The sequence below is a fragment of the Lysobacter sp. 05T417 genome, from assembly GCF_056396405.1.
Map to the genome: position 1 here is coordinate 114,282 of NZ_JBFTLK010000002.1, position 454,842 is coordinate 569,123.

A 454,842-nucleotide genomic window follows, 5' to 3' on the forward strand; every position below is an offset into this window, starting at 1 on the left:
TGGGATCTGTTCGGCAAGCTCGGCCACCCGGTTCGCACCACCGTCAGCGAGATGGGTCCGACCCTGCTGGCGCGCGTGCTGGAACTCAACGACACCCAGTCAGGCGTGCTCGACATCGTATTCAAGCTGGCCGACGACCGCGGCCTGCTGCTGCTCGACCTGGAGGACCTGCGCGCCCTGCTCGGCCTGGTCGCGGCCGAGCGCAAGGACATCTCCACCAGCTACGGGCTGGTCAGCGCGCAGTCGATCGGCGCGATCCAGCGCTCGCTGCTGCGCCTGGAGCAGGAAGGCGGCGAGATGTTCTTCGGCGAGCCGGCGCTGGAACTGGCCGACCTGATGCGCACGCATACCGACGGTCGCGGCGTGATCAACATCCTCGCGTCCGACCAGCTGGTGCTCAAGCCGCGGCTGTACTCGAGCTTCCTGTTGTGGCTGCTGTCGGAGCTGTTCGAGAACCTGCCCGAAGTCGGCGACCTCGACAAGCCCAAGCTGGTGTTCGTGTTCGACGAGGCGCACCTGTTGTTCGACGACGCCCCGCCGGCATTGCAGCAGCGCGTCGAGCAGGTGGTGCGCCTGATCCGCTCCAAGGGCGTGGGCGTGTATTTCTGTTCGCAGTTCCCCGACGACGTGCCCGACAACATCCTCGGCCAGCTCGGCAATCGCGTGCAGCATGCGCTGCGCGCTTTCACGCCGCGCGACCAGAAGGCGGTGAAGACCGCGGCGCAGACGTTCGTCGCCAATCCGGCGCTGGACGTGGCCGAAACGATCTCGCAGCTGGGCACCGGCGAAGCGCTGGTATCGACCCTGCAGGAGAAAGGCGTACCGATGCCGGTGGAAAAGACCCTGGTGGCTCCGCCGCGTTGTCGCATGGGCGCGATCACCGAAGCCGAGCGCGCCCAGGTCCGCGCCGGCAGTCCGGTCGGCGGCAAGTACGACACCCGCATCGACCGCGACTCGGCCGCCGAGGCACTGGCGCAGAAGGCCACGGCTGCGGCCGAGCAGGCCAAGGCACCGCCGGCACGCACGCGCGAGCAGGACGACGCCGAGGAAGGCGGTGGTTTCAGCCAGTCGGTCAAGGACGCCGTGTTCGGCACCAAGCGCCGCCAGGGCATGGTCGAGACCATGGCCAAGCAGACCGCGCGCACGGTCGGCAACCAGATTGGCCAGCAGATCCTGCGCGGTTTGCTGGGCGGTATTTTTGGCGGCAAGAGTCGGCGCTGAGGCAACCGTGTCGCGCTGGCGCCCCCCTGCGGAAAAAAGTACCGCCCTGATCACCCGCGGCGGGCACGATCGCCTGAAGACGGAACTCGACGAGCTCTGGCGCGTGAAGCGGCCGGAGGTGGTGAAGGCGCTGGCCGCGGCCGCCGCCGAGGGCGATCGCTCCGAGAACGCCGAGTACACCTATCGCAAGAAGCAGCTCGGCGAGATCGACCGCCGCGTGCGCTACCTCAGCAAGCGCCTGCCATCGCTGCGCGTCGTCGACACCGTGCCGACCGATCCGGAGGCGGTGTTCTTCGGGGCGCGTGTGGAAGTGGAGAACATCGCCGGGGGCGAAAGCCAGCGCTATCGCATCGTCGGCCCGGACGAGACCGACGCGCGCGCCGGATGGATCAGCATCGACTCGCCATTGGCGCGGGCCATGCTCAAGAAACGCGTGGACGACGAGTTCGAAGCGATGCTGCCAGGCGGCGCCGCCCGCTTCGTCATCGTGGACGTCGACTATGGCGACGACGGCGCCTGAGCCCTGACCAGATAGCCGCCGTTGCAGCAGTTCAGTCCTCGAACGCGACTTCACCGAACAGGTCGTGCTCGTCGCTGCCCATGATCTCGACGTCGACGAACTCGCCGGGCTTGAGGCCGGCCATGAAGCCGTTCTGGATCTGCACCAGGCCATCGATCTCCGGCGCGTCGGCCATTGAACGTGCGATTGCCAGCTCGCCGTCGAGCGCATCGACCAGGCAGCGCTGGGTGGTGCCGACCTTGGCTTCGAGCTTGGCCGCGGAGATCTCCGCCTGCCGCTCCATGAAGCGCGCCAGGCGCTCGGCCTTGACCTCTTCGGCGACCGGATCGGGCAGCGCGTTGGCGCTGGCGCCATCGACCGGCGAATAGGCGAACGCACCGACGCGGTCGAGCTGGGCCTCGTCGAGGAAATCCAGCAGCTCTTCGAACTCGGCCTCGGTCTCGCCGGGGAAGCCAACGATGAAGGTCGAGCGAATGGTGATGTCGGGGGCGATCGCGCGCCAGCGCTGGATCCGCTCGAGCGTCTTGTCGACCGCGCCCGGGCGCTTCATCAGCTTGAGCACGCGCGGGCTGGCGTGCTGGAACGGGATGTCCAGGTACGGCAGCAGTTTGCGCATGCCGTTGGCGCCGGTCTCGGCCATCAACGGGATGATGTCGTCGACATGCGGATACGGGTAAACGTAGTGCAGGCGCGTCCAGATGCCCAGCTCGCTGAGGCCTTCGCACAGCGCCTTCATCCGCGTCTGGTACGACTTGCCGCGCCATTCGTGCTGCGCGTACTTGACGTCGACGCCGTAGGCCGAGGTGTCCTGCGAGATCACCAGCAGTTCCTTGACGCCGCCCATCGCCAGCTTCTCGGCCTCGCGCAGCACCTGGTCGACCGGACGGCTGACGAGGTCGCCGCGCATCGACGGGATAATGCAGAAACTGCAGCGGTGATTGCAGCCTTCGGAAATCTTGAGGTAGGCGTAGTGCTTGGGCGTGAGTTTGATGCCGGTGTCCGGCACCAGGTTGAGGAACGGATCGTGCTTGGGCGGCAGCGCCGCATGCACCGCGCTCATCACGCTGCCGTAGTCCTGCGGGCCGCTGATCGACAGCACGCCCGGGTGCGCCTGGCGGATCTGCTCGGGCTTCTTGCCCAGGCAGCCGGTGACGATGACCTTGCCGTTTTCGGCGATCGCTTCGCCGATCGCATCCAGCGATTCGGTCACGGCCGAATCGATGAAGCCGCAGGTGTTGACCACCACCACGTCGGCATCGTCGTAGGTCTGGACGATGTCGTAGCCCTCCACACGCAACTGGGTGAGGATGCGTTCGGAGTCGACCAGCGCCTTGGGGCAACCGAGGCTGACGAAACCGACTTTGGGATTGGCTAGGGACATTAAGCGAACCGGGCTGATCGAAAAAAATGCAGTCGCGCCAAGCGCAGCGAGCGACCTGCTGGCCACGCGCTCGGCGGCTACAGCAGGTCCCTCGCTGCGCCCGGGAAGACAGGGTGGACGACACGATGGCTGCGGATTATAGCGCCGGCGCTAGAATCAACTGCCCCCCGATGGCGAATTGCGCCGCGAAACTGAACACGCCGGTCACTCCCGCCAACTGAATGGACCTCTCCCCATGGCCCACTGGATCGATCTGGACACCCCGCATGGCCCCGTCCGGGCCTGGCGCGCCGAGCCGACCGGCCCCTCGAAGGGTGCCGTGATCGTCCTGCAGGAAATCTTCGGCGCCAACGCCCACATCCGCAGCGTCACCGAACGCTTCGCCGCGGCCGGTTTCGTCGCCCTGGCGCCCTCGCTGTACGACCCGGTGGCCCCGGGGGTCGAACTGGATTTCGACGAAGCCGGGACGCAACGCGGTGCCGCACTGCGCAATGAAGTGGGGTTCGAGCGCGCGGTCGACATCATCAGCGAGGCGGTCGACGAACTGCATCGGGAAGGTCTGCGCGTTGGCGTGGTCGGCTTTTGCTGGGGTGGCAGCCTGGCGTACCTGGCCAACACCCGCCTCGGATTGCCGGCGGTGTCGTACTACGGTGCGCGCACGGTTCCATTCCTCGACGAACCGCTGCGCGCGCGGATGATGTTCCACTTCGGCGAGAACGACAGCAGCATCCCTGCGGACGTGATTGACCAGCATCGCAGCAAGCATCCCGGCGCGACCGTGCACGTCTACCTTGGCGCGGGACATGCTTTCAACCGCGACGTCGACAACCACGCCTACCATGCAGTCAGCGCCGAACTGGCCTGGCACCGCACCCTCGATTTCCTGGCGGAGAACCTGCGATGAATCGCTCTGCGAACACCGGCGGCTGGCAGCTGCATGCGCAACTGGCCGAGGACACCCATCCGGTCGCCCACCTGGGCCTGAGCGAACTGCGGCTGATGGACGACGCCAACCATCCCTGGCTGATCCTGATCCCGCGCGTGGCCGACGCAGTGGAGCTGATCGATCTGGATGAAGCGCAGCAGGCCGTGCTGATGCGCGAGATCAGCGCCGCCAGCCGTGCCCTGCAGGTCGAGTTCAAGCCGCAGAAGATCAACGTCGCCGCGCTGGGCAATGTGGTGCCGCAGCTGCACATCCATGTCATCGCCCGCTTCCACGACGACATCGCCTGGCCGCGGCCGGTGTGGGGCACGGCCAGTGCCCAGGCCTACACGCCCGAAGCGCTGGTGACGCGGATACAGCAGCTGCAGGGCGCCCTGCCGCAGTGAGCACGCCACCGGGCTGCGACATCGAAGCCCTGGCGGACGATGCCTGGCTGCTGCGCTTGGGCGACCGCATCGATGCCCGGCTCAACCTCCAGGTCCACGCCCTTGCCGCGCGACTGCAGGCAAACAAGCCGCACTGGCTGCGCGACCTGGTCCCGGCGTTCGCCAGCCTGGGCGTGTTCTTCGACCCCCATGTCGACCCGGCGCACGTCCACGCCGAGTTGCTGGCCCTGCTTGGCAGCAACGACAGCGGCGACTACGCGGCCGTCGCGATGCCTGCGCAGTCGCGCACCGTGGAGATCCCGGTCGCCTATGGCGGCCAGTTCGGTCCCGACCTTGCCGCCGCCGCGACCGAACTGGGGCTGACTCAGGAGCAACTGATCGCGCGCCACGTCGGCGGCGATTACACCGTGGCGATGATCGGTTTCGCGCCCGGGTTTCCCTACCTGGCCGGTCTTGATCCGGCACTGGCGCTGCCGCGCCTGGCCACGCCGCGTGCGCGCGTCGCCGCGGGCAGCGTCGCCATCGGCGGTGCGCAGACAGGAATCTATCCGCGAGAGAGTCCCGGCGGCTGGCGCCTGCTGGGTCGCACGCCACGGGTGCTGTTCGATCCGACGCGTGCGACGCCGTCGCTGCTGCTGCCCGGTGATCGCTTGAAGTTCGTCGCGATCGACGCCGACTGCTTCGCGGACTACGGCCAATGAAGGAACTGCAACACGGCCTGCGGGTGACGCGCGCTGGCCTGCTGACCACCGTCCAGGACCTCGGCCGCGTCGGCTGGCGCCACCTCGGTGTCGCCCATGCCGGTGCACTCGATGGCGATGCGGCACGCCTGGGCAATCGCCTGGTGGGCAACCCTGCCGATGCCGCAGTGCTGGAGATGACCCTGCATGGCCCGACCCTGCAGCTGCACGCGCCACTGCGCATCGCGCTGATCGGCGCCGCGGTGACGGCGCACTGGAACGGCGAGCAGGTCCCGTGCGGCCGACCGGTGCTGCTGCCCGCGGGAACGCTCGAGATCGATGCGATCCGTGGCGGCGCCCGCGCATGGCTGGCGATCAGCGGTGGCATCGACGTGCCAGTGATCCTCGGCAGCCGCAGCACCGACCTGCGCGGTGGCTTCGGCGGCCTCGACGGTCGCGCCCTGCACAATGGCGACTGGCTACCGCTCGGCGCCACGCCGCCGTCGCAGTGCGAACGCATGCAAAGCGTGCGCTGGTGGATCGATCCCGGCCACGACGAAGACCCGCGTGCGCCCATCCGCTATCAGCCGTCCGCGCATCCCTGGTCGGCGCCACTGGCCAGGCGCGGCTGGAAGGTCAGCGCCAGCAGCAATCGCCAGGGCCTGCGCCTGCAGGGCGAGGCGCTGCCCTCGACGCAGGCCGATGGCATCTCCGAGCCGGTGGCCCCCGGTACGATCCAGCTGCCGCCCGATGGTCAGCCGATCATCCTGCTGGCCGACGCCCAGACGGTCGGCGGCTACCCGCGGCTGGGCCATGTCATCGCCGCCGACCTGCCGCGGCTGGCGCAGTGCATTCCGGGACAGACTCTGCATTTCGCCGCCGTTGATGCCTCCACCGCCCACCGCCTGGCTTGCGCGGCGCGTGCGCGGGTCGCCAGAATTGGTGTGATGATCGACGCGCGCGTGCCCGCGGTCTGAACCCTTCAACTCCTGCCTTTCGGAATCCCATGAAATCCAATGTCATCGGCGCGCTGGTGCTGGTCGTTATCGGCACCCTTTTCCTGCTCAACAACCTTGGCTACACCGACATGAGCCTGGGCCGCATGTTGATGACCTGGTGGCCGGCCATCCTGATCGTGGTCGGGCTGGGCATGCTGTTCAAGCGCGGCTGAAGCCGTGATCCGGCCATGACGTGAGCAAGCACATCGACTTCAACTGCGATCTGGGCGAAGGCTGCGGCGACGATGCGGCGATCGTGCCGCTGGTGAGTTCGGCCAGCATCGCCTGCGGCGGTCACGCCGGCGATGAGGCCACGATGCGCGCAACGCTGCAGTTGTGCCGCGCGCACGGTGTCGCCGCCGGGGCGCATCCCTCGTTCGAGGACCGCGAGCATTTCGGCCGGCGGGCGCTGTCGGTGCCCACGGCGGAGATCGCCCGCAGCGTGCGCGCCCAGATCGAGCGCCTGGCCGCCATCGCCACTGCCGAAGGCGTGCGGCTGGTGCACGTCAAGCCGCATGGCGCGCTCTACAACGTCGCCGCCGACGATAGCGGGGTGGCCAATGCGATCGCCGCGACCGTGCGCGAGATCGATCCGTCGCTGGTGTTGTTCGCGCTGTCGGGTTCGGCACTGGCCGATGCCGGCGCCGCGCACGGCCTGCGCGTCGCCCACGAGGTATTCGCCGAACGCGGCTACGACCGGCGTGGCCGCCTGCTGCCACGCGGCAGCGACGGCGCGGTGATCGAATCGCTCGATGCCGCGATTGCCCAGGTGCGGCGCCTGGCCAGCCGCGGCGAAGTCGTCGCCGACGACGGCAGCATCGTCGCGCTGCGGGCCGATACGCTTTGCCTGCACGGCGATCGAAGCGATGCCGCCCTGTTCGCCCGGGCGGTGCGCGATGCACTCGAGGCCGACGGGCTGGTCATCGCGGCGATGGCGACCGCATGAACTACTGGCCGCTGCTTGGCGTCGCCTGGGTGGTCGTCGGCTTCGTGCTGCGTGCCAATCCGGTGATCGTCGTGGTCAGCGCCGGACTGGTCAGCGGCTTGGCCGCAGGCAAGTCGATGCCGGAGCTGCTGGCCCTGCTCGGCGACAGCTTCGTCTCCAACCGCGCCCTGCTGATGTTCGCGATGACGCTGCCGACCATCGGCCTGCTCGAACGCGCAGGCTTGCGCGAGCACGCGCTGCAGTGGATCGCTCGCTGGCGCGGCCTGACCCTGGCGCGGCTGCTGATCGTCTACCTTGCCGCCCGCCAGGGCCTGAGTTCGCTCGGCCTGATCGACATCGCCGGCCATGCCCAGACCGTGCGCCCGCTGCTGGCGCCGATGTCGGAATCGGCCGCCAACCGCACGCCCGGCGTGCAGGCGCAGGGCGCGCTGCCGCGCGAGGAGATCCAGCGCGTGCACGCCCTGGCCGCGGCCACCGACAACGTCGGCCGCTTCTTCGGCGAGGACGTCTTCCTGGCATTCGGCGCAGTGCTGCTGATCCAGGGCTTCTACGCCGAGCACGGCATCACCCTGGAGCCGCTGCAGATCGCGCTGTGGGCCATCCCGACCGCGGTCGCCGCGTTCGTCATCCACGCCGTGCGCATCGTGTTCTTCCAGCGCGGCCTGGCCCGCCGCATGACAGCCGCCGCCGACCGCGTGGAGCGCAGCGATGCTGTCGATTGAGCATTTCTACATCCTGCTGGCGCTGTTCCTGTTCTTCGCCGGCGGCTGCAACCTGCGCGAGCGCCGCCATGCACACGCGGCATTCTGGTCGCTGCTGGGCGTGCTGTTCGCAACCGGCAAGCTGGTGCTGGCGGCGAGCAAGGCCGGCAACGCCCTGCCCTCGCAACTGGCCGGGGCAGCGGTGATCACGCTGGCGCTGCTGGCCACGCGCATGCGCCGCGAGCACATCGCCGAGGCCCCGGAAGCCGAACGCAAGGCCTCGGCGCTACGGCTGGGCCATCGCCTGTTCGTGCCGGCGCTGCTGATCCCGGCGATCACCGTGCTGATCGTGCTGTTCGGCAAATATGTGGTGGTGTTCGGCACGCCCTTGTTCGGCGAAGGCAGCATCACCCTGATCGGCCTGGCCCTGGCCTGCGTGCTGTCGGCGCTGGCCGCGATCGTGGTCACGCGCGAGCGGCCGATCCGCGCCGCCAGCGAAGGCCGCCGCCTGCTCGACACGATGGGCTGGGCGGCGCTGCTGCCGCTGGTGCTGGCGACCCTGGGCGGCGTGTTCGCCGCCAGTGGCGTCGGCGAGGCGGTGGCGTCGATCGTGTCGGCGCTTATCCCCGCCGACAGTCGCCTGGCCTGCGTGCTTGCCTACGGGCTGGGCATGGTGCTGTTCACGATGATCATGGGCAATGCTTTCGCCGCCTTCCCGGTGATGACCGCCGGCATCGGCTTGCCATTGCTGATCCAGCAGCACGGCGCCGCGCCTGCCGTCCTGGGCGCGCTGGGCATGCTGACCGGTTACTGCGGCACGCTGCTGACGCCGATGGCGGCCAACTTCAACCTGGTGCCGGCGGCGCTGCTGGAACTGGACGATCCCAATGCGGTGATCCGGGCGCAGGTCGCGACGGCGGTACCGTTGATGGTGGTCAATCTGGTGCTGATGTACTGGCTGGCGTTCAAATGACGATGCAGATGAACCAGACACTCCCCACCATCCTGCTCACCGGTTTCGCCCCGTTCGCTGGCGAGGACAGCAACCCGAGCTGGGAGGCCGTGGCCGCCCTCGATGGCGAGCAGATCCTTGGCCACCGCGTCGTCGCGCGTTGCCTGCCGGTGGAGTTCGGCGTGTCGTTGCAGGCGCTGCGCGATGCGCTGGACGAGACCGCGCCGGCGCTGGTGATCTGCGTGGGACAGGCCGGCGGGCGGGCGCAGATCGGCCTGGAGCGCGTTGCCATCAACGTCGACGACGCCCGCATCGCCGACAACGCCGGTGCGCAGCCGATCGACGAAGCGGTCATCGCCGGCGGCCCCGCCGCCTACTTCAGCGGTCTGCCAATCAAGGCAACTCTGGCGGCACTGCGCGAGGCCGGAATCCCGGCCGAGGTCTCGCAGACCGCTGGCACGTTTGTCTGCAACCACGTGTTCTACGGGCTGATGCACGCTTTGCGAAATGTGCACGGCGTCCGCGGCGGCTTCATCCACATTCCGTATGCTCCCGCGCAGGCGGCGCGCCACCCCGGTGCGCCCAGCCTGCCGCCAGCGGTGGTGAGCCAGGCCTTGCGTCTGGCGATCGCCACCGCGCTGACCGTCGAACACGATGCCCGCATCGCCGCGGGCACGACCCACTGAAGGACACCCGATGCGCAAGATCGTGATCGCGGCCGCTATGGCCGCGTGCCTGCTGGCCCCTGCCCTGGCGCTGGCCGCCGGCCAGTCCCACTACGACAAGAAGGCCGCCGAAGCGGCGCAGGCCGGCCAGCAGACCGTCAGCCTCTATGTCGATGTCGACCTGGGCGCGCGCAAGAGCGGTTCGGCGAGCGAGCTCAACCAGGCGCACCGGGCGTTCAACGCCAACGGCTACCAGGTGGCCAGCGTGGTGGGCTACACCGAGAATGGGGACCTGCAGGGGTTTTTCGTCACCTACGTCAGGCGCTGAGGCGCGAGGCTGCCCTCACCCCAACCCCTCTCCTGCAAGCGGGAGAGGGGCTTGATGCTCAGGTGCGCGGCAGCGTTACGCCGACCTGGCCCTGGTACTTGCCGCCGCGATCCTTGTACGAGGTCTCGCAGACTTCGTCGGACTGGAAGAACAGCATCTGCGCCACGCCTTCGTTGGCGTAGATGCGCGCCGGCAGCGGCGTGGTGTTGCTGAATTCCAGCGTCACGTGGCCTTCCCACTCCGGCTCCAGCGGCGTGACGTTGACGATGATGCCGCAGCGGGCATAGGTGCTCTTGCCCAGGCACACCACCAGCGTGTCGCGCGGGATGCGGAAGTACTCGACCGTGCGCGCCAGCGCGAACGAGTTCGGCGGGATGATGCAGACGTCGCTCTCGATGTCGACGAAGCTGCCGCTGTCGAAATGCTTGGGATCGACGATCGTCGAGTTGATGTTGGTGAAGACCTTGAACTCGCGCGAGCAGCGCACGTCGTAGCCGTAGCTCGACGTGCCGTAGCTGACGATGCGGTGGCCGTCGGCGGCGGTCTTGACCTGGCCCGGCTCGAACGGCTCGATCATGCCGTGCTGCTCGGCCATGCGACGGATCCAACGGTCGGACTTGATGCTCATGGAGTGTTCGGAGGCAATGGGAACGGGGATTGTGTCAGCCGGAGCCGGAATGGGGAACCGGGCACCATGAACCAGGAACCGGCACCTACAGCAGCGACACCGAGAGCGGCGTGGCCACCTGCGGGCGGCGCGCCAGCTCGATGGCGATCCGCCGGGCGGTGATCCGGTAGGCGCGCGCGGCGGCGCTGTCCGGGGCCGCCGTCACCACCGGCACGCCGGCATCGCCCTGCTCGCGGATGGCGATTTCCAGCGGCAGGCTGCCCAGCAGCGGCACGCCGTATTGCGCGGCCATGCGCTGGCCGCCGCCCTCGCCGAAGACGTGTTCGGCATGGCCGCAGTTGGAGCACACGTGCACGGCCATGTTCTCGACCAGGCCCAGCACCGGCACCTGCACCTTCTCGAACATCTTCAATGCCTTGCGCGCATCCAGCGTGGCCACGTCCTGCGGCGTGGTGACGATGACCGCACCGGCCACGGGGATCTTCTGCGCCAGCGTCAGCTGGATGTCGCCGGTGCCGGGCGGCAGGTCGACAATCAGGTAATCGAGTTCGCCCCAGCGCGTTTCGTTCAGCAATTGCGTCAGCGCCGAGGTCGCCATCGGCCCGCGCCAGATCATCGGCGTGTCCTGCTCGACCAGCAGGCCGATCGACATCGCCTCCACGCCGTGCGCGCGCATCGGCTCGATGGTCTTTCCGTCGGGGCTGTCCGGGCGTCCGGACAGGCCAAGCATGGTCGGGATGCTGGGCCCGTAGATGTCGGCATCGAGCACGCCGACGCGGGCGCCCTCGGCGGCCAGCGCCAGCGCCAGGTTGACGGCGGTGGTGGACTTGCCGACGCCGCCCTTGCCCGAGCCGATCGCGATCAGGTTGCGCACGCTCGGCATCGGCGTGACGTTGGGCTGGACCGCATGCGAAACGATGCGCGAATGCAGCTCCAGCCGCGCCAGCTCCCGGCCTTCGGCCGCGACCAGGGTGGCGACCTGCGCCTGCAGCCACGGCTGCAGCGCAACGCAGGGGAATCCGGCGACGATCTCGACCACGACCCGGCCATCGGCATCGACGGCGCGGATACGCGCGCCGGTTTCGCCCAGCGTCACGTCGGTATCGGGCAGGCGGAGGGCGGCAATCTGGGTTTGCAGGGACTCACTCACGACAGCGACCTTGATCCTTCTTCGATGCGGTATTGCTGGGGCCGTCATGTTACGTGCTATTTCCAGGCGCCATTCCCGAGGTCCCGCAAAACCGCCGCCAACCGCGCTGGAGCGCGTCAACAGCCATGCAAATGCCGCCCGACCAGGGCATTGCCAAAGCCTCGACCAGGGCCCATCCATACGCCAACGGATGCGGTATAAAGGTCCGCAACCGCATCCCGGTGCGATCCGAAACCGAGTGAACCGAAACATCCCTGGGAGGGGACTCATGCGTACGAAGTTGCTTGCCCTGCTGTTCCTGGCTGCCCTGCCGTTGAGCCTGCTGTCGACTGCCGCGGCCGCACAGACGCCGACGCCGGTCGGCCAGTGGACCACCATCGATGACAAGACCCAGAAGCCCAAGTCCATCGTCGAGATCTACCAGGCCAAGGACGGCAGCCTTGCCGGCCGCGTGACCGAGGTCCTGCAGTCCGACCGCGGCCCCAACCCGGTCTGCGACAAGTGCTCGGGCGACCGCAAGGACAAGCCGGTCAAGGGCATGGTGATCCTGTGGGGCATCAAGCAGGACGGCGAGACCTGGGAGGGTGGTCAGATCCTCGACCCGGCCAGCGGCAAGATCTATTCGGTCAAGGTCACTCCGATCGAAGGCGGCAAGAAGCTCGAGGTGCGCGGCTTCATGGGCTTCTCGCTGCTCGGCCGCACCCAGACCTGGATGCGCAAGCAGTAAGCCGTTTCTGCCCTCCCCCGCGTGGGGAGGGACAGGCCGCACGCGGCCAGGGAGCGGGGGAAGCGCGCATGCGATAATCCCCCGCTCTTTACGCGTCCCGGCCCCCCATGTCCCGCGAGTTCGTCGTTTCCTGCGCCCTGCCCTACGCCAACGGGCACCTGCACCTCGGTCATCTGGTCGGCTATACCCAGGCCGACATCTGGTGCCGCGCGCAGCGAATGGCCGGGCACACCGCCTGGTATGTCTGCGCCGACGACACCCACGGCACGCCGATCATGCTCGCCGCCGAGAAGGCCGGGCAGTCTCCCGAAGCCTTCATCGCCGGCATGCAGGCCAGCCACGAGCGCGACTTCGCCGACTTCGGCGTCGCCTTCGACCATTACGACTCGACCAATTCCGAGCGCAATCGCCTCCTCACCGAAGCGATCTACGCCAAGCTCGACAACAACGGCCACATCAGCCGCCGCTCGGTCGCGCAGCTCTACGACCCGGTCAAGGGCATGTTCCTGCCCGACCGCTACGTCAAGGGCATCTGCCCCAACTGCGGCACGCCCGACCAGTACGGCGACAACTGCGAGAACTGCGGCGCCACCTACTCGCCCAGCGAGCTGAAGGAACCGCGCTCGGTGGTCAGTGGCGCCACGCCGGAACTGCGCGAATCCGAGCACTTCTTCTTCGAGGTGGGCCAGTTCGACGCGTTCCTGCGCCAGTGGCTGTCCGGCGACGTCGCCGTGCCCGGCGTGAAGGCCAAGCTGCAGGAGTGGCTGGACGCCGAGGGCGGCCTGCGCGCGTGGGACATCTCCCGCGATGCACCCTACTTCGGCTTCCAGATCCCCGGCCACCCGGGCAAGTACCTGTACGTCTGGATCGATGCGCCGATCGGCTACCTGTCGAGCTTCCAGGCGCTGTGCGAGCGCGAGGGCCTGGACTTCTGGTCGTACCTCAGCCGCGACAGCAAGGCCGAGCTGCACCACTTCATCGGCAAGGACATCGTCAACTTCCACGGCCTGTTCTGGCCGGCGGTGCTGCACGGCGCCGGCTTCCGCGAGCCGACGCGCCTGCACGTCAACGGCTACCTGACCGTCGACGGCGCCAAGATGTCGAAGTCGCGCGGCACCTTCGTGATGGCGCGGACCTACCTTGAGGCCGGCCTCGACCCCGAGGCGCTGCGCTACTACTACGCGACCAAGACCAGCGGCGGCGTCGATGACCTCGACCTCAACCTGGCCGACTTCACCGCGCGCGTGAATGCCGACGTCGTCGGCAAGTTCGTCAACCTCGCCAGCCGCTGCGCCGGCTTCATCGAGAAGCGCTTCGACGGCCAGCTTGCCGCTGCCCTGCCCGATCCGGCGATGTACACGCGCTTCGTCACGCAGCTGGCGCCGATCGCGGAGGCCTACGCGCGCAACGAGGCCGCTACTGCGGTGCGCCTGACCATGGCGCTGGCCGACGAGGCCAACAAGTACATCGACGAACACAAGCCGTGGGTGCTGGCCAAGCAGGACGGCGCCGATGCGCAGCTGCAATCGGTCTGCACGCAGGGCCTGAACCTGTTCCGCGTGCTCAACGCCGCGCTCAGGCCGGTGCTGCCGCGCGTGACTGCGCAGGCAGAGGCGTTCCTGGCGGCGCCTGTCGCCCGTTGGAGCGACCTGGAATCGCCGTTGCTGGCCCACCGCATCGGCAGCTACACGCCGCTGTTCACCCGTATTGACCCCAAGCACATCGAACACATGATTGACGCATCCACGGAATCGCTGAAGCCCGAACCGGCCCGGCCCGCCGCAGACACCGCGACCAGGTCGACCGCCGCACCGGCAAAGGTCGAGAAGGCCGCGGCCGCTGCTCCCGCTGCTGCACCCGCCGCTGCCGGCGCAACCATCGGCATCGACGACTTCGCCAGGCTCGACCTGCGCGTGGGCAAGGTGCTGGCGTGCGAGTTCGTCGAAGGCTCCGACAAGCTGCTGCGCTTCGAGCTCGACGCCGGCGATCTGGGCAAGCGCCAGATCTTCTCCGGCATCCGCGGTTCCTACGGCGAGCCGGAAACCCTGGTCGGCCGCAGCGTGGTGTTCATCGCCAACCTGGCGCCGCGCAAGATGCGCTTTGGCATCAGCGAAGGCATGATCCTGTCGGCCGGATTCGACGGCGGCTCGCTGTTCCTGCTCGATGCCGATGGTGGCGCCGAGCCGGGCATGCCGGTCCGCTGACGCCTCCCGTGGCGCCGGCACGCCGGCGCCCGCGAGTGACTCGCGAACCTGTGACCCGCGCACAAAGATGGCCGTCGACCTGACCGAACGCATCGACCGCATCCTGCCGCAGACCCAGTGCGGCCAATGCGGTTTTGCCGGCTGCCGGCCCTATGCCGAGGCGATGGCCGCGGGCCAGGCCGATCTCGACCGTTGTCCGCCCGGCGGCGATGCCGGCGCACGCGCGCTGGCACGATTGCTCGGAGTGGACGCCAGGCCCTACGACCGCGCGCGCGGCGAGCACAAGCCGGCGCAGGTTGCCGTGGTCGTGGAAGCCGATTGCATCGGTTGCACCAAGTGCATCCAGGCCTGTCCGGTCGACGCGATCATCGGCGCGTCCAAGCACATGCACACGGTGATCGAACCGCTGTGCACCGGCTGCGAACTGTGCGTGCCGGCGTGCCCGGTCGACTGCATCGTGCTGCTGCCGCCGCTGCGGTAGGCGCGAGCCCAGCTGCAGTCAGGTTACTGCGCCGACAACTGCTGCTGGCTGCACGCCGAGCACACGCGCTCTACCGTGTAACCCTTGCCGCGCAGCATGCCGATCACGCCGTCGTCGCCGAGCAGGTGCATGGCGCCGACCACAACCAGCGTGTCGCCCTTCTTCACGCCGTCGAGCATGCCCTGGATCTGCGGCAACCAGGCCTGGTTGCGCTCGACGTTGACCATCCGATAGGTCTGCGGGGTCTTGTCGCGCATCTCCTCGCCGGTGAGCTTGTCGAGGCGGGCAACGTCGCCCTCGCGCCAGGCCGAATGGATGTCGTCGAGCTGCCCCGTCATTTCCTGCGGCTTGTCGAGGAACTCCTTCAACGAGGCAATCTGTTCGTCCATCGGCGATGCATCGAGCACCTGCAACTGGGTTTCGATGGTTTCCAGGGCCGCGGTCGGCTTGTTCGCCGCGGCGGCGCGCTGCATCAGGTACATGTCCAGGCCACGCGAAGGGCTGAAGCCGAGCTGCTGCGACACGCCCAGCATCAGCGAGAGGTTCACGAACCATGGCTCGTAACCGTCGAACTGCGCGATCGAAGCGCCGCTCTGGGCCAGGATCCGGTTGAACTTCTCCCGCATCGCCGCCGGCAGCACCTGGCTGAGCGTGCGACCGTCGCTGTAACCGGCGGCGATCAGGAATTTCTGCGCCATCGCCGGATCCTGCATCTGCTCGGGCGGGACTTCGAACACGACTTTGTCGGACGCGGCGAAGGCGCTGTCGATGTCGGGCGACAGCGGGTAGTCATCGTCCTTGAGCAGATGGAAAGAACCGAGCAGATACACCGCGTTGTCGCCGTCGGACACCTTCCACAGCAGCGGCAGCGGCGGCGCCTTGGCCACGGCGACCGGTGCGACCGGCGCGTTGGGCGCCTTCGCCGGCGTCGCGACCTTCTCCACGGCGAACGCCACCGAGGCCAGTCCGGCAGCGGCCAGCACGGTCAGGCAGAACATCTTCAGGCGACGCATCGGAACGGTGTCCTTCGGCTTTTGGGCGCGTGGTTGGGGGTGTCGGGAAAGTGCAGAGGGAAAGCTCAGGGTGTTGCGTGTGCGTAGGTCTTCTCGCCGGCATTGATGGCCAGGTCGAGCCGGTTTTGCGGCGGCGGCAGCGGACAGGTCGCGAACGCGGTGAACGCGCACGGCGGGTTGTACGCCTGGTTGAAATCCAGCACCACGCGCGCGTCGACGCCGGGCTTGGGCGCATCGAGGAAACGCCCGGCCGGGTAACTGCCATGGCCGCTGGTGCGATCGGCGAAGACCAGGAACAGGGTGTCATCGCCTTCGTCGAGCGCTTCGATGCGGTACTGCTTGCCGTCGCGTTCGAACTCGAACGCGCCCGGATTGGGCACCTCGTCGGTGGTGCCGATGATGCTGGCGATGGGCAGCGTCTTGCCGGCCGGGTGGGCGACAAAATGCGCCTGGACCTTCCAGTCGGTGCTCGCCGGCCAGTAGGTCAGGCCCTGGAAACCGGTACGGCTGGGGGCATCGGCGTGCTTGACGCGCAGGGCGTAGCGGTCGCCGCGCTTGATCACCGTGACCAGGCCCTTGCCTTCGTCGAAGCCAATCACGCTCGGACCGGTCGGCGAATCGTCGGCGCGCAACTCGGCGGCGCCCTGCAGCGGCTGGCCGTCGAGGGTGAGCGCCAGGCCCTTCTCCGGCACGAAACGCAGGCGGCCGTTGTTGAGATCGATCATGCCCAGGTGCGGCGGCCCCACCGACAACTGGATGCCGTTGCCGGCAGACGCGCCGAAGTAGTGCGGGCCCGGATCGATCCAGTGCAGGCCGACGACGCTGGTCCAGCCGTCAGGCTTGGTCAGGTTGGCCACGCGCTGGCCGCGCCACAACTCCAGGTCGCGCGCGAACGCCACCTGCGTGGCCTGGTCCTGCGTCGCCTTGCCGGCATCTCCGGCGGGCTTGCTGCACGCGCTCGCCGCGACCAGGACGGCCACGATCAGCGCGCATCGGGTGCCACTCGCAATTACCGACATTCAGCGTCCTCGCAGGAACCAGCGATCGATTTCGGGAAGGGTGAAGCGCGCCCAGGTCGGGCGGCCATGGTTGCACTGCCCCGAGCGCTCGGTGGCTTCCATCTCGCGCAGCAGGGCGTTCATTTCCGGCAGCGACAGCCGGCGATTGGCGCGCACCGCGCCATGGCAGGCCATCGTCGCCAGCAGTTCGTCGCGGGCTGCGCCGACGCGGCGCGATTGGCCGTGTTCGCGCAGGTCGGCGAGGACGTCGCGCAGCAGCGCTTCGACATCGCCATGGGCGAGCAGCGCCGGCACGCTTCGAAGCGTCAGCGATTGCGGGCCGCTGCGGGTCACTTCGAAACCAAGCGCGGCCAGCGTCTCGCCCTCGCGTTCGGCGACCTCGGCCTCGCGCTCGGACACCGCCAGCGTCGCCGGCACCAGCAGCGGCTGCGTGCGCAACCCTTCGCCGTCGTGCGCGCTCTTGAGCTTCTCGTAACCGATGCGCTCGTGCGCGGCATGCATGTCGACGACGATGAGCCCTTCGGCCGTTTCGGCCAGCACGTAGATGCCGTGCAGCTGTGCGATGGCGTAGCCCAGCGGCGGCAAGGTCGCGTCGCCGCCTTGCGGCATCGGCATGGCCATCGGCGAGGCTGCGGCCATTGCCGGCTGTGACGCGCCATAGAGCGCGGCATAGCCCGAGCGCGCCTCGGCGACCTGCATCGGCAGCGGCGACTGCTCCTGCCGCCACAACGCCTGCGGCGCAGACCCGTGCATGCCCGATGCGGAAAATGCGTTGGCGTCGCCCCAGCTTGAGGTTGCAACGCCCGCGGCGTCGGCCGCCGTGCCCGGGACCGTACCGGCGCGCGTGTGCGCCAGCGCACTTTGCAGCGTGCGATAGACGAAGTCGTGGATCAGGCGCGCATCGCGGAAGCGGACTTCGTGCTTGGCCGGATGCACGTTCACATCGACCCGGCGCGGGTCGAGTTCGAGGAACAGCACGTAGGCCGGCTGGCGCCCATGGAACAGGACGTCGGCGTAGGCCTGCTTGATCGCATGGGCGATGCTGCGGTCGCGCACGGCGCGGCCGTTGACGTAGAGGTACTGCTGGTCGCCGCTGGCGCGGTTGTACGCCGGCTGTGCGATCCAGCCGTGCAGGCGCAGGCCCTGACCCGAGCCCTCGCTGTGCGCGCCACCGGAATGGTCCACGCGCAACGCGTTGCGTGCGAACTCCTCGCCGAGCGCCTCGTGCAGGCGCACTTCCGACAGGAGATCGCCCTCGCCCTTCCAGCGTCGCGACGGCTTGCCGTTGTGCGAGACGCGCAGCTCCACATCCGGGCGTGCCAGCGCCAGCTGGCGCAGCCACTCCTCGATGTGGCCAAGCTCCGTGCGTTCGGCCTTCAGGAACTTGCGTCGCGCCGGCACGTTGAAGAACAGGTCGCGCACCTCGACCGTGGTGCCCTGCGGGTGCGGCCTGGGCACGACCGTGCCGATGCGGCCACCTTCGACGTCCAGCGTCGCCGCGTGGTCGTTGCCGGCACGGCGCGAGGTCAAGGCGAAACGGCTGACCGAGGCGATCGACGGCAATGCCTCACCGCGAAAGCCCAGCGTGGCGACGCCTTCAAGGTCGTCGAGCGAGGCGATCTTGCTGGTGGCGTGGCGCTGGATCGCCAGCGGCAGCTCGTCGGCGGCGATGCCGCCGCCATCGTCGCGGATGCGGATCAGGCGTACGCCGCCCTCTTCCAGGTCGATGTCGATGCGGCGCGCGCCTGCATCGAGGGCATTCTCGACCAGTTCCTTGACCACGGACGCCGGGCGCTCGATGACCTCGCCGGCCGCGATCTGGTTGATGAGGGTGTCGGGGAGTTGGCGGATCGTCACGGCCTGGGCGACGCAGTCCTGCGTCGTCGGAGGAAACGATGCAGATGATAGCCGACGCAGGCCCCGTTCCGAGGGCGCGATGCACTCTTCGCCCAAAGCCCGGCCCGCCCGGCCTTGCTGATGGCCCTACGGACTGCCGCCACCGGCTCCGACGTCGGCGGTCACATACGTCGCATCGGCGCGCGCGGCGTACATCGTGCCCGGCGGCGGCTGGCGGGTGAAATAGGTGTTGACCCCGTCGAGCACGGCGCGCGCGAGGTTGCGCTGGTGCGCCGGGTCGGTCAGCCGGCGCTCCTCATCCGGATTGGAGATGAAGGCGGTCTCCACCAGCATCGCCGGCATGTCGGAAGTCCGCAGCACGGCGAAGTTGGCGCGCTCGATATTGGGCTTGTGGTTGCTGCCAACGCGCTTGAGGCCGTCCAGGACGTGCCCGGCGGCGTCTTCCGACGCCTTCATGTGGCCGCTCTGGGTCAGGTCCAGCAGCACCGAAGCCAGGGTGTTGCTGGTCTGTTCCAAGCGCACGCCGCCGATCATGTCGGAGGCGTTTTCCTTGTCGGCCAGCCAGCGCGCACGCTGCGAGGACGCGCCCTTGAGCGATAGCACGTACACCGACGAGCCCTTGGCGGCGCGGTTCTCGGCGGCATCGGCGTGGATCGAGATGAACATGTCGGCCTTGGCCTGGCGCGCCAGCTGCGCGCGCCGCGGCAGCGGCACGAACACGTCGCTGTCGCGGACCAGGTACGACTTCAGGCCCGGCGTGGCATTGATCTGCCGCGCCAGCTCGCGGGCGATGGCCAGGGTGACGTCCTTTTCGCGCTTGCCCGACGGGCCGAGCGCGCCAGGGTCCTGGCCGCCGTGGCCGGCGTCGATGGCGATCACCAGCGGCCGCATGCCGCGGCCACGCATCACGTCCTTCATGGTCTTGACCGGCGCCTCTGCGGGCGCGGGCGGCGTTGCGGACGGGGTTGCGGACGGCGCAGCCGCAGCAGCAACCGTCGCGCCGGGCATCAGCGTCGGCTGGCCGGTGGCGATGCGGGTCGGCACGCCGGTGGCGACAGTGGTCGGCAGCGGCGCGGCGGACGAGGCGGCCGGAGCCGGCACCGGCGCCGAGGTGGCGGTCGATCCGGGAATCTTTGCAGCACTAGTGGCGGGCGCCGTCGCTGGCGTCGTGCCGCCGTGACCGGCGACAATGGCCGAGATCAGGCGCGTCGTGGCTTCCGACGACGCGGCACTGACCTCACCTGGCGAAGGCGTCTGCTGGGGTGTCGTGGCTGCGCTTGCCATCGCCGGCGTCGTTGCCGACGGCGTGGACGCGGGGCCCGCTACCGGCGGGGCGGCCGAGAGGGCCGAAGCCGGCACCTGCGCCAGTGGCGGCGCCGTCGGCGCGGCAACCGTGGCGATGCCTTCGATCGGCTCGGCGCCATCGCCCGGCCATTCCAGCACCAGGCGCGGGCCGTTGGCGCCCTGCTCGATGCGCGGCTTGAGGACCGTCACCGGCTGCGACAGGTCGAACACGATGCGCGAAGTGCCGGGAGCCGGCTGGCCAGTGCGCACCGACTTGACCACGCCTGCGCCAGTGGGCAAGTGGAAATCGCGCGCCAGCGAAGAGGCGGGAAGATCCACGACCAGGCGGTCGGGTCCCTTGAGGCTGATGACCTTGAATTCGCCGGCGCCGTCGAGGGCGATCTCGGCTCGGGTGCCGGTGGCCCCGGCGCTCAGTTCCAAGCCTTTGATTTCACTGGCATGCGCCAGATTCCAGGCGAGGGCGGCGAGCAGCGCTAGGCCGAGCAGAAACTTCTGGACGGTGGCGGCCTTTACGCGCATGGCCGGTAGTCAACCACCGCGCCAACGAATTTGCAAGCACTTTTCCCTTACGAATCCATGACCTGCCGGACTTTCCTGCAAAACCGTTCAGGAGTCGGGCGCAACTCCCTGCCCCGGGGCCGGCCGGGCCGGCCCGGCCAGTCGGCCGAGCCAGGCCTCCCCGGCCGCGGTCCCCGCCAGCAGCCGGGCCCGTCGCCCGCCCCCCTGCATGGCCAAGTCCACGGTCAGGTCGGCCGCTGGCAGCGCTCCGACGCCGCGCTCGGGCCATTCGACCAGCCACAAGCGGACTTCCGCGCCATCGAGACCGAGGAATTCGAGTTCGCCCGCATCGGCGATGCGATACAGATCGAGATGCCACGCTTCGCCACCATCGGCGAGCGGATAGCGTTCGACAAGCGTGTACGTCGGACTGCGAATCGCACCGCGCACACCCAGTGCGCGCAGCAACGCGCGAGCGAGCGTTGATTTTCCTGCGCCCAGATCACCGTGCAGATGCACAACGGCATCGGCTGGGCGCGTGCGTGCAAGCTGCGCACCGAGTGCGTCGGTCGCTTCGGCATCGGCCAACCAGATTTCATTCATCGCTTCTGAACTCACATCAACGCTCCGGATTGACGAAGTGGCGAAGCCACGGCATCAGGTCGCTCGGCAACAGTCCACGTTCGCCGCCTTCGTGCGCGGCTGCATCACCCGCAGCCGCATGCAACAACGCACCCGCGCTCGCCGCTTCGAACGCAGCAAGCCCTTGCGCGCGCAGCGCGGCGATCACGCCACTGAGCACGTCGCCCATGCCGCCGACTGCCATGCCCGGATTTCCCGCCGCAATCAGGCGCGGTGTTTCGTGCGCGGCCGCGACAATGGTGCCTGCGCCCTTGAGCACGGCCACGCACGCATAGCGTTCGCACAGCGCCTTGGCGGCGGCGAAGCGATCACGCTGGACCTGCGCGGTGGTGATGCCTAGCAGGCGCGCGGCTTCACCCGGATGCGGCGTCAGCACCGTATCGGCCGGCAGCGCGAACGGATGCGTTGCCAGCAGGTTGAGGGCATCGGCGTCGAGCAGCAGCGGTTTCGCGCTGGCGACGGCGCGCTCGTACAAGCCCCGCCCCCACTCGTTCTGGCCGAGGCCCGGGCCCAGCGCAATGGAGCCGGCGCGGTCCAGTGCCGGCTGCAGCGACTGCGCATCGACGACCTCGTTCACCATCGCTTCGGGCAGCCGCGCCAGCAGCGCGGCGACATGCTGCGCGCGCGTTGCGACTTCCACCAGTCCGGCGCCGCTGCGCAATGCCGCCTGCGCGCACAGCACGATCGCGCCGCCGCTTCCAAGCTCGCCGCCGATGCACAGCACGCGACCGTTGCTGCCCTTGTGGCTGTCGCGCCGGCGCGGCGCCAGCCAATGCGCGAGCGCGACCGGCGTCAAGCGTTGCGCATGCACCGGGCAGCCATCGAACCAGTCGCGTGGAATGTCCAGATTTGCCAGCGACAGCACGCCGGCGTGATCGAGCGCCGCGCCGGTGCGCAGGCCTGCCTTGCCGGCGATGAACTCGATCGTGCGCGTGGCAATGACGGCCGCGCCCATCACGCAACCGCGGTCGGCGTCGACGCCGCTGGCCACATCGAGCGCCAGCACCGGTGCATGGTACGCGTTGATCTGCGCGATCAGCGCCTGCGCGGCCTGGTCCGGTTCGCGCGAAAGGCCGATGCCGAACACCGCATCGACGATCACATCGGCCGGCGGCAGCGAGCCTTCGAACCGTTCGACTGCGCCGCCGACTGCGAAGTAGTCCTGGGCCGCGCGTCGCGCCAGCTCGCTGCGCGGTTCGTGCCCGGGCAGGTGCACCACCACGACCTGGCGCCCGGCCTGGCGTGCATGCCGCGCCAGCACGTATCCGTCGCCACCGTTGTTGCCCGGCCCACAGGCGACGAGCACCCGCTGTGCCTGCGGCCAGTGCGCCAGCAACTCGCGCCAGGCCGCCTGGCCGGCACGACTCATCAGCCCGAAGCCCTCGCCAAGCGCCTGCGCCGCGCGCGCCTCGACCACGCGCAGCGACGCGGCGTCGTAGAGCGAGTCGGCGGCGAACGCGTCTGAAAGCGGCACGGCGTCGTGTGGCATCACGGGATTCTATACTTGTGCATCGTGAACCCCCCTGCCTCCCAGCCGCCCGCCCCGCCCGTCGCGACGCCCGACTACGCCGCGCTGGCCCAGCGCGTGCGCCTGCTGGCGAGCGAGTTCGGCTTCCAGCGCTGCGGCATCACCGACATCGAACTGGCCCAGGACGAAGCGCACCTGCGCGACTGGCTGGCGCAGGGCCTGTACGGCTCGATGGACTGGATGGCGCGCCACGGCGAGCTGCGCGCGCGTCCGGACGAACTGCACCCGGGTACTGTGCGGGTGATTTCGGTTGGCCTCGACTACGGCCGCGACAGCGACGAAGCCTGGGCCACGCTGGACGACAGCGAGCGCGCCTACGTCGCCCGCTATGCGCTGGGGCGCGACTACCACAAGCTGATGCGCCAGCGCCTGCAACGCCTGGCCGACCGCATCGCCGAGGAGGTCGGGCCGTTCGGCCACCGCGTCTTCGTCGACTCCGCGCCCGTGCTCGAGCGAGCGCTCGCCCGCAACGCCGGCCTGGGCTGGATCGGCAAGCACACCTGCCTGATCGACAAGGACGGTGGCTCGTTCTTCTTCCTCGGCGAGATCTACGTCGACCTGCCGCTGCCGATCGACCTGCCGGCGAGCGCGCACTGCGGCACCTGCCGCAAGTGCATCGACATCTGCCCGACCCAGGCGATCATCGCGCCGTACCGGCTGGATGCGCGCCGCTGCATCGCCTATCTGACGATCGAGCATGAAGGCGCGATTCCCGAGGAACTGCGCCCTCCGATCGGCAACCGCATCTTCGGCTGCGATGACTGCCAGTTGATCTGCCCCTGGAACAAGTTCGCCCAGCGCACCGACGAAGCCGATTTCCGCGCCCGCAACGATCTCGACAAGGCAACGCTGGTGCAGTTGTTTTCCTGGGACGAAGGCGAATTCCTGCAGCGCACCGAAGGCACCGCGATCCGCCGCAGCGGGCATGAGCGCTGGTTGCGCAATATCGCGGTGGCGCTGGGCAACGCGCGCACCAGCCCCGAGGTGATCGCGGCGCTGAAGGCGCGGCGCGACTCAGCCAGTCCGATGGTGCGCGAGCATATCGAGTGGGCGCTGCGGCGGCATCACGCCGCCTGAGAGTGTGTCGGCCCGATCACCCTTCGACTCCGCTCCTGCGGAGCTACGCTCAGGGCGAACGGGGATACAACCCGCCGCTCGTACGGGGAACCCGTCATCACTACCCTCATGGCGAACGGGGATACTTCTCACCGTTCGTCCTGAGCGTGGATACTTCTTACCGTTCGTCCTGAGCGTGGATACTTCTTACCGTTCGTCCTGAGCGTGGATATTACTTACCGTTCGTCCTGAGCGTAGGCGCGCAGCGCCGAAGTCGAAGGACACTCAGCGCAGCTGCGCCAGCAATTCCCGCGTGACCGGATCATCCGCCCGCGCGTCTCCCGCCAGCGCCGGCAGCAAGCGGCTCGCGACCTGCTTGCCCAGCTCCACGCCGAACTGATCGAAGGCGTTGATGCCCCAGATCACCGACTGCAGGTACACGCTGTGCTCGTACAGCGCCAGCAGCGCACCGAACGACTGCGGCGTCAGCGCATCGAGCAGGATCATCGTGCTGGGACGGCCACCGGCATAGGCGCGGTGCGGATCGTCGCTGGCCTGGCCGTTGGCGAAGGCTTCGGTCTGCGCCAGCAGGTTGGCCTGCAGCGCGCGGTGGTTGTCCGGATACGGCGCATCGGAATGGACCACGCCGATGAAGTCCGCAGGCACGATCGAGGTGCCCTGGTGCAGCGCCTGGAAAAAGCTGTGCTGGGTGTCGGTGCCGGCGCCGCCCCACCACACCGGCACGGTGTCGACGCTGACCGCCGAGCCGTCGGTGCGTACCGATTTGCCCAGGCTTTCCATCACCAATTGCTGGAGGTAATTGGACAGCAGCTTCAGGCGCTCGTCGTAGGCCAGCACGGCCTGGGTGGAATAGCCCAGGCCATTGCGGTTCCAGATCGCCGTGAGTGCGTGCCATGCCGCCAGGTTCTGCGGCAGCGGCGTGTTCAGCACGTGCGCGTCCATCTGCGAGGCGCCATCGAGCATCGCCTCGAACGCGTCCATGCCGATCGCCAGCGCGATCGGGAAACCGACGGCGGACCACAGCGAATAACGACCGCCCACCCAGTCCCACATCGGCAGGATGCGTTCGGGCGGAATGGCAAACGCTTCGGCGGCGCGGTCGACGTTCGCCGAGACGGCGTACAGGCGCTCGGTGCCGCCGAGCCAGTCGCGCAGGATCGCGCCGTTGAGCATCGTCTCCTGGGTACCGAATGTCTTGGAGATCAGCACCGCGGCGGTGCGCCGCGGGTCCAGGCCAGCCAGCACGCGTTGCGCGGCGTGGCCGTCGACGTTGGAAAGGAAGTGGACGCGCAAGCGCCCCGGCCTGGCGCCCGTGAGCGCATCGACCGCCAGGCGCGGGCCAAGATCGGAACCGCCAATGCCGACGCTGACGATGTCGGTGACATCGCTGGCTGCAAGCGAATCGACCAGCGCACGCATGCGGGCGCGCGCCTCCAGTGCCTGCACGTGCGCGGCGCGGGCCACCGGCGCCGACGAGACGTCGCCGCGCAGCGCGGTGTGCAGCACGCTGCGGCCTTCGGTCAGGTTGATCTTCTCGCCGTCGAACAGGGCGCGCAGCTTCTGCCGCACGCCGGCCTGCTCGGCCAGTTCGAACAGCGACGCCAGGGCATCGCGGTCGTAGTGCTGGCGGGCGAAATTGGCGTAGACCGGACCGACGCGGACGACGAAGTCCTGCGCGCGCGCCGGATCGGCGGCGACGAGGTCCTTCAGCGGGGTCTGGATGACGCGCCCTGCCTGGGCGCGAAGGCGGCTCAGACGGGCATCGGCATCCATGGGCAGGTCAGGCTGCCTGTGCCGGCATCGAACGGTTGGTGTGCGTCAGCGCGTTGTGGCGGTCGACGTAGACCAGGGTCGGCTTGTACTTGGCCGCCTCGGCCTCGTCACAGACGCCGTAGGCGCAGATGATCACCAGGTCGCCGGGCTGCGCGCAGTGGGCGGCGGCACCGTTGACCGAGATCACGCCGCTGCCCTCTTCGCCGCGGATGGCGTAGGTGACGAAGCGCTGGCCGTTGTTGACGTTGTAGATGTGGATCTGCTCGTACTCGCGGATACCCGAGATGTCGAGCAGGCGCCCGTCGATCGCGCACGAACCTTCGTAGTGAAGCTCGGCGTGGGTCACGGTGGCGCGGTGGATCTTGGCCTTGAGTACGTTCAGTTGCATGTGTGTGGCTCCGGCCGCGGGCATGCGGACGCGTCAGGCCACAAGTCTAGCAGCGCATGGCGCAGTGCAACATCTCCTTGGCTTCGCGGGAATCGGGAATGTGGACCGGGAAACGGGAACGCTCCGTTCCAGCAGCGGAGCCTCCAAAGAGCCCCCGCCGTTCCTTCCCCACTCCCGCCTCACCACTCCCGCTTCACCACTCCAGATTGTCGATCAGCCGCGTCCGGCCCAGCCGTGCTGCGACAAGGGCCACACGCGGGCCGTCCTCGCCGTCCGCCGGCTCGCTCAGGTCCGGGCGTCGCACCACGGCGTAGTCAGGGACGAAACCGTCCGCCTGCAGGCGCTGGCTGGCCTCGGCCTCGACGGTCGCACGCGGCGTGCCGGTGGCGACGGCGTCGCGCATCGCCTGCAGGCAGCGATGGATCGCCGCCGCCTGCACGCGCTCTTCCGCCGACAGGTACTGGTTGCGCGAACTCATCGCCAGGCCGTTGTCCTCGCGGACGATGTCGGCGCCCACCAGTTCGATCGCGAACGCCAGGTCGCGGACCATGTAGCGGATCACCGCCAGCTGCTGATAGTCCTTGCGTCCGAACACGGCCACGTCCGGCTGGACCTGGTTGAACAGGCGCGCGACCACGGTGGCGACGCCATCGAAGTGTCCCGGGCGGAACGCGCCTTCCAGCGTCGTGGTGATGCCGGGCACCTGCACGCGCACGGTCGCCTCGGCGCCGTAGGGGTACATCGTCTCTACCGTTGGCAACCACATCGCATCGCAACCTGCAGCGCCCAGGCCCAGCGCATCGGCCTCGGGCGTGCGCGGGTACTGGGCGAAATCCTCGTTCGGGCCGAACTGGGTCGGGTTGACGAAAACGCTGGCGACCACGCGGTCGGCGTGGCTGCGCGCCAGCCTGATCAGCGAGAAGTGGCCTTCGTGCAGGTTGCCCATGGTCGGCACCAGGGCCACGCGCAGGCCGTCGCGGCGCCACTGCGCCACCCGCGCGCGCAGCGCGGCCAGCCCGGTGATGGTCTCGATCGTGGCCTTCTTGCGGAGGTTTGCGGAGTGCGCGCCAGCGGTAACAGGGGTGCGGCGGTCAGGCATAGGAGTGTTCAGCATCCGGGAAGCTGCCGTCGCGAACGGCCTGGGCGAATGATTGGACAGCGCCCGCTACCGAGCCGCCCTCGGCGAGGAAATCCTTGACGAAGCGCGGCCGGCGATGGCCGGAGTTCACGCCAAGCAGATCGTGCAGCACCAGCACCTGGCCATCGCATTGCGGGCCGGCGCCAATGCCGATGGTGGGAATGGACAGGTCGGCGGTGATCGCCGCGGCGACCGGCGTCGGCACGCACTCGAGCACCAGCAGGCTGGCGCCGGCTTCGGCCACGGCGCGCGCGTCGGCGCGCAGGCGCGCGGCGGCAGCCTCGTCGCGGCCCTGGACCTTGTAGCCGCCCAGGCGCAGCACCGATTGCGGGGTCAGGCCCAGGTGCGCGCAGACCGGGATCTCGCGCTCGACCAGGAAGCGGATGACGTCGAGCTTGTGCCCGGCGCCCTCCAGCTTGACCATCGCCGCGCCGGCCTGAAGGAACCGCATCGAGGCGTCGAGCGCGCGCTCGGGCGTGGCGTCGGCCTGGAACGGCAGGTCGGCGATCAGCAGCGCCTTTTCGAGGCCGCGGGCGACGCAGGCGGTGTGGTAGACGATGTCGTCCGTGGTCACCGGCAGCGTGCTGCCGTGGCCCTGCACGACCATGCCGAGCGAATCGCCGACCAGCACCAGGTCGACGCCGGCGGCGTCCATGGTGCGGGCGAAACCGGCGTCGTAGCAGGTCAGCATCACCAGCCGGCGGCCGTCGCGCTTGGCGTCGGCCAGGGCCGGCACGGTCCAGGGCTTGTTGTTGGGGGTTCCGCTGTACATGGCGTGGGGTACCAGTTGTCGCGCGGGTTATGGGTGCGGGCTGTAGCCGGCCAGGGGGGGCGGCTACAGGCGATCGCGGTCGGAATCCGCATACGTTACCGCCTCGACCTCTCCCGGTTCCATCTTCGCCAGCGCATCGCGCGCCGGGCCGACACCGGGGATGACCGCATCGGCTGCGATTTCCAGCAGCGGCACCAGCGCAAAGGCGCGCTCGTGCAGGTGCGGGTGCGGGACGCGCAGGCCGGGCTCGTCAACCACGGCATCGCCGTACAGCAGCAGGTCCAGGTCGAGCGTGCGCGGGCCCCAGCGGTCGCTGCCGTCGGCCAGGCGGTTGCGCCCGGCCTCGCGCTCGATCGCGAGCAGCTCGGCCAGCAGCTGCTGCGGCGTGCGCGCGGTTTCCAGCATCGCCACGGCGTTGAGGAAATCCGGTTGCGCGGTCACGCCCCATGCCGGCGTGCGGTAGAGACGCGAGGCCTCCACCACGCGGGTGGCGTCGATCGTGCCCAGCGCGACCAGGGCCGCGCGCAGGCACGCGGCGCTGTCGCCCAGGTTGCTGCCCAGGCCGACGAATGCGATCACGCTCATTGACTCATTGCCGGGCGTTCGAACCTGCCCGCCTCATTCGGCGCTGGCGGCAGGCTTGCGGCGACGGCGGCGACGCTTGCGCGGCGCATCCTCGTCATCGGCCTGGGCGGCGCGTTCGGTTTCAAGCTCTGCGATTGCCACGGCGTCGCCCGGGTTCTCCTGCGCCTCGCGCCAGAAGGCGACGTCGTCGGCATGCTCGTCCGACGCGGTCAGGCGCAGGCCAAGGAAGTCGAACGCGGCGCGGAAACGCGGGTGCGCAAGGGTGCGGAACACGCGCTTGCGCTGGCGCATCGAGAAGCGCGACTGCAGCAGCCAGATCTCCTGCATCGGCAGCGAGAAGCGACGCGGCAACGCGATGGTCTCGAGCTGGTGCACGGTAACGCGGTCGGCCGCGCGGCGCTGCGCCTCGGCGGTGTGCACGCCCTGCGCCTGCAATGCCATCAGGGCGCGGCAATAGGCCGGCCACAAAAGCAGCGCGAACAGGAACGCGGGCGAGACCGGTTCGTCGTTGGCGACGCGCGCATCGGTGTTCTTCAGGCCTTCCAGCACCATCTTGCGCAACGCGCCGCTGCGGTTGGACTTCAGTGCGGCGGCGGTCTCCGGCAGCAGCGCCGGAAGCAGGCCGTGGCGCTCCAGGCCGAGGAAACTCTTCACCGCATTGCCCGACAGGAACATCTTCAGGCATTCCTCGAACAGTCGCGCCGGTGCGGACTCGCGCAGCAGCGGCGCCAGAACCGGAATCGGCGCGGCCGTGGCCGGTTCGATCTCGAAGTCGAGTTTGGCCGCCAGGCGCACCGCGCGCAGCATCCGCACAGGGTCTTCGCGATAGCGTGTCTCGGGGTCGCCGATCAGGCGCATCAGGCGGTTGCGCACGTCCTCGAAGCCACCGACGTAATCGCGCACCGAGAAGTCCTCGATGGCGTAGTACAGCGCGTTGGCGGTGAAGTCGCGGCGGACGGCGTCGTCCTCGATGGTGCCGTAGACGTTGTCGCGCAGCAGGCGCCCGCCTTCGTGCAGTTCACGGTCGCCGCTGCCGTCATCGGTGTTGGCGCGGAACGTCGCCACTTCGATGATCTCGCGGCCGTAGACCACATGCGCCAGGCGGAAGCGTCGGCCAATCAGGCGGCAGTTGCGGAACAGGCCCTTGACCTCTTCCGGGGTCGCGTTGGTGGCAACGTCGAAATCCTTGGGGTGGCCGCCGATCAGAAGGTCGCGGACGGCGCCGCCGACGAGGTAGGCATCGAAGCCGCCTTCGCGCAGGCGATACAGCACGCGCAGGGCATTGGGGCTGATATCCCGGCGCGAGACGTTGTGCTGGTCGCGCGGAATGGTTTGCAGCCTGAGTTGGATTTGGTTGTCGGATTCCATCGAGCGGGCGTTGCCGCAGTCCATTTTAGGTGTGGGAGGCCATTGCCCGGGGCAGCGGCGCCGCATATACTAGCAAGCCGCGCTGCGTTGAGAGCCTGGCGTGGGGGTTACCGTTCCACAGCCCGTTTTACCTGCACCCTTCGTCTAGAGGCCTAGGACGGTGCCCTCTCAAGGCATCAACACGGGTTCGAATCCCGTAGGGTGTACCAATTCCGAAAGCCCGCGCAGCGATGCGCGGGCTTTTTCTTTGGGCGGCTTTGGGCGTTGGGCGGCGCTTTGAGCGGAGCTTTGGGCGGCGCTTTGGCTGGCGCTTTGGCTGTCGGAGAGGCGTCGTCCGCCGGGCCGGGGATTGCGCAACCCCCGGCCTGGGGCCTTCATTTTCACGGAATCATCGCCATGCCCTTCGTCGTCACCGAGAACTGCATCAAGTGCAAGTACACCGACTGCGTCGAGGTGTGCCCGGTCGACTGCTTCCATGAGGGCCCGAACTTCCTGGTGATCGACCCGGACGAGTGCATCGACTGCACCCTGTGCGAGCCGGAATGCCCGATCAATGCGATCTATCCCGAGGACGATGTGCCGGCCGGCCAGGAGGCATTTGTCGCGCTCAACGCCGAGCTGGCCAAGGCCTGGCCGGTGATCACCACGCGCAAGGACGGCCTGGCCGATGCCAAGGACTGGGAAGGCAAGCCGGGGAAGCTGGATCTGCTGGAGCGCTGAGGCGGGGCGTTGCGGGAATCTGCGGGGCTGCGGGCCGCCGCCAGGACATGGAAAAACGGGCGCCAGTGGCGCCCGTTTTTTGTTGACGCCAAGCCTGACTCAGCGGCCGACCATGGCCGTGCGCAGGGTCTCGATCAGCTTCTTCGGGGCGTCGCCCGTGGCCGGCACGCCGCGCGGGTCGACTGCGGCGACATAGGCGCCGACATCGGCACCGGCCACGCGCACGAGGAAGTTGCTGCCTTCGTAGTTGACGTCGTAGACGCCCATGGCCTGGGCGCTGCTGGTGATGGTCACGCCTTCGACGGCGCCCAGCGCGGTACCGACCTTGGCGAACACGTCGTCGCGCGTGCCGGGTACGGTGAAGCCCACGCCGGCGTTCTTGTTGCCCAGCGCCGTGGCAGGCGTCGGCACGTTGACGGCGGTGTCGGTGCGCGGCGCGTCGAGGTCCGGCGGCACTTCCAGCGGGCGCATTTCCGGCGCCTGCGCGTACAGGTCATTGCCCTTGCGGAACCAGCTGCAGCCGGAACCGGCGGCAACACCGACCAGCACCAGGGCGGCGACGGCGGCGCGGGACATCGAACGATTGGAAAGCATGTAAATCTCCTGCAGGGTCAGGCCGCGAGGGAATCGCGGCAGGCGTGTTCGAGTTCGCGGACGAGCGCATCGATCGTCGCGGTGGAGGCGGCATGGGTGGGCGAAAGCGGCAGCAGCGGAAGGCGCAGGCCGTGGCCGATGCCCTGGCGCTGCAGCAGCGCTTTCACGGGAATGGGATTGGGCTCGACACCGAGGAAGTCGTAGGCGGCGAGCATGCGCGCATCCAGTGCCTGGGCTTCGTCATGGCGACCGCCACGGGCCAGGTCGGCGAGGCGACGGAATGCGCGCGGAAGCACGTTGGAGGCGACCGAGATCACGCCATCGGCGCCGGCCAGCATGGCGCGGCACGCGGTCGGGTCGTCGCCGCTGAGCACGGCGAAGCCTTCGCCCTTGAACGCAAGCAGTGCCGCCATGCGCTCGCGTTCGCTGCGCGCTTCCTTGATGCCGATGATGTTCGCGTGCGGCGCCAGCTCCGCCACCGACTCCGGCAGCAGGTCGCCGCCGGTGCGGCCCGGCACGTTGTAGAGCACGAGCGGCAGTGCGTCGTCGTCGGCAATGGCGCGGTAGTGGGCGACCAGGCCGGCTTGGGTCGGACGCACGTACGGCGGCGTCACGACCAGCGCGGCGTCGGCGCCCAGCGCGGCGACGCGGCGGGTCAGCTCGATGGTTTTGGCGGTATTGGACAGGCCGGTACCGGCCAGGACCGGGATCGCGCCGGCGACGCGCTCGACCGCGCTGCGCAGCAATGCGTCGTATTCGGCGTCGAACAACGCCGCCGCCTCGCCGGTGGAACCGGCGACGACGATGCCCTGGGTGCCGCCCTCGAGCTGCTGGTCGAGCAATCGCTGCCAGGCGTCGAAGTCGATTTCGCCGGACGCGGTGAAAGGCGTCGCCAGCGCGGTGATGCTGCCGGAAAGTCGCAAGTTGGAAGTACTCGGTGCACGTGTTGCGTTGAACCCCGCACGCCATGTGCGGGCCCTGGATCAATGGCCTGGCCGCCATCCGGACCGCGTCCAGCCATTGGCGGGGCTGGCCGATCGGATGCCCTGATCGGCCGGGATGATCGCACGGGATGTTACTTGCGGGCCGAAAGCGCGGGCAAGTATGCTGCCCGGCAACCACAGCCCGCTCACGGGCCGCCATTCAGTATCTGAGCACGTTGCTCCCCAAGCAGGCGCCGCCTTGACCGATTCCGCTGCCCGGCCGTCGCCGAACGAAAACCACCTCCTGATCAACGCCTACACGACGCATCCGGAGACGCCGCTGTTGTCGGTGACTCGCCGGATCGCCGATTCCGGCTGCAACCTGGTCGATGCGCGCCTGGCCACGGTCGGCCGCGACGTCTCGGTGACCGTGCTGGCCGTGGGTTCCTGGGACGCGGTGGCCAAGCTGGAGGCCATGCTGACCCGGCTGGAGCGCGAGGAAGGCCTCAAGCTGGTCTGGTACCGCACCGGCGCCAAGCAGGTGCAGTCCAACCTGCTGCCATACGTGGTCGAGGTCGTGGCCGCCGACAAGGCCGGGATCCTGTTCCAGCTGGCCGACTTCTTCGACCGCCAGGGCATCACCATCGAAAGCCTGCACAGCTCGCGCTACCGCGCCATGCAGACCGGCGCGGAGATGTTCTCGGCGCAGATCACCATTGGCGTGCCCTCGAGCATGCACATCGCGGCCCTGCGCGACGACTTCCTCGAGTTCTGCGACCACCTCAATCTCGACGCCATCATGGACCCGATGAAGTTCTAGGAATTCCGTGGTAGCGTCACGACAAAGCAGCATGGAACGAAAAGGCGAAATGCCCGATACCGGCGACAGGATTCCGAAAGACGTCTCCGAACTGCCCCTGGCGCTGTCCAGCGGCCAGACCGCGCATCTGAAGGACTTCGCCGGCCAGTGGCTGGTGCTGTACTTCTATCCGAAGGACAGCACGCCCGGCTGCACCACCGAAGGCATCGACTTCAACGCCCTGCTGCCCAGGTTCAAGAAGCTTGGCGCGACGGTGCTCGGTGTCTCCCGCGACTCGATCCGCTCGCACCAGAACTTCTGCGCGAAACAGGGGTTCAAGTTCGACCTGGTCAGCGACCCCGACGAAACCCTGTGCAACGCCTTCGGCGTGATCAAGCTCAAGAACATGTACGGGCGCAAGGTGCTGGGCATCGAGCGCAGCACGTTCCTGATTGATTTCACTGCCGACCCCAACGGCGTCATCGCCCAGTCATGGCGACCGGTGAAAGTTCCCGGCCATGCCCAAGCCGTCCTCGACGCACTCAAGGCTGCCGCAACGCAGTGACCCCCTCCGCCCTCCACCCACGCTGCCGTCCCGCCCCGCGGGCCACGGCAGCGTCGCCGTGTCCGAGGTCTGCAACGCTTCACCGCTCCACGCCATATCGATCCACCCGGCCGTTCACCATGTTCAACCCGCATCGGAGCATTCGATGACCAGAAGCAAGCGGATCTACGTGCTCGACACCAATGTGCTCATGCACGACCCGACCGCGCTGTTCAAGTTCGAGGAACACGATGTCTTCCTGCCGATGCAGGTCATCGAGGAGCTCGACAACGCCAAAAAAGGCACCTCCGAAGCCAGTCGCAACGCCCGCCAGGTCAGCCGCTTCCTCAACGAGCTGATCCAGGCCGAAGGCACCGACAAGATCTCCTCCGGCATCACCCTCAGCCGTCCGCAGGGCCTGCAGCTGCGCGGCGAGCAGAGCATCGGCAAGCTGCGTTTCCAGACCCGCGACTTCGATTCGGGCAAGCGCTTCGGCGCGGTGATCCCGGACAACCACATCCTCGGCTCGATCCTGTCGCTGAAAGAGAGCGACCCCGGCGTGCCGGTGGTGTTCGTGTCCAAGGACATCAACCTGCGCATCAAGGCCTCGATCGCCGGGATCGTGTCGGAAGACTACGAGAACGACCGCGCCCTCGACGATTTCAGCCTGCTCTACACCGGCGCCACCGCGCTGCCGGAAGACTTCTGGCAGCGCTTCGGCAAGGACCTGCGCTCGTGGACCGAGAAGGGCCGCACCTTCTACGAGATCTCGCGCAACCGCGACAACCCCGAGGACGACAACTGGCATCCGAACCAGTTCCTGTACCTGCCCGGCGACGACGAGTCGCAGATGAAGGTCGCGCGCCTGACCGACAGCAAGGTCGTGCTGCAGATCGTCGACGACTTCCGTCACAGCCAGCATGCGGTGTGGGGCATCACCGCGCGCAACCGCGAGCAGAACTTCGCCCTCAATGCGCTGATGGACCCCGAGATCGACTTCGTCACCCTGCTCGGCACCGCCGGCACCGGCAAGACGCTGCTGGCACTGGCGGCGGGCCTGGCGCAGACGATGGACCAGCAGCGCTACCGCGAGATCATCATGACCCGCGCCACGGTCAGCGTCGGCGAGGACATCGGCTTCCTGCCCGGCACCGAAGAGGAAAAGATGACGCCGTGGATGGGCGCGCTGACCGACAACCTGGAAGTGCTGACCCACAACCAGGACGGCGGCAGCTGGGGCCGCGCGGCGACCAACGACCTGCTCGCCAGCCGCATCAAGATCCGCTCGATGAACTTCATGCGCGGCCGCACGTTCCTCAGCCGCTGGCTGATCCTCGACGAGGCGCAGAACCTCACGCCCAAGCAGATGAAGACGCTGATCACCCGTGCCGGCCCCGGCACCAAGATCGTCTGCCTGGGCAACGTCGAGCAGATCGACACGCCCTACCTCACCGAGACCACGTCCGGCCTGACCTACGCGGTGGATCGCTTCAAGAACTGGGACCACAGCGCGCACATCACCCTGCGTCGCGGCGAGCGGTCACGACTGGCGGACTACGCGTCGGAAGTGCTCTGACGGCATAGCGGAAGGCCCCCTCTCCCCTTGCGGGAGAGGGACAGGCCGCGAAGCGGTCAGGAGAGGGGGATCGCGTCGAACACATGCGGACAGGCACACTGTCGGCATGAACTCCGCTTCCCGCCCCCTCTGCGCCCTGACCATCGCCGGCTCCGATTCCGGCGGCGGCGCCGGCATCCAGGCCGACCTGAAGACCTTCGCTGCCCATCGCGTGCACGGGCTCAGCGCGATCGCCGCGCTGACCGCGCAGCACACGCGTGGCGTCACCGCGGTCGAGGTCCCCGACACCGGCTTCCTGCGCGCGCAGATCGATGCCTGCTTCGACGATTTCGCCATCGGCGCGGTCAAGCTGGGCATGCTCGCCAATGCCAGGGTGATCGACGCGGTGGCCGATGCACTCGAACACTACCGGCCCGCGCAGGTCGTGCTCGACCCGGTGATGGTGTCGACCTCCGGCGCGCGACTGCTGGAGACCAGCGCGCTGGACGCGCTGCGAACCCGGCTGATCCCGTTGGCCTCGCTGATCACGCCGAATCTGCCCGAGGCGGAACTGCTGCTCGGCCAACCAATCGACGACGTCGCGGCAATGCACGCGGCCATCGAGCAACTGCAGCGCCTGGGCGCCCGCGCGGTGCTGCTCAAGGGCGGCCATCTGCCCGGCAATGGCGACGTGATCGATCTGTATTCCGGCGGTGATGGCGCGGTGCGCTCAATGGCCCATCCGCGCCTGCAACTGGAAGCGCACGGCACCGGCTGCACGCTGGCCTCGGCGGTCGCCGCCAACCTGTGCCTCGGGCACGACCTGGGCGAAAGCTGCGCCGCGGCGGCCGAGTACGTCCACCGGGCCCTGCTGCGTGGCTATCGCCCCGGCAACAGCGACATCCTCGTGCTCGACCATTTCGGTGCCGCCCGCCATGAATGAATCCATCGCCGCGCAACCGATCGAAATCGACGCCCGGGCCGAGGACGGCCATCGCTGGACGTTGCTGGCGCGCATTCCCGCCAACCCGCAGGCGAGCCTGCTGTGGCTGCCGGCATTGGGCGTGGCATCGAAGCACTACCTGCCCTTCGCCGAGGCGCTGGCGGCGCGCGGCGTGGCCGTGTTCCTGCACGAATGGCGCGGCGGCGGTTCCAGCAACCTGCGCGCCGGCCGCGACAGCGACTGGGGGTATCGCGAACTGCTGTGCGGCGATATTCCGACCAGCGAAGCGCTGGTTGCACAGCATGCGCCGGACGTCCCGCGCATCATCGGCGGCCACAGCCTCGGTGGGCAGCTGGCCTGCTGCCGGCTCGGCCTGTCGCCGGCGACCGCTCAGAAGTTATGGCTGGTCGCCAGCGGCGCGCCGTACTGGCGCGCGTTCCCGCTGCGGACGAAGTGGTTCCTGCCGTTCGTCTACCGCTTCCTGGCGTGGCTGGCCGATCGCAATGGCGCCCTGCCCGGTCGTCGCATCGGTTTCGGCGGCCAGGAAGCGCGCGGGCTGATACGCGACTGGAGCCTGACCGGCCTGAGCGGCCGTTATGCCGCGCGCTGGCTCGACTTCGACCTGGATGCGTTGATGGGCGCGGTGGAAATCGACGTCCATGGCGTGGTGATGGACAGCGACTGGCTCGGACCGGAGTCGTCCTTGCGCTTCCTGCTGTCGAAGCTGCGGCACTCGCCTGCACAGGTCGACGTGCTCGATGCCACCACGCTGGGTGCGCCCGCGGACCACTACGCGTGGATGAAGCAGCCGCGGGTGGTGGTGGAGAAACTGCTGGGCTGATCGCGATTGTTTACGGCGAATTTACGCCCGTCCCCGGACGCGGAATAGAGGCTTTACGCCCCCGATACCAACAATGACGCCGTGGCCAAACGGGCCTCGTTCGTTCATTGGGTATCTGCAATGTCCTCCCATTTCATCCGCGCGCGCGAAGCTTCGGTGCCGTTGCTGTTCGCCGCCTGCGCGGGTATCGGCCTGCTTGCCCTTGGCAGCCAGGCCCACGCCGCGACGCTGTCCGGCAACGCCGCACTGACCAGCGACTACGTCTGGCGCGGCACCACCCAGACCCAGGGCGACCCGGCCGTCCAGGCCGGGTTCAAGCTGGCCAGCGATTCGGGCTTCTACGGTTCGGTGTGGGGCTCCAACGTCGAGTTCGCCCCCGACACCCACGCCAGCGGCGAGCTCGACTTCACCGTCGGCTGGGGCGGCGCCCTGTCAGACAAGTGGGCCGTCGACGTCAACCTGCTGCGCTACCAGTACCCGGCGACCACCGTCGACCTCAACTGGACCGAACTCAATGGCACCGTGACCTACGACGGCAACTACTGGCTGTCGCTGGGTTACTCGACTGAAGCACTCGGCGGCGAAGAGGACGGCCTTTACACGCAGCTCGGCGCCAGGTTCCCGTTCAACGACACATTCCGCCTCGAGGGCGCGCTCGGCTACTACTACCTCGACGGCTACAGCACCGCGGCCGACAGCTACCTGCACGGTCAGCTCAGCGCGGTGTGGGCGGTGAAAGCCCCGCTGGAGCTGCGCGTCACCGCGCACGCGACCGATTCCAACGCCGAAGACATTTTCGGCAAAGACCTCGCAGGCAACCGCATCGAAGCGGCCCTGCAGGCGTCCTTCTAAGGAGATACGACATGCCCGGCTGGCTTGCCCTTGTATGCGGTGTCGCGGTGATCGTCGCCTCGGCCTACCTGCTGTACGTGGTTCTTCGACCCGAAGATTTCTAAGGTATCGCCCGAGAGCACAACGATGAACGAGACACTTCTTGTACTGGTGCTGGCGATCGGCCTCGGCTGGCCGCTCGGACACTACCTCGCCCGCGTCATGCGCGGCGACCGCTCCTGGGTCGACCGCGTGGCCGGTCCCGTCGAACGCGTGATCTACAAGGCGCTGGGCACCAACCCCGAGCGCGGCATGAGCTGGCATGGCTACGCCAAGGCCTTTGCGATCAGCAACCTGGTCGTCGGCCTGGTGGTCTGGGTGCAGTTCATGACCCAGGCCTGGCTGCCGCTCAACCCCGACGACATCCCCAACATGCGCTGGGACACCGCGCTGCACACGATGGTGTCGTTCCTGACCAACACCAACCAGCAGCACTACTCCGGCCAGGCGCAGCTGAGTTACCTGTCGCAGATGGTCGGCATTGTCGGCCTGCAGGTGGCCACGCCGATGATGGGCCTGGCGATCGTGGTGGCGACGCTGCGCGGCCTGTTCGGTGGTCGCCAGGAAATGGCGCGCGTGGCGGGCAAGACTGTCGGAGGCCATGCCGCGCCGGAAGGCTCCGACCGCGACCTTGGCAACTACTGGGTCGACGTCACCCGCGCGACACTGCGCTTCATGCTGCCGCTGTGCCTGGTGTGGGCGATGCTGCTGACCTGGCAGGGCGTGCCTTCCACGCTGCAGGCTGGCCCGGGCATCACGCCGGTCGATGCGACCGTGGAGATGAAAGAGCAGAAGATCCCGGTCGGGCCGGTCGCGCCGATGGTGGCGATCAAGCAGCTGGGCACCAATGGCGGCGGCTGGTATGGCCCCAACAGCACGGTGCCGCTGGAGAACCCGACGCCGTTGTCGAACCTGCTCGAGATGCTGGCGATCATCCTGATCCCGGTCGCGGTGACCTTCATGGTTGGCGCGCTGGTCGGACGTCGCCGCTTCACCGCGATGGTATTCGGCAGCATGCTGCTGATGTCGTCTGCATCCGCCGGGCTTGCGATGTGGTCGGAGGCACATTCCTCCACCGCTTCCGACATCGCCCTGATGGAAGGCAAGGAAATGCGCTTCGGCGCGGACACTTCGGCGCTGTGGGCGGCAGTGACCACGCAGACCAGCAACGGTTCGGTCAACGCGATGCACGACTCGCTGGCGCCGCTGACCGGCGGCGTGACCCTGGTCGACATGCTGATCAACGCGATCTGGGGCGGCATCGGCTGCGGCCTGCAGCAGTTCCTGGTGTACCTGCTGCTGAGCGTGTTCCTCGCCGGCCTGATGACCGGGCGCACGCCGGAATTGTTCGGTCGCAAGATCGAGGCGCCGGAAGTGCGACTGCTGGCGCTGCTGATCCTGCTGCAGCCGCTGGTGGTGCTCGGCTTCACCGCGGTGACCCTGGTGTTCCCGTCGATCACAGGCAATTCCAATCCGGGTTTCCACGGCATCAGCCAGGTGTTCTTCGAGTACACCTCGGCGTTCGCCAACAACGGCTCGGGTTTCGAAGGACTCGGCGACGCCACGTACTGGTGGAACCTGAGCTGCGCGGTCGTGCTGGCCCTGGGCCGCTACCCGGCGCTGATCATCCCGCTCGCCGTCGCCGGCCTGCTCGCGAGGAAGCGCGTCGCACCGGAAAGCAGCGGCACGCTGCACGTGGAGACGCCGACCTTCGCCCTGACCCTGGTCGCGGTCATCGTGATCCTGACCGTCCTGCAATTCATGCCCGCCCTGGTGATGGGTCCCATCGCCGAGCACCTGACCCTTTACAGCGCTGCCCCGGCGGGCCCGTGAGGTTATGAACGTGAATGACACCATGCAATCCCATCTCGGCACGGCCCGTCGCAAAGCAGCAGGCTTCGACGGCGCCGCCCTGCGCACCTCGCTGATCGATTCCTTCCGCAAGCTGTCGCCGCGGCAGGCCCTCAAGAGCCCGGTAATGGCGATCGTGCTGCTTGGCACGATCCTGTCGGCCCTGATCACCGTGGCGGTGCCCGGCAACCTCGCCTTCGGCATCGCGGTGACGTTGATCCTGTTTGTCACCGTGCTGTTCGCCAACTTCGCCGAAGCGGTGGCCGAAGCGCGCGGCCGCGGCCAGGCGGCCGCGCTGCGGGCCGCACGCCGCGACCTGGTGGCGCGTCGCCTGGACCCTGCCACGGGCACCGGCAAGCACGGCGCCGAGAACCGCGTCTCCGCCGCATCGCTGCGGCCGGGCGACCGCGTGATCGTCTCCGCCGGCGAGTTCGTTCCGGCCGACGGCGAGATCGTGGTCGGCGTGGCGACCATCAACGAGGCGGCCGTCACCGGCGAATCGGCGCCGGTGCTGCGCGAGGCCGGCACCGACCGTTCCGGCGTCATCGGCGGCACCAAGGTGCTGTCGGACGAGATCATCGTCGAGGTCAGCGCCGAACCGGGCCAGAGCTTCCTCGACCGCATGATCGCGCTGGTCGAAGGCGCCAACCGCCAGAAGACGCCCAACGAGATCGCGCTGACGATGCTGCTGGCAGCGATGACGCTGACGTTCCTGATCGTCGTCGCCACCCTGCCCGCGCTGGCCGGCTTCGTCGGTGCGAAGCTCGACCCGCTGCTGCTGATCGCACTGCTGGTGTGCCTGATCCCGACCACCATCGGCGGCCTGTTGCCGGCGATCGGCATCGCCGGCATGAACCGCGCGTTGTCGGCCAACGTGCTGGCGAAGTCGGGCAAGGCCGTGGAAGTGGCCGGCGATGTCGACGTGCTGCTGCTCGACAAGACCGGCACGATCACCCACGGCGATCGCCAGGCCACCGTGTTCCATCCGCTCGCCGGCGTCGACCTGGGCCAGTTGCGCGATGCCGCACTGCTGTCGTCGCTGGCCGACCCCACGCCTGAAGGCAAGTCGATCGTGCGCCTGGCACGCGAACTCAAGAGCACCGTGGCCGAACCCGAGCGAGCGAACTACGTGCAGTTCACTGCACACACGCGCATGTCCGGCGTCGACCTGGCGGTCGAAGGCGGCAACGACCGCGTGATCCGCAAGGGCGCCGGCGATTCCATCGGCAAGCACGTGCAGGCGCTCGGCGGCCAGGTCGTGCCGGAGCTGGCGGCGCGCATCGAGCAGGTGGCCCGCGGCGGCGCCACGCCGCTGGTGGTGGCCGAGGGCCGCCACATCCTCGGCGTGATCGAGTTGTCGGACGTGGTCAAGCACGGCGTCAAGGAACGCTTCGCGAAGCTGCGTGCGATGGGCGTGCGCACGGTGATGATCACCGGCGACAACCCGCTCACTGCCGCGGCGATCGCGGCCGAAGCCGGCGTCGACGACTACATCGCCGAAGCACGGCCGGAAGACAAGCTCGCCCGCATCCGCGCCGAACAGGCCGGCGGACGCCTGGTGGCGATGGTTGGCGACGGCACCAACGACGCACCGGCGCTGGCCCAGGCCGACGTCGGCCTGGCGATGAACTCGGGCACGCAGGCGGCCAAGGAGGCCGGCAACATGGTCGACCTGGACTCGGATCCGGCCAAGCTGCTGGCCGTGGTGGAGGTCGGCAAGCAGCAGTTGATCACCCGCGGCGCGTTGACCACGTTCTCGCTTGCCAACGATGTGTCGAAGTACTTCGCGATCCTGCCGGCGCTGTTCGCCGCCGCGATCCCGCAGATGGCCGCGCTCAACGTGATGCACCTGTCGAGCCCGACCCACGCAGTGCTGGCGGCGCTGATCATCAACGCGATCATCATCCCGGCGCTGATTCCGCTGGCCCTGGCCGGCGTGCGTTTCAAGCCGGCCAGCGCGGTCTCGCTGCTGCGCCGGAACATGCTGGTGTACGGCCTGGGCGGCGTGCTGCTGCCGTTCGCCGGCATCAAGCTCATCGATCTCGCCCTCGTGGCAGTGGGGTTCTGACATGGCAACCGTGACAACCGCAATCAACGTTTCCCCAACCACGCAGGCCACCGTGCTGGAAGACCGCGGCTCGCTGCGCGCGGCGCTCGTCTTCACCGTCGTGATCCTGCTCGGCTTCGGCCTGCTGTACTCGCTGGCCGGCACCGCACTGGGCGGCCTGCTGTTCCCACACCAGGCCACCGGCAGCATCGTCACCATCGATGGCAAGGCGCGAGGCTCGAACCTGGTGGCCCAACCCTTCGCCGACGCACGCTACTTCCAGCCCCGCCCGTCTGCGGCCAACTACGACCCGATGGCCGCCGCCGGCAGCAACATGGCCCGCAGCAACCCGGACCTGCGCAAGCGCATCGACGAACTGACCCAACAGGTCGCCAAGCGCGAAGGCATAGCGCCGGCGCAGGTACCGGGCGAGCTGGTCACCCAGTCCGGCGGCGGACTCGACCCACACCTGTCGCCGATCGGCGCACAGGTGCAGATCGCACGAGTGGCCAGAGCGCGAGGCATGAGCGAGGCGGACGTGGCCGCGATGGTCGCAGCGAACACCGAGGAGCCGCAGTTCGGAATGCTGGGTCAGCCGCGGATCAATGTGCTGCAACTGAACCTTGCGCTGGACGCCCTGCGCTAGAAGCTGCCCTCACCCCGATGAAACGATGAAGCGTTGTCCGCAGGGCCGGGGATTGCGCAGCAGCGGGACATGGATGTCCCGCGTCCCGCATAAAGACAGGATGTCGTCTGCGGGACGGAGCAATCCCCGGCCCTGCGGACAGCGCCACCCCGAAACCAGCGGCAGCAAGGTGCCCAGCGAAACCAGCGAAACCACACACCACCCACGGGCGACAAAGGCACAATGCCCCCCATGACCGACACCAGAAGCGCCCAGGCAGACGCACTCATCGGCGAACTGCAACGCCAGGGCGCCGGTCGCCTGACCATCTTCCTCGGCGCCGCACCCGGCGTCGGCAAGACCTACACCATGCTCAGCCGCGGCCGCGAACTGCAGCGCCGCGGCCTCGACGTCGTCGTCGGCCTGGTCGAAACCCACGGCCGCGCCGAAACCGCCGCACTGGTCGAAGGCCTCGAAGTACTGCCACGCAAACGCATCGACTACCCCACTGCCCAAGGCCCCGCCCGGACCCTTGAGGAACTCGACCTCGACGCCCTCCTCGCCCGCAAACCCAGACTCGCCCTGGTCGACGAACTCGCCCACCGCAACGTCCCCGGCAGCCGCCACGAACGGCGCTGGCAGGACGTGATCGAACTGCTCGACGCCGGCATAGACGTCTTCACCACGATCAATATCCAGCACCTGGAAAGCCTCAACGACGTCGTCCACCGCATCACCGGCGTACGCGTCAGCGAAACCGTGCCCGACGCCGTGTTCGACCGCCTGCGCGACATCGTCCTGGTCGACCTGCCACCGCGCGAACTCATTGAACGCCTGCAACAAGGCAAGGTCTACGTCCCCGAACAGGCCGCGCACGCCCTGCAGGCATTCTTCTCACCGAGCAACCTCACCGCCCTGCGCGAACTGGCGATGCAGACCGCCGCCGACCGCGTCGACAGCGACCTGCGCGAAGCCCAGACCGCGCGCGGCCTGGCCGGCGTCACCCTGCGCCGTGGCGTGATGGTCGCCATCGACGGCCGCGGCCAGTCCGAATACCTCGTTCGCGTGGCCCGCCGCATCGCCGAGCGGCGCGACGCACCGTGGACCGTGGTGACCGTGCAGGGCGCCGATGCCGCGAACCAAGCGCAGCAGCTCGAACTCGACCGCGCCTTCGCCCTCGCCCGCCGCCTCGGCGGCGACGCCCTGGTGCTGCACGGCAACAGCATCGTCGACGCCCTGCTCGACCAGGCCGCGCGCTCGGGCGCCAGCACGATCGTGCTCGGCCGCACCCGCGAACGCCCGGTCGCACGGATGTTCAACCGTACCCTGACGCAACAGCTTATCCAGCGCGGCGCGCATTACGAGCTGACCATCGTCAGCACACCCGAAGCACGGGCGCGGGCACGCCGCTCCTGGCGCCGGCCCGGCGGTTACCTGACGCGCAGCGATACCGCCCTGGCCGTGACCTCCGCCGCGCTCGCCACCGCACTGGCCTGGGTGGCCGAACGCTGGATCGGGCTGGACGACCTCTCGCTCATCTTCATCGTCGCCGTCGTGCTGGTGGCCTCGCGCACGCGCATGGCCGCGGCCGTCATCGCCGCGGTGCTGTGTTTCCTGGCGTACAACTTCTTCTTCATCGATCCGCGCTACACGCTGCGCATCAGCGCAAGCCAGGGCGTGATCACCGTCGTGCTGTTCCTGATCGCGGCGCTGGTCGCCGGCCGGCTTGCATCGAAACTGCGGATGCAGGTCGTGGCGCTGCGCGCGACCAATGCACAGACCACCGAACTGCAGACACTGGGCCGGCAGCTCGCGACTGCGGCCGACCTCGGCCAGGTGTTGCGCGCCGGCCGCGACGCCCTGCGGCGCGCGCTCGACGCCGAGGTGGTGCTGGAGGCCGGCGATCAGCGCCTGCATGCGGAACTGCTGGGAGAAAAGGACCGTGCCGCCGCCGACTGGGCGGTGAAGCAGCGCCAGGCCTCGGGCCGCTACACCGACACCCTCGCCGGCTCGGACTGGTGGTTCCTGCCGCTGGAGCTGGGCGAACGCGAGACCGGCGTCGTCGGCCTGCGCTTTCCCGCGCAGCTGCATCGCCTCGGCATCGAACAACGCCGCCTCGCCGAGGCCATGGCCGAGGACATCGCCCAGGCCGTGGTGCGCACCCGGCTGGTCGCCGACCTGGAGAACTCGCGCATCAGCAACGAGACCGAACGCCTGCGCTCGGCGCTGCTGTCGTCGGTCTCGCACGACCTGCGTTCGCCGCTGGCATCCATCATCGGCTCGGCCAGCAGCCTGGACCACTATGCCGATGCGATGAGCGCGCAGGACCGGCACAGCCTGCTTGAGACGATCCGCATCGAAGGCGAGCGCCTGGACCGCTATATCCAGAACCTGCTCGACATGACCCGCCTCGGCCACGGCGGCCTGACGCTCAATCGCGACTGGATCGGCGTGGACGAACTGATCGGCTCGGCGGTCAGCCGGTTGCAGCGTTACGAGCCCGGCGCACACTTCGAGGTATCGATAGAGCCCGGCCTGCGCCCGATCTGGGTGCACCCGGCGCTGGTCGAGCAGGCGCTGTTCAACGTGCTCGAGAACGCAGCGAAGTTCTCGCCGCCGGGCGCGGCGATCACGGTCCGCGCGCAGTCGGTGGAAGACGGCCAGCTGCGCATCGACGTGCGCGACCGCGGGCCGGGCATCCCGGAGGACGAGCGCAAGCGCATCTTCGACATGTTCTACAGCGTCGAGCGCGGCGACCGCGGCCGCCAGGGCACGGGCCTGGGGCTGGCGATCTGCCAGGGCATGATCGGCGCGCACGGCGGCAGCGTGGAGGCCTTGCCCGGCTCCGACGGGCGCGGCACGACAATCCGGATTACGCTTCCAAGGATGGAACCGCATTGACCGCCCATGAGCGAATCCAAGCCCGATACCAGCGCCCCGCCCGCCCGCATCCTCGTCATCGATGACGAGCCGCAGATCCGCAAGTTCCTCGACATCAGCCTGCGCGCGCAAGGCCATGCCGTCGAAAGCGCGGAGACCGGACAGGGCGGCCTGGAGGCGCTGGCCACGCACGGCGCCGACCTGGTGATCCTGGACCTGGGCCTGCCCGATCGCGATGGCCATGAGGTGCTGCGCGAGCTGCGCCAGTGGTCGACCGTGCCGGTCATCCTGCTGACGGTGCGCGCCGGCGAAGACGAGAAGGTCGCCGCGCTCGATGCCGGCGCCAACGACTACGTCACCAAACCCTTTGGCGTGCAGGAACTGATGGCGCGCGTGCGCGCCCTGCTGCGTTCGCACGCCGCGCCCGCCGGCGCCCAGCCGCTGTACGACGACGGCCGCCTGCACATCGATCTGTCGCGACGCGAAGTGCACCTGCAGGGCCAGCCGGTGGCGCTGACGCGCAAGGAATACGCACTGCTGGCCCTGCTGCTGCAGCATGCCGGCCGTGTCGTCACCCAGCCGCAACTGCTGCGCGAACTGTGGGGGCCGACCCACCAGCACGACACCCACTACCTGCGCATTCTCGTCGGCAAGTTGCGGCACAAGCTCGGCGACGATGCTGCAGCGCCGCAATGGATCGCGACCGAACCCGGCGTCGGCCTGCGTTTTATCAGTCGAGACCCGACGCACACAGGCCACTGACCTGGGCGCGGGCCGGACCGGTCGCCTGCGCAGGCAGCGTCCGGCGGACAGCCAAGCGAGGGTCGGCAATGGTCAAGCAGGTGGCAGCCGGTCCTGACCGGACCTGGGCATGGATCGCACTCAAGCTGGTGCTGATCGTGGTCTACCTGCTCGGCAGCAATCGCATGCTGATCGAACGGGTGGGCCACATCGGCCTCAAGCCGGGGTTGCTGGTCTTCGCCGCGATCTGGCTGATCTGCCTGGTGTCGATGCTGGCCCTGGCGTTCCACGCGCGCACCGTGACCCGGGTGGGCTGGAGCATCGCCTTCTTCCTCGCCAGCACGATGAGCCTGAGCCACGCGCTGATCGTTTCCCGCCACCTGGGCCTGTCCGATTTCGAGCAGTTGCTGGGCCTGGTCGGCTTCGCCGACAACCTGGTCGGTTTCCACGACACCGAACTGGTCCTGGCCGTGCTGTGGTCGCTGCTGGGCGTGATGGCCCTCAACCTGCCGCCGGTCCTGCCCTCACCCACGTGGCTGCCGGCGCCGCTGGCCTGGCCCCTGCGCAATCCCGGCCTGATGCAGCTCGCTCCGATCCTGGCCATCGCCGCGATCGTGTACCTGCGCGGCGGCGAAGGCTCCAACGGTTTCCCGGGGCAATACAACCCGGCGGCGTTCGCGTTCGTACTCGCCGCCGAGAAAGTGCTGGAACCGGCAACGCCCGCGCGCGAGGAAGTCGCATTGGCCCACCCGGGCAAACGGCCATTCCGCCATGTCGTGCTGGTGATGGACGAGAGCGTGCGCGGCGACTACATCGACATCAACGTCGACGACGGCGTGGAGACCGGACTGCGCCCGCTCGGACCGGCACTGTTCAACTTCGGCATCGCCGCCTCGGCCGCCAACTGTTCCTCGACGTCCAACGCCAGCGTCCGCTACGGCGTCACCCGCGACAGCTATCTGCGCGATCTCGACGTCAACCCCTCGTTCTGGCGCTATGCCAGCCAGGCCGGTTACCGGACCATCTACATCGACGCCCAGCGCCAGGGCGGCCGGTTGCACAACTTCATGGACGAACGCGAGCGCGCCGAGATCGACGAGTTCGTGCAACTCGACGCCTCGCTGCCGCTGGACCAGAAGGACATCCAGGCCGGACGCAGGCTCAACGAGATGCTGAAGCGATCGCAGCCGAGCTTCATCTATGTCAACAAGGTCGGCTGCCACTTCCCGTACGAGGGCAAGTACCCCGCCGACCGGACGCTGTACTCGCCGACGATGGAACGCACCTACTTCAGCAACGAAGTCGATCCCAAGATCGCCAGCCAGCCCCAGGCGGACGGTACCAACAGCGAGGCGCGCTGGCGCCAGGTCAACAGCTACCGCAACTGCGTGGCCTGGAATACCCGCGAGTTCTTCCGCGAGATGCTGGCCGACGCGCCGCTGGACGACACCCTGGTGCTCTACACCTCCGACCACGGGCAGAACTTCCACGAAGACGGCAGCTCCGGTGCGCAGACGCACTGCACGATCGGCCCGGCCTCCGCCGGCGAGGGCCGCGTGCCGCTGGTCGCCATTACCCGAAAAGCCGGCGTCGCGGCACCGCTGCGCGCCGCCGCCAATGGCAACCGCGACAAGGCCAGCCATTTCAATGTCTATCCCACCGTGTTGTGGGCGATGGGGTACCCCGCTCCTGCCAGTGGCGGCAATTTCGAACCGGACCTGTTCGCCACGCTGCCGGCCGATAACCGGCGCTTCCTGTCGACCTACTTCGTGCGCTTCGGACGCGAACCGGTCTGGAATTCGCTCGGCGAATCCGAACAGTTGCGCGACGGTCTGCAGCAAGCGCTGGCGGAGGGAAGTCCGCCCGTCGCGCCAGGCACGGCAGTCGGGTCACGCTGAGCTGCCGCGGGCAAGCGCCGCGACAGGCGCTGCAACAGGGGAGTCCGACGGGCAACGCTGGCCGATCAGGCCCCGGCCAGTCGGGCGACGACGGCACGCGGGCGCTGCACGCGAGGCGTGGTCGCACGCCGCAGCGGCGAACGGTAGCCCTGCGGGTTCTGCGCCTGCCAGTGCCAGGCATCGCGGCACATGGCGTCGACGTCATGTTCGGCGCGCCATCCCAGCAACGCATGGGCAAGCGAGGGATCGGCGAAGACTTCGGCCGAGTCGCCAGGACGCCGTGCGACAACGTCGTAGGGGATGCGCCGTCCGCTGGCGCGTTCGAAGGCATGGACCAGCTCGAACACGCTGATACCGCGACCGGTTCCCAGGTTGACGGTGAAGCCGCGATCGGCGCCGACCATGTACTCGAGCGCATCGGCATGCGCGCGCGCCAGGTCGACGACGTGGATGTAGTCGCGCACGCCGGTGCCGTCGACGGTCGGGTAGTCGTTGCCGAAGACCTGCAGCCGGTCACGCTGGCCGACGGCAACCTGGCAGATGTAGGGCATCAGGTTGTTGGGTTCGCCGCACGGGTCTTCGCCAATCAGCCCCGACGGATGCGCACCGACCGGATTGAAGTAACGCAGGTTGGCGGCGCGGAAGTGCGGGTCCGAGCCGCACAGGTCCTCGATCAGTTGCTCCGCGACCAGCTTGGTGCGGCCGTAGGGGTTGGTCGCCTGCAGGGCGGCGTCCTCGCGCACCGGCACCTGGCTGGGATCGCCATAGACGGTGGCGGAGGAACTGAACACCAGCCGGCGCACGCCCGCTTCCTGCATCACCTGCAGCAGCGCGATGGTGCCGCCGATGTTGTTGTCGAAATAATCCAGCGGGCGCCGGCACGAGTCGCCCACCGCCTTCAACGCGGCGAAATGCAGCACGGCGTCGAAGCGGTAGGTGGCAAACAGCGCCGCCATCGCGCGCCGGTCGCGCACGTCGACGCGGTGCATCGACAGCGGCGCACCGACCAGCCGCTGCAATCGCTGCATCACACGCGAGGAGCTGTTCACCCCGCTGTCGGCGATGACGACCTGGTGGCCGCGTCCGGCCAGGGCCACGCAGGTATGGCTGCCGATATAGCCGGCGCCGCCGCAGACAAGGATTCGCATGGTGGATGCCCAGCTTCGGTGGCCTGTGCGCAGGAAACCAGCACCCTGCGCCGCGATGCCGGCAGGTGCTCCCCAGACGTCGGTTTTCCCTCGTCCTGATCCAAGGAACGCAGAACACCGGCATTACCGGCAGCCCGATTGTTCCTGCAGTCCCTGCACTGCGACCCGCCTTCCACCCGATCGGGCGAGGTTGCTGATGGCCGGATCGCGCCCTTCCCGCCGTTGGAATGACACGAATGCAAGGGGGGCTCACAGCCATGCGCTTGTTCCAAAACTTCCAGACCGTTGCCTTGGTGCTGTTGCTGTCGGCGTGCGCTTCCTCCGGTGGAAGCGCTACCGCGCCACCACCCAGCAGCGAGAACTCGGTAGACTCCTATCAGATCGGCATCGACGACATCGTCCAGGTGTCGGTCTGGCGCAACCCGGAGCTGGGCATCACCGTGCCAGTGCGTCCGGACGGCAAGATCTCGGTACCGTTGATCGGCGATGTCGCCGCCGGCGGCCGCACCCCGGATCAAGTCGCCAAGGACATCCAGACCCGCCTGGCCGTTTTCGTCCGCGACCCGCAGGTGGCGGTGATCCTGACCGACCTGCGCAGCCACGAGTACCTGTCGCGCGTTCGCGTAACCGGCGCCGTGCGCCAGCCGATCTCGATCCCGTATCGCCAGGGCATGACCGTCCTCGATGCCGTGCTGGCCGCCGGTGGCGTCACCGAGTTCGCCGCGCCGGCCAAGTCCGACCTCTACCGCAAGAGCGGCGAAGGCACGCGCAGCTACGCCGTCCGCCTCGACCACATCCTCGAGGACGGCGACCTGACCACCAACTTCAAGGTCGCCCCCGGCGACGTCATCACCGTTCCGGAACGCACGCTATGAACGGATCCATGGAACTTTCCGTACCGGAGTCGCGGCCGTCGATGGTGGCCACGCTGGGCCCGGTGGCGATCGAGGAATGCCGGCGCCATCCGGTGCTGCTGGCGAGCATCTTCACCGGCATCGCACTGGCCGCCCTCGCGGCAGGCCTGCTGCTGCCGAAGAAGTACAACTCGCAGACCACGATCCTGGTCGAGGAAAGCAACATCATCAAACCGCTGATGGAAGGCCGCGCGGTTCCGACCGGCGTCTCCAGCCGTGCCGGCATCACCCGCGAGGTCGCCTTCAGCCGCAAGGTGATGGACGAGGTCCTCGATACCGGCGGCTGGCTCAAGAGCCACCCGTCGCCGCTGGTGCGCGAGCAGCTGATCGAGCAGATCACCAATCGTACGATCATCTCCAACCCGCGCGAGAACCTGATCCGCGTGTCCTACACCGACACCGATGCCGGCCGCGCCCACGACGTCACCAAGCGCTTTGCCGAGCTGATCATCAAGGAGAGCCTGGCGACCAAGGAACGCGAGAGCCGCGAGGCCTACGAGTTCATCGATTCGCAGGTTCGCCAGTACCACAAGAAGCTCACCGACGCCGAATCCAAGCTCGAGGAGTACCGCAAGTCCAATCCCGACGCGCGCCAGGGCATCGACGGCGACGTCAACTCGCGCATCGGCGAACTGCGCCGCATGGTCGACAGCTCGCGCATGGAGCTGATGGACCTCAGCTCGCAGGGCGAGGCCCTGAACGCGCAACTCAACGGCGAGAACGAGATCAGCGTCGTGCAGACCCGCTCCGGCCAGCTGATGGCGCGCATGGCGGAACTGCAGAACGAGAAGGACCGGCTGCTGATGAGCTTCACCGAACAGCACCCCGACGTGGTCCGGGTCGAACACCAGCTGCGCGATCTCGAGGACGAGGTGCATCGCGAGGACGCGCGCCAGGCCGCGCAGAAGAGCGGCGCGCCCAAGACGCTGGACGGACCGGCCTCGTTCAACCCGCTCTACGGCGAGCTCAAGAGCAAGCTCTCCGAGAACCGCCGGCAGAGCGCCGCCGTCAGTTCGCGCATCGCCACGAGCCAGTCGCTGCTCGACCAGGAACTGGCACGCAGCCGCCACATCGCCGCCTCGGAAAGCACGCTCGCCGAACTGTCGCGTGACTACGAAGTCAACCGCGACCTCTACCAGGACCTGCTCAGGCGCCGCGAGAACGCGCGCGTTTCGATGGGACTCGATGCCGAGCAGCGCGGCCTGAGCTTCCGCATCCAGGAGCCGGCCAGTTACCCGCTGCGTGGCGTCGGCCTGCGCCTGACCCACGTCGCCAGTGCCGGCCTGGGCGCCGCCACGCTGGCGCCGCTGATCCTGCTGCTCGGTTTCGTCCGCCTCGATCCGCGCGTGCGCTCGCCGCACCAGGTCGAAAGCCTGGCGGCGCTGCCGGTGCTGGGCGCGGTGCCGCGCTACCAGACCGCTCCGGCGCGCCGGCAGGGAAACCGCCGTTTCATCATCGCCGCAATGATCTTCCTGCTGGTGCCGATGCTCTATGGCCTGGTCCTGATCCTGAAGATGGTGCAATCCCCATGAATGCAGCGCCGCAGCCCATCATTGAACTCGACGATGTCCAGCACGAGCGCGATCTCCAGCGTTCGATCTCGCCGGTGGCCGGCGTCACCGCACTGACACCGACGCAGCTGGAAGAGCGCGCCATCATCCACCGCGGCGCGGTCGCGCGCCCGGAGGTCGATGCCTTCCGCGAGCTGCGCACGCGCCTGCTCGCCGCGGTCGACGGCAGCTTCGTGGCCCTGGTCGCGCCGGTCAGCGCCGGCAGCGGCGGCAGCTTCGTGGCCCGCAACCTCGCCACGGCGATGGCCTTCGATGAAACCAAGAGCGCGATGCTCGTCGACTGCGACCTGCGCCATCCCTCGCAGCACCGCACGATGAAGATCGAGATTCCGCAGGGCGGCCTGGTCGACTACCTCGAGAACCCGGATGCCGAGTTCAACGACGTCGTCTACGACACCGGCGTCACCGGCCTGCGCCTGATCCCGGCCGGGACGCCGCGGGAAGTGGGCGCCGAGCACTTCTCGTCCTCGCGCATGCGCCTGTTGCTGGACTCGATCCGCAGCCGCCACCCCAACTGCTACGTGTTCCTGGACGGCCCGCCCGTGCGCGGCACGCCCGACGCCCGCATCCTGGCCGACATCGCCGACGTGGTGATCCTGGTCGCCGGTTATGGCCGCGACACCGCGGCCGCGATCTCGCTGGCAGCCGGCAACTTCGACCCGAGCAAGTTCGCAGGTGTCGTCTTCAATGAAGGCGTATGAAGGAGCGCGAATGGCCAGCGAAGGATTTCCACGGACGGCACACCGGCTGCGCCGGACGACGCTGTCCGTCGCCCTGCTCGCAGTGGCGCCCTGCGCGCAGGCGATAAAGGTCGACTATTCCCTGGGGGGATACGCGGAGTACAGCGACAACGTCGCCCTGGTCGAAACCGACCCTGACTCCGAAACCACGCTGGGCACCACCCTCGACTTCAATGTCGACGAAGTCGGCCGCAACACGACGCTGACCGCGCGCGGCGCGCTGGAGTACCTGTACTACACCAGTGGCCAGTACGACAACGACCTGCGCACCTCGCTGGCCGGACAGTTCGCCTGGACCACCTGGCAGGACCGGCTGAAGTTCATCGCCGAGGACTACGCCAGCTACGAGCCGATCGACATTCTCGTGTCGAACTCGCCGGACAACCAGCAGCAGGTGAACGTCTTCGTCACTGGCGCCAACTTCAACATCCGGCCCGGATCGGTCACCGGCGGCGAGCTGGCCGTGCGCTACAACAACTACTACGCCGAGCAGACCACCGAGTTCAATGGCGACCGCTACGCGGCGTCTGCCAGCCTGGTGCAGCGCCCGGGGCCGACCACGCGCCTGCGCCTTACCGCCGAGGCCAGCCAGGTCGACTACGACGACACCAGCCTCAACGCCAACTACCGGCGCGACGACATCTTCGGCACCTACAACCGCACCCTGGCCAACATCGACTTCGAGGTCGTCCTGGGCTATTCGTGGGTGGAACTGACCAGCTTCAACAGCAAGGACAGCTCGCCGCTGTTGCGCCTGGTCACCAACTGGCGCCCGACGCCGCGAAGCACGCTCAATGCCGGCTTCTACTACCAGTTCTCCGATGCCGCGCTGGACCTGATCGCGCGCTCGGAAGGCATCGGCGGGCCGCCCATCGGCGAACAGACCGACGAACTCAACGTCATCCCCGACGTCTACCAGCAGCGTCGATTCGAGCTGGGCTACCGCTTCACCGGCGAGCGCTGGGACTTCGAGGTCCGCCCGTACTACGAGAACAACGACTACGTCGACCCGACCATGGAGAGCGAAGGCAGCTACGGCGTCGGCGTGGGCATGACCTACCGCTTCCAGCCGACCCTGTACACCAACCTCCTGCTGTCTCGCGGCTACCGCAGCTTCGACTCGTTCGATCGCGACGACGACGACTTCGCCATCTATCTGGGACTGACCAAGTTGCTGACCGGCAACTGGAGCGTGTCCTTCGACCTGCGCCACCAGGAGCGCGACAGCAACCTTGCAGAAGCCAGCTATGACGAGAATGCCGCCATCTTCAGCGTTCGCTATACCCGCTGAAGCGGCGATCGCCGGTCGTCAGGACCGGCGAATCCGCCTGCTGCTGCTGACCGACACCCCGGTGTTGGCGCCGGGCGGCAGCGAGCGTTTCCTGCAGAACCTGGCCACGCGCCTGCCGCGCGACCAGTACCGCGTCACCCTGGTGCAACTGCATGCCGACCACATGCCCCTGCCCGGCCAGGTCTCCACGCGCCTGGCGGGCGTGCGCCTGCAATCGCTGCCGGTGCATGCGGTCTACGATCGCACCGGCCTGCGTGCATGGCTGGCGCTGCGTGCGCTGCTGCGCGCCGAGCATTTCGACATCGTCCAGTCGCAGCACGAGAAGGCCGATCTGCTCAACGCCCTGATGCCCCGCAGCGCCGGCACGGTGTACATCTCCAATCGTCGCGACATGGGCTTCAAGAAGAGCGAGCGCCTGCAGCAGGTGTTCCGCCACCTCAACGTCCGCTTCAACTCGGTGGTGGCGCCGGCGCGGCAGATCCTGTCGGGCCTGGCCCAGGGCGAGCGGCTCGACGCGCTGCAGATGACCTGGATCCCGAACGGGGTCGACACCCGCCGTTTCCACCCGGCAACCGCACAGGCGCGTCAGGACGCGCGGCGGGCGCTTGGACTGGAGCAGCACGCGGTGGTGTTCGGCTGCGTGGCACGGTTGACGGCGGTCAAGCGCCATGTCGACCTGATCGACGCCTTCGCCCTGCTCCACCGTGGCAATCCGCAGGCGCGCTTGCTGCTCGTCGGCGATGGCCCGCTGCTGGCGCCGGTCCAGGAGCGGATGCAGGCCCTTGGCGTTGCCGATGCCGTGGTGCTGCTGAGCTTCCGCGAGGACGTCGAGGCGATCCTGCCGGCCATGGACGCGCTGATCCTGGCATCGTCGAGCGAAGGCATGTCCAACGCCATCCTCGAGGCGATGGCCTGCGGGCTGCCGGTCATCGCCACGGCCGTCGGCGGCAACCTCCACCTGGTCCGGCACGAGACCAGCGGCTTGCTGGTACCGCCGCGGGATCCGCTCTCGCTGGCCGCGGCGATGCAGGCCCTGGTGCGTTCGCCGCAGCTTGGCCAGCGCATGGGCATGGCGGCGCGCAGCCGCGTCGAGCGCGAATTCTCGCTCGACGCGATGATCAACTCATTCGACCAGCTCTACCGGCGCCTGCTGAACCAGCGCACGCAGAGGTCGGCATGAACACGGCCGCGCTGTCCACGCTGCAGCTGCGCTCCAGTGCCGGCCTGTACGGCGCCGACCGCATGGTGCTGGCATTGAACGACGGCCTGGCCAGCCATGGCGTGCACAGCCGCCTGCTCAGCATCAACAACTACCGCATGCGCGAGCAGGCCCTGCATGCCCTCGCCCTGGCGCGCGGGCAGGAATCGGTGCTGCTGCCGTGCCGTGGCCGCATCGACACGGCAACGGTCAACGCACTGTCGGCACAGATCGCCATGACCGGCGCGGCCGTGGTGCACAGTCACGACTACAAGAGCGCCTTCTACGCCTGGCTGGCCACGCGCCGGCAACCTGCGCGGCTGGTGGCAACGCTGCACGGCTGGGTCGAAGGCTCCTCGTCGTTGCGGCTCTACACCCGCCTGGAGCTGGCGCTGCTGCGGCGCTTTGATGCGCTGGTGGTGGTCGCCGCAGAGCAGGTCGAACGGCTCCTGCGCGCAGGCGTACCGCGTTCGCGGATCCACCAGATCGACAACGGCATCGAGGCCACGCACGCCGACGGCGCCGGCGCGGCGGTGCTGCGCGACCGTCTCGGGATCGCGGCAGGCGCGCATGTCTTCGCCGCCGTCGCGCGCCTTTCCAGCGAGAAGAACCTGGCGATGCTGCTGCAGGCGTTCGCGCCTGTGGCCACGGCCTCCCGGGATGCGGTGCTGGTGCTGGTCGGCGACGGCCCCGAGCGCGAGGCCCTGCAGGAACAGGCGCAACAGCTGGGCCTGTTCGAAGGCCGGCAGCTGCATATCCTCGGCAAGCGCGACGACATGGCCGCGATCTACGCCATGAGCGACTGCCTGGTGCTGCCTTCTCTCAACGAGGGCATGCCGCTGGTCGTGCTCGAAGCGATGGCCTGCGAAGTACCCGTGCTGGCCAGCGCAGTGGGCGACATCCCGCGCCTGCTCGCGCACTCCGACCACGGCAGGCTGGTGCCCGCCGGCGATGTCGCCGCGTTGCAGGCCGCCCTGGTCGAAGCGTTGACGCTGCGTGGCCGGCGCGACCTTGCCGCGCGCGAGTACATCGACGCGCACCACTCGGCGCAGGCCATGGCCGCGCGCTATCTGGACCTGTACTGCCGCCTGCTGGAGACGACGCATGACTGCCGTGCGTCCTGACGCGATCAACCGCCGCGCCGGTGCTGGCGCTGCGACGCCGACAGACGCCAGCGGAAGCGGCAGCGGCGACGCGGCGCAACCGCGCTTCCCGCTTGCCGCCCGCGCCCTGCGGCAGAACCTTCCGGGTGGGCGGGCCGCCATCGTCCGCGGACCGGCCGGCCGTGGCAGCGCACCCGCCGCGGCCGCCATCGCGCGCGCGGCCGAGACCACGCGTGCGCCGCGCAACTACCCGCTGTACCTGTTCCTGGTCCTGTTGCCGCTGCAGAACATCACCACCGGCTACCTGCCCAACATCGGCGGCGGCGTGAACTTCCTCAACGTCATGTTCGTGCTGTCGCTGGCAACGGCGTTCATGATCCGCGGACGCCTAGCGCACGGCGAGCCGATCAACTTCTGGGTGATGGCCTACGCCGCCTACGCCGTGTTCTCGCTGTCGATCGGCTATCAGTACGTCAGCGACACCGAGACCCACTTCAACCAGCTCAAGGACCACCTCATCGCGGTGTTCATGCTGTACCTGGTGCAGATGAGCGTGCGCGACTGGCAGGGACTGCGGATGATCGTGCTGGTGATGCTGGTGCCGCTGCCCTACATCGCCAAGGTGGTCTGGGTGCAGCACCAGAGCGTGTTCCACGATCACTACACCGACGACCTGCGCATCAGCGGCACCTTCTCGCTGCTCGGCGCCAACGAGTTCGCCGCCTTCTGCGTGACCGTCGCCGTCGTGCTGTTCGCGCTGCTGCTGGCCTGCCGGCTGCCGCGCAAGTGGAAGCTGGTGCTGGCCGGCGGCATCGCCTGCATGGTCCTGGGCGTGCTGTATGCCTATTCGCGTACCGCCTACATCAGCCTGATCGTCGGCATGGTGGCGGTGATCCTGGTATGGCGCGGCCGCTGGAAGCTGATCCTGCCGCTGGTGCTGGCCGCCGCGATCCTGCCGGGCCTGTTGCCATCGTCGGTGGTGGAGCGATTCGACAGCACCACGGTCGAGGAAGGCCAGCGCGATGAAAGCACCGAGATGCGCATCGAATACTGGAAGGTCGCGTGGGCCAACTTCCTGCGCCACCCGGTGACGGGAACGGGCTTCCACACCTTCCACCACCGCGAGATCAATCCGTACGGCAAGGACACGCACAACCTCTACATCCGCACCCTCAGCGAAGGCGGCGTGATCGGTGCGGTGATGCTGCTGGGCGTGCTGCTGTCGTTGCTGTACACGGCCTGGCGCGGGCTCACGCGCTCGCGCTCCGGCACCTGGCAATACGCACTCGCGCTGGGCCTGCTAGGCGCCTGGATATCGATGATCATCAGCAACCTGTTCGGCGACCGCTTCACCTACTACCCGGTGGTCGCCTACTTCTGGACCTACGTGGCGCTCGTGGTCAAGGCACGCCATCTGCCCGCCGAGGACATCCCGCGATGACGGTTCCGATTCGCTCCTGGCTGCGTTACCTGCTCGCCGTGTGCAGCCACTACAGCGGCGTGGACTGGCTGTACCGCCACGTCAGCGGCGCCGGGCTGGTGATCCTCATGCTGCATCGACTGCGCGATGAGCACGATCCCTACCCGCTGAGCATGTCGCGCGCCCACCTGCGCCAGATCATCCGCTGGCTGCGCGGCCAGCAGGCACTGGTGGGCCTGGGCGAAGGGCTGCGCGATCTCTCGCCGGCGGCGTCGCAGCGGGTGCGCTATGCCCTCACCTTCGACGACGGCTACCACGACAACCTCGGCCTGATCGACGCCAGCCTCGGCCATGTGCCTGCCGTGGTCTACGTCGCCACCGGCCACATCGGTGGCGAGCCGATCTGGGCCTACCGCCTGGCCCACGCGATCGAGTCGCGCAGCCGCGACCAGGTCGATCTCGGTGGACTGGGCCTGGGCCATTTCGACCTCGCCGAGGCCGACGACCGCTATCGCCTCTACGCCCTGCTCCCGGCGCGCCTGAAGGAACTCGAGCCGGCCGAACTGGAGGCCTGGGTCGATCATCTGTGCGAGCAGGCGCGACCGCGCCCGATCCCGCACGAGAACCGCGAGATGCTCGACTGGGACGATGTCCGCAAGCTCTACGTCAACGGCATCGAGATCGGCGGCCACACCTGCAGCCACGCCATCCTCAGCCGGCTCGACGAAACCGCCGCGCGCGAGGAGATCGGCCTGGCCCATGCCAGCATCACCTCCGAACTGGGCATGCCGCCGCGCCACTTCGCGTATCCCAATGGCGGCAGCGCCGACTTCGGCGAACGCGATGTGCGGCTGGTGCGCGAAGCAGGCTTCGAGACCGCAACCACCTCCATCGAGGGCATCAACCGCCCCGGCGCGGATCCTTACCGGCTGATGCGGTTCAACGTCCACGACGAACGCTTCCTGGCACCGTCCGGACGCCTGTCCAGGGCGCTGTTCTTCAGCGAGACCAGCGGCCTGCTGGGCTGGCTGCGCGGCTGCCGCCAGCCGGCCGAACCGTTCCGCGACAGCAGCATGCAACCAGGATGACGACGTGACCACAAGCGCCGCCAACGGACCGGCAAGACTGCCGATCCTGATGTACCACGGCCTGCACGTCGACGCCGATTCGCGTGGGCGCTTCGACCCGGTGTACAGCGTCACGCCGGAGCGGTTCGCGCGCCAGCTCGACTGGATCCAGGCGCAGGGCTACCGCTGCCTGCTGCTCGACGAGGCGATGCAGCAGCGCGGCGATCGCGCGGTGGTGATCAGTTTCGACGACGGTGATGTAACCAACGTCGAAGCGGCGCTGCCACTGCTGGTCGAGCGCGGCATGAAAGCCGAATTCTTCATCACCACCGGCTACATCGGCGCAACCGGGATGCTGTCCGCCGACGAGGTCCGCCAGTTGGCGGCGGCCGGAATGGGCATCGGCTCGCACGGTTGCAGCCACGCCTTCCTCGAGGATCTCGACACCACCGCGCTGATGTCGGAACTGGACGACAGCCGCTGCCGCCTGCAGGCACTGAGCCGGCGTCCGGTCGATGCCATCGCGCTGCCGGGCGGACGCGGCGGCGAACGCGAGCTGCAGGCCGCGCACGGCCTGGGATACCGGCACCTGCTCGGTTCCGTGCCCGGACCCAACCTTCGCGCCCGCGGCGACCGCTGCCTGCAACGCCTGGCCATCACCCGCGCCATGGGCATGCAGGACTTCGCCGCGCTCGTACGCTGGCACGGCCTGGCGCCGCGGCTGCTGCAGGCGCGTCACGCGGCACTCTCCCTGCCCAAGCGCGTGCTCGGCAACCAGGGCTACCAGCGCCTGCGCGAGCGACTGCTATGACGGCAGGGGCGATCACTGCCGAAAGCGTCTTCTGGCTGAGCATCGGCGTGGTCGCCTATGCCTACGCCGGCTATCCGTTGCTGGTCGCGCTGCTGTCGCAGCGCTATGGACAGGTGCCCTTCGAATCGCGGATCTGCCCGGCCCTGACGGTCATCGTGGCGGCCTACGACGAAGAGCTGCGGATCGCCGCGCGCATCGACGACATCCTCGCCCAGGACTACCCGGCGCAGCGTCTGCAGGTGCTGGTGGTCAGCGACGGCAGCCGCGATGGCACCGCCGACGCTGCCGCCATCGGCGACCCGCGCGTGCGCGTGCTGGCGCTGCCGCGCAACGTCGGCAAGGCCGCGGCGATCAATGCCGCCATGCGCAATGTCGAAACCGAACTGGTGGCCTTCACCGACGTCCGCCAGCGCTTCGCACCGCGTGCGCTGCGTGCGCTGGTGGCGCCGTTCGCCGATCCGGCGGTTGGCGCGGTGACCGGCGACCTGGTGATCGCCGCCGCCCACCGCGGCGGAGCCACCGAGGGCGTCGGCCTGTACTGGCGCATGGAGAAGCGCCTGCGCTGCGACGAGGCGCGGCTGGGCTGGCTGCACGGCGTCACTGGCGCCATCCACGCCATCCGTCGCGACCTGTTCCGGCCGATCCCCGCCGGCACCGTGCTCGATGACATGTGGATGCCGCTGCAGGTGCTGTGGTCCGGGCACCAGGTCTGGATGTCGCGCAGCTCGATCGCGCACGACCACGCCAGCACCAGTGCCGACGAGGAGTTCCACCGCAAGCTGCGCACCCTGGCCGGCAACTGGCAGTTGCTGGCGCGCATGCCGTCCTTGATGAACCCGTTTTCCAACCCGGTGTTCTTCGCCTGGTTCTCGCACAAGTTCCTGCGCCTGCTGGTGCCATGGGCGCTGTTGCTGGCGCTGGTCTCGTCGGCGCTGGCACCGGCGCCGTTCTACCGTTGGGCGTTCTACGCGCAGTTGCTGGGCTATGCAGGCGCGATGATCGGCCTGGGCCTGCCGAAGCTGGCGGCGCGCTTGCCGCTGCTGCCTGCGGCCAGCGGTTTCGTGATGCTCAACCTGGCCGCGCTGCTGTCGCTCCCTGCCTCGCTGGCGGGTCCTTCGCGCCTGTGGCGCAAGCACTGAGCCGCACTGATCGACGCGACATGGCACGCATCCTCGCCCTGACCAGCCGCCTGCCCTACCCTCCGCGAGAGGGTCACCAGCTGCGCGCCTGGCACCTGCTCAAGGCGCTTGCTTCCCGGCACGAGGTCACGCTGCTCAGCTTCCTGCGCCGCAACGACACGCTCGACGAAGCCGGCCCACTGCGCGACGTGCTGGCGCGGCTGGAGACCTTCCCGATCGCCAGCGAACATTCGCGCCCGGCGCTGGCAGCCGCCCTGTTGCGCGGAACACTGACGCGGTCGCCATTCCTGGCCGCCAAGTACGACTCGCCAGCGCTTCGCCGGCGCCTGGCCGAACTGTCACGCGACGCCGACCTGGTCCACTTCGACATGCTGCCATTGATGGCGCACGCCGACTGCGTGCCGGCTGGCGTGCCGGTCGCCCTCAACGCCCACAATGTCGAACACCATCTGCTGGCCAAGCGTGCGCAGATCGAACCGGGCCTGGCCGCGCGCGCGTTCCTGTCGACGCAGGTGGCGCCGCTTCGCGCCTTCGAGCGCGCCGCGTGCCTGCGCGCCGATGCGATCCTCGCCTGCTCGGATCCGGACGCGCAGTCGCTGCGCGAGCTGGCGCCAGGTTGTGACGTCGAAGTCATCGCCAACGGCGTCGACCTCGACAACAACCGGCCTGCAGCCGATGCGCCCGATCCGCGGCGTCTGGTGTTCGTCGGCCAGATGGGCTGGTTTCCCAATCGCGATGGCGTCGACTGGTTCCTGCAATCGGTGTTCCCCAAGATCCTCACGGCACGTCCGGACGCGCAGTTCGTCCTGGTCGGAAAGGCCGATGGCTTCCAGGTGCCCGAACCTGTCGCGACAAACGTCCAGCTGGCCGGCTTCGTCGATGACCTGCGTCCGCACGTGCACGAGGCCGCGGTCTATGTCGTCCCATTGCGCGCCGGCAGCGGCACGCGGCTGAAGGTGCTCGAGGCGATGGCGCTGGGCAAGGCGATCGTGACCACGACCATCGGCAGCGAGGGCATCGCCCTGCGCCACGACGAGAGCGCGCTGTTCGCCGACGACGCGGGTAGTTTCGCCGCCGCCGTGGTGACGCTGATGGACTCGCCGGACAAGGTCGCGCGCATGGCTGCGGCGGCGCGGCAACTCGCCGGGCAACGCTACGGCTGGGACGCGATCGGCGCGCAGTTGCTCGATCGCTACGGGCGTCTGCTGGCACCTTCGGCTGACCGTGCCCATGCATCGTCGTCGTCAGGGATCAGCATCCCGACGCCGACCCCGCCGGTGGCCAGGCAACCGGCGGCATAGCCGGCGCCGCAGCGCCATCCGGCATTACTTCGGCGCATAGCCAGGATTCGCACAATTCATTTTACGCAGGCGCAGACGGGCTGCGAGATTCGATCCTGACCTCCTGTCAGGACCAACCCTTGGCCAGCATTCCCTGCTTTGCGAACGCAGACACCGCCAAGGCGGCTTCGCCCAGCCCCATGAGCCACTGCATCGCGTGACCTGCACCGCCGAGGCGGCAAGCGGCCGCGGCTATGACACAAGCATCAGCAGCGGCCGTGCGTGGTACGCGGTCGGGGTGCTGCTGGTGGCCTACATCTTCTCGATCATGGACCGGCAGATCCTCACTTTGCTGGTCGATCCGATCCAGCAATCACTGGGCGTCAACGACACACTGATCGGCCTGCTGCACGGCTTCACGTTCGCCGCCTTCTACGCAGTGGCCGGCCTGCCGATTGCACGCGTCATCGATCGTGGCGATCGGCGCTGGATCATCGCCATCGGAATCGCGATCTGGAGCGTGGCCACGGCCGCAGGCGGACTCGCCGGCGAATACTGGCACCTGCTGCTGGCACGCATCGCCGTCGCCGTCGGCGAGGCGGTACTGCTGCCGGGCGCGGTGTCGCTGCTGGCGGACCTGTTCTCCGGCAGCGAGCGCGGGCGCGCCATGGGTGTGTTCGGAGCGGCCGGACCGCTGGGCTCCGGCATCGGCCTGATCGCCGGCGGGCTGTTGCTGGCCGCCTACACCGCGTCGCAGCCGGTGCTGCCACTGCTCGGAGCCATCGAACCGTGGCGGGCCACGTTCATCGCCGTCGGGCTTCCCGGCGTCATCGTCGCCGCGGTCATGCTCACCATTCCCGAACCGAGGAAACGGAAGCGCGGGGCGAACCCGGTGGCGACAGCCACTGCGCCCGAAGTACCCGTTGCGGCGGTCCTGACCTACCTCGGCGCCAACGCACGGACCGTCGTTTCGCTGTTCGTCGGCGCCGGATTCTTCTACACCGGCGTCTACGCGTGGGCCGGTTGGGCTCCGACTTTCTTCGTGCGCGAGTTCGGCTGGACCTACCCGCAGATCGGCAAGGTATTCGGCCTGGCACTGGCGATTGCCGGGCCCACCGGCGCCCTGCTCGGCACATGGCTTGGCGACCGTTGGCGCAGGAAGGGAGTCGCCCACGGCTACCTGCGCGTGGCACTGACCGCTGCCATTGGCCTGACCACGGTGGCCAGCGCGATGGTGCTGGCGCCAGGCGCGGACCTCGCGGTGATTTTCCTGGTCTTGAGCGCCGGCTTTTCGTTCTTCCTGTTCGGCGCCGGCCCTGCGGCCATCGCGCAGATCGCGCCCGGCCGCATCCGCGCACAACTGACGGCGCTGTACACCGGTGGATTGAACCTGATCGGCGCCGGCCTGGGGCCAGTCGCGGTCGGCGCACTCACCGACTACGTCCTGGACGACCCCAAGGCGATCAAGTTCTCGATGCTGGCCATCTTCGTGGCCTCGGGCGTGGTGGCGATCGTGTTGTTCCGCAGCGGCGTCCACGGCTATCGCCGGACGCTCGACTACGCCGCCGCATGGGAGGCCGCAATCGAGCTCCCGCCGAACGCAGCCGCCGCGACGAACGCCAGTCGCTGATCGCGATCGCCTGCCCACATCGCCCCCTTTCCCCCAGGAAGAGACACGAATGCTTGGTTTGATGATGGACCGTCCGCTGCTGATCAGTGGCCTTCTCGAGCATGCGCAGCGCCAGTTCGCCGACGTCCAAGTGGTGTCGCGCGAAATCGACGGCACGGTACTGCGCTACACCTATCGCGATCTGGCCACGCGCGCCCGCCGCCTCGCCAGGGCATTGGCAGGCCTCGGCATGGGCCATGGCTCCCGGGTGGCGACGCTCGCCTGGAACAACCATCGCCACCTCGAGGCCTACTTCGCGGTCTCCGGCAGCGGCGCGGTCCTGCATACCTGCAATCCGCGACTGCACCCGGAACAGCTGGCGTACATCCTCAATCTCGCCGAGGACAGCATCGTGCTGTTCGACAGCAGTTTCCTGCCGCTGCTGGAGAAAGTGGCCGCGCAATGCCCCGCCATCGGCGCGTTCGTACTGATGGGGCCGGTGGCCAGCATGCCTGCGCATTCGAGCCTGCCCAACCTGCTGTGCTACGAAGCGCTGCTCGATGCGCACGACGATGCGTTCGAGTGGCCCGTGTTCGACGAACGCACGGCCAGCGCGCTGTGCTTCACCTCCGGCACGACCGACCTGCCCAAGGGCGTCCTGTATTCGCACCGGTCGACCCTGCTGCACAGCTTCGCCCTGGGCCTGCCCGACTCGCTGTCGTTGTCGGCGCGGGACTGCGTGATGCCGGTCGTGCCGATGTTCCACGTCAATGCATGGGGCATTCCCTACGCCGCCCCGATGAACGGCTGCAAGCTGGTGCTGCCCGGCCCGCACCTGGACGGCGCGAGCCTGTTCGCGCTGATCGAACGCGAACAGGTGACCTGCAGCGCCGGAGTACCGACGATCTGGCTCGGCCTGGCCCAGTACATGCAGAGCAACGGCGTGCGTCCGACCACCATGCGCCGCTCCGCGGTCGGCGGTTCGGCGATGCCGGAGTCGCTCATCCGCACGTTCGCCGAATCGTTCGATGTCGAAGTTCGCCATTGCTGGGGCATGACCGAGACCAGCCCGCTGGGCACGCAAGGCGTGCCACTGGCAAAGCACGCCGGCATGAGCGCGGACCGGGAGTACGCGCTGCGCAGCAAACAGGGGCGCTGCGTGTTCGGGGTCGAGCTGAAGATCGTCGACGGCGAGGGCGACGCGTTGCCTCGCGACGGCAAGGCCGCCGGTGAACTGCTGGTGCGCGGGCCCTGGGTCGCATCCGCGTATTTCAGGTCCCACACGCCCCTGCTGCGCGATGGCTGGTTCGCCACCGGCGACATCGCCACGATCGATGCGGACGGCTTCGTCCAGATCACCGACCGGGTCAAGGACGTGATCAAGTCCGGCGGCGAATGGATCAGTTCGATCGAGCTGGAGAACGCCGCCATGGGCCACCCCGCCATCGCCCTGGCGGCGGTGATCGGCGTCCGCCATCCGAAATGGGACGAACGACCGGTGTTGTGCGCGGTGAAGCAGCCGGGCCAGGAAATCGACAAGGCAGCGATTCTCCAGTTCCTGGCCGACCGGGTCGCCCGTTGGTGGCTGCCCGACGAGGTGATCTTCCTCGACAGCCTGCCGCTCGGCGCCACCGGCAAGGTCCAGAAGGTGGAGCTGCGCCGCCGCTACGCGCACGTGCTGTCGAGTACCTGAACCCAACTCCAACCCTTCCAACGAGAGGAACCAGAAAATGCAGAAGATCAAGGGCGCATGCCTGTGCGAAAGCGTTCGCTACGAAAGCGATGGTCCGGTGGCAGTGGTGGCGACCTGCCACTGCACCCATTGCCAGAAACAGTCCGGCAGCGCGTTCTCGGTGAACGTGGTGGTCCCCATGGCGACGCTGCGGCTGGAGGGAAACTCCCTGGCCACGTTCGACGACGTCGGCGACAGCGGCCTGCCGGTACGGCGGCATTTCTGCCGGCGCTGCGGTTCGCCAATCCATACCGTGCTCGATTCGATGCCGGGGATGGCCGTGATCAAGGCCGGCACGCTCAACGATCCTTCCTGGGTCCGGCCGCAGGTTGAACTCTGGTGCCTGTCGGCGCAGCCCTGGACCCTCAGCCCTGCCAACACCGACCGCTTCGACCAGAACCCGCCTGCGCAGTAGGCAAAGGCGGCCTCTCATGAACGATCGCCATAACCGTCATTCGACAACGCCGGCCTGCCGACTCGCCAGCCTTTTCGATCGCCAGCGAGCGGCATTCGCGGCCCACCCCTACCCGGGCATTGCCGAGCGCCGTCACCACCTGCTGGCGCTGAAGTGCCAGCTGCTGCGCTACCAGGACGTGCTCGCAGCGGCGATGAGCCGCGATTTCGGCTCGCGTTCCCCGGCCGAGTCCAAGATGCTTGACATCCTCGGTACGACGCTCGAGATCAACCACGCGCTCTCGCGCCTGCGGCGGTGGATGAAGCCCAGTCGCCGTTCGACCGAACTGCTGTTCCTGACCAACAGCCTGCAGGTGCACTACCAGCCCAAGGGCGTCGTCGGGGTGATCACACCGTGGAATTTCCCGCTCTACCTGTCGCTGGGTCCGTTGGCCATGGCACTGGCTGCTGGCAACCGCGTGATGATCAAGATGCCCGAAGCGACGCCCCACACCAACGCGGTGCTGCAGGAAATGCTGGCCGCGGCATTCGATGAAAGCCAGGTCGCCCTGGTCGGTGAGGAACTCCTCGACCCCAACGAATTCACGTCGCTGCCCTTGGACCATATCGTCTTCACCGGTTCGCCTGCGGTGGGGCGGGCGGTCATGCGCACCGCGGCGGCGAACCTGACGCCGGTGACCCTGGAACTGGGCGGCAAATCGCCTGCCGTGGTCATGCGCGACTACCCGCTGGCAGACGCAGCGGCACGCATCACCCATGGCAAGGCGACCAACTGCGGCCAGATCTGCGTATCGCCGGACTATGCGCTGGTGCCGCGCGAGCGCATCGAGGCCTTCGTCAGCGCCGCACGAGACACGTTCATCTCGATGTTCGGCAGCCGAACCGCGGGCAATCACGATTACACCAGTGTCGCCAGCGAACGCCAGCACGCACGGATTCTCTCGCTGCTCGAGGATGCTCGCGCCAGAGGCGCGCGGATCACCGTCTGCGGCGACGACGACGGCGGCCGGGGCCGGCAGATGCCGCTGCACATCGTGACTGGCGTCCGGCTGGACATGCGGCTGATGAGCGAGGAAATCTTCGGGCCGATCCTACCGGTCGTTGCCTACGACCACCTCGATGAAGCCATCGACCACATCAACGCCGGTCCACGCCCCCTGGCCCTGTACTGCTTCAGCCACGATCCGCAGGCGCGCCAACGGTTGCTGCAGCGGACCCACTCTGGCGGCGTCACCATCAACGACTGGGGCTGGCACGTGATGAACCACGACGCCCCTTTTGGCGGCATCGGCAACTCGGGCATGGGCACCTATCGCGGCGTCGAAGGGTTCCGCGAGCTCTCCCACGCCAGGACCGTGTTCAAGCGTCACCGCTTCTTTCCGACGCAGTTGTTCCATCCGCCTTATGGAACCCGCGTGCAGCGCCTGCTGATGCGTGCGTTCCTCGGCAAGGCCGACACGGCGCTGGACTGGGACATCGCGCCGGACTGAATGGCGCAGCCGTCAACGGACCGGCTGCGCAGGTTCCCCCCGGTCGTCGCGCTCCAGCGGCCTGAGCAGCCACCGGCACAGCGCCGGCAGGAACACGATCGCCGCGACCATGTTGACGACGAACATGAAGGTCAGCATCACCCCCATGTCGGCCTGAAACTTCAGGTCGGAGAAGATCCACAGCGCCACTCCGAGCGCCAGCGTCAACGCGGTGTAGAAGATCGCCACTCCGGTGGTCTTGAGCGCCACGAAGTAGGCCTCGCCGACGGTCTTGCCGCCGCGCATTGCCTCCGCCATGCGAGCAAACAGGTAGATCGCGTAGTCCACGCCGATGCCAACGCCCAGAGCCACCACCGTCAGGGTGTTGATCTTCATGCCGATGCCCAGCTGCACCATCAGTGCGTGGCCCAGTTCGGTCACCAGCACCAGCGGCAACACGATGCACAGTGCCGAGCGTGCGCTGCGGAACGACACCAGGCACATCAGGAATACCGCCGCATACAGCAGGTACAGGATGCGGTGCTCGACCGCGCGCACGGTATCGTTGACCGCCGCGGCAACGCCGATATGGCCGGTTCCCAGACGAAGATTGACCTCGTCGCTGCTGAACGCCTGCCCTCGCGCCTCGGCGGCCCTGGCGTCGGCTGCCAGCTTCTCGCGCAGGTTCACGTCGCTGCCGGCAGCGGCACCGTTGCGCTCGCGAAACCCGCGCACGGCCGCGATGACGCGGTCAATGGTTTCGGCGCGGTGGTCGCTCAGGAATATCGAGACCGGCATGGCCGAACAGTCGGCGTTGAGCAGGCCGGAATCGGTTTCGAATCCCTGTGTCGCTACGCGCAGGCTGTCGGGGTCGCGCGGCAGCACGCGCCAGCGCACCGAACTGTCGTGCCAGCCGGCGTTGACGATCTTGGCCGCCATCGGCAGGGCGATCACCTGCTCCACGCCGTCCACCGTGCCCATGTGCCAGGCGAAGCGGTCGATCAGGTCCATGGCCTTGAAACTGAGCGTGCAGGCATCCGGCCGCGCTTCGGCGATGACGTTGAGGATGTCGATGCTCAGCGCGAACCTGTCGGCGATGAGCCGCGCATCCTGGTTGTAGCGCGCCTGCGGTCTCAGCTCGGCCACGCCCGGCTCGGAATCGCCGATCTTCACCTCGTCGCCGCGCTTTTCTGCCGCGAACCAGATCACCACGCCCAGCACGATCACCACCGCTGCGGGAAGCGGACGACTCAGCCGCGCCAGCAGTGCCCAGACCCGATCGAAGCGGGTCAGCTGACGCAGCCGGTACTCGCGCTTGCGCTCCAGGTTGCCCAGGCGGGTGTGGCTGAGCAGCACCGGCAACAGCACCAGGTCGGTCAACACGATGATCGCGACCCCGACCGTTGCCGTGATCGCCAGCTCATGGATGATCCGGATCGGGATCACCAGGATCGCGGCGAAGCCGATACAGCCGGCGGCCAGCGCCACCGCACCGGGGACCAGCAGCGCCCGGAATGCACGTCGCGCGGCCTGCTCCGCCGGCACGCCGCGGCGGCAGCGCAATTCATCGGTGGTGCCGTCTTCCAGGCCGCCGAAGAACAGCTCGCCACGGAAGCGGTTGATCATCTGCTCGCCGTGGCTGACCGCGATGGCGAAGATCAGGAACGGCGTCAGCATGTTCATCGGATCCATGCCAAAGCCGAACAGGCGCAACGCACCCAGCATCCAGACGGTGGCGACCAGGGCGCAGGCCACGGTGAGTGAGGCGAGCTTGACCGACGTGGAATACAGGAACAGCAGCAGCCAGGTCAGCCCGACCGTGACAGCGAAGAACTTGATCACCGAGCGCGCACCGTCGGCGATATCGCCCACGACTTTGGCGAAACCGATGATGTGGACCGTGACGCCCGCCTTCTCGTACTTGCTGCGGATCGCCTCCAGTTGCCCGGCGACAGCCTGGTAGTCCAGTCCCGGGCCGGAATCCTCCGCAACCAGGTCCGCCCAGACCATGGCCCCCGACCAGTCCCTGGCCACCAGGCGGCCGAGGATGCCCGCCTTGAGGATATTGTCGCGGATGACCTGGAACTGCTCCGCCGTGGCGGTCGTCCCATCGAAGGTATCGGGTACCACGTTGCCGCCGGCAAAGCCGTCCTCCACCACTTCGACGAAGCGCACGTTGGGCGTGTAGAGCGATCGCACGCGCGCGTCATCGGTGGCTTCCATGGCCATCACGTCGGCGGTCACGCCTTCGAGCGTGCTGAAGAAGTCCGGCGTGAACATCCTGCCGTCCTTCGCCATCACCGCGACCAGGACACGGTTGGCCGCGCCGAACTCGCCCTCGTATTCGAGGAACGTGCGCATGTACTCGTGCTGCAGCGGGACCTGCTTCTTGAACCCGGCATCCACCTTCAGCTGGCTGGCGAAGTACAGCATCGCCAGCGTGATGGCGGCGAAAGCCAGCAGGATCAGCGGGCGGGCGCCGAAGACGCACTGTTCGGCAAGCCGGCTGAAGCGACCGTGCGGAGGAAGGTTGTCATGCATGCTGTTGCCTCTGCGCTTGCCGGTCATGGCGCCGGGACCGTCATTGCCACACGGCCGACGCCGCGGTCGCCGAAGACGAGGACCGCGTTGCCGGCAACCGGCAGCGCCGCAGCCAGCGTCGGCGTATCGCCGGTCCTGACGGTGTGAGTCAGTCGGCGGAAGCCGGCGTCGCCGCGATCGCGCCGCAGCACCACACCATCGGCGCCGACCAGCACCGCGCCGCCCTCGGGCAGTGCGGCTGCGCCCATCAGTGCCGTGGCGACACCGGACTCGACCGCCGTCCAGCTTGTGCCCAGGTCGCGGGATTCGAACACTTTCCCGCGCATGCCAAAGGCAAGCACATGCTCACCTGACCAGCCGATCACGCCGAACATCGAGCCGTTGTACGGCAGCTTGCCGCGCACCCATGTGGCGCCGTCATCGCGGGAGCGGTAGACGCTGCCACGTTCGCCCACGATCACCAGGCCACCTGAGCCGGTACGGGCGATCGCGTTGAGGTGCGGGTCACTCTCGTCGCCCAGCTCGAGCTGGTCGTCGCTGAAGACCCAGTCGGCGGTTGCGGGTGCCGTCGGTACCGCCGAGACCACCGGCTGTGCGGCCTGCGTATCGTCGGCACCGCCCGGCAGCGTCTGCGTCACCCAGGTCCTGCCGCCATCGTGCGTTTCCAGCAGCAGCGAATAGGCGCCGATTGCGAATCCGTGGCGGGCGTCGACGAACAACAGGTCCATCACCGGCGTGCCGTGGGCAGGATCGGCGTCGTCCGCCGTCCAGGGCGCCGCACGTTGGCGGACCCAGCTCCGGCCGGCATTGCTGGAGTGCACGATCACCCCGTCATGGCCTGCAGCCCACACCGAGTCACCGACCGAAGCGATCGCGACGAGCGTGCTGCGGGTCGGAACCGGCACGGCCTGTCGCCAGGCCTGCCCGTCGCCAGACAGCAGCACCAGCCCGCGCTCACCTACCGCGACATAGCCGTGGCCGACGAGGCCGGCATCCAGCAGGAGCGCACCCTCGCCACGCCTCGTGGCGTCTGCGGGAAGAAAGGCCGGGTCAGGCAGGGGACCGGTCGCACCGGCGGGGAGGGCAAGCGCTCCGGCGAGCACCAGAAACGGCGCGCGCAGGCGCGGACACGGATGCGACATGCAGGTTCCTGTTGTCAGCGCACGCCAGAAGCGCGGAGGTTCTGGGGCGAATAGGCAGCCGGGCTGGTCTGGTGCGTGAAGTCACGAGGCCGGTCTTCGTTGTCGAGGAACACGGCGTTGTAGCGTCCCGACTTCAGGTCGTAGTGCACGTCCGCACCGGTCCAGAACAGAGGCACCTCGTAGTACTGGATCGGCAGCGCCTCCGAGTAACGCCAGATCTTTCCCGCACCGTCGTAATGGTCCACCTGCAGGATCTGCCAGCTGTCCTCGTCCAGGTAGAACGTGCGTCGCGGATTGATGTGGCGCATTCCCGGCTTCAGCGTCGCTTCCACGACCCAGACCCGGTGCAGCTCGTAGCGGAGCTTGTCGGGATTGAAATGGCCTGGCCGCACCAGTTCGTCGAGCTTGCTCAGCTTGGCCCGGTAGGCATTGTAGGGCACGTACATTTCCTTCTTGCCGACCAGCTTCCAGTCGTACCGGTCCATTGCGCCGTTGAACATGTCGTACATGTCGTTGGTGCGCAGGCCGTCGGATGCCGTCGCCGGGTTGTCGTAGGCGATGTTGGGCGCGCGCCGCACGCGGCGCTGGCCCGGGTTGTAGACCCAGGCCTGGCGCGGCGAGACCGCATCGTTGATGGAGTCGTGCACCAGGATCACCTGCCCGGCCAGGCGCGCCGGCCCGAGGACTTCCTGCTTGAAGTACGAACCGACGTTGTTGATGGTGTCCGAGGTGCTTCCCTGCTTGTCGTACGGCACCAGAAGGTCCTCGCGGATGCGCACCAGGTTGTACGTGCCGCCGGCCGTGACCGGAGCCTGGTTGTCGAAGATCTGCGAGGAGAAGCCGCGGTACTTGAGCTTGTGATTCCAGACCGCCTCGGCCCCGGTGCTGGGCGCGCGAAAGGGAATGCCGCCGCCGGTGCAGCCCTGCACACCGGCGCTGTCGCCGACCAGCTTGCAGGCAGCGGCATTCTTCGCCGTTGCGTCGTATACCCACTGCGGAAACGCGGCCGTGCGGTGGCTCGGGTAGACATCGACCCGGTAACTTTTGTAGCGCGCCAGCATCGCGCGCAAGCCAGGCGACAGCCTGTGCTGGTACTTGTCGGCGTTGGCCGCGGTGATCTGCAGGACCGGCTTCTCGGCGGCGAATGGATCGGGATGGTGGCGGCGTGGCTGATAGCCGGGTTGAGGCTTGGCCAGGCCACCGGTCCACGGCGGTATGGAACCGTCTGCGTTCGCGCCTTGTTCGGCCCCCATGGGCGTCGCGGCAAAGGCCACGCCCGGCACCAGCAGGCCGACCCCGACAAATGCTGCGCAAAGTGCGCTCGACTTCCGAAGATTGATGCTCATCGCGGTGTCTCCCATCAGAATGAGTACTTCACGCTGGCCGACGCGAAGTCGCGATCGGAAATCTGGTTGTAGGGTTCGGCGCCACCGAAGGCGGTGTAGCTGATGTCGAGGACCCAGCGGTTGAGGTAGTTGGCTTCCATGCCCACGGTCAGCGACATGCGCCCCTCCAGGAAGTTGCCGCCTGGCCCGGGCGTGGTGCCCTGGACGTCGTGGTTGAGGCCGATGCGCGGCCCCAGGTTGACCGGACCGCCCAGCACCGAGTTGAAGTCGGCGCGCGCGGCGATTCGGTACCCCCACGAGAAATCCGTGGGCAGTCCGGCGCCGGGCAACGTCTGTGCATTGCGCAGGCAACCGGGCGTGGACAGGCCCGTGCCTGGAATCAGTGGCGTGCTTCCGGTTCGTGGATCCGGCGAACCGAACGTGCCGACGTCGGCAATGGCGCAGCCACCGCCAGTGTCGGTGCCCTCCCCTTCGAAGCGCAGTCGCGACCGGTCCGGCAGGTTGTTGATCAACGTTGCGCCGATCTCGCCGACCAGCGCGATCTGATCGGCGCCGAACACTTCGCCAAACACTTTGGTGAATGTCGACTGCAGCTGGCTGGCCTCATACCGGCCCCAGCCGCGGACGTACTGCCCCGCGGAGAACTGCCCGAGCTGGCTGACGAACCGCGCCGCGGGCGGAACCGGGCTGCCGGGCGGTGTCAGCGGCGACAGCGTGGCCAGCAGCAGCTCGACGTCGTCGTACTGCAGCGGCAGGTTCGGCCGGTAGCTCGCCTCGCCCTGGAACGCAACGCCCAGCGGCAGGTTGCTGTTCCAGCTCAGGCCATACAGATCGATGCCCTCGGGATATTCGACGATGACGCTGGCGCCGCGCACCGGCGCGCCGAACCCGCGGGAACCGGGCGTGGTGGCGGGCGCCGCGCTGGCGGCGTAACCGGAGATCAGCGGCAACCGGCTGTGGTAACGCAGGTAATAGAAGCCGAATTCGGTATCGCCCAATTCCGGCACCAGCCAGCGTGTGGCGGCGCCGAACTGGCCGTTGTCGCTGGCATTGTTGTTGGGCCCGCGCCGGTACGAGGCTGCGCAACCGGTACCAACCAGCGCCAGTGCCTGCTGGCGGATCACCGCATCGGACGTGCCTGCCGGCAACCGGGCGCGCAACGTGTCCGCATGGGCGCCGACGCGATCGCTCTGCGCCCAGCCATCGGCAGTGCCGTTGCAGACCCGGGAATACAGCTCGGGATTGTCGACCGGCTGCGGCACCGTACCCGTCCCGAGCATCGCGTAGGTGCCACCGGGCGAGGCGAAGTCGTTGCTGCTGAAATACGTCCCGGACGGATCGACCTCGATTTCCTCGAACTCGCCCAGCACGACACCTTCGATCGAGAGATTGTCGGTCACCTGGAACGATGCCCACAGCGACTGCACCGGCAGGAATGCTTCCTTCAGCTCAGCGCCGGCCACGCGCAACGCCGACAGGTCGACCGGGTTGATCACGTTGATGCCGTTGCTGATGAAGGTGCTCTCGCCCCAGCTCACGACCTGGCGTCCCGCGCGCACGCTGGCCGTCTTGCCCTCGCCGTAGCCGAAGTCCTTGTAGACGAAACCATCGAGGACGCGGAAGCGCTCGCCGACGCGGCTGCGCGCTATACGGGTCAGGTCCTGGCGGTCGTCGTTCTGGAAATCGTGGAGCCAGGTGGCGCGCGTGAACGCGCCCCATCCACGCCACTCCAGACTCAGTTCGGAGGTGACCTTGAGCGCGCTGGAGATCAGGTCGCCCCTGTCGTACTTGCCGTTGCCGTCGTCGCGGTTGACAGAAAAACTGCCAGGTGCGGCCACCTGCGCGGGGCTGCCTGGAAATGACAACGCCCCCAGCGTGACGTTCTGCCGCCCGATCAGCGGATTGATCGTCGCCTTGCCTGCCAGCTGCGGATCTCGCCCCTGGCCCCGCACCGAAGCCCCGTAGGAAACCGTGGTGTCGAAGCTGCCCTCAAGTTCGCCGTTCTGGAAATCGATGGCATGGGCGAGGGGGGGATCGAGCAGGGCGATCACCACGGCCATCGACAACGTTGCGCGACGCGTGAGCGCCAGATTGCCCGAAGTACGCATGTCGTTCCATCCTTGGAAAATGTCGCCTGTGTGCCGGTCCGGGTGTCAGCTGCTTCCTTCAGCCACAGCGATCTCCTCGCGCCAGATGTTGTCATCTCGCCAGAACCGGTCCTTGCGCCAGCAGTCGGGGAGACCGCCAGCGGTGGACCCGATCACGCGCCGGAGCAGCATCTTCAGCACCTGGGCCTCGCGATGGTCCAGGTCGCGCACGGCATCGCCCTCGGCCGACTTGCCGAATGCAAGCAACTCCATCGCGTAGCGGCGGCCGTCGTCGGTGAAACGCACCACCGCCTCGCCACCTCCGTCCGTGCTCACGACGGTCACGAGGTCGCGCTCGATGAGTTCGGCGATGTCGGCCTCGCCCATCTGGTAACCGGTCATGGCCACGAGCTTGCCGAGATCGTCGATCGTCCTCCCCTCGCCCATGCTGAGCACCGTGAGGATGGTGTAGTCGAGGTCGCGCAGGCCGTGCTCGTCGAGGCTCTTCTTGATCGGCATCAGCAGCTGGTAGAACGCACGACCGAGCAGGAAACCCAGCCAGTCGTTGCCAATGCCCGCACCGGCGCCGGCTGCTTCATCGGACTTCTTCAGCAACAGGCCGTAATTGCCGCCGTGAAATATCAGCGGCGGCCGATGGAAGGTATCGAAGGCCACGACCTCGCCGACGAAGATGATGTGGTCGCCGCCGTCGTACCTGTAGGCAACCCGGCACTCGAACCTGGCCGAGCAGCCGTCGATCAGCGGCACATCACCGTGACCGCGCGCCAGATCCATGCCTTCGAACTTGTCGACGCCACTGCGCGCAAACCGGTTGGAGGTCGACTCCTGGTCCGCGGCCAGGATATGCACCGCGAAGTGGCCGGCGCCGGAGAATGCATCGAGACTGGTGGACGTCTTGTCCAGGCTCCACAGCACCAGCGGCGGATCCATCGACACCGAGTTGAAGCTGTTGGCGGTCAGGCCGCAGTCGTTGCCTGCCGGGCCGCGCGTGGTCACGATCGTGACACCCGTGGTGAACGCCCCAAGCGCGCGGCGGAACTCCCTGGAGTCGAAGGTGGAATCAAGGCTGGAGTCGAAGGAGGTCATGACGGTCTCCTGGGGCGATCAGCCGCGAGCGGTCAACAGCGGCATCACCAGGCGACCGAAGCGCTCGGCTTCCTCGTGATGCGGGTAGCCCGACAGGCAGAATCCGCTGCAACCGACGTCTATGAAATCCTGCAGTTGCCTTGCCACCTGCGAGGGATCGCCCACCACCGCCACGCCCGCGCCGGGACGGACCTCGGTGATGCCGGTCCACAGGTGCGGCGTCATCTTGCGACCCACCGTCTTCGACAGCTCCCGCTGGCGCTGGTTGGCCACCGAACCACTGGAGCCCTCCAGCGCCTTGACCAGCGCCTTGCCTTCGTCACCGACGCCCGCAATCAGGTTGTCCGCGGCTGCCCAGGCTTCCGCCTCGGTCTCGCGGCAGATGATCTGCAGCCGCATCGAGAAACGGATCTCGTCCTCGCGACCGTACCTGGCGGCACGCGCCCTCATCTGCATGATCTCCTCGCCGATGCGCTCGGGGAAATCACCCCAGAACAGGTGCTCGCTCGAATGCCGGGCCGAGATCTCGGCCGCCTGCTCGGAACCGCCGCCGAGGAAGAACGGCGGATGCGGTTGCTGCGCGGGGCCGGGCGTGATCCGCGGCCCGGCAACGCGATGGAAGCGACCGTCGAAGGCGACGCTTTCCTCGGTCCACAGCCGCTTCATGAGGACGACTTCTTCCTCCAGCTGCGCGTAGCGCTCTTCCTTGGATTCGAACTGTCCTTCCGCCCGCGCATCCTTCTCGCTGATTCCGGCGATGAGGTTGAGCAGCACGCGTCCGTTGGACAGTTGATCCAGCGCGGCCACCATCTTTGCCTGCGCGACCGGATGAATGTACCCGGGCTTGATCGCGACCAATGTCTTGATGCGTTTTGTCCTTGCCAGCAGGAACGATGCAACCATCCACGCGTCCCAGCAGAACGGCGTGACCGGGACGAGGATGTAGTCAAAGCCGGCGTCCTCCGCCGCTATCGTGACCCGCTCGAAGTGCTCGAGCGACTGCGGGATGGTCATGGCAGGATCGCCGAACGCGCTGGTGTCTCCAAGCGTCGGGCAGAACCACCCCAACGAAACCGCGTTGGCCGCGCCGGCCTGTACTGCACTGCTTCCTGTCATCGATGTCTCCTCGCCTGATGCTGAGCTGGGCAGGACTGAATCTCTCAACGCCAGGGCTCACAAGTAAAATGAAATGTCCGAATCCATCGCATGCGTAAACTGAATGTCGACAACTTCGATCTGAACCTGCTTGCGGTGTTCCTGCGCCTGTGGGAGACACGAAGCGTGACCCGCGCGAGCGATCGCCTCGCATTGACGCAGCCGGCAGTCAGCCATGCACTCAGACGCCTTCGCGATGCGCTTGGCGACGAACTGTTCGTGCAAAGCAGGAACGGGCTGGTGCCGACCTCACGCGCGCAAACCCTGATCGGCCCGGTCACGGACGCGCTGGCGAAGCTGGGCGTTGCGCTGCAGGAATCGGAGCCGTTCGCACCTGCGCTGGCGCGGCGAGAGTTCGCGATCGGCTGCGGCGATCTGGTCGAGTTCTCGATCGCACCGCAGTTGCTCGAGGCGATAAGGCGCGAGGCGCCGGGCATCCTGATCCGGCTGGTTCCCGTCCCGGATGCGGAACAGGGCCAGCCACTGCTGGAATCGGGCGAGATCGACGCCGTCATCGACGCCCAGGCCATCCGGGGTTCAGGCGTGTGCAGCGAGGCCGTGGCCGAGGTGAACGTGGCCACGCTGATCTGGAAACGGGAGAAGCTCGGCAAACGGCGCTTCCCGCTCGAACTCTTCCTCGACAGGCCGCACGTCGCCATCCGGACAGCGGACCGGCGTGGCACCGTCGTCGACCAGATGCTCGCGCAGCGGGGCTTGCAAAGGTCCATTGGCGCGGTGGTCCAGCACTTCCTCGCGATGCCGATCATCGCGGCCAGGACCGGCTTCATCTGCAACCTGCCCCGACGCATGGGCACCACATTCGCCGAGTTGTTCGAATTGAGCGTGCACGAACCGCCACTGCCTTTTGCATCGACAACGGCCTTCCTCTCCTGGCACAGGCGATTCGATGCCGACCCCGGCCTGGCGTGGCTGCTGCAGCAGATCCGGCACGCGGCAGCGGATTGAGGCTTCTCCACTTCGAGAATCAGACAGTTCTGATGTGGCAGTCAGCACCAGAGTGGTTGAATCCACCGCCCCCACAGGGCTGCCGGGTCCGCCTGGGCCCGTTGGTTTCCCACACTCTGGATGTCCTTGATGAAGAAGACCTTGCTGTTCATTGCACTTGCTTGCGCGTCGGTTTCCGCCAACGCCACCGAAGCCAACGGCCTCGGCTACTCCAACGTCGAACTCGACTACATCTACAACGACGCACCCCAAGCGAACTACAAGGGCATCGGCCTGACGGGTTCGTTCGAAGTGGGTGCCGGCTTCTTCGTCACCGGCAGCTACCGCGAGCAGAAGATCAACCACTTCGGCGGCCACAATGACGTCAACGAGTGGTCCCTCGGCGGCGGCTTCGCCACCGGGCTGAGCGAGAACCTCGACTGGGTCACCCAGGCCGCCTATGTCGAGAAGGATGCCAACCTCAGCGTCGGTCAGTTCCAGATCAAGAACGCTCCGAACCGCGTCAGCGACGATGTCGCCGGCTTCCGTGTCAGCAGCGGCCTGCGCGGTCGCATCGCGCCGAAGCTGATCGGCCATGCCTACCTGGGCTACCAGGACCTGGGTGACGTCCGTGAGTCGCTGGGCTCGTTCGAGCTCGATGGCAACGTCTACGCTGACCTCGGCCTGGAATACCACTTCACCGACCGCTGGGCTGCGACCACCTCGGTGACTCTGTCCGAAGGTGTCACCGAGTACCTCGGCGGCGTGCGCCTGTCGTTCTGATCACGGGCTGGCGCACTGCCAGCCAACATGCAGGGAGCCCGGCATGTGCCGGGCCCTGCCTCGACTATCGCGAGGCAGTCACCGGCGCCGCGGTCCGCGCGCGCATGCGATAGCTCACCATGCCGGCCATCTCGTACAGGGCCGTCTGCGACTTCTCGACGCCGGATGTCTGCGGCAGGAAGTAGCCGATGCCACCGGCCGGCATGTAAGACGAATCGCTGGCTTCCACGCACGGCTGGAAGCCGGCGGCGCGGAACGACAGCAGTGCCCGCGGCAGGTGCTCGGCCGAGCTGACCAGGCGGATGCGCGCGGGCAACGTGCCGCGCAGGGCCATCGCGCTTTCCCAGGTGGTCGTCGAATCCGATTCGGTGCGCAGCACGGTCGATGGCACGCCCCAGTCGCGCGCCAGACGGGCGAGCACCGCCGACTCCTTGATCCGGAACGGGCCGCCACCGGCGATCACCAGCGGGGTACCCGGGCTTGATCGCCACAGCGAAACCGCGCCAAACAGACGCCGCCAGCTGGCCAGGGTGAGGGCGGCATAGTCGTCGTCGGCACGCGGCTCATCGTCGAGGCCACCGGCGAGCACGACAATAGGTGTACCTGGCGCCTGGCAGCGCGCATCGTCGGGCAGTTGCGATTCGACATGGCCCAGCAGGGCATTGCCGCCCAGCGGCATGCACAGCACCAGCACCGCCATGACCAGGACAACGCCGATCGCACGCAGCGCGGTGCCCATCCGTGACCAGGCCAACAGCAGCACCGCCGCCAGCAGCAGGCCCCAGGTGATCGGCGAGAGCAGGATCAGGTGCATGGCGCCAGAGTCTTGCATGAACGCGCAAACGGCGCGACCACAGGCCGGCGCCGGCCGCGAAGTCCGTTGTCAGGGGTGTACCGGCTGTTCGCCTCTCGCGCATCCCTGCCCCCGCTCCGGGAACCATCATGCCCGCTCAACCGCGCCCTCTTCCGCTCCGGCTCCGCTGGCTCCGGCTCGGCTGGATTCTGATCCTGCTGTCGCTGCTCGCCGGGTGGGGCCAGGCCGCCGCGGCCACGACCTACTACGTCCGCACCGACGGCGGCGACGACAAGCAATGCAACGGCCGCGCCGACGCGCCCTACCCCGGCAGCGGCAGCAAGCTCGATTGCGCCTGGAAGCATCCCTTCTACGCATTGCCGACCAACGACCGCCCACGCATCGAAGGCGGCGACACGCTGATCATCGCGTCCGGCGACTACATGATCGGCTGGGGCGCCCCCAGTGCCGGCGACGACAGTTCACGCTGCTATGAAGAAGCCCCGTACGACTGCTATCCGGCCGCGCCGCCCAGTGGCCGCAGCCCCGATGCGAAGACGCGCATCCTCGGCCAGGGCTACGACACCGGCTGCAAGGCCCCGCCCAAGCTGTGGGGCACGCAGCGACTGGACATCGTCCTGAACCTGCAGAAGACCGACAACGTCGAGGTCGGCTGCCTGGAGATCACCGATCGCAGCGACTGTGTGGAATTCCACACCGACGACAACGTCCGCTGCGAACGCGACAAGTCGCCCTACGGCGACTGGGCGTCGGTGGGCCTGTACGCCAAGCACTCGCGCAACGTCTGGCTGCATGACCTCAACATCCACGGCCTGTCCGGTCGCGGCATCATGGCCGGCGCGCTGACCGACTGGACGGTCGAACGGGTACGCATCATCGCCAACGGCTGGGCCGGCTGGGACGGCGATGTCGGCGAGGACGAGAGCTCCAACTCCGGCGACATCATCCTGCGCAACGTCGAGATCGCCTGGAACGGCTGCGCCGAGCGCTGGAAGACCGGCGAACCCTATGCGTGCTGGGCGCAGGAGAACGGCGGCTACGGCGACGGGCTGGGCACGGCGCGGACCGACGGCCACTGGCTGGTCGAGGACTCGCGCATCCACCACAACACCTCCGACGGCCTCGACCTGCTCTACACCGACGGTTCCAAGACCGCGACCGTGGTGGTGCGGCGCACGTATGCGGCGGCCAACGCCGGCAACCAGATCAAGACCGCCGGCAACGCGCTGATCGAGAACTCGGTGATCATCGGCCAGTGCGGCTACTTCCACGACAAGTTCGACATGACCTGGAGCGACATGTGCCGGGCCATGGGCAATGCGCTTTCGATCGGCATCGGCCGCAACCAGAAGGCCATCGTCCGCCACAACACCATCACCGGCGAAGGCGATTGCCTGATCCTCACGTCCGGCGGCGATGAGTCCTCGCGCGTGGACATTCTCGACAACGCCCTGGTCGGCCAGCCCGACTTCCTCGCCAACGGCGAAGACAAGAGCGGCGAACTGACCTGCGGCCACTACGCAGACGAGAGCAAGGCGATCGTGAACTTCTCCGGGAATGCCTTCTGGAACGTCAAGGACGACCAGTGCTTCAAGGGCAACCTGTGCGGACGCAATCCGCGCCTGACCGGCATGGACATGGCCGGCTTCGATGCGGTGCCGCTGGCCGGCAGCCCGCTGATCGACGGCGCGTCACAGTCGACCGATGCAGGTGTCGACTACCTGCACCACACACGCCCGTCGGGCGCGGCCGCCGATATCGGCGCCATCGAGGTCCAGGGCGGCAAGGCCGCGGCCCCGGCAGCGGCAGGCGGCGGCGCAGCGACGCCGCAACCGTCCACCGGCCCCGCGCCGGAACCGATCGGCCCCGACACGGTCGCGCCGCCACAGGCCTCGGCCAAGACCATCGGCTCGATCGTGATTGCCTCGCTCCTGACCGCCGGAATCTTCGTTGCCCTGCGCAAGCAGCGCGCACGTTACGGGTAAGCCGCGGCCCGGTTACCCCGCCAGCGATTCGCCAGTGCCCTGCGGCGCCTTGCGCCCCATCGGCAGCATCGCGCGCAGGCGCGGATCGAGCAGCAGCAGCGTCGCCAGGTAAGGGCCACCGATCAGCAGGCCGGCGCCGATCAGGCGTTGCCATCCAGGCCGCAGCCCCAGGTGCAACGAACCCCATGCGCAGATCGCGGCGACCACCGCGGCGACGCCCGCCACCGCCAGCGTGCGCCGGTCCGGCAGCTGGCGCAGCGTCGGCGACACCAGCATGCAGTGGCCGATGCCGGCGACAAAGGAGCTGGCCACCGTCGCGTACGACGCGCCCATGAACCCGTACCTGGGGATCAGGACAAAGTTGAGGGCGGTGTTGAGCAGCACGGTCGTGCATCCCAGGGCGAACACCGTGCGGGTGCGCTTCTCGAGCATGAGACCGTAACCGCATACCAGCATCACCGGCAGCACGGCATTGGTCGCGCCAATGACTGCAAACACCGGCCCGGAGGCGGCCTTGCCGGCGCCGCTCAGGGCGATGATGACGTCGGTGCCCAGGCACAGCAGCGCAATGGAGATGCCGACCGCGGCGTAGGTCATCGGCAGCAGCATCTTGAGCTTCAGGGCGCGCACCGCCGCCGCGTTCTCGGTGACGAACAGCCGGTTCGCCATCGGCGTGAACGACTCGAACACGGTGAGGTTCATGAACATGTGGACCTGCATCGCCAGGCCTGCACCGATGCTGTAGATGCCGACCACCGCGAAGTCGCCCGACAGCCCCTTGAGCATCAGCCGGTCTACCGAAACCAGCGCCACCGACAGCATCTCGGTCGCCACCAGCGGCATGCCGAACGCCATCGATTGCTTCAGCGAGCCTGGATCCAGGGCCTGCCGCGAGAATCCCAGATTGCGGTGGGCCCAGAACACGTAGAAGGCGATGCCCAGCAGCGCAGACACCAGCTTGCCGGCATAGGCGACCAGCGCGGTGTGCTGGATCGCCACGACCGCTCCGACCATCAGCAGCAGCTGCAGATAGCGCCAGGCGATGCGGGTGAACATCACCGTCCGCGAGCGCTCGGTGGCGCGCAGCACGGTCTCCACCAGGCTGCTGTAGACCATGGCCGGGATCATCAGCATCGCCATCCAGAACACCGGCGACTGGGTCGCGCCGACGAACCAGTCGGTGACGACGATTCCGGTTCCGGTGAGCACCCACAGCACCAGCGACACCAGCAATGGCAGGTAGAACAGGTTGGTCGCGAACGTGCGCACCGCGGTGCTGTCACCGCCGTGCGGGTAGAAGCGCAGGATCGAATGCTGGGCACCGAGCTTGGCAATCGCCACCGCCATCAATACCCAGGTGTCGTAGTAACCGAGGATGCCGTACTGGGTGTTGTCCAGCAGCCGGGTCATGATCGGGAACGACACCAGCCCGGCCAGCAGCACCAGGATGTTGGCCGAGGAATAACGCAGGTAATGCTTGCCGATGCCGGGAGATTCGCTGGCCATTGCCGTCACTGCCCCGCCGGCCCGAACTGCGACTGCATCCAGCCAGCGATGCGTTCGATCAGCACGCGGCGATGCTTGCGCAGGTAGAAGGTGTGGTCGTACTCGCGCCAGAACTCCAGGCTGACCTGGCTGGACGCCGCGGCACTGCCAAGGCAGGCGGCAAGCTGCGCGCGATGGTTGAAGTACGGGTAGGCGCCGCCAGTGAAGACGAACAGCAGGCGCGCATCGCGCGCGACCATCGTAGACAGCATCCGCACCGCATCCGGACGCGACGGAAAATCGCGGTAATCCGCCAGCGATGGCGCACCGCTGCCGCGCGAACGCAGGTAGCGCAGCACCTTGCCCGGTTGGAGCAGGCGCGGCAGCACGTGGCGCAGCCAGAAGCCCACGGTCGGATAGGCCAGGCCGTCGATCAGGATGGTGCCGGCGACGCGTGGATCGGCCGCCGCCACGTGGAAGGCGTCATCGGCGCCCGAGCACAGGCCGCACAGCACGAAGCGGTAGACGCCGGTGTTCTCGGCGAGCACGCGCATCGCCGCATCGACCTCGCGACGGCGGCGGTCGCTGGTCGCCTGCCCCGGCAAGGCGCTGTCGCCGAGCCCGGACTGGTCGAAGCGCAATACCGGAATGCCCTGCGCCGCGAGCCTGCGGGCAAGTTCGACATGGCCGCGGAACGGCCCGACATGGCGGGTGATGCCGGCATTGAGCAGCAGCACGCCCACGCGCGGTTTCACTGCATTGCCCACGTGGCTGATCACACCAACCAGGCCATTGCCGAACTGCACCACGCGCTCGCCGGTGTCGAGCGGTTCGACGTTGTCACCTGTCATCTTTACCTGCAGGTTCATTGCGCCATCCCTGCGGCCAGGCGCTGTCCCAGCTGCGCGACACTGCGGCGCGGGTAGGCCTGGCTGCCAAACTGCCGGGGCTCTTCCCAGGCCGGTTGCTCGGAGGGTTCCAGTTCGATCACGCCGACCTCGACTGCATTTTCCTGCTGGGTCCGGACGAAGCGTGCGGTGGCGTCGCAAGCCTGCCACTGCGCCAGGCGCACGCGGCTGCCGCGTGGCAGGGGCGTGGCCGTGACGTCGAAGGATGACCACGTCGCCAGCGTCTGCGCATCGACGCGGAAACCCAGCAGGTCGTCGGGATCGGGTTCATGCCGCGCATGGGCGTAGCGGCCACTGTCGTACAGCTGGGCGTGATGCTGGCGACGCCAGGAGTCGACCACATCGGCGCCGACCAGCTGCGGATCCCACAACACCACGTCGACCGGCTGCACCAGCGTCGGCAGATAGGACAGCAGCGGCAACGCGGCACTGCGCAACGCCAGCCAGGTGATGCGATCGCCACCACTGCGCCCGGACAACAGCCGCCGCGCGGCGTCGAGGTCGTCGAACAGTCCGGCCAGACCCAGTTCGGGATCGGCGCCGGCGGAATCGCCGCTGCCATACCAGTCGAAGCACAGCGCGGTTGCGCCCGTAGCGGCCACCGATTCGGCCACCGACCACAGCGCGCGATGCGTGCGGATGCCTTCCTGCAGCAACGGCGCGCACAACAGCATCGAGCCGCGCCCGGCATCCTGCGCGGCATGTGCATGCAGCAACCCGAACAGGCGGCGGTCGGCGCCGCCGAACAACACGGGGCCGCTGCTCACCGCTGCGGCTTCGTCGATGGCGATTGCGTTCATGCCGGTCACTCGACGATCCCCGTGCGCAACAGACGCTTGACCTGGCGCGCCATGCGCGAGGCGACGCCGCTTTCCTCCTGGCTGACGGCCGAAGCCGGCAGCTCGGCGGCGATCTGCGCCAGGCTCTGCGTCGCCAGCCGCATCAGCTGGATTCGCACGCCGGTCTCCTTGGCGACGCGGCTGGACATCTGCACCGCGAGCATCGAGTTTCCACCCAGGTCGAAGAAGTTGTCCGCATGGCTGACCTCCGTGCCCAGCAGTTCCTTCCACAGGCCACGAAGGTAGGCGCAGCGCGGGTCGGCTGCGTCGATGGCGGCGGTGTCGGTCACCGACTCGTCGTTGCCGGGATCGTCCAGGCCGGACAGCGCCAGTGCAGCGAGATCTTCGGTGGCGCCAGCCTGGGCACGGACGATGGTGGCGCCCAGCGCCCGCGCCAGCGCCGGCGCTTCGACCAGGCCGCGGTGCGAGCCGGGAATGGCGATGATGCGGATCGAGTCGACCAGCGACTCCCAGCCCAGCGCCGGTTTGTCGCGCAGGTGCGCGGGCTGTTCGTTGGCGCGGAACAGCACCACGGCAGCCGGATAGGCCTGCACCGCATAGTTGACGTAGGCGCGGGTGTGCACCGCCTCGAGTTCGGCGTAGCGGATGTCGTGCGGAAGCGGAGCACCGCTGAGGCGTGCCTGCTCGGCGTGCTGGCGCAACTGCCGGGCCTGGATGCGACGATTGACCGCATCGCTGATCGTGGCGATGCGTTCGCCGAACGATTGCCCCTGCATGCGCTGGCGCAAGCGGCGCACGCGCGCGACCAGTCCATTGCGCACACTCTCGCGGTAGCGGCTGCCGAACTCGGCGGAGGTATCGATGAGTGCGAGCAGCCCGACCCGTTCTCCGGCGGCGACCAGTTGCTGCGCCATCTCATAGGCGATCATGCCGCCCATCGAGCCGCCGGCCAGATGATACGGACCGTGCGGTTGCAGCTGACGGATCTCGCGCACATAGCGCTCGGCCATGGCCTGGATGCTCTCCAGCGGCGCCGTCCGGCCGTCGAGCCCGAGCGCCTGCAGGCCATGGATCGGGAACCCTTCCGGCAACGCCTCCGCCAGGGCGCGATAGTTGAGGACGTTGCCGCCGACGGCATGCACCAGGAAGAACGGCAGGCCATCGCCGTGCGTACGGATCGGCACCAGCGGCGCCCACGGGTCCGGGCGCGCGGATGCGTTCTCCTCGCCTTCGGCATGGGCGCCGGCATGGCGGTAGGCCAGTGCCAGCGCGCGCACCGTGCGCGCGCTCAACAGCGTCGCCAGCGGCAGGTTGATGCCGGTCTCGTGGTTGAAGCGGTGGAACATCTGCACCGCCTGCAGCGAATGGCCGCCGAGGGTGAAGAAGTCGTCGTCGGCGACGATGCGCGGGTTGCGCAGCAGGTCGCGCCAGATCTCGAGCAGGCGCGCGGCCAGCGGATCGAGGTCTTCATCGTTGGCCGCAGCAGTCAATGCGACCGCCCCGGCCGGTGGCTCCTGCGCGGCAGGCGCATCGACCGCGGCCTCCGCGGCTGGCCGGCCGAACAGCAGCGGCTGGCCGTCGTCGAACGTGGTCAGCGCTTCCAGGGTCATCGCCGGATCGCGGCCGATGCGCTCGAGAAGTTGCAGGTAGCGGCTATAGAGCAGGTCGGCGGTTTCAGCGTGGAAGATGTCGGCGTTGTGCATGAACCCGCCCGACAGGCCTTCGTCCTGCTCCACCAGCCACATGCCCAGGTCCTGGGTGGCGCCGGTCTGGAACACCGGGAAGCGCCCGTGCTCCAGCGGCCCCCAGTGGGTCACGCGCTTGCGGATGTCCTGGAACGAGAACAGCGCGTGGTACAGCACCGCGCCACCTTCGCGGCTGCGCATGCTCAACTCGCGCACCAGGTCCTCCAGGCGCACGTCCGGATGGCCGAAGCTGTCGAGCACCATGTCCTTCACCCGGGCCAGCGCCTGGGCGAACGTCATCGATGCATCCAGCTCCACCCGCAGCGGCAGCAGGCTGGTGAAGTAGCCCATCAGCGGTTCAACTTCGGCGCTGTTGCGGCCGCGCACCGGTGTGCCGACGATCAGCTCGCGCAGTCCCGATGTGCGGCTGACCAGGGTGAAGTACGCGGTCAGCAGCACCATGAACAGCGTCGCATCGAGCTTCAGCGCGGCGGCGTGCAGGGTCTCGGTGGTGGCGCGCGAGACATTGACGCGTCGCGTGACGCCGCGACCGGACATGCCCGGTCGCCGCGGCAGGTCGGTCGGCAATGCCTCCACGCCCTGCCCCGCGCCGCCGAGGCGGTCGCGCCAGAACGCCAGCTGCTTCGCGTACTCGCTGCCCTGCAGCCACTGCCGGTGCCAGACCGAGTAGTCGAGGTAGGTCACGCTGAGTTCGGGCAGCACCGGTGCGCGGTTCTCGACCTGCGCCTGGTACAGCTCGGACATTTCGGTGTACATCAGGTCGAACGACCAGCCGTCCCAGATCAGATGGTGCGGCATGAAGAACCACACGTGTTCCTCCGCGCCCAGCCGGAACAGGCGCGAGGCGATCAACGGCGCCTGGTCGAGCCGGAACGGCTGCTTGATCAGCGTATCGAGGCGCTTCGAGACTTCGCCGTCGCGGACATCGTCGGCAAAGTGGCTCAGGTCCTCGACCTCGCGGATGTCCAGCGCGACATGATCGTGCACGACCTGCATCGGTTCGCCATCGACCAGCTCGATGGACGTGCGCAGCGCCGACTGCCGCTGCAGCATCGCCTGCACGGCGCGCTGGAACGCCTCGGTATCGAGCGGACCACGCAGGCGGTGCGCCGACGGCGTGTTGTAGGTGATCTGGCCCGGGTTGAACTGCTCCAGCAGGTACAGGCGTTCCTGCATCACCGACATCGGGCCGTGCGACTGGTCGGCAAGGTGCACGATTGGCTCGCGCACGATCGCGCCTTCGCCGCCGTGCTCGCGCTGGTAGGCGTCGATCAGGCGCGCCAGCTTCGCCACCGTCGGGCCGTCGAACAGCGCCCGCAGCGACAGCGCGATGCCCAGTTCCTTGTTGAGTCGCGAAGTCAGCTGCGCCGCCAGCAGCGAGTGGCCGCCGAGCGAGAAGAAATCGTCGTCGACGCCGAGCTCGGCCACGCCCAGCACCTTGGCCATGGTCTCGGCGATGGTGCGTTCGAGCGGGCTGCGCGGTGCGATGCGCTCCCCGGCGGCGCGCGCGCTCATGTCGGGCACCGGCAATGACTTGCGGTCGATCTTGCCGTTGGGCAACAGCGGAATCGCATCGAGCAGCATCAGGTGCTGCGGGATCATGTAATCGGGCAACGAGCCGCGCAGGTGCGACAGCAGTTGTGCCTCGTCGACCGCGTGCCCTTCGACCGCGTGCCCTTCGGCAGCGTGCCCTTCGGCGGCGACGACATAGGCAACCAGGCGCACGTCGCCGGGGCGGTCCTCGCGCGCGGCAACGACCACGCGCGCCACACCCGCATGGGTCGCCAGCAGTGCTTCGATCTCACCCAGTTCGATGCGGTAGCCACGGACCTTGACCTGGAAATCCAGGCGGCCCATGTGTTCGAGCACGCCGTCCTGGCGCCAGCGACCGCGGTCACCGGTGCGGTACAGCTTCGCGCCAGGGGTCTTGGCGAAGGGATCGTCGATGAAGCGCTCGGAGGTCAGTTCGGCGCGATTGAGATAACCCAGGGTGACGCCATCGCCACCGATCCAGATTTCACCGGGCACACCGAGCGGGCACAGGCCGCCCTGCGGGTCGAGGATCCAGACCTGGGAGTTGGCGATCGGGCGGCCGATGTGGATGTCGGCCGGCTTGCCCTGCGCCGATGCGACGACACGGGCGCAGGTCGACCACACCGTCGTCTCGGTCGGGCCATAGACGTTCCACAGCGAACCGCAGCGCTGCAGCAGCTGCGCCGCCAGGTCGGCCGGCAGGGCTTCGCCGCCGCAGAGGATCTTGAAGTTCGTGTCGCCTTTCCAGTCCGCGTCCAGCAGCAGGCGCCAGGAGGCCGGCGTGGCCTGCATGATCGTCGCCCCGCTGCTGCGCACCAGCTGCGCCAGTGCAACGCCGTCGGTGGCGGTGTCGCGGTCGGCCAGCACCACCTGCGCGCCGACACTCAACGGCAGCAGCAGTTCGAGCACGGCGATGTCGAACGACAGCGTCGTCACCGCAACCAGCCGGTCGCTGTCGACGATGCCGGGCTCGCGCTGCATGCTGGCCAGGAAGTTGCTGACCGCACGGTGCGGCACCTGCACGCCCTTGGGCCGCCCGGTCGAGCCGGAGGTGTAGATCACGTAGGCGATCGATTCCGGCTCGGCCGCCATTGCGTCACGACCCAGGCGCTCGCCCGGCAAGCTTTCCAGTTCGTCTTCGAGCGCATCGAGCGCAAGTACAGGCCTGCCGCGCAGGTCGAAATTGCCGGCATGGGCCTGCTGCGTGAGCAGCGCCGCCAGGCCGGCATCGCCGGCCATGTAGGTCAGGCGTTCGGCCGGGAAGTGCGGATCCAGCGGCACGTAACCGGCGCCGGCCTTGAGCGTGCCGAGCAGGCCGGCCAGCATGTCGACACCGCGATCGAGCACCAGCCCGACCAGCGAGCCGCGACGCACGCCGCGACTGCGCAGCAGTTGGGCGATGCGGTTGGAGCGGTCCTCCAGTTCGGCGTAGCAGACCGCGCGCCCGTTGAAGATCAGCGCGGTGCGGCCGGGGGTGAGATCGCACTGCCGCTCGAAGTATTCATGCATCCGGCACTGCCGGTCGAATGCACTGGGCTCCGGTTGCAGCGCATTGAGCTCGGCGTAGGCGGCGGCGTTGACCACTGACAGCGCGCTGGCGTCGGCATCGGGCCGGGCCACGGCATCGCGCAGCAGCGATTCGTAGGCGGCCAGCCAGCGGCCGACGGTGTCGGCGTCGAACAGGTCGCTGTTGTACTGGCACTCCAGGCGCATTCCGCCCTGGGTCTGCACGGCATTGATGAAGATTTCGAAGTTCTCGAAACTGCGCGCGTTGTTGCTGAATTCCAGGGTCAGGCCCGGGAAGCCGGCGGTCTCGCGTTCCAGCGCCTGGTCGATGTTGAACATCACGCTGCACAGCGGCAGGCGCCCCGGGTCGCGCTCGATGCGCAGTTTGCTCAGCAGCGTGCCGAACGTGTAGCGCTGGTGGTCGATGGCGTCGAGCAGGGTCGACTGGGCGTCATCGAGGACCTTGCCGAAGGCATCCTTGGCCTCGATGCCGAAGCGAAGCGGCAGCAGGTTGACGCAGTGGCCGACCAGCTGGTCGTTGCCGTCGACCGATTGCCCGGCCGCCGGGATGCCGACCACGACCTCGTCCTGCCCGGCCAGGCGTGAGAGCACGCAGGCGAAGCCGGCCAGCAGGGTCGCGAACAGACTCACGCCACGGCGTGCGCCCATGCGGCGCACCGCGGCGACCAGTTCCGGGTCCAGCAGGTGGTCCTCGCGGCGCGAGGCGAAGCTGCGCCGGACCGGACGCGGCCGATCGGTGGGCAGGTCGAGCACGGGTGCGCCGCTGGCAAAGCGCGACAGCCAGTAGGCCTCGTCGCCGGCAGCGGTCGCGCTGTCGGGGTGGATCGCCTGCGCCAGCGCGTATTCGGAGAACGCTACCGCCGGCGCGATCGGCGCCACCGGGGCGCCACAACGGCTGCCGTACAGCTGGCCCAGGTCCTGCACGATCAGCCACCACGACCAGCCGTCGCAGACGATGTGGTGCGCGGTCAGCAGCAGGACGTGGTCGTCTTCGCCCAGGCACAGCAGTTCGGCGCGGAACAGCTCGCCGTGGGCCAGCTCGAATCCGGTTTCCACCGCGAGGCGCTGCCGCTCCAGGCGCGCCGCATCGCGGGCTGGCGGCGCCAGCGCCGACAGGTCGATGACGGGCAGCGGCAGTTGCGCCACTTCGCGCACGCACAGCGTTTCGCCATCGGGGCCGAAGTTGGAGCGCAGTGCGTCGTGGCGTTGCAGCAGATCGCCCAGGGCGGCGTGCAGCGCGGCACGATCGAGGCGGCCGCGCAGATGCAGCGACACCGACTCGTTGAACGCGAGCGTGGCGTCGTCGCCGAGCTGGGCGGCAAGCCAGACTTCGCGTTGCGGTTCGGTGGTGGGTACGACGCGATCGAGTACGCCGTCAGCGAACGGATCGTAGTCGACCGTATCGCTGGGCGGAGTCTGCACGATGGCCGCCATGCTCATGCTCCCACTTTGCGGTACTTGCCCGGTTCGCTTTCGTTGGGCACGAACCAGGCCGGGCGTCCGTCCGGTTCGCGACCGAGCCGTGCGCCTGGCACCGGCGGACGGTTCGGATCCATCACCACCGGCGGCGGCCCGAGGCGGCCCGGCAGCAGCTGCGCTTCCACCAGTTCCAGCACCGACTCCTTGTAGGCCTTCAGCATCGCCTGGACATCGGCTTCGCTGTGCGCGGTGGTCAGGAAGCAAGGGAAGTTGTCGACGATGTGGACCCCGCGGCTGCGCAGCATCGCAAACAGCAGTTCCTGCATCGGGTGGTCTTCGAGGAACTGCGTGCGCCACAGCGAGGCGAAGCGCTTGATGCTGATCGGCGCGCCGACCTCCTCCAGGAACGCATTGAGCTCATCGACATACGCGGTCGTGCGCGCGGTGAGCTGCTCCTGCAATGCCGGCCCGACTTCCTTCATGTGCTCCAGCACTGCCTTGGCCGCAGCCAGCGCCAGCGGGTGGCGGACGAACGTGCCGGCGAAGTACGTGACGCCGACGGTGGGCACCGAATCGTCGCCGTACTGCCAGTGGCCGCCGTCGAGGGCGTCCATGAACTCGCGCCTGCCGGCGACCACGCCGAGCGGGTAGCCGCCACCGATGACCTTGCCGTAGGTCGCAATGTCCGCCTTGATGCCGAACAGCGCCTGCGCGCCAGCCGGATGGCTGCGGAATCCGGTGATGACTTCGTCGAAGATCAGCGCGGCACCAGCGTCTTCGGTGATCTTGCGGACCTCGCGCAGGAACTCGACCGGCTGGAAGTCCGGACGCCGGCTCTGCACCGGCTCCACCAGCACCGCGGCCAGCTCGTGGGCACGGCTGCGGATGATCTCCAGCGATTCGGGCGTGCCGTAGTCGAGCACCAGCACGTTCTCGGCGGTGTTGGCGAGGATGCCGGGCGCGGCCGGCACCGCGCGCAGCTTCTTGGTGCCGCGCACGATCACTTCGTCGTTGATGCCGTGATACGAGCCGTTGAAGGTGACGATGGTGCTGCGGCCGGTGATGGTGCGGGCGATGCGGATCGCGCCGAGCACGGCTTCCGAACCGGTGTTGCACAGCGCGGCGCGGTCGTGGCCGGTGAAATCGCAGATCAGCCTGGCCACCTCGCCCGACAGCGGATGCTGCGGGCCGATCTCGTAGCCCAGGTCCAGCTGCTGGCGGATCGCATCGAGCACGAAGTCCGGCTGCCAGCCGAACATGCTCATGCCGAAGCCGTTGGTGGCGTCGATGTACTCGTTGCCGTCGATGTCGAACAGGTGCGAACCCTTGGAACGCCCGATCACGATCTGGTAGATGATTTCCTTCAGCGCCGGCCGGAACCCGTTGACCACGCGCGGATCGGCCATGTGGGCACGGTGCTGCTGGGTGTATGCCTTCGACTTAGGGCTGCGCGCCAGGTAGCGCGCGATGAACTCGGCCAGGCGCTTGCGCTGGTGATCGTTGAAATCCTGGCGGGCGTTATGGATGCGGGCGATCGCGCCAAACGCCTTCTGCACGTCGTACTTGGTGTGGGCGAGCGCGGCCGCTTCGGGGTCGGCAGTCGCGTCGGTGGCGGCAGACGGTGCCACCGGGGCGGCGGACATTGGAGCAGCGGCGACTGGAGCGGCAGCGACTGCGGCGGCAGCCGGGGCCACCGCAACCGTTGCAGGCGCGGCAACGGCGACCGGCACCCCCGACAGCAATGCCAGCTGTTGCTGCATCAGCTGCATCTGCTGCGCGATCAGGGTACGGGCGAAGTCGCCCTGGGCCGCGCCAAGCAACGCCTGCGCCGGCATCGCCATGACCTGCGGCGCTGCCACTGCCACGGCGGCCTGCGCCACCGCTGCGCTCGCAACCGGCGCCGGCGCGGCGACAGGCGCCGGCGGCGCCTCCGGCGGCAGACGCTCGTCGAGCATCTTCGACAACCGCTCCAGGCTTGAGAACTCGCCCATCAGCTGGCGGAAGGTGACGCTGACCGCGAAGGTCCGCTGCAACTGCGTCGCCACCTGGGTCAGCATCAGGCTGTCCAGGCCGAGCTCCATGAAGTTGGCTTCACTGTCGGCATCGGACAGATCGAAACCGACCACGTCCTCGAAGACATCGCGCAGCCGGCCGATCAGTGCCGGCCGGCGATCGGCGGCTACGGCGCTCTGGGCAGGCGAGCCGACGTCCTGGGTGGTGGGGGACGCGACGAGGTGCGGCATGGGAATCTCCAGATCCGTGGTGATGTTCAGTGCAGGGTGCGGAACGACATTGGCGATCGCCGATGGCGCTTCCACCCAGAAACGTTGCCGCTCGAAGGGATAGGTCGGCAGCAGCACGCGGCGGCGCTGCTGGCGGCGGTCGAACGTGGCCGGGTCGATGGCGGCGCCGCGGCACCAGAGCTGCCCGGCGGCGTTGCGGATGCACGCCTCCTCGGCGTCCGGCGAATCGGTGAGCGTGGAGACTGCGACGGCCGGTTGGCGCTGCACGCCCGGGTGTTGCCGCGCCAGGGTGGCCAGCGTGGTCCGCGGGCCGACTTCCAGCAGCACGCGCGGGCGCTCATCGACCAGTCGCTCGAGCGCGGCGGCGAAACGGACCGGCTCGCGCAGATGCTGTGCCCAGTACTCGGCGGACATGGCCGTCTCGTCATCGAGCCACTGCGCGCTTGCCGTCGACATCAGCGGCACGGCCGGTGCGCTGCGCACCACCGCCGCCACTTCCGCGCGGAACGGCGCGACCACGTCGTCCATCATCGAGGAGTGGAAGGCGTGCGAGGTATGCAGCACCCGGCACGCCACGCCGTCGGACTCGAGTTGCCCCTGGAACCGCGCGATCGCGTCGTCCGGACCGGACACGACACAGGCACCGGGCGCGTTCTCGGCCGCCAGCGAAAGATCGTCCGGCAGTCGCGGCAGCAGTGCGTCCAGCGCCAGGCGAACCGACATCATGGTGCCGGTCGGCTGCGCCTGCATCAGCGCACCGCGACGGGCGACCAGGCGCAGTGCATCGGCAAGCGTGAACACCCCGGCCAGCGCGGCGGCGACGAACTCGCCGACGCTGTGGCCGATCATCGCCGCCGGCATCACGCCGTGGCTCATCCACATCCGCGCCAGCGCGTACTCGATGGCGAAGGTGGCTGGTTGCATCGTGGCCGTCGGCTGCAGGTCCTCGGCACTGCCGGCGAAGACGCGTTCGCGCAGATCGAAGCCGAGTTCGGCGCGCAGCAGGTCGGCACACTCGTCGAAGGCGGCGCGGAAAGCCGGCTCGCTGGCGTACAGGCCACGGCCCATGCCGGCGTACTGCGAGCCCTGCCCCGGGAACATGAAGACGACATCGCTTGAACGCGCCGGCCGGCTGCGTGTCGCCGCGGCGGTCAGCTCGTTCGTGCGCAGTGCATCCACGGCGGCGGCGACGTCGTCAGCCACCACGCACACACGGTGTGCGAAGGCCTTGCGGCCCACCGCCAGGGTCCAGGCGACGTCGGCCAGGTTGGCCTGCGGTTGCGCCGCCAGATGGTCTGCCAGGCGCTCGGCCGAACGCGCCAGCGCCGCCGGGGTCCGCGCCGACAGCACCAGCAACTGTGGGCCCTGCCCCCGCTCGGATTCGTCGCGCGCGGGCGCTTCTTCGATCACGACATGGGCGTTGGTTCCGCCCACGCCGAACGAGCTCACGCCGGCGCGCCGCGGCGCATTGCCCGCGGGCCAGTCGCTGAGGCGGTCGTTGACGATGAAAGGAGTCGCGCCGAAATCGATCGATGCATTGGCCTGTTGGTAGTGCAGCGACGCCGGGATGCGCTGCTCCCACAGCGACAGCGCCGTCTTGATCACGCCCGCACCGCCAGCAGCGATGACCAGGTGGCCGACGTTGCTCTTGACCGAGCCGATCCGGCAGAAGCCAGTGTCGGCGGTGCTGCGACGGAACGCGCGCGTCAGCCCCTCGACCTCGATCGGATCGCCCAGCGGCGTGCCGGTACCGTGCGCCTCGACATAGCCGATGCTGCGCGGGTCGACGCCCGCGTCGGTGTGCGCCATCGCGATCACCGCAGCCTGCCCTTCGCTGCTGGGCGCGGTGAAGCTGGCCTTGTGGCCACCGTCGTTGTTGACGGCGGCGCCGCGGATCACGGCATAGACCGGGTCGCCATCGGCGAGCGCGTCGTCCAGGCGCTTGAGCAGCACCACCGTCGCGCCATCGCTGAACACCGTGCCGGTGGCATCGCGGTCGAACGTGCGGGTGTGACCATCGCGCGAGAGCATCGCGCCTTCGATGTGGCGGTAGCCGCTGCGCGGCGGACACGTCGCCGACGCCGCGCCCGCCAGGGCCATGTCGCAATGCCCGGCGCGCAGACTGTCCACGGCCTGGCAGATCGCCACCAGCGAGGTCGAACACGCGGTATGCGTGCTCACCGCCGGCCCGGTCAGGTTGAGCTTGTGGGCGACGTGGGTGGCGATGTAGTCCTTCTCGTTGTTGACCATGACCTGGAAGTCGCCGAGCTTGGCGATCAGGTCGGGACGATGCGCGAGATGGCGCTGGAAGTAGGTGCCGTTGTTCATGCCGGCGAACACGCCGACCGGTCCGGGCGTGGCATCGGGCGCGTAGCCGGCGCGTTCCAGGCATTCCCAGCTCAGCTCCAGGAAGATGCGCTGCTGCGGATCCATCAGCTCGGCTTCGCGCGGACTGATGCCGAAGAAGGCGGCGTCGAAGTTTTCCAGGCCTTCAATGACGCCACGCGCGGCGACGTAGCCCGGATCGCTGCGCTCGCTGGCGGTGACGGCCGGATCGAGCTCGTCGGGCTTGAAGTAGGTGATGCTGTCGCGGCCTTCGCACAGATTCCGCCAGAACGCCTCGACGTCGCCGGCACCGGGGAAGCGGCCGGCCATGGCGACGATGGCAATGGCTTCGTTGCGGGCAGCGCCCTCGCGCGGCGCGCGGCCGAAGCGCGACGCCGGGATGGTCGTCTGCGCCCCGCCCTGCAGGAGCGATGCCAGTGCCGACGGTGTCGGGTGACGGAAGAAATCCAGCGCCGACAGCGGCGTGTTCGATGCGCCCTCGCCTGCCGTCGCCTCGCGCTCGCGGCGGACGCGCTCGAGCAGCCGCATCGCCAGCAGCGAGTTGCCGCCCAGGTCGAAGAAGTTGTCGTTGCGGCCGACTTGTTCGATGCCCAGCACCGACGCGTACGCCGCGCAGATCATCTGCTCGATCGCACCCTGCGCCGGTTCGAATGCCACGGCCAGTTCCGGCCGTTCCGAACCCGGCTCGGGCAGCGCGCGCCGGTCGAGCTTGCCGTTGGGTGTCACCGGCAGCGCCGGCAGGCGGACGAAATGCGCCGGGATCATGTGTTCGGGCAGCTGCAGGCCCAGGTGTGCGCGCAGCGCTTCCACGCCGATCGCCGCATCGACCGGCTGGGTCACGTAGTAGGCCACCAGGCGCAGGTCGCCATCGCCATCCGGGCGCGCCAGCACGACGCCGGCACTGACCTGCGGATGCTCCATCAGCCGCGCCTCGATCTCGCCCAGTTCGATGCGGAAACCACGAATCTTGACCTGGAAATCGTTGCGGCCCTGGTACTCGATGTTGCCGTCCGGCAGCCACCGGCCAAGGTCGCCGGTGCGGTACATGCGCGCCTGCCGATCGCCTGCGAACGGGTCGGCCACGAAGCGCTCGGCCGTGAGCTCGTCGCGATTGAGGTAACCGCGACCGACCTGCACGCCGCCAATGTAGAGCTCGCCGGTCACGCCCCGCGGCACCGGTTGCAGGCACGGGTCGAGCACGTACATGCGGGTGTTGGCGATCGGCTTGCCGATCGGCACGCTCAACGTCGCCTTGCCCGGTGCGCTGGTCCATGCGGTGACATCGACCGCAGCTTCGGTCGGGCCATAGAGGTTGTGCAGTTCGACGCCCGGCAGGCGCTGGTGGAAGCGCTCCGCCAGAGCGACCGGCAACGCCTCGCCGCTGCACATGACGCGCTTGAGCACGCCCGCGCAGGAGGGTGCGGCATCGTCCTCGAGGAACGCATGCAGCATCGACGGCACGAAGTGCAGCGTGGTCACGCCATGCTCGCCGATCACCGATGCCAGATAGGCCGGATCCTTGTGGCCGTCAGGGCGCGCCATCACCAGGCGCGCGCCGGTCAGCAGCGGCCAGAAGAATTCCCACACCGACACGTCGAAGCTGAAGGGCGTCTTCTGCAGGACCGTGTCGTGCGCACCAAGCCCGTAGGCGTCCTGCATCCACAGCAGGCGATTGACGATGCCGCGATGCTCGTTCATCGCTCCCTTCGGCAGGCCAGTCGAACCGGAGGTGTAGATCATGTACGCCAGGTGCCGCGCGGTCAGTCCGAGCGCCTGCGCCGCGACATCGGTGTCGGCTTCACCGGCCCAGGCCGGCTGTTCGACGGTGAGGTCCAGAACCGGGCAGCGCACTTCCAGCGTCTGCAGCAGCGGCAGCAGCGTCGCCTGCGTCAGCAGCACCTTCGGCGCGCTGTCGCCGAGCATGTGGACGAGACGATCGTGCGGGTAAGCCGGATCCAGCGGCACATAGGCGCCACCGGCCTTGAGGATGGCGAGCAAGCCGACCACCATCGCCCAGCCGCGTTCGATGCAGATGCCGACGCGGTCGTCCGGGCCCACGCCCTGCGCGCGCAGGTGGCACGCCAGGCGATTGGCTTCGCGGTTGAGCTGGGCAAAGGTCAGCGTACGGTCCTGCGCGATCACCGCAGGAGCATCGGGGCTGCGCGCGACCTGCGCTTCGACCAGCGCATGCAGGCTGCAGTCCAGCGGGTAATCGACGTACGTGTCGTTGCAACCGTCGAGCAGGTCGGCGCGCTCGTCGACATCGATCATGGCCAGGCGACCGGTTGCAAGTTCCGGCGTTGCGGTCGCGGCGATCAGCAGGTTGCGTGTGTAGCCAAGGTAACGCTGCAGTGTGGCTTCGTCGTACAGCGCGGCATCGCCTTCCAGCGCGATCTCCAGGATGCCGCCGTTGTCGCGCATGCGAAGGCCCAGCTCGACACCTGCCATCGCGCCGTCGCCGCTGGCGAAGCCAATCTGCCAGCCGGCCGTGGTCTCACCCTGGTCGCGCGCCTTCGCTGCGAGCGACAGCTGCTCTGCGGTGGCGGCCAGCAGGTCCGTGGTCGATGCAGCCGGGTCGAGTTCGAAGCGAACCGGCAGTGCCGCGGCATCGGCTGAGAATGCGGCCGCGACCGCCAGCCCGGTCTGGTTCGACAAGCGGTACAGCGCGACCGCCCAGCCGGCCAGCATGGCGACCGCCAGCGATTGCCCGTGATCGTCGGCCAGCAGCTGCAGCGCGGTGCGCACAGCCGCCGGCAGGAGCTGCTGCGCGTGCACACGCGTGTCCGTGGGGTCGCGTCCGCGGGGGCGATCGGCCGGGACTTCGATCAATGCCGGCAACAGCAGCGACAGGTCGGCTTGCGCGGTGCTGCCACACGTATCCCGCGCTTCGTCCAGCGTGCCCGCACCCGTGTTACGCATGTTCTATCCCCCGATATCCACTGAGGGATAACGTGCTCGCGCCGCAATGGCGGTCAGCACTGAAGTCATTGCAAGGGAATGGACCGGAATATTTGCCGCGAATGTCGCGAGGCAGGACGCATGCACACTGCCGCTTGTCTGTTCCAACGCAGTACAGGCGGCAAAGCGGCCTTCCATGCCCCAGCTTGTGCGCACGGCTCCGGTACGCGCTACGATGCGCCGAATCAGGGGGGGCCATGAGTCAGGACTTCTCGCTTCTGTACTTCCAGCTCGGGCTGGAGCCAGGCTGCAGCCTCGAGGACCTCAAGCGTGCCTACCGGGTGCGCGTGGCCGAACTGCACCCTGACCGCCACGGCGAAGGCAGTGCAACGAGCGAAGACCACGACGCCCTGACCGAGCTGACGGCGCTCTACTCCAAGGCGATCCGCTTCCACCGCATCCACGGCCGCCTGCCGGGCGCCGCGCCCAAGGCCAGTGGCCTGCACACGGTGCACCCTGCACACGCGGCCCCGGCGCACCCGGCACAGACGCATTCATCGCAGACGCATTCGTCGCAGACGCAGGCGCCTGGCCGCAGCAACCACGAAACAGCCGCTTCCGCGGCGCGCGTCACCACCCCTGCCAGCCGCATCGCAAGCGGTCGACTTTCGCCCAACCGGACCACGCCGACGCTGGCGATCGTGACCATCCTGGTGCTGATCGTGGTGATGGTCGCGCTGCACTGGTCGGAGACCCGGTTCGAACAGAAGGTCGAAAACGGCCTGCACGCGCAGGAATCCGAACCGGCCTACGACCCGCAGCAACCCAGGCTGGAACTGGGCATGGAAGAAGGCGCGGTCTTCGCGCTCGAGGGAGCGCCGGTGCTGGTCCAGGACGACATCTGGAACTACGGCTCGTCCTGGGTGCGCTTCGAGGACGGCCATCTCGTCGACTGGAGCAGCGCCCCACCCAACCGGCTCCAGGCAGCCACGCCACGCCCGGTGCAGGAAGAAGAGCAACCCGACGAGGCCCAGTAGGGTTCCCCGCCGGCAGCCGCCTGCGAGCCGGCGGCCGCCTCCTGCCTTCGCTCGACCTCAGCGCGCTCCGCGCTGGAACAGCACCACTTCGACCGTCTGCAGCAGGATGATCAGGTCGAAGGCGAGGCCATGGTTCTTGACGTAGAACAGGTCGAACTTGAGCTTCTCTTCGGCATCGCGCACCGATGCGCCGTACGGGTAGCGCAACTGCGCCCAGCCGGTCAGGCCCGGCTTCACGCAGTGGCGCACGGCGTAGTAGCGGATCTCGCGGCTGAGCATGTCGACGAACTGCGGCCGCTCCGGCCGTGGCCCGACGATGCTCATCTCGCCGCGCAGGATGTTGAACAACTGCGGCAGTTCGTCGAGCCGGGTCAGGCGGATGAAACGCCCCACCCGCGTGGTGCGATCGTCGCCGGTCTGCGCCCAGCGGGCCACGCCGTCAACTTCGGCATCCACGCGCATGCTGCGGAACTTGATCAGCTCGAACGGTCGCCCGCCCTCGCCGATCCGGGTCTGCTGGTACAGGATCGGACCGCTCGACTCCAGGCGGATGCACAGCGCCACCAGCGCCATGAACGGCCACGTCACGATCAACAGCATGGCGGCAGCCAGCACGTCGAAGAAGCGTTTGTTCATGCACCGCGACGTCGAATGATCGAAGCCGCCGGAGAACACCAGCCACGACGGGTCGACCAGGTTGGTGGTGACGATGCCCGCCTCGCGCTCGAAGAACGTCGACAGGTCGGTCATGGCCACGCCGCGCTGCACGCAGGCCAGCATGTCCTCCATCGGCAGGCCGCCGCGACGCTCGTCCGGCGCCACCACGACTTCGCTGATCTGCAACCGGTGCGTCAGCTCGGCCAGTCCGCCGTCGGCCGACACATGCAGGCCCGCCGGCACCGCCATCTCCTGTCCCGCGATCGGCACGAATCCGACCAGGGTGAAGGCGCGACGGTCGCTGTTGCGGCGCATGCGGCTGTTGATGAGGTCGGCGTTGTGGCCGGCGCCGAGCACCAGCACCCGCCGCCGGAACAGGTCGCCGGCGAACACCTGCAGGATGCCAAGGCGCAGCAGCGCCATTCCGGCCATGGCCAGGATCAGCGCAATCACGATCACGCCGCGTCCGATGTAGGCCGCCGGCACCAGGTAGTACAGCACCATCAGGCCAATGCCGCCGATCGCGAACGACACCAGCAACCGCAGCGCGAACTCGAACCGGTTCAGGCGCACGTGCACTTCGTACAGGCCCAGCGCGGCCATCGAGGTGGTCACGAACAGGGCCACCATGAATGCCCTGATGGCGAGGTTCTCGGAAAAGATCTGGTGGCCTTCCGGGTCGTTCATGAAACGCAGCCATGCTGCGCCCGCGACCGCCGCCATCACCAGCAACAGTTCCAGCACCCAGATGAGCGTGAGCGCTCGATTCTTGCGACTAGACTTTGCGAATACCATGGAACCGCACTCCCGCGGGGGGCATGCAATACCCGTTCGATGCGGGCTGCATGCGGTTGACGCACACGCTGCGTGGGGGCTCCCTTGCTCAGTGATGGCGCGGGAACCGTTGCATTGCGTCGAGGGGTGGGCGGGTCTCGTCACGATGGCGCTCGCCATCGACCCGGCCGTCGTTGCCTATCCCCCCAACGACGAACTCACGACACGTACAACGCCGGCTCGGCGACCACCCGGCCACCCAGCGGACGCAACCAGACGCCCTCGATCACCGCATCCACCGGAGCGGCCACGGCCGCGGTCCAGCGCGCACCGATCTGGAGCATCGACAGGCGCACCGGTCCACCGGAACGGTCGGCAGCCGGATGCGTCAACGGCACGACCGCACCGTCGGCGGCGACGAAACTGGTCATTTCCCGCTCCAGGCCGATGCCTTCGGCTTTGAGCAGCGCTTCCTTGCGCACCCACAACGCGAGCAGTTCGCGGCCATAGGCCGGTTCGCGCATGCCGGCAAGCTGGCGGGCTTCGACCTCATGGCAGACGCTGGTGGACACCTGCGGCAATTCGGTGGCGCGCTGCGAAGGTTCGATGTCGATGCCGACCGGCCCCATGGCGCAGACCGCAAAAGCGGCAACACCCTCGGCATGGCTGAGGCTGGTGTGCAGCGACAGGCCTGGCAGGCACGGGCAGCCGCGTTCGTCGCGCGCCAGCGGCACCTGCGCCGGCGCGATGCCGAGCACGCCGGCCAGCACCACGCGATGCAAGGCGTAGGCAATGGTCAGCGCTTCGCGGTCGGAAGCGTGGCGTCGGTGCAGCACCCGCGACCGTTCGGCCGGGTCCAGCAGCGCCCATGCCTCGTCGTGCCAGGACTGCCACGTTTCCAGCTCGGCCAGCGCCACCACGCAGGAACGCGCGCGCGAAGGACGAAGGTCCGGCGCCTCGGGCATGGCCCCGACGATGGCCACCGGTACCCCCAGCGGGCGCACTGGCGCAATGAGTGTCATCGATTCCCCCTGCCCCGGCCTGGCGCCAGCTGCCTCGTGGATCACGACTACCCTCAACGCAGCGGGGGTCGCGACGAGGCCACGGCGGCCGCGAACCCACACCGACCGGCACCGCCGCGATCGATGGCGTCCTGTTCTGGCGCCCCGACGCGTTCTCTGCAGCGAGGCCGGATGTCGCCACCGTGACGTCGCCTCCTACCGGGGCCAACATGCGCGCACGCCAGAGCAGCCATCCGTCCACGCCCACGCGCGGCGCGCGTCGCCGCCAGCGCGGCTGAGCGCCATGGACACCACCGATTTCGAAGGCCGGCACGTCCACGCCGGCACTCGCGAAGGACGCGGCGCGGACGGCAGCACCGTCGCGCACGGCGCCACCGCGAGTTTCGCGCCGCCGTCGCTGCAGACCGTCAGGGTCGGCGTGGTCGGGCTGGGTTACGTCGGCCTGCCGCTGGCGGTCGCGTTCGCGAAGTACTTCGACACTGTCGGCTTCGACATCAATGCCGCCCGCGTCGACGAGCTGCGGCAGGGGCGCGACAACACCCTGGAGGTCGACCAGGCCGAACTGGCCGCGGCGCGCCGCCTGCGTTGCAGCAGCGACCTGGCGGACCTGCGCGCGTGCAACGTCTACATCGTCACCGTGCCCACGCCGATCGATGCCGCCAAGCGTCCCAACCTTGGCCCGCTCGCCCGCGCCAGCGAAAGCCTGGGCAAGGTGCTCAAGCGCGGCGACGTGGTCGTGTACGAATCCACCGTCTACCCCGGATGCACCGAGGAAGTGTGCGTGCCGATCCTGGAACGCTCGTCGGGCCTGGTGTTCAACCGCGACTTCTTCGTCGGCTACAGCCCGGAGCGGATCAATCCCGGCGACAAGGACCACCGCCTCACGTCGATCCTCAAGATCACCTCCGGCTCGACACCGGAGGCCGCCGACTTCGTCGATCGCCTCTACGGTTCGATCATCGAGGCCGGTACGCACAAGGCCAGTTCGCTCAAGGTCGCCGAGGCGGCCAAGGTCATCGAGAACACCCAGCGCGATCTCAACATCGCCCTGATCAACGACCTGGCGATCCTGTTCAACAAGCTAGGCATCGACACCCTGGAAGTCCTGCAGGCGGCCGGCACCAAGTGGAACTTCCTGCCGTTCCGGCCGGGCCTGGTCGGCGGCCACTGCATCGGCGTGGATCCCTATTACCTCACCCACAAGGCGCAGGAGATCGGCCATCACCCGGACGTGATCCTGGCGGGCCGCCGCACCAACGACGGCATGGGCTCCTACATCGCCAGCGAAGTCGTGCGCCTGATGGTGCGCAAGGGCATCAACCCGGTGCATGCGCGGATCCTGATCCTCGGCCTGGCCTTCAAGGAAAACTGCCCGGACCTGCGCAACACGCGCGTGGTCGACATCCTGCATGCGCTGCACGGCTACAACGCCGACGTCGATGTCCATGACCCGTGGGTCGATGCCGGCGAGGCCAGCGCCGAGTACGGCATCACCCCGATTGCCGAACCCGCAGCGGGCCAGTACGACGCGGTGATCGTGGCCGTGGCCCACCACCAGTTCGCCGCACTCGGCGCGCAGGGCGTCAAGGCCCTGGGCAAGCCGGTGTCGGTGATCTACGACGTCAAGTACGTGCTGCCCCGCGACGCGGTCGACGGCAGGCTGTGATGCCCGCGCGCGGCAATCCTTTCAACCATTTCATTCCACTTTGCGGAGATTCACTGCGATGAAGGTCCTCGTCACCGGCACGGCCGGATTCATCGGCTCGCATGTCGCGTTGGAACTGTTGCGCCGTGGTGATGAAGTGGTGGGTTTCGACAATCTCAACAGCTATTACGACGTCGGCCTGAAGAAGGCCCGGCTGGCGCGTTTCCTCAGCCATCCGCGCTACACCCACCTGCACGCCGACCTGGCCGACCGCGACGCGGTGGAAGCCGCGTTCGAGCGCCATCGCCCGCAGCGGGTGGTGCACCTGGCCGCACAGGCCGGCGTGCGCTACGCGGCGGAAAACCCGCACGTGTACGTCAGCAGCAACGTCAGCGGTTTCCTGCACGTGCTCGAGGGCTGCCGCCGCCATGGCAGCGAGCATCTGGTGTTCGCTTCGACCAGCTCGGTGTACGGCGCCAACACGGCGATGCCCTTCTCCGAGCATCAGCCCACCGAGCATCCGCTGACGCTGTACGCGGCGACCAAGAAGGCCAACGAGCAGATGGCGCACAGCTACGCGCATCTGTACGGGATCCCGAGCACGGGCCTGCGCTTCTTCACGGTCTACGGTCCGTGGGGCCGGCCGGACATGGCGCTGTTCCTCTTCACCAAGGCGATCCTCGCCGGCGAACCGGTACCGGTGTTCAACCACGGCCGGCACAAGCGCAGCTTCACCTACATCGACGATATCGTTGCCGGCGTGGTGCGCGCGCTCGATCGCGTGCCCACGCGTGACGACAGCTGGCGCGGCGATACGCCCGACCCGGCCAGCAGCGGCGTCGCGCCGTATCGCCTCTACAACATTGGCAGCCGCCAGAGCGTGGAGCTGCTGCGTTATATCGAAGTGCTCGAGCAATGCCTGGGCCGCAAGGCGACCTTGCAGATGCTGCCGCTCCAGGCCGGCGACGTGCCGGCAACGGAAGCCGACTGCAGCGATCTGGCCGACGACATGGGCTATTCGCCACAGGTCACGGTCGAGGAAGGCGTGGCGAATTTCGTCGACTGGTACCGCGACTACTACCACCTCGGCGCCGCAGTGCCGGCGCGGCAGTACGCGTGAGGTAGAAGCAAAAGGGCCGATGGTTTCCCATCGGCCGCACGCTGCTACAAAGCAAAAGGGCCGATGGTTTCCCATCGGCCCTTCGCTTTCTTGTGTGGCGCGCCCGGAGAGATTCGAACTCCCGACCACCAAGTTCGTAGCCTGGTGCTCTATCCAGCTGAGCTACGGGCGCTGAGTTGAAAAATTATGACGGGTCGATTTCGATTCGTCAAACATTTTTCGAACATTTCCCTGTCGATGGCCTCGCGTATTGCGAGGGTCTTCAGGTCCACGAAACTCCCGAAGGTGTTTCGTGATTGGCGAATTCCGCGGTTCCGGGCATCGCATGGTGCCAACCATGTCGACGCGTTTTCAGGAGTGCATGCACTACTGCGGAACCCGGGCCTCGCCGGTAGAACTGGCGGAGACTGAGGGATTCGAACCCTCGATGGAGCTTTTGACCCCATACTCCCTTAGCAGGGGAGCCCCTTCGGCCACTCGGGCAAGTCTCCGCGACAAAACTCAAGTCGGCGCGGGCGCAAAGCATAACGGCTCGCCCCGCGCACGGCAAACAATTTGTGTCAGGCGTCGGTGTTCTTGCCTGCGTCATCAGCGGGCTCTTCGCCGCGCTGGATACGCTGGTAGATCTCTTCGCGGTGCACAGCGACATCTTTCGGTGCGGTAATTCCGATACGCACCTGGTTGCCCTTGACGCCGAGCACGGTGACGGTCACCGAGTCGCCGATCATCAGGGTCTCACCGACGCGACGCGTCAGGATCAGCATCTAACATCTCCTATGGCCGGCAGGTCCACCGCCGGCAAATGGGCGCTCCCGGGAGCGCCTCCAGTTTTGTACACAAACGTGAACCATATTAGCGGCCGGTCAAACGTGACCGCAACCGCAGAAGGTCATGTTTCTCGTTCAGTTAAGCTTGCCTTCGACCCAGCCAGCGACACCTGCCAGCGCCTGGACCAGTGCCGGACCGTCATCGCCTCCGCCCTGGGCCATGTCGGCGCGACCACCGCCCTTGCCGTTGATCTGACTGGCCACATGGGCCAGGAGTTCCCCGGCCTTGACCTTGCCTGCGGCCGCGCCATTGACGCCGGCGACCAGGGCCGCCTTGCCGTCGCTGGCGCCGGCCAGGACGATCACGCTGTCGCCCAGCTGCTGCTTGAGGCGATCGACCGCGTCGCGCAGCGCCCTGGCGTCGAAGCCGTCCAGGCGGGTGGCCACGACCTTGACCGAACCGACCAGCGTCGCTGACGCGCCCAGGTCCGAGGTGGCGCCAGAGGCGGCCTTGGCCTTGATCGATTCGAGTTCGCGCTCGAGCTTCTTCTGCCGGTCGAGCAGGCCACGAAGCTTGTCGGCGACGTCAGCCGCGTTGCCGCCAAGCAGGCGGGCGGCTTCGTCGAGGCGACGCTCTTCCTCGGCGACGAAGTCCAGTGCGCCCTGCCCGGTCAGCGCCTCGATGCGGCGCACGCCGGCGGAGACGCCGCCTTCGGAGACAATCTTGAACAGGCCGATGTCGCCGGTGCGCGACACATGCGTGCCGCCGCACAGTTCGGTCGAGGTATCGCCCATGCGCAGTACCCGCACTTCGTCGCCGTACTTCTCGCCGAACAGCGCCATCGCGCCGAAATCCAGCGCTTCCTGCATGCCCATGTGACGGACTTCGGCGGCGTGGTTGCGACGCACTTCTGCATTCACGCGACGCTCGATCTCGGCCAGCTCGCTGGCACTGACCGGCGCGAAGTGGGCGAAGTCGAAACGCAGGCGGTCGGGCGCGACCAGCGAACCCTTCTGGGTGACGTGATCGCCGAGCACGCTGCGCAATGCCGAATGCAGCAGGTGCGTGGCCGAATGGTTGAGCACGGTGGCGGCGCGACGCGAGCCATCGACACTGGCGCGGACGCGATCACCGCGCTTGATCGAGCCGCTGGCCAGGTTGCCGACGTGGCCGTGGAACTGGCCGGCGAACTTCTGCGTATCGCGCGCGACGAAGCGCGCGGCGCCGGCGTCGAGCTCGCCGGTGTCGCCCACCTGGCCGCCGCTTTCGGCGTAGAAAGGTGTGCGGTCGAGGATCACCACGGCGTCGTCGCCCGCATCGATCTGTTCGACCGGGCGTCCGTCCTTGAGCAGGGCCAGCACTTCCAGGCCCTCTGCGTCGAGTTCGTCGTAGCCCAGGAAGCGGGTCGGCGTGAGCTGTGCGGCCAGCTCGGCCGGCATCGTGGTGGCGTTGCCGAACTTGCCGGCCTCGCGCGCCTTGCGGCGCTGTTCTTCCATCGACAGGTCGAAGCCGTCCATGTCCACCGTCAGCCCGCGCTCGCGCGCGATGTCGGCAGTCAGGTCGACCGGAAAACCGTAGGTGTCATAGAGACGGAACGCATCCGCGCCGGGGATCACGCCCGTGGAGCGTGCGGCCACTTCATCGAAAATGCGCATGCCCGAATCGAGCGTCTCGGCGAAGCGCTCCTCTTCGGCCAGCAATGCACGTTCGACGAACTCGCGCTTGGCGACCAGCTCCGGATAGGCATCGCCCATCACCTCGACCAGCGGCGCGACCATGCGGCTGAAGAACGGACCCTTCTGGCCGAGCATCCAGCCGTGGCGCAGGGCGCGACGGATGATCCGGCGCAGCACGTAACCGCGGCCTTCGTTGCTCGGCAGCACGCCGTCGACGATCAGGAACGAGCAGGCGCGGATGTGATCGGCGATCACGCGCAGCGACTTGTTGCCCAGGTCCGCGGTCGAGGTGAATTCGGCGGCCTTGGCAATCAGGTGGCGGAACAGGTCGATCTCGTAGTTGCCATGCACGCCCTGCAGCACGGCGGCCAGGCGCTCAAGGCCCATGCCGGTGTCGACGCACGGCGCCGGCAGCGGCACCAGGGTGCCGTCGGGCTGGCGGTCGAACTGCATGAACACCAGGTTCCAGATCTCGATGAAACGGTCGCCGTCCTCGTCGGGCGAACCCGGCGGGCCACCGGCGATGTGGTCGCCGTGGTCGAAGAAGATCTCGGTGCACGGACCGCAGGGGCCGGTGTCGGCCATCTGCCAGAAATTGTCCGACGCGTACGGCGCACCCTTGTTGTCGCCGATGCGGATGATGCGCTCAGCCGGGATGCCCATCTTCTGGTTCCAGATGGAATACGCCTCGTCATCGGAGTGATAGACCGTGACCAGCAGGCGCTCGGCCGGCAGCTTCCAGACCCTGGTCAGCAGCTCCCAGGCCCACGCGATCGCGTCTTCCTTGAAGTAGTCGCCGAAGGACCAGTTGCCCAGCATCTCGAAGAAGGTGTGGTGGCGCGCGGTGTAGCCGACCTGGTCGAGGTCGTTGTGCTTGCCGCCGGCACGCAGGCAGCGCTGCACGTCGGCCGCGCGCACGTAGCCGGGCTTCTCGCTGCCGAGGAAGACGTTCTTGAACTGGACCATGCCCGAGTTCGTGAACAGCAACGTCGGATCGTTGGCGGGCACCAGGGGCGCCGACGGCACGATCGTGTGGCCCTTGCCACGGAAGAATTCGAGGAAATCGCTGCGGATTTCGCTGGTGCTGATGTGACGGGGGTTGTTCATGCCTGCGCGCGAATGTCGGTGACGGGACCGGACTGGGCGGACCGGCCCATGCCCCTCACGATGGGGACGTCGACAGGAGCAGGCAACCCAGGACCCGAAAGCCGGTTAGGTTATCAGGACGGCGGCAGCTCTGCGCAAAGGCGCCAGGGCCCGTCCACCGTGCCGGATCCGCTCTGCGGCCTTGCCTGGTTCGGGGCCGCAACGGCGATGCGGCCCGCGGTCAGTCGTCGGGGTCGAAGCGGATCGCGGCGCGGATGCTGGCGCCGTCGAAGCCCCGGCGCAGCAACAGATCGGCGGCCTTGCGCTGCAGGTTCAGCTCCTCCGCCAGGGTCGGCCCGAAGCGGCGTTGGGCAAGGTCGCGGGCGTTCTCGGCCCAGTCGCCCTCGTAGGTCTCCATGGCGCGGGCAATCGCCTCGCGGTCGAGACCATGGGTGGCCAGTTCGGCCCGGATCCGGACCGGGCCATAACCGCTGCCGGCGCGGCTGCGCACCAGGCTCTCGGCAAAACGCTTGTCGTCTTGCCAGCCCTCGCCAGCCAGACGGCCTACCGCCTTCTCGACATCGGCCGCATCGAGTCCGCGAGCGGTCAGCTTGCGGCTCAGTTCCTTTCGCGAGTGTTCGCGCCGGGCCAGCAGGCCCAGCGCGCGTTGCAGCGGAGTCTGCTGCGGCCGGCCGCGGCGGCGGGCGGGCCCGGAAGCCTCGCCGGACCCGTCGCGGTCCTCGCCTCCGGCAACGCCGGCCGGCGCATCATCGTGTGGCCAGTCGCCTTGCATCGACGCTACCGGGCGCTAGCTCATTCTTCGGCGGTGGCGGTGTCGTCGCCTTCGTCACGGCGCGCGTCCGCCGGCACGAACTTCTCGCGCAGTGCCGCCTCCAAGCGCTTGGCGATCTCCGGGTTGTCCTTGAGGTACTGGCGGGCGTTCTCCTTGCCCTGGCCGATGCGCTCGTCGTACGCGCTGTACCAGGCGCCGGACTTCTCGACCAGCTTGGCGTCCACGCCCATGTCGATCAGCTCGCCTTCGCGCGAGATGCCCTCGCCGTACAGGATCTCGGTGAGGACCTGCTTGAACGGAGGCGCCAGCTTGTTCTTGACCACCTTGATGCGGGTCTGGTTGCCGATGATCTCGTCACCCTTCTTGATCGCGCCGATGCGGCGGATGTCCAGGCGCACCGAGGCATAGAACTTGAGTGCGTTGCCGCCGGTGGTGGTTTCCGGGCTCTGGCCCGGCATCATCACGCCGATCTTCATGCGCAGCTGGTTGATGAAGATCACCATGCAGTTGGAACGCTTGATGTTGCCGGTCAACTTGCGCAGCGCCTGGCTCATCAGGCGGGCCTGCAGGCCCGGCAGCTGGTCGCCCATCTCGCCTTCGATTTCGGCACGCGGGGTCAGCGCTGCAACCGAGTCGATCACGACCATGTCGACCGCACCCGAGCGCACCAGCATGTCGGCGATTTCCAGCGCCTGCTCACCGGTGTCGGGCTGGCTGACCAGCAGGTCGTCCACGTTGACGCCGAGCTTGGAGGCGTAGGTCGGGTCGAGCGCGTGCTCGGCATCCACGAAGGCCGCCGTGCCGCCCAGCTTCTGGCACTCGGCGATGGTCTGCAGGGTCAGCGTGGTCTTGCCCGAGGACTCCGGACCGTAGATCTCGACGACGCGGCCCTTGGGCAGGCCACCGATGCCGAGGGCGATGTCGAGCAACAGCGAACCGGTGCCGATGACCTCGGCCGGCTCCGCCACGCGGTCGCCCATGCGCATCACCGAGCCCTTGCCGAACTGCTTCTCGATCTGGCCCAGGGCGGCCGAAAGGGCGCGCTTCTTGTTCTCGTCCATCGTGGATTCCTTGAGGTCGTGTTGCTTGAGGTCGTGTTGGCGTGCTGAGGGCGAACGTGTTGGCGACAATCTAGGCTTGGCAGGTCGCACGGACTGAGACTCCCGCGCCTGGATTGCAAATCTGTTGGATCCGGCCGCCGCTGCGCATTGGCGCAGGCCGGAACCGGCCGTGGGCGAACGCCGCACGGTGGCGTTGGAACATCCCGTCGAGAGCCATCAACGAATTCATCGATTCGGCCTCACCAGCCCGCAGTACAGGCCCTCGATGGCGAAATCCTGGTCCGGCTCGACCTCGATGGGGGCGTAGTCGGGATTGCGCGGCAGCAGGCGGATGCGGTCCTTGCCGATCTTGAGCAGCTTGACGGTGATCTCGTCGTCGATGCGGGCGACCACGATCTGCCCGGAGCGGGCGTCGTGGGTGCGGTGCACGCCGATCAGGTCGCCGTTGAAGATGCCTTCGTCGCGCATCGAGTCGCCCTTGACCTTGAGCAGGTAGTCCGGGGTCGGCGAGAAGAAGACGCGGTCGAGCAGGACGACCTGGTCGGAACCGATATCGGCGCCGATCGGCCGGCCGGCGGCGACCTGCCCCAGCACCGGCAGGCGCAGGGCGTCGTCGGAGACCGCGCCAGCGGGATCGACCGCCTCCACCGCGACCGTCTCGGCCATGTCCTCAACCGGCGCCACCAGGCGGATGCCACGTGCCCGCCCCGGCATGCGCTGGATCGCGCCGGCCTGTTCCAGCGCCTCGAGGTGGTACTGGGCCGCGCGCACGCTGCTGAAACCCATGGCGCGGGCGATCTCGGTCTGCGAGGGCGGCACGCCCTCGGCTTCGATCCGATGCGCGATCAGGGCGAGGATGGTGCGCTGGGTGTCGGTGATGTCCATTAGTAGCAATACTACTAACGGACTTTTCCCGCCGTCAAGCCCCCGGCGCGGGACGGCCTGTCAGGCCATCAGCTCGGCCAAACCGTGCAGGGCCGCCGCCACGCTCTGGCGGCGCACGGCGTCGCGGTCGCCATCGAAGTGGAAGGTCACCGCGGTCGGATAGCCACCGCGTCGCTTCCAGGCGATCCATACCGTGCCGACCGGCTTGTCCTCGGTGCCGCCGCCGGGTCCGGCGATGCCGGTCACGGCCACGGCCAGCGTCGCGCCGGAATGCACCAGCGCTCCGGAAACCATCTCGATCACGGTGTCGCGGCTGACCGCGCCATGCTGCTCGAGCGTCTGCGGCCGCACGCCAAGCAAGGCCTGCTTGGCCTCGTAGCTGTAGGCCGCCATGCCCGCCTCGAACCAGGTCGAGGAACCGGGAATGTCGGTGAGCATCTTGGCGATCCAGCCACCGGTGCAGCTTTCGGCGGTGACCAGGGTCTGGCGGTGGTTGCGGGCCGCTTCGCCCACCTGCTCGGCGAGGCGATGCAGGGCGGCATCGGAGACGTCGTTCTTCATGCCGCGCATGATAGCCGGAGTCGAAGCCCCTCTCCGTCGTGCGGGAGAGGGATCACTCCAATCAGTACAGGATCCGCAAGGTCATGCCGTACGTCCGCGGCGCGCCGAGGAAGGCATTGAACGAGTTGAACGGATTGTTCGGCGCCGGCGACACGTTCTGCAGCGGGGCGTCGAAGCCGACCTGGGCGTATTCCTCGTCGGTGAGGTTCAGCGCCCACAGCTCGACCATCCAGTTGCGGTTCTGTTTGCCCAGGGCGACCCGTGCGTTGACCACGGTGAAGCCGTCCTGGACCTTCTCGACGTCCAGGTCCGAGCCGGTGTTGTAGTCGGACATGTACTTGGCGCCGAGGTTGAAGCGGGCCACCAGGTCGCCGGCAAACGGGTAGTCGTAGGTCACCGACGCCGAGGTAGACCAGTACGGGGCAAAACTCACGCGACTGCCTGGCAACTTGTACAGCGCGCCGGTCGGTGCGACGAAGTCGCCGCCGGGGATGCTGTCGCCGTAGCGGGTGTCGGCGTAGGTCACGCCGCCCTGCACCATCAGACCGCGCGTGGCCTGCCACAGCAGCTCGGTGTCGATGCCCTTGGACACGACTTCGGGGATCGAGCGCACGACGAAACTGGTGCCGAGGAAACTGTTGAGCTGGAAGTCCTCGTAGGTCTGGTGGAACAGCGTGGCGTTGGCCAGCAGGTTTCCTTCGGCCCAGGTGGTCTTGGCGCCGAGCTCGTAGCTGTCGACGAACTCGCCCGGGAACGAGGTGTCGTTGACCGGAACAATGCCCGAGCCGCCACTGGACAGGCCGGTGTTGGACTGCACGCGGTCGAGGTTGAAGCCGCCTGCCTTGTAGCCGCGCGCGGCGGAGGCATAACCCATCACGTGTTCGTTCCAGCGGTAGGCGGCCTTGAGCGTGCCGGACCATTCCTTCTCGTCGCGCTCCTGGTGGGTCACGCGGCCGTTGTGCAGCGGGTTCGCCCACGGCAGGCAGGAGAAGCCGATCACCTGCGGGATCACCGCCGGCAACGCCGCGGCCGGCACGCCGCGCGCCAGCAGCGCCGCAGCCACGCGTTGCTGCCCACCCGGGCCGAGCATCGCCGAGCAGCCCGGGCTGCCGTTGGGATTGCTGTAGGCCGAATCGAGTTCCTTGTTCTCGCTGGTGTAGCGCAGGCCCAGGGTCAGGTCGAGCGCGTCGGTGGCGTGCCAGGTGTTGTTGGTGAACAACGCCAGGCTCTTCGCGTTCTGCTTGTAGACGTCATCGGCGCCGAATCCGGCGAACACGGTGCCCGGCGGGCGTCCGCTTGCCTGCGACAGGAACAGCGGCGCGGTCGGGCTGCGTCCCAGCGCCGGGTTGATCATCGACAGCAGCGCCACCGACAGGTACGGCTCGTAGGCGTTGCCGATGCGGTAGGTCTCGTTGCGGTCCAGGTCCTCGTCCGAATAGAACAGCCCGACCATCCAGTCGATGCTGTCGCTGGAGCCGGTCAGGCGGAACTCCTGGGTGAAGGTCTCGAAGCCGGTCAGCGACTCATCCTCCTCGCCGTTGCGGTAGAGGATGTCGGCGCTGCTGAAATCGAAGTCCAGGCCATTGATGGAGTCCCACTTGCGCCAGGCGGTGATCGAGGTCAGCGTCGCGCCGTCGAACCACGGCGTGATCCAGTTGACCTCGGCCGCGACGCCCTTGTCCTTGATGTCCTGCTTGGTGCTGCGGTTGCTCCAGGCCACCCGCGCGAACGGATCGGCCACCGGCGCCACGCCCTCGTCCGGCGACAGGGCGTTGACGATGTCGCCGGTGGCGCCGCGCACGGTGGTCACTCCGACGCAGCAGTTCTCCTCGCGACTGGTGAAGTCGGCGATGAAATTGATGTCGAGGTTGTCGGTCGGTTCCAGCAGCAACTGGCCGCGCAGGGTGTGGAAGTTCTGGTCCCCGTCCTCGGTCTCGGTACGCGGGCCGGCGCCGGTATGCACGTCGGTGAAGCCGTCGCGCTTGCGCTTGGCCGCGTAGACACGGAACGCGGCGTTATCGCTGATCGGGGCATTGAGCGAACCGGCAACACCGATCGCGTTGTAGTTGCCCACCGTCAGTTCACCCTCGATCTGGGTGAGGTAATGCGGGCGCTTGGTGATCACGTTGATCACGCCGGCCGAGGTGTTCTTGCCGAACACCGTGCCCTGTGGGCCCTTGAGCACTTCGATGCGTTCGATCTCGCCCAGGTCGCCGAAGCCGACGCCGTTGCGCGGGCGGTACACGCCATCGATGACCACGCCGACCGAGGATTCCAGGCCGGCGTTGTCGCCAACCGTGCCGATGCCGCGGATGCGCGCGGTGGTCTGCGCCTCGCTCTGGGTGCTGGTCACGGTCAGCCCGGGGACGAGGATCTGCACGTCCTTGACGTCGCGAACGCCGGTGTCCTGCAGCAGCTGCTCGGGCAACGCGGTGATCGCGATCGGAACGTCCTGCAGCGCCTCTTCGCGCTTCTGCGCGGTGACGGTCAGTCCCGCCAGGTTGGTGGGCTCTTCATCCTTTTTCAGTTCGCCGCCCTGCACGACGGGAGCGGCGGCGGCCTGTTGCGCCTGGACCGACCAGACTGGCACCGCGAGCGTTGTCGCGATCGCCAGCGCCAGCAGCTTTCGGGTGCCTGCTTTTGTTGCGCCCACGGAAAAAACCGGCTTGCACGAATCCATCGCGTCCCCTCCCCTCGAGTGATTGGATGTACGGCGTCCGAACCAACAGCCAATGCACGCGCCCCCTTTTCGGCACGTCCCGCGCGACCGGCGACACCCCATCCAACGCAACACGGTCCCGATGGGAAAACGGCAGCGAACGGCGAACGAAACCGTAACATGTCGCCGACAGGCCCCATGTGGCAGTGCAGCAGGGTGCGCCGGACCGAGCACGGAATCCCCCCGCAGGCAACGGGGTCCGCAAATCCCCCCCGGCTGTTAGCCTAGCGCCCTGCCCGCCGGCCCCGTCGCCGGCCCTTCCCCAAGCACGAAAGACCCGCGATCCATGAGTTCAGCCGAACGGCCGCCCGAGCACACCCCCCTGATGAAGCAGTTTTTCGCCGCCAAGGCGGAGCATCCGGACGTGCTGCTGTTCTTCCGCATGGGCGACTTCTACGAGCTGTTCTTCGATGACGCGCGCAAGGCCGCGCGCCTGCTCGACATCACCCTGACCCAGCGCGGCCAGTCCGGCGGCCAGCCGATCCCGATGGCCGGCGTTCCGCATCACGCTGCCGAGGGCTACCTGGCGCGGCTGGTGGCGCTGGGCGAATCGGTGGCGATCTGCGAGCAGATCGGCGACCCGGCGCTGGCCAAGGGCATCGTCGAGCGCAAGGTGGTGCGCATCGTCACCCCCGGCACGGTCACCGACGAGGCGCTGCTCAACGAGCGCCGTGACACGCTGCTGCTGACCATCGCCCGCGCCAAGAGTGGCTACGGCCTGGCCTGGGCTGACCTTGCCGGCGGCCGCTTCATGGTCAACGAAGTCGCCAGCGAAGATGCCCTCGAGGCCGAACTGGCGCGCCTGGAACCTGCCGAAACGCTGATCGCCGACGAAGACGGCTGGGCGCCCTTCGTCGCCGAGCGCACCGGCCTGCGCCGGCGCGCGCCGTGGCTGTTCGACGCCGACAGCGGCCGCCGCCAGCTGCTGCGCTTCTTCAACCTTCACGACCTGTCCGGCTTCGGCCTGGAGGACAAGCCGTTGTCGATCGCCGCCGCAGCGGCCCTGCTCGGCTATGTCGAGGAAACCCAGAAGCAGCGCTTGCCGCACCTGACGTCGATCGCGGTCGAGTCCGGTGATGGCGCGATCGCAATGAACGCCGCGACCCGTCGCCATCTCGAAATCGACAGCCGCGTAGACGGCGACCATCGCCACACGCTGCTGGGCGTGCTCGACTCCACCATCACGCCGATGGGCGGCCGCCTGCTGCGCCGCTGGCTGCACCGGCCGTTGCGCGAACGCACGCCACTGCGGCTGCGGCAGCAGGCGGTTGCGACGCTGGTCGATGCACGCGCCGGCGATTCCCTGCGCGAGCGGTTCCGTGCCCTTGGCGACCTCGAACGCATCCTCTCGCGCATCGCCCTGCGCAGTGCCCGTCCGCGCGACCTGTCGACCCTGCGCGATGGCCTGGGGATGCTGCCCGAGGTGCGCGCCGAGCTGGCGCCGCTGGATTCGCCGCACCTGGCCGCACTGGCGGCCGAGCTTGGCGAGCACGACGAACACGCGCACCTGCTGCAGTCGGCGATCGTGACGCAGCCGCCGGTGCTTGCCCGCGATGGTGGCGTGTTTGCCGACGGCTACGACGCGCAGCTTGATGAACTGCGCACGCTGTCCACGCACGCCGACCAGTTCCTGATCGACCTGGAGGCGCGCGAACGCGCCAGCAGCGGCATCGCCACGCTGAAGGTCGGCTACAACCGCGTCCACGGCTATTACATCGAGATCAGCAAGGGCCAGTCCGACAAGGCGCCGACCCACTACACGCGCCGGCAGACGCTGACCGGCGCCGAGCGCTACATCACCGAGGAACTCAAGCAGTTCGAGGACAAGGTGCTGTCGGCACGCGAACGTTCGCTCAGCCGCGAGCGCCTGCTCTACGAACAGCTGCTCGACGTACTCAATGCCCGCCTCGAACCGCTGCGACGCTGCGCTGCCGCGCTGGCCGAACTCGACGTGCTGTGCTGTTTCGCCGAACGCGCGCAGACGCTGGACTGGGTCGCACCGACGCTTGGCGACGAGCCCGGCCTGCACATCGAGCGCGGCCGCCATCCGGTGGTCGAGGCGGTACGCAGCGATCCGTTCGAGCCCAACGACCTGATCCTCGGCGAGGACCGCCGGATGCTGGTCATCACCGGCCCGAACATGGGCGGTAAATCGACCTACATGCGCCAGAACGCGCTGATCGTGCTGCTCGCCCACACCGGCAGCTTCGTGCCGGCGTCGCGCGCGACCATCGGCCCGATCGACCGCATCCTCACCCGCATAGGCGCCGGCGACGACCTCGCCCGCGGCCAGTCGACCTTCATGGTCGAGATGAGCGAGACCAGCTACATCCTCCACCACGCCACGGCCCAGTCGCTGGTGCTGATGGACGAGATCGGGCGCGGCACGTCGACCTACGACGGCCTCGCGCTGGCAGAGGCCTGCGCGCGCCATCTGGCGCACAACAACCGCGCCTACACGCTGTTTGCCACCCACTACTTCGAACTGACCACGCTGGCCGAACCAGGCAGCGGCATCGCCAACGTCCATCTCGACGCGGTGGAGCACGGCGACCAGCTGGTGTTCATGCATGCCGTCAAGGACGGTCCTGCCGATCGCAGTTTCGGCCTGCAGGTGGCTGCGCTTGCCGGCCTGCCCAAGGCCGTCGTGCAGCAGGCACGCGGACGGCTGGCCGAGCTCGAACAACAAAGCCGCGATACGCCGACGCCGTCGCTGACAGCCGTCGCCCTCGATGCGCCACAGCAGTTCGGCCTGTTCTCGCCTTCCTCGGCCGCACTCGATGCGCTCGTCTCGCTGGATCCTGATGAGCTGACACCAAAGCAGGCACTGGAAGCGCTCTACCGGCTCAAATCCTTGACGTAACGAGTCAAGCTGCAATCTCGGCGGAATGTAGACGCCGCGTGAACGTCTGAACGTTTAAAACTCTCGTAGCGGCGCCGCAAAGCCCGCTCGCGTAGACACGTCGCGCGCGCCGATAGCCTCCCCCTATCGAGTCATTCGCCAGAAACGATTTTCATTGATCGTCATTCCTGCATAGCCTCGTAGCCACATCGCCAACGAAGGAACGCGCCATGAGCAACAACCCCACCGACAAGCCCGACAAGCTCGACAAGACCCCGCTGACCACCGCCTTCGGCGCACCGGTTGTCGACAACCAGAACAGCATGACCGCAGGTCCGCGCGGCCCGGTGCTGATGCAGGATGTCTGGCTGATCGAGAAACTCGCCAACCTCAATCGCGAGATCATTCCCGAGCGCCGCATGCACGCCAAGGGCTCCGGCGCTTTCGGCACCTTCACCGTCACCAACGACGTCAGCAAATACACGCGCGCGAAGATCTTCAGCGCCGTCGGCAAGCAGACCGAGATGTTCGCCCGCTTCACCACGGTGGCCGGCGAGCGCGGCGCCGCCGATGCCGAGCGCGACATCCGCGGCTTCGCCCTCAAGTTCTACACCGAGGAAGGCAACTGGGACCTGGTCGGCAACAACACGCCGGTGTTCTTCCTGCGCGACCCGCGCAAGTTCCCGGACCTCAACAAGGCCGTCAAGCGCGACCCGAAGACCAACCTGCGCAGCGCCCGCAACAACTGGGACTTCTGGACCAGCCTGCCCGAGGCGCTGCACCAGGTCACCATCGTCATGAGCGACCGCGGAATCCCGGCCAGCTACCGCCACATGCACGGGTTCGGTTCGCACACCTACAGCTTCATCAATGCCGCCAACGAGCGCTTCTGGGTCAAGTTTCATCTCAAGACCCAGCAGGGCATCAAGAACCTGACGGACGCCGAAGCGGCCGACCTCGTCGGCCACGACCGCGAAAGCCATCAGCGCGACCTGTTCGACGCGATCGAACGCAGCGAATTCCCGAAATGGCGGATGTTCATCCAGGTGATGCCGGAGGCCGACGCGGAGAAGGTGCCGTACCACCCGTTCGACCTGACCAAGGTCTGGCCGAAGAAGGATTACCCGCTGATCGAAGTGGGCGTGATGGAGCTCAACCGCAATCCGGAGAACTTCTTCGCCGACGTCGAGCAGAGCGCGTTCGCGCCCAACAACCTGGTGCCCGGCATCAGCGTCTCACCGGACAAGATGCTGCAGGCGCGCCTGTTCGCCTATTCCGACGCGCAGCGCTACCGGCTCGGCGTCAACCACCACCAGATCCCGGTCAACGCCGCCCGCTGCCCGGTGCACAGCAACCACCGCGATGGCGCGATGCGCGTGGATGGCAACTACGGCGGCACCCTGCACTACGAGCCCAACAGTTACCAGCAGTGGCAGGAGCAGCCCGAATACCGCGAACCGCCGCTGAAGATCAATGGCAACGCAGACTTCTGGAACTTCCGCGAGGACGATGCCGATTATTTCAAGCAGCCTGGCGACCTGTTCCGGTTGATGAACCGCGAACAGCAACAGGTGTTGTTCGACAACACGGCCCGCGCAATGGGCGACGCGCCGGAATTCATCAAGCTGCGCCACATCGGCAACTGCACCAAGGCCGACCCGGCGTACGGCGCTGGCGTGGCGAAAGCGCTGGGTCTGGAAACGGCGGCCGCGGCGCAGCGCAGCAATGAGCCGATGGAAGCGGGCTGAAGTCGCTTCGTCATCCCCGCGAATGCGGGGATGACGGTTCACCGTCACGGCCACTGAACGGCGCGGCGCTAGCATCGCAGTCCCACCCAAGGGACTGACAGAAATGACCACTTCGTTGACCGACGATCTGCTCAACCAGCTGCAGGGACAGCCGCTGGCGCAGATCGGACAACAACTCGGACTCTCGCCGTCGCAGGCTACCGGCGCGGTGTCGGCGGCATTGCCGCTGCTGCTCGGCGCGCTCGGACGCAATGCCGGACAGCCCCAGGGCGCACAGGCGTTATATGGCGCACTCGAACGCGATCACGCCAGCCTCGACATTGGCAGCGTGCTCGGCGCGGTGATGGGCGGTGGCGGCGCCAGCCAGGGCGGGCAGATCCTCGGCCACATCTTCGGTGCGCGCCAGCAGGGCGCGGCGCAGGGACTGGGTGCCGCGACCGGGCTTGGCAGCAGCCAGGCCGGGACCTTGCTGCAGGTGCTTGCACCGATCGTGATGGCCTATCTGGCCAAGCAGATGTTCTCCAACGGCGGCAATACGCTGGCGGCGCAATTACCGGCCTCGCCGCAGTCGCTGGAGCAGGCGCTGGGCCAGGAGCATCAGACGATCACCCAACAGGGTGGTATTGGCGGCGGCCTGCTTGGCGCGGTGCTCGATCGCGACGGCGATGGCGATACGGACTTCTCCGACCTGATCGGGCTGGCCGGCTCGATGATGGGCGGCAGCCCACCCCGCTGATCGGGCGCGTTCTGCGACGGGTCTGGCCGCGCTCACGCGGCCAGACCTTCCTGCGTCCTTATTGCGGGCCAGCCGTCGACGTCTGGGCTGTGGCTTCGCTCTCGTTCTGCTTGAGTGGCGGATAGTCCGCCATCGCCGGGATCGTATCCAGGCCGACATGGATCGAATCGAGTTCGCCGCCAATGTGCTCGGCGTGGCGGTACTGACCGAAATTCAGCCATGCCGGACCGCGCTGGAACAGCTTCCAGTTCCACACCAGCATGCACAACACCAGGTTGATGGCGAAGCTCGCACTGGCGACGACCAGGGCGGACGTTTCGTTGATCGGAATCGGCACGAATCCCTTCTCCATCACGAACACGCTGAAAGTGAAGAGGTACAGGTAGAAGAAACCCAGGGTCGTACCGCGGGCCGCCACCCAGACGCCCGGGATCCACAGCGCGATCAGCGTCGGCACCAGATTCAGCGCCATGCTGTTGGAGGTGTACTCGTTGAAGTTGAGGTACGAGAACGTCACGTTCCAGATGTCGTAGGCGATGATCCACAGCACCGCCTGGCCGGGCCACACCAGGTCGCGCACGGCGGTGCGGTTGGGGCCAATGGCGTTCCAGCGGGTGATCGCCAGGATGTTGAGGATGCCGGCCGCACCGTTGAGGAGGTTGGGCAGGTAACCCGAGGTGAAGTCCACCTCGACCGCCTCCAGGATGTTCACCGCCAGGATCGCCGCCACCAGGAAGCGCATCCATTTGTACTTGTGCAATGGCGTGTATCGCACGAACCAGAAGAACCAGATCGACACCACCAGGGTGTAGAGCTTGACCCAGCGGAACACCGAGGTGACGTTGGATTCGTTGATCCAGTAGAAGCTCATCACCACGATGCCCAGGCCGCAGACGATCGGCGTGAACCATTTCCATTGCCGCCACATCATGAACGCCGCAGCCAGGCCTGCGAAGATCAGCACCCAGTGGACGTAGGGCCAGGCAATCCCGCGATGGGTGAACGAAAGCTGCTCGCCGCCACCTGTGCCGGGGATGCTGGCACGCAGGGTTCCGTCGTCGCCGAGCCGGAAGGGCACGCCGTTGACCTGCGGGGCGTCCACTGCGCCGTGCAAGGTGACCACGTCGTCTTCCTGGGAGTAGCTCACCCGCTCGCGGGCGTAGTGACCCGGCGTCACCCACAGCAGCTTGACCGTGCCGTCTTCCCCGAAACGCAGCAGGTACCAGGAGCTGGCAACCTTCTCGCCGCTCTTGCCGGTGCCGGCGGTGATCACCACCCACTCCCCAGCCATCTGCGAGATGCCCGGGGGCGCCGCTGAAGCCTCGCCACCCTGCCCGGGTGTCTGCCCGATGTCGACGCTGCGGACATCGCAGCCACCCAGCAGGAGGATGCCGAGCAGCGTGAGCAACATGCCCGCGAGCCCGAATTTGCTTATTGCAGTTTGCATGCGGGACCCACCGACGCCTGAAACGGCAAGTGGACCCGCACGCGTATCACAGCTCCATAAGAAAAGTCTTAAATCTGACTCAGCCGGTCTTCTTCGCCCAGGCCGAACACCAGCCCTTCGCCGACACCGTGTTCTGCGGGAACATCAGGCACGGGCCGTAGGCCTGCCCGGCCGCGCCCTTGTAGAAGTTGCAGTTCGCGCAGTCGCTGCCGGGCTTGAATAACGGATGCTTCACGCTGGCGGCATTCTCGGAATAGCCCAGGGCCTGGGCCTGCGGATTGGTCAACGGCAGCTTGGGCAGTGCGGCCGGCTTGGCCGCAGGCTTGGGCGGCGCCTGACCTGCCGCCGTGCCCACGGCCAGCGCGGACAGGGTCAGAGCGGCCAGGCGGGCAAGGAATCCACGTCGTGACGGGTCGCATGCGTTCATGGAGCACCTCCGGGCGCGAGTATGCGCCCGTAACCGCGGACCGGCGTGACGCCAGTGACCGGAACACGGAATTGCCCCGGGTTTCGCTACAATTTCACCATGAGCACCCCACTGCCCTACGACCCCCAGCGCCTGGCGCATTGCGCCGGGGAGATCATCGTCAACGTGCGCGAGCTGTCGCAGCTGGGCTGGACGCCGGCGACCAGCAGCAATTTCTCGCGCCGGATGGACGACCAGCACATCGCCATCACCGTCTCCGGACGCGACAAGGGCCGCCTGACCGAGGCCGACATCATGGTCGTCGACCTCGATGGCAACCCGGTCGCGACCGATAACAAGTCCTCCGCCGAGACCCTGCTGCACACCCAGCTGTACAAGCGCTTTGCCGAGATCGGCTGCGTGCTGCACACCCACTCCAAGGTGCAGACGGTGGCGTCGCGCCTGTATTCGGGCCAGGGCCATGTGCACCTGGAAGGCTACGAGCTACTGAAGGCCTTCAGCGGCAACACCACGCACGAGATCAGCGTCGAGTTGCCGGTCCTGCCCAACAGCCAGGACATGCACACGCTGGCCGCACAGGTCGATTGCCTGCTCGACCGCAAGTCGATGTGGGGCTACCTGATCGACGGCCACGGCCTGTATGCCTGGGGCAAGGACATGCCCGAGGCCCGTCGCCACCTGGAAGCATTCGAATTCCTGCTCGGCTGCGAGCTTGAAATCAGGAGATTGCAGCGATGAGCCGCCTGCGCATTTTTTCCGAAACCGACACCGCCAACCCGACCGTGTCGACCACCGACCAGGGCGACATCGCGCGCGAACTGCAACGGATCGGGGTTGCCTTCGAACAATGGCAGGCGTCGGCGCCGGTCGCTCCGGGCGATGCGCCGGAAATGATCATGGAGGCGTACCGCGCCGACATCGATCGCCTCGTCAGCGAACGCGGTTTCAAGACCGTAGACGTGGTCAGCATCGCCCCGGACAACCCGCAGCGCGAGACCATGCGCGCGAAGTTCCTCGACGAGCACTTCCACAAGGAAGACGAGGTGCGCTTTTTCGTCGCCGGTTCCGGCTTGTTCACCCTGCACGTCGACGAGCAGGTCTATGAGATCAAGTGCGAACAGGGCGACCTGATCGCCGTCCCCGACAGCACCCGCCACTGGTTCGACATGGGCCCGGAGCCGAGCTTCATCGCGATCCGCTTCTTCACCGAGCCAGATGGCTGGGTCGGCCATTTCACCGGCACCGATATTGCCCAGCGTTTCCCGCGCTATGAGAAGGGACAGGCGGGCTGATGGCGACCAGGACCACTCGCGCCATCCTCACCGACATCGAGGGCACCACCAGCAGCATCTCCTTCGTCAAGGACGTGCTGTTCCCGTATGCGCGCCGCGCCCTGCCCCGCTTTGTCGCCGCGCGCGGCAAGGAGCCGGCGGTGCGCAAATGGCTCGATGCCGTGGCCACCGAGAATGGCGGCATGTGCGACGACGCCATGATCGTCGAGGTGCTGCAGGGCTGGATCGACGAGGACCGCAAGCACACCGCGCTCAAGGCCCTTCAGGGGATGATCTGGGCTGACGGCTACAACAGCGCCGACTTCACCGCGCACATCTATCCCGACGCCGCACCGGCACTGCGCAGCTGGCACGCCGACGGGTTGCCGCTGTATGTGTATTCCTCCGGCAGCGTGCCGGCGCAGCGGCTGTTCTTCGGCCACAGCGATGCCGGTGACCTGACGACACTTTTCTCGGGCTGGTTCGACACCGAGATGGGTGGCAAGCGCGACGCGCTGAGCTACCGCAACATCGTCGATGCCGTCGGCATCGCCGCCGCAGACATCGTGTTCCTGTCGGACGTGGTCGAAGAGCTCGATGCCGCGCGCGAAGCGGGGCTGCAGACCGTCCTGGTCGACCGTCGCGAGGATTACCCGCAGCCGCGACTGGGCGAAGCCGCGCACGGCCATGCCCGTGTGGAACGCTTCGATCAGATCGAGCTGGCCTGAAGTACAGCCGTCATCCCGGAAGCACGACCGTCATCCGGGTCCCGGCGTCCGCCGGGACGACGGGGACGGGACGACAGTGGCGGGAACGGCGCCGGCAGGACTGCCTACGCGTGGATCTTCTCGCCCCGGGCCAGCATCTCGACGAACTTCTCGGCCCGCGCGATCCGCGTTTCCGGCTTCTTGGCCGTATGCACGCGCCAGCAGAACGCGTAGCGGTTGGTGCCGTCGAGCTGCTCGAAGAACCGCCGCGCCCGGGCGTTGCCCGCCAGCGCCGCCGCCAGTTCCGGCGGCACCTCCATGCCGCTTGCGGCGTGATAGGCCGCCTGCCATCGCCCGTCGGCCCGTGCCGCTTCGACTTCGCGCAAGCCGCCCGCCTGCATCCGCCCTTCGGCGATCAGGCGCTCGACCTTGCCGACGTTGATCTTCGACCACAGGCTCTTCGGCCGACGCGGCGTGAACCGCTGCAGGAAGTACTGCTCGTCGCAGGCACGCTTGAGGCCGTCGATCCAGCCGTGGCACAGCGCGACATCGAGCGCGCCGGCGTACGTCACCGAGACCATGCCCGCGTCCTTCTTGGCGATCTTCAGCCACAACCCCGGTGCAGTGGCGTGGGCGACGAGCCATTTCTCCCATGCCGCCGCATCGCGGAACAATTCGATCGGCAGGTCGGTCGGCAATTGCGCGGCCAATGCAGTCATTCCCGGGCCTGGTCGAGGCGGTAACGCGTTTCCGACGTCAACGCTCCGCGCCAGCGGTCGAACACTCGCACCTGGACCCGGTGTTCGCCGGCACCGACATCGGTCGGCAGCACGCCGCGCCACAGGTGCGTGGAGGGAACGGCTTCCGGCGACCGGTCGTAACCGCGCAGCTGGTCGGCCTTGTCGTCGGCCAGGTTCTCGGCGAGCAGGTTGGGGTCGGGCTGCGATACGCGCCGCATCGGCTTCCACGCGCCGTCATCGATGCGGTATTCGACGCGGCTGTCGGCATCGCCCATGAAAACATTCGCGTACACGCCGTTGGCGGCCCAGGCGCCGAGCCTCAGCACCTTGGGCGCGTACAGCGCCATCGCATAGTCGGCCGGTGCGCGCGCGACCTGGTAGCGCAACGAATACGCGCCGTCGGGCTTGAAGGTCAGCCAGGCATAGCCATTCGGGGTGCCGTCGCTCATGGTGGTGTCGGGAATGCCCTGCGCATCCTTGACGCCCGACCAGAACGCGCCACAGGCCGCACCGGCGTTGTACTCGTGCAGCGGCTGCGCGCCATGCCAGCCGGTCGCGGCGTCGTGGCGGTAGTGGCGCTGGTTGTGCGTGTGCGCGCTCAGCAACAGGACCTGGCTGTGGTCCTTGAGCATCGCGAACAGGCGGTCGCGATCGGCTCGGCGGAAACTCTCCACGCCGGGATACGGCTCGAAGAACGGGATGTGCACCGCGATGACCACTCGCCGGTCCTTGGGCAGGGTCGCCAGGTAAGCCTGCACGAAGGCGAACTGGTCCTCGCGCAGGCCGCCGATATAGGCCGGTTGCTGGCCCGGCAGATAAACCACGTCGTCGAGGACGATGAAGCTGGCCTGCGGCTCCTCCCAGGCGTAGCTGTCGGGTCCGAAGACGTTGCGGAACGACAGCAGCGCGTCTTCGTCGCGCGTGGCGTCGACATCGAGGTCGTGGTTGCCGGGCACGTGCAGCCAGGGCACGCCAAGCTTCGAGGTGACGCGGTTCATCGCCGGGTAGAGACTGATGTCGTCATTGACGATGTCGCCCAGGCTCAGGCCCAGGCGCACGTCGTGCTTGCCCACCAGCGGGGCGACGATGTCGCGCTCGTAGTAGCCGACATCGGCCTGGCTCTTGGGCTGCGGATCGCCGAACACCAGCATCTTCAGCTCGCCACCGGCCTTGGACTGCCGGCGCAGCGGAAAGTCCATGTCCGCGGAGCCGTCCGACGACGTTGCCGCGATGCCGCCATAACGCAGGGTCGGCGAGCCGGCCGGAAAGACGTGGTGCCAGAACAGCGGCAGGCCATTGGCGCCGGTTGCGGTGGCGTAGCCGGGTGGCTTGATCACGAACACGGTGGCGTTCTCGCGCGCCGGCAGCGCGTAGCGCCCCTTCGCATCGGTAACGGCCAGGTCGCTGCCGTTGGAGACCTTGATGCCCGCAATCCCGTGCTCGGAGGCATCGCGATGCTGGTTGCCGTTGCCGTCGTCATAGACGGTGCCGGTCAGTTGCGCGGTCTGCGCGTGCGCATCGGCGCAGGTGGCAGCCAGCAGGCAGAGGAAAATGGAGCAGACGGACAATCGCAGCATGTGGCTTTCCCGGACGGTCACGGTGGCGGAACCGTGATTGGCCAGACGATTATCGGACGTGCCCGTGACGACCGGAAGCACCGCGCTCGGGGTCGTGAACGATCAGCCGCGATGACGCTGGCGCAACAGCGCCTCCACCTGCGACAGCCCCAGCCCGCGCGCCCGCAACAGCACCATCAGGTGGTAGAGCAGATCGGCGGCTTCGCCCAGCAGTTCCTCGTCCGGCTGCGCCACCGCGGCCAGTGCGGTCTCCACACCCTCCTCGCCCACCTTCTGCGCGATCCTGCGCATGCCGCCCTCGAACAACGCCGTGGTGTAGCTGCCAGCCGGACGGTCGCGGTCGCGGGCGGCAATCAGCTCGTCGAGCTCGCCAAGGAACGAGGCGCGCGCCGGAGCCTGGGCGAAGCAGCTGGCACGTCCCAGGTGGCAAGTGGGCCCCTGCGGCCGCGCCTGCACCAGCAGGGTGTCGGCGTCGCAGTCGGTCTCCACCGTGACCAGCTCGAGGAAATGTCCGGAGCTCTCGCCCTTGGTCCACAGCCGCTGGCGGCTGCGGCTGAAGAAGGTGACACGGCCGCTGTCGAGCGTGGCCTGCAGCGCTTCGCGGTTCATGTAGCCCAGCATCAGCACGGCCAGGGTATCGGCGTCCTGCACCACTGCCGGCAGCAGGCCGTCCTGCTTCTCCCAGGCCAATTCGTCGAACGGCGCATTGAGCGACGTGGCGGCTTCAGCGGTAGTCATCGCGCACCTCGATGCCCTGCTCGCGCAGATGCCGTTTGAGCAGTGGAATGGCAACCGCACCGGAATGGAACACGCTGGCGGCCAGCGCGGCATCGACATCGGCTTCGTGGAAAACCTCGGCGAAATGGTCGATCGCGCCCGCCCCGCCCGAGGCCACCAGCGGCACCTGGCAACGCGCGCGCACGGCCTGCAACTGCTCGATGTCATAGCCCTCGCGAACACCGTCGCTGCCCATGCAGTTGAGGACGATCTCGCCGGCACCGCGCTGCTGCGCCTCGTCGACCCAGTCGAGCGTGCGTTGCGGCAATGCCCTGGTCCGGGATGGATCGCCGCTGTACTGGCGCACGCGCCACTGGCCATCCTCGTCGCGCAGGCTGTCGATGCCGACCACCACGCACTGCTGGCCGAATGCATCGGCAATCTCGCCGATCAGCGCCGGCCGCTCCAGCGCTGGCGTGTTGATCGAGACCTTGTCGGCGCCGGCGTGCAGTGCGGTGCGCGCATCGTCGACCGAACGGATGCCGCCGGCGACGCAGAACGGAATGTCGATCTGGCGGGCGACCCGTTCGACCCAGGCGCGGTCGACGCTGCGTCCCTCGGGGCTGGCGGTGATGTCGTAGAACACCAGCTCGTCGGCGCCTTCGTCGCGATAGCGCAACGCCAGTTCGACGATGTCGCCCATGTCGACGTGATCGCGGAAACGCACGCCCTTGACCACACGCCCGTCGCGGACATCCAGGCACGGCACGATGCGACGGCTCAGCATCGGCGCACCCGGTCGAGTGCGTCATCCAGGGCGAAGCGCCGCTCGATCAGCGCCTTGCCCAGTACCGCGCCGCTGCAGCCGGCGGCGCGCGCGGCGAGGATGTCGGCGATGTCGCGGATGCCGCCCGATGCCTGCACGTAAAGTTCGGGCGCAAGCGCAACGATCAGCCGGTAGAGATCCAGGTTGGGACCGCCGAGCGTGCCGTCGCGGGAAATATCGGTGCACAGCAGGTGGCGGACACCGCCATCGGCGAAGCGCCTGACCAGGTCCTCGAGCCGCGCCGTGCTGTTCTCGGTCCAGCCGGCGACCGGCAACTGCCAGTCGCCATTGCCGTCCTGGCGCGCATCGAGGGCGATGGTGATGTGCTCCGCGCCGAAGCGCTCGACCCAGGCAAGCACGCGCTCGGGCTCGCGCACCGCGAGCGAGCCGATCACGACCCGGTCGGCGCCCGCCTCCAGGATCGTCGCCACGTCCTCTTCGCTGCGCACGCCGCCGCCGGTCTGCACGCGCAGCCAGCTCGTGCGTGCCAGCACGCGCAACAGCGGCAGCAGCGTGTAGCCGCCATGGCGGGCGGCGTCGAGGTCGACCAGATGCAGCCAGTGCGCGCCCAGGCGCGCGTGCCGCATCGCCACGTCCAGCGGACGCTCCTCGTAGCGGGTCTCGCGCCGGTAGTCGCCCTGGTGCAGCCGCACCATGTGGCCCTCGCGCACGTCGATTGCCGGATACAGGTCGAAGTCCATGCCGGGCACCGGTGACTGCAATGGATCGGCGCTCATGCCGCCTCCATCGCCAGGAAGTTCGCCAGCAATCGCTGGCCGACGGCCGCAGAGCGCTCCGGGTGGAACTGCGCACCCAAGCAGCGGCCGCGGCCAACGACCGCGGTGAAGCCGCCGCCGTGGTCGCTGCTGGCAAGCGTGTCCTCGCCCAACGGCGCAGCGTAGCTGTGGACGAAGTAGGCGTGCGCGCCGGCGTCGATGCCGTCCAGAAGGCCGCTCACTGCACCGTTGACTGGCTGCAACTGGTTCCATCCCATATGTGGCACGCGTACTCCCGGTCCGGATGTCATGCGGCTGATGCGGCCGGGCAGCAGCCCCAGGCATTCGACGTCGCCCTCGTCGGAGGACTCGTACAGCAGCTGCATGCCCAGGCAGATCCCGAGCAGCGGTTGCCGCAGCCGACGGATCGGCTCGACCAGGCCGAGCTCGCGCAGCCGCGCCATCGCGGGCGGCGCCGCGCCGACCCCGGGGAGGATCACGCGTCGCGCATTGGCGATGGTGTCGGCGTCGGCACTGAGTACCGCGCGCGCACCCAACCTCTCAAGCGCGTAACGCACCGAGCCGATGTTCCCCCCACCCCAGTCGATGAGCACGACTTCGGTCACTGCAGTTCTTCTCCGGTTACGTTCATGGCGTCGGCGCGTGCTACAGGCTGCCCTTGGTGCTTGGCAGCTCGTGGCCTTCACGCCGGATCGCCTGGCGCAGTGCGCGCGCGACGGCCTTGAAGCAGGCCTCGACCTTGTGGTGGTCGTTGTCGCCCTGCACGCGCAGGTTGAGATTGAGCCCGGCGCCTTCGCACAGCGAGCGGAAGAAATGCGGCACCAGCTCGGTCGGCAGACCACCCACGTGTTCACGAGCGAATGCTCCGTCGAAGACGAAGTACGGCCGCCCGGAAAAGTCCAGCGCGGCGCTGGCGAGGCTCTCGTCCATCGGCAGCGTGAAACCGTAACGGCCGATGCCGCGCTTGTCGCCGAGCGCCTCGCGCAGTGCCTGGCCAAGTGCCAGCGCGCTGTCCTCGACGGTGTGGTGCTCGTCGATGTGGAGATCGCCCTCGCAGCGCAGCTCCAGGGCGAAGCCGCCGTGCTTGCCGATCTGCTCGAGCATGTGGTCGAAGAAGCCCAGGCCGGTGGTCACCACCGGCTCGGCGCTACGGTCGAGGTCGAGTGCGACTTCGATCCGGGTTTCGCGGGTGGCGCGGGTGACGCGCGCGGTACGCGGGGCGTCCGCCAGGGCGTGGGCGATGGAACCCCAGTCCCATTCGCCACCGAACTGCACGGTGCGCAACTGGAAGGCGCGGATGCCCAGGTTGCGCGCAAAGGCGTTGTCGGTGTCGCGGTCGCCGACCATCGCCGAGCGCGACCAGTCGATGCCGCGATCGCGCAGGTACGGCAGCGCCAGGCCGACGCCCGGCTTGCGCGTGGGCGCGTTGTCGGCCGGCAGGCTGGTGTCGATGAGCACGTCGCGGAAACGGATTCCCTGGCTTTCGAACACCTGCATCATCAGCCCGTGCGGCCCGTCGAAATCGGCGCGCGGGAAGGCCTCGCTGCCGAGGCCGTCCTGGTTGGTCACCATCACGAACTGGTAGCCCGCGTCGCGCAGCCGCAGCATGGCCGGGATCACACCGGCGACGAAGCGCAGCTTCTCGAACCGGTCGATCTGGAAGTCGTCCGGCTCTTCGATCAGGGTGCCGTCGCGGTCGACGAAGAGGATGGGCGCGCCACTCATGCGGCGCCCCCCGCCAGCACGGCGATCACCTGGCGATTCTGCTCCGGCGTGCCGATGCTGATGCGCAGTGCGTCGCCCAGGCCGGGTGCCGCGCGCATGTCGCGAACCACCACGCCGGCGGACAGCAACCGGTCGAACGCCGCCTGGGCGTCTTCAAAGCGCACCAGGACGAAGTTGGCGCTGGAGGCATAGGCGCGGCGCACGCCCGGCGCTGCGGCCAGTGCCGACCGCAGGCTCTCGCGCTCGCCGAGGACGGTGGCGATGTGTTCGCCCGTCGCCGCGCGTGCCGCCGGCGCCAATGCCTGCAGCGCCTGCTCCACGCACGCCACCGGCAGCGGGTATGGCGCCTGGCAGCGGCGCAGCACCTCGATCAGTTCCGGGTCGGCGATCACGCTGCCGATGCGCGCCGCCGCCAGCGCGTGCGCCTTCGACAGCGTGCGCAACACCACGACATTCCGATTGGCGGGCAGCAGGGTGATCGCCGATGGGCCGTTGGCGTACTCCTGATAGGCCTCGTCGACGACGACCAGCGCCTGGCCGTCGAGTTGACGAGCCAGGGCGGCGATTGCGGAGAGGGGCATGAGCGCGCCGGTGGGGTTCCCGGGTGAGCACAGGAACACCAGCTTCACGCCATCGCGTCGAACCGCCGTGGCCACAGCGGCGAAGTCGCACTGCCAGCCCTGCGCATCCTCGCGCAGCGGCACATCGACCACGCGCGTGCCGTGCAACCGGGCACTGACCGCATACATGCCGAAGGTCGGCGTGCTGATGAGTACGGCATCGCCACCGGGCCGGCATATGGCCCGCACCAGCAGGTCGATGCCTTCGTCGCTGCCGCGGCCGGCAAGCAGTTGCTCCGGCGCGCAGCCGTACAAGTCCGCCAGTGCATTTCGCAACGCCTGCGGCTGCGGATCCGGGTAACGCCGCAGCGTGCCGTCAGCATCGGCATCGTTGCGCCACGGCGATTCGTTGGCATTGAGCCAGATCCGACCCTGCAGACTCTCGCTGCGCGCGGAGCGATAGCCGGCGAAATCGCGCAGGTCTTCGCGCACCAGCGCCTGGGGGTCAGTGACCGATGCCACGTCCTGCTGCGCCGCCGCACTCATGCCGCCACCGCCTGCAGCCGCAGTGCGACCGCCCGCAGGTGCGCATCGAGCCCCTCGGCGCGTGCCAGCTCCACCGCGCATGGGCCAATGGCCGCTATGCCATCGGGTTGCACTTCCTGCACCGTGATCGCGATCTGGAAGCTGGCGACGTTGAGACCGCCGCTGAAACGCGCCGCGCCGCTGGTCGGCAGGACGTGATTGGTGCCACTGCAATAGTCGCCCAGCGCTTCGGGTGCCCAGTCGCCGAGAAACACGGAGCCTGCCGCCTGCACCCGCGGCAGCCACCGGCGTGCCTCGCGCAGCGCCAGGATCAGGTGCTCGGGCGCGTAGTCGTTGCTGACCTGCATGGCCTGGTCGATCGAGTCGACCCGGATCGCACAGGACGCATCGAGCGCCTCGCGCGCAATCGCCGCGCGCGGCAGCGACTCCAGCTGGAGCTGCAGCTGGATGGCGACCGCATCGAGCATCGCTTCGCTGTCGCTCAGCAGGACCACCTGCGAATCCGGGCCGTGCTCGGCCTGCGAGAGCAGGTCGGCGGCAACGAAGGCCGGGTTGGCGCCGCCATCGGCGATCACCAGTACTTCGGAGGGACCGGCCGGCATGTCGATGGCCGGGCCATCCGGAGCCATCGCGACCTGCCGCTTGGCCTCGGTGACATAGGCGTTGCCCGGTCCGAACAGCTTGTCGCATCGAGGCACCGCGTCGGTGCCGCAGGCCATTGCCGCGATCGCCTGCGCGCCACCGATCTTGAAGATGCGATCGATGCCGCAGCGCTGCGCCGCGTACAACACCGCCGGATCGGCGCTGCCGTCGCGCCGCGGAGGCGTGCACAGCACGACTTCAGGGCAGCCGGCCAGGCGCGCGGGAACGCCGAGCATCAGGGCGGTCGAAGGCAGCGGCGCGGACCCGGCCGGTACATACAGGCCGACGCGACGGATCGGTCGCAGCACGCGCTCGCAACGCACGCCGGGCGCGGTGTCGACCGCGTAGGCCTCGCTCATGCCGGCCTCGTGGAACAGGGCGATGCGCGCGGCGGCTTCGTCAATGGCCTGGCGCAACGCCGGAGCCAGGCCCTTGATCGCTGCGCGCAACTCCTCGGCGCCCACGCGCAGGTCAACCAGTTCGACGCCATCGAAACGCAGCGCGAAGGCGCGCAGTGCCGCGTCGCCGTTGTCGCGGACTTCGCCGATGATCGCGGCGACCGCGGTAGTGGTGATGGTGGAAGTACGCTGCGACGGGCGGCGCAGCAGGTTGGCGCGCTCGCTGACGCCCAGGCGGTTCCAGTCGGCACGGCGCATCAGCGCGGCGGCGGCAGTGGTTGCAGCGCTCATGCCAGCATTCCCTCGACCGGCAGCACCATCAGCCCACGCGCCCCGGCGCGCTTGAGTTCCTCCAGCCGTTGCCAGGTGACCGCGCCGTGACACAGCGCCTGCAATGCCAGGTCGTCGCCTTCGTCCAGACGCATTACTGTCGGCGCTTCGGCGTCGGGCAACAACGGCAGCAGGTCGGGCAGCAGATTGCGTGGTGCCTGGAACATCAGCAGTTTGCTGTGGCGAATCCGTAGCGCGCCGTCGAGGCGGCGTAGCAACAGGTCGGCGAGTTCGCCGCGCACCGGGTCGAAATCATCGGCCGGCCCGGCCAGGACCGCTTCGCTCTCCAGCAGCGTCATCACCGGCTTGAGCTGGTTGGCCGACAGCGTCGCGCCGCTCGACACCAGGTCGCAGATCGCTTCGGCCTGCCCCAGCCGCGGCGCGATTTCCACCGAGCCCGACAACAGCACCACATCAGCCGCGATGCCCTGCCCGGCCAGCCAGCGCGACAGCAGCGCCGGATAGCTGGTGGCGATGCGCTTGCCGGTCAGCTGCTGCGGCCCTTGCCAGTCCCAGGCATCGGGCACCGCAAGCGCCAGGCGGCAGGCGCCGAAGCCCAGCGCCCGCCATTCGCGAAAGGCCGACGCGCGGCCATCGCCGGCGCTTCGGCTGTCGCTGCGGCTGCCGTCCTGTTCGAGCAGCACATTGCGGCCGACGATGCCCAGATCGCAGACGCCGTCGGCGATCAGGCCGGGGATGTCGTCGTCGCGCACCAGCAGCAGGTCGATCGGCAGGCTTTCGCCATAGCAGAACAGGCGGTCGCGGCTTTCGCGCCAGCTCAAGCCGCACGACGCCAGCAGCGCGCGCGCCGGCTCGGCCAGGCGGCCGGATTTCTGGATGGCGATGCGCAGGCGATCGCGCACCGGGGCATTTGCGGGGGGGCTCATCGGGGATGCTCGTAGGTCGGGGCGCGGCTAGTCGCTGTTGCCGGGGGACGCCGGGCCGGTCTCACCGGTCTGGCGCTGGTAGGCGATGGCGTAGCCGCCGGCGCCGCGTTCGAGGGTCCGGGCAACACGCCCGATGGTGGTGACGCTGACCTGGGTGCGGTCGTGGATCTCGCGGTACGGGACGTTGCCGTACAGCAGCGGCACCACCCGCCAGCGATCGGTCATCGCCTCCAGTTCCGCCGGCGTGCACAGGTCCTGCAGGAAGGCCTGGACTTCCTGCGGGCTGCGCAGCCCGAGCAGGGCCGTGGCGAGGCCGGCCAGGTCGTCCTCGGCCCGCTCGTTGCGGTCGGTGTCCTGCGGTCGTCGTTTCATGCCAGCGTATTAATGTATTAACGTGCTAATACATTAAGCGAAGCCGCAAGACCCCGTCAAGCCGCTTCCGTGCCCCTGCGCGATCCGGGAGACCTGTTGGCGGCGTTCACGCCGTTTGGCTTGCGATACGGATATAGCTGCCGCGGCGGCTGGGCGAGGGGGAGACATGGGACGTGTTGCGTCGTGGATATGGCGGGGGCTGGGGCTGGGACTGGCCGGCCTGTGCCTGCTGCTGGCCGCGCCTGCACCCACCCTGGGCGCAGGTGCGGGCACGGGCGCGGGCACGGCTCCGTTGCCGGCGACCCTCCAGATCGGCAGCGACCTGCGACAGACATCGCTGTCGCCCTACCTGGCCTACTACCACGATGTTGCCGCCGGCGATGACGTGGATGCCGTTGCGCGGCGCCTGGCGCAGGGACAGTTCGCACCGCTGCCCGGGGGGCAAAGTTCGTTTGGCTTCCGCCCTGGCGCGTTCTGGTTCCACGCGCGCATCGTCAACCGCGGCAATCCCGAGCAACGCTGGCTGCTGGTGCAGAGTTACGCACTGAGCGATCACATCGACCTGTATGCACGCTACCCCGATGGCCACACCGCCTTCCAGGCCGGCGGCGACCACTTGCCTTTCAGCGCCCGCAGCGTGCGTTACCGGCATCCGAACTTCTGGTTGACGCTGCCTCCCGGCCAGCCGGTCGACGTCTTCGTGCGTGTGCAGAGCGAAAGCTCGATGCAGGTTCCGCTGTGGATCTACACACCGGTGGCGTTCGCCGAACTCTCGCGCGATGCGCAGCTGGTGATCGGGATGTACTACGGCATCCTGCTGGCGCTGTTCTTCTACAACCTGGCGCTGTGGCTGAGCCTGCGCGATGCCAGCTACTTCTGGTACCTGTTCCACCTTTCGGCGTTCGGCCTGGTGCTTTTCACCCTCAACGGCTTCGGATTCGAGTATCTGTGGCCGCAGTCCTCATGGCTCAGCGACCGCATGGTGCCGCTGTCGATCTGCCTGGCGCAGATCGGCATGCAGCAGTTCGCGCGGGTCTTCCTCGGGTTGCGCGAACGCTGGCGATTTGGCGATCGCGTCGGCCTTGGGCTGATCGCGTTCTTCGCCCTGCTCGGCATCGCCTCGACCTGGCTGCCGTACCACATCTCCACGCCGGTGGCCTCCGCGGCGGTACTGGTCAGCATTGCCTGGATCGCGGTGGTGTCGGTCACGGTGGTTCGGCGCGGTTATGCGCCGGCGCAGTTGTTCCTGCTGGCCTGGGCGATGTTCCTGCTCGGCACCGGCCTGTTCGTCGCGATCGCCTTTGGCCTGATGCCCAAGACCTTCATCACCGAGTACGGGGTGCAGATTGGTTCGGCGCTGGAGATGCTGCTGCTATCGATCGCACTGGGCCACCGCTACGCGGCGCTGCGTAATGAAAACGAGCGGATCGTGCGCGAGGCCAAGGACCAGTTGGAACACAAGGTCGAGCAGCGCACCGTGGAGCTGCGCAGCGCGCTGGGACAACTCGAGGACGCGCATGCGCGCCTGCGCGAGAGCAGCCAGCGCGATGCGCTGACCGGCCTGCACAACCGCAGCCACTTCCGCGACCGTTTCGAATCGCTGCTGCGGCAGTCGCGCGAGCACCACCACCCGCTGTCGTTGCTGATGATCGACCTGGACAACTTCAAGCTCATCAACGACCAGCATGGGCACCTGATCGGCGACGAATGCCTGCGCTGGGCAGCGCGGACGCTCGGCCATGGCTTGCGCCCGCACCACGATGCATTGCTGGCGCGATTCGGCGGCGAGGAGTTCGTGGTCGTGCTGCCGGGATTGAACCTGTCGGCGGCGACCCGGGTCGCCGAAGACCTGCGCCAGAGCCTGCGCGACCAGCCCTTCGAAGGCGGCGACCGTCAGATCAGCCAGCAGATCACGGTCACCGCGAGCATCGGCGTACACGCGATCGAGACCGTGTCGTTCGGCGGCATCGACCCGCTGTTGCAGCTGGCTGATCAGGCCTTGTACCGGGCCAAGGCGGACGGCCGCGACTGCGTGCGGACGTCGCAGGTGGAGACGGTCTGACAGCTCCCTCCCCTTCTTGCTTCAAGGGGAGGTGCCTCAGGGAAGCGCGGATCAGCCGCGCGCGGCCGCCAGCACGATGCCTTCGCGCACCAGCCGCACCGCGGTGGCGACTTCACCATCGAGCGCGCGGTCGCGATCGAGGAACGGGATCGCTTCGCGGATGGCGGCATGCGCGGCGGCGACTGCACGGCCGGGATGGAACTCATCGGCCGCGGCCAGCTCGACGCGCAGACCCTCGACTTCGGCCAGGAACGCTTCGTACTCGTCGCTGCCGGCCACCGGCGCGCCCTGCACCTTCGCCGCCAGTGCGCGCGCATCGGCACGGTCGGCCAGGTCGCGTGCGGCATTGATCATGTCGCGGCGCAGGTCCAGCGCCTGCGCGGCGGTGTAGAGCTCGAGCGCCAGCACCTTGCCCAGGTCGTCGGCCATGGCCAGCACGTGGCGGGCCTCGTTGGCGCCCATGGAAACGTGGTCTTCGGCATTGGCGCTGGTCGGGATGGAGTAGACCGAGGCCGGATGCGCGCGGCTGGCGAGGTCGTTGACGATCGCCGCGGCGGTGTACTGCACGATCATGTGGCCGGACTCGGTCGAGTCCTCGTTGCCGATCAGGAAACCCGGCAGGCCATCATTGGTGGCCGGATCGACCAGCTTGTTGAGCCGGCGCTCGGAAATGCTGGCCAGCACCGGGATCGCCGCCTTGACGTAGCTCATCGCCAGCGCCAGCGGCATGCCGTGGAAGTGGCCGGCCGAGATCACCTGCTGCTCGACGAACTCCGCCTTGGCGTCGGGGAACACGATCGGGTTGTCGGTCAGCGCATTGAGCTCGATCTCGAGCACGCGCGCGGCCTGGGCGACGGCATCGCGTACCGCACCGTGCACCTGCGGGATGCAGCGCAGCGAGTAGCTGTCCTGCGGCTGGTGCTTCTTGCCGCCGCGGAACGGGCGGAAGCGCAGGTAGAACTTCTCGCGGCCGTGGCGCTGGCTGAACGGCACCCAGTCCCAGCCGATGTCGAAGCGAAGCGCCTGCGACTGCGCGGTGTCCCAGCTGCGCGGCTGCCAGGCGCGGAACTTCGGCACCAGGTGGTACGGGATATCGGCCAGCGTGGAGCCGTGCAGCAGTTCGCGCAGGTGCGCGGCGCTGTGCACCTGGCCCGGATGCGGACGCAGCGCATGCACTTCCTCGGCGAACGCACCCAGGCGACCGGCAAAGGCGTCGATGGTCATCGCCGCGGCCAGATCGGCCGTGTCCAGCAGATCCTCGAGTTTTGCCAGCGCCAGCACGCCGCAGGCGAGCATCTGCGCGGTGCCATTGTTGAGCGCCAGGCCTTCCTTGTAAGACAGCGTCACCGGCGCGAGTCCGGCACGCTTGAGGGCTTCGCCACCCGCGATGCGTTCGCCCTCGAAGAAGGCTTCGCCGCCGCCGAGCAGGACGATGGCCAGGTGCGACAGCGGTGCGAGGTCGCCACTGGCGCCCACCGAACCCAGCTGCGGCACTACCGGCACGATGCCGGCGTTGAGCATCGAGGTCAGCGCCTGCAGGGTCTCGACGCGAATGCCGGAGTGACCGCGCATCAGCGTGTTGATGCGGATGCACAGCATCGCGCGGACGATCTCCGGCGCGAACGCGTCGCCGACGCAGACGGCGTGGGTGACAATCAGGTTGCGCTGCAGCTCTTCGTGCAGGGTGACGTCGGAACGCGCCGCGCCGGGCAGCTCGTCGCGCAGGTGGTGGTTGCCGAGCAGGCGGTCAGCGTTGCTTCCGAAGCCGGTCGAGACGCCGTAGATGGGCTCTTCGCGGCGGACCTGTTCGGCCAGGAATTCGGCGGCGCGCGCCACTGCCGGCAGTTGCTCCGGCGCCAGCTGCACATGCGCGCCGTAGGCCACGTCCACGAGCTGTGCGCGCGTCAGCGAGCGGCCATCGAGTCGGATCGGTTTCATCGTTTCACCTTGCAGCTGCCTGCCATCTGCGCCGGCCTCGCGTTGGCGTGCCGGCGTCCCCTGTATGAACGGCGCGTGCGGACGTGGTCGTCCACCGCGCCTGCGGTAGCCCGGCCCTAGCGGCCGGTCAGCGCGCGGGTCTGTTCCAGCTCCACGCGCAACGTGCTCGCCAGATCCTCCAGCGGCACTTCGAACTGCTCCTCGCGCAGCAGGTCCTTGACCGCGACCACGCCGCGCGCCTTCTCGTCGTCGCCGGCGAGGGCGACGAAGCGGATGCCGGCGCGCGAGGCGTACTGGAACTGCTTGCCGATCTTGCGCGCTTCCATCTGCACTTCGGTGTTGATGCCGGCCGCGCGCAGCCGGCGGGCGATCTCCAGCGCATCGGTCAGCGACTGGCCGTCCATCAGCGCCACCATCGCCTGCACGGTGCTGCCGGCCGAATTGCCGAGCAGGCCGGCCTCGCGCAGTTGCCAGAACAGACGGGTCAGCCCGATCGAGATGCCCACGCCGGGCAGCTTCGACTTGGTGTAGTGGCTGGCCAGGTTCTCGTAGCGGCCACCGGAGCAGATCGAACCGATCTGAGGGTAGTCGTTGAGCGTGGTCTCGTAGACGGTGCCGGTGTAGTAGTCCAGGCCGCGGGCGATCGAGAAGTTCAGCGCGTAGGCGCTTTCCGGAACGCCCAGCGCGCGTACCAGCTCCAGCACTTCGCGCAGCTCGCTCACGCCTTCGCGCAGCGCTTCGTTGCCCTCGCCCAGCGCGTCGAGCCTGGCCAGCGCATCGGCGTGCGAGTCCGAGCGCACCTTGACGAAATCGAGGATGCGCGCGACCGCCTCGGCCGGAAGGTCGAAGCCTTCGCCGGTGAGGGTCTCGCGGACATGGTCCTCGCCGCGCTTGTCGAGCTTGTCGACCTCGCGCAGCACCAGCGCCTGCAGTTCGCCGTCGGCGATGCCCTGGGCCTCGAAGAAGCCGCGCATCAGCTTGCGGTTGTTGAGCTGGATGGTGAACGCACCGATGGCGAGCTCGGAGAACACCGCGTGGATCACCGCCGGCAACTCGGCATCGAAACGCACGCTGAGCGCGTCCTTGCCGATGACGTCGATGTCGCACTGGTAGAACTCGCGGAAGCGGCCGCGCTGGGCGCGTTCGCCGCGGTACACGCGCTGCATCTGGTAGCGACGGAACGGGAACGCCAGCTCGTGTTCGTGCTCGGCGACGTAGCGCGCCAGCGGCACGGTCAGGTCGAAGCGCATCGCCAGCTCGGGCATGCCCTCGCCCGCCGCGCCCTCGGAGGCCTTGCCCAGCGCACCGGTCGACTGGACGAAGTAGACCTGGCGCTCGGTTTCGCCGCCGGACTTGGTCAGCAGTACTTCCGACAGCTCCATGACCGGCGTTTCCACCGGCAGGAAGCCGAATCGTTCGAAATTGCGACGGATCGTATCCAGCATGCGCTGGAAGGCGATCTGGTCAGGAGGCAGCAGCTCCATGACCCCGGGCGGGGTGCGCGGCTTGATCAAGCAAGGCTCCAGTGACGGCAGACCGCGAACGCGGCCGGACGCGGTACAGGCATCGGGCGCACGGTGGATTCGCGGTGTAGAGGGGGAAATCGACGACAGTTTAGCCGTTGCGACCGCTTTTCCCCCAACGGCCTGACATCCAATTGAAGGAATTTGTGTCCAACCCCTTGCCTCGACCCCGCCCGACTGACTAGAATTTGCGGCTCAGCAGTCGGGGTGTAGCTCAGCCTGGTAGAGCGCTACGTTCGGGACGTAGAAGTCGCAGGTTCAAATCCTGTCTCCCCGACCAACTCCGCATCATGATGTGGAATACGCTGAAAATACGAAACGCCGGCCCTGCCGGCGTTTTTCGTTTGCGCGGTGTTGCGACCGGCCGCCAGCATCGCAATGATGTCGGCCCTGCCCTGCGCGTGCCGACCGATGGCTCTCTCCTGCGACCTCCTCCAGCGCGACGGCCGCGACTGCCTGCGCCTGGACGCCGATGACGGCGCCACCGCCCGGATCAGCCTGCACGGCGCCCACGTGCTGTCCTGGCAGCCCTCGCCTGGCCGCGAGCGCCTCTACCTGAGCCCGCGCGCAAGCTTTGCCGACGGCGCGGCCATCCGCGGCGGCATCCCGGTGGTCTTCCCGCAGTTCGCGGGCCGCGGGCCGATGATCAAGCACGGGTTCGCGCGACTGCTGCCGTGGCGCTTCGTCGGAATCGAGGCCGAGCCCGGCACGGGCCTGGCGGCGGCGGTGCTGGAACTGAACGACAGCGACGACACCCGCCGCTACTGGCCGGCCATGTTCAGCGCACGACTGCATGTGTCGCTGGCATCGGACGCGTTGACGGTCCGGCTCGCGGTCCGCAATGCGGGCCAGATGCCCATGAGCTTCACCACGGCCCTGCACACCTACCTGCGGGTGGGCGATCTCGACGCGGTTTCGCTGCAAGGCCTGGAAGCGGCGGCATTTGAAGACAGCACGCGCGACGGCCTGGCCACGGCAGCCGAACACCGCCCGCTGCGCTTCGGAGGCGAGATCGACCGCATCTATGCCGATTGCGCGCAGGAGCTGCGGCTGTGCGAAGGCGACAACGCCGTCGCCATCACGGCCGATGGCTTCCGCGACACGGTGGTGTGGAATCCCGGCGCGGCACTGGCCGCAACGATGGCCGACCTCGGCGCGGATGAGCACCGGCACTTTGTCTGCGTCGAGTCGGGCACCGTCACCGCACCGGTGACGCTGGCGCCGGGCGAGCAATGGAGCGGCATGCAGCGGCTGCAGGCCTAGCCGCCGCTGCGGTCAGGGGCCGCGCGACTCCTCGTGCCGCACCTGCCCTTCGCCGCGCACCACGAAGCGCTCGATGGTCAGCGATTCCACGCCCATCGGGCCGTAGGCGTGCAGGCGCGTGGTCGAGATGCCGATCTCCGCGCCCAGGCCGAGCTGGCCACCGTCGTTGAAGCGCGACGAGGCATTGACCATCACCGCCGAACTGCGCGTACCGCGCACGAATGCTTCGGCCGCTGCGGCATCTTCGGTGACGATCACTTCGGTGTGATCGGAGCCATGGCGAGCGATATGCGCCAGCGCCTCCCCGATTCCATCGACCACGCGCACGGCGAGGATCAGGTCGAGGTACTCGGCGGCGTAGTCGGCGTCTTCGGCCTGCCCGACCTGGTCGGAGAACGCGCGGGTGCGATCACAGCCGCGCACTTCGACCTGCCGTGCCGCCAGACGCCGCAGCGCCGCGGGCATGAAGTCGGCGGCGATGTCGCGATGGACCAGAAGCGTCTCCAGTGCGTTGCACACGCCCGGCCGCGAGGCCTTGCCGTCGACCAGCAGGTCCAGCGCCTTGCCGACGTCGGCAAGGCGATCGACATAGAGGTGGCACACGCCCTTGTAGTGCTTGATCACCGGCACGCGTGCGTGCTCGGCGACGAAGCGGATCAGGCTCTCGCCACCGCGCGGGATCGCCAGGTCGATCAGGTCCGACAGTTGCAGCAGCTCCACCACGTGCTCGCGCGCCGGGTCGGCCACCAGCGACACCGCCGCCTCCGGCAGTCCTTGTTCGCGCAAGGCCTGGTGCAGGCAGGCGGCGATCGCGGCGTTGCTGGCACGCGCTTCGGAGCCGCCGCGCAACAGGACTGCGTTGCCCGCCTTCAGGCACAGCGCCGCGGCATCGGCGGTGACGTTGGGACGGGCCTCGTAGATCATCGCGATCAGGCCCAGCGGCACGCGTTGGCGCTCGATCACGATGCCATTGGGGCGCACTTCGCGTCGCGTGACCTGGCCGAGCGGATCGTCTTGTGCGGCCACCTCGCGCAGCCCGTTCGCCATCGCCGCGATTCGCGCCGCGTCGAGCTTGAGGCGGTCGAGCACGGCCGCACCAAGACCGGCCGCGCGTCCGCGCTCCATGTCCTCGCCGTTGGCGGCCAGCAGTGCGGGGCCATCGTGTTCCAGCAGCTGCGCCATGCGCTCGATCAGCGTCCGGCGGGCATCGCCGTCGAGCGCGGCCATCACCAGCGAAGCCTCGCGCGCACGCTCGGCCAGGTTGCGCACGTAACCGCTCATGGCTTCACCTCGGGATTTCCATCTGCGGTGACGAGCAGCACCAGGTCGTCGCGGTGGATCACAGACTCGCCATAGCGGAAGCCGAGAACGGCCTCGATGTCGTTGCTATGCCGGCGCGCGATGCGGCCGATTTCCATTGCGCTGTACTGGGCCAGGCCGCGGGCGAAAGGCTCGGCGGTCGCCGTGCTCGAGACCACCTCGATCACGTCGCCGCGGCGGAAATCGCCTTCGACCGCGACCACGCCGCCGGGCAGCAGCGAAGCGCCCTGCCGGTGCAGTGCCGCGAGCGCGCCATCGTCCACCAGCAACCGCCCTGACGAAGGCGCATGGCGCAGCCATTGCTTGCGGGCGCGCAGCCTATCCCCCTGTGCGAGCACGAGCGTGCCGTGCAGTTGCCCCTCGCCGAGGGCCTGCACGACTGCCTCATTGCGGCCGCAGAACAGCGCAGTCGGGATGCCGGCCGCGGTCGCCTTCGCGGCTGCTTCCAGTTTGGTCCGCATGCCGCCGGTGCCGAGCTTGCCGGCGCCGCCGCTGGCCGCCTGCAAGAGCTCTGGCGTGATGCGCTCGACGCGGTTGATGGCGCGCGCATCGGGATCGCGTTGCGGATGGGCGCTGTAGAGGCCGCCGATGTCGGTGGCGATCAGCAGCAGGTCGGCATCGACCAGCGACGCCACGGCGGCGGCGAGATTGTCGTTGTCGCCGAGCTTGAGTTCGTCGACGGCGACGGCGTCGTTCTCGTTGATGATCGGCAACGCACCCAGGCGCAGCAGCTCGCGCAGCGTGGCGCGGGCGTTGAGGTAGCGACGGCGGTTTCGCAGGTCGTCGTGGGTCAGCAGGACCTGGGCGACGGGCCGATCGGACAACTGCTGCCAGAAGCCCATCAACGACGCCTGCCCGAGCGAGGCCAATGCCTGCCGCAGCACCAGGCTGTCGCCACCGGCGCCGATGCGGCCGCGGCCGGCGGCGACGGCGCCGGACGACACCAGCACCACCTCGCGCTGCTGGGCGCGGGCCTGGGCGATGAAGCGCGCCAGTCCGGCGGCATGACGAGGGTCCAGCCCTGCGGCGTCGGGCTGATCGGAGTCAACTGGATTGGAGCCGCCGGCGAGCAGGCTGCTGCCCACCTTGAGTACGGCGCGCTGCCAGCGCGGCAGCGGCTGTGCCTGGAAGTCCCGGACTGCAACGTCGACGGCACTTCCAGGCGCGGTCATTGCAGCGCTTCCAGGCGGCTGCGCAGCTCGTCCAGGCGCAGTTCCGAGCCGGCGCCGGGCGACACGCGCGCCGCCAGACTGGCTTCGGGATCGCCCTGCTCCCACCGCGCCGGATCGGCGGCCTGCTTGTAGGCCTCGCGGAATGGCAGGCCCTGGCGGGCCAGGTCGACGGCCAGGTCGGTGGCATACATCGAGGGATCGAGCGCCTCGCGCATGCGACCGGTCTTCCATTCGAGGTTGCGCAGCAGGTCCGGCAGCAGTTCCAGCGCGCCCAGGCCGCGTCCGAAGGCGTGGAAGATCGCGCCCTTGGAGAACTGCAGGTCGCGGTGATAGCCCGACGGCAGCGACAACAGTTGCTCGATCTCGGTGCGCGCGGCGGCGGCAGCCGAGTAGCTCGCGCGCATCAGCTCGATCACGTCGGGATTGCGCTTGTTGGGCATGATCGAGCTGCCTGTGGTGTACTGCGCCGGCAGCGCGACGAAACCAAACTCGGCGCTGGTGAACAGGCTCAGGTCCCAGGCCAGGCGGCGCAGGTCCAGCAGCGCCGAGGACAGCGCCTCGATGGCCGCCATCTCGAACTTGCCGCGCGAGATCTGCGCGTAGGTCGCCGCCACCTGCATCCGGCCGAAGCCGAGCGCGGCGGTGGTGTGGTCGCGCGCCAGCGGAAGATTGACGCCGTAACCGGCGGCACTGCCGAGCGGATTGGCGTCGACCCATTGCAGCGTCTGCAATGCGCGCTGCGCGTTGTCGATGTAGCCCTCGGCCCAGGCCGCCCACCACATGCCCAGCGACGACACCATCGCCCGTTGCAGGTGGGTGTAGCCCGGCAACGGCACGCCCTGCTCTGCTTCGGCGCGAGCGAGCGCGACCTCGGCGCTTTCGCGGCAGGTGGCCGCCACGCGCGCGAGCCGATCCTTCAGCCACAGGCGCGTGGCGACGAGGATCTGGTCGTTGCGGCTGCGGCCGGTGTGGATCTTCTTGCCGGCGTCGCCCAGACGCTCCACCAGGCGCGATTCGATCGCCGAATGGCAATCCTCGAAGCGCTCGTCGAGGACGAAACGGCCGGCGCGGAAATCCTCCGCCAGCGTTTGCAGTTCGCGCTTCAGTCCGGTCAGTTCGTCGGCATCGAGGATGCCGATCTGCTGCAGGCCTTCGGCATGGGCGCGGCTGGCCTGGATGTCGAACAGGAAGAACTCGCGGTCCAGGATCACGTCCTCGCCGGCGAGGAACTGCTGGATGCGCGCGTCCACCTTGACGCCGGGTTTTTGCCACAACAGATCGGACATCGTCGAATTCCTTGGTGCGTAGGTATCAGCGCGTGATGCCGGTCATCTCGTCCAGGCCAAAGGCCAGGTTGAGATTCTGCAGCGCCTGCGTCGCCGCGCCCTTGAGCAGGTTGTCCTCGGTGGCGACCACCACCAGGCGCTTGCCGTCGGGCGTCAGCGTGAACCCGCCGAGCTCGACATGGTGGCGGCCGGCGATCGCGCTGACCCAGGGGGCCTCGTCGCCGACATCCACCAGCGGCTCGCCGGCGTAGCGGTCAACATACCGCGCCACCACCTCTTCGCGCGCGAAGGACCTGGCCAGCGGCAGGTTGGCGGTGATGGTCAGGCCGCGGAAGTGCGGCGCCACATGCGGCAGGAACTGCACCTCGTGGCCGAGCTGGCGGGTGACCTCGCGCTCGTGCACATGGTTGGTCAGCGCGTAGGGCATCAGGTTGTCGCGCAGCTTTTCGGGATCGTTCTTGTCCGAGGGCGAGGTGCCGGCGCCCGAGTAACCGGAGACCCCGAAGCACTGCACCGGACCTGCGAGCGCATCCACCATCGGCGCGACCGCGAGCTGCATCGCCGTGGCGTAGCAGCCGGGATTGCTGATGCGGCGCTGGCCGTCGTAGCTGGCACGGGTCAGCTCCGGCAGGCCGTAGTACCAGCCGTCGTCGAAGCGGTAGTCGGCCGACAGGTCGATGATGACCGGGTCGACGCCGGCCGCGTCGAACGCAGCCACGCACACCGCGGCCTTGCCGTTCGGGAGCGCCAGCACGACCGCATCGGCGCCGAGCGCGGGCAGCTCTTCGTGCGATGGCGAGCTGTAGCGCAGGTCGCCGACGTACTCGGTGATGTGATCGGCGACGCGCTGCCCGACCAGTTCGCGCGATGACACGAACGCGAGTTCGAACTGCGGATGCGCGGCGATCAGGCGGATGAGTTCAGCGCCGACGTAGCCACGGGCGCCGACGATGCCAACGGACTTAGTCACGTCCGGATGCTCCATGATTGTGCAACTTGTGAAGAAGATTGCGTTTCACCGCCGGCCATTCCGATTCGATGATCGAGAAGGCCACCGTGTCGCGGACGCTGCCATCGGCGTGGCGCCGGTGGCTGCGCAGCACGCCGTCCTGTTTCGCCCCGAGGCGGGAGATGGCGGCGCGCGAAGCGAGGTTGAACCAGCTGGTTTCGAAGCCGACGCAGACGCAGCCCATGGCCTCGAACGCATGGCGCAGCAGGAGCAGCTTGGCCTCGGTATTGAGGCCGGTGCGCTGCACCTTGGGTGCGTACCAGGTGTAGCCGATCTGAACGCGCGGTACCGTGGCATCGAGGTCGTAGTAGCGCGTGCTGCCAACGATGTCGCCGGCGGCGTCGCGAACCACGAACGGCATCGTCTTTCCCTGCGCATCCATCGCGGAGGCGATGTACGACTCGACCTGGTCCGGCGCCGGCACGGTGGTGTACCACAGGCGCGACAACTCGCCGGCGCCGAGGGCGCTGCGCAGTCCGTCGGCGTGTGCCGACGACAGCGGTTCCAGCGTGACGTGTTCGCCGCGCAGGGTCGGGGCAACGTTCCATTGACCGGCTTGCGCTGCCATGTCAGTCCTTCAGCGTCGCCGTGCGCTGCGAGCAATGCTCCACGCAGCGTTCGATCTCGCCAAAACCCTCCATGCCGTACCAGAACACCTTCCACTTCTCCTGCTTGAGGCAGCCGTCGGACTCGGCGTAGTAGAACGGATTGACCGCATTGCCATGGCGCGAACGCCAGAACAGGCGCGGGTTCTGTTCGCGCATGACATGCCACACGGCACGGCCGAGGCCCTCGCCCTGGGCTTCGTCGAGCACGGCGAACTTGTCGAGGTAGATGCCGGCATCCTCCTGGGTGAGGATCACCGCGGCGCGGTAGTTCTCGCTGACATAGGCGCGGTGCAGCGTGGTGCGCTCGAAGTAGTCCGGCATCAGCCGGCGACCGAACGCCGATTCGATCAGGCCGCGCAGGCGCTCGAGATCGAGCTGGTCCCACTGCGTGACCTGGAGCACGCGTTCGCCACGGCGCACCAGCGTGCCCGAGCCCTTGTGGGTGAACAGCTCCTTGGCCAGTTCCGCCGGCTTGGTGATCGACACCGAGGAGGTCAGCGGCAACTTGTCGAGCAGAGCCTTGATCTGTTCGATCTTGACCCGCATGCCGCCGTTGATCCACGGCTGCGACATCAGGTGCTCGTACTCGGTCGACAGGTTGATCGAGTCGATCACCTTGCCGGCGTCGTCGAGCAGGCCGCCGGTACCGGTCAGGAACACGATCTTGTACGGCTGCAGCTTCTGCACCAACTCGTTGGCGGCGAAGTCGGCATTGACGTTGAGGATCTGGCCACCGGCCGTCTCGCCGAGGCTGGCGATGACCGGGATCGAGCCTGCGCGCAGACTGGCTTCGATCGGCGCCAGGTTGACGCGCTTCACTTCGCCGACCAGGCCGTAGGTGTCGCGATCGAGATAGTCGGACTCGAACACGCCCGAAACAATCGAGGTCGCGCGCGCATCGAATGCCTGCAGCGCCTCGACCAGCTTGAGGTTCTGCGACTGGAACACGCGGCGCACGATGGCGAGCGCCTCCGGCGAGGTCACGCGCAGGCCATTGACGGTCTGCTTCTCGATGCCGGCCGCCGCCATCTCCTCATCGAGCTGCGGGCCGGCGCCGTGGATCACGATCGGCGTCAGGCCGACGTCCTGCAGGAAGGCGAGCGAGGACGTCAGCGCCTCCAGGTCGTCGCGCAGCACGGCGCCACCGACCTTGACCACGGCGAAACGCTTGGCGTCGAGCTGGGAGAAGCGCTTGAGGTACTGCGAGATCTCTTTCGCGCTGGCCATGCTCGAAAGCAGGCGCACGATGGTCTGGCGCGTCTGAATATCGCGGGTGTCGTTCATCTTTGAGCTTTCTGTGTGCCTTGACTGCATTGGCTTCGGATCGACGGGCTCCGCTTCGCGAAGCCCTCAGGGTCTAGCGCCATATCCCCGCCTCGTCGCTGCGCGACGAGTCCGCCCCCTTGACTCAAGGGGGCTCCAACAGCGGAGGTTCTCCATCCGATTCGAGGGCTCTGGCAGCTCACTTGGCGTCCAGGATCCGGATGATGGAATCGGTGTAGCGCTGCAGTTGCTCCAGCGTCACCCACTCGTCGGCGGTGTGGGCCTGGGCGATATCGCCGGGGCCGTAGACAATCGCGGTCATGCCGGCGGCGGAGAACAGCGAGGCCTCGGTCCAGAAGTCGACCGCGTTGCCGATCGGCAACTGCAGCGCATCGGCCAGGTCGCGAGCCTCCAGGCGGCGCTGTTCGGCATCTGCAACCTCGCCCGACGGCAGCGACGGACCGCGGAAGGTTTCCTCGTAGCGTTCGATCGCGCCGGCCTCGACCAGCGTACCGAAGCGCTCGTGCAGCCCGTCGATCGACATCGACGGCAGCGGCCGAAAACCAAAACGCAGCTCAGCGCTCGGCGCGATCATGTTGGCCTTGATGCCACCCTCGACGCGTCCGATGTTGAAGCGCAGCCCGGTCAGGCCACCGAAGCGCTGGTGCGCTTCGCTCTCGACGTAGTCAAGCGCGTGCCCGCCCCAGCGGATCGCCTGGTGCAAGGCGCTGGCCTGCATCGCGTTCGCGCCCGAGGCATGCCCGGCGACACCACGGAAGCGCAGCAGCACCGAGCTGATGCCGCGATGCGCCAGCACTGCCTCGCTCATCGTCGGCTCGGCGACGACCACTTCGTTGAACCCGTGCAGCCCACCCAGGAAGGCCGCGATGCAGCGCGCATCGTTGGCTTCCTCGTCGGTGGAGAACAGGAACGCGGCATCGCCCTGTGTCACCGAGGCGGCGGTCAGCAGACCGGCGGCGGCACCCTTGATGTCGCAGGCGCCCAGGCCGATCGCGCGGTCGCCGGTGACACGTAGCGTGTGCGGATCGGCGCTCCAGGCTTCCGACGACGGCACCGTGTCCAGGTGCACGTTGAACAAGCGCTTGGGATTGCCGCGCACGGCCAGCATCGACACCGCGCCGTCACCGTGGTCGGTGACGGTGATGCGGAAGTCCGAAAGCTGCGAGCGCAGGTAGTCGAAGATGCCGCCGGTGCCGATGTCCCGCGGCGGATTGCGCGTGTCGTACGAGACCAGCGCTTCGAGGTGCTTGAGGGTTTTGGCGAGCATGGCGGGTTACTTGCGGTTGATCTCGGCCCACAGCGTGCTGCTCATGCCGAACAGCTTGATGAAGCCCTCGGCCTCGGCCACGCCCCAGTCCGCCGCCTGCGCGTAGGTCGCGCCCTTGGCATTGAGGATGTGCCTGGACTCGATCGCCACCGCGCTGACCAGGCCGCCCTGCGTCTCGATCACCACGTCGCCGTTGACGGTCGACTGGCTCGACTGCAGGAATGCTTCCAGATCGGTCTTGAGCGGATCGTGGAAGAAGCCTTCGTAGACCAGCTCGACCCACTTGCGCGCCACGTCGGGCTTGAAGCGGTTCTGCTGCTTGCTCAGCACTGCCTCTTCCAGCGCGCGGTGCGCGGTCAGCAGCGCGGTCAGGCCCGGGGCCTCGAAAATGATGCGGCCCTTCAGGCCGATCGTGGTGTCGCCGGTGTACAGGCCGCGGCCGACGCCGTACTGCGCGAACAGGCCGTTGAGCTTCGCCAGCATCTTGTGGCCAGCCATCTTCTCGCCGTCGAGTGCCACCGCTTCACCGTTGACGAAGCTGACCCTCACCTTCAGCGGCTGCGCCGGCCACTCGCTGCGTGGTTTGCACCAGCCGACCGCACCCTCACCCGGCGCCTGCCAGCGGTCGATTTCGCCGCCGGACATGGTCAGGCCGAGCAGGTTCTCGTTGATGGTGTACGCCTTCTGCTTGGCGCGCACGCCGTAGCCGCGCTCTTCCAGGTACTTCTGCTCGTAGGCACGGACCTCGGTGTGCTCCTTCTGGATCTCGCGAATCGGCGCCACGATCTCGTAGTCGCCCAGCGCCTTCACCGCCAGGTCGAAACGCACCTGGTCGTTGCCCATGCCGGTGCAGCCGTGCGCGATCACCTTGGTGCCCAGCTCATCGCAGCGCTTCAGCGCGGCCTCGACGATGAGATAACGGTCAGACACCAGCAGCGGGTACTGGCCCTGGTAGCCCTCGCCTGCCCAGACGAACGGCTTGACGAAGCCTTCCCAGATCGCCGGACCGCCATCGACGGTGACGTGCGAGGCCACGCCCAGTTCGGCCGCACGCTCTTCGATGAAGGCGCGCTCCTCGGCATCGACGCCGCCGGTGTCGGCGAACACGGTGTGCACGTTCCAGCCGCGCTCCTTCAAATAGGGCACGCAGAAGCTGGTGTCGAGGCCGCCGGAGAAGGCGAGGACGATGTCACGGGTGGTCATGATTTGGGGGTCCGGTGTGGAAATGGAGTACGGGAATGCGGAATTCGGGAATACGGGAATCGGGAACGAAAGGTGGCAGCCTGAGCAGGAGTCGGCAGAGCGTCGGATGAGAGAGCGGACTCTCGTTCCGTGTTCCCGCTTCACACTCCCGCTTCACACTCCCTGCTTTAACGCGCCACCAGCGCCGCCATGATCGCCTTCTGCACATGCAGGCGGTTTTCGGCCTCGTCGATCGCGATGCACTGCGGCGAGTCCATCACGGCATCGGTGGCCTTGACGTTGCGGCGCAGCGGCAGGCAGTGGCTGAAGACGCCGTTGTTGGTGAGCGCCATCTTCGCCTCGTCGACGATGAAGTGCTGGTACTGGTCGCGAATGGGCTTCTCCGGGCCCCAGTTGCCGAAGAACGGCAACGCGCCCCAGCTCTTTGCGTAGACGACATCCGCGCCGGTGTAGGCGCTTTCGATGTCGTGGCTGACGGCGAGCGAACCACCGCTCTCGGCGACGTTCTGCGCGGCCCAGTCCATGTAGCGCTGGTCGAGGATGTAGTCCGGCGTCGGACACAGCAGGGTCACGTCCATGCCCATGCGCGTGGCGATCGTCAGCGCGGAGTTCGCCACCGCGGTGTTGAGCGGCTTGGGGTGGTAGGTCCAGGTCAGCACGTACTTCTTGCCGCGCAGATCGGTCGTGCCGAAGTGCTCCTGCAGCGCCAGGATGTGGGCCAGTTCCTGGCACGGATGCGTGATCGTCTCCATGTTGATCACCGGCACCGGCGAGTACTTGGCGAAGCTCTTGAGGACGATGTCCTCGCGGTCGTACTGCCAGTCGACGAACTTCGGGAACGCGCGCACCCCGATCAGGTCGACGTAACGGCCCAGCACCTTCGCCACTTCGGCGATGTGCTCCTCGGTGTCGCCGTCCATGACCGTGCCGAGGTTGAACTCGATCGGCCACGCGTCCTTGCCCGGCTGCAGCACCACGGCATGGCCGCCGAGCTGGAACGCACCCAGCTCGAAGCTGGTGCGGGTGCGCATCGACGGATTGAAGAACACCAGCGCGATGGACTTGCCCTTGAGCTGCTCACCGGCCTTGCTGCGCTTGAACGCGGCGGCCTGCGCCAGCAGCGCGTCGAGGTCGGCACGCGACCAGTCCTGGGTGTTTAGGAAATGCCTGTCGGGAGCGGGCCGTTGAGCAGAAGCGGTCATCGAGTGCGGTTCCGGTGATCGTATGGGGAGGGAGGTGCGGTTCGCTGCGCGGGCCCGGAAAGCAAAAAAGCCCAGCGCGTAGGCTGGGCTTTTCGTGTGTCACTTCGTCTGTTTCAAGACGCGCTAGTGACCGTTACCCAGCTGGATGGCAGGTATGCGGTCGGCGAGCGCGCGAGGTCATCCCCGCCGCCATGTAGGCGGAGGTCAGGACGTCGGCGTCGGCGTAGTGGGTGTTCATTGAGGCGCGCATGCTCGCACGCACCCGCGGCGGGTGCAAGCCTTCGGCTCCGCGGCGGCCGTCAGCGGCTGCTGCCGGGCGCCACGACCGGCGTCACCGAAACCCGGATGCGCAGGCGGTTCCCCGGATCCTCGGGCAGGCGCGAGCGGAACTTGGCGCCCTTGTAGGTGTAGTCGACGTCGTAGGCGATGGGCCGGCGGTACTCGCGCTCGACCGTCACCGGCTTGCACTTGTTGTCCTGCTGTTCCTTCTCCTCGCGGGTCAGGGCGTCCTTGACCGCGCCGACCACCCGCGACAGGCGCGAGTCGCCTTCGCACTTCTGCTCGACGGTGTTGGCCTTGAGGGTCTGGTAGACCGGTGTCACCCGCAGCACCTGGGCATAGTCGAAGCGGACGTTCTCGGCCTGGATGACCGTGTTCTGCGCCATTGCCTGCGTGGCCGGCCAGGCAGCCAGCACGAGTCCGACCAGGACAGTCCAGATCACGGCAGTCGGAAGCGGAACTGGACGGTCCATCACACTCGCGGAGTCATAAATGTTTAGAAATTGTAAGCGCAGACCGTGGCCGAGGCCTGAACCCCGCCTTTAGACGGCCGGCCACGCTCACGGACACAGCCTCGGCCAGAGCCCGAGCGTAATCGACCGGCACGGCGCAGGCACCTGCGATCAGCCGCTAGAATGGCCGCAAATCCGGCGGTAACCCCATGAGCCTTCACCTTTTCAACAGCCTGACGCGACGGGTCGAGCCGTTCGTGCCCCTCGACCCCGCCCGCCCGACCATGTATGTGTGCGGGCCCACGGTCTACAACTACGTCCACATCGGCAATGCCCGCGGGCCGGTCGTCTTCGGCGTCCTGGCCGAGCTGCTGCGCCGCCGCTTCGGGGCCCTGGCCTACGCCCGCAACATCACCGACGTCGACGACAAGATCAACAACGCCGCCCGCGAACAGGGCGTGCCGATCTCCACGATCACCGACCGTTTCGCCGCAGCCTACCGCCAGGACATGGCCGCGCTGGGCGTGAAGGCCCCGGACCTGGAGCCGGAGGCCACCGCCCACATCGGCCAGATCATCACGATGATCGAGCGCCTGATCGAGACCGGCCACGCTTATGCCGCCGAAGGCCACGTGCTGTTCTCGGTCGCCAGCTACCCCGATTACGGCAAGCTCTCGCGCCGCGATCCGGAGGAAATGCTCGCCGGCGCCCGCGTCGACGTGGCGCCGTACAAGCGCGACCCGGGCGACTTCGTCCTGTGGAAGCCGTCGACCGACGACCTCCCCGGCTGGGATTCGCCCTGGGGCCGCGGCCGCCCGGGCTGGCACATCGAATGCTCGGCGATGGCGGCCGCCCACCTGGGCGAGACCATCGACATCCACGCCGGCGGCGTCGACCTGCAGTTCCCGCACCACGAGAACGAGATCGCCCAGAGCGAGTGCGCCCACGGCGGCCGGATCTTCGCCCGCCACTGGCTGCACAACGGCATGCTCAACTTCGGCGGCGCCAAGATGGCCAAGTCGGTGGGCAACATCCAGCGCGTCCACGACCTGGTGCGCGAGTACCCGCCCGAGGCGCTGCGCCTGGCCCTGCTCTCGGCGCATTACCGGCAGCCGCTGGAATGGTCGGACGGCTTGATCGAACAGAGTGTCCGCACGCTCGACCGGCTCTACGGCACTTTGCGCGATCTGGCCGATTGCGAGGCGACGAATACGTCGATCCCCGCCACGGTTGAGGCGGCCTTGGACGACGACCTCAATACCCCGCAGGTGCTGGCCGAGATCGCCCGCATCGCCGGCGAGGCGCGCAAGGCCGGTGCCATCGACGGCAGTTCCGCCAGCGATCGCGCCCGCCTCAAGGGCGAACTGCTCGGCGCCGGCCTGGCGCTGGGCCTGCTGCAGCAGGAGCCGGCGCAGTGGTTCGCGCGCGGCGCCAGCAACGACGACGATGGCCGCATCCAGGCGCTGATCGACGAGCGCATTGCGGCCAAAAAGGCGCGCGATTTCGCCCGCGCCGACGCGATCCGCGACCAGCTCGCCGCAGAAGGCATCCTGCTCGAGGACACCGCGCAGGGCGTGCGCTGGAAGCGGGCCTAGCACTGGCGGAACTGACGGACCTGTTTGCGCACACGGGCAGCACCTGTACAGGCGTAAAATTGCCGCCATGAATGCCATCGCCGCCCCCACCAGCCCGTTTCCCACCGAAGCCTCGCCGAGCGAGGCGCAGGCGGCGATCCGCGAGGAATTCGCCTTTTTCGGCGACTGGTCCGAACGCTACCAGTACCTGATCGACCTCGGCCGCAAGCTGCCGGACCTGCCGGCGGAATGGAAATCCGAGGAGCATCGCCTGCACGGCTGCCAGTCGATGGTGTGGATCGTCGTCGATGGCGACGGCGACCGCCTCGACTTCCACGCCATCAGCGATTCGGCGATCGTGTCCGGGCTGATCTACCTGGCGCTGCGCGTGTACTCCGGCCGCAGCGCCGCCGAGATCGCCGCCACCGACGCCGACTACATCGCCGACATCGGCCTGGCCAAGCACCTCTCGCCCACGCGCAGCAACGGCCTGTCCGCGATCCTGGGTTTCATCCGCGACCAGGCACGGCAGCGCCTGTAATGCCGGTCCGGTCTTTCGCCAGGCGTGAGGGACCATGAGCACGGAGGCTGAGGCCCTGCCCGTCCCCGGCGTCTCCGAGCTGCTGCGCAATCGCGGCTTCACTGGCCTGCTGACCTATCGCCTGCTGGCGATGCTGTCGTACCAGATCGTCGCGGTGACGGTCGGCTGGCATGTCTACGAGCTCACCCGCGATGCCTTCGCCCTGGGCCTGATCGGCCTGGCGGAGGTGATCCCGTACTTCTGCTTTGCCCTGTTCGCCGGCTATGCGGTCGACCATCTGCCGCGGCGCAAGCTCGGCATGGCGGCGTGCCTGGGCCTGCTGCTGACGACGCTGACCCTGGCCGGCGTGGCTTCCGGTGTCCTGCCCGCCGGCGTCTCCGGTTTCAGCGCGCTGACCATCTACGCCGCCATCGCGGTCAATGGCGTCGTCCGTGCGTTCCTGGCGCCGGTCTACATGTCGCTGTTCGCGCGCGTGCTCAAGCGCGAGCAGTTCGCACGCGGCGCGGGCGTCAGCAGCGTCGTCATGCAGACCGGCCTGGTGCTGGGTCCGGCGATGGGCGGCCTGCTGGTTGCATGGGGTGGGAAGACCTCGGCCTATCTGGTCGCTGCCGGTTTCGCCCTGGCCGCGGCGATCGCGGTGATCGCCGTGCGCGTGACCGAGCCGCCGAAGCCGGCCGAGCGGGCGCCGGTATTCAAGAGCATCGGCGAAGGGTTGCAGTTCGTCTTCAGGACCCAGGTCGTGCTCGGTGCGCAGGCACTGGACATGTTCTCGGTGCTGTTCGGCGGCGCGGTGGCGCTGCTGCCGGCCTTCATCAATGAAATCCTCCACTACGGTCCGGAGGCGCTCGGACTGCTGCGCGCGGCGCCGGCCGCGGGCGCGGTGCTGGTAGGCGTCTATCTGGCGCGGCGGCCGTTGCAGCGCCATGCGGGGCGGGTGTTGCTGGTCGCGGTTGCCGGCTTCGGGCTGTGCATCATCGGCTTTGCGCTGTCGCGCCACCTGTGGCTGTCGGCGTTGATGCTGATGCTGTCGGGCATGTGCGACGGCGTGTCGGTGGTGTTGCGCTCGACGATCCTGCAGCTGGCCACGCCCGATCACATGCGCGGGCGGGTCTCGTCGATCAACGGCATCTTCATCGGCTCGTCGAACGAGCTGGGTGCGTTCGAGTCCGGTGTTGCCGCACGCCTGTTGGGCCTGGTGCCGTCGGTGATCTTCGGCGGTTGCATGACGCTGGCGGTGGTCGGGGCGACGGCGAAACTGGCGCCGAAGCTGCGCCGGCTGGATCTGCGCGATCTGCAGTAGGCGCCCCGTCACCCAATCGGGCCCAGAACAAAAAAGCCCGGCCTGAGCCGGGCTTTTTTGACAGTCGAGCGCGAAGGCCTAGTCGCCCATCTGCTTTTGCATGTGCTCCCAACGCTCCTGCGCATCGATCGTGCGCTCGGCGGTGAGGCGTGCCTCGAGGCGTTCCAGGCCGATCTCTTCGCCGGTGTCGACGCAGTAACCGTAGTCGCCCGAATCGACGCGCTTGAGCGTGCTGTCGATCTTGCTGATCAGCTTTCGGTAACGATCGCGGGTGCGCAGCTCCAGCGAGTTTTCGGTCTCGCGGGTGGCGCGCTCGGCTTCGTCGCCGACATCGCGGACTTCGTCCTTCAGGTTCTCGATGGTCTGCTTGGATTCCTCGACCAGATCCGTGCGCCAACGCAGCAGGCGCTGACGGAAGTACTCGAGCTGGAGCGGGTTCATGTACTCCTCGTCGACCGCCGGGCGGTAGCCCGTCGGGACGACGGGGCGTCCGCTGGTTTCATCGGTGGTGTACGGCACGACCTTGACCTTGCCTCTCGGCGCAGGGGCCTGCGGCTTGGCGACGACGGCCACGGCTACCTTGCCGGTCGGTCGTGGAGCGGTTTTGGTCGCTGGGGTGCTGGCGGCCGCCGCTTTCGATGCAGGCGCCTTATTGGATGCGGATTGCGTCACTGGATTCTTGGCAACTTGAGGCTTGCTTACGGCCGGTTCCACCGATGCTGACTTGGTGGCCGGACGCGGTGCGGGTTTCTTGACGACGACGGGCTTGCTCTCCGGCTTTGCGGCGGGCTTGCCTTCGTTACGGGGGATGGGCTTGCTCGGCGCGGGTTTGGCCGGTGCGGCCTGCTTCGCGGGAACTTGCTTTGCAACTGCCGGCTTTGCAACTGCCGGCTTCGTAACTACCGGCTTCGTAACTGCCGGCTTTGCCGCTGGCTTGGCTGCCGGTTTCGCGGCTGCCACCTTCTTGGCGACCGGCTTCTTGGCCGGGACCGCCTTCTTGGCGACGGGTTTCTTGGCGACGGCTGCCTTCTTGACCGGAGCCTTCTTGGCCACGGCCTTCCTGGCAGCCGGCTTCTTGGCCGCAACCGCCTTCTTGGCGACCGGCTTCTTGCTGGCGACCTTCTTCGCGGCCGGCTTCTGGGCGACCGCCTTCTTCGCTGCGGGTTTGCTGGACACGGCCTTCTTCGCGGCCGGCTTGACGGTCTTCTTGACGGCCTTTGCGGCCTTCTTCGCGGTTTTTTTCACTGCCACGAGCGACTTGTCCTTCTGTTCCCCTGAGGACCTTCGAACCGGGGCTCGAAGGCTGAATTAAGGCCAGCGTGTAAAGGCCACAGCATGCCCCACTTTGCATCGCGGCGTGCAAGTGCCGAAATGCCGGTACGGAGCCATACATCGTGCCGGTTCCGCACGGTTCAAGCGAGCCGCAAGGGATCGTCCGAACCTGAAGCCTTGTGACGGGAAAGCGCGCTGTTATACCCTGCCCCGGCACCCGCGGCAACCGCACATTCAAGTGCTTGACCGCATTAAGGAATCGTGATCGACCGCCTTCTCATTGCCATTCTCCGCGGTTACAAGCGCTGGATCAGTCCACTGCTCGGGCCGCGTTGCCGCTTCCATCCCACCTGTTCGGAATACGCCATGCAGGCAATCGCCCGCTTTGGCGCCTTCAAGGGCGGCTGGCTGGCGCTGCGGCGGATCCTGCGCTGCCATCCCCTCCATCCCGGCGGGCACGACCCGGTGCCGGGGTCCACTGATGGAACCACTGACGGAACCTCCACATGCCATCGACACTGATCGTCAACGCCCGCCTGGTCAACGAAGGCCGAGAATTCGACGGCGACCTGCGCATCGAAGCCGGCCGCATCGGCCAGATCGGCAGCGGGCTGTCGGCCCGCAATGGCGAAACCGTGGTGGATGCCGCCGGACGGCGCCTGCTGCCTGGCATGATCGATGACCAGGTGCACTTCCGCGAGCCGGGCATGGAGTACAAGGCCGACATCGCGACCGAGTCGGCGGCGGCCGTGGCCGGTGGCCTGACCACCTTCATGGACATGCCCAACACCAACCCGCCGACGCTCGACGCGGCGGCGCTGGAGAACAAGTACCAGCGCGCCGCCGGCCGCGCCTGGGGCAATTACGGCTTCTACATGGGCGCCAGCAACGACAACCTGGCCGCAATCCAGTCGCTCGACCCGCGCACCGCGCCCGGCATCAAGGTGTTCATGGGCGCGTCCACCGGCAACATGCTGGTCGACAACCCGCAGATCCTCGACAGCATCTTCCGCGATGCGCCCACGCCGATCATCACGCACTGCGAAGACACGCCGATGATCGACGCCGAAATGGCCCGCTACAAGGCCAGGTACGGCGACGACATCCCGGCCGCCTGCCACCCCGACATCCGCTCGCGCGAAGCGTGCATGAAGTCGACGCAGCTGGCGCTGTCGCTGGCGAAGAAACACGGTTCGCGCCTGCACGTGCTGCACATCAGCACTGCCGACGAACTGGCGCTGTTCGAACGCGGCCCGCTGCTGCGTGGCGATGGCACCCGCAAGCGGATCACTGCCGAAACCTGCATCCATTTCCTGCGCTTCGACCGCGCCGACTACGAGCGCCTGGGCAACCTGATCAAGTGCAATCCGGCGATCAAGGACGCCAGCGACCGCAAGGCGCTGATCCAGGCGCTGGCCGACGACGTCATCGACGTGCTCGCCACCGACCACGCGCCGCATACGCTGGAAGAAAAGGCCCGCCCGTACACCTCCGCGCCGAGCGGCCTGCCGCTGGTGCAGTACGCGCTCAACGCCGCGCTGGAACTGGTCCATGAAGGCCACCTCAGCACCGCCCAGGTGGTGCAGAAGTTCGCCCATGCGCCGGCACAGCTGTTCGACGTCCAGGGTCGCGGCTTCCTGCGCGAGGGCTATGCCGCCGACCTGGTGCTGGTCGAGGACACGCCATTCACCGTGCAACGCGAGGACGTGCTGTCCAAGTGCGGCTGGTCGCCGTTCGAGGGCACCACGTTCCATTCGCGCATCGCCTCGACCTGGGTCAACGGCGAGCTGGTCTGGGACGGTCGCCGCCTGATCGGCACGCCGCAGGGACAGCGCCTGGCCTTCGATCGATGAGGTTGCGCCTGGCGTTGGCGCTGGTGCTGCTGGTGGCCGGCGCGGCCGCGGCGCAACAGGCGACCACGCCGCAGGGGCCAACACCGCAGAGGCCGGATTCGTCCAGTCATTCCTTCCACGGCGCGTTCCTGCCGACCAGCGTGCCGCAGGGTTCGCTGGTGATCGGCCTGGCCGGTCCGGATGCCGAAGTCGAGTACGACGGCCGCCGTTTGCGGGTGTCGTCCAACGGGACGTTTGCGTTCGGCGTGGGCCGCGACGCCACCGGCCCGCTGTCGGTGACGATCAGCGACAGCAACGGCAGCGCCGTCCACCAGATCGCCGTGTCCAGGCGCGACTGGCCGGTCGAGAACATCAACGGCGTGCCGCCCAGGACGGTCGAACCACCGCCGGAGATCGCCGCGCGGATCGAACGCGAACAGGCGCAGGTAACCGCCGCGCGCGTGCGCGACGACGATCGCGACGACTACGCACAGACATTCGTGTGGCCGCTGCAGGGACGCATCAGCGGTCGCTTCGGCAACCAGCGCGTCTACAACGGCACGCCCAAGTCACCGCATTCGGGGATGGACATCGCCGCGCCCACCGGCACGCCGGTCAAGGCGCCGGCTGCGGGCGTGGTCACCTTTGCCGCGCCCGATCTCTACCTTACCGGTGGCACGCTGCTGATCGACCATGGCCACGGCGTCAGTTCCAACTTCCTGCACTTGTCGCGGATCGACGTGAAAGTCGGCGATCGCATCCGGCAGGGCCAGGTGATCGGCCTGGTCGGCGCCACCGGTCGCGCCACCGGGCCGCATCTGCATTGGGGCATGAACTGGTTCGACGTCAGGATCGACCCGCTGCTGCTGTTGCCGCCAACGCAGTAACCCGCCCGCGGTTCGCCTCGTTCAGACGATCGCGGCGGTCGCGCGCAGGCGCGATGCGGTGTAGCCGGTGACGCGGTCGCGGCCGGCGGCCTTGCTGGCATACAGCGCGGCATCGGCGCGCTCGAGCACCTTTTCCACGCTCTCGCCATGGTGCAGCTCGGCAACGCCGAGGCTGAGCGTGGCGGTGAACAGGCGTCCGTCGATCGACAGCGGCCGGCAGTTCACCGAAACGCGGAGGTTTTCGGCCACGCCTAGCGCCTCGCGCAGTTGCGTGTCGGGCAGCACCACCAGGATCTCGTCGCCACCGAAGCGTCCGAACAGGTCGTAGGTGCGCAGGCGATTGCGCGTGCGCAAGGCAATGATGCGCAACGTCTGGTCGCCGATGCGATGGCCGTGTTCGTCGTTGATGCGCTTGAAGTGGTCGACGTCGAAGAACACCAACGACAGCGGCCGGCGCCCGCGCTGCGCCGATTCGACCAGCGCCTCCAGCCGCTCCTCGATCGCCGAGCGGGTCAGCGCGCCGGTCAGCACGTCATAGGTGGCCAGGCGGCTGGCGTGGTCGCGATCCCGGCGCAGCTGGTGCATGTGGTCGGTCAGGCCGATCGTCAGCACCAGCCCGCCGAGGGCAAAACCAATCGGCAGTGCGTATTCCAGCCACTCCGGATTGCGCCAGCCACCGAGCAGCTCGCCCATCCGCAGGATCACCAGCACCACCATCGGCGACCACGACAGCAGCATGAAATAGGCTTCGCGCTGGCGCTGGAAACTGCCGACCACGCTGGCGACGAACATGATCGCCGCTGACGCCAACAGCACCAGGTTCGCGGTCAGGGCGATGGCGCTGGCTGCGCTGCCGATCGTCGCCATCATCAGCACCAGCAGCAGCGCGTTGCAGACGTGCAGGACCCGCATCAGGCGCGGCTGCCGCTCCGGCAGGCTCAGGTAGAACGCGAGGAAACTGTTGCTGGCCAGCACGGTGAGCATGCCGAACATGCGTCCAACGCGCGGGTCGTAACCGATCAGGTCGGCCAGCCCAGGCAGGATCCGCAGTTCGCCGCCGATGCTGGCCTGGTACACGGCCTGGGCGAACATCGCCAGGAACAGATAGACGTAACTGCGTTCGCCGATGCCGATCCAGAATCCGAACGCGAGCATCGCCAGCACCAGCAACGTGCCCAGCACCAGCGTGCGCAGGGCGACGTGGCTCAGGTCGTGGCGATGGACTTCCGACAGCGACTCGACGGCCACCGGCATCGGCGACGGACTGAGCATGTGCACGCGCAGGTAGATCTGCTCGCCGGTCGCCAGTCCCTGCGGCAACGGTATGACCAGCGCGCGGGTCGAGAACGAGCGATCGGCGACGTCGCCGATCAGGCCCCGCCGCACCGGCATCGCTTCGCCAGGTCGCCAGGCCTCGACCTGGTTGAGGTGCGGGAAGCGCAGGACCAGGTTGGGTGCGTCGGCCGGCGCCACCGCCTCGCGTGCGGTCAGCCGCCACCACTTCGGTTGCGACGACGTCTCGAAGATCGACTGGCCTTCGACCTGGGCAAACTCGCTGTCATGCTCACCGGCAAGCACCTGGACCGGGAGCGGATCGCCGTCGAGGCGGGCCACGTCGAAAAGCTGCGCCGACACTGAGGTCGCCACCAGCATTCCGAACACGGCAACTGCTGCCTGCCACCACCGTCGCGCGGGTTTCCCCATGATCCGGACCGGCCCCCTGCTTTTACGCAGTCAGCATAGCCCAAGTGAGACGTGCGTCGCGAAACCGCCCGGCGGAGCAGGGGTGCCTGCCGTCGACCGGGCTCTGGCGGGAGGCCCTGCGGGGAGATGCCGGGGGCCGCGTCGGGCCGCCCGGGGTGTTACGCCTGGGCGCCCTGGCCGCTGACGCGAGCGACCGCATCGTGGGCGTGCAAGCTCTCGAAGTGGGCGACTTCGGCGTCGAAGCGCTCGATGCGCGGGTCGGCCGACAGCGCGGCGGCGACGCGGCGGGCCGCGTCCTCGCAGAACATCAGGTTCTCGGCGTTGAGACGGGCGAAGGCCTGCTCGTCCTCACGCTTGACCGCGGTCTGCACCGGCGTCCCGAGCGCCTGCTCGAGCGCGTCGATCAGGGCCGCCAGCGGCAGTTCGTCGAAGGCCGGGCGCAGCTCTACCCTGACGTCGGCGCGGCTGCGCTGGGCATGCGGGGTGGCCGCCAAGCCACGCTCCGACGACAGCCATTCGCCAACCACCGCATTCGACAGCGGCCGCGCGCCAGCGAAATCCTCGGCGAAGCGATCGGCATTGAGCTGGCGCGAAAGCGCCGCCGAGGCCGGGCACGTGCTGGAGTATTCAACGGCGAAACGCAGCGCCAGGTGCAGGTGCCCCTCGCGCAGGCTGGCATCGATCTCGACCGGATAGCGCTTCCAGCCGGCGTTGTCGCTGGCCAGGGCGCGGCGCAGGAGCAGTTGGTCGTAGCGCACGACCAGGCGCGCGGCGCTGGAGATTCCGCCCTGGTTGTCGATCAGGTTCTGCAGCACGCGGCGCAGGCCGGCCGGGGTGACCGTCTCGCTGGCGAAGGCGTTCTGCAGTTGCAGGTACATGCGCGACATGTGGATGCCGCGGGCATTGGCGTCCTTGAGGTCGACCGAGACGTCGACCGAGGCCGCAACCGTCATCGTCTCGCCATCGGCGGACGCCACGCGCAGCGGCAGGGCGATGTTGGACATGCCAACCCAGTCGAGCGGACGCGCCGCTGCAGCGGCGTCGAAGGCGACATCGGGGAGACGGCGCGGGGTTTGCGGGATCGTGGTCACGGCGAGGGATATGGGGTTGGCGCGGGGGAGCGCAAGCCGGGCCATTGTAGCGGGCCACCACGACCCCCCCGCCGGCGTGACCTGAAACAGTGAGTTGCGAGGCCGCAGCTGGCTTGAGCGCCTGCCGGCCTCAGCTGCGGGCGCCGCGCCAGGCGCTCAGCACGGCGCTCCATGGCGGCAACGGCAAGGCCGCGTCGCCCCGGCGCAGGCGCTGGCGGGCAAGCGCCGACCACAGCCTGCGCGGGCGCGTGGCCGCCCCGCCCGACGGCCAAGCCTTCAGCAGTTCGGCCGCCCACGCGCTCGTCACCGTCCCGCTGCCGGCCCGGGCCAGCGTTGCCAGTGGCGCGGCGGCCTCGCCGACGTGCGCCAGGCGCGAATACAACAGGCCGGCGGCGACAGTCAGTTCGGCCTGCTCGTTCAGGACGGAAGACTCGACGTCGGCACGAGGTGGCTCCAGCCCGGCGAACAGCGCCGACTCGACGGCGGCGACAGCGTGCGCGAACGGCCGCAGCGAGGCATAGGCGTCGTCGCGATCGCGCGGGCGCTCGCGACTCTCGCGCAGATACGGCAGCGCAGTGGCCAACGTCAGCCATGGCGCCTGCAATCTCTGCAGGGCGATGCCGAGCGGATGGCGGCGGGCGCCGAGTGTCCAGCCGCGCAGCTCTTCTGCCCACCACGCCAGCTTGGCTTCACCGGGGCGCGCATCGCTGCCACCCCAGGCGGCGTCGGTCAGCTCCTGCAGCAGCGCTGCCCAGGCCAGTGCGACTTCGCGCTGCGCCTGCGGCACGAATACCTGCACCACCGCCCACTCCGGCCAGCGTGCGCGGAACTTGTCGAGAAAACTGCCGAGCGCCTCGTCGTCGCCGGCTGCAGGGCGCTCGTTCGGCCCGCTCATCGCGGCAGCGGCCAGGCCGCGGCGCCGATCAGTTCGGCCGGCGTCTGGATCATCACGTCGCCCTGCCACGCCACCGGATCGTCGCCATCGAGCCGGTAGCCCCACAGCGCCACCACCGACGGCATGCCGGCGGCGCGTGCGGCCTGGATGTCGCGTTCGTCGTCGCCGACGTAGACGCACTGCGCCGGATCGACACCGATGCGCTCGGCGGCGACGGTCAACGGCAACGGATCGGGCTTGCGCCGCGCCAGCGTGTCGCCGCCGATCAGCACCGCGCAGCGCTGCTCCCAGCCCAGCACCGGCATCAGCAGGCGGGCCAGGTATTCGGGCTTGTTGGTGACGATGCCCCAGATGCTGCCGGCCGCTTCCAGCGCGGCCAGCATCGCGTCGATGCCATCGAACAGATGGCCATGGCGACCGAGCTCGCGCTCGTAATGGCTGAGGAACTCGGGGATCCAGCTTTCGCGCTGCGGCTCGTCGACCTGCGGGAATGACGCCGCGATCATCGCCCGCGCACCCTTGGACACGTGCGGACGCAACTGTTCCAGCGGCATCGGCGGCTGTCCGCGCGCGGCACGCATCGCATCGATCGCCGCGACCATGTCGGGCGCGCTGTCGAGCAGGGTGCCGTCGAGATCGAACAGGACGGCGCGGGGGAAAGTGTGCGTGGGCATGGCGCGGCTTTACGGAAGGGTTGTCAGGCGTCCGGCTTGCGCGCGCATGCCAGGTAGTTGACGTCGGTGCGCGAGATCACGCGGGCGCTGTTGCGCCACGGCTCGTACATCAGGCCACTGACATCCTCCAGCTGCATGCCGGCGCCGCGCAGCCATGCGCCCAGCTCGGAGGGCTTGATGAAATCGCGGTACTGATGCGTGCCGCGCGGCAGCACGCCGGCGACGTACTCGGCGCCGACGATGGCCAGGGCGAAGGCCGCCGGCGTGCGGTTGAGCGTGGACAGGAACAGGCGGCCACCCGGACGCAGCAATGCCGTGCAGGCGCGAATGATGGAACCCGGATCCGGGACGTGCTCGAGCATCTCCATGCAGGTGATGGCATCGAACTGCGCCGGCATCTCCTCGGCCAGCGACTCCACCGACTGCAGGCGATAGTCGACCTTGATGCCGCTTTCCAGTCCGTGTAGGCGCGCCACCTTGACCAGCTCCGGCGCCAGGTCGAGCGCGGTCACCTGTGCGCCCTCGCCCGCCATCGCTTCGCTGAGCAGGCCGGCGCCGCAGCCGACGTCGAGCACGCGCGCGCCCTGCAACGCGGTGCGCTGGGCAACGTAACCAAGTCGCGCGGGGTTGAGCGCATGCAGCGCCTTCTGCGGCCCCTGCGGGTCCCACCAGCGCTGGGCGAGCGCGCCGAACTTGTCGAGCTCGGCCTGGTTGAAGTTGCTGTCGTTGGGTTGGGATGCAGCGCTCATGCTAAGGACCTCGGTCGTCTTCCCGGGGAAGACAGGAGAAGGATCACGACAGGCGGATCGCCGCGATCCGCGTGCGCCACTGCTTGGCGTTGGCGACCAGCGCCTGCTCGTCGAGATCGACCAGCACCCGCCCGCGCAGCCTGGCCTGCCCGGCGATCCAGACATCGCTGACCTGCTGGCGGCCGGTGGCGTAGATCAGCTGCGAGATCACATGGTGCAGCGGCTGGGTCTCGATCTGGTTGAGGTCGACGCAGACCAGGTCGGCCTGCTTGCCCGCCTCGATCGAACCGACCTGGCTTTCGAAGCCCAGCGCGCGCGCGCCGCCAAGCGTCGCCGCATGCAGCGCGCTGGCCGCGTCGAAGGCCGAGGCATCGGACGCGACCGCCTTGGCCAGCAGCGCCGCGGTGCGGGTCTCGCCGAACATGTCCAGGTCGTTGTTGCTGGCGCAGCCGTCGGTGCCGATGGCGATGTTGACGCCGGCCTTCTGCAGCTTGCCGATCGGGCAGAAGCCCGAGGCCAGCTTGAGGTTGGATTCGGGGCAGTGGGCAATGCTGACGCCACGCTGCGCGCACAGCTCGATCTCGGCGTCGGTCAGCTGGGTCATGTGCACGGCGATCAGGCGATCGTTGACCAGACCGAGCCGGTCCAGTCGCGCCAACGGGCGCTGGCCGTGCTTTTCGTGCGACTCGCTGACTTCCTGCGCGGTCTCGTGGGTGTGCAGGTGCACCGGCACGTCGAGCTGGTCGGAGAGCATGCGGATGCGCTCGAAGTTGGCATCCGACACCGTGTACGGCGCATGCGGCGCGAAGGTGGTGCTGACGAGGGCGTCATCGCGCCACTGGTCGTGGACTTCGCCGGCGCGGTCGAAGTACTCGTCGGACGACTTGGCCCAGGCGGTCGGGAAGTCGATGACCGGCAAACCGACGCGGGCGCGGAAACCGTGGCGCTTGTAGACCGCCGCCTGCACGTCGGGGAAGAAGTAGTTCTCGTTGGCGCAGGTGGTGCCGCCGCGCAGCATCTCGGCGATGGCCAGGGCGACGCCGTCGGCAACGAATTCCGGCCCGATCACCGCGCCCTCGACCGGCCAGATGTGGCCCTGCAGCCATTCCATCAGCGGCAGGTCGTCGGCAATGCCGCGCAGCAGCGTCATCGGGTTGTGGGTGTGGGCGTTGACCAGGCCGGGGATCAGCGCCGCATCCGGGCGCGAGACGGTCTCGGCAGCGATGAAGCGGGTGCGTGCCTCGCGGCTCGGCAGCAGCGCCACGATGACGCCGTTGCGGACCGCCACCGCGTGGTCTTCCAGCACCACGCCGTGCGGCTCGACCGGCACTACCCATCCGGCTTCGATCAACAGGTCGCAGGCTTCGGGACGGGTGTCGTGGGTCATGCGCTTCCTTTGACTGGATCCCGGGCTTCGCCGCGATGACGGCAAAATCCCATGGATCCCGGCTTTCGCCGGGATGACGATTTGGCGAGGCCGTGGCCGCTATGCGGCCACGGGCCAAATCGTCACTTCACTCGGCTGACGTATTCGCCGGAGCGGGTGTCGACCTTGATGATTTCATCCTGGCCAACGAACAGCGGCACCCGCACCACGGCGCCGGTTTCCAGCGTCGCCGGCTTGCCGCCGCCGCCCGAGGTGTCGCCGCGCACGCCCGGGTCGGTCTCGACGATCTTGAGTTCGACGAAGTTCGGCGGCTGCACCGCGATCGGGGTGCCGTTCCACAGCGTCACGACGCAGGCTTCCTCGCCCTTGAGGTACTTCTCGGCGCCGCCCATGCCGGCCTTGTCGGCCTGGACCTGCTCGAACGACTCCTGGTTCATGAAGTGCCAGTACTCGCCATCGGAATACAGGTACTGCATGTCGGTGTCGACGACGTCGGCCTGCTCGACGTTGTCGGTCGCCTTCATGGTCATTTCGACCACGCGGCCCGACTTGATGCTGCGGTACTTCACGCGGGTGAAGGCCTGGCCCTTGCCCGGCTTGACGTACTCGGTGTCGGTGATGATGCACGGGTCGTTGTTGACCAGGATCTTCTGGCCGTTCTTGACGTCGTTCATGCCCAAACTGGCCATGGGTGCAACTCCTGCTAGATGAATAAGTATTGGCGCCGGCCCGCCGCAATGGCGGCGGAGGCTAGAATGTCGGGTTGTTGTGCCCGGCCCTGGGGCCACGGCGCAAGAAAAACCGGTCCGACATGATACCCGCAGCCCCCACCCCCATGCAGCACGCCTCCTCGCACGCCCCCTTGCTCGCCCCCTTGCTCGCCCCATCGCACACCCCTCCCGCGCCGCGCTGGCAACAGCTCTGGCGTGAGGCCGTGCGCGACCCGCGCGAGCTGCTGGCGCTGCTGGGCCTGGAGTCGAAGGACCTGGGGTCGGAAGGCCTGGCGTCGAACATCTCCGACGCGGCCGCCGCGCAGTTTCCGCTGCGGGTCCCGCGCGGGTTCATCGCCCGCATGCGCCACGGCGACCGCGACGATCCGCTGCTCCGTCAGGTGCTGCCCCTGGACGCGGAGATGCAGCCGATGCCGGGCTTCAGCCTCGATGCGGTCGGGGACGGCGCGGCGAAGGCCGGCCACGGCGTGATCCGCAAGTACCGCGGCCGGGCCCTGCTGGTCACCACCGGCAGTTGCGCGATCCATTGCCGCTACTGCTTCCGCCGCCATTTCCCTTACGCCGAGGAGACCGCAGCCGCCGCCGGCTGGCGCGAGGCGGTGGCGCTGATCGCGCAGGACGATGGCATTGAGGAGGTCATCCTCTCCGGTGGCGATCCCTGGTCGCTGGCCACGCCGAAGCTGGCCGAACTGACCGACGCCCTGGCCCGGGTCCGGCACCTCAAGCGCCTGCGCGTGCACACGCGCCTGCCGGTGGTGTTGCCCGAGCGGGTCGACGAGCCCCTGCTGGCCTGGCTGAGGGCCCTGCCCTGGCCGGTCACGGTGGTCCTGCATGCCAATCACGCCAACGAGTTCGACGCCCAGGTCGATGAAGCCCTGGCGCGACTGCGCGGCGCCGGCGCGACGCTGTTGAACCAGGCGGTCCTGCTGCGCGGGGTGAACGACTCCGTCGATGCCCTGGCCGACCTGAGCGAGCGCGGCCTGGCCGCCGGCGTCCTGCCCTACTACCTGCACCAGCTCGACCGCGTGCAGGGGTCGGCCCATTTCGAGGTCAGCGACGAAACCGCGCTGCGCCTGCATGGCGAACTGGCGGCACGCCTGTCGGGCTACCTGGTACCGCGGCTGGTGCGCGAGGTCGCGGGCGACACCGGCAAGCGCCCGCTCCACGGCCAGCCGTTGTAGCGCGGGCTGTTGCAGCGCCGGCTGTCATTCGGGGGTAGCCGGACGGCGCCACGATTGCCCCCCGGCGTTTCCATGTGTTTTCTTGAACGCCCTCCCCGCCACGCCGCAAATCCGGACGATGACCTTGCCTGCAAAACCCCGTCGCCAATCCCGTTTTCGTCGCTGCCGCGTGGACTCATCCGGCGGTTCGTGTCATAAAACCGGCTTGGGGAGGTGACGCAATGCAATTCGGCAAAGACACGGCGCTGCGCCTGCTGATCGTCGACGACAGCGTCGAGGCAGCCGAGGCCATCGTCAGCGGCCTGCGTAACAGCGGTATCGCGGTTCGACCATCGCGACCGGAAAACGATGGCGAACTGGCCACCATGATCGGGCAACACCCGCCGGACCTCGTGCTGGCGGCGCGCGAAGCGCGTGGCGTGCCGATCACCAAGGTGATGCAGGCCGTCGATGCCAGCGGCAAGGACCTGCCGGTGCTGATGCTGATCGACAGCATCGACGACACCCGCCTGCTCGAGATGTTCACCATCGGTGCCCGCGGCGTGATCCTGCGCGGCCACCCCGACCACATCCAGAGCCGGGTCCGCCGCGAATGGGCCGACCTGGAGGCACGCCGTGCGCTGCGCCGCCTGGAAGCCCAGGTCCGCGAGACCGAACGCCGCTGCGATGCGCTGATCGACTCCTCGCGCGAGCCGATCGCCTACATCCACGAAGGCATGCACATCCGCGCCAATCCGGCGTACCTGGAGATCTTCGGCTTCGAGACCTTCGAGGACATCGAAGGCATGTCGCTGCTCGACCTGATCGCCCCGCAGCGGGTCGAAGGGTTCAAGCAGCTGCTCAAGCAGATCGGCAAGGGCGAGGCCCCGCCGCGCCACGAAACCGAGGCGCGGACGCTGGATGGCAGCCATTTCGCCGCGGTCATGGAATTCACCCAGGCCAGCTACGAGGGCGAATCCTGCCTGCAGGTGATCCTGCGCCGGCAGGAGATCGATCCCGAACTCGCCCGCGAGGTCGAGGAGCTGCGCCAGCGCGACCAGGTCACCGGCCTGCTCAACCGCGCCACGTTCCTGCGTGCGCTCGAGGACGCCGTCGCCGACGCCGCGCAGAACGCCACCCATCATGGCCTGCTGCTGGTCGAGCCGGACCACTTCAACCGCCTGCTCCAGGACATCGGCCTGGACGCCGCGGACTCGCTGATCGCGGCGATGGCGCAGCGCCTGCGCGCCGCACTGGGTCCGGACGACGTCGCCGCGCGCTTTGGCGAGCACCAGTTCGCGGTGCTCACCAGCAACAGCGACCACAAGCGCAGCATGGGCCTGGCCGAAAGCCTGCGCAGTGCGTTCGCCGACCATGTGCTGGAGACGGCCGACCGCTCGCTCAGCACCACCGTCAGCATTGGCGGCGTGCTGATTGGCGAGAAGATCGCCAGCATCACCGCGGTGCTCGGCAAGGCCAGCCAGTGCATGCAGTCGGCCAGTGGCGTCGGTGGCAACCGCACCGACCTGTTCGATCCGGGCGCAGCCGATCGCGCCGAGGAAGAGCGGGTCGAGGCCTGGGTCGCGCGCATTCGCGAGGCGCTCGATGCCGACCGCTTCGTCATGGACTATCAGCCGCTGATCGGCCTGCACGGCGAGCCGATCGAGATGTACGAGGCCTACCTGCGCCTGCGCGGCGAGCACGGCGAGCTGGTGCCGCCGTTGACCTTCCTGCAGATCGCCGAGGAACACGGCCTGCTGTGGGAGATCGATCGCTGGGTGGTGGGCCGGGCCATCGCCGTCATCGGTGAGCGCATGCGCGCGGGCCGGCAGACGACGATGCTGGTCAAGATCACCCAGGCTTCGCTGCAGGACAACACTCTTCAGGTGTTCATCCAGGAGCAGTTGGCGCGCCATGGCGCCGACGGCAGCCTGCTGGTCCTGCAGTTGCCGGAATCGAAGGTGTTCACGCATCTGCGCGCGGCGCAGGAGTTCCAGGCCAAGGTCGCCGGCTATGGCGTGCGCGTGGGCCTGGAGCAGTTCGGCGTGGGCCTCAACTCGTTCCAGTTGCTGAGCCATTTCGACGCGGCGCTGCTGAAGATCGACCGCAGCTACATGGAGGATCTCACCGGCAATCCGGACCATCAGCAGCGTATCCGCGAGATCGCCGAGAAGGCACGCGAGCTGGGCAAGATCACCATCGCCGAGTTCGTCCAGGATGCGGGCAGCATGAGCATCCTGTTCGGTGCGGGAATCGACTACGCCCAGGGCAACTTCCTGGCGCCCCCGGGGCCCACCATGGACTACGAGTTCTGACCGCGCGAAATCGCCTGCGGACACAAAAAAAGCCCGCCAACTGGCGGGCTTTTTCGTTCCGGCGCCATGCGGCGATCAGCTCGTCATTCAGCTCAACATTCAGCTAACCACGGTACCGCGCACCTGCTCGACCGGCGCATTGCGCAGCGTCTGGATGCGCTCTTCCAGCGGCGGGTGGCTCATCAGCAGCCTGCGCAGGCCGTGGCCGACGGCGCCGCTGATGCCGAAGGCCTGGACGGTCTTGGGCAGCGTGCTTTCACCGTAGGTCTGCGACAGGCGCTGCAGCGCGGCGATCATCTTGTCGCGGCCGGCCAGGCGGGCGCCGCCGGCGTCGGCGCGGAACTCGCGGTGACGCGAGAACCACATCGCGATCATGCTGGCGAACAGGCCGAAGATCATGTCGAGCACGAACACGATCACGTAGTAGCCGATGCCCGGGCCGCCTTCGCGGTTGCCGCTGAGGTAGCTGTCGATGACGCGGCCGACCACGCGCGCGAGCACGATCACGAACGTGTTGAGCACGCCCTGGATCAACGCCATCGTCACCATGTCGCCGTTGGCGACGTGGCTGACTTCATGGCCGAGCACCGCTTCGGCTTCGTCGCGGTTCATCGCGCGCAGCAGGCCGGTCGACACGGCGACCAGCGAGTTGTTGCGGCTCGGGCCGGTGGCGAAGGCGTTGATTTCCGGACCGTCGTAGATGGCCACTTCCGGCATCTTGATGCCGGCCGCTTCGGCCTGGCGGCGCACGGTGTCGACCAGCCACTGCTCGGACTCGTTGCGCGGCTGTTCGATGACGTGGGCGCCGGTGCTGCGCTTGGCGATCCACTTGGACGTCATCAGCGAGATCAGCGAACCGCCGAAGCCGAACACGGCGGCGAAGACCAGCAATTGTCCGGTCCCTTCCAGACGGATGCCCATGCTTTGCAGCACGGCCATGACGACGCTGAGCAGGGCCAGGACCGCCAGGTTGGTGGCGAGAAACAGGGCGATGCGTTTGAACATGACTGGAACCTTTCGCGCACCATGCGCGTTACCTACGAAAAATGTGGCACGCTGGCGTTGAATTCAAGTGAAACCGCACGCGAACGCTTTGCCTGACGAGTCCGCAGTGTCCCTGACGCCTGCCCATTACCGCGGCCGCTTCGCGCCCTCGCCCACCGGCGACCTCCACTTTGGCTCGCTCCTGGCCGCCTTCGGCAGCTGGCTGCTGGCGCGCCAGGCCGGTGGCCGCTGGCTGGTCCGTGTCGAGGACCTGGACCCGCCGCGCGAGGTCGCCGGCGCCGCCCCGCGCCAGCTCGATACCCTCACCGCGTTCGGCCTGCATTCCGACGAGGACATCCTCTGGCAGAGCCGGCGCGGCGCTCTTTATCAGGCCGCGATCGACCGCCTGCTCGAGCAGGACCGCGCTTTCCTCTGCCATTGCAGCCGCACCGACCTGGCCGTCGCCGGCGGCGTGCATCGCACCTGCGTGGCGCGGCCGCCACGCCCGGACCCGGCGGTGCGCCTGCGCGTCGCCGACGGCAGCGTGGTCGAGTTCGACGATCTGATCGTCGGCCACTACCGCCAGGACGTGGCCAGCACCGTCGGCGACTTCGTGCTGCGGCGCGCCGACGGCTTCTGGGCCTATCAGCTGGCGGTGGTCGTCGACGATGCCGCGCAGGGCATCACCGATGTCGTCCGCGGCGCCGACCTGCTCGATTCGACCCCGCGCCAGATCCTGCTGCAGCGGGCGCTTGGCCTGCCGACGCCGCGCCATGCCCACCTGCCGCTGGTGCTCGGGCCGGACGGGCGCAAGCTGTCCAAGTCCGACGCAGCCCAGCCGGTCGACCGCGACGACCCGTTGCCGGCCCTGCGCGCGGCCTGGCAGCGCCTGGGCCAGGAGCCGGCCGTGCTGGCCGATGCCGGTGGTCTGGACGATCTGCTCGCCCGCGCCGTCAGCGCGTTCGTGCCGGCGAGGATCCCGGCTGCGGACGCGGCCGAGCCGTCGCCCGGGCGCGAGTTGTCATTTGCGTCCGTCACCATGGCGCAGATGGAGGCAGGCGATGGCAACTGACCTTTGCTGCAGCTTCCAACGCCCTAGAATCCAATCGACCGGCCGCGGCCCGAGCGGTCCGGCACTCTCAGGAGAGACACCATGCAGTCACGCGTAGCCCTGGTCACCGGCGGAACCGGTGGCATCGGCAGTTCGATCGTCCAGCGCCTGGCACAGACGGGTCATCGGGTCGCCACCAACTACCGTGACGAAGGCCGCGCGCGCGCCTGGCAGGAGAAGATGCGCGAGGCCGGTGTCGAGGTCGCGCTCGCCCCGGGCGACGTGTCCTCGCCCGAGCAGGCGCAGGCGCTGATCGAGCAGATCGAACGCGACCTCGGCCCGATCGAGGTGCTGGTCAACAACGCCGGCATCACCCGCGATTCGACCTTCCACCGCATGACACCGATGCAGTGGAACGAAGTGATCGGCACCAACCTCAACTCCTGCTTCAACGTCACCCGGCCGGTGATCGAAGGCATGCGCGAGCGCAAATGGGGCCGGATCGTGCAGATCAGCTCGATCAACGGCCTCAAGGGCCAGTACGGCCAGGCCAACTACGCCGCGGCCAAGGCCGGCATGCACGGCTTCACCATTTCGCTGGCGCGCGAGAACGCCCGCTTCGGCATCACCGTCAACACGGTATCGCCGGGTTACGTGGCGACCGACATGGTGATGTCGGTGCCGGAGGAAGTCCGCGCCAAAATCGTGGCCGAGATCCCGACCGGCCGCCTGGGCACGCCCAACGAGATCGCCTACGCGGTCGGCTTCCTGGTCGCCGAGGAAGCGGCCTGGATCACCGGCTCCAACCTCGACATCAACGGCGGCCACCATATGGGCTGGTGAGGAATGGAGCGGGAACCGGGAGAACGGATTCCCGCTCAGCCAGCAACACTGTCCCCATTCACCTGCCAACCTGTCATCCGCCTGTTGCAAGCCCTGCCGGCCTGAGCCATGCTGCGAAGCACCACGATTTAGAGCCAATGCTCCATGGCATCGATGCGCGTCATCAAGAAGTATCCGAACCGCCGGCTCTACGACACTGAAATTTCCAGTTACATCACCATCGAGGATGTGCGACAGCTGATCGTCGATGGCGAGGAGTTCGAAGTGCGCGATGCGCGCTCCGGCGACGACCTCACGCGGCAGGTGCTGCTGCAGATCATTGCCGAGCACGAGCAGGACGGCGAACCGGTCCTGTCGACCCAGCTGCTGAGCCAGATCATCCGTTTCTACGGGGATTCGTTGCAGGGCTTCATGGGCAGCTACCTGGAGCGCTCGATGCAGGTCTTCCTCGACCAGCAGCAGCAGTTCCGCAACCAGATGGGCGGCATCCTCGGCCAGACCCCGTGGGCGCTGATGAACCAGCTCACCGAACGCAACCTGGCGATGTGGAACGAGCTCCAGCGCAACCTGTCGAGCAACGTCGGCCAGAGCCCGACGCCGCCGGGCGCAGCTAACAGCAGCAAGCCCAAGGCCGATACCAAGCGCTAAGCGTCAGGGGGGACGGGGCACCTTCACTTCCCCTGATTGCCGCAGAACTGCGCGCGGAACTGCTCCGCCTGCGGCATCAGCGACTGCAGCACCTGGATGCGATTGGCCGGATCCGGGTGGGTCGAGGCGAACTCCGGCGGGCGCCCGCCGCCTTCCAGCGCGGACATGCGCTGCCACAGCGGGATCGCTTCGTGCGGGTCGTAGCAGGCCGCCGCGGCCAGCATCAGACCGACCTTGTCGGCCTGGGTCTCGTGATTGCGGCCGTACGGCAGGATCAAACCGTACTGCGCGCCGGCTCCTAGCGCGGCCATGATCGCCTGCTGCTGGCCCGGGTCCATCCCGCCGACCGCCATGCCGGCGGCCATCTGCCCCATCTGCACCAGCTTCTGCTGGGCCATGCGCTGCGAACCATGGCGCAGCAGCGCGTGGGCGATCTCGTGGCCCATCACCACCGCCATCGCGTCCTGGGTCTTGGCCACGGGCAACAGGCCGGTGTAGACCGCCATCTTGCCGCCCGGCAGGCAGAACGCGTTGACCTGGTCGGACTGGATCACCGCCACGTCCCACTGGAACGCCTGGTGGTCGACCGGCACGTCCTGCTTGTTTTGCGCGGCCAGCGCCGCGGTGACCTGCGGAACGCGCGCGATCAGGCGCTGGGCGATCTCGCGGATCTGCTGGCTGACCTGGGCGTTGGCGGGCAACAGCGCGCCCTGCGCGTTGGCGTCGCCGAGCACCTGCTGGAAGGCCTGGGACCCCAACTGCACTTCTTCCTCGGCGGTGGTGCCGTAGTGCGCGGTCTCGCCGGTGTAGGGGTCGACCTTGGCGCTGCCGAACCACTGCCACGCGGCATAGCCGGCAAAGAGGATCAGGATCCACCAGCGCATGCCACCGAAGCCACGCCGCGGCCGGCCCTGCTGTTGCGCACCACCAAAGGGATCGGTCCTCATCGCGCCCTCTCCTCATCCGTCCTGGATTGTGTCGTGCAGCTTGTGTGCAGCTCGTGCGTGAAGTTCATGCCGTCCGCTCAGATCTCGCGCACCACCCGGAAACCGATGCGCGCACTGGTGACATTGCCGTCACTGCCCTGCCGCCACGCCGAACGCGTCTGCGCCGGCGAGCTCGCCCACGAACCGCCGCGTATCACCCTCGAACGGCAACCGGGGTTGAGCCAGGCCGCGCCGTCGCGGGGCGCGCGCCGGTAGGTGTCGTGCCAGCAGTCGGCAACCCACTCGCTGACGTTGCCCGACAGGTCGTGAACGCCGAATGCATTGGCCCGGTAGCTGCCAACCGGCGCCGGTCCCCAGGCGCCGTCGCCGTAGCCGGCGAACGCGTTCTGCCAGCGGCGCCCGCTCGGCGAGACATCCAGGCCGCCGGTGAAGTTGCCCGCGCGCACCGGCGGCGTGCCATCGCCCCAGGGGTAGCGGCGGGCATTGCCGGCGCGCAGTGCGTATTCGAACTCGGCCTCGCTGGGCAGGCGGTAGCGCTGCCCGGTCTGCGCCGACAGCCACTCGGCATAGGCCTGGGCGTCCTTGGCGCTGACGTGGATCACCGGCAGGTCGTCGCGGGCCGGATTGCCGGCGTAATCGGACTGCCAGTCGACGTTGCCGCGACGGACGAAATTGCCACTGCGCTCGTCGTAGGCATTGGAGTAACCGCGCCGGCTGGCGCGCGCGCGATGCTTGGTCGCGGCCATGAAGCGACGGAACTCGCCAACGGTTATCTCGGTGCGCGACATCGCCAGCCCGCGCTCGAAGCGGATGTTGCGCAGCGGCCGCTCGGCGTCGCTGGAATCGATCTCGCCCTCCGGCGCGCCCATGCGGAACGCGCCGTGCGGGATCACCACCAGTTGCGGCCCGCGACCACCGCCCTGCATTGCGTCGGTGAAGGCCTGGCCGGGCCGGAACAGGCCGTAATGCGTGGCCAGGTCGATGCGTTCGCGCAGCTCGCGCGCGGCCGGGTCGCCCGCCGGGGCGATCCGCAACAGCACCGCCAGCAGGCGCCGGGCTTCGTCGACGCCGGCGTTGCGGGTCAGCACGGCCACGCCGGCGTCGCGCAGGGCGTTGACGCGGGCGATGCGCTGCATCGCCACGCGGGCGCGCGCGTCGTCCACGCTGGAGAAACCCGGCCGCACTTTCGCTGCGGTGTCGAGCTCGCGCTGTGCGCCGGGGTAGTCGTCGTGGTCGGCGGCGACTTCGGCGCGGCGGATCAGCGCGCTTTCCACCGCGGCGATGCCCTGGTTGGCGCGCTGATCGCCCGGGCGCAGTTCCAGTGCCTGGTTGAAGTAGGCCAGCGCGGTGTCCTTGCCGCCATCCACGCCGAGGCGGCCTTCATTGATCGCCTCTTCGCCAAGCCGGTTCGCCTCCTGCGCCTGGTCGGCGCGGTCCAGCCGTGCAAGGTAGGCCGCGACCTTGGCGTCATCGGGAGCGATCGCACGGGCGACCGCGCCCACCTCGTGCGCACGGCGCAGCGACAGGGGGTCTCGGTCGATCGCGGCCAGCGCCTCGCCACCCTTGCGCAGCAGGCTGGCGGTGGCGCGGCGGAACCCCGCTTCCACCGCCGCGTCGTCCGGAGCAAACCGGCGCAGCGCCAGGTACAGCGGGATCGCGTCGTCGGCGTCGCCGGACAGGCGACCTTCCTTCAGCGCCGCGGCGGCCCTGGTCTTGAGTTCCTTGAAGTTACCGTCGTTGACCTCGACCACCGGCGCGCGCCACGGCGGCACTGGCGACACCGCCTGGTCGGCACTGATGGTCACGATCGGCGCGCGCGCGCCGGCGGCTTCGCGGGACGGCCCCGCGGGCTCGCGCGAACAGCCCGAGCCCAATGCCAGCAAGGCGGCGAAAGCCAACAGCGGTGCGCGCAATCGTCCTCCTCGCCACATGCCAGGTCACTCGGGTGCGTCGAAAGTAGGCTATTGTCGCCCGCCGCGGCAACCTTGCCGACCCCTTACCCGCTTACCATCGCCACATGCCTGTCGCCTGGATCACCGACCCCGCCGCCCTGCGCGCCCACTTCTCCACGCTGCCGGGCGCCATGCCGCCGGTGCGGATCGGGCTGGACACCGAGTTCATCCGCGAGCGCACCTACTGGCCGCAGCTGGCGCTGGTGCAGATCGCCATCGAGCGCGCGGGAAGCGACGAGCCGGACATCCTGCTGGTCGATCCGCTGGCGCCGGGCATCCTGGCCGCGCTGACGCCGATCCTGGCCGACGAGTCCATCGTCAAGGTCATGCACAGCCCCAGCGAAGACCTGGTGGCTTTCAAGCATTCCTGCGGCGTCGTGCCCAAGCCGCTGTTCGACACCCAGCTGGCGGCCGCACTGGCCGGCATCGGCGCCGGTGTGGGCTACCAGAAACTGGTCGAGCAACTCACCGGCATCACCCTGGCCAAGGGCGAGACGCGCTCGGACTGGCTGCGTCGCCCGCTGTCGGCGGCCCAGCTCGAATACGCCGCCGACGACGTGCGCCACCTGTTCGAAATGCACGACCAGCTGCAGCACCGCCTGCAGGAACTGGAGCGCAGCCAATGGCTGGCCGAAGACGCCGTGCGCACCGTCGTCAACGCCGAGAACGAAGGCCCGGAACGCTGGCCGCACGCGACCATGCGCAGCGCCCAGTTCCTCGAGCGCGACGCCCAGCTGCGCCTGTTGCGCCTGCTGCGCTGGCGCGACACGTACGCGCGCGACAACGACCGCCCGCGCAACTGGATCCTCGACAACGAACTGGCCGTCAACCTTGCGCGCAATCCGCCGATGGATCGCACCGGGTTGCAGCGCGATCTCGACGCGCATCCGAAGGCGCCGCGCAAGCTCGGCGATGCGGTGTGGGCTGCGTTGAACACAACGTTGGCCGATGAGGCCGATGCGCCCGACGCCAACCAGGGCGACAACCGCGACAAGCAGCGGTTGCGCAAGCTGCAGGACGCCGTTGCCGCGCGCAGTGCCGAACTCGGGCTGCCCGATGGCGTGCTGGCTTCGCGTCGCTGGCTTGAAGCGCTGCTCGATCGCGGCGAATGGCCGGAGGCGCTGTCGGGTTGGCGGCGTGAAGCGCTCGAGCCGGGCATTGCGCCGTTGCTGGCGGCGCAGGACTAGGCCCAGGCCCCGGGGCTACCGGACTATTCGGTGCCCCCGATCGAGAACGCCACAATCCGGCCGCGACAGTGCCGATTTGCAGGCAGGCCGGCGGGGGCCGTCAAGTGGGAATTCTTCTTGCCGCGGGAATCGGCCCATGGGGCGGATGCAAACTCCTCACTCGCGGTTACCTACAATCCAGCGCTTCCCTGGCTTGCAGCGTCGGCATATGCGTCTGAACGCATGGTATTTCATCCTGGTGCAGCTTCTCATTTCCGTCGCGGTCGCGGCCGCTCCGTTGACGACAAAGGAGGCTGTAAATGACGCAATGCGCCGCGGTGAAGCGGGGGTGACATTCCAGGAGTGCGCGCAGTGCCCGGTGATGGTCATCGTGCCGCGCGGACACTTTGAAATGGGTTCGCCGGATTCAGAACCGGGCCGTGGAAAAGACGAAGCACCGCTCCACCGCGTGTCAATCGACTACGTGCTTGCAGTCAGTGTCTACGAAGTGACACTGGCGCAGTACCTCGACTTCACTGCCGCGTCCAAGCGGGCAGTCGGCGGCGACTGCATAACCGACAGGGTGAAGATCAACGACTGGCAACCTGATGCCGCCACGACCTATCTCGATCCCGGGTTCTCACAGGCGCCGAACCATCCGGTCGTGTGCGTGAGTTGGGAGGATGCTCAAGCCTACGTTGACTGGATCAATGTGCAGACAGGCGGAGCCTATCGATTGCCTACCGAGGCGGAATGGGAGTACGTGGCGCGCACCGGCAGCCAGCACGCGTATCCCTGGGGCGACAGCGCAGACGACGGCTGCAAGGACGCCAACAATGGTGACGTGAACTTCGCAAAGAAGTATCCGGATGCCCAGTTGGCGCATTGCGACGATGGATCGCAGCACACGGCTCCTGTCGGAGCCTATCGGCCCAATGCGTTCGGGCTGCATGACGTGATGGGGAACGTCAACGAGTGGACACTGGATTGCGGCGCGCCAGATTACTTTCACGCACCGACGGATGGCAGTGCACAGCTCGCGAGGGGATGCGACAAGCGCATCACCCGAGGGGGTTCCTGGGGCACGACAGCGAAAGACACCCGGTCAGCAAACCGAATGCGGTATTCGGCCGGGGCCAGGGACGACTCAATCGGTTTCCGATTGGTGCGGGTCATGGCTAAGTGATACAGCGGCGCTGAACTGCCTGGTAGACGACCTCTCGTGCTGGGAGCACGGGACCTTCGCAATGCTCGAAGGTGCGCCGGTGTTCCCGTAAGTGGCTGTAAGTGCCAGGTTGGGACACCTCCTCCCGAAAAACGGTGTTTGGGGGCGGATCATCCGCATCGGGGCGATGGGACGGCTTGAACCCGAGCCAGGCTTACATGGTCTATGCGCTGGTTCTTGGCATCACGGGGGTGGTGCTTGCGCGCATCACCCGGAAGGCGTCGGCTTCTAGCCGATAGCGGTCACCAGCAGGCATGCAACGCCGGCCGAACTAACCGGGGCGTAGGAGGGACAGTGCGGATTCTGTGTCTGCTTCCAGTGATTGTCATCGCCGTGTGCACCGGGTGCTATGCAGACCCTCACACTGAATGGTCTACCCCCGAGATATCAGGCAGCTATTCGGCGGGCGGACCTGTCGTGCAACACGCAACCGCTCAAGGCAAACGAGAATCTCGATCGCCAGCAAGTTTGCCATGAGGTCCGGCGCTGACGCTTCTTCCTGGCTCATATTCGCGCTGACATACCGTTCGGTTCGATGATCTAGGCCGAACCCGAATCGGACACCGTGCCCTTGTGGCGGCGAGAAAAGCGCCTAACGAACCTTGACGACAACCTTGCCCTTCGCGCGTCCCGTGTCTACGTATGCCATGGCTTCGTCGATGGATTCGAGTGGGAATACCCGGTCCACGACGGGCCGGATGATTCCAAGATCGATAAGCGTGCTGATTTCGCGCAGCTGATCTCCGCTCTCTTTCATGAAGAGAAACGAATAGGTCACGCCGCGGCGCTTGGCCTGTCTGCGGATGCGATGGCTCAGTAGGCGAATGACCTGCCGCAGGAACCAGGACGCTCTGATGCCCTTGGCAAATGCGGGGTCCGGTGGACCCGAGATCGAGATCAACTTTCCGCCGGGTTTCAGCACCAGCAGCGATTTCTCGAGTGCGTCGGCGCCCAGACTGTTCACCACCACGTCGTAATCCCGCAGAACGGTTGCGAAATCGTCTTTACGATAGTCAATGACCACGTCAGCGCCGAGGCCTTTCACCCACTCCACATTGGCAGTGCTCGTCGTGGTCGCCACGAACGCGCCCAGATGCTTCGCAAGCTGGATAGCTACGGCGCCCACACCGCCGGAGCCGGCGTGGATGAAGACCTTCTGGCCTTCCTGCACGTTCGCCCTATCGACCAGCACCTGCCAGGCGGTCAGGGCGACGAGCGGGACGGACGCCGCTTCTACCATGCTAAGCGGCTTGGGCTTGATCGCCACCGCGGCTTCGCTCATCGCGATTCGTTCGGCAAACGCGCCCATGCGGAATGTTTCCGGCCGCGCATAGACTTCGTCGCCGGGCCTGAAGCGCCGCACGCGGGATCCGACGCGTACCACCACGCCCGCCACGTCATTGCCTAGGACAAGGGGCAGGCGATACGGCAGGAGAAGTTTGAACTCGCCGTTGCGGATCTTGGAGTCCAGGACGTTCACGCCGGCGGCGTGGACTTGGACCAGGACGTCGTCTTCGCGCAGCTCCGGCTCCGGAATGTCGCCGATCCGTGCGCCACCTGTTCTGCCATAGCGATCGAGGATGAAGGCTTTCACGATGCGTTTCTCTTGGTAAGACGAAGGACACGATGTCCGTTGAGTCATCGCCGGTTGGTTGAATCGATGGTCAAGCCGCTGACCTCGGTAGTTGCGAGTATGATGCGCATCATATTTTCGCTCGCAGCAAGGACAAGACTGCGCCGTCGCAGCTTCAGGTCTGAGTGGGGAACAGGTAGTTCAGTGCCGCCTCGCGCAGCGCATCGGAGAGCCGGAGATCGTCGACCGCACGAGCAAGTACGAGCGTGCCGACCATCGTGGACACGGTCACAAGCGCACGCTCGTGCGCGCCCGGCTGGCCCCAGTCGGGCATCTGGCGCGACACGAGGTCGATCATTTCCTTGATTCGGCGCGTGGCTGCGCGTCGCACCTCGGGTGCCTGGCGTGGCATTTCCGAGCCGAGCGCGGCGGTTGCGCATCCAGTCTCCACGCTTTCCAGGTGTTCTTTCGAGAGATATGCGTGCGCCATCGCCTGCAGCGTCTGCCCGGGCTCAGTGGTAGCCGCAATCCGCTGCATCATGTCGACGCTCGCGCTGCCGGCGCGATCGGCCGCCTCGACTAGCATGGCCTCGCGCGAGGGGAAGTGGGCATAGAAGCCGCCGTGGGTTAGCCCGGCCGCCTTCATGATCTCGGCCACGCCCGTGCCGTTGTAACCGCTGCGGCGGATGGCACGCGAGGCGGCGTCGACAATCCGGTCGTGCGTGGCTTCTTTGGATTTGTTGGCGACCCGTTTCATATGATGCGCATCATACATGGTTCCGACGTTGATGCAAACCGACCTGCAGGCTGAAGGCACCTCAAAGGCCAGGACTTGCTGCGTGCCGACTACGTACAAGACCCAATCACGTAATGCCTGACGGTGCCATTCACGTCGTTCGTACATGGCCTTGCGGGATAAAGTCGCCCTACCCTCGCGATGGCACCATGGGAATGCCGTGATGAACGAATCGATGCGTAGCCGCACCTTGCCTTCGTGGGCCCTGCTTTGGATCGCGCTGCTGGCGTGGCCTTGCATGGCGGAACAGTCGCGCGACAGGCCCGACCCACTGCCCCGCGTCGAGGTGCCGGATGGCAGGCACGACTTCGACTTCGAGATCGGCAACTGGTACACCCGCGTGTCGCGGCGCCTGCACCCGCTGACCGGCTCGTCGAGCTGGGCCGAGTACGAAGGCCGCAGTGTCGTGCGGAAGATCGGCAACGGCCCGGCCAATATGGTCGAGCTGGACGTCAAAGGTCCGGCGGGCCGCATCCAGGGCTCGTCGCTGCGCCTTTACAACCCTGAAGCCAAGCAGTGGAGCCTGCATTACTCCAACAGCGCCAGTGGGACCCTGACTCTCCCGGTCGTGGGCGGGTTCAAGCTGGGACGGGGCGAGTTCTACGGCCAGGACACGCTCGTCGATGGCCGCATCATCCTCGTCCGGTTCGTCATCTCCTGCGACACGTCGGACTCTTGTCACTTCGAGCAGGCGTTCTCCGCTGACGGCGGCCGAGCCTGGGAGGTGAATTGGATCGCTACCGATACCAGGGTCAAAGAGACAGAGCGGTAGCGACGCTGCGGCTCGCGCCTTGGCCGAAGTCGAGTGGTCCCGTAAGGTGCTGTAAGTGCCACGTTAGGACGGGCCCGAAAACGGTGTCCGGGTGAGGATCATCCGCATAGGGGCGCTGGGATCGCTTGAACGCACGCCAGGCTTACATTTCCCAAAGCCCCACCCCCGTCTTGGCAGCCGCCCTTTCCTGCCGCTAGAATCGGCCACATGGGGCGGTAGCTCAGCTGGGAGAGCGTCGCGTTCGCAATGCGAAGGTCGGGAGTTCGATCCTCCTCCGCTCCACCATTTAACCGTCCAGTACGGTACAACGAAGGCCGGTAAGCCGCGCAAATGCAAGGCTTTCGGCCTTTTTTGTGTCCAATGCAGTTCGGAAAAATCCAGCCGAATGCATGGTCAGGTGGGGGCAAATTTGGGGGCAACCGAGGTCGTCCACCTCCAGTTGCCCCCGATGGGGCAGGAACTCTTGCCATGGCCCTTACCGATACCGCAATTCGCAAAGCAACGCCCGCCGCCAAGACCCAGCGCCTCTTCGACGGGGCCGGCCTGTACCTGGAAATCTCCCCCGCCGGCGGCAAATGGTGGCGCTGGAAGTACCGCTTCGGCGGCAAAGAGAAGCGTCTCTCCTTCGGCACCTACCCCGATACCAGCCTGGCCGATGCCCGCGAGCGACGCGACGCCGCACGCAAACTGCTGGCCGCTGGCATCGACTTCGGTGAGCACCGCAAGGCAGCCAAGGCTGCCGGCGATGCTGCAGCAGCCAACTCCTTCGAGGTCGTAGCCCGCGAATGGTTCGCCAAGCAGAAGACAAAGTGGGCCGATACTCACGCCGACAAGGTCATCCGCCGCCTGGAACGCGACATCTTCCCGTGGATGGGCAAGCGACCCGTTTCCGAAATCAAGGCCACTGAGCTGCTGAAGCACCTGGAGCGGATCGAGCAGCGAGGAGCCATCGAGACGGCCCATCGCGCGTTGCAGACCTGCGGGCAGGTATTCCGCTATGCCGTCCGAACTGGGCGCGCCGGCGGTGACCCGACAGGGGCACTAAAGGGCGCACTCACTCCGTGGCGCCCCATGCCGTTCGCCGCTGCCACTACCCCCGACGAAGCCACCATTGTGATTCGCAAGATCGGCAACAGCACTAGCCGACCCGTCGTGCGCACTGCACTGCGCCTAGCCCCGCTCATCTTCACCCGACCCGGCGAACTCGCCCGAATGAAATGGGCGGAGTTGGACCTAGATGCCGGGCAGTGGCGCTACTTCGTCACCAAGACCAACCGCTGGCACATCGCGGCACTTCCGGAACAGGCGGTCGAAATCCTGCGTGACCTGCAGCCCCTTACTGGGCGCGGCGAGTACGTGTTCCCCGGCGGGCGTGATCCGCGCAAGCACATGTCCGGCAACGCCATTCTGGTGGCGGCCCGTCGTTGTGGGATCGAGAAGGATGAAAGCACCATCCACGGGTTCCGACATATGGCCAGCACCCTACTGAACGAAATGGGACGTTGGAATCCGGACGCTATCGAAGCCGCCCTCACCCATAAGATGCCCGGTGTCCGGGGGGTCTACAACCAAGCCCAGTACCTGATCGAGCGTCGCAAGATGGCGCAGGTGTGGGCTGACTTCGTCGACCAATTGCGCGAGGGCGAGCTCCCCCCTATCAGGACCTAGCAGCCTGACCGGCCGCACTGTGAAGCTGCTCCGCCAGAACAGTGGCGGAGCCTGTTCTATGCAAGTGCTCAACAGTCTATGACACGAATCGAGGGCACGATGCTGTTCTGCGGCTCATTTGATGCCTCAATTGATACCTACAGGTAATCGAAACGGCGCAATCTTTCGCGGAGAATCAACGAACAAGCAGGAACTGCGGGCACGATCGATTCAAACGCTGCATACCAGCCCTCTGATGGGCAACCGAAAACGGAAAACGAGGGAAGTCGGTTCGTCCAAAGCGAATCTAATAAGTGTCGCCTTGACCCAAGGCCGCCATTGCTGTCCAGCAGTGGCGCAACTGGCCAAATGCCGGAGAGGTAGACACCCAATGACGCACCCCAACCTTCCCACCACTCGCGGCTTCCTCCGCCTGCCGCAGGTGCTTTCCCTTTACCCCGTGTCGAAGTCGACCTGGTGGAAAGGCGTCGCTGAAGGCCGTTACCCGAAGCCGGTGAAGCTCGGCGAACGCGCCACTGCCTGGCGCGTCGAGGACATCGTCGCCCTAATCGACTCCGCTAGCGCCGGCGTCCAGGAGACCAGCTGATGGCCGCCAATTTCTTCGCCATCGGCAAGGCTCAGTGGGCGGAAGCCTGCAAGCTGGGCATGAATCCCGCCATCGCCTTCCTCGTGCTTGCCCGTGGTACTGGCGGTGACAACAGCACGACGAGTTGGAGCGCCGAGGCGGTGAGGAAAAATACCGGTATTGCGTGGGTGCGCGCCGATGACGCAATCAAGGTCTTGGAAAAGAACCGCCTGGCCAGCCGGGCGCCAAAGACCGGACGCCCCTCACGCAAGCTGTCCTTTCCGAAGGACGAAGACGCAGTCTTGTGGCTGCCGAACTCCCTGGTTGACGGAGTTGGCGGCAAGTCGTCCCCCATCGAGCGATTGAGGCGAACCCAAAACGTGGCCTACCTGCAGTCCTTCGTGGACCTGTATGGCGAACACAATTTGGCCAGTGAATGCGGATTGCCCCGCGCGCTTGTCTGGCAGAGATTCTACCGCGCCCATGTCTTCGACCACGGGCAATTCCGGTTCTATGGATTCAGCAGCGGTGGAAGTAGTTGTTATTCGAAGGGACCGTTGGAGAGGTTCCAGGTCGACAAGAAGCCTGAGGGTGAATATCCGTCGTGGGCGTTTCTCGAGACCCTCGAGCGCCTAGGAATACTGGAAGTCGTTCACTACGTGGCCGAGGGCGACTCTTCGGATTCGGAACTGAAGCACGCACTGACCGGCGATGAACTTGCGGACGAAGTGAAAGCTGCACTGGACGGTGTGATCGAACGCTTCGAGGGAGCGTGGCAGGCGAAAAAGGTCGAGTCGCGGAGCTTCGACTATGTGATCCCGGCGCCTCGTGACTACGCTCCCCCTGCCGTTGTTGGCATCTACAGGCTGGTTTTTCGCCCGTGGACCTCGCTCACAACAACATGGTGGGCGACCCACACGGAGGCGTGCGAGCACTACGCCGCCATCTATGCGGCCCTCGCGGAAGGCGACTTGAATGCGGCAATTGCCGCTTAGCTGGCCATTTTTTCACCACATAATCGACATCAAGGATCTATCAAGGCTGTATCAAGGTTCTATCAAGGTTACTTCAAAGACACGTAGACCCTACCCATCGCAAGGCTTCGCCTTTCAATGGGCTTAGTAGATATAGAGCGCGCAGGCGCGTCACGCACGGGGAGAGGAAAGAATGGGAACTCAAACGAAGAATCGGAGGCGTGGCAGCACGACCAGCGACCGTTACGCGGAAGCACTGGAGCGCGCACTTGGCCTGACTCTCCTTCCCATTCCGGGACAAATGCGCCGAACCCTGCTTCCTGGTGGCTGCATCCTGTACCACGTCCCGCGGCAGCTATGGCACAGGAACCGCCACTGATGACCCGTAGTTCCAACCAGAAGTCTCTCCCCCCGCCCGAGCAGTCCGCGCCGGCAACCGAGTCGAACAGCCTTGCGAAAAGCATGGCCTTCGCTTGCACGTACCCGGAGGGCAAGGCGGCTCGCGTCATCTGCGCAACGGATGCCAAGAGCGTCTACGGCGAGCCTGACATTGGTGAATTGGTCCGCAATATCGAACTGCACACCGAACTCGTTAACGCCGGTGACATGCATCGGCTCGAAGGCATGCTGGTCTCCCAAGCGATTGCCTTGGAAAGCCTTTTCACCCACTTGGCCGAACGGGCAATGGCGCACACGCAGATTCCTGGCTTCGAGGCCAACATGCGCATGGCCCTGCGCGCGCAGAACCAATCACGGGCCACGATTGAAGCCTTGGTCAACCTGAAGAACCCGCCGGTCGTGTTCGCCAAGCAAGCCAATATTGCCCACGGCCCGCAGCAGGTGAACAACGGCACCTTGCCGCAAGCCGAAGCTCTCGCGCGTGCTGAATCTAGGAATCAGCCAAACAAAGTATTGGAGCATTCAACGAATGAGCTGCTGGTCACCGGAACGAAGGACAAAGCAGGCCGAAGCCATCCGCCGCTGGAAACCGTGGTCGCAGTCCACCGGCCCTCGCAGCGCCACCGGCAAGGCGAAGGTTGCCAGTAACGCCTGGAAGGGCGGCGAGCGTCCACAAATGCGAGCCTTGTCGAGACAGCTCAAGGAACTAAACGACGCAATGGACATGATCCGCTGCCCCAGCGGCTAGCTTCCCCTTGATGTCCGGTAGCTGCGGTTGGGGAGCGAATGAACCAATCCAGCATTTCCGCCTTCATCTCTGACCGATTGCCAAGCTGTTGCTATCCCGTGCTGACTCGACGGCAGCAGGCATCCCTCCGCATCTGGAACGCGCAAGGTACTCAAGGAGAGCTTGGGCTACCTGGCTGAGCATCGCCAACTACGCAAGTTCACTTCGAAGACAACGCCATGACTAAAAGCCAAGCCATCGTCGGCTTCCTTGCCAACCTGATCCCTCTCTACACGTACCTGAAGGCCGATGGCGCCATCGCAAGATCGCTGCATGATGGCACCCTAATCAGCGCCGTCGACGAACCCGACTGGTGCGAACGCGGCACTGTCTGCGTCCACTGGCAAGGCGATCCGAGTCGTCAGTCCATGATCGACGGCAGCGACATCGCCACCGTCGCGCTGGAGCGTTATGTCCGTCTGCACGGCGTCGGCGCCCGAGAGGAAGACATTGCCGCCGAACTCTGGTTCCTGGCCGTCCACTTTCACAAAAGGACTGGCTGCCAGCTCTATCTGCCCAGTTTGCAGCGCCCGCCGCATCCATTCGTTCGCGCCGCCCAGAGGATTGGCGAAGGCGTTCTCACCAATTTGGTGTCGAAGCTGCCTGAAGCATGATGCCCGCCGCCCTGGACCTACCGGCGCTGATCAGTGGAGCCCTGGGAATGGCCACGTCGGGATACTTGGACATTCCCAGCGCAGAAGCAGTCCCGTAGTGAGGACGCGACAGTCGTCGGGTCGATAACCGGACAGATGAACCGGCCGCAGGACTGTGAAAGCAGGGGGCAACCGCTGCGCCGTTGACCCCTCCCGTCCGCGGGCCGTAAGTGGGGGTGCGAATCCCCTCAAAGGTGGGTGCCAGGTTTACCGCGTGCCGCTGGCGAGCTGGTTCCGGAACGTCACCGTCTCCCCCTGCAATCGCCGCCAACATCCCCGTCTGGCCGGCCGGGCAACTCCTCGACCCGGCTCAATGAGGAGGGCTCAATGAACGCTCAATGGGGGCTCGTTGAGGGCTCGTTGCGGGCTCGTTGAGCGCGCAGGGCGGCGCCAGGGCCTCTAGAATCTCCGCTCAGGAACCACAACCCGCCAGGTCCTCCGCTTCCAAATGGCCATCAAGAAATCCGAGCTTTACTCCTCCCTCTGGGCGTCCTGCGATCTGCTGCGCGGGGGCATGGACGCCAGCCAGTACAAGGATTACGTGCTGGTACTGCTGTTTATCAAGTACGTCAGCGACAAGTACGCCGGCCAGCCGTACGCGGCCATCAAGGTGCCCGAAGGAGCCAGCTTCAAGGACCTGGTCGCTCTGAAGGGCAAGTCGGACATCGGCGACCAGATCAACAAGAAGATCATCGAGCCACTGCGGCAGGCCAACCAGCTGTCCGACATGCCGGACTTCAACAAGGCCGAGTTGCTCGGTACCGGCAAGGAGATGGTGGACCGGCTCTCCGACCTGATCGCAGTGTTTGAGAAGCCGGAACTGGACTTCTCCGCCAACCGGGCCGAAGGCGACGACATCCTCGGCGACGCCTACGAATACCTGATGCGCCACTTTGCCACCGAGAGTGGCAAGAGCAAGGGCCAGTTCTACACCCCGGCCGAGGTCAGCCGGATTATGGCGCAGATCATCGGGATCGGCAGTGGCAAGGCCGATAACAACACCACGGTCTACGACCCCACCTGCGGTTCCGGCTCGCTGCTGCTGAAGGTGGGCGATGTCGCCCACGCCAAGGTCACGCTTTACGGGCAGGAGAAGGACGCGGCCACCAGCGGCCTGGCCCGCATGAACATGATCTTGCACGACAACGCCACCGCGCTGATCAAGCAGGGCAATACGCTGGCCGATCCGAAGTTCAAGGACGGCGACAGCCTGAAGACCTTCGACTTCGTGGTCGCCAATCCGCCGTTCTCGGACAAGCGTTGGAGCACCGGCCTCGACCCGGAACACGACCCCTACGGGCGCTTTGACACCTTCGGAATCCCGCCGGCCAAGCAGGGCGACTATGCGTACCTGCTGCACATCGTGCGTAGCCTGAAATCCACCGGCAAGGGCGCGTGCATCCTGCCACACGGGGTTCTGTTCCGCGGCAATGCAGAGGCTGAAATCCGCCGCAACTTGGTCCGCCACGGTTACCTCAAGGGCATCATCGGCCTGCCGGCCAATCTGTTCTACGGCACGGGCATCCCGGCCTGCATCCTGGTGGTCGACAAGGAGAACGCGCAGGCACGCCGCGGTGTCTTCATAGTCGATGCCAGCCAGGGGTTCATTAAGGACGGTCCGAAGAACCGGCTGCGCGAGCAGGACATCCACCGCATCGTGGACGTGTTCAACCGCCAGGATGAAAGCGAGCCGCATTTTGCGCGCCTGGTCGGCTTCGACGAGATCGAGCGCAACGACTTCAATCTAAACCTAGCGCGCTACATCGACAGCTCGGAACCTGAGGATGTGCAGGACATCACCGGCCATCTGCAGGGCGGCATTCCGGTGGCTGACGTGGAAGCGCTGTCAGCGTACTGGGCGGTTTGCCCGGACTTGAAGGCGGCGCTGTTCCGCCCGCAGCGTCAGGGGTACATGGACCTGGCCCTGGACAAGACGGCGATCAAGTCCGCCATCTATGCACACCCGCAGTTCGCGGCCTTCCTGGTCCAGATGGGCGAACACTTCACGGCATGGCGCGACCGGGTTGCGCCGAAGCTCAGGGCGTTGCCGCCGAAGTTCCATCCCAAGCAGTTGGGCGCGGAGTTGTCCGACAACCTGCTGGCGCACTATCAGGGCCAACCGTTGGTCGATCCCTACGACGTTTACCAGCATTTGATGGATTTCTGGGCGGAGACGATGCAGGACGATGCGTACCTGATTTCCATCGATGGCTGGAAGGCGGAGACCTATCGCGTCATCGAGACCGACAAGAAGGGCAAGCAGAAGGACAAAGGCTGGGCCAGCGACCTGATCCCTAAGCAATTCGTGGTGACGCGGTACTTCGCTGCCGAGCAGAAGGCCATCGCCGAGACCCGCGTCGCACTGGAAGCGACCGGTAGTGCCTTGGCCGAACTTGAAGAGGAGCACGGCGGCGAAGACGGTTTGCTGGCTTCGTTGGACAAGATCAATGCGGCGGCGGTGAAGGTGCGGATCAAGGAGATCGGCAAGAGCAAGGACGATGCCGAGGAGCTGGCGGTATTGAGGCAGTGGCAGGACTTGGCCGAGAAGGAAGCCGAGTTGAAGAAGTCGTTCAAGGCACAGGAGTTGGCCTTGGACAAGCTAGCTTGCGAGAAGTATCCGACGCTGTCGGCTGATGAAATCAAGGCGCTGGTGGTCGATGACAAGTGGCTGGACGCTTTGTCTGTGGCAGTGCATGGCGAGGTGGAGCGGGTTTCGCAGGCGCTGACGCAGCGCGTACGCGAGTTGGCCGAGCGTTACGAAGCGCCCCTGCCGGTGTTGACGACGCGAGTTGCTGATCTCGAAGCAAAGGTCGCCGGGCATCTGGCGAAGATGGGATTTGCATGGAACTGAAGTCGCGAATCCATGAGGGCTGGCAGGCACTGACCGTGTTTGATATTGCCGACCGGAAAAAAGCGCGATTTGACGATGGCGATTGGGTCGAGGCAGAGCACATCACGGACAAAGGCATTCGACTGATTCAGACCGGAAACATTGGCGTTGGCAGCTACATCGAGAAAGTCGCAAAAAAATACATCTACGACAATTCCTTTGACTTACTGAAATGTAAGCCACTGGAAATTGGTGACCTATTGATTTGTCGCTTGGCGGAACCTGCTGGCCGCGCTTGCATCCTGCCAAATATCAGCGAGGAGAAAGTAATCACGTCGGTAGATGTGACAATCTTTCGGCCAGACACAGAACGGTTTGACCGTGGTTATCTGGTTCAGTACTTCTCAACGTCGGAGTGGTTCGCGTCCGTCCTGGAGAATGTTGGTGGCACAACGCACAAGCGCATTTCACGAAGCGCGCTCGGAAACATCCAGATTCAGATTCCCATCGATAAAGCCGAACAATCCGCCATCGGCACCGCATTGGGCGACGTGGATGCTCTTCTCACCGCGCAGGACGCGCTGATCGCCAAGCAGCGCGCCATCAAACAAGGCGCAATGCAGGAACTACTGACCAGCAAGCGCAGACTGCCGGGGTTTGGCGGAAAGTGGGAAGTGAAACAGGCAGCACAAGTTGGCTACTTTCGTGGTGGAACAGGGTTCCCGCTGACAGCGCAAGGCAAACAAAGTGGCGCGTATCCTTTTTTCAAAGTTTCCGATATGAACAATGACGGAAACGAAAATTACATGGTGAATGCGAATAACTGGATTTCTGAGCAAGCGCGAAAACAGCTAGGCGCAACAGCCTTTCCCGCGGGCGGCATTGTTTTTGCAAAAGTTGGTGCAGCAGTTTTCTTGGAGCGAAAGAAAATTCTCTCAATGCCAAGTTGCATTGATAACAACATGGCGGCTTTCATCCTTGATGGGAAAAAGGTTGATGTATCTTTTATTCACTATCAGTTATTGAGCGTGAAATTCGGCGAACTTGTAGTGACAACGGCATTGCCTGCGCTGAACGGAAAGGTATTGGGTGAAATCCCGCTGGCGTTGCCGCCAACAAAGGAAGAACAAACCGCGATTGCGGCGGTGTTGAGCGACATAGACGCGCAAATCGCCGCGCTGGAAGCCAAGCGCGAAAAGACTGCCCTGATCAAACAAGGCATGATGCAGGAACTGCTGACCGGCAGGACACGGTTGATATAGGGACTGCCGGATGACCGTGCGCACACTCTCCCGCTGGGTGGATCGCCTTCTGAGCGGGCCGATCACGATTGAGTGCCCGCACATGGAAATCCTGGGGCGCGACCACGAACCGGCTATCTTCACCGGGCCGGGGCACATCAAGATCGGGGCCGACACAAGAATCCGTTTCTTCATGCACGGCACCCCGCGCGATGGCTCCGATGCCTTTCGGAAGATCGTAGAGGCCCAGAAGAATCCATACGACATCCTGCGCCAGTTCAGGATGAACGCCGTGGGCTACGATGGCACGGAATGGTCGGGTGGTTGGACGACTTTGACGCTCGGCGAAGAACGAGGGAATGTCTGGCAGCTCTCCGGTCCAGTCCAAGCCCTGCACACTGACGCCGAAGGCTTTGGTGTTTCCGACAAGATCGGCGTGGAACTGGTGTACGACCGCCGACTGCGGCTCCCCATCCCTATGAACATGGTCAAGACCGTGCATCGGGACGACAAGGAAGTACTCTGGTCGCGCAGCGCGGGAACAAGAACTCTCGACGTCCTCGGTACGCAAATCGAGTTCTACCAGTCGGCGGAACACGACCACGTCTGGGCCGTTGCCGATGCCTCGCCCGACCTGCCCCATCCGCATTTGGAAAGCTGGCTGAGTGAGCCGCTGAACCTATTGCTAGGCGAAGTGGTTTCCCCGCGGCTGAAGTGTCGGAATTTTGGCAATGGCAAAGCGTTTATTTCGCTGCATCCATCTTCCGGCCATCCTGCCAATTCACTTGTGGCGTGCATCTTGCGCGAAGATCCGTTCGGGGCTGGCGAGCGATTCTGGAATGTGTATCGCGACATCCTGACGGTAGTTGCAACGGCCAAGGACTCCAGTGGCCAGCGGAATTTTGAAGCACATCCCTTGACTCACTATTACTGGGAGATCATCCAGGCAGCCAAGGGCACCAACTGGGTCTTGTGCATGACCTTGGCCAGCGTCGTGGAAGGCATCGTGAAAATGATGTTCTCGGAGGCCGAGCGGAAATCCGATTGGCCCGAAGACGATGTCGACAGCCTGAAGCAGGCTGTGAGGAACTGGAAAGGCAATGACAACCTGCGAAGCGTGGTCATCAACTATGTCGTCGGCTTCAAAACGAAGGGCGTTGCGAAAACGCTGAAGTCCCTGATGAAAGATGGGACCATTACGGCAGCGCAGATTGCCGCCTGGGAGAAGATCCGCAACAGCGCCATGCATGGGGAGATGGTCATCCCTTGGTCGGACAAAGAGCAGGATGCCAGGATTGAAAACCTGATCGAACTAACGCACCGTCTCAGTGAGGCGTATATCAAACGGGCGTTGGCCGATGCCTAAAAATGGCGGGCTCTGGGAAGTCCAGTAGTGGACAAGGGGAGAAAGGGGAAATGAGCGACATCGGAAAGTCGGAACGGGTCACGCAGAACCGGATCATCGATCTGTTCGAAAAACAGCTGGACTACACCTACCTCGGCGACTGGTCCGACCGTGTGGGCAACAGCAACATCGAAGAACGCCTGCTGGTCGACTACCTTACCCAAGCCGGCTATACCCCCGCACAGGCCAGCCAGGCCATCTACAAGCTCAAGACCGAAGCTGACAATCCGCAGCGCGGCCTGTACGCCAATAACCAGGCCGTCTACCAGTTGCTGCGCTACGGCATTCCGGTCAAGGTCGAAGGCGACCAGGTCAACCAAACCGTCCACCTTGTCGACTGGAGTCAACCCGCCAACAACCACTTTGCCGTTGCCGAGGAAGTCACTCTCAAAGGCAACGCAACCCGCCGTCCCGACGTCGTCCTTTACGTCAACGGCATCGCTATCGGCGTGCTGGAACTGAAGAACAGCCGCGTCAGCATCGGCGACGGCATCCGCCAGAATCTGTCCAACCAGCAGACCGAGTTCAACGCCTGGTTCTTCAGTACCGTCCAGTTCGTCTTCGCCGGCAACGACACCGAAGGCTTGCAGTACGGAACCATCGGCACCCCGGAAAAACACTTCCTGAAATGGAAGGAAGACGAAACCGACAACACTGGCTACAAACTGGACAAATACCTGCTGAAGATTTGCGAGAAGTCGCGCCTGATCGAACTGATTCACGATTTCGTGCTGTTCGACGGCGGCATTAAGAAACTGCCTCGCGTACACCAGTATTTTGGCATCAAGGCCGCGCAGGAACACGTCCAGAAGAAGCAGGGCGGCATCATCTGGCACACCCAAGGCGCCGGCAAGAGTATCCTGATGGTGCTGCTGGCCAAGTGGATACTGGAGAACAATCCCAGGGCGCGCGTCGCCATCATCACCGACCGCGACGAACTGGACGACCAGATCAAGCGCGTGTTCGAAAGCGTCGGCGAAAACATCTATCGCACCAGCAGCGGCCGCGACCTGATGGCGCAACTGGGCCAGCCGGCCCCGCGACTGCTGTGCTCGCTGATCCACAAGTTCGGCGCCGGCAAAGGTTTGGGCGCTGGTGACTTCGACGCTTTCATCAAGGAACTGGAGGCCCATCCCGGCAAGACCGTGGGCGAGTTGTACGTTTTCGTCGACGAGTGCCACCGTACCCAGGGCGGCCGCCTGAACCGGGTGATGAAGGCGATGATGCCCAACGCCGTGCTGATCGGCTTCACCGGCACGCCGCTGCTGAAGCAGGACGTGGCCACCAGCCTGGAGGTGTTCGGCGGCTACATCCACACCTACAAGTTCAGCGAGGCCGTGGAGGACGGGGTGGTGTTGGACTTGGTCTACGAGGCGCGCGACATCGACCAGACCCTGGGCTCGCAAGACAAGATCGACGCCTGGTTCGAGGCCAAGACCAAGGGCCTGAACCAGTGGCAGAAGAACGAACTGAAAAAGCAGTGGGGCACGATGCAAAACGTGCTCAGCTCCCGTTCGCGCATGGAACAGGTGGTGGCCGACATCATCTTCGACTTCGAGACCAAGCCGCGTCTGTCCAGCGAACGTGGAAACGCCATCCTGGTCGCCTCCAGCATTTACGAAGCCTGCAAGTATTTCAGTCTGTTCCAGAAAACCCCGTTCAAGGGCAAATGCGCCGTAGTCACCTCGTACAACCCGCAGGCTGGCGACGTGACGCTGGAAGAGACCGGTGCCAATACCGAAACCGACAAGCAGTTCATCTACAACACCTATACCGAACTACTGAGGGACGTGCAGGCCAAGCCTGGCAAGAGCAAGTCCGAGACCTACGAGGACGCCGCAAAGGCGAGGTTCATCAAGGAGCCAGCGAATATGAAGTTGCTGGTCGTGGTGGACAAGCTGCTGACCGGCTTCGACGCGCCGCCGTGTTCGTACCTGTACATCGACAAGAAGATGCAGGACCACGGCCTGTTCCAGGCCATCTGCCGCACCAACCGACTGGATACCGCCGACAAGGACTTCGGGTACATCGTCGACTACAAGGATCTGTTCAAGAAGGTAGAGAGCGCCATCGCGGTGTATTCCTCCGAGCTGGACCACAGCGCCGGCGGCGCCGAGCCGGAGGTGATCCTCAAGAGCCGCGTCGCCAAGGGCAAGGAACGGCTGGACGCGGCGCTGGAGGCCCTGGCGCTGCTGGTGGAGAAGGTGGAACCGCCCAAGGGCGAACTGCAATACATCCACTACTTCTGCGGCAATACCGAGAACGCCGACGATCTGAAGGCGCACGAGCCGCAGCGCGTGGCCTTCTATACCGGCGTGGTGGGCCTGCTGCGCGCCTACGGCAGCATCGCCGACGAACTGGACGTGGCCGGCTACGACGCGGCGCGGCAGGTAGCGATCAAGGCCAAGCTGGACGAGTACGTGAAGCTGCGCGAGGTCATTCGCCTGGCCAGTGGCGAGACGCTCGACCTGAAGCCCTACGAGGCGGACATGCGCCATCTCATCGACACGTACATCCAGGCCAGCGAACCGCGCAAGATTTCCGAGTTTGACAACGTGGGCCTGCTGGACTTGATCGTGAAGTCCGGCATTGCCGACGCAATCGCCAAGAAGCTTGGCCAGATGAAGGACCGGGAGTCGGTGGCCGAAACCATCGAGAACAACGTCCGCAGCAAAATCGTGAAAGATCACCTGACCGACCCGGCGTACTTCGCCAGGATGTCGGCCTTGCTGGACGAGATCATCAGGAAACGCCGGGAACAGGCCATCGACTACGAGGAATACCTGAAGCGGATGGCCGAACTGGCGGCCAAGGTGCAGAGCGGGACGGCGGAAGACACGCCTGTGGCCCTGGACACGCCCGGGAAGCGCGCGCTGTACAACAACCTGAAAGGGGTCGTGCCGCAGAACAGGGCGGCCGAGCCGGAGGTCGAGTCTTATACGCCCACGGACGCGGCGCTGGAACTGGCGTTGAAGATCGATGAGGCCGTCAGGAAGAATCGCCCGGACGGCTGGCGCGGGGTATTGCCGCGGGAGAACGTCGTGAAGCTGGCGCTGTGGGAGGTATTGAAGAATGAGGCTGAAGTAGAGCGCATCTTCCTCATCATCCAAGCGCAGAAGGAGTACTGAGCGTGTCCGCACACAGCGCCATCGACCTGGGCGATATGCGCGCCGATGTGGTGCGCAAGGACATCAAGCACGTCCATCTAAGCGTGTACCCACCCGACGGCCGGGTGCGGATTTCCGCGCCGCGCAACATGGCGCTGGACACCATTCGCGTGTACGCCATCACTAGGCTGGACTGGATTCGGCGCCAGCAGCGCAAATTTCGGGAGCAGGAACGGGAAACGCCCAGAGAATTCCTCGACAAGGAAAGCCACTTTGTCTGGGGAAGGCGCTACCTGCTCCGGCTGGTGGAATCCGATTCTGTACCGGCGGTGAGGTTGAAGCACCGTACGCTTGAGTTGCGACTGCGTCCTGGCAGCGACGCCGTCAAGCGCCGCGAGGTTCTAGATGCGTGGTATCGGGAGCAGATTCGGGACGCCGTTCCAAACCTTCTATCGCGCTGGCAACCCTTGATGGGCGTGAAAGCAAACAGAGTGCTCGTCCAGCGGATGAAGACCAAGTGGGGCAGCTGCAATCCGGCATCCGCCTTGATTCGCCTGAACACCGATTTGGCCCGCAAGCCGCCTGCATGCCTCGAATACATCATCGTGCACGAACTGGTCCACCTGCTTGAACCGACCCACAACTCCCGTTTTCAGTACTTGATGGATCTCTTCATGCCGCATTGGAGGCAAGTGAAGAACGAGTTGAATAGCCTACCGGTGCGGCATGAGGATTGGGGGTACTGAATGAAGGCAAGGATCGACTAGCAACCGGGCACTAATCGGCCTTAAACGGCAAGATCGCCATTCCAGCAGCTGCTCGAAAGGCATTTCGGCGGACGCACCTGGTTTTTCGTTTGCCCGGTCACTGGGAAGCGTGCGCGGAAGCTGTACCTGTGGCTGGAGCATGGCCGGTTCTGCCACCGGCTGGCCGCGAGTGTCCCTGCGACCTATGCCTCCCAGCGCGTCGGCGGCGTCGAGCGGGTCATCCGCTCCATCTGGGCAGTCCGACGCAAGCTGGATGCAGGCGGGCCGCTGTTGTCCTCATTCGAGAAACCCGACTGGATGCCGCAAAGGCAGTTCATCGCCTATTCCCGACGGTATCTGGTGCTTGCCGGTCGACTTGATTTCACACACAAGGGCTTCCGGCTGCGGAATACGGGCCATTGGCGCCAATGAGGTGCCCACCCTCGCCGCGACAACATCCGAATCGATCAGCCCGCGTCGTCGCCACCTACTTCGGTTGCAAACCCGAGGGGGGCGTGTCCTAGCGGCCAAGCAAAGTATTGGGGCATCCGACGAATGAGCTGCTGAACACCGGAACGATGACTCATGACCGCACGGGCGCGGCGAGCGCGGTCAAGGGCACGTCACCAGTTTCGCAAGCGACGCCGCACCTTGGCCTCCGTGTCTTCTCGATTCGCTTCGTGCTCGTACGTTTCCGCCATGCCGGTCAGCAACTCCGCTACGAAGGGGTGCGTGTACTGCAATGCGTTTGCCCAGCCACGATAGGTCGCCGCGAGGTGCCGCTCTTGATCGCCGCCTTCGCCGCGCCAGACTGCCCCCCGCGAGTTGTAAAGCCCGGTATGTGCGCCGCGCATGATGTTGCGGGAATGCAGGTCTTCCATGACACGACGAACGGGCTCGCAGGGCCAGATTCCGTCTTCGCCGCCTGGCGCCTCCGACAGGAGCTTCCCGATGGAGATGTCGGCGACATCCAGCCGGTCGAGCTCGGCACACGCCTCGCGCACCGACCTGATCCAGTCGGCGAGAAGGTCCGAGTCGAGTTCGCCGACGTCGTTGTGCCCCGGGATGCGCTCCAGCCCTTCGAGCAGCTTGTAGCCCCGCTCGGCAAATGCCTGGGCCTGCTCGGGCGACACGCGCCATTCCGGCGGATCGATGCCGTCCTTCCGGCGGTACGTCCACGCGACCGCTTGCACGAACAGTTCCGGGTGCTTTTCGACGTACTTTCCCAAGTTGGGAAGACCATACCCCTCGCGCTCATTCCAGGGTTGGGACAGCGCTTCGATGTAGGTAAATTCCAACATTGCAAGCTGTTCCATCGAAAAGGCGGCGTGTTTGTTGAGGAGGACGAACGCCGACTCGATGTCGTGCCGTTCCACGCGGTGGTAGTCGGGCGCTTCGTTGTTCGTGTTGGGCAATTCCGACATCACGCGGAACAGCAGCTCCGGCCTGGTGCTCCCCAAGTCATAGCGCATCGATGCGAACGCGGCGTGCGAGCGCTGCGCCTTCAGCAGGGTCTCGACCGCTTCATTCCGTTCGTCGTCGTCTTCGAGAGAATGCCAGTCGGGCGAGACGTGGTCCCAGTACGTCCGCCGCGCGTCTTCACCCAATGCGGATACGCGCTTCCAAGTGCAGCGCCGGAACGGCGCACGCAACAACAACCGTGCGAAGGCCGCTTCATCCATCGCCCCGGCCAAGACGCCCAGTACCCGCTCGCGAACGTCATCCTCCAGGCGGTGGAGTATGCCTCCCGCGAGTTCCTTTCTCGCCCAGCTGGGGTCGGCTAGGTCGTGCGGCATGACGGACTGGAGGAATGCCGCGAGGTCCGCTTCCGGCACGAGACCATATGCGACCAGATGGTGGCCGATTACAGAAGATGCCTTCCCCATTTCTGCGAGTTCGACTACGGCTTGGAGTCCCCGGTTTGCGATGATTTCCCGCAGGGCATCGGCGCGGCCCGCAGCGATCAGTTCGTCTCGCTTTCGATGGTCGGCGAAGTCGTCGTCCGTCATCTCGTCCGCGGACCAGTCCACCCACGGCTGGCGGAACAGCCACTCGTGGATATTGAGCAGGTCCGACGGGATCAACGCCGATCGCGCCTTCTCGGCCGCCGCTGACACCTGTGTTGCCTTCGCACCAGCACGACGCTTCCCACGCCGCGTCAGGATCGAACGGCGGATCGCTTCGCGAACCACTGCTTTGTCCGCATCGCTCGCGCATTCGTACGCCCACTTGTGCACGAGGTCCCACGCCTCCGTCTGATCGGCGTCGGGAAACCCCGGCAGGTGCTCGACCAAATTGCAGACCATTTCGCGCGTGTATCCGCCGGGCCACGCGAGCACCATGTCGAGCAACTCCCTCCGGAAGGCGTGGACGGGGCCATACGTCGCGACCGGCTCCCCATGGCCGTCCGCGTCCTGTCGCCAGCTCGGCTTATGGTTGTACGTACCGGTCGAACTGCCGCGCGTGAGCTGCGACATGCAGAGCCGCCATGCCGTCTTCGGGAATCGTTGAGCCACCAACTGGACCGCGCTGACGCGCGTTGCGAGATCGGCGCCGGTTTGGGGCATCCACGCTCGGAAGATCGATTCCAGCGAGTGGATGGGCTTGTTGGCCCAGTTGTCCTCAATCTCGATTTCCGCCAGTTGCGAGAGGATCAGCGCAACCCGCGGCAGCGTCTTCGAGCTCCAGGCCAACACCTCCAGCCCCCACAGCAGCCCAGTGCGCGGACAGGACCCGAACAACGCGGAACCGGCGGGACGCAGCAAGCCATACGTTTCGGGCTGCGCAGATCGCAGGTCGTCTTCGAGGATGGCAAGGAAACGATCGGGTGCGGCTTCCGCGTACGCGGGCAGGTCCCTGTTCTGCGCTTCCAGCCCGCGCGCCGTCAGCGGCGTCAGCAGGTTGCCGACGAGTCGCCACGCCGCGTGTTCGCAGTTGAAGCCGGTGCGCTCCAAGACGCGCGGGTTCCCGTGGACCGCCAGCAGCACCAAGGTGTCGGCGAGCCCCTCGCGCACGGTGCTGGAGACTTCGCGCGTCTTTCCGAACATGCCCGCGGCCCACCGGTCATCCTCGGGCAGGTCCAGTCGCGGGTCGTCTTCGCCGAGCACGAGCTCGGCTACATCGAAGAAGCGTTGCAGGTCCGTTTCCGTGAGAGAGGCAGAGATCGCGAAGAAAAGGTCGATCTTCGACACGACGCCGCGATATCCGCCAACGGACCACACCGGCGCATCCTCAAGCGCGGCCAGGTTTTGGCAACGTTGCTCGAGTTCTTCGTACGGAACGTCCTGCGCTAGGAGGGAGAGGACCGTCTGGTCGGCCTTGTTCGCGCGTTCCCATGCGCCGATGAAGAGGTACGGGATCAGGCGGCGCGCGGTATCGCGATCGCTTGCCCATGCCGGCGTCTTAATCGCCGGCACCTTCGTGAGTTGCCGTCGCAAGACAGTCAACGATCGGCCAGACGCGCCGCCGTAGCGCGTGATCTCGTCGCCACGCAGTCCCATTTCCTCGAGCGAGTCGCCAAACGTCCGAGCGTCCAATGGCTCCAACACGATGTCGGGGGTGACATTCGTTGCGTTGCGCGGATAGACGATGAAGGAGTGCATCGACTTCGCGGCGGGTCCGAGTTCGCGTTCGACATCGCGGTTTCCCGTCACCGGGATGAAATCCGTGTTTCCCCGGGCCAACTCGGGCAACACGCCGGGCTTGTCAAAGATCAAGACGCGATCGCGATAGACATCAAGCTCCGAGCCGCCGGCGGGGCCGAACAATTGCGACAGGAACGCCAACGCCTCGCCGACCGAATCGGCTGCAATAACGATCGGAGAACCCGGCGCCTTCTGCAGTCGGGAAAGGATGCGCGGCTTGGCCGATTCGATGGCGGGCGCGAACAGCGATCCAACCAAGGACGGCGTCGTCGCCGAGGCCCAGTCGGCCCAAGCCTTGTCGAGCGATCGTACCTGCGACGAGGCGCGGTCGGTTTCATTGGCGAACCACGCCTGTGCCGGCAGCGACTGCTCGAGCCACTGTTCCAGGTCACTCGAGTCATAGACCCGCACGTCCGCCCACAGCGCCTTGGCCTGCACCTTCTTCAGCCAGGCAGCCTTCCCTGACCAGTGCCGCGGCGTGACGAACACGAACGTCATTTGCTCGCGATCGGCCTTGGGCGTCGCCGTTACGCTCTTGGCAAAGTCCTTGTCGGCCTTCGCGGTGACATTCTCGTTGGTGCCGAACTCCCAGCCAGAAATCCCAGCGGGAATCCATGCGGTGGCCTTGGGCGACTGGAGGTAGCCGTCCCACCCCGCCCGCTCGGCGTCGTCGTTGCCCGGGAAGTCCACCTTCGCGTGCTCGATGCCCGCCGAGTTCACCAAGGTGCGGAGCAGCACCGCCATCCGCGTGCGAGCGGAAATATTTCGATCCGCCCACCGTTCGATTTCAACGGCCTTGATCTGCAGGAACGGCGCGACATATGCCGTTACGTTCGCCGGTGGCGTGCCTCCCGCCAGAGCAGCGTCGTATGCGGCCTGCATCTCCAAAAGTTCGCTGGCTGAGACCCCGAACGCGCCTGCCAGACGGGCGGCCATCTCCGGCGTCGTCGCCGCGTGACCATTCAGGAAGTTGGACAACGCGGGGCGACCGACCCCGACCAATTTAGCTGCGGCAATGACGGTGAGTTTGCGCGGCGCGAGGACCGTCGAGCGAATGAATTGGCCGGGGTGGACCGGGGTAAAGGGGGACGGGGCCTTCTTGGACATGGGGGCAACCGGGCTTAGTTCAGGCTACTGTAGCGTGTAGCGCGACACGCTACAACAATTTATGCGTCGCCACGCTGACCCCTCGGGCTTTCGGGTCAGCCCAGCTGGACCCATGAACCCACCCTGCGCGCCGATCAGCACCCGCTGGCTGGCCGATGGCCGTGTCGGCGCTGCTCGTGCCTGCCCGTCTCCAGCGCGACGACGACGGCGAATGGGTCGCCATCGACGAGAGAGAGGCGGTAGACGAAGCAACGCGGTGGGCCTGGACCGCCCGTGCGCCGCAGATCCAGCCAGCAGCGTCTAAGACTGCCGGTTTGACGTACCTGGCGAATGTCTGCGCCTGCGGCGCGCTGCAGGGTGAGTGGTATCTCACGGAGCCCGACGGGCCCTTCTTCCCCTTGGACGACACGGGGCATCGCCGCCATCGACGTGGATTGGCTCGAAGCGCCAATCGAGGCGCAGGCGGGAACATCGATGAGTAGCTGGACCGATGCGCTAACTGCTCGATCTCCCTATCCCGGATGGGCGCCACCCCCGCCGCCCATGGCGCGCCGGCGGCGTCGCCAGGGTCTGGGCCCGGCTCGATCCTATCGTCGTTACAAGAGCGATGGCGAGGCGCCGACGCCGGTCTAAGCACCCGTAGTTGCTACATCGGGCAGGTAGATCGGGCGGGTCACTCGCGGTCGAAGATTTTCTGCTGCGATTGAGACGTCCCTTTCGGCAAAAAGCGGGAACTCAAGCCGGCAAGCCCACCGCCAATGTTCAGGCGCATACCTGCGCCCTTGCTGCTAGTGGTCGACTCGCCAACCTGCGCTTTGCTAACGTCCCAGCTGGTGTCGGCAGCGGCCTACCCGGTCGAAACCTCGTGCGACAGCCACTCACGGCCGCGCTTGAACTGGCGGTCGAGAGTCACCTATCGTCTGCAGCTCTCAGCAGCTCGCGCAGGTTCCTACACAGTGCGTCCATGGCCTTGCAACCCTTCATCCCGATGTCGGGCGCTACCGACCCTGCAGCCGGAGCAACGGATCTGCTTTAACGCGGCAGGAGGCCACCGATGCCCAAGTTCGTGAAAGCGGGCCCTGTCGTGCCTGACGAGCTAGTGCAGGCGCTTGAAGATGATCGTGTAGTGATCTTCTGTGGCGCAGGCATCTCGATGGGTGCTGGGCTCCCGAGCTATGTTGGCTTGGTCAAATACTGCTATGACGACCTTGCAGAGCCGCTCCCAGAGAAGAAGTCGCCTGAATGGCTCTGGCCAGATCGCATGCTCGGCAGCCTTGAGGGCAAGTTTGGAAGGGCGCAGGTGCGAGATGCTGTCTATAGGTGTCTTTCCGCTGCGCCAACCTCGCTCGACATGCATAAGGCCATTCTTCGGCTCGCGAAGCTGCGCGGTGACACTGGAGTTCGGCTTGTTACCACGAACTTCGACACGCTATTCGAACAGGCAAAAACCAAATGGCAGTTCGGCAAAGATCTGCACTCTGGACCAATCTTGCCAATACCGCGTAACGACAAAGCGGTGACGTGGCGCAGTGTGGTCTACTTGCATGGCCGAATGGACGAAGAGGGTGCCAACGACCACCTCGTCCTGACGAGCGCGGATTTCGGGCGCTCCTATCTGACCGATGCATGGGCCGCACGCTTTGTCGCCAGACTGTTTAGCGACTTCACAGTCCTTTTTATCGGATATAGCCTAAACGATCCCGTGCTTCGCTACATGACTGATGCGTTCGCCGCTGAAAATTCATCGTCGCGCGTGGCGTCCAAGCGATCTCCGGCCTACATCTTTGTGCCTCACAAGGGTAAGGGCGACCCCGATGACACGCCCTATCGTCATCGCAATCTCCGGCCGATTTTCTACCAGGAAACCAAAGACCATCGGCATCTTCGCAATACGATCGTCGCGTGGGCCGATGCGCGAGAAGACTATCTTAAAAGCACTCTGGGGCTCATCGCACGGATCGCTCCAAAGCGCCCCTCCACCATCACGCCCAGTGACGTGGCGAACCTCGTCTGGGCCGTATGTGGCCGACCGGCAGACGCGGGCCACGGGGCCAAGGCGTTCGCAGAGCTGAAGAAGCGCCCACCAATCGATTGGTTTGACGAGTTCGAGCGACGTGAGGCGGATATTCTGGCGGTCCACAAGAAGGCCGTGGAAGCCGCGCAAGCAGAAGGCGACGACCTGCCTCCCTACCCGCAACTAGTCATCGAGCCGCTGTTCCCCCGAGCACAGGACGTTCGCTTTGCGCAACTGCCGCCGCAGTCGGAGCACCTGGCGCGCTGGCTCGCCAAGCACATCGACGACTACGGCTTAGCGACACGCATCATTCAAAAGTTCGCCAACCACAGGTCCTTGCACCCTTCTCTACTGGATCTACTTCGCCGCTCTCTCCGAGAGGATGGCGACGTGAAGCCGGGGTTGGCAAAGCTCTGGAAACTAATTACGTCCACCTCCGACGACACTTTGGCGTTGGGACGGCTATTCCCTTTTCAGCTGAAGGTGCCCGAGAGGCTTGCCGCAGGGGACGACGCCCTGGCATTTAAGGTCGATCTGCTCTCGGCACTGCGGCCCTCCATTTCTCTCGCGCAACCCTTCGATACGCGCCTTCCAGACTTCAATCCGAATGCGGAGGGGCAGGAAGAGGAGGCACTAGGACTGCGACTGTCCGAAGTCGCCAACGCGAAAGTAGTTATCCCGGGGGGCGATCAGGTCGGGCTCCTCGTTGAACGCATCCTGGCGCGCGACGAATCCGCTGCGTTCCTGGCATTACTCCTGCCGGAATTAACCACGCTGCTGAGGCGGACCGTCGATCTTTTCACGCTTACAGAGCAGACATCTGCCGGGACCGACGTCTCCGTCTTCCATCGACCATCGATCGTTCCGCACGCGCAGAACCGCGGCTACGAGAAGTGGACGGTGATAGTCACTCTGATCTGGCACGGCTGGCAACACCTCGACCAAATCGATCCCATCGCCAGCCGTCGATTCGTCGCTGAGTGGCTCGCCAGCCGAATCATCGTGCTACGAAGGCTCGGGCTTGCTGCACTCAACCACGCCCAAGGATTGACCGGGCACCAGAAAATGGAGCATCTCCTCGATGGCTAACGCGCCCGCGCTCTGGGATGCCTCCGCGAGGAAGGAGGTCTACGACCTCTTGGTTGCGCTATGGCCGCAGCTGGAAGAAGGCGACCGTGACGTTTTGGTTGAGCGAATCGTAGCGGGTCCGCCCGCATGGATGTCTGACCACCTGCCCGAGACTGATCGGGATCAGCTTCGCGCGCGACGAGTGTTCGAGCGCCTACGGATCATGCAGCGGTCGGATGCCGAGCGGCCGCACAGAGCGATGGAGGCTGAGCTCGCCCGCCTAAAGGAGCGCTATCCCCAGTGGGAAGTCGCTCAGGGCGAACAGGCACATTTCTCGTTCTACAGTCATTCGGGGTGGCGCGCCCTTGATGCTGTGGACGACAAGAGCCGCCTTCAGGCGATGACGCCGGCCGAGATCGTCGAAGATTTGGTCTCCGATCAACGAGAAGATGCGTTGGACGGCTGGCGGGAGATGGTAGCGAGTGATTGGGAGAAGATGGTGGCGGTACTCCGCGGCGTGGCGGAGCGGAAGGGGCCCGATGCCGAGCTCTGGGCCGCCACGCTCTTGGGTCTCCGCGCTAAGGCCGCGGCCCCAACGCCTGGCGAAAACGTGCTTACCTTGGTCGCTGGCATAGACGAGGAGCTGGCGCGTGACCCAAGTGTTTCCTCTGCTGCCGCTTACCTGTTGGAATCGGCGGCATCCTCAGCGCAGTTCAAGGGAATGTCGACGGAGGATTTCTGGCGAGCGTTTGACGCCGTGGCGTTGGGCGTCTTTCAGGATGAAACCAATTCGCGCAACCCTGATGGTCTTGATTGGGTTGCTGTTGCCATCAATACCTCGATGGGGAACCTGGCGCTCGCCTTTCTCAACGCCTTGTTTGCAAAACGTTTGACTGTTGGGGAGGGGATCCCTGCGGACCTAACGGGACGGTTCGTGCAGCTGATCGGCGATGGAGAAGCACGCCATCGTCCCGCACGCATCGTTTTCGCCTCGCGCCTTTCGTACCTCTTCGCGATCGATCCGGATCTCACGCGCTTACACCTGCTTCCTTACTTCCGGTGGGAGCGGGACGAGACCGAGGCGCTCGCGATCTGGCAGGGCTTCGGTTGGCAACCTCACATCGACCCGCTGCTGTGGTCGGAGATCAAGCAAGACTTCCTCGCCTGCTTCAGCGAGGATCGGATCGGACAGCTGGGCGGGACTGTTGGTCCTCTAGCCCAGATTCTGGCCGCTGTCGGACTTCACTTCGGGATTGACGAGCTGCCGCGCCAGGCGACTCAGGAGGCCATCCGCCGATTGGCGCCGGAGTCTCGCGCAGACGTGCTTCACTGGATCGTAGGAGCACTTGTCCGCGAAGGTGATGATCGCGCCCCCGATCCCGACGCGACGTGGGTCGGGAAGGTGAAGCCATGGATCCAAAGGTTTTGGCCCCGCGACCCCCAGACCAGGAGCACTACAGAGGCCCGGCCCTGGGTGGAGATGGCGCTCGCGACAAACGATTCGTTCGAAGACGCCGTTGTTACGGTGTCTCCTTTCATTCTTCCGGACGAGAACGACTTCTTGCTCCACGAGCTATCGGAGTCGCGACATCCTCGTGAGCACCCCGGCTCCTCTCTAAGGCTAATGGATGCATTCCTATCGCCAAACGCCCAGTTCTGGGCCTTCGATGATCTGCGGCGCATCCTCGATATCGTAGTGGCCGCCGACCCCACCCTTCGCGATAACCCAGCCTTTGCTCGATGGGATGCCTTTGAGCGCGCACGCGCCTAGGTGTGCGCGCATCCCAAAGAGCTAGGCGCTTGGGGTAGTAGACGTGCACGCCAAGGGACTATCGCGTCGCGGAGGAAGCTCTCACGTTTGCTCCAGGTCTGCCCGGAGGACCGCGCTCGCCACGCGATCCTTGAACTCCTCGAGGCCCCGGCGGACCTGAAGGCCCGGGTGGGCCCGGTGGACCAGGCAGACCTCGCGGGCCTTGTTGCACGGACCTAAGCTCAGCATTTTCGCGCAAAGCCTTGGGAACGGGCTTGTCTGACGGCGCTTGGAATGAGGCTACTAGCCCTGCCACGCTCAACACGAGCAAGCCGCCGATAAAGTTTCCCGTCGCCCGGTGAGCAACTGCCATCGCAGTCACCTTCCGGTTGATCTGCGCCTGGTTCTCCAATACTTGCCTGGCCTTTTGACCAATCCGCCCGCGAAGCCAGTCCAACTCCGAAAGCACAGGGTCTCGGACCACGTCGCTGACACTGTCGTCCAGATACGTCGCTCGTGACTGCCCTTGGATGGCCCACCAGATTGCAACGCACAGCTGGAGCACCAGGTAGAGAGCCAACATTGCGATGAAGGCGCGGCTCCACGCGCCGCCAAAGTTCAATGTGCCTCCCGCCTGCGCGATGATCAGGCCGGTCGCCAAGGTAGCCGCGATCGAAGAGAGTCCGACAATGGTAGACAGTCGGCTATCGACACCCTTGCGACGCTCGTCCTCGGCATCAACCAGAGTAACCAGCTCTTCAAGGACGCCTTCGAGGTGTTCCTTTTTCATCTTCGCCACACGGTGAGCCAACTGCTCCATCGTCGTTTGGCGCCTCAACCTTTCTGCCACCTGCCTATCTGCTGCAAGCGGCGCCATCCATGGAATAACGAAGTCGAAGTGGGAGCTGCCCAACACCTTTTCGGCGCTGGCACGCGCAGATCTCCCCATAATCTGCGCGCAGGAGAGAAGCCTTTGCCTCACGGACTTCCGTCCATCAGGCAACGTTGCGGTCAATTCAATCGTCATTGGGTCACCAACCAGTCCGCGATGGCGTCGGAGATGCCAAAATCCAATTGGTCGTCCAGCCAAAGCCATTGGCCGCTGGGATTGACCTCTAGGAAGACATAGTCGCCATCTGGCGTCTTCACTAGATCAACGCAACCAAACGTGAGATTCAAGCGCGCCATCAGCTGGCGCAGCTGATCGACCAACAGGCTGGGAAGGTCCATTCGAGAGTGCGGCAGATCGGGATTCACCGTCCTGCGCCAATCGATCGAGGCGGCCGGGTCAGTCTGAGAGTGGATGGCTGCTGCGAAGATCTTGTCACCCACGAGCGTGACGCGAACATCGACGTCCTTTGGCACCCGCTGCTGATAGATCGATGGCGTCCACCGCGCATCATCGAGCGAATCCAAGTGCTCGGCAGTCAGGGCAGAAGTGAAGACCGAGTACTCTTCGCCGTCCTGCCAGAAGTGACCTGATCGTGCTGGCTTGACGATCATGTCCCCTAGCTCGCTGTGAGCGCGGGCGATAGCAGCCGGGTCGTTAGACACAATTGTGGGCGGAATTGCGAGACCAACCGACTGCGCAACGCGCAGTTGGTAAGGCTTGAACTCGGCCTGCCATACGGCCGTCGGGTGACTCATCCACCGCGCCTGCTGAGTCAGCAACCCTCCAAGGAACGCCGCCCGATTCTCGCGCAGACAAAAATCGTAGACTCCGCTATCCATTGCGGAAGGCTTCTCTGGCGTCCTAAGTCGGCGATACCAGACAGCTTGGGGGGATACGTCCCGACCTCCGAACTCGAGGCTCGTCACTTGCGGGTCCCGGTAGTCAATGTTCAAGGATCCGTCGAACGGCAGATCCTCGGTATTGATCCGGATTACCTTGGCGCCGCGTTGTCCCAGGATCCTGACTACATCGTCCGTCGCCACGTCCACGGCGGTACTGACGATCAGGATCTCCTGATCAGCAGTCATCCGCAGTTTCCTGACTGACCTTGGTCATGCGCGTTTCCGGCGCGATCGCGCGGCGAGCTTGAGCAGCATCAACCCACTGACTTCCGTCCCAAAGCTGCGACACCTGACGAACCTGGTCATAGCGGTAAACCTCGGCGCGGTCATCGCACAGCTTCGATGCAAATTGCGTAATAAGTGGTCTGCACGTCGTCTCAGTTGTCATCGGTCGTTTCCTGCCCTACCTCAGTCAAAGAGCTCTGGCGGTTCGCGATCGTGCCATCTGCACGCCTCTGAACGGCATAGGGCAGCGCATCTCCGGTCACGTCGACAGAATCTGCTCGCAGCGCTTCTGGCACGTTCGCAGGGCGCGCCTGGCGGATTACAAGCGGCATGAATTCCTGCATATTCTCAGTTGTCATCCGTAGTCTCCTGGGTGACTCTGGTGTCGGTAGTCGTTCGCGAAATCGTGCGACCGTTAGGGTCCTTGGCGACGCTGGCAGGCAAGTCCTCATCAAAGGCACAGGGTTCGGCAAATGCCCGGCCAGGCATTGCAGCTTTCATGACGAGTGGCCGGCTCCCCATTTGCCCTCAACCGAAGTATGACCCCGCGCCAGTCTACTCAGTCAGAGTCAGTGTTGTGCCTCATATAGAGATCTGTGGCCCAGAGCACGCCGACATGCAATTGAGTGTGGGAGTGATCGCCAGTACGAAATGCCTAGAATCCTCTTAGTCCGGCGGTGAGGCGAATCCCCATCCCCACCCTTGCGCTGCCAATGTCCATCCTCGTGGCAGCGCCGGGCACCACTACAAGAGATAATCCCGACCAGAGGTGGGACGCGGGGTGCGCCAAGCGAGCACCGTCGATACCCGGGCTTGCATGCGGATGTTCGATCCTCAACACTGGATTTGTCACTGTGCCTGTACCGATCTGCTCCGGGGGCAACTTTGGGGGCAACAGAACAAGCAAAGTGACGCGATTCCTAGCTTAATCAGCATCTTACCTTCGCTGTTTGGTAGCCCTCCGCTCCACCATTTCATCCAGCCTTGGAAGCCTCGGAAAGCAAGTCTTTCCGGGGCTTTCATGCTTTTGGGGCCATTGAGTCTTCAGGCTTCAAACGGCAGTCACGCCTTGGCGGACCCGGCCTCAGCTGGCCGCGCCCCCGCCCACGGTTTTGCCCCGCTCTACCTGTCCCTCGGCAACAGCTTCAGCCTGTCGACCATCCGGCAAAGCTCGGCCAGCGACGACGCCTTCATCTTCCGCATCATGTTGCTGCGATGAACCTTCACGGTCGTTTCGGTAATGCCCATGTCGCCGCCGATCTGCTTGTTGAGCCTCCCGCGGGCGACCTCGAGCAAAATGGCGCGCTCGCGCGGCGTCAACCCGTCAAACCGTTCCTTGAAGGCGCTTATCGCCTTGTCGTCCTCGCGGCGAACACGGTCCCGCTGCAATCCCACGTTGATTGCGTCCAGCAGGTCCTGTTCGCGGAACGGCTTGGTGAGGAATTCGATGGCTCCGCCCTTCATCGCCTGCACGGTCATAGGGATGTCTCCATATGCCGTCATGAAGATGATCGGAAGCGAAATCCGGTCGATGGCCAGGTCGCGTTGAAAGTCCAGTCCGCTTCGGCCCGGCAGCCTGACATCGAGCACCAGGCACGTGGGGCCATCAGGAAGCGTCGATGCGAGAAACTCGGCGATGGAGGCAAAGAGCAGCGAGCGCAGGCCGATGGCGCGCAACAGGCGTCCCAACGACTCACGGAACTCCGAATCGTCATCGATGACGATGACGCAGGAATTCTCATCCTGCGCCGCGTCTGCCCGTGACCGAAGTTCCACCTCAGGCGCTCCTGTCGATCTATCGGATCGAGTCTAGCTCAAACGAAATCGGCCGTGCCCCGCTGCCGCCACTCGCACACCAATCCGGTCTAAACCATGGTTTAGAGATATTCGGTGAATACCGCGCTATCGTCGGCAACTGAAGGAAACCACGACCGCGGTCCAACTTGGCACCGTGGCGGCGGGTGACGTGCCGGAGGCCGACTTGTCCAACGCATCGCGGATCGCGATCGTCGATGACGACCAGTCCTTTCGCGATTCGCTGCGAAGGTTGCTGACGTCGCTGGGGTATTCCGTGTCGGTGTTTGCGTCCGCAGCGCAATTCCTGGAATCGGCCGAACTGGCGGGCATCCAGTGCGTGGTGGCGGATGTCCACATGCCCGAGACCTCCGGTGTCGATCTGTTCCGGACACTTGTCAGCAGCGGCTATCGGATTCCCACCATTCTCGTCACCGGCTACCCCGATGAGGAAGTCAGCGCACGCATGATCGCCGAAGGGGTCAAGTGCTACCTGCGCAAGCCACTGGAGGAGACTCACCTGATCAGGTGCCTGCTGGATGCGGTCGGCTAAACAGGGTCTGCGCGGGCGTCCGATTCGGCCCGCGAAAAACGCATTGCGCAGATGGCAACGGCCAATGCTGGAGATCGATCGACGCTGACCCTGGCCCGCCACAAAGTACTACGATGGACTTCGCTGGCCAGAGTCCCGCGTGGAAGGAGTCCGGCAGATGAAAGCATCCGCCTACCTGGGACCGGGCTGGGAAGACGACTCGCTGGAAGTCGTGTGGGAAGGCAATGGGCGCGTCCTCTGCCGCCTGTGGCGCGACGACGCCGCCATCTCCCGACATGCCCTCCTGCCCGTACCCTCCGGGCAACCTAGAGATGACGGCATCGCCCGCCTCACGCATGAGTGCGAACTCAGGGACCATCTGCACCCAGACTGGGCCTTGCAGCCAGTGGAGTTGCTGCGCGAGCGAGGCCAGGTGCTGCTGGTGGTCGACTACGTCGAAGGCAGACTGCTTGAGCGGGCGGTGGGACGCCCCATGGAAATCGGCCTTTTCCTCAAGGTCGCTGTTGCCCTGTGTGCAGCGCTGCGCGAGATGCACGCCCAGGGCCTGATCCACAAGGACATCAATCCCGGAAACGTCCTCGTGAATGCAGCCGGTGACCGCGTGTGGCTCACCGGCTTCGGCATTGCCTCCCGTCTTCCGCGCGAGCGCCAACAGCCGCGACCGCCTGAATACATCGAAGGTTCGTTGCCCTACATGGCGCCCGAGCAGACCGGGCGCGTCAACCGCTCCGTGGACTCCCGCAGCGACCTCTACTCGCTGGGCATCACGCTGTACGAACTGCTGACCGGCGGACTGCCTTTCCTGGCCAACGACCCCATGGAGTGGGTGCATTGCCATATCGCGCGGCAGGCCGAGCAACCGGCGGACCGCGAGAGCAGCGTGCCCGGTTTCGTCTCGGCGATCGTGATGAAGCTGATCGCCAAGGCCGCCGAAGACCGCTACCAGACGGCGGCCGGCGCTGAAGCCGACTTCCGCCGCTGCCTGGAGCAATGGCAAGCCGGCGGACGCATCGACGATGCCACTCCCGGCGAGCACGACACGCCGGACCACCTGATGATTCCCGAGGCGCTTTATGGACGCGATCGCGAAATCGCGAAGTTGCTGGGCGCCTTCGATCGTGTTGTCGCGGGCGGGCGTCCTGAACTGGTGCTGGTGTCGGGCTACTCGGGCATCGGCAAGTCCGCGGTCGTCAACGAACTTCACAAATGGCTGGTACCGCCGCGGGGACTGTTCGCATCCGGCAAGTTCGACCAGTACAAGCGCGACATCCCGTACGCGACGCTTGCGCAGGCGTTCTCCGCCCTGATCCGGCCCCTGCTCGGCAAAAGCGAAGACGAGCTGGGCAAGTGGAGGCAAGCGCTGCTTGAGGCACTGGAGCCAAACGGTCTGCTGATGACGGACCTGGTGCCGGAACTCAAGCACATCATCGGTGAGCAGCCGCCGGTCCCGGAGCTTCCGCCACAGGCCGCACAGGGACGGTTCCAGCTGGTGTTCCGGCGGTTCATCGGCGTGTTTGCGCGCCCTGAGCACCCGTTGGCCCTGTTCCTGGACGACCTGCAGTGGCTCGATGCCGCAACGCTCGACCTGATGGAAGACCTGCTGACACAGACGGACTTGCAGAACCTGCTGCTGATCGGCGCCTACCGGGACAACGAAGTCCACGCAAGCCACCCGCTGACCCGCAAGCTCGAGGCGATCCGCCAGGCAGGCGCGTCATTGCAGAACATCGTGCTGGCCCCGCTGAGCCGGGGCGACGTCACCGCATTGCTCGCCGATACGCTGCGCTGCCTTCCGGCGAACGCGGCGCCCTTGGCAAACATGATTCACGAAAAGACCAACGGCAATCCTTTCTTCTCGATCCAGTTCCTGTCGATGCTGGCCGACGAAGGACTGCTGGCGTTCGACTACGCCGACGGGTCCTGGGCCTGGAACCTGGACCGGATCCACGCCAAGGGCTACACCGACAACGTCGTCGACCTGATGGTCGGCAAACTCAATCGACTGCCGTTGCGAACGCAGCAGGCCCTGCAGCAGTTCGCCTGCATGGGCAATACCGCCGAGTTCGCCATGCTGCAGATGGTGTACCAGGAGTCGGCCCAGCAGTTGCACGAGCATCTTTGGGAGGCAGTGCGCAGGGGCCTGGTCTACCGGTCCGATACCGCCTACCGCTTCCTCCACGACCGCGTGCAGGAAGCGGCGTACTCGCTGATTCCCGCGGAGGAACGCGACCTCGCCCACCTGCGCATCGGCAGGTTGCTGGCCGCACATACGCCTGTGGAGCAGCGTGAAGAGGCGGTGTTCGAGATCGTGAACCAGCTCAATCGCGGCTCGCACCTCATCGAGTCCGCAGAGGAACGACAAGGTGTGTCCGCTCTCAACCTCATGGCGGGACGGCGCGCCAAGGCCGCAACCGCCTATGAATCGGCCCTGCGCTACCTGAAGGCGGGAACCTCCCTGCTCCCGCTCGATCCATGGCGCCAGTGCTACGCCCTCGCCTTCGAAAGCGAATACCTCATGGCCGAGTGCGAACTGCTCACCGCCGACATGGTCGCGGCCGAGAATCGCCTGACACAGCTGGCGCAATGCGCCGAGAACCGGCACGACCTGTGCATCGCCACGCGTTCGCGCCTGACGTTGTACACCGCGATCGACCAGGCCGAGCGCGGCGTGGAGGTGTTCCTCGAGTGGCTCGCTCGCGAGGGCACCGTCTGGGCGAAGCACCCGACGCGCGACGACGGACTGCAGGAGTACGAGCGGGTCTGGGTGCTGCTTGCGGGGCGGCCCATTGAAGACCTCGTCGACCTGCCGCTGGTGACTGATCCGGATGTCCTCGACACGGTGGACGTGTTCACCGAGATCGTGACGCCGTCGCTGTTGTTTGACGAGAACCTCGCCACGCTGGTCGTTTGTCGCCTGGTCAACCTGAGCCTGGAGCACGGCGTCTGCGACGGTTCGTGCTTCGCCTTCGTGTGGCTGGCCATGTTCGCGGGCCACCGCTTCAACAATTACCAGGATGGATTCCGCTTCGGCCAGATCGGTTGCGACCTCGTCGAGAAGCGCGGGCTCACGCGTTACCAGGCCAGGACCTTCATGTCGATGGGCTCCAACGTGCTGCCCTGGGCCCGTCACCCGGCCAGTGGCAAGGAACTGGTCCGCCGCGCGTTCGACGTCGCGTATCGAATGGGCGACCTGACATTTGCGGCCTACAGCTGCTGCCAGCTGGTCACGGTGTGCCTGGCCGCCGGGGATCGTCTTGACGAACTGTTGATCGAGTCCGGGAACAGTCTCGAATTCGCCAGGAAATCCGGGTTCGGCCTGGTCGTGGACATTTGCCTGGCACAGTTCGGACTGATCAGGAGTCTGCGCGACACGGGAACGCAGGTCGGCTGCCTCGACCATCCAGGCTACAGCGAGAACGAAGCCGAGCACTATCTGGCCAGCAACCCGAACCTGGCTTTGGCGGAGTTCTACTACTGGACCCGCAAGACACAGGCTCGCGTTCTTTCCGGGGATTACGCCTGTGCGGCCGACGCGTCATTCAACGCCCATCGATTGATCTCCAGCTCGACAGCGATGTTCGAGACGGCGGAGCATCGATTCTATGGCGCGCTGGCCCATGCGCTGGCCTGGCACCATTGCGACTCCGCTGCCGAGCGGCAAGCGCACATCGACGCACTGATGGACCATCATCGTCAGCTTGAGGTGTGGGCGCGCAACAATCCGGCCACCTTCGAGAACCGCTTCGCCCTGGTCGCCGCGGAGCTCGCGCGGATCGAAGGCAGGACGGTGGATGCGCAAGCGCTGTACGAGGCCGCGGTACGTTCGGCGCATCAGTTCGGCTACGACCACAACGAGGCGCTGGCCAACGAGCTGGCAGGACGCTTCTACCTGGCAGCGGGCCTGGACAAGGTCGCCGCCGTCTACCTGCGCGACGCACGTCTGTGCTTCCTGCGTTGGGGCGCCGAGGCAAAAGTCCGCGAACTGGAACAACAGTTCCCGCATCTTCGCCCGGAGGCCACCGTTGCGGTGGGCGGCGGCATGATACTCGCCGAGCACCTGGATCTTGCGACCGTGATGAAGGTGTCCGAAGCGGTTTCCGGTGAGATCGTCCAGGACAAGCTCGTCAGCACGCTCATGCGTGCGGCGATCGAGCACGCCGGCGCCGATCGTGGCCTGCTGCTGCTGGCGCAGGACGACGAGTACCGGATCGAGGCGGAAGGAACGATCCACGGCACGGGCATGGACGTGGACCTGCAGCAACGCAACGCGAGCGGGGCCGACTTGCCCGGGTCGATCCTGCGGTACGTCATCAGGACCCGGGAAGTGGCCCTGCTCGGTGATGCGACGCAGGACAACGCCTTCTCTTCCGACCCTTACCTCCTCGATCAACGTGTCCGCTCGGTGCTCTGCCTGCCGATTCTCAAACAGGGCCGGATGCTGGGCCTTCTGTACCTCGAGAACAGACTCATCCTTGATGCGTTCAATCCCACGCGCCTGGCCATCGTCAAACTGCTGTCCTCGTTGGCAGCGACGTCCCTCGAGAATGCTCGCCTGTACCAGGATCTGGCCGAACGTGAATCCCGGATTCGCCGCCTCGTGGATGCCAACATCATCGGAATATTCATCTGGGACTGGCAGGGGCGAATCATCGAGGCCAACGACGCCTTCCTGCGCATGGTGGGTTATGACCGCGAGGACCTGGTGACGCCGAGTGTGCGCTGGACGGACCTGACACCGCCGGAATGGCGCAAGCGCGACGAGCAGCACTTCATTCCCGAGTTGAAACTGGTGGGCAGTCTGCAGCCGTTCGAGAAGGAGTTCTTCCGCAAGGACGGCAGTCGCGTGCCCGTGCTGATGGGTGTGGCAACGTTCCAGGACGGCGGCAACCAGGGGGTGGCGTTCGTGGTCGACCTGACCGAGCGCAGGCATGCCGCCGATGTGATGCGCGAACTCCAGTTCGAACTGGCGCACGCCAACCGGCTGGCGACCATGGGGCAGCTCGTCGCCACCATTGCCCATGAGGTGAACCAGCCGATCGGTGCGACACGCAACAATGCGCATGCCGCGCTCCGGTTCCTGGCCGGCGATGCTCCGGACCTGGCCGAGGTCAAGGAGGCACTGGAGTGCGTCATCAGCGACACCTATCGGGCCAGCGACATCGTCGGCAGGGTGCGCGAACAGATCAAGAAGGCACCTCCGCGCAAGGAGGACATCGACATCAATGAAGCGCTCGGCGAAGTGGTGGCGCTGGTCCGCGGCGAGCTGACCAAGCATCGCGTGCTGTTGGCCACGGAGCTGGTGCCGGAGCTGCCGCCTGCCTACGCCGACCGGGTCCAGGTGCAGCAGGTGGCGCTGAACCTCATCGTAAACGCCATCGAGGCGATGACCGGCGCCGATCGTGACGTCAGGACGCTATCCATCCAGACCGGCATGAGCACGCCGGGCTTCGTGATGGTCTCCGTGATCGACTCGGGCCCTGGTGTTTCCCCGGAGGGCCGCGAGCGCATCTTCGAGTCGTTCTACACGACCAAGGCCAGCGGAGTCGGGATCGGCTTGTCGATCTGCCGGTCCATCGTCGAAGTGCATGGCGGGCGATTGTGGTGTGAGGCGAATGAACCTCATGGCTCCGTGTTCCGGTTCACCGTGCCGGTGCGTGTCTGACTGCGCTGCAGACGCGCTGAGGGATGACCGTCTAAACCAGAATGTAGATCGGTAAGCCATCGTCCAATAGACGCAACATGCCCGGCGCGGTTCAATCCGATGCGCCTCAAGGAAACGGATCTTCTCTGCAAGCCCCCGCTTGCAGATCGGCGGCGCTTTGTCTGCTGGGCACGCTGCACCTGCACAGGCATGTCCGCTTCGGGCGTTCGCATGGAGCCCATTCCACGACAGCACTGCCCAAGGAGACCGCATGGACAAGATCCTCACCTCAACCCTGTTGGCCAGGCGCAGGTTCTGTGGCGCGGCCGCGACAACACTCGCTGCCGTACCACTGGGCCTGCTCGGCTGCACCGAAAGGAACAACGCCATGAACGAAGTTGCACAAGCACCCAAAGCCAGCGGTTCGACCGACCTTCGTCCGTTCCAGTACAAGGCGACGGAAGCCGAACTGGCTGACCTGCGCCGGCGCATCGAAGCCACGCGATGGCCGGAGCGTGAAACGGTCAAGGACTCCTCGCAAGGCGTTCAGTTGGCGACGATCCAGAAGCTCGCCCAGCACTGGGCGACGAAGTACGACTGGCGCAAGGTCGAGGCAAACATCAATGCCGTTCCCAACTTCATCACCACCATCGATGGGTTGGACATCCATTTCATGCACATCCGATCCAAGCATGAAAATGCGATGCCGTTGCTGCTCGCACACGGGTGGCCCGGGTCCGTCATCGAGCAGATGAAGGTCATCGGCCCACTGACCGATCCGACGGCACATGGCGGCACCGAAGCCGACGCGTTCCACCTGGTGATCCCCTCGATGCCCGGCTACGGCTTCTCCGGCAAACCGACCGCCGCAGGCTGGACGCCGCAGCGCATCGCCGACGCCTACATCACGCTCATGTCGCGGCTGGGCTACAAGAAGTGGGTGGCTGCCGGTGGCGACTGGGGCGCGCTCGTGGTCGAACTGATGGCGTTGAGGACGCCGCCGGGCCTTGCCGGCATCCACACGAACATGGCCAACGTGGTTCCGCCTGAACTCGACAAGGCGCTGTTCCTCGGCGAACCCGTGCCGGCGGATCTCACCGGCGATGAGAAGCAGGCCGCCGACCAGCTGTTCGCGTTCTACCGGCACATCGGCTACGCGGTGCTGATGGGTGACCGGCCGCAGACCTTGACCGGCCTGGCGGATTCGCCTGTCGGCCTGGCGGCTTTCATGATCGATCACGATCCGGTCAGTTACGACATGATCGCGCGCTCGATCAACGGAACGCCGGAGGGCCTGAGCCCGGATGATGTCCTCGACAACGTCACGCTGTTCTGGCTGACCAACACGGCGCTGTCGTCGGCGCGGCTGTACTGGGAGAACAAGAATCCGTTCTTCGCCGTCAAGGGCGTCACCATCCCGGTAGCCGTCAGCGCCTTCCCGGACGAGCTGTTCCAGGCGCCCAGGAGCTGGGCGGAGAAGGCGTATCCGAAGCTGGTGCATTACAACCGGCTTCCCAAGGGTGGGCATTTCGCCGCGTGGGAACAGCCGAAGTTCTACTCGGACGAGCTGCGCGCAGGCTTCAAGACCCTGCGGTAACTGCAACACTCCCCGCGGGCGCCGGCATCGGGCTCGCGGGGACTGGTCGAGGGCAAGCGCATGAACGCCATCGCAGAATCCCGCCCGGCCGGAAGTCGACCCGCAAGTCGACCGTTCCGGTTCCAGGCTACCGAGGCCGAGCTGGCTGATCTGCGCAGGCGCATCGAGGCCACGCGATGGCCGGATCGGGAGACCGATCCGCGCCAGGGCGTGCAACTGGCGACCATGCAGAAACTCGCGCGCTACTGGGCAACCTCGTACGACTGGCGTGCCTTCGAGGACAGACTCAATGCCGTTCCGAACGTCTTAATCGACATCGACGGGATCGATTTCCACGTCGTGCATGCCCGTTCCCGCCACGACGATGCGATGCCGCTGCTACTGGCCCACGGCTGGCCGGGAACATTCATCGAGCGGATGAAGGTCATCGGCCCGTTGACCGATCCCACCTCACACGGCGGCCAGGCATCGGAGGCCTTCCATCTGGTCATCCCGTCGATGCCAGGTTATGGGTTCTCCGCCAGGCCGACGGCACCGGGCTGGGACCCGCCCCGCATCGCCCGCGCGTATGCCGCGCTGATGGAGCGCCTGGGTTACACGAGATGGGTCGCATCGGGAACCGACTGGGGCGCGATCACGGTCGAACTGATGGCGGTGCAGGCGCCGCCCGGCCTGGTCGGCATCCATACCAACATGCCGGGCACCGTCCCACCGGCCATCGACACAGCCCTCTTCCGGGGCGACCGCCTGCCCGGCGGACTGAGCGAAGACGAGCAGCGGGCGTGCACGCAGATTGCCTTTGCTTACCAGCACATCGGCTACGCGCTGATGAATGGCGATCGCCCGCAGACGCTGACCGGCCTGACCGACTCGCCGGTGGGGCTGGCGGCATACCTGATCGATCTGTACCCGCGCAGTTGCGAGATGATCGCGCGCGCCATCGACGGCCACCCTGAAGGACTGACGCCGGACGACGTGCTCGACAGCATCACGTTGTTCTGGCTGACCAGCACGGTCATTTCCGCGGCGCGCTTGTACTGGGAGAACCGCACGCCGTATTTCGGCGTGAAAGGGGTCAGCCTGCCGGTGGCTGTAAGCGTGTTCCCCGACGAGCTGTATGAAGCGCCCCGCAGTTGGGCCGAAGCGGCATTTCCGCAGTTGATCCACTACAACCGCCTGGCCAAGGGCGGTCACTTCCCCTCCTGGGAACAGCCGGAGCTGTTCTGCCAGGAAGTGCGAAGCGGCTTTGCCGCCTTGCGATGATGGGTCGGTCAGGAACGCCCGTTATGCGCCGCTTTCAGCAGATTGGTCCGCAGGGCCACGATTTCCTTCTGCAGCCGCTTGAACTCGGCGGTGGAGATTCCGCACGAGTCGGCCAGATCGGTTGCGAAGGCCTTCTCGCGCAAACGCCTGCCGCCGTTGGTCAGACGCACGCGCACCTGCCGCTCATCGTTGGGATCACGCGTGCGCTCCACGTGGCCCATCGCTTCGAGTTTCTTGAGGATAGGCGTCAGGGTGTTCGACTCCAGGAAGAGCTTTTCGCCAAGGCCGCTGACGGTCTGGCCATCTTCCTCCCAGAGCGCGACGATCGTGACGTACTGCGTGTAGGTCAGACCCAGTTCGTCCAGGAGCGGACGGTATACCTTGCCGAAGGCCAGGTTGGTCGAGTACACCGCGAAGCACAGGAAGTCGGCCAGCTTGGTGGCTTGGGTTCGCTTGCCGGTTTTCATGAGGGTTGTCGTCCTGGTGAATCCAGGCGGCATTATTCAGCGCATGCGAGTAAATCGCAAGCGCTTTAAGAGACTGAATGGACTTGGCGTCGTGCGCCGGGCAGCAAGGCGGCCCCAGCGCCGTTTAGATCCGCCTATTAATACGCATGCGCTTTAATCGCATGCGATGAATGGATCCTGAAGCCCGCCTCCCCTGTCGGTTGACGGCACCGGGCGACATCTCTACATTCCACTCCATCGCATGCGATGTACTCGTATGCGATCAACAACTCCCCCGCACCGCACCGCCCCCACCAGAGTACGCAGACATGAGCAAGATCAATAAGGTTCTCTTCACCGGCAAGACCCACACCACTGTTGGCCGCGCGCCCACCGGCGACGACCACGGCACCGTCAACCTGGCGCTGTCGGTCCCGGGCCAGTCCGAGTACGACCAGAAGTTTGAGGCCGTGGTTGCCCACCCCACCGCAGAACAGCTGTTCGCCGGCGCGTGGTCGGCGTGCTACATCACCGCCATCGGTCTCGTCGCCGCGCAGAAGCGCGTCGCGCTGCCGGCGGACTTGTCGGTCGACATCGAGATCGATCTGGGCCAGGCCGGCGCCGCATGGCTGCTGGAAGCACGCTTCCTGGTTCGCATCCCGGGCCTTGCGCAGGATGTCGCCGAAAAGCTCGCCCATGCCGCCCACGAGATCTGCCCCTACTCGAAGGCCACGCACGGGAACATCGAACTTACCGTCAACGTCGCAACGTCGTAATTGCACCCGCGACCGGTCGCCCCGCCAGGGCGGCCGGTACGCGCCGTCCAGTCTCCCCACACCCACGCGGTTACCCGTATGAACAGCGAACGCACGCCCTACCAACCCATCAGCTGCGAGTTCCATGATCGCCTCGAGGACCTCGCGACAATGCGCAAGCGCACGCGAATCCAGTTCCGGGATGAGCACGGTGCCCAGCAGGACCGCGACGCCGTGATCACCGATGTGTTCGCCCACGACGGCGAAGAGTACGTGACCATCAACACGGGCGAGTCCGTGCGACTCGATCGGCTGGTGGAAGTGGACGGCGCGCGCCTGGCCGACCATGAGGCGTCTGCGGCGTGCCCGATCGCGGAAGGCCTCAGCTGATCATCAACGCCGCTTCAAGCAGCGGCTTGGCCCACTGCGGCGTCCGCTCAAGCGACGCCACATCAGCGGGCCAGGTCAGCCTGCCCGACACCATTTCCGCCACCAGCACCGGATCCGCAATCGCCATGCCCCTCGCGACATCGACGCTGTTGTCGTAGACCTGAAGGTGCGCCAGATGCGGCATCAGCGCGATCAGGTTCTCCAGCGCGGCCGGATAGCGTTCGCGGATCTTCGCCTCGGGTATGTCGTGCCCGCAGACGGCCACGCGCGCCTTCACGCGCGCGATGTGCTGCTCCGGCGATGACAGGCCGCAGAACCACATCAGCACGTCATGCGTCCGGCTGGCTGCGTGGATCCTGGCCGGGACGGTATGGCCACCGAGCGTGGTCTCGAAGGCGAAGTTTGTTCCATGGTCCAGCGCTTCATCCAGCCGACGCATGCCTTCCTGCCAGGCCGCGGCATTGGCCTGCGCCTGGTCGCAACCTGTTTCCGCGATCAGCTCGCGCGCGAAGGTGTCCGGATTGAACCAGGACAGCCCGGCGCGTACGAGCAGGTGGCCGCCGACCGAACTCTTGCCCGCACCGTTCACTCCAGCGAGGACATAGAGAACGGGACGCGACTTCAATGACTCGCCCCGGCCTTGACCTTGCCGCGCAGTTTCGCCGGACCGGTCATCAGTGCGCGCAGGCGATCACCGGCGTCTGCGGACTGCAGCGAGGCCAGGCGTTCGTCGAAGCGGTGGCGCAAATCGTCGAGCGCCGATTCGTTCTTCGATTCCGCCTCGTGCAGGGCGCGGATGATCGCGCCGTACTCCTCGGCCGACAGGATCACCGCTTCGGGTTCGTTGTGGTTGGTCACCACGACCTTGCCCTTGCGGCCGATAGCCTTCATCACGCCGCGCCAGCCGAGTTTCTTGACGTCCGAGGCGGGCGTCCTGGGCAGGTCTTCGATGGCATCGAGCTTGAGGGTCAGGGCCATAGCGTTGCTCCGGCAACTGGACTGGTTCCCAATATACCCCTTTTACCCATTTTGGCCAGAAGCTTGCGACCCGAGCGCTGCCTGACCCGCTTCCGGGGGGCCCCGCCGGCGGCAGGCCAAGCGCCGCTCACGCCGAAAGGCGCCGGGGCAAAACCCCGGCGCCTTCGGATGTTCGGGAATTTCCGCACGGCACCAGGCGCATGCCTGGCGACCACGCCGCCTTACTTGTGCTTCGCGCTCTCGGCGCGATCGACCGCACCGTCGGCGTTGGTGTCCATCGCCGCGAAGTCGCTGTCGGTGAAGACATCGATCTCCTCGATGGTCAGATAGCCGTCCTTGTCGCTGTCGATCTTGTCGAACTTGCTCGGGTCCGGCGCGGACTTCAGCTCGGCACGCGAGAGCTTGCCGTCGCCATCGCCGTTGCCGTCATAGAGCAGCACCAGCTCCTGCACGAAGCCGCCGTACTCGTTGCGGTCGATCTTGCCGTCGTGGTTGGCATCGGCAGCATCGAAGCGCGAGGGTGGCGCGTCGGCCTTGACCTGCGCAAACGCAGGAGTGGCAGCCGCCACGAGAAAGAGGAGGATCAGCTTGGTCATCATGATCGCGACGCCCCGGTTGTCAGCCCACATCCCATTGTCCATTGGATTTCTTGCACGCGGTGCCGGTGGTCTCGTCGACCGACGCGCCACCCACGCTCAGGCCACGGCGGAAGTCGCGGCAAACGCGTCCGTCTGACATCCGTTTGGTGTTGAGGGCGACAAAGTAGCCGGCCTCGTTGGTGCGCGGGTCGGCCCAGGTGATCTTCTGCCCGGAGGCGCCCTGGTTGAGTGCGCGCTGCGCCGCGTCCTTCTCGTACTCGGACTTGGCGTGCTTCTTGTAGATGTGGTCGCCAAGGAATCCACCGGCCACTGCGCCGGCCGCGGTCATCAGTACCCGCCCGGTGCCGCCGCCGAACATGTTGCCGACGAGGCCGCCAACCACCGCGCCTGCCACGACCGAACCGCTCTGCTTCTGGGTCTCGCGGGTCCCAGGATCGGTGGCGCAGCCGGTGACGAACACTACCAGTGCCAAAACGATGCCGTACTTCATCGCCGCCCTCCTCCCTGGAACATGCCGCCAACGTGGCGCCTGTATAGCGCGATTGTCCTGAGAGGCCGTGAATTAGCCGTGATCCTCGCCACCCGCGCCACGTCGTCACAAGACCATTGCACCCACTCTGCTGCTATCGCCGGCAAGCGCGCAGCGGTGGTCCGTCAGGTCCTCGAACCCGACGGGGCGCGGACAGCGCGGACGGGCATGTGGGACCCGGCTTCGCCAAGTCGACTTCAGGGTAGGAACCATGACTGCGAACGACCTCGCCGCTGCGGACGAACGCCTGCCCGCCCTCGTCGTCGCCGGCGCGCGGCAGTTCACCTTCGCCGCCGTCGTGGCGTCGCTGGTGCTGGTCTCTGCCTGCGGCAAGGACGAACCGCCGCCCCCGCCTGCCGTGCCGGTCAAGGTCATGACCGTGCTGCAGCAGGACACCCCACTTTTTGAGGAGTTCATCGGCGAGGTCAGCGGCTCGCGCGAGGTGTCGCTGCGCGCGCAGATCACCGGCGTGCTGATGGCCAAGAACTTCACCGACGGCACGCTGGTCACCGAAGGCCAGAAGCTCTTCAGCATCGATCCGCGCGAGCCCCTCGCGCAGCAGGCCAACGCCCGCGCCGGGGTGGCGGCCGCCCGCGCCGACCTCGCCCGCGCGCGCCAGGACGTCGACCGCTACGGGCCGCTGGTGAAAGAGAACGCGATCTCCAAGCAGATCTACGACAACGCCGTAGCCGGGATGCAGGCGGCGCAGGCCCAGGTCGCGGCCAACCAGGCCGTGCTCGACCAGGCCTCGCTCGGCGTGGAGTACGCCACGGTGACCGCGCCGCTGACCGGCCGGATCGGCGCGGCACAGGTGTTTCCCGGCGACCTGATCACGGCAGGCACCACGGTGCTCGCTGAATTGTCCGAAGACGACCCGGTGTGGGTCTACTTCAGCATCAGCGAAGCCAAACTGCTCGATTACGAACGACGTTACCAGGGCAGCACGCCGGGTATGGACGACCCGATACGGCAGGTCAGGCTGACGCTGACCGATGGCACGCAATACAAGATGCCCGGCCAGATCATCTTCGCCGACCGTGCGCTCGATGCGCGTACCGGAACCTATCGCCTGCGCGCCGAGTTCCCCAATCCGCAGCATCAGTTGTACCCGGGCCTGTTCGCCCGCATCCAGGTGCGCGCCGACCAGCGCAAGGGCGCGCTGCTGGTGCCCGATCGCGCGGTGGTGCAGACGCTGGGCAAGTACTTCGTCACCACCGTCGGCGCCGACGGCAAGGCGCAGCAGGTGCCGGTCACGCCCGGTCCGCGCTACGGCGGCCTGTGGGTCATCGACAAGGGCCTCAAGCCCGGCGACAACGTGGTGGTGGAAGGTGTGCAGAAGGCGCGTCCGGGTGTGCCGCTGAAGGTGACGAAGGTGACGTACGAGCAGCTCCAGGCGCCGGCGCCCGAGGCGCCGCCGCCCGGCGGCGCGACCAAGGGCTAGGGGGCGTAAACCATGGCGCGCTTTTTCATCGACCGCCCCGTCTTCGCGATCGTCATCTCGCTGTTCCTGGTGCTGGCCGGCACGCTGGTGATGATCGGCCTGCCGATCTCGCAGTTCCCCGATATCGCCCTGCCCAACGTCAAGGTCACCACGCTGTATCCGGGTGCGAGCGCCGACGTGGTCGAGGACGCGGTCACCGCGCCGCTGGATACGCAGATCAACGGCGTCACCGACATGAAGTACATCAAGTCGGTGTCCGGCGACGACGGCTCAACCTCCATTTCGGTCACCTTCGACCTCGAACGCGATGTCGACATCGCCTCGGTGGAAACCCAGAACCGCGTCGCCCAGGTGCAGCCGCGCCTGCCCAGCGAGGTCAACGACATCGGCGTGACGGTGGCCAAGAGCTCGCCCGACATCCTGATGTTCCTGTCGTTCTATTCGCCCAAGGGCAGCTACGACCAGCTGTTCCTCAACAACTATCTCTTCAACTACATCCTCGACACGCTCAAGCGGGTCAAGGGCGTGGGCGAGGCCAAGGTCTACGGCTCCGAATTCGGCATGCGCCTGTGGCTGCGCCCGGACAAGATGGCCAGCCTGGGCCTGACCACCACCGACGTGGTGTCGGCGATCCAGGAACAGAACAAGCAGGCCGCGGCCGGCCAGGTCGGCCAGCCGCCGGCCGATTCGCCCAGCGGCTTCCAGTACTCGCTGCGACTGCAGGGACGACTGGTCGAGCAATCCGAGTTCGAGGACATCATCCTGCGCGCCAACCCGGATGGCTCGTATATCCGCGTGCGCGACGTCGCCAGGGTCGAGCTGGGCGCCAAGGACTACAGCACCGTGGCCAAGTTCAACGGCCAGCCGGCGGCGGCGATGAGCATCGCCCTGGCGCCGGGCGCGAACGCGCTGGAAACCGCCGAGCTGATCAATGCCGAGGTGGAGCGGCTGGCGAAGAGCTTCCCCGCCGACCTGGACTATGACATCACCTACGACACGTCCCTCTTCGTGGTCGCCTCGATCGAGGAGGTCGTGCACACCTTCGTCGAGGCGCTCATCCTGGTGCTGATCGTGGTGTTCCTGTTCCTGCAGAGCTGGCGGGCGACCCTCATCCCGATGCTGGCCGTGCCGGTGTCGCTGATCGCCACGTTCATCGCTTACCAGTTCCTCGGTTTCTCGATCAACACGCTGTCGCTGTTCGGCATGGTGCTGGCGATCGGCATCGTGGTGGACGACGCGATCGTGGTGGTCGAGGCGGTCGAGCACATCATGGAGCACGACAAACTGCCGCCGAAGGAAGCCACGCGCAAGGCCATGGACGAGGTCTCCGGACCGGTCGTGGCGATCGCACTGGTGCTGTCGGCGGTGTTCATCCCGATGGCGTTCGTGCCGGGCGTGACGGGCCAGTTGTACAAGCAGTTCGCCTTGACGGTGGCGGTGTCGACCATGTTCTCGGCGCTGGTCGCGCTGACCCTGACGCCGGCGCTTTGCACGCTGCTGCTCAAGCCCAAGCAGCCCGGACCGCCGAAGGGTTTGCTGGGCCGGTTCTTTGCCCGTTTCAACCACTATTTCGAACGCCTCACGTTCCACTACACCGGCGTGGCCAAGCGCGGCACGGGTGCGCTGCGCCATATCGTCGTGATCATGGTGGTGCTGCTGGTGGGGCTGTTCCTGCTGTTCCGCATCACTCCGACCGGTTTTGTGCCGGACGAGGATGTCGGTGCGTTCTTCATGCAGGCGATCCTGCCCGATGCGTCCTCCACCAAGCGCACCGATCACGTCGTCGAGGAACTCAACAGCAAGCTGCGGACATTGGACGGCGTCGACGCGGTGCTGGGCATCACCGGCTACGACATCATCTCCGGCACCGCCGCGCCCAATGCGGCGATGATGGTGATCAAGCTCAAGCCCTGGGAAGACCGCAAGAAGAAGGAGCAGCAGGTCAATGCGCTGATCCAGAAGGCCATGGGCATCGGCGCGCAGACGCCCGAGTCGGTGGCGATCGCGTTCAACCCGCCTGCCCTGCCCGGCTTCGGCACGGTGTCGGGTTTCTCGATGATGCTGCAGGCGCGCGACGGCCAGACCGCGGAGGAACTGGCGGAGATGTCGGCGCAGTTCATCCAGGCCGCGCAGAAACGGCCGGAGATTGGCCGCATCACCACCACCTACTCGGCCTCCACGCCCAACTACCGCATCACCGTGGACCGGGAAAAGATCAAGAAGCTCGGCATCCCGATCTCCGACGTATTCGGCACGCTGCAGGTGTTCCTGGGCAGCCTGCAGGTCAATGACTTCACGCGCTTTGGCAAGAACTACCGCGTCTCGCTGCAGGCCGACGCGGAGTTCCGCCGCGACATTTCCACCTTGTCGAAGTTGTTCGTGCGCAACGGCAACGGCGAGATGGTGCCGCTCGATACGGTGGTGACCGCCACGCCCGGCATCGGCCCGCGCTTCACCATGCGCTACAACCTGTACCGCAGCGCCGAGATGACCGGTTCGCCGGCGCCCGGATACAGCTCCGGCGATGCATTGCAGGCACTGCGCGAAGTCGCCGCCGAGGTGCTGCCGGCCGGTTACGGCTACGAGTGGTCCGGGCAGACCGCCGAGGAAGTGGAGGCCGGCAATGCGGCGGCGATGGTGATGGCGCTGTCGGTGGTCGTGGTGTTCCTGTTCCTGGCCGCGTTGTACGAAAGCTGGGCGGTGCCGTTCGCGGTGCTGCTGGCCACGCCGTTCGGCGTGCTCGGCGCGCTGATCGCGATCCTCATCGCCCACCTGGACTTCAACGTCTACGGGCAGATCGGCCTGGTCACCCTGATCGGCCTGGCGGCCAAGAACGCGATCCTCATCGTCGAGTTCGCAAAGCTCTATCGCGAAGGCGGAATGTCGATCCACGAGGCCGCGTTGACGGCGGCCAAGCTGCGCCTGCGCCCGATCCTGATGACCTCGTTCGCCTTCATTCTCGGCGTGGTGCCGCTGGTGCTGGCCAGTGGCGCCGGCGCGGCTTCGAAGTTCTCGGTGGGCACGGTGGTGTTCGGCGGCATGCTCACCGCCACACTGCTGGCGGTGCTGGTGGTGCCGGCGCTCTACGTGCTGATCCAGAGCCTGGCCGAGCGCTTCGGTGGACCGCCGAAGTTCAAGACGACGGCAGCGACGCCGCAAGCGCCGCCGGAGGGAGGAGCGCACTGATGCGTGCCACCGCCCTGCTCATCGGCCTGACGGTCGCGCTCACTGGCTGCATGCTGGGCCCGAACTACTCGCGGCCGGATCTCGACCTGCCGGTGCAGTACCGTGCGCCGCTGACCCAGGCAGAAGCGCGCTCCATCGCCGACGTTGCCTGGTTCGACCTGTTCCGCGATCCGCAACTGTCGGCGTTGATCCGCGAGGCCATCGACAACAACCTGGACCTGCGCCAGGCCCTGTCGCGGGTCGAACAGGCCCGCGCCAACGCCAAGTTCGCGCGCGGCTCGCTCGGACCCGACATCCGCGGCACGCTGAGCAGCACTCCCTCCCCCGGCAGCGGCGACAACGACACGGTCTACTCCGCCGGCCTGTCGCTGGTCTGGGAAATCGACCTGTTCGGCAAGCTGCGCCGCGGCAGTGAGGCGGCCCGCGCCAACCTGCTGGCGACCGAGGATGCGGCACGCGGCGTGATGGCGACCCTGGTCACCCAGGTCGCCGCCACATGGCTGTCGCTGCGCGAACTCGATGAGGAGCGGGCGATCATCGAGCGCACCATCACCAGCCAGGAAGAATCCCTGCACCTGATCCGCGCACAGATGCGCAGCGGTGTGGCGTCCGGCGCCGAGGAACAGCAGGCGATCGCGCAACTGGCGACGACGCGGGCGCAGCTGCCCTCCACCGAGCAGCAGATCCTCGCCACCGAGAACCAGCTGGCGCAACTGCTGGGCCGCTACCCGCAACCGATCGATCGCGGCAGCCCGATGGCCAACGGCGGCATGCCCGATTCGCCCGACATTCCCACCGGCCTGCCGACCGAGCTGCTCGAGCGCCGGCCCGACGTGCGCCTGGCCGAGAACCAGCTGCATGCGGCCACCGCGCGCGTCGGCGTCGCCGTGGCCAATCGGTTCCCCTTCCCGACCATCGGCCTGAGTGCGCTGTTCGGCCGCAATGCGGTCGACCTGAGCGACCTGGGTTCGAGCAACCGCTCGCTGAGCGTGAACTCCTGGGGCCCGTTCGTCGACCTGCCGATCATCGACTTCGGCCGCGCCGGCGCCAATGTCGACCTCGCCCGCGCGCAGACCGACGAGGCCACGCATACCTACCGCCAGACCGTGCTGCAGGCACTGGTGGAAGTCTCCAGCAACATCAGTTCCTACGAGAAGTCGGCCAGCATCATCAGCGCCAACGAGGAAAGCACAGCGGCCAATCGCGAGAACCTGCGGCTGCAGCGGCTGCGCTACAAAGCCGGCGTCAGCAGCTACCTGGAAGTGCTCGATGCCGAGCGGCAGCTGCTCAGTTCCGAGCTCAACCTGTCCCGCGCCCGGCTGTCGCGGCTGACCTCCTACATCGATGTCTACCGCGCCCTGGGCGGCGGCTGGTCGGACGAGGAGTTGTTGCGGGTCGCGCAGTAGCCAGGCGCCCAAACGCCCCCCAAAACGCCCCGCAGTGCCGTTACCATCTGCCCATGCGCATACCGCCCTGGTTCCTCGGATCCGTCCTCCTTCTCGCGGGTTGCGCGGCCGGGAGCCACTCGATGCAGCACGCGCCGAAGGACACGTTGCAAGGGCAGGTCGACGCGCTGATGCGCGACTATGACGGGCACGTGCCCGGAGCGTCGGTATTGATCCTGCGCGACGGCAAGCCGCTGCTGCGTCGCAGTTACGGCATGGCCGAGCTCGAATCGGGCGCCGCATCGTCGCCGACCACCAACTACCGCCTGGCGTCGGTGAGCAAGCAGTTCACCGCGACATCGATCCTCCTGCTCGCCGAAGACGGCCGCCTGCGCCTGGAAGACCCCGTGCGCGGCTGGCTGCCCACGCTGCCCGATGCCGCCGACAAGGTGACCATCCGCCACCTGCTGACCCACACCGGCGGCCTGATCGACTACGAGGACGTGATGGACCCGGCCAGCACCGTGCAGGTGCACGACGCAGACGTGCTGCGCCTGCTCGAATCGCAGGACCGTGCCTATTTCGCGCCAGGCAGCGACTACCGCTACAGCAACAGCGGCTACGCGCTGCTGTCCCTGATCGTCGAGCGGGCGTCGGGGCAGCGCTACGCGCAGTTCCTGCACGACCGCATCTTCCAGCCATTGGGCATGGACCATACCGTGGCCCACGAGTCCGGAATCTCCGAAGTCGCCCATCGCGCCTACGGCTACACTTTCGACCAGGGCCGCTGGCTGCGTACCGACCAGAGCACCACCAGCGCGGTGCTGGGCGACGGTGGCATCTATTCCTCGATCGACGATCTGGCCAGGTGGGACGCCGCGCTCTACGACCAGCGCCTGCTGCGCAGCCAGTCGCTGCAGGAGGCGTTCACGCCGGCCACGCATACCGACGATCCCACGGTCGAGTATGGCTACGGCTGGCGCATCACCGGCGAGACGCTATGGCATTCGGGCGAGACCATCGGCTTCCGCAATGTCATCGTGCGTTTTCCGCAGCGGCACCTGACCGTGGTGGTGCTGACCAACCGCAATGATCCGGAGCCTTATGGGCTGGCCAAGCAGATCGCGGGATTGGCGCTGGGGATCTGATCAGCGGATCGGGACGTCGAAGAACACATTCGGCGCCGGTTCCGGGTTCAGGGTGAAGTGCCACCACTCCATCGGGTAGTTGCGGAAACCGCCGCGCTCCATCGCCGCACGCAGGCGTTGCCGGTTGTCGCGTTGGCGCGCATCGACCTGGGGTGAATCGGTGTTGGCCCGCGTGTCGAAGAAGTCGAATGGCGCGCCCATGTCCAGGGGCACGCAGGCGCCGCCGTCACTGCCGCATTGCAACAGGGTCAGATCGAGCGTTGCACCGCGGCTGTGGCCGGAGGTCGGCGAAATGTAGTCGCCCAGCAGCTGCCGCTTGTCGAGCCGCGGGTAGTACTCCGGCTTGGTGCGCTGGTCGTCGAGGTCGCCTGCCCAGGCGACGAAGTTCCGCACCGCCCGCGCCGGCCGGTAGCAGTCGAACAGGCGCAGGCGCATGCCTTGCTGGCGCAAGCCGAGCTCGACCTTCTGCAACGCCTTTGCCGCGTCGGCAAGCAGATAGCACCGCGCCGCGCCATAACCGTCGACGGTGGCGCCGGTGAAGTTGTTGCTGCCCGCATAGCGCATGTCCAGATCGAGATCAGGGACAAGACTGCGGATGTCGACCAGGCCTGCGGCTTCGGGCGTGGTGGCGCTGGAGACCGGCATCGACGGCGGGGTCGACGCGCATGCGGCGACGGCAAGGACGGCAACGAGCAGCGCGCAACGCTTCATACAATCCTCCCCCGCCACGTCCCGGCCTCAATCGCAGCCACGCTCCCGCGCAAACGCCAGGTCTTCATAGTCATAGCTGAAATCCGCCTGCGGATCGACCTTGGCCAGCCGCATCTGCGTGGCATCAGGAAAGTCCAGCCACGCCTCGGCATCGACGCTGTCGTCATCCCAGTTGACCAGCAAGCGCTTGCCGGCACGCTGGACGATGCCGGTCAGCATCGGCGACTTCTGCGCGCGCAGGCGCACCGCATCGCCGTCGCGACACAGCGATACCTCGCCGAACCACGGGTCGCGATAGACACCCAGTCGCGACGACAGCTCGTTCGCCTTGACTGCATGCCGCTTCGACGTATCCGGTGCCTTGTCGGTTGCCGGGCGGGCCGCGTCTTCCTGGTCCAGCAGGCCGGCGTAGTGGGCAACGGTCAGCGCCGGATCCGGATGCGTGTAGCGCTTGACCAGCACTTGCCCGAGCACCGTGCGCGCCTGCTCGCCTTCGCCGTTGATCAGGATGACGAAGCCCGCGCCCTTGTCGGGCAACAGCGTCACCATCGAATACATGCCCATCAGCGTGCCGGTGTGCGAGACCTTGAACGTGCCATCGACATCGGCCAGGCGCCAGCCGTAGCCGTAGGCGGAGAAATGGCTGTTGTCCCAGTCGCGCATGCGCCGCGACAACGGCATCGGCATCTGCGGCGCCCACAGCGCTTCGCGCTGCTCGCGAGAGATCCAGCTGGCGTTGGGACCGGACGGCTTCAGCCAGGCGCCGGCCCAGGTCAGCATGTCGTCGAGGCTGCAGCGGATGCCGCCGGCCGGGTCCATGGTGGTGGCCGCGATCGCATCGCCATCGCTGCGCACCGGGATGTTGCGCTCGCCCTGGCGCATGTGCGGCTGGGCAACATTGCCGACGACGTCGCGGCGCCACGCGCCGACCTGGCAGCGCCGCATCCCCAGCGGCTCGAAGACCTCGCGGCGCACCAGTTGCTCGTACGGTGCGCCGCCCGCGGCCGCGGCAACTTCGCCGGCGACGATGTACATCAGGTTGTCGTAGTCGTAGCCGGCGCGGAAGCCGCGCTGCGGCTTGAGATACCCCAGGCCGTGGATGATGTCGGCACGGGTGAAGTTGTTGGGTTCCGGCCACAGCATCAGGTCGCCGGCACCGGCGCGCAGGCCGCTGTTGTGGATCAGCAGGTCGCGCACCTGCATCTCGCGGCCGACCCAGGGGTCGTACATGCGGAAGTCCGGCAGCCAGCGCACCACCGGGTCGTTCCAGTGCAGTTTGCCGGCATCGACCAGGCGCGCCAGCGTGGCGGTCGTCATCGACTTGGTGTTGGAGGCGATCTTGAACAGCGTGGCCGAATCGATCTTCTGGCCTTCGCCTTCGACCAGTTCGCCGGCCGTGCGCGCGTAGACGACCTTGCCGTCCTCGACGATGCCCAGCGCCAGGCCCGGCAATCGGTAGCGCGACATCACCTGGTCGAAGACGGCATCCACTTCCGCCTTGGCCGTACTTTTATCTGCTGCCCGTGCCGACGGCACCACTGCAAGCAGCAACGCGGCCACCAGAGCAACCGGCGCGCATCGCAACAGCATCGTGTCAGGCTTCATTCCACACCTTGGGCAGTTGTTCGCCGGCCATCATCTCGGCCATGGTCTGGCGCCGCCGGATCACCGAGTAGCGGCCGTCGTCGAGTAGCACTTCGGCGGCAAGCGGTCGCGAGTTGTAGGTCGAGGCCATCGATGCACCGTACGCGCCCGTGCCGCCAATCGACAACAGGTCGCCGGCCTGGCACCGGGCCATCTCGCGGTCGCGGGCAAAGGTGTCGCCCGTCTCGCACACCGGCCCGACGACGTCGTAACGGGTCATCTCGCGCGAATCGCGATGCAACGGAGCGATCTCGTGCCAGGCCTCGTAGAGCGATGGGCGCATCAGGTCGTTCATTGCCGCATCGACCACCAGGAAGCTGCGGTCCACGCCAGGCTTGACCCGGATCACGCGCGTCAGCAGCACGCCGGCCTCGGCCACCAGGTAGCGGCCCGGTTCCAGCACCAGCGTGCCCTGGAATCGGGCGAACACCTCCCGCACCAGCGCGGCATAGTCCGCCGCCGCCACAGGATGGTCGTGACCTTGCCGATAGCACACGCCCAGACCGCCGCCGATGTCGACGCTGGTGATGACGTGCCCGTCCGCTTCCAGCTCCTGGCGGAATGCCTCCACGCGCCGCAGCGCCTCGGCAAACGGCCCCAGGCTCAGGATCTGCGAACCGATATGCGCATGCAGGCCGTCCAGGCGCACGTTGCTCAGCTTGCCTGCATTGGCGAACCAGCGACGGGCCTCGTCGATGGAGACGCCGAACTTGTTCTCCGACTTGCCCGTGGAGATCTTCTCGTGGGTGCCGGCGTCCACATCGGGGTTGATGCGGGCCGCGGCGCGCGCGCAGACGCCATGCAACTGCGCGACCTGCTGCAACAGGCGCAGTTCATCGAGCGACTCGACATTGAAGCGCCAGACCCCGACCGCCAGGGCCGCGGCGATCTCCTCGGCGGTCTTTCCGACCCCGGAGAAGACGATGTGCTCGGCCGGGATACCGGCTGCGAGACTGCGATGAAGCTCGCCCAGCGACACTATGTCGGCACCGACGCCGTGGTTGGCCATCAACTGCAGGATGGCGATGTTGGAATTGGCCTTGACCGCGTAGCAGATGCGGTGGTCGAGCCCGTGGAAGGCCGACTGCAGCGCGCTGATGCGCTGCCGGATTGCGTTGGCGGAGTACGCGTGGAACGGGGTGGGCAACTGCGCGGCCAGGGCGTGCAGGTCGACGCCGTCGAATACCAGTGAAACCGCACTTGCGGCGTCGCCCGCCCCTTCCGCCGGGCGCGTGGAACGCACCGTCTGCGACGCCTTTGCACTGACCGCCATGCTGCTTCCTCGAACAAAAAGAAGGGCGGCCCGCATGCAGCGGGCCGCCCTGGAGGGCCCTCAGAAATTGACGGACACGGTCAGCTGGCCATAGCGCGGCGCCTGGAAGCCCTGACCCACGCCGAAGAACTCGTTGAGCTCGGGCTGGGTCGGCGTCGCCATGCCGACGCTTGGCTGCAGGTCCTGGTCCACACGGATGGTCTTCTGTTGGTTGAACAGGTTGAACACCGCGAACTTGATGCGCATGTTGGCCTGGCCGAACGACCGCAGGTAGCTTACGCTCGCGCCAACCTCATACGTCCACGGCATCTCGCCGTAGCCGCCACGCGGCGAGTGCACGTACACCGGCGTGTCGCTGTCGCACTGGGCCGTGCAGATGTAGTAGCTGTGGTAGTTGGTCTGGTCGAACGGGTTGCCGGTGCCGAAGCCGGTGATCGGGCCGCCGGAGCTGGCATCGAGGGTGGCGCCGACCTGCCAGTTGTCATTGAAGGCGTAGGTGCCGCGGGCCTTGATCTGATGACGACGGTCGTTCGCCAGCGGGCCGTAGCCGTTGTAGTTCACCCACGGATCGTCGAAGTTCTCGGTGCGGCCGGTGTCGGAGAAGTTGGTGTCGGAGTTGACCGGGCCTTCGGCGTTGCCCTCGCTCTTGGACCAGGTGTAGGACAGGTTCATCTCCCACTTGTCGTCCCAGGCGCGATCGAGCTGGAACTCCAGGGCCTTGTAGGTGCGCTTGGGCTTCACCCAGCCGCGCTGGCCGACGTAATTGCCATCGGCGTCGTACAGCGCCCAGCCTTCCTTCGCGGTATCGACCGTGACCCAGCCCGGGGTGCCGGCACAGTCGGTGTCGCCCCAGACGGTGACCTTCTCGCCCGGATTGGCCATGACCCAGCCGATGTAGCCGTCTTCGCCGCACTGGCCGGTGGCGCTGATCTCCATGTCGTCGATCGCGTTGGTCAGCTTGCGGTAGATGCCGCGCACGCCCCACGACCACTTCTCATCGAGCATCTGCTGGAAGCCCAGGATCGCCTCGTCCTGGTAGACCGAGTCTAGGTTGCGGTCGACTTCCGCGCGCAGGTCGCCGACGGTGCCGTCGCCCTGCGAGACATCGACCGGACCGATCTGCGGGCCGAGGTTCGGCACGGCGTACTCAAGACCATTGAGGTCGCGGATGTCCCAGCCGTTGAACGCGTAGTACGTGCGCTGGTCGAGCAGGCCACCGGCCTGCTTGATGTTGATCACGTTCGCCACCGGCAGGAAGTAGCGGCCGACGTTGCCGAACAGCTTCATCGTCGAGTCGCCGTTGATGTCCCAAGCGAAGCCCAGGCGCGGCGCCCACATGTCCTTCATCTCGATGTAGGTCTTGCCGTCGCCGTCCTTGTTGTCGAAGGCTTCGTTGCGGATGCCAAGATTCAACAGGAAGGTGTCGGTGATCGACCAGTTGTCCTCGAGGTAGAACGCCGAATTGGTGCTCTCGAAAGTGCCGGCGATCTCGTTGCGGCGCGCGCGGACGTAGCCGTTGTAGCCAGGCGGCACGACGCCGCCACCCGGGTTAGGGGTCGCTGTGCCCGGAGCGCCACGGTAGACGTTGTAGAAGATCGCGCCGGGGCCTGCGTAGTACTGCTTGTGGTCGGAGGTATTGACCTCGTGGTCGATACCGAACTTCAGCAGGTGGTCGCCCAGTGCCCACTCGAAATCGACACGGGCCTGTTCGCGCACGTCATCGCGGTTGAATACCGTGGAGTTGGTGCTGCAGCCCAGCTGCTCGCCGCCTGCGGGGCCCGGGAACGCGCTCTCCTTCTGGACGCGGTTGCATTCCAGGTCGAGCAGCGAGCGGGTGAAGGCCTGGCGGTGGTTCTCGCCGTACATCGCCTTCATCGAGAAGTCCGAGGTGAAGTTCGACGTCCACGACAGCGCCCAGTTGTCACCGCCGGTGTCGGTGTATATCTCGTTCTGCTTGTCGCCGACTTCCTTGCTGTCGTAGTCGTAGCTGTAGACGCTGCCGACGCCCGCGTTCTTGTTGGAGAACGCCATCAGGCTGAGGATGTTGTTGTCGGTAATGTACCAGTCGAGCGTGCCACCCCAGAAACCGTCGCTGTTGTTGTTCTTGGTGATGGACGTGCCGAGGTCGTCGGTGTTGGTCGGCTCGAAGTCACGCAGCTCGTACAGGCCGTAGAAGAACAGCTTGTCCTTGATCAGCGCGCCGGACGCCCAGACGTCCATCGTGCTGCTGGAGTAGTCGTCCTGGCTGAAGGTCAGGTAGCGCTCGCCATTGTGGTAGCGGTCGTTGGCCTGCGACTGCCAGGCACGCGGCTCGAACACCACCTCGGCGCCGGCCTGGAAGTCGTTCGTGCCCGAGCGCGCGACGGTATTGATGACGCCGCCGGTGGTACGGCCGAACTCGACCGAGTAACCGCCGGTCTTGACCTGGAATTCCTTGTAGAACTTGAACGGCGCTTCCGAGAAACCGTTGCGGTTGTAGAAGTCGGTGACGTTGAGGCCGTTGATGTAGAACGAGTTCTCGGCGACAGACGAACCGCCAAAGGAAATACCGCCAAACGACGACTCACCCTTGGTCACGCCGGGCGCGAGCAGGGCCACCGAGGCGAGGTTGCGATCGACCGGCAGGCGGCTCACGTCTTCGGCCGTCAGCGTCATCGCCGACTCGGTCGAGGTCACGTCGACCAGCGGCACCACACGCGAACCGACGACCTGCACCGAGGCGAGGTTGACAGCACCGTCGCTGCCCAGGTTGATGTTGGTCGAGCTGCCCATCGACACGGCGACGGCGAGCGGCTGGCCAATGGCCTGGCCATCGCGCATCACCTGCAAGGTGTAATTGCCGATCGGCAGCTGGGCGATGCGGTAGTTGCCCTTGGCGTCGGCAGTCGTCGAGCGCGACAGCCCGGTCTCGGTGTTGGTGACCGTGATCTGGTCGCCCTGGGTGGCATTACCCGTCACTGCACCACTGACGGTCTGTGCCGAAGCCAGCATTGGCACCATCGACGCGATGCATGCTCCCAACGCGATGCCAAGCGTTGCCCTACGAAGTGCCTTGCCGTTCATCCCTCATCTCCCCTGCTGGATAATTTCTGTTTGACAGCCGGTTGTCTGACAGCCGGCCGCTCGAAGGTGGTTGCTTGAAGCGGATGCTGGTACCGGCTAGCGATTGCCCATTGCGGTTGCCAGCACCTTCGCCTCGAACTGGTAGTCCCACTGGTCGAAGTAGAGGTTTCCCCCTTGCCACTCCACTTCGCCACGTTGTGAGTCCACGGTTTCCGATCGGAAATGCTGTTTGCGCGGCACCAGCTGCGTGCCGTAGTCGTCGTTGAATGCAATGCGGTAGGCGTCGAGCCCGCCGAAGTAGAACCATTCGACGCCCGGATCCTTCGCGCCGGCGAACTGGCCGGTGGTGACATCCATGGGCACCCAGCCATAGGGCGCCAGGTACATGAAACCCCAGTCGTGCAGGTTGTCGTACTTGCCATCGGAATAGACCATGCCCGACTGCCAGCGCGCCGGAATGCCGTTGAGGCGCAGCAGCGTTATCAGCAGCAGTGTCTGCTGGCCGCAGTCGGCGTGGCCGGCGTGCAGTGCGTAGTGGCTGATGTTGCTGATGGTGGAGTACTCGCGCGCGCCGCCCCACGGAATGCGGTCAACGGCCTGATAAAGCTTTTGCGCGATCCGGTACGGGTTCTTCTCGTCGCCCACCACCTGCTTGGAGAAGGCGCGGATGTCGTCGCTGAAGACGATGTGCGGCGGGTGCTCGCCCAGGTAGGGCGCAAGCTCGGCGCTGTTGCCGGCGGGCACCACCTTGGACGGGTCGATCTGGTGGACCTGGCCGAAGATGGTCAGCTCGTAGGTGACCGAGAACTTCGTCGGCGTCTTCGCGACGGCCGGCTGTTCCATGTAGACGGTGCGCTGCAGCGTCGATTCCGGCGCGGTCTCATGCTTGGCCGGCGCGCTCGAGATCAGCGTGATGTCTTCCTGCTGGCCGGGAATGGCCCGCGGGAACGGAATCCACGCGCGCACCGCCTTGCCGGCCGGAACCGCGTCGGCATTGACGATGATCGACTGGGTGACGCGCACCCGGCGCGGGGCGACGCTGCTCTTGCCGGTCGCGCGGGCCTGCGCCAGTGCTTCGTCGTGATAGGCGTTGGCCGATTCCATCGGGCCGTCGTTGCGCGTGGCCGGCGTCGCACGCCGTGCCGTTGCCTGCGGGCTGACGCGGAACAGATTTGAGACCGAGCGGCTGAAATAGTACGGCACACCGTCGATGACCATGTGCTCGAGCTGGTTCGAGGCTTTCCAGCCGTCGAACTCGGCATCGGTCATGTCCGGGATCAGTTCGCGCAGCCTGGCCTTGGCCTCCGGTTCGGTGATCGGGAAGTCCAGGCGTATGCGGCGCATGCGCTCACGCTGGAATTCCAGGGCCGTGCGCGTTTCAGGAGCCAGGCCGGACTGGGCCAGGGCGCCGTCGATGCCAGCGTTGGCCTCTTTGAATTGACCGGCGTCGATCTGCGCGGCGACCTCGTCCACAGTTTCGCCGGCGCGGCCGGCCAGGGCCGCCGAGGTCATCAGTGACAGGCACAGAACCGACATCGCCAGCGCACGCAGTGTGCGTGACCGACCGGTACTCGATACAAGCGAAGGCAAAGGACTATCCACGTCGCGATCGACCCGCTGGGTGCCGTTTCACGACTGTGTAACATGAGTGGAGTACCCGGTCAATAATTTATTCTTGACTAAAACCAGAAATGAAGTATGTATTCTGACCCGGTCGGCCACCGCCTTCCTTCCGGTGGCCCAGAGGGGACGCAATGATCGAGACGGTGTGGCCTTATGCCGCGGTTTTGCTGGTGTCGGCGGGCCTGTTTCCGTCCCTGGAGAAGCGCTATGGGTGGCGGCTGTTCTCAGTCCTGCCGCCGATCGTGCTGACATATCTGTTCGTGACCGCCCTGGCGGTCGCCGGGCTGTGGCAGGCCACGCCCGAGATCACCACGGCGCAGCGCTCCCTGACCGGGCAATTGCTGCCTTCCCTGCTCTTCCTGCTGATGGTCGGCTGCGACCTGCGCGCGATCGTGAAGCTGGGGCCGCGCATGCTTGCCGTGTTCGCCTGCGCGATGTTGAGCATCCTGGCCGCGATAGTCATCGCCTACCTGATCTTCCGTAACGCCCTGCCCGCCGATGGCTGGAAGATGCTGGCGGCACTGAGCGCCACCTGGACCGGGGGCTCGGCCAACCTGGTTGCGGTCAAGCAATCGATCGGCCTGCCTGACAACCTGCTGCCGTCGGTGCTGTTGGCAGACGCGGTCTGCTATTCGGTGTGGGTGATCGTGCTGTTCTCGATCAACCGTTTCGCCCCGGCCTTCAACCACTGGACCGGCGCCGACGCACGCGCGCCGCTGCCGACACTGGAACCGCGCGCGATCGGCCATGCCGGCCCGGGCAGCGTGCTGCTCTGGCTGGGCGTGGCGCTGCTGGTGGGCAACCTGTCGGCGTGGGCCGCGGCGCTGCTGCCGGTCGGCGGCTTCCTGACCACGACCGCGTGGACGGTGCTCATCGCCACCATCGTCGGCCTGGTGCTCGCCCGCACCACCCTCGCCCATTCACCTGTGCCGGCGCCGCTGGCCAGTGCCATGCTGGCCTGCCTGGTGGCGGTGCTCGCATCGCAGAGCAACTTCCAGGGCATGGATACCGCGCCACTGTTCGTGGTCGTGGGCTTCACGGTGCTGGTCGTCCACGTGGCATTGCTGCTGCTCGCCGCGCGCCTGTTCCGCTTCGATCTGCACCTGTGCGGCATCTCGTCGCTGGCGCAGATCGGCGGCATGGCGACCGCGCCGGTGCTGGCAGCCACCTATTCCCGCGCACTCGTGCCGGTGGCCGTGCTGCTGGCGATGCTTGGCCTGGTACTGGGCACCGGTATCGGCCTGGCGATGGCCGGGTTGCTGTCCAGCCTCGCTCCCGTTGCAAGTTGACTGTTTCTACAGACTTTCTGGAAACCGAACCATGCGCCTGCCACTGACCCTCGCCCTCGCCCTGTGCCTGGCCGGCACTGCATCGCTGCCGCTGGCGGCGCGGGAAAAGGCATGGACGATTCCCGCCACCGGCGTCATCGGCGTCGACGAAGCGAAACTTGACCCGGCGTTCTGGGTGGCCCTGCTGGACCAGGGACAGCCCGGCGACGCCGACCGCGTCGTCCTCGACAGCGAGGCCATCGCCGCGCAGAACGCGCGACTGCACCAGCTCGACAAGAGCATCCACGATCTGCAGGCGCTGCAGGGCCCGCTCGATCGCGCCCAGGTCAGCGGCTGGATCGAGTCGCTGTCGCGGCGACCCTCAAAGCCGCTGTTCGACGAACACAGCAAGCCGGTGGCGAAGTCGGCCGTCGATGAGGTCGTCGACTCGCTCAACCTCGCCGCCATTCCCGAACGCCAGGACGCGCGCTACGGCCTGGTCGTGCATCGCGCCGCCCTGCGCACCTTCCCGACCTCGATGCGCGTGTTCTCGTCCGATGACGACCACGACATCGACCGCTTCCAGGAAAGCGCGCTGTTCCCGGGCGATCCGGTGGTGGTCGCGCACGAAAGCCGCGATGGCCAGTGGTGGTTCGTGGTGAGCCCGCGTTACGCCGCCTGGGTCGAGAAGCGCTTCATTGCGCTGGGAAGCAGCGAGCAGGTGCTGGGCTACGGCCGCAAGGCGCCCTACCGGGTCGTCACCGGCGCCCGCGCCACCACCGTGTTCACACCGGAAGAGCCGGGCGTGTCGGAGCTGCAACTCGACATGGGCGTGCGCGTGCCGGTGCTGGCGGACTGGCCGGTCGGCAAGCCGGTCAACGGCCAGCACGGTTACACCGCGCACGTGATCGAACTGCCGGTGCGCCGCGATGACGGCAGCCTGCGTTTCGCCCCGGCGCTGCTGCCGCGGCGCGAGCCCAGCCAGGACCACTATCTTCCGTTGAGCAGGCGCAACCTGATCCAGCAGGGCTTCAAGTTCCTCGGCGAGCGCTATGGCTGGGGCCACAGTTACAACGGACGCGACTGCAGCGGATTCGTCTCCGAGATCTACCGCAGCATGGGCGTGGAGTTGCCGCGCAACACCAGCGACCAGGCGGTCAGCCCGGCCCTCAACCGCATCGCCCTGAGCGACAAGGACAGCCGCGAGCGCAGGCTGCAGATCGCCCACGAACTGCAGGTCGGCGACCTGGTCTACATCCCCGGCCACGTGATGATGGTGATCGGCCAGCTCGACGGCGAACCGTACGTGATCCACGACACCACCGGGTTGAGCTTCGCCGGCGCCGACGGCAAGACCGTGCGCGCGAAGACCAACGGCGTGACTGTTTCGCCGCTGACGCCGCTGCTGTTCAACGGCAAGCAGACCTATGTCGACCGCATGACCAACATTCAGCGAATCCGCCCCTGACGGAAGCGATGCGCGCGAGCGCCCGCTTCCCCTCCTCATCCCAGCACTCGTGAATCAATGAAAATCACCGATATCCGCTTCGGCATGCTCCGCGTCCCGCTGAAAACGCCTTTCAAGACCGCCCTGCGCACGGTCGAGGCGGTGGAGGACATCGTGGTCTCGGTGCACACCGACACCGGCCACGTCGGCTACGGCGAGGCGCCGGCGACGGCGGTCATCACCGGCGACACCCACGGCTCGATCATCGAGGCGATCCGCAAGTTCATCGCCCCGCGCGTGATCGGCCAGGAAGTGGCGAACCTCAACCACATCACCGCGCAGATCCAGTCCGCGCTGGAGAAGAACACCAGCGCCAAGGCCGCGGTCGAGATCGCGGTCTACGACCTGTTCGGCCAGCTCTACGGCGTGCCGCTGTACAAGATGCTCGGCGGGGGCGACCCGGTCATCACCACCGACATCACCATCAGCGTCGACTACATCGACAAGATGGTGGCCGACTCGATCAGCGCGGTCGATCGCGGCTTCGAGTCGCTGAAGATCAAGGTCGGCAAGGATATCGGCGTCGACATCGAGCGGGTCAAGGCGATCTACGCCGCGGTCGAGGGCCGCGCCCTGCTGCGCCTGGACGCCAACCAGGGCTGGAGCGCCAAGCAGGCGGTGTATGCGATCAGCATGCTCGAGGACGCGGGCGTGCGCCTGGAGCTGGTCGAGCAGCCGGTCAAGGCCAAGGACCTGGACGGCATGAAGTACGTCACCGAGCGCGTGCACACGCCGATCATGGCCGACGAGAGCGTGTTCGGGCCGACCGAGGTGATCGACCTGATCCGCATGCGCGCGGCCGACATCATCAACATCAAGCTGATGAAGACCGGCGGCCTGTCCAACGCCATCCGCATCGCCGACATCGCCGAGCTCTATGGTGTGGAGTGCATGATCGGCTGCATGCTCGAAAGCAGCATCAGCGTCGCCGCCGCGGTGCACCTGGCGGTGGCCAAGTCCAGCGCGATCACCAAGGTCGACCTCGATGGACCGTCGCTGTGCGCGTTCAACCCGGTCGACGGTGGCGTCAATTTCAACGAGTCGGAAATCTCGGTGACCGATGCGCCGGGACTGGGCATCCGCGAGATCCGCGGGCTGATTCCCATCGAGGCCTGATCCAATCGAGCATGATCCAATGACCACCGTTCGTCCTGAGCGTAGCGCAGCGAAGTCGAAGCACAGCAGGACGCGTCACGGCGTCGAAGCTGCACGTCCCTTCGACTTCGGGCCTGCGGCCCTACGCTCATGGCGAACGGTTATTTCATTCCGGAAGAGTGATCGACCATGCCGCCCCTGCTGAAGATCCGATCCGAACGCGACCAGATGTCCGCCATCGAACGCCGCATCGCCGACTTCCTGCTCGACAACGCCCACCTGCTGCGCGACTACTCCTCGCAGCAGCTGGCCGATGCGCTGGGGATCAGCCAGTCGAGCGTGGTCAAGTTCAGCCAGAAGCTCGGATTCAAGGGTTATCCGGACCTGAAGTACTCGGTCGGCCAGGCCGTTGCGCGCGGCGACGGCGGCGATGACACCATCGCCGGCGAAGTGCGCAACGAAGACCCGCATGCCGCGCTCGCCGAGGACCTGTGGCACCTCAAGGCGCAGGCCGAGGCGGCCACGCGCCTGATCAATCCACCCGACCGCATCGACGCGATCGCCGCGGCGATCCAGCAGGCCGGCAAGGTGTTCATCATCGGCCTGGGCGAGGACGGCATCCCGGCTCGCGCGTTCGCCACCCGGCTATCGATGCTGGGCATCCTCACCGTGCACTACGTCGATGCGATCCTGATGCAGGCCGGCGTATCCAGCGCCACCGCCGGCGACGTGCTGCTGGTGTTCTCGGAACACGGCAAGCAACCGGCGCTGTGCCAGATCAGCCGACTGTTCCGCGAGCGCGTGGGCAAGGTGATCTCGGTCACCCGCCATACCCCAAACCCGTTGCGGGCGCATGCCGATGCGGCGCTGCTGGTTTCCGCCCACGACGAGCGCCGGCATATCGAGCCGCTGCTGTACCAGTCGGCGTTGCAGCACCTGCTGGACCTCATCTTCATCCTGCTGTGCGACGGCAGCGAAGACCGCCGAAGCCAGCTCGACTTCAACTTCGAGCGCATGCAGGACCTGCTGGACAGCTGACATGACCCGAACCCTCCGCCGCGCCGCCGCACCCGCCCTGCTTTGCCTGCTTGCCATGGTCCTGGCCGGTTGCGCCGGCACCTCGACCCGCCAGGCGACACGCGCCTGGGACGGCGCGCAACAGATGGTCGTGGTGACGACCGCCGACTGGGACGCCAACACCGGCACGCTGCAGCGATACGAGCGCGATGGTGGCCACTGGCGTGCACTCGGCGACGCGGCGCCCATCACGATTGGCCGCAGCGGGTCTGCCTGGGGCGTCGGCCTCAACGCGCCGCAGGCTGGAGAACCGCAGAAGCGCGAGGGCGACGGCCGTGCGCCGGCCGGCGTGTTCGCCATCGGCACCGCATTCGGCTACGCCGACAACAGCGCCAGCGCGTGGCCGTACCAGGCGATGACCGCCTCGGACTACTGCATCGATGTCGATGGCTCACCGCTGTACAACCGCATCGTCGATGCCGCGCAGGTCGGCGCGCAGGCCGTGGCCGGTTCCACCGAGCCGATGCGCCGCGACCTGCACGCCAATGGCGACCAGCGCTACAAGCTCGGCTTCGTGATCGAACACAACCCGGATAACCGCAACGGCGCCGGCAGTTGCATCTTCGCCCACCTATGGAAGGCCCCGGGCGAGACCACCGCCGGCTGCACGGCGATGGCCGAGCCGGTGATGCAGCAACTGCTGGCGTGGCTGGATCCCCGGCGCAAGCCGGTGTTCGTGCTGTTGCCGAAGGCGGAGTACGGGCGCGTCAGGCGCGACTGGGACCTGCCCTGATATCGCGGATCACCTATCCCCGTTCGTGCTGAGCGTAGGCGCAATGCGCCGAAGTCGAAGGACGACGGGGCCGGCGAATGCAACGCCGCATCCTCCCTTCGACTTCGCTGCGCTACGCTCAGGGCGAACGGAGTTTCGCAGCCACCACCCACCACCTCCATTCCAGGACCTTCCGTGTCGACCACCGCCCGCGTACTGCTCGGACTCTTTCTTGGCGCCCTCATCGGCCTGCTGCTGGCCTGGTGGGACGCCGCCGCGGCGACGACCGTCGCCGACTTCGTCCAGCCGGTCGGCCGGCTGTGGCTCAACGCCCTGCAGATGACCGTGGTGCCGCTGGTGGCGGCGCTGGTGGTGATCGGCGTCAACACCGCCACCGACGCCGCCGCATCGGGACGCACCGCGCGCAAGGCGATCATCACCTTCGTGATCATCCTCAGCGTCTGCGCCGCGTTCGCCGCGATCGTCGCTCCGCTGCTTTTCTCGCTGGTGCCGCGCCAGGAGGGGCTGGCCGAATCGCTGCGCGCCGCCACCGCCGGCACGGCCCAGCTGAGCCTGCCCAACTCGCTGGCCGACTGGTTCGTCGGCGTGATTCCCAGCAACGCGCTCGCCGCCGCCGCGCAGAGCGCGATGATGCCGCTGGTGGTGTTCTCGCTGTTCTTCGGTTTCGCCCTGACCCGCATCGAGGCCACGCGCCGCGCGCAACTGCTGGAACTGGTCCAGGCCATCGCCGACGTGATGGTGGTGATCGTGCGCTGGGTGCTGTGGGCGGCGCCGGTGGGCGTGTTCGCGCTGGTGCTGGCGGTATGCGCACGCGTCGGCCACGGCATGATCGGCGCCTTCGGCTGGTACATCGCCATCCTGTCGGCCATGTACCTGTGCGCGACCGCCCTGATGTACCCGATCGCGGTCATTGCCGGCGGCGAACGCGTCCGCCGCTTCGCCGCCGCAATCGTGCCGGCACAGGCCGTTGCCGCCAGCACGCAGTCGTCGCTGGCCTCGCTGCCGGCAATGATTGAAAGCTCGCGCGTGCGCCTGGGCCATCCGCTCAGCGTGACGTCGCTGGTGCTGCCGATGGCGGTATCACTGTTCCGCATCACCAGCCCGATGCAGTACATCGGCGTGGCCTCGTTTGTCGCCTGGGCCTACGGCGTCGACCTGAGCGTGGCGCAGATGGCGGCCGGTGCGGCGCTGGCCGTGGTGATCAGCATGGGTTCGGTCGGCCTGCCCGGCCAGGTCAGCTTCATGGCCACCAACATGCCGGTGACCCAGGCGATGGGGCTGCCGATCGAGCCGCTGGGCCTGCTGCTGGCGCTGGACACCCTCCCCGACGTATTCGCGACCCTGGGCAATGTCACCGGTGACCTGACGGCGACGGCAGTGGTCGCCAGGGGCCAGAGCGAACCCGACGCGCAAACGCCTGCGGAAAGCTGATTCCCGCGCCGCTTCTGGCGGACACAGGCAAGCGGCGAGCCAGGGCAAGCCCAGGGGCAACCCCAAGCAACCCGATTCCGGCGCAATCATGCGAAAATGCCGCGCTCGCGTTTTTCAAACCCTTGATTTCAAAGCTTGGCCCCGTAGCTCAGTTGGATAGAGCGGTCCCCTCCTAAGGGACAGGTCGCACGTTCGAATCGTGTCGGGGCCGCCATTGCGGCGATCCAGAGGTGCGGCAGGCGGAAACCCGGCCTTCGGCCCGGTTCCAGTCGCCACTTCGGTTTTCGCCCTTCAGTCCCCCAGGAGCAAGTCCGATGACCCACCCCGTCCTCACCGCCCTCGGCCTGACCGATACCGAATCGGGCACCTACCTCGGCAGCGGCGAATGGTCGCCCACCCGCGACGCCGGAGTGCTGGAGTCGGTCAACCCGACCAATGGCGAGGTGCTGGCCAAGGTGCAGGCATCCTCGCAGGCCGACTACGACACCATCGTCGAGCGCGCCCAGGCCGCCTTCAAGGTGTGGCGCACCACCCCGGCGCCGCGCCGCGGCGAAGCCGTGCGCCTGTGCGCCGATGCGCTGCGCAAGCACAAGGACGCGCTCGGTTCGCTGGTCGCGCTGGAGATGGGCAAGTCCAAGCCGGAAGGCGATGGCGAAGTGCAGGAAATGATCGACATCGGCGACTTCGCCGTCGGCCTGTCGCGCCAGCTGTACGGCCTGACCATGCATTCCGAGCGCCCGGGCCACCGCATGTACGAGCAGTGGCATCCGATCGGCATCGTCGGCGTGATCTCGGCATTCAACTTCCCGGTTGCCGTCTGGGCCTGGAACAGTTTCATTGCCGCCATCTGCGGCAACATCACGCTGTGGAAGCCGTCGCCGAAGACGCCGCTGTCGGCGATCGCCTCGATGAAGATCTGCAACGCCGCGCTCAAGGCCGGCGGTTTCCCGGACATCTTCTTCCTGTTCAACGACGCCGGCACCGAGCTGGCTTCCAGCTTCGTCGACGACAAGCGCATCGGCCTGATCAGCTTCACCGGCTCGACCAAGGTCGGCCGCATCGTCGGCGAGCGCGTCGCCCGCCGCATGGGCCGTTCGCTGCTCGAGCTGGGCGGCAACAACGCAATCATCGTCGACGCCAGCGCCGACCTGAAGCTGGCGATCCCGGCCATTGCCTTCGGCGCCGTCGGCACCGCCGGCCAGCGCTGCACCACCACGCGCCGCCTGTTCGTGCAGGAATCGATCTTTGATGACGTGCTGGCAAAGCTCATCGCCGCCTACAAGCAGGTCGAGAAGAAGATCGGCGACCCGACCGACCCGAGCAACCTGATGGGTCCGCTCAACAGCCGCGACGCAGTGCAGGCCTACCTTGATGCGGTCGAGAAGGCCAAGGCCAGCGGCGGCAAGGTCGAGACCGGTGGCGCTGCCATCGACGGCGCCGGCAATTTCGTGCTGCCGACGATCGTCACCGGCCTGACCAACGACGCCGAAGTGGTGCAGACCGAAACATTCGCGCCGATCCTGTACGTGATGAAGTACGGCCAGCTCGAGGAAGCCATCGAACTGCAGAACGACGTGCCGCAGGGCCTGTCGTCGTCGATCTTCACCCAGAACCTCAAGGCGGCCGAGGCATTCCTGGCGGCATCGGGCTCGGACTGCGGCATCGCCAACGTCAACATCGGCACCAGCGGCGCCGAGATCGGCGGTGCGTTCGGTGGCGAGAAGGAAACCGGCGGCGGTCGCGAATCCGGTTCCGATGCCTGGCGCGCCTACATGCGCCGGCAGACGAATACCATCAACTACTCCGACGCCATGCCGCTGGCCCAGGGCATCAAGTTCGACCTCTGACCGCCCCGCCACCGGAACCAGGATCCCGCCGCATGCAAGCAGTCGTCCGCCGCGACAACAGCACGCTCGCTGACGTCAGCCTGGTGCCCGGTGGCACGCCCGTGGTTCTGCCTGGCGCCAAGCTGACGGTCGGGGGCTGACATGTATTCCATCGTCCGCCCCTTCCTGTTCGGCCTGGACGCAGAGACGGCGCACGGCGCCACGCTCACTGCGATGGAGGCGGCCTACCGCAGCGGGCTCAGCCCGTTGCTGGGCCGCCGCCCGGCGCCCCTGCCGACGCGCGCGTTCGGCCTGACGTTTCCCAATCCGGTCGGCCTGGCCGCCGGACTGGACAAGAACGGCGCCCACATCGATGCGCTGCTGGCGCTGGGCTTCGGCTTCGTCGAAGTCGGCACGGTCACGCCACGTGCGCAGGAAGGCAATCCCAAGCCGCGCATGTTCCGCCTGCCCGATCAGAAGGCGGTGATCAATCGCCTGGGTTTCAACAACGGCGGCGTCGACGAACTGGTGCGCAATGTCGGCAAGGCCCGTCGTCGCGGCGGCCTGCTCGGCATCAACATCGGCAAAAACAAGGACACGCCGAACGAGTCGGCGGAGACCGATTACCTGTATTGCCTCGAGCGCGTCTACCCGCTCGCCGACTACGTCACCGTCAACATCTCCTCTCCCAACACCGCCGGCCTGCGCGAACTGCAGGAAGAGCAGTCGTTGCGGCGGCTGGTATCGATCCTGCGCGAGGCGCAGGAGCGCCTGGGCGCGCTGCACGGCAAGCGCGTGCCGATGCTGGTCAAGATCGCCCCGGACCTGAGCGACAACGATGTCGAAGCCGCCGCGCGCGTGCTCGGCGGCCTCGCAGTCGACGGCGTGATCGCCACCAACACCACCGTCTCGCGCATCGGCATCGACGGCGCGCCGCATGCCTCCGAGACCGGTGGCCTGTCCGGCCGTCCGCTGATGGGCCAGGCCACCGCGGTGCTGCGGATGATGCGCACGCGGCTGCCCGAGTCGATCCCGATGATCGGTGTCGGCGGCATCCTTTCCGGTGCCGACGCCGCGACCAAGATGGCCGCCGGCGCGACCCTGGTGCAGTGCTACACCGGCCTGGTCTACCGCGGCCCGGCCCTGGTGCACGAATGCGTCGAAGCCATGCGCCGGCGCAAGGAAGCCCCGAGCCGGGGCAACATGCCGCCGATCGTATGAGCGAGGCAGTCCGCATCCTGCGCGATGCCCCACTCGACCGGCGCAACACTTTTGGCGTGGCTGCACGCGCACCGTGGCTGGCCGAACTGCGCGACGCCGGCGACCTGCCCGGCCTGTTGTCGCGACCGGAGTTCCGCGAGCGCGCACCGCTGGTGCTTGGCGGCGGCAGCAACCTGCTGTTTGCCGGCGACCCGGACGCGCCGGTGCTGGCACTGACCGGCCAGGACGTGCGCGTGCTGCGCGACGACGGCACCGCCATCGTCCGCGCCGATGCCGGCGTGCAGTGGCACGGCTTCGTCATGCACACGCTCGACCTGGGCCTGGCGGGCCTGGAAAACCTGGCGCTGATCCCGGGCACGGTCGGCGCCGCGCCAATCCAGAACATCGGCGCCTACGGCGTCGAAGTGCGCGACTTCATCCATGCGGTCGAGGCATTCGAGCCGGCCAGCGGCCAGGTCCATCGCCTCGACGCCGCGGCTTGCCGGTTCGCCTACCGCGACAGCGTGTTCAAGCACGAGCCCGACCGCTACATGGTCACCGCCGTCGAATTCGCCTTGCCGCACGCGCCGACGCTGAAGCTCGACTACGCCGGCATCGGCGACGAGATCGCGGCGATGGGCATCGCCGCGCCGACCGCACGCGACGTGGCCAACGCGGTGATCGCGATCCGCCGCCGCAAGCTGCCCGACCCGGCGGTGCTCGGCAACGCCGGCAGCTTCTTCAAGAATCCGATCGTCGCCCAGGCCCAGGCCGAGGCGCTGCAGGCGCAGTACCCGGCGCTGCCGGTGTTCCGCGGCAACGATGGCGCCACGCGCAAGTTGCCCGCGGCGTGGTTCATCGAGACCTGCGGCTGGAAGGGCCACCGCGACGGCGACGCTGGCGTGGCCGCGACGCACGCGCTGGTACTGGTCAACCACGGCCACGCCAGCGGCCAGCAGCTGCTCGATCTCGCCCACCGCATCGCCGATTCGGTGCGCGAACGCTTCGACGTGGCCATCGAACCCGAACCGCGCGTCATCGGCGCCGCCTGGTGACCGCCGCGACGTCCACCCCGATGCGCGCGGCGAGCTTCATGCTGGCCAGCACGCTGTGCTTCGGCGCCATGGCGATCACGATCCGCCTGGCATCGGCGACACTGCACACCTTCGAGATCGCATTCTTCCGCAACTTCTTCGGCCTGGTGGCGGTGCTGCCGCTGGTCGCCGGCGTCGACCGCGCGGCCCTGCGCACGCGCCAGTTGCCGCGCTATTTCGTCCGCTGCGCGATCGGCATCGGTTCGATGCTGGCCGGGTTCTGGGCGATCGGCCACCTGCCGCTGGCGCAGGCGATCTCGCTGTCGTATTCCACGCCGGTGTTCGTCACCATCGCCGCGGCGTTCTTCCTGGGCGAGCACGTCCGCGCCCGGCGCTGGGCGGCGGTGGCGATAGGTTTCGTCGGCGTGCTGGTGATCGTGCGGCCGGGCTCGGCGCAGTTCACTGCCGGCAGCCTGATCGCATTGCTGGCGGCCGTGCTCAGCGGCGTCGTCGCGATCCAGATCAAGCAGCTGTCGCGAATCGATGCTGCCAACACCATCGTGCTTTACACCTATCTGTTCTGGGTGCCGATGTCGCTGCTGCCGGCACTGTGGGTGTGGGAATGGCCGCAGGGCATCGCCTGGTTGTGGGTGATTGGCGCGGGCATTTTCGGCACCGGCGGGCAGGTGCTCTGGACCCATGCGCTCAAGCTGGGCGAAGTTTCGGCGCTGACGCCGATCAGCTTCATGCAGCTGCCACTGGTCGCAACCGCGGGCTGGCTGTGGTTTGGCGAAAGCGTCGATGCCTGGACCTGGGCTGGCGCGGCGATCATCCTCTCGGCCAACGCGTACATTGCCCACCGCGAGGCGGTATTGATGCGACGCGCCGCAACGACTGCGCCCAGCGCCGCGGCTACGCCGGGCGAGTAATCAGCGCCACGGCCGCAGGCTGCCCCAGTACACCAGCAGATACACGGCCACCGCCCACACGCTTGCTGCTGCCCACCCGGCGAGGATGTCCGACGGGTAATGCACCCCCAGGTACACCCGCGAGAATCCCACCAGTACCACGAACGCCAGCATCAACGCCGTCACCGGCCAGCGCCAACGTGTGTGCCAGGCCAGCAGCACCAGCACCCAGGCCAACGTCATCGAACCCATCGCGTGGCCGCTGGGGAAACTGAAGTTGTGCTCGGGCGCGATCGAGTCCCACAACGACGGCCGCTCGCGCGCGAACGCCGCCTTGGCCGCGACGTTCAGCAGCGCCGAGCCGGCCAGCGCGATCGCCGCAAACGTGGCCTCGCGGTACTTGCGCAGCAACGCCAGCACCAGCACCAGCGCGATGTCGAACGGCACCACGCCCCACAGGTAACCGATCCGCGATATCAGCAGGAAGAAGCCATCGAATCCCGCGCCGGCCAGGCCGTGGGCGAAGTGCAGGATGGGTTCGTCGAAGAAGATGGCTTCGCGCTCGTGGATCTCCTCGGCGAGGCCGGCGAAGCCCCACAGCGGCAGCAGCAGGCCGAGGAACACCAGCAACAATCGGCCGCCATGGCGGCGCAACACGCCTGCGCCGTAGCGCAGTTCCTGACTGAGCGCGTCGCTGCCCTCAGCCGGCACGCGCTGCGTCGGCGCCCGCGCCGTACTTGCGCTCGACGTACTGGTCGATCAGCTCGACGAACTCGTGGGCGATGTTCTCGCCGCGCAGCGTCACGGTCTTCTCGCCGTCCTCAAACACCGGCGCCGACGGCGCCTCACCGGTGCCCGGCAGCGAGATGCCGATGTTGGCGTGGCGCGACTCGCCGGGACCGTTGACCACGCAACCCATCACCGCCAGCGTCAGGTTCTCGGCGCCGGGATGGCTGATCTTCCACACCGGCATCTTCGCCCGCACGTGCTCCTGCACCTTCTGCGCCAGCTCCTGGAAGAACGAACTGGTGGTGCGGCCGCAACCCGGGCAGGCAGTGACCATCGGCGTGAACGCGCGCAGACCCATGGTCTGCAGCAGCTCCTGGGCGACGATGACTTCGTTGGTGCGCGACTGGCCCGGCTCGGGCGTCAGCGAGATGCGGATGGTGTCGCCGATGCCTTCCTGCAGCAGCACGGAAAGCGCGGCGCTGGAGGCGACGATGCCCTTGCTGCCGATGCCGGCCTCGGTCAGGCCCAGGTGCAGCGCGTAGTCGCCACGACGGGCGAGCTCGCGGTACACGGCAATCAATTCCTGAACGCCGCTGACCTTGGCGCTGAGGACGATGCGGTCGGCCGGCAGGCCGATCTCGACCGCGCGCGCGGCCGAATCCAGCGCCGAGCGGATCAGCGCCTCACGCAGCACTTCGGCGGCCTCGCGCGGCTCGGCCAGCTTGTGGTTCTCGTCCATCAGCTGCGCGGCCAGGGCCTGGTCGAGCGAGCCCCAGTTGGCGCCGATGCGCACCGGCTTGCCGTGCCTGATCGCCATCTCGATCAGCGTGGCGAACTGGCTGTCCCGCTTCTTGCCGAAACCGACGTTGCCCGGGTTGATGCGGTACTTCGCCAGCACTTCGGCGCAGGCCGGTTCGGCGGTCAGCAGCTGGTGACCGTTGTAGTGGAAGTCGCCGATGATCGGCACCTCCACGCCCATCATCGCCAGTTTGTCGACGATGCGCGGCACCGCGGCGGCGGCTTCGACGGTATTGACCGTCACCCGCACCATTTCCGAGCCGGCCCGCCACAGCTCGGCGACCTGCTTGGTGGTCGAGGCGACGTCGGCGGTATCGGTGTTGGTCATCGACTGTACGACCACCGGCTGGCCGCCGCCGACTTCGACGCCGCCGATGCGAACCGAACGCGTCAGGCGGCGCGGGAGCGGGCCGAAGCCGGGGTGTGCGCAAGGCGCGGGAGCATGTGAATTCATGGCCGCCATTGTAGGCCAGGCCCACCCCCAGCCCTACCTCCGGCATGACCCGGAGGTGACCCGGGCGTGACCCGTGGCGGCCGCTGCGCTACCTTGACCGGCCGTGACATCCAGCAGTCCATGAACGACTTCCCCACCGAACCGGGCCCGGGCGGCCACGCCGACCAGGTGCTGACGCCCAGCCAGCTGAACACGCTGGCGCGCGATCTGCTGGAAGGGGCATTCCCGCAGGTGTGGATCGAAGGCGAGCTGGGCAATGTCTCGCGGCCCTCGTCGGGCCACCTCTACTTCACCTTGAAGGACGCGCGCGCTCAGGTCCGCTGCGCGATGTTCCGGCCCAAGAGCAGCTGGCTCAAGTTCGTTCCGCGCGAAGGCCTGCGTGTGCTCGGGCGTGGCCGCCTGACCCTTTACGAGGCCCGTGGCGAGTACCAGCTGGTGTTCGACCACATGGAAGAGGCCGGTGAGGGCGCGCTGCGGCGTGCCTTCGAGGAACTGCGCGCACGCCTGGCCGCCGAAGGCCTGTTCGACAACGAACGCAAACGCGCCTTGCCGCGCTTTGCCCGCCGCATCGGCGTGATCACCTCGCCCAGCGGCGCCGCCGTGCGCGATGTGCTGAGCGTGCTGGCGCGGCGCTTTCCACTGGTCGAGGCCGACGTGCTGCCGGTGCAGGTCCAGGGCGAAGGCGCGGCCGCGCAGATCGTGGCGATGCTGCAGCGGGCCATCGCATCGGCGCGCTATGACGTGCTGGTGCTGGCCCGCGGCGGCGGCTCGCTCGAGGACCTGTGGGCCTTCAACGACGAACGCCTGGCACGCACGATCGCGGCCTCGCCGGTGCCGATCGTGTCTGCAGTGGGCCACGAAACCGACTTCAGCCTCAGCGACTTCGCCGCTGACGTGCGCGCACCGACTCCGTCGGTGGCCGCCGAACTGCTGGCGCCCAATCGCGAGGACCTGCTGCACCGCCTGCGCATCCTCGAATCGCGTCTGCGCAACCTGCACGCGCAACGCCTGCGCCAGGCCATGCAGCGCGCGGACCGGGCCGCGCTGCGGCTCAATGCCCTGCGCCCGCAGGCGCGCCTGGAAGCGCTGGGACGGCAACAGCGCGAAGCGTTGCGCCGCCTCAACGCCGCCTGGCGCCAGCAGCTCGAACGCGAGCGCGCGCGCCTGCGCCACGCCGATGCCGTGCTGCGCGCCGCGCACCCGCAGCGCCGCATCGCGCGCCTGCGCGAACGCCTGGCCGCGCTGCAACCGCGACCGCAGGCGGCGATCGTGCGTCGCCTGGCCAAGGACGCCATGCACCTGCGTGGTCTGGCCCGCTCGCTCGAAGCCGTGAGCCCGCTGGCCACGGTCGCCCGCGGTTATACGATCCTGCAGCACGCCGACGGACGCATCGTGCGCAGCGTGCTGGACGCAGCGCCGGGCGATCGCCTCGCGGCACGCCTGAGCGATGGCCAGCTGAACGTCCGGGTCGAACACAAGGACGACTGAAACATCACCCCGACCCTCACACGGCCCCCGCTACGATGCGCGGACCCGTGCCCGAGGACGCGTGCGTGACCAAAGCCTCCGATCTGTTCGTCGCCGCGCTGGAAGCCGAAGGCGTGGAGTACGTCTTCGGCATCCCGGGCGAGGAGAACCTCGACCTGCTCGAGTCCCTGCGCACGTCGAGCATCCGCCTGGTCCTGACCCGCCACGAACAGGGTGCAGGTTTCATGGCCGCCACCTACGGCCGCCTCACCGGCAAGGCCGGCGTATGCCTGTCGACGCTCGGCCCGGGCGCGACCAACCTGGTGACGCCGGCAGCGTACGCACAGCTGGGCGCGATGCCGATGCTGATGATCACCGGGCAGAAGCCGATCAAGAGCAGTCGCCAGGGCCATTTCCAGATCGTCGACGTGGTCGACACGATGCGGCCGCTGACCAAGTACACACGCCAGATTGTTTCTGCCGACGCGATCCCGGCGCGCGTGCGCGAGGCCTTCCGCCGCGCCGAGGAGGAACGTCCCGGCGCCACCCACCTGGAGCTGCCGCAGGACATCGCCGGCGACGACACCAGCGCGCGGGTGATCCCCGCTTCGTTCTCACGCCGACCGATCGCCGACGACAAGGCCATTGCCCACGCCGCCGCCGCGATCAGCCAGGCCCGCCACCCGCTGCTGATGATCGGCGCCGGCGCCAACCGCAAGACCACGGCGCGGCAACTGCGCTCGCTGATCGACAAGCTCGGCATCCCGTTCTTCAGCACTCAGATGGGCAAGGGCGTGATCGACGAGCTGCACCCGCTGTGGCTCGGCAACGCCGCCCTGTCCGATCACGATTTCGTCCACCGCGCCATCGACGCCGCCGACTGCATCGTCAACATCGGCCACGACGTGATCGAGAAGCCACCGTTCTTCATGCGCGAAGGGCGGCGCACCGTGATCCATGTCAATTACGAAAGCGCCGAAGTGGATGCGGTCTACTTCCCGCAGATCGAAGTCGTCGGCGACATCGCCAACACGGTCTGGCAACTGGGCGAGACCTTGTCGCCGCAGGCGCACTGGGACTTCGGCTTCTTCGATCGCGTGCGCACGGCCCTGCTGGCCAACCTGGTCGACCGCAGCGACGCCGATCGTTTCCCGATGGCGCCGCAGCGGCTGGTCGCCGACGTGCGCGCGGTCATGGGCCCGCGCGACGTGACCTGCCTCGACAACGGCCTCTACAAACTCTGGTTCGCCCGCTGCTACCGCTGCCGCGAACCCAACACGCTGCTGCTCGACAACGCCCTGGCGACCATGGGCGCCGGCCTGCCCTCGGCGATCGCCGCGCGCATCGTCTGCCCGGACCGGCGTGTGCTGGCGGTGTGCGGCGACGGCGGCTTCATGATGAACTCGCAGGAACTGGAGACGGCGGTGCGCCTGGGCCTCGACATCACCGTGCTGGTACTGCGCGATGACGCTTACGGCATGATCAAGTGGAAGCAGGCGCACGAGCGCTATCCCAGTTTCGGCATGGACCTGGGCAATCCGGACTTCGTACGCTATGCCGAAAGCTATGGCGCACGCGGTCACCGCCCGGCCTCGGCCGACGAGTTCGCACCGATGCTGCAGCGCGCGCTCGACACGCCGGGCATCGATCTGATCGAGGTGCCCATCGACTACAGCGACGACGACCGCCTGCTCAACGAAGAGATCCCCAGGTTGAGCGCCGCCGTGCAGTGACGTGACGCCTGCCGCCCCACCCTGTTCCGATTCCTCCCCACGGAGAACAACATGGCCAAGTCCAAGCGCGCCGCCTCCGGCCTGATGGCCAGCTATCCCTACTATCTGGCCAATCGTCCGGTCGCCGCCAACACCGACCTCGACGTGCTGGACAAGTACAGCGGCAAGCGCGCCACCCGCGTTGCCCTGGCCGACGCCACCGCCGTACGCAAGGCGATCGTGGCTGCCTGCCAGGCGCGCGAGGCGGTTGCGGCATTCCCGCCGGACGCGCGCCGCGACGTGCTCGAGCATTGCGTCGCCCGCTTCCAGGAACGTTTCGACGAGCTGGCGCTGGCGCTGTGCATCGAAGCCGGCAAGCCCATCGCCGATGCCCGCGGCGAGGTGACCCGCCTCATCGACACATTCCGCATCGCCGCCGGCGAGGCGACGCGCATCGACGGCGAGATCATCGAGCTGCAGATCTCCAAGCGCACGCGCGGTTACCGCGGCATGGTCAAGCGCGTGCCGATCGGCGTGTGCAGCTTCATCACCCCGTTCAATTTCCCGCTGAACCTGGTCGCGCACAAGGTCGCACCGGCGCTCGCGGCGGGCTGCCCGTTCGTGCTCAAGCCCTCGGAGAAGACCCCGATCGGCGCGCTCATCATCGCCGAGATCCTGGCCGAGACCGATCTGCCCAAGGGCGCGTTCTCGGTGCTGACCTGTTCGACCCAGGACGCCGCGCAGCTGGTGGAAGACGAACGCATCGCCCTGCTCAGTTTCACCGGCGGCCTGATCGGCTGGGACCTGAAGGCGCGCGCCGGGCGCAAGAAGGTCACGCTGGAACTGGGCGGCAACGCCGCGTGCATCATCGACGACGATCCCGGCATGCCGCTCGATCGCGTGGTCGAGCGACTGGTCTTTGGCGCCTATTACCAGAGCGGGCAGAGCTGCATCAGCGTGCAGCGCATCTACGCGCATGCGGCCATCTACGACCGGCTGCGCAGGAAGCTCAAGGCGGCGGTGGCGAAGCTGCCGATGGGCGACCCGCGCGACGAGAAGACCTTCATAGGCCCGATGATCGACGAGGCCGCGGCCAAGCGCATCGACAGCTGGATCGAGGCGGCGCGCAAGGGCGGTGCCAAGCGCCTGGCCGGTGGCCTGCGCAACGGCAACATGGTACCGGCGACGCTGCTCGAAGGCGTGCCGCGCACCAGCGACCTCTATCGAAAGGAAGCCTTCGCCCCGGTCGCGCTGATGCAACCGTTCGACAACTTCGACCAGGCCATCGACCTGGTCAACGACAGCGACTTCGGCCTGCAGGCCGGCGTGTTCACCGGCCGCCTCGACCATGCCATGCGCGCCTGGGACCGCCTCGACGTCGGCGGCGTGATCGTCGGCGACGTCCCCAGCTTCCGTGTCGACAACATGCCCTACGGCGGAGTGAAGCATTCCGGGCTCGGCCGCGAGGGCGTGCGCTATGCCATCGAGGACATGACCGAACAACGCCTGCTGGTGATCCGCGACCCGGCCTGAGCCATCGCCACGCCGGCGGCTCCGGCGCAACCCCGTTTGCTGTCTCCGCTCGTTGGACCTTCCAACCCAACCGGAGACAGCACCATGAACACCCAGGTAAAGCGCACTCCCCTCGTTCGTCCTGCCCTGTTCGTTGCTGTCGCGCTGGTGCTGGCGGCCTGCCAGACGACGGGCGAGTCCGGCGTGGCCGAAGGCAAGGACGAATCAGCCGCGCGAGCCGAAGCGCGCGCCGTTGCCGCCCAGGCCGTTGCCGCTGCCGAGGCCACGGCCAGGGAGGCCGGTCCAACTGCAGCAGGGCGCACGCGCCAGCAGGCCGCCCGCAAGTCGCTGGCACCGCCTCCGGCTGCGGCCATGCCGGATTCGTCGATGCTGGACAGGATCGAAGTGACCGGGTCGAGAGTGGATTACGCAGCGGCGCCGGCTTCGGTCCAGGCGCCGATGCCGATGCCGATGCCGATGCCGATGCCGATGCCCATGGCCGTGCTCGCCAGCCCGCCTCCTGCCAACACCGAGCGCTACGCCGCCATCACCGACAACCCGGTGCACCGCGCTTCCGAACAACCGGTGTCGACGTTCTCGGTCGATGTCGACACCGGCAGTTATGCCAATGTGCGGCGCATGCTCAATGAAGGCGTCCGACCACCGGCCGACGCGGTGCGCGCCGAGGAGTTCATCAACTACTTCGACTACGGTCAACGCGCGCCGGCCACACGCGAGGTGCCGTTCCGGGTGACGACCGAGCTGGCGGTGGCGCCCTGGAATCCGCAGCGCCAGTTGCTGATGGTCGGCATCAAGGGCTACGACGTCCCGAAGGCGACCCTGGCCCCGGCCAACCTGGTGTTCCTGATCGACACGTCCGGCTCGATGGATTCGCCCGACAAGCTGCCGCTGGTCAAACAATCGCTGCGCCAGCTGATCCCGCAGCTGCGCAGCCAGGACCGGGTTTCGATCGTGGTCTACGCCGGCAGTGCCGGGCTGGTGCTGGCGCCCACGCCGGGCGACCACCACGGCGAGATCCTCGCCGCGCTGGATCGTCTCGAGGCCGGTGGCAGCACCAACGGTGGCGACGGCATCCGCCTGGCCTACGCGATGGCGCGACAGGCCCATGTCGACAACGGCGTGAATCGGGTGATCCTCGCCACCGACGGCGATTTCAATGTCGGCACGGTCGACCAGGAAGCGCTGGAAACGCTGGTCGGCGACCAGCGCAAGCACGGCATCGCCCTGACCACGCTCGGCTTCGGCAGCGGCAACTACAACGATGCGATGGCCGAGCAGCTGGCCGACGTCGGCGACGGCAACCATGCCTACATCGACAGTCTGCGTGAAGCCCGCAAGGTGCTGGTCGATCAGATGAGTTCGACCCTGATGACCATCGCCCGCGACGTGAAGGTGCAGATCGAGTTCAATCCGGCCCAGGTCGCCGAGTACCGCCTGATCGGCTACGAGAACCGCATCCTGCAGCGCGAGGACTTCAGCAACGACAAGGTCGATGCCGGCGACATCGGTGCCGGCCATGAAGTGACCGCGCTGTACGAGATCACGCCGGTGTCGTCACCGGCGCAGCGCATGGCGTCGTTGCGTTACGGCAGTGCAGCCCCGAAGACCACGCAGGAGAACGCGCGCAACGAAGTCGCCCACCTGCGCCTGCGCTACAAGTTGCCCGACCAGAAGTTGCCCGACCAAGGCCAGAGCCGCCTGATCGAGACTCCGATCCTGACCTCGCAGCTGGTGCGCGAACCCGACGAGGCGCTGCGATTCGCCAGCGCCGTCGCTGGCTTCGCCGATGCGCTTCGCGGCGGCAGCCGCATGGACGGCTGGAGCCTCGACGACATGATCCGCACGGCGACGGCCGCGAAGGGACGCGACCCGAACGGCGAACGCACGGAACTGCTGGAGCTGATGAAACTGGCGCAGGCGCAGATCGGCAGCGAAAACCAGACGCGCATTGGCATGGGCCAGTAAGCCGGGACTGAACCGCCGCAGGGCCAGCGCGCTGGCTCCTGCAACCGGCACGGTCAACGCGTCAACCCGAGACGGCGGCGCGCAAAAGGGCCTGCGTGTGCGACCGCTCGGCCGGATAGCCGAACAGATAACCCTGGCCGTAGGTGCAGCCCAGTTCGCGCAGGGCCGCGCGCTGGGCTTCGGTCTCCACGCCCTCGCCGATGGTATGGATGCCCAGCGTGCCGGCCAGCGCCTGGATCGCGCGCACCACCGCGACACTCTCGGGCTGGGCGTCGCCGATCAGGCCGGAGACGAAGCTCTGGTCGATTTTCAGGCACTCGATCGGGAACCGGTGCAGGTACGACAGCGCCGAGAAGCCGGTGCCGAAGTCATCGAGCTGGGCGAGCACGCCATGGCTGCGCAGCGTGCGCAGCATCCGCAGCGCGCGCGGCACGTCGTCGAGCAGCGCCACCTCGGTGATCTCGATGCGCAACCGGTGCGGATCGGCGCCGGCGTTGTCGATCATCCGCAGCAGGCGATCGGCGAAGTCGCCGGAACGGAAATGCCGCGGCGAGACGTTGACCGAAATGTAGCCTTCGCCACCGCGGGCGAGTTCCTCCATGACCTGGGCATAGAGGATCCAGTCGACTTCCTCGATCAGGCCGCTGTCCTCGCCCACGCCGATGAACTCGCTGGGCGTAAGCAGGCCGCGGCGCTCGTGGCGCCAGCGCAGCAGCGCCTCGTGGCCGATCACGCGATGGTCGTCCAGGCGCACGATCGGCTGGTAGAAGGCGACGAAGCCATCGCCATTGATGGCACGGCGCAGGTCGGCCTCGAGGTCGAGGATGCGCACGGCTTCCTCGCGCATGGCCTCGTCGAATATGGCGCAGCGGTCGCGGCCGGCGGCCTTGGCCCGGTACATGGCGGCGTCGGCGTCGCGCAGCAGTTCGGCGCCGGTGCGATAACGCGGATGCCACAGCGCGATGCCGAGGCTGGCCGAGGGGAACACTTCGCGACCGGCGACCCAGCACGGTTCGCCGAGGGCGCGCAGGACACGCTGGGCCAGTTCTTCGGCCACTTCGGGGCCGTCGATGTCCTCGATCAGGATCGCGTACTCGTCGCCGCCCAGGCGCGCGACGGTGTCGTCGCCGCGGACGGCCTCGACAATCCGGCGCCCGGCTTCGACCAGCAGCTCGTCGCCGGCGGAATGGCCGACGCTGTCGTTGACCAGCTTGAAGCGGTCGAGGTCGAGGAACAGCACCGCGAACGTGCACTGCTGTTCGCTGCGCGCCCGCGCGATCGCCTGCGCCAGGCGGTCGAGCAGCTGGCTGCGGTTGGGCAGGCCGGTCAGCGCGTCATGCATTGCCTGGTGGGTCAGCTGCTGCTCCACGCGCAGGCGCTCGCCGATCTGCGACAGCAGCTCGGTGTTGGCCTGGGCCAGCTCGCGGGTGCGCGAGTCGACGCGCTGCTCCAGCTCGGCATGCGCGGACACCAGGCGATCCTGCGCCTGCTTGCGCGCCAGGCCGATACTGATGTGGTGGGCGACGAAGGTCAGCAGTTCCTGGTCGCGGACGCTGAAGGTGATCGCCGGCGAGTAGCTCTGCACGGTGATCACGCCCACCACCGACTCGTTGCGGAACAGCGGCACGCCCAGCCAGCAGTGCGCCAGCGAGCCACGGCTGCGGACCAGTCCCTGCGATTCCAGCGCGGCGATGCGCTTGCGGTCGGCCAGCAGGGCGCGGCCGCGCGCGATCACGTATTCGGTCAGGCCCGAGGCGAGCTTGCGGTTCTCGCGACTGGAGTCGCGCTCGTCGATCGAGTACGGGAACTCCAGCCCTTCGCCGTCCTCCGACACCAGCGCGATATAGAAATTCCGCGCGTACAGCAGGTCGCTGACGACGTCGTGGACCTGGGTGTAGAAGCGCTCGAGCGTCTCGGAGGTGATCGACAGTTCGGCGATGCGGAACAGCGCGCGTTGCAGGCGCTCGGCGCGCTGGCGCTCGATGATCTCGGCCTGCAGGTCGCGGTTGCTCAGCTGCAGCGCCTGGGTGCGTTCCTCGACGCGGCGCTCGAGCTCTTCGCGGGCGTGGAAGCGATCGAGCGCGGTCAGGATGTGCTGCGCCACGAACGAGAGCAGCGCACGCTCTTCTTCGCCGTAGACATCCGGGCGGTCGTAGCTTTGCACCACGATCGCGCCGCAGATGCGGTCTTCGCGGCGCATCGGCACGCCCAGCCAGTCCTCGCTGTCGGGACCATGGCGTGCATCGCGAGGAACGCCGAGGCGGTCGCGGATCAGTTCCGACGGACCCTGCAGCGGCTCGCCATGGCGCAGCAGCGCCACGGTCACGCTGTTGGGCATGTCGTCGATGGCGATGTCGCGCTCGGGTTCGGCGACGTAGGTGTCGACCTGGTCGGCGAAGTACAGGAAGCGAAGGCAGTCGCGGACGTCGTCGTACAGCACGATGTAGAGATTGGCCGCGTACATCAGACCCGCCACTACCGTGTGGATCCGGCGCAGCATGTCGGCCAGTTCCAGGTCCGAACCGGCCAGGTCGGCAATCTCGAACAAGGCCTGCTGCAGGCGCTCGGATTTCTCCAGCGACTCGGCCCGCGCCAGGGTGCGCAATGCGACCAGGTGCGAGGCGACCACGCGCTGCGCCATCGCCAGCCAGACGTCGCGCACTTCGGGCAACACCGGTCCAGGCAACTGCACGGCGATGGCCACGCGAACGGCCTCGACCGTGGTCCAGGCGATTTCGATCCGGTGCGAATGCTGGCCGGCCGGGCTGCGCTGCAGCAGCACCTCGGCGCGGCTGGCCAGGGCGCTGGTGGCGCCAGGCGAGGCCGAGCCGGCGGAAATGCCGGTGTGCGGATCGCGCCACAGCACCGCCACCTCGGAGCCGAACGGCAGGGCTTCGTGCAGGGTGTCGGCCAGCGAATCGCGCCCGTAGCCGGCATTCACGATTCTGACGGCCTTTGGCCTGCTGCGGTTCGACACTGCGGATGGAGCCCCTGGACAGACGGCGAAGGATAACGCGCCTCCGCACGTACGTGGATCAACCCCGTCGTGAACTGCGATCCGTTCATCTGATATGAGCCTGGCCCTGGAACTGACCGCACCCCTGCCCTTGCGCTTCCCGTCCGCGGCTCCAGCCCGTAACCTGCCGCGGATGAATGCGGGCGAGGATCCGAGCGACGACCTGTTGATGCTGGCCTGGACCGGCGGGGACACGGCTGCCTTCGAGGTTCTCTATGCGCGCCACCGCGGGCCGTTGTACCGGTTCCTGCTGCGCCAGCTGCGCGACAACGCCCTCGCCGACGAGTTCTTCCAGGACGTCTGGCAGCGGGTGATCGCCGCGCGCCAGGGCTGGAAGCCCGACGCCGCGTTCAGGACCTGGCTGTTCCGCATCGCCCACAATCGCCTCAACGACCACTGGCGCGGCCTCAAGCACCGGCCGCCCGCCCCCGAGGACGGCGACGAGCGCGCCGCCAGGGTGCCCGACCCGAGCAGCCCGGAGCGGGAACTGTCCGAATTCGAACAGCGCCGGCGCCTGCAGCTGGCGATCGCGGCGCTGCCCGAGGAGCAGCGCGAAGTGGTGCTGTTGCGCCTGGAGCAGGAAATGAGCCTGGAGGACATCGGCGCCATTACCGGGGTCGGCCGGGAAACGGTGAAATCGCGACTGCGGTACGCGATGGACAAGCTGCGTGCCGGTTTGAGCGAGCTGAGCGACTGAACCATGAGCCATCCCTTCGACGAACCGTTGAACCCCGAGGAACGCGCCCTGGCAGACCGCCTGGCGCGGCTGGGGCCGCACGACGGTCCTTCGCCGGCGCTCGACGCGAAGATCCTCGCCGCCGCGCACGCCGCCGTCGCCCCGCGCCGGAGCCGGCGCTGGCTGGCCCTGACCGGCATACCGGCCACCCTGGTCACCGGCGCTGGCATGGCCGCGGTGCTGGCACTGGCGGTGGGCGTGGTCTGGCAACTGCGTCCTTCGGCCCCCGCGCCGAAGGCGCCCCGCGACGAAAGCGACTTCGGCTTTGTCACCGCTGAAGTGATCAGGCGGTCCGAACCGCCCACCACGGCTACCGCGGCCGCAGCGGCGACGGGCAATGCGCCGCCACCGCCTCCCGCGCAGGCCGGCTCACCGGCGACCGCGCGCGCCGTGAACACCGCTCCCATGGCGCCAATGGCGGCCAAGCGCGAAGCCGCGCCGGATGCGCGAGCCCCTGTGCAGGAAGGCCACTTCCTCGATGAGGCGGTCGATCCGCAACACTCCCATCCGGCGACGGCTGCCGCCCGTAGCGACAGTTATGCCCCTGCCGTGTCGGCGCCAGCGCCGGCACCGGTGTTTGCGCCGGCGCCAGCGCCGGCACCTGCGTCGGCCCCGGTCGCCGAGGCCGCCGCCGAAAGCGAGTACCGGCAGCGCGCCGCCGCGCAATCCGACGCCGCCCAGCGCAAGTCCCTGATGGACGATGCGCCGGCGCGGCGCGAGCAGAGCGCGCAGGCCGCTGCGAAGGCCGCCGGAGCGTCCGTGGCGGCCGATGCAGCGCAAGCGTCCGACACCGATGCAACGAGCGGCACCCTGGACCGCATCGAAGTCACCGGCAGCCGCATGTCCGTCGCCGACCTGCCGGTGCGCAACGATCGCGCCCTGGAACCGGAACAGTGGCTGCAGCGCATCCGTGATCGGCGCGACGCTGGCGACGTCTCCGGCGCTCGCGAGAGCCTGGCGCTGTTGCGCAAGACCCACCCTCGCCTGAGCCTGCCCGACGACCTGCGCGCGCTCGCCGATCCTGCGCGATGAGCAACGCCACGCTGGCCACGCCGACCTCGTTCCTGCTCGAGGTCAAGCACAGCCGCTTCATCGTCCATGCCGCCCCGGTAACCGCGCCGCAAGCGGCGCTGGACTTCATCGCCGCGGTCGGCGACCCGGACGCGACCCACAACTGCTGGGCCTACCGGATCGGCAGCGAATACCGCTTCAACGATGATGGCGAACCGGCCGGCACCGCCGGACGGCCGATCCTGGCGGCGATCGACGGCCAGGGCCTGGACCAGGTGGTGGCCGTGGTCACGCGCTGGTTCGGCGGCATCAAGCTCGGTGCCGGCGGCCTGGTGCGCGCCTATGGCGGCAGCGCGGCGGAGTGCCTGCGCGTGGCGCCCAGGCGCATTCTCGTCGCCCATGTCACTGTCGAACTCGACTATCCCTTCGAGGACACCGGCACCGTGCACGCGGCCCTGTCCGCCCACGCGGCCGAGAAACTCGACGAACGCTTCGGCGCCCACGGCGCACAACTGCGCCTGCGTTTGCCGGCCGCAGAGCTGCCGCCCTTGAAAGTCAGGCTTCGCGACGCCACTCGTGACCGGGTGCGCTTCGGCGACGAACTCCCCGATATCTGAGTGACCCGGATCGCCATGAACGCTCGCGTTGACGCCACCCAGACCAAGGCCCCCATCGGCAACCTGCGCACGCTGTGGCCATTCGTGCGCCAGCACCGCGCCCTGTTCGTCGCCTGGCTGGTCTCGCTGGCGGCGTCGAGCGCCGCCACGCTGACCTTCCCCAAGGCCTTCGGCACGATGATCGACCAGGCCTTCACCCAGGGCGGCGGCGCGATCGACCGCACCTTCGCGCTGCTGTTCGCCGTCGCCGTGGCGCTGGCCCTGGCGACCGCCGCGCGTTTCTACTTCGTGTCGCTATTGGGCGAACGCGTCGTCGCCGATCTGCGCGAACGCCTGTACGCACACCTGATCGGCCTCGATGCCGGCTTCCACGACCGCAACCGCAGTGGCGAGCTGGTATCGCGCCTGACCGCCGACGCCGAACTGCTGCGCAGCGTCGTCGGCTCGAGCATGTCGGTGGCGCTGCGCAGTTCGGTGACCGTGCTGGGCAGCATCGCGATGTTGTTCTTCACCAGTCCGCGACTGGCCGCGTTCGCCCTGGTCGGCATCCCGCTGGCGGTGCTGCCGATCGTCGTCGGCGGCCGCCGCCTGAAGAAGATTTCCCGCACCAGCCAGGACCGCATCGCCGATGCCAACGCGCTTGCCAACGAAACCCTCGGCGCCGTGCGCACGGTCCAGGCGCATGCGCGCGAACCCTACGAGCAGGGCCGCTTCGGCAGCGCGGTGAAAACCGCGGTCGACACCGCCCGCCGGCGCATCCAGGCGCAGGCCTGGGTCACCGCGATCGCGATCATGCTGGTGTTTGGCGCGATCACGCTGGTGCTGTGGTCGGGTGCGCACGATGTCCTCGCCGGCCGCATGAGCGCCGGCACGCTCGGCCAGTTCGTGCTGTATGCCCTGCTCTGCGGCGGCTCGGTCGGCGCACTGGCCGAGGTCTGGAACGAGCTGCAGCGCGCGGCCGGCGGCATGGGCCGGATCAGCGAACTGCTGGTCGAGCAAACCGCGGTCGCGTCGCCGCCGCATCCGACTGTGCTGCCAAAACCGCTGCGGGGCGAAATCGCCTTCGACAACGTCACCTTCCATTACCCGCAGCGTCCCGATGCGGCGGCACTGGAAGGCTTCAGCCTGCGCGTACGCCCGGGCGAGACCGTCGCCCTGGTCGGCCCTTCCGGCGCCGGCAAGAGCACGGTGTTCTCGATGCTGCTGCGCTTCCACGATCCGCAGTCGGGCCAGGTGGATATCGACGGCGTCGACATCCGCCAGCTGGCGCTACCGGACCTGCGCGAGTCCATCGCACTGGTGCCGCAGCAGCCGACCATCTTCGCCAGCAGCGCGCGCGAGAACATCCGCTACGGCCGCCTGGATGCCGATGACGCCGACGTCGACCGCGCCGTGGCCGCCGCGCATGCCGCCGACTTCGTCGCCGCGATGCCGCAGGGCCTGGACACCGAACTGGGCGAGCGCGGCGCGCGCCTGTCCGGCGGCCAGCAGCAGCGCATCGCCATCGCCCGCGCCCTGCTCAAGGACGCCCCGATCCTGCTGCTCGACGAAGCCACCAGCGCCCTCGACGCGCAGAGCGAGCGGGCCGTGCAGAAGGCCCTGGAAACCCTGATGGAAGGGCGTACGACGCTGGTCATCGCGCACCGCCTGGCCACGGTGTTGAAGGCCGACCGGATCGTCGTCATGGACCACGGCCGCATCGTCGCCGAAGGAACGCACGCGCAGTTGCTGGCGCAGGACGGGCTGTACGCCGAACTGGCGAGGCTGCAGTTCCTCGACTGAGCCACTGAGCCACCATCCGCGGGGTTGCGCCCGCGCTCACGCGAGTTTGAGACGTTTCTCATTGGCTTGGCCATTGCACGCAAGCACCCTCGGGTTGAGTCGAACCGCGCGGAGGTGCTCCATGACGCCCACTTCACACGCAGCCCTGACAACGCCCGGCATCGCCCAGTCGCGGCCGGCGACTGTGAAACCGGCAACCGATTACTCCCACGTGAGTTCGCGCGAGGTTGCACGTCACCTGGTGGAACAGGGATTGCTGTTCGAGGTCACGCTCTACCCCGAGGAGTTCGGTGGCAACCAGGAGCAGCACAACCTGATCTTCGTGCCCGCCGGCATCCCCGAGATCAAGGACCTGGTGACCGAGACACTGCTCTGCCTGCGCGACGAGGGCCTGTTTGACCGGCTCAGCTTCGACGTCGAATACAAGAGCAACAGCTTCGTGCCGAGCAGCATCAACGTCCAGGCGACGCACCACGTCAAGAGCCGCTCCTTCGAACCGCGGATCGGCATCTGGTAGCGCGGCGCGGCCAGTTTTCCGTAGCCCGGGCAAGGACGTGTGTCACCCGGGTCGATCCTCGTTCGATCCCGTGTGCGCTCCAATTGCCCGGGCTACGTTCTTCCTCATCACCGTGCAGCCGTGCGCAGTCGAGGCGCGCTCAATCCGGCGGCCAGGCCCGCGCGATGAGTGGCCCCAGATCGAAATCGCGCGACAGCGTGCCCAGCGCATTGCCGTGATCGCCACCGATCCGGCTGCAGCAGAACGTTTCCGCGATCGGGCTGCCGTTGCGCAGCAGCTGGCTCGCCTGCAGTGCCAGCGCCAGCGCTTCCACCCAGCGCCGCGCCTCCACTTCGGGCACCTGGGCCTCGCCGACCAGCACCGGCCGCAAGGCCTTCAGCTCGGCGTCGAAATCCGGATCCAGGTGCGATGCCGCGTCCAGTTCGGCCAGCAGCGCCTGCCCCGTCTGCGGCTCACGTTGCAGCGCACGCAGCACGTCCAGGCACTGGATGTTGCCGCTGCCTTCCCAGATCGAATTGAGCGGCGCCTGCCGGTACAGCCGCGGCAGCATCGACTCCTCGACATAACCGGCACCGCCCAGGCATTCCTGGGCTTCGTTGATGAAGGCCGGCGCGCGTTTGCAGATCCAGTACTTGCCGATCGCCGTGGCGATGCGGGCGAAGGCGGCTTCGCGCGGATCGAGCGCGGAACGGTCGACCGCGCGCGCCACGCGCATCGACAGCGTGATCGCCGCCTCCGCTTCGATGGCCAGGTCGGCCAGCACGTTGCGCATCAGCGCGTGCTCGGCGAGGCGCTTGCCGAACGTACGGCGATGGTGGGTATGGTGCATGGCCTGCGCGAGCGCCATGCGCATCTCGGCGGCCGCGCCGAGCATGCAATCCAGGCGTGTCAGCATCACCATCTCGATGATGGTCGCCACGCCGCGACCTTCCTCGCCGATGCGCCACGCCCAGGCATCGTCGAACTCCACCTCCGACGACGCATTCGACCAGTCGCCCAGCTTGTCCTTGAGCCGCATCAGCCGAAACGCGTTCTTGCCACCGTCTGGACGCCAGCGCGGCAACAGGAAGCAGGTCAGCCCTGCCGGCGCCTGCGCCAGCACCAGGAAACCGTCGGACATCGGCGCCGAGAAGAACCATTTGTGCCCGACCAGCAGATACTCGCCATCGGCCGCCAGCGCCGTGGCGCGCGTGCTGTTGGCGCGAACATCGCTGCCGCCCTGCTTCTCGGTCATGCCCATGCCCAGGGTCACGCCAAGCTTGTGCTCGATGCCGACATCGCGCGGGTCGTAGTACGGCGATATCGCCTTGCCCGCCCACTCGTGCAGTGCCGGCGAATGCCGCAGCACCGGAATCGCGGCATGGGTCATGGTCAAGGGACAACTGCTCCCCGGCTCGACCTGATGATGCAGATAACTCAGCGCCGCGCGTGCGACATGCGAACCCGGCCGCGGCTGCGCCCACGACAGCCCCGCCACCCCATGCTCGACACCGGCCTGCATCACCCGGTGATAGTTGGGATGGAACTCGACCAGGTCGATGCGATGGCCAAAGCGGTCGTGCGTCCGCAGGCGCGGCCGATCGCGGTGAGCATCGAAGCTGAGCCGGTACAACTCGTCGCCCGCCAGCGCGCCATAGATTGCCAGCGCGTCGGCAAAGTCGCCGCCACCCTCGCGAACGACCGCTTCGGACAGCGCACTGTCATCGCGCCACAGATCGCGCGGCCCGAACTCGGGCGGCTGGTTCTCGACCAGGTGCGTGGCAAACGGCGGCAGCGGTTCCATCTGCGACTCCGACGCGGGCATGGGTCGATTCTAGGCCTCTACCGCCGCTGGCCGTGACCAAAAAAAAGGCCCCGCAATGCGGGGCCTCCCAAGCCGGTAGTGCCAGGCTCGCGTCAGATCACGCCACAGGCGTGATGTTCGACGCTTGCGCGCCCTTCGGACCCTGCGTCAGCTCGTAGCTGACACGCTGGCCTTCCTGCAGGCTGCGGAAGCCCTTGGCGTTGATCGCAGAGAAATGCGCGAACACATCTGCGCTGCCGTCCTCGGGCGAAATGAACCCGAAGCCCTTGGCGTCGTTGAACCATTTCACGGTGCCGTACTGCATGTCCTTATCAACCTCATGCTGGATGCGTTGTCGCGCAGGGCCCGACAACCGGACCCAAGCGCCGGTCGAGTATGCAAACTGAACGCCGGCTTGACAATCACCCTGGCGCCGAACGGTCGAGCAATGCCGCCAGCAGCGCCGGCAGACCGGCCGACGCCACGGCCACGTTGTCGAGCACATCCTGCAGCGTGATGACCTCGTCCGGGTCCGGGCCGGCACCGGCCGCCCAGTTGGCGACGATGGCCAGACAGGCGTAATCCAGGCCCAATTCGCGCGCCAGGCCGGCCTCGGGCATGCCCGTCATCCCGACCAGATCGCATCCGTCGCGGCGCATCCGGGCAATCTCGGCGCGGGTTTCCAGGCGCGGCCCCTGGGTGGCGCCGTAGCAACCGCCAGCCACCATCGCCACGCCCGCCTTGCCGGCCGCCGCGACCACTTCCTGCCTCAGTGCGCGCGTGTACGGCTCACCGAAGTCGACGTGGAGCACCTCGGCGCCCTCTTCTTCACAAATCGTTGACACCCGTCCCCAGGTGTAATCGATCAACTGGTCCGGGCATGCCAGCACGCGCGGCCCGAAACGATCGCCGATGCCGCCGACCGTATTGAGCGCCAGCACCCGCTGCGCACCCAGCGACTGCAGCGCGGCCAGATTGGCGCGGTAATTGATCTTGTGCGGCGGCAGCGAATGGCCTTCGCCATGGCGGGCGAGGAAGGCAACGCGGTGACCGTCCAGCGTGCCGAGCCGGATCGGCCCGGACGGCGCGCCGAAGCGCGTCGACGGTTGCAGCGTTTCCACGTCGCGCAGCGCGGCCAGCTTGTACAGGCCCGTGCCGCCGATGACGGCCAATGCGATTCCACTCATCCGCTCAATCCTTCAACGCGTAGATGGCCGGCAGGTTGCGCCCCTGCTCGTGGTAGTCCATGCCATAGCCGAACACATAGCGGTCCGGCACCTCGACGCCGACGTAATCGGCATGCAGTCCAGGCACGCAACGGTCGTGCACCTTCACCGCCAGCGCGGCGATGCGCACGTCGCGCGCACCCTGCTCCAGGCACCACGCGCGGATCGCGGCCAGCGTATGGCCCTCATCGAGGATGTCGTCGGCCAGCAGCACGCGGCGGCCCTGCAGCGGCGTCGCCGGGCGATGCTTCCAGGTCAGCTCGCCGCCGGAGGTGGCGCCGCGGTAGCGGGTGGCATGCAGGTAGTCGAACTCCAGGTCGAGCCCGAGCGCGCCGACTTCCATCGCCAGTTGCGCGGCGAACGGCAGGCCACCGTGCATGATCGTCAGATAGACCGGCACGTCGTCGTTACCGTAGTCGGCGCGGATCGGCGCGGCCATCTGCCTGATCGCCTGCTCCAGCGTGGGCCGGTCGATCAGCAGGTCGGAATTGGCCAGTGCGGCCGCCAGGTCATTGGTCTTCGCAACAGGGATGCTCATCACGCCAGGCCCTCCAGATGGCTACGCGCAGACCCGTAGCGGCTATCGGCCAGCAGGCCGTCCCAACCCATCGCGCCGCGTCCGATCAGGCCGGTCAGCGCCATCGTGTTGAGCGCGCGCCCCTGCACGGCCGCCAGCGATTCCTCGACCAGCTGCGGGTGGCAGACCAGCACCACGTCGCAGCCGGCATCGTAATGCGCGTCGATGCGCGCCTTGACGCCACCGGCGGAGAACGCCGCCTTCATGCCGATGTCGTCGCTGAAGACCACGCCGCGGAAACCCATCTCGTGGCGCAGCACGTCGTTGATCCAGTACTTCGAATAACCCGCCGGCTCCGGCGCGACGGCCGGGTACTTCACGTGCGCCATCATCACCGCATCGGCCTTGGCGTCGATGCCGGCAACGAAGGGGATCAGGTCGGTCGCGCGCAGCTCATCGAGCCCGCGCGGGTCGACGGCGTCATCGAAATGGGTGTCGGCCTGCACCGAGCCGTGGCCCGGGAAGTGCTTGAGCGTGGCGGCCATGCCGGCCGCGTGCATGCCGCGCACATAGGCGCGGGTGAATTCGGCGACGACCGCGGGATCTTCCGAGAACGCACGATTGCCGATCGCCAGGTTGCCGCGTCCCAGGTCAACGACCGGGGCGAAGCTGAGGTCGACGCCGCTGGCCTGCACTTCGGTGGCCATCAGCCAGGCGTGTTCCTCGGCCAGCTTGAGCGCGGCCTCGCGGTCGTCGGCGTACAGCTTGCCGAAACCCTGCAGCGGCGGAAGCGCGCTGTAGCCTTCGCGGAAACGCTGCACGCGACCGCCTTCCTGGTCGACGCAGATCAGCTGCGGGCGCCCGGCCGCGGCGCGGATCGCGGCCGAGAGCTCGGCGACCTGGTCGCGTGAGGCGAAGTTGCGGGTGAACAGGATCACGCCGGCGCAGGCGTCGTGCTGCAGCCAGTCGCGCTCTTGCGCGGTAAGTTCGGTGCCGGCGACGCCGATCACGAGCATGCGGAAAACTCCAGGCGGTGGGGGCTGCGCCAAGGGCGCGGCCTCGCATTGTCGCGCAGATGGCCGGTCGCGGCAGCCCCGCGACGCGGCGGTTCAGGCATCCGTGGCGCCCGCCGTCGGCACGATGCCGAGCCGGGCAAATGCATCGCGGAACACATCGGGGGTCTGCGCGCCCTGCACTGCCAGGCGCCCGTCGAGGACGAAGGTCGGCACCGCCTGGATGCCCAGCGCGCTGGCCTGGCCCAGTTGCGCGCGGACTTCGGCCACGCCTTCGTCGGAATCGAGCATCGCGCGCACGCGCTGTGCCGACAGCCCGCCGGCGGCGCCGGCATCGACCAGCGTCTGCGTGTCGGCAAGGTTGCGACCTTCGGCGAAGTGGGCGCGGAACAACGCCTCGCCCACCTTGTCCGCATCGCCTTCGCGGCCGGCCAGCCAGACCAGCCGGTGCGCCTTGAGGGTGCTCACGCGCACCTGGCCACGGTCGAAGTCGAACGGCAGGCCTTCCGCGCGTCCGGTTGCCTGGGTCTGCGCCAGGATCTGCGCGGTGCGCTCAGGACCCCCGAACTTGCGCTCGTAGGCCTCGCGCAGCGGCACCGGAGTCTCGTCGGATTCCGGATCCAGCTGGTACGCGTGCCAGTGGATTTCCGCGTTCTGCCCGGCTTCGCCCAGCTGCGACAGCGCCGCGCGCAGGCGGTGCTTGCCGATCCAGCACCAGGGGCAGACCACGTCGGACCAGATATCGATGCGCAGGGGTTTGTTGTTCATGGCCATGGAGTTGGGGACTCAGTGCGTCGAAGCAACCGCGCCGGAACGCTCGCTTTCGCTCCACTGCGCGTAAGGCCGCGTGGCCAGTGCGAGGTTGTAGTAGCGCACCGCCTCGGTGACTTCCGCGCCGATCCAGTCGGGCCGGGCGAAGGCCTCATCGGCCGACGACAGTTCGATCTCTGCCACCACCAGGCCTTCGTTGTCGCCGAGGAACTCGTCGACTTCCCACAGGTGCCCTTCGTGCTCGACGTAGTGGCGACGCTTGTCGACCAGTCCGCCAACGCACAGCGCCAGCAGGCCGCGCGCGTCTTCGACCGGGATCGGGTAGTCGAACTCCTGGCGGGTGTGCCCCAGCTCGCGCGACTTGAGGTTGAGGAAGGCCTCGTCACCGGCGATGCGCACGCGCACCGATGCCTTCATCGCGCCGGTGTCCATCGCCGCCTGGTCGTTGATGTAACCCTGCGCCATCGGCACGACCTCGCGCGCGGCCGCGCGCCAGCCGTCACCGGTGACCAGGAACTTGCGTTCGATTTCGATGCCCATGCAGATCTCCGTCCAGCCAATGTGCCCGGTCAGCCCGGCTCGAACAACGCGATCGACTCCACGTGTGCGGTGTGCGGGAACATGTCCATCACACCGGCGGCACGCAGCTTCCAGCCGCGTTCGTTGACCAGGAAGCCGGCATCGCGCGCCAGCGAAGCCGGATGGCAGCTGACGTAGACGATGCGCTCGAACTGTTTCAACGGCAGCTGTGCCAGCACGAAATCGGCGCCCGAGCGCGGCGGATCGAGCAGCAGCTTGTCGAAGCCCTGCTTCATCCAGGATTCGCCGCTGAGATCCTTGGCCAGATCGGCGGCATGGAAGTCGGCGTTGGCGATGCCGTTGTGCGCGGCGTTCTCGCGGGCGCGACGCACCAGTCCGGCCTCGCCTTCCACCCCGACCACTTCGCGCACCTGCCGTGCCAGCGGCAGGGTGAAATTGCCCAGGCCGGCGAACAGATCGAGTACGCGGTCGTCGGCCCTGGGCTGCAGCAGGTCGATGGCGTGCTGGATCATCTTGCCGTTGAGGCCGGCGTTGACCTGGATGAAGTCGAGCGGACGGAACAGGAACTCCAGGTTCCATTGCGGCAGGCTGAAAGCCAGCCTCGGCTCGGCCGGCCACAGCGCGTGCACGCTGTCGACGCCCGCCGGCTGCAGGAAAATCGCGAACCCGTGCGCCTGGCCGAAGGCGACGATGGCGCCCTTGTCGGCATCGGTGAGCGGCACCAGGTGGCGGATCGTCAATGCGATGCCACTGAAGTCGGGCGTCGGATCGCCGGCGATGAATTCGATCTGCGGGATCTCGCGACGCGCCTGCAAGCCGTCGACCAGCGCCGCGAGCGCGGGGATGCTCTGGCCGATCTGCGGGATCACGGTGTGGCATTCGCGCAGGTCGGCGACGAAGCGCGGGTCGGTCTCGCGGAAGCCGACCAGGGTCTTGTCCTTCTTCTCGACGCGACGCACCGAGAAGCGGCCCTTGCGACGGTAGCCCCAGGAGGCATCGGTCAATGGCGCGAGGATGCGCTCGGGCGTGACATGGCCGATGCGCTCGAAGTTCTCCATCAGCACGTTCTGCTTGGCGAGGATCTGCTTGTCCTGGGCATAGTGCTGCAGGGCGCAGCCGCTGCACGTGCCGAAATGCGGGCAACGCGGCTCGACCCGCTCGGGCGCGGCGGTCAACACCTCGACCGTGCGCGCCTCGTCGAAACTGCGGTGGCGGCCAGTCTGCGAGGCCATGACGCGCTCGCCGGGCAAGGCGCCGGCGACGAACACGGCCTTGCCGTCGGCGCGGCGGGCGACGCCGCGGCCATCGTGGGTCAGGCCGGTGATTTCTGCTGCGAAGGGGGTTTGATCTATGCGGGCCACAGCGGCTGGCGTGATGCAGGGGGCCGACTATTGTCGCAGATCGGGCACCCTCCCCCTCTCCCTGGCCACTTCGTGGCCTGTCCCTCCCCCGCGAGGGGGAGGGTTTCAGCGCTTACTTCTGCTTCCAGCCGCCACCGGCGTCCTGCACCCACCAGCCCGGGCGTGCGCTATCCACCCATTGCCGCGCGAACACGGCGCGGATCTGCTGTTCCCACTCCGGATGGTTGTTGGCCACGGCGATCTCGCGGTAGACGGCCTTGGCATCGCGGCCCTGCTCGGCCACGGCCTGGTTCACGCCGACGCGCTCGGGCAGCGGGATCTTGGCCGCGTCGCGAACGCTGATGGTGCCGTCATTGGCGAAGCCCAGCGCACCGGAATCGAAATGCGGGCGCAGCTGGCTGTCGAAGCGCGAAGCCATGCGCGACTGGATCGCCTGGATCGCCGGGGTCTTGATGTTGATGTCCGGCTGGTCCTGGGCCTGGGCCGAACCGATGCCCACCAGCGACAGCCAGTCGATGCGCGAGGCCAGCGATTGCGAACCCGCCGGCGTCAACGAAGCGCTCTGGCCGCCCGGCTTGTCCTGCGGCTTGGGCTGCGGCTGCTGGGCGTCGTCGCCGATGACTTTCTCGACGAACTCCTTGGCCGCTTCCTTGGCCTCCGCGGCCGGGAAATAGACGTTGATCGTGACGCAGGCAGTCAGCATCACGGCGGCGACCGGTACCCCCATCCAACGGCGCATGTTGTTCTCCTGTGAGAGGTGTCCGCGCCAGTACGCACTGTGCGGATTGAAGCGTGGCTTACCTTACTCGAAGACCGGTTTGACGTCGCCGCTGCTGGCGGCGATGAGGCGCTCGAGCAGGGTCGGCCAATCGACCCGACGGTTGAAGCCGACCACGCTCAGGCGCGGCAGGCCGGAGCCGTCGACGATAATAAATCCCGGTCCGGCTGAACCCAGCCCTTCCATTTCGCAGACCTCGTCGACGAGCCGACAGGCGATACCAAGATTGCGATAGCCGAAGTCGTCGAACAGCCCGATCAGCTGCGATTGCAGGCTGCTGACGAACGAGGCGTCGCTGACGCTGGACAGGTCCTGCACGGCGCGCTGGCTGATGCGCTGGCGCACGCCGGCGGCCTTGGCGGCATCGGCATCGGATTGCAGGCGCGCATCGAATGCCACTGGCTGCCAGTCAACCAGGCGCAGGTCGGCGATGCGGCCGTCGAGCTTGCCGGTGATCGTGCCGAAACCGAGCACGCCGGTCAGCGATTCCAGGTCGATGTCGTCGAAGGCGATGTCGGACGACAACGTCGGAGCGACACCGAACGGACGCTCCATCGCCAGCGACGACACCTGCACCGTGCCGCCGAACAGCTCCATCGCCAGGCCGCCTTCGAAGTCGAGGCGATCATCGGCGTAACGGGCCTGCGGGATGTGGCCCGTCAGCTGGCCGGTAAAGGCCGGCCAGCCCAGTGCGGTCGAAAGCTGGGCGACATCGAGCTGCTCCAGCTCGAGGCCGAACCGGATCTCCAGACCCTTGTCCGCAGCCGGCGGGGTCAGCTGGAAATGATCGAAACCCGCGCGCCCGCCCAGCAACGGGATCGATACCGGCTGGCGCAGTTGCAGCACGCCGACGTTGCTCAGCAGCGGCAATCGCGCCGCACCGAAGGCCAGACCGTGCAACGAACCGCCGCTCCAGCGCAGTTCGCTTTCGAGGGTGCGGGTGGAGGAGAAGCGCACGTTGCCGTCGAGGCCTTCGAAGCCGAAGCCTCCGCGCGGATCGTCGGCGCTTGCCGATTGCAGGTTGAGGTCGGCTTCGCGCAGGTCGCCGCGTTCGACCCGCAGGCGGACATCGGCAGCGCCGCCCAGGCGCAGTTCGCCCAGGCCTGCCATGCCGAGGAAGCCGGTGAGATAACCATCGCGCAACGGCGACAGGTTGCCGCTGTGCGCGCGCAGATCGAGCGTGCGCAACTGCAGTTGCGGGTCCAGCGCGGCGCTGGCGTCGACACGGAGGATGCCGCGGTCGTTCCAGGCCAGCGTCGGCAGCTGCCACCCGCCCGTTTCGTCCTGCGTCGCCTGCACGCGCAGGTCGACCGGGCGCTGCTGCAGCGACAGGTAGGCGTTGCCGAACAGCATCTCGCCGCCTTGCAACTGGCCGTCGATGCCAACGTGCGTGGTCGCCGCCAGCTCCGCATCGATGTCGAGCCGGGCGCCGATGTTCTCGCCTGCGATGGTGCCGTCGGCGGTATCGAAGGCGACCGCGCGCAACTGCAGTGGACCGCTGATGCGCAACGGCGCTTTCGCCGGTGCGACGATGTCCAGCTGGCCGCTGGCGGTGCCGGCCTTGAGCCGGCCATCGGGCCAGGACCGGGCCAGCAGGGCCTGGGCCCAGGCAATGGGCACGCGCGTGAGATCGATGCGGGTCAGGTCGGGCGTGCTCGCCAGACGCTGCAGGGCGAGTGCACCGTCACCCTGGCTCAGGCGGACATCGGTGCGTGCCGGGTCGAGGTCCAGCGCCAACCGCAGAGGCCGGCTGTTCCCGGAACGGACCTCGCCTTCACATCGCCAGCGGTCTCGCTCGCGCGACAGCGGGCAGCGCCACGTGACATTGCGATAGCCGTAGCCCAGTTCCGGCGCATCGATCCGCCCTGCCCGCAGTTCCAGCATTCCCTGTGCCGCCTGCGCCGGCCATTCCAGGCGCACCTGCACATCCGACATCGTGGCCACCGCGAGCGTGACGCGGGCAATGCGCGCCTGCGCCGTGCGCGCATGCGCCACCCCGGCCGCCAGCAATGGCACGGCCAGCAGGCAGCCCAGCAGCAGGCGTAAGATCCCTCGCGACATGGGCGCAGCATACCTACAGGACGCTAATCGGCGATGACGTTGCAGGAACGACCGCCCCCGGCGCAAGCCGACATGACCCGACCGCGCGTGCTGCTGGTCGAGGACGATCCAATCAGCCGCTCGTTCCTCACCGCCGCGCTGGCAGCCGTGCCGGCCGAGGTCGACGCCGCCGACTGCCTGGCCGCCGCGGTCGCGCTGGCGTCCACGCAGGACTACACACTGTGGATGATCGATGCCCGCCTGCCCGACGGCAGCGGCAGCGAACTGCTCGCGCGGCTGCGCGAGCAATGCCCCGACACGCCGGCGCTGGCGCATACGGCGGCGCACGAAGCGGCCATCCTCGATGCGCTCCTGGCGGCCGGGTTCGGCGATGTGCTGGTCAAGCCGATGCCGGCAGCGACCGTGCAGTCGGCGGTGCGGCGGATGCTCGGCCTGGGCGGTGACGCGTCGCGGGTCTCGGCGGTGGCCGACATGCCACTGCCGCTGTGGGATTACGAGGCCGCGGCGCGCGCCCTCAATGGCAATCGCGCGCACGTCGATACGTTGCGTTCGCTGTTCGCGCTGGAACTTCCCAAGTCGCTGCAGGCGATCGCCGAGGCCGGTGCGCGCGGCGATGGCGAACGCATGCGCGCCGAGTTGCATCGCATGCACGCCAGCTGTGGTTTCGTCGGGGCACTGCGCCTGGGCTCGACGGTGCAGGCATTGCATCGCGAACCGGCATCGCCGGCGCTGCGCGACGCCTTCGAGCTGGCGGCAAGGGAAACGCTGGCATCGCTATAGCGGCAGCCGCGACGGTCGGCTCGCCAGCCGTGGTCAACCTTCCGGAGCGGCGGGTTCGCGCCGGGGTGCGACGCGGCCCAGTTCGGCCAGCATTTCCCAGGACTTCAGTCCGCGCGCGCCAAGGTGGAAGGCGAGCACGCCGCGGATGCACCGGCGCAGGCCTTGCAGGTCGTCGGGATCGGGCATCCGGTCATCGGCCAGCAACAGCAGCGCGCGCCCGGTGGCGGCGCTGCTGCGGTCGCCGTGGCCGCGGTCGCTGAGCAGACGGCTGGGGCCCTGCTCGGGATCGAGGCGATAACGCGCGGCCGGGTCGATAGGCGTGCCCTCGCCGTCGCGGCGCCAGTCGAAGCCGAAGCCCAGAGCATCGAGCAGATCGCGTTCGTAGCGGCGCAGCGTCCAGCCCAGTGACTCGCCGGCGCCGATGCGCGCCCGCGCGACGGCGTAGGCGTCGTACAGGTCTGGCGCGGGATCCTGCCGTGGGGCCAGGCGCAGGGTCAGTTCGTTGAGATAGAACCCGGCCAGCATCGCCTCGCCACCCAGCCTCGGCGCCACATCGATCGCCTCGGCGGAATTCAGCCGCGCCAGTTCACCGACCTGCACGGCATCGAAGCGGATCGACTGCAGCGGCTGCAATGCGGCGCGCAGCACCTGGCGCTTGGGCCCCTGCACGCCGCGTGCGACCAGCCCCAGCCGGCCGTGATTGGCGCTGAGCACTTCGACCAGCAGGCTGGTCTCGCGCCATGGCCGGGCATGCAGGACGAACGCGGGTTCGTTGCTCAGGCGCACGTGCCGGTGCCCGTGTTGGCCTCAGTCGTGATAACCGAACGCCCGCAGCGCTGCTTCGTCGTCGGACCAGCCTTCGCGCACGCGCACCCAGGTTTCCAGGAAGACCTTGCTGCCAAACAGGCGCTCCATCTGCTGGCGCGCACGCGCGCCGATCTCGCGCAGGCGTTCGCCACCCTTGCCGATCACGATCGCTTTCTGGCCATCGCGTTCGACCCAGATCACCGCGCCGATGCGCAGCAGGTTGCCGTCGACTTCGAACTTCTCGATCTCGACCGTGGTCGCGTACGGCAGTTCTTCGCCGAGTTGGCGCATCAGCTGTTCGCGCACCATTTCGCCGGCGAGGAAGCGCTGGCTCTTGTCGGTGATTTCGTCTTCGCCGTACAGGGCTTCCTGTTCGGGCAGTTGTGCGAGCACGGTCTTGACCAGGGCTTCCAGTCCGCTGCGCTTGAGTGCGGAGATCGGGTGCACGCCGGCAAAATCGCGGCCTTCGCTGACCTTGGCCAGGTATGGCAGCAGCGCCGCCTTGTCCTTCATGCGATCGACCTGGTTGACGACCAGCACCACGGGCATGCCAGCCTTTTTCAGGGCGTCAAATGCGAGGGAGTCTTCGTCGTCCCACTGGCCGGCGCGCACGACCAGCAGTGCGGCGTCCACGCCTTCCAGGGCGCCGCGGGCGGCGCGGTTCATCCAGCGGTTCATCGCGCGCTTCTGTTCGCGGTGGATGCCGGGGGTGTCGACCAGCAGCAGTTGGCCTTCGGGGAAGGTGGCAATGCCGAGCAATTGATGGCGCGTGGTCTGGGGGCGGCTGGAGGTAATGCTGACCTTGGCGCCGACCAGCGCGTTGACCAGGGTGGATTTGCCGACGTTGGGACGGCCGATGACGGCAACGTGGCCGGCGCGATGAGTGGGGGTGTTCATTGGGGAGATTGTCGGCTTGCGGGGGGCCGAGGGCAATCAATTATGGACGTGGCCCGGAGGGCGCCCGCGACTTTGATCGCGTTGTCGGCTCAATCGTCGATCTTCAGGCGTTCCAGCGCCACTTCCGCGGCGATCTGCTCGGCGGCGCGGCGCGAGCCGGCCTCGCCCTGCGTCAGCAGCGGGGGCTGGGCCAGGGTGCAGGTGACGACGAAGCTCTTGGCGTGGTCTTCGCCGCTCTCGCTCAGCAGGGCGTAGACCGGCAGTGGTTTCTGGCGGCCCTGCAGCCATTCCTGCAGGCGTGTCTTGGCGTCCTTGCCGACCTTGTGCGGCGGCGGCAATGCGGCGATCGCGGCGCCGAACCACGGCAGGACCGCGGCACGGCAGGTCGCGAAGTCCGAATCCAGGTAGATCGCGCCGATCACCGCTTCCAGGGCGTCGGCCAGGATCGAGTCGCGGCGGTGGCCGCCGGACTTCATTTCGCCAGGGCCGAGGGTCAGTCTTGCCCCGAGTTCGAGTTCGCGGGCGATCGGCGCGAGTGCGGACTCGCGCACGAGTTCGGCGCGGGCCCGCGTCAGCGCGCCTTCGTCGGCACGCGGCCAGTGCGTGTACAGCGCTTCGGCGACGATCAGGTTGACCAGTGCATCGCCGAGGAACTCCAGCCGCTCGTTGTGCGGTGCGCCTGCGCTGCGATGCGTCAGGGCCTGGTCAAGCAGGCCCTGATGGTTGAAGCGATAGCCGATCCGGTCACTCATCCAGCGCCGTTCGACTCAAGAGCTGCTCGGCGCTGAAGTGACCGACGACGTCGATGTTGGCGATCAGCGGGCGACGCACTTCGTACTCGACCGCCATCGTGTAGCCGGCATCCTTGCGCGCGATCTTGACGTCTTCCGGCTTCACGCTCTCGGCGTAGCTGATGTCGAGGCGCTTGAAGAACGCGGCCTTGATCGACGCCGGATCCTGCTGGCTGATGCCCGACTCCTTCGACAGCTGGCTCAGGGCTTCCTTGACGGCAAAGAACTCCGAGTACATCGGAATCAGCTTCATGCCCATGTAGATGAACACGCCGGCCACGGCCAGCACCAGGACGAACCCGATCAGGGTCATGCCGCTCTGCGTACGCTTCATTTCAACCATCCCCCAATGTTTGTGTGCCGCCCGAGCGTCGTCGCAGTCCCCCTGGACGGCGCGGGCGGTGTTTCAGTTGCAGCCATGCCTGGCCAGTATTACTTGATCCGGCTGCCGATGCGTGAACGGTCGACGCCGCCATCGAAGTTCATCCAGATCAGGAACGCTTTGCCGCGCAGGTTCTGCTCCGGCAGGAAGCCCCAGTATCGGCTGTCTTCGCTGTTGTCGCGGTTGTCGCCCATCACGAAATAGTGACCCGGCGGCACGACCCAGTCGCCCTCGCCCTGGTCGAGGAACGGCAGGTTGGTCCGCTCCAGGACGCTGTGCTGGCGGCCCAGCAGGTCTTCGCGCAGCTCCTCGGCCCCGGTCATCTCGGTGCCGTTGCCGACGCCCTGGTAGACGCCGACCGGCACGTAGCTGAGCACCTTGCCGTTCACCGTGACCTGGTTGTCGTGGTAGCCGACGCGGTCGCCAGGCAGGCCGACAATGCGCTTGATCCAGTCCTGATCGGGATGGTGCGGCGGACGGAACACAACCACGTCGCCGCGCGCCGGTTCACCCAGGGCGACGAACTTGTGGTTGTTGATTGGCAGGCGCAGGCCGTAGGTGAACTTGTTGACGAGGATGAAATCGCCGGTCAGCAGGGTCGGCATCATCGAGTTCGACGGGATGCGGAACGGCTCGGCAACGAAACTTCGCAGGATCAGCACCACCGCCAGCACCGGGAAGAATGCCTTGGAGTAGTCGACGACCACCGGCTCCTTGCCGTCGTCGAGCAGGCCCTCTCGCGCGGCGCGGCGCTTGGCCAGCCACAGCTTGTCGAGCAGCCAGACCAGGCCGGAGAACAGGGTCAGGACGACCAGGATGATTTCAAACCAACGCATGCGTGCTCCTCGGGAGAGCCGGGAATGGGGAATCGGGATTGGAGGAGCACAGGAACTCGGACGGGCCAGAGGTCGCCCCCCGGCACCCTCTCATTCCGAGCATAGCGAGGGATCTGCTGTTCGTCATGCGCAGTACGAGGCGACTGGCTTGGCCAATCGCGTACTGCCGACCCCCGGCTGCGGCGGCGTGTGCCGGCATTACTTGTTGTCGGTCTGCAGCACGGCGAGGAAGGCCTCCTGCGGGATCTCCACCCGGCCGACCTGCTTCATCCGCTTCTTGCCCTCTTTCTGCTTCTCGAGGAGCTTCTTCTTGCGGCTGATGTCGCCGCCGTAGCACTTGGCGAGCACGTTCTTGCGCATCGCCTTGACCGTGGAGCGGGCGATGATCTGCGAACCGACGGCGGCCTGGATGGCGACGTCGAACATCTGCCGCGGGATCAGCTCCTTCATCCGCTCGCACAGGTCGCGACCGCGACGGTCCGCGTGACTGCGGTGGGTGATGATCGACAGCGCATCGACCTTGTCGCCGTTGATCAGCGTGTCGACGCGCACGAACGGGCCGGCCTGGAAGCGCAGGAACGTGTAGTCGAGCGAGGCGTAGCCGCGGCTGACCGACTTGAGCCGGTCGAAGAAGTCGAGCACGACTTCGGCCATCGGCAGCTCGTAGCTGATCTGCACCTGGCCACCCATGTACTGGATGCCGATCTGCACGCCGCGCTTTTCTTCGCACAGCGTGATCACGTTGCCGACGTAGTCGGGCGGCGTGAGGATGTTGGCGCGGATGATCGGCTCGCGGACCTCTTCGATCATGTTCACCGGTGGCAGCTTGGCCGGGTTGTCCATCGGCACGATCGAGCCGTCGGTCTTGAGCACTTCGTAGATCACCGTCGGCGCGGTGCTGATGAGGTTGAGGTTGTACTCGCGCTCCAGGCGCTCCTGCACGATCTCCATGTGCAGCATGCCGAGGAAGCCGCAGCGGAAACCGAAGCCCATCGCTTCCGAGCTTTCCGGCTCGAAGCGCAGCGCGGCGTCGTTGAGGCGCAGCTTGTCGAGGGCTTCGCGCAGGTCCGGGTAGTCCTCGGCATCGACCGGGAACAGGCCGGCGAACACGCGCGGCTGCATTTCCTGGAAACCGGGCAGCGGCTTGGACGCAGGGTCGGCAGCCGACGTCAGCGTGTCGCCGACCGGCGCGCCGTGCACGTCCTTGATCGAAGCGTGGATCCAGCCCACCTCGCCCGCGCCCAGCTTGGGCAGGTCCTTGCGCTTGGGGGTGAACACGCCAACCTTGTCGACCTGGTGGGTGCGACCGGTCGACATGACCAATAGCTTGTCGCCGGGCTTGATCTCGCCCTGCATCACGCGCACCAGCGAGACCACGCCGAGGTAGTTGTCGAACCACGAGTCGATGATCAGCGCCTGCAGCTTGTCGGTGTCGCGCGGCTTCGGCGGCGGGATCCGATGGACGATCGCTTCGAGCACGTCGACGACGTTCAGGCCGGTCTTGGCGCTGATCGCCACGGCGTCCTCGGCGTCGATGCCGATGACCGCTTCGATCTCGGCCTTGGCGCGCGCGATGTCGGCGGTGGGCAGGTCGATCTTGTTCAGCACCGGCACCACTTCCAGGCCCTGCTCGACCGCGGTGTAGCAGTTGGCGACCGACTGCGCTTCCACGCCCTGGGCGGCGTCGACCACCAGCAGCGCGCCTTCGCAGGCGGCCAGCGAGCGGCTGACTTCATAGCTGAAGTCGACGTGGCCGGGGGTATCGATGAAGTTCAGGAAATAGGTCTTCCCGTCCTTGGCCGTGTACGGCAGGGAAACCGACTGTGCCTTGATGGTGATGCCGCGCTCGCGCTCGATCGGATTGGAGTCCAGGACCTGCGCTTCCATCTCGCGGGCCTCGAGGCCGCCACAGAGCTGGATGATGCGGTCGGCCAGGGTCGACTTGCCGTGGTCGACGTGGGCAATGATGGAAAAGTTTCTGATCTGCTGCATGCGGGGCCGCGCGAGGCTAGCCGGTTCCTTGAAAATCAACGCGCGATTATCGCATACGGCCCGGTCGCGCCGGTCCGACCCTTCCGGCCGCTCTTCCGGCCACCCTTGCGAGCTGCCCTTCCCCTCTGCCCTGCCCGGCCACCGTGTGCGCAGCGGCGCCCGCCGGCTGGCGGGCGCCGCTGCGCACACGGTGGCCGGCCTCAGCCCGCCTTGGCTTCGTCTTCGGCGGTGACCGCGATGAACTGGGTGCCGCCCTGGCGGCGGACCAGCAGCATCACCGTCTGGCCGGGCTTGACCGTGGACAGCTCGCGATCCAGCGCCGAGGCGCTGGCGACCGAATTGCGGCCCACCGACAGCACCACGTCGCCCGGGCGCAGCCCGGCCTCTGCGGCGGCATCGCCCGGGTTGCGCACCATCACGCCCTCGTTGCCGCGCAGGCCGAGGCGCTGGCGCTCGCCACTGCTCAGGTCCTGGCCGACCAGGCCCAGGGCGTTGCCGGCGGACGGGGCCGCCGGGGCATCGCCCGCGGCCGGGCGCGGCGCGCCGGAACCGCCGGCCACCGTCGCGTCCAGCTCGTTGACCACGACCGTCAGGTCGACGTTGCGGCCGTTGCGGTAAACGCTGACCTTGGCCCGGGTGCCCGGCGCCATCGAGCCGATGATCGGCGGCAGGTCGCTGGACTCGTTGATGGCACGGCCGTCGACGGCGCGAATGACGTCGCCGCGCTCGATGCCGGCCTTCTCGGCCGGGCTGCCGGGCAGCACGTCGGCGATCAGCGCACCGCTGCTGTCGGGCAGGCCCAGGCCCTTGGCCGACTCGCTGGTGATCTGCTGGACCTGCACACCGAGCTGGCCGCGGCTGACCTTGCCGGTCGCGCGCAACTGCTCCGCCGCACCCATGGCCACGTCGATGGGAATGGCGAAGCTCACGCCCATGTAGCCGCCGGAGTTGCTGAAGATCTGCGAGTTGATGCCGACCACTTCACCGCTGGTATTGAGCAGCGGGCCACCGGAGTTGCCCTGGTTGATGGCGACGTCGGTCTGGATGAAGGGCACGTAGCGCTGGTTGGCGTAGGGATTGCTGCGGCCGACCGCACTGACGATGCCGGCGGTGACCGAGTGGTCCAGGCCGAACGGCGAACCGATCGCGATCACCCACTGCCCCGCCTTGGTCGAGCTTGCGTTGGCCATGCGCAGGAACGGCAGGCCCTTGGCGTCGATCTTGAGCAGCGCAACGTCGGACTGCTCGTCGCTGCCGACCACCTTGGCGGTGAACTCGCGACGGTCGGACAGCTTGACCTTGACCGTGTCGGCGCCTTCGACGACGTGGTGGTTGGTCATCACGTAGCCGTCGGCGGAAATGACAAAGCCGCTGCCCATCGAGGTACCGCCGCCGCGCGGGCCGCGCGGGCCGCCGGGAGCCCCGGGACCACCCGGAAACGGCATGTCGTCGCCGAAGAAGCGGCGGAAGATTTCCGGGATCTGCTCGTCGTCGGGCGCGCCGCGCGCATTGCGCTGCGGCGCGACCTCGGCCTGGATATTGACCACCGCCGGCCCGACCCGCTGGACCAGGTTGGTGAAGTCCGGCAGGCCGCTGACCAGGGGCGCGGCCGGCGTCGCGGCCGGTGGCGGCGCGATCGGCGTGCTCGGCGGCTGCGCGGTGCAGGCTACCGGCAGCGAAGCGGCAATGGCGGTGACAAGGACCAGCGAGCGAAGCGGACGGTTCATCGAATACGGCCTCAAAAGAGATCGGATTTCAGGGAGTGCAGCAGGGAAGTTGTAGCAGGCATCCGGACTGCGGCGCCGCCGGCGACGGCGCCATGAAACTCGCAGCTCCCGTCAGCGCCGTGGCGCGGACGACTCGCTGTCGGCGGCGGTCTGTTCGGCCGTCGGCGCCAGGCTCGGCTCAAACGGATAGAACGACGGCGAGGACGCGCCACTACCGTAACTGGCCGTGATGCCGGCGCTGCCGGAGTACTGCGGCAGCACGGCGCGCGGCCACGGCCTGGCAGTCGCCTCGGCATGCTCGGGCTGGAAGGGCTTGCTCGCGACCGGATTGGTCGCCACCGCATCGCTACTCACCGAAGCGAGTGCGGCGGCCGGCGCGACCGACGCCACTGCCGTCGCCGCGACCGGAGTCTGGCGACTGGCCCGCAATGCCGCGCGCTGGCTCTGGCTGCGAGTGGACGAACGGCGTTCTGCCGCGCGTCGCGGAACCTCCACTGCGGCCACGGCGGCCGCGCTGAGACCGGCCTGGTGATCGGGAGCGTCCGGCAAGGCCGGCTCCGGGGTTTGCAGCGCCGGCCTGGCGGGCGCAGGCGTCGTCGCGGCGACCTGCGTGGTCGCTGCATCGCCCACGGCCGGCGCCGCGTCGTTGGAGAAGGGGCGGCTCACGAACAGGGCCGCGACCGCAACCGAAGCTGCAAGCGCGCCGCCAATCCAGCCGCGCCGGCTTGCCGCTGCGCTGCGCGGGGAACGCGACGCTGTCGATGCCGTTGCATTCGAGGCGACCGCGATCAGCGACGGTTCCCGTGCGACGGCCGTGGCCACACGCTCGGAGAAACCATTGCCGGCGAACGCCGTGGCCTGGCCACGCAGCACATCACCATACAGTTGCCAACGGTCGCAGGCCTGGCGCCACTGCGCATCGTGACCGAGCCGCTTGAGTGCGAAGCGTGCTGCATCGCCCTCCAGTTCACCGTCAAACAGCGCACAGAGGGTTTCATTGTCGCGATCGTTGGCTGGCGTATTCATCGCTTCGAAGCTTCCGCAGAGTCGTTGTCGAGCAGGGGCCGCAGTTGCGCATCGATCGCCTCGCGCGCACGGAAGATGCGCGAGCGGACGGTACCGATGGGGCAACCCATCTTCTGCGCGATCTCGTCATAGCTCAGGCCGTCCACCTCGCGCATGGTGATGGCGGTCCGCAATTCTTCAGGCAGGGTTTCGACCACGCGCATCAGCGTTCGTTCAATTTCCTGCCGCAGCAACTCGTGTTCCGGCGTATCGGTGTCGCGCAGGCGGGTGCCGGTGTCGAACTGCTCGGCGTCGCCGGCGTCGATGTCGTCGGTCGGAGGCCTGCGGTTCTGTGCAACCAGGTAATTCTTTGCAGTGTTCACGGCAATCCGGTGCAACCACGTATAGAACTGGGCATCGCCACGGAAGTTCGGCAGCGCCCGGTAGGCGCGTATGAACGTTTCCTGGGCGACGTCCTGGCATTCGCTCCAGTCGGGGATGTAGCGCCCGATCAGTGCGGTGATCCGATGCTGGTACTTGCGCACCAGGGCATCGAAGGCCGCACTGTCGCCGCGCTGGACACGCCCGACAAGCTCCTGGTCCAACTCCACGTCTTTGGGCAACACTAATTCGGCCATACCGCGCCGGCACTCCTGTGGGCTCGGCCATGGCCGAACAATGGGACAACCCTGTCGGGGGAAAGTTCAATCACGATCATTAATGGGGTCGGGCCCGGCGCGCCGCAAGCGCCAAGGGTCAGGGTCTCATCGACCCGTCCCGATGGCCATTGCAATGGCCATTCCAACGGCGACCTCACGGAATCTCAGCGAGGCAACCGCCACACTCCGATTTGACGCCGGGGAAACATCCTCGGGATGATAGCGTTCTCTCCATACCTGAACGAATGGTGCCGAATGATTGCTGGCCTTGACGGTCTCCGCTTCCAGCACTGGCAGACCGAGCTGCGCGCCGATGGTGTCCTGGTGCTGTCGTTCGACCGCGCCGGTGCGCCAGTCAACACCTTTGGCCAGGACGTCCTGATCGAACTGGATACCCTGCTCGAGCGGCTGGCGCTGGATCCGCCCAAGGGCCTGGTGCTGCGCTCGGCCAAGGCGTCGGGCTTCATTGCCGGCGCCGACATCAAGGAGTTCCAGACCTTCGATGCCAAGGGCACCGTCGGCGATGCCATTCGTCGCGGCCAGCAGACATTCCAGCGCCTGGCCGAACTGCCCTGCCCGACCGTCGCCGCGATCCATGGTTTCTGCATGGGCGGCGGCACCGAGATCGCGCTGGCGTGTCGCTATCGCGTTGCCAGCAACGATCCGTCGACCCGCATCGGCCTGCCGGAAGTGAAGCTGGGCATCTACCCGGGCTGGGGCGGCAGTGTCCGCCTGCCGCGCCTGATCGGTGCACCGGCAGCCTTCGACATGATGCTGACCGGACGCACGCTGTCGGCCTCGGCCGCGCGCGCCAATGGCCTGGTCGACAAGGTCACCGATCCGTCGAGCCTGATCGATGTCGCGGCGGCCTATGCGCTGCGCGGCAGCCAGCGTCCCTTCAAGCAGCGCATGCTGGCATGGGCCACCAACACGCTGCCTGCGCGCAAGCTGCTCGCACCGGTGCTGACCAAGCAGGTCGCACGCAAGGCGCGCAAGGAGCATTACCCGGCGCCGTATGCACTGATCAATACCTGGGCCAACAGCGGCGGCGGCATCCAGAGTCTGTTGTCGGCCGAGCGCAAGTCGGTGGTGAAGCTGGCCTCGACGCCGACCGCGCGCAACCTGATCCGCGTGTTCTTCCTGCAGGAGCGGCTCAAGGGCCAGGGCGGCAAGGAGCACGGCATCAGTCATGTGCACGTCGTCGGCGCCGGCGTGATGGGTGGCGACATCGCCGCGTGGTCGGCCTACAAGGGCTTCAACGTCACGTTGCAGGACCGCGAGCAGCGCTTCATCGACGGCGCGCTGACGCGCGCGCAGACGCTGTTCGAGAAGAAGGTCAAGGACGAGGCCAAGCGCATGGACGTGAGCGCCCGCCTGAAGGGCGACCTTGCCGGAGAAGGCGTCGCCAGCGCCGACCTGGTGATCGAGGCGATCATCGAGAATGCGCAGGCCAAGCGCGAGCTGTATGCCGAACTCGAGCCGCGCATGAAGTTCGACGCGCTGCTGACCACCAACACTTCGTCGATCCCGCTGACCGAGCTGCGCGAGCACATCGGCCGTCCGGCGCATTTCGCCGGGCTGCACTACTTCAATCCGGTGGCGTTGATGCCGCTGGTGGAAATCATCCACCACGACCGCGTCGCTTCGCAGACGCAGCAGCGCCTGGCGGCGTTCTGCAAGGCGATCGACAAGCTGCCCGTGCCGGTGGCGGGCACGCCGGGCTTCCTGGTCAACCGCGTGTTGTTCCCGTACATGCTCGAAGCCGCGACCGCATACGCCGAAGGCATCCCGGGCGCGGCGATCGACAAGGCGGCCGTGAAGTTCGGCATGCCGATGGGTCCGATCGAATTGATCGACACGGTTGGCCTGGACGTCGCCTCCGGCGTCGGCGGTGAACTGGCGCCGTTTCTCGGCCTGCCGATCCCCTCCTCGCTGGCGACGCCGCCGCAGCAGGGCAAGCGCGGAAAGAAGGACGGCCAGGGCCTGTACAAGTGGGAGAACGGCAAGGCGATCAAGCCGGCACTGCCCAAGGACTATCAGACGCCATCTGATCTGGAAGACCGCCTGATCCTGCCGCTGCTCAACGAGGCGGTCGCATGCCTGCACGATGGCGTGGTCAGCGATGCCGACCTGCTCGATGCCGGCGTGATCTTCGGCACCGGCTTCGCTCCGTTCCGCGGCGGCCCGATCCAGTACATCCGCGAAACCGGCGCCGACGCGCTGCTCACGCGCCTGCAGCAGTTGCACGCCCGCTATGGCGACCGTTTCGCGCCGCGCCCGGGTTGGGATAGCGGCGCACTGCGCGGTTGACGTTTGCATGCCCCTCTCTCGCTTGCGGGGTGAGAGGGCGCTGCTTGCGAGCCACTGGCTCGCGCGCACTCGAACGCCCGAGCGCTATGCGCTCGGGCCGGGGTGCGGGTTGGTTTGAGGGAAGCATCGTTGTGGTCGGTGGGGGAGCAGGTGGGGTGTATTCCGTGAACCTCCGCTTCGCTCCGTTAATCGTTCACGAAATACACCCCACCTGCTCCTTCACAACACTTCCGCCGATTTATTGACTTCGCGTGTTGGCGCCCTTGCACTGCCCGCATGGCGTCGCTGCGAGGGTGGGACTCGGGCTGCATTGATACAGGGCGATGTCCGTGCCCTACTCATTCGCGCGTCCGCTCGGTGAGCTCGGTCCCGGACGCCCGCGAAGAGATCAAGTGGTTCCAAAGAAGAACGGAGGCCCGTCATTCCCGCGAAGGCGGGAACCCGGCGACGTTGATCTTGCCTCGTCTTTCCCGCGAAAGCGGAAACCCAACAACGTCGACCTTGGCCCGTCATCCCGGCAAACGCCGGGATGATGGTGAGGGCGGCTTCCCGGATGACGGGGCTGCGGCGCGACTACATCGTGTGCGTCGCGCGCTCCGCGCTGAGCGTGCCGGCCAGCAGCGCTTCGATCTTGCCCTTGACCGTCTCGCCTTCCGCGGTCTCGGCGAACTGCACGCCGATGCCCGCCGGACGATTGCCCTGCGCACCCACCGGCGTCACCCAGACCACCTTGCCGGCGACCGGCAGGCGCTCGTTCGACTCGGGCAGCGTCAGCAGCAGGAAGACCTCGTCGCCGAGGAAATAACGCTTGGGCGTGGCCACGAAAACACCGCCGCCCTTGAGGAATGGCATGTACGCACTGTAGAGCTGCGCCTTGTCCTTGATCGCGCAGGACAGAATGCCCTGGCGCGCACCACCTGCAGAACTCATGCCGCTCATACCCTGCTCCCCCCTTCTGCCCGCCGCCCGTCGAGGGCGCGCCAGGCCAGCAACAATTCGGTGACCGCAAGGTCGGCCCGCACCGTGGTGCGCAGCAGATCGCGGGTCCGGTTCGCCTGATCGAACCACGCAGCCAGACTGCGCGTTCGACCCGGGTCGGTCAAGCCGGCGGCGTCGGCCAGCGCCAGGTCGGCGGCATGGCGCAGACGCAGGCCGGCATCCTCGTCGCCGACCCAGCGCTGGGCTGTCTCGATGGCGCCGATGTCGCCGCGCGCGAGCTTGGCCAGGTCGCTGGCGACCTCGCGGCGCAGCTTCAGACCATCGTTGCCGAGCCACTGGTTGGCCAGGCCCGGATGGCCACGCGCGGCTTCCAATGCTTCGCGCGCACTGGCGTCGGAATGCCCCAGCTGTTTCAGCCACGCTTGCGATTCGGCGGCCTGCGGCAGGCGGAATTCATAGCGCTGGCAGCGGCTGCGGATCGTCGCCGGCAGTCGCGCCGGATGCGCGCTCAGCAGCCACAGGTAGCGGCCCGGCACCGGCTCCTCGAGGGTCTTCAACAAGGCATTGCAGGCGGCATGGTTCACCGCCTCGGCCGGGTCGATGATCACCACCTGCGCGCCGCCGTATTGCGGCGTCAGCGACAGCTTGTCGGAGATCTGGCGGATCTGGTCGATGACGATTTCCGTGCGCAGGCGCGTGCCTTCCTTGTTCGGCACGAACGACACCAACTGGTAGTCCGGGTGCGTGCCGGCCGCGAGCAGGTGGCAACTGCGGCAGCTGCCGCACGGCTCGCCGGTCGCGCTCGGCTGCTGGCACAACAGCCGTTGTGCCAGGCGCTCGGCCACCGCGCGCTTGCCCAGTTGCGCCGGCCCGCAGAACAGCAGGCCGTGCGCCAGTCGCCCGCTCGCCTGCGCGGCCACGGCCTGGTCGTATACGCGCTGTTGCCAGGGCGCGAACGTGCTGGCCGCCGCCATCGCGGTCATGCCGGCGCCCTCTCGATGAACGCACGCAGGTGCGCCACCGCCTGCGCGGCCACGACGTCCGCCGGCTGGGTGGCGTCGATGACGCGGAAACGCTCCGGCTCGGCCGATGCCCGCGCCAGGTAGCCATTGCGCACGCGCTCGAAGAAATCCTCGCGTTCGCTCTCGATACGATCGCTGGCGCCGCGCCCGCGCGCACGCTGCAAGCCGATCGCGACCGGCACGTCCAGCAACAGCGTCAACGCCGGAGCGATGCCGACGACGCGGCGCTCGAGTTCGGCGATGAACTGCACGTCGCCGCCGCGCGCGGCGCCCTGGTAGGCGTAGCTGGCGTCGGTGAAGCGATCGCTGATGACCCATGCGCCGCGCTGCAGCGCCGGCACGATGGTTTCGCGCACATGCTGGGCGCGTGCGGCAAACACCAGCAGCAGTTCGGTGTCGGCGGTGGGCGGCTCATGGTGGGTGTCCAGCAGCAGGCCGCGGATCTGCTCGGCCAATGGCGTGCCGCCGGGCTCGCGCGTGGCCACGATTTCCTCGCCGGTGGCCTTCAGCGCCTCACGCAGCGCCGCGAGCACGGTCGACTTGCCGGCGCCCTCGCCGCCTTCGAGCGTGATGAAACGCGGTTGCCTCTGCAGGGGCGTGCCTGGGCTGGTCATTACTGGCTCCCCGACTGCGCGGCGCGGTACTTCGCAAGATAGGCGCGGACGTTGGCCTGGTGCTCGGCGTAGGTGCGCGCGAACAGGTGACGCCCGCTGCCATCGCCGACGGCAACGAAGAACAGCGCATCGCCGTCCGCAGGTTTGGCCACCGCCTCGAGCGCGCCGATGCCGGGCATCGCGATCGGCGTCGGCGGCAGGCCGGCAATGAGGTAGGTGTTGTATGGATTGTCCGCGCGCAGGTCGCGCTTGCGGATGTTGCCGTCGTAGGCGCTGCCGATCCCGTAGATCACGGTCGGATCCGTTTCCAGGCGCATGCCCAGCTTGAGGCGACGCGCGAACAGGCCGGCGATCTGCGGACGCTCGGAGGCGATGCCGGTTTCCTTCTCCACGATCGAGGCCAGCACCAGCATCTCGTCCGGTGTCTTGAGAACGGTGTCGGCGCTGCGCTGCTGCCACGCCGCGTCGAGCGCCTTGTCCATCGCCGCGTGCGCGCGCTTGAGCACATCCAGGTCACTGTCGCCGCGCGTGTACAGGTAGGTCTCGGGCAGGAAGCGGCCTTCGGGATGCTGGCCCGGAGCACCGACCGCCTTCATCAGCGCGGCATCGTCGAGCTTGCCCGACTCCAGCGTGAGCGGCCTGGCTTTGGCCAGGGCCGCGCGCAGTTCGCGGATGTTCCAGCCTTCGACAATGGTGAAGCGATGGCGGATCACGCGGCCATCGCGCATCGCCACCAGCAGTGCGCGTGGCGAGGTACCCGGTTCGATCGCGTATTCGCCGACCTGCAGCTTGCCGGCCGCGCCGAGTTGCTTGGCCAGCGCGCGCCATTCGAGCAGGTCGCCTTCGCGCACGCCGGCCTCGCGCAGCTTGCGCACGACCGTGGGCAGCGAATCGCCGCGTTCGACCATCACGGTTTCGTCCGCCTCCAGGCCGGACATCGGCGCGTCGGCGAATCCGGTGTAACGCTGCCATAGCCAGAAGCCCGTGCCGGCCGCGACCAGCAGCAACAGCAACAGGAAACCCGAGGAAATACGTCCGGCAGACCGGCGCGCGGATTTGCGACTCACGAAACCTCCGTGGCGAAAGCGGGATGCTCGGCGGCAAGGCGGTGCTGCAGCGCGACCACCTGCGGATGCGGTTGCCATGTGCGGGCGCCGAGCCGCGCCACCGGCAGGATACCGCGCACGGCATTGCACAGGAAAACCGCGTCGGCGGCTTCGACATCGGTCACAGCCAGGCGCACCTCGCGTGCCGGCAACGCCTCCAGCGCCCAGGCCCGGCATACGCCGGCGATGCCGCAGCGGTCCACGGCCGGGGTGGTCCATTGGCCCTGGCGCAGGATGAACACGTTGGCAGCGGTGGCGCTGACCACGTCGCCCTCGCTGCTGCACAGCAGGCCGTCATGGATGGCGGGGTCGTCCCATTCGGCGCGGGCCAGCACCTGCTCGAGGCGGTTGCAGTGCTTGATGCCGGCCAGCGCCGGCTGCACGGCCAGGCGTGTGTCGCACCAGCGCAGGCTCAGGCCAGTGTCGCAGGCCGGCGGCAAGGGATGGCGGGCAAGCACCCAGTGGGGGATTACGGCCGAAGGCGGCCCGTAGCCACGTCCGCCACTGCCGCGCGTCACGATCAGTTTCAGCACGGCGTCGGCGCCGGCGAGCAGGCGCGTGGCCTCGGCAAAGGCCTGGCGCTCCTCGGGAAGTACAAGGCCCAGCATCGCTGCGCCGCGCTGCAGGCGCTGCCAGTGCGCAGGCCACCAGCGCATCTCGCCGCGGTGCGCGCGAACGGTCTCGAACAGGCCATCACCGTAGGCCAGGCCGCGGTCGTGGTCCGGCAGGGCCGGCAGCGGCTGGTCGCCGGCGAAGTAACGCACTTGCGGCGCACTCATCCGGCCACTCCAAGGGCGCGCAGCATGCCGCGCGCCTTGGCCCGGGTCTCGTCGAGCTCGCGCTGCGGATCGGAGTCGGCCACGATGCCGGCGCCGGTGCGGAAGCGCAGCGTCGCTCCGCCCGCCCGGGTCGGCTCCAGTTCGGCGCTGCGGATGAGGATGTTGAGGTCGAGATCGCCGTCGCGGTTGAGCCAGCCCATTGCGCCGGTATAGGCGCCACGGCCTATGCCCTCGAGCTCGGCGATGATCTGCATGCAGCGCACCTTCGGGCAACCGGTGATGGTGCCGCCGGGGAACACCGCGCGGATCACCTGCCCCGGAGTCGCGTCGTCGCGCAGGCGACCGCGCACGTTGCTGACGATGTGGTGGACGTGGGCATAGCTTTCGACGGTCATCAGCTCGTCGACTTCGACGCTGCCCGGCGAGCAGACGCGACCGAGGTCGTTGCGCTCCAGGTCGATCAGCATCACGTGCTCGGCACGTTCCTTGGGATGGCCAACCAGTTCCTGGATGCGCGCGGCGTCGTCATCGCCGGCGAAGCGCGGCCGCGTACCGGCGATCGGCCGGGTCTCGACGACATCGCCACGCACCGACACCAGCCGTTCCGGCGAGGCGCTGACCACGGCCCAGTCGGCACCGGCGAACACGCCCGCGAACGGGGCCGGATTGTTCTGGCGCAAGCGTTCGAACAACGCCGCCGGTGGCAGCGGCGCATCGAATCGCGCCACCCAGCCGCGCGAAAGATTGGCCTGGAAAACATCGCCGGCGGCGAGATAGTCGAGCACGCGGCGCACGCCCGAGGTGAAGCGCTCCGGCGCGTCTTCCTCCAGCGACGCGGGCGGCTGCCACGGCGCGAGTGCCGGCAAACGCACGGCGGAGTCGACATCGGCAAGCACGGTGGCGACCAGGCCGTCTTGGCCGACTTCGCTCACCAGCACGCATTCGCCGCTGGTGTGGTCGCGCAGGACCGCGGCCGGGCAACGAAGCGCCAGCGCCACCGGCAAGCGACCATCGGCACGCGGCAGGTTCAATACCGGCTCGACCTGGGCCGCGGCTTCGTAGCCGAAGAACAACGCCCAGCCGCCGCGGAACGGCCAGCGTGGTTCGTCGCGGGCGACGCGCAGCGATTGCCATTGCGCGTCGAGCGCGGCGAAGAAATCGCCGTCGACCACGGCGCCATTGGCGTCATGGGTGGTGCCGTCGCCATCCAGGTGCAGCGAATCGCCACTGGCCACCAGCAGCAGGTCCCAGCGGCCCTGGGCGGTGCCGTGGGCACTGGACTCCAGCAACAGCGGGTAGCGCGCGGGCGACAGACGCTGCAGCGAGAGCAGGTCGAAGGTGGCAGGCAGGGAACGGGTCAGCAGCATCTGCGTATTAGACAGGGTTTTCAGACAGGCCAGAAACGACAATCCCCGCCGCAGCGGGGATCGTCAGGCAAACCCACGGCGCGGTGCTCAGATCCGCTTGAACACCAGCGTGCCGTTGGTGCCGCCGAAACCGAAGCCGTTGGAGACGGCGACGTCAATCTTGGCCTGGCGCGCCGTGTTCGGCACGTAGTCCAGGTCGCAGCCTTCGCCGGCTTCTTCCAGGTTGATGGTCGGCGGGATGATGCCGTGGTGCAGCGCCAGCACCGAAAAGATCGCCTCGACGCCGCCGGCGGCGCCGAGCAGGTGGCCGGTCATCGACTTTGTCGAGCTGACCATGGTCTTGTAGGCGTGCTCGCCCAGTGCGCGCTTGATCGCCAGCGTCTCGGCGAGGTCGCCCAGCGGCGTGGAGGTGCCGTGTGCGTTGAGGTAGCCGACCTCGACTGCATTGACACCGGCGTCCTTGAGCGCGGCCACCATGCAGCGCGCCGGGCCTTCGCCATTCTCGCTCGGTGCGGTCATGTGGAAGGCGTCTGAGCTGGCGCCGAAACCGGACAGCTCGCAGTAGATGCGCGCGCCACGCGCCTTCGCACGCTCGTACTCTTCCAGGATCAGGATGCCGGCGCCGTCACCGAGGACGAAGCCGTCGCGGTCCTTGTCCCACGGACGCGAGGCATGGGTCGGGTCGTCGTTGCGCGTCGACATCGCCTTCATCGAGCAGAAGCCGGCGACCGACGTCGGCGAGGAACCGCGCTCGGCGCCACCGGCGACCATCACGTCGGCATCGCCGTACTGGATCATGCGCATCGCCATGCCAATCGAATGGTTGGCAGTGGCGCAGGCCGAAACGGCCGAGAAATTGGGGCCCTTGATGCCGGTCAGCAGCGAGACCTGGCCGGGCAGCATGTTGATGATCGTGCTGGGCACGTAGAACGGCGAGACCTTGCGCGGGCCGCCTTCGTGGTACTTGATCGTCTGCTCTTCGATGCCGAGCAGGCCGCCGATGCCCGAGCCGATCAGCGCACCGATGCGCTCGGCGTTGGACTCGTCGACGGTGATGCCGGCGTCCTGGATCGCCATCATCGAAGCGGCGACACCGTAGTGGATGAACTCTTCCATCTTCTTGGCATACTTCGGGCTCACCCACTGGGTGATGTCGAAGTTGCGCACTTCACCGGCGATGCGGGTGGTGAAGGCCGAAGCGTCGAAGTGGGTGATCGGGCCGATGCCGGAGCGGCCGTTGACGATGCCGTCCCAGCTGCTGGCCAGGTCGTTGCCGAGCGGCGACACGATGCCGAGGCCGGTGACCACGACGCGTCGGTTGAAGGCGCGATTGGACATGAAACACTCCGTCTACGAACACTACGCCGGCGCATGGTCCGGCACATAAGACACGGGGCCGCAATGCGGCCCCGGTCTGGTTTTGCAGGAGGCGCGTCGGCCGGATGGCCCGCCTCCACGTTACCGGTCTGGTGCACCGGCTACGGCACAGTTACGACTTGACGTGAGCCTTCACGTAGTCGATGGCCTGCTGCACCGAGGTGATCTTCTCGGCCTCTTCGTCCGGAATCTCGCACTCGAACTCTTCTTCGAGCGCCATCACCAGCTCGACGGTGTCGAGCGAGTCAGCGCCGAGGTCGTCGACGAACGAAGCGTTGTTGGTGACTTCTTCTTCCTTGACGCCCAGCTGTTCGACCACGATTTTCTTGACGCGCTCTTCGATGCTGCTCATGGGTACTCACTCCTCCCGGACGGGATATTCGACGGAATAGTCTAAAGGAACATTGGTGGAATCGCAGGCGTCCGCGAGGATACGCGAAAGCCCTTTTGCTTCAAATGGTTACAAGCGCAAGCATTGCCACCTTGGCAAGGCCTTACGGCATGTACATGCCACCGTTGACGTGCAGCGTCTCGCCGGTGATGTAGGCCGCCGAGGGGCCGGCCAGGAACGCCACCGCGCGGGCGATGTCGGCAGGCTCGCCAAAACGGCCCAGGGCGATCTGGCCCAGCATCGCGCTCTTGGCGTCCTCGGGCAATGCCTTGGTCATGTCGGTGTCGATGAAACCGGGGGCCACCACATTGACGGTAATGCCACGGCTGCCGATTTCCCGGGCCATCGACTTGCTGAAAGCGATGATCCCGGCCTTGGCCGCGGCGTAGTTGGCCTGGCCGGCGTTGCCGGTCACGCCGATCACCGAGGCGATGTTGATGATGCGGCCCTTGCGCGCCTTCATCATCGAACGCATCACCGCCTTGCTGGTGCGGAAGACACTGGTGAGGTTGGTGTCGAGGATGGCCTGCCAGTCCTCGTCCTTCATGCGCATCAGCAGGTTGTCGCGGGTGATGCCGGCGTTGTTGACCAGGATCGAGATCGCGCCGATGTCCTTGGCGATGCCGTCGATCAGCGTTTCGATCGAGGCGGCGTCGCTGACGTCGAGCACGCGGCCGTGGCCGCCGTGCCCGGCCAGGCGCTCGCCGATCGCGTTGGCGCCGGATTCGGAGGTGGCGGTACCGATGACGGTCGCGCCGTGCGCGGCCAGCTCGTCGGCAATGGCCGCGCCGATGCCGCGGCTGGCGCCGGTAACCAAAGCGACCTCACCGGTCAGCAGTTTCTGGCTCATGCCTTTTTCCATTCTTCGATAGCGGTTTCGAACTCGCCGGGCGTACCGATCGCGCGCCCATCGAGCGACTTGTCGATGCGCTTGACCAGGCCGGCAAGCACCTTGCCCGGGCCGCATTCGGCGACGCGGGCAACGCCCTTGGCAGCCAGCGCCTGCACGCAACCGGTCCACTGTACCGGCAGATAGAGCTGGCGGACGAGCGCATGGCGGATCGCGTCGAGGCTGTCGTGGATGCCGGCGTCGACGTTCTGCACCACCGGCAGCTTCGGCGCGTGCCAGGCCATCCCGGCCATGGCTTCGGCCAGGCGGTTGGCGGCGTCGCGCATCAGCGGCGTATGCGAAGGCACGCTCACTGCCAGCTTCACCATCTTGCGCACGCCGCGTTCGCCGAGCACGGCCATCGCCTTGTCGACCGCATCGGCGTGGCCACCAATGACGATCTGGCCCGGCGAGTTGTAATTGGCAGGCACCACCACGCTCGTACCCGACACGCTCTCGCAGACTTCCTGCACCAGCGCATCCTCGGCACCGAGCACGGCGGCCATCGCGCCGGTGCCGGCCGGAGCGGCTTCCTGCATCAGCTGGCCACGCAGGCGCACCAGGTGCGCGGCATCCTTCAGCGACAACGCGCCAGCGGCGACCAGCGCGGTGTATTCGCCCAGGCTGTGGCCCGACAGCAACGCCGGCATGGCGCCACCGCGCTGCTGCCACAAGCGCCACACCGCCGCGCCAGCGGCAAGCAGCGCCGGCTGCGTGTACTCGGTGCGGTTGAGCATTTCTTCCGGCCCGCCCTGACTGAGCGCCCAGAGGTCGACACCCGCGCCATCGCTGGCCTCAGCGAACGCTTCGCGGATGATCGGGTGCAGTTCGCCCAGTTCGGCCAGCATGCCGAGCGACTGCGAGCCCTGGCCCGGGAACACGAACGCCAGGGTCGAATCGGTATGGGGGGTTACGGTCACGCGTGAAGGCCTTGCGACAAAGAATGCGCATGATACGAGTGTTTGCTCTAGTGCGTCTGTACGGGCCTGTACGGGTCTGCACGGGCGCACAAACGAAAACGCCCCCGCTGCGGACAGCGGAGGCGTTTGGCGGAGCGTGAACGCTCAACTCAGTAGCGCAGCAGCGCCGAGCCCCAGGTGAAGCCGCCACCGAAGGCCTCAAGCAGCACCAGCTGGCCGCGCTGGACACGACCCGAGCGCACCGCCTCGTCCAGCGCCAGCGGCACCGAACCCGACGACGTGTTGCCATGTTTGTCGACCGTGACTATCACCCGCTCCATCGGCATGTCCAGGCGCTTGGCCGTGGCTTCGATGATGCGCAGATTGGCCTGGTGCGGAATCAGCCAGTCGATGTCGTGACGATCCAGGCCATTGGCCTCAAGCGTCTCCTCGACGACCGAATCCAATGCCTTCACCGCGTGCTTGAAGACCTCGTTGCCGGTCATCAGCACCTTGACGCCGGCATTGGGCTCTTCGGGCTTGAAGCCGACCGAGACGCCAACCGGGTTCCACAGCAGCTCCTTCTTGCCGCCATCGGCGTGCATGTGGGTGCTGAGGATGCCCGTCTCGGTGTCGGCCTTGAGCACGACCGCGCCAGCGCCGTCGCCGAACAGCACGCAGGTGGAGCGATCGCTCCAGTCGAGCATGCGGGTCAGCGTTTCCGCGCCGACGACGAGCACGTTCTTCGCCGAACCGGAGCGGATGAACTTGTCGGCCACCGTCAGCGCGTAGACGAAGCCCGAGCAGGCGGCATTGACGTCGAACGCAGCGCAGCCGTCGGCACCGATGCGGTGCTGCAGCAGGCAGGCCGTGGACGGGAAGATCAGATCCGGCGTGGTGGTGCCGACCACGATCAGGTCGAGATCCTTGGCATCGACGCCGGCCGCTTCCAGTGCGCGCACCGAAGCGTGGTAGGCCAGATCGCTGGTGGTCTCGCCTTCGGCGGCGATATGACGCTCACGGATGCCCGTGCGCGCGGCAATCCATTCATCGCTCGTGTCGATGAATTTGGCCAGGTCGTCATTGGTCAGCACCTTCTCGGGAAGGTAGCTGCCGGTTCCCGCGATGCGGGAATAAATCTGTTGCGTCATCGCCACTCCGCTGCACAGCCGTTGTCGGGACTCCGCCAGCCATGCCGACGGAAATACACCGCCGCGATGGCCGCTGAGCGCGCTGAACCTTTACGGTTCCGACAGTCCAGGCTGTGCGGCGGCCGCGCGAGTCCGGGAGGAGCTGCGCGCGGCGCGACGGTGGGCGAAGAGCTTACTCTTCGTCAGCAACCTTGGACTTGGTGTCGATCACCTTCTTGCCGCGGTAGTAACCGTCAGCGGTGACGTGGTGACGCAGGTGGGTCTCGCCCGTGGTCGGGTCGGTCGCCAGCTGCTTGGGCGACAGCGCATCGTGCGAACGGCGCATGCCACGCTTGGACGGGGAAACGCGGGACTTCTGGACAGCCATGGTCTTGCTCCAAAAAAACTCAGTTCGATTGTTTCTTCAATGCCGACAGCGCCGCGAACGGGTTCACGCGCTCCGGCTCTTCGGCCTGCTCGGTCGCCGGCCAGTCGCTTTCCACCGCTTCCGTGTCGGGCGCGATCGGCACGACCGGGATAGCGAGGATCAACTCGTCCTCAACCAGTTCGACGGTCCGCAGCTGGCCATCTTCCGGCACCAGCAACGGCTCGTATCCCTCTGGCAACGCCGCCTCGTCCGCTTCATCACGGATCAGGCCAAGGCGCTGCACGATGTTCACCGGGAACAGGAACCGCTCCAGGCTGCGCTGACAGGTCAGCGGCAGCTCGGCATCGATTCGCAGTTCGACATAAGGCACCCGCAGCGCGTCGTGATCGAACTCGAGCGCAAAGCGAACCTCACCCTCGGTGTCGACCAGACTGTTCCGCAGCCGCGTCAGCGATGACAACGGCACACGGCCTTCGAGGCCGCGCCGCGCCGCCACCATGCGCCAAACATCAAGAATCGCGGGCAGGTCGGCTGACATAAGCTGCGGAATGTTAGGGATCAAGGCCCATCCTGTCAAACCAGGGGCCGTCCTGGTGCCCGCTCGTCGGCGGCAATTGCGGATGGCCGGGGGCCGGCCTCAAACTCCGGTCCATTCCCGTTCAGTTGCCCGTGCCCGTGACCATCGTCCTCCTGCTCCTTTCCACCCTGGCGATCGCGGCCCTGAGCTTTGCCTGGCACCGCCCCGGACGGCGCGAACGCGCGGTCCGCGAGGTCCTGGACGCCGCTGACGCCCTCGAGGAGCGCCTGCGCCTGGCCCGGGCCGAGATCGAGGCGGTCGCCGGCAACGGCGGCGATGACCCGGTGGGCGACGCCATGCGCGAGATGCTGCGCCAGCGCCTGTGGCTGCGCGACCACGGCCGCGAAGCCAGCCTGACCCAGTTGGCCGAGGTACGAAGCTCGATCGATGCCGCACGCGACCGGATCGACCAGCAATTATCGCTGATCGCCCGCGCCCGCGCGCCCATGGCCTGACGTGTCCGCATCGCCCCCCAGGCTGATCCTGGCGTCGACCTCGGTCTACCGGCGCGAACTGCTGTCGCGCCTGCGCCTGGCGTTCGAGACCGCGCGACCGGAAACCGACGAATCGCCGCTCCCGGGCGAAGCCCCGGACGCCCTCGCCTGCCGCCTGGCCGCGGCCAAGGCCATGGCGATCGCCTCGCTCCGCCCCGACGCCTGGGTCATCGGCTCCGACCAGGTGGCCGCGTTCGATGGCCGCATGCTGGGCAAGCCCGGCGGTCGCCAGGCGGCCATTGCCCAGCTGGCGGCAATGACCGGCCAGCGCGTGCAGTTCCACACCGGCGTGTGCGTGATGAAGGCCGGGCAGCCGCCGCTGCAGGCGCTCGACCTGACCGAAGTGGAGTTCCGCGCGCTCGATGACGCCCAGATCGGGCGCTATGTCGACGCCGAGCAGCCGTTCGACTGCGCCGGCAGCTTCAAGTCCGAGGGCCTGGGCATCAGCCTGTTCGAGGCCATCGACAGCCGCGATCCGACCGCACTGGTCGGCCTGCCGTTGATTGCAACGGCGCGCCTGCTGCGCCAGGCGGGGTTCGAGCTTCCCTGAGGCGACGCGCTACTCGACCTCGATGGGCCGCTCGGCCCAGGTCTCCACGCTGCCATCGCGCCCGTGCAGGCGCAGCCCCAACCAGTGGGTGCCCGCCTTGTAGGTTCCCGGCGGCAGCGTCACGTCGGCGTCGAAGCCGACGTTGGGATGCTGCGGATCGCTGGATTTCGGCCAGACCTGCGTCAGGCCCGGGAACAGCCGGCCGTAACGGGCCTGGGCGACGACCTGGCCGTCCAGCGTGACCTCGACTCCGGCCAGGCCGACACCGTCCTTGAACGCCCAGCCGTCGACGCTGAAATGCCGGCCCACGCGCGCATCGGCCACCGGTGTGTCGACCCAGACCATGGACGGCGTGGTGCAGCCGCCCGCGACCGGCGCGCCCTGCAGCGCGAACAACATGAAGCGCTGGCTGCCGTGGTCGATGTTGAGCACTTCCGGCGGCGGCAGTGGCCCGGCCATCGCGCACAGGTCGTGATAGCGATCGAGCAGGTCGCGATACTTGATCTCGGTGGCGCCGACCACCAGCAGCACCGGCTGCGCGCCCCAGTCGGCGCGACCGGCGCTCTGCAGGCCCCACAGGCGCAACTGCGGCGCGCGGCCATGCTTGTGGTTGATCGGGTGGTCGAGCACGGCGATGCGCGGATCGCCGAGCGCGAAACCGAGTTCGGCGCCGATCTTGAAGTTGTCCGCCACCACCCGCGTCCCCGCCGGCATCCGCGCAAGCCGTGCACGCACCGCCTGCGCCAACGGATCCCATCCGGAAAAATTGCTGGGGTACCACTTCTGCGCCGCGTTGCGCTCGCGCAGGTGCGGCTGCGAGACGGCGAGGTAGTAGCTCAGGGTGGCCACCAGGCCCAGGCCAGCCAGCCAGGCCGTGGCCAGGCGCCACCCGCGCGGCCAGCGCCACAGCACGGCCGGCAGCAAGGGCAGCAGCGCCAGGTAACCAGGCAACGGCCAATGGAAGCTCACGCGCTCGGTGTCGGCGAAGAAGCCCAGGGCGAAAAAGCCCAGCACCACGCCCGTGCCGAGCAGGGCGAAATAGCGCTGCGAGGGTGTCGGGCTGGCCAACCCGCGCCGCGCCGCAACGGCCAGCGCCGCCAGCAGCAATGGCGTGACCAACAGCGCCTGGATCGCGATGAACCACACCGCGTCGGCGTGGAAGGACCACGGATGGCGATCGACCAGCTGGAAGCGCAGGCCGGCATCGGCGTTGTCGAGGTTCCATGCCACCAGCGGTGTCCAGGCCGATGCGCCGAAGGCGATCGCCACCAGCACGCGCACATCACGCAGCGCGCGCCGACCCTCCTCGATCATGGCCAGGGCGATGAAGCCAACACCGATGACGGCGATGAAGCGGTAATGACACAACGCGCCCAATGCCAGGCCGACCGCGAGCTCCAGGGCCGCCTCCGGGCTGACCTGGCGCAGCAACCGGGCGCCGGCGTCGACACAAAGCAGCGTGGCCAGCGCCATGGCCGCATCGGGCAGCGCCATCACGCCCAGGCTGCCAGCCAGCGGCAACAGCAACGTGAAGCAGCCAGCGACCCAGCCATCACGCGCACCTGACTCGCGCGCGGCAACATGCACCATCAGGCACGGCACCAGCGCCGAGATCAGCAGCAACGGCAGGCGCATCGCGAACGTGTGGTCGCCGCCGAACACGGTGCCAAGGCGGGTCAGCCAGGCGGTCAGTCCGGGCAGGTCCGAGTAGGCCGCGGCCAGGTGTTGCCCTTCCTGCCAGTAGAACGCCTCGTCGACGAACAACGGCAGGCGCGCAATGACGACGAGCTTGATCGCAAGGACTGCGACCCACAGCACCCAGAAAGCGCGTCGTGCCTGCACTGCATCCCGCATCCGTTCGTGACCTCGCTACACTCTGGGTGAATTCATCGCGACCACCCGTGGCAGCCAGCAGGTCGCAACATCCAACAGGAGCACACGCGCGATGGCGGTATCCCTTTCGACGGCGACCATGCTAACCGATGGCCTGCGAGGCGCCCTTGAACGCGCCCAGTCGCAGGTCAATTCGCTGGTATTGGGCAAATCGCACGAGGTGCGCCTTGCGTTCGTCGCGCTGCTCGCCGGTGGCCACCTGCTGATCGAGGACCTGCCCGGACTGGGCAAGACCACCCTCGCCCACGCGCTGGCGGCAACACTGGGCCTGGACTTCCAGCGTGTCCAGTTCACTTCCGACCTGCTGCCGGCCGATGTTGTCGGCGTATCGGTGTTCGACCCGCAGGCGCGGAAGTTCCAGTTCCATGCCGGCCCGGTGTTCGCGCAGGTCCTGCTGGCCGACGAGATCAATCGCGCGCCGCCGCGCACGCAAAGTGCGCTGCTGGAGGCGATGGCCGAGTACCAGGTCACGGTGGATGGCACCACCCATGCGCTGCCGGAGCCGTTCTTCGTCATCGCCACGCAGAACCCCGTCGACCTGTCCGGCACCTATCCGTTGCCGGATTCGCAACTCGATCGCTTCCTGCTGCGCCTGAGCCTGGGTTACCCCGATGCGGACGCCGAACGCGACCTGCTGGCAGGCGATGATCGCCGCGACCTGATCGCACGCGTGCTGCCGCTGCTGGGCAGCGACGACGTGCTCGCCGCGCGCCGGGCGGTGCAGCAGGTGCATGCCAGCGAGGCGCTCGTCGCCTATGTGCAGGCCCTGATGGCGCGCAGCCGTCGCCACCCTGGCATTCGCGTCGGGCTGTCGCCGCGCGCCGGACTGGCGCTGCTGCGTGCGGCCCGCGCCTACGCACTGCTGCTGGGGCGCGCGCACGTGTTGCCCGAGGACGTGCAGGCCCTGTTCCCCGCGGTCGCCGCGCATCGCCTGGTCGCCGAGGTCGATGCCGGCAAGGACGCGGCACTGGCCAAGGCCATCCTGCACGCGGTGCCGGTGGACTGAGCGATGTCGCCGCCGGATCAGCAAGCGCCCATGCGCCTGCGCTCGCGCCTGCATGCCTGGGCGATGGTGTGGACGCGCCCGCGCGATCCGGAAACCCTGCCGGCACGCCTGCACCCGCGCCGCATCTACGTGCTGCCGACGCGTTTTGGTTTGTTCTACGCATTGCTGCTGTTGACGATGCTGCTCGGCGCGCTCAACTACAACAACAACCCGGCGTTGCTGCTGGGCCTGATGCTGACCGGCGCCGGGCTGGCCAGCCTGGTCGCGGCGCAGATGCAGCTGTCGGGGCTGGAACTGGTCGCGGCCGATGCCGAACCGGTCGCCGCAGGCACGCCGCTCAGCGTGCGCCTGCATGCGCGGGCAGCGCCCGGCCGGGTCCGTCGCGGTGTGCGCCTGGATGACGATGGCGCGTTCGCCGCGGCGCCGGGCGTGCTCAATCTCGATCGCGGCACGGGCGAGGCGCAACTGTTGCTGCCGACGGTGCAGCGCGGCTGGTTCGAACTGCCCAAGCTGCGCCTGTCGACCACGCGCCCGCTCGGGCTGGCACGCGCATGGGCCTATGTGTGGCCCGAATCGCCGCTATTGGTATACCCCGCACCGGAAGCCCAAGGCCCGCCGCTGCCGGCCGGTCACGGCGACCGGGTGCAGGCGCGGGTGAATCCGAGCGGAGACGATGTCCACCATCTGCGTGGTTATCGTCCTGGCGATGCGCGGCGCGCGATTGCATGGAAGCCATCGGCGCGGCGCGACACACTGCTGGTGCGCGAGTACGAACAGCCCATCGGCGCGGAGATCGTGCTCGATTGGCGCGCCATCGCCGGCATCGCCCATGAAGCGCGGATCTCGCGCCTGGCGCGCTGGATCGACGAAGCAGAGCGCGAAGGCCGCCGCTACCAGTTGCGCCTGCCCGGCCATGCACCGCTGGGACCCGATCGCGGCGCGCAACATCGACATGCCTGCCTGCGCGCGCTGGCGCTGCTGCCCCATGGCTGATCCGTCGACGCCAGCGCTGGATCCACGCGCGCGCCGCTGGGTGCTGCTGAGCGCCGGCGCATGCCTGTTGCCGCTGCTGCTGCAGTTGCCGATGCCGATTGCACTGACCCTCGCGGTGAGCGCGCTGGCGGTGGTCGCAGTGACCTGGCGGCATCCGCTGCATGGTCTGCTGCGCCTGCTGCTGTCGGTGGTGCTGATCGCGATCGTGCTGACCATGAGCGGCTTCTCGATTGGTCGCGATACCGGCTGCGCCCTGCTGGCGGCAATGCTGGCGATCAAGCCGGCGGAAACCTTCAGCCTGCGCGACGCGCGCAGCCTGCTCGGCTTTGCCCTGTTCGCGCCGTTCGCCACCTTCCTGCTCGACCAGGGCCCGTTGTCCCTCGTGCTCGGCCTGGCCGCGACGTTGCTGACACTGGCGGCCTTGCAGGTGCTGGCGGACATCGAATCGGGTGACGTCCGTCGAGACGCATCGCCGTGGCGGCGCATGGCCGCCACCGGCCGCCTGCTCGCCCTGGGCCTGCCACTGGCGCTGGCGGCGTTCTGGTTGTTCCCGCGCCTGGCCTCGCCGCTGTGGGGGATCCCGGAACGCGCCATGGCCCGGACCGGATTGTCGGACCGGATGAGCCCGGGCGACTGGGTCGACCTGATGGGCGATGAGCGCCCCGCCCTGCGGGCACGTTTCTTCGGCGCCACGCCACGGCCGCAGCAGATGTACTGGCGCGGACCGGTGATGTGGGACTTCGACGGACGCACTTGGACGCAGCCGCGCTGGACGGCTGGCTGGAACCAGACAGTGATCGAGCACGGCCGGCAACGGTGGGACTACGAGATCGAGCTGGAGCCTACCGACCGCCGCCAGCTGGTGGCGCTGGACCTGCCACTGGCGGCGCCCGCCGGCAGCGAACAGGACCCGGACCAGAGCCTGCAATCGACCGCCCAGCTGACCGGCGTGACCCGCTGGCGCATGCAATCGGCCCCGCCCGTGCGCTACGAGGCAAGGCTGTCGCGGCAGTTGCGTGAGTACGCCCTGCAACTGCCGGGCGGCTACAACCCGCGAACGCTGGCGCTGGGCCGGCGCTGGCGCATCGACGCCGGTCCCCATGCCGATGCGGCCATCGTCACCCGCGCCCTCGACTGGATCCATCGCGACTTCGCCTACACCCTGGAAACCCCGCTGCTGGGGCGCAACAGCGTCGACGAGTTCCTGTTCGACCAGCGCGCCGGCTTCTGCCAGCACTTCAGTTCCTCGTTCGTGGTGCTGATGCGCGCCGCCGGCATTCCTGCCCGCGTGGTCACCGGCTATGCCGGCGGCTACCGCAATGCGGTGGGCGGCTATTGGCTGGTGCGACGCTCCGATGCCCATGCCTGGGCCGAGGTGTGGCTGCGCGGGCGCGGCTGGGTACGCGTGGATCCGACCGCCGCGGTGGCGCCCGAACGCATCTACGACACCCTCGACGACCGCCAGCCCGGTGCCGGCAGCCTGCTTGGCGGCATCGCCGGCGGACGCTCGCTGTTCGATGTCAGCGACTGGATGCGCCGCGGCTGGAACGATTTCGTCCTCGGCTTCAATGCCCAGCGCCAGCAGCGCCTGCTGCGACCGCTCGGCATCGAACGCATCGACGACCGCACGCTGGTGTTGCTGATGATGCTGGCGGTGGCGCTGGGGCTGTTGTGGATGGTGTGGTTCAGCCGCCGCAACGAACGCGAACCCGACCCGATGCTGCGCGCCTGGCATGCGCTGGCGCGCCGCTATCGCCACCTCGACCTGGAGCGTTACCCGGACGAACCGGCCGGGCGCTGGGCCGAGCGCGTCGCCGCGACCCGTCCCGAACTGGCCGACGAACTGCGAATCCTCAGCCAACGTTTCAGCGATTGGCGGTACGCTGACGGCGAACCGGGGGGACGTTCGACCCGCGCCTTGACCCAGGCGCTGCGCGCGCATCGCCCGTCCGCCCAACCAGGCTCGCACCGCATGCGGACCCCAGGCATGACACCAGGAGATCGCCGATGAACGTCCGTCTCACCGTACTGGCCCTCGGCACGATGCTGCTGGCCGCCTGCGTCAGCGCCCCGCAACCGCTGCAGGGCTCCTTCAATCCGATCACCCCGCGTGACGCCGCGGCCAACGACAGCACCGGCGCCTCGGTGCGCTGGGGCGGTCGCATCGTCAGCGTCGAACCGCAGGCCAACCGCACCTGCTTCGAGATGATCTCGACGTATCTGGGCGACAGCGGCCGTCCGTACTGGGGCAGCGACGACACCGGCGGCCGCTTCATTGCCTGCCGCACCGGCTTCTACGACCCGGCGGTGTTCGAGCAGAACCGCGAAGTGACCTTCATCGGTCGCATCAGCGGCTACCAGAACCGCCGCATCGGCGAGTACGACTACCGCTTCCCGCAGGTCGAGGCCGACGTGGTCTACCTGTGGCCCGTACGCGAGACGGTCGATGTCGTCGGCTATCCGGCGGCGCCGTGGCCGTGGTGGGGCTGGTGGTAAGCGTCGCGCCTCAGCGCGACGTTCCGAAGCGCCCCAGCGGGGCGCCGGCCAACAAGTGCAGATGGATCTGGAACACCGTCTGCCCGCCGTCGCCGTTGCAGTTCATCACGATCCGGTAGCCGTCCTCGGCGAATCCTTCGCGCTTGGCGTAGTCGGCCGCGGCCACCGCCAGGCGGCCGACGATCGCGGCCTGGTCGGGCTGCAGGTCGTTGAGCGTGGCGACATCGGTCTTGGGCACGAACAGAACGTGCACCGGCGCCTGCGGCGCGATGTCGCGGAAGGCGATCAGGTGATCGTCCTCATAGACGACGTCGGCCGGAATCTCGCGCTTGATGATCTTGTGGAAGATGGTGTCGGACATGGCAGTCGGGGGCAGTCGGCAAGTGGATGCGACTTTACGCCGAGGCGGCGGCAGGTGAAATCTTCCGCCAGATCATTCGCCAGATCTCCCGCCAGATCACCCGCCGTCCCGGCAGCTCAGTCCGGCATCTCGCTGCGGCTGCCGAAGGCATGCGACAGCGTGCCGCGGTCCACGTATTCCAGCTCGCCGCCCAGCGGCACGCCGTGCGCGAGCCGGCTCGGCCGCACCTTGTGCTGGCGCGCCAGTTGCGCGAGGTAATGCGCGGTCGCCTCGCCCTCGACCGTGGGGTTGGTGGCGATGATCAGTTCCTGCACCTCGCCCTCGGCCAGCCGCGCGGCAAGCGCATCGAGGCCGAGTTCGCGCGGGCCGATGCCATCGAGCGGCGACAACCGTCCCTGCAGCACGAAGTACAGGCCGCGGTAGCCGGTGGCCTGTTCGATCGCCAGGCGATCGGCCGGCGATTCGACCGCGCATAACTGGTGGGCATCGCGCGCGGCGCTGGCGCAGGTCGCACAGACCTCGCCCTCGGTGAAGTCACGGCAGCGCGCGCAATGGCCGATGTGCTCGACCGCGGCCGACAGCGCATCGGCCAGGCGCTGGCCACCGGCGCGCTCGCGTTCGAGCACGTGGTAGGCCATGCGCTGCGCCGATTTCTGGCCTACGCCAGGCAGGACGCGAAAGGCGTCGATGAGTTGTTCGAGCAGCGAAGTCAGAACGGCATCTTCATGCCGGGCGGAATCGGCATGCCGGCGGTCGCGGCCGACATCTTCGACTGCGATTCGGCATTGACCTTGTTGACCGCATCATTGAAGGCAGCGGCAATCAGGTCCTCGACCATTTCCTGGTCGCTGAGCACGCTCGGGTCGATGCGGACCTTGCGGCACTCCATGCGGCCGGTGATGGTGATGCTGACCATGCCGCCGCCGGCGTTGCCGGTGACTTCGAGCTTGGCCAGCTCTTCCTGGGCGCGCTGCACGTTTTCCTGCATCTTCTGCGCCTGCTGCATCAGTTGGGCAATGTTTCCACGCATGTCTGTCACTCATCTATTGGCAATGGAGCCCCTGCGTCAGGGGCGACGGCCACGCCCGGTGGGCAGTGGCGGGGGGGATCATTTTTCGTCGTAGGGCCGGATCGAGTCCGGCACCACCTTGGCGCCGTGCTGCGAAATCAGGCGCTGCACGTCCGGGTCGCTCATGAAGTTCGCTTCGGCCGCCGCCTGGCGCTCGTCGCGACTGCGCTCGTTGCGCTGGTGCAATGACTCGGCCGTGCGCGCCTCGACGAAACGGACCTGCGGCGCGGCGCCCAGCGCCGGTGCCAGTGCTTCGGCCATGAGATCGACCAGCGCATTGCTGCGCAGATGGTCGTCGGTGGGTGCCAGCGACAGGCTCAGCACGCCTTCGGCGTAGGCAACGAAGCCGGCGTGTTCGGCCAGCAGGCGGGCCGGGCCGCGCAGGCTGGTTGCGGCGACCATCGCGTGCCAGGCATCGGCATCGGCAATGCCGGCGCCGTGGATGAAGGTGATGTCGGTCGGCGCTGCAGCCTGCTCGACCGCGGCATGCTCGACCGCAGCATGCTCGACCGCGGCCGGCATCGGACGCGGCGCGGGCGCCGGCTCCCTTGCGGGCGGCGGCTCGACCGGCGCGGGCGCGGCGGCCGTGCGCGTGGGCATCGGTTCGACAACCGGCGGCGGCGCTGGCGCTGCAAACGGACTCGGCGGCGGCGTCCGCTCGCGCGCCACCGGGGCGGACGGAGCGTCGGGACGGGTCGTGCCGACCGGTTCAACCGGCGCGGCAGTGGCGGCACTGCGAGGGCTCGCGCCACGCGAGGCCTGCGCAGGTTCCGCCGACGGCGCGCGGGCGCCATCGCCGTCGCCCGGACGGAACGCCAGCATCCGCAACACGCTCATCTCGAAACCGGCACGCGGGCTCGGCGCCAGCGCCAGGTCGCGACGACCGTTGAGTGCCATCTGGTACCACAGCTGCACCACTTCAGGCCGCAACTGTCCAGCCAGGGCGTCGACGTCGACACCGTCTGCCTCGACCTGCGCCTCGGGCACCAGCTGGCGCACCTGGATCCGGTGCAGGGCGTCGCTGAAGGCCTCCAGCACGCTGCCCCAGTCCGGCGAGAATTCGGCCAGCACGGCCACCTCGGCCAGCAACCGTTCGCCGTCGCCTTCGGCCAGGGCCGAAAGCAGCGCGCCAACGCGGGTGCGGTCGACGGTGCCGAGCATGGTCGCCACGCCGGCATCGCCCAGCGCGCTGCCGCCGGCGCTGGCGCCGGTGTAGGCAATGGCCTGGTCGAGCAGCGACAGGCCGTCGCGCAGGCTGCCGTCGGCGGCCTTGGCGAGCTGGCGGATCGCGCCGGAATCGGCATCGATGCCCTCGGCCTGCAGGATCCGGGTCATCTGCCCGCTGATCTGCTGCTCGTCCAGGCGCTTGAGGTTGAACTGCAGGCAGCGCGACAGCACCGTTACCGGCAATTTCTGCGGGTCAGTGGTGGCGAGCAGGAACTTCACGTGCCCGGGCGGCTCTTCCAGCGTCTTGAGCAACGCATTGAAGGCCGACTTGGACAGCATGTGCACTTCGTCGATCAGGTAGACCTTCACCCGGCCACGGCTGGGCATGTACTGGGCGTTGTCGATCACCTCGCGGACGTCGTCGACACCGGTGTTGCTGGCGGCGTCGATCTCGAGCAGGTCGATGAAGCGCCCGGAATCGATGTCGCGGCAAGAGCCGCATTCACCGCAGGGCTCGGCCGAGGTCCCGCGCTCGCAGTTCAGCGATTTGGCGAAGATTCGCGCGATGGTGGTCTTGCCGACACCGCGGGTGCCGGTGAACAGGAAGGCGTGGTGGACGCGACCGGTATCGAGTGCATTGGTCAGCGCACGGACCACGTGCTCCTGCCCCACCAGTTCGGCGAAGCGCTTCGGACGCCACTTGCGGGCGAGGACGAGGTAGGACATGCCCACATTCTGCCATGCCCAGTCGCGGCCACCGCGACTGGGCATGGCACCCGCTCGTCGCGCTTGTCCCTGGAGCCGGTGGCGGCTAGAATCTGCGACCCCCAGTAAACGGCTTGTTACGGCTGGATGCCACGTTCAGGGGGAACGAAGTACCAGGTGCGGAGAGGTGTCCGAGTGGTTGAAGGAGCACGCCTGGAAAGTGTGTAAGCGTCTAAACCGCGCTTCGGGGGTTCGAATCCCCCTCTCTCCGCCAGCTTCGAAGTGGAAAAGCCCCGCGGCCAATGCGGGGCTTTTGATGAAAGTGTGTTGTTGAAAGTCTCTATGGTGGCCCCGTCGGCCCCTCGCGACGCTAGGTCGAAAACTCCGCCAGGGCCGGAAGGCAGCAACGGTATTGACTGATGCGGGTGCCGAGGTCAGCCGGCGGGGCCATCGCCTTTTCTGGCGCCGGCCCTGCCCCGGCACGCCGCCATGCCGTCAAACGGCCGCGGTCACGAGGTCTGCGGATGCAGCCAGCCGGCGTCGCCGTCGGCGTAGCGTTCGTGCTTCCAGATCGGCACGCGCGACTTCACCTCGTCGATGACGAAGCGACAGGCGGCAAAGGCGGCATCACGATGCGCCGCGCTGACACCCACCCACACCGCCAGTTCGCCGATCGCCAGGTCTCCGACCCGATGCACGCACACGGCATCGAGGATGTCGAACTTGGCCAGTGCCTCGGCCAGCACGCGCTCGCCTTCGGCCTCGGCCAGGGCGGCATAGGCCTCGTAGCGCAGGCCATGCACGGCGCGGCCATCGTTGTGGTCGCGCACCCAGCCCTCGAAGCTGGCGTAGCCGCCGACGCGGTCGTCGAGCAGTTGCGCGCGCAGGCTGGCGGTGTCGAACGGGGTTTCGGAAAGACTGAAGTGCTTGCTCATGTCTGTGTCGCAGTTGCCGTGGTCAGCCGCCGCTGACCGGCGGGATGAACGCGATTTCGCTGCCGGCGCGCACCGGTTGTTCCCAGCGCGCGAATTCACCGTCGACCGCCACGCGCAGGCGTTCGTGCGGCAGGGCGAAACCGTGGCGCGCGCGCAACGCGTCGTACAGCGCGCGCAGGTCGCCATCGGCCTCGACCGGTTCGCTGGCGACGCCGGCGGCGTCGCGCAGGCTGGCAAAATACAGCACGGTGACCTGCGTCATCAGGTCGCTCCAAAATCGTGGCGGCCGCCGCGCTTGCCCAGCACCCGCGCCGGGCCCAGCACGATCGCGTGCGACAGCGCCTTGCACATGTCGTAGACCGTCAATGCCGCCACGGTCGCGCCGGTCAGCGCTTCCATTTCGACGCCAGTGCGGTGGGTCGTGCGCACGGCGCATTCGATCCGCAGCGTGGTCGCGCCCCCCCAGTCGATGCCGATCCGGCAGCCGTCGATCGGCAGCGGATGGCAGAACGGGATCAGCTCGTGCGTGCGCTTGACCGCCATCGTGCCGGCGATGATCGCCGTGTCGACGATGCCGCCCTTGGCGCTCTTCAGGCCGGAAGCGCGCAACTGCGCCGCCACCGCGGGCGGGAAGCGCACCGTGCATTCGGCCCGCGCCTCGCGCGCCGTGACCGCCTTCGCCGAGACGTCGACCATCGCCGGGCGACCGTCAGGATCGATGTGCGTGAGTTGCTTGCGCGCGGGTTGCTTCTTCGCTTTCATTCAACCGCCGATGAGATACATCTCGACATGCCGGCGCGATGCACCGACGGCGCCACGCAGCTCGCTGTAACGATCGCCACGCTGCGTCCACAGATTGGCCACTCGCTCGCGCAACGCCGCTTCGCCGTGTCCGAGCGCCTGGCGCAGATCGTGTCCGTCAGACGCGAACAGGCAGGTGTAGAGCCTGCCGTCGGCCGACACGCGGGCGCGATGGCAATCGCCGCAGAACGGCTCGCTGACGGAACTGACGAAACCCACCTCGCCGAGGCCGTCGGCAAAGGCGTAGCGCGAAGCGACTTCGCCACGGTAGTTCGCCTCCAGCGCGCGCAGCGGCCAGCGCGCGGCGATCAGGTCGCGCAGCTGCGCCGAAGGCACCACCCGATCGCGGACCCAGCCGTTGCAGGTGCCCACGTCCATGTACTCGATGAACCGCAGCACATGGCCGCTGCCGCGGAAGTGTTCGAGCAGGGGCAGCACCTGGTCGTCGTTGATGCCGCGCTCGACGACGCAATTGAGCTTGATCGAGGCAAAGCCGGCCGCCTGCGCCGCCGCGATGCCGGCAAGCACGTCGGCGATGTTGCCGCGGCCGCCGCTCATCTGGGCGAACCGCTCCGGATCGAGTGCATCGAGGCTGACCGTGATCCGGCCCAGCCCGGCATCGCGCAGTGCGCGTGCCTGGCCGGCCAGCAGCGAACCATTGGTGGTGAGGGCGATGTCGTCGAGGCCGGCGATCGCGGCGAGGCGCTCGACCAGCTGCGGCAACCGCTTGCGCAGCAGCGGCTCGCCACCGGTCAGGCGCAGCTTGCTGACACCCAGGGAAACGAAACCGCGCACCAGCGTCTCGATTTCGTCGAACGACAGGCGCGAGGCTGAGTCGAAGCCGTAGTCGTCGGGCACGCGGTCGGCCGGCATGCAGTACGGGCAGCGGAAGTTGCAGGCCTCGATCACCGACAGGCGCAGGTCGTGCAAGGGCCGGCCACGCAGGTCGAGCGGCAGCGGCGAGGTGGCAGGAACCGCGCTCATGGCAGCACCGGCTGCACGTCGACCTGCTGGGCCGTCGGCTCGACCAGGGCCACCACCTGGCCCGGATGGGCGACACGGTAGCCGCGGGCGGCGAGGATCTCGCCTTCCTCGCGGTTGCCGTAGTGGTACAGCAGGCAGCGATCGAGCAGCGCCTGCGGGTATTCGCGTTCGAGGTCTTCGATGCCGCTGTGCGAGGGGTTGCCGTGCAGCGCGCAGTCGTGGGCGATCAGTTCGCCGGCGTCGGCGTAGCGCGCCAGCATCTCCGGGATCGGGCGGGTGTCGCCGGTCCACACCACGCTGCCGTGCAGGCGCAGGCCATAGGCGGTCTCGGGCCAGTGGTGCCGCGTCGGGAACACTTCCAGGCGCACGCCGTCATGCCAGAACGAGCCGCCGACCGGGATCACCTGGAAGGCGTCCCAGAAGTTCACGCCGCCCTCGGCCAGCGCGTTGGGGTAGTCGCCCACGCGCTGGTGCAGCAGGGGCACCACCGTCGCCGGCACGTACAGGCGGATCCGGCCGCGCCGCTGCGGATCGAAGTAGCTGGACACGAACAGTCGCTCGAAACCGGCGACGTGGTCGAGATGGGTATGGGTGATGTACAGCGCCTGCGGCGCGTGGCCGTACTGCGCCAGGTAGGCGGTCAGCCCTTCGCCGCCGCAGTCGATGGTCAGCCACGGCGCGCCATTGCGCTCGATCGTGGCCATGGCCGAACCAAGCTCGACCGCCGAGGCGTTGCCGACTCCGTGCAGGCGCAATTGCCAGGCCATGCTCAGTAGCCTCGATCCCAGGCGCGGTCGTAGGCCTCGCGCAGGCGACTGAAATCACGCTCGACCTCCTCGACGCTGCGGTTGCCGCGCAGTTTCAGCAGCGAACGTTTGAGGCGCGCGAGGTTGCGCTCGCGCCAGGCGGTGGCAGGGATGCGCATGCGGCCACGGTCGAGGTCGATGATCCAGCCTCTACCGGTGGTGGTGAACAACAGGTTGTGGGCATTGAGGTCGGCATGATCGAGCCCGGCCCGGTGGGCGCGAGCGATCAGGCGACCGGCCTCTTCCCAGGGAGCACCATCGCCTGCCACTGCGGCGCGGTCGGCCAAAGTGCGCACGTCGTCGAGTCGCTCGAGGAGGATCGCAGCGCGGTAGAACATGCCGTCGCGGCGGTAACAGGCGGCGATCGGGCGCGGCACCGGCACGCCCTTCTCGGCCATGGTCCGGGTCAGGCGGAACTCGGCGAAGCTGCGCGTGCTGCCGGCGCCGTTCCACCAGTAGCGGTCGCGGCTGACGCGCGCGGCCATGCCACCGCGCAGGTAGCGGCGCAGCAGCGCCGGGCCGAAAGGCGCGTCGACGAACCAGGCGCCACCGCGCCCGCCGCTCTCGACCGGGCGTGCGCGCTGTTCCCAGAACGACGGAACGAACCACTCCGGGCTCGCTTGCCGCACCCGGTTACGGTCGAACAGAATGGCTCCGTAACCGCTGTCGTCGCGGAACGGTGTCAACTCTTCGGTAGCATCGAACCCCGTCATTCCCGGAGTCTAGCAATTCACGTGCCCAGCAATCTGCCTTCACGCGCCACATGCACGTTGCCCGGGTCGGCTGCCGGACGCCCTGCCCGGTCGCGGCCTGCCCCACCAGCCAGGACGCGCGACGCATGAAGGCCTCGAACCCGCCACCGGCGCCGGCATCGATTTGCCTGCTGCGGCTGTCGGCACTGGGTGATGTCACCCATGTCGTGGCGCTGGTGCACACGCTGCAGACGGCCTGGCCGCAGGTCCGGTTGACCTGGGTGATCGGCAAGGGCGAACACCGCCTGCTGGCCGGCCTGCCCGGCGTGGACTTCATCGAGTACGACAAGAAGACCGGCCTGGCCGGCATGCGCGCACTTCGTCGCGAACTGCGCCAGCGCCTGGGTGCGCAGCGCCGTTTCGATGCGCTGCTGCAGTTGCAGGTCGCCGCACGCGCCAACCTGCTCTCGGCCTTCATCCCGGCGCGCAGGCGAATCGGCTACGACCGCTCGCGCTCGAGGGACCTGCACGGACTGTTCGTCAACGAACGCATTGCCGATCGCCCCGGCATCCACGTGCTCGATGCGATCGGCAGCTTCTGCGAGCCGCTCGGCCTGCACCAGGACCGGGTGTACTGGAATCTGCCGGTGCCCGACGAGGCACGGCACTGGGCGCAAGAGCAATGGCCCGACGACGGCACGCCGACCATGCTGGTCTCGCCGTGCTCCAGCCATGCCCTGCGCAACTGGCGCCCGGAACGGCACGCCGCCCTGGCCGATCACGCCAGCGCGCGCGGCTGGCGGGTGGTGCTGTGCGGCGGTCGCAGCGAACTGGAACGCCGCACGGCCGACGCCATCATCGCCGCCATGCAGCATCGCGCACTCGACCTGGTCGGCAAGGACACGCTCAAGCAATTGCCGGCGCTGCTCGAACGCGGCCAGCTGCTGGTGACGCCGGACTCCGGCCCGATGCACATCGCCAACGCCATGGGCACCAAGGTGCTGGGGTTGCACGCAGCCAGCAACCCGGCCCGCAGCGGCCCGTACAGCGATCGCCGTTATTGCGCCGACCGCTACGACGATGCCGCGCGCAAGTACCTGGGCAAGCCCGCGGCGGAACTGCGCTGGGGAACGAAGATCGAGCACGACGGCGTCATGGACCTGGTCACGGTCGAAGACGCCATCGCCGCGTTCGAACGCTACTGCGCCGACCACCTGCCGCCGCGCGCGCCCCACACAACCCCGGAGACGACGTGATGGCAGCCTGGTTCACCGTGGTCGCGCCGCTGCTGCCGGAACTGATCCGCGCCGCCCGGCCGATGTTCACCCGCAGCAAGGAGCCGACCCAGATCCCGCAGCAGATTCGCGAGCTGCAGGATGCGGTCGACCAGAACCACCAGGCGATCAAGACCCTGGCGGCCGAAATGGAAATGACATTGACGGCGCTGAAGCAGGCCTCGATGGAGCTGGAGCGCACGATCGCCGAATTGCGCCAGCAGCAGGCCGCGCAGGAACAGCGCCTGGTGCGCGTGCAGCTCGTGTCGGTGGTGGCGGCGACCGTGGCGCTGCTGTCGTTCGCGGTGGCCGCGTACGCGCTGGCCACGTGAGCGTTCCGCGGGACCCATCGGGCTCCCGCGGCGGACGGTCAGGCAGTAGCGGTCACGGAGTCGCGCCGGTCCGGTAGTCCTGGTACGACTTTTCCTCGACGTAGGACGAGCCCAGCGCAAGGTTGATGTCCTTCTTGATGCGGGCGCGCTCGTCGTTCTCGAAATACACGGCGCGCGCCAGGCGCACGAACTCCTCGTCGAAGGCCTGCGCCTTCTCCTTGATGCGGATGTCGTCCTCGATCACCCACAGGCGCTCGTTGACGGCCTTGAGCTCTGCACGCAGGCGGGCGATGTCCTTGCCGGCGGCCGGATGGGCCATCCAGGTCTGTTCAAGCGCGGACAGTTCGTTGCGGACGTTGGCCAGCTTGGCGGGGTCGCTCATGCGCTCGGACTTGATCTGCAGGATGGAGATCTTGTCGAGCAGTTCGCCAAAGGACACCGGGACCAGGATTTCGGACATGACGACGCCGTTCGTTCAAGGGAGCGCTAGTGTAGCCGGGCGGGTCGGCGCTGGCCGCGCCGGTCCGCGCGCCGGTCGACGCGCCAATCGATCAGGACGCTTGCCGCAGACGCGCAAGCCCCGTAGAATTCCCGGCTCGCTGCACCACCCGGAGAGGTGGCAGAGTGGTTGAATGTACCTGACTCGAAATCAGGCGTACGTTTATAGCGTACCGGGGGTTCGAATCCCCCCCTCTCCGCCAGATTCACGCAAACGCCCCCTCGTGGGGCGTTTTGCGTTGCGGGGCCCTGCTTCTCCTTGCCTCGCGGCCGCTCGGCCACGATGATTCCGTTACTGGCCAGCAAGTACCCGGCATAAAGCACCATGACAGCGACCGGCATCATCGACGCATGATCGAATTCGGACACCTCACCCACGTCGGCCTTCGCCGCGAGCTCAACGAAGACACCTATTACGGTGACGGCGAGCTGGGACTGTGGCTGGTCGCCGATGGAATGGGCGGGCACGAGTACGGCGAGGTCGCCAGCGCACTGGCACGCGAGACCATCGTCCGCGAGATCCGCGACGGCACGCCGCTGGCGCAGGCCATCCGCATCGCCGACGAAGAGATCATCCGCACCTCCAAGCGCCGCAACGACGCACTGCCCATGGGCACGACCGTGGTCGCCGCGCGCATTGCCGGTAGCCGCTTCGAAGTGGCCTGGGTCGGCGACAGCCGCGTCTACCTGTGGCGCGAAGGCCATCTGGCGCAACTGTCGCAGGACCACAGCTATGTCCAGGAACTGATCGCCAATGGCGCGATCACCCATGAACAGGCGCGCAGCCATCCGCATCGCAATGTGGTGACGCAGGCGCTGGGCGTAACCGACCCGCGCAACCTCAACGTCGAGACCATGACCGGCGAGCTCAAGCCGGGCATGCAGCTGTTGCTGTGCAGCGATGGCCTGACCGAGGAAGTCGACGATCGCGGCATCGCCCGGGTGCTGGCGCAGGACGACTGCAGCGCGCAGGAATGCGTGGACTCGCTGGTCGCCGCCGCACTGGACGGCGGCGGCTCCGACAACGTCACCGTCATCCTCGTCCGCCACCACTGAAAGCTGAAAGCTCCCGGCCTGAGCCGGGCGCCCGGTTCAGGCCGGCTCGAGCACCGCTGCGGATTCTGCTTCGGCGACCACGATGAACTGGTCCCAGACGCACTTGCCCGCCTTCTTGCGCAGCTTTTCCAGTCGCGCGTCGTGGGCGGCCAGCTCGTCCGCGGCAACCTGCACGCGCGGACGCGCCGCCGCCGGGTCGGTGCGGTAACTGACCACCGCCGCCTGCGCGGCAGCCGCGTCGCTGGCGAAACCGATCTCCTCCTGCCCGGAGGTCAGGGCGAGGTAGACCTCGGCGAGGATCTGGGCGTCGAGCAATGCGCCGTGCAGCTGGCGATGCGAGTTGTCCACGCCCAGCCGCTTGCACAGCGCATCGAGCGAGTTGCGCTGGCCGGGGAACCGCTGCCGCGCCATCAGCAGGGTGTCTTCGACGTTGCAGCGATCACGCAGGCCGACGTGCTGCTGACCGAGCAGGCGCAGCTCGTTGTCGAGGAAGCCGACGTCGAACGCGGCGTTGTGAATGATCAGCTCGGCGCCTTCGATGAAGGCGAGGAACTCTTCGGCGACGTCGGCGAACACCGGCTTGTCGGCGAGGAACTCCAGGGTCAGGCCGGTGACTTCCTGCGCACCCTGCTCGAAGTCGCAGTCGGGCTTGAGGTAGACGTGGAAGGTGCGGCCACTGGGGCGTCGCTCGATGTACTCCACGCAGCCGATTTCGACCACGCGGTTGCCGCGTTCCCAGCTCAGGCCGGTGGTTTCGGTATCAAGGATGATCTGCCGCATCGGCGCCATTCTCACACGTTCGCCGCCAGCATTGGCAGCTGGCTGGAGCACTTGAGCACGGGCCAGGCGTTCAGGAAAGCAACCATCAACGCGCCACCGCCGAACCGCCGCGCAGGCGCTGCGCCTGCAGGCGCGCGAGCACGTCCACGCGCTCGTTGTCGGGGTCGCCGGAATGGCCCTTCACCCATTTCCACTGGATCGAATGGCGCTGCGCTGCGGCATGCAGGCGCTCCCACAGGTCGCGGTTCTTGACCGGGTCGCCGCCGGCCGTCTTCCAGCCGCGGCGGACCCAGTTGCCGATCCATTCGGTGATGCCCTGGCGCACGTATTGCGAGTCGGTGTGCAGGACCACCTCGCACGGCTCGCTGAGCGTTTCCAGCGCCATGATCGCCGCCATCAGCTCCATGCGATTGTTGGTGGTATCGGCTTCGCCGCCGGCGACTTCGCGTTCGCGCCCGCGAAAGCGCAACAACGCGGCCCAGCCGCCAGGGCCGGGGTTGCCCAGGCAGGCGCCGTCGGTGTGGATATCGACCTGCTTGCGCGTGTCGACGCTGCTTGCGTCCATCTTTGCGTCTGTACTCATCGCGGCATTATCGCCGCCATCGCGCTCAAGTTGCAGTCGGCATCGCGACCTAGACCTGGCTCCAGCGCAGATTGCGCAGCGGCGTCGGCGGAATCAATGCGTGCACGCGCTTGTTGACGGTCAGGGCGATCCCGGCGCGCAAGCGGTCGGCCGCGCCGACGCCGACTTCGCCATGGGCGACACGCCAGTGCGGACCCAGCCACTGCAGGCTGACCGATTCCACCGCGAAGCCGGTTCGCCGCAGTGCCGACTGCCAACCACCCGGATCGCGTGCGTGCAGGCCGTTGCGCGCCCAGCGCGCGCGATACGGACTCCACGGATTCAATGCCGCCAGCCACAGCGTGCCGCCCGGCATCAGCATGCGCGCGCAGTCGTCGAGAACGAGGTCGATCGCGAACCCGTCGTCGAGTGCATGCTGGATCAGGATCGCGCCGAAAGCCTCGCTGGCGAACGGCAGCGGCAGGCGGCACCGCACCGCGCCGTCGAAACCGGCGCCGTTGCGGCGCAGCGCCAGTCCGCGGCCTCCGGCAACCTCTGGCGCCGCCGAACCGGCCACGCCCAGCCATGCCCAGGGGGCGGCCGGGGGCCGTGACGCCAGCACCCGCGCCATCGCGGCCTCCTGGACCGCCAGCAGGCCCTGCCCGGCCTGGCTGCTGAACCAGGCCAGCGGCTCGTGGGCCGGGTCGGGTTGACGGGGGTGGGAATGCGGAGGCATGGTCGGGGCCGGTTTTCGGTGGCGCGGCTGGGTTCCCTCGATTGTGCGGCACGCCCACACCCACCGGGCAAGCTCCAGGCCCGGCAAGCGCCAGGCCGGGCAACCGGCCGCAACGGCATCCGTCCAGCCATCACCGCGCGCCAACCGTCGCGCCATCATCCAGGGACCCATGCGCATGCGCCTCCAGGCCCTGCCTGCCTTGAGCGACAACTACATCTGGACCTGCGCCGACGATGACGGCGGCAATGCCCTGATCGTCGACCCAAGCCAGGCCGGTCCGGTCCTGGCCGCGGCCGATGCCGGGCTGCGGCCGGTCGGGATCCTGCTGACCCACCACCACAACGACCACATCGGCGGAGTCCCCGGGCTGCTCGAGCGCTGGCCCGGGCTGCCGGTGATCGCCCCGGTCGATGACCGCATCACCACCGCCACGCGCCGGGTCGGCGACGGCGACCGCGTCGAGCTGGCGGGCTGGCGATTCGACGTCATGGCCCTGCCCGGCCACACGCTCAGCCATGTCGCCTACGTCGGCCACGACCTGCTGTTCTGCGGCGACACCCTGTTCAGCCTCGGCTGCGGGCGCCTGTTCGAGGGCACGCCCGGGCAGATGCATGCGTCCCTGACCCGGCTGGCGGCCCTGCCCGGCCGGACCCGGGTGTGTTGCGGACATGAGTACACGCTCTCAAACGCCACCTTCGCCGGCGTGGTAGAACCCGGAAACCCGGCGCTGAGGCGTCGCACCGAGGAAGCCAGGACGATGCGCCAGACCGGTCAACCCACCCTTCCCAGCACGATTGCCACCGAGCTGGACACCAATCCTTTCCTGCGGGTAGACAGCGCCGCAGTGCGCGCGGCCCTGCAGGCACAGTTCGGCCAGGCCCCGGCCGACAGCGTTGACGCATTTGCCGCACTGCGGCGCTGGAAGGACGGATTCGTCGCGTGACCTGCGCCCGCTCCTGGCGCCGGCTGGCCGCCGGCCTCTGCCTGGGCCTTGCCCTGGCGCTGCCGGCCCTCGCGCTGCCGGCCATGGCCCAGCAATCCCAACCCCAGCCACAGGCCGCTGCGGAGGCGACCGCTGCGGCGACCCGCAACGGCCGCGAAATCTACGAAAACTTCCGCAGCGGGCTGGCCGAGCCCGAATGCGAGGCCGGTGGCGTCTCCAAGCGCTGGCGCCAGCACTTCGCAACCGCGCCCAAGCGCCTGGCCGCCGACGACGACCTGCTGCCGCTGTTCGGCTACGTGGTCGACGCACTGCGCCAGGCCCACCTGCCCACCGAATTCGCCCTGATCCCGTTCGTCGAGAGCGGCTACCGCCCCGGCGCGCGCAGCCCCGCAGGCCCGGCCGGGCTGTGGCAGATGATCGCGATCACCGCCCGCAACCACAAAGTACCGATGCGCAGCGGATATGACGGCCGCCTCTCGCCGATCGACTCGACCACCGCCGCGGTGCGCTACCTCAAGACCCTGCACGGCATGTTCGCCGGCGACTGGCGACTGACGGTGATGGCTTACAACGCCGGCGAGTACCGCGTGCTCGGCGCACTCAAGCGCGGCGGCCAGGTCGCGCGCAACGCCAACCCCGAGCAGCTCCCCGGCCTGTCCGACATCACCCAGGCCTACGTGCGCAAACTGCACGCGCTGTCGTGCCTGATGGAGCAGGCCGACGACCGCGAGGAATGGCTGCATTCGCTCGACCGCCCGGTACCGCGCCTGCAGGCGGTGACGCTGCCGCCGGAGATCAAGCGGATCGACCAGTGGGCCGCGCGCACCGGCCAGGATGCCGATCAGCTCAAGCGACTCAACCCGGTATTTGCCGACACCATCGGCACTCGGCCGGCGCGCCTGCTGGCGGTGGCGTACACGGGTAGCGGCACGGCAAGCGGAGGGGATGCCGTGGCGGCAATGCCGGCGCAGGCATCTCCTCCCACTTCGCCGGCGCCCGACCAGCCGGACCAGCCGGCGGTGACCGAAACATCGCGCAGGCACACCGTCCGCCGCGGCGAGAACGCATCGACCATTGCCCGCCGCTACGACGTCCGCGTCGCCGACCTGATGCAACGCAACGGACTTGCTGGCAATGCCGTGCTCAAACCCGGCCAGTTGCTGGTGATCGACCGGCTCGACAGCCAGGCCGACCACGTCCCGGGCGAGGCCGGATCGCCCTGACGGCGGCGCTGAATGCGGCATCGAGGGCGGCGCCACCCTACGCCGCCGCATCGTCAAAGCGCGCGGCAACGCCCGCAACCGGCCGCTGCTGGCGGCTACACTAGAGTCTTTGCTCGACCGCGCTACGATCACCGCAGCGGTCACCATCATCAGAAAGGAAAGGCTCATGGGTTTCATGCAAGGCAAGCGTGCACTGATCACCGGCATCGCCAGCGAGCGCTCGATCGCCAGCGGCATCGCCGAAGCCATGCACCGCGAAGGCGCGCAGCTCGCGTTCACCTACCAGAACGAGAAGCTCAAGTCGCGCGTGGAGTCGGCCGCCGCCGAGTACGGCAGCAACATCGTGCTGCCGCTCGACGTCAGCGATGACGCGCAGATCGCCGCCTGCTTCGAGCAGCTCGGCCAGCACTGGGCCGACGGTTTCGACGTGCTCGTCCATGCGATCGCTTTCGCGCCGCGCGAGGCCATCGCCGGCCAGTTCCTAGACGGGCTGACCCGCGAGAACTTCGCCATCGCCCACGACGTCTCGTCATACTCGCTGTCGGCGCTGGCCAAGGCCGCGCGGCCGATGATGAAGGGCCGCAACGGTTCGATCCTGACCCTGAGCTACCTCGGCGCCGAGCGTGCGCTGGCCGGCTACAACCTGATGGGCGTGGCCAAGGCGAGTCTGGAGTCGTCGGTGCGCTATCTCGCCGTCAACCTCGGTCCGGAAGGCACTCGCGTCAACGCGATCTCCGCCGGCCCGATCAAGACGCTCGCCGCCGCAGGCATCGCCGGCTTCCGCAAGATCCTCGGCCACGTCGAAGAGAACGCGCCGCTGCGCCGCACTGTCACGATCGAAGACGTCGGCAACGTCGCCGCGTTCCTGTGCTCGGACCTGGCAAGCGGCGTCACCGGCGAGGTCACCTACGTCGATGCCGGTTACAACATCCTGGGCATGACCGGAATTCACAGCGACTGATCGGCGTTTGTGGTTCTGCTGGAAAAGGCCCGGCATTGCCGGGCTTTTTTTGTGCTCTCTGTCTGGTGGGGAGGAGGTGGGGTGTATTCCGTGGACCTCCGCTTCGCTTCGTTAATCGTCCACGAAATACACCCCACCCCCTCCTTCCCGAAGCTGCGGCCGCTTCATTGACTTCGCGTGTTGGCGCTCTTGTACTGCCCGCGTGACGCAGCTGCGAGGGTCGGACTTGGGCTGCAGCGATCAAGGGCGGGGTCCGTGCCCTGCTCATTCGCGCGTCCGCTCGGTGAGCTCAGGCCCGGACGCCCGCGAAAGGATCAGGTGGCTTCAAAAGAACCGGTACTCGTCATTCCCGCGAAGGCGGGAATGACGCTTTGGACGAAGACCGGGCAATGAATTGGCAGAGCGTCGTTCGACGGGTCGGGGATTGATCCGCAGCGGGACATGGATGTCCCGCGCCCCGCATCGGACATGGATGTCCGACTAAGGGGCGGAGCTATCCCCGGCCCGGCGGACGGCGCCCTTCGGAAGCCCCACGCCCCACGCCCCACGCCTCACGCCTCACGCAGCACGCCTCACGCAGCGCCTCACCAAAAAAAGCCCGGCAATGCCGGGCTTTTTTCGTTGCAGGAGCGACCAGCAACCGTCAGAGATTGCGCTCGACCACCGTCACCGTGACGCGCTTGCGCATCGACGACACCAGCGCGCGCACATCGTCGTTGCCGCCGAAGCCGGCGACCTGCTGCTGCACCATCTCGCGCTGCGCCGGCGGCATCGAAGCCACGTCGCCCGGCGTGACCTTGCTGACCGTGAACAGCACGACCCGCCCATCGGCCAACTGCGACTGGCCAACCGAAACCTTGCCGGCGGCCGGTGCCGCGACAGCGAAGATCGCCTCGGCCACGCTGGCCTCCGGCACCGGAGCGCCGCGCGGCACATTCGGCAACACCTGCGGCGGCGGCAACTGACGCGACGCCGCGATTGCCTCCAGCGACTCGCCTGCCTTCACGCGCGCCAACAACGCATCGGCATCCTTGCGGGCCGCCTTCGACGCACGATCGGCGCGCACCGCCGCGATCACCTGATCGCGCACCTGCGCCAGCGTCAACGCACGCTCAGGCGTGTGCGACGTGACACGGATCAGCACGCTGTGGCCCGGCTCCAGCTCGATCGGATCGCTGATGGTGCCGTCCTGAATCAGATTGTCGGAGAACGCCGCACGCAGCACCGCCGGATTGGCGGCAACGCCCTGCGCGTTCGAACGCGAGAACGGGCCCAGCTTCTGCAGCGGAATGTTCATCTCGCGCGCGGCCGGCGCCAGCGAAGAAGGATTCTTCAACGTCAGGTCGACCAGGCGGCTGCTGAACTCACTGGCAGCACGCTCACGATCGGCTTCGGCCTGCTCGCGCGCAAGCGTCTCGCGCACCTGCTCGAAACTCTCCTGGGCACCGGCCTTGAGGTCGCGAAGCTGGATCACGTGCCAACCAAACTCGGTCTTGACCGGACCACTGATCTCGCCGGCCTTCATTGCAAACAGCGCCGACTCGAACGGACCAACCATCATGCCCTTGCTGACCCAACCCAGATCGCCACCGACCGCCTGCGAACCGGTGTCGTCGCTGTTGGCGCGCGCCAGCGCGGCGAAGTCCGCGCCCGGCGCCTTGGCCTGCGCGGCCAGCTGCGTGGCCTTCTGCTCCGCCGCCTTCTGCGCCGCCGCGTCGGCACCCTCGGGCACGCGCACGAGGATGTGCGAGGCCAGGCGCTGCTCGGCTTCGGTGTAACGGTTCTTTTCCTGCTCGTAGCGCTGGCGCAGCGTGGCCTCGTCGGCCGGAGCCGGCGCGGGCAGCGTTGCACTGTTGACCTCGACGAACTCGATGGTCACCGCTTCCGGGGCGCGGTAGGTCGTGGCATGGCCGTCGTACCACGTCTGGATTTCCGCCGCGCTGACCGCGCCGGTGTCGGCAACGGCCGGCGGCAGCGGAAGCACGCTGGCGTCGCGTCGCTCACCGAGCAGGCCCAGCAGCCTGTCCATTTCCGCAGCGGTGACGAAATTGCTGCCGGCCACACCCGCGACCACCATCGACTGCTGCAGGCTCTCGCGCACCACCTGCTCGAACTGCCGCTCGTTCTGTGCCGGAACCTGCGAGGCCAGCGCCAGCTTGTAGCGCGTGTAGTCGAACTTGCCATCGACCTGGAACGCCGGAACTTCCTGGATCGCCTTGCGCACCATCGCATCGCTCACGACCATGCCGTCGCGTTGCGCGGAGAGCTGCTGCACGCGTGCATCGATCAGGCCGTCGAGGATCGCGCGCTTGTTGTCGACGCTTTCGAAGGCGCGTGCATCGAATGCCTCGCCCTGCTGTGCGCGCTGGCGCTGGCGTTCCTGTTCGAACGCCCTGCGGAACTCGTCGATGCCGATGGAATCGTGCTGCCAGAACACCGACACCGGCCAGAACGACGGCGCCGACGGCCACCAGGTCGGCGGCGCGTCGATCTTCGCCACCGAGTTGTCGGTGCGCTGGCCCAGGTACTGCTCGATGCCGACGAAGGCGAAGGGAACGATCAGCAGGCCGAGGATCACGGTGGCGATCCAGCCCGAAGTCTTGTCGCGAAGTTTCTGCAGCATGTCCGGTACGCGTCAGTCGTAAGCCGGACAGTTTAGCGTGGTTGGAGGCCTGCAAACGCAAGGGGCCGGGGCCAATCCGGGGGACGACCAGCCCTGCCCGGACCGCGCTGCACCTGCCCGGGGCGCAGGCAAAAAAAACGCGCCGTTGCCGGCGCGGTTCAAAAATGAGGGCGCCAGAGGCGCACCACGAAAAATAAGGGCGCCACAGGCGCATCTCGAAAAAATAAGGGCGCCAGAGGCGCCCTCAGGTAAAACTGGCGGAGTGGACGGGACTCGAACCCGCGACCTCCGGCGTGACAGGCCAGCATTCTAACCGACTGAACTACCACTCCGCGCTTTGAAACATGGCCTTGGCGGCCCGGCTCCGGACCCGCCAAAGACGGAAATCCATTGCCCTTACCCTTTGGAAAACAAAGGCGCCGTTCCCGGCGCCTTTGGCGAAACTGGCGGAGTGGACGGGACTCGAACCCGCGACCTCCGGCGTGACAGGCCAGCATTCTAACCGACTGAACTACCACTCCGCACTTTTGAAAACGTTCACAGCCTGGTGCTTATCTGGTGGGTGCTGAGGGTTTCGAACCCCCGACCCTCTCCGTGTAAAGGAGACGCTCTACCGCTGAGCTAAGCACCCGCGTGCGAGTCGCTTAGTTTACGGCATCCTTGAGCGCCTTGCCAGCCTTGAACGAAGGATTCTTCGAGGCCTTGATCTTGATCGTCTCGCCGGTCTTCGGGTTGCGGCCCTGGCGGGCGGCGCGCTTGCGGACCTGGAACGTGCCGAAGCCGACCAGCGTCACCGTGTCGCCCTTCTTCAGCGCCTTGGTGACGACGCTGATCACTGCGTCGACGGCGTTGGCGGCATCGGTCTTGGACAGCTCTGCAGCTTCGGCGACGGCGCCAACAAACTCAGCCTTGTTCATTCGTTTTGACTCCCTGTGCGGATGTTGCCGCATGTTCTGATAATCGGGACATGCGCCCGATCGACTGGTGCCGCGCAGATGCTGATTTCATCAGCTCTCTGCGCGGACGCAGCCGTTATACCAGCGGCATTTTAGGGGTGCAAGCCTGAAAGCTAGCTGTGGCGCGGCTTCCAGCGTTCTCAAACTTGATCCAACGCGTTGCGCTGATCAATGTTTGAGGTCTGCCTGGGCCATGGTGCCGGTGCCGTCGCGCACCTGTACCTCACCCTGTCCCGCTGGCGGCACGGGTGCCAGCGGACGTTCCAGAGCGATGTCGAGCACCTCGTCGATCCATTTCACCGGAATGATCTTCATGCCCTGCGTCACCGGCTTGGGCAGGTCGACGAGATCCTTGCGGTTCTCATCGGGAATGATCACGGTGCGGATGCCGCCACGCAGTGCCGCCAGCAGCTTCTCCTTCAGGCCGCCAATCGGCAGCACGCGCCCGCGCAGGGTGATCTCGCCGGTCATGGCCACGTCGGCCTTGACCGGGTTGCGGGTCAGCATCGACACCAGGGCCGTGGCCATGGCGATGCCTGCGCTGGGGCCGTCCTTCGGGGTCGCGCCTTCGGGCACGTGGACGTGGACGTCCTGCTTCTGCAGGAAATCCAGGTCGATGCCGAGACGCTCGGTGCGTGCACGCACGACTGAAAGCGCCGCCGAAGCCGATTCCTTCATGACGTCGCCAAGCTGGCCGGTCAGCAGCAACTGCCCCTTGCCCGGCACCAGCGTCGTCTCGATCTGCAACAGATCACCGCCCACTTCGGTCCAGGCCAGGCCGGTCACCAGGCCAATCTCGTTCTGTTCCTCGGCACGTCCGAAGTCGTAGCGGCGCACGCCCAGGTACTTGTCGAGGTTCTTCGAGGTGACATTGACCGCTGTGGCCTTGGCCTTCTTCGCCTTCGGACCGGCGAGCGCGATTTCCTTGACCACCTTGCGGCAGATCTTGGCGATCTCTCGCTCCAGGCTGCGCACGCCGGACTCGCGCGTGTAGTAGCGCACGATGTCGCGCACGGCGCTCTCGGCGACCTTCAGCTCATCCGGCTTCAGGCCATTGGCCTTGATCTGCTTGGCCATCAGGTAACGCATGGCGATGTTGAGCTTCTCTTCCTCGGTGTAACCCGGGATCCGGATCACTTCCATTCGGTCGAGCAGCGGGCCGGGAATGTTGAGCGAGTTCGACGTCGCCACGAACATCACTTCCGACAGGTCCAGGTCGACTTCAAGGTAGTGGTCGTTGAACGCGTTGTTCTGCTCCGGGTCGAGCACTTCCAGCAGCGCCGAAGACGGATCGCCGCGGAAGTCCATCGACATCTTGTCGATTTCGTCGAGCACGAACAGCGGGTTCTTGCTGCCGATCTTGTTGAGGTTCTGCACGATGCGGCCCGGCATCGAACCGACGTAGGTACGACGATGGCCACGGATCTCGGCTTCGTCACGCACGCCGCCAAGCGACATGCGCACGAACTTGCGGTTGGTCGCCTTGGCGATCGACTGGCCGAGCGAGGTCTTGCCCACGCCGGGCGGTCCGACCAGGCACAGGATCGCGCCCTTCATGTGCTTCACGCGCGACTGCACGGCGAGGTACTCGAGGATGCGTTCCTTGACCTTCTCCAGGCCGAAGTGGTCGGCATCGAGCACGTCCTGCGCGGCCTTGAGGTCCTTGCGGATCTTGCTGCGCTTCTTCCACGGCACGCCGAGCAGCCAGTCGAGATAGTTGCGCACGACCGCGGCTTCGGCCGACATCGGCGACATCTGCTTGAGCTTGTTGAGCTCGGCCTTGGCCTTGGTTTCCACCGGCTTGGGCATGCCGGCTTCGGCGATCTTGCGGGTCAGCTCGTCGATGTCGTTGGGCGCGTCATCGATCTCGCCCAGCTCCTTCTGGATCGCCTTCATCTGCTCGTTGAGGTAGTACTCGCGCTGGCTCTTCTCCATCTGCGACTTGACGCGGCCGCGGATGCGCTTCTCCAGCTGCTGCACGTCGATCTCGCCGTCGACCAGGCCGACCAGCAATTCAAGGCGCGTGCCGATGCCGTGCGTCTCCAGCAGCTTCTGCTTGTCGCCGATGCGCACGCCAAGATGGGCAGCGATGGTGTCGGCCAGGCGGCCGGGCTCGTCGATGCCGGTCAGCGTCTGCATCAGCTCCGGCGGCAGCTTGCGGTTGGTCTTTACGTACTGTTCGAACAAGCCCATCAGCGAACGCGCGATCGCTTCGATCTCGCGCTCTTCGCGATCGCTTTCGGGCTCGACGATTTCGGCCTGGCCGGTCAGTGCGCCGCCGCTTTCGACGACGTCATGCACGTTGACGCGCGAGACGCCCTCGACCAGCACCTTGATCGTGCCGTCGGGAAGCTTGAGCAGTTGCAGCACCTGGGCCAGCGTGCCGATCTGGTAGAGATCGGCCGCGCCCGGATCGTCGGTCTCGGCGGACTTCTGCGCGACCAGCAGGATGCGCTTGTCGGCTTCCATGGCCTGGTCGAGGGCATGGATCGACTTGTCGCGGCCGACGAAGAGCGGGATCACCATGTGCGGGAACACGACGACATCGCGCAACGGCAGTACCGGCAGGCTCAGCGTCTCGCGGTCTGGTGAGTCGGTCATGAGGGGGGACTCCGGATAAGCGTGGACGGGCTCGACGCCCGAGGGATCGGTGGGCTTCAAATGCCCATGGCCACGGTTATGGGGGTCCGCGCGAAAGGATGCAAGCGGCGCGCAGGGAAAGCTGCGGGCCGGTCACAATTAATCCTTATGAATCAGCCAATTAGCCGCATTCTGCGGGCATCGGCCACAGCTCCCGGCCGAGCGGCCGGGAGGAACCTGAATGCCCCCCTCAGGGGCCGTGCGCTCAGTCGGCGGAAGCGACCTTGGGCGCCGCCGGCGGCGGGGTCTGGTAGATCAGGTACGGCTCGGTCTTGTGGTCGATTACCGACTCGTCGACCACGACCTTGCTGACGTTCTCCAGCGACGGCAGCTCGTACATGGTGTCGAGCAGGACCGACTCGACGATGGTGCGCAGGCCACGGGCACCGGTCTTGCGCTTGAGCGCCTTGCGGGCGATCGCGGCCAGGGCATCCGGGCGGAACTCCAGCTCCACGCCTTCCATGTCGAACAGCTTCTTGAACTGCTTGGTGATGGCGTTCTTCGGCTCGGTCAGGATCTTCACCAGCGCCGGCTCGTCGAGTTCCTCCAGGGTCGCGACCACCGGCAGGCGGCCAACGAACTCGGGGATCAGGCCGAACTTGATCAGGTCTTCCGGCTCGACGTCGGCCAGCAGCTTGCCGATGTCGGACTTGCGCTCACTGCTCTTGACCTTGGCGCCGAAGCCGATGCCGCCGGCCTCGGTGCTGCGCTGCTGGATGATCTTGTCCAGGCCTGCAAACGCGCCACCGACGACGAACAGGATGTTGCGCGTGTCGACCTGCAGGAATTCCTGCTGCGGGTGCTTGCGACCGCCCTGCGGCGGCACGCTGGCCACGGTGCCTTCGATCAGCTTCAGCAGCGCCTGCTGCACGCCTTCGCCGGACACGTCGCGGGTGATCGACGGGTTGTCGCTCTTGCGCGAGATCTTGTCGATCTCGTCGATGTAGACGATGCCCTGCTGCGCCTTCTCGACGTCGTAGTCGCACTTCTGCAGCAGCTTCTGGATGATGTTTTCCACGTCCTCGCCGACATAGCCGGCTTCGGTGAGCGTGGTCGCATCGGCGATCGTGAACGGCACGTTGAGCAGGCGCGCCAGCGTTTCGGCCAGCAGCGTCTTGCCCGAGCCGGTCGGACCGACCAGCAGGATGTTGGACTTGGCGAGCTCGACGTCGTCGTTCTTCTGACGGCTCTCGATGCGCTTGTAATGGTTGTACACGGCGACCGCGAGCGTGCGCTTGGCGCGCGTCTGGCCGATCACGTACTGGTCGAGCACCTCGAGGATCTCGCGCGGCTTGGGCAAGTGGCTGCGGGCCGATTGCGCCTTTTCCTCGAGTTCCTCGCGGATGATGTCGTTGCACAGCTCGACGCACTCGTCGCAGATGAACACGCTCGGGCCCGCAATCAGTTTGCGGACCTCGTGCTGGCTCTTCCCGCAGAACGAGCAATAGAGAATCTTGTTGCTGTCGCCGGTGCTGCGGCCCTGTCGGTCGTCGCTCATGCTTGTGCCCAAGTGGTGCTTTTGGTGGTGCTTTTGGTGGTGCTCGTGCCAGAACCCGTCCAAGCCTGGACGTGTTCAGGTGCTACGGCCCGAGAATAACACAGCGATCCGGCCCGCTTCGCGGGCCGGCTCGTTGGGCGAAATGGTTGCTGGATCAAGGACCTGGACGGACTCAGAGGGCTGTCTCAGGTCGTCTGGATGGAGTCATCCGGGCGCCGCTCCAGCACCTGGTCGATCAGGCCGTACTCACGGGCGGCCTCGGCGCTCTTGAAGTTGTCGCGCTCGGTGTCGCGCGCGATCGTCTCAAGGGCCTGGCCGGTGTGCTTGGCGAGGATCTCGTTGAGGCGCTGGCGCAGGGTCAGGATCTCGCGGGCGTGGATGTCGATGTCCGTCGCCTGGCCCTGGAAGCCGCCCAGCGGCTGGTGGATCATCACGCGCGAGTTCGGCAGCGCATAGCGCTTGCCCTTGGCGCCTGCGGCCAGCAGCAGCGCGCCCATCGAGGCGGCCTGGCCGACGCAGATGGTGCTCACGTCCGGCTTGATGTACTGCATGGTGTCGTAGATCGCCATGCCGGCGGTGACCACGCCGCCGGGCGAGTTGATGTACAGGCTGATGTCCTTCTCGGGGTTCTCGGCCTCGAGGAACAGCATCTGCGCCACGATCACGTTGGCGACGTGGTCGTCGACGCCGCCGACCAGGAAGATCACGCGCTCCTTGAGCAGGCGCGAGTAGATGTCGTAGGCGCGCTCGCCTCGGCTGGTCTGTTCGACCACCATCGGGACGAGGTTCAAAGCTCGGGTCAGGTTGTCCATGGAATCGACGGCACCTTGGGTCTGGAATTGGGCGCTTGGAAGCGTAATACGGTCAAATTGGGGCCAACCGGACCGGAGCGCAAGGGGCACGTACGCAGATCGCTCCGGACCGCGACGGCGAAGCCGCCGCGGTGCCGGACGAAGCGGTTACTGGCGGATCGCTTCGTTGAACGACAGCGGCTGCTCGTTGTGCTGGGCGCGCTCGGCGATCCAGTCGATCACCTGCTCTTCCATCACGCGGGCCTGCAGGCCCGACATCAGCTGGGCGTCGTTGCGGTACAGCTCGATCACCTGCTGCGGTTCCTCGTAGGTCGAGGCAATCAGCTGCAGGGTCTCGGTGACGCGCTTGGATTCCAGGCGCAGCTCGTTGCGGCGGGCGATCTCGCCGACCAGCAGGCCGACCAGCACGCGCTTGCGTGCGGCGTCCATGAAGCCCATGTGCGCGTCGGCCGGGATCTCGCCGATGGCGCGGCCCTGGCGGCGGGCGGTCTCGATGGTCTGGCGGGCCATGTCGCGGGCCTCGCCCTCGACCAGCTTCGGCGGCATCTCGACGTGGGTGTAGGCAGCGATGAGCTGCTCGCCGACTTCGCGACGCAGGCGGGTCATCAGCGCGCCCTTGAGCTCGCGCTCCAGGTTGCTGCGGATGTCGGCGCGGAACTGCTCGGCGTCGCCGCTGCGCACGCCGAAGCTCTTGATGAAGGCGGCGTCCACGTCCGGCAGGACCGGCTCGGAGACCTTGGTCGCCTTCAGGTGCACCTGGACGGTACGGCCGGCGAACTGCGGCACGCGCCAGTCGCTCGGGAACTCGACTTCAGCAACCTTTTCCTCGCCGGTCTTCAGGCCGACCAGGGCCGACTCGATCGCCGGGAACATGGCGGCCGAACCGATGATCGTGGCGCCACGCTCGACGCCCTCGGCAGGCAGGCGCTCATCGCCCACCTGCGACCAGGTCTCGATCTCGACCGCGTCGCCGACGGCGGCTTCGCGCTCGACGGCATTCCAGCTGCGGCGCTGCAGGCGCAGGTTCTCGATCATCGCGTCGATGTCGACGTCGCTGACTTCCGCGGTGTGGCGGACCACGTTGAGCTTGGCGACGTCGATGTCGCCGAAGTCCGGCACCACTTCGAAGGTGGCGACGTAGGCCAGCTCTTCGCCCGTGGCCGGGACGATCTGCGGGTTGCCGGCGATCTGCAGCGACTGCTCGCGCACGGCATTGGTGAAGCCTTCACGCAGCAGCCCGTCGAGGACCTCGGCGCGAACCTGGGCGCCGAAGCGCTGCTCGATCACCTTTGCGGGGATCTTGCCGGGGCGGAAACCCTTGATCTTTGCGCCGCGCGAGATCTCGCGCAGGCGACCGCCGACCACAGCTTCCAGGCGATCCGCCGGGAGGCTGAAAGTCATGCGACGTTCGAGGTTGCCGAGCGATTCGACCGAAACTTGCATATCCACTCCTGCCACCGCGGCGACCTGCCACGGCACGATGTTGATGATCCTGTCCGACCGCGGCCGCAGCGGAAAACGAGCCCGCCGGCCAGCGGAACGGAATAGTTTCGCCGATTACGGGCCGCGGTGCCAGCGTGGGCGGCGATTCAGGAAGGGGGTTGGTGCGGGGGGCCGAAAATGGCGCGTCGGGCGCTCAGAGGCCTGGCCCGTTGCGGTGGCCAATTGCGAGTACTCACTCCAAGGCTTCAACAGCCCGGCGCGTTGGGGCAGCCACTCGCGAGCGCTCGCTCGATTGCATTGGCAGCCTGCCGGTAAGGCAGGCTGGTGCGAAAGGCGGGACTCGAACCCGCACGCCTTGCGGCACTGGAACCTAAATCCAGGGCGTCTACCAATTCCGCCACTTTCGCATTGCCGGGCGCAGGGACGAGGCCACTGCGCGGCGCATTCTAGGCGGAAAACCAGATTCGGGCACCGGAAAAGAAAAAAGCACCTGGGGTTGCCAGGTGCTTTTCCGGGATTGGTGGGCCGTCAAGGATTCGAACCTTGGACCTATTGATTAAGAGTCAACTGCTCTACCAACTGAGCTAACGGCCCGGAACAACCAGGTGCGAAATCATATCAACAAAAATCCACTTCGCCAATATGACTCGCCAACAAGATGGGGTGGCTGAGGGGACTCGAACCCCCGACATCTGGAATCACAATCCAGTACTCTAACCAACTGAGCTACAGCCACCATAAAGCTTGTTTTACGCACTATTTTCGCACTTTGTGGCGCGCCCGGCGGGACTCGAACCCACAACCACCGGCTTAGAAGGCCGGTGCTCTATCCGGTTGAGCTACGGGCGCCAGCGTCGCATCTTAACTGACACTCGAAACTGGCACTCGGCAGCACCTTCCTGCTCCGTCCCGGATCATCACTGATCCTTGTCGAGCACCTGGCGGATGGTCGGGGCAGAGGGATTCGAACCCACGACATCCAGCTCCCAAAGCTGGCGCTCTACCAGGCTGAGCTATACCCCGGTCCCGGACTTCCGTTGCGCGCCAACGCCGCGAAAGGCCGGCTAGTTTGGGCGGATGACGTCGCCGTGTCAACGACGCATCACCGCGAACACGCCGGCACGGCGCACCTCGTCCGGCATGTATGCTTGCCCCGTTCACATTCCACCGACTCGAACCAGGGGCACATGCATGCGCAGCGGCAATCCGGCACTCAAGGACTCCACCTTTCTGGACCTCGCCAGCGGCACGGTAGTGCGCCGCGACGGCGACGCCATGACGCTGGCCGGCACGGTCAACAAGACCGGTCTGCTGTTGCTGCTGTGCGTGATCACCGCGACTTTTGCCTGGAGCCAGGTCAGCTTCACCGCTGACGGCGTGGTTGGCGCTGGCCCGTATGTCTGGGGTGGCGCGATCGGCGGCCTGGTGCTGGCGCTCGTCACCGTGTTCAAGAAAGAATGGTCGCCGGTGACGGCGCCGCTGTACGCCCTGGTCGAAGGCTTCTTCCTGGGCGCGATCTCGGCCATGTACAACCACCTTTACCAGGGCATCGTCCTGCAGGCGGTCATGCTGACTATCGGCACGCTGTTCGCACTGCTCTTCGCCTACCGTTCGGGCCTGATCAAGGCGACCGAGAACTTCAAGCTCGGCGTCGCCGCCGCCACCGGCGGCATCGCCCTGCTCTACCTGGTGACGATGGGCCTGGGCATGTTCGGCATCAAGGTGCCCTTCATCCACGAATCGGGATTGATCGGCATCGGCTTCAGCCTCTTCGTGGTGGTCATCGCGGCGATGAACCTGGTGCTGGACTTCGACTTCATCGAAACCGGCGTCGAACAGAACGCTCCCAAGTACATGGAGTGGTACGGCGCGTTCGGGCTGATGGTCACGCTGGTGTGGCTGTACGTCGAGTTCCTGCGCCTGCTGTCGAAGCTGCAATCGCGCAACTGATTCAACCATTGCAACGAAAAAGGGCGCGGATTTCCGCGCCCTTTTTTATTGCCGCTTCGCCGCCGCGCCGCCCTGGTGGCCGGCCGCATCCAGCGGCTCGCCCGCCGCCTTGCGCTGCGGCCACAGCATCGCGATCACCGTGATCGCGCCCAGCAGCCAGCTGTAGTGGACGCTGCCTGCCAGCGCCAGCGGCGACACCGCGCCCAGCGACGCGGCCAGCAGGATCTGTGCGCCATAGGGCAGCACGCCCTGGGTGACACAGGCAAAAATGTCGAGAACGCTGGCCGCACGCGCTGGCGGCACCCCGTGCTGCTGGGCGATGTCCCGCGCCAGACCGCCGCTGATCAGGATCGCGACGGTGTTGTTGGCGGTAAACACATCGGTCGTCGCCGACAGCGCGGCGATGCTGATTTCGCCGGCGCGGCGACTGCGATGTCCACGCGCGAAACGCCCGATCACCTGCGCCAGCCAGCTCAGCCCACCGGTGGCTTTCATCAACGCACCCAGCCCGCCGACCAGCAGCGACAGCAGGGTGATTTCGATCATGCTTTCGAACCCCTCCCAGATATGGGTGGAGTACGACGCGACACTGAACTCGTCGGAGAAGACCGCGCCGAACCCACCGGCAATCACCAGCCCCAGGCTGAGCACGATGATCACGTCGACGCCGGCCAGCGCCAGCCCGAGCACGACCAGGTACGGCACGATCAGCCACGGCGTGACCGGATCGAGCGGCTGCACGGGTGCGGTCTCGGCGACCAAGCCCAGCACGATGACGGTCAGGACCGCGGCCGGCAGCGCCAGCTTCAGGTTCTCGCGGAACTTGTCGCGCATGCTGCAACCCTGGGTGCGGCTGGCGACGATGGCGGTGTCTGAAATCACCGAAAGGTTGTCGCCGAACGTGGCGCCGCCGATCACGGCGCCGAGCACCAGCGCGCGGTCGAGCCCGGACGCGTCGGACACCCCGAGCGCGATGGGCGCGACGGCGGCAATCGTGCCCATCGAGGTGCCCAGCGACAGCGAGATGAAGCCGGCGACGACGAACAGGCCCGGCAGCAGCAACGCCGGATGCACATGACCGATGCCGAGCGCGACGATCGCATCGACCGCACCGATCGCCTTGGAGACTTCGACGAAGCCACCGGCGAGCAGGAAGATCAGGCACATCAGCACGACGTTCTGGTCGCCCATGCCCGACAGCAGCGTCTCCAGCGGTTTCAGACCGCGGCGCCAGGCGATGAACGCCGCCAGCGCCAGCGCCGGCAGGATCGCCACCGGCGCACGCAGCTGATAGAAGCCCATCGCCTCGCCGTGCGTCGTGTAGTACAGGCCCGCACCGAAGAACAGCGCCAGGAACAACAGGAGCGGCGCCAGCGCCAGGGCGCTCGGGCGGACCGATTCGTTCATCTTTCTATCCGGATGGATTTGTAATGATGCGGATTTTGCAGTGCAGCAACGGCGCTGTCGAGTGCATGGGCGGAACGGTGGCTGTGCATGGGTGGTCCCGCCCAGAACGCGGGCGCCCAAACGAAAACGGGGCGCCACATGGGCGCCCCGTTTCGAATCAAACCACTGCAGCTCAGATGCGGCCGGCGATCGCCTTGGCGAAGGACATCGTGTTGCCACTGCCGCCCAGGTCCGGGGTCAGCGAGTCCTTGGCCTCGAGCGTGGCGATGATCGCCGCGCGCAGGCGGCTTGCCTTCTCCGGCTGACCGAGGTGGTCGAGCATCTGCGCCGCGCCCAGCAGCAGCGCGCACGGATTGGCCTTGCCCTGCCCCGCGATGTCCGGCGCGGTGCCGTGCACCGCCTCGAAGATCGCCGCATCGGTGCCGATGTTGGCGCCCGGCGCCAGGCCGAGGCCGCCGACCAGGCCGGCGCACAGATCGGAAATGATGTCGCCGAACAGATTGGTGGTGACGATGATGTCGAACTGCTCCGGACGCATCACCAGCTGCATGCAGGTGTTGTCCACGATCATCTCGTTGCACTCGATGTCCGGGTACTCCGTCGCCACCGCACGCGCCGTCTTCAGGAACAGGCCCGAAGTCGACTTGAGGATGTTGGCCTTGTGCACGATCGTGACCTTCTTGCGGCCGGTCTTGCGGGCCAGCTCGAAGGCATAGCGCACGATGCGCTCGGAACCGCGGCGGGTGATCTTCTGCGTCAGCATGGCCACTTCGCCATCTTCAGACAGCGTCTGCCCCTCGCCGATGTACGCGCCCTCGGTGTTCTCGCGCACCGTGATCACATCGACACCGTCCGGGAAGCGCGACTTGGTGTTCGGGAACGACTTGGCCGGACGCACGTTGGCGTACAGGTCGAAACGCTTGCGCAGCTCGACGTTGATCGAGCTGAAGCCCTCGCCGACCGGCGTGGTCAGCGGGCTCTTGAGCGCGATCCGGTTCTTGCGGATCGAGTCCATGGTGGCCTGCGGCAGCAGCTCACCGTGCTTCTCGAGCGCGACCAGGCCGGCGTCGGCGAACTCGTACTGCAGTCCGACATCCATCGTGTCGAGCACGTGCAGGGTGGCGTCCATGATTTCCGGGCCGATACCGTCGCCACGGATGACCGTGATGGTCTGCGTCATAGGGGATTTCTTCCAGGCTGATGGGCGCCCTGCGGAGGGTACGGCGCCGGATGGTTAGCCCCGGAATTATGCCGGAAGCCGCCCGGTCCTGCAGGGCCGGACGCCTCGGACTTTCGTCTGAACCGCTTTCACAGTGGTTCAAGGCGGCTTTGGAACGCGACCCGGGCGCCGGTGGCGGACCAGGCCGCCACAACGGGCACAGCCCGACCCGGCCTCAGCCGTGGTCGTGGCCTTCGGGCGCGGCGGCCTCGCCCTGCTCCAGCCTGTCGAGGAAGTCGACCGCCCGGCGCATGTGCGGGATCACGATCGAGCCGCCGACCACCAGGCCGACCGAGAATGCCTCGAACATCTCGTCGCGGTTGACCCCGGCTTCCTTGCACTGGGCCACGTGGTAGCTGATGCAGTCGTCGCAGCGCAGCACCATCGACGCCACCAGGCCGAGCAGCTCCTTGGTCTTCACATCCAGCGCGCCCGGCTGGTAGGTCTGGGTGTCGAGCGCGAAGAAGCGCCGCACGACCTGGTTGGGCTCGGCGAGGATCCTCTCGTTCATCCGCTTGCGGAACGCGGTGAACTCGGCGACGCGGTCGCCCTCGGTCTTGTCGGTCGAATCGCTCATGCGCCACCTGCCAGCAGGGGTTCCAGGCCGCCCGCACGATGCAGGGCGATCATGTCGTCGTAGCCGCCCACGTGGGTGTCGCCGATGAAGATCTGCGGCACGCTGGTGCGGCGGGCGCGGCTGAGCATCAGCTCGCGCTGGGCGGGGTCCAGGTCGATCCGGACCTCGGTCCAGCTCTGGCCTTTGCTCTTGAGGAAATTCTTTGCCGCGACGCAATAGGGGCAGATCGCGGTGGTATAGATGGTGATCTCGGGCGCGGTGGGACTGCTGGTTCCCGGCGCGGCGGGCGCGGTGCTGCTCAAAACGATCTCTCCTGCATGAACTCGCCAATGCGGCTGTGGTCGAATATGGGCCTGCCCCGGGTTCATTTCCAGTCCATGCACGGAACACAGCCGTGCAAGGGCGACATTTTCGAGGGACCTCCCGCTTGCGTCGCATCGCCCTGCTAACCGCCGCCCTCACCCTCGCCATCGCCAGCCTTTGCGCGCCGGCGCAGGAAGCCAACCTGCCGGACATCGGCTCGTCGGCAGGCGAACTGCTGACCCCGCGGCAGCAGGAGGCATACGGCGCGATGATGCTGGCGCAGCTTCGCCACTACGACTTCCTCCTCGAAGACCCGCTGATCGACAGCTGGCTCGACACCCTCGGCACCCGCCTTGCGGCCAACAGCGACAAGCCGCGCCAGCCGTTCACGTTCTTCATGCTGCGCGAGCGCCAGATCAACGCCTTCGCCACCCTGGGCGGCTACGTCGGCGTCAACTCCGGCCTGGTGCTGGCGGCCGAGCGCGAGGACGAGGTTGCCGGCGTGATGTCGCACGAAATCGCCCACGTCACCCAGCAGCACGTGCTGCGCGGTGCCGAGCGCGCCCAGCGCGACCAGTTGCCGATCCTGCTGGCCATGCTCGGCGCGATCGTCGCCGCCCAGGCCGCCGGCGGCAATTCCGACGACGACGCGGCACAGGCGGCCATGGCCAGCGCCATGGGCCTGATGCAGCAGCGCCAGATCGACTACACCCGCTCCAACGAGTCCGAGGCCGACCGCCTCGGCATCCAGACCCTCGCCCGCAGCCACTACGACCCGGAAGCGATGGCGGATTTCTTCACCACGCTGCAGGCGCGCTCGCGCAGCAATGGCGCCAACTACTGGGGCGAATCGCCTGACTGGCTGATGACGCACCCGGTCACGATCACCCGCATCACCGAGGCGAAAGAGCGCGCCGCGCGGATCAAGCGCGAGCAGGGCGGCATCGCCGAGGTTTGCGTGCGCGATCCCGACGGTCCGCCGCAATGCCGCAGCGAGAGCACCGCGCAGCCGCAGTACTCGCTCGATGGCAGCAACAACCCGCTGCTGCCGCCGAACCTGGGCGTGAGCGCGCAGCTTGGCGCCGCCGCCCAGAGCGGTGGCACCGGACGCTTCGAATACGCCCGCGAGCGCCTGCGCGTGCTCAGCGCCGACACTCCCGCCGATGCGCTGCGCGAGTACGAGCGCCTCACCGGCGGCAAGAAGCTCACCGAAGCGCAACGCTATGGCCAGGCGCTGGCCCGCCTCCGCGGCGACCAGGCCAGCGCCGCGGCGACCACGTTCGGCGAGTTGTTGCAGGAACATCCGGGCGACATGTGGCTCACCCTGGCCATGGGCGAAGCCGAAGCGCGCAGCGGCAAGGCAGCCGCGGCCGACGCCCGCTTCGAGGGCCTGCTGCGGCAGACGCCCAATAACCGCGCCGTGGTGCTGACCTATGCCGAGGTGCTGTCCGAGCGCAACACCCCCACCGCCGGCAAGCGCGCGCAGGCGGTGTTGCGTCCGCTGCTGGGCAACTCGGGTGACGACGCGATCTTCCAGCGCATCTTCGCCCGCGCCTGCGAGATCGCCGGCGACCCTATCCGGGCCGGCGAGGCCTACGCCGAAGCGGCCTATCTGAATGGCCGGCCGGAACAGGCCCTGGTGCAGCTCAATACCCTCAAGCGCCGCGGCGACCTGGACTACTACGCCCGCGCCCGGATCGAGGCGCGCATCGCCGCGATCACCCCGACCGTGCTCGAACTCAAGCGCCAGGGTGTCCGCGACGAGGATCTGCGTCGGCAGTAAGGTGCGGCGGTCGTCTCTGGAGCTCCTCCAAGCCTGGCAGGCACCCTGCACGATGACCATGTCATGGCATCGTCACAAAACGGTAGTGTACTGACGCGGCTTCCCAGGCCCCTCCCGTTCGGGGCTCTTCCGTTCGGACCTCCGTTCGGGCCCCTTCAGTCTTTCCCCCGGTGACCGTGTGCAGAAGCGCATCCTGATTGTCGAAGACGAACCCGCCATCCGCGACATGGTGTCCTTCGCCCTGCGCAAAGGCGAATACGAACCCGTTCATGCCGGCGATGCCCGCGAGGCGCAGGCCGCCATCGCCGACCGCGTCCCCGATCTGATCCTGCTCGACTGGATGCTCCCCGGCACCAGCGGCCTGGACCTGGCGCGGCGCTGGCGCAAGGAACAGCTCACCCGCGAGATCCCGATCATCATGTTGACCGCGCGTGGCGAGGAGAACGACCGCGTCGGCGGCCTCGAGGCCGGCGTCGACGACTACGTGGTCAAGCCCTTCTCGGCGCGCGAGCTGCTGGCCCGCATCCGCGCCGTGCTGCGCCGCTCGCGCGAGGACGACGAGGACGGTAGCGTCGGCGTCGGTCCGCTGCGCATCGATGGCGCCGCGCACCGCGTGTTCGCCGCCGCCGACGGCAGCGACCAGCCGGTGCAGATCGGCCCGACCGAATACCGCCTGCTGCACTTCTTCATGACCCACCCCGAGCGCGTCTACACCCGCACCCAGCTGCTCGACCATGTCTGGGGCGGTAGCGTCTACGTCGAGGAGCGCACCGTCGACGTGCACATCCGGCGCCTGCGCAAGACCCTGGAACCGCATCGTCTCGACGGCATGGTGCAGACCGTGCGCGGCGCCGGCTACCGCTTCTCCGCCTCGCTGGCGGCATGAAGCCGTCGCGGCCGGCACTGACCGGGCGCGGCCAGCGGGCTGGCGTTGCCAGCGGCCTCCCGACCGACCCTCATTCGCGACGCAGTGACCATTCGCAGGGCCGCATGCTGGCGGCCAGGCAGGCCGCTCGCTACGCTCAGGAAGCAGCACCCACACCCATGGATAGTTGATCGACGGCCATGCCGCCCCGCGCCCGCTCCGCCTGGTTCCGCACCCTCGGCCAACTCGCCCTGATCCTGGCCGCCGCCGCCGTGGTTGGCGTTGCGATCGGTCAGCCCTGGCCCGTCATCACCCTCGCCGCCCTGGGCGTGGTCGCCTGGCACTACTGGCGCCTTCGCAGCGTGCTGGTGCGCCTGACCGCACGCCAGCGCCTGACGGCTCCGGTGGGCGAAGGCATCTGGAACGAACTCGACCGCCTGCTTCATCGCAGCCAGTCGGAAATGCGCGGACGCAAGAAGCGCCTGATCGACATGCTGCGCGCCTATCGCGCCGCAGCGGCGGCGCTGCCTGACGCAATAGTGGTGGTCGAGCGCAACAGCCAGCGCATACAGTGGTTCAACGAGGCCGCCATCGGGCTGCTGCAGTTGAAGTACCCGCGCGACATCGGCGGCCCCATCGCCGAGCGCCTGCAGCCGTTGCAGCTTTCGCACTGGCTCGCTTCCGGACGCAACGCCGAAACCCTGGAAGTGGCCTCGCCGTGGAATCCGGCGGCGACGCTGAGCCTGCGCCTGATCCCCTACTCCGACGACCTGTGGCTGCTGGTCGCGCGCGATGTCAGCCGCCTGCTGCAGCTGGAGCAGATGCGCCGCGACTTCGTCGCCAACGTCTCGCACGAGCTGCGCACGCCGCTGACGGTGGTGCACGGCTACCTCGACATGCTCGACCCGGCCGAACACCCGGACTGGGCGCCGATGCTGGCCGAGATGCAGCGCCAGTCGCAGCGAATGACCCAGCTGGTCGAAGACCTGCTGATGCTCTCCCGCCTGGAATCGCAGGACAGCCTGCCGGCCGAGGAAATCGTGGCGATGTCGCCGATGCTGACGACGCTGCGACGCGAAGCGGTCGCGCTGAGCCAGGGCCGCCACGAGATCGTGGTCGAGGACGCGGCCGTGGTCGACCTGTGGGGTTCAAACAAGGAGCTGCACAGCGCATTCTCGAACCTGGTCGGCAACGCGATCCGCTATACCCCGGCCGGCGGCACCATCCGCATCCGGTTTCGCCCAGAGGGAACCCGCCCGGAGGGCAAGGGCGGCGCGGTGCTGGAAGTGGTCGACAGCGGCTACGGCATACCGGCCGCGCACCTGCCGCGCATCACCGAGCGGTTCTACCGCGTCTCCACCAGCCGTTCGCGCGAAAGCGGTGGCACCGGCCTGGGGCTGTCGATCGTCAAGCACGTGCTGAACCTGCACCAGGCACGGCTGGAGATCAGCAGCGAAGTCGGTCGCGGTAGTACGTTCTCCTGTCATTTCGGCGCCGAACGCGTGCGCCCGCGCGAAGACCTCGCGCTGTCCTTCGAGGCATTGCCATGAACGCCGCAGTCGAAACCCCGCTCGAATCCGATCCGCTTCGCGACCCTGGCCTGTACTTCAACCGCGAGCTGTCGCAGCTGGACTTCAATTTCCGCGTGCTGGCCCAGGCGCAGGACACCTCGGTGCCGCTGCTGGAGCGCCTGAAGTACCTGTGCATCTCCTGCACCAACCTCGACGAGTTCTTCGAGATCCGCGCCGGCACGCTGCGCCACGCCCAGGACCTGGGCATCGCCACCGGCGCCGACGGCCTGTCGCCGGCGACCGTGCTGGCGCGCATCCACGACCGCGCCGCGCAACTGGTGCAGTCGCAGTACGAGTGCTGGAACAACGTCCTGCGCCCGGCGCTGTGGGACGGTGGCGTGCGCGTGCTCGGCCGCGATGCCTGGGACGAGAACCAGGCGCGCTGGCTGCGTGAGTACTTCCGCGACGAGATCATGCCGGTGCTGTCGCCGCTGGGCCTGGACCCGGCCCATCCGTTCCCGAAGATCCTCAACAAATCGCTCAATATCGTCGTCGTGCTCAAGGGCAAGGACGCGTTCGGCCGCGAAGGCCATCTGGCGATCGTGCGCGCGCCGCGCTCGCTGCCGCGCATCATCCAGATCCCCGAGGAAGTCGGCGGCGGCAAGCACGACTTCGTGTTCCTGTCGGCGGTGCTGTCGGCCTTCGTCGACGAGATGTTCCCGGGCATGCAGGTCAAGGGCGCGTACCAGTTCCGCGTCACCCGCAATTCCGAGCTGATCGTCGACGAGGACGAGGTCGAGAACCTGGCGCTGGCATTGCGCGACGAACTGGTCGGCCGCGGCTACCTGCGCGCGGTGCGGCTGGAGATCGCCGAGCAGTGCCCGGACGACATCGTGCGCACCCTGCTGGAGAACTTCGACCTCACCGAGAACGCCGTCTACCGCATCAACGGCCCGGTCAACCTCAACCGCGTCATCCAGGTGTACGACCTGGTGCAGCGCCCGGAACTGAAGTTCCCGCCGTTCCAGCCACGGCAGTTGTCCGGCGTGGAGGCGATGTTCGACAAGGTGTCCGAAGGCGACGTGCTGCTGCACCACCCGTTCGAGGCGTTCACGCCGGTGCTGGAGCTGCTGCGGCAGGCGTCGGAAGACCCCAACGTGCTGGCGATCAAGCAGACCCTGTACCGCACCGGCAAGGACTCGATGATCGTCGACAGCCTGGTGCAGGCGGCACGCAACGGCAAGGACGTCACCGTCGTGGTCGAGTTGCGCGCGCGTTTCGACGAGGAGGCCAACCTCGGCCTCGCCGACCGCCTGCAGGATGCCGGCGTGCAGGTCGTGTATGGCGTGGTCGGCTACAAGACCCACGCCAAGATGATGCTGATCGTGCGTCGCGAGGGTCGCAAGCTGCGCCGCTACACACACATGGGTACCGGCAATTACCACAGCGGCACCGCGCGCGGTTACACCGACTTCGGCCTGATCACCGCCGATCCCGACATCGGCGCCGACGTCCACATGATCTTCCAGCAGTTGTCCGGGCTGGCCCCCACCATCAAGCTCAAGCGTCTGCTGCAATCGCCCTTCACCCTGCATGCCGGCGTGCTCAAGCGGATCGATCGCGAGACCCGGCACGCCAAGGCCGGCAAGCCGGCGCGGATCATCGCCAAGATGAACGCCCTCAACGAACCGCAAGTGGTGCGGGCGCTGTACCTGGCCTCGCAGGCCGGCGTGCAGATCGACCTGATCGTGCGCGGCGCCTGCACGGTGCGCCCGGGCATGCCCGGCATCTCGGAGAACATCCGGGTGCGCTCGATCGTCGGGCGCTTCCTCGAGCACCACCGCGTGTACTGGTTCGCCAACGACGGTGCCCCGGACCTGTTCTGCTCCAGCGCCGACTGGCTCGAGCGCAACCTGCTGCGGCGGATCGAGACCGGCTTTCCGGTGCTGTCGCCCGACCTGGCCACGCGCGTCTACGAAGAGGCGCTGCAGAACTACCTGGACGACAACGTCAACGCCTGGGAGCTGCAGACCGATGGCGAGTACGTGCGCGTGACGCCGGCCGAGGGCGCTCCGGCCCACTCGGCGCAGGCCTGGTTGATGGCCAAGATCTCGGCCTGAACAACGTCCATGACGACGTCCATCCGCGCAAGGATGGACGCGGCGGTGCCTTAACGGGGATCATGTGCCGATGAGCGACGCCTTCCCCACCAGCAAACTGCCGCTCGCCGACGGCGACCTGCTGGCCGCCGTCGACATGGGCTCGAACAGTTTCCACATGGTGGTCGCGCGCTACGTGCTCGGCCAGCTGCGCATCGTCGACCGCCTGCGCGAGACCGTGCGCATGGCCGAGGGCCTGGACCGCCGCGGCGGCCTGTCGCCGGAAGTGCGCCAGCGCGCCCTGGATTGCCTGGCCCGTTTCGGCCAGCGCGTGCGCGACATCCCGCCGCAACGCGTCCGCGCCATCGCCACCAATACCGTGCGCCGCCTGGCGGTGCCGCAGGCATTCCTGATGCCGGCCGAAGCCGCGCTCGGGCACGCCATCGAAGTCGTCGCCGGCCGCGAAGAGGCGCGCCTGATCTACCTTGGCGTCGCCCACGCGCAGCCCTCCAAGCCCGGCGAGCTGCGCCTGGTGATCGACATCGGCGGCGGCTCGACCGAATGCATCATCGGCTCCGGCTTCGAGGCGATCGAGCGCGAAAGCCTGCAGGTCGGCTGCATCGCCACCACCCGCCGCTTCTTCGAGAACGGCAAGCTGTCGAAGAAGAAATGGCGCGACGCGCTGACCGAGGTCACCGCCGAGTTCCAGCAGTTCGCCGGCACCTACCGGGCGCTGGGCTGGGATGAAGCGCTGGGCTCGTCAGGCACCAACAAGGCGATCGGCGACATCTGCGCGGCAATGAAGCTCACCAAGGGCGCGGTCACCGCCGAAGCGCTGCCGGTGCTGCGCGATCGCCTGCTGCAGGCCGATCGCATCGACGCGATCGAACTGCCCGGGCTGTCGTCCGAGCGCCGCCCGGTGATCGCCGGTGGCGTGCTGATCCTGGAGGCCGCCTTCGATGCGCTCGGACTCAAGCGCATGGCGGTCAGCAAGGCGGCCATGCGCGAGGGCGTGCTGTACGACATGCTCGGCCGCGGCGGCGTGGACGATCCGCGCGACGCAGCCGTCGCCGCACTCATGCAGCGCTATGGCATCGACGACGGCCAGGCACGCCGCGTGGAGGCCACCGCGATGCGCCTGTTGGAACAGATCGCGCAGGCGTGGCAGCTCGATGCCGACGACCGCCTGATGCTGCAGCGCGCCGCGCGCCTGCACGAGCTCGGCCTGGCCATCGCGCACAGCCAATACCACGTGCACGGCGCCTACGTCGTGGAGAATTCCGACATCGCCGGCTTCTCGCGCCAGCAGCAGCAGTTCCTGGCGGCGCTGGTGCGCACCCATCGCCGTGGCATTCCCAAGTCGGCCTTCGATGCCCTGCCCGACCGCCTGCTCACGTCGGCCCGCCGCATCGCCGCGTTGCTGCGCCTGGCCGTGCTGTTGCATCGCGCCCACGAGGCCGACCCGATACCGCAGCTCGACGCGCGCGCCGACGGCAACGCGCTGACCATTGGCCTGTCGCGCCGCTGGATCGACATGCGCCCGCTGGTGCGTGCCGACCTGGAAGGCGAGCCGCACGACATGGCCGGTCTGGGGGTCGTGCTGAAACTGGAAGCGATCTGACGCCGCTGCCCGTCCCGGCGTTCGCCGGGACGATATACGGTCGATTGCACCTTGTGCGGCGCGCTACTTGTGCAGCGCCTCGCGCAACTTCGCCGCGCGCACCAGCACCTTCGGCGGCGTGTGCTCCTCGGGGATCGAGAAGATGCCGATGCGGCGCAGGAACAATCCCGCGGCGCGCGTCGAGGTCAACGCGACAATCGGGATCGACAGCAGCAGCCCGGCGATCACCGGCGCCATCCATGCCGCCAGCGAGGGCGAGACCATGAAGGCCATCCAGCCGGCCACCGCGCCCAGGATCGTCACGCCCGCGTAGCTGCGCACCAGCCCGGACCACGGCAGCGTGCCGTCGTCGCGGCGCTGCGCGTCCCAGCCCGAGTCCTTGCCCGCCAGCACTTCGGCGACGCCGCGCGATTGCACGTACATCGTCACCGGCGCCATCAGCGCGGCCAGCAGCGTCTCCAGGATCATGCTCAGGAAGGCACGGACCGCACCACCGCAACCGCGGCGCGTGTCGCGGTCGAAGAACAGCGTCAGGTAGCCCATGAACTTGGGCGCCAGCAGCACCGCCATGGTCAGGAAGAACACCCAGACGAAGCGCTCCGGGTCCTGGTCGTGCCAGTAGGCGGTCGGCGAGAAGCCCGGCAGCTGCAGGCTGTCCCAGGCCAGCCCGGCGTGCTGCAACGGAATGGCCAGGCCGATCAGCATCAGCATCGCCCACATCGGCGACGTGAAGTAATGGCCGATGCCCATCATCAGGTGCCAGCGGCTGACCCAGTGCAGGCCCCTGGCCGGCAATACCGCGCTGTGCTGCAGGTTGCCCTGGCACCAGCGGCGGTCGCGCACGAGCATGTCGGTCAGCGACGGCGGACCTTCTTCGTAGCTGCCGCCCAGGCCCGGCACCATGTGCAGCGCCCAGCCACCACGCCGCAACAATGCGGCCTCGACGAAGTCGTGGCTGAGCACGGTGCCACGGAAGGGCTTGATGCCGCGCAACTCCGGCAGGCCGCCCTGGTCGGCGAAGGCCTGCGTGCGGATGATCGCGTTGTGGCCCCAGTAATTGCTCTCGGCGCCGTGCCACCAGGCGATGCCGTGGGCGATGACCGGCCCGTACACGCGCCCGGCGAACTGCTGCATGCGCGCGAACAGCGTGTTGCCGTTGACGATCATCGGCAGCGTCTGGATCAGCGCGACATCGGCATGGCCTTCCATCGCACCGGCGAGTCGGACGATGGTCTCGCCAGTCATGAGGCTGTCGGCGTCGAGGATCAGCATCTGCGGGTAGCCGCCACCGAAGCGGCGTACCCATTCGGCGATGTTGCCGGCCTTGCGTTCGCGATTGTCCGGACGGTGGCGGTAGAACAGCCGGCCGTGGCCGCCGGTGCGTTCGCGCAGGCGGGTGAAGGCGCGCTCTTCGGCGGCGCGGATGTCGGCATTGGTCGTGTCGCTGAGGACGAAGAAATCGAACAGCGCGAGCTGCCCGGTCTCCTGCAGCGATTCGTAGATCGCCTGCAGGCCTGCGAGCAGCCGCTCGGGCTCTTCGTTGTAGGTCGGCATCAGCAGCGCGGTGCGCGAGGCGAGTATCGGCAGCTCTCCCTGGCGGGTCAGGCCGAGGCGGCCACCCTTTCGCGTGAGGATCAGCGTGAAGCCCGCCAGCGCACTGACGAAGGCCTGGGCGATCCATGCGAACAACGCCACGAACAGCACCAGCAACAGACCTTCCAGGACGTCGGTTCCGCTGCCGCGCAGCACCCACCAGATCTGATAGGCGGCGACCAGGGTCAGCAAGCCGGCGCCACCGATGACCAGCGCGCGTCGCCAGGCCATCCCCCCGGGCGTGGTCGGCAGCTGCCGATTGGACAGCTTCCCCTTGCGCAGGGTCTGCACCGGCATGGATACCGGCGTTTCCACCGGCAGCCAGGGCGACGGCGCGGGCGCGCCGGTGCTGGCGGTGTCGGGTGTGATGGTCACGCCGTTCACGCCGTCCACCGGTACAGCCAGGTCTCGGTGAGCGGGCCGGACTGATCGCCAAGCACTGCGCGAAGCTCGATGCTGCGCTCAGCGCCAGGCTGCAATTCGAAGGCCAGTCGCCAGCCGTCGGCGCCGGGATTGGCGTGGGCGGTGACGTGGGCGACCTTGCCCTTGTTCGCCGTGACGTCGGCACGCACGGGTGCGCCATCAGCCAGTCCCTGCAGGCGTCCACCGGCGAAATCGATCACGACCAGGCGTGCGCCGCGCTTGGCATCGGCCTCGGCGGCGGCCGCGGCGCCGATACGGGTGCGCGTGACCGTCGCCAGCTGCGGCAACCAGGCGTGCTGGTCGCACCAGTGCATGCGGTAGTCGAAACGGTGCTCCTTGCCCGCAGCCAGTGCCTGGGCGGGACGCCAGAATCCGACGATGTTGTCGTGGAACTCATCGGCCGTCGGCAGTTCGAACAGGTGCACCGCGCCGGCACCCCACTCGCCCTGCGGCTCGATCCACAGGCTCGGTCGCTTCTCGTAATGGGCTTCGCTGTCGGCGTAGTCGGCGAATGCGCGCTTGCGCTGCATCAGGCCGAAACCGCGCGGATTGACGTCCTCGAACGCACTCTCCTGCAGCACCGAGGGATTCTGCAGCGGTCGCCAGACCTGCTCGCCCTTGCCGTTGACCAGGGCCAGGCCATCGGAGTCGTGCACGGCCGGTCGGTAATCGTCGATTCCGACGCGATCGTTGGAATCGAACTGGAACATGCTGGTCAGCGGCGCGATGCCGACCTGGTCCAGCGCCACGCGCGGGAACAGGCGCACGGATACGTCGAAGACGGTCTCCGCGCCAGGGCGGATCACGAACCGGTAAGCGCCGGCAACGCTGGGGCTGTCGAGCAATGCATGCACCACGGCATGGTCGGCGCCGGGCGCCGGCTGCTCCAGCCAGAAGCTGCGGAACACCGGGAACTCCTCGCCCGCCGGCGCACCGGTCTTGAGCGCCAGGCCGCGCGCGGACAAGCCATAGGCCTGCCCCTTGGCCACGGCGCGGAAGTAGCTCGCGCCGAGGAAGGCGCAGATCTCGTCGAAGTATTCCGGGCGGTTGATCGGCGAATGCAGGCGGAAGCCGGCGTAGCCCAGGTCGGTCTCCTTCGGTGCGGCGGTGCCGTCGAAGGTGAACTGTTCGGGCCGATAGACCACCGGCGTGGCGGTTCCGCCGGCCACGGCGTAGATATCGACGCGGTCGCGAAAGAAGAAGCCACGGTGGAAGAACTGCGCCTGGAACGGCAGCGATTGCCCGCGCCACAACGCCTGCGCCGGATTGAAGCGGATGCCGCGGTACTGGTCGTAGCCGATTTTCTCCAGCGACGCCGGCAACTGCTTGCCCTGCGGGAGGAATGGCCTGGCCGCCAGCGCGCGCGCCAGCGAAGCGACGGTGTCGGCATCGAACGGCGTCGCCGCCGCAGGCGCGGCCATCGCGCGCGAACCGGCGACGGAGAGCAGCGACAACAGGGGCCAGGACACTCCGGCCAACAGCACTTCGCGTCGTTGCACGCGCTCTCCTCAGGTTTGGGTGACAGTTAACCATTCATTTTATGGGTTGGTTTGTTAACGCCGCCGCGACGTGCGGCGCAACCCGGCCATGCACGCACCGGCAAAGACCCGGGTAACCGTTTTCATCGGTGCCGTCATCGCCGCGTCACCGTCCTGCCATCCCGGTTTCACCGCGCGGGCCCACCCTTGCGCAAACCGGGAGCCACGCATGCGTTATGCGATCGTCAGCGAAACCTACCCGCCCGAGGTCAACGGCGTCGCCCTGACCGTGCAGGGGCTGGAACAGGGTCTGCGCGCACGCGGCCACGACGTCCACGTGGTCCGGCCGCGGCAGGGCGACGACGACGCGGCGACGATTCACGAACTACTGGTGCCCGGCGCACCACTGCCCCGCTATCCCGGGCTGCGCGTCGGCTTCCCGGCCACGCGCCGGTTGCGCGAGACCTGGCAGGCGGTGCGCCCCGACGCCATCTACGTCGCCACCGAGGGTCCATTGGGCTGGTCGGCATTGCGGGCGGCGCGGCGACTCGGGATTCCTGCGGCGACGGGCTTCCATACGCGCTTCGACGAATACATGCGCGACTACGGCGTCGCCTTCCTCGCCCAGACCGCGCTGCGCTGGATGCGCAGGTTCCACAACAGCGCCGACGCGACCCTGGTGCCGACCCGCGAACTGGCCGAGTTCCTGCGGTCGCGCCATTTCGACAACGTGGTGCGCCTGCCGCGCGCGGTCGACACCGTGCAGTTCGATCCGCAGCGCCGCGACTTCAGCCTGCGCGCGCAGTGGGGCCTGGGCGACAACGGCTTTGCTGCGATCTACGTCGGCCGCATCGCCGCGGAAAAGAACCTCGACCTGGCGGTGCGCGCGTTCCGCTCGCTGCAGCGCGCGCGGCCGGAAGCCTGCTTCGTCTGGGTCGGCGACGGCCCGGCGCGGGCGAAGCTCGAGCAGGACAACCCCGATTTCATTTTCTGCGGCGTGCAACGCGGCGATGACCTGGCCCGCCACTTCGCCAGCGGCGACCTGTTCGTGTTCCCGAGCCTGAGCGAAACCTTCGGCAACGTCACCCTGGAAGCGCTTGCCAGCGGCGTGCCGACGGTTGCCTTCGACTACGGCGCCGCGCGCGAATACCTGCGCGACGGCATCCACGGCGCAGCCATCGCCGACGGCGACGAGGCCGCCTTCATCGCCGCCTGCACGCGCATCGCCAACGACGACCTCAGCCGCGGCGCGATGCGCATGGCGACCCGCCTGGCAGTGGCCAACCTGCGCCCGGAACAGGTCGCCCACGACTTCGACGCGTTGCTGCACGAACTGGTGCAGTCGCGCCGCAGTGCGGGGGTGGCGTCGCTGCCCTCCATTGCGCCGGAACAACCCGAACGGGAGGCGTCATGAATCGTCATTCCCTGCATCGCATGCTGCACCGCCCGGCGCTGCACAAGCGCCTGATCGACGGCGACTCCGGCTGGTGCCTGCGCGCCAACCGCTGGGGCGAAGGCGGCCGCTCGCGCACCTGTTTCGCCCTGGTCAGCCGGCTGGGCGATGGCGTGTTCTGGTATTTGCTGATGGCGGTGCTGATCGCCGTCGACGGTTTCCACGGCCTGGCCGCGTCGGCGCACCTGGCGGCAACCGGCCTGATCGCCTTGACGCTTTACAAGTTGCTCAAACGCTGGACGCGGCGGCCGCGTCCCTTTGCCTCCGACCAGCGCATCCATGCCTGGGTGGCGCCACTGGACGAATTCAGCTTCCCCTCCGGGCACACCCTGCACGCAGTGGCGTTCAGCCTGGTGGCGATGGCGCACTACCCGATGCTGGCGTGGCTGCTCGTGCCGTTTACCGCCAGCGTCGCCGCCTCGCGCGTGGTGCTGGGCCTGCACTATCCCAGCGACGTGCTGGCCGCCACCGCGATTGGTTCCGCGCTGGCGGGGCTGTCGCTGTGGCTGGTGCCCGGGGTGACGCTGTTCTGACCGGCCGCGCTGTCATGCGGCCACGCGGTCAGGCAGCCTGGGCGCGAACCACCTTCGCCCGCGCCACGCTCGGGAAATACTGGCTGGCCCAGTCGCGGTCGTTGGCCACCTGCGCCTGGGCGCGGCTGGCTTCGAGCGCGGCGAAATCGAGCGTGGCCACCGCCCAGTGCTGGTCGCCGCGGGTCTGCACGATCATGCCGTCGTGCGGCAGGCCGACATCCATGGGGGCGATCAGCGCCGCTTCGCCGGTGTTGACGTCGAGCGCGGGGCTCCAGGGCGCGTGGCCGGCAGTCACCGACTGCGCGACGAAGCAGCGGTTCTCCAGCGCACGCGCCAGGCAGCCCACGCGCACGCGCGTTGCGCCGGCTTCGGTGTCGGTGCAGCTGGGCACCACCAGCAGGCGCGCGCCGGCTTCGCACTGCGCGCGCACCGGCAACGGGAACTCGCTGTCATAGCAGACCGCGACCGCGCTGCGCACCGGGCCGGTCTCGAACACCTTCAGTTCGTCGCCCGGTTCGATGACGCCGGCGGACTTCTCGAACCCGGTCAGGCGCAGCTTGTCCTGCCAGACGTGGCTGCCATCGGGGGCGAAGGTATAGCTGCGGTTTCGGTAGCGGCCACGGCCGAGATCGAGCAGGAACGTGCCGGCGACGACGTGCATGTGGCGCTCGCGCGCCAGCCGCGAGAACAGGTCCAGCCAGTGGCCGTGCCAGGCCTGCAGCGCCGCCAGCGAGGCGTGCAGGTCGCCACGGGTGTGGGCGTCGAACATCGCCCCCAGTTCCAGCGACAGGTACTCGGGCAACACGGCCATCTGCGCACCCTGCTGGCGGGCTTCATCCAGCCAGCGCGCCTGCTTGCCGGCAAAGGCGGCGAAATCGTCGGGGGCATCGACGGTGTACTTGGCCACCGCCACTTTCAGGCTGCCAGCCTGTGTGCCAACCGGCGTGCCGAAGCTCATCGCGTTCGCTCCAGTGCGCGCAACCAGAAGGTCAGCGAATGATCGACCACGACATTGCCGGCCTCCCGCCAGGTCAGGTGCGCCTTCAGCTCCGGGCGCTGGCGATAGCCGCGCTTGCTCCAGAATGCCTCGTTGCCGCGATGGAAGGCCGGGCGGCGCGGATGGCTCTGCTCGCGGTCGACCGCACAGAACGCCGTCCACGCATAGTCGCCGTAGCTGCGCGCGTGCGCCTCGCGTTCGTCGAAGAAGCGATGGCCGATGCCGCGGCCGCGGTACTGGGGCAGCAGCACCGACTCGCCGCAATAGAACACATCCTGCGGATCGATCGAGGTGCCATCGAAGGCATCCAGGAACGAACTGGACTCGGCCGCCAGCGGCATCCCGGTCGAGGCCCCGACCACCTGCTCGCCGTCGAAGGCCAGCACCACGATGCTGCGCGGCGACTGCAGGTAACTCTGCAGGTACTGCGCCTCGTAGTCGGCATCGCCGTCGTAGAGGTAGGGCCAGTCGCGGAAGACTGCGATGCGCAGGCGAGCCAGGTGATCCAGCCACGGCGCGATCGCCGCGCCGCTGTAGCTGCGCACCTGCAACGCGGCGGGCGCTTCAATGGAGTTGGCATCCATGACGTACATCGTTGGGATCCCCGGTGTCGCGATGATGGGTTGGGTGGATCTGCGGTCTTTCGAAACTCGGACCATGACTAACGCGGCCGCAGGCTGAGCCCACGACCGCGTTCATGATCACTCACGCAACGGCGGTCGCGATCCGGCCAGCTGGTACCAGTCGACCCGGCGGGTGACCACCATGATCGCGGCCAGGACCAGGAACAGCAGGCCGGCGCCGAGCACCAGCGCGTTGTCCTCCGACACCAGCAGTCCGTACAGCGCAGCATAGAGCGTGGCGAGCATGGCGGCGAAACCGACGCCGCGGCCGGGGCTGCGCAGCACCGCGACCAGGTAGAAGCCGAGCAGGCCGATGCAGGCCAGGCTGGCGACCAGGTAGGCGATGGCGAAATCGATGTGCTCGCTCAGGCTGACCAGCAGCAGGAAGAAGATCGCCAGGGCCAGGCCGACCAGGCCGTACTGGATCGGGTGGATCGGCAGCTGCTTGATCAGTTCGAAGATGAAGAATCCGACGAAGGTCAGCAGCACGAACAGGATGCCGTACTTGCTGGCGCGGTCGGCCTGGGTATAGATGTCGACCGGGTCGATCAGCGACACGCCGACCGCATCGATCCCGGCCATGGCCGCGATGCCGCTGTCCATGTCGGGCAGCAACTGCCCCTGCAGGTACTGGCGCTGGGCGTTGCTGGCGACCGAGGCGATGTCCCAGTCGGCCTTGAAGCCGGACGCATCGAGCTCATGCCGCGGCGAGCTGCCACCGAAGCTGGGGTGCTGCCAGCTCGACTGCAGGGCGAAGTGGTTGCTCTTGCCCAGCGGCACCAGCGCCAGCGATTCGGTGCCGCCCAGGACGATGTCCAGCTCGGTGTCGAGCGTGAGCATCTGACCTGACTGTGGCTCCGGCAGGCGCACGTGCAGGCCGGGGCCGCTGCGGCTGCCGATGCCCTCTTCCACCGAAACGATGCGCCCGTCGATCCGCAAACGCGGCGACGCGCGCAGGCCGCGCACGTCGGCAATGGCGTAGCTCAGCCAGGGCTGGCCGATCCGGCGCGGCGCGGCGCCGGCGGCGGGGATCTGCGCCTGGAAGCGCGCCCTGGCCTTGCCCTGCCACTCGTAGACGCGCACTTCGTGCAGGCCACGCTTGCGCGTGCTCGGCCGCATCGGTCCGCGCACGTCGAGCGTGGTCGGGAAGAAGGTCCATTGAAGGGTCACGTCGCGCTGGACCTTCTGCACGTTGCCGTGCTTGTCGGTCTCTTCGACCTCGACGGTCTCGGTGTATGGGACCACCAGCACCGGGCCTGCGAACGACTGCACGCCGGCATAGCTGCGGGCGATGTCGGCCACGGCCTGGGCGCGGTAGTTCTGGCGGTCCTCGATGACGCCGCGGATCATCGTCAGCGGAACCAGGATCGCGACGGTCATCGCGACGACCATGGCGATCTTGAAGGCAAGGCGCATGTGCAACTCCTGTCGGGGTATGGACGACAGGATCGGCGGCGAACGCGGGGCGACGATGGCGCCACGGTGAAGCGAGGGTGAAGTGAGCCGTGACGTGAGCGGTGAAGTCGCGGCGTCAGCCCGGCAGCACCAGGCGTGCCACCGCGCCACCGCCGTCGCGATTGCGCAGCGTCGCCTCGCCGCCGTGCAGCGTCGCCACCTCGGCGACGAAGCACAACCCCAGGCCGCTGCTGCGACTGCCGTTGCCCGGCCGCGGCAGTGAGTAGAAGCGCTCGAACACGCGGCCCTGTGCGTAGTCGGGAATGCCGGCGCCACGGTCGCGTACCTCCAGCACCTGGCGCTCGCCTTCGCGCTGCAGCACCAGCTCGATGCGACTGCCTGCCGGGGCGAAATCGGCCGCGTTCTCGATCAGGTTGATCAACGCCTGGCGCAGCAGGAACGGATCGCCCTGCAGCGATGGCAGACCGGCCTGCAGGTCGACGTCCAGCGCGACTCCGGCCCGCGCCAGCCGCGTCGCGCACTGCGCGACCGCCTCGTCCGCCAGTGCCGCCAGCTCCACCGGCTCGGGCTGCTCCAGGCGCTGGCGATGTTCGACCGCAGCCAGCGCCAGCATCTTGTCGATCATCTGCGCCAGGCGATCACTCTGGCCGCGGATGGCGGCGGCAAAGCGGATGCGGTCGGCCTCCTCGAGCGGCCCCTCGAGCAGTTCGGCGCTGCCGCGGATCGCCGCCAGCGGGCTCTTCATCTCGTGCGTCAAGGTGTGCACGTACTGCTCGACGTACTGCTTGCCTTCCAGGCGCGCACGCATGGTTTCCAGCGCCTGGCCGAGGTCGCCGAATTCGCCGGCGGCATCGGGCAAGGTGACGCGCTCACCAGCCGTGACGCCATTGGCGTAGCGGCGCAACTGGCCAAGCTGGCGCGACAGCCACCACGCGGCGATCAACCCCACCAGCAACGACACGCCCAGCAGCAATGCGCCCCAGCGCAGCACCACGCCCTGGCTGCGCGCGATGAACGGCTCGATCGCGCTGTTGGGCTTGGCCACCGTCAGCACGCCGATCACCTTGCCGTGGCCGTCGCGGATCGGTGCCGCGACATGCATGACGGTCGAGTCGGGACTGGAATACTGGCTGCGGGTGGAGCGGGCGCCGTAGCGACCGCGCAGGGTCAGGTAGACATCGTTCCAGCGCGAGTAATCGGCGCCGACGTCGCGACCGCTGCTGTCGAACACGACGATGCCACGGGCGTCGGTGACGTAGATGCGGTACTGCGAGGAGCGCTTGCCGAAGCCCCAGATCCTGGCGCCGTAGTCGCGTCGCGCCATCGCCCGCACCCGCCGGGCGAAGTCGCCGTCATCGATGCGGCCGGCGATGAAGTCGTCGCTGGCGAGCTCGGCGAGGACGTTGGCGGTGTCGACCAGGGTGTCTTCCATTGCCTGGCGCACGCCCGGTTTGACCTCGGCGACGAACACCTGCGCCAGCAGCAGACCCGCCAGCGCGACGATCAGGAAGTAACCGAGGAAGATCCGCAGGCCGATCTTCATTCGTGTGCTGTACCGGCAATGGTGGCGTCGGCCTCCAGCGAGTAGCCGAGGCCGCGATGGGTGCGGATCGGGTCGGCATCGGGCGCGACGTCGCGCAGCTTTGCCCGCAAGGTCTTGATATGGGTGTCGACGGTGCGATCGCTGCTGTCCATGGCGTCGCCCCAGACCCGGTCCATCAACTGCGTGCGCGACAGCACCGCGCCCGGCCGCTGCAGCAGCGCGGCCAGCAACCCGTACTCGTAACGCGTCAGGTGGAGCAGGTGGCGGCGGTAGGTGATGCGCTTGCCTTCCGCGTCGTGGACGAAGCCTGTGGTCGCCGTTGGCGCGTCGTGGTGCATGCGGCGCAGCACCACCCGCACGCGGGCGACCAGTTCGCGCGGTGAGAAGGGCTTGGTCACGTAGTCGTCGCCGCCGATTTCCAGGCCGAGGATGCGTTCGGCTTCGGCGTTGTGGGCGGTCAGGAAGATCACCGGCAGGTCGCGACCGCGGCGCAGCTCGCGACACAGCGCGAAGCCACCGATGTCGGGCAGGCCGACATCGAGCACCGCCAGGTCGAAGTGCTCGGTGCGCGCCAGGGCCAGCGCATCGCGGCCGGTGAGGCAGTGCGACGCCTCGAATCCGTCCGTGCGCAGGGCATGCACGACGATGTCGGCGATGGTGGGTTCGTCTTCTACCAGCAGGATGTGCATGGGGCGGCGGTGGCAAACCCGGGGCGTGTCGGGCAAGCGTAGCAGCCCCCTCGCCGCGCCCGTAACGGCGGGTGCGTGTAGATTGTGCGGGTCCCCGCTCCCCCGTGCCCCATGAATTACCGTCACGCGTTCCACGCCGGCAACCATGCCGACGTGCTCAAGCACATCGTGCTGCTGGCGATCTGCGACGCGCTGGTCGCCAAGCCGGCGCCGGTGTTCGCACTCGATACCCATGCCGGCCGTGGCCTGTACGCGCTCGACAGCAATTCGGCGCAGCGCACCGGCGAGGCCGAAGGCGGCATCGGCCGGCTGATCGCCGAAGCGCCCAAGCACCCGGCCATCGCCCGTTACCTGGCGGCGATCCGTGCCTGCCGCCACGATCATGGCCAGGCCAGCTACCCCGGTTCGCCGTGGCTGCTCGCCCATGCCTTGCGCGAGCAGGACCGCATCGCCGCCTGCGAGCTGCAGCCGGAGGAAGCGGGTCAGCTGAAGGCGGTGTTCGAACGCGATCCGCGCGTGGCCGTGCATGCCCGCGACGGTTACGCGGCGATGAAGGCGATGCTGCCGGCGCGCATCGGCGAGACGCGCTACAACCGTGGGCTGGTGCTGATCGATCCGCCCTACGAGGCGCAGCTGGAAGAATTCGACACGGCCATCGCGGCGCTTCGCGACGGCATCGCCCGCTGGCCGCAGGGCACGTTCGCGCTGTGGTACCCAATCAAGCTGCGCCGTGCGCTTCAGCCGTTCTACCGCCGCGCGGCGGCGATCCCTGCGAAGTCGTCGTTCGTGGCCGAGCTGCAGGTGCGCGCCGACGATTCGCCGCTGCGCATGAACGGCAGCGGCCTGCTGGTGCTCAACCCGCCGTGGCAGCTCGACCAGACGCTGGCCGGTGCGCTGCCCTTGCTGGCCAAGGTGCTCGGCGAAGGTCCGGGCGCGGCCAGCCGCGTGGACTGGCTGGTGCGGGCGGACTAGGTCTCGCCTTTTTGCACGGTCCGTCATCCCAGCGAACGCCGGGATCCAACTTGCTTGATTGCGGCTGTTACGGCGTTTGCGACTGTCGCGCGTCGCGTGCTGCGGAACGGCGCCGTCCACCACGCCGGGGATTGCTCCGCCCCTTAGTCGGACATCCTTGTCCGATGCGGGGCGCGGGACATCCATGTCCCGCTGCTACGCAATCCCCGGCGCGGTGAACGACGCCTCGGCAATTCGTTTCATGGTCTGCGGCTTTTGCGCGTCGTTCCCGCGAAGGCGGGAACCCATGGACGTGCGGCGGGCCCAGAACAATTTGCGGTTGCACAGGCAACGCAACGCCCATGGATCCCCGCCTTCGCGGGGATGACGGGCAGCTAGAAGCAACGTCACTGGGTTCCCGCCTTCGCGGGAATGACGGACCTGGAGCAACGTCACCAAGTTCGCGACTCCGCGGGGAGTGACGGTGAGCCCCTCTCCCGTTTGCGGGAGAGGGGTTGGGGTGAGGGACGCCGGAGACAGTGAAATAAATGCCCGAGCGTCGTCCACCGCGCTGGGGATTGCCCCGCAGCGGATGTCCCGCGCCCCGCATTGGACATGGATGTCCAACCAAGGGGCGGGGCAATCCCCAGCGTGGTGGGCGGCGCCGCTCCGAAGGCAGCGAGGCGTAACAGCGACGATCAAGATGGATCCCAGCTTTCGCCGGAATGACCGCCGGGATGACGGACGGGATGACGGCCGGAAACTCAGACCGCCTTGTGGTCCGGCTCGAAGAAGCTCCAGCGCACTTCCGGGAAGCTTTGCTTCAGCGCGCGCTCGACCGTGTTGATCTGGTCGGTCAGCGCCAACACGCTGTGCTCTTCGCGCATCTGCGCCTGCACCGACACCAGCACCTCGTTGCCCAGTTGCAGCGTGATCAGGCTGATCACGCGCGCGATCTCCGGACGCGCATCGAGGAACTCGCGGATCTGCTTCTGTCGCGCCGGGTCGACACTCTGGCCGATCAGCATCGCCTTGACTTCGATTGCCACGAACACCGCGACGACGATCAGCAAAGCGCCAATCGTGATCGTGCCGATCGCGTCCCACAGCGGGTTGCCGGTGACCGCGGCCAGCAGCACCGCAATCAGCGCGAACACCAGGCCGAACAGCGCCGCCAGGTCCTCGCCGAAGATCACCACCAGTTCGGCCTGGCGGCTCTCGCGGAACCATTGCCACAGGCTGCGATCGCCGCGCGCCTTATTGACCTCGAACAGGCACGCGCGCATCGACACGGCCTCGGCGATGATGCCGAACGTCAGCACGCCTGCGGCCCAGTACCAGTGCTTGATCGGCTCCGGGTTCTGCAGTTTATGGATGCCCTCGTACAGCGAGAACATGCCGCCGACGGTGAACAGCATCACCGCCACCAGGAACGACCAGAAGTAGATCGCCTTGCCATAGCCGAGCGGATAGTCCGGCGACGGCGGCTTGGAGGCCTGGCGCAGGCCGAGCAACAACAGCAGCTGGTTGCCGCAGTCGGCGAGCGAATGCACGGTCTCGGCCAGCATCGCGCTGGAGCCGGTGAAGAACGCAGCCACGCCCTTGGCGACCGCGATCGCGAAATTGGCGCCCAGCGCGAACAGGATCGCGCGGGTCGAATCACCACCACCTGCCATGAGCCTTCCTTGTGTTGTCGCTGCGCGCCGAAACCACGCCGCGCGAGTCTAGCATCGGCCCATTGCCGGCCCGGCGCATGCGGCGCCGTGCCGGCGCCGATTACCGGCAGCGATCACACGCGGCGATCACCCTCGCTGGTCTATCGCGCTCGATGGTCAATCCGCCAGTTCGCGCTGGGTGCGCTTGGGCAGCTTCTCGCGGACCAGCTCGTAGCTGCGGCGGACCAGGTCGCGCAGCTCCGCGGCGGGCACCGGCTTGGGCTGCTCGATGTGGACCCAGTGCGCCCGGGCCAGGTACGGCGCCGGGATGAAGCCGGGCCGCTCGGTCAGCTCCAGGAACCGCTCGTCCTCGACCTTGAAGCTCATGCTGCCGGCCTTCGGGCCGCGCAGGCAGATCACGCAGAACATCTTGCCGGCAACCGAGAAGACCAGGTCATCCTCCCATTTCACCGACTCCTCGACTCCCGGCCATTGCGCCAGCCAGCCCCGCACCGTGTCTTCATTCATTTCCTGCTCCCCTGCCCGAACATTTTGCCCGCCTGCAATCCACAGGCGGCCATCCGATGAACGGCCCCCGTCGGGGGCGTCCTTGTGAAGATTGTGAATACGCCTCTGCGGGGAAGTGTGCCAATATCCGTCCATGGCCGCGCGCGAACGACTACCGCCCTGGCACGAAAGAATGCGGCTTCCCAACGGCCGCGAAGTGCTCATACGCCCGATTCGGCCCGAAGACGCCGAACCCATCCGCGCGAGCTTCTCCCTGCTCGAGCCCGAAGAGGTCCGCCAGCGCTTCCTGTATGCGCTCAAGGAGCTCACGACGGACATGGCCGACCGGATGACGCGGATCAACCCCAAGACCGAGTTCGCCCTGGTCGCGGCCGAGCCGCTGCCGCCGGGCGAGGCGCTGGTCGGCGCGGTGGCGCGCATCGCCATCGACGAGAACGGGAAGGACGCCGACTTCGCCATCCTGGTCAGCCACTACGTCGCCGGCATGGGCCTGGGGCGCTACCTGATGACGCGGCTGGTGAAATGGGCCCGCGGCAAAAAGCTCGACCGGGTCTATGGCGATGTCTTCGAGCACAACCAGGCCATGCTGGCCCTGGCCGAGTCGCTGGGCTTCCAGCGCGAGTTCCAGCAGGACGCGCCCGGCCTGATCCGGGTCGCACTGGACCTGAAGACGCGCAAGGCCTGAGGTTGTCCGCCGGGCCGGCGTTGCCGCGTTGAATTCTTTGGTTGGGGGGCCTGCGGCAGGGTGCTGCCGCGCGTCCATGGAAGGACCCCACCTTCCGGACGCTGCCATGACCGTAAACGAAGAACGCCTCAACCAGTTCCTGGGCCACGCCGTGGGTGACCTTGGCGCGGCGATCAGCGCCACCCTGATGCTGGTCGGCGACCAGCTCGGCCTGTACCGGGCGCTGGCGAAACGCCCCCTGACCTCGGTGCAACTGGCCGCGGAAACCGACACCAACGAGCGCTACGTGCGCGAGTGGCTCGGCAACCAGGCCGCAGGCGGTTATGTCGAGTACGACGCGGCCGCCGACACCTATTCACTCAATCCAGAACAGGCCCTGTGCCTGGCCGACCCCGGCGGCCCGGTCGATCTTCCCGGCGCCTACTCGCTGGTCGAGGCCACGTTCCATGCGCTGGAGCGGACCAAGGAAAACTTCCGCACCGGCAAGGGCATGGAATGGGGCGAACACCACCCGTGCCTGTTCCACGGCACCGAGCGCTTCTTCCGTGCCGGCTACAACGCCAACCTGATCACCAGCTGGCTGCCGGCGCTGGACGGCGTGCTGGAAAAGCTCAAGGCCGGCGGCAAGGCCGCGGATGTCGGTTGCGGGCATGGCGCCAGCACCACGCTGATGGCGCAGGCATTTCCGAAGTCGAGCTTCATCGGCTACGACTACCACCCAGGCTCGATAGAAGTGGCAAGCGAACGGGCCCGCCAGGCGCGGGTCGACAACGCCTACTTCGAGGTGGCCGACGCCACCAGCTACAGCGGCAACCACTTCGACCTGATCGCCTTCTTCGACTGCCTGCACGACATGGCCGACCCCGTGGGCGCGGCGCGCCATGCCCTGCATGCGCTCAAGCCCGACGGCACCTGCTTGCTGGTGGAACCGTTCGCCGGCGACAGCGTCGAGGACAACCTCAACCCGGTGGGGCGTGTCTATTACGGTGCGTCTTCGCAGATCTGCGTGCCGGTGTCGCTGGCGCGCAATGGCCCCGCGCTCGGTGCGCAGGCCGGTGAAGCCCGTTTGCGCGCCGTGCTGGAAGAAGCCGGCTTCAGGCAGTTCCGCCGGGCCACGCAGACGCCGTTCAACCTCGTGCTCGAGGCGCGGCCCTGACCTGCCTTGCTGCATGCAGGAGCCGGCGAACCGGCTCCTGCGCAGCACCTGGCCTCAGACCAGGGTCAGCGTGACGTCGATGTTGCCGCGGGTCGCGTTGGAGTACGGGCAGACCTGGTGGGCCTTTTCGATCAGCGCTTCTGCCTGCTCGCGCGGCAGGCCCGGCAGCGAGATCTTCAGCTCGGCCTGGATGCCGAACGCCTGGCCCTTCGGGCCGATGCCGACACTGCCTTCGATGCTGGCGTCGGCCGGAAACGCGATCTTCTCGCGCCCGGCAACCACCTTCAGCGCGCCGATGAAGCAGGCCGAATAGCCCGCCGCGAACAGCTGCTCGGGATTGGTGCCGTCGCCGCCGGCGCCGCCGAGTTCGCGCGGCGTGGTCAGCTTGATGTCGAGCACGTTGTCGGACGAGATGGCACGGCCGTCGCGGCCGCCGGTGACAGTGGCGTGGGCGGTGTAGAGGACTTTGTCGATGGACATGGGAGGACTCCTGGTTGGGGGCTGGGGGTGCTGGGGGAAGCCGTTTCCGGCGATGGAACAGACTTGCTGGATCATCATGGTGCGAGTTGATTAGCGTGTTATTTGATAGTGCGCTATCTATATGACATGGAAGCGAAGGCTCACGCGTTCTTCGCCAGGCTCCCGCGAAGGGATTCGAGTTGCTGCTGGAGCGATTCCATCTCGTCGAGCGAGCATTCGGCGGCACACAGCAGGTCTGCCGGTACGGCCCGCGCCTTGGCCTTGAGTGCGCGGCCTTCGGCGGTCAGGGCGATGATCACCTGGCGCTCGTCGTCGGCGGCGCGCGTGCGGGTGATCCAGCCGGCCGTCTGCAGCCGCTTGAGCAGTGGCGTGAGCGTAGCCGAGTCCAGGAACAGGCGCTCGCCGATCTCGCTGACGGTGACCTGGTCGCGCTCCCACAGCACCAGCATCGCCAGGTACTGCGGATAGGTCAGGCCGAGTGGCCCGAGCAGGCGCCGGTAGACCTTGTTCAGCGCCAGCCCGGTCGAGTACAGGGCAAAGCAGACCTGCGCGTCGAGCGTCTGCGGCGCGGCGGTCTTCGCGCCCGCCTTGGCACCGGGTCTGTTGCTGGTGGCTGCGGCCCTCTTCATGTGGCGCAATTTACATAGCGCGCTATCTAATTGCAAGCGATAATTACAGCCGGCGGCGGAATACCGTGGTGCCGGGACGTTTTTCCGGCCCCGCCTGTCCCACTCACGTAAAATGCAGCCTCTTTGCGCTGGCGGCGATGGCTGCCGGCGCTGCATTCGTTTTCTCGCTCGAGACGCCCCCGCCGATGCCGAAGACCGATTTCCCGACCCCTCCCCTGCCCAAGGCGGGACGGCCGCGCGCCTGGTGGCGTGCGCCGGCGTCGCCGTCGGCGCTGGCCTTCCACATCGCTTCGGCCGCCCTTGCCCATGCCGGCCCGGTGCTGGCGGTCGCACGCGACAACCAGACCGCGCACCAGCTCGAATCCGACCTGCAAACACTGCTGGGCGGACAGGCCGGGCTGCCGGTGCTGGCGTTCCCGGACTGGGAAACGCTGCCGTACGACATCTTCAGCCCGCATCCCGACATCGTCAGCCAGCGCATGTCCGCCCTGCACCGCCTGCCCTCGCTCAAGCGCGGGATCGTGGTGGTGCCGGTGCAGACCCTGCTGCAACGCCTGGCACCGCTCAAACACATCGTCGGCGGAAGTTTCGACGTCAAGGTTGGCCAGCGCCTGGACCTGGACGCCGAAAAGCGCCGGCTGGAATCGGCCGGCTACCGCCATGTCCCGCAGGTGCTCGACCCGGGCGACTTTGCCGTGCGCGGTGGCCTGCTCGATGTCTACCCGATGGGCGCCGAGCAACCGTTCCGCGTCGAACTGCTCGACGACGAGATCGACACCATCCGCGCTTTCGATCCGGAATCGCAGCGCTCGCTCGACAAGATCGATTCGGTGCATCTGCTGCCCGGCCGCGAGGTGCCGCTCGATGACGCCTCGCTCAAGCGCGCACTCGACAGCCTGCGCGAACGCTTCGACCTCGACACCCGCCGCAGCGCGCTCTACCAGGACCTCAAGGCCGGACTGACGCCGCCGGGCATCGAGTACTACCTGCCGCTGTTCTTCGACAAGACCGCGACGCTGTTCGATTACCTCGCTGCCGAAACGCTGCCGGTGATCGGCGACGGCGCATTCGAAGCAGCCGAGCAGTTCTGGACCAACACCGGCGAGCGCTACGAGCAGCGCCGCCACGATCTGGAACGGCCGCTGTTGCCTCCCGATGCGCTGTATCTCGCCCCGAACGCGCTGCGCGAGCGTCTCAACGAAGGCAACCGCGTCGAGGTCTGCGGTGAGGGCCATCCGCAGCGCGAGCGTGCCCAAGCCCTGGGCGACCAGCCGGCACCGGCCTTGCCGATCGCAGCCCGTGACCACGCCCCGGCCGATGCGCTCAAGTCGTTCCTTGGCAGCTATCCGGGCCGCGTGCTGATCGCGGCCGATTCGGCCGGCCGGCGCGAAGCGTTGCTGGAACTGTTGCACGCGGCCGGGATGCGGCCGGACGTGCTCCCCGGGTGGACAGCGTTTGCGCCGACCCTCACCGCAACCCCTCTCGCGCGAGCGGGAGAGGGGCTTTCACGCTTCGCCATTGCGGTGGCGCCACTGGAAGATGGCTTCGCGATCAGCGAACCGCCCATCGCGGTGCTCACCGAGCGCCAGCTGTTCCCCGAGCGCGCCAGTCAGCCGCGCCGGCGCCGCAGGGTCGGTCGCGAGCCCGAGGCGATCATCCGCGACCTGGGCGAACTCAACGAAGGCTCGCCGATCGTGCACGAGGACCATGGCGTCGGTCGTTACCGCGGCCTGATCACGCTGGAAGCCGGAGGCCTGCCAGGCGAGTACCTCGAGATCGAGTACGCCAAGGGCGACCGCCTGTACGTCCCGGTCGCGCAGCTGCACCTGATCAACCGCTACTCCGGCGCTTCGGACGAAACCGCGCCGCTGCATTCGCTGGGTGGCGAGCAGTGGACCAAGGCCAAGCGCAAGGCCGCCGAAAAGGTCCGCGATGTCGCCGCCGAACTGCTCGAGATCCAGGCCAAGCGCCAGGCCCGGGCCGGCCTTGCGATCGACATCGACCGCAGCATGTACGAACCGTTCGCGGCGGCATTCCCGTTCGAGGAAACGCCCGACCAGCATTCGGCCATCGAAGCGGTGATCCGCGACCTGGGCTCCAGCCAGCCAATGGACCGCGTGATCTGCGGCGACGTCGGCTTCGGCAAGACCGAGGTCGCCGTGCGTGCGGCCTTCGTCGCCGCCGCGGCCGGCAAGCAGGTGGCCGTGCTGGTGCCGACCACGCTGCTGGCCGAACAGCACTACCGCACCATGCGCGACCGCTTCGCCGACTGGCCGCTCAAGGTCGAGGTGCTGTCGCGCTTCAAGACCGCCAAGGAGATCAAGGCCGAGCTCGAGAAGGTCGCCGAGGGCAAGATCGATGTCGTCGTCGGCACCCATCGCCTGCTGCAACCGGATGTGCGTTTCAAGGACCTGGGCGCAGTGATCGTCGACGAGGAACAGCGCTTCGGCGTGCGCCAGAAGGAAGCGCTGAAGGCGCTGCGCGCCAACGTCCACCTCCTGACGATGACCGCCACACCCATCCCGCGCACGCTCAACATGGCCATGGCCGGCCTGCGCGACCTGTCGATCATCGCCACGCCACCGGCACACCGCCTGGCGGTGCAGACCTTCGTGGTGCCGTGGGATGACGCGCAGCTGCGCGAAGCATTCCAGCGCGAGCTGTCGCGCGGTGGCCAGGTGTACTTCCTGCACAACGACGTCGAGAGCATCGGCCGCATGCAGCGCCAGCTACAGGACCTCGTGCCGGAAGCGCGCATCGGCGTGGCCCACGGCCAGATGCCCGAGCGCGAACTGGAGCGGGTGATGCTCGACTTCCACAAGCAGCGTTTCAACGTACTGCTGTCGACGACGATCATCGAATCGGGCATCGACATCCCCAACGCCAACACCATCATCATGAACCGCGCCGACAAGTTCGGCCTGGCGCAGCTGCACCAGCTGCGCGGCCGCGTCGGTCGTTCGCACCATCGCGCCTATGCCTACCTGGTGGTGCCGGACAAGAGGTCGATCACCGCCGATGCGCGCAAGCGCCTGGATGCGATCGCGGCAATGGACGAGCTCGGCGCCGGCTTCACCCTGGCCACGCACGACCTGGAGATCCGCGGCGCCGGCGAGCTGCTGGGCGAGGAGCAGAGCGGGCAGATGGCCGAGGTCGGCTTCAGCCTGTACACCGAGCTGCTCGAACGTGCGGTGCGCTCGATCAAGCGCGGCGAGCTGCCCGACGTGGACGGCAGCCAGGCGCGCGGCGCCGACGTCGAACTGCACGTGCCCGCGCTCATCCCGGACGACTACCTGCCGGATGTGCACACCCGCCTGACGCTGTACAAGCGCATCAGCGGTGCCCGCGATGCCGACGAACTGCGCGAACTGCAGGTCGAGATGATCGACCGCTTCGGCCTGCTGCCCGACGCGGCCAAGCATCTGTTCGCGATCGCCGAGCTCAAACAGAGGGCGACGACGCTGGGCATCCGCAAGCTCGACCTGGGCGAGAAGGGCGGACGCGTGCAGTTCGTCGAGAAGCCCAACGTCGATCCGATGGCGATCATCAGGCTCATCCAGGGCCAGCCGAAGCTGTACCGGATGGAGGGGCCCGACAAGCTGCGCATGACGCTGGAGCTGCCGGACGCGCAATCGCGGCTGCTTGCCGCGCGCGGGATAGTGACGGCATTGCAGCCGGCCTGACGATCTGCCTGGGCAGGATTGAGCGTCCTCGCGGTATCGTGGCGCGCAGTCCATCCGCGGAATCGCACGATGAAGCCCACCCTGCCCGTCCGGTTCGCTCTTCCTGTCCTGCTCGCGCTCGCCTTTCTCGGCGGCTGCGCGGGCGCACCGCCGCCGGCGACCAAGACAACCACCTTCATCCTCGTGCGTCACGCCGAAAAGGTCGCGGACGGGTCGAAGGACCCAGAGCTGACACCGGCCGGCCTGACCCGCGCCGATGCGCTCGCGGCACGACTGGCCGACGTTCCGCTCGCCGCCGTCTATTCGACCGCCTATCGCCGCACGCAGCAGACCGCGGCGCCGACGGCCCGCGGGCATGCGCTGGCAGTTACCGCCTACGACGCCAAGGAGCCCGCCGCCCAGCTTTCATCGCGGCTGCAGCGCGAACACGCCGGCGACACCGTGCTCGTGGTCGGCCACAGCAACACCATTCCGGGCATTGCCGCGGCGTTGTGCAACTGCGTCGTGGCGGAGATGAGCGAGACCGAGTACGACCGCCTGACAACGGTGCAGATCGGTGCGGACGGCAAGGCCACGCTCGAGGAAGGCCGGCAGTAGTCGGCCCGGCAACGTCACCGCCCTACAGCTGCGACTCCACCGGCAGCCAGGCGATCACGCGCGCGACCATCCTTCGCCCCATGCCCACGGCCGGCTCGTGCGTCCACTCGCGCGCGGGCTCGGTCGAGCCATCGCGCCAGCGCAGTTCGCCGTCCTGCAGCCAGAGCCGGTAGCTGTAGCGTGGACCGGTCTTGAGCTTGTAGTTGGCCAGCATGTCGGCGCCGAGCTGGCGGTCGCTGAAGAGGATGCCCATCTCGGTATTGAGGTTGATCGAACGCGGGTCGAGGTTGAACGAACCGACGAACCCGACATTGCGGTCGACCACGAACGCCTTCGTGTGCAGGCTGGCGCCACTGGAGCCGATGCCACTGCCACTGCCGATGCCGCCGATGCCACCGACCCGCCCGCCCTGGCCGCTGTTGGCCATCAGCTCGAACACGTCGATGCCACCCTCGAGCAGCGGCAGCCGGTACGGCGCGTAGCCGCCGTGCACGGCGGTGACGTCGGTGGCCGCCAGCGAGTTGGTGATCACGCCGACGTGGACGCCGCGCTTGCGCAGCGCGACCAGCGCGGCAACGCCCCGGTCGCCGGGCACGAAATACGGAGAACTGAAGAACAGCTCGCTGCGTGCGGCCAGCGCGGCCGGGATCAGGATGTCGGCCAGCCAGGCCTTCCTCGGCGCGCCTTCGGCCTTTTCCGGCGGGTCCGAGTAGACATGCGCGTCGCGGGTCCAGCGCGGCAGCTTCTCGCCGCGCAGCAGTGCGCCGATGGTCGGAGCCTGGCGCAACCTTGCCAGATAGGGATGGGCATCGCGCGAGCCACGATCGAGTTCGATGATCCGACGCAACCGCTGCAGCGAACGCTCGTCGCTGTCCACCAGCGCCGCCAGCGGGATGGCCGAGGCGCTGTTCCAGAACGCGTCGAAGATGGCGGCGGTTTCCTGCACAGGCGGCCCGACCACGGCCAGGTCGGCATCCATGAAATTGGATTCCGGCGAGGCCCCGAAGTATTCGTCGCCGATGTTGCGGCCGCCGACCACCGCGATCCTGCCGTCGACGATCCACGCCTTGTTGTGCATGCGCCGGTTGAGGCTGAAGCCGCGCAGCAGCAGCTCCACGCCGCGCATGAAGCTCGATGCACGCGCACGCGACGGATTGAACATGCGCACTTCGATGTTGCGGTGCTGGTCCAGCGCGGCCAGCAGCGAGTCCTTCTTGTGTGCGTTGAGATCGTCCAGCAGCAGGCGCACGCGCACGCCACGATCGGCCGCGCGCAGGATTTCGTGGATGATCAGGTTGCCGGTGAGGTCCGGCTTCCAGATGTAGTACTGCAGGTCGAGGCTGCGTCCGGCGGCACGCGCGGCAAGCGCACGCACCGCGAAGGCATCGAGGTTGTCGGTGATCAGCGACAGCCCGGCTTCGCCCGGATGCGCCTGCGTCATCGGCGCCACCGCGCGGTCCACTGCCGTCTCGATGCGATCGGCGGCAATGGCCTGCGAGGGTTCGCCGCGGGCATACGCGGCGAAGCGGCCATAGCTGAAGACCGACAGCGCCGAGGCCACGACCAGGGCAATCGCGGCGATCCCGAACCAGCGCAGCGTCCTGGTCATGGCTTCGTGCTCATTTGGAGGGCGCTGGTGGCGGGCACGAAACGATTCTAGCCATGGCCCCTGCACGGCCACTTCACATCGCCGCTTACAATCGCCGGCCATGAGCCCCCTGACGAAACTGTTCGCCAGCGCCACCGCGCTGACTGCCATCCTGGCCGGCTGCAGCAGCCCGGTTCGCACCGGCGCACCGGTGTCGACCAGCCAGCCATTCACGCTGGAACCCGGCGGCCGCGCCGCGTTGCCGCAGCAGGCGTCGTTGCGTTACATCGGCGTCGACAGCGATTCGCGCTGCCCGCCGGATGTGCAGTGCGTCTGGGCGGGCGACGCGCAGGTGCGGCTGGTGTTCGAACAGTCGGGCAAGCAGCTCCAGGTCGTCCTGCACACCGCCAATCCCGCGCCGCAACCGCTGGGCCCATGGACGCTGGTGCTGGTCGGCCTGCAACGTGGCGCCGCCCCGGCGGCGACGTTGCGCCTGGACCAGGCCGGCGCCGCCACCGGCCAGTAGCGATGACGGCCACAACGGGCTGTTGCGCGAAACGCAACGCAGCCGTCGGCCCTGGCATGCCAAGCTGCCAGCTGCTCCGATCACGACGAGGAACGACATGACCACGATCGTCTCACCGCGCGTACACGACCTCGGCGGATTCCAGGTGCGGCGCGCCGTGCCGAGCATCCAGGCCCGCTCGGTCGGGCCGTTCGTGTTCGTCGACCACATGGGCCCGGCGGTGTTCGAACCCGGCCGCGGCATCGACGTACGGCCGCACCCGCACATCGGGCTGGCGACGGTGACGTTCCTGTGGTCGGGCTCGATCACCCACCGCGACACGCTCGGCAGCGAACAGGACATCAACCCGGGCGACGTCAACTGGATGACCGCCGGACGCGGCATCGCCCACTCCGAACGCACCCCGGCGACGCTGCGCGAGCACGACCATCCGTTGCACGGCATGCAGACCTGGGTGGCGCTGCCGCGTGCGCATGAGGAAGCCGAACCCGGCTTCTTCCATCACCCATCCGCGGCGCTGCCGCAGCAGCGTCGCGACGGCAGTTGGCTGCGCATCGTCGCCGGCCGCGGCTACGGCGAGGAATCGCCGGTGAAGGTCTACAACGACACGCTGTACGTCGCCATCGACCTGGATGCCGACGCCGAACTGGCACTCGACGACGGCCACGCCGAGCGGGCGCTGTATGTGCTGGAGGGAGACGCCCAGCTCGACGGGGTCGACATCCCGGCCATGCACCTGGTCGTGCTCGACCCGGGCACCCGGCCCAGGCTGCGCGCGCGCACGCCGCTCAAGGCCATGCTGCTGGGTGGCGAGCCGCTGGACGGGCCGCGCCACCTGTGGTGGAACTTCGTCTCCAGCTCGAAGGAGCGTATCGAGCAGGCCAAGCTGGACTGGCAGGAGGGACGCTTCGGGAAGGTCCCCGGCGACGACGAGTTCATCCCCCTCCCGGAGCGTTGAGGCCCCCTGCCGGAGCGTTGAGGCCCCCTGCCGAGGCGTTGAGGCCTCCTGGCGGGGGTCCAGGCCCCGCAAGGGCCGGCGACTCCCCGCCCCTCGCGGCCCCACTGCCCCCGGCCGACCCCGCCGACCCATAAGTTCGGCCACCCGCCTATTAAGGATCGTTATTTGTCAAGTGCCGTTTTCTGGACTATGTTCGGTCCAGATCGGGCAACTTGATCACGTTTTGATCAATCCGTTCTGGCGTTTTGGGGTTTGGGGCTGTTAGGCAATGACCACAGGGGGTTAGTCGTGAAGACGACGGCATGGCGTATGTCGGCCTTGCCCGTGCTCGCCGGGCTCATGTTCGCGGCGAACGCACAGGCGCAAGACCAGGGGACGTGTCCACAGCTACCGGCAAGCTCGGGGCTGATCTGGGAGTACAAGGGCAGTGGCGGCGGCGATTTCTGCCGGGCGCTGCGCGAGGATGGCTCCGAAGCTTTCGGCCTTTACATCGCGGCCAAGTCACCGTTCACGCCCAAGCGCGGCAACCGCGCCGAAGCCGGCGTGATCGATGGCCAGACGATGTTCTGGTACAAGGGCGAAGTGGCGATCCGGCCGGACATGCAGGTTCGCGAAACGCTGATCGAGCTGCCTGACGGGCGCACCGCGCACATCTGGCTGCAGGCAAGCGATACGCAGCTGGGCAATTCGATCATGCAGGCGCAGTCGATCCGCTTCCCGGCGACGCGATTGACCAGCAAGTAGGTCACTGAAGGCGCCGCGGCCTGGCCGCGGCCCGTGGAGGCGCGCGTCCGTCGCGCGGGTACCTCCGGTTGCGCTGCGGGCGGGCACGCCTGAGCGCCCACAATCTGACCCTGCATCGCCAGCCCTGCATCACTCTGGCTCTACAACTGCGCCCTAAGATAGGCCGGCCCCGCCTTGCGGCCGGGCATGTCACTGCATCAGCACCGCTCGGGTGGTTGGTTGGCAGTAGCGCCCGGGCTTCCGTCGTTTCGCAAGGAAGGATCTGGAGGCAGCATGATCAAGCGTCTCGGGGCAGAGTTCATCGGCACGTTCTGGCTGGTACTGGGCGGTTGCGGCAGTGCGGTGCTGGCGGCCAACTTCGGCGGTGATGGCAACCCGCTGGGCATCGGGTTTCTCGGCGTGGCGCTCGCGTTCGGCCTGACGGTGCTGACCGGTGCATACGCGCTTGGCCACATTTCCGGTGGTCACTTCAATCCGGCAGTCAGTTTCGGTCTTTGGGCCGGCGGTCGTTTCCCGGCGCGCGATCTGTTGCCCTACATCATTGCGCAGGTGCTCGGCGGTCTGTTCGCCGGTTTCATCCTGTGGCAGATCGCCAGTGGCACGGCCACATTCGCGGTCGATCCGAATGCCGCCGGGGCGTTCGCCAGCAACGGTTACGGTTCGCATTCGCCGGGCGGTTATTCGGTGGCCGCGGCGTTCCTGTGCGAGGTGGTGATGACGGCGATGTTCCTGGTGGTGATCCTGGGTGCGACGCATCCGCGGGCGCCAGCCGGTTTCGGGCCGTTGGCCATTGGTCTTGCGCTGACGTTGATCCACTTGATCAGCATTCCGGTCACCAACACGTCGGTGAATCCGGCGCGTTCGACCGGCGTTGCGGTGTTTGCCGGGGCGGCGGCCATTTCGCAGCTGTGGCTGTTCTGGGTGGCGCCGATCGCAGGCGGTCTGCTCGGTGGCGTGATCTATCGCTGGCTGGGTGACGACGGGCAGCGCTGAGGCTCCTCGTACTTGCCAACCTTGAGGGCCACGCTGATCGGTGTGGCCCTTTTTAACGCCGCCGCTGAGGTTGGGTGGTCGGTGGGGGAGGAGGTGGGGTGCGTTCCGCGAACCTCCGCTTCGCTGCGTTAATCGTTCGCGAAATACACCCCACCCCCTCCTTCCCGAAGCTGCAGTCGATTTAATGACTTCGCGTGTTGGTGCTCTTGCGCAGCCCGCGAGATGTGGCTGCAAGGACGGGACTCGGGCTGCATCGATACAGGGCGGTGTCCGTGCCCTACTCATTCGCGCGTCCGCTCGGTGAGCTCGGTCCCGGACGCCCGCGAAAAGTTCAGGTGGTTCCAAAAGAAAAACGGTTGCCCGTCATTCCCGTGAAGGCGGGAATGACGGGCACGAACAACGACGCTGGGTTCCCGCCTTCGCGGGAATGACGGTGAGCCCCTCTCCCGTTTACGGGAGAGGGGTCGGGGTGAGGGCACCGAAGACCGGGCAATGAATTACTGGAGCGTCGTTCGACGGGCCGGGGATTGATCCGCAGCGGGACATGGATGTCCCGCGCCCCGCATCGGACATGGATGTCCGACCAAGGGGCGGAGCAATCCCCGGGCCGGCGGACGGCGCCCCTCCGAAGAGGCGCCGCCACTCCGACGAAACGGCGGCTCTCCGAAGAGACGGCGCCACTCCGCAAAACTCAGGCGCGCGACGTTAGAACCGCCCTTCCTGGAAATCGACGAAGGCCTGCATGATCTGCTCCTTCGTGTTCATCACGAACGGACCGTAGCGAGCGACGGGCTCGCGCAGAGGACGGCCGCCCACCAGGATCACGCGTACACCGTGCGTGCCGGCGCGCAGCTTGAAGATGCGGCCGCCATTGAGAACGGCCAACTGTTGCATCGACAGTGCGCGTGCATCGTCGCCGTCGCCCACCGTGCCCTCGCCTTCGAACGCATAGACGAACGCGTTGTGGCCGTCGGGCAACTCGTACTGCCACGATGCACCTGCCGCCAACTCGATGTCGAGGTAGAGCGGATCGGTGGCCGGCTGCTGGATCGGGCCGGCGATGTCGCCGATGCGACCGGCGATCAGCTTCACGTTGACGCCCGGTGCAGGCTGCAACTGCGGAATGCGATCGGGTGCGAACTCCTGGTACTGCGGATCGGCCATTTTCTCGCTGGCCGGCAGGTTCACCCACAGCTGGAAACCGCGCATGCGACCTTCGTGCTGCTCGGGCATCTCCGAATGCACCAGGCCGCGACCGGCCGTCATCCACTGCACGCTGCCGGGCACCAGCACACCTTCGTTGCCGTGGTTGTCCTTGTGGCGCATGCGCCCGTCGAGCATGTAGGTGACCGTCTCGAAGCCGCGATGCGGATGGTCCGGGAAGCCGGCCAGGTAATCCTCGGGCTTGTCGGTGCCGAACTCGTCCAGCAACAGGAACGGATCGAGCATGTCCAGCTGCGGCGTGCCGATCACCCGCGTCAGGCGTACGCCGGCGCCGTCGGAGGCCGGCATGCCGCGGATGACGCGGCCGATGCGGGCGAAGTCCTGGCTGGTGTCGATATGGCTCATGGCGAACTCCGGAACTGGGTATCAGCGCAACAATGTCGGGGGTCGGCGCGACCGCTGCCAGCGCCGCGGATGGAACGATCCATTACACCGCCGCCGGCCCGTCGCGCACTTGGTTGGGGTCAGCCGCGGCGGCTTAGGACGTAGACCGTGGCGGGCGGCACATTGAGCAGCAGGAACTCGCCGCGCTCGACCTCCAGGCCAAGCTCCTCGGCCACGTCGGCGGCCAGCGGCGACTGCGGGCCGTAGGTGAACTGCAGGAAGCGCCCGCCTTCACGCAGGCAGGCGAAGGCCGCACGCAGCGCGCGCGTGATCGCGCCCGTGCCACCGCCCAGCTCGATCACCCGGCGCGCGCCCTCCGGCAAGGCGGCGACCATCGCCGCGGCCAGGTCTCGGCCCGAGGGCGTGACCGCCGCGGTGCGCGCCGGATTGCGCAGCCATTGCCGGAAGAACGTCCACGAACCTTTCGGGAGCGTCAGCTGGCGCATGCGTTTCTCTCTCAGGCCAGGCGCTGAAGGCGCCAGCAGCGGTGGATGCGGGAGTCGCGTTCGAAGTCCGGCGGGATCGTCTGCGCGCTGATGTCGACGCAACTGGCGAACTGCGCGATCGCCGCTTCATCCAGGCGGAAGCGACGGAAGTTGTTGGAGAAGTACAGGACACCACCCTCATCCAGTCGCGCCACCGCGGCCCGCAACAGGCGCACGTGCTCGGCCTGCACGTCGAAGTCCTCGGCGCGCTTGGAATTGGAGAACGTCGGCGGGTCGCAGAAGATCAGGTCGTACTGCTGCGTGTCCGCCTCCAGCCAGGTCAGCGCATCGGCCTGGACCAGGCGGTGGCGCGTGCCGCCGAAGTCGTTCTCGCGCAGGTTGTCGGCGCACCACTCCAGGTAGGTCGCCGAGAGGTCGACCGTGGTGGTGGTGCGGGCGCGGCCAACCGCGGCATGCACGGTGGCGGCGCCGGTGTAACCGAACAGGTTGAGGAAGCGGGTGTCCTCGGCCTCGGCGGCAATGCGCAGGCGCATCGGCCGGTGATCGAGGAACAGGCCGGTGTCGAGATAGTCGAACAGGTTCACGCGCAGGCGGGCATCGCCCTCGCGCACGGTGACCAGTTCGCCACGCGAATCGAACTGGCCGTACTTGCTGCCACCCTTGCCGCGGGCGCGGGTCTTCAGCGCGACATTCTCGCGCGGCACCGCAAACACCTCGCGTGCCGCGGCGAGGAGCTCGTTGAGGCGCTTGCGCTGCACCGGCTCCGGAATGTCGGCCGGCGCGGCGTACTCCTGCACATGCAGGAAGGTACGCGGCGTGGCTTCGTCGGTGACGTAGACGTCGATCGCCGCGGAATACTCGGGCAGGTCGGCGTCGTAGGCGCGGTAGCAGCTGACGTGTTCGCGCTCGCGCCAGGACTTGAGCTTGCGGATGTTCTTGCGCAGGCGGTTGGCGACCATCTGCGCGCCCTCCGACAGCACCGGCGCCTGTTCGGCGCGCTCGCGCTGGGGCGGTGCGATCGGGTCGCAGGCGATCAGCGTGCATTCGATCGCACCGTTGAACAGCTGGTACTTCTTGCCGGCGCGCAGGCCGGTGGCGAAGGCGAGCTCGGCATCGCCACAGAGCAGGCTGGCGCGCCAGTCGGGCACGGCACGCTTGAGGTTGTCGCCGAGCGCGCGGTAGAGGGCGGCGTCGGCGGCGAGGCGGGCGTCGTAGGGCGGGTTGCAGACGACGAGGCCGCGCGAACCCGGGGCCGGGTCCTTGTCGCCGCCAGGCGCCTGCAGCGAACGGATGTCACCCACCCGCCACTCGATCACGCCCGCCAGTCCCGCCAGCACCGCGTTGTCCTGCGCGGCACGGATCGCGTGCGGATCCAGGTCGCTGCCGAAGAACACCGGGCGCAACGCATTCATGCCGGTGGCTTCACGGGCACGGGCATCGTCGACCAGCTGGCCCCACGTGCCGGCATCGAAGCCCAGCCAGCGCGTCGGCACCGCGTTGCCGTGCCGCTGCAAACCCGGCGCGACATCGGCCGCCATCAGCGCGCCTTCGATCAGCAGCGTGCCGCTGCCGCACATCGGGTCGAGCAGCGAGCCGCCGTCCGCGTACACCTTCGGCCATTGGCCACGCAGCAGCACCGCCGCCGCGAGGTTCTCCTTCAACGGCGCTTCGCCCTGCTTGCTGCGCCAGCCACGGCGGTGCATCGGGCCGCCGCCGAGATCGATCGAGACAATCGCGCGGCCCTTGCGCAGGACCAGGCTCAGGCGCAGGTCCGGCGCTTCGACATCGACGTCCGGACGCGAACCGGTGCGCGCACGCATGACGTCGACCACCGCATCCTTGACCCGCTGCGCGGCATAGCGCGCATGCGTGATCGCATCGCCCGACACATGTGCATCGACCGCGACCGTGTCGCCCGGGCCCAGGTGCTGCGGCCAGTCGATCGCGGCGACGCCGGCATACAGCGCGTGCTCGTCGGGGCAGTCGAATTCGGCGATCGGCCACAACACGCGGCTGGCCAGGCGCGACCACAGCACGGCGCGCTGCGCATCGAGCGCGCTGCCTTCGACGTTGGCGCCGGCCATGGCCGCGGTCGCGCGCGTGCATCCCAGCGCGACCAGTTCGTCGGCGAGCAGGTATTCCAGGCCCTTGCCGCAGCTTGCGAAGAATTTCATGACTTACAGCACCGACAGCAGGGAGGCGAAGGCGTCGGCGCTGGCGTCGACGTGCTCGGACAAACGATGGCCATCATTGACCAGCAGCAGGCGCGAACCACGCTCCTGCGCCCAGGCGACGACGGCGCTGGCCGGGATCAGTTCATCGTGCCAGCCGTGGATGATCGAGGTCGGCACGGCGGCCGCCTCCAGCCGCGGCGCAGGCCCCATCTTGATCGGGGGCGCCATCAGGAAGAGGCCGGCGGTCGGCACCTGCAGCGACACCAGGCCCGAGATGTAGGCGCCCAGGCTCGAGCCGGCCAGCACCACCGGGCCGCGCGTAGCCGCAGCGCGCGCCAGCTCGAGCAGGCGCTGCAGGCGGTTGGGCACGTCGCCCAGGTCGCTGATGTCGCGGCGCGCATCGAAGGCGGTGAAGTCGGGCCGCTCATGGCTCCAGCCCAGGCGCTCGGCGACGTCCGCCAGCGCGGTGACCTTGGTCGCGTCCGGCCCGCTCTCGAAACCGTGGGAAAGGATGCAATGTCCGCGCGTGCTCATGGAGTTCCTGTGGTGCCGGTTCGTTCGTGCCGTTTCAATCATGGAGTGCGACGACGGCGTCGCCGATCTGGATCGTGCCGCCGTCGAGGATGCGTGCGCACAGTCCGCCGTGGCCGCGCATCGCGTTGTAGCCACCGGGACCGAGCGCGGCCTCCATGCGCGAGCACGGATCGCAATCCTCGGTGCCTTCCAGCAGCACCTCGCCGATGCGGAAGCGGCGGCCCTTGAGCGCCACCAGCGGCACCCCGGAGACGACCAGGTTGCGGCGCAGCGTGGCCGGCGCCACCGAGGCGTGGCCGGACAGCGCCGCGATCACCGGCAGATGCTCGGCCTGGATCAGGGTGATGCCACGCTTCCCGCTGCCACCGCTGTACCGGTCGCCCGAGAGGCCGGCGCCGGAGGTGGCGATCACCTGCGCGACGGGCTCCATCGCGACTTCGCGCCGCGGTCGCAGGCCGATCCATTCGACCCGGCCCTGGCGCGGCAGCATGGCCATCAATTTGCCGAGCTCGGAGTCGGCGGGAGGAAGCTTCATGACGGGGATCCGTGCAGTCCTGGCGATGGTCTGTCCGGGCCGGCGCCTGGGGCGCGCGATCCGGGAGGCTCGACGCCGCATCGTTGGTCGGCTGGTCGTCGGAGGCCGGCGGCGAGCAAGGCCGGGCGGGGGCGAATGGTAGCATCCGGCCCCATGTTGCCCGACCTGACGGCCCCGCCGATCGCCTTCTCCCCCCTGCCCTACCAGGACCGACTGGACGTGCGTGCGCTCGACCAGATCGACCTGGTGGTGATCCATTGCACCGAGCTGCCGGACCTGGCGATGGCGCGCCGCTTCGGCGAGGAAGTGCTGTACGAGGGCTCGCAGACCGGCAACAGCGGCCATTACTACATCGACCGCGACGGCAGCCTGCACCAGTTCGTCGCCCTCGACCGCGTCGCCCACCACGTGCGCGGCTACAACCCGCGCGCCATCGGCATCGAACTGGTCAACCGCGGCCGCTACCCGGACTGGCTGGCGGCGCACCACCAGGCCATGGGCGAGCGCTACACCCCCGAGCAGATCGACGCACTGGTCGCCCTGCTGCGACACCTTCGGGCCACCCTGCCCGTGCTGCGCCTGATCGCCGGCCATGAGGACCTGGACACCACCACGGTCCCTGCCAGCGATGACCCGTCGGTGCAGGTGCAGCGCAAGCTCGACCCCGGCCCGCAGTTCCCGTGGCCGCAGGTCATGGCGGCGGTGGACCTGGAGCGGATTCCGTAGTCTGAAACCGACTACGGGCAATGAATCGCCGAAGCGTCGATCACCGCGCCCTTCCGGAGGCACGGGCCAACAGGGATCCAGGAGCCCATCTCGTATACTTCCGATCCGCGTCCCACGAGCTTCCCGCGCAATGACTTCACCCGCCTCCGAGCAAGTCGTTCCCGAGCTGGTCGAACTGCTCTCGCTCGAGCGCCTGGAGGACAACCTGTTCCGCGGCCAGAGCCGCGACATCGGCACCAAGTACGTCTTCGGCGGCCAGGTCCTGGGCCAGGCGCTCTCGGCGGCACAGGCCACGATGGAACAACCGCGCGGCGCCCACTCCCTGCATGCCTACTTCCTGCGCGCCGGCGACATTGCCGCGCCGATCGTCTACCAGATCGACCGCACCCGCGACGGCGGCAGCTTCTCGGTGCGGCGGATCACCGCGATCCAGCACGGCGAAGTGATCTTCTTCATGGCCGCCTCGTTCCAGCAGGACGAAGAGGCCGTCGAGCACCAGCTGACGATGCCCGAAGTGCCCAAGCCCGAGGACATCGCCCCGGCGCCCCCGGTGCCCGAGCACGTGATGGCAACGCTGCCGACCAAGGTCCAGCGCTGGCTGTCGCGGATGGGCCCATTCGAATTCCGCCACGTCTACCCGCGCGACGAACTCAACCCGCCCAAGCGACCGCCCTACCAGCACGTCTGGTTCCGCCTGAGCGAGCGCGTCGGCGACGCCCCGGAACTGCATCGCGCCCTGCTCGCCTACGCCTCCGACTTCCACCTGCTGGGCACGGCGACCTTCCCGCACGGCATCAGCTACTACCAGCCGAACGTGCAGATGGCCTCGCTCGACCACGCCCTGTGGTTCCACCGCCCGTTCCGTGCCGACGAATGGCTGCTGTACTCGATCGACAGCCCCAGCGTGCAAAGCAGCCGCGGCCTCGCCCGTGGCCAGATCTTCGACCGCGAAGGCCGCCTGGTCGCCAGCACCGCGCAGGAAGGCCTGATCCGCGTCGTCCGCGACGCGGCCGCGGCCGCGCACGTCCCGGCCAAGGGTTGAGCGGCCGATGAGACAGGTATTCAGCAGCCAGCGCCTGGAAAACGTCGAACGCGTCGCGGAGATGATGCGCGAGGCAAACATCGAAGTACGCATCACCAACGGCCGCTCGTACAAGGGCGGCCGCCGCGGCACCTTCAGCTACAGCGAACCCGAAGGCCCGAAGCCGGCCGTGTGGGTGGTGCGTTCGGACGACCAGGTCCGTGCGCGCGAGATCCTGCGCGAGGCCGGCCTGCTCGAGAGCACGCGCGAGAGCTTCACCGGCCCCAGCTTCCGGTTCGAGGCGCAGGCGCCGGGCAAGTCGGCACAGCAATCGCGGATGCTGCGGATCAAGCTGGTGCTGATGGCGGGCATCATCATCATCGGCGGCCTGGTGATCATGCACGCGGTCAACCTGGACATCGCCAACGAAGCCCTCAAGGAACACCCGCTCGACGGCTCCACCGCAGCGATCCCGCAACCGCTGGCCGCGGCGGTTTTCGCCCAGGAACTGCCGAAAGCGCGCCTGGACGTGCTGTGCCTGGGCGTCGACGGCAAGGACGCACCGGCAACGCTGGTGACTGCGATGCAGCAACCCCACCGCCGCGTGGTGGCGAAGTCCGAATGCGTGCGCGTTGCCGATGACGAAATCGGCAGCCAGCTGCGCGCCACCGGCGCTCCGGCCCTGATCATCGACGTGCGGAATTTCCGCCCGCAAAAGCGCGACACCGCCAACAACGGCGCCATCACCGGCGTGCTCGAGTGCAACGCCTACCACCACCGCATGTCGGCCTCCTACAAGACGCTGGAAGTGCAGCAGGTCGAAGGCGGCTGGAAGGTCGTGCGCACGATCAAGCACGTGGCGATGTAACCAAGTACCAGATGAACGTCCATGGATTCCCGCCTTCGCGGGAATGACGGCGGAGAGGCGCTGGGTTCCCGCCTTCGCGGGAATGACAGTTTGCAGACGAAGACCGGGCAATGAATTGCTGGAGCGTCGTCCGCCGGGTCGGGGATTGCGCAGCAGCGGGACATGGATGTCCCGCGCCCCAAAAAAAACCCGCGCCGCGGAGACCCGGCACGGGTAGGGGGGATTTGCATACAGCCAAGCGCGTTGTTGTGACTGGATCGACCGCGCCTGGCGCGAAAGGTTCAACGACGCGACATCGGCTTGAGATCGTCCCGGGTCAGATAGCCATCACGATCCTCGTCCATGAACGCGAAGCCCCGGCTTAATCGCGGCATTTTCTCGCTGACTTCCAGCTTGCTCAGCTTGCCGTCGTGATTGAGATCGGCCTCGGCGAACCGCTCCTCGGCCCGCCTGGCCTCCTCGGCCTCGCGCTGCGGACGCATCTTCTCGTGATAACTGCGCAGCTCACTGCGGACCACGAACCCGTCGCGGTTGCGGTCGATGGCATCGAAATCCTTGACCAGCCACGGCATCGACGCCGCCTCGGCCTTGCTGATGCGGCCGTCGCCGTCCTTGTCGGAATCGATCAACCCGCCCATGCCGCCGCCCATGCCACCGTGACGGCCATGGCCACCCCGGTGCGGGCGCTCGGACGCGTCGAGCTTGCCATCGTGATTGCTGTCGAGCTGATCGAACTTGCCGGCAAGGCGCGCACTGGCGGCGGCCTCGTTGCGATCGATCACACCATCGTTGTTGACGTCGAGCTTCGCACGGCCGGCGCGGGTGGCGTCGCTGGCCTGGGTCGCGGCCAGCGCGGAGCCGCCGGCAACCACGGCGGCGATGGCGACGACGAGCAGCGCGGACAGGGAATTACGGTGTTTCATGGATAAGACTCCTGCGGACGGCGTCGGTTGGCGCCGATGAGCAGATCAACGCCCTCGGCCCGTCGCGGTTGACAGCAAGCGGGCCGCGTTCAGTCGCACGACAGCATTTTCCTCACGCGCCACGGCGCTATGCTGGCGCCATGGGCACCGAACCGCAGGACAGCGACGATCTCCGCCTGTTCCACACCGGCGAGCATGCCTGTGGCTACTGGCCCGAGCGCATCGCCCGCGACCTGGTGCTCGACCCGCGCGACCCGCGCCTGCGCCAGTGGTACCCGCACGCACTGGGCTGGGGATTCCGCCGCTCCGGCGACATCGTCTACCGCCCGCACTGCGCCGGCTGCCGCGCCTGTGTGGCGGTGCGCATCCCGGTCGACCGCTTCGTCCCCGATCGCAGCCAGCGCCGCTGCCTGGCCCGCAATGCCGGCGTCGAGATGCGGGTGCTGCCGACCCAGCGCACCGCCGAGCAACTGGCCCTGTACCGCCGCTACCTGGCCGCCCGTCACGCCGGCGGTGGCATGGACGGCCACGGCGCCACCGAGTTCGACCAGTTCCTGATCGGCACCTGGAGCGAAGGCCGCTTCCTGGAGCTGCGCGAAGCGTCCAGCCATGGCCCCGGCAAGCTGCTGGCAGTGGCCGTCACCGACGTCACCGAGGCAGCGCTGTCGGCGGTCTACACCTTCTACGACCCCGACCAGGCAGACCGCGGCCTGGGCACCCTGGCGATCCTGCGGCAACTGGAATGGGCGCGCCGCGAGCGTCGCCGCCACCTCTACCTGGGCTACTGGATCCAGAGCCATCCGAAGATGGACTACAAGCAGCGCTTCCGCCCGCTGGAGGCCTTCGACGGCCGCGACTGGCACGACCTGCCGGTGCCCTGATCCTGTCATTGCCGCTGCGCGCAGGCGTGACATCATCGCGCGATGACCAGACTCCCCTACCTCCTCATTTGCGCCTCCCTGTCGCTGCTTGCCGCGTGCACGCAGGTGAACATCAAAGGCGACCCGCAAGCATGGGCAAGATCGATGAGCAGCGACACGACCCTGCGGGTGGCGACCTACAACACATCTCTCTATGACGACCAGGACGGCGGGCTGATTCGCCGCCTGCAGGCCAGCGACCCCGGCGCGCGCAAGATTGCCGCGGTGCTGCAGCGCGTGCGCCCCGACCTGGTGCTGCTCAACGAGTTCGACTACGACGCCCAGGGCGCAGCCGCCGACCTGTTCCAGCACGACTATCTCGAAGTCGCCCAGCCCGGCGGCGGCGAAGCGCTGAAGTACCCGTACCGCTACCTGGCCCCGGTCAACACCGGCGTGCCCAGCGGCCTGGACCTGGACGGCAACGGCGAAGCCGGCGGCAGCGGCCGCAACCGCGGCAACGACGCCTGGGGCTACGGCCTGCACCCGGGCCAGTACGGCATGCTGGTGCTGTCGCGCTACCCGATCGACGCCGAACAGGCGCGCACGTTCCAGCTGCTGAAATGGAGCGCGATGCCGGGCGCGACGCAACCGCGCAACCCGGCCAACGGCAAGCCCTGGTATCCGGCCTCGACCTGGTCGCAGCTGCGGCTGTCGTCGAAGTCGCATTGGGACGTGCCGGTGCGCACGCCCAACGGTGTCGTGCACTTCCTGGTGTCGCACCCGACGCCGCCGGTGTTCGACGGCCCTGAGGACCGCAACGGCGTGCGCAACGCAGACGAGATCCGTCTGTGGCGTGAGTACCTGTCGTCAGCCAGCGCACCCTGGTTGTGCGACGACAAGGGCCGCTGCGGCGGCCTGCCCGCGGACGCACGCTTCGTGATTGCCGGCGACCTCAACAACGACCCGGCCGATGGCGACGGCCACCACGAGGCCATCGTCGAACTGCTCGAACACCCGCGCGTGGTGCGCTATACCACGCCGCACAGCGAGGGCGCGGTGGAAGTCGGCGCGCACTATGCGCAGGCCGGCATCGTCCGTCGCGGCGCCGCGGCGCACGCCACCGGCGATTTCGGCCCGAAGGCCGGCACGATGCGCCTGGACTACGTGCTGCCCTCGGTGGGACTGGGCGTGCAAGGCAGTGGCGTGTTCTGGCCGGCCGCCTCCTTGCCGGAAGCGGCGATTGCCGACGGCAGCGACCACCACCTGGTGTGGGTGGATGTGACAATGGCGCCGCGCTGAAGCGCAACGTCGTCCGGTGTCCCCGCCTTCGCGGGGATCACAGCGGCTAGGCCTTCGGCAGCTTCGCCATCACCGGCGGGACCGCATCCACCGCCGGCATCGGAATCTCCACCGGCGCATGCAACGGCTGCGCGGACGCCAGCGCCGTCGGCGGCACCGGTACCGCATCACCGAGCGGCGCAACCACGCGCGGCCCGAAACCGAACACACCGTCGCTGCGCGCCGACACGATCATCCGGACCATGTTGGCCGGCACCATCAACTCCACCGCGATGGCTGTGCCTTCGGCCGTGCGGCCCTCGATCGTCATCTCGATCAGCGCGCCACCGGTGTCGATCGAATTGCACAGCACGTGCGGCCCACTGGGGCCGTCGTGCATGTACGGACGGATCGCCTCGCCCAGCGCTTCCAGCGCCTGCGGATAAAGGAACACTGCATAACCCTGGGTTTCGTCGAGCATGGTCGCGGCTCCTCGGGTGCGTTCAGCGCAGATCGATCTGGAGGGCGGCGGCGGAGCGCCGCGCGCGTTCGCGTGCGGTATCGATGTCCTCGGCCAGCGCCAGTGTCACCGCGACGCGGCGATGGCCCTCCACGCGCGGCTTGCCGAACAGGCGCAACTGCGTGTCGGCCTGGGCCAGCGCCGCATCGACGCCGTCGAACACCGGCACGCCATGGCCCTGCGCCAGCACGGCGCACGACGCGGCCGGACCGTACTCGCGGATCGACGGCACCGGCAAGCCAAGAATCGCCCGCGCGTGCAGTGCAAACTCGCTCAAGTCCTGCGAAGCCAGCGTGACCAGGCCGGTATCGTGCGGGCGCGGCGAGACCTCGCTGAACCAGACCTCGTCACCCTTGACGAACAACTCCACGCCGAACACGCCCCAGCCGCCGAGGTCGTCGGTGATGCTGCGGGCGATGCCCTGCGCGCGCGCCAGCGCCTTGGTCGACATCGGCTGCGGCTGCCAGCTCTCGCGGTAGTCGCCATCGCGCTGCAGGTGCCCGATCGGCGCGCAGAAAGTGGTTCCGCCAACGTGGCGCACGGTCAGCAGGGTGATCTCGTAGTCGAAGTCGATGAAGCCTTCCACGATCACGCGGCCGGCTCCGGCGCGGCCGCCGGTCTGCGCGTACTCCCAGGCCTTGTCGATGCTGTCGGCGTCGCGCACCAGGCTCTGGCCCTTGCCCGAGGACGACATCACCGGCTTGACCACGCACGGTAGGCCGATCGCGGCGACGGCGGCGCGGTAGTCCTCGAGGGTATCGACGAACTTGTAGGGCGAGGTCGGCAGCGCCAGCGTCTCGGCGGCGAGGCGGCGGATGCCCTCGCGGTCCATGGTCAGGCGCGCCGCACGCGCCGTCGGAATCACCCGTGTCTGGGTGCCGCGTTCGCCGAACTCGCGCTCGAGGTCGACCAGGGTCTGGGTATGGATCGCTTCGATCTCCGGCACGATCAGGTGCGGCCGCTCCAGCGCGATCAGCGCGCGCACCGCGCCGCCGTCGAGCATGTCCAGCACGTGGCTGCGATGTGCGACCTGCATCGCCGGGGCATCGGCGTAACGGTCGGCTGCGATGACCTCCACGCCATAACGCTGCAGTTCGATCGCCACTTCCTTGCCGAGTTCGCCCGAACCGAGCAGGAGCACGCGAAATGCATGCGGGGACAGGGGCGTGCCGAGGGTGATCATGTGGGGTCCGGGCGGAGGGCAGGCGCTCAGTTTATGGGGACAAGGGGAAAAGGTCTTCACGCATCCGGCAATGGGCGAACGCTTGGCAGTTCGCAGTTTGTCGCCGCCGCCTTTGTCGGGTCGCAAAACGCATGCCATCCTGTGCCGATGTCCGGCCCCGCCCCCGCCTCCGCAGCCGCGCAAGGATTCGTGCTCGCCCTCGCCTGCGCGATGGCCGTGGCCGGCTGCGCCGACGACACGCCGGAGGCGGTCGACGAAGGCCGCGGCACCCATCTCGCCGGCGTGATGCTCGATCCGCAACTCGATGAGATCAGTGGCGTGGCGGCATCGCGCCGCCACCCCAACGTGCTGTGGATGCTCGACGATGGCGGCAATCCCGAGCGCCTGTTCGCGGTCAGCACCGGCGGCACGCGACTGGCGACATTGCGCGTGGAAGGCGTGACCAAGACCGACTGGGAGGACATGGCCTCCTTCGAGCTCGACGGGCGCAGCTACCTGCTGATCGCCGACACCGGCGACAACGGCGGCCTGCGCCGCAGCCTGCAGTTGCACATCGTCGAAGAACCGTCGCGGATCGAGAACGCGCGCCTGCGACCTGCCTGGTCGATCGCGTTCCGCTGGCCCGACGGTGCGCGCGACTGCGAGGCGGTCGCCGTGGATGCAGCCAACCGCCGGATTCTGCTGATCTCCAAGCGGCGGCAACCGCCGGAGCTGTTCTCGCTGCCGCTGCATCCGCGCGGGACGGCGATGCAGACCGCGCAGAAGCTGGGCAACCTGGCCGGTGTCCCGCAAGCCGACGCGACTGCACTGCGGCGCAATCCGCAGCGCGCGCGCCTGGACAGCCAGGTCACGGCCGCCGACATTTCGCCTGACGGTCGCACCCTGGCGGTGATGACCTATCGCTGGCTGCTGCTGTATCCGCGCCATGCCAACGAGGACTGGGGCCAGACGGTGGCGCGTGCGCCGCGCTTCGATCCGCTGCCCTGGCTGCCCCAGGCCGAGGCCCTGGCATGGAGCGCCGACGGCCGGCATCTCTACGCCACCGGCGAGTTCATCCCGGCGCCGCTGTACCGCATCACTCCGGATTGAATCACGCCGGTCAGAATCACGCTGCTGCCCCACCCCATGCCGCACCGCTTTTCGATGAGGACCCCGCCATGAGCCAACGCTGGACCTACGAAGTCGTGGAAATCGCGCCGAGGATGCTCGGCCCTGCCGTCAGCGAACGCCTGCAGGAAGAGCTCAACCGCCTCGGCGAAGACGGCTGGGAGCTGGTCTCGGTGATGGCGGTGACGCCGTTCGACCACCTGCGGGCCGTGCTCAAGAAGCCGGCCTGACCCGTGCCCCCGGCGGCTGAAGCCCTCCCGTGGGCAGTTCAGGGGCAAGGCGTGGCATCGACCGTCCCGGGCCGCTAACCTTTCCGGCATGCGCGGCCAGCCCCGAATCCTGATCAACACGCCGGAAATCGAACTCTGGCCCGGCGGCCTGTTGCGCGCGCGCAGCAACTTCGATGCCCGCGCGCTGTCCCGCGCCCGCCATGTGCTGCGACGCAAGCGCGACGGTCAGTACCTCGCCGTCGATCTGCCCGAAGGTCTGCTGGCGCTGATCCCGCACCTGCGGCGCGAACCCGGCCTGGACGCCGCACTCGACGCCATCGACGCCCCGCCCGCGCACCTGCGCGCCGGCATCGAACACGTCCGCGAACTGCCGCTGGACCGCCTGGAAGAGCGCATGCACGTGCTCGGCCTGGATGGCGAGTACGGCGAACGCACTGGCCTGGCCCTGGTTGCCGAACCCGACTGGCTCACCTTCGCCGGCTTCGACCGCTATCGCCGGCCACTGTGGCTGCACGTGGAGGCAGCGCGCGCCTGGTCGCACCTGCGCGACGCGGCGCAGCGCGATGGCGTGGTGCTCGAGGCGATTTCCGGCTACCGCAGCCACGACTACCAGTTGGGCATTTTCGAACGCAAGCTCGCCCGCGGCCTCAGCGTCGAGGAGATCCTCAGCGTGAATGCCGCGCCTGGCTACAGCGAACACCATTCCGGCCTGGCGCTGGACATCGGCGCACCCGACGAGCCGCCGGCCGAGGAATCGTTCGAGAACACGACCGCCTTTGCCTGGCTGCGCGAGTACGGCAAAGGCTATGGTTTCGTGATGAGCTACCCGCGCGACAACCCGCACGGCATCGTCTACGAGCCCTGGCACTGGCGTTTCGAGACGACTTGAGCGCGGGCCGTTACGCCTTGAAGCCCGCTACTCCTTGTCGAGTGAGATGCGAACGCCCGAGACCGTCTTCTGGACGATGGTCAGATCGAAGTTGGCGTCGCCCAGGCGCTTCTTGACCAGCACATCCTCGCCGTCATCGACTTCGACGCGGTAAGCGTCGCCGAGCTTGGCGCGCATCGCGTCGCGGATGAGCTTGGCGACATGGTTCTCGCCGGCGTCCTTGGGCACGGCGACCGTGACATCGATGGCGGCTTCCTTAACCGGGGAAATGCGAAACACCACCACGCCATCGCTGTCGGCATCGCTGCTGACCTGGATGCGCCACTTGTTGGAGGGGCTGGCCAGCGCGATGGCGGATGCGAACAACAGCACCCAGGACGCCACCACCTTCCACCTGGTCGGAGCGTTACGGTCGCGTACTTGCATGGCACACCTCCCTGATCGGCATGGACGGCCGATCTTCCCGCAACCCGTGTCAAGACGATCTTGATGTGGCCGGCCGGGCGGCGGCCCGGGGGTCAGCCCGCAGGGCGCCGCACCTTCAGCGCCTCAAGGCATCGGCCGCATACAGCAACCACGCCAGGATCATCAGCGTGCCGCCAAACGGCGCCAGTACCGTGCGCGTGCCGAACACCGCGGCCGCGGCCAGGCTGCCCGAGAACAGCAAGGTCCCCAGCAACAGCATCGCGACCGCCACGACCGCCAGACGCCTGCGCAGTTGCGACGCCAGCACGGCCACGGCGATGCCATGACCGAAGGCGAACAGCGCCGCGGCGTACAGCCGATGTTGCGCGGCGGGATCGACCGCGTGCGCGGCGTAAGCCGACAAGGCGACGGACACGGCGGCCAGGACAGCGCCGCAGGCCGTCAGAAGGCGGATGGACAACACGGGGGACTGAGCGGTCATTCGGGTAGTGGATGGGGGTGCCCCGTCACGATATCAGCCGCGCGTGGCGCGACGGGCAGGAGCAACGTCCCGCCCCTCGCCCCTCGCGCCCAAAACAAAACGCGCCGCGGAAATCCGCGGCGCGTTGTGATTCAAATCAGCTGCGAGTGGAGCGAGTCTTACTTCACAGCCCAGTACACGTCGTACTCGCCGTCTTCGGTGAAGCCGGCAGCGATGCCGCCCTTCCACGACTCATACGGGCGTTCGACAGTCTCGTAACCGTGGGTCAGCGCCCAACCGCGCAGCGCGTCGCGCACCTTGGCCAGGTTGGCCATGTGGCCCTTGAACGACGGCACCATCGCGACCTTCGCCGGCTCGCTGTAGACCGCCACGACCGGACCCTCGACCTTGATGTCGAGCTTGGCGGTCTCATCGGTCGAACCGACCTTGCGGACCGGCTGTGCGACATCGAAGGAGTACATCTCGGCACCGAACTCGTTGGTGACGATGCGGACCGGACCGGCCGGCTCAAGACCGTTGGCGGCCATGACCTTCTTGATCCACTCCATGTTGCTGTTGATCTGGCCCATCACCTTGTCGTTGGTGCGCTCGACGGCGGCGGTCACGACCAGCAGGTTCTCGGCCGGACGGTCGAACAGCTTCGGCGCCTTGGCCGGATCGTCCTTGCTCAGCTCGGCGTAGTCGTAGTTCGGCACGGCGGCGAGCATGTTGCTCAGGCGGCCCAGGCCCATCTTCATGTCTTCGCCGACGTTGCTGCTGACGTACAGGCCAGCATAACGACCGATCAGGTTCCAGCCGTAGTCGACGTCGTAGGTCTGCGAGATCTCGACGTTACGACCACCGCGGCCGGTCGGCTTGAGCGTGAACACGGTGCGCTTGTTCTTGCCCGGCTCGATGTCGGTCAGGGCATAGCCAATGCGCTTGCCCGGGATGCTCTCGGTGATTTCCCAGCTGCCCTGGCGCAGACCCTTCTCCTTGGAGTCGTAGTCCATGCGGGCGCCGACGCCGGCTTCCGGGCCGGAGAACTTCAACTGCATCTTCGGATCGCGCAGGACCAGCGGGTTCCAGTCCTTGAAGCGGCGCAGGCTGTTGAGGGTGTCGAACACAATCGTAACTTTGCGGTTGGTTTCAACCGAGTGCTGCAAATGACGGCTTGACGGCAGCGCGATGCCTACGATGAGGAACAGCGCGGCGACAATCGCCAAGGAAATCAAAATCTCGATCAGACGGGTCATTCAGGTTTCTCCGAGGGCCGGCACCCGGTCGGACCGGGACACAGACCCGCAATCGTATCAAGGAAGCCGCGAGCGGTGTAGGACGGCAGCAACACAAAAGCGCCCTGGCGGGGCCATCAACCCCGCCAGATGGCCGGTCCGCGGGCCGGGCCGGGGCCCGCCCCGCGCGGTCCGGCGGGCCAGCCTCAGACCAGCTGCAGCTCGAACGCCTTCAGCACGGCACGGGTGCGGTCGCGCACGCCCAGCTTGGACAGGATGTTGGAGACGTGGTTCTTGATCGTGCCCTCGGCCACGCCCAGCGAATTTGCGATCTCCTTGTTGGAGAAACCGCCGGCCATCAGGCGCAGGATCTCGGTCTCGCGCTCGGTCAGCGGATCGGGCCGGTCGAGGCTGACGAAATCGTTGCGCATGTGCTCCAGCCCCGACAGCAGGCGCTGGGTCACCGCCGGCTGCATCAGCGAGCCGCCGTCGGCCACGGCCTGGATCGCGCTGACCAGCTGCTCCAGCGAGACATCCTTGAGCAGGTAGCCCTTGGCGCCGGCCTTGAGGCCGGCCAGCACCAGCTGGTCGTCATCGAAGGTGGTCAGGATGATCGTCGGCGGCAGGCTGTTGGTGCGCGCCAGCGCCTGCAATGCCTCCAGCCCCGACATCACCGGCATGCGCATGTCCATCAGGACCACGTCGGGCTTGATCTGCGGAATCACTTCCACCGCATGGCGACCGTCGCCGGCCTCGCCCACCACTTCGATCCCCTCGGCCAGCGAGAGCAGGGAACGAACGCCCTGCCGCACCAGGGTCTGGTCGTCGACTATCAACACACGGATCATGCGATGGCTCCTTCACAGGCAGCGGCCGCGGCCGCCGAGGCCGGCAATGTCAGGTGCAGGCAGAAGCCTGCTTCCGGCCGGGTTTCGATTCTGAGGTCGCCGCCATGCTGCTGCAGCCGCTCGCGCATGCCGCGCAAGCCGTTGCCGGCGACGAAAGTGTCCGCACCATGGCCATCGTCGCGCGCGCTCATCACGATGCAATCGCTGCGGCGGCCGGCGTTGATCCACAGATTGCGGGCGCCGGCATGGCGCACCGCGTTGGTGATGATTTCCTGGGTGCAGCGCAGCAGCACGTGGGCGCGCTCGGGATCGTCCAGGGTCAGCGGCGTCTCGATGTCCATGTGGATGTCGATCGCGGGCACGTTCTCGGCCAGCGGCAGCAGCGCCGCGCCCAGGTCGATGGCGCCGCCTTCGCGCAGCTGGCTTACCGCCTCGCGCACGTCGGTCAACAGCAGGCGCGCCAGCGTGTGGGCCTGCTGCACGTGTTCCTTGACCCGGCCTTCGGACAGGTGCCCGGCGACTTCCAGGTTCAGGCTCAGCGCGGTCAGGTGATGGCCGAGCAGGTCGTGCAGCTCGCGCGAGATGCGGGTGCGCTCGTTGACGCGCACGCTCTCGCCCAGCAGCGCACGGGTGGCGCGAAGTTCGGCGTTGAGGCGGCGCTGCTCCTCGCGCGCCTCGGCCTGCTGGCGGGCGACCAGGGCGGTCACGAACACCAGGCTGGAAAAGCCCATGTACGCCAGCGACTGCAGCACCGCCAGGATCGGCGGGAAATCCAGGGCGCCGACGAACACCGGGATGATCGCCACGTTGCCGCAGATCAGCCAGACCAGGCCGAAGCGGACCGGCATCAGCCACGGCAGCAGGCCGGCCACGACCATCAGCAGGATGCTGCCCAGGCCGGTGCCGGAGAAGTAACCCACGCCGATGGCGCAGGCGGTCAGGACCAGCAGCAGGCCGTGGTCGACCACGCCGGGGCGGCGCTGGCCAAGCTGGCGCGTGATCCACCAGTACACCGCGCCGAAGGTGAGGTAGACCGAAAGCCAGCGCAGCACCTGCAGCGTCGGCGGGCCTTCGGCGTCCGGTGCGAGCAGGGTCGGATCGAGCCAGACGTTGAGCAGCCAGAGCCCTACCGCGCCCCAGGTGAACAGGCCTGCGTAGCGCAGCAGTCGGGTGTGATTCAGGCGGGCAAGCATGTCGGCATGCTAACTGCATCAAGGGCCTGGGGAGCCGTCCGAAAGTCATGCTGGAGCAATCCGGGCGAAATCGAGGTGAGTCGGAGCCGGTGGGGCATGGACCGGGGCAGGCATTCCGACCGACGGGACCGGCACCCGCCCCGGCGTCTACCCCCTTCCCTCCCGTTCGCCCCGCATTTTCGTGCCGCCGGTCGCCCGCGCGTGACGGCCATGCGATAATCGCCCGGCCGGACGTGCCATGCGTCCGGTTTGCGAATATTGGAGCCCGGAATGTCGATCGTCGTCCGCGACGTGCGTGAGCACGAGCTGGATTCCGTCCTTGCACTGAACAATGCCGCCGGCCCCGCGATCCTGCCGCTGGATGCGGCCCGACTGCGTCATTTCTTCGAAACCGCCGAATACTTCCGCGTCGCCGAGCGTGACGGCGCCCTTGCCGGGTTCCTGATCGGCATGGGCAGCCACACCGACCACGACAGCAGCAACTTCCGCTGGTTCCGCGAGCGCTACCCGGACTTCTTCTATATCGACCGTATCGTCGTTGCCAGCCGCCGTCGCGGCGGCGGCGTCGGCCGGGCTTTCTATGCCGATGCGCAGAGCTACGCCGAGATGCGCTACCCGCAGATGGCGTGCGAAGTGTTCCTGGAAGGCAGCAACGACCCCGCCCTGCTGTTCCATGGCAGCTTTGGATTCCACGAGGTGGGACAACACATGATGACCGAGGCCGATGTGCGCGCGGCCATGCTCATGAAACCGCTGTGCAGCCATTCCTGGGTGCGCGAAACCTACGGCGACGCCCTGCCGCAGGTGGCATGGATCATCCAGCCGCGGGGACCGCGCAACCACGGCGGTCCCAAGGCCGCCGATGCCCTGATGCATCGGCCCACGGGAACCGGCCTGTGAGCGCGGCGATGGACTTTGAACCGGCCGGCGAACTCAAGATCGGCCAGGTCGGTATCGCCAATCTCCGCATCCGCACCCTCGACGTCGAACGCCTTACCGCTGAAATGCGCGATCGCGTCCAGCGCGCGCCGAAGCTGTTCGCGCGCGCCGCAGTGGTGCTCGACTTCGGCGGCCTGACCCGCACTCCCGACCAGGCCACCGCCACCGCCCTGATCAAGGGCCTGCGCGAAGCCGGCGTGCTGCCGGTCGCCATCGCCTACGGCACCAGCGAGATCGAACAACTGTCGCAGGCACTGGGGCTGCCGCTGTTGGCGAAGTTCCGTGCCTCCTACGAGCGCGACGAAAACGCTGCCGCAGCGGCCCCTGCCGCGCACGCGGCGCCGCCGCCGCGGCGCGAGCCCGAGCTGGCGCCGACTGCGGCCAAGCCAAATGCCGGCGCCGCAGCGGCATCGCCGGGCATGATCCAGGCCAAGCCAGTGCGCTCGGGCCAGCAGATCTACGCCGAAAACCGCGACCTGACCGTTCTCACAACGGTCGGCGCCGGCGCCGAGGTCATCGCCGACGGCTCGGTGCATATTTACGGACCATTGCGTGGTCGCGCGCTCGCAGGCGCGCAGGGCAACGAGCAGGCGCGGATATTCTGTCGCGAATTCCATGCCGAGCTGGTTGCCATCGCGGGGCACTACAAGGTATTGGAAGAGATTCCCAAGGACCTGCGCGGCAAGGCCGTGCAGGTGTGGCTTGAAGACCAACAACTAAGAATCGCGGCACTCGACTGATGCCGCATCAACGGAGGATTTAACTTGGCCGAAATCATCGTAGTCACCTCGGGCAAGGGCGGCGTTGGCAAAACCACGACCAGCGCCAGCCTTGCCTGCGGCCTCGCCCGTCGAGGCCACAAGGTGGGCGTCATCGACTTCGACGTCGGCCTGCGTAACCTCGACCTGATCATGGGTTGCGAACGTCGCGTGGTTTACGACTTCGTCAACGTCGTCAACGGCGAAGCGACGCTGCGGCAGGCACTGATCAAGGACAAGCGTTTCGACAACATGTTCGTGCTGGCTGCCTCGCAGACGCGCGACAAGGACGCACTGACCAAGGAAGGCGTGCAGAAGGTCCTCGACGACATGATCGCCGACGGCTTCGACTACATCGTCTGCGACTCCCCGGCCGGCATCGAGAAGGGCGCCTACCTGGCGATGTACTTCGCCGACCAGGCCCTGGTCGTGGTCAACCCGGAAGTGTCCTCGGTGCGCGACTCCGACCGCATCCTGGGCCTGCTCTCGTCCAAGACCCGCCGCGCCGAGAACGGCGAGCGCGTCAAGGAGTTCCTGCTGCTCACGCGCTACAGCCCCAAGCGCGTGGAGACCGGCGAGATGCTCAGCGTCGGCGACGTCGAGGAGATCCTCGGCCTGAAGACGATCGGCGTGATCCCGGAATCGCCGGACGTGCTCAACGCCTCCAACAAGGGCGAGCCGGTGATCCTGGAGACGGAGTCCGACGCCGCACAGGCCTACGACGACGCCGTCGCGCGCCTGCTGGGCGACACCCGCCCGATGCGTTTCACCACTGCGGAGAAGAAGGGCTTCTTCAGCAAGATCTTCGGAGGTTGAGGATGGGCCTTTTCGATTTCCTGCTGGCCAAGAAGCAGACCGCGTCGATCGCCAAGGACCGCCTGCGGATCATCGTCGCGCACGAGCGCGCCGGCCGCGGCGGCACCAGCCCCGATTACCTGCCGATGCTCCAGCGAGAATTGCTGGAAGTGATCCGCAAGTACATCAACGTCGATGCCGAGGCGGTCAAGGTCGACCTGATCGGCGACGGCGACAACAAGGTCCTGGACATCTCGGTGGCACTGCCGGAAAACCCGGCCTCGGCCTGATCGTCGCCTGCCATGCCCCTCCCGTTTGCGCGCAGCGAACGGGAGGGAGCCGTACCCATGCTCACCCTCTCCGACATCGACCCCACCGCCGTCGCCGCCCTGCTCGCCCGCTACGGCCTGCAGCTCGAGCGCGTGGCCGATGGCCAGCCCATCCCGGGCAGCTACTGGGGCGAATGCGAAGCCGGCCTGATCGGCCACAACGTCTACGCACGCGGCGACACGCCCGTGCATTCGCTGCTGCACGAAGCCGCGCACCTGATCGTGCTGCCGCCCGAACGCCGTGCCCAGGTCCACACCGACGCCACCGACTCGATCGAGGAGGAAGACGCCGTCTGCGTGCTGCAGGCGCTGCTCGGCGACGCCCTGCCCGGTGTGGGCCGCGAACGCGTGCTGGCCGACATGGACGGCTGGGGCTACACCTTCCGCCTGGGCTCGGCCCGCGCCTACTTCGAACACGACGCCAACAATGCCTGGCAATGGCTGCACGAGCGCGGCCTGGCTGACTCCGGGACCCGCACCCTGGCCTGAAAGCGGTCCGGGACCTGTGCACCTTGCGCGACCGCGGACGGCCCACTAGCCTTCGGGGGCCTCGTCGCAGCAGCGCGGGCCTTACCCGGAGAGAACGAAGATGAAACCAGTACGCGCCCTGCTCGCGATCGGCATTACCGCCGCCGTGATCGGACTGGCCGGTTGCAAGAAGGAACCGACCCCGACCCCGACGACCGAAGGCGGCACCGCCACGACCGCGCCGGCAGGCGAGACCGCCGACCAGTTCATCGCCCGCGTCAACGACGAATACCGGAAGATGTTCCCGGAGATGACCGCCGCGCAGTGGCTGTCGTCGACCTACATCAACGACGACAGCGGCCTGGTCGCCGCCAAGGCCAACGAGCGCTACCTGGCCCAGCTCAAGAGCTGGATCGAACAGGCCAACAAGTTCGAAGGCCAGAAGATGTCGCCGGACACCGCCCGCGCGATCCAGCTGCTGAAGATCGGCGCAGCGATGCCGCCGCCGAAGAATCCGGCGCACCTGGAAGAACTCACCAAGATCGCCGCGCACCTGGAGCAGGTCTACGGCGCCGGCACGTATTGCACCGGCGACGGCGACGCCAAGCAGTGCCGCCAGCTGGGCGAACTCGAGGACGTGCTGCGCAGCAGCCGCGACTACGACACCCAGCTCGATGCGTGGCAGGGCTGGCATACGATCGCCCAGCCGATGCGCAAGGACTACACGCGCTTCGTCGAGCTGATCAATGAAGGCGCGCGCGACATGGGCTTCGCCGATACCGGCGAGCTGTGGCGTTCGGGTTACGACATGAGCCCGGCCGAGATGTCGGCGGAAACCGACCGCCTCTGGGGCCAGGTCAAGCCGCTGTACGAGCAGTTGCACTGCTACGCCCGCACCCGCCTGGAAGCCAAGTACGGCGAGGACAAGGGCCATGTCGCCGGCAACATGCTGCCGGCGCACCTGATGGGCAACATGTGGCAGCAGGACTGGGGCAACCTCTGGGACATCCTGGCGCCGTACCAGAACGCCGGCGACCTCAACATCACCAGCGCCCTGGAATCGCAGTACCGCGCCGCCTACGACGCACAGCTGGTCAAGCACGCCGGCCAGCGTTCGCCCACCGACCTGGCGCAGTTCGAGCAGGATGCCAAGCTCGCTTCGGCCAAGCTGATGACCGAGCGCGCGCAGGACTTCTACACCTCGCTGGGGATGCAGAAGCTTCCGGCGAGCTACTGGGACAAGACCCAGTTCATCAAGCCGCGTGACCGCGACGTGGTCTGCCATGCCAGCGCATGGGACATGAACATGGCCGGCGACGTGCGCACCAAGATGTGCATCAAGCCGAACGAGGAAGATTTCACCACCATCTACCACGAGCTCGGCCACATCTATTACGACTTGGCCTACAACAAGCAGCCGCCGTTGTTCCAGCAGGGCGCGCACGACGGCTTCCACGAAGCCATCGGCGACACCATCGTGCTGTCGATGACGCCCAAGTACCTGCAGTCGATCGGCCTGCTCGGCGACCAGCAGCAGAGCAACGAGGCGCTGATCAACTCGCAGATGCGCATGGCGCTGGCGAAGGTCTCGTTCCTGCCGTTCGGCCTGATGATCGACCGCTGGCGCTGGGGCGTGTTCGACGGTTCGATCAAGCCGGGCGATTACAACAAGGCCTGGTGGGAGCTGAAGGCCAAGTACCAGGGCGTGGCCCCGGTCACCGCCCGCGGCGAGGACTTCTTCGACGCCGGCGCCAAGTACCACGTGCCGGGCAACACCCCGTACACGCGCTACTTCCTCTCGCACATCCTGCAGTTCCAGTTCTACAAGGCGCTGTGCGACTCGGCCGGTTACAAGGGCCCGCTGTACGAGTGCAGCTTCTACGGCAACAAGGAAGCCGGCGCGCGCTACCAGGCGATGCTGAGCAAGGGCGCCAGCCAGCCGTGGCAGAAGACCATGAAGGAGCTGACCGGCGGCGAGAAGATGGATGCCTCGGCGGTGCTGGAATACTTCGCCCCGCTGCAGACCTGGCTCAAGCAGCAGAACGAAGGCAAGACCTGCGGCTGGGAGTCCGGCGGCACGACCGCGGCCGCACCGGCGGCAAAGCCGGAAGCCAAGCCGGAGGCTGCGAAGAAGGGTTGATTCTCCCTTCGCGCAACGAGAAAGGGCCGGCTGACGCCGGCCTTTTCTTTTTTGAGCTGCCCGTCATTCCCGCGAAGGCGGGAACCCAGCGTCGTCGCTTTCGGCCGATCCCGCCCCCCCACCTTCGCGCGAACGACAGTCCGGTTCTGCTACGTTTGCGCCCTCCCCCGTGCTGCAGGAGCTGGACATGCCACTGGTACGTGTAGACCTGATGGAAGGAAAGGACGACGCCTGGTTGCAGGGCATCGGCGATGTGATCCATGCCGCCATCGAGGACGTCCTCAAAGCCCCCAAGGATGACCGCTTCCAGGTGTTCACCCGTCATCCGCGCGGCGAGCTGTCGATCGACCGGACCTACATGGGCATCGAGCGCAGCGACGACTGCATCCTCATCCAGGTCACGATCAGCCAGGGTCGAAGCGTCGAAACCAAGCAGGCTTTCTATCGCGCGGTGGCGGATGGCCTTCACGAGCGGCTCGGCATGCGCACGCAGGACGTCTTCATCAACCTCGTCGAAGTCGTCAAGGAGAACTGGTCCTTCGGTGACGGGATCGCCCAGTACGCCTAGACAGAATACGACCGGCAAGGGATTTCGCGGCACGAAGGCAAGGTAATGGAACCTTCACGCCGACCCGCATCCACCGGGATCACAATGGCCGCCCGCCGCGGCCTATAGCTGCGGCGCCTTCCAACGCGAGGTCCGCATCGCCATGACCCAGGTCCCTGCACCGCCGCAGTTGCCGGCCGATGTCGCCGCCGAGATCGATGGCAAGCCCGACGTCGCCAGCTCATCGACGAGATTGTCGATCTACCGCACGCGCCTGTCGGTGTATCGCACGCAGGTATCGAACCTGCGCTCGCACCTGGCCAACGAACGCACCCACCTGAGCTACCTGCGCACGACCGTGTCGCTGGTCGGCTTCGGCATCACTCTCAACCGTTTCAGCATGTACCTGGTCCAGGAAAAAGAGCTGTCGGCGCATCACAGCCGCCATTTCCTGCGCGATGCCGGCAACGCCGGCCTGGGCATGGTGGTGCTCGGGCTGTTGCTGCTGATGTGGTCGATCTACCGCTACGCGGCCGTGGGCAAGGACATCGAGCGCGGCCAGTACATCTCGCACCAGAGGGGTACGATCGCGGCCAGCATTGGCCTCCTCCTGCTCGGCGGCCTCACCGCCGTGTGGCTGTTCGTGCGCTGAGGCGATGCGATGATCATCCAGGAAGCGACCCAGGCCAGCAGTGGCTACATCCTGACCACGGCCAACGCGATGCTGCTGTTCTTCATCATGCTCGGACCGGTGAAGATCCTGGCGCCGTTCTATCGCTCGACCGCGACGATGGAACCCAGGGCCGTGCGCAGGATGGCGATCAAGGTCGCCGTGATCAGTGCGATCACCCTGCTGGTGGCAGGCATTGTCGGCAGCGCGATGATGCAGCAATGGCGCATCAGCATCCCGGTGATGGAACTCACCGGCGGAATCGTCTTCCTGCTGGTCGCGCTGAAACAGGTCATGGAGCAATACGGCGATCCTGCGCCTGCCGCCGGCACCGAGCCCCGGCTGATGCACCTGGTATTCCCGATCGTGGTGACTCCCTATGGCATCGCGGCGCTGATCGCGCTGATGGCCCTCAGTGGCGACACCTCGCGCTCGACCACACTGCTCGGCGGCGTCATGGCGATCATGGCGATCAACCTGGTGGCGATGATGTTCGTGCGCCAGGTCATGCGCGGCATCGGCCCGCTGGTCCTGCAGATCTTCGGTGCGGTGCTGGCGGTCCAGCAGGTTGCGCTGGCGCTGCAACTGGTGGTGGTGGCGTTGAAGGGGATGGGAGTGGGGTTGAAGTAGTCGTTCGACCACGGGGAAGTGGGGAATTCGGGGACGTGGCATCCCATCCGAATCGCGGCGTGGCCGCTCGAAGTCCAAGGAGTTTCAACCATGGCAACTGCAAAGAAGGGCGACAAGCCGAACATTCTTGTCATTTTTGGCGACGACATCGGCATGTGGAACGTCGGCGTCTATTCGCATGGAATGATGGGCAACACGCCCAACATCGACAGCATCGGCCGCGACGGCATCGTCTTCACCGATCACTACGGCCAGCCCAGCTGCACCGCCGGGCGCGCGGCCTTCATCATGGGCCAGCTGCCGGTCCGCACCGGCATGACCACCATCGGCATCCCCGGTTCCACCCGCGGCATCCAGGCCGAAGACCCGACCCTGGCCGAAGTACTCAAGTCGGTCGGCTATGCGACCGCACAGTTCGGCAAGAACCACCTGGGCGACCGCAACGAATTCCTGCCGACCATGCATGGCTTCGACGAATGGTTTGGCAACCTCTACCACCTCAACGCCGAAGAAGAGCCGGAAGAACTCGATTATCCCGGCCAGAAGAACCCGGAATACAAGAAGAAGTTCGGCCCGCGGGGCGTCCTGCACGCATGGGCGGCCGACAAGGACGACGCCACCACCGACGACAAGTTCGGCCGCGTCGGCAAGCAGAAGATCGAGGACACCGGCCCGCTGACCCGCAAGCGCATGGAAACCTTCGACAGTGAAGTTACCGCCAAGACCCTCGACTGGCTCGACCGCGTCGGCAAGGGCGACAAGCCCTTCTTCTGCTGGTTCAACACCACCGCCATCCACATCCATTCGCACTGCACGAAGAAGTACATCCAGATGGCCGTCGATGAAGGCCGTGCCGAGGAAGACGTGGTGCGCGCCAAGATGCTCGAGCACGACGAGCAGGTCGGCCAGTTGCTGGCCAAGCTGAAGGAACTCGGCGTCGACGACAACACCATCGTGGTCTACTCCACCGACAACGGCAACGAACTGATGCTCTGGCCGGACGGCGGCTATGCGCCGTTCCGTGGCGAGAAGGGCACGACCTGGGAAGGCGGCGTCCGCGTTCCCTGCCTGATGCGTTGGCCCGCCAAGGTCAAGCCGCACACCATCTCCAACGGCATACAGAACCATGAGGATCTGTTTGCGACGCTGGCAGCTGCGGCAGGCCTGCCCGACCTCAAGGACAAGCTGATCGCCGGCTACACGATGAATGGCACCAAGTACAAAGTTCACCTGGACGGCTACAACAACCTCGACCACTGGACCGGCAAGTCGGCCAAGTCGGCGCGGCGCGAGATCTTCTACTACGACGAAACCGACCTGATGGCCGTGCGCGTCGACGGCTGGAAGATGCACATCGGCGTGAAGCGCGAAGGCAGCTGGTGGGACGCCAAGTACTACCCGAGCGTGCCGTACGTGTTCAACCTGCTGATGGATCCGATGGAGAAGATGGACCCGCAGTCGCACGAGTGGGGCTACATCGGCCGCAAGTTCTTCGCTTCGAAGCTGTGGGCTCCGACCGCCGCCGGTCCGTTCATCGCCGCCCACCTGAAGAGCCTGCTGGAGTTCCCGCCGTCGCAGGGCGCCGACACGCTGAGCATGAAGAAGGCGCTGGACGAGGCGCAGCGCAAGATGGAGCAGCCGCACGCGAGCAGCAACTGAGCATCACCAGGCTTGGGCATCCTGCGTCCCGCCGATCCGGCGGGACGCAGCTTGGCTCAGTACGCGAACTGCAACCGCGCCTGGAACACCGTCGGCTCGTCGCCGTCCATCGGCCCGCCATCGACCTCGAGCACCTTGACGACGTTGAAGCTCGCGCGCAGGTACTGATTGAGGTACCAGTTCAGCGCGGCGGTGGCGTTGCGTTCGCTGCCGCCGTTGATGTTGCCATCGCTCAGGTCGATGCTGCTCAACCGCAGCGCCACTTCGAAGGCGCCCCAGCCGTCGCTGCCGAAGTTGTGCGCGGGCCTGATGCCGTCGAAGTAGCCGCGGTTGCCCAGGTACGGGCGCGCCTCGCCGGTCAGCGTCCATGCCGCCTGCGCGTACCAGCCGCTGAAGTCGAGGTCGGCCCCGGTGCCGCGCGACACCCGGGTCGCCTGGTACTCGCCCTGCAACGAGGCGGCGCCGATCGCGCCGGCCAGTTCCAGTCCGACGGTCGTGTAGCTGTCGACGTTGCGGATCTCCCCGGTGTCGACGAAGCGCTGGGCGAGGATGTTCGACTCTGGCTTGCTGCGGAAGCGCACGGTATCGAACTTCGGCCCGGTCGCGTTGGTGCTGTTGTCTTCGGTCGGCGCGCGCCAGGTGGCGCCCAGGCCCAGGTGGATGAGGCCGTCGCCGGACATCAGCGGCGCCCAGCTGACGCGGGCAGCCGCGCCATAGCCGTCGTTGCCGGCCTGTGCGTTGCCGACCGGTTCGCCGAACAGACCGCCGTTGAGCGACCAGTTCGCGCCCGACGTGCCCAGCCCCAGGCCCGGCGCCCGGGTGATCACGAATGCGAACGGCAGGCCGCGCTCCATGAAGGTCAGGTTCTTGTCGGAGGCGTAGGCCTCCATGCCGAAGGGCTGCTTGAACTGGCCCAGCGTCACCGTGAACGGCTTGAGCGCGTTGTAGCTGATATAGGCGTCGGTGACGCCGGTGGTGCCGCTGAATTCGTATTCGACCCGGTACTGCCAGTCGGTCAGGAACGTGCCGCCGATCGACAGCCGCGAGCGGCGCAGTTCCGAACCGTCGGACAGGTGCGCCTGGTCGTCGTCGTAGTCGGCGAAGTCGAGCTGCTGCAGCGTCCCGACCTGGAATGTGGGTGGCGAGGGCGAGGTGCTGTCCTTGGTCGACAGCTTGAAGCCATCGTCGGTGCTGGCGGTCGCTTCGGTCTTCTGCTCGGCCTTGAGCTCGGCGTATTCCTCGGCGGTGATGATGCCCTTCTGCGCCAGCAGTTCGAGCAGGCCGCTCTTGGCCTGGGCGGGCTGGGCGGCGCACAGCAAAAGGAATGTCGCCGCCGCGGCGGCAAGCGGGATGGGACGCATGGCTTGGACTCCCCGACAAGCCGCACAAAGGGCGGCGGAATGCGCTATATATCGCGCTATATAGCGTCCAACTGCCGCCCGGAGCAACACCATGCCCGCCCTGCCCGCCTTCGTTCGTCGCCTCGCCCTGATCGCAATGCTCGCCCTGGCCGGCCCGGCCATGGCCGAGGAACCGGTCCGCGTCTTCGCCGCCGCCAGCCTCACCAACGCCCTCAACGACATCGGCGCGGCCTGGGAGAAGGCCGGCCATCCCAAGCCGAGCCTGGCTTATGCCGCCTCCTCCGCGCTGGCCAAGCAGATCGAAGCCGGCGCGCCGGCGGACGTGTTCGCCTCGGCCGACCTGACCTGGATGGACTACCTCGACGACCGCGGCCGGATCAGCGCCGGCTCGCGCGTCAACCTGCTCGGCAATGACCTGGTGCTGATCGTGCCCAAGGGCCAGACCGTTCCGGTCGAAATGAAGCGCGGCTTCGACTTCGCCGGCGCCTTCAAGGGCAAGCTCTGCACCGGCGAGCCGGGGGTGGTGCCGGTCGGCATCTACGCCAAGCAGAGCCTGGAGGCGCTGGGCTGGTGGACCTCGCTCAAGGGCCGCATCGTCGGCACCGACGATGTCCGCACCGCGCTGGCTTTCGTCGAACGCGGCGAGTGCCCGCTCGGTATCGTCTATGCGACCGACGCGAAGATCAGCAGCAAGGTCGACGTGCTCAAGGCCTTCCCCAACGACACCCACAAGCCGATCGTCTATCCGTTCGCGGTGGTCAAGGGCGCCCGCCCCGAGGCACAGGCGTTCGTGCGATTCGTGCAGACCTCGGCCGCGGCTGCGGATATCTTTGACCGCTACGGGTTCACCCGCCTCAAACCCTGATCCGCATGTGGTTGTCGCCTGAAGAGTGGGATGCACTGCGCCTGTCGGCCAAGGTGGCGCTGTGGTCGACCGCCGCCTGCCTGCCGTTCGGCATAGCGCTGGGCTGGCTGCTGGAACGCAAGCGCTTCCCCGGCAAGTTCTGGATCGACATGCTGGTGCAGTTGCCGATGGTGCTGCCGCCGGTCGTGCCGGGCTACCTGCTGTTGCTGCTGCTTGGCACCCACGGCCCGCTTGGCGGTTGGCTGCACGAGACGTTCGGGATAGTGGTGGCCTTCACCTGGAAAGGCGCGGTGATCGCGTCGGCGGTGATGGCGTTCCCGCTGATGGTGCAACCGATCCGGCTCGCATTCCGGTTGATTGATCCGCGCCTGGAGAATGCCGCGATCACGCTGGGTGCGCGGCCGTGGAGCGTGTTCTTCAGCGTGACACTGCCGCTGTCGGTGCCGGGGGTGATCGCCGGCAGCTTCCTGTGCTTCTCGCGCAGCCTTGGCGAGTTCGGCGCGACGATGGCCTTCGTCGGCAATATCCCCGGCGAGACGCGCACCCTGCCGCTGGCAATCTACAGCCTCACGCACGTGCCCGATGGCGACGCCGCGGCGTTGCGGTTGTCGCTGCTGTCGATCGCGCTTGCAGTGGTGGCGCTGCTGCTGAGCCGATGGGTCACCCATCGCGCCGAGCGCAAGCTCGGCTTCCAGGACCACCGGGCCCAACATGCTGAACTTTGACCTCGACTTCGCCCGCGGCGATTTCACGTTGTCGGCGCGCGCCGAGGTCGGCGCCGGCGTCACCGGTGTGTTCGGCCCGTCCGGTTCGGGCAAGAGCACGCTGCTGGCGCTCATTGCCGGACTGCTGCGGCCCTCGCGCGGCGCCATCCATGCCGACGGCGACGTACTGGTCGACACCGCCGCCGGGCGCTTCGTGCCGCCCTGGGACCGTCACTTCGGTCTGGTGTTCCAGGATGGCCAGCTGTTTCCGCACCTCACCGTGCGCCGCAACCTGCTCTACGGCCACGACCGGATCGCGCCTGACATGCGCCGCCATGACCTGCAATCGGTGGCGCAGTTGCTGGAGATCGTGCCGCTGCTCGACCGTCGCCCGGCGCTGCTGTCCGGTGGCGAGCGCCAGCGTGTGGCGCTCGGCCGCGCCCTGCTCTACTCGCCGCGCCTGCTGCTGCTCGACGAGCCGCTGTCGTCGCTGGACGATCGCCTGAAGCAGCAGATCCTGCCGTTCCTGCGCCGCGTCAAGGAAGAGATGCGCGTGCCGATGCTGTACGTCAGCCACGCCCGCAGCGAGATCGACTACCTCGCCGATGCGGTCATCACGATGGAGCGCGGCCGCCTCGGCGGCTAGGCGCCCACCGCCAGGATCACGCTCGATGCCTTGAAGATCGCCGCGGCCTCCACGCCTTCGGCGAGCTGCAACGCCTGCGCCGAGGTGTTGGTGATGATCGCGGCGACGGAGTTGCCGCCTCCCAGGTCGATCACCACTTCGCTGTTGACCGCGCCGGGCTGCACGCGCGACACCGTGCCCTTGAGTCGGTTGCGCGCCGACAACTTGACGTCGCCATCGACGCCGGTGGCGACGATCACGCTCGACGCCTTGATCAGCGCAACTGCGCTGTCGCCCACGGCCAGGGCCATGTGCTGCAGGCTTTCGTGAGTGATGATCGCGACGATGCGCGCCCCGCCCGAGAGTTCGAGTTCGACCTCGTCGTTGACCGCGCCGCTGGCGATGCGGACGACCTTGCCGGCGAAATGGTTGCGTGCGCTGGTGAGCATGGTCAGTCTCCCGAGGGTGTCCAGTTCCGCGCCTGCGCCAGACATCCGCGCATTGAGGCGTTCGATGAAACGGCCGTTCTCTTCCTCGACCGCGCGCCAGGCCTCGACGAGCCGCCGACCATGATCAGTCAGGCGAGTACCACCGCCGCCCTTGCCGCCGACGACACGCTCGACCAGCGGCTGCCCCGACAGGTTGTTCATTGCATCGACCGCGTCCCAGGCCGCCTTGTAGCTCAGCCCCACCTCCCTGGCCGCGGCCGAGATCGACTCGACCTGGCCGATCGCCGCCAGCAGGGCCATCCAGCGCCGGCCGGCGAACGGCCCGCGGCTGGCTTCCACGGTGAGCGCGCTGTTGATGCGGAACGACGGCAAGGTCATGGCGCCAGTATGCCGCGAACCGGGCTGGCCTCCAGCCCAGCCCACCCGCCTAGACAACCAGGCGCAGCCCCAACCTCAGCAGCGCCACCTTCAGCCCCACCGCCCGGCCCACGCCGGTCTGCGGACTCTGCGATACGTGGATCCCCACGAGCTTCGCATCCGTGGTCATCCAGGCCGCGCCGGAGTCGCCGCCGGCGAACGCCGCGTAACCCGTCGGCATTGCGGCGTCGGGCAGCACCTCGAAACCGGTCGCATCGACCTGGCCGATGCGCGCACGCGTCACGCCCGTGGCGAATCCGGATTTCACCACCACCATTCCGGTAGCCGGCTCGGTGACGCCCTGCCAGGCGCCCAGCTCGAGGATCGTCGGCGACGTAACGATGTTGCGGGCGATGCGGAACGCGACGATGTCGATGCCGGCGGCAACCTTCAATGCCGTCTGCGCCTCCGACACCAGCGCCCCGACCGCACGCAGATCGGGTTGGAACACATCCATGCGCAGCGCACCGGCGCGGGTGATCACATGCCCGGCGGTGACGCCCCAGCGGTCCTGGCCGTCGCCGGTGGCCAGGCATCCCAGCGTGCCAAAGGTGCCCAGTTCCGCCGACGAGATGGCGACCCCGGCGCGCAGCGGCCGATAGCGCAGGCGGTAGTTGGCGATGCCGTTCACTGCACGATCCCTGCGGCGCGGTCACGGTTGCACGAACTGGCCGGCAGTCGCTTCCAGCCGTTGCGATTGCGCCGGTTCGAGCTCGGGCATGAAGTCGAACCCGGAGCGCTCCTCGATCCATCGCACCGGCTTGATGAAATCCGCATACGCATACGGCGACGGCGGCTTGGCATTGGCGATCACAAACGCGACTGCCTCGACATCGCCATTGCCCTTCTGGCTCACCACGATCTTGAACAGATGCGTCGGCACGGCCACGCCCGCACCGATCGTGAAGTACTCGACCCAGCCGTCGGCGGTGGCAACCTGTTCCTCGTCGGGGTCGTAGAGCAGCGCGCCGGTGATCACCCAGGTGACTTCGCTGTCGGCGGCCATGAGGCGCACGCGCTTTTCCAGCTGGCTCCACACGCCGGAATTGAAGCCGCCCAGTTGCGGCGACATGTTCGACAGGTAGAACGATTCATCGAGCAGCCGCTTGCTCCAGGCCTGGTCCTCGGCCGGGGCGTGATGGCCGCGGGCATAGCCCGAACCCTTGTAATCGCCCAGTTCGGCGCGCGGACCGGACAACTCCGGATCGGCGCGGAAATGGTCCTTGCGCGGGAAAGCGCTGGTGAGATGTTCGGGCACCAGCCGCTCACAGACCCACAGTGGAATCCGGTACTGGCCGCTGTGTTCGAGTGCGTAGCCATCGCGGACCACGAACTCGGTGAAGCCGTGATCCCAGCCGGGCACATGCTGCGGCATGCCGAACGGGCACAGCTCGTCGACCTTGTCGATCTGCGCGGCGGTCAGTTCGGTCCCCTGCAGCGCCTGGAAGGCGCTGTGCCGGGCACGCTCCATCCGCTTGACCGGCGCATGCGTCGCGCAGGAGGCCAGCGTGCACATCAGCAGCACGCACGTCGCCACAATGGCCAGGCGCTGGTTCATGGTCCGTCACTCGCTCCGGGCGCACTCCGCCAGAGCAGACAACGCAGCGTTCGCGGCCCGACGGCCAGGCCTATGGCGGCGGCTGGCCGCTTCCCCTATGTTGTGGGCACACCCAACCATCACGGCCGCGCCACATGTCCGATTCACCCGTGCATCCGGATCACCTCAAGCGCAGCCTCTCCAACCGGCATCTCCAGCTCATCGCCATAGGCGGCGCCATCGGCACCGGCCTGTTCATGGGTTCGGGCAAGACCATCCACCTGGCCGGTCCTTCCATCCTGCTGGTCTACCTGATCATCGGCATCATGCTGTTCTTCGTGATGCGGGCGATGGGCGAACTGCTGCTGTCGAACCTGGAATACAAGTCGTTCATCGACTTCTCCACCGACCTGCTCGGGCCCTGGGCCGGATTCTTCTGCGGCTGGACCTACTGGTTCTGCTGGATCATCACCGCGATCGCCGATGTCATCGCCATCGCCGCCTATGCGCAGTTCTGGTTCCCCGGACTGGCACCGTGGATACCGGCGGTACTGTGCGTGGTGCTGCTGCTGTGCCTGAACCTGGTCACGGTGAAGCTGTTCGGCGAGATGGAATTCTGGTTCGCGCTGATCAAGATCGTGGCCATCTGCGCGCTGATCGTCACCGGCCTGGGCATGGTCGCCTGGGGCTTCCAGTCGCCGTCCGGGCACGTGGCCTCGCTGACGAACCTGTGGAGCGACGGCGGGATGTTCCCGACCGGTATCGCCGGCTTCTTCGCCGGTTTCCAGATCGCGGTGTTCGCCTTCGTCGGCATCGAAGTGGTCGGCACCACCGCCGCCGAGACCGCCAACCCGGAACGCAACCTGCCCAAGGCGATCAACTCGATCCCGGTGCGGATCATGCTGTTCTACGTGCTGGCGCTGGTGGCGATCATGGCGGTGACGCCGTGGCGCGAAGTGGTGCCCGGCAAGAGCCCGTTCGTGGAGCTGTTCGTGCTTGCCGGCATCCCGGCGGCCGCCAGCCTGATCAACTTCGTGGTGCTGACCTCGGCCACCTCGTCGGCGAACAGCGGCATCTTCTCGACCAGCCGCATGCTCTACGGCCTGGCCCAGGAAGACCACGCGCCCAAGTCGTTCGCGCTGCTGTCGCGCGCGTCGGTGCCTTCGCGCGGCCTGCTGTTCTCGTGCCTGTGCCTGCTCGGCGGCGCCATGCTGGTCTACCTGATCCCGAACCTGGTGACGGCGTTCACCCTGATCACGACCGTGGCCGCGGTGCTCTTCATGTTCGTCTGGTCGCTGATCCTGTTCGCCTACATCGCCTACCGCCGCAAGCGCCCGCACCTGCATGAGGCATCGCAGTTCAAGATGCCGGGCGGCGTTGCCATGTGTTACGCCTGCCTGGTGTTCTTCGCCTTCGTGCTGGTGCTGCTGACCCTGCAGGCCGACACCCGCCAGGCGCTGCTGGCCAGCCCGGTCTGGTTCGTCCTGCTGGGCATCGGCTACCTGTGGCGCCAGCGCCGTAGCGTGGCGCTCCCGGCCGGCTCGGCCTGACCGACAGCTGATCAGGGGGCCTGACCGGCCCCCTGCAGGGCCCGCCGACGGTGCCGACCCTGCCCTCAGACCGCCCATCGTGACCTTCGACACCCCCCCGCGGGGCCGAACCAGTCCAATATCCGCCGATGCCCCGCCCAGGGGCTGTCGTTTCATTTCCCATGCCTGACCGGCCGGAGCCATCAGTGAGCCTCAACAAACCGCAAGTCCTCGTACTTTCCCTGGCTGTCGTTACCGCCCTGGCCGCCTGCGCCAAGAAGGAAGAAGCCGCAGCGCCCGCCGCCGACGCGGCCAAGCCGGCCGAATCGGCCGCCTACACGCTCGACGACAGCAAGCTGCCCGGCGTGAACCGCTTCGCCATCGCCGACCTCGACACCACCAAGGACGCGTGCACGGACTTCGGCGGCTACGTCAACGGCAAGTGGCTCGCCAGCAACCCGATCCCGGGCGACCGCACTTCGTGGGGCGCGTTCGAGATGCTCGCCGAGCGTTCGATCGCCGTGCAGCGCCAGCTCGCCGACCAGGCCGCCAAGGACGCCAATGCCACCGGCGTGCAGAAGATCGTCGGTGACTTCTGGGCCACCGGCATGGACGAAGCCAAGATCAACGCACAGGGCATTGCCCCGCTGAAGGGCCACCTCGACGCGATCGCCGCGCTCGACAGCCAGGAGAAGATCGCCGACTACCTGCGCACCAGCGCAGCCAAGGGCGAGAACCTGCTGTTCGACTTCGGCGCCGAGGCCGACTTCAAGGATTCCAAGAACAACATCGCCTACGCCACTCAGGGTGGCCTGGGCCTGCCGGACAAGAGCTACTACTTCGACGCCGACAAGAAGGACAAGCTGGCCGCCTACGAGAAGCACGTCGCCAAGGTGCTCGAGCTCAGCGGCGTAGCCGCCGCCGATGCCGCCAAGCAGGCCAAGGACGTGGTTGCCTTCGAGACCCGCCTGGCCAAGGCGTCGCTCGACAAGAAGACCCTGCAGCGCGACGTCTCGCTGTACTACAACCCGACCAGTCTGGCCGACGCCGACAAGCTGGCGCCGAACTTCCCGTGGACCAGGTTCTTCGAATCGCAGGGCGTGGCCGCACCGGCGATGTTCTCGCTGGCGATGCCGGACTTCCACAAGGAAGTCAGCAAGATGCTGGCCGACGTGCCGGCCGCGCAGTGGCAGAGCTACCTGCGCTTCCACACGGTCGACAGCGCCTCGCCGTACCTGTCGGACGCGTTCGTCCAGGAAAACTTCAACTTCTACAACCAGACCATGCGTGGTCAGAAGGAGATGAAGGAGCGCGGCAAGCGCGTGCTGGCGACGATCGAGAACGAGGCCGGCGAAGCGCTGGGCCAGATGTACGTCAAGGTCGCCTTCCCGGAAGAGTCGAAGGCGCGCATGCAGACGCTGGTGAAGAACCTGTCGGAGTCGCTGAAGGGCCGCATCGAGCACCTGGCCTGGATGAGCGACGACACCAAGAAGAAGGCGATGGAGAAGTGGGCCGCCTTCACCCCCAAGATCGGTTACCCGGACAAGTGGCGTGACTGGACCGGCCTGACCACCAGCCGCGACAGCTACATCGGCAACGTGCTGGCCGCCAACGAGTTCAACTACAAGTGGAACACCGGCAAGATCGGCAAGCCGGTCGATCGCACCGAATGGGGCATGCCGCCGCAGATGGTGAACGCGTACTACAACCCGTCGCAGAACGAGATCGTGTTCCCGGCCGCCATCCTGCAGCCGCCGTTCTTCGATCCGAAGGCTGACGACGCTGCCAACTACGGCGGCATCGGCGCGGTCATCGGTCACGAGATGACGCACGGTTACGACGACCAGGGCAGCCGTTTCGGGCCGTCTGGCAACATGGAAGTGTGGTGGACGGATGCTGATGCGAAGAGCTTTGCCGGTCGCACCGACAAGCTGGCGCAGCAGTTCAGCGACTACCGCACCGACGCCGGCGGCAAGGTCGACGGCAAGCTGACCCTGGGCGAGAACATCGCCGACCTGGGTGGCCTGGCCACGGCCTACGATGCGATGAAGAAGGCCACCGACGGTGCGCCGGATCCGAAGACCGACGGTCTGACGCGCGATCAGCGCTTCTTCCTCAACTGGGGCACCGTGTGGCGCCGCAGCTTCACGCCGGACGAGCTGAAGTACCGCCTGACCAACGATGAGCACGCGCCGGCCACGTTCCGCGCGATCGGTGCGCCGTCGAACCTGCCGGCATTCGCCGCTGCGTTCTCGTGCAAGCCGGGCCAGCCGATGGTCCGCGAAGGCGACAAGCAGGTTGTGATCTGGTGATTCTGTAACGCTTTACCTGGCCCTCGTCGGCAAGGCAGAAGGCCCGGGATCTCCCGGGCCTTCTTTTTTTGGCTGGCGCCTTCGTTTTTGCAGCCAGGGCTACCTGGAGGGAATCGTCTCGACGACCCGCCCCAGCATGTACCCATGAAACGGATTGAAACTGAGGCGGCTCAGGCTGTCCTGCGAAACCACCAGAACGTTGCGCTCCCCGCGCACGGCCAACGCCCCCAGCTGCACGATCCTGCGCCCCGACGGCACGTTGCCGTACAGCGCATCGTCCTGCGCGAACGGCAGGCCGATGTGCGACAACGAATACACATCGCCCGGATACCGCAGCCCGGTCTGCTGCTCCTGCACCACCGCCGAACCGACCGGGCGCGTGCGCGCCACCACCGTGGAATCCTCATCCGATTCCGCGCCGACCACCGTCAGCGCGTAACGCCGTGACGGATTCTGCAGGGCATCGCGCACCCATTCGGTCGCTGTCGTGCGCAGCACCGGCGCGACCACGCGATTGCGATTGACGTCGAACAGCACCAGCTCGCTGCCATTGCTTGCCAGGCGGTCGAACAGGCGCGTCATCACCGCCTGCGCGCCGACGGTATCGTCGACCACCGACTGGAACGCGAGGATCGGCGGCACCTGGTCCATGTGCTTCTGCGCCGCCACTTCGTCCATGGCGACCTTGAGTTCGTCGGTGACCAGATACGACTCGCGCGCGGCGCGCACCGGGAACGAGTTGTACTTGAACGCGTTGAACTCCGGCAGCAGGTCCAGCCAGGCCGCCTTGGCGTAGCGCGGGAACAGCGCCGGCCATCCTGCGATGCCGGCGAAACGGGCAAAGCGGTTGACTTCGATCATCGGCGACATCAGCACGATGCGGGCGACGCCACCCGGCTCGCCGCGTTCGATCCGGGTCATCACGTAGTGCAGCGCCAGGGCGGCTCCGTTGGAGTAGCCGACCAGGTGGATCGGCAGCCGCCCGCCGGCCCTGCGCCGGGCCTCGGCCATCGTCATCTCGACCGTGGCGTGCCATTCCTTGCGACCTTCCCGGGTCAGTCCCGCCGGCACCGTGCCGTGTCCGGGCATGCGCGGCGCGATCGCGATGAAGCCGTGGCGGCGATACAGCTCGGCCATGCTGAGCATGCTGTAGGGCGAATCGGTCAGGCCGTGCACCAGCACCACGACACCTCTCGCCGTACCGGCAGGTTCGAGCACGTACGAACGGTTCCAGTCGTGGCCGAATGCTTCCGGTGAGGTCAGGCTGCGCGCGTAGTAGCGATCAAGCGGCGTGCGATCGCCGGGCTTCATCTCGCTGTCGAGCTTGCGGCGCAGTTGCCCGAACATGCGCTGCTCGGCGGCGACATAGTCCTGCCAGGTGCCGGTGGCGATTGCCTGCGCGCTGGGTTCATCGGGCACGATCGTGTGCCACGGTTGCAGCGACGGCCCCTGGGTGGACAGGCACGCACGCACGCCGAACACCACCAGCAGCAGCAATGCCACCGCGACGATGCTCTTGCGCAACATCCTGCCCGTGAATGCAAACAGGCCCGACACGAAGGGGAACCCGCGTCGCGGAGCCTGGTCGTCATCATCCGGTGCCGTAGCCATGCGCCTTCCCTTGCTTCGCACGATGCGCGCATGGTCGCACGATCCGGTCACGCGCTCCGGTCGCACGATCCGGTCGTACGATCCGGTCACACGCGCCGGTCGCGCCGCCGTTGCCCGCCCTCCCGCGCCGAGCCCGGTTCTGCGCCGCCCGCGATGCCCAGATGGGCATCACATGGCCGCTGCTAGACTCCGGGCCACCCCGCCTCCCCCGGTATGGATTCCGCCATGAACCTGCGCCCGCTTGCCTGTGCCCTGGCCCTGAGCCTGATCGCCGGACTCGCCTCGCCGCCCGCCGATGCCCAGAAGAAGCGCGCCGCCAAACCCAAGGCCGAAGCCGCGGCCAATGCCTGCAGCGACTTCTACGCCAACGCCAATGCCGACTGGCTCAAGAGCAATACGCTGCCGCCCGGCGTCGGTTCGGTGTCGGCACTGGAGCAGCTCGGCGCGCGTTCGCGCCAGCAGCAGCTGGACCTGCTCGACGCTGCATCGAAGTCGCCGCAGAACAACGTGCAGCGCCTGCTTGGCGACTTCTGGGCCAGCGGCCTGGATGAAGCTGCGGTCGAGCGCGATGGCGCGCAGCCGATTGCACCGCTGCTCGGTCGCATCGATGCGATCAAGAGCGCCAAGGACATCCCCCCGGCGATCGCCGCGCTGCACCAGGTCGGCATCCCGGTGCTTTTCAACTTCGGCGCCGATGTCGACCTCAACGATTTCAGTCGCCACATCGGCTACTTCGCCCAGGGCGGCCTCGGCCTGCCCGACCCGGCCTACTACACCCGCACCGACGCCGACACGCGCGCCCTGATGGGCCGATACAGCAGCTACGTGCAGAAGATCCTGGCCCTCACCGGCACGCCACAGGCGCAGCTGGCCAGCGATGCGCAGGCGGTGATCGACCTGGAGACGCGCATCGCGAGCGCGTCCAGGCCGCTGCTCGACTTGCGCGACCCGCGCGGCAACTTCGGGCCGGTTGCAACCAATACGCTGGGCAAGAAGTACAAGCGCCTGCAGCTCGACCAGTTCCTCAAGGTCCAGGCCGTCAGCGACGACACCGTGTCGATGGCCAACCCGGCGCTGTTCGTGCAGCTCGACACGCTGGTGGGCAGCCTCAAGCCGGCGCAATGGAAGGCGTACCTGCGCTGGCGCATCGGCGATGCGATGGCGCCGTACCTGGCCAAGCCATTCCGCGATGCGAGCTACGAATTCCGCGGCCAGGTGCTGCAGGGCCTGGCCAGTCCGCCGTCGCGCCCGCAGGCGGTGCTCGATGCGATCACCCTGGCCGCCGGCCCGATGGTCGGCCACGAGTACGCGGCGCGCTACCTGCCCGCCGCCACCGACAAGCGTGCCGAGGAGATTGCTGCGCAAGTGCGCGACGCGCTCGGCCAGGCGCTCGATCGCGACACGCGTTTCAGCGAGTCGGCCAAGGCCGAAGCCAAGGCCAAGCTCGGCAATCTCAAGATCGAAGTCGGCACGCCCAACCGCGATCTCGACTACACGGTGCAGCCGATGGGCCGCGGCAGTTTCGGCAGCAACATGCTGATCGCCTCGACCTGGCGCCATCGCGAGGAGATGAAGCGCATCGGCCGCGGCAACGCCGACCGCCGCTGGGACGTGCTGCCGCAGGAGCCGTCGCTGGCCTACGACATCACCCAGAACCGCCTGATCGTGACCGCGGCGATGCTGCAACCGCCAGTGTTCGATACAGGCAAGTCGGCGGCATGGCTGTATGGCTCGTATGGCGCGCTGGTCGGCCACGAGCTCAGCCACGGCTTCGACAACCGCGGTCGCTTCGTCGACGCCAAGCAGGAACTGCGCGACTGGTGGACGCCTACGGAAACGTCCGCATGGGACGCGATCGGCAAGCGCGTGGCGACGCAGTACGGCGGCTTCGATTACCCGGGCCTGGGTGGCACGCGCGTCAACGGCACCCAGACCGCGGCCGAGGACATCGCCGACCTCGCCGGCGTTGAACTGGCCATGGCCGCGTGGCGTGCATCCGAACCGGCCGCAGCCAAGCCGGCAAGCCAGGATTTCTACAAGGGCTGGGCGTCGTTGTGGCCGCAGCACATGACCACCGACACCGCGCAGCAGCGCGCGGCCACCAGCGTGCATGCGCCGGGACGCTGGCGCGCGAACGGGCCGCTGCTCAACCAGCCCGCATTCGGTGAGGCGTTCGGCTGCAAGGCGGGCACCGGCATGCAACTGGCGGCAGACCAGCAGATCCGGTTGTTCCCGTAGGCGCTAGCGCACCACCCGCATGCGCGGCGGGCCCTTCTTCTTGCCGAACGGCGGTTGCCCTCGCCAGTAGCGGATCAGCAGCCAGCCGAACAGCATGCCACCCAGGTGGGCGAAGTGCGCCACGCCCGGCATCGCATTGGTCACGCCGAGCAGCAGTTCGATCGCGCCGTACACCAGCACCAGCGTGCGCGCCTTCATCGGGATCGGCGGGATCAGCAGCATCACGCGCTGGTTCGGGAACAGCAGGCCGTAGGCGAGCAGCAGGCCGAAAATGCCGCCCGATGCGCCCACCGTCGGGTACGCCTGACCGCCCTGCGACATCGTCCACATGCCCACGCCGATCTGGCACAGCGCCGCACCGACCACGCAGACCAGGTAGTAGGTCAGGTAGCGGCGATCGCCCCACACGTGTTCCAGCGGCGCGCCGAACATCGCCAGCGCCAGCATGTTGAACAACAGGTGCGGGAAGTTGCCATGCATGAAACCGTAGGTGAGCAGCTGCCACGGCATGAAACCCAGGCCGTCGCCCTCACCGCCACCGGGCGGCCACAGCATGAACTGCGCCAAGGCCAGGTCGCCCAGCCACCACTGCAACAGGAACACCAGGCCGTTGGCGATCAGCAGGGCCTTGGTGACGGGGGGAAGGTTCGAAAACATTGCGGCTCCTCGAGTGCGCTACATGGTAGCCGCTGGCCGGCACGATCGGGCCGGAAGACGGTGTTGCCGGGGCGTCCAGCCTCAGCTGGAGCGTTTGCCGCGCGCCGGTGCCCTGGCCGCCGTGGAGGTCGGGCGGGCGCGGGGCGCCTTTGGCGCTGCCGGCGCCGTCATCGGCTGGCCCCACATCTGTTCGTCGAGCGTCGCCGCGGCGCGCTGGCCGCGCACGCGCCCGCCTTCAACGCGCACGCCTTCTGCGCGCAGCCTCTGAGCCTGCTCGCGAAATCCCTTCGATCCTTCCGGAAAGGCGATGCGGCCGTCCGAGCGCAGCACGCGGTGCCAGGGCAACGCCGGGTCGTCGTTCTGGCCCAGGATCCGCGCCACCAGCCGCGCGCGCCCGGGAAGGCCGGCGCGACGCGCCACTTCACCGTAACCGGCAACCTCGCCCGCCGGAATTGCGCGTATCGCGGACAGTATCCGCACAGCGGCGTCGTCCTTTGCGGCGGTGGGCTTGCTCATCGCGGTAGCATAGCGGCCATCCCCCGGAAGGAGCCGCCCCGTGCGCAACTTCGAATCGATCCGTCGCCATATCAAGGCGGCCGATTTCCACACCACCGAACACGACGTCGACGTGATCTGCATCGAGCTGTCGCTTGAGCAGGGCACGCGCCACCAGGCGATCTTCCTGTCCGAACTCGACGACGAGGACGGACGCCCCTATTTGCGGGTCAGCACTGCGGTCTCACCGATCACCGGCCTGGACGCCAAGCGTGCGCTGATCTTCAACTGGCAGAGCCGGGTCGGCTACCTCGCCATCGGCGAGCTCGACGGCGTGCCGCACCTGCAGCTGTGCGAGAACCGCCCGTATGAAGGCCTGGACGCGGCCGAGGTCGACCGCCTGGTGCTGGAGATCGGCGGACTGGGCGATCGCATGGAGCGGACGCTGTCGGCGGGCGGGGACTTGTTCTGATGTTGCCCCTCTCCCGCGTGCGGGAGAGGGCTGGGGTGAGGGCGACCTAGGTCCAGCCCATCACCCGGAACAGTTCGAAGAACAGGTAGGCAATGCCACCTGCGGCCGGGATCGTCAGGATCCACGCCCAGATCATCTTCTCCACCACGGTCCACTTGATCGCGTTGAAGCGCTTGGCCGTGCCCACGCCCATGATCGCCGACGAGATGTTGTGCGTGGTCGATACCGGGATGCCCAGCGACGATGCCGCCAGGATCACCGCCGCGGCGCTGGTCTCGGCCGCGAAGCCGTTGATCGGATGCAGCTTCACCAGCTTGTGGCCGAGCGTCTTGATGATGCGCCAGCCGCCGGCCGCGGTACCGGCCGCCATGACAATCGCGCAGCTGAACTTGATCCAGGTGTCGATGTCGTTGTGTTCCAGCGCCTCGCGCGAGGGGTGCAGGAACGCCAGCCACGACGGCAGGTTGTCGAGCGTGCCCGCCGACTGCGCGCCGACCAGCGCCAGGGCGATGATGCCCATCGTCTTCTGCGCGTCATTCATGCCGTGGGCAAAGCCCATGCCGGCGGCGCTGACCAGCTGCGCCTTGCCGAAGAACGCATTGACCCAGCGCGGCCGTGCCATGCGCGCGAGGACGCCGCCGCTGCGCGCCATGAACGAGATGATCGCGAACAGCAGGCCCATCACCAGGAAGCCGGAGGCGAAGCCGAGCAGCGGAGAGCTGAACATCGGCACGATCACCTTCCACAGCACGCCGGCGCTCTTGTACCAGGGGTCGGCCGGCTGCGACCAGATGATCGAATGGAAGTTGTTGCTGGCCGCCGCCACGGCGGCGCCGCACAGGCCACCGATGAGGGCGTGCGAGGACGAGGACGGCAAACCCTTCCACCAGGTGATCAGGTTCCACACGATGGCGCCCAGCAGCGCGCACAGGATCAGCTGCGAGCTGACCTGGACCACGCCGTTGTCGAGCAGGCCCGACGCAATCGTCTTGGCCACCGCGGTGCCCCACAGCGCACCGAGCAGGTTGGTGATCGCCGCCATCGCCACCGCCTGCATCGGCGACAGCACCTTGGTGGCGACCACGGTTGCGATCGAATTGGCAGTGTCGTGGAAGCCGTTGATGTACTCGAAGGCAAGCGCCACGATCACCACGACCAGAACCAGGGTCAACATCGGCCCGGCCCTCAGGAGTTCTTGAGCACGATTTCGTAGCACACCACGCCAGCCTCGCGGCAGCGGTCGATGGCTTTCTCGAGGATCTCGAAGAACTCCTTGAGCAGGAACATCTGCAGGCTGTCCAGGCGACCGGAATAGATGTCGCGGTACAGCTCCAGCATCAGGCGGTCGGCCTCGTTCTCGATCGAGCGCAGCTGGTCATTGAGCGCCTTCATCGGTTCGAGTTTGAGGTGGCGCAGCTGGTGGACCATCTGCACGACGACACCCGATGCCTGCATCAGCATCGCGCCGCGCGGCGCGAAGTCGATGTGCTCCAGGTGGCGCGTTGCCAGCGAATAGCGGTCGGCGAACTTCTCGACCTGCTTGGGAATCTTGTACAGCGCCGAGCCCAGCGCTTCGATGTCCTCGCGCTCGATCGGGGTGATGAAGCTGTTGACCAGCTCCTGGCTGATCTTGTCTGAGGCGTTGCGCTCGCGCTGGCGGGCCAGCTTGAAGGCGTCCAGCGCCGGCTGACGGTCGGCCGACTTGAGCATCGTGTGCAACGCCGTGGTGCTGTCGTGGGCGGCGACTGCGGCCTCTTCCAGCAGGGTATAGAACTGGTTGCCTTGGCCGAAGATCGTTTGCAGGGAGAACATGCTGGAGGTGCCTCTAGGTGCCGGACTGGCGGCTCGGTGGGGGTTCTGCGGGCGGAATTATGACGGTTCGGAGTCAGGAGCGCGCGCCCCGCGGCGACCCAAGGGGTTGAATTCGCCCGCCCTGCTACCATCCCTCCAGCTTGCAGCCCCCTGCTCCGCCCCTTTCCCCTGCCCCCGGCCCCATGGACGACGACCCAAAACAGCCCTCCGCGCACGCCTGCTCCCCCTTTCCCCATCACGGCGCGTGCACTCCGGCCCGCCCTCCTGAGGCAGGGACCGCATGCTGCAACTGCTGACCGTCATCTTCCTGATCATCCTCAACGCCTTCTTCGCGATGTCGGAGATGGCGCTGATGACCTCGCGCAAGCTGCGCCTGAAGCAGATGGCCGAGGATCCCGCCCACCCCAGCCGCGGCGCCCGGATGGCCCTGGCTCTGGCCGAGCACCCGGACAACCTGCTGTCGACCGTACAGGTGGGCATCACCACGATTGCCATCCTCACCGGCACATTCGGTGGCGAGTCCATTGGCCTGGCGATTGCCGCCTGGCTCCGCGACCTGTGGCCGGAAGCGGCACGGTACTCCGGCGCGATCGGCCTTGGCACCGCCGTCACGCTGATCACCTCCGCCTCTGTGATCTTCGGCGAGCTGATCCCAAAGCGCCTGGCACTGACCAACCCCGAGCGCATCGCCAGCGTCATGGCCTTGCCGCTGTACGGCCTGTCGCGCGCGGCGCGGCCGGTGGTGGCCACGCTCGGCGCGATCAACCGCCTGGTGCTGCGCATGCTCGGCATCAAGGACGACGCCCGCAGCGCCATCAGCGAAGAGGAAATCCGCCTGCTGGTGAGCGAGAGCCACGAGCAGGGCGTGATCGATGCCGACGAGCGCAAGATGATGAACCGCGTGCTCAGCCTCGGCGACCGCACCGCCGAGAGCCTGATGACGCCGCGCACGCGCATCGCCTGGCTCGATGCCGCGGCCGACTTCGCCGAGAACCTGGCGGCGATGCGCGAGACGCCGTTCTCGCGCTACCCGGTCTATCGCGGCAACGACAGCGACGTGCTTGGCATCCTAGAAGTGAAATCGCTGCTCGATCGCCTCGACGAGCGCGCGCCGGACCTGTTCAAGGATCTGCGCGCAGCGCTGTTCGTGTCCGAGTCCACGCATGCGATGAAACTGCTGGAGATCTTCCGCGAGGAACAACAGTCGCTGGCGCTGGTGGTCGACGAGTACGGCGACATCAGCGGCATGGTCACCGTGGCCGACCTGATGGACGCGGTGGTGGGCCGGATCCATTCCGGCATGAGCCATACCGGCGAAGACGAGGACGACAGCTCACCGGTGGTGGAACGCGCCGACGGCTCCTACCTGCTCGACGGCTCACTGCCGATCGAGGACCTGCGCGAACTGATCGGTGGCGGCCGCCTGCCGGACGAGGACGAGCACGACTTCCATACCGCCGCCGGCATGGTGATCGCGCACTTCGGCCGCATCCCCTACGTCGGCGAGCATTTCGACTGGAGCCAGTGGCGCATCGAAGTGGTCGACCTGGACGGCCCGCGCATCGACAAGCTGCTGCTGCAACGCATCGAACAGGAACCCACGCCGGATGACACAGCGGGCTAGCCACGAGCAGCCCCACGAAGCCGGCACGCGCGCACTGCTCGACGGCTTCGCGGAAGGCGACCCGAACGAGCAGTTGCGCATGAGCGACGTGCTGCACGGGCTGGGCGACCGTTCCTTCGGCATGCTGCTGTTCGTCTCGACCATCCCGGCGTTCATTCCGATCCCGGGACTGGGCGGCGCGATCAGCGGGCCGCTGGTGATCCTGATCGGCGTGCAGCAACTGTTCGGCATGCGCGAGCCGTGGTTGCCGGGCTTTCTCGCCCGCCTCGGGCCGCACCGGCACGCGATGGTCCGCTTCCGCGACCTGCTCGCACCGTGGCTGACACGCCTGGAAAAGCTGGTGCGTCCGCGCGCGACCATCCTGCTCGATCACCGTTTGGCCGATTTCTTCACCGGCCTGCTGCTGATCCTGCTGGGCGTGCTGCTGTCGCTGCCGATCCCGTTCACCAACTTCCTGTTTGGCGCGTTGCTGGTGGTGTTCGCGCTGGCGCTGCTGGAACGCGACGGTTATCTGATGGGCATCGCCTGGGCTGCGGGCGTGGTTGCGATCGGCGTGTTCGGCGTGCTGTCGGGCAGCCTCGCGGCCGCGGCGGCGCGCTGGATCGACATGGTGATGTGACCGCTGGCCTCAGCAGGCCACCGCCATGAACTCCTCGGCCGTCACCGGGTGCCCCAGCCAGTACCCCTGGGCGAAGTCACAGCCGCGCTCGCGCAGGATCGCGTACTGCCCTTCCTTCTCCACGCCCTCGGCCACCACCAGGATGCCCAGTGAGTGCGCCATCGCGATGATGGCCGTGGTCAGCGCCAGGTCGTCGGGGTCACGCAGCACGTCGGCGACGAAACTGCGGTCGATCTTGACGCCATCCACTGGCACCCGGCGCAGATGGCTCAGCCCGGAGAAGCCGGTGCCGAAGTCGTCCAGCCAGACCTTCACGCCCATGCCGCGCAGCTGCGACAGCAGGTTGCTGGCGTGGCGCTCGTCGCCGATCACGGCGGTTTCGGTCAGCTCCAGGTGCAGCAGGTCGGCCGGCAGGCCGGTCTCGCGCAGCGAGGCCGCCACGACGTCGGGCAGGTCGCCATTGCGCAACTGGCGCGGTGACACGTTCACGGCGAGGAACAACGGTTCTTCGCCGCTGCGCGACTCCTGCCAGCGCATCGCATCGGCGCAGGCCTTGTGCAGCACCTGCGGCCCGAGCACTTCGATCAGACCGCTCTGCTCGGCCACGTCGATGAACACCGACGGCGCGACCATGCCCAGCTCCGGATGTTTCCAGCGCAGCAGCGCCTCGGCGCCGATCATCGCGCCGTCGACCAGGCGGAACACGGGCTGATAGGCCAGGCTCAGTTCGCCGCGGTCCCAGGCCCCGCGCAGTTCGTGCTCCAGGTGCACGCGGCGCTCCACCGCCTGGTCCATCGCGCGGCTGTAGAAACGGAAGCAGTTCTTGCCGGCGACCTTGGCCTGGTACATCGCGATGTCGCCGTTCTTCATCAGCGATGTCGCACTGGAGGCGTCTTCGGGGAACAGGGTGATGCCGATCGAGGTACCGAGGAACACCTGGCGGTCCTGCACCAGGATCGGTTCGCCCAGTTCGACCACCAGCGTCTCGGCCAGGCGCGTTGCGATCGTGCGCACATCGGCTGTCGGATCGTCGCCGCCCTGGACCAGAATCACGAACTCGTCGCCGCCGAAGCGCGCCAGCATCGCGTCATCGCCGCCGATGCGTTGCACGGTGTGTTCGATCCGGCGTGCGCACTGCAGCAGCACGTCGTCGCCGGCATCGTGGCCGAGGGTGTCGTTGACGCGCTTGAAATCGTCGATGTCGGCGAACAGCAGGGCCAGCTGGCTGCCCGCCCCATGCAGCTGCAACAGGCGCTGGTCCAGCGACTCGCGGAACGCCAGGCGATTGGCCAGCCCGGTCAGCGCGTCGGTGTAGGCCATGCGCCGGATTTCGCGGTCGTGCCGCGCCAGGCTGCGGCTCATGCGGTCGAAGGCGAGCATGAGGTCGCCCACTTCGTCGTCGCGGTTGTCGATGGGCGTGGCGGTGTCGAAGCGACCGGCCTCGATCGCGCGCGCCGACTCGGCCAGTTCGCGGATCGGGCGCACGAGCAGGCGCTGGATCAGCCACAGCGACAGCGCGCCAAAGGCCAGCATGCCCACGCCGAGCAGTCCGATCCAGATCACGTAGCGCTGGCTGAGGGTGTCGAGCCGGCCGCGCAGTTCGCCCACGGCCTGGTCCTGGAAACGTCGCATCGCCACCAGGTCATAGCCGATGCGGACGCCGCCGATGCGCTGCTGGCCGATCATGATCGGCGCCGACACATCCATGACCTTTTCGTCGAACTGCGTCATCAGCGCCTTCGAGGCGATGACCTTGTTGGCCAGGGCGTCGTCCATGCGCTTGCCGTAGTGGACGATCGCCTCGCTGCCGTCGTGCAGCACCTGGCCGGCGTCGTCGTAGACGATCACGTAACGCACGTCCGGGTTGCGCAGCGATGCGCGGCTGAGCACGCCGATGGCATCGAGGTCGGAGTAGTACATCGGGTTGGTCAGCGTCGCCGCCAGCTGCGCGACCGCGCCCTCGCCTTGCCGGCGCAGGCTTTCCCCGACCATCGTGCGCATCGCCTGGCGGCTGACGCCCTCGACCTCGTTGCGCATGCGCTCCTGGCGATTGAACAGCAGCGCCAGCAGCGCCAGCACGACCAGCAGCGCCACGCCCATCAGCAGCATGAACTTGGCCTGCAGGCCCAGGCGCAGCTTCATTCGACCTCCGCCCGGACGCGGGCAACGCCATTGGCGATGTGGTCCAGCGCGCGCTCGGACTCCGGGTCGATCGGCATGAACCGGGTGGTGTGGAAGAACCGCAGCAGTGCGTCGCCGGCCTCCGGATCGCCGGCGGCATCCATCAGCACTTCGCGCAGGCGCGCCTCGACACGCGGGTCGAGGTCGCCGCGCACCATCTCGAGCGCGCGCGGGTATTCCTCGGTCTCGCCGATCACGACCAGGTCGCTGCGGAACGCCGGCGGCATCCGTCTCGGGTTGGCCCAGTCGAGGTTGCTCATCACGCCGACATCGGCCAGGCCCTTGTGCACCCAGGTCGAGATGTTGAGCTCGGACCAGGCGAACATGTAACCGACCGCACCGCTTTCGATACGGTCGTCGGGCGACAGCAGGATTTCCAGCGACAGGCCGCGATCGAGCAGCTCGATGGCGGGGACGAAGTAGGCGCTGGTCGAGGACGGCCGCTGGAACGCGACGCTATGGCCGCGCAGGTCGCCCAGCGAGTGCAGGCCGCTGTCGCGGCGGGCGAAGAAGAGGCTGTGGTAGTGGCTGGTGCCGTCGCGCTCGGTCAGCAGCAACGGCTTGGCCGCGGCACGCTGGCGCAGCAGCATCGCCGTGCCGGTGGTTTCGGTAACCCAGTCGACCCGGCCGCGGCGCAGATAGCTGGCCATCTGCTGCGAATCCTTGGCCATCAGGATCCGGCCCTCGCGGATGCCGACGTCGGCCATGCGCGGGACAACGTAGTCGAGCAACGGCTTGAGTTGCTCGTAGTGGGTCTTGGGGTCGTCGCTGATGCGCCCGAGCACGAGCACGCCGGAGTCGTTGCCGGCCTTGATCGGAAACGGCGCTGCCGCCGAGGCCAGCGCGATTACGGATAGCAGGACGATGCTGCGCAGGCTAGCGATCAAGTACGGAAGATCCGTCTAAGTGCCACGGCCAGCCTAATACGAAAACCCGTTGGGCCGATACTGCAAACCCGCGGCCGCCCCGCAGATCATCGCTTTGCCTACTCCCCGGGCCTGGCCAGACTGGCCATGCGCTGGGCGTCGGCCAGGATCCCGCGCAGGATCCGGACCTCGCGCGAATCCAGTCCGGCCCGCAGGTAAAGCCGGCGCAGCTTGCGCATGGCCGAGTCCGGGGCCCGGCCCTTGTGGAAGTCGATCGCGTCGAGGGTGTCGGCCAGCTGGGAAAAGAACCCTTCCATCTCGGCGTGGGACGCCGGCGGGTCGCGCTTGTCGGGGCCAGACTCGCTGTCGACGCCGGCCGCGCTGCCGGCTTCGGCCAGTATCGCCAGGCGCAACTCGTAGCTGAGCACCTGCACTGCCGCGGCCAGGTTGAGCGAGCTGTAGTCCGGGTTGGCCGGGATGTGGACGGACGCGTGACACAGCTGCAGTTCGTCGTTGGTCAGTCCGGTGCGCTCGCGGCCGAAGACCAGCGCCACTTCGGCACCGGCTGCGGCCTCTCCGACCGCGCGGGCGGCGGCATCGCGCGGCAGCAGTTCCTCCAGCGCAACACGGCGGCTGCGCGCGGTGCAGCCCAGGACCAGGCGGCAATCGGCCACGGCCTCGGCCAGGGTGGCGCAGGTGACCGCACCGGCGAGGACATCGTCGGCACCGGCGGCCAGGGCATAGGACTCGACGCTGGGCGCCTTTTCCGGCGCGACCAGCACCAGCCGCGACAGGCCCATGGTCTTCATGGCCCGCGCCGCCGATCCGATGTTGCCGGGGTGCTGGGTGCCGACCAGGACGACGCGCAGGCGGTCGGCCGGGCCAGGGACGAGGGATGCGGGCGCGGGCACGGGGTCGGGCACGGTTTTCGATTCGGAAGTCATGGCCTGCAATGGTAAACTCCGCGCCCCGGCTTCGAGCCGGTCCGCTCTTTGCCGCCGCCAGTCCGTCCCCCACCTCCCCCTCCAGAGGCCGCTTGCCATGCAGAAACCCGCCGTCACCCTCATGGTCAAGGCCGCCCGCGCCGCCGGCAACGTGCTGCTGCGGCACATGAACAAGCTCGATGCCCTGAACGTGGTCGAAAAGGACCGGATGGACTATGCCAGCGAAGTCGATGGCCTGGCCGAGAAAGAGATCATCAAGGAATTCCGCCGCGCGACCCCCGACTACGCCATCCTGGGCGAGGAAAGCGGTCCGATCGGCAACAACCGCTTCACGTGGGTGATCGACCCGCTCGACGGCACCAGCAACTATCTGCACGGCATCCCGCATTTCTGCGTGTCGATTGCCCTGGTCGAGAACGGCGAGCCGGTCCACGGCGTGATCTTCGATCCGCTGCGCAACGAGCTGTTCACCACCAGCCGTGGCAGCGGCGCCACGCTCAACGATCGCAAGATCCGCGTCGCCGACCGCAAGGATCTCAATGGCGCGATGCTGATCACCGGTTTCCCGCCGCGCGAGCGCGCGCGCACCAGTGCGCACCTCAAGTGCATCGACACGCTGTTGACCGAGGCCGAGGACATCCGCCGCACCGGTTCGGCCGCGCTCGACCTGGCCTATGTCGCCTGTGGCCGCGCCGACGCTTATTTCGAAGCGGGCGTGAAGCCGTGGGACATCGCCGCTGGCGCGCTGCTGGTGCGCGAGGCAGGCGGCAAGGTCGTCGACTTCCGCGGCCGCAGCACGGGCCCGATGGACACGCGCGGGCAGATGCCGCGTCAGTTGGTCGCCGGCAACCTGAAGATCTGCGACGCGCTGCAGAGCAAGATCGTCAACACGGGGTACGCGTCGGCGTTCGATTGATATCTCTGCGTTTGCGGGCCTGGAAAGCCGCGCATTGCGCGGCTTTTTCGTGCGCGCGTGGTCGTGGGGGAGGAGGTGGGGTGTATTCCGCGAACCTCCGCTTCGCTCCGTGATTGTTCGCGGAACACACCCCACCCCCTCCTTCCCGAAGCTGCAACCGTTTCATTGACCTCTCGTGGTGGTGCGCAGCGTGGGTCGCATGTCGCGCCTGCACGGGCGGGACTGGGGTTGCCAAGATACGGGGCGGGGTCCGTGCCCTCGCTCATTCGCACGGCTGCTCGGTGAGCTCGGTCCCGGACGCCCGCTGGAGAATCTCGTGGTTTCAAAGCATCGTGATCGCGATGCGGTTGAAGCAATCGGTGGACGTGCGTGACTGACTTGCACCGATACGGCGAGGGCCTCGATGGAACCTGGGGTTTGAAACCACCTGATCCCTTCGCGGGCGTCCGGGACCGAGCTCACCGAGCGGACGCGCGAATGAGCCGAGGGCACGGACCCCGCCCCGTATCCAGCCAGCTCGAGTCCCATCTTTGCAGCCAAGTCACGCGGAGAACCCAAGACCCGCAACACGCGAAGTCAATGAAGCGGAAGAAGCTTCTGGAAGGAGGGGGTGGGGTGTGTTCCGCGAACAATCACGGAGCGAAGCGGAGGTTCGCGGAATACACCCCACCTCCTCCCCCAACGCCCGCGCAAAGAAAAAAGGCCGCGCAGTGCGCGGCCTTTCCCATCGAACCGGCAAACAGCCCTTACGGCCTGCGTGCCAGCGCCGCCTCGTCCTTGGCCTTCGGCATCAGGTCCTGCTTGGTGACCTTCAGGAAGCCGATGGTCAGCAGCGGGCAAGCCACGAAGATCGAGGACAGCGTACCGATGATGATGCCGATCATCTGCGACTCGGCCATGCCCTGCAGCGAACCGCCACCATAGATGTACAGCGCGACCACCGTCAGGAACGCCACGAACGACGTGATCACCGTACGCGACAGCGTCTGGTTGATCGACTTGTTGAGGATCTCCTCCGGCGAAGCGCGCATCGAACGGAAGTTCTCGCGGACACGGTCGAATACCACGATCGTGTCGTTGATCGAGAAGCCCATCACCGACAACACGCCGGCCAGCACCGTCAGGTCGAACTCGTGGCCGCTGATGGCGAACCAGCCGGTCACCACCACCACGTCGTGCAGCGTCGTCAGCACGGCCGCGATCGCGAACTTCTTCTCGAAGCGGAACGAAATGTAGATCAGGAAGCCGGCGACCACGAAGATCAGCGCCCACAGGCCGTTGATCGCCAGGTCCTTGCCGACCTGCGGACCGACCACCTCGCTGCGCAGCACCTTGCCCGGGTTGCCCTCGAACGCCAGGGCGGCCTGGACATCGCTGGCCGTGGTGTTGTCCTTCTTCTCGGCGCCCTCAGCCGCCTGCTTGGACTGCATGCGGATCAGCAGGTCGTTGCCGCTGCCGAAGTTCTGCACCTGCGCGCCACCGTAGCCGGCGCGATCGAGGCGCTCGCGCACCTCGTCGACATCGACCGGCTTCTCGAAGCGCATCTCGGTGACGGCGCCGCCGGTGAAGTCCAGGGCGAAGTTGAAGCCCTTGACGGCCATCGCGCCAACAGCGACCAGCAACATCGCCAGGGCGATGCCCAGCGACAGCCAGCGCAGGCGGATGAAGTTGATGTTGCTGTCGTAGGGGAAGACGTTGAACGGTTTCATCTGCTTATCTTCCCGTCAGATCCAGATCGACTTGATCTTGCGGCGACCGCCGTAGATCAGGGTGGCAATGGCGCGCGAGACGCCGACCGCGGTGTACATCGAGGTGGCGATACCGACGATCAGCGACACCGCGAAGCCCTTCACCGGGCCCGTGCCGAAGGCGAACAGCGCGACGCCGGCGAGGATGGCGGTGAGGTTGGCGTCGGCGATGGTGCCCGAAGCGCGCTCGTAGCCCTCGGCAATGGCCGTCTGTGGTGGCAGCCCCAACCTGAGCTCCTCGCGTATGCGCTCGTTGATCAGCACGTTGGCGTCGACCGACATGCCCACCGTCAGCGCGATACCGGCCAGGCCAGGCAGCGTCAGGGTGGCGCCGAACAGCGACATCACCGCGATCAGCATCAGCATGTTCAGCAGCAGCGCCAGGCAGGTGATGATGCCGAACACGCGGTAATAGAACAGGAAGAAGATCAGGGCGAAGGAGAACGAGTACACCACCGCGGTCAGGCCGCGCTCGATGTTCTCCCGGCCCAGGCTCGGGCCGACGATGCGCTCTTCGATGAAGTCCATCGGTGCGGCCAGCGAACCCGAGCGCAGCAGCAGCGCCAGGTCGGCCGCTTCCTTGGAGCTGTCCAGGCCGGTGGTCTGGAACTCCTTGCCGAACACGCCGTTGATGTTGGCCACCGAGATCACTTCCTCGTTGACCTTGGTCGTGCGCACTTCCTTGCCATCGACCATGCGCACCTCGGGGATGCGCTCGATGTAGACCACCGCCATCGGCTTGCCGACGTGGTCGGTGGTGTAGTCGAACATGCGCTGGCCGCCGACACCGTTCAGGCGAACCGACACGGCCGGAGTACCGGTCTGCGTGTCCATCATCGAGGTCGCGCCGACCAGCTGGTCGCCGGAGGCGATCACGCGCTTGTTGAGCAGCACCGGCATCGGCTTGCCGTCCGGGCCGAGCTCACGGCGGAAATAGACGCGGGCTTCCGGCGGAACATTGCCAGTGGCGACGGCGTCGAAGGCGTTGCCCTCGACCACACCGCGGTATTCCAGGGTCGCGGTGGCGCCGAGGATGCGCTTGGCCTGCGCGGTGTCCTGCACACCCGGCAGCTGCACCACGATGCGGTCGCTGCCCTGGCGCTGGATGATCGGTTCCGACACGCCCAGGGCGTTGATGCGGTTGCGCAGCGTGCCCACGTTCTGCTCGATCGCCTCGACCGCCATGCGCTGCAGCTCGGCCTCGGAAACCTGCATGGTCAGGGTGTTGCCCTTGACGTCGAGTAGCAGGTTGGGCTGGCTCTTGGCGATCTGGTCGCGGGCCTTGTCGGCATCGCCGGCACTGGCCAGCGTGGCGACGACGGTATTGGCGCCGCGGCGTTCGACCGCTTCGTAGCGGATGTGGCCGTCGCGCAGGCTCACGCGCGCGTCTTCGGCGGTGGCGTCCATGCGCTTGTCGAGCGCGGCCTTCTGGTCGACCTGCATCAGGAAGTGCACGCCGCCCTGGAGGTCCAGGCCCAGCAGCATGGGCTTTGCGCCGATCTTCTCGAGCCAGTTCGGCACGGTCGAAGCCAGGTTCAGGGCAACCACGTAGTTGCTGCCGAGCTTCTCGCGCAGGGCGTCATTGGCGCGGATCTGCTGATCGGGGTTGGTCAGGCGAACCAGCAGGTTGCCGTTGTCGATCTCGACCGCTTTCGGCGAGACCCCGGCTTCCTTGAGCGTGGCGCTGACCCGCGCGCTCAGCGCCGGATCGACCTTGGCGCCGCGGCTGGCCGTGACCTGCACGGAGGGATCCTGCGGATAGATGTTCGGCAACGCATACAGCGCGCTGAGCAGCAGAACGATCAGGATGACGAAGTATTTCCAGCGCGGGTAAGTCAGCATCTAGGGCCCCTGCGGCGGCCACCCCGGCCGCCGTATGTCAAATTCTTCTGGAGACGGCTTACGCCGACTTCAAGGTGCCCTTCGGCAGCACATTGGCGATGGCGGCCTTCTGCACGCGGATGCGCACGTTGTCGGCAATTTCCACGGTGATGAAGTTCTCGCCGATGTCGCTCACGGTGCCGGCGATGCCGCCGCTGGTGAGGACCTCGTCGCCCTTGGCGAGCTTCTCGAGCATGCCGCGATGCTCCTTCTGGCGCTTCATCTGCGGACGGATCATCAGGAAGTACATGACGCCGATCAGCAGGATCGGGAACAGCAGCGACATGCCGAAGCCGCTGCCGCCGGCCGAAGCGGCCGCCTGGGCGTAGGCGGGGGAGATCACGAGATCAAGCAGGTTCATGACGATTGTCCTGGATCGAAAAATAGCTGGGGATTATGCCATGGGGCGGGACCGGTCCTTCTCCCGCTGGCAGGAGAAGGTGCCCGAAGGGCGGATGAGGGTGTTTTCCGGGTGCCTGGGCGCCCTGCCCTCACCCCCCACCCCTCCCCGGCTAGCTGGAGAGGGGCTCCAAGGCCCGTGCGGCGTAGAAAGACTGCCGGAAGGCCGAAAAGGTTCCCTGGGCGATGGCTTCGCGCATCTGCGCCATCAGGCGCTGGTAGTAGCGCAGGTTGTGCAGGGTACCCAGCATCGGCGCCAGCATCTCGTTGCAGCGGTCCAGGTGGCGCAGGTAGCTGCGGCTGAAGCCGTTGCGGCAGGCGTAGCAGTCGCAGCCTTCCTCGATCGGGCGCAGGTCGCGCTCGTACTTGGCGTTGCGCACGCGGACTGTGCCGAAACTGGTGAAGTAGTGGCCGTTGCGGGCGTTGCGGGTCGGCATGACGCAATCGAACATGTCGATGCCGCGGGCGACGCCCTCGACCAGGTCCTCCGGCCGGCCCACCCCCATCAGGTAGCGCGGGCGGTCGGCCGGCAGCTGAGGGCAGGTGTGCTCGAGCATGTGGTTGCGCTCGGCCTCCGGCTCGCCGACGGCAAGGCCGCCGATGGCATAGCCGTCGAAACCAATCGCCTTGAGCCCTTCGGCCGAGCGGTCGCGCAAGGCCGGATGGACGCCACCCTGGACGATGCCGAACAGCGCCGCGTCATTGCCCTCGTGCGCCTTCTTCGAGCGCTCGGCCCAGCGCAGGCTCAGCTCCATCGACTTGCGCGCCACTTCTTCCGTGGCCGGGTATGGCGTGCACTCGTCGAAGATCATCACGACGTCGGAGTCGAGCACCTTCTGGATGTGCATGCTCTCCTCGGGGCCGAGGAAGACCTTGCTGCCGTCGGTGGGCGCGGCAAAGGTCACGCCCTGCTCGGTGATCTTGCGCTTGTGCGCCAGCGAGAACACCTGGAAGCCGCCGGAGTCGGTCAGGATCGGCCCGCTCCAGCGGCCGAAGCCGTGCAGGCCGCCGTGGTCGCCGATCACGTCCAGGCCCGGGCGCAGATACAGATGGAAGGTATTGCCCAGGATGATCTCGGCACCGAGCTCGCGGATCTGCTCGGGCATCACGCCCTTGACCGAACCGTAGGTACCCACCGGCATGAACGCCGGCGTTTCCACGGTGCCACGCGGGAAGGTCAGGCGACCGCGACGGGCTGCACCATCGCTGGCGAGCAGGTCGAACGACATCCGGCTCATGCAGTCACCTGCGGGTACAGCAGCATTGCGTCGCCGTACGAAAAGAAGCGGTAGCGCGAGGCGATCGCGTGGTCGTAGGCGGCGAACACGCGCGCCTTGCCGGCAAAGGCGGAAACCAGCATCAGCAGGGTGCTCTCGGGCAGGTGGAAATTGGTGATCAGCGCGTCGACCGAACGGATCCTGTAGCCCGGCAGGATGAACAAGCGGGTCTCGCCGGCGTAGGGCTGCAGTTCGCGCTCGCCGGCGTCATTGGTGCGCATTGCGCTTTCGAGCGCGCGCACCACCGTCGTGCCGACCGCGAACACGCGACCGCCGGCGGCGCGCGTGCGCTGGATCTGCTCGATCAGCGCGGCGCCGACGTTGAGCCACTCGCTGTGCATCACGTGCTGGCCCAGATCGTCGACCCGGACCGGCTGGAACGTGCCCGCGCCGACATGCAGGGTGACATGGCCGAACTGCACGCCGCGCTCGCGCAGCTGCTGCAGCAGCGCCTCGTCGAAATGCAGGCCGGCGGTCGGTGCGGCAACCGCGCCGACTTCGCGCGCGAACACGGTCTGGTAGCGGGTGTCGTCGTCGCTGCCGGCCTCGCGCTGGATATAGGGCGGCAACGGCAGGCGCCCGGCGTGCAGCAGCCACTGTTCCAGCGACTCGGGTATGTCGAACCGCAGGCGATAGAACTCGCCGTCGCGGCCGAGCACTTCGGCTTCGCCGCCGGCATCGAGCAGGATCTTCGCGCCCTCTTTCGGCGACTTGCTCACGCCCAGTTGCGCGCGCACTTCATGGCCGCCGAGCAGCCGTTCGATGAGGATCTCGACGCGGCCGCCACTGGTCTTCTGGCCATACAGCCGTGCCGGGATGACGCGGGTGTCGTTGAACACCAGCAGGTCGCCGGCGGCAAGCAGGTCCGGCAGGTCGCGGAAACCGCGGTCCTGGAAACCGTCCCGCTGCACGGCGGGGTCGCCGGGGTCGCCGGGATCGCCAGGATTGGCCGGCGTCGGCGGCACCACCAGCAGGCGGCTGGCCGAGCGCTCGGGCAATGGCGCCTGCGCGATCAGTTCCGGCGGCAGGTCGTAGTGGAAATCGGATTTCTTCAAGGCGGGGGCACGCAGGCGGCGGGGCTGGCCGCAGGACCGGCCATTGTAAGACCCCCGGCCACTACCGCTCGAACTTCGCCGACAGGATGATCGCCGAGGTGGTCCGCTCGACACCGTCGATGGCGCCGATACGGTCGGTCAGCTCGTCCATCGCCTCCACCGTCGGCACCACGCCCAGGGCGATCAGGTCGAACGGGCCGCTGACCGAGTGCAGTGCACGCACCTCCGGCATCGCGTGCAGCACCGCCACCACCGAGGCCATCTGCTTGGGCAGGACGGTGACCATGATGTGGGCGCGGATGTGGCCGCGCTCGGCCTCGTCGTGGACCCGCACGGTGTAGCCATCGATCACCCCCTGCCGCTCGAGCCGTTCTATCCGGCTGTGGACGGTGGTCCGCGACAGTTTCAGGCGGCGGGCGATGTCGGCGGTCGAGGCCCGTGCGTTCTCGCGCAGGACCGAGAGCAGCTGCTGGTCGGCGTCAGTTATCTTCATCTTGCCCGCATTCTTCGTCGAAGCGACGAGATTGTCCAATGTTTCGTACAAATCCGCACTGTCTACCGACGAATTAATCCAGATAATAGGAGATTGCGTACCGACCCAGGAGAACACCATGGCCGCCGTCATCGACCGCCTCGCCCCTTTGCGCGCCCACCAGGGCATTCGCCGCACCCCGGGCCTGGACGACGCCACCGTTGCCCGCTTCGCCGCCAGCCATGCCGAGCTGATCGAAGCCATCGAAGCCGCCGGCCAGGAATACCAGCGCCTGAAGGACGACTTCGCCGAACTGCTCGACCTCGATGAGGACGCGCAGATCCAGGCCGTGCTGGCCGGCTACATCAATTTCTACCCGGACGACGCGGTCAATCCGTATGTCGCCCTCGCCGCGCGCGGCCCGTGGGTGGTCACGCTCAAGGGCGCGGTGCTGCACGACTCCGGCGGCTACGGCATGCTCGGCTTCGGACACGCGCCCAAGGCGGTGATCGCGGCGATGGCCAAGCCGCAGGCGATGGCCAACATCATGACGCCGTCGCTGTCGCAGCTGCGCTTCGATCGCGCCCTGCGCGCGGCGATCGGCGCCGATCGCGGCGGTTGCCCGTACGAGAAGTTCCTGTGCCTGAACTCCGGTTCGGAATCGGTATCGCTGGCCTCGCGCATTGCCGACGTCAACACCAAGCTGATGACCGATCCGGGCGGCCGCCATGCCGGTCGCGCGATAAAGCGCCTGGTGGTCAAGGGCAGCTTCCACGGCCGCACCGAGCGCCCGGCGCTGTATTCGGACTCCTCGCGCAAGACCTACATCCAGCACCTGGCCAGCTTCCGTGGCGAGGACACGCTGCTCACCGTCGAGCCGTATGACGTCGAGGCACTGAAGAAGGTCTTTGCCGACGCCGACGCCAATGGCTGGTTCATCGAGGCGATGTTCCTCGAGCCGGTGATGGGCGAAGGCGACCCGGGCCGCAGCGTGCCGCCGGCGTTCTACGCCGCCGCCCGCGAACTGACCCGCAACCACGGCTCGCTGCTGCTGGTCGATTCGATCCAGGCCGGCCTGCGCGCCCACGGCGTGCTGTCGATCTTCGACTACCCCGGCTTCGAGCAGCTCGATCCGCCGGACATGGAGACCTACTCCAAGGCGCTCAATGCCGGCCAGTACCCGCTGTCGGTGCTCGCCGTCGGCAAGCGCGCCGCCGAGCTCTACAAGAAGGGCCTGTACGGCAACACGATGACCAGCAACCCGCGTGCGCTCGACGTCGCCTGCGCCGTGCTGGAGCAGGTCACCCCTGCCCTGCGCGAGAACATCCGTGCGCGCGGTGTGGAGGCGATCGAAAAGCTGGAGAAGCTCAAGGGCGAACTCGGCGGAATGATCACCGGGGTCCAGGGCACCGGCCTGCTGTTCTCGTGCGAACTGGCGCCGCAGTTCAAGTGCTATGGCGCGCGTTCGACCGAAGAGTGGCTGCGCGAGCATGGCATCGGCGTGATCCACGGCGGCGTCAATTCGCTGCGCTTCACCCCGACGTTCACCATCACCAGCGAAGAGATCGATCTGCTCGTGGCAATGGTGGCGAAGGCGCTGAAGGAAGGGCCGCGGGCCGAGCAGGCCGTGGCGGCGTAACCGCGCAGTGCCTCCCTCTCCCCCTGCGGGAGAGGGACGACCGCGAACGCGGTCAGGCAGAGGGGGCGGTGCAAGTCCGCAGCGACAACGCCTTCGCAATATCCCGCCAGTCGAACGCCGCCACCGCCTGGTCGTCATCGACTGCGTAGAACACGCCCTGCGGGAAGCGCGCACTCGCGCTCTGGTCCAGCCACACGCCATCGGTGTTGGCCGTCTTGCCACCGGCAAACGCGCCGACATGCTCGAGCGTGTTGCGATCGAACACATGGAACAGGCTGCGATCCTTGAACTGGTCCGTCGCGATCCAGTAACCGCTGCCATCGGCGCAGCGTGCCAGCGCCATGCCCTCGGCCTGTGCCTTGAACAGGTCGGCGCCGATGTCACGGCCGCGGTACCGGCCGTCGAGTCCGTACTCGCGCAGGCGCGTGCCGGTGGCGACATCTTCTTCCGCCAGCAGCAGCCGATCGTTGGCCACGTCGCCGAACACCGATTCGGCGATGCGGATCGCGCCGGCCTCACCGGTGTCACCGAACGTGCCCATCAACCGTGCCTGCCAGCCGCCCGGAATGCGGCGGAGCTGATAGCGCTTGAAGCGATCGCCCAACTGCGCCAGCGGCGGCGGCAGATCCTCGTTTTGCGGTGCCATGTAGTTGTCGCTGACGATCACCTCGTAGCTGTCCTTCTGCGCGCGGACCCACAGGCCGTACGGCTGCTTGAGGTCATCGCCACCGAACACCAGCAGCGGTTTCAGGTCAGGCAACTGGAACACCTGCACGCGATGGTTGTCGCGCTCCACCACCAGGGCGAGACTGTCGATCACGGCGATACCGTTGGGCCGCCGCATCTGGCCCAGCGCGGTGCCGGGGCCGCCGACGCTGCGTGCCGACTTGCCGGTATCGCCGTCGTAGACGACCAGCTTGTCGGTGGCCTTGCCCGTTGCGATCAGCCAGCGCTTGCCATCGGGTGAGCGCCAGCTCGCCGGCGAGTCGATGTTGTCGGCCGGCGTGGCGGCCGTGATGAAGGCTTCGGCCACCACCTGGTGTGGCACGTTGGCCTGGCCCAGCAGCGGATCGGTCTGCGCGGATTTCTCGTCGGGTTCGGGCGCGTGGGCAAGGTCCGGCGCGGTCGTGGCGCAGGCAGTGAGCATGGAAATGAGTGCCAGCGTGGCCAGGCGTGAAGTCACGGTTCCCCCAGAAGTCTGAAAGCAAACCTCGGCTTTCTACGCGGCCATTGTGACGGCTTCATTGCGGGAGCAAGCGCCGGAGCGACGGACCATTCCGACAAATTTCCGACATATTTCCGCCATCCCCGACACGTACAAATCGCGGTTTGTTTGTCGCCGCCTTGGCATGGGGATGCAGATCAATGGAACGTAACCTTCTCGCCCGCGGTCTCTCGCGGGCTTTGTTTTGCGTGGTACTGGCGCCTGTCAGCTTCACCGCCGCCGCCGACGACGGCGGCGAGCCGGCACCCGACCCGAAGCAGCTCGACGCGGTCGTGGTGCAGGCGGACATCGCCTACCGCAACCGCACCGATGCCACCGCGCCGGTGCTGTCCTACGACCTGGAGTACTTCCAGCGCTTCGAGCCGCTCACTGTCGGCGACATGCTCAAGCGCGTTCCCAGCGTCGCCTTCGTCTCCGACGTGCTCGAGTACGACGGCGCGCAGTTGCGCGGCCTCGACCCGGGCTACACGCAGATCCTGATCAACGGCAAGAAGGTCCCGGGCGCGGGCAACGACCGTTCCTTCTTCGTCGACCGCATTCCGGCCGAACTGGTCGAACGCATCGAGATCGTCCGCAGCGCCAGCGCCAACCGCTCCGGCGATGCCGTCGCCGGCGCCCTCAACATCGTCCTTCGCGATGCGTACGAGTTCGATGGCAGCTACGTGCGCGGTGGCGTCATGCACTTCGACGACGGCAAGTACAAGAACACCTACGGCGCCGTCAGCAGCGGCGAAGTCGGCGGCGGTCGCCTGCTCGGCGGGTTCAACGTCCAGGGCCGCTACAACCCCAAGGTCAAGCGCAGCGATCGCTTCGAGGAACCCGGCGGCGACTTCGTCGACCGCGAGGACCAGGACGATACCCGCGACGGCACCGACTACTCGGCCAACGTGTCCTATACCCACGACATCGGCACGGGCCGCCTGTCGCTGGACGGCTTCTACGTGCGCACCGACCGCGACGAAACCGAGCACTCCCTCGAGTACAACGACCCGTCCAGCACCAGCCGCGACAACCTGCTGTCGGTCAATGACCAGCTCGAGAACATCAAGCAGGACAACTGGTCGTTTGGCGCCAACTACGTGTTCGACATGCTCGGCGGCCGCACCGAGCTCGACCTCGACTACGCCCGCTTCGATGACGACACCGCCTCGACCGAGGAAGAGACCGGCTACGACGACGATGACACGCCGCCGTCGTTCGACGGTCGCGAGGGCACGCGCACCCTGAGCGACATCCGCGACGACGAGCTCGGCTTCAAGTTCGCGCACAAGCGCCAGTTCGACCTTGCCCGGATGGAGTTCGGTGTCGACTACCTCGACAAGCAGCGCGACACGGGCCTGCAGATCAGCGAGGTCGAGTCCGATATCGAAGGCGCGGCGCTGCCGGCGTATGTGGACTTCGAGGCGATGAGCAGCCGCATCGACGAAACCCGCATCGACCCGTACCTGATGTTCTCCGGCACGTCCGGCGCGGTCGCCTGGGAGGCGGGTCTGCGTTACGAGACCACCGACATCGACGTGCGCGCCGACGACAGCGCTGCCAGCAACGATTATTCGACCCTGCTGCCCTCGGCCCACCTCAAGTGGGACGTCAGCGACGCCGACCGCATCAGCCTGTCGCTGGCGCGCACGGTCCGCCGCCCCAACTTCGACCAGATCCTGCCGCTGACGCTGGAAGAGGAGTTCGGCGACAACGACTTCACCGGCAACCCGCTGCTGGAGCCCGAGCGCGCCTGGGGCCTGGACCTGGGCTACGAGCGTCGCCTCGGCCAGCGCGGCGTATTCGGTGTCAATGTGTTCTATCGCGACATCCAGGACCTGATCGAGACCGTCAACACCGGCGATCCGAGCTCGACCGCACTGGGCGACTACGAGGACGAGGTTGAAGAGTTCCTCGACGAGAACCCCGGCGCCGACGAGAACACGCCCGGCTATCCGCAGTTCGATCCGGACAGCTTCGTCTACACGGCGAAGAATGTCGGCGACGGTTACGTCTACGGCATCGAGTTCGACCTGTCGACGCCGCTGACGGTGTTCGACCTGCCCGACACCGGCGTGTTCGTGAACTACTCGTGGCTGGACAGTTCGGTCGACGACGAGTTCGGCGAGCGCCGCTTCAACAACCAGGCCAAGTACGTCTACAACATCGGCTTCATCCAGAACATCCGCGACTGGGGCGTGTCCTTCGGCGCCAGCTACCGCCGCCAGGGCGATGCCTACTCGCGCATCGTCAGCGAGGAAGTCACCACCACCTATGACGGCGACCTGGAAGTGTTCGTCGAGAAGCGCTTCGGCGAGCGCATGTCGGTGCGGCTGACCGGCTCGAACCTGCTCGATGCCTCCAAGGACGAGGCGTTCAACAAGTTCGACAACGCCGCCGACCAGATCGATCGCGATTTCGACGAGTACGAACTGGAGCGCGAGACGTCGGGACCGGTCTACCAGTTGATCGCACGCTATTCGTTCTAGCGCGCCGACGTCATGCAGGTGGTGCCTGCATTCGTGCCAGCACCAGGTGCGAATGCATCGGCACCACGACCTGGCCATCGCGGGTCTGATCGCGGAGCGCGTCGGCCATGCGCGCTTCCGCGGCCCGGGTCAGCTCGGCCCGGGCCCGGTCATCCAGGTGCTGGGTGGCCGGGTTGGCCGCGGCGATGACGTCCACCTCCATCGCCACGAAGCTGGCCGGGTCGTGAAATACAGCAGGCATCGACCGCGCCTGGATCGAGATGTCGCGGAAACCGGCGCCGCGCAGCAGGCTTTCGATATCAGAGGCCTCGCCCAGCTCGAATGGCGCGGCCAGCGCCGGGATGCCCATCAGCTCCATCAGCACGTCGTTGAAGCGCGACCAGAACGGGTGATGGTCGAGCCCTCGCCACGCGGCCAGCGCGAGCCGGCCGTCATCGCGCAGCACGCGCCGGGCCTCGCCCAGCGCCGCGGCGCGGTCGGGCACGAACTGCAGGCCGTGCTGGCACAGCGCCAGGTCGAACTCGGCCTCGGCAAACGGCAGCACCTCCAGCCGGCCCTGCTTCCATTCGATGTCGAGCTCCTCCAGCGCGCCCTCCACCTGGGCGACGCCGAGCATGTCGGGATTGAGGTCCACGCCCACGACACGCCCGCCCGGTGCGACCCGTGGCGCTGCCATGCGCGCGACGATGCCCGTGCCGCAGGCCAGGTCGAGCAGGTGCTCACCTGGCACGGGCCGGGCAAGGTCGAGCAGGGATGCCACCCAGGGCCGGAACAGGGCCGGAACCATTTCGCGTTCATAGGTGACAGCTGGATTGCTCACTTCGGCTCCTTCGGCGATCCGTGCCGGACGCCCCGATAGTCGGCCGCCGATTGGAAGGGGAACGTGTAGGCGTGGCGGCGGCGGCCGATGGATGGCCATCTGTGCCCGCACATGCCCGGCGAACCCGGCTGCGCTAGGCTTGCGCGATGAAGATCATCGAAGTCCGCCACCCGCTGGTGCAGCACAAGCTCGGCCTGATGCGCGCTGCCGGGATCAGCACCAAGGAATTCCGCGAACTCGCCTCCGAGGTCGCCACCCTGCTCACCTACGAGGCCACCGCCGACCTGGAAACCGAGGAAGTCACGATCGAGGGTTGGGCCGGGCCGGTGAAGACGCGTCGCATCAAGGGCGCCAAAGTGACGCTGGTGCCGATCCTGCGCGCCGGCCTGGGCATGCTGCCGGGCGTGCTCGAGCTGATTCCCGCGGCCAAGGTCGGCGTGGTCGGGCTGCAGCGCGACGAGAGGACGCTCGAGCCGGTCGGCTACTACGAGAAGCTGACCGGGCGGATGGACGAGCGCACCGCGCTGATCCTCGACCCGATGCTGGCCACCGGCGGCACGCTGGTTGCCACGGTCGACATGCTCAAGGCGGCCGGCTGCAAGCGGATCAAGGGTCTGTTCCTGGTGGCCGCGCCGGAGGGCCTTCGCGTGCTCGAAAGCCGCCATCCCGATGTCGAGGTATTCACCGCCTCGATCGACGAGCGCCTCAACGACGTCGGCTACATCCTGCCGGGACTGGGCGACGCCGGCGACAAGATCTTCGGCACCCGCCACAACGGCTGACCACCCCCGTTATCCGGGCGAACGCCGGGATCCATCTGCTCTTGCCCGTCATCCCCGCGAAGGCGGGGATCCATGGACGTTGCCGCTTCGCCTGCGCCGCATCCGACGCCACACCAGCGCCGCGCCCAGCAGCATCGCCGCCGCGCCCAGCAGCCACGGCAACAGCCGCTGGTCCGTGCCCGGCGGCAGCTCGACGACGGTCGAGGCGCGCTCGGCACTGAGCGCCTGCGCCGCCGCTTCCGGCGACAGCAACCAGCGTCCGCCGCGCAGCTCGACCTTGTCGTCCAATGGCGGCAGGTTCAATTCCCGCCAGGTGATGCGGATGTCGCCGACCTGCGGGTCGAGCGGATTCTCGGCGCTGCCCAGGCCATCGCCTTCGGGCTGGAACGACGCCGCCAGGTTGGCGGGCAGGCGCGAGAAATTCGGCCGGAACACCCGCCACTGTCCCAGCGTCTGCAGCACCGCCGCGTCGAGCGGCTTGCCTTCCAGCGTCGCGTCGTCGGACCACCAGCGGCGGTTTTCCAAAGGAAGCTTCTTCGGATTGGCGTGGCCCGGGGCGAACCCCGACGAATCGATCGCCGCCGAGTTCCACACCTTGGTGTAGCCATCGCGACTGGCTCGCCACTGGTACATCTCGACCTTGCGATCCAGGCCGAAACGACGCGTGCCGACACCGAAATCGCGATCGAGCAAGGGCTTGCCCGGTTGCGGCGGATCGAGCGAATCGTCGACCACTGCCGGCTGTGCCCAGGCGGCGCTCATGGCGAGCGCGCAGGCAAGCGACAGCCAGGCCGTCGCTCCGATCCGGGTCATGCGCCCAGCGCCCTCGCCTGCAGTTCGGCAACCTCGTGGGCCGTGCCGAACTTGCCCTTGTCGTCCTGGGTGACCTGCGCCAGCGCGCACTGCGGGTCGTGGGTGAAGAACAGATGCACGTTGCGGCGCAGCTTGTCGGCGAGGAAGGCCTTCTTCTCGTCGATCAGCAATTCGGCGTTGCGGTCGTAGCCCATCGTGATCGGCACGTGCACCCACGGCCGCCCCGGGATGAGGTCGGCGCAGAACACCACGCCACCGTGCGGCTCGCCATCGACCTGGTCCGGCCCGACGATCTCGGCCAGCATCAGCCCCGGCGTATGGCCATCGCTGTAGTGGAAGCGCACCGCGTTGCCCAGCGTGCGCGAGTACTCGCCATCGACCAGCTCTAGGCGGCCGGTGGCTTCCAGCAGACCCGGCAATTCGGGAATGAAACTGGCGCGATCGCGTGGATGCGGATGCAGCGCGCGTTCGTAGTGGCCGCGACCGACGACATAGGTGGCATTGGCAAACAGCAGCTGCGGCGCCTGCCCTTCCTGCCACGGCGCAAGCAGTCCGCCGGCATGGTCGAAATGCAGGTGCGAGAGCACCACCACGTCGATATCCTCCGGCGCGAATCCGGCCGCAGCCAGCGATTGCACGAGCACGTGCTGGTCCTCGACCACGCCATAGCGCTCACGCATTTTCGGCTCGAAGAACGCGCCTATGCCGGTCTCGAACAAGACCGTCTTGCCGGCCAGCGGGCTGGCGAGCAGGGCACGGCAGGCCAGCTCGATGCGGTTTTGTTCATCGGGAGGGGACCACTTCGCCCACATCGCGCGCGGCGCGTTGCCGAACATCGCGCCGCCGTCCAGCTTCTGGCTGTTGCCAAGTATTGACCAGAGTTTCATGGCGCTAGGGTAACTCCACGCGCGTTAGGTTCGCGATAGCGCAGCCGACCTCAGCGCCCTTCGACCGCGCCCTTCCCCACCGGATTGCGCGGATCGCTTCCCGCCTCCAGGACATTGCTGCGCTTGTCCCAGGACACGGTCTGCAGGTTGCCCCAGGTGTTCTCGCCGGCGTTGACCTTGTGGCCCATCGCTTCCAGCGCCGACACTGTCTGCGCATCCAGCGTGTTCTTCTCGGCCGAAATCACGTCCGGCATCCACTGGTGGTGGATGCGCGGCAGCGCCGCGACCTGCTGTGCACCCAGGCCGGCGTCGTAACCCAGAATGCCAAGCAGCACTTCGGTGATGATGCGGCTGCCGCCCGGCGCGCCGATCACCGCCAGCTTGTCCTTGGACTCGATGAAGCTCGGCGTCATCGAGCTGAGCATGCGCTTGCCGGCCGCGGGTGCGTTGGCGGCGAAGCCCATCACGCCGAACGCGTTGGGCGTGCCGGGGCGCAGGGCGAAGTCGTCCATCTCGTTGTTGAGCAGCACGCCGGTGCCCGGTGCGACCATGCCCGAGCCGTACAGCAGGTTGACCGTCTGCGTGGTCGAGACGCGATTGCCGGCGGCGTCGATGATCGAGAAATGCGTGGTCTCGTCGTCTTCCAGCGGCGCCGGCTGGCCCGGCAGCAGATCGCTGGGCGTGGCCTTCTCCGGATGGATCGTCGCGCGCAGGCCGGCGGCATAGTCGGCGCTGACAAGGCGGGCGAGCGGCATCTTCACGAAGTCCGGATCGCCGAGGTAGATCGTGCGGTCGCGGAATGCGCGACGCATCGCTTCGGTGATCACATGGGTGCGGTGCGCGTCGTCGAGCTTGGCCAGATCCCAGCCCGACAGCATCTGCAACATTTCCGCCAATGCCACGCCGCCCGACGACGGCGGCGGCGCGGTGGTCACGGTCCAGTCGCGGTACTGGAAGTGCAGCGGCTCGCGTTCCTTGACGCGGTAGCCGGCCAGTTCCTCTGCACGCCACTGTCCGCCTTCTTCCTTCACGGCGGCGAGCAGTTTTGCCGCGACTTCGCCGCGATAGAAACCGTCGAAGCCCTTCTCGGCGAGCAGTTCCAGCGTGCGCGCCAGATCGGGCTGCTTGAGGATCTCGCCGGCCTTGACCGGAGTGCCGTCGGCCAGGAACACCTCGCGCGTGCCGCGGTAGCGTTCCATCACGTCACGACGGCTGCCGTAGCCGCGCTCGAGTCGCGGATAGACCTCGAAGCCTTCGCGGGCGATGCGGATCGCCGGCGCCAGCGTGGTCTTCAGCGGCAGCCGGCCGTACTTGCCCGACACGTGCACGAGCGCCGCAGGCAGGCCGGGGATGCCGGCCGACCACGGGCCGTTGGTGGCACGGTCGCGGTTGAGCTCACCCTTGTCGTCGAGGTAGGCCGCCGGCGTCGCCGCGGCCACCGCGGTTTCGCGCGCGTCGACGAAGACATCCTTGCCGCTCCTGGCATCGTGCAGCAGGAAGAAGCCGCCACCGCCGATGCCCGAGCTGATCGGTTCGACCACGGCCAGCGTCGCCGATACCGCCACCGCCGCGTCGAAGGCATTGCCACCGGCGCGGATCATCTCCATGCCGGCATCGGTGGCCAGTGCATGGGCGCTGGCGATGGCAACGCCAGGCGGGTGGCCGGCGGGTTGGGCCGCTTTCTGCGCCGCGTGAAGCGGTAGCGTTGCGGTGGTTGCGGTGATCAGCAGACCTGCGGACAACACACTGGCGCTCACCAGCGCACGCAACGCTTGACGCATCATTTCAGCTCCTGCTGCAGGCGCGCGAGCTTGGCCAGCAGCTGTTCATTGGATTCGGGGTGTTCCGCGTCGGGGTCGATGCACTCGACGGGACAGACGACCACGCACTGGGGTTCGTCGAAATGTCCGACGCATTCGGTGCAGCGCGCCGGATCGATCACGTAGATGGTTTCGCCCTGCGAAATCGCCTGGTTCGGACAAGCCGGCTCGCAGACATCGCAGTTGACGCAAAGCTCGTTGATCTTGAGGGACATGGACGTCCTTGGATCCCCGCCTTCGCGGGGATGACGTTCCGGGAGAGGCGTGGCCGCGAAGGCGGCCACGCCCCGGAACGTCACTTGGCTTCGATGAACTCGTACTTCGCGCCCGACGGCTCGACGGCAGCCTTGACGCGCTCGCTGTCGGCGCTGGCGCCGATGAACATCAGGCGCACGCCCTTCATCGTGCCCGGCTGGGCCTGGGCGAACGAGGCGATCGCCAGGTCGGCCGACTTGGCCGAGTTCTGCGAGCCGAACGCCAGCAGCGTGCCTTCGACGCCACCGCGGGCGACGTCGCCCTGCGCCTTCTCCAGCTGGCGGGCGTACTCGCCTTCGAAATCGGCGCCGGCCGGGTCAGGCAGGGTGTACAGGTAGACGTTGGTGGCGCCTTCGATGTTGCGCTTGACCACTTCGGTCAGGTAGGTGTCCCAGGCGGTGCTGTCGGTGCCGGTCGGCGCGGCCAGCGGCGCAACGACGGCGGCGGCGGCCTTGTCTTCGCCCTTGTTGCAGGCAACCAGCAACGGCATCGACAGGCAAGCGAGCAGCAACAGGCGGGTGGTGGTCTTCATCGGGTTCCCCTTCTTGGTTTCAGGTTCGAGCTGGTGGAATTTCAATGGTGGAGCAGGTGGAGGATCTGGATTCTTCGATCGCGTCTGTCTTGGCGCAGTTGCGATCGATCAACGGTGGTTGCGTTGCCATTGCGCCTGCAACGCGGTGGCGACCGCCGGCGGCACGAAACCGGAGACGTCGCCGCCCAGGCGGGAGATCTCGCGCACCAGCGAAGAGGAAATGAAGCCGTACTGTTCGGCCGGCGTCAGAAACAGCGTCTCGACTTCCGGAATCAGGTGGCGGTTCATGCTGGCCAGCTGGAACTCGTATTCGAAGTCCGACACAGCGCGCAGGCCGCGCAGCAGCACGCCGCCGCCGACGTGGTCGACGAAGTGGGCCAGCAGGCTGTCGAAGCCGCGGACCTCGACATTGTCGTGATGGGCCACGGCCTTGCGGGCCAGTTCGACACGCAGGTCCAGTGGCAGTGCCGGGCTCTTGCCCGGGCTCTCGGCGACACCGATGATCAGGCGCTCGAACAGCGGAGCGGCGCGGTCGACCAGGTCGATATGGCCATTGGTGATCGGGTCGAAGGTACCGGGGTAGACGGCGATTCGGTTTCGGGCCACGGTCATTCGGGTCGTCGACAGGTGACGGAAGTGTAACAGTGGCTTAGACCACCCGCCGGTACAGGGCAAATCGGACCTCCCGGGTCCGCCCTTCGCGGTGGAGTCGCCAGTCCGGGGGCAATTGCGGCGCTGCGTCATGCGGCGCCTCCACGTACAGCCAGGCGTCGGCCTTGAGCCTGGCGACGACCATCGGAAGCACGGCTTCCCACAGGCCGGCGGCGAACGGCGGGTCGATGAACGCCAGGTCGAAGGTGGCCTCGGCCTGGCCCGGCAGCCAGGTCAGCGCGTCGGCCTGGACGACCGTCGCGGCCTCGCCCCCGGGCAGGCGTGCGGCCAGCGCGCGCAGGGCATCGGCCAGCCCCGGGTCGCGCTCGACCAGCACCGCGGCGGCGGCGCCACGCGACAGTGCCTCCAGCCCCAGCGCGCCGCTGCCGGCGAACAGATCGAGCACGCGTGCGCCCGGCAGCATCGGCATCAGCCAGTTGAACAGGGTCTCGCGCACCCGGTCCGAGGTCGGCCGCAGACCGGCCACGGCCGGAACGCTGAGACGCGTTCCGCGCCAGCGCCCGCCGATGAGGCGCACCTTGCCCGGGGCCGCAGTGGCCGGCGCGGCGGCAGTGGTGGGATGGCGACGTGGCGGTTTGTTCATCGGGGTCGGGAGGGGGCCGGTGCTAGCATGTGTGCATTCTCGCGCATTCGCCGACATTGCCCTCGATGCTCAGTTTTTTCCGCCGCAAGAAACCCCAGACACCAGCCGAAGCGGCAAAGCCGGGCGCAAGCGAAGGCGCCTACAGCATCGAGGAACTCGCCGCCGCGTTCCCGACGCCACAGGAAGCCGAGCCCGCGCCTGTAGAGCCCGCACCCGTAGAGCCCGCACCCGTAGAGCCCGTCCCCGCGGAAATCATCGCCGCCGCGCTCGATGTCGATCCGGTCGCCCTGCCGCAGGCCGCCCCGCAGGTCGCCCCGGTGGCCGCCCCGGTGGCCGCGACGGTCGAGACGCCAGTCGTCGCCCCCGTCCTGCCGCCCGAAGCCGCCATCGCCGCCCACCCTGTTGTCCCAGCCGCTGCGCCGGGCAAGAACGGCTGGCGCGACCGCCTGCGCGGCAGCAGCTTCGCGCGCAGCTTCAACGGCCTGTTCTCGCGCAACCCCAAGCTCGACGACGACCTGCTCGACGAGATCGAAACCGCACTGATCACCGCCGATGTCGGCGTCGGCGCCACGTCGCAGCTGATCGAGTCCCTGCGCAAGCGCATGAAGGCGCGCGAGTTCGCCGATGCGAAGGCGCTGCTGACCGCCCTGCGCGCCGACCTGCTGACGATGCTGCGCCCGGTCGCCCAGCCGCTGGTGATCGACACCGAAGCCAAGCCGTTCGTGGTGCTGACCGTCGGCGTCAACGGCGTCGGCAAGACCACCACGATCGGCAAGCTCGCCAAGCGCTTCAAGGACGAAAACCGCCCGCTGATGCTCGCCGCCGGCGACACCTTCCGCGCCGCCGCCGTCGCCCAGCTGCAGGCCTGGGGCGATCGCAACGGCGTGCCGGTGGTCGCCCAGGGCCAGAATGCCGATGCCGCTTCGGTCGCCTTCGATGCCCTGCAGGCCGCCAAGGCGCGCGGCACCCAGGTGCTGATCGCCGACACCGCCGGACGCCTGCACACCCAGCAGGGCCTGATGGCCGAACTTGGCAAGATCAAGCGTGTCATCCAGAAACTCGACGTCAATGCACCGCACGAGGTGTTGATGGTGATCGACGGCACCACGGGCCAGAACGCGTTGTCGCAACTGCGCCAGTTCCACGCCGCGGTCGGCGTGACCGGCCTGGTGGTGACCAAGCTCGACGGCACCGCCAAGGGCGGCGTCGTGTTCGCGCTTGCGCGCGAGTTCGGCATCCCGATCCGCTTCGCCGGCATCGGCGAACGCCCGGAAGACCTGCGCGTGTTCGACGCGGAAGCCTTCGTCGACGCCCTGCTGCCAGAGTCGCTCGGCGTCTGACGCCGTCCACGCCACGAATGGCCGCGCCGGAACCCGCCATCCCGCGTCGCCCCTCGCGCCGCAATGCCCTGCTGATCGCGCTGGTCGTGGTGTTCGCGTTGCTCGTGCTGGCATTGCGCTGGGTCGGGCAGCCCAGTCGTGTCGCCGGATTGATCCTCGCGCAGGCCGGCAAGACGCTCGGCCTGGAGATCACCGCTTCCGGCGCCAGCGAGTACCGCCTGCGTGGCACGCCGATGCTGCAGCTTCGCGACGTGGTCGCCCGCCAGCCGGGCGCGCCCACGCCGTTGCTACGCGCCGAGCGCATCGAACTGGAACTTCCCTGGGCGACGATCCGCGCTGCCGGCAATGACCTGACGGTGCGCCGCGTCGAAGTGGATGCGCCGCAACTCGACATCGCCGCGCTGCAGCGCTGGCAAGCCGCGCGCCCGCCGTCGAAGACGCGGATTCCCACGCTTACCGATGGACTGCGCGTGGTGCGCGGCCGCGTCATCGGCGAAGGCTGGTCGGTCGATGCGCTCGCCATTGATCTGCCGTCGCTCCATCCCGATCGCGCCACGGCTGCGCACATCAGCGGTCGCTTCGCCAACGGCACGCTCGCCGCGCTGTTCGATCTCCAGGCAGCAGTGACCCGCCCCGCTCTCAACGCCGGACTCGGCCTCAGCGGCACGGTCGGCGTCGAGTCGCCACCGTGGTCGTTGCCAACGCGCCTGGTCCTGTCCGGACGCGTGCACGACGGCAATGACGGCATGGGCATCGACGTGATCCGCATGGGCGCGGCTGCCCGCTATCGCGATGGCGAGACCGACCTGCCGTTCGTGTTCGGCCTGGCCGGACCACTGCGCCTGCACGCGGGCGAAGTGGGCATGACGCCGCTGGGCCTGGCCCTGCGTGGCCGCGACGCGATCCCGAGCCTGCATGCGCACGGCGCGTTCTCGTTCGGCGACACGCTCGCGTTGCGACTGGACGGGCTGATCGCCGACTGGCCGAAGGCGTGGCCGGCACTGCCGGAGCCGCTGGAGTCCTCCGTGTCGGCGCTACCGTTCAAGTACGAATACAACGGCCGCGCCGACCTGTCGGACACGAGTGCGCTGCAGCTGCAGCGCGACGCCACGCGCTTCGACGGCCAGTTCAGGCTGCCTGAAGTCCTGCAGTGGATCGACAGCATCGACCAGGGCACTCCGCTGCCACCGCTGGCCGGGCATCTGTCGACGCCGAAGCTCGACATCGCCGGCGCGACCCTGGAAGGCGTCGAAGTAGACATCGCCCCCACACCCGGTGAGGCGATGACGCCATGAGCACCCTGCCAACCGATCCGTTCCCGGCGCGCCTGCTCGCCTGGTTCGACATCAGCGGCCGCCACGACCTGCCGTGGCAGCACCCGCGTTCGCCGTATCGTGTCTGGCTCTCGGAGATCATGCTGCAGCAGACCCAGGTGAAGACCGCGGCACCCTACTTCGAACGTTTCGTCGCTGCACTGCCAACGCTGCCCGACCTCGCCGCCGCGCCTCTGGATGACGTGCTCGCGCTGTGGTCCGGCCTGGGCTACTACGCCCGCGCACGCAACCTGCATGCGGCGGCAAAGCGCTGCGTGGAACTGCACGGCGGCGACCTGCCGCGCGACCTCGATGCACTCACCGCCCTGCCCGGCATCGGCCGCAGCACCGCCGCGGCGATCGCCTCGCAGGCGTGGGGCGAGCGTTGCGCGATCCTCGACGGCAACGTCAAGCGCGTGCTCACCCGCTATCACGGTATCGACGGTTATCCCGGCCTGCCGGCAGTCGAAAAGAAGCTGTGGACGCTGGCCGAGGACCACGTCGACCGCGCGCAACTGCCACCCCTGCGGATGGCCGACTACACCCAGGCGCAGATGGATCTCGGCGCGACCTTGTGCACGCGTGCCGATCCGGCCTGCGTGATCTGCCCGATGCAGGACGACTGCGTTGCCCGCCGCGAAGGTCGCGTCGCTGAACTGCCGACGCCCAAGCCCGGCAAGACGCCGCCGCAGAAGTACGCGCACGTGCTGTGGGCCGAAGACGGCGACGGCCGCATCCTGTTGCAACGGCGGCCGCCCAGCGGCATCTGGGCATCGCTGTGGACACTGCCGCAAGCCGAGGACGATGCGCTCGCGCAGGACTGGTTCCGCCAGCACCTGACCGGCGACTACGCACGGGCGCAGGTGCTCGCGCCCATCGACCACGCTTTCAGCCACTACAAGCTGCAGCTGCAGCCACTGCGCTGGCGCGGCACCGCACTGCGCAGCCGGATCGGCGACAATGACGACCTGCGCTGGGTCGCACGCGCAGAACTGGGCGCGATCGGCATTCCAGCACCGATCCGCAAACTGCTGGAAACCAGCGCCCGGGAACCTTGACCATGCCCCGCACCGTCTACTGCGAATACGAGAAGCGCGAAACCGAGGGCCTGGACTTTGTGCCGTGGCCGGGCGAGCTGGGCAAGCGCATCTTTGCCCACATCGGCAAACCCGCCTGGGCGGCGTGGCTGGCGCACCAGACCATGCTGATCAACGAGAACCGGCTGTCGCCGCTCGATCCCAAGCATCGCGCCTTCCTCGCAGGCGAGATGGAAAAGTTCCTGTTCGGCGGCGGCGCCGCCAAGCCCGAAGGCTACGTCGAACCGGAAAGCTGAGGCGTCAGGTCTTCTCGCGTTCGGCTGTCTGCGCGGCGCGCTTCTCGCTTTCGGCCTGCTTGAGCGCCTTGGCATCGACCGGACGGATTTCCTTGATCCAGCACGGCATGCCATTGGTCGACCGGCCCAGCACGATGACCTTGTCGAAGTTCTGGTAGACCCGCCCGGACTGGTTGGTCAGCGATACGGCCTGGGCGAAGTCCAGGTCCGTGCAGGTGCCCTTGAGTTCAAGCAGGTAGACCTCGCTGGGCCGGGTCCACACGGCGAGTGCGGAATCGCCCAGCGGCGTCCAGCCGTCGAGGCGGCCGAAGTACTGGAAGTTGGACACCGGCGCGCCGGCGTGGGCGCGGTACAGCGCGAGGCGGTCGGTATCGGTGATGCGGGATTCGGCGGCGCAGGCGCTGGCACTGGCAACAAAGATGGCCAGACAGGCCAGAAGCACGGCTTTCATGATGGTCTCCTGCAGCGCACGGGCTGCCTGATGGGACGCAGCACAATCTTGCACCGCCCCGCGTCCGCCGCTGCAGCCGGGCGCGAACCCGTTCAGCGCACATCCGGCTTGCCATGCCCGCCCGCGATCCGTATCATTCCGCTCCTCGCACGGCCTGACCGTCGCGGAATGGCCGGGTAGCTCAGTTGGTAGAGCAGGGGATTGAAAATCCCCGTGTCGGGGGTTCGATTCCCTCCCCGGCCACCATTGTTCAAACGCAGACCCTGCAAGGCTTTCAGCGCTTTGCGGGGTTTTTCGTTTCTGGACGTGATCGACCGCGTAGTAGGCAGATAGCAGGTCGAAGCAGCCACTCGGACAGCAGGCTCAGCTACCGGGCATTGGAAGGCGCACATTGATGCCCTGCCTGCGATCAACGCGGCTCCCTGGCAGAACGAAATTCCTCGCTTTGCTGGTTTATATCCGCTCGTAGATCGGCGCCCAACAAGTAATGCGCCGTGCGGGCGCCCTACTCAAAGTCCCTTTAAGACTTTCTGGGTGTATGGCTCTGAGAGCAAGTAGCGTTTCGCTCTAGGTGCTCGAAGTGTGCGGCCGCATGGCCCCCCGCCCTGTGTGGCCGAACGGGTTCATTGCATTCAGTGCAGCGGAAGTCAGCTACCTGCCCCGCCTCCTTCATGTCAATCGCCGCCTCAATGCTTATATGCGCCCGCTCTAGAAGGCACGAAATCATCTTTGCCATGTTTTGAGTTTCCGAATTGATGGTGCGGCGACCCTACTGACGCGCACTCGATGCCCAAGTGGGGCCAGCCCATTGCTGGCCCCATCCCATCTAGTTAGGCTTCGGTCCTGCGGCTCGGCAGACCGGTGGCCCAGCGAATCATGTCCCCGAGAATGGGGAAGATGTCGTTGTGCTTGGCGCCGAAGCGCATGTAGTCGCCCTGCATTGACCCGACGTCCCGGTTGACTCCGGCGACCTCTTCGGGAAGGTAATCAGCCAGCCCCTGCAAACCGGCATCCAACCGCTCCCCCGGACTGAGTGCGTAGAAATTCCACATGGGATTCTTATGCGAGAAATCCACGGACGGGATGCGTTCCAGAAACTGCTGGAACAAGTCATCGGCCTCAGCGGGGCGACGGTTATTGAAGTTCAGGTCATACGCAATCTTTGCAAGCGCTTTCAGCACGACCGCCTGGGCGGCGACCGTCTTCTCCTTCGCCTGATGGGTACCAAAATCCGGGATCTCAATAATCCGGCTCCACAGGTCCAGAACAACCTGTTCGCGAGGCTCGATCACTGCTGGTGTCGCTCCAGCGACATTGCCCTTGTTCAAGAAGGCAATGGCATTGACTGCGACCATGTCCTTCAGAAGCACCGCGCCGGAGTCCTGAGACCAGTCCTTCGGCTCGCTGTCGGTAAGCGCGACTCCGAGCTCCCCTGACAGCTTGTGCTTGATGAAGAGCGTAATGGGGTTCGAGCCATCGAACTGAAACGCCAGAGAAGGATCGACCTTTTTCCCAAGGCGATTGAGGTCATGGAACAACTGACGCTCCTGCTCGATGTCCAGCCCCAGGTGCACTTCAACAGTCAAGGTCGCATAGGAACGCGCGGCTTCATAAGCCTCGTTCCAGACAAGCATCTCCTCTTCAGTGACGGGCTTGCCCTTCTCGACAAAGAGGACGGCACCCTTGCCAGGGTACTTGCCCGACTGGCGCACCATATCCAGGAATGTCATGGCCATGTCGGCTGCGTGGCGACGATGCTGCCCATCCACCACCCAGAGGGTATGACGCTCCGACAAGTAGACCTTGAACGAGGCAGTTTCACCTGCGGCCGTTTCGAGGCGGAACCCACGGATGCCGCCCTGGCCAGTGCCGCCCGGCGGAACGTTCCGGATGTTGCATACCAAAGGCTGCAGGGAGAAGTAGGACTGCTCACCAAGCATGCGGAGGAGCGTGTCGAACGTTTCAGGCACCTCCTTGCCAGCGACCACGCGCCGCATCTTCGCGGCAGAGATGAGGCCCTTCACCATATACACGGCGAGCTTTTTTGCGTGACCCTCATCCAACTGCCGCTGCGCGACAGGTCCAGCCTCCCTGTCATTCGCGACATCCGAGATGTCGGCGAACTTCCGGAAGGGCACCGACATCGTGAATACGCGATGCCCCAAGTTGTGGCCGATGAAGACATTGAACGGGGTCTCGTTGACGTCGCCCGCGTCCGCGAGACTGTCGAGACTTTCGAGGCCCTGGGGTGATCCAGTGCCAACGAGAGGGGTGGGCATTTCGCCAATCTTCGAGTACATAGTTATCTCCTGGTAGTTGTTTGCAGCTTCCACTCGTGGCTAGGATTCCTACGTCACTCGCCCCGGGTGCCAGGCAATAATGCCCCATGGATGATTTTTCTGTCAAGAAATTTCATCCATGGGGTATTTTTTTTTGATGCCATGGACAAACATCCATATCTGTCAATGACTTGCGGATCGAGCGATCCGCGTGGAACGCTGGGTCGTGAGCGCCGTCCTGGGTGCGCGCGCAGTCCATTGGCCTGCCAGCCAGAAATCATCCAGCGCTGGCATGCGGCTTCCACATGACACATTAAATGTGTTACATAAATAACCACACATTTAGTGAGTGACGGACATGGACGCTAAGTTCGGTTCCATCTTCGGCCAAGCACGGCTCGGAGCCGGGTTCGCGCAACAGGCAGAGCTGGCTTCTGCGTTGGGCGTCCGCCAGCAAACGGTCAGCCGATGGGAGCGAGGCACATCAAGGCCACGCGCAGATCAGATACCCGGAATTGCTGAAGTACTGGGGATCGAAGCCGACGTCCTGCTCCTCGCGGCCGGGTACGCAACCCTTTCACCCCCTCAGCTAAGCCTCGATCGACCCTGGCCTCTGGACGCGCTGCCGCCGGAAACATTTGAGCGATTCTGCGTCGAGTTCGTGACCCTGCTACACGGCGACGACGCGGAGGTACACCCCTACGGCGCACAGGGACACACTCAATACGGCATCGACATCGACGCCATACACGTCGATGGGACCAGAACAACCTACCAGTGCAAAAGACATTCCTCATTCGGGCCTAAGAAGGTAGCTGCTGCAGTCATGGCGCAGACCATCCCTGCGGAAAGGAAGGTCATTCTTCTGAGCAGCTCCGCAAGCCCCCAAGCACGCGAAGAGGCCAAGAAGCACCAAGGTTGGCAGCTTTGGGACCGGGAAGACATCAGCCGCAAGGCCAGGATTGAACTCACCAAGCGCAGCCAAATGCTGCTGGTGGACACCTTCTTCGTGGGCCAGCGAATGGCGCTCCTCGGCGAGCAGGAGCCCTCACCCTGGCAAACTCCCGAAGCATTCTTTTCCGGACAGATTGAATCGACACGAGGCTTCTCACACTCCTGGGCGCTTCAGGGTCGCGAGCAAGAGCTTGGAGAACTAGTTGCGTTTGCGAACAGCACGACGCCCTCAGCAATATTCCTCCTCGGCAATGGAGGCACAGGGAAGTCACGCATCCTGAAGGCGCTCTCGGATCAAATTGCCACAACAACTCCTCGTCGGACGATCTACTTCCTAAGCCGGGAGCCCCTGAAGGCCAAAGACTTTGAAGCCCTCGGCTCAAACTCCAAGCTCCTGATCTGCGACGATGCACACGACCGTGACGACCTCGGGCTGCTTGCGGACTTTGTTGCAAACCCCAGGAACAAGAGCCGCCTGATCTTCTCTCTCAGGACCTACGGCATGCAGCATGTGCTGCAGCAAACGCGCGCCATCGGCCTAACTGAAACTTCCAGGATTGAGCTGCAACGCCTTTCGAAGCCCGACAGCGAGCAACTAGCCACACAGGCCTTGGAACGATTTAAGGCGCCAGTGGACTACGCGCAACGCTTGGCCGCCTACACGCGGGACTGCCCACTCGCCACTGTAATCGGGGCCCAGATCCTCGCCCAGGATAAGTCTCTTCCCGAATTCCTCATTGACGAGGAAGCGTTCCGCAATGAACTACTGCGACGACTTGTCGAAACCACCGTAGACGGCGTCAGCTCCAAGATGAACGCCAGCGCGGTTAACGCAATTCTCGGCGCCATCGCCCTGCTACAGCCGATCAAGGAAGACGATGCGCTGCTCATCAACTCTCTTGGAAATATCGCCAATGTTCCTCCACACGAAGTAACTCGAATCCTGAAGCGCCTGCGCGAAGCCGGTGTGCTCTTTGAGCGAGGCCCCGTAAGCCGGATCGCGCCGGACCTGCTTGGGGATTTCCTAGTCGAAGATCACTGCATCAGCTCCGCTGGCCAATCAACCGGCTTCGCGGCGACGGTATTCGACGCAGCACCAGATGCCTATGCAGAGAATATCCTGGTGAATTTCGGCAGGCTGGACTGGCGCAAGTCCAGCGGCGCGACGCGAAACAGTCGTCTACTCGATGAGCTCTGGTTACGCCTCAAGTGGCACGACAAGTACAGCAACCCCCATATTCGGGCCGCGGCTGCGGTGGCCTACTACCAGCCACGCCAGGCATTGGATTTTGCCCGTCGAATGCTGCAAGAGAGCCGCACCGACAAGTCCATTGCAGACATCCTGCGCAACGCTGCCTACGACTTCGACCACCTTCGTGAGGCCTGCCAGATGCTCTGGGAAATGGGCCGGAACGACAACAAGCCACTCAACCAAGAGCCATCCCATGGCATCCGCGTACTGAGCGAATTGGCGTCACCTGAACCTCAGAAGCCAGTTCGCTACATGGACCAAGTCGTCGACTTTGGGCTATCGCTGATCCCATACGAAGATAGCTGGGAGGGCATCCACACCCCCCTGAGCTTCCTAACCGGCGCCCTACAGACCGAGGGCCACACAACCCACTCGACACATAGAGCAATAGCAATGAGCCCATTCCTGGTATCGCAGCCAGGCGTCGCTCCCGTACGAAAGAAAGTCGTCGATGCTTGTATCGGATTGCTGTCCCATCCAAACACGGACCGAGCCTTGGCCGCAGCACGGGTTCTCCAGGACGCACTGAGACGACCTCACGGACTCCTTGGAGCAACCGTCGATGAGCGCACATTGAACCAGTGGGAGTCCGAGTTTACTGGGACGCTCACTGCGATCATCTCGGAACTTGATGCCAAGAAGATCGCACCTGCCGTACTGGTTAAGGTCGCGATTTCGACGAGTTGGCACTCAAACTACGGCTCCGGCAAATCGAAGACTCTGGCGAGGCAGATTCAGTCCCGCTTGGATGAGAGCCTTGACCTTAGGACAGCGCGCCTGCTGATGGATGGGTGGGGACACCTGACCGAGCGCCTTGGGAGTGGACACCGCGCGCGACACTCACAGGTTCTCGAAAAATTTGTAGTTGAGGTGACGACGGAACCAAGTGGCGCGAAGGACGCGTATGAGCTCATTGAGCACCAGCTAAAGGACGTACTGCTGGACGCAGACTCCTCCCCCCAGATCCTCATCGCCGAGCTCATCCGTCATTCCAGCGACTACGCCAGGGAGCTACTGCACACTGCCATGAGCAATGGCGGCCATGTTTCCAGCAGGTACTCAGGGGCCGCATTGGCCAAACTCCTGCTAGATCAAGACAAATTAGCTCTCCTCGTCGTAGAAGATGCACTGAACACAAACGACGAGGCGCTCCTGTCGATGGCAGCGGAAGCTTATGCAAACTACTCACCGGCTAGCTACGCGCCCGCCGACGTCCAGGTCGTGCGCGCCATCACTCAATCGAATCGGCAACGAGTTCAAATGTGGGCGCCACACGTTGTGAGGCAAGTGTCTCAGGTGGACATCGACCTCGCACTTGAGCTGACGGTATCCGCAGATTTTGGAGGAACTCAGCGACTCGCGCATGACTACCTAATGTGGATCGGCGATGAGAATGTAATGCCGTTTGATCGAATAGACGTTTCGTGTGTAGAAGCGATCCTCGAGAAGCTCGTCGCACTATCGGAGATCGATGACTATTGGATTCAAGAGTTCGTCAAGCGAGCACTGAAGCACTACCCGGATACCGTCATCGAGTTCCTAATTGCTCGAGTACACGTGGCACTAGATCGTGGGGATTGGTCGTACAGACCTGTGCCGTGGTCCTCAAGCTTGCGCGGCGGGTTTGGCCTGATGCTTCAATCGAACGCGCACAGGTGGCTTCGACGCTTGTTCGATTGGGCGCTTGCGCAAGAGCTGGCAGGCGAAAGCGTCCTTTCTTGGTTTGGCGATCTGGTTAGGGCGCTTTGCAACGTTAATGACCCGGCCTTTATTGACTTCTTCCGTCAATGGATAGAAGGCGCCGGGCGTGCGGGCTCTCCGATCACAGTTGCTGTCATTCGGGAAGCGCCTCAGGATTTCGTATTCATGCATCAAGATCTTGTGATCTGGATGCTGCGCATGGCGCGAAGCCAAGGAATTGACGCCTTGAACAAGGCGAGTAGCGCCTTGTTCGCATCGGCTGTCACCGGGTCACGTTCCGGTACGCCAGGCGAGCCGTTCCCAAAAGATTTGGCATTGAGGGACCGGGCAGCCGATGTTCTCTCCGGTCTAACGAGGCAAGAACCCGCCTACGAGCTGTACTCACTCCTACATAGGCACGCCCTGCAGGCAATCGAACAGCAAGAGGAAGAGGGACGCATCATGGATGAGGCAGATGAGTGAGGAAATCAGAATTTGCACCTGCCCCTGTGAATGCGCGCGACTGAAGGTACCCGCAAGTAAGCCTGGAGAGCCAAGCCCTCAGGCCGGCGGCCAAGTGCCTCTGCAGATTGCCGCACTGAGTCAACCGATAGGCACCCTAGGTCCGACTAATAGGCCATGAAGAGGTTTAGACAATCGGGCCTTCCAGCAATCGACGAATGTCGGCATCTGCGACCACGAACGTCATATTCCGCTGGTCACTTCTTCCTACGCGGCCGCCTCCACTCACTGAGAAAGCCCTTTCCATGTTGACGGCACCGCACCTCGTACCGCGGATCGAACTTGCTAGTAGGACCAGAGTAGCCGGGTGGAAAGTCTGAATCCTGTTCCAGGTCGTAATACATAGCCATTCCAAGCGAGCACTGTTCATCACCATCCCTGTAGATCAGAAACGGGTCATCCCCTAGATCGCCGGAAGGACGTGAGGGAGGGTCTGGGAAAAGCCGGGAACCAGCGCTCATTGCCGCCGCTCCGTCCTACCCGCGGTAGCAGGAGTCAGCCCCAACGCCTCCAACAGGCGCACAGTGTGCGCAGAAAGCCGGAGCGCGGCCCGTAGGTTCGGGTTGAATACTGATCCACGCTCTCCCGGGACCAGAATCCCGCCTCGCCACGCGCCTTGTACAGCGGCGTCGTAGGCAGCAATTGAATGGACGGTCATGGCAACCAGCACCGAGTCCGATGACCGCAAATGGCCCCTCGGAGCGACGCTGACCAGATGGCGCCAAATGATCGCGTGGTCCTCACTCATGCCAGGTGGCGCAAGGTCTAGCGCGCCAACCGCGGAGTTGGAACTGACATTGGACTTCACAACATGAAGCTCGGGCTTTCGACCTCTCATAGCGACCTCCGCAAATTTCCCAATTTCGGACTTTATGCAAGCGCGCGCGCCCCCTCCGGTAGGACGGTGGGCCCAGGTGTTTCATCAGCCCCCCGGGTTCTACCCCGCTAACACGGACACTTCAGTTAAGCCCCATCATGGGGCAGGAGGAGTGTCATGCGACAGCGGAAAAGATACAGCGAAGAGTTCAAGCGTGAGGCCGTGGGCCTGACCCGGCTGCCAGGGGCGAACGTTTCGCAGATTGCCCGTGATCTTGGCATCGGGGCCAAC

387 protein-coding genes, 17 tRNA genes, 1 other RNA gene and 3 pseudogenes (1 of these 408 cut by a window edge) are annotated in these 454,842 nt (G+C 67.1%); 191 read left to right on the plus strand and 217 right to left on the minus strand.

Translation table 11 applies throughout. The features are described from left to right. Positions 1-1,221: the 3' portion of a helicase HerA-like domain-containing protein gene (locus tag AC1DER_RS03895; RefSeq protein WP_477246785.1), read on the plus strand. It extends 327 nt beyond the left edge of the window; the window shows 1,221 of its 1,548 coding nt (coding positions 328-1,548); its start codon lies off the left edge, out of view; the stop codon is at positions 1,219-1,221. A 7-nt stretch (positions 1,222-1,228) separates the two neighbouring features. After that, positions 1,229-1,741 carry a transcription elongation factor GreB gene (greB, locus tag AC1DER_RS03900; protein WP_477246787.1) on the plus strand — a complete coding sequence of 171 codons (513 nt, stop codon included), beginning with the start codon at positions 1,229-1,231 and terminating at the stop codon, positions 1,739-1,741. Between the two features lie 31 nt (positions 1,742-1,772). On the opposite strand, the gene rimO is transcribed toward greB, so the two are convergent. Continuing rightward, positions 1,773-3,122 (minus strand): 30S ribosomal protein S12 methylthiotransferase RimO, encoded by a 1,350-nt coding sequence (gene rimO / locus AC1DER_RS03905; RefSeq protein WP_477246789.1) that lies wholly within the window; start codon positions 3,120-3,122, stop codon positions 1,773-1,775. 235 nt (positions 3,123-3,357) lie between these two features. On the opposite strand from rimO, the gene AC1DER_RS03910 reads away from it, so the two are divergent. The 10 genes from AC1DER_RS03910 to AC1DER_RS03955 are packed head-to-tail and all read left to right on the plus strand — an operon-like array spanning position 3,358 to position 9,721. Then, positions 3,358-4,026 carry a dienelactone hydrolase family protein gene (locus AC1DER_RS03910; RefSeq protein WP_477246791.1) on the plus strand — a complete coding sequence of 223 codons (669 nt, stop codon included), beginning with the start codon at positions 3,358-3,360 and terminating at the stop codon, positions 4,024-4,026. Then, positions 4,023-4,451, plus strand: coding sequence for an HIT domain-containing protein (locus tag AC1DER_RS03915; protein ID WP_441814780.1), 429 nt, complete (start codon positions 4,023-4,025; stop codon positions 4,449-4,451). Before AC1DER_RS03910 ends, AC1DER_RS03915 begins: the two co-directional genes overlap by 4 nt. Continuing rightward, positions 4,448-5,152: a 5-oxoprolinase subunit PxpB gene (gene pxpB, locus AC1DER_RS03920; protein ID WP_477246793.1), complete on the plus strand. Its 705-nt coding sequence runs from the start codon at positions 4,448-4,450 to the stop codon at positions 5,150-5,152. Before AC1DER_RS03915 ends, pxpB begins: the two co-directional genes overlap by 4 nt. Further along, positions 5,149-6,108, plus strand: a complete 960-nt coding sequence (locus tag AC1DER_RS03925) for a 5-oxoprolinase subunit C family protein (protein ID WP_477246795.1) — start codon at positions 5,149-5,151, stop codon at positions 6,106-6,108. The genes pxpB and AC1DER_RS03925 overlap by 4 nt, the downstream gene beginning before the upstream one ends. A 29-nt stretch (positions 6,109-6,137) precedes the next feature. Next, entirely contained in the window at positions 6,138-6,302 is a 165-nt protein-coding gene (locus tag AC1DER_RS03930; RefSeq protein ID WP_200604882.1) for a LiaI-LiaF-like domain-containing protein, read from the plus strand. A gap of 20 nt (positions 6,303-6,322) precedes the next feature. Next, on the plus strand, positions 6,323-7,075 hold the full coding sequence (locus tag AC1DER_RS03935; RefSeq protein WP_477246798.1) for a 5-oxoprolinase subunit PxpA: 753 nt from the start codon (positions 6,323-6,325) through the stop codon (positions 7,073-7,075). Next, on the plus strand, positions 7,072-7,797 hold the full coding sequence (locus tag AC1DER_RS03940) for a DUF969 domain-containing protein (protein WP_477246800.1): 726 nt from the start codon (positions 7,072-7,074) through the stop codon (positions 7,795-7,797). Before AC1DER_RS03935 ends, AC1DER_RS03940 begins: the two co-directional genes overlap by 4 nt. Then, the gene (locus AC1DER_RS03945) at positions 7,784-8,749 is read left to right on the plus strand and encodes a DUF979 domain-containing protein (protein ID WP_477246802.1); all 966 of its coding nucleotides are present in this window, start codon (positions 7,784-7,786) and stop codon (positions 8,747-8,749) included. The genes AC1DER_RS03940 and AC1DER_RS03945 overlap by 14 nt, the downstream gene beginning before the upstream one ends. Before the next feature lie 8 nt (positions 8,750-8,757). Continuing rightward, positions 8,758-9,414 carry a pyroglutamyl-peptidase I gene (gene pcp, locus AC1DER_RS03950; protein WP_477246804.1) on the plus strand — a complete coding sequence of 219 codons (657 nt, stop codon included), beginning with the start codon at positions 8,758-8,760 and terminating at the stop codon, positions 9,412-9,414. Positions 9,415-9,424: 10 nt separating this feature from the next. Continuing rightward, a complete protein-coding gene (locus AC1DER_RS03955; RefSeq protein ID WP_477246806.1) occupies positions 9,425-9,721 on the plus strand; it encodes a hypothetical protein in 297 nt (98 codons plus the stop codon). A gap of 58 nt (positions 9,722-9,779) precedes the next feature. Here AC1DER_RS03955 and dcd read toward each other — a convergent pair whose 3' ends face one another. Together dcd and apbC are read right to left on the minus strand one after the other, a co-directional pair. Next, positions 9,780-10,349: a dCTP deaminase gene (gene dcd / locus AC1DER_RS03960; protein ID WP_158730638.1), complete on the minus strand. Its 570-nt coding sequence runs from the start codon at positions 10,347-10,349 to the stop codon at positions 9,780-9,782. Positions 10,350-10,434: 85 nt separating this feature from the next. After that, positions 10,435-11,547 carry an iron-sulfur cluster carrier protein ApbC gene (apbC, locus tag AC1DER_RS03965; RefSeq protein WP_441814788.1) on the minus strand — a complete coding sequence of 371 codons (1,113 nt, stop codon included), beginning with the start codon at positions 11,545-11,547 and terminating at the stop codon, positions 10,435-10,437. A 220-nt stretch (positions 11,548-11,767) separates the two neighbouring features. Between apbC and AC1DER_RS03970 the strand changes: the two genes are divergently transcribed. The 3 genes from AC1DER_RS03970 to rnfB all read left to right on the plus strand — a co-directional run bounded on the left by AC1DER_RS03970 (position 11,768) and on the right by rnfB (position 14,911). Then, positions 11,768-12,226 (plus strand): DUF2147 domain-containing protein, encoded by a 459-nt coding sequence (locus tag AC1DER_RS03970; RefSeq protein ID WP_441814789.1) that lies wholly within the window; start codon positions 11,768-11,770, stop codon positions 12,224-12,226. A 107-nt stretch (positions 12,227-12,333) separates the two neighbouring features. After that, positions 12,334-14,430, plus strand: coding sequence for a methionine--tRNA ligase (gene metG / locus AC1DER_RS03975; RefSeq protein ID WP_477246809.1), 2,097 nt, complete (start codon positions 12,334-12,336; stop codon positions 14,428-14,430). A 67-nt stretch (positions 14,431-14,497) separates the two neighbouring features. After that, entirely contained in the window at positions 14,498-14,911 is a 414-nt protein-coding gene (gene rnfB / locus AC1DER_RS03980; RefSeq protein WP_477246811.1) for an Rnf electron transport complex subunit RnfB, read from the plus strand. A 23-nt stretch (positions 14,912-14,934) separates the two neighbouring features. Here rnfB and AC1DER_RS03985 read toward each other — a convergent pair whose 3' ends face one another. The 6 genes from AC1DER_RS03985 to AC1DER_RS04010 form a co-directional block, all read right to left on the minus strand. Continuing rightward, the gene (locus AC1DER_RS03985; protein WP_441814792.1) at positions 14,935-15,924 is read right to left on the minus strand and encodes a TraB/GumN family protein; all 990 of its coding nucleotides are present in this window, start codon (positions 15,922-15,924) and stop codon (positions 14,935-14,937) included. 65 nt (positions 15,925-15,989) lie between these two features. After that, entirely contained in the window at positions 15,990-16,943 is a 954-nt protein-coding gene (locus tag AC1DER_RS03990) for a DUF1684 domain-containing protein (protein ID WP_477246814.1), read from the minus strand. After that, a complete protein-coding gene (gene mutL, locus AC1DER_RS03995; RefSeq protein WP_477246816.1) occupies positions 16,944-18,800 on the minus strand; it encodes a DNA mismatch repair endonuclease MutL in 1,857 nt (618 codons plus the stop codon). 126 nt (positions 18,801-18,926) lie between these two features. Continuing rightward, entirely contained in the window at positions 18,927-20,624 is a 1,698-nt protein-coding gene (locus tag AC1DER_RS04000) for an N-acetylmuramoyl-L-alanine amidase (RefSeq protein WP_477246818.1), read from the minus strand. Positions 20,625-20,711: 87 nt separating this feature from the next. Then, on the minus strand, positions 20,712-21,206 hold the full coding sequence (gene tsaE / locus AC1DER_RS04005; protein WP_477246832.1) for a tRNA (adenosine(37)-N6)-threonylcarbamoyltransferase complex ATPase subunit type 1 TsaE: 495 nt from the start codon (positions 21,204-21,206) through the stop codon (positions 20,712-20,714). Positions 21,207-21,222: 16 nt separating this feature from the next. Next, a complete protein-coding gene (locus AC1DER_RS04010; protein ID WP_477246820.1) occupies positions 21,223-22,734 on the minus strand; it encodes an NAD(P)H-hydrate dehydratase in 1,512 nt (503 codons plus the stop codon). A gap of 24 nt (positions 22,735-22,758) precedes the next feature. On the opposite strand from AC1DER_RS04010, the gene queG reads away from it, so the two are divergent. Next, entirely contained in the window at positions 22,759-23,850 is a 1,092-nt protein-coding gene (gene queG, locus AC1DER_RS04015) for a tRNA epoxyqueuosine(34) reductase QueG (RefSeq protein ID WP_477246822.1), read from the plus strand. 264 nt (positions 23,851-24,114) lie between these two features. Here the strand turns inward: queG and pgi are convergent, their stop codons facing one another. The 6 genes and pseudogenes from pgi to pcnB all read right to left on the minus strand — a co-directional run. Next, a complete protein-coding gene (gene pgi, locus AC1DER_RS04020; RefSeq protein ID WP_477246824.1) occupies positions 24,115-25,623 on the minus strand; it encodes a glucose-6-phosphate isomerase in 1,509 nt (502 codons plus the stop codon). A gap of 7 nt (positions 25,624-25,630) precedes the next feature. After that, a complete protein-coding gene (gene panD, locus AC1DER_RS04025) occupies positions 25,631-26,011 on the minus strand; it encodes an aspartate 1-decarboxylase (RefSeq protein WP_158730628.1) in 381 nt (126 codons plus the stop codon). Positions 26,012-26,204: 193 nt separating this feature from the next. After that, positions 26,205-27,110: a pantoate--beta-alanine ligase gene (panC, locus tag AC1DER_RS04030; RefSeq protein ID WP_477246827.1), complete on the minus strand. Its 906-nt coding sequence runs from the start codon at positions 27,108-27,110 to the stop codon at positions 26,205-26,207. Continuing rightward, positions 27,103-27,921 carry a 3-methyl-2-oxobutanoate hydroxymethyltransferase gene (panB, locus tag AC1DER_RS04035; protein WP_441814800.1) on the minus strand — a complete coding sequence of 273 codons (819 nt, stop codon included), beginning with the start codon at positions 27,919-27,921 and terminating at the stop codon, positions 27,103-27,105. Before panB ends, panC begins: the two co-directional genes overlap by 8 nt. A gap of 63 nt (positions 27,922-27,984) precedes the next feature. Beyond that, positions 27,985-28,506 carry a 2-amino-4-hydroxy-6-hydroxymethyldihydropteridine diphosphokinase gene (gene folK / locus AC1DER_RS04040; RefSeq protein WP_441814801.1) on the minus strand — a complete coding sequence of 174 codons (522 nt, stop codon included), beginning with the start codon at positions 28,504-28,506 and terminating at the stop codon, positions 27,985-27,987. Positions 28,507-28,539: 33 nt separating this feature from the next. Continuing rightward, positions 28,540-29,844: pseudogene (gene pcnB, locus AC1DER_RS04045) on the minus strand (polynucleotide adenylyltransferase PcnB); the annotation flags it as partial. 163 nt (positions 29,845-30,007) lie between these two features. Here pcnB and AC1DER_RS04050 point away from each other — a divergent pair. Beyond that, a tRNA-Glu gene (locus AC1DER_RS04050) sits at positions 30,008-30,083 on the plus strand. A 187-nt stretch (positions 30,084-30,270) separates the two neighbouring features. Then, positions 30,271-30,594: a ferredoxin FdxA gene (gene fdxA / locus AC1DER_RS04055; RefSeq protein WP_441814802.1), complete on the plus strand. Its 324-nt coding sequence runs from the start codon at positions 30,271-30,273 to the stop codon at positions 30,592-30,594. A 99-nt stretch (positions 30,595-30,693) separates the two neighbouring features. Here fdxA and AC1DER_RS04060 read toward each other — a convergent pair whose 3' ends face one another. Beyond that, on the minus strand, positions 30,694-31,188 hold the full coding sequence (locus AC1DER_RS04060; protein ID WP_441814803.1) for a hypothetical protein: 495 nt from the start codon (positions 31,186-31,188) through the stop codon (positions 30,694-30,696). Between the two features lie 17 nt (positions 31,189-31,205). Then, the gene (gene dapA / locus AC1DER_RS04065) at positions 31,206-32,111 is read right to left on the minus strand and encodes a 4-hydroxy-tetrahydrodipicolinate synthase (RefSeq protein WP_477247905.1); all 906 of its coding nucleotides are present in this window, start codon (positions 32,109-32,111) and stop codon (positions 31,206-31,208) included. A 259-nt stretch (positions 32,112-32,370) separates the two neighbouring features. On the opposite strand from dapA, the gene AC1DER_RS04070 reads away from it, so the two are divergent. The 13 genes from AC1DER_RS04070 (at position 32,371) to AC1DER_RS04130 (ending at position 47,726) form a co-directional block, all read left to right on the plus strand. Continuing rightward, positions 32,371-32,931: a glycine cleavage system transcriptional repressor gene (locus tag AC1DER_RS04070; RefSeq protein WP_158730621.1), complete on the plus strand. Its 561-nt coding sequence runs from the start codon at positions 32,371-32,373 to the stop codon at positions 32,929-32,931. Between the two features lie 49 nt (positions 32,932-32,980). Continuing rightward, positions 32,981-33,475, plus strand: a complete 495-nt coding sequence (locus tag AC1DER_RS04075) for a peroxiredoxin (protein WP_477247934.1) — start codon at positions 32,981-32,983, stop codon at positions 33,473-33,475. A 145-nt stretch (positions 33,476-33,620) separates the two neighbouring features. Then, a complete protein-coding gene (locus tag AC1DER_RS04080; RefSeq protein WP_441814805.1) occupies positions 33,621-35,030 on the plus strand; it encodes a PhoH family protein in 1,410 nt (469 codons plus the stop codon). Between the two features lie 106 nt (positions 35,031-35,136). Further along, a complete protein-coding gene (thiD, locus tag AC1DER_RS04085; RefSeq protein ID WP_477247907.1) occupies positions 35,137-35,952 on the plus strand; it encodes a bifunctional hydroxymethylpyrimidine kinase/phosphomethylpyrimidine kinase in 816 nt (271 codons plus the stop codon). Continuing rightward, entirely contained in the window at positions 35,945-36,793 is an 849-nt protein-coding gene (locus tag AC1DER_RS04090) for an alpha/beta hydrolase family protein (RefSeq protein WP_477247909.1), read from the plus strand. The genes thiD and AC1DER_RS04090 overlap by 8 nt, the downstream gene beginning before the upstream one ends. A gap of 120 nt (positions 36,794-36,913) precedes the next feature. Then, on the plus strand, positions 36,914-37,645 hold the full coding sequence (locus tag AC1DER_RS04095) for a TorF family putative porin (RefSeq protein WP_477247911.1): 732 nt from the start codon (positions 36,914-36,916) through the stop codon (positions 37,643-37,645). A gap of 11 nt (positions 37,646-37,656) precedes the next feature. Beyond that, positions 37,657-37,749 (plus strand): potassium-transporting ATPase subunit F, encoded by a 93-nt coding sequence (locus AC1DER_RS04100; RefSeq protein ID WP_158732366.1) that lies wholly within the window; start codon positions 37,657-37,659, stop codon positions 37,747-37,749. Positions 37,750-37,771: 22 nt separating this feature from the next. Next, positions 37,772-39,517 (plus strand): potassium-transporting ATPase subunit KdpA, encoded by a 1,746-nt coding sequence (kdpA, locus tag AC1DER_RS04105; RefSeq protein WP_477247913.1) that lies wholly within the window; start codon positions 37,772-37,774, stop codon positions 39,515-39,517. 22 nt (positions 39,518-39,539) lie between these two features. Continuing rightward, positions 39,540-41,603: a potassium-transporting ATPase subunit KdpB gene (gene kdpB / locus AC1DER_RS04110; protein ID WP_477247915.1), complete on the plus strand. Its 2,064-nt coding sequence runs from the start codon at positions 39,540-39,542 to the stop codon at positions 41,601-41,603. Position 41,604: 1 nt separating this feature from the next. Further along, entirely contained in the window at positions 41,605-42,228 is a 624-nt protein-coding gene (gene kdpC, locus AC1DER_RS04115; protein WP_477247917.1) for a potassium-transporting ATPase subunit KdpC, read from the plus strand. 231 nt (positions 42,229-42,459) lie between these two features. Further along, positions 42,460-45,108 (plus strand): ATP-binding protein, encoded by a 2,649-nt coding sequence (locus AC1DER_RS04120; protein ID WP_477247919.1) that lies wholly within the window; start codon positions 42,460-42,462, stop codon positions 45,106-45,108. A gap of 6 nt (positions 45,109-45,114) precedes the next feature. Then, positions 45,115-45,849 carry a response regulator gene (locus AC1DER_RS04125; RefSeq protein WP_441814813.1) on the plus strand — a complete coding sequence of 245 codons (735 nt, stop codon included), beginning with the start codon at positions 45,115-45,117 and terminating at the stop codon, positions 45,847-45,849. A 68-nt stretch (positions 45,850-45,917) separates the two neighbouring features. Then, positions 45,918-47,726: a sulfatase-like hydrolase/transferase gene (locus AC1DER_RS04130; RefSeq protein WP_477247921.1), complete on the plus strand. Its 1,809-nt coding sequence runs from the start codon at positions 45,918-45,920 to the stop codon at positions 47,724-47,726. A gap of 65 nt (positions 47,727-47,791) precedes the next feature. Here AC1DER_RS04130 and galE read toward each other — a convergent pair whose 3' ends face one another. Continuing rightward, positions 47,792-48,874, minus strand: a complete 1,083-nt coding sequence (gene galE, locus AC1DER_RS04135) for a UDP-glucose 4-epimerase GalE (RefSeq protein WP_477247923.1) — start codon at positions 48,872-48,874, stop codon at positions 47,792-47,794. A 257-nt stretch (positions 48,875-49,131) separates the two neighbouring features. Between galE and AC1DER_RS04140 the strand changes: the two genes are divergently transcribed. The 15 genes from AC1DER_RS04140 to AC1DER_RS04210 all read left to right on the plus strand — a co-directional run bounded on the left by AC1DER_RS04140 (position 49,132) and on the right by AC1DER_RS04210 (position 66,653). Beyond that, positions 49,132-49,749, plus strand: a complete 618-nt coding sequence (locus AC1DER_RS04140) for an XrtA/PEP-CTERM system exopolysaccharide export protein (RefSeq protein WP_441814816.1) — start codon at positions 49,132-49,134, stop codon at positions 49,747-49,749. Between the two features lie 8 nt (positions 49,750-49,757). Next, on the plus strand, positions 49,758-51,320 hold the full coding sequence (locus AC1DER_RS04145; RefSeq protein ID WP_441814817.1) for an XrtA system polysaccharide chain length determinant: 1,563 nt from the start codon (positions 49,758-49,760) through the stop codon (positions 51,318-51,320). After that, on the plus strand, positions 51,317-52,060 hold the full coding sequence (locus AC1DER_RS04150) for a P-loop NTPase family protein (protein WP_441814818.1): 744 nt from the start codon (positions 51,317-51,319) through the stop codon (positions 52,058-52,060). Before AC1DER_RS04145 ends, AC1DER_RS04150 begins: the two co-directional genes overlap by 4 nt. Before the next feature lie 10 nt (positions 52,061-52,070). Next, positions 52,071-53,390: an outer membrane beta-barrel protein gene (locus tag AC1DER_RS04155; protein WP_477247926.1), complete on the plus strand. Its 1,320-nt coding sequence runs from the start codon at positions 52,071-52,073 to the stop codon at positions 53,388-53,390. After that, on the plus strand, positions 53,356-54,570 hold the full coding sequence (locus AC1DER_RS04160; protein ID WP_477247928.1) for a glycosyltransferase: 1,215 nt from the start codon (positions 53,356-53,358) through the stop codon (positions 54,568-54,570). The genes AC1DER_RS04155 and AC1DER_RS04160 overlap by 35 nt, the downstream gene beginning before the upstream one ends. Next, a complete protein-coding gene (locus AC1DER_RS04165; protein WP_477247930.1) occupies positions 54,567-55,712 on the plus strand; it encodes a glycosyltransferase in 1,146 nt (381 codons plus the stop codon). The genes AC1DER_RS04160 and AC1DER_RS04165 overlap by 4 nt, the downstream gene beginning before the upstream one ends. Next, complete coding sequence (locus AC1DER_RS04170; RefSeq protein WP_477357685.1) at positions 55,693-57,132, plus strand: O-antigen ligase family protein; 1,440 nt, start codon at positions 55,693-55,695, stop codon at positions 57,130-57,132. The genes AC1DER_RS04165 and AC1DER_RS04170 overlap by 20 nt, the downstream gene beginning before the upstream one ends. Further along, positions 57,129-58,199, plus strand: coding sequence for a polysaccharide deacetylase family protein (locus AC1DER_RS04175; protein ID WP_441814823.1), 1,071 nt, complete (start codon positions 57,129-57,131; stop codon positions 58,197-58,199). The genes AC1DER_RS04170 and AC1DER_RS04175 overlap by 4 nt, the downstream gene beginning before the upstream one ends. A gap of 4 nt (positions 58,200-58,203) precedes the next feature. Continuing rightward, positions 58,204-58,989, plus strand: coding sequence for a polysaccharide deacetylase family protein (locus AC1DER_RS04180; RefSeq protein WP_477248006.1), 786 nt, complete (start codon positions 58,204-58,206; stop codon positions 58,987-58,989). After that, entirely contained in the window at positions 58,986-60,128 is a 1,143-nt protein-coding gene (locus AC1DER_RS04185; RefSeq protein WP_477248004.1) for a glycosyltransferase family 2 protein, read from the plus strand. Before AC1DER_RS04180 ends, AC1DER_RS04185 begins: the two co-directional genes overlap by 4 nt. A 20-nt stretch (positions 60,129-60,148) precedes the next feature. Further along, the gene (locus AC1DER_RS04190) at positions 60,149-61,429 is read left to right on the plus strand and encodes a glycosyltransferase family 4 protein (protein ID WP_477248002.1); all 1,281 of its coding nucleotides are present in this window, start codon (positions 60,149-60,151) and stop codon (positions 61,427-61,429) included. A gap of 196 nt (positions 61,430-61,625) precedes the next feature. Beyond that, positions 61,626-63,038: an MFS transporter gene (locus AC1DER_RS04195; protein WP_477248000.1), complete on the plus strand. Its 1,413-nt coding sequence runs from the start codon at positions 61,626-61,628 to the stop codon at positions 63,036-63,038. 49 nt (positions 63,039-63,087) lie between these two features. Beyond that, positions 63,088-64,710, plus strand: coding sequence for a long-chain-fatty-acid--CoA ligase (locus AC1DER_RS04200; RefSeq protein WP_477247998.1), 1,623 nt, complete (start codon positions 63,088-63,090; stop codon positions 64,708-64,710). Between the two features lie 37 nt (positions 64,711-64,747). Further along, complete coding sequence (locus AC1DER_RS04205) at positions 64,748-65,164, plus strand: GFA family protein (protein WP_477247996.1); 417 nt, start codon at positions 64,748-64,750, stop codon at positions 65,162-65,164. A 16-nt stretch (positions 65,165-65,180) separates the two neighbouring features. Further along, positions 65,181-66,653: a coniferyl aldehyde dehydrogenase gene (locus AC1DER_RS04210; RefSeq protein ID WP_477247995.1), complete on the plus strand. Its 1,473-nt coding sequence runs from the start codon at positions 65,181-65,183 to the stop codon at positions 66,651-66,653. Between the two features lie 12 nt (positions 66,654-66,665). Here AC1DER_RS04210 and AC1DER_RS04215 read toward each other — a convergent pair whose 3' ends face one another. From AC1DER_RS04215 to AC1DER_RS04240, 6 genes are read right to left on the minus strand one after another with little or no spacing between them, the layout of a single operon-like run. Continuing rightward, the gene (locus tag AC1DER_RS04215; RefSeq protein WP_477247993.1) at positions 66,666-69,173 is read right to left on the minus strand and encodes an efflux RND transporter permease subunit; all 2,508 of its coding nucleotides are present in this window, start codon (positions 69,171-69,173) and stop codon (positions 66,666-66,668) included. A gap of 23 nt (positions 69,174-69,196) precedes the next feature. Then, positions 69,197-70,315, minus strand: coding sequence for a WD40/YVTN/BNR-like repeat-containing protein (locus AC1DER_RS04220; RefSeq protein WP_477247991.1), 1,119 nt, complete (start codon positions 70,313-70,315; stop codon positions 69,197-69,199). Positions 70,316-70,329: 14 nt separating this feature from the next. Beyond that, positions 70,330-71,661 (minus strand): DUF1329 domain-containing protein, encoded by a 1,332-nt coding sequence (locus AC1DER_RS04225; RefSeq protein WP_477247989.1) that lies wholly within the window; start codon positions 71,659-71,661, stop codon positions 70,330-70,332. Between the two features lie 14 nt (positions 71,662-71,675). Then, positions 71,676-73,769 carry a DUF1302 domain-containing protein gene (locus tag AC1DER_RS04230; protein ID WP_477247987.1) on the minus strand — a complete coding sequence of 698 codons (2,094 nt, stop codon included), beginning with the start codon at positions 73,767-73,769 and terminating at the stop codon, positions 71,676-71,678. 45 nt (positions 73,770-73,814) lie between these two features. Beyond that, the gene (locus tag AC1DER_RS04235; RefSeq protein ID WP_477247985.1) at positions 73,815-74,855 is read right to left on the minus strand and encodes a flavin reductase; all 1,041 of its coding nucleotides are present in this window, start codon (positions 74,853-74,855) and stop codon (positions 73,815-73,817) included. Between the two features lie 18 nt (positions 74,856-74,873). After that, positions 74,874-75,971 carry an LLM class flavin-dependent oxidoreductase gene (locus AC1DER_RS04240; RefSeq protein ID WP_477247983.1) on the minus strand — a complete coding sequence of 366 codons (1,098 nt, stop codon included), beginning with the start codon at positions 75,969-75,971 and terminating at the stop codon, positions 74,874-74,876. Positions 75,972-76,061: 90 nt separating this feature from the next. On the opposite strand from AC1DER_RS04240, the gene AC1DER_RS04245 reads away from it, so the two are divergent. Both AC1DER_RS04245 and AC1DER_RS04250 read left to right on the plus strand, forming a co-directional pair. Next, positions 76,062-76,976, plus strand: a complete 915-nt coding sequence (locus AC1DER_RS04245) for a LysR family transcriptional regulator (RefSeq protein WP_477247981.1) — start codon at positions 76,062-76,064, stop codon at positions 76,974-76,976. A 129-nt stretch (positions 76,977-77,105) separates the two neighbouring features. After that, positions 77,106-77,738 carry a hypothetical protein gene (locus AC1DER_RS04250; RefSeq protein ID WP_477247979.1) on the plus strand — a complete coding sequence of 211 codons (633 nt, stop codon included), beginning with the start codon at positions 77,106-77,108 and terminating at the stop codon, positions 77,736-77,738. Positions 77,739-77,802: 64 nt separating this feature from the next. Here the strand turns inward: AC1DER_RS04250 and AC1DER_RS04255 are convergent, their stop codons facing one another. Beyond that, positions 77,803-78,552, minus strand: coding sequence for a YdcF family protein (locus AC1DER_RS04255; protein WP_477247977.1), 750 nt, complete (start codon positions 78,550-78,552; stop codon positions 77,803-77,805). A gap of 128 nt (positions 78,553-78,680) precedes the next feature. Between AC1DER_RS04255 and AC1DER_RS04260 the strand changes: the two genes are divergently transcribed. Further along, on the plus strand, positions 78,681-80,537 hold the full coding sequence (locus tag AC1DER_RS04260) for a choice-of-anchor Q domain-containing protein (RefSeq protein ID WP_477357688.1): 1,857 nt from the start codon (positions 78,681-78,683) through the stop codon (positions 80,535-80,537). Positions 80,538-80,549: 12 nt separating this feature from the next. On the opposite strand, the gene AC1DER_RS04265 is transcribed toward AC1DER_RS04260, so the two are convergent. The 5 genes from AC1DER_RS04265 to AC1DER_RS04285 are packed head-to-tail and all read right to left on the minus strand — an operon-like array spanning position 80,550 to position 97,423. Beyond that, positions 80,550-82,043, minus strand: coding sequence for a lipopolysaccharide biosynthesis protein (locus tag AC1DER_RS04265; protein ID WP_477246971.1), 1,494 nt, complete (start codon positions 82,041-82,043; stop codon positions 80,550-80,552). 5 nt (positions 82,044-82,048) lie between these two features. After that, positions 82,049-82,891, minus strand: a complete 843-nt coding sequence (locus tag AC1DER_RS04270; RefSeq protein ID WP_477246973.1) for a serine aminopeptidase domain-containing protein — start codon at positions 82,889-82,891, stop codon at positions 82,049-82,051. Continuing rightward, positions 82,888-83,730 carry an alpha/beta hydrolase family protein gene (locus tag AC1DER_RS04275; RefSeq protein WP_477246975.1) on the minus strand — a complete coding sequence of 281 codons (843 nt, stop codon included), beginning with the start codon at positions 83,728-83,730 and terminating at the stop codon, positions 82,888-82,890. Before AC1DER_RS04275 ends, AC1DER_RS04270 begins: the two co-directional genes overlap by 4 nt. 5 nt (positions 83,731-83,735) lie before the next feature. Then, entirely contained in the window at positions 83,736-89,930 is a 6,195-nt protein-coding gene (locus tag AC1DER_RS04280) for an amino acid adenylation domain-containing protein (RefSeq protein ID WP_477246977.1), read from the minus strand. Positions 89,931-89,932: 2 nt separating this feature from the next. Further along, positions 89,933-97,423 carry an amino acid adenylation domain-containing protein gene (locus AC1DER_RS04285; protein ID WP_477246979.1) on the minus strand — a complete coding sequence of 2,497 codons (7,491 nt, stop codon included), beginning with the start codon at positions 97,421-97,423 and terminating at the stop codon, positions 89,933-89,935. Positions 97,424-97,659: 236 nt separating this feature from the next. On the opposite strand from AC1DER_RS04285, the gene AC1DER_RS04290 reads away from it, so the two are divergent. Continuing rightward, positions 97,660-98,439 (plus strand): hypothetical protein, encoded by a 780-nt coding sequence (locus tag AC1DER_RS04290; RefSeq protein ID WP_477246981.1) that lies wholly within the window; start codon positions 97,660-97,662, stop codon positions 98,437-98,439. A gap of 57 nt (positions 98,440-98,496) precedes the next feature. Here the strand turns inward: AC1DER_RS04290 and AC1DER_RS04295 are convergent, their stop codons facing one another. Both AC1DER_RS04295 and AC1DER_RS04300 read right to left on the minus strand, forming a co-directional pair. After that, the gene (locus AC1DER_RS04295; protein WP_441814847.1) at positions 98,497-99,891 is read right to left on the minus strand and encodes a TIGR03013 family XrtA/PEP-CTERM system glycosyltransferase; all 1,395 of its coding nucleotides are present in this window, start codon (positions 99,889-99,891) and stop codon (positions 98,497-98,499) included. Between the two features lie 197 nt (positions 99,892-100,088). Then, positions 100,089-100,892: a 4'-phosphopantetheinyl transferase family protein gene (locus AC1DER_RS04300; RefSeq protein WP_477246983.1), complete on the minus strand. Its 804-nt coding sequence runs from the start codon at positions 100,890-100,892 to the stop codon at positions 100,089-100,091. A gap of 397 nt (positions 100,893-101,289) precedes the next feature. Here AC1DER_RS04300 and tviB point away from each other — a divergent pair, with 397 nt between their 5' ends. Both tviB and AC1DER_RS04310 read left to right on the plus strand, forming a co-directional pair. After that, a complete protein-coding gene (gene tviB, locus AC1DER_RS04305; RefSeq protein WP_477247018.1) occupies positions 101,290-102,558 on the plus strand; it encodes a Vi polysaccharide biosynthesis UDP-N-acetylglucosamine C-6 dehydrogenase TviB in 1,269 nt (422 codons plus the stop codon). A 58-nt stretch (positions 102,559-102,616) separates the two neighbouring features. Next, a complete protein-coding gene (locus AC1DER_RS04310; protein ID WP_477246985.1) occupies positions 102,617-103,657 on the plus strand; it encodes an NAD-dependent epimerase in 1,041 nt (346 codons plus the stop codon). Positions 103,658-103,752: 95 nt separating this feature from the next. Here AC1DER_RS04310 and AC1DER_RS04315 read toward each other — a convergent pair. The 9 genes from AC1DER_RS04315 to AC1DER_RS04355 all read right to left on the minus strand — a co-directional run bounded on the left by AC1DER_RS04315 (position 103,753) and on the right by AC1DER_RS04355 (position 113,140). After that, positions 103,753-103,829 (minus strand) — tRNA-Arg (locus AC1DER_RS04315). A gap of 226 nt (positions 103,830-104,055) precedes the next feature. Further along, positions 104,056-104,148, minus strand: a tRNA-Ser gene (locus AC1DER_RS04320). Positions 104,149-104,217: 69 nt separating this feature from the next. Then, on the minus strand, positions 104,218-104,421 hold the full coding sequence (gene csrA / locus AC1DER_RS04325; protein WP_441814850.1) for a carbon storage regulator CsrA: 204 nt from the start codon (positions 104,419-104,421) through the stop codon (positions 104,218-104,220). Between the two features lie 138 nt (positions 104,422-104,559). Continuing rightward, positions 104,560-107,208 (minus strand): alanine--tRNA ligase, encoded by a 2,649-nt coding sequence (alaS, locus tag AC1DER_RS04330; protein ID WP_477246987.1) that lies wholly within the window; start codon positions 107,206-107,208, stop codon positions 104,560-104,562. A 220-nt stretch (positions 107,209-107,428) separates the two neighbouring features. Next, entirely contained in the window at positions 107,429-107,980 is a 552-nt protein-coding gene (gene recX, locus AC1DER_RS04335) for a recombination regulator RecX (RefSeq protein WP_477246989.1), read from the minus strand. A gap of 20 nt (positions 107,981-108,000) precedes the next feature. Further along, entirely contained in the window at positions 108,001-109,041 is a 1,041-nt protein-coding gene (gene recA, locus AC1DER_RS04340; protein WP_441814853.1) for a recombinase RecA, read from the minus strand. Between the two features lie 225 nt (positions 109,042-109,266). Then, positions 109,267-109,926 carry a transcriptional repressor LexA gene (lexA, locus tag AC1DER_RS04345; protein ID WP_477246991.1) on the minus strand — a complete coding sequence of 220 codons (660 nt, stop codon included), beginning with the start codon at positions 109,924-109,926 and terminating at the stop codon, positions 109,267-109,269. A 60-nt stretch (positions 109,927-109,986) separates the two neighbouring features. Continuing rightward, the gene (locus AC1DER_RS04350) at positions 109,987-110,487 is read right to left on the minus strand and encodes a CinA family protein (RefSeq protein WP_441814855.1); all 501 of its coding nucleotides are present in this window, start codon (positions 110,485-110,487) and stop codon (positions 109,987-109,989) included. Between the two features lie 61 nt (positions 110,488-110,548). After that, complete coding sequence (locus AC1DER_RS04355; RefSeq protein WP_477246993.1) at positions 110,549-113,140, minus strand: TonB-dependent receptor; 2,592 nt, start codon at positions 113,138-113,140, stop codon at positions 110,549-110,551. A gap of 352 nt (positions 113,141-113,492) precedes the next feature. On the opposite strand from AC1DER_RS04355, the gene mutS reads away from it, so the two are divergent. The 3 genes from mutS to AC1DER_RS04370 all read left to right on the plus strand — a co-directional run bounded on the left by mutS (position 113,493) and on the right by AC1DER_RS04370 (position 118,532). Next, positions 113,493-116,069 carry a DNA mismatch repair protein MutS gene (gene mutS, locus AC1DER_RS04360; RefSeq protein ID WP_477246995.1) on the plus strand — a complete coding sequence of 859 codons (2,577 nt, stop codon included), beginning with the start codon at positions 113,493-113,495 and terminating at the stop codon, positions 116,067-116,069. Between the two features lie 209 nt (positions 116,070-116,278). Continuing rightward, positions 116,279-117,796, plus strand: a complete 1,518-nt coding sequence (locus tag AC1DER_RS04365) for a catalase (RefSeq protein WP_477246997.1) — start codon at positions 116,279-116,281, stop codon at positions 117,794-117,796. Positions 117,797-117,899: 103 nt separating this feature from the next. Further along, entirely contained in the window at positions 117,900-118,532 is a 633-nt protein-coding gene (locus tag AC1DER_RS04370; protein WP_477246999.1) for a DUF937 domain-containing protein, read from the plus strand. 58 nt (positions 118,533-118,590) lie between these two features. On the opposite strand, the gene AC1DER_RS04375 is transcribed toward AC1DER_RS04370, so the two are convergent. Next, complete coding sequence (locus tag AC1DER_RS04375; protein WP_477247001.1) at positions 118,591-119,943, minus strand: DUF5692 family protein; 1,353 nt, start codon at positions 119,941-119,943, stop codon at positions 118,591-118,593. 115 nt (positions 119,944-120,058) lie between these two features. Further along, complete coding sequence (locus AC1DER_RS04380) at positions 120,059-120,406, minus strand: high-potential iron-sulfur protein (RefSeq protein ID WP_477247003.1); 348 nt, start codon at positions 120,404-120,406, stop codon at positions 120,059-120,061. 99 nt (positions 120,407-120,505) lie between these two features. Between AC1DER_RS04380 and AC1DER_RS04385 the strand changes: the two genes are divergently transcribed. Genes AC1DER_RS04385 through mtnC form a run of 3 tightly spaced genes read left to right on the plus strand, consistent with a single transcriptional unit; the run spans position 120,506 to position 122,405 of the window. Beyond that, on the plus strand, positions 120,506-121,144 hold the full coding sequence (locus AC1DER_RS04385) for a methylthioribulose 1-phosphate dehydratase (protein WP_441814862.1): 639 nt from the start codon (positions 120,506-120,508) through the stop codon (positions 121,142-121,144). Continuing rightward, complete coding sequence (locus AC1DER_RS04390) at positions 121,141-121,698, plus strand: 1,2-dihydroxy-3-keto-5-methylthiopentene dioxygenase (RefSeq protein ID WP_477247006.1); 558 nt, start codon at positions 121,141-121,143, stop codon at positions 121,696-121,698. The genes AC1DER_RS04385 and AC1DER_RS04390 overlap by 4 nt, the downstream gene beginning before the upstream one ends. Beyond that, positions 121,698-122,405, plus strand: a complete 708-nt coding sequence (gene mtnC / locus AC1DER_RS04395) for an acireductone synthase (protein ID WP_477247008.1) — start codon at positions 121,698-121,700, stop codon at positions 122,403-122,405. Before AC1DER_RS04390 ends, mtnC begins: the two co-directional genes overlap by 1 nt. A gap of 104 nt (positions 122,406-122,509) precedes the next feature. Here mtnC and AC1DER_RS04400 read toward each other — a convergent pair whose 3' ends face one another. The 11 genes from AC1DER_RS04400 to AC1DER_RS04450 all read right to left on the minus strand — a co-directional run bounded on the left by AC1DER_RS04400 (position 122,510) and on the right by AC1DER_RS04450 (position 132,441). After that, on the minus strand, positions 122,510-123,103 hold the full coding sequence (locus AC1DER_RS04400) for a YdeI/OmpD-associated family protein (protein WP_477247010.1): 594 nt from the start codon (positions 123,101-123,103) through the stop codon (positions 122,510-122,512). Continuing rightward, entirely contained in the window at positions 123,100-124,701 is a 1,602-nt protein-coding gene (locus tag AC1DER_RS04405; protein WP_477247012.1) for a calcineurin-like phosphoesterase C-terminal domain-containing protein, read from the minus strand. The genes AC1DER_RS04400 and AC1DER_RS04405 overlap by 4 nt, the downstream gene beginning before the upstream one ends. Before the next feature lie 102 nt (positions 124,702-124,803). Further along, positions 124,804-125,439 (minus strand): bifunctional phosphoribosyl-AMP cyclohydrolase/phosphoribosyl-ATP diphosphatase HisIE, encoded by a 636-nt coding sequence (gene hisIE, locus AC1DER_RS04410; RefSeq protein ID WP_477247014.1) that lies wholly within the window; start codon positions 125,437-125,439, stop codon positions 124,804-124,806. Further along, positions 125,426-126,205, minus strand: a complete 780-nt coding sequence (gene hisF / locus AC1DER_RS04415; RefSeq protein WP_477247016.1) for an imidazole glycerol phosphate synthase subunit HisF — start codon at positions 126,203-126,205, stop codon at positions 125,426-125,428. The genes hisIE and hisF overlap by 14 nt, the downstream gene beginning before the upstream one ends. Next, positions 126,199-126,945, minus strand: a complete 747-nt coding sequence (hisA, locus tag AC1DER_RS04420; protein WP_477357742.1) for a 1-(5-phosphoribosyl)-5-[(5-phosphoribosylamino)methylideneamino]imidazole-4-carboxamide isomerase — start codon at positions 126,943-126,945, stop codon at positions 126,199-126,201. The genes hisF and hisA overlap by 7 nt, the downstream gene beginning before the upstream one ends. A 32-nt stretch (positions 126,946-126,977) precedes the next feature. Then, positions 126,978-127,586 (minus strand): imidazole glycerol phosphate synthase subunit HisH, encoded by a 609-nt coding sequence (hisH, locus tag AC1DER_RS04425; protein WP_477245283.1) that lies wholly within the window; start codon positions 127,584-127,586, stop codon positions 126,978-126,980. Positions 127,587-127,626: 40 nt separating this feature from the next. Further along, positions 127,627-128,706 carry a bifunctional histidinol-phosphatase/imidazoleglycerol-phosphate dehydratase HisB gene (hisB, locus tag AC1DER_RS04430; protein WP_477245281.1) on the minus strand — a complete coding sequence of 360 codons (1,080 nt, stop codon included), beginning with the start codon at positions 128,704-128,706 and terminating at the stop codon, positions 127,627-127,629. Continuing rightward, entirely contained in the window at positions 128,703-129,812 is a 1,110-nt protein-coding gene (hisC, locus tag AC1DER_RS04435; RefSeq protein ID WP_477245279.1) for a histidinol-phosphate transaminase, read from the minus strand. Before hisC ends, hisB begins: the two co-directional genes overlap by 4 nt. Continuing rightward, positions 129,809-131,110 (minus strand): histidinol dehydrogenase, encoded by a 1,302-nt coding sequence (gene hisD / locus AC1DER_RS04440; RefSeq protein WP_477245289.1) that lies wholly within the window; start codon positions 131,108-131,110, stop codon positions 129,809-129,811. Before hisD ends, hisC begins: the two co-directional genes overlap by 4 nt. A gap of 29 nt (positions 131,111-131,139) precedes the next feature. Continuing rightward, complete coding sequence (gene hisG, locus AC1DER_RS04445; RefSeq protein ID WP_477357692.1) at positions 131,140-132,069, minus strand: ATP phosphoribosyltransferase; 930 nt, start codon at positions 132,067-132,069, stop codon at positions 131,140-131,142. A 27-nt stretch (positions 132,070-132,096) separates the two neighbouring features. Next, positions 132,097-132,441, minus strand: a complete 345-nt coding sequence (locus tag AC1DER_RS04450) for a YerC/YecD family TrpR-related protein (RefSeq protein ID WP_441814873.1) — start codon at positions 132,439-132,441, stop codon at positions 132,097-132,099. A gap of 166 nt (positions 132,442-132,607) precedes the next feature. Here AC1DER_RS04450 and AC1DER_RS04455 point away from each other — a divergent pair, with 166 nt between their 5' ends. Further along, positions 132,608-134,503 (plus strand): sensor domain-containing diguanylate cyclase, encoded by a 1,896-nt coding sequence (locus AC1DER_RS04455; protein ID WP_477245274.1) that lies wholly within the window; start codon positions 132,608-132,610, stop codon positions 134,501-134,503. 51 nt (positions 134,504-134,554) lie between these two features. On the opposite strand, the gene AC1DER_RS04460 is transcribed toward AC1DER_RS04455, so the two are convergent. Together AC1DER_RS04460 and hisS are read right to left on the minus strand one after the other, a co-directional pair. Beyond that, positions 134,555-136,441 carry an HAL/PAL/TAL family ammonia-lyase gene (locus AC1DER_RS04460; RefSeq protein ID WP_441814875.1) on the minus strand — a complete coding sequence of 629 codons (1,887 nt, stop codon included), beginning with the start codon at positions 136,439-136,441 and terminating at the stop codon, positions 134,555-134,557. Positions 136,442-136,557: 116 nt separating this feature from the next. Then, positions 136,558-137,955 carry a histidine--tRNA ligase gene (gene hisS, locus AC1DER_RS04465; protein ID WP_477245272.1) on the minus strand — a complete coding sequence of 466 codons (1,398 nt, stop codon included), beginning with the start codon at positions 137,953-137,955 and terminating at the stop codon, positions 136,558-136,560. A gap of 212 nt (positions 137,956-138,167) precedes the next feature. Between hisS and AC1DER_RS04470 the strand changes: the two genes are divergently transcribed. Together AC1DER_RS04470 and AC1DER_RS04475 are read left to right on the plus strand one after the other, a co-directional pair. Continuing rightward, a tRNA-Pro gene (locus tag AC1DER_RS04470) sits at positions 138,168-138,244 on the plus strand. A gap of 131 nt (positions 138,245-138,375) precedes the next feature. Further along, positions 138,376-139,227 carry a D-hexose-6-phosphate mutarotase gene (locus tag AC1DER_RS04475; protein WP_477245270.1) on the plus strand — a complete coding sequence of 284 codons (852 nt, stop codon included), beginning with the start codon at positions 138,376-138,378 and terminating at the stop codon, positions 139,225-139,227. A gap of 12 nt (positions 139,228-139,239) precedes the next feature. Here AC1DER_RS04475 and AC1DER_RS04480 read toward each other — a convergent pair whose 3' ends face one another. The 10 genes from AC1DER_RS04480 to AC1DER_RS04525 form a co-directional block, all read right to left on the minus strand. Beyond that, entirely contained in the window at positions 139,240-140,508 is a 1,269-nt protein-coding gene (locus AC1DER_RS04480) for a glutamate-5-semialdehyde dehydrogenase (protein ID WP_477245268.1), read from the minus strand. Then, complete coding sequence (proB, locus tag AC1DER_RS04485) at positions 140,505-141,719, minus strand: glutamate 5-kinase (protein WP_477245266.1); 1,215 nt, start codon at positions 141,717-141,719, stop codon at positions 140,505-140,507. The genes AC1DER_RS04480 and proB overlap by 4 nt, the downstream gene beginning before the upstream one ends. Continuing rightward, positions 141,716-143,005, minus strand: a complete 1,290-nt coding sequence (argH, locus tag AC1DER_RS04490) for an argininosuccinate lyase (protein WP_477245264.1) — start codon at positions 143,003-143,005, stop codon at positions 141,716-141,718. The genes proB and argH overlap by 4 nt, the downstream gene beginning before the upstream one ends. 25 nt (positions 143,006-143,030) lie before the next feature. Further along, positions 143,031-143,990 (minus strand): N-acetyl-gamma-glutamyl-phosphate reductase, encoded by a 960-nt coding sequence (gene argC / locus AC1DER_RS04495; protein ID WP_477245262.1) that lies wholly within the window; start codon positions 143,988-143,990, stop codon positions 143,031-143,033. Next, positions 143,968-144,582, minus strand: a complete 615-nt coding sequence (locus AC1DER_RS04500; RefSeq protein ID WP_477245260.1) for a GNAT family N-acetyltransferase — start codon at positions 144,580-144,582, stop codon at positions 143,968-143,970. Before AC1DER_RS04500 ends, argC begins: the two co-directional genes overlap by 23 nt. A gap of 1 nt (position 144,583) precedes the next feature. Continuing rightward, on the minus strand, positions 144,584-145,906 hold the full coding sequence (locus AC1DER_RS04505; RefSeq protein WP_477245258.1) for an acetylglutamate kinase: 1,323 nt from the start codon (positions 145,904-145,906) through the stop codon (positions 144,584-144,586). 178 nt (positions 145,907-146,084) lie between these two features. Next, positions 146,085-147,173, minus strand: a complete 1,089-nt coding sequence (locus tag AC1DER_RS04510; RefSeq protein WP_477245256.1) for an acetylornithine deacetylase — start codon at positions 147,171-147,173, stop codon at positions 146,085-146,087. Positions 147,174-147,179: 6 nt separating this feature from the next. Beyond that, positions 147,180-148,376, minus strand: a complete 1,197-nt coding sequence (locus tag AC1DER_RS04515) for an argininosuccinate synthase (protein WP_477245254.1) — start codon at positions 148,374-148,376, stop codon at positions 147,180-147,182. A 167-nt stretch (positions 148,377-148,543) separates the two neighbouring features. Further along, complete coding sequence (locus tag AC1DER_RS04520; protein ID WP_441814886.1) at positions 148,544-149,578, minus strand: N-acetylornithine carbamoyltransferase; 1,035 nt, start codon at positions 149,576-149,578, stop codon at positions 148,544-148,546. 299 nt (positions 149,579-149,877) lie between these two features. After that, positions 149,878-150,330, minus strand: coding sequence for a hypothetical protein (locus tag AC1DER_RS04525; RefSeq protein WP_441814887.1), 453 nt, complete (start codon positions 150,328-150,330; stop codon positions 149,878-149,880). Between the two features lie 188 nt (positions 150,331-150,518). Here AC1DER_RS04525 and cysS point away from each other — a divergent pair, with 188 nt between their 5' ends. The 3 genes from cysS (at position 150,519) to AC1DER_RS04540 (ending at position 153,724) form a co-directional block, all read left to right on the plus strand. Next, positions 150,519-151,904, plus strand: a complete 1,386-nt coding sequence (gene cysS, locus AC1DER_RS04530; protein ID WP_477245251.1) for a cysteine--tRNA ligase — start codon at positions 150,519-150,521, stop codon at positions 151,902-151,904. A 67-nt stretch (positions 151,905-151,971) separates the two neighbouring features. Continuing rightward, on the plus strand, positions 151,972-152,424 hold the full coding sequence (locus tag AC1DER_RS04535) for a SufE family protein (protein ID WP_441814889.1): 453 nt from the start codon (positions 151,972-151,974) through the stop codon (positions 152,422-152,424). 34 nt (positions 152,425-152,458) lie between these two features. Further along, positions 152,459-153,724 (plus strand): MFS transporter, encoded by a 1,266-nt coding sequence (locus AC1DER_RS04540; protein ID WP_441814890.1) that lies wholly within the window; start codon positions 152,459-152,461, stop codon positions 153,722-153,724. A 78-nt stretch (positions 153,725-153,802) separates the two neighbouring features. On the opposite strand, the gene dksA is transcribed toward AC1DER_RS04540, so the two are convergent. After that, positions 153,803-154,777, minus strand: a complete 975-nt coding sequence (gene dksA / locus AC1DER_RS04545) for an RNA polymerase-binding protein DksA (RefSeq protein WP_477245248.1) — start codon at positions 154,775-154,777, stop codon at positions 153,803-153,805. On the opposite strand from dksA, the gene AC1DER_RS04550 reads away from it, so the two are divergent. The 4 genes from AC1DER_RS04550 to AC1DER_RS04565 all read left to right on the plus strand — a co-directional run bounded on the left by AC1DER_RS04550 (position 154,770) and on the right by AC1DER_RS04565 (position 157,715). Beyond that, the gene (locus tag AC1DER_RS04550; protein ID WP_477245246.1) at positions 154,770-155,036 is read left to right on the plus strand and encodes a hypothetical protein; all 267 of its coding nucleotides are present in this window, start codon (positions 154,770-154,772) and stop codon (positions 155,034-155,036) included. The genes dksA and AC1DER_RS04550 overlap by 8 nt on opposite strands. 221 nt (positions 155,037-155,257) lie before the next feature. Then, positions 155,258-155,518 carry a membrane protein insertion efficiency factor YidD gene (gene yidD / locus AC1DER_RS04555; RefSeq protein ID WP_477245244.1) on the plus strand — a complete coding sequence of 87 codons (261 nt, stop codon included), beginning with the start codon at positions 155,258-155,260 and terminating at the stop codon, positions 155,516-155,518. After that, positions 155,503-156,849 (plus strand): dihydroorotase, encoded by a 1,347-nt coding sequence (locus AC1DER_RS04560; RefSeq protein ID WP_477245242.1) that lies wholly within the window; start codon positions 155,503-155,505, stop codon positions 156,847-156,849. Before yidD ends, AC1DER_RS04560 begins: the two co-directional genes overlap by 16 nt. Next, the gene (locus AC1DER_RS04565; protein ID WP_477245240.1) at positions 156,846-157,715 is read left to right on the plus strand and encodes a M23 family metallopeptidase; all 870 of its coding nucleotides are present in this window, start codon (positions 156,846-156,848) and stop codon (positions 157,713-157,715) included. The genes AC1DER_RS04560 and AC1DER_RS04565 overlap by 4 nt, the downstream gene beginning before the upstream one ends. Before the next feature lie 21 nt (positions 157,716-157,736). On the opposite strand, the gene AC1DER_RS04570 is transcribed toward AC1DER_RS04565, so the two are convergent. From AC1DER_RS04570 to efp, 7 genes are all read right to left on the minus strand, one after another. After that, positions 157,737-159,362 (minus strand): diguanylate cyclase, encoded by a 1,626-nt coding sequence (locus tag AC1DER_RS04570; protein WP_477245238.1) that lies wholly within the window; start codon positions 159,360-159,362, stop codon positions 157,737-157,739. 215 nt (positions 159,363-159,577) lie between these two features. Next, positions 159,578-160,510, minus strand: coding sequence for a GTP cyclohydrolase FolE2 (folE2, locus tag AC1DER_RS04575; protein WP_441814895.1), 933 nt, complete (start codon positions 160,508-160,510; stop codon positions 159,578-159,580). Positions 160,511-160,640: 130 nt separating this feature from the next. Continuing rightward, positions 160,641-161,405, minus strand: coding sequence for a phytoene/squalene synthase family protein (locus AC1DER_RS04580; RefSeq protein ID WP_477245234.1), 765 nt, complete (start codon positions 161,403-161,405; stop codon positions 160,641-160,643). Then, on the minus strand, positions 161,402-162,079 hold the full coding sequence (locus tag AC1DER_RS04585) for a phosphoglycolate phosphatase (RefSeq protein WP_477245232.1): 678 nt from the start codon (positions 162,077-162,079) through the stop codon (positions 161,402-161,404). The genes AC1DER_RS04580 and AC1DER_RS04585 overlap by 4 nt, the downstream gene beginning before the upstream one ends. A gap of 23 nt (positions 162,080-162,102) precedes the next feature. After that, positions 162,103-162,828, minus strand: a complete 726-nt coding sequence (gene ubiG, locus AC1DER_RS04590) for a bifunctional 2-polyprenyl-6-hydroxyphenol methylase/3-demethylubiquinol 3-O-methyltransferase UbiG (RefSeq protein WP_477245230.1) — start codon at positions 162,826-162,828, stop codon at positions 162,103-162,105. Positions 162,829-162,871: 43 nt separating this feature from the next. Further along, complete coding sequence (locus AC1DER_RS04595) at positions 162,872-164,215, minus strand: TRZ/ATZ family hydrolase (RefSeq protein ID WP_477245228.1); 1,344 nt, start codon at positions 164,213-164,215, stop codon at positions 162,872-162,874. A 122-nt stretch (positions 164,216-164,337) separates the two neighbouring features. Next, on the minus strand, positions 164,338-164,904 hold the full coding sequence (efp, locus tag AC1DER_RS04600) for an elongation factor P (RefSeq protein ID WP_441814900.1): 567 nt from the start codon (positions 164,902-164,904) through the stop codon (positions 164,338-164,340). A gap of 122 nt (positions 164,905-165,026) precedes the next feature. On the opposite strand from efp, the gene epmB reads away from it, so the two are divergent. Both epmB and AC1DER_RS04610 read left to right on the plus strand, forming a co-directional pair. Then, positions 165,027-166,127 (plus strand): EF-P beta-lysylation protein EpmB, encoded by a 1,101-nt coding sequence (gene epmB, locus AC1DER_RS04605; RefSeq protein ID WP_477245225.1) that lies wholly within the window; start codon positions 165,027-165,029, stop codon positions 166,125-166,127. Between the two features lie 221 nt (positions 166,128-166,348). Then, on the plus strand, positions 166,349-168,421 hold the full coding sequence (locus tag AC1DER_RS04610) for a GGDEF/EAL domain-containing response regulator (protein WP_477245223.1): 2,073 nt from the start codon (positions 166,349-166,351) through the stop codon (positions 168,419-168,421). A 99-nt stretch (positions 168,422-168,520) separates the two neighbouring features. On the opposite strand, the gene htpX is transcribed toward AC1DER_RS04610, so the two are convergent. Next, positions 168,521-169,426: a protease HtpX gene (gene htpX, locus AC1DER_RS04615; RefSeq protein ID WP_477245221.1), complete on the minus strand. Its 906-nt coding sequence runs from the start codon at positions 169,424-169,426 to the stop codon at positions 168,521-168,523. 112 nt (positions 169,427-169,538) lie between these two features. Here htpX and gluQRS point away from each other — a divergent pair, with 112 nt between their 5' ends. The 3 genes from gluQRS (at position 169,539) to phaR (ending at position 171,947) form a co-directional block, all read left to right on the plus strand. Beyond that, on the plus strand, positions 169,539-170,477 hold the full coding sequence (gene gluQRS, locus AC1DER_RS04620) for a tRNA glutamyl-Q(34) synthetase GluQRS (RefSeq protein ID WP_477245287.1): 939 nt from the start codon (positions 169,539-169,541) through the stop codon (positions 170,475-170,477). 81 nt (positions 170,478-170,558) lie between these two features. Next, complete coding sequence (phbB, locus tag AC1DER_RS04625; RefSeq protein WP_441814904.1) at positions 170,559-171,299, plus strand: acetoacetyl-CoA reductase; 741 nt, start codon at positions 170,559-170,561, stop codon at positions 171,297-171,299. Between the two features lie 144 nt (positions 171,300-171,443). Continuing rightward, positions 171,444-171,947, plus strand: a complete 504-nt coding sequence (phaR, locus tag AC1DER_RS04630) for a polyhydroxyalkanoate synthesis repressor PhaR (RefSeq protein ID WP_477245218.1) — start codon at positions 171,444-171,446, stop codon at positions 171,945-171,947. A 23-nt stretch (positions 171,948-171,970) separates the two neighbouring features. On the opposite strand, the gene AC1DER_RS04635 is transcribed toward phaR, so the two are convergent. Both AC1DER_RS04635 and AC1DER_RS04640 read right to left on the minus strand, forming a co-directional pair. Beyond that, entirely contained in the window at positions 171,971-172,894 is a 924-nt protein-coding gene (locus AC1DER_RS04635) for a M48 family metallopeptidase (RefSeq protein ID WP_477245216.1), read from the minus strand. Positions 172,895-172,971: 77 nt separating this feature from the next. Then, positions 172,972-174,825, minus strand: a complete 1,854-nt coding sequence (locus AC1DER_RS04640; RefSeq protein WP_477357696.1) for an SUMF1/EgtB/PvdO family nonheme iron enzyme — start codon at positions 174,823-174,825, stop codon at positions 172,972-172,974. An 86-nt stretch (positions 174,826-174,911) separates the two neighbouring features. Between AC1DER_RS04640 and rnd the strand changes: the two genes are divergently transcribed. Then, complete coding sequence (gene rnd / locus AC1DER_RS04645; protein WP_477245212.1) at positions 174,912-176,033, plus strand: ribonuclease D; 1,122 nt, start codon at positions 174,912-174,914, stop codon at positions 176,031-176,033. A gap of 208 nt (positions 176,034-176,241) precedes the next feature. Further along, complete coding sequence (locus AC1DER_RS04650) at positions 176,242-177,198, plus strand: formylglycine-generating enzyme family protein (RefSeq protein WP_477245210.1); 957 nt, start codon at positions 176,242-176,244, stop codon at positions 177,196-177,198. 631 nt (positions 177,199-177,829) lie between these two features. Here the strand turns inward: AC1DER_RS04650 and AC1DER_RS04655 are convergent. Both AC1DER_RS04655 and AC1DER_RS04660 read right to left on the minus strand, forming a co-directional pair. Beyond that, positions 177,830-178,831, minus strand: a complete 1,002-nt coding sequence (locus AC1DER_RS04655; RefSeq protein WP_477245208.1) for an NADP-dependent oxidoreductase — start codon at positions 178,829-178,831, stop codon at positions 177,830-177,832. A 154-nt stretch (positions 178,832-178,985) separates the two neighbouring features. Continuing rightward, a complete protein-coding gene (locus tag AC1DER_RS04660; protein WP_477357699.1) occupies positions 178,986-179,567 on the minus strand; it encodes a TetR/AcrR family transcriptional regulator in 582 nt (193 codons plus the stop codon). 202 nt (positions 179,568-179,769) lie between these two features. Between AC1DER_RS04660 and AC1DER_RS04665 the strand changes: the two genes are divergently transcribed. The 12 genes from AC1DER_RS04665 to AC1DER_RS04720 all read left to right on the plus strand — a co-directional run bounded on the left by AC1DER_RS04665 (position 179,770) and on the right by AC1DER_RS04720 (position 194,753). Continuing rightward, the gene (locus tag AC1DER_RS04665) at positions 179,770-180,378 is read left to right on the plus strand and encodes a hypothetical protein (protein WP_477245204.1); all 609 of its coding nucleotides are present in this window, start codon (positions 179,770-179,772) and stop codon (positions 180,376-180,378) included. Positions 180,379-180,587: 209 nt separating this feature from the next. Continuing rightward, a tRNA-Ala gene (locus tag AC1DER_RS04670) sits at positions 180,588-180,663 on the plus strand. A gap of 183 nt (positions 180,664-180,846) precedes the next feature. Continuing rightward, positions 180,847-182,046, plus strand: coding sequence for a tyrosine-type recombinase/integrase (locus AC1DER_RS04675; RefSeq protein WP_477245202.1), 1,200 nt, complete (start codon positions 180,847-180,849; stop codon positions 182,044-182,046). 370 nt (positions 182,047-182,416) lie between these two features. Beyond that, positions 182,417-182,632 (plus strand): helix-turn-helix transcriptional regulator, encoded by a 216-nt coding sequence (locus AC1DER_RS04680; protein WP_477245200.1) that lies wholly within the window; start codon positions 182,417-182,419, stop codon positions 182,630-182,632. Continuing rightward, a complete protein-coding gene (locus AC1DER_RS04685; protein ID WP_477245198.1) occupies positions 182,632-183,606 on the plus strand; it encodes a hypothetical protein in 975 nt (324 codons plus the stop codon). The genes AC1DER_RS04680 and AC1DER_RS04685 overlap by 1 nt, the downstream gene beginning before the upstream one ends. A 357-nt stretch (positions 183,607-183,963) precedes the next feature. Further along, positions 183,964-184,632 (plus strand): hypothetical protein, encoded by a 669-nt coding sequence (locus AC1DER_RS04690; protein WP_477245196.1) that lies wholly within the window; start codon positions 183,964-183,966, stop codon positions 184,630-184,632. Positions 184,633-184,950: 318 nt separating this feature from the next. Continuing rightward, complete coding sequence (locus AC1DER_RS04695) at positions 184,951-185,385, plus strand: hypothetical protein (protein ID WP_477245194.1); 435 nt, start codon at positions 184,951-184,953, stop codon at positions 185,383-185,385. A gap of 487 nt (positions 185,386-185,872) precedes the next feature. Then, positions 185,873-188,275, plus strand: coding sequence for a type I restriction-modification system subunit M (locus tag AC1DER_RS04700; RefSeq protein ID WP_477245192.1), 2,403 nt, complete (start codon positions 185,873-185,875; stop codon positions 188,273-188,275). Continuing rightward, the gene (locus AC1DER_RS04705; protein ID WP_477245190.1) at positions 188,266-189,516 is read left to right on the plus strand and encodes a restriction endonuclease subunit S; all 1,251 of its coding nucleotides are present in this window, start codon (positions 188,266-188,268) and stop codon (positions 189,514-189,516) included. The genes AC1DER_RS04700 and AC1DER_RS04705 overlap by 10 nt, the downstream gene beginning before the upstream one ends. A 10-nt stretch (positions 189,517-189,526) precedes the next feature. Beyond that, the gene (locus AC1DER_RS04710) at positions 189,527-190,861 is read left to right on the plus strand and encodes a hypothetical protein (RefSeq protein ID WP_477245188.1); all 1,335 of its coding nucleotides are present in this window, start codon (positions 189,527-189,529) and stop codon (positions 190,859-190,861) included. Positions 190,862-190,911: 50 nt separating this feature from the next. Further along, positions 190,912-194,028 carry a type I restriction endonuclease subunit R gene (locus AC1DER_RS04715; protein WP_477357702.1) on the plus strand — a complete coding sequence of 1,039 codons (3,117 nt, stop codon included), beginning with the start codon at positions 190,912-190,914 and terminating at the stop codon, positions 194,026-194,028. 2 nt (positions 194,029-194,030) lie between these two features. Beyond that, a complete protein-coding gene (locus AC1DER_RS04720) occupies positions 194,031-194,753 on the plus strand; it encodes a M48 family metallopeptidase (RefSeq protein ID WP_477245184.1) in 723 nt (240 codons plus the stop codon). Between the two features lie 623 nt (positions 194,754-195,376). On the opposite strand, the gene AC1DER_RS04725 is transcribed toward AC1DER_RS04720, so the two are convergent. Then, positions 195,377-199,504 (minus strand): HigA family addiction module antitoxin, encoded by a 4,128-nt coding sequence (locus AC1DER_RS04725; protein ID WP_477245182.1) that lies wholly within the window; start codon positions 199,502-199,504, stop codon positions 195,377-195,379. A gap of 1,054 nt (positions 199,505-200,558) precedes the next feature. Between AC1DER_RS04725 and AC1DER_RS04730 the strand changes: the two genes are divergently transcribed. Both AC1DER_RS04730 and AC1DER_RS04735 read left to right on the plus strand, forming a co-directional pair. After that, positions 200,559-202,607: an SIR2 family protein gene (locus tag AC1DER_RS04730; RefSeq protein WP_477245180.1), complete on the plus strand. Its 2,049-nt coding sequence runs from the start codon at positions 200,559-200,561 to the stop codon at positions 202,605-202,607. After that, positions 202,600-204,357: a hypothetical protein gene (locus tag AC1DER_RS04735; protein ID WP_477245178.1), complete on the plus strand. Its 1,758-nt coding sequence runs from the start codon at positions 202,600-202,602 to the stop codon at positions 204,355-204,357. The genes AC1DER_RS04730 and AC1DER_RS04735 overlap by 8 nt, the downstream gene beginning before the upstream one ends. Before the next feature lie 1,002 nt (positions 204,358-205,359). Here AC1DER_RS04735 and AC1DER_RS04740 read toward each other — a convergent pair. From AC1DER_RS04740 to AC1DER_RS04755, 4 genes are all read right to left on the minus strand, one after another. Continuing rightward, entirely contained in the window at positions 205,360-206,316 is a 957-nt protein-coding gene (locus AC1DER_RS04740; RefSeq protein ID WP_477245176.1) for an MvdC/MvdD family ATP grasp protein, read from the minus strand. Then, on the minus strand, positions 206,306-206,518 hold the full coding sequence (locus AC1DER_RS04745; RefSeq protein WP_477245174.1) for a hypothetical protein: 213 nt from the start codon (positions 206,516-206,518) through the stop codon (positions 206,306-206,308). The genes AC1DER_RS04740 and AC1DER_RS04745 overlap by 11 nt, the downstream gene beginning before the upstream one ends. After that, entirely contained in the window at positions 206,508-206,714 is a 207-nt protein-coding gene (locus tag AC1DER_RS04750) for a hypothetical protein (RefSeq protein WP_477245172.1), read from the minus strand. The genes AC1DER_RS04745 and AC1DER_RS04750 overlap by 11 nt, the downstream gene beginning before the upstream one ends. Positions 206,715-207,477: 763 nt before the next feature. Continuing rightward, positions 207,478-208,131, minus strand: a complete 654-nt coding sequence (locus AC1DER_RS04755) for a response regulator transcription factor (protein WP_477245171.1) — start codon at positions 208,129-208,131, stop codon at positions 207,478-207,480. 175 nt (positions 208,132-208,306) lie between these two features. Here AC1DER_RS04755 and AC1DER_RS04760 point away from each other — a divergent pair, with 175 nt between their 5' ends. From AC1DER_RS04760 to AC1DER_RS04775, 4 genes are all read left to right on the plus strand, one after another. Then, on the plus strand, positions 208,307-208,702 hold the full coding sequence (locus AC1DER_RS04760; RefSeq protein WP_477245169.1) for a response regulator transcription factor: 396 nt from the start codon (positions 208,307-208,309) through the stop codon (positions 208,700-208,702). A 157-nt stretch (positions 208,703-208,859) separates the two neighbouring features. Further along, positions 208,860-214,364, plus strand: a complete 5,505-nt coding sequence (locus AC1DER_RS04765; protein ID WP_477245167.1) for a trifunctional serine/threonine-protein kinase/ATP-binding protein/sensor histidine kinase — start codon at positions 208,860-208,862, stop codon at positions 214,362-214,364. 139 nt (positions 214,365-214,503) lie between these two features. After that, on the plus strand, positions 214,504-215,940 hold the full coding sequence (locus AC1DER_RS04770) for an epoxide hydrolase family protein (protein ID WP_477245165.1): 1,437 nt from the start codon (positions 214,504-214,506) through the stop codon (positions 215,938-215,940). A 60-nt stretch (positions 215,941-216,000) separates the two neighbouring features. Further along, the gene (locus AC1DER_RS04775) at positions 216,001-217,203 is read left to right on the plus strand and encodes an epoxide hydrolase family protein (RefSeq protein WP_477245163.1); all 1,203 of its coding nucleotides are present in this window, start codon (positions 216,001-216,003) and stop codon (positions 217,201-217,203) included. A gap of 8 nt (positions 217,204-217,211) precedes the next feature. On the opposite strand, the gene AC1DER_RS04780 is transcribed toward AC1DER_RS04775, so the two are convergent. After that, on the minus strand, positions 217,212-217,670 hold the full coding sequence (locus tag AC1DER_RS04780; RefSeq protein ID WP_477245161.1) for a MarR family winged helix-turn-helix transcriptional regulator: 459 nt from the start codon (positions 217,668-217,670) through the stop codon (positions 217,212-217,214). A 308-nt stretch (positions 217,671-217,978) separates the two neighbouring features. On the opposite strand from AC1DER_RS04780, the gene AC1DER_RS04785 reads away from it, so the two are divergent. Together AC1DER_RS04785 and AC1DER_RS04790 are read left to right on the plus strand one after the other, a co-directional pair. Continuing rightward, positions 217,979-218,425 (plus strand): Ohr family peroxiredoxin, encoded by a 447-nt coding sequence (locus AC1DER_RS04785; RefSeq protein WP_477245159.1) that lies wholly within the window; start codon positions 217,979-217,981, stop codon positions 218,423-218,425. 78 nt (positions 218,426-218,503) lie between these two features. Beyond that, positions 218,504-218,794: a hypothetical protein gene (locus tag AC1DER_RS04790; RefSeq protein WP_477245157.1), complete on the plus strand. Its 291-nt coding sequence runs from the start codon at positions 218,504-218,506 to the stop codon at positions 218,792-218,794. On the opposite strand, the gene AC1DER_RS04795 is transcribed toward AC1DER_RS04790, so the two are convergent. The 5 genes and pseudogenes from AC1DER_RS04795 to AC1DER_RS04815 all read right to left on the minus strand — a co-directional run. Continuing rightward, a complete protein-coding gene (locus AC1DER_RS04795) occupies positions 218,787-219,419 on the minus strand; it encodes an ATPase (RefSeq protein WP_477245155.1) in 633 nt (210 codons plus the stop codon). The genes AC1DER_RS04790 and AC1DER_RS04795 overlap by 8 nt on opposite strands. After that, positions 219,416-219,772 carry a type II toxin-antitoxin system prevent-host-death family antitoxin gene (locus tag AC1DER_RS04800; RefSeq protein ID WP_441814929.1) on the minus strand — a complete coding sequence of 119 codons (357 nt, stop codon included), beginning with the start codon at positions 219,770-219,772 and terminating at the stop codon, positions 219,416-219,418. Before AC1DER_RS04800 ends, AC1DER_RS04795 begins: the two co-directional genes overlap by 4 nt. Positions 219,773-219,993: 221 nt before the next feature. After that, positions 219,994-220,401: an EF-hand domain-containing protein gene (locus tag AC1DER_RS04805; protein WP_477357706.1), complete on the minus strand. Its 408-nt coding sequence runs from the start codon at positions 220,399-220,401 to the stop codon at positions 219,994-219,996. Next, entirely contained in the window at positions 220,391-220,654 is a 264-nt protein-coding gene (locus tag AC1DER_RS04810) for an RT0821/Lpp0805 family surface protein (RefSeq protein ID WP_477245285.1), read from the minus strand. The genes AC1DER_RS04805 and AC1DER_RS04810 overlap by 11 nt, the downstream gene beginning before the upstream one ends. After that, positions 220,640-220,774 (minus strand): annotated as a pseudogene (locus AC1DER_RS04815) (glycine zipper 2TM domain-containing protein); the annotation flags it as partial. The gene AC1DER_RS04810 and the pseudogene AC1DER_RS04815, both read right to left, overlap by 15 nt. Positions 220,775-221,111: 337 nt before the next feature. On the opposite strand from AC1DER_RS04815, the gene AC1DER_RS04820 reads away from it, so the two are divergent. The 4 genes from AC1DER_RS04820 to AC1DER_RS04835 all read left to right on the plus strand — a co-directional run bounded on the left by AC1DER_RS04820 (position 221,112) and on the right by AC1DER_RS04835 (position 228,060). After that, positions 221,112-222,341 carry an efflux RND transporter periplasmic adaptor subunit gene (locus AC1DER_RS04820; RefSeq protein WP_477357709.1) on the plus strand — a complete coding sequence of 410 codons (1,230 nt, stop codon included), beginning with the start codon at positions 221,112-221,114 and terminating at the stop codon, positions 222,339-222,341. 12 nt (positions 222,342-222,353) lie between these two features. After that, positions 222,354-225,527, plus strand: a complete 3,174-nt coding sequence (locus tag AC1DER_RS04825) for an efflux RND transporter permease subunit (protein ID WP_477247787.1) — start codon at positions 222,354-222,356, stop codon at positions 225,525-225,527. Continuing rightward, positions 225,527-226,933 carry an efflux transporter outer membrane subunit gene (locus tag AC1DER_RS04830; protein WP_477247785.1) on the plus strand — a complete coding sequence of 469 codons (1,407 nt, stop codon included), beginning with the start codon at positions 225,527-225,529 and terminating at the stop codon, positions 226,931-226,933. Before AC1DER_RS04825 ends, AC1DER_RS04830 begins: the two co-directional genes overlap by 1 nt. 122 nt (positions 226,934-227,055) lie before the next feature. After that, entirely contained in the window at positions 227,056-228,060 is a 1,005-nt protein-coding gene (locus tag AC1DER_RS04835) for a serine hydrolase domain-containing protein (protein ID WP_477247783.1), read from the plus strand. On the opposite strand, the gene AC1DER_RS04840 is transcribed toward AC1DER_RS04835, so the two are convergent. The 5 genes from AC1DER_RS04840 to AC1DER_RS04860 all read right to left on the minus strand — a co-directional run bounded on the left by AC1DER_RS04840 (position 228,061) and on the right by AC1DER_RS04860 (position 236,263). Continuing rightward, on the minus strand, positions 228,061-228,771 hold the full coding sequence (locus AC1DER_RS04840; protein WP_477247781.1) for a M15 family metallopeptidase: 711 nt from the start codon (positions 228,769-228,771) through the stop codon (positions 228,061-228,063). Between the two features lie 27 nt (positions 228,772-228,798). Continuing rightward, entirely contained in the window at positions 228,799-230,376 is a 1,578-nt protein-coding gene (locus AC1DER_RS04845; RefSeq protein ID WP_477247779.1) for a serine hydrolase, read from the minus strand. Continuing rightward, positions 230,366-231,688, minus strand: coding sequence for a diaminopimelate decarboxylase (lysA, locus tag AC1DER_RS04850; RefSeq protein ID WP_477247777.1), 1,323 nt, complete (start codon positions 231,686-231,688; stop codon positions 230,366-230,368). Before lysA ends, AC1DER_RS04845 begins: the two co-directional genes overlap by 11 nt. 60 nt (positions 231,689-231,748) lie before the next feature. Further along, on the minus strand, positions 231,749-234,751 hold the full coding sequence (locus AC1DER_RS04855; RefSeq protein WP_477357712.1) for a TonB-dependent receptor: 3,003 nt from the start codon (positions 234,749-234,751) through the stop codon (positions 231,749-231,751). 96 nt (positions 234,752-234,847) lie between these two features. Further along, positions 234,848-236,263 carry a transglutaminase-like domain-containing protein gene (locus AC1DER_RS04860; RefSeq protein ID WP_477247773.1) on the minus strand — a complete coding sequence of 472 codons (1,416 nt, stop codon included), beginning with the start codon at positions 236,261-236,263 and terminating at the stop codon, positions 234,848-234,850. Positions 236,264-236,505: 242 nt separating this feature from the next. Here AC1DER_RS04860 and AC1DER_RS04865 point away from each other — a divergent pair, with 242 nt between their 5' ends. The 11 genes from AC1DER_RS04865 (at position 236,506) to AC1DER_RS04915 (ending at position 248,474) form a co-directional block, all read left to right on the plus strand. After that, positions 236,506-237,663, plus strand: coding sequence for a DUF819 family protein (locus AC1DER_RS04865; protein WP_441814940.1), 1,158 nt, complete (start codon positions 236,506-236,508; stop codon positions 237,661-237,663). 31 nt (positions 237,664-237,694) lie between these two features. After that, the gene (locus AC1DER_RS04870; RefSeq protein WP_477247771.1) at positions 237,695-239,110 is read left to right on the plus strand and encodes a C40 family peptidase; all 1,416 of its coding nucleotides are present in this window, start codon (positions 237,695-237,697) and stop codon (positions 239,108-239,110) included. Positions 239,111-239,167: 57 nt separating this feature from the next. Beyond that, positions 239,168-240,265, plus strand: a complete 1,098-nt coding sequence (locus tag AC1DER_RS04875; protein ID WP_441814942.1) for a dipeptide epimerase — start codon at positions 239,168-239,170, stop codon at positions 240,263-240,265. Positions 240,266-240,433: 168 nt separating this feature from the next. Beyond that, positions 240,434-241,282: a MurR/RpiR family transcriptional regulator gene (locus AC1DER_RS04880; protein WP_441814943.1), complete on the plus strand. Its 849-nt coding sequence runs from the start codon at positions 240,434-240,436 to the stop codon at positions 241,280-241,282. 1 nt (position 241,283) lies between these two features. After that, on the plus strand, positions 241,284-242,054 hold the full coding sequence (locus AC1DER_RS04885; RefSeq protein ID WP_477247768.1) for a L,D-transpeptidase family protein: 771 nt from the start codon (positions 241,284-241,286) through the stop codon (positions 242,052-242,054). Between the two features lie 174 nt (positions 242,055-242,228). After that, positions 242,229-243,485: a dicarboxylate/amino acid:cation symporter gene (locus AC1DER_RS04890; RefSeq protein ID WP_477247766.1), complete on the plus strand. Its 1,257-nt coding sequence runs from the start codon at positions 242,229-242,231 to the stop codon at positions 243,483-243,485. Between the two features lie 137 nt (positions 243,486-243,622). Further along, positions 243,623-243,699, plus strand: a tRNA-Arg gene (locus AC1DER_RS04895). A gap of 100 nt (positions 243,700-243,799) precedes the next feature. Next, positions 243,800-245,332 carry an L-piperidine-6-carboxylate dehydrogenase gene (amaB, locus tag AC1DER_RS04900; RefSeq protein WP_477247764.1) on the plus strand — a complete coding sequence of 511 codons (1,533 nt, stop codon included), beginning with the start codon at positions 243,800-243,802 and terminating at the stop codon, positions 245,330-245,332. Positions 245,333-245,473: 141 nt separating this feature from the next. Then, entirely contained in the window at positions 245,474-246,532 is a 1,059-nt protein-coding gene (locus AC1DER_RS04905) for a quinone-dependent dihydroorotate dehydrogenase (RefSeq protein WP_441814947.1), read from the plus strand. Next, positions 246,529-247,566, plus strand: coding sequence for a UDP-N-acetylmuramate dehydrogenase (gene murB, locus AC1DER_RS04910; protein WP_477247761.1), 1,038 nt, complete (start codon positions 246,529-246,531; stop codon positions 247,564-247,566). Before AC1DER_RS04905 ends, murB begins: the two co-directional genes overlap by 4 nt. 20 nt (positions 247,567-247,586) lie before the next feature. Next, a complete protein-coding gene (locus AC1DER_RS04915; protein ID WP_477247791.1) occupies positions 247,587-248,474 on the plus strand; it encodes a DMT family transporter in 888 nt (295 codons plus the stop codon). On the opposite strand, the gene AC1DER_RS04920 is transcribed toward AC1DER_RS04915, so the two are convergent. After that, positions 248,475-249,164 carry a phosphatase PAP2 family protein gene (locus AC1DER_RS04920; protein ID WP_477247759.1) on the minus strand — a complete coding sequence of 230 codons (690 nt, stop codon included), beginning with the start codon at positions 249,162-249,164 and terminating at the stop codon, positions 248,475-248,477. Further along, positions 249,154-250,434, minus strand: coding sequence for a flavodoxin-dependent (E)-4-hydroxy-3-methylbut-2-enyl-diphosphate synthase (ispG, locus tag AC1DER_RS04925; protein ID WP_441814950.1), 1,281 nt, complete (start codon positions 250,432-250,434; stop codon positions 249,154-249,156). Before ispG ends, AC1DER_RS04920 begins: the two co-directional genes overlap by 11 nt. Positions 250,435-250,554: 120 nt before the next feature. Here ispG and xseA point away from each other — a divergent pair, with 120 nt between their 5' ends. The 4 genes from xseA (at position 250,555) to AC1DER_RS04945 (ending at position 257,111) form a co-directional block, all read left to right on the plus strand. Next, the gene (gene xseA, locus AC1DER_RS04930; RefSeq protein WP_477357715.1) at positions 250,555-251,922 is read left to right on the plus strand and encodes an exodeoxyribonuclease VII large subunit; all 1,368 of its coding nucleotides are present in this window, start codon (positions 250,555-250,557) and stop codon (positions 251,920-251,922) included. A 65-nt stretch (positions 251,923-251,987) separates the two neighbouring features. Further along, a complete protein-coding gene (locus tag AC1DER_RS04935; protein ID WP_477247838.1) occupies positions 251,988-253,634 on the plus strand; it encodes an acetolactate synthase large subunit in 1,647 nt (548 codons plus the stop codon). A 51-nt stretch (positions 253,635-253,685) separates the two neighbouring features. Next, positions 253,686-255,146, plus strand: a complete 1,461-nt coding sequence (locus AC1DER_RS04940) for an aldehyde dehydrogenase family protein (RefSeq protein ID WP_477247840.1) — start codon at positions 253,686-253,688, stop codon at positions 255,144-255,146. An 84-nt stretch (positions 255,147-255,230) separates the two neighbouring features. Then, positions 255,231-257,111, plus strand: a complete 1,881-nt coding sequence (locus tag AC1DER_RS04945) for a vWA domain-containing protein (RefSeq protein WP_477247842.1) — start codon at positions 255,231-255,233, stop codon at positions 257,109-257,111. Positions 257,112-257,172: 61 nt separating this feature from the next. On the opposite strand, the gene AC1DER_RS04950 is transcribed toward AC1DER_RS04945, so the two are convergent. Further along, positions 257,173-260,052, minus strand: coding sequence for a bifunctional diguanylate cyclase/phosphodiesterase (locus AC1DER_RS04950; protein WP_477247844.1), 2,880 nt, complete (start codon positions 260,050-260,052; stop codon positions 257,173-257,175). A gap of 208 nt (positions 260,053-260,260) precedes the next feature. Between AC1DER_RS04950 and AC1DER_RS04955 the strand changes: the two genes are divergently transcribed. The 5 genes from AC1DER_RS04955 (at position 260,261) to AC1DER_RS04975 (ending at position 264,790) form a co-directional block, all read left to right on the plus strand. Then, positions 260,261-260,824, plus strand: a complete 564-nt coding sequence (locus tag AC1DER_RS04955) for an RNA polymerase sigma factor (RefSeq protein WP_477247876.1) — start codon at positions 260,261-260,263, stop codon at positions 260,822-260,824. Positions 260,825-260,827: 3 nt separating this feature from the next. Beyond that, positions 260,828-261,895, plus strand: a complete 1,068-nt coding sequence (locus AC1DER_RS04960; protein ID WP_477357717.1) for a hypothetical protein — start codon at positions 260,828-260,830, stop codon at positions 261,893-261,895. Further along, positions 261,892-262,491, plus strand: coding sequence for an IMPACT family protein (locus AC1DER_RS04965; protein ID WP_477247847.1), 600 nt, complete (start codon positions 261,892-261,894; stop codon positions 262,489-262,491). Before AC1DER_RS04960 ends, AC1DER_RS04965 begins: the two co-directional genes overlap by 4 nt. A 15-nt stretch (positions 262,492-262,506) precedes the next feature. Then, positions 262,507-264,273: an ABC transporter transmembrane domain-containing protein gene (locus AC1DER_RS04970; RefSeq protein ID WP_477247849.1), complete on the plus strand. Its 1,767-nt coding sequence runs from the start codon at positions 262,507-262,509 to the stop codon at positions 264,271-264,273. Between the two features lie 121 nt (positions 264,274-264,394). Then, entirely contained in the window at positions 264,395-264,790 is a 396-nt protein-coding gene (locus AC1DER_RS04975) for a hypothetical protein (RefSeq protein ID WP_477247851.1), read from the plus strand. A 139-nt stretch (positions 264,791-264,929) separates the two neighbouring features. On the opposite strand, the gene AC1DER_RS04980 is transcribed toward AC1DER_RS04975, so the two are convergent. From AC1DER_RS04980 to AC1DER_RS05025, 10 genes are all read right to left on the minus strand, one after another. Then, on the minus strand, positions 264,930-266,594 hold the full coding sequence (locus tag AC1DER_RS04980; protein WP_477247853.1) for an acyl-CoA dehydrogenase family protein: 1,665 nt from the start codon (positions 266,592-266,594) through the stop codon (positions 264,930-264,932). A gap of 97 nt (positions 266,595-266,691) precedes the next feature. Continuing rightward, positions 266,692-266,898, minus strand: coding sequence for a cold-shock protein (locus tag AC1DER_RS04985; RefSeq protein ID WP_158733706.1), 207 nt, complete (start codon positions 266,896-266,898; stop codon positions 266,692-266,694). 97 nt (positions 266,899-266,995) lie between these two features. Continuing rightward, a complete protein-coding gene (locus tag AC1DER_RS04990) occupies positions 266,996-267,760 on the minus strand; it encodes an S-methyl-5'-thioinosine phosphorylase (RefSeq protein ID WP_441814961.1) in 765 nt (254 codons plus the stop codon). 4 nt (positions 267,761-267,764) lie between these two features. After that, entirely contained in the window at positions 267,765-268,337 is a 573-nt protein-coding gene (locus AC1DER_RS04995; RefSeq protein ID WP_477247855.1) for a hypoxanthine-guanine phosphoribosyltransferase, read from the minus strand. After that, positions 268,337-269,332, minus strand: coding sequence for a beta-N-acetylhexosaminidase (gene nagZ / locus AC1DER_RS05000; protein WP_477247857.1), 996 nt, complete (start codon positions 269,330-269,332; stop codon positions 268,337-268,339). Before nagZ ends, AC1DER_RS04995 begins: the two co-directional genes overlap by 1 nt. Positions 269,333-269,425: 93 nt before the next feature. After that, complete coding sequence (locus tag AC1DER_RS05005; protein WP_441815222.1) at positions 269,426-270,082, minus strand: DsbA family oxidoreductase; 657 nt, start codon at positions 270,080-270,082, stop codon at positions 269,426-269,428. A gap of 33 nt (positions 270,083-270,115) precedes the next feature. Then, complete coding sequence (locus tag AC1DER_RS05010) at positions 270,116-270,640, minus strand: CYTH domain-containing protein (protein WP_441814964.1); 525 nt, start codon at positions 270,638-270,640, stop codon at positions 270,116-270,118. Between the two features lie 29 nt (positions 270,641-270,669). After that, complete coding sequence (gene rlmD, locus AC1DER_RS05015) at positions 270,670-272,001, minus strand: 23S rRNA (uracil(1939)-C(5))-methyltransferase RlmD (RefSeq protein WP_477247859.1); 1,332 nt, start codon at positions 271,999-272,001, stop codon at positions 270,670-270,672. Between the two features lie 112 nt (positions 272,002-272,113). Continuing rightward, positions 272,114-272,740 (minus strand): YdbL family probable chaperone protein, encoded by a 627-nt coding sequence (locus AC1DER_RS05020; RefSeq protein WP_441814966.1) that lies wholly within the window; start codon positions 272,738-272,740, stop codon positions 272,114-272,116. 63 nt (positions 272,741-272,803) lie between these two features. Then, positions 272,804-274,840 carry a translocation/assembly module TamB domain-containing protein gene (locus AC1DER_RS05025; protein WP_477247861.1) on the minus strand — a complete coding sequence of 679 codons (2,037 nt, stop codon included), beginning with the start codon at positions 274,838-274,840 and terminating at the stop codon, positions 272,804-272,806. 72 nt (positions 274,841-274,912) lie between these two features. Between AC1DER_RS05025 and AC1DER_RS05030 the strand changes: the two genes are divergently transcribed. Next, complete coding sequence (locus tag AC1DER_RS05030) at positions 274,913-275,620, plus strand: response regulator (protein WP_477247863.1); 708 nt, start codon at positions 274,913-274,915, stop codon at positions 275,618-275,620. Between the two features lie 33 nt (positions 275,621-275,653). Here the strand turns inward: AC1DER_RS05030 and recO are convergent, their stop codons facing one another. The 9 genes from recO to rpoE all read right to left on the minus strand — a co-directional run bounded on the left by recO (position 275,654) and on the right by rpoE (position 284,695). Further along, the gene (gene recO, locus AC1DER_RS05035) at positions 275,654-276,406 is read right to left on the minus strand and encodes a DNA repair protein RecO (RefSeq protein WP_477247865.1); all 753 of its coding nucleotides are present in this window, start codon (positions 276,404-276,406) and stop codon (positions 275,654-275,656) included. Between the two features lie 21 nt (positions 276,407-276,427). Further along, complete coding sequence (gene era, locus AC1DER_RS05040; RefSeq protein ID WP_477247867.1) at positions 276,428-277,324, minus strand: GTPase Era; 897 nt, start codon at positions 277,322-277,324, stop codon at positions 276,428-276,430. Between the two features lie 89 nt (positions 277,325-277,413). Continuing rightward, on the minus strand, positions 277,414-278,076 hold the full coding sequence (gene rnc / locus AC1DER_RS05045; RefSeq protein WP_477247869.1) for a ribonuclease III: 663 nt from the start codon (positions 278,074-278,076) through the stop codon (positions 277,414-277,416). Continuing rightward, positions 278,069-278,449 (minus strand): DUF4845 domain-containing protein, encoded by a 381-nt coding sequence (locus tag AC1DER_RS05050; RefSeq protein WP_441814972.1) that lies wholly within the window; start codon positions 278,447-278,449, stop codon positions 278,069-278,071. Before AC1DER_RS05050 ends, rnc begins: the two co-directional genes overlap by 8 nt. Before the next feature lie 98 nt (positions 278,450-278,547). Then, positions 278,548-279,333 (minus strand): signal peptidase I, encoded by a 786-nt coding sequence (lepB, locus tag AC1DER_RS05055; RefSeq protein WP_477247872.1) that lies wholly within the window; start codon positions 279,331-279,333, stop codon positions 278,548-278,550. 198 nt (positions 279,334-279,531) lie between these two features. Then, on the minus strand, positions 279,532-281,325 hold the full coding sequence (gene lepA, locus AC1DER_RS05060) for a translation elongation factor 4 (protein WP_477247874.1): 1,794 nt from the start codon (positions 281,323-281,325) through the stop codon (positions 279,532-279,534). Positions 281,326-281,525: 200 nt separating this feature from the next. Continuing rightward, positions 281,526-283,052, minus strand: coding sequence for a DegQ family serine endoprotease (locus AC1DER_RS05065; protein ID WP_441814975.1), 1,527 nt, complete (start codon positions 283,050-283,052; stop codon positions 281,526-281,528). Between the two features lie 111 nt (positions 283,053-283,163). Further along, positions 283,164-284,078: a sigma-E factor negative regulatory protein gene (locus AC1DER_RS05070; RefSeq protein WP_477247878.1), complete on the minus strand. Its 915-nt coding sequence runs from the start codon at positions 284,076-284,078 to the stop codon at positions 283,164-283,166. Continuing rightward, positions 284,075-284,695 carry an RNA polymerase sigma factor RpoE gene (gene rpoE / locus AC1DER_RS05075; RefSeq protein WP_441814977.1) on the minus strand — a complete coding sequence of 207 codons (621 nt, stop codon included), beginning with the start codon at positions 284,693-284,695 and terminating at the stop codon, positions 284,075-284,077. Before rpoE ends, AC1DER_RS05070 begins: the two co-directional genes overlap by 4 nt. A gap of 276 nt (positions 284,696-284,971) precedes the next feature. Here rpoE and AC1DER_RS05080 point away from each other — a divergent pair, with 276 nt between their 5' ends. Next, a complete protein-coding gene (locus AC1DER_RS05080; RefSeq protein ID WP_441814978.1) occupies positions 284,972-287,026 on the plus strand; it encodes a 3-hydroxyacyl-CoA dehydrogenase NAD-binding domain-containing protein in 2,055 nt (684 codons plus the stop codon). A 573-nt stretch (positions 287,027-287,599) separates the two neighbouring features. Here AC1DER_RS05080 and AC1DER_RS05085 read toward each other — a convergent pair. From AC1DER_RS05085 to AC1DER_RS05145, 13 genes are all read right to left on the minus strand, one after another. After that, positions 287,600-287,956: a PilZ domain-containing protein gene (locus AC1DER_RS05085; protein WP_441814979.1), complete on the minus strand. Its 357-nt coding sequence runs from the start codon at positions 287,954-287,956 to the stop codon at positions 287,600-287,602. Positions 287,957-287,961: 5 nt separating this feature from the next. Beyond that, complete coding sequence (locus AC1DER_RS05090; protein ID WP_477247902.1) at positions 287,962-288,939, minus strand: DNA polymerase III subunit delta'; 978 nt, start codon at positions 288,937-288,939, stop codon at positions 287,962-287,964. A 5-nt stretch (positions 288,940-288,944) separates the two neighbouring features. Then, the gene (gene tmk / locus AC1DER_RS05095; RefSeq protein WP_477247882.1) at positions 288,945-289,601 is read right to left on the minus strand and encodes a dTMP kinase; all 657 of its coding nucleotides are present in this window, start codon (positions 289,599-289,601) and stop codon (positions 288,945-288,947) included. Next, positions 289,601-290,668, minus strand: coding sequence for an endolytic transglycosylase MltG (gene mltG, locus AC1DER_RS05100; protein ID WP_441814981.1), 1,068 nt, complete (start codon positions 290,666-290,668; stop codon positions 289,601-289,603). The genes tmk and mltG overlap by 1 nt, the downstream gene beginning before the upstream one ends. Next, positions 290,665-291,486, minus strand: a complete 822-nt coding sequence (pabC, locus tag AC1DER_RS05105; protein WP_477247884.1) for an aminodeoxychorismate lyase — start codon at positions 291,484-291,486, stop codon at positions 290,665-290,667. Before pabC ends, mltG begins: the two co-directional genes overlap by 4 nt. Next, on the minus strand, positions 291,483-292,853 hold the full coding sequence (locus tag AC1DER_RS05110) for an aminodeoxychorismate synthase component I (protein WP_477247885.1): 1,371 nt from the start codon (positions 292,851-292,853) through the stop codon (positions 291,483-291,485). The genes pabC and AC1DER_RS05110 overlap by 4 nt, the downstream gene beginning before the upstream one ends. Positions 292,854-292,940: 87 nt before the next feature. Continuing rightward, entirely contained in the window at positions 292,941-294,191 is a 1,251-nt protein-coding gene (gene fabF / locus AC1DER_RS05115; RefSeq protein ID WP_477247887.1) for a beta-ketoacyl-ACP synthase II, read from the minus strand. A gap of 151 nt (positions 294,192-294,342) precedes the next feature. Continuing rightward, positions 294,343-294,582 carry an acyl carrier protein gene (gene acpP, locus AC1DER_RS05120; RefSeq protein ID WP_031373652.1) on the minus strand — a complete coding sequence of 80 codons (240 nt, stop codon included), beginning with the start codon at positions 294,580-294,582 and terminating at the stop codon, positions 294,343-294,345. A 142-nt stretch (positions 294,583-294,724) separates the two neighbouring features. Continuing rightward, the gene (fabG, locus tag AC1DER_RS05125; RefSeq protein WP_441814985.1) at positions 294,725-295,471 is read right to left on the minus strand and encodes a 3-oxoacyl-ACP reductase FabG; all 747 of its coding nucleotides are present in this window, start codon (positions 295,469-295,471) and stop codon (positions 294,725-294,727) included. Next, positions 295,468-296,430: an ACP S-malonyltransferase gene (gene fabD, locus AC1DER_RS05130; RefSeq protein WP_477247891.1), complete on the minus strand. Its 963-nt coding sequence runs from the start codon at positions 296,428-296,430 to the stop codon at positions 295,468-295,470. The genes fabG and fabD overlap by 4 nt, the downstream gene beginning before the upstream one ends. Positions 296,431-296,579: 149 nt before the next feature. After that, positions 296,580-297,560 carry a beta-ketoacyl-ACP synthase III gene (locus tag AC1DER_RS05135; protein WP_441814987.1) on the minus strand — a complete coding sequence of 327 codons (981 nt, stop codon included), beginning with the start codon at positions 297,558-297,560 and terminating at the stop codon, positions 296,580-296,582. 172 nt (positions 297,561-297,732) lie between these two features. Further along, positions 297,733-297,927 carry a 50S ribosomal protein L32 gene (gene rpmF / locus AC1DER_RS05140; RefSeq protein ID WP_441814988.1) on the minus strand — a complete coding sequence of 65 codons (195 nt, stop codon included), beginning with the start codon at positions 297,925-297,927 and terminating at the stop codon, positions 297,733-297,735. Between the two features lie 19 nt (positions 297,928-297,946). Beyond that, a complete protein-coding gene (locus AC1DER_RS05145; protein WP_441815224.1) occupies positions 297,947-298,465 on the minus strand; it encodes a YceD family protein in 519 nt (172 codons plus the stop codon). A gap of 137 nt (positions 298,466-298,602) precedes the next feature. Here AC1DER_RS05145 and AC1DER_RS05150 point away from each other — a divergent pair, with 137 nt between their 5' ends. Further along, positions 298,603-298,959: a hypothetical protein gene (locus AC1DER_RS05150; RefSeq protein ID WP_441814989.1), complete on the plus strand. Its 357-nt coding sequence runs from the start codon at positions 298,603-298,605 to the stop codon at positions 298,957-298,959. Between the two features lies 1 nt (position 298,960). Further along, positions 298,961-299,548: a Maf family protein gene (locus AC1DER_RS05155; RefSeq protein WP_441814990.1), complete on the plus strand. Its 588-nt coding sequence runs from the start codon at positions 298,961-298,963 to the stop codon at positions 299,546-299,548. 9 nt (positions 299,549-299,557) lie between these two features. Here AC1DER_RS05155 and AC1DER_RS05160 read toward each other — a convergent pair whose 3' ends face one another. After that, positions 299,558-301,402 (minus strand): ArnT family glycosyltransferase, encoded by a 1,845-nt coding sequence (locus tag AC1DER_RS05160; RefSeq protein WP_477247894.1) that lies wholly within the window; start codon positions 301,400-301,402, stop codon positions 299,558-299,560. A gap of 91 nt (positions 301,403-301,493) precedes the next feature. Here AC1DER_RS05160 and AC1DER_RS05165 point away from each other — a divergent pair, with 91 nt between their 5' ends. The 4 genes from AC1DER_RS05165 to AC1DER_RS05180 are packed head-to-tail and all read left to right on the plus strand — an operon-like array spanning position 301,494 to position 305,936. After that, the gene (locus AC1DER_RS05165) at positions 301,494-302,447 is read left to right on the plus strand and encodes an AAA family ATPase (RefSeq protein ID WP_477247896.1); all 954 of its coding nucleotides are present in this window, start codon (positions 301,494-301,496) and stop codon (positions 302,445-302,447) included. Between the two features lie 30 nt (positions 302,448-302,477). Next, positions 302,478-303,440, plus strand: coding sequence for a DUF58 domain-containing protein (locus tag AC1DER_RS05170; protein ID WP_441814993.1), 963 nt, complete (start codon positions 302,478-302,480; stop codon positions 303,438-303,440). Next, positions 303,433-305,451, plus strand: coding sequence for a transglutaminase TgpA family protein (locus tag AC1DER_RS05175; protein WP_477247898.1), 2,019 nt, complete (start codon positions 303,433-303,435; stop codon positions 305,449-305,451). The genes AC1DER_RS05170 and AC1DER_RS05175 overlap by 8 nt, the downstream gene beginning before the upstream one ends. Beyond that, a complete protein-coding gene (locus tag AC1DER_RS05180; RefSeq protein WP_441814995.1) occupies positions 305,448-305,936 on the plus strand; it encodes a Slp family lipoprotein in 489 nt (162 codons plus the stop codon). The genes AC1DER_RS05175 and AC1DER_RS05180 overlap by 4 nt, the downstream gene beginning before the upstream one ends. A gap of 10 nt (positions 305,937-305,946) precedes the next feature. On the opposite strand, the gene AC1DER_RS05185 is transcribed toward AC1DER_RS05180, so the two are convergent. From AC1DER_RS05185 to dnaX, 4 genes are all read right to left on the minus strand, one after another. Further along, positions 305,947-306,297, minus strand: a complete 351-nt coding sequence (locus AC1DER_RS05185; protein ID WP_441814996.1) for a histidine triad nucleotide-binding protein — start codon at positions 306,295-306,297, stop codon at positions 305,947-305,949. A gap of 116 nt (positions 306,298-306,413) precedes the next feature. After that, positions 306,414-307,010, minus strand: a complete 597-nt coding sequence (recR, locus tag AC1DER_RS05190) for a recombination mediator RecR (RefSeq protein ID WP_441815225.1) — start codon at positions 307,008-307,010, stop codon at positions 306,414-306,416. Continuing rightward, positions 307,007-307,327, minus strand: coding sequence for a YbaB/EbfC family nucleoid-associated protein (locus AC1DER_RS05195; RefSeq protein ID WP_441814997.1), 321 nt, complete (start codon positions 307,325-307,327; stop codon positions 307,007-307,009). The genes recR and AC1DER_RS05195 overlap by 4 nt, the downstream gene beginning before the upstream one ends. A 78-nt stretch (positions 307,328-307,405) precedes the next feature. After that, positions 307,406-309,259, minus strand: coding sequence for a DNA polymerase III subunit gamma/tau (gene dnaX, locus AC1DER_RS05200; RefSeq protein WP_477357721.1), 1,854 nt, complete (start codon positions 309,257-309,259; stop codon positions 307,406-307,408). A gap of 160 nt (positions 309,260-309,419) precedes the next feature. Between dnaX and AC1DER_RS05205 the strand changes: the two genes are divergently transcribed. Together AC1DER_RS05205 and ffs are read left to right on the plus strand one after the other, a co-directional pair. Continuing rightward, a tRNA-Ser gene (locus tag AC1DER_RS05205) sits at positions 309,420-309,512 on the plus strand. A 77-nt stretch (positions 309,513-309,589) separates the two neighbouring features. Beyond that, positions 309,590-309,686: signal recognition particle sRNA small type (gene ffs / locus AC1DER_RS05210), an RNA gene on the plus strand. A gap of 61 nt (positions 309,687-309,747) precedes the next feature. Here the strand turns inward: ffs and AC1DER_RS05215 are convergent. Genes AC1DER_RS05215 through AC1DER_RS05240 form a run of 6 tightly spaced genes read right to left on the minus strand, consistent with a single transcriptional unit; the run spans position 309,748 to position 313,477 of the window. Continuing rightward, positions 309,748-310,173 carry a molybdenum cofactor biosynthesis protein MoaE gene (locus AC1DER_RS05215; RefSeq protein ID WP_477246447.1) on the minus strand — a complete coding sequence of 142 codons (426 nt, stop codon included), beginning with the start codon at positions 310,171-310,173 and terminating at the stop codon, positions 309,748-309,750. Positions 310,174-310,195: 22 nt separating this feature from the next. Continuing rightward, the gene (moaD, locus tag AC1DER_RS05220) at positions 310,196-310,438 is read right to left on the minus strand and encodes a molybdopterin converting factor subunit 1 (RefSeq protein ID WP_477246515.1); all 243 of its coding nucleotides are present in this window, start codon (positions 310,436-310,438) and stop codon (positions 310,196-310,198) included. Continuing rightward, positions 310,435-310,935, minus strand: a complete 501-nt coding sequence (gene moaC, locus AC1DER_RS05225) for a cyclic pyranopterin monophosphate synthase MoaC (protein WP_477246449.1) — start codon at positions 310,933-310,935, stop codon at positions 310,435-310,437. The genes moaD and moaC overlap by 4 nt, the downstream gene beginning before the upstream one ends. After that, a complete protein-coding gene (gene moaA / locus AC1DER_RS05230; protein ID WP_477246451.1) occupies positions 310,936-311,958 on the minus strand; it encodes a GTP 3',8-cyclase MoaA in 1,023 nt (340 codons plus the stop codon). Further along, the gene (locus AC1DER_RS05235) at positions 311,955-312,725 is read right to left on the minus strand and encodes an MBL fold metallo-hydrolase (protein ID WP_477246453.1); all 771 of its coding nucleotides are present in this window, start codon (positions 312,723-312,725) and stop codon (positions 311,955-311,957) included. Before AC1DER_RS05235 ends, moaA begins: the two co-directional genes overlap by 4 nt. Before the next feature lie 2 nt (positions 312,726-312,727). After that, on the minus strand, positions 312,728-313,477 hold the full coding sequence (locus AC1DER_RS05240; protein WP_441815003.1) for a 3-deoxy-D-manno-octulosonic acid kinase: 750 nt from the start codon (positions 313,475-313,477) through the stop codon (positions 312,728-312,730). A 125-nt stretch (positions 313,478-313,602) separates the two neighbouring features. Between AC1DER_RS05240 and AC1DER_RS05245 the strand changes: the two genes are divergently transcribed. Beyond that, positions 313,603-314,712 carry a glycosyltransferase family 9 protein gene (locus AC1DER_RS05245; RefSeq protein ID WP_477357723.1) on the plus strand — a complete coding sequence of 370 codons (1,110 nt, stop codon included), beginning with the start codon at positions 313,603-313,605 and terminating at the stop codon, positions 314,710-314,712. Then, complete coding sequence (locus AC1DER_RS05250) at positions 314,712-315,062, plus strand: hypothetical protein (RefSeq protein ID WP_441815005.1); 351 nt, start codon at positions 314,712-314,714, stop codon at positions 315,060-315,062. The genes AC1DER_RS05245 and AC1DER_RS05250 overlap by 1 nt, the downstream gene beginning before the upstream one ends. A 52-nt stretch (positions 315,063-315,114) precedes the next feature. On the opposite strand, the gene AC1DER_RS05255 is transcribed toward AC1DER_RS05250, so the two are convergent. After that, positions 315,115-315,522 carry a DUF6165 family protein gene (locus AC1DER_RS05255; RefSeq protein WP_441815006.1) on the minus strand — a complete coding sequence of 136 codons (408 nt, stop codon included), beginning with the start codon at positions 315,520-315,522 and terminating at the stop codon, positions 315,115-315,117. Positions 315,523-315,672: 150 nt separating this feature from the next. On the opposite strand from AC1DER_RS05255, the gene AC1DER_RS05260 reads away from it, so the two are divergent. Both AC1DER_RS05260 and AC1DER_RS05265 read left to right on the plus strand, forming a co-directional pair. Continuing rightward, positions 315,673-315,763: transfer RNA gene (locus AC1DER_RS05260), tRNA-Ser, on the plus strand. 148 nt (positions 315,764-315,911) lie between these two features. Further along, complete coding sequence (locus AC1DER_RS05265; protein WP_441815007.1) at positions 315,912-316,616, plus strand: PP2C family protein-serine/threonine phosphatase; 705 nt, start codon at positions 315,912-315,914, stop codon at positions 316,614-316,616. A 36-nt stretch (positions 316,617-316,652) separates the two neighbouring features. On the opposite strand, the gene dnaQ is transcribed toward AC1DER_RS05265, so the two are convergent. The 3 genes from dnaQ to AC1DER_RS05280 all read right to left on the minus strand — a co-directional run bounded on the left by dnaQ (position 316,653) and on the right by AC1DER_RS05280 (position 318,694). Then, positions 316,653-317,396: a DNA polymerase III subunit epsilon gene (gene dnaQ, locus AC1DER_RS05270; protein WP_441815008.1), complete on the minus strand. Its 744-nt coding sequence runs from the start codon at positions 317,394-317,396 to the stop codon at positions 316,653-316,655. 85 nt (positions 317,397-317,481) lie between these two features. Next, a complete protein-coding gene (rnhA, locus tag AC1DER_RS05275; RefSeq protein WP_441815227.1) occupies positions 317,482-317,961 on the minus strand; it encodes a ribonuclease HI in 480 nt (159 codons plus the stop codon). A gap of 67 nt (positions 317,962-318,028) precedes the next feature. Continuing rightward, positions 318,029-318,694 carry a hypothetical protein gene (locus tag AC1DER_RS05280; protein ID WP_477246459.1) on the minus strand — a complete coding sequence of 222 codons (666 nt, stop codon included), beginning with the start codon at positions 318,692-318,694 and terminating at the stop codon, positions 318,029-318,031. Positions 318,695-318,869: 175 nt separating this feature from the next. On the opposite strand from AC1DER_RS05280, the gene gloB reads away from it, so the two are divergent. The 3 genes from gloB to AC1DER_RS05295 all read left to right on the plus strand — a co-directional run bounded on the left by gloB (position 318,870) and on the right by AC1DER_RS05295 (position 321,821). Then, a complete protein-coding gene (gene gloB, locus AC1DER_RS05285) occupies positions 318,870-319,637 on the plus strand; it encodes a hydroxyacylglutathione hydrolase (protein ID WP_477357745.1) in 768 nt (255 codons plus the stop codon). Next, positions 319,634-320,860, plus strand: a complete 1,227-nt coding sequence (locus tag AC1DER_RS05290) for a lytic transglycosylase domain-containing protein (RefSeq protein ID WP_477246461.1) — start codon at positions 319,634-319,636, stop codon at positions 320,858-320,860. The genes gloB and AC1DER_RS05290 overlap by 4 nt, the downstream gene beginning before the upstream one ends. A 166-nt stretch (positions 320,861-321,026) precedes the next feature. After that, positions 321,027-321,821 carry an enoyl-ACP reductase FabI gene (locus AC1DER_RS05295; RefSeq protein WP_441815011.1) on the plus strand — a complete coding sequence of 265 codons (795 nt, stop codon included), beginning with the start codon at positions 321,027-321,029 and terminating at the stop codon, positions 321,819-321,821. Between the two features lie 643 nt (positions 321,822-322,464). Here the strand turns inward: AC1DER_RS05295 and AC1DER_RS05300 are convergent. From AC1DER_RS05300 to AC1DER_RS05365, 14 genes are all read right to left on the minus strand, one after another. Beyond that, positions 322,465-324,444 (minus strand): peptidyl-prolyl cis-trans isomerase, encoded by a 1,980-nt coding sequence (locus tag AC1DER_RS05300; protein WP_477246463.1) that lies wholly within the window; start codon positions 324,442-324,444, stop codon positions 322,465-322,467. A gap of 255 nt (positions 324,445-324,699) precedes the next feature. After that, positions 324,700-324,776 (minus strand) — tRNA-Asp (locus AC1DER_RS05305). A gap of 112 nt (positions 324,777-324,888) precedes the next feature. Next, positions 324,889-324,965 (minus strand) — tRNA-Asp (locus AC1DER_RS05310). Between the two features lie 35 nt (positions 324,966-325,000). Continuing rightward, positions 325,001-325,075, minus strand: a tRNA-Val gene (locus AC1DER_RS05315). Positions 325,076-325,088: 13 nt separating this feature from the next. After that, complete coding sequence (locus AC1DER_RS05320; RefSeq protein WP_158734067.1) at positions 325,089-325,361, minus strand: HU family DNA-binding protein; 273 nt, start codon at positions 325,359-325,361, stop codon at positions 325,089-325,091. A 207-nt stretch (positions 325,362-325,568) separates the two neighbouring features. Further along, positions 325,569-328,001 (minus strand): endopeptidase La, encoded by a 2,433-nt coding sequence (lon, locus tag AC1DER_RS05325; protein WP_441815013.1) that lies wholly within the window; start codon positions 327,999-328,001, stop codon positions 325,569-325,571. A 244-nt stretch (positions 328,002-328,245) separates the two neighbouring features. Continuing rightward, on the minus strand, positions 328,246-329,538 hold the full coding sequence (gene clpX, locus AC1DER_RS05330) for an ATP-dependent Clp protease ATP-binding subunit ClpX (protein ID WP_241919905.1): 1,293 nt from the start codon (positions 329,536-329,538) through the stop codon (positions 328,246-328,248). Positions 329,539-329,723: 185 nt separating this feature from the next. Then, a complete protein-coding gene (gene clpP, locus AC1DER_RS05335) occupies positions 329,724-330,350 on the minus strand; it encodes an ATP-dependent Clp endopeptidase proteolytic subunit ClpP (protein ID WP_441815014.1) in 627 nt (208 codons plus the stop codon). A 147-nt stretch (positions 330,351-330,497) separates the two neighbouring features. Further along, on the minus strand, positions 330,498-331,793 hold the full coding sequence (tig, locus tag AC1DER_RS05340) for a trigger factor (protein ID WP_441815015.1): 1,296 nt from the start codon (positions 331,791-331,793) through the stop codon (positions 330,498-330,500). 322 nt (positions 331,794-332,115) lie between these two features. Then, positions 332,116-332,200: transfer RNA gene (locus tag AC1DER_RS05345), tRNA-Leu, on the minus strand. 111 nt (positions 332,201-332,311) lie between these two features. Then, positions 332,312-332,387: transfer RNA gene (locus AC1DER_RS05350), tRNA-Lys, on the minus strand. A gap of 65 nt (positions 332,388-332,452) precedes the next feature. Further along, positions 332,453-332,529, minus strand: a tRNA-His gene (locus AC1DER_RS05355). Between the two features lie 36 nt (positions 332,530-332,565). Then, positions 332,566-332,642, minus strand: a tRNA-Arg gene (locus tag AC1DER_RS05360). A 97-nt stretch (positions 332,643-332,739) separates the two neighbouring features. Next, positions 332,740-332,816 (minus strand) — tRNA-Pro (locus tag AC1DER_RS05365). A 168-nt stretch (positions 332,817-332,984) separates the two neighbouring features. Here AC1DER_RS05365 and AC1DER_RS05370 point away from each other — a divergent pair. After that, positions 332,985-333,743, plus strand: a complete 759-nt coding sequence (locus tag AC1DER_RS05370; RefSeq protein WP_477246468.1) for a Bax inhibitor-1/YccA family protein — start codon at positions 332,985-332,987, stop codon at positions 333,741-333,743. Between the two features lie 45 nt (positions 333,744-333,788). On the opposite strand, the gene AC1DER_RS05375 is transcribed toward AC1DER_RS05370, so the two are convergent. The 4 genes from AC1DER_RS05375 to grxC all read right to left on the minus strand — a co-directional run bounded on the left by AC1DER_RS05375 (position 333,789) and on the right by grxC (position 337,248). Beyond that, positions 333,789-335,150: a Na+/H+ antiporter NhaC family protein gene (locus tag AC1DER_RS05375; protein WP_441815017.1), complete on the minus strand. Its 1,362-nt coding sequence runs from the start codon at positions 335,148-335,150 to the stop codon at positions 333,789-333,791. Positions 335,151-335,322: 172 nt separating this feature from the next. After that, on the minus strand, positions 335,323-336,330 hold the full coding sequence (locus AC1DER_RS05380) for an isocitrate dehydrogenase (protein ID WP_477246471.1): 1,008 nt from the start codon (positions 336,328-336,330) through the stop codon (positions 335,323-335,325). Positions 336,331-336,544: 214 nt separating this feature from the next. After that, positions 336,545-336,946, minus strand: coding sequence for a carboxymuconolactone decarboxylase family protein (locus AC1DER_RS05385; RefSeq protein WP_477357727.1), 402 nt, complete (start codon positions 336,944-336,946; stop codon positions 336,545-336,547). After that, positions 336,943-337,248 (minus strand): glutaredoxin 3, encoded by a 306-nt coding sequence (grxC, locus tag AC1DER_RS05390; protein ID WP_477246475.1) that lies wholly within the window; start codon positions 337,246-337,248, stop codon positions 336,943-336,945. The genes AC1DER_RS05385 and grxC overlap by 4 nt, the downstream gene beginning before the upstream one ends. Before the next feature lie 125 nt (positions 337,249-337,373). On the opposite strand from grxC, the gene AC1DER_RS05395 reads away from it, so the two are divergent. The 5 genes from AC1DER_RS05395 to ppx all read left to right on the plus strand — a co-directional run bounded on the left by AC1DER_RS05395 (position 337,374) and on the right by ppx (position 345,128). After that, positions 337,374-339,032, plus strand: coding sequence for a M48 family metalloprotease (locus tag AC1DER_RS05395; RefSeq protein WP_441815021.1), 1,659 nt, complete (start codon positions 337,374-337,376; stop codon positions 339,030-339,032). A gap of 178 nt (positions 339,033-339,210) precedes the next feature. Beyond that, positions 339,211-339,918 carry a phosphate regulon transcriptional regulator PhoB gene (phoB, locus tag AC1DER_RS05400; protein WP_441815022.1) on the plus strand — a complete coding sequence of 236 codons (708 nt, stop codon included), beginning with the start codon at positions 339,211-339,213 and terminating at the stop codon, positions 339,916-339,918. Between the two features lie 179 nt (positions 339,919-340,097). Next, positions 340,098-341,447, plus strand: coding sequence for a phosphate regulon sensor histidine kinase PhoR (gene phoR, locus AC1DER_RS05405; protein ID WP_477246477.1), 1,350 nt, complete (start codon positions 340,098-340,100; stop codon positions 341,445-341,447). Beyond that, positions 341,444-343,528 carry a polyphosphate kinase 1 gene (ppk1, locus tag AC1DER_RS05410; protein WP_441815024.1) on the plus strand — a complete coding sequence of 695 codons (2,085 nt, stop codon included), beginning with the start codon at positions 341,444-341,446 and terminating at the stop codon, positions 343,526-343,528. Before phoR ends, ppk1 begins: the two co-directional genes overlap by 4 nt. Before the next feature lie 70 nt (positions 343,529-343,598). Further along, the gene (gene ppx / locus AC1DER_RS05415) at positions 343,599-345,128 is read left to right on the plus strand and encodes an exopolyphosphatase (protein ID WP_441815025.1); all 1,530 of its coding nucleotides are present in this window, start codon (positions 343,599-343,601) and stop codon (positions 345,126-345,128) included. Between the two features lie 63 nt (positions 345,129-345,191). Here the strand turns inward: ppx and mdoH are convergent, their stop codons facing one another. Further along, positions 345,192-347,114 (minus strand): glucans biosynthesis glucosyltransferase MdoH, encoded by a 1,923-nt coding sequence (gene mdoH, locus AC1DER_RS05420; protein ID WP_477246480.1) that lies wholly within the window; start codon positions 347,112-347,114, stop codon positions 345,192-345,194. Continuing rightward, positions 347,102-348,643: an OpgD/OpgG family glucan biosynthesis protein gene (locus AC1DER_RS05425; RefSeq protein WP_477246482.1), complete on the minus strand. Its 1,542-nt coding sequence runs from the start codon at positions 348,641-348,643 to the stop codon at positions 347,102-347,104. The genes mdoH and AC1DER_RS05425 overlap by 13 nt, the downstream gene beginning before the upstream one ends. Before the next feature lie 208 nt (positions 348,644-348,851). Here AC1DER_RS05425 and AC1DER_RS05430 point away from each other — a divergent pair, with 208 nt between their 5' ends. Beyond that, a complete protein-coding gene (locus tag AC1DER_RS05430) occupies positions 348,852-350,036 on the plus strand; it encodes a glycosyltransferase family 4 protein (protein WP_477246484.1) in 1,185 nt (394 codons plus the stop codon). Positions 350,037-350,056: 20 nt separating this feature from the next. After that, the gene (locus AC1DER_RS05435) at positions 350,057-350,608 is read left to right on the plus strand and encodes a phosphatase PAP2 family protein (RefSeq protein ID WP_477246519.1); all 552 of its coding nucleotides are present in this window, start codon (positions 350,057-350,059) and stop codon (positions 350,606-350,608) included. A 28-nt stretch (positions 350,609-350,636) separates the two neighbouring features. Here AC1DER_RS05435 and AC1DER_RS05440 read toward each other — a convergent pair whose 3' ends face one another. The 5 genes from AC1DER_RS05440 to creB all read right to left on the minus strand — a co-directional run bounded on the left by AC1DER_RS05440 (position 350,637) and on the right by creB (position 355,876). Beyond that, the gene (locus AC1DER_RS05440; protein ID WP_441815230.1) at positions 350,637-351,527 is read right to left on the minus strand and encodes a carbon-nitrogen hydrolase family protein; all 891 of its coding nucleotides are present in this window, start codon (positions 351,525-351,527) and stop codon (positions 350,637-350,639) included. A gap of 35 nt (positions 351,528-351,562) precedes the next feature. After that, on the minus strand, positions 351,563-352,189 hold the full coding sequence (locus tag AC1DER_RS05445; RefSeq protein ID WP_441815029.1) for a GNAT family N-acetyltransferase: 627 nt from the start codon (positions 352,187-352,189) through the stop codon (positions 351,563-351,565). Between the two features lie 117 nt (positions 352,190-352,306). Further along, positions 352,307-353,644, minus strand: a complete 1,338-nt coding sequence (gene creD / locus AC1DER_RS05450) for a cell envelope integrity protein CreD (RefSeq protein ID WP_477246486.1) — start codon at positions 353,642-353,644, stop codon at positions 352,307-352,309. Between the two features lie 115 nt (positions 353,645-353,759). Beyond that, positions 353,760-355,187: a two-component system sensor histidine kinase CreC gene (gene creC / locus AC1DER_RS05455; RefSeq protein WP_477246488.1), complete on the minus strand. Its 1,428-nt coding sequence runs from the start codon at positions 355,185-355,187 to the stop codon at positions 353,760-353,762. After that, positions 355,184-355,876, minus strand: coding sequence for a two-component system response regulator CreB (creB, locus tag AC1DER_RS05460; RefSeq protein WP_477246490.1), 693 nt, complete (start codon positions 355,874-355,876; stop codon positions 355,184-355,186). The genes creC and creB overlap by 4 nt, the downstream gene beginning before the upstream one ends. 111 nt (positions 355,877-355,987) lie before the next feature. Between creB and AC1DER_RS05465 the strand changes: the two genes are divergently transcribed. Beyond that, on the plus strand, positions 355,988-356,848 hold the full coding sequence (locus AC1DER_RS05465; protein ID WP_477246492.1) for a 23S rRNA (adenine(2030)-N(6))-methyltransferase RlmJ: 861 nt from the start codon (positions 355,988-355,990) through the stop codon (positions 356,846-356,848). A 743-nt stretch (positions 356,849-357,591) separates the two neighbouring features. On the opposite strand, the gene AC1DER_RS05470 is transcribed toward AC1DER_RS05465, so the two are convergent. Together AC1DER_RS05470 and AC1DER_RS05475 are read right to left on the minus strand one after the other, a co-directional pair. Next, positions 357,592-358,503: a cation diffusion facilitator family transporter gene (locus AC1DER_RS05470; protein WP_477246494.1), complete on the minus strand. Its 912-nt coding sequence runs from the start codon at positions 358,501-358,503 to the stop codon at positions 357,592-357,594. A gap of 156 nt (positions 358,504-358,659) precedes the next feature. Next, positions 358,660-359,010: an MmcQ/YjbR family DNA-binding protein gene (locus AC1DER_RS05475; protein WP_477246496.1), complete on the minus strand. Its 351-nt coding sequence runs from the start codon at positions 359,008-359,010 to the stop codon at positions 358,660-358,662. 133 nt (positions 359,011-359,143) lie between these two features. Here AC1DER_RS05475 and AC1DER_RS05480 point away from each other — a divergent pair, with 133 nt between their 5' ends. Together AC1DER_RS05480 and AC1DER_RS05485 are read left to right on the plus strand one after the other, a co-directional pair. After that, positions 359,144-359,695, plus strand: coding sequence for a GNAT family N-acetyltransferase (locus AC1DER_RS05480; RefSeq protein ID WP_441815036.1), 552 nt, complete (start codon positions 359,144-359,146; stop codon positions 359,693-359,695). A gap of 106 nt (positions 359,696-359,801) precedes the next feature. After that, positions 359,802-360,851, plus strand: coding sequence for a class I SAM-dependent methyltransferase (locus AC1DER_RS05485; RefSeq protein ID WP_477246498.1), 1,050 nt, complete (start codon positions 359,802-359,804; stop codon positions 360,849-360,851). 54 nt (positions 360,852-360,905) lie between these two features. On the opposite strand, the gene AC1DER_RS05490 is transcribed toward AC1DER_RS05485, so the two are convergent. Then, positions 360,906-361,331: an organic hydroperoxide resistance protein gene (locus AC1DER_RS05490; RefSeq protein ID WP_441815038.1), complete on the minus strand. Its 426-nt coding sequence runs from the start codon at positions 361,329-361,331 to the stop codon at positions 360,906-360,908. Between the two features lie 140 nt (positions 361,332-361,471). Next, positions 361,472-361,960, minus strand: a complete 489-nt coding sequence (locus AC1DER_RS05495) for a MarR family winged helix-turn-helix transcriptional regulator (protein WP_477246500.1) — start codon at positions 361,958-361,960, stop codon at positions 361,472-361,474. A gap of 185 nt (positions 361,961-362,145) precedes the next feature. On the opposite strand from AC1DER_RS05495, the gene mfd reads away from it, so the two are divergent. Both mfd and AC1DER_RS05505 read left to right on the plus strand, forming a co-directional pair. After that, positions 362,146-365,643: a transcription-repair coupling factor gene (gene mfd, locus AC1DER_RS05500; protein ID WP_477246502.1), complete on the plus strand. Its 3,498-nt coding sequence runs from the start codon at positions 362,146-362,148 to the stop codon at positions 365,641-365,643. Between the two features lie 69 nt (positions 365,644-365,712). Further along, entirely contained in the window at positions 365,713-366,240 is a 528-nt protein-coding gene (locus AC1DER_RS05505) for a SixA phosphatase family protein (RefSeq protein ID WP_477246504.1), read from the plus strand. Positions 366,241-366,262: 22 nt separating this feature from the next. Here the strand turns inward: AC1DER_RS05505 and AC1DER_RS05510 are convergent, their stop codons facing one another. Then, a complete protein-coding gene (locus AC1DER_RS05510) occupies positions 366,263-367,849 on the minus strand; it encodes a phospholipase D family protein (protein WP_477246506.1) in 1,587 nt (528 codons plus the stop codon). A 100-nt stretch (positions 367,850-367,949) separates the two neighbouring features. Between AC1DER_RS05510 and AC1DER_RS05515 the strand changes: the two genes are divergently transcribed. From AC1DER_RS05515 to aqpZ, 4 genes are all read left to right on the plus strand, one after another. Further along, the gene (locus tag AC1DER_RS05515) at positions 367,950-368,354 is read left to right on the plus strand and encodes a hypothetical protein (protein WP_477246508.1); all 405 of its coding nucleotides are present in this window, start codon (positions 367,950-367,952) and stop codon (positions 368,352-368,354) included. 97 nt (positions 368,355-368,451) lie between these two features. After that, positions 368,452-369,312 (plus strand): pirin family protein, encoded by an 861-nt coding sequence (locus AC1DER_RS05520; RefSeq protein ID WP_477246510.1) that lies wholly within the window; start codon positions 368,452-368,454, stop codon positions 369,310-369,312. A gap of 288 nt (positions 369,313-369,600) precedes the next feature. Then, positions 369,601-370,056 (plus strand): hypothetical protein, encoded by a 456-nt coding sequence (locus AC1DER_RS05525; protein ID WP_477357730.1) that lies wholly within the window; start codon positions 369,601-369,603, stop codon positions 370,054-370,056. Positions 370,057-370,329: 273 nt separating this feature from the next. After that, positions 370,330-371,049, plus strand: a complete 720-nt coding sequence (gene aqpZ / locus AC1DER_RS05530) for an aquaporin Z (RefSeq protein ID WP_441815046.1) — start codon at positions 370,330-370,332, stop codon at positions 371,047-371,049. Between the two features lie 705 nt (positions 371,050-371,754). Here aqpZ and AC1DER_RS05535 read toward each other — a convergent pair. From AC1DER_RS05535 to AC1DER_RS05555, 5 genes are all read right to left on the minus strand, one after another. Continuing rightward, positions 371,755-372,618 (minus strand): pirin family protein, encoded by an 864-nt coding sequence (locus AC1DER_RS05535; RefSeq protein ID WP_477248149.1) that lies wholly within the window; start codon positions 372,616-372,618, stop codon positions 371,755-371,757. 119 nt (positions 372,619-372,737) lie between these two features. Further along, entirely contained in the window at positions 372,738-373,103 is a 366-nt protein-coding gene (locus AC1DER_RS05540; protein ID WP_477248151.1) for a hypothetical protein, read from the minus strand. An 11-nt stretch (positions 373,104-373,114) separates the two neighbouring features. Further along, on the minus strand, positions 373,115-375,277 hold the full coding sequence (gene rlmKL, locus AC1DER_RS05545; RefSeq protein ID WP_477248153.1) for a bifunctional 23S rRNA (guanine(2069)-N(7))-methyltransferase RlmK/23S rRNA (guanine(2445)-N(2))-methyltransferase RlmL: 2,163 nt from the start codon (positions 375,275-375,277) through the stop codon (positions 373,115-373,117). A gap of 3 nt (positions 375,278-375,280) precedes the next feature. Continuing rightward, positions 375,281-375,811 (minus strand): hypothetical protein, encoded by a 531-nt coding sequence (locus AC1DER_RS05550; RefSeq protein WP_441815050.1) that lies wholly within the window; start codon positions 375,809-375,811, stop codon positions 375,281-375,283. Positions 375,812-375,845: 34 nt separating this feature from the next. After that, positions 375,846-376,346, minus strand: coding sequence for an MOSC domain-containing protein (locus AC1DER_RS05555; RefSeq protein ID WP_477248155.1), 501 nt, complete (start codon positions 376,344-376,346; stop codon positions 375,846-375,848). Between the two features lie 153 nt (positions 376,347-376,499). On the opposite strand from AC1DER_RS05555, the gene AC1DER_RS05560 reads away from it, so the two are divergent. The 3 genes from AC1DER_RS05560 (at position 376,500) to AC1DER_RS05570 (ending at position 378,961) form a co-directional block, all read left to right on the plus strand. Next, complete coding sequence (locus AC1DER_RS05560; RefSeq protein ID WP_477248157.1) at positions 376,500-377,072, plus strand: N-acetylmuramoyl-L-alanine amidase; 573 nt, start codon at positions 376,500-376,502, stop codon at positions 377,070-377,072. Positions 377,073-377,202: 130 nt separating this feature from the next. Further along, positions 377,203-378,114, plus strand: a complete 912-nt coding sequence (gene tesB / locus AC1DER_RS05565; RefSeq protein ID WP_477248159.1) for an acyl-CoA thioesterase II — start codon at positions 377,203-377,205, stop codon at positions 378,112-378,114. Positions 378,115-378,121: 7 nt separating this feature from the next. Continuing rightward, entirely contained in the window at positions 378,122-378,961 is an 840-nt protein-coding gene (locus AC1DER_RS05570) for a hypothetical protein (RefSeq protein WP_477357733.1), read from the plus strand. 281 nt (positions 378,962-379,242) lie between these two features. On the opposite strand, the gene AC1DER_RS05575 is transcribed toward AC1DER_RS05570, so the two are convergent. Next, positions 379,243-379,884, minus strand: coding sequence for an EF-hand domain-containing protein (locus AC1DER_RS05575; RefSeq protein WP_477248163.1), 642 nt, complete (start codon positions 379,882-379,884; stop codon positions 379,243-379,245). 140 nt (positions 379,885-380,024) lie between these two features. On the opposite strand from AC1DER_RS05575, the gene AC1DER_RS05580 reads away from it, so the two are divergent. Together AC1DER_RS05580 and AC1DER_RS05585 are read left to right on the plus strand one after the other, a co-directional pair. Continuing rightward, positions 380,025-380,765, plus strand: coding sequence for an arginyltransferase (locus tag AC1DER_RS05580; protein ID WP_441815056.1), 741 nt, complete (start codon positions 380,025-380,027; stop codon positions 380,763-380,765). A 42-nt stretch (positions 380,766-380,807) separates the two neighbouring features. Next, on the plus strand, positions 380,808-382,043 hold the full coding sequence (locus AC1DER_RS05585) for an endonuclease/exonuclease/phosphatase family protein (RefSeq protein WP_477248165.1): 1,236 nt from the start codon (positions 380,808-380,810) through the stop codon (positions 382,041-382,043). Positions 382,044-382,089: 46 nt separating this feature from the next. Here AC1DER_RS05585 and AC1DER_RS05590 read toward each other — a convergent pair whose 3' ends face one another. Both AC1DER_RS05590 and purT read right to left on the minus strand, forming a co-directional pair. Further along, entirely contained in the window at positions 382,090-382,503 is a 414-nt protein-coding gene (locus AC1DER_RS05590; protein WP_477248167.1) for a hypothetical protein, read from the minus strand. Between the two features lie 22 nt (positions 382,504-382,525). Continuing rightward, positions 382,526-383,725, minus strand: a complete 1,200-nt coding sequence (gene purT, locus AC1DER_RS05595; protein ID WP_441815059.1) for a formate-dependent phosphoribosylglycinamide formyltransferase — start codon at positions 383,723-383,725, stop codon at positions 382,526-382,528. 147 nt (positions 383,726-383,872) lie between these two features. Here purT and AC1DER_RS05600 point away from each other — a divergent pair, with 147 nt between their 5' ends. The 3 genes from AC1DER_RS05600 (at position 383,873) to AC1DER_RS05610 (ending at position 385,951) form a co-directional block, all read left to right on the plus strand. Continuing rightward, positions 383,873-384,814, plus strand: coding sequence for a hypothetical protein (locus tag AC1DER_RS05600; RefSeq protein WP_477248169.1), 942 nt, complete (start codon positions 383,873-383,875; stop codon positions 384,812-384,814). Between the two features lie 68 nt (positions 384,815-384,882). After that, on the plus strand, positions 384,883-385,062 hold the full coding sequence (locus AC1DER_RS05605) for a DUF4177 domain-containing protein (protein WP_441815061.1): 180 nt from the start codon (positions 384,883-384,885) through the stop codon (positions 385,060-385,062). Between the two features lie 88 nt (positions 385,063-385,150). Continuing rightward, complete coding sequence (locus AC1DER_RS05610) at positions 385,151-385,951, plus strand: M15 family metallopeptidase (RefSeq protein ID WP_477248171.1); 801 nt, start codon at positions 385,151-385,153, stop codon at positions 385,949-385,951. 27 nt (positions 385,952-385,978) lie between these two features. Here AC1DER_RS05610 and AC1DER_RS05615 read toward each other — a convergent pair whose 3' ends face one another. The 5 genes from AC1DER_RS05615 to AC1DER_RS05635 all read right to left on the minus strand — a co-directional run bounded on the left by AC1DER_RS05615 (position 385,979) and on the right by AC1DER_RS05635 (position 390,113). Further along, positions 385,979-386,377 (minus strand): hypothetical protein, encoded by a 399-nt coding sequence (locus tag AC1DER_RS05615; RefSeq protein ID WP_477248173.1) that lies wholly within the window; start codon positions 386,375-386,377, stop codon positions 385,979-385,981. A 115-nt stretch (positions 386,378-386,492) separates the two neighbouring features. Further along, positions 386,493-386,858 (minus strand): DUF423 domain-containing protein, encoded by a 366-nt coding sequence (locus AC1DER_RS05620; protein WP_477248175.1) that lies wholly within the window; start codon positions 386,856-386,858, stop codon positions 386,493-386,495. A gap of 158 nt (positions 386,859-387,016) precedes the next feature. Further along, positions 387,017-388,093 carry a polyketide cyclase gene (locus AC1DER_RS05625; RefSeq protein ID WP_441815065.1) on the minus strand — a complete coding sequence of 359 codons (1,077 nt, stop codon included), beginning with the start codon at positions 388,091-388,093 and terminating at the stop codon, positions 387,017-387,019. Positions 388,094-388,278: 185 nt separating this feature from the next. After that, on the minus strand, positions 388,279-388,920 hold the full coding sequence (locus tag AC1DER_RS05630; protein ID WP_158734139.1) for a response regulator: 642 nt from the start codon (positions 388,918-388,920) through the stop codon (positions 388,279-388,281). Then, positions 388,917-390,113: a sensor histidine kinase gene (locus AC1DER_RS05635; protein WP_441815066.1), complete on the minus strand. Its 1,197-nt coding sequence runs from the start codon at positions 390,111-390,113 to the stop codon at positions 388,917-388,919. The genes AC1DER_RS05630 and AC1DER_RS05635 overlap by 4 nt, the downstream gene beginning before the upstream one ends. Positions 390,114-390,383: 270 nt before the next feature. Between AC1DER_RS05635 and AC1DER_RS05640 the strand changes: the two genes are divergently transcribed. The 10 genes from AC1DER_RS05640 to AC1DER_RS05685 all read left to right on the plus strand — a co-directional run bounded on the left by AC1DER_RS05640 (position 390,384) and on the right by AC1DER_RS05685 (position 399,048). Continuing rightward, positions 390,384-391,013: a GNAT family N-acetyltransferase gene (locus tag AC1DER_RS05640; RefSeq protein ID WP_441815067.1), complete on the plus strand. Its 630-nt coding sequence runs from the start codon at positions 390,384-390,386 to the stop codon at positions 391,011-391,013. A gap of 8 nt (positions 391,014-391,021) precedes the next feature. Next, positions 391,022-391,792 carry a septum site-determining protein MinC gene (gene minC, locus AC1DER_RS05645; RefSeq protein WP_477247498.1) on the plus strand — a complete coding sequence of 257 codons (771 nt, stop codon included), beginning with the start codon at positions 391,022-391,024 and terminating at the stop codon, positions 391,790-391,792. A gap of 24 nt (positions 391,793-391,816) precedes the next feature. Continuing rightward, entirely contained in the window at positions 391,817-392,626 is an 810-nt protein-coding gene (minD, locus tag AC1DER_RS05650; RefSeq protein ID WP_441815069.1) for a septum site-determining protein MinD, read from the plus strand. Between the two features lie 2 nt (positions 392,627-392,628). Beyond that, entirely contained in the window at positions 392,629-392,895 is a 267-nt protein-coding gene (gene minE / locus AC1DER_RS05655) for a cell division topological specificity factor MinE (protein WP_441815070.1), read from the plus strand. 57 nt (positions 392,896-392,952) lie between these two features. Then, positions 392,953-393,423 carry a hypothetical protein gene (locus AC1DER_RS05660; protein ID WP_477247500.1) on the plus strand — a complete coding sequence of 157 codons (471 nt, stop codon included), beginning with the start codon at positions 392,953-392,955 and terminating at the stop codon, positions 393,421-393,423. A gap of 100 nt (positions 393,424-393,523) precedes the next feature. Next, on the plus strand, positions 393,524-395,542 hold the full coding sequence (locus tag AC1DER_RS05665; RefSeq protein ID WP_477247502.1) for a M2 family metallopeptidase: 2,019 nt from the start codon (positions 393,524-393,526) through the stop codon (positions 395,540-395,542). Positions 395,543-395,729: 187 nt separating this feature from the next. Beyond that, on the plus strand, positions 395,730-396,110 hold the full coding sequence (locus tag AC1DER_RS05670; protein WP_441815073.1) for a tautomerase family protein: 381 nt from the start codon (positions 395,730-395,732) through the stop codon (positions 396,108-396,110). Between the two features lie 142 nt (positions 396,111-396,252). Further along, positions 396,253-396,741, plus strand: a complete 489-nt coding sequence (locus AC1DER_RS05675; protein WP_477247504.1) for a DUF202 domain-containing protein — start codon at positions 396,253-396,255, stop codon at positions 396,739-396,741. 9 nt (positions 396,742-396,750) lie between these two features. Further along, a complete protein-coding gene (locus AC1DER_RS05680; RefSeq protein WP_477247506.1) occupies positions 396,751-397,389 on the plus strand; it encodes a MarC family protein in 639 nt (212 codons plus the stop codon). Between the two features lie 90 nt (positions 397,390-397,479). Next, on the plus strand, positions 397,480-399,048 hold the full coding sequence (locus tag AC1DER_RS05685; RefSeq protein ID WP_477247508.1) for an arylsulfatase: 1,569 nt from the start codon (positions 397,480-397,482) through the stop codon (positions 399,046-399,048). Positions 399,049-399,104: 56 nt separating this feature from the next. Here the strand turns inward: AC1DER_RS05685 and AC1DER_RS05690 are convergent, their stop codons facing one another. Further along, positions 399,105-400,409, minus strand: coding sequence for an OprO/OprP family phosphate-selective porin (locus tag AC1DER_RS05690; RefSeq protein ID WP_477247510.1), 1,305 nt, complete (start codon positions 400,407-400,409; stop codon positions 399,105-399,107). Between the two features lie 91 nt (positions 400,410-400,500). Here AC1DER_RS05690 and modA point away from each other — a divergent pair, with 91 nt between their 5' ends. The 3 genes from modA to AC1DER_RS05705 are packed head-to-tail and all read left to right on the plus strand — an operon-like array spanning position 400,501 to position 402,624. Further along, a complete protein-coding gene (modA, locus tag AC1DER_RS05695; RefSeq protein WP_477247512.1) occupies positions 400,501-401,274 on the plus strand; it encodes a molybdate ABC transporter substrate-binding protein in 774 nt (257 codons plus the stop codon). A gap of 5 nt (positions 401,275-401,279) precedes the next feature. Further along, positions 401,280-401,999, plus strand: coding sequence for a molybdate ABC transporter permease subunit (gene modB / locus AC1DER_RS05700; protein WP_477247514.1), 720 nt, complete (start codon positions 401,280-401,282; stop codon positions 401,997-401,999). Next, the gene (locus AC1DER_RS05705) at positions 401,986-402,624 is read left to right on the plus strand and encodes an ATP-binding cassette domain-containing protein (RefSeq protein ID WP_441815080.1); all 639 of its coding nucleotides are present in this window, start codon (positions 401,986-401,988) and stop codon (positions 402,622-402,624) included. Before modB ends, AC1DER_RS05705 begins: the two co-directional genes overlap by 14 nt. On the opposite strand, the gene AC1DER_RS05710 is transcribed toward AC1DER_RS05705, so the two are convergent. The 3 genes from AC1DER_RS05710 to AC1DER_RS05720 are packed head-to-tail and all read right to left on the minus strand — an operon-like array spanning position 402,621 to position 405,027. After that, a complete protein-coding gene (locus tag AC1DER_RS05710) occupies positions 402,621-403,430 on the minus strand; it encodes a TOBE domain-containing protein (protein WP_477247517.1) in 810 nt (269 codons plus the stop codon). The two genes, AC1DER_RS05705 and AC1DER_RS05710, sit on opposite strands and share 4 nt — an antisense overlap. Positions 403,431-403,479: 49 nt before the next feature. Continuing rightward, complete coding sequence (locus tag AC1DER_RS05715; protein ID WP_477247519.1) at positions 403,480-404,100, minus strand: chymotrypsin family serine protease; 621 nt, start codon at positions 404,098-404,100, stop codon at positions 403,480-403,482. A gap of 21 nt (positions 404,101-404,121) precedes the next feature. Continuing rightward, positions 404,122-405,027: a DNA/RNA non-specific endonuclease gene (locus AC1DER_RS05720; protein ID WP_477247521.1), complete on the minus strand. Its 906-nt coding sequence runs from the start codon at positions 405,025-405,027 to the stop codon at positions 404,122-404,124. Between the two features lie 134 nt (positions 405,028-405,161). On the opposite strand from AC1DER_RS05720, the gene cycA reads away from it, so the two are divergent. Both cycA and AC1DER_RS05730 read left to right on the plus strand, forming a co-directional pair. After that, a complete protein-coding gene (gene cycA, locus AC1DER_RS05725) occupies positions 405,162-406,556 on the plus strand; it encodes a D-serine/D-alanine/glycine transporter (protein ID WP_477247523.1) in 1,395 nt (464 codons plus the stop codon). A 161-nt stretch (positions 406,557-406,717) separates the two neighbouring features. Then, positions 406,718-408,847: a M13 family metallopeptidase gene (locus tag AC1DER_RS05730; protein WP_477247525.1), complete on the plus strand. Its 2,130-nt coding sequence runs from the start codon at positions 406,718-406,720 to the stop codon at positions 408,845-408,847. 99 nt (positions 408,848-408,946) lie between these two features. Here the strand turns inward: AC1DER_RS05730 and AC1DER_RS05735 are convergent, their stop codons facing one another. Further along, the gene (locus AC1DER_RS05735; protein ID WP_477247527.1) at positions 408,947-410,458 is read right to left on the minus strand and encodes an alpha/beta hydrolase; all 1,512 of its coding nucleotides are present in this window, start codon (positions 410,456-410,458) and stop codon (positions 408,947-408,949) included. A 225-nt stretch (positions 410,459-410,683) separates the two neighbouring features. On the opposite strand from AC1DER_RS05735, the gene AC1DER_RS05740 reads away from it, so the two are divergent. After that, on the plus strand, positions 410,684-412,696 hold the full coding sequence (locus AC1DER_RS05740) for a M13 family metallopeptidase (protein WP_477247529.1): 2,013 nt from the start codon (positions 410,684-410,686) through the stop codon (positions 412,694-412,696). Between the two features lie 3 nt (positions 412,697-412,699). Here AC1DER_RS05740 and AC1DER_RS05745 read toward each other — a convergent pair whose 3' ends face one another. Together AC1DER_RS05745 and AC1DER_RS05750 are read right to left on the minus strand one after the other, a co-directional pair. Further along, positions 412,700-413,353 carry a rhomboid family intramembrane serine protease gene (locus tag AC1DER_RS05745; RefSeq protein WP_441815088.1) on the minus strand — a complete coding sequence of 218 codons (654 nt, stop codon included), beginning with the start codon at positions 413,351-413,353 and terminating at the stop codon, positions 412,700-412,702. A gap of 177 nt (positions 413,354-413,530) precedes the next feature. Continuing rightward, positions 413,531-413,869 (minus strand): annotated as a pseudogene (locus tag AC1DER_RS05750) (MGMT family protein); the annotation flags it as partial. 40 nt (positions 413,870-413,909) lie between these two features. On the opposite strand from AC1DER_RS05750, the gene AC1DER_RS05755 reads away from it, so the two are divergent. Then, positions 413,910-414,320: a hypothetical protein gene (locus AC1DER_RS05755; protein WP_441815089.1), complete on the plus strand. Its 411-nt coding sequence runs from the start codon at positions 413,910-413,912 to the stop codon at positions 414,318-414,320. A gap of 46 nt (positions 414,321-414,366) precedes the next feature. On the opposite strand, the gene AC1DER_RS05760 is transcribed toward AC1DER_RS05755, so the two are convergent. Further along, the gene (locus AC1DER_RS05760; RefSeq protein ID WP_477247532.1) at positions 414,367-415,494 is read right to left on the minus strand and encodes an inorganic phosphate transporter; all 1,128 of its coding nucleotides are present in this window, start codon (positions 415,492-415,494) and stop codon (positions 414,367-414,369) included. Between the two features lie 11 nt (positions 415,495-415,505). Then, positions 415,506-416,132 carry a DUF47 domain-containing protein gene (locus tag AC1DER_RS05765; RefSeq protein ID WP_441815091.1) on the minus strand — a complete coding sequence of 209 codons (627 nt, stop codon included), beginning with the start codon at positions 416,130-416,132 and terminating at the stop codon, positions 415,506-415,508. Positions 416,133-416,412: 280 nt separating this feature from the next. On the opposite strand from AC1DER_RS05765, the gene AC1DER_RS05770 reads away from it, so the two are divergent. After that, the gene (locus AC1DER_RS05770; protein WP_477247534.1) at positions 416,413-417,756 is read left to right on the plus strand and encodes a hemolysin family protein; all 1,344 of its coding nucleotides are present in this window, start codon (positions 416,413-416,415) and stop codon (positions 417,754-417,756) included. Continuing rightward, positions 417,740-418,375 carry an exopolysaccharide biosynthesis protein gene (locus tag AC1DER_RS05775; protein ID WP_441815093.1) on the plus strand — a complete coding sequence of 212 codons (636 nt, stop codon included), beginning with the start codon at positions 417,740-417,742 and terminating at the stop codon, positions 418,373-418,375. Before AC1DER_RS05770 ends, AC1DER_RS05775 begins: the two co-directional genes overlap by 17 nt. 9 nt (positions 418,376-418,384) lie before the next feature. On the opposite strand, the gene AC1DER_RS05780 is transcribed toward AC1DER_RS05775, so the two are convergent. From AC1DER_RS05780 to AC1DER_RS05790, 3 genes are all read right to left on the minus strand, one after another. Continuing rightward, positions 418,385-420,517: a putative bifunctional diguanylate cyclase/phosphodiesterase gene (locus AC1DER_RS05780; protein WP_477247537.1), complete on the minus strand. Its 2,133-nt coding sequence runs from the start codon at positions 420,515-420,517 to the stop codon at positions 418,385-418,387. Further along, the gene (locus tag AC1DER_RS05785; protein WP_477247541.1) at positions 420,514-421,440 is read right to left on the minus strand and encodes a phosphate/phosphite/phosphonate ABC transporter substrate-binding protein; all 927 of its coding nucleotides are present in this window, start codon (positions 421,438-421,440) and stop codon (positions 420,514-420,516) included. The genes AC1DER_RS05780 and AC1DER_RS05785 overlap by 4 nt, the downstream gene beginning before the upstream one ends. Before the next feature lie 101 nt (positions 421,441-421,541). Further along, complete coding sequence (locus AC1DER_RS05790) at positions 421,542-422,366, minus strand: RNA methyltransferase (protein WP_477247539.1); 825 nt, start codon at positions 422,364-422,366, stop codon at positions 421,542-421,544. 97 nt (positions 422,367-422,463) lie between these two features. Between AC1DER_RS05790 and AC1DER_RS05795 the strand changes: the two genes are divergently transcribed. Further along, the gene (locus tag AC1DER_RS05795; protein WP_441815096.1) at positions 422,464-423,282 is read left to right on the plus strand and encodes an inositol monophosphatase family protein; all 819 of its coding nucleotides are present in this window, start codon (positions 422,464-422,466) and stop codon (positions 423,280-423,282) included. 746 nt (positions 423,283-424,028) lie between these two features. Here AC1DER_RS05795 and secF read toward each other — a convergent pair. From secF to AC1DER_RS05825, 6 genes are all read right to left on the minus strand, one after another. Beyond that, positions 424,029-424,991 carry a protein translocase subunit SecF gene (gene secF, locus AC1DER_RS05800; RefSeq protein WP_441815097.1) on the minus strand — a complete coding sequence of 321 codons (963 nt, stop codon included), beginning with the start codon at positions 424,989-424,991 and terminating at the stop codon, positions 424,029-424,031. A gap of 15 nt (positions 424,992-425,006) precedes the next feature. Further along, positions 425,007-426,872 carry a protein translocase subunit SecD gene (gene secD, locus AC1DER_RS05805; RefSeq protein ID WP_477248130.1) on the minus strand — a complete coding sequence of 622 codons (1,866 nt, stop codon included), beginning with the start codon at positions 426,870-426,872 and terminating at the stop codon, positions 425,007-425,009. Between the two features lie 58 nt (positions 426,873-426,930). Beyond that, positions 426,931-427,272: a preprotein translocase subunit YajC gene (gene yajC / locus AC1DER_RS05810; protein ID WP_477248132.1), complete on the minus strand. Its 342-nt coding sequence runs from the start codon at positions 427,270-427,272 to the stop codon at positions 426,931-426,933. A gap of 151 nt (positions 427,273-427,423) precedes the next feature. Beyond that, on the minus strand, positions 427,424-428,548 hold the full coding sequence (gene tgt, locus AC1DER_RS05815; RefSeq protein ID WP_441815100.1) for a tRNA guanosine(34) transglycosylase Tgt: 1,125 nt from the start codon (positions 428,546-428,548) through the stop codon (positions 427,424-427,426). Next, positions 428,545-429,642, minus strand: a complete 1,098-nt coding sequence (gene queA, locus AC1DER_RS05820) for a tRNA preQ1(34) S-adenosylmethionine ribosyltransferase-isomerase QueA (RefSeq protein WP_477248134.1) — start codon at positions 429,640-429,642, stop codon at positions 428,545-428,547. The genes tgt and queA overlap by 4 nt, the downstream gene beginning before the upstream one ends. A gap of 61 nt (positions 429,643-429,703) precedes the next feature. Continuing rightward, positions 429,704-430,135, minus strand: a complete 432-nt coding sequence (locus AC1DER_RS05825) for an Lrp/AsnC family transcriptional regulator (RefSeq protein ID WP_441815102.1) — start codon at positions 430,133-430,135, stop codon at positions 429,704-429,706. A 118-nt stretch (positions 430,136-430,253) separates the two neighbouring features. On the opposite strand from AC1DER_RS05825, the gene AC1DER_RS05830 reads away from it, so the two are divergent. Then, positions 430,254-431,753: an aminotransferase class III-fold pyridoxal phosphate-dependent enzyme gene (locus tag AC1DER_RS05830; protein ID WP_477248137.1), complete on the plus strand. Its 1,500-nt coding sequence runs from the start codon at positions 430,254-430,256 to the stop codon at positions 431,751-431,753. A gap of 52 nt (positions 431,754-431,805) precedes the next feature. Here the strand turns inward: AC1DER_RS05830 and AC1DER_RS05835 are convergent, their stop codons facing one another. After that, on the minus strand, positions 431,806-432,900 hold the full coding sequence (locus AC1DER_RS05835) for a phytase (protein ID WP_477248147.1): 1,095 nt from the start codon (positions 432,898-432,900) through the stop codon (positions 431,806-431,808). A gap of 218 nt (positions 432,901-433,118) precedes the next feature. Between AC1DER_RS05835 and AC1DER_RS05840 the strand changes: the two genes are divergently transcribed. Next, on the plus strand, positions 433,119-435,446 hold the full coding sequence (locus AC1DER_RS05840; RefSeq protein WP_477248138.1) for a TonB-dependent receptor plug domain-containing protein: 2,328 nt from the start codon (positions 433,119-433,121) through the stop codon (positions 435,444-435,446). 10 nt (positions 435,447-435,456) lie between these two features. On the opposite strand, the gene AC1DER_RS05845 is transcribed toward AC1DER_RS05840, so the two are convergent. After that, entirely contained in the window at positions 435,457-436,266 is an 810-nt protein-coding gene (locus AC1DER_RS05845) for a class I SAM-dependent methyltransferase (RefSeq protein ID WP_477248140.1), read from the minus strand. A gap of 146 nt (positions 436,267-436,412) precedes the next feature. On the opposite strand from AC1DER_RS05845, the gene upp reads away from it, so the two are divergent. Further along, positions 436,413-437,048 (plus strand): uracil phosphoribosyltransferase, encoded by a 636-nt coding sequence (upp, locus tag AC1DER_RS05850; RefSeq protein ID WP_441815106.1) that lies wholly within the window; start codon positions 436,413-436,415, stop codon positions 437,046-437,048. A 48-nt stretch (positions 437,049-437,096) separates the two neighbouring features. Here the strand turns inward: upp and AC1DER_RS05855 are convergent, their stop codons facing one another. From AC1DER_RS05855 to rsmD, 7 genes are all read right to left on the minus strand, one after another. Then, the gene (locus AC1DER_RS05855) at positions 437,097-437,861 is read right to left on the minus strand and encodes a TMEM43 family protein (protein ID WP_477248143.1); all 765 of its coding nucleotides are present in this window, start codon (positions 437,859-437,861) and stop codon (positions 437,097-437,099) included. Next, on the minus strand, positions 437,858-438,748 hold the full coding sequence (locus AC1DER_RS05860) for an MBL fold metallo-hydrolase (protein ID WP_441815108.1): 891 nt from the start codon (positions 438,746-438,748) through the stop codon (positions 437,858-437,860). The genes AC1DER_RS05855 and AC1DER_RS05860 overlap by 4 nt, the downstream gene beginning before the upstream one ends. A 50-nt stretch (positions 438,749-438,798) precedes the next feature. After that, positions 438,799-440,532, minus strand: coding sequence for a gamma-glutamyltransferase (gene ggt, locus AC1DER_RS05865; RefSeq protein ID WP_477248145.1), 1,734 nt, complete (start codon positions 440,530-440,532; stop codon positions 438,799-438,801). Continuing rightward, on the minus strand, positions 440,529-440,783 hold the full coding sequence (locus AC1DER_RS05870; RefSeq protein WP_441815110.1) for a YfhL family 4Fe-4S dicluster ferredoxin: 255 nt from the start codon (positions 440,781-440,783) through the stop codon (positions 440,529-440,531). Before AC1DER_RS05870 ends, ggt begins: the two co-directional genes overlap by 4 nt. Positions 440,784-440,863: 80 nt before the next feature. Continuing rightward, entirely contained in the window at positions 440,864-441,355 is a 492-nt protein-coding gene (locus tag AC1DER_RS05875) for a hypothetical protein (RefSeq protein ID WP_477248571.1), read from the minus strand. A gap of 108 nt (positions 441,356-441,463) precedes the next feature. Next, entirely contained in the window at positions 441,464-441,967 is a 504-nt protein-coding gene (gene coaD / locus AC1DER_RS05880) for a pantetheine-phosphate adenylyltransferase (RefSeq protein WP_441815112.1), read from the minus strand. A gap of 37 nt (positions 441,968-442,004) precedes the next feature. Further along, entirely contained in the window at positions 442,005-442,610 is a 606-nt protein-coding gene (gene rsmD / locus AC1DER_RS05885) for a 16S rRNA (guanine(966)-N(2))-methyltransferase RsmD (protein ID WP_477357736.1), read from the minus strand. 65 nt (positions 442,611-442,675) lie between these two features. Here rsmD and ftsY point away from each other — a divergent pair, with 65 nt between their 5' ends. From ftsY to AC1DER_RS05905, 4 genes are read left to right on the plus strand one after another with little or no spacing between them, the layout of a single operon-like run. Then, complete coding sequence (gene ftsY / locus AC1DER_RS05890) at positions 442,676-443,950, plus strand: signal recognition particle-docking protein FtsY (protein ID WP_477248338.1); 1,275 nt, start codon at positions 442,676-442,678, stop codon at positions 443,948-443,950. Between the two features lie 17 nt (positions 443,951-443,967). Further along, on the plus strand, positions 443,968-445,245 hold the full coding sequence (locus AC1DER_RS05895; protein ID WP_477248336.1) for an AsmA family protein: 1,278 nt from the start codon (positions 443,968-443,970) through the stop codon (positions 445,243-445,245). After that, positions 445,242-446,321 carry an A/G-specific adenine glycosylase gene (gene mutY / locus AC1DER_RS05900; RefSeq protein ID WP_477248334.1) on the plus strand — a complete coding sequence of 360 codons (1,080 nt, stop codon included), beginning with the start codon at positions 445,242-445,244 and terminating at the stop codon, positions 446,319-446,321. The genes AC1DER_RS05895 and mutY overlap by 4 nt, the downstream gene beginning before the upstream one ends. Positions 446,322-446,323: 2 nt before the next feature. Next, positions 446,324-446,596 (plus strand): oxidative damage protection protein, encoded by a 273-nt coding sequence (locus AC1DER_RS05905; RefSeq protein WP_477248332.1) that lies wholly within the window; start codon positions 446,324-446,326, stop codon positions 446,594-446,596. A gap of 4 nt (positions 446,597-446,600) precedes the next feature. On the opposite strand, the gene AC1DER_RS05910 is transcribed toward AC1DER_RS05905, so the two are convergent. Beyond that, entirely contained in the window at positions 446,601-447,047 is a 447-nt protein-coding gene (locus AC1DER_RS05910) for a DUF6491 family protein (protein ID WP_441815118.1), read from the minus strand. 170 nt (positions 447,048-447,217) lie between these two features. On the opposite strand from AC1DER_RS05910, the gene AC1DER_RS05915 reads away from it, so the two are divergent. After that, a tRNA-Phe gene (locus AC1DER_RS05915) sits at positions 447,218-447,293 on the plus strand. A 584-nt stretch (positions 447,294-447,877) separates the two neighbouring features. Here the strand turns inward: AC1DER_RS05915 and AC1DER_RS05920 are convergent. Next, a complete protein-coding gene (locus AC1DER_RS05920) occupies positions 447,878-449,347 on the minus strand; it encodes a DNA sulfur modification protein DndB (protein ID WP_477248330.1) in 1,470 nt (489 codons plus the stop codon). A 337-nt stretch (positions 449,348-449,684) separates the two neighbouring features. Here AC1DER_RS05920 and AC1DER_RS05925 point away from each other — a divergent pair, with 337 nt between their 5' ends. Both AC1DER_RS05925 and AC1DER_RS05930 read left to right on the plus strand, forming a co-directional pair. Then, positions 449,685-453,695 carry a helix-turn-helix domain-containing protein gene (locus tag AC1DER_RS05925; RefSeq protein WP_477248328.1) on the plus strand — a complete coding sequence of 1,337 codons (4,011 nt, stop codon included), beginning with the start codon at positions 449,685-449,687 and terminating at the stop codon, positions 453,693-453,695. Positions 453,696-454,728: 1,033 nt separating this feature from the next. After that, a partial coding sequence (locus AC1DER_RS05930; RefSeq protein WP_477357748.1) for a transposase occupies positions 454,729-454,842 on the plus strand: 114 nt, incomplete at its 3' end.

Coding starts and splice junctions, on each gene's coding strand:
- rimO (WP_477246789.1), bottom strand. CDS start 3,122: ATGTCCCTAGCCAATCCCAAAGTCGGTTTCGTCAGCCTCGGTTGCCCC.
- AC1DER_RS03910 (WP_477246791.1), top strand. CDS start 3,358: ATGGCCCACTGGATCGATCTGGACACCCCGCATGGCCCCGTCCGGGCC.
- AC1DER_RS03915 (WP_441814780.1), top strand. CDS start 4,023: ATGAATCGCTCTGCGAACACCGGCGGCTGGCAGCTGCATGCGCAACTG.
- AC1DER_RS03925 (WP_477246795.1), top strand. CDS start 5,149: ATGAAGGAACTGCAACACGGCCTGCGGGTGACGCGCGCTGGCCTGCTG.
- AC1DER_RS03930 (WP_200604882.1), top strand. CDS start 6,138: ATGAAATCCAATGTCATCGGCGCGCTGGTGCTGGTCGTTATCGGCACC.
- AC1DER_RS03940 (WP_477246800.1), top strand. CDS start 7,072: ATGAACTACTGGCCGCTGCTTGGCGTCGCCTGGGTGGTCGTCGGCTTC.
- AC1DER_RS03945 (WP_477246802.1), top strand. CDS start 7,784: ATGCTGTCGATTGAGCATTTCTACATCCTGCTGGCGCTGTTCCTGTTC.
- pcp (WP_477246804.1), top strand. CDS start 8,758: ATGAACCAGACACTCCCCACCATCCTGCTCACCGGTTTCGCCCCGTTC.
- AC1DER_RS03955 (WP_477246806.1), top strand. CDS start 9,425: ATGCGCAAGATCGTGATCGCGGCCGCTATGGCCGCGTGCCTGCTGGCC.
- dcd (WP_158730638.1), bottom strand. CDS start 10,349: ATGAGCATCAAGTCCGACCGTTGGATCCGTCGCATGGCCGAGCAGCAC.
- apbC (WP_441814788.1), bottom strand. CDS start 11,547: ATGACGGCCCCAGCAATACCGCATCGAAGAAGGATCAAGGTCGCTGTC.
- AC1DER_RS03970 (WP_441814789.1), top strand. CDS start 11,768: ATGCGTACGAAGTTGCTTGCCCTGCTGTTCCTGGCTGCCCTGCCGTTG.
- metG (WP_477246809.1), top strand. CDS start 12,334: ATGTCCCGCGAGTTCGTCGTTTCCTGCGCCCTGCCCTACGCCAACGGG.
- rnfB (WP_477246811.1), top strand. CDS start 14,498: ATGGCCGTCGACCTGACCGAACGCATCGACCGCATCCTGCCGCAGACC.
- AC1DER_RS03985 (WP_441814792.1), bottom strand. CDS start 15,924: ATGCGTCGCCTGAAGATGTTCTGCCTGACCGTGCTGGCCGCTGCCGGA.
- AC1DER_RS03990 (WP_477246814.1), bottom strand. CDS start 16,943: ATGTCGGTAATTGCGAGTGGCACCCGATGCGCGCTGATCGTGGCCGTC.
- AC1DER_RS04000 (WP_477246818.1), bottom strand. CDS start 20,624: ATGCGCGTAAAGGCCGCCACCGTCCAGAAGTTTCTGCTCGGCCTAGCG.
- tsaE (WP_477246832.1), bottom strand. CDS start 21,206: ATGAATGAAATCTGGTTGGCCGATGCCGAAGCGACCGACGCACTCGGT.
- AC1DER_RS04010 (WP_477246820.1), bottom strand. CDS start 22,734: ATGCCACACGACGCCGTGCCGCTTTCAGACGCGTTCGCCGCCGACTCG.
- pgi (WP_477246824.1), bottom strand. CDS start 25,623: ATGGATGCCGATGCCCGTCTGAGCCGCCTTCGCGCCCAGGCAGGGCGC.
- panD (WP_158730628.1), bottom strand. CDS start 26,011: ATGCAACTGAACGTACTCAAGGCCAAGATCCACCGCGCCACCGTGACC.
- panC (WP_477246827.1), bottom strand. CDS start 27,110: ATGCCTGACCGCCGCACCCCTGTTACCGCTGGCGCGCACTCCGCAAAC.
- panB (WP_441814800.1), bottom strand. CDS start 27,921: ATGTACAGCGGAACCCCCAACAACAAGCCCTGGACCGTGCCGGCCCTG.
- folK (WP_441814801.1), bottom strand. CDS start 28,506: ATGAGCGTGATCGCATTCGTCGGCCTGGGCAGCAACCTGGGCGACAGC.
- fdxA (WP_441814802.1), top strand. CDS start 30,271: ATGCCCTTCGTCGTCACCGAGAACTGCATCAAGTGCAAGTACACCGAC.
- AC1DER_RS04060 (WP_441814803.1), bottom strand. CDS start 31,188: ATGCTTTCCAATCGTTCGATGTCCCGCGCCGCCGTCGCCGCCCTGGTG.
- AC1DER_RS04075 (WP_477247934.1), top strand. CDS start 32,981: ATGCCCGATACCGGCGACAGGATTCCGAAAGACGTCTCCGAACTGCCC.
- AC1DER_RS04080 (WP_441814805.1), top strand. CDS start 33,621: ATGACCAGAAGCAAGCGGATCTACGTGCTCGACACCAATGTGCTCATG.
- thiD (WP_477247907.1), top strand. CDS start 35,137: ATGAACTCCGCTTCCCGCCCCCTCTGCGCCCTGACCATCGCCGGCTCC.
- AC1DER_RS04090 (WP_477247909.1), top strand. CDS start 35,945: ATGAATGAATCCATCGCCGCGCAACCGATCGAAATCGACGCCCGGGCC.
- AC1DER_RS04095 (WP_477247911.1), top strand. CDS start 36,914: ATGTCCTCCCATTTCATCCGCGCGCGCGAAGCTTCGGTGCCGTTGCTG.
- AC1DER_RS04100 (WP_158732366.1), top strand. CDS start 37,657: ATGCCCGGCTGGCTTGCCCTTGTATGCGGTGTCGCGGTGATCGTCGCC.
- kdpA (WP_477247913.1), top strand. CDS start 37,772: ATGAACGAGACACTTCTTGTACTGGTGCTGGCGATCGGCCTCGGCTGG.
- kdpB (WP_477247915.1), top strand. CDS start 39,540: ATGCAATCCCATCTCGGCACGGCCCGTCGCAAAGCAGCAGGCTTCGAC.
- kdpC (WP_477247917.1), top strand. CDS start 41,605: ATGGCAACCGTGACAACCGCAATCAACGTTTCCCCAACCACGCAGGCC.
- AC1DER_RS04120 (WP_477247919.1), top strand. CDS start 42,460: ATGACCGACACCAGAAGCGCCCAGGCAGACGCACTCATCGGCGAACTG.
- AC1DER_RS04125 (WP_441814813.1), top strand. CDS start 45,115: ATGAGCGAATCCAAGCCCGATACCAGCGCCCCGCCCGCCCGCATCCTC.
- AC1DER_RS04130 (WP_477247921.1), top strand. CDS start 45,918: ATGGTCAAGCAGGTGGCAGCCGGTCCTGACCGGACCTGGGCATGGATC.
- galE (WP_477247923.1), bottom strand. CDS start 48,874: ATGCGAATCCTTGTCTGCGGCGGCGCCGGCTATATCGGCAGCCATACC.
- AC1DER_RS04140 (WP_441814816.1), top strand. CDS start 49,132: ATGCGCTTGTTCCAAAACTTCCAGACCGTTGCCTTGGTGCTGTTGCTG.
- AC1DER_RS04145 (WP_441814817.1), top strand. CDS start 49,758: ATGGAACTTTCCGTACCGGAGTCGCGGCCGTCGATGGTGGCCACGCTG.
- AC1DER_RS04150 (WP_441814818.1), top strand. CDS start 51,317: ATGAATGCAGCGCCGCAGCCCATCATTGAACTCGACGATGTCCAGCAC.
- AC1DER_RS04155 (WP_477247926.1), top strand. CDS start 52,071: ATGGCCAGCGAAGGATTTCCACGGACGGCACACCGGCTGCGCCGGACG.
- AC1DER_RS04160 (WP_477247928.1), top strand. CDS start 53,356: ATGCCGCCATCTTCAGCGTTCGCTATACCCGCTGAAGCGGCGATCGCC.
- AC1DER_RS04165 (WP_477247930.1), top strand. CDS start 54,567: ATGAACACGGCCGCGCTGTCCACGCTGCAGCTGCGCTCCAGTGCCGGC.
- AC1DER_RS04170 (WP_477357685.1), top strand. CDS start 55,693: ATGACTGCCGTGCGTCCTGACGCGATCAACCGCCGCGCCGGTGCTGGC.
- AC1DER_RS04175 (WP_441814823.1), top strand. CDS start 57,129: ATGACGGTTCCGATTCGCTCCTGGCTGCGTTACCTGCTCGCCGTGTGC.
- AC1DER_RS04185 (WP_477248004.1), top strand. CDS start 58,986: ATGACGGCAGGGGCGATCACTGCCGAAAGCGTCTTCTGGCTGAGCATC.
- AC1DER_RS04190 (WP_477248002.1), top strand. CDS start 60,149: ATGGCACGCATCCTCGCCCTGACCAGCCGCCTGCCCTACCCTCCGCGA.
- AC1DER_RS04200 (WP_477247998.1), top strand. CDS start 63,088: ATGCTTGGTTTGATGATGGACCGTCCGCTGCTGATCAGTGGCCTTCTC.
- AC1DER_RS04205 (WP_477247996.1), top strand. CDS start 64,748: ATGCAGAAGATCAAGGGCGCATGCCTGTGCGAAAGCGTTCGCTACGAA.
- AC1DER_RS04210 (WP_477247995.1), top strand. CDS start 65,181: ATGAACGATCGCCATAACCGTCATTCGACAACGCCGGCCTGCCGACTC.
- AC1DER_RS04215 (WP_477247993.1), bottom strand. CDS start 69,173: ATGCATGACAACCTTCCTCCGCACGGTCGCTTCAGCCGGCTTGCCGAA.
- AC1DER_RS04220 (WP_477247991.1), bottom strand. CDS start 70,315: ATGTCGCATCCGTGTCCGCGCCTGCGCGCGCCGTTTCTGGTGCTCGCC.
- AC1DER_RS04225 (WP_477247989.1), bottom strand. CDS start 71,661: ATGAGCATCAATCTTCGGAAGTCGAGCGCACTTTGCGCAGCATTTGTC.
- AC1DER_RS04230 (WP_477247987.1), bottom strand. CDS start 73,769: ATGCGTACTTCGGGCAATCTGGCGCTCACGCGTCGCGCAACGTTGTCG.
- AC1DER_RS04235 (WP_477247985.1), bottom strand. CDS start 74,855: ATGACCTCCTTCGACTCCAGCCTTGATTCCACCTTCGACTCCAGGGAG.
- AC1DER_RS04240 (WP_477247983.1), bottom strand. CDS start 75,971: ATGACAGGAAGCAGTGCAGTACAGGCCGGCGCGGCCAACGCGGTTTCG.
- AC1DER_RS04245 (WP_477247981.1), top strand. CDS start 76,062: ATGCGTAAACTGAATGTCGACAACTTCGATCTGAACCTGCTTGCGGTG.
- AC1DER_RS04250 (WP_477247979.1), top strand. CDS start 77,106: ATGAAGAAGACCTTGCTGTTCATTGCACTTGCTTGCGCGTCGGTTTCC.
- AC1DER_RS04255 (WP_477247977.1), bottom strand. CDS start 78,552: ATGCACCTGATCCTGCTCTCGCCGATCACCTGGGGCCTGCTGCTGGCG.
- AC1DER_RS04260 (WP_477357688.1), top strand. CDS start 78,681: ATGCCCGCTCAACCGCGCCCTCTTCCGCTCCGGCTCCGCTGGCTCCGG.
- AC1DER_RS04265 (WP_477246971.1), bottom strand. CDS start 82,043: ATGGCCAGCGAATCTCCCGGCATCGGCAAGCATTACCTGCGTTATTCC.
- AC1DER_RS04270 (WP_477246973.1), bottom strand. CDS start 82,891: ATGAACCTGCAGGTAAAGATGACAGGTGACAACGTCGAACCGCTCGAC.
- AC1DER_RS04275 (WP_477246975.1), bottom strand. CDS start 83,730: ATGAACGCAATCGCCATCGACGAAGCCGCAGCGGTGAGCAGCGGCCCC.
- AC1DER_RS04280 (WP_477246977.1), bottom strand. CDS start 89,930: ATGGCGGCCATCGTGCAGACTCCGCCCAGCGATACGGTCGACTACGAT.
- AC1DER_RS04285 (WP_477246979.1), bottom strand. CDS start 97,423: ATGCGTAACACGGGTGCGGGCACGCTGGACGAAGCGCGGGATACGTGT.
- AC1DER_RS04290 (WP_477246981.1), top strand. CDS start 97,660: ATGAGTCAGGACTTCTCGCTTCTGTACTTCCAGCTCGGGCTGGAGCCA.
- AC1DER_RS04295 (WP_441814847.1), bottom strand. CDS start 99,891: ATGGTATTCGCAAAGTCTAGTCGCAAGAATCGAGCGCTCACGCTCATC.
- AC1DER_RS04300 (WP_477246983.1), bottom strand. CDS start 100,892: ATGACACTCATTGCGCCAGTGCGCCCGCTGGGGGTACCGGTGGCCATC.
- AC1DER_RS04310 (WP_477246985.1), top strand. CDS start 102,617: ATGAAGGTCCTCGTCACCGGCACGGCCGGATTCATCGGCTCGCATGTC.
- csrA (WP_441814850.1), bottom strand. CDS start 104,421: ATGCTGATCCTGACGCGTCGCGTCGGTGAGACCCTGATGATCGGCGAC.
- alaS (WP_477246987.1), bottom strand. CDS start 107,208: ATGAACAACCCCCGTCACATCAGCACCAGCGAAATCCGCAGCGATTTC.
- recX (WP_477246989.1), bottom strand. CDS start 107,980: ATGCAAGGCGACTGGCCACACGATGATGCGCCGGCCGGCGTTGCCGGA.
- recA (WP_441814853.1), bottom strand. CDS start 109,041: ATGGACGAGAACAAGAAGCGCGCCCTTTCGGCCGCCCTGGGCCAGATC.
- lexA (WP_477246991.1), bottom strand. CDS start 109,926: ATGGACATCACCGACACCCAGCGCACCATCCTCGCCCTGATCGCGCAT.
- AC1DER_RS04350 (WP_441814855.1), bottom strand. CDS start 110,487: ATGAAGAACGACGTCTCCGATGCCGCCCTGCATCGCCTCGCCGAGCAG.
- mutS (WP_477246995.1), top strand. CDS start 113,493: ATGAGTTCAGCCGAACGGCCGCCCGAGCACACCCCCCTGATGAAGCAG.
- AC1DER_RS04365 (WP_477246997.1), top strand. CDS start 116,279: ATGAGCAACAACCCCACCGACAAGCCCGACAAGCTCGACAAGACCCCG.
- AC1DER_RS04370 (WP_477246999.1), top strand. CDS start 117,900: ATGACCACTTCGTTGACCGACGATCTGCTCAACCAGCTGCAGGGACAG.
- AC1DER_RS04375 (WP_477247001.1), bottom strand. CDS start 119,943: ATGTTGCTCACGCTGCTCGGCATCCTCCTGCTGGGTGGCTGCGATGTC.
- AC1DER_RS04380 (WP_477247003.1), bottom strand. CDS start 120,406: ATGAACGCATGCGACCCGTCACGACGTGGATTCCTTGCCCGCCTGGCC.
- AC1DER_RS04385 (WP_441814862.1), top strand. CDS start 120,506: ATGAGCACCCCACTGCCCTACGACCCCCAGCGCCTGGCGCATTGCGCC.
- AC1DER_RS04390 (WP_477247006.1), top strand. CDS start 121,141: ATGAGCCGCCTGCGCATTTTTTCCGAAACCGACACCGCCAACCCGACC.
- mtnC (WP_477247008.1), top strand. CDS start 121,698: ATGGCGACCAGGACCACTCGCGCCATCCTCACCGACATCGAGGGCACC.
- AC1DER_RS04400 (WP_477247010.1), bottom strand. CDS start 123,103: ATGACTGCATTGGCCGCGCAATTGCCGACCGACCTGCCGATCGAATTG.
- AC1DER_RS04405 (WP_477247012.1), bottom strand. CDS start 124,701: ATGCTGCGATTGTCCGTCTGCTCCATTTTCCTCTGCCTGCTGGCTGCC.
- hisIE (WP_477247014.1), bottom strand. CDS start 125,439: ATGACTACCGCTGAAGCCGCCACGTCGCTCAATGCGCCGTTCGACGAA.
- hisF (WP_477247016.1), bottom strand. CDS start 126,205: ATGCTGAGCCGTCGCATCGTGCCGTGCCTGGATGTCCGCGACGGGCGT.
- hisA (WP_477357742.1), bottom strand. CDS start 126,945: ATGGACTTCGACCTGTATCCGGCAATCGACGTGCGCGAGGGCCACATG.
- hisB (WP_477245281.1), bottom strand. CDS start 128,706: ATGAGTGGCGCGCCCATCCTCTTCGTCGACCGCGACGGCACCCTGATC.
- hisC (WP_477245279.1), bottom strand. CDS start 129,812: ATGAGTGCGGCGGCGCAGCAGGACGTGGCATCGGTCACTGACCCCCAG.
- hisD (WP_477245289.1), bottom strand. CDS start 131,110: ATGCGCCGTGCCGACTGGAACCGCCTGGGCGTCAGCGAGCGCGCCAAC.
- hisG (WP_477357692.1), bottom strand. CDS start 132,069: ATGAGCCCCCCCGCAAATGCCCCGGTGCGCGATCGCCTGCGCATCGCC.
- AC1DER_RS04450 (WP_441814873.1), bottom strand. CDS start 132,441: ATGAAACGACGACCGCAGGACACCGACCGCAACGAGCGGGCCGAGGAC.
- AC1DER_RS04455 (WP_477245274.1), top strand. CDS start 132,608: ATGGGACGTGTTGCGTCGTGGATATGGCGGGGGCTGGGGCTGGGACTG.
- AC1DER_RS04460 (WP_441814875.1), bottom strand. CDS start 136,441: ATGAAACCGATCCGACTCGATGGCCGCTCGCTGACGCGCGCACAGCTC.
- AC1DER_RS04475 (WP_477245270.1), top strand. CDS start 138,376: ATGGCTCTCTCCTGCGACCTCCTCCAGCGCGACGGCCGCGACTGCCTG.
- AC1DER_RS04480 (WP_477245268.1), bottom strand. CDS start 140,508: ATGAGCGGTTACGTGCGCAACCTGGCCGAGCGTGCGCGCGAGGCTTCG.
- proB (WP_477245266.1), bottom strand. CDS start 141,719: ATGACCGCGCCTGGAAGTGCCGTCGACGTTGCAGTCCGGGACTTCCAG.
- argH (WP_477245264.1), bottom strand. CDS start 143,005: ATGTCCGATCTGTTGTGGCAAAAACCCGGCGTCAAGGTGGACGCGCGC.
- argC (WP_477245262.1), bottom strand. CDS start 143,990: ATGGAGCATCCGGACGTGACTAAGTCCGTTGGCATCGTCGGCGCCCGT.
- AC1DER_RS04500 (WP_477245260.1), bottom strand. CDS start 144,582: ATGGCAGCGCAAGCCGGTCAATGGAACGTTGCCCCGACCCTGCGCGGC.
- AC1DER_RS04505 (WP_477245258.1), bottom strand. CDS start 145,906: ATGAACGACACCCGCGATATTCAGACGCGCCAGACCATCGTGCGCCTG.
- AC1DER_RS04510 (WP_477245256.1), bottom strand. CDS start 147,173: ATGCTCGCCAAAACCCTCAAGCACCTCGAAGCGCTGGTCTCGTACGAC.
- AC1DER_RS04515 (WP_477245254.1), bottom strand. CDS start 148,376: ATGACCACCCGTGACATCGTCCTCGCCTTCTCCGGCGGCCTCGACACC.
- AC1DER_RS04520 (WP_441814886.1), bottom strand. CDS start 149,578: ATGACCGCTTCTGCTCAACGGCCCGCTCCCGACAGGCATTTCCTAAAC.
- AC1DER_RS04525 (WP_441814887.1), bottom strand. CDS start 150,330: ATGGACCGTCCAGTTCCGCTTCCGACTGCCGTGATCTGGACTGTCCTG.
- cysS (WP_477245251.1), top strand. CDS start 150,519: ATGAGCCTTCACCTTTTCAACAGCCTGACGCGACGGGTCGAGCCGTTC.
- AC1DER_RS04535 (WP_441814889.1), top strand. CDS start 151,972: ATGAATGCCATCGCCGCCCCCACCAGCCCGTTTCCCACCGAAGCCTCG.
- AC1DER_RS04540 (WP_441814890.1), top strand. CDS start 152,459: ATGAGCACGGAGGCTGAGGCCCTGCCCGTCCCCGGCGTCTCCGAGCTG.
- AC1DER_RS04560 (WP_477245242.1), top strand. CDS start 155,503: ATGCCATCGACACTGATCGTCAACGCCCGCCTGGTCAACGAAGGCCGA.
- AC1DER_RS04565 (WP_477245240.1), top strand. CDS start 156,846: ATGAGGTTGCGCCTGGCGTTGGCGCTGGTGCTGCTGGTGGCCGGCGCG.
- AC1DER_RS04580 (WP_477245234.1), bottom strand. CDS start 161,405: ATGAGCGGGCCGAACGAGCGCCCTGCAGCCGGCGACGACGAGGCGCTC.
- AC1DER_RS04585 (WP_477245232.1), bottom strand. CDS start 162,079: ATGCCCACGCACACTTTCCCCCGCGCCGTCCTGTTCGATCTCGACGGC.
- ubiG (WP_477245230.1), bottom strand. CDS start 162,828: ATGAGCGCTGCATCCCAACCCAACGACAGCAACTTCAACCAGGCCGAG.
- AC1DER_RS04595 (WP_477245228.1), bottom strand. CDS start 164,215: ATGACCCACGACACCCGTCCCGAAGCCTGCGACCTGTTGATCGAAGCC.
- efp (WP_441814900.1), bottom strand. CDS start 164,904: ATGGCCAGTTTGGGCATGAACGACGTCAAGAACGGCCAGAAGATCCTG.
- epmB (WP_477245225.1), top strand. CDS start 165,027: ATGATACCCGCAGCCCCCACCCCCATGCAGCACGCCTCCTCGCACGCC.
- AC1DER_RS04610 (WP_477245223.1), top strand. CDS start 166,349: ATGCAATTCGGCAAAGACACGGCGCTGCGCCTGCTGATCGTCGACGAC.
- htpX (WP_477245221.1), bottom strand. CDS start 169,426: ATGTTCAAACGCATCGCCCTGTTTCTCGCCACCAACCTGGCGGTCCTG.
- phbB (WP_441814904.1), top strand. CDS start 170,559: ATGCAGTCACGCGTAGCCCTGGTCACCGGCGGAACCGGTGGCATCGGC.
- phaR (WP_477245218.1), top strand. CDS start 171,444: ATGGCATCGATGCGCGTCATCAAGAAGTATCCGAACCGCCGGCTCTAC.
- AC1DER_RS04635 (WP_477245216.1), bottom strand. CDS start 172,894: ATGAGGACCGATCCCTTTGGTGGTGCGCAACAGCAGGGCCGGCCGCGG.
- AC1DER_RS04640 (WP_477357696.1), bottom strand. CDS start 174,825: ATGTGGCGAGGAGGACGATTGCGCGCACCGCTGTTGGCTTTCGCCGCC.
- rnd (WP_477245212.1), top strand. CDS start 174,912: ATGCCTGTCGCCTGGATCACCGACCCCGCCGCCCTGCGCGCCCACTTC.
- AC1DER_RS04650 (WP_477245210.1), top strand. CDS start 176,242: ATGCGTCTGAACGCATGGTATTTCATCCTGGTGCAGCTTCTCATTTCC.
- AC1DER_RS04660 (WP_477357699.1), bottom strand. CDS start 179,567: ATGAAACGGGTCGCCAACAAATCCAAAGAAGCCACGCACGACCGGATT.
- AC1DER_RS04665 (WP_477245204.1), top strand. CDS start 179,770: ATGAACGAATCGATGCGTAGCCGCACCTTGCCTTCGTGGGCCCTGCTT.
- AC1DER_RS04675 (WP_477245202.1), top strand. CDS start 180,847: ATGGCCCTTACCGATACCGCAATTCGCAAAGCAACGCCCGCCGCCAAG.
- AC1DER_RS04680 (WP_477245200.1), top strand. CDS start 182,417: ATGACGCACCCCAACCTTCCCACCACTCGCGGCTTCCTCCGCCTGCCG.
- AC1DER_RS04685 (WP_477245198.1), top strand. CDS start 182,632: ATGGCCGCCAATTTCTTCGCCATCGGCAAGGCTCAGTGGGCGGAAGCC.
- AC1DER_RS04690 (WP_477245196.1), top strand. CDS start 183,964: ATGACCCGTAGTTCCAACCAGAAGTCTCTCCCCCCGCCCGAGCAGTCC.
- AC1DER_RS04695 (WP_477245194.1), top strand. CDS start 184,951: ATGACTAAAAGCCAAGCCATCGTCGGCTTCCTTGCCAACCTGATCCCT.
- AC1DER_RS04700 (WP_477245192.1), top strand. CDS start 185,873: ATGGCCATCAAGAAATCCGAGCTTTACTCCTCCCTCTGGGCGTCCTGC.
- AC1DER_RS04705 (WP_477245190.1), top strand. CDS start 188,266: ATGGAACTGAAGTCGCGAATCCATGAGGGCTGGCAGGCACTGACCGTG.
- AC1DER_RS04710 (WP_477245188.1), top strand. CDS start 189,527: ATGACCGTGCGCACACTCTCCCGCTGGGTGGATCGCCTTCTGAGCGGG.
- AC1DER_RS04715 (WP_477357702.1), top strand. CDS start 190,912: ATGAGCGACATCGGAAAGTCGGAACGGGTCACGCAGAACCGGATCATC.
- AC1DER_RS04725 (WP_477245182.1), bottom strand. CDS start 199,504: ATGTCCAAGAAGGCCCCGTCCCCCTTTACCCCGGTCCACCCCGGCCAA.
- AC1DER_RS04730 (WP_477245180.1), top strand. CDS start 200,559: ATGCCCAAGTTCGTGAAAGCGGGCCCTGTCGTGCCTGACGAGCTAGTG.
- AC1DER_RS04735 (WP_477245178.1), top strand. CDS start 202,600: ATGGCTAACGCGCCCGCGCTCTGGGATGCCTCCGCGAGGAAGGAGGTC.
- AC1DER_RS04740 (WP_477245176.1), bottom strand. CDS start 206,316: ATGACTGCTGATCAGGAGATCCTGATCGTCAGTACCGCCGTGGACGTG.
- AC1DER_RS04745 (WP_477245174.1), bottom strand. CDS start 206,518: ATGACAACTGAGACGACGTGCAGACCACTTATTACGCAATTTGCATCG.
- AC1DER_RS04750 (WP_477245172.1), bottom strand. CDS start 206,714: ATGACAACTGAGAATATGCAGGAATTCATGCCGCTTGTAATCCGCCAG.
- AC1DER_RS04765 (WP_477245167.1), top strand. CDS start 208,860: ATGAAAGCATCCGCCTACCTGGGACCGGGCTGGGAAGACGACTCGCTG.
- AC1DER_RS04775 (WP_477245163.1), top strand. CDS start 216,001: ATGAACGCCATCGCAGAATCCCGCCCGGCCGGAAGTCGACCCGCAAGT.
- AC1DER_RS04780 (WP_477245161.1), bottom strand. CDS start 217,670: ATGAAAACCGGCAAGCGAACCCAAGCCACCAAGCTGGCCGACTTCCTG.
- AC1DER_RS04785 (WP_477245159.1), top strand. CDS start 217,979: ATGAGCAAGATCAATAAGGTTCTCTTCACCGGCAAGACCCACACCACT.
- AC1DER_RS04790 (WP_477245157.1), top strand. CDS start 218,504: ATGAACAGCGAACGCACGCCCTACCAACCCATCAGCTGCGAGTTCCAT.
- AC1DER_RS04800 (WP_441814929.1), bottom strand. CDS start 219,772: ATGGCCCTGACCCTCAAGCTCGATGCCATCGAAGACCTGCCCAGGACG.
- AC1DER_RS04805 (WP_477357706.1), bottom strand. CDS start 220,401: ATGTGGGCTGACAACCGGGGCGTCGCGATCATGATGACCAAGCTGATC.
- AC1DER_RS04820 (WP_477357709.1), top strand. CDS start 221,112: ATGACTGCGAACGACCTCGCCGCTGCGGACGAACGCCTGCCCGCCCTC.
- AC1DER_RS04825 (WP_477247787.1), top strand. CDS start 222,354: ATGGCGCGCTTTTTCATCGACCGCCCCGTCTTCGCGATCGTCATCTCG.
- AC1DER_RS04830 (WP_477247785.1), top strand. CDS start 225,527: ATGCGTGCCACCGCCCTGCTCATCGGCCTGACGGTCGCGCTCACTGGC.
- AC1DER_RS04835 (WP_477247783.1), top strand. CDS start 227,056: ATGCAGCACGCGCCGAAGGACACGTTGCAAGGGCAGGTCGACGCGCTG.
- AC1DER_RS04840 (WP_477247781.1), bottom strand. CDS start 228,771: ATGAAGCGTTGCGCGCTGCTCGTTGCCGTCCTTGCCGTCGCCGCATGC.
- AC1DER_RS04845 (WP_477247779.1), bottom strand. CDS start 230,376: ATGAAGCCTGACACGATGCTGTTGCGATGCGCGCCGGTTGCTCTGGTG.
- lysA (WP_477247777.1), bottom strand. CDS start 231,688: ATGGCGGTCAGTGCAAAGGCGTCGCAGACGGTGCGTTCCACGCGCCCG.
- AC1DER_RS04855 (WP_477357712.1), bottom strand. CDS start 234,751: ATGAACGGCAAGGCACTTCGTAGGGCAACGCTTGGCATCGCGTTGGGA.
- AC1DER_RS04860 (WP_477247773.1), bottom strand. CDS start 236,263: ATGACCTCGGCGGCCCTGGCCGGCCGCGCCGGCGAAACTGTGGACGAG.
- AC1DER_RS04865 (WP_441814940.1), top strand. CDS start 236,506: ATGATCGAGACGGTGTGGCCTTATGCCGCGGTTTTGCTGGTGTCGGCG.
- AC1DER_RS04870 (WP_477247771.1), top strand. CDS start 237,695: ATGCGCCTGCCACTGACCCTCGCCCTCGCCCTGTGCCTGGCCGGCACT.
- AC1DER_RS04875 (WP_441814942.1), top strand. CDS start 239,168: ATGAAAATCACCGATATCCGCTTCGGCATGCTCCGCGTCCCGCTGAAA.
- AC1DER_RS04880 (WP_441814943.1), top strand. CDS start 240,434: ATGCCGCCCCTGCTGAAGATCCGATCCGAACGCGACCAGATGTCCGCC.
- AC1DER_RS04885 (WP_477247768.1), top strand. CDS start 241,284: ATGACCCGAACCCTCCGCCGCGCCGCCGCACCCGCCCTGCTTTGCCTG.
- amaB (WP_477247764.1), top strand. CDS start 243,800: ATGACCCACCCCGTCCTCACCGCCCTCGGCCTGACCGATACCGAATCG.
- AC1DER_RS04905 (WP_441814947.1), top strand. CDS start 245,474: ATGTATTCCATCGTCCGCCCCTTCCTGTTCGGCCTGGACGCAGAGACG.
- murB (WP_477247761.1), top strand. CDS start 246,529: ATGAGCGAGGCAGTCCGCATCCTGCGCGATGCCCCACTCGACCGGCGC.
- AC1DER_RS04915 (WP_477247791.1), top strand. CDS start 247,587: ATGCGCGCGGCGAGCTTCATGCTGGCCAGCACGCTGTGCTTCGGCGCC.
- ispG (WP_441814950.1), bottom strand. CDS start 250,434: ATGAATTCACATGCTCCCGCGCCTTGCGCACACCCCGGCTTCGGCCCG.
- xseA (WP_477357715.1), top strand. CDS start 250,555: ATGAACGACTTCCCCACCGAACCGGGCCCGGGCGGCCACGCCGACCAG.
- AC1DER_RS04940 (WP_477247840.1), top strand. CDS start 253,686: ATGGCCAAGTCCAAGCGCGCCGCCTCCGGCCTGATGGCCAGCTATCCC.
- AC1DER_RS04945 (WP_477247842.1), top strand. CDS start 255,231: ATGAACACCCAGGTAAAGCGCACTCCCCTCGTTCGTCCTGCCCTGTTC.
- AC1DER_RS04955 (WP_477247876.1), top strand. CDS start 260,261: ATGAATGCGGGCGAGGATCCGAGCGACGACCTGTTGATGCTGGCCTGG.
- AC1DER_RS04960 (WP_477357717.1), top strand. CDS start 260,828: ATGAGCCATCCCTTCGACGAACCGTTGAACCCCGAGGAACGCGCCCTG.
- AC1DER_RS04965 (WP_477247847.1), top strand. CDS start 261,892: ATGAGCAACGCCACGCTGGCCACGCCGACCTCGTTCCTGCTCGAGGTC.
- AC1DER_RS04970 (WP_477247849.1), top strand. CDS start 262,507: ATGAACGCTCGCGTTGACGCCACCCAGACCAAGGCCCCCATCGGCAAC.
- AC1DER_RS04975 (WP_477247851.1), top strand. CDS start 264,395: ATGACGCCCACTTCACACGCAGCCCTGACAACGCCCGGCATCGCCCAG.
- AC1DER_RS04980 (WP_477247853.1), bottom strand. CDS start 266,594: ATGCCCGCGTCGGAGTCGCAGATGGAACCGCTGCCGCCGTTTGCCACG.
- AC1DER_RS04985 (WP_158733706.1), bottom strand. CDS start 266,898: ATGCAGTACGGCACCGTGAAATGGTTCAACGACGCCAAGGGCTTCGGG.
- AC1DER_RS04990 (WP_441814961.1), bottom strand. CDS start 267,760: ATGAGTGGAATCGCATTGGCCGTCATCGGCGGCACGGGCCTGTACAAG.
- AC1DER_RS04995 (WP_477247855.1), bottom strand. CDS start 268,337: ATGAGCATCCCTGTTGCGAAGACCAATGACCTGGCGGCCGCACTGGCC.
- nagZ (WP_477247857.1), bottom strand. CDS start 269,332: ATGCTCGTGATCGGCGTCGCCGGCACCGAACTTACCGCGCAAGAGCGC.
- AC1DER_RS05010 (WP_441814964.1), bottom strand. CDS start 270,640: ATGGGCATCGAAATCGAACGCAAGTTCCTGGTCACCGGTGACGGCTGG.
- AC1DER_RS05020 (WP_441814966.1), bottom strand. CDS start 272,740: ATGCGCCGTTGGATGGGGGTACCGGTCGCCGCCGTGATGCTGACTGCC.
- AC1DER_RS05025 (WP_477247861.1), bottom strand. CDS start 274,840: ATGTCGCGAGGGATCTTACGCCTGCTGCTGGGCTGCCTGCTGGCCGTG.
- AC1DER_RS05030 (WP_477247863.1), top strand. CDS start 274,913: ATGACCCGACCGCGCGTGCTGCTGGTCGAGGACGATCCAATCAGCCGC.
- era (WP_477247867.1), bottom strand. CDS start 277,324: ATGAACACCCCCACTCATCGCGCCGGCCACGTTGCCGTCATCGGCCGT.
- rnc (WP_477247869.1), bottom strand. CDS start 278,076: ATGAGTGACCGGATCGGCTATCGCTTCAACCATCAGGGCCTGCTTGAC.
- AC1DER_RS05050 (WP_441814972.1), bottom strand. CDS start 278,449: ATGAAGCGTACGCAGAGCGGCATGACCCTGATCGGGTTCGTCCTGGTG.
- lepB (WP_477247872.1), bottom strand. CDS start 279,333: ATGCGTTGGTTTGAAATCATCCTGGTCGTCCTGACCCTGTTCTCCGGC.
- lepA (WP_477247874.1), bottom strand. CDS start 281,325: ATGCAGCAGATCAGAAACTTTTCCATCATTGCCCACGTCGACCACGGC.
- AC1DER_RS05065 (WP_441814975.1), bottom strand. CDS start 283,052: ATGAACCGTCCGCTTCGCTCGCTGGTCCTTGTCACCGCCATTGCCGCT.
- AC1DER_RS05070 (WP_477247878.1), bottom strand. CDS start 284,078: ATGAATACGCCAGCCAACGATCGCGACAATGAAACCCTCTGTGCGCTG.
- rpoE (WP_441814977.1), bottom strand. CDS start 284,695: ATGGCCGAATTAGTGTTGCCCAAAGACGTGGAGTTGGACCAGGAGCTT.
- AC1DER_RS05080 (WP_441814978.1), top strand. CDS start 284,972: ATGATTGCTGGCCTTGACGGTCTCCGCTTCCAGCACTGGCAGACCGAG.
- AC1DER_RS05085 (WP_441814979.1), bottom strand. CDS start 287,956: ATGAGTTCTGCAGGTGGTGCGCGCCAGGGCATTCTGTCCTGCGCGATC.
- AC1DER_RS05090 (WP_477247902.1), bottom strand. CDS start 288,939: ATGGCGGCGGCCAGCACGTTCGCGCCCTGGCAACAGCGCGTATACGAC.
- tmk (WP_477247882.1), bottom strand. CDS start 289,601: ATGACCAGCCCAGGCACGCCCCTGCAGAGGCAACCGCGTTTCATCACG.
- pabC (WP_477247884.1), bottom strand. CDS start 291,486: ATGAGTGCGCCGCAAGTGCGTTACTTCGCCGGCGACCAGCCGCTGCCG.
- AC1DER_RS05110 (WP_477247885.1), bottom strand. CDS start 292,853: ATGCTGCTGACCCGTTCCCTGCCTGCCACCTTCGACCTGCTCTCGCTG.
- fabF (WP_477247887.1), bottom strand. CDS start 294,191: ATGTCCAATCGCGCCTTCAACCGACGCGTCGTGGTCACCGGCCTCGGC.
- acpP (WP_031373652.1), bottom strand. CDS start 294,582: ATGAGCAGCATCGAAGAGCGCGTCAAGAAAATCGTGGTCGAACAGCTG.
- fabG (WP_441814985.1), bottom strand. CDS start 295,471: ATGAGCCAGAAACTGCTGACCGGTGAGGTCGCTTTGGTTACCGGCGCC.
- AC1DER_RS05135 (WP_441814987.1), bottom strand. CDS start 297,560: ATGACGCAACAGATTTATTCCCGCATCGCGGGAACCGGCAGCTACCTT.
- rpmF (WP_441814988.1), bottom strand. CDS start 297,927: ATGGCTGTCCAGAAGTCCCGCGTTTCCCCGTCCAAGCGTGGCATGCGC.
- AC1DER_RS05145 (WP_441815224.1), bottom strand. CDS start 298,465: ATGTCAGCCGACCTGCCCGCGATTCTTGATGTTTGGCGCATGGTGGCG.
- AC1DER_RS05160 (WP_477247894.1), bottom strand. CDS start 301,402: ATGCGGGATGCAGTGCAGGCACGACGCGCTTTCTGGGTGCTGTGGGTC.
- AC1DER_RS05165 (WP_477247896.1), top strand. CDS start 301,494: ATGGCGGTATCCCTTTCGACGGCGACCATGCTAACCGATGGCCTGCGA.
- AC1DER_RS05170 (WP_441814993.1), top strand. CDS start 302,478: ATGCGCCTGCGCTCGCGCCTGCATGCCTGGGCGATGGTGTGGACGCGC.
- AC1DER_RS05175 (WP_477247898.1), top strand. CDS start 303,433: ATGGCTGATCCGTCGACGCCAGCGCTGGATCCACGCGCGCGCCGCTGG.
- AC1DER_RS05180 (WP_441814995.1), top strand. CDS start 305,448: ATGAACGTCCGTCTCACCGTACTGGCCCTCGGCACGATGCTGCTGGCC.
- AC1DER_RS05185 (WP_441814996.1), bottom strand. CDS start 306,297: ATGTCCGACACCATCTTCCACAAGATCATCAAGCGCGAGATTCCGGCC.
- AC1DER_RS05195 (WP_441814997.1), bottom strand. CDS start 307,327: ATGCGTGGAAACATTGCCCAACTGATGCAGCAGGCGCAGAAGATGCAG.
- dnaX (WP_477357721.1), bottom strand. CDS start 309,259: ATGTCCTACCTCGTCCTCGCCCGCAAGTGGCGTCCGAAGCGCTTCGCC.
- AC1DER_RS05215 (WP_477246447.1), bottom strand. CDS start 310,173: ATGAGCAAGCACTTCAGTCTTTCCGAAACCCCGTTCGACACCGCCAGC.
- moaC (WP_477246449.1), bottom strand. CDS start 310,935: ATGAAAGCGAAGAAGCAACCCGCGCGCAAGCAACTCACGCACATCGAT.
- moaA (WP_477246451.1), bottom strand. CDS start 311,958: ATGAGCGCGGTTCCTGCCACCTCGCCGCTGCCGCTCGACCTGCGTGGC.
- AC1DER_RS05235 (WP_477246453.1), bottom strand. CDS start 312,725: ATGGCCTGGCAATTGCGCCTGCACGGAGTCGGCAACGCCTCGGCGGTC.
- AC1DER_RS05240 (WP_441815003.1), bottom strand. CDS start 313,477: ATGACGGGGTTCGATGCTACCGAAGAGTTGACACCGTTCCGCGACGAC.
- AC1DER_RS05245 (WP_477357723.1), top strand. CDS start 313,603: ATGAAGGCCTCGAACCCGCCACCGGCGCCGGCATCGATTTGCCTGCTG.
- AC1DER_RS05250 (WP_441815005.1), top strand. CDS start 314,712: ATGGCAGCCTGGTTCACCGTGGTCGCGCCGCTGCTGCCGGAACTGATC.
- AC1DER_RS05255 (WP_441815006.1), bottom strand. CDS start 315,522: ATGTCCGAAATCCTGGTCCCGGTGTCCTTTGGCGAACTGCTCGACAAG.
- AC1DER_RS05265 (WP_441815007.1), top strand. CDS start 315,912: ATGATCGAATTCGGACACCTCACCCACGTCGGCCTTCGCCGCGAGCTC.
- dnaQ (WP_441815008.1), bottom strand. CDS start 317,396: ATGCGGCAGATCATCCTTGATACCGAAACCACCGGCCTGAGCTGGGAA.
- rnhA (WP_441815227.1), bottom strand. CDS start 317,961: ATGGACGCAAGCAGCGTCGACACGCGCAAGCAGGTCGATATCCACACC.
- AC1DER_RS05280 (WP_477246459.1), bottom strand. CDS start 318,694: ATGCCTCCGCATTCCCACCCCCGTCAACCCGACCCGGCCCACGAGCCG.
- gloB (WP_477357745.1), top strand. CDS start 318,870: ATGCGCCTCCAGGCCCTGCCTGCCTTGAGCGACAACTACATCTGGACC.
- AC1DER_RS05295 (WP_441815011.1), top strand. CDS start 321,027: ATGGGTTTCATGCAAGGCAAGCGTGCACTGATCACCGGCATCGCCAGC.
- AC1DER_RS05300 (WP_477246463.1), bottom strand. CDS start 324,444: ATGCTGCAGAAACTTCGCGACAAGACTTCGGGCTGGATCGCCACCGTG.
- AC1DER_RS05320 (WP_158734067.1), bottom strand. CDS start 325,361: ATGAACAAGGCTGAGTTTGTTGGCGCCGTCGCCGAAGCTGCAGAGCTG.
- lon (WP_441815013.1), bottom strand. CDS start 328,001: ATGACCGACTCACCAGACCGCGAGACGCTGAGCCTGCCGGTACTGCCG.
- clpX (WP_241919905.1), bottom strand. CDS start 329,538: ATGAGCGACGACCGACAGGGCCGCAGCACCGGCGACAGCAACAAGATT.
- clpP (WP_441815014.1), bottom strand. CDS start 330,350: ATGGACAACCTGACCCGAGCTTTGAACCTCGTCCCGATGGTGGTCGAA.
- tig (WP_441815015.1), bottom strand. CDS start 331,793: ATGCAAGTTTCGGTCGAATCGCTCGGCAACCTCGAACGTCGCATGACT.
- AC1DER_RS05370 (WP_477246468.1), top strand. CDS start 332,985: ATGCGCAGCGGCAATCCGGCACTCAAGGACTCCACCTTTCTGGACCTC.
- AC1DER_RS05375 (WP_441815017.1), bottom strand. CDS start 335,150: ATGAACGAATCGGTCCGCCCGAGCGCCCTGGCGCTGGCGCCGCTCCTG.
- AC1DER_RS05380 (WP_477246471.1), bottom strand. CDS start 336,330: ATGACGCAGACCATCACGGTCATCCGTGGCGACGGTATCGGCCCGGAA.
- AC1DER_RS05385 (WP_477357727.1), bottom strand. CDS start 336,946: ATGAGCGATTCGACCGACAAGACCGAGGGCGACCGCGTCGCCGAGTTC.
- phoR (WP_477246477.1), top strand. CDS start 340,098: ATGCCGCCCCGCGCCCGCTCCGCCTGGTTCCGCACCCTCGGCCAACTC.
- ppk1 (WP_441815024.1), top strand. CDS start 341,444: ATGAACGCCGCAGTCGAAACCCCGCTCGAATCCGATCCGCTTCGCGAC.
- ppx (WP_441815025.1), top strand. CDS start 343,599: ATGAGCGACGCCTTCCCCACCAGCAAACTGCCGCTCGCCGACGGCGAC.
- AC1DER_RS05430 (WP_477246484.1), top strand. CDS start 348,852: ATGCGTTATGCGATCGTCAGCGAAACCTACCCGCCCGAGGTCAACGGC.
- AC1DER_RS05435 (WP_477246519.1), top strand. CDS start 350,057: ATGCTGCACCGCCCGGCGCTGCACAAGCGCCTGATCGACGGCGACTCC.
- AC1DER_RS05445 (WP_441815029.1), bottom strand. CDS start 352,189: ATGGATGCCAACTCCATTGAAGCGCCCGCCGCGTTGCAGGTGCGCAGC.
- creD (WP_477246486.1), bottom strand. CDS start 353,644: ATGCGCCTTGCCTTCAAGATCGCCATGGTCGTCGCGATGACCGTCGCG.
- creC (WP_477246488.1), bottom strand. CDS start 355,187: ATGAAGATCGGCCTGCGGATCTTCCTCGGTTACTTCCTGATCGTCGCG.
- creB (WP_477246490.1), bottom strand. CDS start 355,876: ATGCACATCCTGCTGGTAGAAGACGAACCCACCATCGCCGACATCGTC.
- AC1DER_RS05465 (WP_477246492.1), top strand. CDS start 355,988: ATGAATTACCGTCACGCGTTCCACGCCGGCAACCATGCCGACGTGCTC.
- AC1DER_RS05470 (WP_477246494.1), bottom strand. CDS start 358,503: ATGGCAGGTGGTGGTGATTCGACCCGCGCGATCCTGTTCGCGCTGGGC.
- AC1DER_RS05475 (WP_477246496.1), bottom strand. CDS start 359,010: ATGAATGAAGACACGGTGCGGGGCTGGCTGGCGCAATGGCCGGGAGTC.
- AC1DER_RS05480 (WP_441815036.1), top strand. CDS start 359,144: ATGGCCGCGCGCGAACGACTACCGCCCTGGCACGAAAGAATGCGGCTT.
- AC1DER_RS05485 (WP_477246498.1), top strand. CDS start 359,802: ATGACCGTAAACGAAGAACGCCTCAACCAGTTCCTGGGCCACGCCGTG.
- AC1DER_RS05490 (WP_441815038.1), bottom strand. CDS start 361,331: ATGTCCATCGACAAAGTCCTCTACACCGCCCACGCCACTGTCACCGGC.
- AC1DER_RS05495 (WP_477246500.1), bottom strand. CDS start 361,960: ATGAAGAGGGCCGCAGCCACCAGCAACAGACCCGGTGCCAAGGCGGGC.
- mfd (WP_477246502.1), top strand. CDS start 362,146: ATGCCGAAGACCGATTTCCCGACCCCTCCCCTGCCCAAGGCGGGACGG.
- AC1DER_RS05505 (WP_477246504.1), top strand. CDS start 365,713: ATGAAGCCCACCCTGCCCGTCCGGTTCGCTCTTCCTGTCCTGCTCGCG.
- AC1DER_RS05510 (WP_477246506.1), bottom strand. CDS start 367,849: ATGACCAGGACGCTGCGCTGGTTCGGGATCGCCGCGATTGCCCTGGTC.
- AC1DER_RS05515 (WP_477246508.1), top strand. CDS start 367,950: ATGAGCCCCCTGACGAAACTGTTCGCCAGCGCCACCGCGCTGACTGCC.
- AC1DER_RS05520 (WP_477246510.1), top strand. CDS start 368,452: ATGACCACGATCGTCTCACCGCGCGTACACGACCTCGGCGGATTCCAG.
- aqpZ (WP_441815046.1), top strand. CDS start 370,330: ATGATCAAGCGTCTCGGGGCAGAGTTCATCGGCACGTTCTGGCTGGTA.
- AC1DER_RS05535 (WP_477248149.1), bottom strand. CDS start 372,618: ATGAGCCATATCGACACCAGCCAGGACTTCGCCCGCATCGGCCGCGTC.
- AC1DER_RS05540 (WP_477248151.1), bottom strand. CDS start 373,103: ATGCGCCAGCTGACGCTCCCGAAAGGTTCGTGGACGTTCTTCCGGCAA.
- rlmKL (WP_477248153.1), bottom strand. CDS start 375,277: ATGAAATTCTTCGCAAGCTGCGGCAAGGGCCTGGAATACCTGCTCGCC.
- AC1DER_RS05550 (WP_441815050.1), bottom strand. CDS start 375,811: ATGAGCACGCGCGGACATTGCATCCTTTCCCACGGTTTCGAGAGCGGG.
- AC1DER_RS05555 (WP_477248155.1), bottom strand. CDS start 376,346: ATGAAGCTTCCTCCCGCCGACTCCGAGCTCGGCAAATTGATGGCCATG.
- AC1DER_RS05560 (WP_477248157.1), top strand. CDS start 376,500: ATGTTGCCCGACCTGACGGCCCCGCCGATCGCCTTCTCCCCCCTGCCC.
- tesB (WP_477248159.1), top strand. CDS start 377,203: ATGACTTCACCCGCCTCCGAGCAAGTCGTTCCCGAGCTGGTCGAACTG.
- AC1DER_RS05570 (WP_477357733.1), top strand. CDS start 378,122: ATGAGACAGGTATTCAGCAGCCAGCGCCTGGAAAACGTCGAACGCGTC.
- AC1DER_RS05575 (WP_477248163.1), bottom strand. CDS start 379,884: ATGAAACACCGTAATTCCCTGTCCGCGCTGCTCGTCGTCGCCATCGCC.
- AC1DER_RS05580 (WP_441815056.1), top strand. CDS start 380,025: ATGGGCACCGAACCGCAGGACAGCGACGATCTCCGCCTGTTCCACACC.
- AC1DER_RS05585 (WP_477248165.1), top strand. CDS start 380,808: ATGACCAGACTCCCCTACCTCCTCATTTGCGCCTCCCTGTCGCTGCTT.
- AC1DER_RS05590 (WP_477248167.1), bottom strand. CDS start 382,503: ATGCTCGACGAAACCCAGGGTTATGCAGTGTTCCTTTATCCGCAGGCG.
- purT (WP_441815059.1), bottom strand. CDS start 383,725: ATGATCACCCTCGGCACGCCCCTGTCCCCGCATGCATTTCGCGTGCTC.
- AC1DER_RS05600 (WP_477248169.1), top strand. CDS start 383,873: ATGTCCGGCCCCGCCCCCGCCTCCGCAGCCGCGCAAGGATTCGTGCTC.
- AC1DER_RS05605 (WP_441815061.1), top strand. CDS start 384,883: ATGAGCCAACGCTGGACCTACGAAGTCGTGGAAATCGCGCCGAGGATG.
- AC1DER_RS05610 (WP_477248171.1), top strand. CDS start 385,151: ATGCGCGGCCAGCCCCGAATCCTGATCAACACGCCGGAAATCGAACTC.
- AC1DER_RS05615 (WP_477248173.1), bottom strand. CDS start 386,377: ATGCAAGTACGCGACCGTAACGCTCCGACCAGGTGGAAGGTGGTGGCG.
- AC1DER_RS05620 (WP_477248175.1), bottom strand. CDS start 386,858: ATGACCGCTCAGTCCCCCGTGTTGTCCATCCGCCTTCTGACGGCCTGC.
- AC1DER_RS05625 (WP_441815065.1), bottom strand. CDS start 388,093: ATGACCCGTCTGATCGAGATTTTGATTTCCTTGGCGATTGTCGCCGCG.
- AC1DER_RS05630 (WP_158734139.1), bottom strand. CDS start 388,920: ATGATCCGTGTGTTGATAGTCGACGACCAGACCCTGGTGCGGCAGGGC.
- AC1DER_RS05635 (WP_441815066.1), bottom strand. CDS start 390,113: ATGCTTGCCCGCCTGAATCACACCCGACTGCTGCGCTACGCAGGCCTG.
- AC1DER_RS05640 (WP_441815067.1), top strand. CDS start 390,384: ATGTCGATCGTCGTCCGCGACGTGCGTGAGCACGAGCTGGATTCCGTC.
- minC (WP_477247498.1), top strand. CDS start 391,022: ATGGACTTTGAACCGGCCGGCGAACTCAAGATCGGCCAGGTCGGTATC.
- minE (WP_441815070.1), top strand. CDS start 392,629: ATGGGCCTTTTCGATTTCCTGCTGGCCAAGAAGCAGACCGCGTCGATC.
- AC1DER_RS05660 (WP_477247500.1), top strand. CDS start 392,953: ATGCTCACCCTCTCCGACATCGACCCCACCGCCGTCGCCGCCCTGCTC.
- AC1DER_RS05665 (WP_477247502.1), top strand. CDS start 393,524: ATGAAACCAGTACGCGCCCTGCTCGCGATCGGCATTACCGCCGCCGTG.
- AC1DER_RS05670 (WP_441815073.1), top strand. CDS start 395,730: ATGCCACTGGTACGTGTAGACCTGATGGAAGGAAAGGACGACGCCTGG.
- AC1DER_RS05675 (WP_477247504.1), top strand. CDS start 396,253: ATGACCCAGGTCCCTGCACCGCCGCAGTTGCCGGCCGATGTCGCCGCC.
- AC1DER_RS05680 (WP_477247506.1), top strand. CDS start 396,751: ATGATCATCCAGGAAGCGACCCAGGCCAGCAGTGGCTACATCCTGACC.
- AC1DER_RS05685 (WP_477247508.1), top strand. CDS start 397,480: ATGGCAACTGCAAAGAAGGGCGACAAGCCGAACATTCTTGTCATTTTT.
- AC1DER_RS05690 (WP_477247510.1), bottom strand. CDS start 400,409: ATGCGTCCCATCCCGCTTGCCGCCGCGGCGGCGACATTCCTTTTGCTG.
- modA (WP_477247512.1), top strand. CDS start 400,501: ATGCCCGCCCTGCCCGCCTTCGTTCGTCGCCTCGCCCTGATCGCAATG.
- modB (WP_477247514.1), top strand. CDS start 401,280: ATGTGGTTGTCGCCTGAAGAGTGGGATGCACTGCGCCTGTCGGCCAAG.
- AC1DER_RS05705 (WP_441815080.1), top strand. CDS start 401,986: ATGCTGAACTTTGACCTCGACTTCGCCCGCGGCGATTTCACGTTGTCG.
- AC1DER_RS05710 (WP_477247517.1), bottom strand. CDS start 403,430: ATGACCTTGCCGTCGTTCCGCATCAACAGCGCGCTCACCGTGGAAGCC.
- AC1DER_RS05720 (WP_477247521.1), bottom strand. CDS start 405,027: ATGAACCAGCGCCTGGCCATTGTGGCGACGTGCGTGCTGCTGATGTGC.
- cycA (WP_477247523.1), top strand. CDS start 405,162: ATGTCCGATTCACCCGTGCATCCGGATCACCTCAAGCGCAGCCTCTCC.
- AC1DER_RS05730 (WP_477247525.1), top strand. CDS start 406,718: ATGCCTGACCGGCCGGAGCCATCAGTGAGCCTCAACAAACCGCAAGTC.
- AC1DER_RS05735 (WP_477247527.1), bottom strand. CDS start 410,458: ATGGCTACGGCACCGGATGATGACGACCAGGCTCCGCGACGCGGGTTC.
- AC1DER_RS05740 (WP_477247529.1), top strand. CDS start 410,684: ATGAACCTGCGCCCGCTTGCCTGTGCCCTGGCCCTGAGCCTGATCGCC.
- AC1DER_RS05745 (WP_441815088.1), bottom strand. CDS start 413,353: ATGTTTTCGAACCTTCCCCCCGTCACCAAGGCCCTGCTGATCGCCAAC.
- AC1DER_RS05760 (WP_477247532.1), bottom strand. CDS start 415,494: ATGTTGACCCTGGTTCTGGTCGTGGTGATCGTGGCGCTTGCCTTCGAG.
- AC1DER_RS05765 (WP_441815091.1), bottom strand. CDS start 416,132: ATGTTCTCCCTGCAAACGATCTTCGGCCAAGGCAACCAGTTCTATACC.
- AC1DER_RS05770 (WP_477247534.1), top strand. CDS start 416,413: ATGCTGCAACTGCTGACCGTCATCTTCCTGATCATCCTCAACGCCTTC.
- AC1DER_RS05775 (WP_441815093.1), top strand. CDS start 417,740: ATGACACAGCGGGCTAGCCACGAGCAGCCCCACGAAGCCGGCACGCGC.
- AC1DER_RS05780 (WP_477247537.1), bottom strand. CDS start 420,517: ATGAAGCTGCGCCTGGGCCTGCAGGCCAAGTTCATGCTGCTGATGGGC.
- AC1DER_RS05790 (WP_477247539.1), bottom strand. CDS start 422,366: ATGACTTCCGAATCGAAAACCGTGCCCGACCCCGTGCCCGCGCCCGCA.
- AC1DER_RS05795 (WP_441815096.1), top strand. CDS start 422,464: ATGCAGAAACCCGCCGTCACCCTCATGGTCAAGGCCGCCCGCGCCGCC.
- secF (WP_441815097.1), bottom strand. CDS start 424,991: ATGAAACCGTTCAACGTCTTCCCCTACGACAGCAACATCAACTTCATC.
- secD (WP_477248130.1), bottom strand. CDS start 426,872: ATGCTGACTTACCCGCGCTGGAAATACTTCGTCATCCTGATCGTTCTG.
- yajC (WP_477248132.1), bottom strand. CDS start 427,272: ATGAACCTGCTTGATCTCGTGATCTCCCCCGCCTACGCCCAGGCGGCC.
- tgt (WP_441815100.1), bottom strand. CDS start 428,548: ATGAGCCGGATGTCGTTCGACCTGCTCGCCAGCGATGGTGCAGCCCGT.
- AC1DER_RS05825 (WP_441815102.1), bottom strand. CDS start 430,135: ATGAAGATAACTGACGCCGACCAGCAGCTGCTCTCGGTCCTGCGCGAG.
- AC1DER_RS05830 (WP_477248137.1), top strand. CDS start 430,254: ATGGCCGCCGTCATCGACCGCCTCGCCCCTTTGCGCGCCCACCAGGGC.
- AC1DER_RS05835 (WP_477248147.1), bottom strand. CDS start 432,900: ATGCTCACTGCCTGCGCCACGACCGCGCCGGACCTTGCCCACGCGCCC.
- AC1DER_RS05840 (WP_477248138.1), top strand. CDS start 433,119: ATGGAACGTAACCTTCTCGCCCGCGGTCTCTCGCGGGCTTTGTTTTGC.
- upp (WP_441815106.1), top strand. CDS start 436,413: ATGAAGATCATCGAAGTCCGCCACCCGCTGGTGCAGCACAAGCTCGGC.
- AC1DER_RS05855 (WP_477248143.1), bottom strand. CDS start 437,861: ATGACCCGGATCGGAGCGACGGCCTGGCTGTCGCTTGCCTGCGCGCTC.
- AC1DER_RS05860 (WP_441815108.1), bottom strand. CDS start 438,748: ATGAAACTCTGGTCAATACTTGGCAACAGCCAGAAGCTGGACGGCGGC.
- ggt (WP_477248145.1), bottom strand. CDS start 440,532: ATGATGCGTCAAGCGTTGCGTGCGCTGGTGAGCGCCAGTGTGTTGTCC.
- AC1DER_RS05870 (WP_441815110.1), bottom strand. CDS start 440,783: ATGTCCCTCAAGATCAACGAGCTTTGCGTCAACTGCGATGTCTGCGAG.
- AC1DER_RS05875 (WP_477248571.1), bottom strand. CDS start 441,355: ATGAAGACCACCACCCGCCTGTTGCTGCTCGCTTGCCTGTCGATGCCG.
- coaD (WP_441815112.1), bottom strand. CDS start 441,967: ATGACCGTGGCCCGAAACCGAATCGCCGTCTACCCCGGTACCTTCGAC.
- rsmD (WP_477357736.1), bottom strand. CDS start 442,610: ATGAACAAACCGCCACGTCGCCATCCCACCACTGCCGCCGCGCCGGCC.
- ftsY (WP_477248338.1), top strand. CDS start 442,676: ATGCTCAGTTTTTTCCGCCGCAAGAAACCCCAGACACCAGCCGAAGCG.
- AC1DER_RS05895 (WP_477248336.1), top strand. CDS start 443,968: ATGGCCGCGCCGGAACCCGCCATCCCGCGTCGCCCCTCGCGCCGCAAT.
- mutY (WP_477248334.1), top strand. CDS start 445,242: ATGAGCACCCTGCCAACCGATCCGTTCCCGGCGCGCCTGCTCGCCTGG.
- AC1DER_RS05905 (WP_477248332.1), top strand. CDS start 446,324: ATGCCCCGCACCGTCTACTGCGAATACGAGAAGCGCGAAACCGAGGGC.
- AC1DER_RS05910 (WP_441815118.1), bottom strand. CDS start 447,047: ATGAAAGCCGTGCTTCTGGCCTGTCTGGCCATCTTTGTTGCCAGTGCC.
- AC1DER_RS05920 (WP_477248330.1), bottom strand. CDS start 449,347: ATGTACTCGAAGATTGGCGAAATGCCCACCCCTCTCGTTGGCACTGGA.
- AC1DER_RS05925 (WP_477248328.1), top strand. CDS start 449,685: ATGGACGCTAAGTTCGGTTCCATCTTCGGCCAAGCACGGCTCGGAGCC.